Source organism: Acidovorax kalamii (genome assembly GCF_002245625.1).
In the GTDB taxonomy this organism is placed as follows: domain Bacteria; phylum Pseudomonadota; class Gammaproteobacteria; order Burkholderiales; family Burkholderiaceae_C; genus Acidovorax; species Acidovorax kalamii.
In genome coordinates this window covers 169,635-506,267 of record NZ_NOIG01000011.1, presented here as the reverse complement: position 1 = coordinate 506,267, position 336,633 = coordinate 169,635, and the positions used below count along the sequence as shown (strand labels likewise).

Genomic DNA, 336,633 nt, shown 5'->3' with positions numbered 1-336,633 from the left:
AAGTTCGGTGTGATCGTCTACAACCGCGACCGCACCAAGCTCACGGCCGACTCCCTGGCCATCCTGGCCGAGCGCTGCCCCAACCTGATCGGCTTCAAGGACGGGGTCGGCAACATCGAGACCATGTCTTCCATCTACATGAAGCTGGGCGACCGCTTCTCGTACCTGGGTGGCCTGCCCACGGCCGAGGTGTATGCAGCGGCCTACAAGGCGCTGGGCACGCCGGTGTATTCGTCGGCGGTGTTCAACTTCATCCCGAAGACGGCGATGGAGTTTTACAAGGCAGTGGCGGCCGACGACATGGCCACGCAGCACCGGCTGCTCAAGGAGTTCTTCATGCCGTATCTGGCCATCCGCAACCGCGTGGAAGGCTATGGGGTGTCGATCATCAAGGCGGGTGCGCGCATCGTGGGCCACGACGGCGGGCCGGTGCGGGCGCCGCTGACGGACCTCAAGCCCCATGAGGTGGAAGAGCTGGCTGCGCTGATCAAGAAGCTCGGGCCGCAGTAAGGGGCACCGAACGGCAGGAGCCCACGCGCAAAGGGCCGCACACGGCCCTGTGTTCTCTGCCACTATCCGTTCCTTTTTGCGATGCAGCGTTGCCAGGTCTGGCAGCGCTTGCCATGCCACCTCTTCTCTGCACCCACCTGTCACCCTCCATGACGACGCACGCCACACCCCGCATCCTGCAAATCGGCCGCCTGCCCTTGCCCACCCTCGAAACCGAACTGGCCGCGCGCTACAGCGTGGCCTGCCTGGCCGACCAGGCCGACCCGCAGGGGTTTCTGGCGGCACATGGTGCGGAGTTTTCGGGCGTGGTCACCACGGCGTCCATCGGGCTCACGGGCGAGGTGATTGCAGCCCTGCCCCATCTGCAGGTCATCAGCAGCTTTGGCGTGGGCTTTGACGCGCTCGACATCGGCGCGGCCACGGCGCGTGGCGTGCAGGTGGGCTACACGCCCGGCGTGCTCAACGACTGTGTGGCCGACATGGCGTTTGCGCTGATGCTGGACGTGTCGCGCGGCATTGCCGCCAGCGACCGGTTTGTGCGCCAGGGCCAATGGCCCCAGGCGCGGTTTGCGCTGGGCACGCGCGTGTCGGGCAAGCGCCTGGGCATCGTGGGCATGGGCCGCATCGGCCAGGCCGTGGCCGAGCGCGCGTCAGGCTTCCGCATGGAGGTGGGCTACCACAACCGCCGCCCGGCCGAGGGCTGCGCGCTACCCTACTTCGAGTCGCTGACCGCACTGGCGCAATGGGCCGACTACCTGGTGCTGACGGTGGCGGGCGGCGCGGGCACGCGCCACCTGGTCAACCGCGATGTGCTCGACGCCCTGGGCCCGCAGGGCTACCTCATCAACGTGGCGCGTGGCAGCGTGGTGGATGAGGCGGCGCTCGTCGACGCCCTGGCCGAGCGCCGCATCGCCGGTGCGGGCCTGGACGTGTTCGACAACGAACCCCATGTGCCCGCCGCCCTGATGGCGCTGGACAACGTGGTGCTCACCCCCCACACCGCCAGTGCCACGCACGAAACCCGCCGTGCGATGGCGGACCTGGTGCTGGAGAACCTGCATGCGTTCTATACCTCGGGTGCCGTGCGGGTGTCGGTGCCAGGCACGGTGGCGGGCTGATCGTTGGCTTTCAAGCTTTTAGGCCGTTTGCGCGCGTCCATCATGCCTGATTAGCTATCAAATAAATAGCATTAAGCCCCACCACCGGGCGCCCCTGCCTCACACCCGCCCCGCGAATACCTCTGGCCCCAGGCGGGGCTTGCGCGCCTTGCGCTCGAACAGCCACATGCCATACAGCGGCAGTGCCTCGGCCAGTTGCAGCGGCACCACCTGCTCTGCCGCAGCCCCCAGCAGCGCGGGGTGTGGCAGCACGGCCAGCAGGTCCGAGCCCACCACCAGGTTCAGCAGGCTGGCAAAGTCCGGGCAGCGCACAGCCATGCGCGGCACTGGCATGCGCCGCACGCGGTGCGCCTCGGTCAGCACATCCACCGGGCCGCTCACGCTCGGGCCCACACAGCCCCAGGCGGCGCCTTGCAAATCGGCCAGTGACCGGGCCTGCGCCAGCGGGTGGCGCCGCCGTGCATAAATTTGCGGCTGCAGCTCGTACAAGCGCCACTGCACCACATCCGGGTGGGCAAACTGGCGCGGCCGGGGCGCAATCACGGCGTCGAAACTGCCATGCAGCAGGCCCGTCAGCAGGCTCCCCTCGTCGGCGGTGGTCATCTCCAGTGAACGCTGGGACTGCGGCAGGCACCAGGCCTCGTACAGCAGCGGCCCACAGACCAGCGCGGCGGAGGCCGTGAGCCCCACGCGCAACACCTTGCGGTTTGCAGCGCCCGCGCGGGTCAGCGGCAAGGCGTCGATGCGCTGGGCCAGCGGCGCGCCTTCGGCCACCACACGCCGGGCCAGGTCGGTTGGCACATACCGGCGCCCGTCCCGCACCAGCAGCGGCGCGTCGAACTGCACCTGCAGCGCCTTCATGCCCTGGCTGATGGCGGGCTGCGACACCCCACAGGCCAGCGCTGCGCGCGCAAACGAGCCCTGATCGATGACGGCTTGGAGGTAGTGCAGGTAGCGCAGATACATAAGCAACTTTTATGTATGAGACGCCATTGTCTCTTGCCGCAGCCGCCGGGCGCGGCGAAGCTCTGGGCATCTTTCTCCACCACGCTCCTGCCCATGACCACGCCACTCGACACCGTCCGCACCTACCTCGCCCACCTGCACGCCAGCCACACCGACGGGCTGATTGCCTGCTTTGAAGACGATGGCGTGGTGCATTCGCCGTTTCTGGGCACGATGCGGGCGGGCGACTTTTTCAAGAAGCTCGCCCAGGCTTCCAGCGGCAGCGTGATCACGGTGCTGGATCTGTTCGTGTCCGCCCAGCCAGACAACGGCGGCGCCGTGCGGGTCGCCGCCTATTTCCGCTACGACTGGACTTTGAACGACGGCCGCGAGGTGACCTTCACCTGCGTGGATGTGTTCACGTTTGACGCGGGCAGCACCCGCATCCGCGACATGAACATCGTCTACGACACCCACCCGCTGCGCGAAGAAGTGGGCGACAAGTACGCGCCCGACCCATCATCAAAGTAGCTCTACGCCCTTCAGCGTGACGAAACTCGTCTCGCGCGTCACCTGCACAAAGTCCTGCAGGTACGGCTTGGCCGACAGGCTGGGCAGGCAGGCGGCGTGCAGCTCGCCGCGCAGGCCTTTGTCGCCAATCGGTCTGGCAGTCACGTATCCCCGGTCCAGATAGCTCTGCACCGCCCACAGCGGCAGCGCCGCCACGCCGCGCCCGCTGGCCACCAGCTGCAGCATGGCCACCGTCAGCTCGGTGGTGCGGCGCGGGGGGCGCACGCCAGCGGGCTCCAGCACCTGGCGGATCAAATCGAGCATTTCGTCGGGCACGGGGTAGGTGATGATGGTCTGGTCGGCAAAGTCCTGCGCCACCAGGTGCGGCTTGGCCACCAGCGGGTGCGTGTTGGCCAGCAGCGCGCGGATCTCAAAGGCAAACAGCGGGTGGTAGTCCACGCCCGCCTCGTCGGCATCCACCTCTGACACGATGGCCACATCGGCCCGGCCCTGGTGCAGCAGGCCCACGGGGTCGGCATGAAAGCCGCTCACGATGTCCAGCTCCACCTCGGGCCAGCGGGTGCGAAACGCGTCCATGGCGGGCATCAGCCAGTCAAAACAGGTGTGGCATTCCACCGCAATGCGCATCTGCCCGCCCTGCCCCAGCACCAGGCGGGCAATATCGCGCTCGGCCCCTTCCACCTGCGGCAGCATGGCATCGGCCAGCGCCAGCAGGCGTTCGCCCACGGCGGTGAACTGCGGCGGCACCGATTTGCGCTCGAACAGCGGCTGGCCGTAGCGGTCTTCCAGCAGCTTGATCTGGTGCGACAGCGCCGACTGCGTGAGGTTGAGCAACTGCGCGGCCCGCACCAGGCTGCCGCTGTCGCGCAGGGCCAACAGGGTTCGCAGGTGGCGCACTTCCAGGATCGACTGGTTCATTATTAATTTTCAAGTTGAACTACCAAAACTTTCGTTTGAATAATAAACGAGCCCGCGCGACCATCGGTGCCTTCATTGCATTGCTCCATTCAGAAGAAGGAAATCACCATGTCGCTCGCCGCAGTCGCCGTAACAGCCGCCACCCGCCGCCCTGTGCTCACGCACACCCTGGGCTTTCCGCGCATGGGGGCGCAGCGCGCGCTGAAATTCGCACTCGAATCCTTCTGGCGCGGTGACAGCACCGAGGCCGATCTGCAGGCCACGGCCGCCCAGTTGCGCCAGTTGCACTGGCAGGCGCAGGCCGATGCGGGCCTGGGATTTGTGACCGTGGGCGACTTTGCTCTGTACGACCATGTGGCCAACCACATCCAACTGCTGGGCTGCGAGCCTGCGCGCTTTGGCTTTGATGCCCACACGCCCGAGCTGGCGCGCTACTTTGCAATGGCGCGGGGTGTGTCGGCGCACGCCTCAGACGACCACCAAGGCTGCAGCGCCGGTTGCACCGCAAAACACACCACCGCTGGCCAGCCCGCGCTGGAGATGACCAAGTGGTTTGACACCAACTACCACTACCTCGTGCCCGAGTTCAGCGCCCACACCCAGTTCCACCTGGCCAACGAGCGCCTGTTTGCCGAGGTGGCTGAGGCCCAGGCACTGGGCCACCGCGTCAAAGCCGTGCTGCTGGGGCCGCTGAGCTTTTTGTGGCTGGGCAAATCCAAAACGGCGGGCTTTGACCGATTCAGCCTGCTGACCCAACTGCTGCCCGTGTACGAGGCCGTGCTGGCACGCCTGAAGGCCCAGGGTGTGGAATGGGTGCAGATCGACGAACCCATCCTGGGCCTGGACCTGCCCGACACCTGGCGCCATGCGTTCGAGCCCAGCTACTGGCAACTGGCGCGCAGCGCGCCCAAGCTGCTGCTGGCCACTTACTTCTCGCCCCTGGCCGAGAACCTGCGCCTGGCCTGCCAGCTGCCCGTGGCCGGCCTGCATGTGGACGCCGTGCGCGCGCCCGACGAGCTGGTGGGCGTGGCGGACTGGCTGCCTTCGCACAAGGTGCTGTCGGTGGGCATTGTGGACGGCCGCAACATCTGGCGCACCGACCTGGATGCAGCGCTGCAAAAGCTGCGCCCCGTGGCCAACAAACACCAGGGCGAGCTGTGGCTCGCGCCATCGTGCTCGCTGCTGCATGTGCCGTTCAGTCTGCAGGCTGAAACGCAACTCGATGCCGAGGTGAAGTCCTGGCTGGCGTTTGCGGTGGAAAAGCTGGATGAACTGCGCGTGCTGTCCACCGCCTTGTCGCAAGGCGAGGCTGCGGTGGATGACGAACTGCACGCCGCTCGCACCGCCCTGGCCGCGCGCCGCGCCAGTCCGCGTGTGCACCGCGCCACCGTCGCCGCCCGCATTGCGGCTGCGGCGCCCGGGGCCGACCAGCGGGCCAGCGCCTTCCCCGACCGGCAAAAGGCCCAGCGTGCGCGGCTCAAGCTGCCGCTGCTGCCCACCACCACCATCGGCTCCTTCCCGCAGACGGCAGAGATCCGTGCCGCGCGCGCCGCCTTCAAGCGCGGTGCGCTCGATGCAGCCCACTACCAACAAAAGATGGAAGCCGAAATCGAACTGGCCGTGCGCAAGCAGGAAGCGCTGGGCATTGATGTGCTGGTGCACGGCGAGGCCGAGCGCAACGACATGGTCGAATATTTCGGCGAGCAGCTCGACGGCTTTGCCTTCACCGCCAACGGCTGGGTGCAAAGCTATGGCTCGCGCTGCGTGAAGCCGCCCATCATCTACGGCGACGTAGCCCGCCCCAAGCCCATGACGGTGGCCTGGACGCAATATGCACAGAGCCTGACCACCAAGCCCATGAAGGGCATGCTCACCGGCCCCATCACTATCCTGCAATGGAGCTTTGTGCGCGACGACCAGCCGCGCGCCACCACGGCCGACCAGATCGCCTGGGCGATCCGAGACGAGGTGTGCGACCTCGAAGCCGCCGGCATCGCCATCATCCAGATCGACGAGCCCGCCATCCGCGAAGGGCTGCCGCTGCGCCGCGCGGGGTGGAAGAGCTACCTGGAGCGCGCCACGCGCGCCTTCCGCATCAGCGCCAGCGGCGTGCGCAACGACACGCAGATCCACACCCATATGTGCTACAGCGAGTTCAACGACATCCTGCCCGCCATCGCGGCCATGGATGCGGATGTGATCACGATTGAAACGAGCCGGTCGGACATGGAACTGCTGCAAGGCTTCGGTGATTTCCGCTACCCCAACGAGATCGGCCCCGGCGTGTACGACATCCACTCGCCCCGCGTGCCTGGCGTGCAGGAGATGGCTGCGCTGCTGGAAAAGGCCGCCGAGGTCGTGCCCGTGGAGCACCTGTGGGTGAACCCCGACTGCGGCCTGAAAACCCGGGGCTGGCCGGAGACCGAGGCCGCCCTGCGCCACATGGTGCAGGCCGCGCAGGCCGTGCGTGAGCGGTTGCTGGAAGAAGCGGCGCTGGCCTGACCGCTTCCGAAACTCAGCCTGCAGCGCGCCTCATCTCGGCCAGTTTCACCAGCACCTTCAGCGCGTGGTTCAGCGGCGTCGGCACCCCCAGTGCTGCGCCGCGCTTGACCACATAACCGTTCAGGTGGTCGATCTCGGTGGGTTTGCCCCGCGCCAGGTCCTGCGCGGTGGACGAATACTGGCTGGGCATGGTGCTGGCAATGCCACGCACCGCCGCCTGCACATCGCCCGGAATCGTCACACCGTCAGCAGCCGCCACGGCCAGGCATTCAGCCACGATGTCGGCAATCACCTGCGTCACGCCGGGCACCTGCACCAGCGGGCCGTAGGGCTGCTGCGACAGGGCCGACAGCGCGTTGTAGGCGCTGTTGAGCACCAGCTTGGCCCAGAGCGCACCGCGCACGTTGTCTGACACCTGGGTAGGGATGCCCGCTGCCGTGAGCTGGCGGGCCACCTCGTCGCTGCGTGGCGAAGGTGCAATCACCAGCTCGCCCCGGCCATGGTGTACGACGTGCCCGGGGCCGCCCATGGCGGTAGCGACATACACCACGGCGGCGGCCACGGGGGTGCTGGCGTCCAGCACCGCGCGCACGCGTTCGTCGTTGTCCACGCCGTTCTGCAAGGTCAGCACCAGCGCGCCGGGCGCGAGGTGGGGGCGAATCTGCCGCGCAGCGTCTTCCGAGTCGGACGACTTCACGCAGAACAGCACCACGTCCGCGCCGTGCACCGCGCTGGGCTCGGTGCTGGCCGCCAGGGGCACCTGCACGTCCATCGCTGCGGTCTGCAGCCGCAGGCCGTGGTCACGCACCGCCAGCACATGGGCGGGCCGCCCGATGAGCGTGACGGCATGGCCCGCGCGGGCCAGCAGGGCACCAAAGTAACAGCCCACGGCGCCCGCGCCCATCACAGCAAAACGCAAGGGCGGGCAAATGTCCGAGGCGGTGGGCAGGGAGACAGAGGAATCAGCGGCAGCGGTCATGGCGGTGTCCCGGTGGGCAAGGTACGGAAGGGTCGAACAGCGAGGCGCCCCACTATATCGATGACGGCCTGAGCTCCAAATATCAAGGCTTTTTGGATTGATGCGCTAGTCGAACATGCCTCGAAAGCTATCAAATACGTAGCAAACTGACTGTGCGTGAGATTGATCGCAGGGGCGCGCTTCGGTCGCATGCGCGAATTCCGGCACCGCAAACCGCCATCCGTTACACCCCGTCCGTGGGCCCCGCCCCAGCCCAAAGGCCCCTTTTCGGTGTCAGGAATTTAATCAATGCAAAGACAATAATTGTCTAGTCAATTAAATTCCTCACCCATGTCAGCTCCCCCCAAACCCAGCCAAGCCCCCGCGTTCTACAACGCCGAGCACTACGACCCCAGCAAGCTGGTGCCCGAAAACAGCGTCGGCTACCTGATGCGCAAGGTGATGTCGTCCATACGCACGCAGGCCGATGCCCAGCTGTCGTTGCACGACCTGACCTACGCCCAGTGGCTGCCGCTGTTCAAGTTGTCGCTGTGCGAGACCGCCACGGTGGCCACTCTGGCTCGGGACCTGGAGACCGACCCCGCCTCCATGACCCGGTCGCTTGACCGCATGGAAGCCAAGGGCCTGGTGGTGCGGGAGCGCTCCACCGTGGACCGCCGCGTCGTGCAGCTCAAGCTCACGGCCGAAGGCCAGCGCATTGCAGCCCTGGTGCCCCCCGTGCTGGCCGACGTGCTCAACGGCCACCTCAGCGACTTCAGCCATGACGAGTGGCAGCTTCTGCTGTCCATGCTGCGCCGCATGCTGGCCAACGGCGAAGCGCTGCGCCAGCAGACCCCCTCACCCACCGAACCCGCAGCCGGTTGATCCCGCCCTGTTGCCCTGCCCCTGGAGATTTCCGTGACCGCCACTGCCCCAACTCCCCTGTCCACCCGCTCCGCCCTCGCCGCCCACCTGGCGGTGTCGGCCGTTGCCCTGGCCGCCGCACTGCTGCTGGTGGGCTGCGCCAACCCAGGCCCCGCCCACACACCGCTGGCGCAAACCACCCCGGCCGCCGCTGGTCTGACCGCCGCCACCACCGACGTTGTGGCCACCAGCCAGTGGTGGAAAGCCCTGGGTGACGAGCAGCTCAACACCCTGATCGACACCGCCCTGCAAGGCAACCCCAGCCTGGCTGTGAGCCGCGCCCGCCTGGAACAAGCCGTGGCCCTGAGCCAGGTGCGTGAGGCCGCCAACGGCCCGCAAGCCACGCTGGGCGTGGACGCCACCCGCCAGCGCTACACCGCCAACGGGCTGGTGCCCGCCCCCATCGCCGGCAACACCTACAACAGCGGCACCGTGCAAGCCACACTGAGCTGGTCGCCCGACTTCTTCGGCCAGCACGCCGCCGAGCTGCAGGCCGCCCTGGGCCAGGCCCGCGCCGCCCAGGCCGATGCTGCGGCCGCTGCCAACACGCTGGCTGCCCAGGTGGGCCGCAGCTATGTGGCCCTGGCCCGGCTGGTGGCCCAGCGCGACGTGGCCCAACGTGCGCTGGAGCAACGCGAAGAACAGCGCAAGCTCACGCAAGAACGCACCGCCGCAGGCCTGGACAGCCAGGTCGAACTGACCCAGGCCCAGGCCGCCGTGCCCGACGCCCGCACACAAATCGAAGCGCTGGACGAACAGATCACCCTGGGCCGCCGCCAGCTGGCCGTGCTGACCGGCCAGGCGCCCGATGCCCTGCCCCAGCTCACGCCCCGGCTCACCGCGCTGCAGCCCACCGCCGTGCCCGAGGTGCTGGGCGCCGACCTGCTAGGCCGCCGCCCCGATGTGGTGGCCGCCCGCTGGCGCGTGGAGGCGGCAACGCAAGGCGTGAACAGCGCGCGCAGCGAGTTCTATCCCAACATCAACATCGGTGCGTTCATTGGCCTGAACTCGCTGGGGCTGGACCGGCTGTTCAACGGCAGCTCACGCCAGATGGGCGTGACGCCCGCGCTGCGCCTGCCGATCTTTGACGGCGGCCGCCTGCGCGCCCAGCTGGGCGGCCGCGCGGCCGAGCTGGATGCCGCCATCGCCCAGTACAACGGCGCCGTGCTCGATGCGGTGAAGGAAGCCGGCGACGCCGTGGCGTCCATCCAGTCGCTCACCCGCCAGCAGGCCTTGCAGGACGAAGCCGTGGCCAGTGCTGAAAAGGCCTACCGCTTTGCGCAGGAGCGCTACCGCGCGGGCCTGGGCAACTACCTGGTGGTGCTCTCCACCGAAAGCCAGGTGCTGGCCCAGCGCCGCCTGGCCGTGGACCTGCGCGCGCGCCAGCTCGACACCCGCCTGGTGCTGATGAAGGCCCTGGGCGGCGGCTGGACCGATGACACAGCGGTGCTGCACACCGCCGCCGCGCACTGACCGGCCACCACACCACACGCATCCAAAAACACAACAACACATTCCTGAAAGAACACTGCCATGACCGCCCACAGCGAACCCCTCACCGCCAACGAAGCCAACACCGCCCGCCGCCGGGGCCTCACCCTCATTGCCGCCGCCGTCGCGCTGGCGGCGATCGGCTGGGGCGGCTGGCACTGGGCCAATGGCCGCCATGTGGAGACCACCGACAACGCCTACGTGGCGGGCAACGTGGTGCAGATCACGCCGCAGATCGGCGGCACCGTGGTGTCCATCGGCGCAGACGACACCGACTACGTGAAGGCCGGTCAGTTGCTGGTCAAGCTGGACCCTGCCGACGCCCGCGTGGCACTGGAGCAGGCCGAGGCCCAGTTGGCCCAGACCGTGCGCGAGGTGCGCACCTTGTATGCCAACAACGCCACCTTGAAGGCCCAGGTCAGCCTGCGCAGCGCCGACCTGGCCCGCGCCCAGGCCGATGCCGCCCGCATGCAGGACGACGTGAACCGCCGCGCCCCGCTGATGGCCAGCGGCGCCGTGGGCAAGGAAGAGTTCCAGCACGCCACTGCCCAGCTGGCCGCCGCCAAGAGCACCGTGGCCGCCGCCCAGTCGGCCGTGCTGGCCGCGCAAGAGCAGCTGGCCGCCAGCCAGACGCAGACCGAGGGCACGTCCATCGAGCAGCACCCCAACGTGGCGCGTGCCTCGGCCCGCGTGCGCGAGGCCTACCTGGCCGTGCAGCGCGCCCAGCTGGTCGCCCCGCTGGACGGCCATGTGGCCAAGCGCGGCGTGCAGGTGGGCCAGCGTGTGCAAGCAGGCGCCCCGCTGATGACGCTGGTGCCGCTGAACGACCTGTGGGTGGACGCGAACTTCAAGGAAAGCCAGCTCAAGACCCTGCGCATCGGCCAACCGGCCGAGCTGGAGGCCGACGTGTACGGCACCAAGGTGACCTACCACGGCACGGTGACGGGCCTGGGCGCCGGCACCGGCGCCGCCTTTGCGCTGCTACCCGCGCAGAACGCCACCGGCAACTGGATCAAGGTGGTGCAGCGCGTGCCCGTGCGCATTGCGCTCGACCCCAAGGAAGTGGCCGAGCACCCGCTGCGCGTGGGCCTGTCGATGGAAGTCAAGGTGGACACTGCCGACCAGAGCGGCAAGACGCTGGCCGACACCCAGCGCACCACGCCCGTGGCCGCCACCGCTGTTTTCGACGAGCAGTTCAAGGCCGCCGACGACGAGGTGGCCCACATCATCGCCGCCAACCTGGGCCGCAGCGGCAAGGCCGCCGTGGCCGTGGCATCGCCCAAGGTGGGCAAGGCGCCAGCGCAAAGCCAGCAGCAACACGCTTCGGCCCCGGTGGCCTCGGCAGTACAGTCGCCTGTGGTGCAGTAAACGGGGTGGATAGCGCATGACCGCCGCCAACCCCACTGCAGACCAGGCGCCCGCCAGTTCGGCGCCTGCTGCAACACAAACCCCTGCCCCGCCCGGGCCTCCTGCCGCCTACCCACCGCTGCAAGGCACCGCCCTGCTGCTGGGCACGCTGTCGCTGTCGTTGGCCACGTTCATGAACGTGCTGGATTCGTCCATCGCCAACGTCTCCATCCCCGCCATTGCCGGTGACCTGGGCGTGAGCCCGGGCCAGGGAACCTGGGTCATCACCAGCTTTGGTGTGGCCAATGCCATCTCGGTGCCACTCACTGGCTGGCTCACGCAGCGCTTTGGCGCGGTGCGGCTGTTCACCATGAGCGTGCTGCTGTTCGTGCTCACGTCCTGGCTGTGCGGCTTTGCCGGGTCGCTGGAGGCGCTGGTGTTCTTCCGCGTGCTGCAAGGACTGGTGGCGGGGCCGATGATCCCGCTCAGCCAGACCCTGCTGCTCGCCAGCTACCCCAAGGCGCTGGCGGGCACCGCCCTGGCGTTGTGGGGCGTGACCACGCTGGTGGCGCCCGTGGTGGGGCCGCTGCTGGGCGGGTGGATCACCGACAACATCTCCTGGCCGTGGATCTTCTACATCAACGTGCCCGTGGGCCTGCTGGCCGGGCTGCTCACCTGGGGCATCTACCGCCAGCGCGAGACCCCCATCCGCAAACTGCCCATCGACACGGTGGGCCTCAGCCTGCTGGTGCTGTGGGTGGGCGCGCTGCAGCTCATGCTCGACAAGGGCAAGGAGCTGGACTGGTTCGCCTCGGGCGAGATCATCACCATGGCCGTGGTCGCCGTGGTGGCGTTTGCCGTCTTTCTGGTGTGGGAGCTGACCGAAAAGCACCCGGTGGTGGACCTGAAACTCTTCAAGGGCCGCAACTTCACCTTTGGCGCGCTGGCGCTGTCGGTGGCGTATGCCCTCTTCTTCGGCAACGTGGTGCTGCTGCCGCTGTGGCTGCAGCAGTGGATGGGCTACACCGCGACGTCGGCCGGCATGGCGCTGGCGCCGGTGGGCATCTTCGCCATTTTGCTCACGCCGCTAGTGGGCAAGAAGGTGGGCCAGTGGGACCCGCGCCGCATGGCCACGGGCGCGTTTGTGGTGTTCAGCACGGTGCTGTGGATGCGCTCGCAGTTCACAGTGCAGACGGATTTCATCCACATCCTCATCCCCACCCTGCTGCAGGGTGCGGCCATGGCGTTCTTCTTCATCCCGCTGACCACGCTCACGCTGGCGGGGGTGCCGCCAGAGCGCATCCCGGCGGCAGCGGGCTTGTCGAACTTCGTGCGCATCACCGCCGGTGCCATGGGCACGTCGATCGCCACCACGCTGTGGGAGAGCCGCGCCGCCATGCACCACGCGCACCTGACCGAAGGGCTGGTGCAGGGCCAGGGCGTGTTTGCGCAAACCCTGGACAACCTCACCGCGTCCGGCCTCACGCAGATGCAGGCGCTGGCGCAGATCAACCGGCTCATCGACCAGCAGGCGTTCACGCGCGCGGCCAATGACATCTTCCTCGGCTCGGCGGGTTTGTTCCTGCTGCTGATCGCGCTGATCTGGCTGACCAAGCGGCCTGCCAGAACGGCAGGTGGCGGCGGCGCCGCCGATGCAGGCGGCGCGCACTAGCGCAGACCAGGTCGAACCAGGGCGTTATCAAGAGGAAAAAACGCCCTCTCCGCGCCATAGAAAACAAAAGTTTGCTATCTTTTACATAGCAATTGATGACAAAAGCGGCTCCTCGGAGCCGCTTTTATGTTGAGGGTGCGCCACGTGGCCCGCAATGGGCCTATGCAGCCCCCACCCGCTTTTCTGCATTGGCAAACGCCGTGGCCAGCGCGGCAAATTCGCTCTGGCTCACCACCCCATCGGCAATGCCGCTGCGGTCCATCAACTGCAGCACGGCCTGCGAAAAATCATTGCCCGGCCGGGTGATCGACGTGCTGGCCAGGCCCTGCAAAAACTCCTGGTGCGAAATCCGGCCGTCCTTGCTGGTGTCAAACCCGGCGGCAATCTGCTCCTTCTGGGCATCGTCCGCACCAAACTCGCTGAGCAGCGCCTTGAAGTCCTGCGCAGAGACCGAGCCCCCCGCCGCAGGCAAGCCCACCAGGCCACCACCACTGCCGCTGCCGCGCTGCACGGCGCCCAGGGCCCCATCCACCTTGCCCTGCGACACCAGAATGCCCTTGCCCGCAAACCCCGCCAGCGCCTCGGCCTGGGGGCTGAGCGTGACCACGGCCGATGGCTGCGCCTGCGCTTCTTCGCTACCACGCCGGGGCGCAGCAGACTTGGCCGCCCCGCTGGAGGCAGCGTTGAAGACCAGCGAGGCTACGGATGCAAGACCGGAAAGAAGAGGTGACATCGCCTTGAACTCCTGCGTGGCGACATCCCGGTGCCGTGCTGGGAAACCTCCCGCCAGCCACCGCTTCGCCTTGTGATCGGAGCGTACGCTGCGCAGCAGGCGGCGGTGGCGCAATAAAACGGGGCTCCCCGGCCCACTTTGCAGGATTACCCGGAGCACGCGCCGTGGCGCCCGGGGCTCGCGCCCCTCAGGCTGGCGACACGTAGCCAGGCCCAAACGCCACAAACTCCCCCTCCAGCTGCCCTGCAGCCTCGCCCTGGTAGTGCAGCACCGACGCCTGCACGATGCGCCCAATGCCCTTGCGCTGCAGCATGCGCGCAAAGGGCTGCCACACCTGCGCGGCCGGCGCCTGGGCCACGGCGGTAAAGGTGCCCGCCATGGGCGCGAGGTAGTCCATGGTGTTGCGCTGAATCACCAGGCGGCTGCCCAGCCCCTCGGCCGACAGCCGCAGGTGCAGCATGGACCACGCCGCCAGAATGGCCACGGCCGAGGCACTGCCGCCAAACACCGTGTCGCGGTGGTTGATGTTGGGCGCCAGCGGCGCGCTCAGCACCACCTGGTGGGGCGATGCCTCCACCACGCTCACATCCATGGCGTGGGACAAGGGAATGTGCTGGTGCAGATAGGCCTGGAGTTCGAGAGGATTCACGGTGTGCTCCGGGGGAACCGGTAAGTTTTGGTGGCGCGATTCTGAGGGCAACCGACGGGCCTTATCCCGACCAAGCCATCACCCAGCAACTACGGCGCATCCCGGTGCACGATGTGCTGCACGCCCGCAGTCTCCCGCATGAGCGCACTGCGCAGGAAGGCGGGACGCAGATCCAATCCAGCCAGCTGCTCGCGGTCAAACCACGCAAAGACAAGCTGCTGGTCGCCCTCAACACCTTCGTACGGGCCCGCCGACACGTCGAGCAACGATCCAGGCAGTGGCCGAGCGTGCAGGTACAGCCCGATCTCGTGGTACGCCACGCCTGCATAGTTGAAGAAGTTCTCCACCACAAAGGCGAGGTCCTCCAGCGCCACCACGATGTTCAGCTCTTCCTGCAGCTCGCGGGTGATGGCTTGGGCGGCGCTTTCGCCGGGTTCGATGCCGCCGCCCGGCAGAGCCCAGAAGGCATCGCGCTGCAGCCGGTGCAAGAGCACCCGGCCATCCTCACGCCGCACGATGGCGGCGGCGCGCTGGCGGACACGGGGCACCGGGTGATGGGCAGGCGCCATGGGGGGCGAAGAAGTCATATCGGGCAGGGAGGAACGGCGCGATCCTACCGAGTCCGACACAGATCACGGCGAGAGCCACACGTCCCTGAGCCAATCCACCGTCTCCTGCAGCGGGTGCCCCGTGGCAATCTCGTCCATGCGGTCCAGTTTGTCCACCGCGTCCAGCGCAATCGTTTCGTTCGGTTGGAAGACGATCTGCAGGCGGTGGTAGCGGTCGTCCAGCAGTTGCCGGGCCTGGTAGTCAGAGATACCGGCCACGCCGTCCATCAGCACGTTGATGAGCGGCTGCGCCCACTGCGCGTAGCCCCAGTCCAGCGTCTGGCCCTTGATGTAGGTGAGGCTCACGCCGGTGCCCAGCGACAGCATCACCACTTCATGGAGCGCGGCGCGCTCTGCGGGCTGGTTGCGGCGTGAAATCGCCTGGGCCAGCGCCACAATGCTGGGGTTGTTGGCAAACACGCCGCCGTCGATGTACCCGTCGGCCGAGGGGAAGTAGGTGGGCGCCGAGCTGGTGTATTGGGCGATGTGGGCCACCAGTTGCTCGCCGTCCGAGTCCGCTCCTTTGAAGTTGTGAAAGATCTTGGGCTTCCAGGTGCGTTTGGCGGCCACTTCCTCGTTGTCGAGGTCGAAGGTGGGGATGGCGACCTTGCGGGTGATGTCGCGCAGCTTCAGGTCGCCAAACACGGCTTTCAGCTCGGTCTTGAGGCCCTTGCTGGAGTAGTCTGCGCCCACGGTTTTGCCCAGGTCGCGCAGGTTGTCCCAGATGCTGTCGTCAAAGATGACGCCGCCGCGCTCCTTGTAGACGGTGCAGATTTCCTCGGGCGTCTTGCCAGATGCCAGGCCCAGCGCCAGGATGCCGCCGGTGGATGTGCCTGCAAACAGGTCCACGGTGCTCAGCCAGCCCGCCACCTGCGGGTGGGCATTGAGCCGGGCCAGCAGCCGCGCCGTGATCAGGCCGCGCAGGCCGCCGCCGTCCAGACTGAGGATTCGGTACTTGGCCATGGGCGCCTCCTGGTACGCAGATAGGTGGCTCGGATGCTAGGCGGCGCCCCGGCGGATGCCAAGAAGAATCGTGCAGGCGATGGGCCCGCCACGGCTCTACCGCCGGTCCGGCCGCAGCCGCCCGCTCTCCCCCTGCCCCACTTCCTTCAAAAAGCTCCACACCGCCTGCATGCGCGCCAGGTGTTTCGCCTCGGCGGGCATGCTCATCCAGAAGGTGCGGGTAAAGCGCGCCTCCTGCGGCAGCACGCGGGCCAGTACCGGGTCAGTGTCGGCCAGAAAGGCGGGCAACACGGCCAGCCCGGCCCCGGCGCGCACCGCCTCGTACTGCGCCGTGACGCTGGTGCTCCGCATGGCAAACCGTTCGGGCGGGTAGAGCTGGTCGAGAAACTGCAGCTCCTTGGTGAACAGCAGGTCGTCCACATAGCTCACAAACGCGTGGTGGCGCAGGTCCTCGCGCGTGGCCACCAGGGGGCGGCGCGCCAGGTATTCGCGCTGGCCGTACAGGTGCAGCGTGTAGTCGGCCAGCTTGGTGACGATGACCGAGCCGCGCGTGGGCCGCTCCAGCGAGATGACGATGTCCGCCTCGCGCCGCGACAGGTGCAGCATGCGCGGCAGCGCCAGCAGGTCGATGGACAAGTGCGGGTGCTTTTGCGTGAGCCGCGCCAGGTGCGGCGCCAGGATCAGCGTGCCAAACCCCTCGGTCGCCCCCACCCGCACCAGGCCCGAGGGCCCCGCGCCCGCCTGCGCCGGGGCGGCGCGCTCCACGCCCAGCACGGCGGTTTCCATGGCCTCCACGGCGGGCAGCAGCTGGCGCCCGGCCTCGGTCAGCCGGTGGCCGCCCGCCTCGCGCGCAAACAGGGCAGCGCCCATCTGCTTTTCGAGCGCCTGGATGCGGCGGGCCACGGTGGTGTGCTCCACCCCCGCGCGGCGGGCGGCGGCGGCCAGGGTGCCGGAGCGGGCCAGCTCCAGGAAGTAACGCAGGTTGTCCCAGTCCATGATCCTAGAAACGGTAGTTGAACGCGCTCGCCAGTGCCCAGTGCCGTGATCGGCGTGCCAAGCAAGGCGTGGCGATCAATGCTGTGCAAATTTGCAAAACCAAAGTGCAGTATTGTCTATTGCTTCAGCAATTTTGCACAGCTACGATGCGCCATTCGTCGGCAAACCGCCGCGTGCCAACCCAGGAGACAAATCCATGAATGCACCGACTTCCCAGGCCGTGCTGGCCCCCACCGTCAAACTGCTGATCGGCGGCAAGTTCGTCGAGTCCAAGACCACGCAGTGGCGCGACGTGGTGAACCCTGCCACGCAGGAAGTGCTGGCCCGCGTACCGTTTGCCACCCCTGAAGAAATCGACGCCGCCGTGGCATCGGCCCAGGAAGCGTTCAAGACCTGGAAGAAGACCGCCATCGGCGCCCGCGCCCGCATCTTCCTCAAGTACCAGCAGCTGATCCGCGAGAACATGGCCGAGCTGGCCGCCATCCTCACGGCAGAACAAGGCAAGACCCTGCCCGACGCCGAAGGCGATGTGTTCCGTGGCCTGGAAGTGGTCGAGCACGCAGCCAGCATCGGCAATCTGCAACTGGGCGAGCTGGCCAACAACGTGGCCGGTGGCGTGGACACCTACACGCTGCTGCAGCCCCTGGGCGTGTGCGCAGGCATCACCCCCTTCAACTTCCCCGCCATGATCCCGCTGTGGATGTTCCCCATGGCCATCGCCACGGGCAACACCTTCGTGCTCAAGCCGTCCGAGCAAGACCCCATGGTCACCATGCGCCTGGTGGAGCTGGCGCTTGAAGCAGGCATCCCCCCTGGCGTGCTCAACGTGATCCACGGTGGCGAAGCCGCTGTGAACGCGATCTGCGACCACAAGGACATCAAGGCGATCAGCTTCGTGGGCTCCACCAAGGTGGGCACGCACGTGTACAACCGCGCCAGCCTGAACGGCAAGCGCGTGCAATGCATGATGGGCGCCAAGAACCACGCCATCGTGCTGCCCGACGCGAACAAGGAACAGACCCTGAACGCCCTGGCCGGTGCCGCCTTTGGTGCCGCAGGCCAGCGCTGCATGGCGCTGTCGGTGGTGGTGCTGGTGGGCGAGGCGCAAAAGTGGATCCCCGAGCTGGTCGAGAAGGCCAAGACGCTCAAGGTGAGCGCAGGCACCGAAAAGGGCACGGACGTGGGCCCCGTGGTCTCGTGCGCCGCCAAGGACCGTGTGCAAGGACTGATCGAGCGCGGCATTGCCGACGGCGCCACACTGGAACTGGACGGCCGCAACCCCAATGTGCCCGGCTACGAAAAGGGCAACTTCGTGGGCCCCACGGTGTTCAGCGGCGTCAAGCCAGGCATGGCCATCTACGACCAGGAAATCTTTGGCCCCGTGCTGTGCCTGTCGGCCGCAGCCGACATTGACGAAGCCATCGAGTTCATCAACAGCAACCCCAACGGCAACGGCACCGCCATCTTCACCCAGTCGGGTGCGGCCGCGCGCAAGTTCCAGGAAGAGATCGACGTGGGCCAGGTCGGCATCAACGTACCAATCCCTGTGCCAGTGCCGCTGTTCTCGTTCTCGGGCTCGCGCGCTTCCAAGCTGGGCGACCTGGGCCCCTACGGCAAGCAGGTCGTTCTGTTCTACACGCAGACCAAGACGGTGACGGCGCGCTGGTTTGATGACAGCACCATCTCGCATGGTGTGAATACGACGATTAGTTTGAAGTGACATCCCCCTGAGGCGCTACGCGCCTTCCCCCTTCTCTTGCATCGCTGCGCGATGCGGAAGGGGGACGCCACCAGCGCGGCGGGGCGGCCCTTGCGCGGTGGCACTGGCCTAGGCTGTGCCAGTTCTTGCGCGCGGCTGTCGATGGTAAAAGCGGGGCATGCAAACTTTTCAGACAACGATGCGGGGATGGGCCATGGTCTTCGGTGCTGCTTGCGCGATGCTGATGGGTGCCGATGCCCACGCACAGGCCGGTGCCGCCTGCAAACCCGGAGGCTCCGTGGACGAAACCAACGCCTGCGCCGTGCAAGCCTTCCAGGCGGCAGACACCGAGATCGCCATCCTCTACGGCGACGTGATGCGCGCCCTGTCGGCCCACGAGCGGCCCCAGTTGCGCCAGGAGCACACCGCCTGGCAGCGCGGACGCACCACGCGCTGCAAGCAGGCGCAGCGCAGCAACGAATCGCAACCCCAGTGGCCGCGTCTGTACCACGAGTGCCTCACGGCCGAAACCCAGGCGCGCCGCAAGGGCCTGATGCGCTGGCTCACGCTGGACCACCCGTCCGCCAAGCCCTGAGCAAGGCCCCCAGAACAACAAGAACCGACGACGAGACAGAACACCATGGACTTTGAACTCACCGAAGAACAACGCGCCTTTGCCCAGACGGCCCGCGACTTTGCACAAGCTGAGTTCGCACCCCACGCCGCACACTGGGACGAGGAAGGCATCTTCCCGAAAGAAGCCATCGCCAAGGCGGGCGAGCTGGGCTTTTGTGGCCTGTACGCACCCGAAGCCGCCGGCGGCCTCGCCCTGCCCCGGCTGGACGCCACCCTGGTCTTTGAAGAAATGGCGGCTGTGGACCCCAGCACCACTGCCTTCATCACCATCCACAACATGGCCACCTGGATGCTGGGCACCTGGGCCACGCCCGCCGTGCGCGACCACTGGGGCCCGCTGCTGACCACGGGTGAAAAGCTCGCCTCCTACTGCCTCACCGAGCCCGGCGCAGGCTCCGACGCCGCCTCGCTCAAGACCCGCGCCGAGCTGGTAGGCAACGAATACGTCATCAACGGCGCCAAGGCCTTCATCAGCGGCGCAGGCAGCACCGACGTGCTGGTGCTCATGGCCCGCACGGGTGATGCGCAATCCGGCGCCAGCGGCATCAGCGCCTTTGCTGTGCCCGCCGATACGCCCGGCATCAGCTACGGCAAAAAGGAACAGAAGATGGGCTGGAACAGCCAGCCAACGCGCACCATCAGCTTTGACAACGTGCGCATCCCGGCCGACCACCTGCTAGGCCGCGAGGGCGAAGGCTTCAAGATCGCGATGAAGGGCCTGGACGGCGGCCGCATCAACATCGCCACCTGCTCGGTGGGCGCAGCGCAAGGCGCTCTCAACGCCGCCCAGCAATACATGCAAGACCGCAAGCAGTTCGGCAAACCCATCGCCAGCTTCCAGGCCCTGCAGTTCAAGCTGGCCGACATGGCCACCGAGCTGGTCGCCGCGCGCCAAATGGTGCGCCTGGCCGCCAGCAAGCTGGATGCCGGTGCGCGTGACGCGTCCACCTACTGCGCCATGGCCAAGCGTTTTGCCACCGATGCAGGCTTCATCGTCATCAACGACGCCCTGCAGCTGCACGGCGGCTACGGCTACATCCGCGAGTACCCGCTGGAGCGCCTGCTGCGCGACGCCCGCGTGCACCAGATTCTGGAAGGCACGAACGAAATCATGCGCGTCATCATTGCGCGGCGCATGCTGGATGGGGATGCGACGGAAGTGATTCGCTGAGCGTTTACTCCTGTTTTCATAGCTACCAGCGCTTATCCAACGGGTGATAACGGCCGATTTTCCTCATGAAACACCTCTCTCAGACAGGAACACCAGCCCACGCACCCGCAGCAGCGCCGGGGGCCACCCCCTCTCCCCTCGCGGGAGAGGGTTGGGGAGAGGGGGCTGCACCCGCGCCGCGCCGGTTTCACCCCTCTCCCCAGCCCTCTCCCACAAGGGGAGAGGGAGCGACAGCCATCTGAGACAGGTATCTAGCCAGCACCCTTTGAACCAGCCGCCATGCCCGCCCGCCCTCTCTCCGACGAAACCCTGCACCTGATCGACGCCATCCGCACGGCGCTCGCGCACCGCAGCGACGTGGAAGAGCGGCCGCTGTTCGGCACCTATGCCTTTTTTGTGGACGGCAAGATGTGCATCGCCGTCAAGGGCGAAGACCTGCTGGTGCGCCTGCCGCCCGAGCGCCACGGCGAGCTGCAGGAGATGGAAAACACCCGCGAACTCTCGCCCGGCGGCGGCATGCAGGGCTACTTCTGGGTGGAGCCCAACGGCTACGCCACCCGCGCGCAATGGAACTACTGGGTGGATGAAGCCCTGGCCTACAACCCGCTGGCCAAAGCATCGCCACGCAAGAAGACCGGCTCCCCAGCGGCGGGCAAAAAAGCGCCATCCGCCGCCCGCAAGACGCCGAAAAAAACCGCTGCCAAGAAGCACAGCATCTTCGAAGCCGACGACTGAGCCACCGTTACCTACCACGACCCGGAGCCCTACCATGCCCCTACGCATCGTCCGCCTTGGCACCCCGCGCGCCGCCGGGGAAGGCACCCGCATCGGCACCGTGCGCCGCCCGCCGCGTGGTGTGCCCAAGGCTGAGTTCGCCAGCCGCGACTACTACGACGTGTGGTACCCCCTTCTCTCCCCCAGCGCCGACCTCATGGCCCAGGGCCAGCAGGTGCCCACCGGCCAAGAAGGCGACAAGGCGTGGGATGCCTTCGCCAAACAGTTCCGCAAAGAACTGGCCCAGCCCGAGGCCAGCCGCACGCTCGATTTGCTGGCCGCGCTGTCGCACCACAGCGCAATGTCGCTGGGCTGCTACTGCGAGGACGAAGCCCGCTGCCACCGCTCGGTGCTGCGCGCCGAGCTGGCCCAGCGCGGGGCCGACATCTGCCCCTAGATTTCAAGCTTTTTAGGCCGCTACCGCGCAATGGATAAGCCTTTATAGCTATCAAATTCATACTAAATCCGCACCCATTCCCTTTCACCATCACAACGACATCCAGGAGCAACACAGCATGAAAATCGCATTCATCGGCCTCGGCAACATGGGCGGCCCCATGGCACACAACCTGCACAAGGCAGGCCACGAAGTGCGCGCGTTCGACCTCTCCCAGCCCGCCCGCGACAAGCTGGCGGCAGACGGCGTGCCCATCGCCGCCGACGCCAAGGCCGCAGTCGCAGGCGCCGAAGTCGTCATCAGCATGCTGCCCGCCAGCCAGCATGTGGAAGGCCTGTTCCTCGGCGCGGGCGAGCTGCTAGCCCAGCTGCCTGCCGGCACGCTGATCATCGACTGCTCCACCATCGCAGCCGCCACCTCCCGCAAGGTGGCCGACGCCGCCAAGGCCAAGGGCGTGGCCTTTATCGACGCCCCCGTGTCGGGCGGCACCGGCGGCGCCATTGCAGGCACCCTCACCTTCATGGTGGGCGGCGACGCCGCCGACCTGGAACGCGCCCGCCCCGTGCTCGAAAAAATGGGCGCCAACATCTTCCACGCAGGCAGCGTGGGCGCAGGCCAGACAGCCAAGATCTGCAACAACATGCTGCTGGGCATCCTGATGGCCGGCACCAGCGAAGCCATTGCCCTGGGTGTCGCCAACGGCCTGGACCCCAAGGTGCTGAGCGAAATCATGCGCCGCAGCTCGGGCGGCAACTGGGCGCTGGAGAAGTACAACCCCTTCCCCGGCGTGATGGAAACCGCGCCCGCCAGCAAGGGCTACGCGGGGGGGTTTGGCACGGACCTGATGCTCAAGGACCTGGGGCTGGCGCAAGAGAATGCGATGGCGGTGAAGGCTGCCACGCCGCTGGGGGGCATGGCGCGGAATTTGTATGCGGCGCACAGCTTGGCGGGGCATGGGGGGCTGGATTTTTCCAGCATTATTAAGATGGTGCAGAAGGGGTAATCGCTCCTCCATCATAGAAAAACGCCAGCGCTTGCTGGCGTTTTTATTGGTCGGATTGAAAGCATCTGAGCTCAGTATCCAAGAAGCAGTTAGAGCGACCGGTCTGAGAAAGATTTAGAGAACTACGTCAGATCGCCGTCCACCGTATTGTCTGGCTCTTCCTCACTCTCAGTCTCACAACTGGCGCCGCCGGAAGGAATAACAAAGAGCGTACCTAGGTAGCCAACACTTGCCCCCGTAAGCATGAGGGCGCAGGGTAGAACAGCATCGAACCGTTCAGCGCCGGTGAGTTGCTGAAGAGCGCTGTTCAAGGCGGCACCGAACAGGATTGCTGCCACCGCCCAAAAGGTGTACCGAACTGCTAGCTGCATCGCGGTCTAGCGTTTGACATGAGGGGCGGCCGAGGGCGACGATAGCCCTTGGACGTCCCTCTCCTTGGAAGGGTAAGCCGCACATGCGGCAGACCCACGAATGGCGGCCTGAAGATCGCTAGCCGCAACTTCCAATGCGGGGCCGCTAGCGCGAAAGTCTTCGAGTTTGTGCAAAAGCCCTCCAACTGCCGAAGGGGAGAATGACCAGCCTTCTACGCTCGACCAACCTTGAACGACCGAATAGCCAGTAGAAGTGGCGGTGCAGCGCAACCAGCCAGTGCCTTGGTCTGAAAAGTCAAATGGCAGATAAGCGACCTCATCAGCTTTCAGCTCCTGTACAGCCTCAAGCCATTGTTCATGAAGTCGCACGAGTACTGCGCGAATCTTTCGATCATCTTCGGTCTCAGGAAGAAGTTCGTTGTCGATTGCGAAGTAATAGGAATCGCATATCCACTCTTCCCCGGCAAAGCGAAGAACAATGTCTTGGTGTCCCGTTTTGTTGTCGTGGAAGGTAAAACTAAGATTCACTTTGTGGGGCCTAACATGATGTATCCCGGAAAACCTGCTGGATAAACTGGACCATGCGGGATATTCTGGACACGGATTCCCAAGTGGCTTTCGGCCCAAGTTTGCAGTCATAGACCTGTTCAAAATCCAGGGTTATAAATTCTGTAAAACCCGGCAAGTTTCAATCGAACCAACTATAGCTTGAGAACGTGCGGAGCCGGTCCGCCGCCACTTTCTCGCTGGCAGCTGGCATCAAGCCACCACCCGCAGTTGAGTATGATTCGCATCCCCTCATGCTGCGCCGCAACACCCCCGCCCTGCCTTTCCACATCGTGCTTCTGCTGGTGGCGTTGTTCAACGCGCTGGCGGGTGCGCCCTTGCATGAGGCGCGGCACATTCAGGAGCTGGTGCGCAGCGCCACAGCCTCGGCAACCGCAGGCGATGTGGAAACGTTGGCAACCCGCTCCACAGCCAGCGACGAACACAGCGAAGAGACACACACCACCTGCGCCTGGTGCCTGACCCACGCGCTGGAGGCGGGTCTGGCGCATGCACCGGCCCGCCAGCCGCAACCGCCCGCTGAACCCAACGCCATCGCGCCGCGGGGCGCAGACCCCTTCACGGCCCAGCAGGTGCGCTGGCCGTTTGCTGCACGCGATCCTCCGCCAGCCCAGCGGGCCTGACACGCGTCGGGCCCCAGCCAGCCTGCGCTCCACAGCGCACCCCCCTTTTCGTTTTCGCCCTTGCATTCACCCCGTGGGGTGGTGCGGGCACGCGGCCATGTGCGCCTCATCTCCAGGCACACAGGCCCCGTTTTTGCATTCATCTGCTTTTTTGGACTGGTTTGCCATGCGTTCCTCTTCTTCCTCCGTTTCTTCTTCACGCCCAGCGCCCCTGCCGCGCCCCACTTTGACGGCCCTGGCGGCAGCGGCCCTGCTGGCCTCCCTCCACCCCGCCTGGGCCGCAGACGGCGATGTGGTCACGCCGCCCACCTTGTCGGCAGTGGACGTGGTGGGCCGCAGTGCCTCAGGCACCTACTACGCCGACGAGGCAGAGAGCGCCAAGACCAGCCTGCCGCTGCGCGAGCTGCCGCAGTCGGTGCGTGTGATGTCGCGCCAGACGCTGGACGACCTGGGCGCCACGCGGCTGGATGATGTGCTGGACTATGTGGGCGGTGTCTCGCGCCAGAACAACTTTGGCGGGCTGTGGGACAACATCGCCATCCGGGGCCTGCCGGGCAACGAGAACACGGGCATGGCGACGCTGCTCAACGGGTTTTCGTCCAACCGGGGCTTCAATGCGCCGCGCGATCTGGCGGGGGTGGAGCGGGTGGAGTTCCTCAAAGGCCCCGCCGCAGCGCTGTATGGCAGCAGCGAGCCCGGCGGCACGCTCAACATCGTGAGCAAGAAGCCGCTGTGGAAGGCCGCGCATTCGGTGGAGGCCTATGCGGGCAGCTACGGCCTGGGCCGTGCGGCGCTGGACACCACCGGCCCCATCAACGACCGGCTGGCCTACCGCCTGAATGTGGCGGTGGAGGACAAGGGCAGTTTTCGCGACCATGTGCGCGCGCAGCGGCAGGTGGTGGCCCCGGCTTTCACGTGGAAGCTCTCGCCTGACACGGTGCTGGAGTACACGGCTGAATTTCTGCGCCACGCAACTCCGCTGGACCGGGGCGTGGTGGCGGTCAACAACCGCCTTGGGGCCGTGCCCGCCAGCCGCTTTCTGGGCGAGCCTGCCGATGGCGATGTGACGGTGACCAACCAGACGCACCAACTGGTGCTGTCGCACGAGTGGAACCCTGACTGGCGCAGCCGCGTGGGGCTGTCGTACCGCGAGACGGGGATGGAAGGCTTCTCGACCGAAGCCACAGCCCTGCAGGCCAATGGCCGCACGCTGACGCGCCAGCGGCGGTATCGCGACTTTCAGTCGGACGATGTGGCCGTGCAGGCCGAGCTGCAGGGCAACCTGCGCACCGGCGGTCTGGAGCATGAGCTGCTGGTGGGGGTGGAGAGCTACCGCTTCAGCATGGATTCGGTGATGCTGCGCGTGAACCCCAGCGCTGCCGCGCCCTATGCCATCGACATCTTCAACCCCGTCTACGGCCAGGCCCAGCCCACGCCGGGGCGCAACACTGACACGCTGGAGAAGCAGCGCAACACCGCGCTGTATGTGCAGGACACCCTCAAGCTGGGTGAGCAGTGGCGCGTGATGGCCGGGCTGCGGGCCGACCACTACGACCAGAGCCTGCAAAACCGCATCACCCACCGCACCACGGCGCAAAGCCCCTCGGCCGTGTCGCCGCGCCTGGGCGTGAGCTGGCTGCCCACGCCGAGGTGGACGGTGTATGCCAATGCGGGCAGTTCGTTCCGCCCCAACACGGGCAGCAATGTGGCGGGCAACGGCTTTGACCCGGAAAAATCCCGTGCGCTAGAGCTGGGCGCCAAGTGGGAGAGCGCCGACCAGCGCCTGGGCGCCACGGCGGCGCTGTTCGACATCACCAAGCGCAATGTGCTGACCAGCGACCCGGTGAACGCGGGCTTCTCCGCCGCTGCAGGCGAAGTGCGCAGCCGGGGCCTGGAACTGGACCTGGCAGGCCGCCTGAGCACCCACTGGCGCGTGAATGCGAGCCTGGTGGTCAACGACGTGGAGGTGACCCGCGACAACACGCTGGAGGTGGGCGGCCGCCTGCTGAATGTGCCGCGCATCAACGGCAGCGTGCTGGCGGTGTACGAAAACGCACTGGCCAACGGCCAGCGCTATGGCGTGGGCGGCGGCGTAACCCACATGGGCAAACGCCTGGGCCAGGCCCGCACGCAGGCCGAGGCCAATGCAGGCACCGCCGCGTTTGAGCTGCCCAGCTACACCACGGCCAAGCTGATGGCGTACTGGCGCCTGAGCCCCACTCTGAACCTGTCGCTGGACGTGGACAACGTGTTCAACAAGGTGCACTACACCAGCTCGTACAGCCGCGTGTGGGTGGCGCCGGGGGCCGCACGCACCGTTACGGTGGGTTTGCAAGCCAAGTTTTGATGAAGCTCCCCCTGAGTCGCTTCGCGCCTTCCCCCTCTCTCGCTACGCGGGAGGGGGACGCCCCCAGCGCGGCGGGGCGGCCCTTGCGCGGGGGCACTGGTCTTTGGCCGCGCCAGTTTCGTCGGTTGCGGCGAACGCGCGGGGCTATGGAAAACTGAAAAATGAACACTTCCTCGACTTTTCTTCGGCCGCTGACGCGACGCCGCGCCTTGCAGGCCCCCATGGCCGCGCTGGCGGCAGGCACCCTGCCCGCTGCCTGGGCGCAGGGCACAACCCCCGCCTCCGCCCCCGCGCCGCTGCAAATCGTCGGCCCGTGGGAGATCAGCGGCCTGGCGCCCGCCAGCAGTGGATATGTGTTCACGCGCATGCAGGTCACCGAAACCCTGCTGGACGCTGCAGACGACGGCCAGCCCCGGCCTGCGCTGGCACGGCTCTGGCGCCGGTCGGCGGATGGGCTGGTGTGGCACTTTGAGCTGCGGCCTGGGGCGCGTTTTCATGACGGAACGCCGGTGACGGCCGCCGCCGTGGTGCGCAGCCTGCAGGCCGCGCAGGTGGCGCCCGCGCTGCTGAGCCAGGCACCCATCGAATCCATTTCTGCGCCCGACGTGGGCACGGTGCTCATCCGCCTGCAACGACCCCACACTGCCCTGCCCGGGCTGCTGGCGCATTCCAGCACCATGGTGCTGGCCCCTGCCAGCTATGGGACCGACGGCAAGGTGCGCAGCATCATTGGCAGCGGCCCCTACCGCATTGCGCTGCTGGTGCCGCCGCAGCAGGTGGAGACCGTGGCGTTTGACGACTACGACGGCCCGCGCCCCGCCATTGCCGCCGTGCGCTACCTGGCCGCCAGCCGAGCCGAAACCCGCGCGTTGATGGCCGAGAGCGGCCAGGCCGACCTGGCCTACGGGCTGGACCCGGCCAGCCTGCGGCGGCTGCGGCGCCATGCGCAGAACCCGGCGCTGGCACGCCGCACAGCGGTGCGCATTGCGTCGGTCACGCTGCCGCGCACCGTCATCGTCAAGCTCAACGCGGGCCTGCCTGCGCTGCGCGATGTGCGCGTGCGCCAGGCGCTGAGCCTGGCCATCGACCGTGCGGGCATTGCCCTGGCGCTGATGGGCGACGAGGCGCTGGCGGCTACGCAGCTACTGCCGCCCACGCTGGGCGCGTGGCACAACCCGCACCTGCCCCCGCTGCAGCACGACCCCGAAGCCGCCACGCGCCTGCTGCGGGCCGCTGGCTGGCAGCGCCACAGCGACGGCCTGCGCGATGCCCAGGGCCAGCCGCTGCACCTGGTGATCCGCACCTTTGTGGACCGGCCCGAGCTGCCGGTGATTGCCACCGCCTTGCAGGAGCAATGGCGGCTGGCGGGCATGGCAGTGAAGGTGAGCATTGGCAACTCGGGCGACGTGCCCCGGGGCCACCGCGACGGCAGCCTGCAACTGGCGCTGGCTGCGCGCAACTACGCCAACGTGCCCGACCCCACAGGCACGCTGGCGGGCGACTTTGCCGCCCAGGGCGGCGACTGGGGCGCCATGGGCTGGCACAGCGACACCGTGGTGCAGGCCCTGCACGAGCTGACGCGCACCCAGACCACGCCCGAGCGCACGCGCGCGCTGCGGCAAACCATCACACACACCCTGCAAACCGAGCTGCCCGTGATCCCCGTGGCGTGGTACCGCCAGCATGTGGCCGTGGCCCCCCGGCTGGCGGGCGTCACGCTGGACCCGCTGGAGCGTTCTTACCGCCTGACCGGCATGGATTGGAACAACCCATGAACCCCTTGATGTCAAAACCCTGGGCCGCCCTGCTCGGCCGCAGGCTGGTGCAGGTGCTGGCCGTGTCCCTGCTGATTGGCACGCTGTGCTTTTTGATGGTGCGCGCACTGCCGGGCGACCTGGCCATGCGCGTGGCGGCGGGCCGCTATGGCTATGACCTGGTGAGCAACGCTGCCGCCGACGCGGTGCGCGCGGAGCTGGGGCTGGACCGACCCGGCTGGCTGGCGCTGCTGCACTGGTGGCGCGACATGGCCACGTTCAACCTGGGCCAGTCGCTGGTGTCACAGCGATCGGTGTGGCACGAGGTCACGCACCACCTGGGCGCTACGCTGCGCCTGTCGGCCGCCGCGCTGGCCATTGCTTTTGCCGTGGGTGTGCCGCTGGGCGTGTGGGCCGGGCTGCGGCCCCAGGGCTGGGTGGACAAGGCCAGCTGGCTGATGGCCGTGGTGCTGCGCGCGCTGCCGCCGTTTTTGCTGTCGGTGCTGCTCATCCTGCTGGTGGCGGTGCAGTGGGGCTTTTTGCCTGCGGGCGGTGACGAGAGCCAGGCAAGCCTGGTGCTGCCTGCGCTCACGCTGGGGCTGGGACTGGCCGCCGGGCTGGCGCGTGTGACCCGCGCCGCGATGCGCGAGGTGGTGATGTCGCCCTACTTCGAGTTTGCACGTACCAAGGGCCTGAGCGACTGGCAGGCGCTGATGCGCCACGGCCTGCGCAATGCCGCCGTGCCGGTGACAGCCTACCTGGGCGTGCAAGCGCTGTTTCTGGTAGAGGGCGCACTGGTGGTGGAGACGCTGTTTGCCTGGCCCGGCATTGGCCATGCGCTGGTGCATGCCGTGTTCGGGCGCGACATCCCGGTGGTGCAAGGCACGGCCCTGTGCATGGGCGTGCTGTTTGTGGTCTTCAACCTGCTGGTGGATGCGGCGTGCCTCGCGCTGGACCCCCGGCATACCCAGAAGGTGGCTGCATGAGTGCCGTGCCTTCCACTCTTTCGTCGCCCGCAGGCGCCGTAATAGCCCAGCCCCGCTGGCCGCTGCGCACCATGCTGGGCTTGGCCCTGCTCGGCCTGCTGGCGCTGTTTGCCCTGCTAGGCCCCTGGCTGGTGGGCGCCAGCCCGGTGGTGCAAGACCTGCGCAACACCCTGGCGCCGCCCAGCGCCCAGCACTGGCTGGGCACCGATGTGCTGGGCCGCTCGGCGCTGGCGCGGCTGGCGCATGCGGCGCAGCTGTCGCTGGGCATGGCGCTGCTGGCGGCCGTGAGCGCCGCCGTGCCCGGCACGCTGCTGGGCATTGCCGCCGCATGGCGCGGTGGGCGCACCGAGCGGGCGCTGCTCATGCTGTCGGACTCGGTGCTCGCCATCCCCGGCCTGCTGCTGGTGCTGCTGGTGGCCGCCCTGGCGCCCGGCGCGCTGTGGGCGCTGTATACGGGCCTGTCGGCTGCGCTGTGGGTCGAATACTTTCGCGTGAGCCGTGCTGTGGCCCGGCCCGTGCTGGCGGGCGACGCGGTGCAGGCATCGCGCCTGCTGGGTTTTGGGCGCGGCTATGTGCTGCGCCGCCACCTTCTGCCTGCGCTGGCGCCCACGCTGGGCACGCTGCTGGCCTTCACCACATCGCAGGCGGTGCTGGCGCTGGCCGCACTGGGTTTTGTGGGCGTGGGCATGCAGCCGCCCACACCCGAGCTGGGCCTGATGATGACCGAGGCCATGCCTTACTACGAAGAAGCCCCGTGGCTCATTGCCGCCCCCACCGCCCTGCTGGTGTGGCTGGTGGCCGCGATGATGCTGCTCAACCCCGACCGGGAGACCGCATGACCACGCCTTTGAAATCCGACGCCCTGCTGGCCGTAGAGGGCCTGGGCATCCAGGTGGGCGGCAAGCGGCTTCTGCGCGACATCGGCTTCAGCCTGCGGCCGGGCGAGGCGCTGACCCTGGTGGGCGAAAGCGGCGCAGGCAAGTCGCTGCTGGCCCAGGCCATCATGGGCAACCTGCCGCCTGCGCTGCAGGCGATGGGCCAGATCACGCTAGATGGCGCCACCACCCGCGCCCAGGACGCCGCCGCGCGCCGCGCACTGTGGGGCCGCAAGCTGGCGTTGCTGCCGCAGGAGCCCTCGCTAGCGCTCAACCCCCTGGCCCGCGTGGCACCGCAGCTGGCCGAGGTGTACCGCCTGCTGCACCAGCAGCGCCCCAGCGCTGCCAGCGCACAGGCCGAACAGGTGCTGGGCGCTGCGGGCCTGGGCGGCGCAGGCAGCCACTACCCCTGGCAACTGTCGGGCGGCATGGCCCAGCGCGCCGTGGCCGCCATCACCCTGGCCGGGGGCGCCCCAGTGCTCATGGTGGATGAGCCCACCAAGGGCCTGGACGCGCATTGGCGCGGCCGCATGGTGGAATTGTTCCAGGGCGTGCTGAAGGCAGGCGGCTGCCTGCTCACCATCACCCACGACATGCAAGTGGCGCAGGCGCTGGGCGGCCAGGTGATCGTGCTGCGCCACGGGCAGGCGGTGGAGCAAGGCGACATCCACACCGTGGCCGCCGCGCCGCAGCACGCCTTTACCCGCCAGTTGCTGCAGGCCGACCCGGCCCACTGGCTGCCGTTTGCCGAGCCGTCGCTGGGCGAGCCGGTCGTACAGGCGCATGGCATCTCCAAAGCCTATGGTGCGCAGAAGTTGTTTGCGCCACTGGACCTGGAACTGCGCAGCGGCGAACGCATCGCCGTGCAGGGCCCCAGCGGCACCGGAAAAAGCACACTGGGCAATGTGCTGCTGGGCCTGGTGGCGCCCGACACCGGCCGCGTGGAACGCAGCGCCCGGCTGCGCCCGCATGCGTTCCAAAAGCTGTACCAGGACCCGGTGGGCTCGTTTGCCCCGCACATCGGCCTGGCCCAGTCGCTGCGCGATGCCGCCCGGCTGCACCGCTGCGACTGGAAGGCAGTGCAGCAGCGCCTGGCGCAGCTGCGCGTGCCCGAGGACCTGCTGGCGCGCAGGCCCGACCAGGTGTCGGGCGGCGAGCTGCAGCGCATTGCGCTGGCGCGGGTGCTGGTGGCGCAACCGGCGCTGCTGTTCGCCGACGAGCCCACCTCGCGCCTGGACCCGATCACGCAGCAGGAGGCCATCCAGGTGCTGATGGGCGCCGTGCAGGAAACGGGGGCCGCGCTGATGCTGGTGACCCACGACCCGCACCTGGCCGCCGCAGTGGGAACGCGCACGCTGGACTTTGCACAGGGCTAAACGCTGGCCTGCGCGGCGTGAGTCCACGCATCACTTCACGCATGGGGCCGGGCCGGAGTCTACCCAGGCGCTCGCCCCAAAGCGCCCTTCTCCTACCCTGCCCGGGGCGCTTTTCCGCTAAGGTGGCGGGATGCATCTGAAACGACTCCACACCTTCAGCGGCGGGCGCCCCGCCTTCGGCAAGGCCCTGGCGGCCGCCACCCTTGCAACCCTGCTGGCGGCCTGCAGCAGCCAGCCCCAGGGAGCCCCCATGACACAGCCCCCGCCGGCTTCTTCCCCCACATCCTCCCCCTCTTCAACTGCCCACACGCTGCAGGCTTACGACTGGGACCTGGTCTCCGCCCACGATGCCCGAGGCCAGGCAGCGCCCGGCTGGCTGCTGGCGGGCAAGCGCCCGCTGCGCCTGCACTTCGAGGACCAGCGGTTGTCGGTGCAGAACCTGTGCAACGTGATGGGCGCGGGCTACACCCTGAGCGGCCCGAGCCTGCAGGTGGGCCAGCCGGTGTCCACCAAACGCGCCTGCGCCGAGCGCGACCTGATGGATCTGGAGCAGCGGGTGGCCACCCTGCTGCCCCAGGCCCGGCGTTTTGAATTGAGGGGCACCACCGCCACCGGCGCGCCACAGCTGGCAGTGTGGTTTACCGACGGCAGCCGCTGGGAGCTGGCGGGTTCACCCACACCCGCAACGCGTTTTGGCTCGGCGGGCGAACGGATGTTTCTGGAAGTGGCCCCCGAGCGCGTGGCCTGCAACCACCCGCTGATGCCCCAGGCCCAGTGCCTGCGCGTGCGCGATGTGCGCTATGCCGACAACGGCGTGCGGCAGGGGGTGGGCGAGTGGCGCATCTTCCAGGGTGAAATCGAGGGTTACCGCCACGAGCCGGGCCTGCGCAACGTGCTGCGGGTGCAGCGCTACTCGCTGGCACGCAACGGCCAGCTGCCCGCCGATGCGCCCAGCCATGCCTATCTGCTGGACCTGGTGGTAGAGACCGAACGCGTGCGCTAAGGCCCGAACCTCAAGCAAAAAGTGCCGTTACCGCGCGACCATCAATCGCAATTAGCTATCAAAAAAATAGCATCACTGCGGTACCGACTCTGACACCGCAGCGCGCAAGAAGCGCTGTTCGAACACGCTGGCAGGCAGCGGCTGGCTGAGCAGGTAGCCCTGGATCTCGTCGCAGCCCAGCTGCGCCAGCCGCCGGCGCTGGTCTTCGGTTTCCACCCCCTCGGCCACCACCTTCAGGCGCAGCGCATGCCCCAGGTTGACGATGGTGGACACCAGCGACAGCCCCTGGGGCCCGGAGGCCATGTTCATGGTGAACGAACGGTCGATCTTGAGCGTGTCCACCGGCAGCCGGGCCAGGTAGCTCAGCGATGAGAACCCGGTGCCGAAGTCGTCGATGGCGATGGTGATGCCCATCTCGCGCAGCGCGTGCAGGCTCTGGGTGCTGCGCTCCACGTCGTCCATCACCATGCTTTCGGTGATCTCCAGCTCCAGCCCGCGGGCGGCGGCGGTGTCGTGCGCCACGGCATTGCGCACTTCGTCAATGAAGCCCCGGTGGCGCAGCTGCAGGATCGACACGTTGACAGCCACACGCAGTGGCGCCAGCCCTGCCTGACGCCAGCGCAGGTTGTCGGCCAGCGCCTGCCGCAGCGCCCAGCGGCCCACGTCGTAGATCAGGCCGGTCTCTTCGAGGATGGGGATGAACTGGCCCGGCGGCACCAGGCCCTGGCGCGGGTCGTTCCAGCGGATCAGCGCTTCGGCGCCCGCGAGGGCGCCACTGGCCAGGTGCTGCTTGGGCTGGTAGTGCAGCACAAACTGGCCCAGCTCCAGCGCCTCGCGCAGCCGCCCCTCCAGGCTCAGCGTCTCGGCCACGCGGGTGTTCATCTCCGAGGTGTAGAAGAGCAGGCTGTCGGCCGACGCCTTCGCCTTGTTGGTGGCGGCTTCGGCATTGCGCAGCAGGGTTTCGGCATCGCCGCCGTCCAGAGGGTACATGGCCACCCCGGCCTTGGCCGCCATGCGCAGCTCGGTGCCGCCCAGGGCAAACGGGGCATCGAAGCAGGCGCGCATGAGGTGGTCCACCGCCAGCGCCACGGCGCCTGCGTCGCGCGCCTCGGTCACGGCAATGCCAAAGCTGTTGATGCCGATGCGGGCCACGTCAAAGTGGTCACCTGCGGCCCGCTGCAGCCGCCGCGCTACCTGGGTGAGCAGCTCGTCCCCGCCCCGGCGGCCCAGCGTGTCGTTGACGTTGCGAAACCGGCTGATGTCCATCAGCGCCACCCCCAGCATCGCCCTGCCCCCTTCGCGCGGGCGCAGGTGTTGGCTGCTGCGCTCCAGAAACAGGGTGCGGTTGGGCAAGCCCGTGGTCTCGTCGTAATAGGCCAGGTAGCTCAGCCGGTCTTCCTTGTCCAGGTGGTCCAGCGCAAACCCGATGTCGCTGGCCAGCTCGGTGAGCAGCTTCATCTCGGCTGCGTCGAAGAAGCCCACCTCGTCCGCCAGCAAGGCCACCACAGCCACCACCTCCCCGGCCACCAGGATGGGCAGCACCGCAATGCTGGCCACTCCACGCGCCTGAAGTTGCTCGCGCAGCATCACGCGCGGGTCGCCGGTGATGTCGTCGCACAGCACCGGCCGCCCCGACCGCACGACGGCCGAGGCCAGGCTTTCGCCGGGCGTGGGTACTTCGAACAGCCCCAGCCGGTCGTGGATGTTCTGCACAAAGTCAGCCTCCGCGCCCGACACCCCCACGGGCACCACCCGCCGTTCTGCGCGGTCCACCCGGCCGATCCAGGCAATGCGGAAGTGGCCGTGGTCCACCGCAATGCGGCAGGCCTCGCGGAACAGTTCGTCGCGCTGACGCACGCGCACGATCAGGGTGTTGATGCCGCTGAGCATGGCGTACACGCGGTTCAGGCGCTTGATCTTGCGCTCGGCCACGCGCCGCTCGGTGATGTCTTCGCCCAGGCTGGCCACGCCCGTCACCTGCCCGCCCACTGAGCGCAGCACGGTGTTGTTCCAGTGCACCAGACGCCGCTCGCCCGACCGGGTGAGGATTTCGTTGTCGTAGTGCCAGGCCGAGGGCCGGTCGGCCAGCAGGTCGGCAAACACATCGCGCACATGGGCGGTTTCGGGTGGCACAAACAGCTCGAACCAGTTGCGGCCGAACACCTCTTCGCGCTCCCATCCGGTCAGGCGCAGCAGGTAGTCATTGCAATAAGTGATCTGGCCTTCGCAATCGAGCATCAGCGAGATCATCTCGACCTTGTCGAGCATGGTGTTGAAGCGCCGGTCGCTTTCGTGCAGCTCTTCTTCGGCGCGTTTTTCCTTGGTCACGTCCTGGATGGTGTTGAACCAGCGGTCCACCTCGCCCCGGCCGGTCTCGTCTTCCAGCGGCTCCATCACCTGGCGCAGGTACTGCAGCCCCCCCGCTGGGTTCAGCACGCGGTAGGTGAAGTCCACCCGGACCTTCTCGCGCGCCGCCTGCAGCGCGTGGTGGCGGAAAGTGCCCCGGTCATGGGGGTGCACCAGTTCCAGCCATTCACGGACAGAGCGGGGAACGGCATCCGCCGGCAAGCCCAGGATGTCGGGCAAGGTGTCCTGCCAGCTTTCGAACGACCCATCCCGCCCGCTGATCACATGGGTGATCTTGGCCAGGGCCTGCGCCCGGCGCAGGCTGACCTTGCTGGCGCGCAGTTCGTCCATGGCGCGCTGGCGCTCGAACACCTCCACCTGCAGCTGTTCGGCGTGTTTCTGCACCTCGATGTAGAGACTGCCGTTTTCGTAGATGCGCCCCACCTGGGCGCCCAGGATGGCCAGGACCTTTTCGTCGTCGGCGCTGAACTCTTCGGCCCCCTCCTTGTTGGCCAGGCAGATCCAGCCGTAGGAAAACGACAGCGAGGTGACGGGCGCGATCAGCCCGGTGTGCAGCGGCGGGTAGCCTGCGGGCAGGCCGATCACGCTGGGGTTGCCACCGGGGTTGGTCACGCGCTCGGAGCGGCGGTCGGCCCGCAACTGCCCCAGCAGCCCGTGGGAGACCACGGGCAGGTCCAGCGGCCGGTCCTGCGGCCCTGTGCGTGCGGGATCGATGCCGCTGGTGCAGGTGATGGCGCTGCCGCTGTGTTTGCGCACCACGCACAACACGGCGTACTGCGCCCCCACCAGCTCGCGCGCCCCACGGCACACATTGGCCAGCAGCACCTGCGGGTCGCGTTCGGAGGCGAGCTGCAGGTTCAGGTCGGTCAGCGCCGCCAGGCGCCGGTTCATGGCCTCCAGCTCAGCCACGTTGCCCGTGAGCTTGTCGGTCACGAGCTGCAGGTGGCGGGTCTGGAAGCCATGCTCCAGCGCCACCGAAGGCCGGGGCGCAATCTGCGTGAGCGCCTGCTCGATGGCGGCCAGGATGTCCTGCGGCTCGCAGGGCTTGACCAGCACCTGCGTGACGCCGCAGGCCAGCGCGAGGTTGCGCGCCTCCTGCTCGCGGTAGTGCGCGCTGTAGAAGATCACCTGCGTGGCCGCCAGGTGGTGGTCGGCCCGCAGCTGGCGGACGAACTCGTAGCCGTCCATGGTCGGCATCAGGATGTCGGAGATCACCAGGTCAGGCCGCTCGGCGCGCACCAGGGCCAGGGCCTCGGCGCCATCGGCGGCTTCCAGGGCCTGGTGGCCGCTGTGCCCGATGAGCGTGACCACCAGCGCCCGGTTGGCGGGAAGGTCATCAACAACAAGGATCTTTGCCATGCGCTGCCCGGTGCTTCTGGTCAGCCCTCGGTGGGCGGGGTGTTGAACGGCGGCCCCAGGAAGGCCTCGACCTGCTGCACGAAGGTTTCGGGCGTGATGGGCTTGGACAGGTGTTCGTTGAAGCCCACGTCCAGCGCCTTCTCCCGGTCGCCCGGCATCGAGAACGCCGTGACCGCCACCAGCGGCACCACGCGCCAGATCATGCTGGTGCGCAGGCTGCGGGCCACCTCATAGCCGTTCATCACGGGCATCTGCAGGTCGCACAGGATGATGTCCGGGCTTTCTGCCAGTGCAACACGCACACCCACAGCGCCGTTTTCTGCGGCCAGCACGCGGTGGCCTGCGGCTTCCAGCAGGTAGGTGACCAGCTGGCGGCTGGCATCGTCGTCTTCTATGACCAGGATGGTGGCTTTGGTCATGCGCTGCGCTCCTGGATTTCAAGAACAAAGGTGCTGCCTCGCCCTTCTTCGCTGTCAAAACCCAGGGTTCCGCCCAGGGCTTCGGCCAGCTTGCGGCTCAGGTGCAGGCCCAGGCCCGTGCCTTCGTGGTGGCGGCGGTCTGCGCTCTCGACGCGCGAGAAGGCCTCGAACAGGCGGGGCTGCTCCTGCAGCGCAATGCCGGGGCCGGTGTCTTGCACCCGCAGCTGCACGCTGCGGCCGCCGTCAGGCATGGGCAGCTCGTGCAGCACCACATCGACCCGGCCCTGCTCGGTGAACTTGATGGCGTTGCCCACCAGGTTGATCAGGATCTGGCTCAGCGCGCGCCGGTCGGTCTGCAGGGCCACCGCCTGTGTCGGCACATGCACGGCAAATGCCAACCCCTTGCGCCGGGCCTCCAGCTCCAGCGTGGCCGAGACCTCCTCGATCAGGGCCTTGCAGTCCACGGCCTCCAGGTTCAACGTCACCTTGTTGGCGCTCAACTTGGCGACGTCCAGCAGGTCGTTGATGAGGGACAGCAAGTGCTTGGCACCCGTCTGCACGATGCGCAGCTGTTTTTCCTGCTCGGCGTTGAGCGGGCCGGGCAGCTTCATGAGCAAGGTGCCCGTGAAGCCGATGATGGCGTTGAGCGGCGTGCGCAACTCGTGCGACATGCTGGCCAGGAAGCGGTCCTTGACCAAGGCGGCGTTCTCCAGCTCCAGGTTCTTGTCGCGCAGCACCTGCTCAATGCGCTTGCGCTCGGTCACGTCGCGGATGGCGCTCGATACAAACAGCCCTTCCTCGGTCTCCAGCGGGCTCAGGCTGATCTCGACCGGAAATTCGGACTTGTCCTTGCGCAGGCCATACAGGTCCAGCCCCGCGCCCATGGAGCGCGAACGCGGCTCGGCAAAAAAACGGTGCCGGTGCTCGGGGTGGCGGGCGCCAAAACGCTCGGGCACCAGCAGCTCGATGGGCTGGCCCAGCAGCTCATCGCGGCTCCAGCCAAACAGCTTCACCGCCTGCGAGTTGACGAGCACGATGCGCCCTTCGCGGTTGACGATGACCATGGCGTCGGGCGCGGCTTCGAGCAGGTCCTTGAACTTCTGGTCGGCACGCTTGCGGTCGGTGATGTCGCGGATGGCGCTCATCACCATGGTGCCCTCTTCGGTGTCGATCGGGCTCAGGCTGATCTCCACCGGGAACTCGCCCCGGTCCTTGTGCAGGCCGTGCAGCTCCAGCCCCGCGCCCATGGTGCGCGTGCGCGGCTGGCCAAAAAAGCCGCTGCGGTGCCCCAGGTGGGCGCCCCGGTAGCGGTGGGGCAGCAGCATCTCGACCGCCTGGCCCAGCAGTTCGGTGCGGGCGTAGCCAAACACCCGCTCGGCCTGCGAGTTGACGAGCACGATGCGCCCCGTCACGTTGACCATCACGATGGCATCGGGGGTGGATTCGAGCAGGTCGCGAAAGCGTGCCTCCAGCAGCTTGGCCTCGCGCTCCACCTTCAGCTGGGTCACATCCTTCTTGCTCGACAGGAAGTACAGCAACTGGCCGCTGGCATCAAGAACCGCCTTGGTGGACACGTTGACGTGGACCAGCGTGCCATCCTTGCGGCGGCGCACCGTTTCCCGCACCGAGGTGCCCAGCCGCATGGCATCTGCCCGCATGAGGTCCTCTTCGTGGGCCCGGTCCGGGGGCACGATGAGGTCCAGCAGGGATCGCCCTTGCACGTCGGCTTGCTTGTAGCCGAAGATCAGCTCGGCGGCCGGGTTCCACTCCAGCACCAGCCCCTCCGGGGACAGCACCAGCAGTGCGTCAGGGTTCTGCTCCCAATACGCGACAGAAAGTTTGGATCCCATGCAGCCCTCTTGTGCCTCTTGTTCCAAGTGGTGTTCCTTCCCTGCACCGCACCGCCAGGGTGCCAACCCATATTAGGGGGGAACGCAAGAAAACACCAACACAGAACTGCCAGCACAGGCGCCCCGAAAAAAACACTGCGCCATGGAGAGCCAGCCGCACGAAAGCCCCTGATGCCACAAGGGCTTCAGGGGGCTTTCAGGGATTGAGGGGGCTTCCAACCTGCCGACCGTTCAATCCCGGATGTCGTAGTGAAAGACCTTGGAGACGATCTGCCAGCGCCCATCCAACCAGAGCAAGGTGAGCAGGTCGATGAAGTGCTTCGGCGCGATGGAGCACTGCAGCCTGGCCAGCGCCGTCACGGGACCCACCAGTTCGATGGAGAGCACGCGGTCGGTGCGCGGCTGGCCGCTCGCGGCCGGTGCCGGGCGGGCGTCCACCACCGGGAAGTACTCGTGCATGCGCCAGAAGATGGGCTGCTCGCCCACCGCCGTGGCGTACAGGGCCTGCGGGTGGAACACCTGGGCCAGGCGCGCTGTGTCGCTGTGGTACAGGCCGTCCAGGTACAGCTCCAGCACCGTGTGGATGGCGGCAAAGTCGGCGGCGGTGCTGGTCATTGCGCGCCCCCTTGTCTGGCCCGCTCGCGCAGCACGGTCACGGTTTCACCCGCGATGCCCCAGTGGTCGGTGTCCACTTCTTCGATCACAACAAAGGTGGTGGCCGGGTTCTTGCCCAGCACCTGCACCACCAGGTCGGTTGCGCCACGGATCAGCTGGGCCTTTTGCTCACGCGATGCACCCTCGCGGGTGATCTGGATGTTGATGTAAGGCATGGGAGCATTCCTCAGGCTACAAGGCCTTCGGTCTGCATTGCGGCACGGACCTCTGGGCGGGCCGCCACGCGCGCCATGAAGCGGCCGATGTGCTGCAGCTCACCCAGGTCGATCTGCACGAACTTGGCCCAGCCGAGCACCACAAACAGATAGGCATCGGCGGCAGTGAAATCGTCGCCCGTGAGGTAGTTCTTGCCCGCCAGCTGCCCATCGAGCCAGACCAGCTTTTTGTAGAGCACCGCAGCCAGCGCCTTCTTGGCGGTGGCATCCACATCGCTGTGGAACAGCGGCGTGAAGGACTTGTGCAGCTCGGCCGTCACGTAGTTTTGCCATTCCATGACGCGGTAGCGCTCCAGGCTGCCCGCAGGCGGCATCAGGGTGTGGGCACCCGCGCGGTCGGCCACGTACTGGGCGACCACCGGGCCTTCGGTGATCCGCGTGCCGTCCGGGAGTTCAATCACCGGCACCTGGCCTTTGGGGCTGATGGCGTAGAAGTCGCCGCCGCCGCTGGTCGTGTGCTTGCTGGTATCGACCTTCTCCAACGTGAACGGTGTGCCGGTCTCACGCAGAAGAATGTGCGTCGCCAGCGAGCATGCGCCGGGGGAGTAGTAAAGCTTGATCGAGGTCTGCATCGAGGGACTCCTTATGTCCTGGGTTGGTGATGCAGTGACTTTATTTGCGATGTAATTAACAATAAATCAGATTAATTTCAAATCACTAATTACACAGAGATCATCAATGAACCGGCAATTCGACAACCTTCGCCTGGGCAGCATCGAGTTGTTCTGCCTCACGGCGCAGCACCAGGGATTCACGGCGGCGGCCAAGGCCACGGGGCTCACTGCAGCGGCTGTGAGCCGGTCTGTGGCCCGGCTGGAAGAGCGCCTGGGCGTGCGCCTGCTCATGCGCACCACACGCCAGGTGCGCCTCACGGAGGTCGGGCAGCGCTATTACGACCAGTGCCGCAACGCGCTCACCCAGCTCAGCGAGGCCGAGCGCGAGGCATCGGGCCAGCAGCTCAAGCCCGCAGGCCTGGTGCGCATGAGCCTGCCCACTTCATACGGGCACCACCGCGTGTTGCCACTGCTGCCGGCCTTCAGCCAAAAGTACCCCGACATCGAGATCGAGCTGCAGCTGTCCAACCGCAACGTGGACTTCACCGAGGAAGGCTTCGACCTCGCCATCCGGGGCCGCACGCCACCCGATTCGAGCCTGGTGGCTCGCAAGCTGGAGGACGCCGCCCTGGTCGTGGTCGCGGCGCCCGCCTACCTCCGGCGCCACCGCGCACCGCAGACGCCCGAGGAGCTGGAGCAGCACGAATGTGTGCAGTTTGTGCTGCCCAGCAGCGGGCAGGTCGTGCCCTGGTTGCTGGTGCGCGACGGCCAAACCATTGAATGGCCCACGCAAGGCAAGCTGCGCTGCGCCGACGACATCCTGGGCCAGGTCACGCTGGCCCGCGCGGGCGCGGGGCTGGCGCAGACCTACCGCTTTCTCGTCGAGGGCGATCTGCGCAGCGGCCAGCTGGTCGAGGTGCTGACCGAATACACGGGCGCATCGCGGCCGTTCTCGCTGATCTACCCCGGCAACCGGCACATGCCCTTGCGGGTGCGGGTGCTGATCGACTACCTGGTGCGTGCGCTGGGGCGTTGAGGGGTTAAGGCACTGAGGTGCTGAGGCTGCAACAAGAAAAAACCCTGGTCCGATCAACGCACCAGGGTTCTTTACTTGGGGCGTTTTGAGCCGCCCCGAAGCCAGAGGGCTCCGACTACATGTTGTCGATCATGACCTGGCCAAAGCCCGAGCAGCTGACCTGCGTGGCGCCATCCATCAGGCGCGCAAAGTCGTAGGTCACCTTCTTGGAGGCAATCGACTTCTCCAGCGAGCTGATGATCAGATTGGCGGCGGCGGTCCAACCCATGTGGCGCAGCATCATCTCGGCCGAGAGGATTTCGGAGCCGGGGTTCACGTAGTCCTTGCCCGCGTATTTGGGCGCCGTGCCGTGGGTGGCTTCAAAACAGGCCACCGAGTCGGACATGTTGGCGCCGGGCGCAATGCCGATGCCACCCACCTGGGCCGCGAGCGCGTCGGAGATGTAGTCGCCGTTGAGGTTGAGCGTGGCCACCACCGAATACTCGGCGGGGCGCAGCAGAATCTGCTGCAGGAAGGCGTCGGCAATGCTGTCCTTGACGGTGATGTCCTTGCCCGTCTTCGGGTTCTTGAGCTTGCACCAGGGGCCGCCGTCGATCAGCTCGGCGCCGAATTCCTTTTGCGCCAGCGCATAGGCCCAGTCGCGGAAGCCGCCTTCGGTGAACTTCATGATGTTGCCCTTGTGCACGATGGTCACGCTGGGCTTGTCGTTGTCGATGGCGTACTGGATGGCCTTGCGCACCAGGCGCTCCGTGCCCTCGCGCGAAACAGGCTTGACGCCCAGGCCGGAGGTGTTGGGGAAGCGGATCTTCTTCACGCCCATCTCGTCCTGCAGGAACTTGATGAGCTTCTTGGCCTTGTCGGACTCGGCCTCGAACTCGATGCCAGCGTAGATGTCTTCCGAGTTCTCGCGGAAGATCACCATGTTGGTCTTTTCAGGCTCCTTCAGCGGCGAGGGCACGCCCTTGAAATACTGCACGGGGCGCAGGCACACATACAGGTCCAGCTCCTGGCGCAGCGCCACATTGAGCGAGCGGATGCCACCGCCCACGGGCGTGGTGAGCGGCCCCTTGATCGAGACCACGTACTCGCGCAGCACGGCCAGGGTTTCTTCGGGCAGCCACACGTCGGGGCCATAGACCTTGGTGGATTTCTCGCCCGCGTACACCTCCATCCAGTGGATCTTCTTCTTGCCGCCATAGGCCTTGGCCACGGCGGCATCCACCACCTTGATCATCACGGGCGTGATGTCGAGGCCGGTGCCGTCGCCTTCGATGAAGGGGATGATGGGCTCGTCCGGCACGTTCAGGGACATGTCGGCGTTGACGGTGATTTTCTGGCCTGCGGCAGGCACCACGATGTGCTGGTAGGTGGTCATGGGGGGATGTCTCCGGAGTGCACCGAACCGGGTTCGGCGGATGGCAAAGAGGGGGAAACCGCGTGGCAACCCAGGTGCTCACAGTGTGGTTTCAAACCATTCTAATTACAAATTTTTCGGCTAAACCGCAGCCGCTCCGCCCGGCGCTGCTATCGTTGCGGGCGGAGCTGCGCGGGTTCGCGTGCAGCCCACAACCTTTGCTCACAATGGAAACGGCATATATGAAAAAACTCCTCGCTGTCCTCGTTGCTGGCCTGTTCGCTGCAGGTGCTTTTGCACAGGCACCAGCCACCGCCCCAGCTCCCACCCCGGCCGCGGCCCCTGCTGCCCAGGCCCCAGCCCCGGTAGCCAAGACCAAGGCCACAAAGGCCACCAAGACCGCCAAGAAAAAGGGCGCGAAGAAGGTCGCCAAGAAAAAGACCACCCAAAAGGCCGCCTGACCCGGGCCTGCCACCCCTTCACGGGGTTGCGCCGATTGCTTCAGAATCGCCCGCATCTGCGGGCGATTCTGTTTTTTGAATCCCACCCTGTTGCCCATGGCCTCCCTTGCCCTGAAAGCCTTGCCCATGACCGCTTTTGTTTGCGCCCCGCCCACCCCTCTCGCCCCAAGGCGTACTCTTGCCGCCGTGCTGCTGGCCGCCCTGCTGGGCCAGCCCACCATCGCCGTGCGGGCCCAGGAAGGCCCCCAGCTGAATCTGCAGCGCGTGGAACTGACCGCAGGCATGCACCGCATCGACGCCCAGGTGGCCGCCTCCCCCCAGGAACGCCAGACCGGGTTGATGCACCGCAAGGACATGCCCCAGCACGAGGGCATGCTGTTTGTGTTTGAACAACCCGCGCAGCAGTGCTTCTGGATGAAGAACACACTGCTGCCGCTCACAGCCGCGTTTGTGGATGACGACGGCACCATCGTCAACCTGGCCGACATGAAGCCCCAGACGCTGGACTCGCACTGCTCGGCCAAGCCGGTGCGTTATGTGCTGGAGATGAACCAGGGCTGGTTTGCCAAAAAGAACATCAAGGCAGGCGCCAAACTGACCGGGGCGCCCTTCAGCCGCAAGTGATGCGGGGACTGCGTCCACCGCCCACGTTAACTATTATTTTTATAGCAAATATCGCCTGATGGACGAGCGCAAGCAGCCTAAAAAGCTTTGAAAACTCCATAAAAAAACGGCCCTCGGGCCGTTTTCTTTTTTGACGACAGCCACCAGGGTGAACCCCGGCGGCCATGCGCTGGGCCTCAGGCGAAGTTGGCTTCAGCAAACTTCCAGTTCACCAGCTTGTCGAGGAAGGTCTCGACAAACTTGGGGCGCATGTTGCGGTAGTCGATGTAGTAGGCGTGCTCCCACACGTCCACCGTCAGCAGCGCCTTGTCGGCGGTGGTCAGGGGGGTGCCGGCGGCACCGGTGTTCACGATGTCCACGCTGCCGTCGGCCTTCTTCACCAGCCAGGTCCAGCCCGAGCCAAAGTTGCCCACGGCAGACTTCACAAAGGCTTCCTTGAACGCGGCGTAGCTGCCCCACTTGGCGTTGATGGCTGCAGCCAGTGCGCCCGAAGGCTCACCGCCACCCTGGGGAGCCATGCAGCTCCAGAAGAAGGTGTGGTTCCAGATTTGCGCGGCGTTGTTGTAGATGCCGCCGCTCGACTTCTTGACGATCTCTTCGAGCGTCATCGCTTCGAACTCGGTACCCTTTTGCAGGTTGTTGAGGTTCACCACGTAGGCGTTGTGGTGCTTGCCGTGGTGGAATTCCAGCGTTTCCTGGCTGTAGTGCGGGGCCAGGGCGTCGATGGCGTAGGGCAGCGGGGGAAGGGTGTGTTCCATGGTGGTATTTCCTCGTGGTTTGAAATTCTGGGATGCCGCCTGCAACGCGATCTTTCCTGAGCAATGCAGTCGGACACAGCGCGAGGGGGCATTGTAGGAACATCAGGTGACCTGTGCAGGCTCAGGGAGACCTCATCGCACACAAGGGGCCTGAAAAAACCGATAGCCCCTCAGAACCTGTTCACAACAGGCGTGGTTGCGCGGCCACCGTCACATCCACCACGCCGTCAGCCAGCGTGGCGCGCAGGGCATCGCCCGGGTGGGCCTGCTGAATGCTGGTCACGGCCCGCCCCCCGGTGTCGGTCAGCAGCGCATAGCCGCGCTGCAGCACCAGGCGCGGGTCGAGCAGATCCAGGCGCAGGGCGGCGCGATCCAGCCGCTCGGTGTGTTGTGCCACGCAGCGCTGCATTTTTTGAGGAAAATTAGCCTCCATGGCCTGCTGGGACTGGCTTAGCCGCTGCAGTTTCAGTAGCGCGCCGTGGCGCATGCGTTGTGCCAGGCGGGCCAGCTGCAGCTGCTCGCGCGCCACCAGGCCCGAGGGGCGGCCCAGGCGCGCGGCGGCCTGGTCCAGCCGCTGGTGGCGTGCGTCGAGCTGGCGCTCCACGCCATCGGCCAGGCGCCCGGTCAGCAGGCCCAGAGCGCCCAGCCACACCTCGCGCGCCTGGGCCACCAGCTCGGCCGCCGCCGTGGGCGTGGGCGCGCGCAGATCGGCGCAGAAGTCGGCAATGGTGAAGTCGGTCTCGTGCCCCACCCCGCTGATGAGCGGCACTGGGCTTTGCACAATGGTGCGGGCCAGTTGCTCGTCGTTGAAGGCCCACAGGTCTTCGATGGAGCCACCACCGCGCACGAGCAGGATCACATCCACCGGCGGGCTTTGGGCTAAATCGGCCCCTTGGGCTTGCCCCGCTTGTGTAAGCAGATACATTTTTGATAGCGCCGCTACCAGCGACGCCGGGGCGGCCGCCCCCTGCACCAGCGCGGGCACCAGCACCACGGGGATGTGCGGCACGCGGCGGCGCAGCGCCGTGACCACGTCGTGCAGTGCCGCCGCACCAGGTGACGTGACCAGCCCAATGGCGCGCGGCAGCAGTGGCAGCGGGCGCTTGCGGGCGGTGTCGAACAACCCTTCGGCATCGAGCTGGGCCTTCAGGCGCAGGAACTGCTCAAACAGTGCGCCCTGTCCGGCCCGCTGCATGCTTTCGACAATGAACTGCAGGTCGCCCCGCGCCTCGTACACCCCCAGGCGCCCGCGCACTTCCACCAATTCGCCATCGCGCGGCGAAAAGTCAAGCAGGCTGGCAGCGCGGCGGAACATGGCGCAGCGCAGCTGACCGTTGGCGTCCTTGATCGAAAAGTAGCAATGCCCGCTGGATGCGCGCGAGAAGCCCGTTATCTCGCCGCGCACGGCCACAGGATTGAAGCGCGCCTCCAGCGCATCAGCAATGGCGCGGCACAGCGCGCCAACTTCCCACACACGCGGCGCCACGCCTGGGTTTGTGCGCTCAAACATGAGAAACGGCGGGCGTTTGCGCAGGGCTTACCGCGCAAGTACTCCACAGAAACCCGCCCGCACCAGAGCACATGGAGTCATAACTAAAAACCACCCGCAAAACACCAGCGCACGTACAAGTCATTGATTTATAAGGATTTTTCATTGCGCAATTTTTCATCAATCTGTTGCAATCACGGCGTGGAGCCACTTTGGGGGGCCTGAAACAGGGGTTGCCCACAAAGTTATCCACAGATTTTGTGGGTGAGCGAGGGGCGCTGGCGGTTGGGCGGCAAGGTAACTGTTTGTGACGCTCAAGCCCACAGGATGCACCCGCAAGCTGGGCCATAATCGCCGATTGCTTTCATCTGCGCGGAGAGAGATTTGCTGTCCATCATACAAGCCGCAGGTTGGCCGATCTGGCCCCTGATTGCGTGTTCCGTCCTGGGAATGGCGCTGATTTTCGAACGTTTTGTGGCCCTCAAGACGGCCCGCGTCGCCCCCCCGAAATTGCTGGATGAAGCGATCACCGTGTCGTCCAAGGCCTTGCCCACCCCCGATGTGGTGAACCAGCTGGCACAGAACTCGGCCCTGGGTGAGGTGCTGGCCAGCGGCCTGCGCACCCTCAACAGCAACCCTCAGTGCAGTGAAACCGACCTGCGCGCCGCCATGGAAGGCACCGGCCGTGCCGTGGCGCACCGGCTGGAAAAGTACCTCTCGGCCCTGGCCACCATCGCCTCGGCAGCGCCCCTGCTGGGCCTGCTGGGCACCGTCATCGGCATGATTGAGATCTTTGGCTCGCAAGCAGGCGGCGGCGGTGTAGGCCAGGCCATGGGCGGCGGCAACCCCGCCCAGTTGGCGCATGGCATCTCGATCGCGCTCTACAACACCGCCTTTGGCCTGATCGTGGCCATCCCGGCGCTGATCTTCTGGCGCTACTTCCGCGCCCGCGTGGATGCGTACCTGCTCACCCTGGAGCTGGCTTCGGAACAATTCGTGCGCCACATCTTGCGTTTGCGCAAAGCCAAGTAAAGCCGACCTCAAGCCCCATGAACTTCCGCCCCCGCGCCAAGGAAGAGCCGGAGATCAACCTGATCCCGTTCATCGACGTGCTGCTGGTGATCCTCATCTTTCTGATGCTGACCACCACCTACAGCAAGTTCACCGAGCTGCAACTCACCCTGCCCGTGGCCGACGCCGAGCAGCAGCGCGACCATCCCAAGGAAATCATTGTGGCCGTGGCGGCCGATGGCCGCTATGCGGTCAACAAGACCGGCGTGGATGGCAAGGGCGTGGACTCCATTGCCCAGGCCCTGCGCGCTGCGGCCACGGCGGGCCCTGGCAGCGTGGTCATCATCAGCGCTGACGCCATGGCGCCGCACCAGTCTGTGGTCACGGTGATGGAGGCTGCGCGCCGCGTGGGCCTCACGCAGATCACCTTCGCCACGCAGTCGTCGTCCGCGTCCGCACGCGCGACCAACGCGGCCAGCCGCTGACGGGCATGGGCGCCGCCCCTGGGCCACAGCCGCCCCCGGCAACGCCCCACCCCGCCCGGCCGCCCACCGGGCGCGCCACCGCCGAACAAGGCCTGCAAAAAATCTGGCAAACACGGAGCCTGGCCGCTTGGGCCCTGTCGCCCTTTGCGCTGCTGTATGGCGCGCTGGTGGCAGTGCGCCGCCTGCTTTACCGCGCCGGCCTGCTGCGCTCTGAACACCCCGGCCGCCCCGTGATCGTGGTCGGCAATGTGATTGCCGGGGGTGCGGGCAAGACGCCGGTGGTCATTGCGCTGGTGAAACATCTGCAGGCACAAGGCCTGCAGGTTGGCGTGATTTCTCGTGGCTATGGCCGCAGCACCCAGGATTGCCGCGCGGTGCTGCCCGGCAGCCCGGCCAGCGAGGTAGGCGACGAACCCGCGCTGATCGCACGCAGTTTTGCGGGCGATGCCGCCGTGCCGGTGTTTGTGGCGCCGCGCCGTATCACCGCCGCACGCGCACTGCTGGCGGCCCACCCCGGCACCGATGTGATCGTCTGCGACGACGGCCTGCAGCACCTGGCGCTGAAGCGCGATCTGGAGATCTGCATCTTCAACGACCAGGGCGTGGGCAATGGCTGGCTGCTGCCTGCCGGGCCCCTGCGCGAACCCTGGCCGCGCCGGGTGGACTTTGTGCTGCATGCGGGCACCACACCGCCCGTTGGAACCACGGCCCCGGCGTTTGGCCTGCAACGCCGCCTGGCGCCCTGGGCCGTGCGGTCCGACGGCAGCCAGGTGCCGCTGGCGCAACTGCGCGGCCAGCCCCTGCATGCCCTGGCCGCCGTGGCACGGCCCGACGACTTCTTTGCCATGCTGCGGTCTGAAGGCCTGACCTTGGCGCACACCGAAGCCCTGTCGGATCACTATGATTTCAATAGCTGGAAGCACCCACCAGATGCGCGGCAGACCGTGATTTGTACCGAAAAAGACGCCGTCAAGCTGTGGGCTTTGCACCCCGAGGCGCTGGCCGTGCCCCTGGCCGTGCAGATCGACCCCCGCTTTTTTGCTGCGCTGGATACCAAGCTGTCCGCACTGCTGACCAAGGCCGCAGCACACAGGCCGCCGCTATCATCCCCCCTTGCCTGAGTGGGCCCTGCCCCACCCCGCTGAATCTCCCAGGAAAGCCCCGCCCCCATGGACCCCAAACTGCTTGAACTGCTGGTCTGCCCCGTCACTAAAGGCCCCCTGACCTACGACCGCGAGGCGCAGGAACTCGTCTCGCGCAGCGCGCGGCTGGCCTACCCGGTGCGTGACGGCATTCCGGTGCTGCTGGAAAACGAAGCCCGCACGCTGACCGACGAGGAACTGGAGCGGTGAGCGCCGCCACCGCAGCACCGGCAGCAACAAGCCCCTTCACGGTGCTGATCCCGGCGCGCATGGCGTCAAGCCGCCTGCCGGACAAGCCGCTGGCCGACATCGCTGGCTTGCCCATGGTGGTGCGCGTAGCCCAGCGCGCCGCGCAAAGCACTGCCACCCGCGTGGTGGTGGCTGCCGACGATGCCCGCATCCTGCAGGCCTGCGCAGCCCATGGGGTGCAGGCCATCATGACCCGGCCCGACCACGCCAGCGGCAGCGACCGGCTGGCTGAAGCCTGCGCCCAACTGGGCCTGGTGGGCGACGACATTGTGGTCAATGTGCAGGGCGACGAACCTTTGATGGACCCGGCGCTCATCAACGCCGTGGCGAGCCTGCTGCCTGCGAGGCCCGAAGCCAGCATGGGCACGGCCGCCCATGCCATTGCCTCGCTGGCCGACGTCGCCAACCCCAATGTGGTGAAGGTGGTGCTCGACGCGCACGGCCTGGCGCATTACTTCAGCCGCGCGCCCATTCCGTTTGCGCGTGACCATGTGGGCACCGCGTGGTGGCAAGGCGCCGCGCAGGCTGCGGCCCCGGGTGTTGCGGCACTGGCGGGTTTTGCGCCGCTGCGGCACATCGGCATCTACAGCTACCGCGCCGGTTTCTTGCGGCAGTTTCCGCAGCTGGCCCCGGCACCGACTGAGGCCGTCGAGGCGCTGGAACAACTGCGCGCCCTCTGGCATGGCCACCGCATTGCCGTGCACATCGCAGACAAGGCCCCAGGCCCGGGCGTGGACACGCCCGAAGACCTGGAACGGGTGCGCGCGCTGCTTGGCTGAGGGCCCGGCCCAGCCTGTGCTGCACTGTGGTGGTGCGGCCTTGGGGAAACAGTCGCGCATGTAAGTCAGCGCAAGGTGGTCACATGCTATCCTCGACCGCAACGAGAGCACCGCATCCCGGGCGCACAGAACGGCTACAGGCGCCCTTCGCGCGTCCCCGCCAGCGGCGCCAACTGATTTCTAACCTTCGAGGACTTCCATGAGACTGATTCTGTTGGGCGCGCCTGGCGCCGGAAAGGGCACGCAAGCCACGTTCATCTGCCAGAAGTACGGCATCCCGCAAATCTCCACCGGCGACATGCTGCGTGCCGCCGTCAAGGCCGGCACCCCGCTGGGCCTGCAGGCCAAGGCCGTGATGGATTCGGGCGCCCTGGTCAGTGACGACATCATCATCGGTCTGGTCAAGGAACGCATCACGCAGCCCGACTGCGCCAAGGGCTTCCTGTTCGATGGCTTCCCCCGCACCATCCCCCAGGCCGATGCGATGAAGGCCGCAGGCGTCAAGCTCGACTACGTGCTCGAGATCGACGTGCCCTTCGATGCCATCATCGAACGCATGAGCGGCCGCCGCTCGCACCCCGCCAGTGGCCGCACCTACCACGTCAAGTTCAACCCGCCCAAGGTGGAAGGCAAGGATGACATCACGGGCGAAGAGCTGATCCAGCGCGAGGACGACAAGGAAGAAACCGTCAAGAAGCGCCTGCAGGTCTACAGCGACCAGACGCGCCCCCTGGTGGACTACTACAGCAACTGGGCCAAGGCCGAGCCCGAGCTGGCCCCCAAGTACCGCGCCATCAGCGGCACGGGCAGCGTGGACGAAATCACGGCACGTGCGCTGCAGGCCCTGGCCAGTTAAGTCGCACCGACAGGGGAAGGCAGACGCAAAACGCCTGCTGCCATCACCACACAGACCCGCCGCGCTGACCCAGCGGCCCGAGCGACGCCCCGCACGAGGGCGTCGCTTTTTTCATGGCGCCAAGGTGCGCAACCGCGCAGCGCCCCCCCCCCCCCACCTTGCATCAAGGCTCGATCAAGCCGGACTGGACCGCAGGCCGTAGGCCTTGCCATCGACATACAGGTACTCGGCGCGCAGCACCGGGTCGCCCTTCTCTTCGCGCAAGGTGAACCCCACCACCGACACCTGGGCACCCGGCCGGATCTCCTGCACCTGCCACGCCTGCATGCGTGTGAGGGGCGCCAGCTCGACCTCCCAGAGCCGGTCCTTGCGGGTGGGCAGCACGGCCTTGGCCAGCAGCGCCCGGCCGTCCACCGGTGCCGTCTGCGTAGGCACGGGGCGCTGGGCCAGGTCGGCTGGCAGCTTCAGGCCAGCTGCAAGTTCCAGCGAGAGTTCTGCATGGGGGTTCTGCCAGCGTACCTTGCGCACGGTGCCCTCCAGGTAAATGGGGCGGTCCGCATCAAAACTGCTCCAGCCATGGTGTGCGTGTACCCCGAGGGGCCAGATGGTGGCGGCAAGCAACAGGTGGCGGCGCGGCAAGTTCATAGAGACTCCTGGAAAAAGAAGAATCAGACAGGCTTCACAGATAGGCAATCCAGCGGCCACACGCCACCACGGCCAGCCAGACCACCGTGGAAGCCAGCATCTGCGCGCGGGCCAGGGCATCAAGCCGCGTGAGCGAACCGCGCCCATGAAACCATGCGGCATTGCACCCGGCAAGCATTAACAACAGCATCTTCAAGGTGAATGCCCGGTTGCTGAGCAGCTCGGCGGGCTGCGTGGCAAACATCAGCAGGCCCGAGGCAGCGGCCAGTGCAAATCCGCACAGCGCCAGTGACAGGCTCAGCCGGGCCAGGTCCTTCACCGGCAGCGCCGCACCCCGGCCAAACACCCGCAGTTCCAACAACACCAGGTTGCCCAGCAGCAACGCGATGCCTACGATGTGCACCACCTCCAGCGCCGGATAGGCCCAGGCATGCGTCTTGAGCGCTGCGAACATATACAAAGCAGCCAGCCTCGTCAGTGCGCCTGCAGCAGGTCGAGCAGCAAGGCCACCCGTGCCTTCACCGGGGACAACCCCTCAGAATCCGGCAACACATCGCCGGGCTTGGGCAGCACCTGCCCTTCGGGGCACCGGGTGGCCCGCACCACGCGCACACCAGCCTGCTGCGCCCGCAGCAAGGCGGCCTCCAGCGCATGGTGAATGGTCCCGTTGCCGGTGCAGGCCACCACCAGCCCCCGCACACCGGCATGCACCAGCGCATCCACGGTCTGGGCCCGTGCCCCTGCGTGGCTCAGCACCACCTCCACCCAAGGCCATTCAGTGGATTCGCTTCCTGTTTTGATAGCATAAAAGGCACGCCTAACGGGCGGAAGAGGCCAATTTTGCACAAGGCGCACCCGCCCCTCCTCCACCCATCCCAAGGGGCCGGCATCGCTCGAATTGAAGGCATGCACCCGGTACGGGTGGACCTTCTGCACGTTCCGGGCGGCATGCAGTTCTCCGGCCGCCACGGCCACCACCCCGGTGGCGCCGGGGGCCAGCACCACAGCCACGGCGTCCAGCAGGTTCTGCGGGCCATCGGGCGTCAGCGCCGTCGCGGGGCGCATGGCGCAGGTCAGCACCACAGGCTTGGTGGTGTTCAGCACCTCGTGCAAAAACCAGGCGGTTTCTTCCAGCGTGTCGGTGCCATGGGTAATGACCAGGCCCCGCACGTCAGGGTCCGCCAGGTGGTGCGCGCAGCGCAGGGCCAGCGCCCGCCAAACGTCATCGTCCATGTCTTTGCTGTCCACCTGGGCCACCTGCTCGGCCACCAGCATGCAGCCCGCCAGCGCCTGCAGGCCCGGCACGGCAGCCAGCAATTGCTCTACCCCCACCTGGGCTGCGGTGTAGCCGATGTTGTCCCCCGCCTGTGCCGAGGTGCCCGCGATGGTGCCCCCAGTGCCCAAAACCACAATTTTTTGCCCGCTCACTTGCATACTCCGAAAAACTGGTGAAAAATACAGTTACTGGATTAAAAAACAGTTGCTCGCCACTGTAACCGCCGCCACCGGAAACCACCATGCTCGACAACCCCAAACTCACCGCCCGCCAGCAGCAGATCCTGGATCTCATCCAGACCGCCATTGCACGCACTGGCGCGCCCCCGACCCGCGCAGAAATCGCGGCCGAGCTGGGATTCAAATCGGCCAATGCCGCCGAAGAACACCTGCAAGCCCTGGCCCGCAAAGGGGTGATCGAGCTGGTCAGCGGCACATCGCGGGGTATTCGCCTGCGTGGCGACACGGTGCGCTCCATCAACGCAGCGCGTGGCAGCCAGTTCAGCCTGCCGATTCCGGGCCTGTCGCAGCTGGTGTTGCCCCTGGTGGGGCGCGTGGCAGCGGGGTCGCCCATTCTCGCGCAGGAACATGTGGACCAGACCTACAGCGTGGAAAACAGTCTCTTCCAGCACAAGCCCGACTACCTGCTCAAGGTGCGCGGCATGTCCATGCGGGATGCCGGCATCATGGACGGCGACCTGCTCGCCGTGCAGTCCACCCGCGAGGCCCGTAACGGGCAGATCATCGTGGCCCGGCTGGGTGACGATGTCACCGTCAAACGCCTGCGCCGCACCGCCACGGCCATCGAGCTGTTGCCCGAAAACCCCGACTACCCGGTGATCGTGGTCCAGCCCGGTGAGCCCTTCGAAATCGAGGGTCTGGCCGTGGGCCTCATCCGCAACACCATGCTGATGTAGGCCACTCCGTTTGGGCCGCACTGCGGGTGGCGGGCGTTTGATGGGCTGGCTACAGCACATCAGCCCTGCAGTGCAGACCCCATGCCATGCCACCGGCCGTGCCAGCGCGGCGACGTTGCTTGTCTTGTGGTGCCAGCCTCTTGCACCACAGGTACCTGCACGTCCGCCATGGCCCGGCAAGTAGCATGGCATGAAATCACTTTGCAATCCTGCCTGTGTTCAACCCCCGACCTTCGGAGTTTTCACATGGGACTTGCCTTGTTCACCCTTACTGCCTTGCAAAATCCGCTGCGCGGCCTGAAGCGCCTGCTGGTACACCCTGCGCGCGCAGATGCCGCAGTAGATGCAGACGCCACAGTATTAGGCCGCCCGCGACCGCCCACTCCACAGCAGGGCCCGCGGCCATTGCGTGGCAACTGGCCTTTCACGGTCAAGCCTCCGCTGCGCCCCTCCGAGGCCCCCGCCCGACAGCCTGCGCCAGCGGGCAGGTCTTTTCTGCCCATGGCCCCGATGGGCAGCGACCGCCACGCATTTTTGTCAACAAGGGCCACTGATTCACATGTTCGAAACCTCCGGCCAACCAAAGTCCTGCGCCGGGTGTCCGACTCCGGCACGGGCCGCCTGGTGATTGCGGGACGCATGGCCGATGTGTGCGCGGAGCTGGACCGCATGGTGGCCTCCGAAGCCATGCGTGCCTGAAGCCTGTCGGGAGTTTTTTCGAGGATCGCATTGCAGTCCCACGGTGTTGGAGGTGCATGCCTTGGAGATGGCGCGCGAGCTTACATGCCCTCGGATTGCAAGGACACCAGCGCGTCAAACCCGCCGGAGCAATTGCACGCAGCCCTCCGGCAGAATGCCTGGACGGACCACGCCAACACTCCGTCACCAAAAGCCGGGGATTTTGGTGCGCCAAGCGGCCACCTGGCGCGGTGCGCAATCGCTGCCAAGGCACAATGTCGGGATGAACATAGTGATCCTCGACGATTACCAGGATGCAGTGCGCAAACTGCATTGCGCCTCCCGGCTCGACGCGTACACCGCCAAGGTTTACACCAACACCGTCAAGGGGCTGGGCCAGCTCTCCGTGCGGCTCAAGGATGCCGACATCATCGTGCTGGTGCGGGAACGCACCCAGATCACACGCCAGCTCGTCGAGAAGTTGCCTCGCCTCAAGCTCATTGCACAAACGGGCAAGGTCGGCAGCCACATTGACGTGGCCGCCTGCACCGAACGCGGTATTGCCGTGGCCGAAGGCGTGGGCTCTCCGGTGGCCCCCGCAGAACTGACCTGGGCGCTGGTGATGGCCTCCATGCGCAGGCTGCCCCAGTACATCTCCAACCTCAAGCATGGCGCCTGGCAACAGTCCGGCTTGAAGACCGCGTCCATGCCTGCCAATTTTGGACTGGGCAATGTGCTGCGCGGCAAAACACTTGGCATCTGGGGCTATGGGCGCATCGGGCAGCTGGTTGCGGGCTACGGCCGGGCGTTTGGAATGAATGTGCGCATCTGGGGCCGCGAGGGCTCGCGTGCGCAGGCGTTGACGGACGGCTACCAGGCGGCCACGACGCGCGAGGAGTTTTTCTCGCAGTGCGATGTGATCTCGCTGCACCTGCGCCTCAACGATGAGACCCGGGGCATCATTTCGCTCGAAGACCTGTCGTGCATGAAGCCTACCTCCCTGCTGGTCAACACGTCGCGCGCAGAACTCATTGAACCCGACGCACTGATCGCCGCCCTGAACCGGGGGCGCCCTGGCATGGCCGCAGTCGATGTGTTCGAGAGCGAACCCATCCTGCAAGGCCACGCCTTGCTGCGGCTGGAAAACTGCATCTGCACGCCACACATCGGGTATGTCGAACAGGACAGCTACGAGCTGTACTTTGGCGCAGCTTTTGACAACGTGGTGAATTTCATCAAGGGCACACCGACCAACATCGTGAACCCTGGTTCATTGCAAGTGCGGCGTTAAGACGCACGCCCGCTACAACCCAACCCGAGGAGGGTTCACCCCCCCCAAAAAACAAAAAGGCTTCCCGAAGGAAGCCTTTCTGTTTTTGCAAGGCACCGGAGCGCCTTGTAATAAACGACTCTCTATTACAGAGGGGTCTTCTTGCCGTCCTTGTAGACGTACAGCGTGATCGCAGGGTTCTTCATTTCGCCGTTGGGCTCGAAGGCGATCGTGGAAGTCACGCCCTTGAAGTTGGCCTTGGCCAGCTCAGGCGTGTAGACTTTGGGGTCCACGGAGTTGGCACGCTTCATGGCGTCCACGATCAGGAACGTAGCGTCGTAGGTGTAGGGGCTGTACACCTGGAACTGGTTGGGGTACTTGGCGTCGTACTTGGCCTTCCAGGCCGTGCCGCCAGGCATCTTGGCCAGCGAAGAACCACCTTCGGCACAGATCACGTTGCCCAGGGTCTTAGCACCAGCGGCCAGCTTGGCGATTTCAGAAGTGCAGATGCCGTCGCCACCGAAGTACTTGACGTTGCCCATGCCCAGCTGTTCCATCTGACGCAGCATCGGGCCGCCTTGGGGGTCCATGCCGCCGTAGAAGATCGCGTCGGGGTTCTTGGCCTTGATGGCGGTCAGGATCGCCATGAAGTCGGTGGCCTTGTCGGTCGTGAACTGCTCGTCCACCACCTTCATGCCCTTGGCAGTGGCCGTCTTCTTGAACACGTCTGCCACGCCCTGGCCGTAAGCGGTACGGTCGTCGATGATGGCAACGGTCTTGAGCTTCAGCGTATCCACAGCGTAGAACGCCAGGCCAGCGCCCAGGGCGTTGTCATTGGCGATGATGCGGAAGGTGGTCTTGTAGCCGGGCTTGGTCAGGTTGGGGTTGGTGGCAGCGCCGGTGACGTGAGGAATGCCGCAGTCGTTGTAGACCTTGGAAGCGGGGATAGTGGTACCGGAGTTGAGGTGGCCCACCACGCCAGCAACCTTGGCGTCGCACAGCTTCTGTGCAGCAGCGGTGCCCTGCTTTGGATCTGCAGCGTCGTCTTCAGCGACCAGTTCAAACTTGATCTTCTTGCCACCGATGGTGACACCTTGAGCGTTCAACTCTTCAATGGCCATGCGGGCGCCATTTTCGTTGTCCTTGCCGTAGTGGGCTTGGGCGCCGGAAACCGGAGCCACGTGGCCGATCTTGACCACCTGCTCTTGTGCAGAGGCCACACCAGCTGCAGCTGCGATAGCAGCAACCACGGTCAGTTTCAACTTCAATTGCATATCAATCTCCAGTAAAGATAAACGCTGAGAATCTTCTTGTGTCTCAACGCAGGCGAACATATCGCAATTTACGGGCCAGATCATTAGGGAACACGATTAAATGCGAGGGAAACCACAGGGGAATACCCTGTCATCCCTTGCTGGCTGTGGGCGCACCGCTCGCAAGCTCCTCGGCCACGGCCTCGTACACCGCATGCCGGACCACGGATTCGATCTCCTCCCGCAGCCTGGGCAGCACCGATCTTGTCTGTTCTTGCACCACCGTGGCGATCGCTTCGCGCAGACGTTGATCCAGCACAACGTCCACCCGCTGCATGACACGGTGCACCATGTATTCCTCCATGCCCTCGGGCATGGGCCGCGCCAGCGCGGGTGCAGCCGCTGCACGCGCCATTGGCATAGCCCCTGGCAAAGGCGCTGCGGCGCTGGACATGCGCTGCTGGGGAGCAGGTGTTTGTGCCCTCGCGGTACTCGGACTGGCACCGACCATCCCAATCGCTGGCCCAGCAGTCGGTGGGCGCGCAGACCGAGGCGCTGCGGGCAATGCAGTACCAGCGGGTTGCCGCATGTCCAAAGGCGCGGTGGAGTGCGGCGGTGGCATGACCGTGGTGCGCGCACGGGGTTCCACGGGCATGGCAGCCGGTGGTGTCCCCGGCACCTGCACCACTTCGGTGAGTGTGGGCACAAAACGGGGAGGCGCTTTGGGTGGGGTGGCCATCAGCCGCCTTTCAGCACCAGATCATGGCGCGTGATGGCATAGCCCCTCGACGCATAGTGGCGCCAGCGTGCGCGCGCCTCGGCGCGGTCGGCTTCGTCATGGGCACTCACTACCTCTACCAGCCGGTCAAACCGCCCGAAGCCTTCGGGGACTTCCATGTTGAGATTCAGCAGCACCTCATGGTGCGCCGACGACCGCGCATCGACCGCCAGCAACACCGGGGACGCCAGCACCAGCTCTTCGTCCGCATCACTGCGGCAGTGGGCCACAAAATCCTGGGGAGCCATGGCCCAGAGCATGCGGTCCAGGGTCTCCAGCGACTCGGCCGGTGCCGTGATGACCAGGCGCGCCCCACTGCGCTGCACCTTGCGCGCAAAGCGGCACGCGTAGACCAGCTTGTCAGGCGCGTTGAAGTGGAAGGCGACCTCTGTCATGCTGCGCCCGCTCGATCAGGCGGCCTTGGCCCGGGGTGCGCGCTTGCTCGCAGGCTTGGCGGCCGCACGCGGTACGGACGCCGCCTTGCCCACCTTTGCGTGGGCCTGGGCCAGCAGATAGTGCACCAGCAAACCCACAGGGCGCCCTGTGGAACCTTTGGCCGCACCACCGCGCCAGGCCGTGCCGGCAATGTCCAGGTGCGCCCAGGGCATGTCGCCCACAAATTTCTGCAGGAACTTGGCGGCCGTGATGGAGCCACCCGCACGCCCGGCCACGTTGCCCATGTCGGCAAAGTTGCTCTTGAGGCCCTCGGCATAGTCGTCGTCCAGCGGCATGCGCCAGCAGGGGTCTTGCGCGGATTCGCCCGCCTCCTGCAATGCAGCGGCCAATCCATCGTTGTTGGCAAACAGGCCGCTGCGCACGCCACCCAGCGCAATCACGCAAGCGCCGGTCAGGGTGGCAATGTCCACGACGGCGGCTGGCTTGAAGCGGGCCGCATAGGTCAGCGCATCGCACAGCACCAGGCGGCCCTCGGCGTCGGTGTTCAAAATCTCGATGGTCTGGCCGCTCATGCTGGTGACCACATCACCAGGCTTCACGGCGCGGCCATCGGGCATGTTCTCGCATGCCGGGATCAGACCCACCACATTGATGGCGGGTTGCAGCTCGCCCAAGGCGCGGAACGTGCCCAGCACGCTGGCGGCGCCACACATGTCGAACTTCATTTCGTCCATTTCGGGCGCGGGCTTGATCGAGATGCCCCCGGTGTCAAAGGTGATGCCCTTGCCCACCAGCACCACGGGCGCCTTGTCCTTGGCAGCGCCGTTGTAGCGCAGCTCGATGAAACGCAACGGCTCTTCAGAGCCACGGGCGACGGCCATGAAGGCTCCCATGCCCAGGCGGCTGACCTCGGCCGGGCCGTGGACCTTGCACTGGATACGCGGCAGCTTGGCCAGCGTCTTGGCGGCATCGGCCAGCAGGCTGGGCGTGGCATGGTTGGCGGGGCGGTTGCCCCATTCGCGCGCAAACTCCACACCCGCCACCAGCGCCACACCCCGGTCAAAACCTTCCCGCGCCTCGGTGGGGCTGGCAACACCAATCACACAGCGGCCCAGGCTGCGGGCCTCTGCCTTCGATTTGGTAGTGGTGTAGACATAGCTGGCCTCGGCGACAGCCTGCACGGCAGCGCCCACGGCATCCGCAGAGGCGGCGCCCGCCCAGCACAGCACCACCCGCTTGGTGTGGGGGGCCTTGATCGCACCGCCCGCTGCCAGCACGGCCTGGCGCAGCGCGCGGGCAGAGCCATCGCCGCAGCCCACCAGCACCACGCGGCGCGCGGCCACTGCGGGCACCTGGTACAGCTGCAGTTGTTTGCCCGCCTTCAGCGCCAGATCTCCGTGCTTGAGCGCCAGCGCCGCCAGGGCAGACAGGGCGTCAGCCCCCGGCTTGAAACCCTCAGGAATCAGCACCACCAGCAGGTCGCATTTCTCCGAGGCAGCCGCCGTCAAATCCAGGGTCTTGAGATCAAAGTTCATAATCGGTGTTTTCCTTTTGAGCGGGCCATGCGCTTTGATGCGCACGCAAAAATGCATAGCACGCGCTGAGCCAATGTTATTCGATTCATCCATTCGCAAAGAGCTGGCACGCAGCTTCGGCGCGACGCTTGTGGTGCTGGTGACCGTGGTCATGACCATGATGCTCATCCGCACCCTGGGCCAGGCCTCCAAAGGCAGCGTGAGCCCCTCCGATGTGATGCTGGTCATGGGCTTCACCGTGCTGGGTCAGTTGCCCACCATCCTGAGCCTGAGCCTGTTCATTGCCGTGGTCGGCACCCTCTCGCGCATGTACCGCGACAGCGAAATGGTGATCTGGTTCGCCAGTGGCCGGGGCCTGCTGAGCCTGGTCAAGCCCCTGCTGCGGTTTGCCTGGCCCGTGATGGTGGTGATTGCCGTGCTGTCGCTGCTGGTCTGGCCCTGGGCCAACTCGCAGATCCAGGAACTCAAGACCCGCTATGAACAGCGCAGCGACATCGACCGCATTGCACCCGGTGAATTCCAGGAGTCCTCCAACGGCAGCCGGGTGTTCTTCATCGACAAGGACAGCCCCGACACCCAGGCTGCCAACAACGTGTTCATCGCGGCCAACGACGGCACGCGCGAGTCCGTCACCTCAGCCCGCAGCGCGCGGCTGGAGACCCAGGCGGGCGAGCGCATGGTGCTGCTCAGCAACGGCCAGCGGCTGGAGACCTCGCGCGACAAGCCCGGCGTCAAGATCAGCGACTTCTCCGAATACGGCACCCGCCTCGGCGCCGCCTCGCCGGGCTCCGCCGAAGAGCTGGCCGTGAAGACCCGCACCACCCTCAGCCTGCTCATGCAACCCCTGCCCGCCTACCGGGCCGAGCTGGGCTGGCGCCTGGGGCTGGCGCTGGCGGCCCTCAACTTTGTGCTGCTGGGCCTGGCCGTGGCCAGTGCCAACCCGCGCGCCGCGCGCAGCACCAGCCTGGTGTTTGCGCTGTTCGGGTTCATCGTCTACTACAACCTCATGACCCTGGGCCAAAGCTGGGTAGGTGCCGGCCGGTTGGACCTGGCAAGCTTCATGGTGCTGCTGCACGGCGGCATGCTGGCCGTGTCATTGCTGGTGCTGGCGATACGACACAACCAGTGGAGCGTGCGCCGCCTGCTGCCGCCCCGCCCATCAAGGGCCACCCAGACGCAGGGAGGGCGGCCCGCATGAAGACCATCCGCCGCCTGATCCACCGCGAGGCCCTGTCCGCCGTCACCTTCGTCACGGTCGGTTTCTTGGCATTGTTCTTCTTCTTCGACCTGGTGGACGAGCTGCGCTGGGTGGGCCGCGCCGGGGCCGAGGGCTACCAGCTCTCGCATGCGCTCCTGTTCGTGGTGCTGAGCATTCCCAGCCACCTCTATGAGCTGCTGCCCATCACCGTGCTCATCGGCACCATCTTTGTGATGGCGCGCCTGGCCCAAAGCTCCGAATTCACCATCATGCGCACCAGTGGCATGGGTCCCTGGCGCGCGCTGCGCACCTTGGTCACCCTCGGCGGCGTGTTTGTGCTGCTGACTTTTGCCGTGGGCGACTACCTGGCCCCGCTCACCGACCGCACGGCCCAGCTCATCAAGGTGCGCTACCTCGGCAAACTGACCACAGGCGCCACCGGTGCCTGGCTCAAGGAGCGGCAGGACAACCACTCCTTTGCCGTCAACGTGCGCGCCCTCACGCCCAACGGCGGCATGCTGGATGTGCGCATCTTCGAGTTCGACGACAAAGGGCGCCTCGCCTCGCAGACGCGGGCTGCCTCGGGCCAGTTCGGCTCGGACGGCGCCTGGGCGCTCACCAACGTGCAGCGCAGCCGCTTTGAACACCGCAACGCCACCGACGACAAGGGCGAGGCGCGCGTGGAACACCTCGACACCCCCAGCCTGCAATGGCCCACGCGCATCAGTGCCGACATGGTCGCCGCCTCCCTGCTCAAACCCGACCGCATGGCCACGCTGGACCTGTTCCAGTTCATCCGGCACCTGAATGCCAATGGCCAGTCCGCGCAAAAGTACGAGATCGAGTTCTGGCGCAAGGTGTTCTACCCCCTCTCCTGCCTGGTGATGGTGGTGCTGGCCCTGCCCTTTGCCTATCTGCATTTCCGCTCGGGCGGCATTGCGGGCTATGTGTTTGGCGGGGTCATGGCGGGCATCAGCTTCTTCCTGCTGAACAACGTGTTCGGCTACGCAGGCAATCTGCAGAACTGGTCGCCCATGCTCACCGCCGCCGCGCCTGGGCTGATCTATTCCGTGCTATCCCTGGCCGCCTTCGGCTGGCTGGTGCTGCGGCGCTGACTGCGGCAGCACGCCATTTCACGATCCATGCAAAAAGCCATCGTCCTGTTCTCGCACGGCTCCCGCGACCCGCTGTGGCGCGCGCCCATTGAAGCCGTGGCCGTGCGCATCGCAACGCAGCACCCCTCACGCCCCGTGGCCTGCGCCTACCTGGAGCTGTGTGTCCCCAGCCTGGCAGAGGCCACCCAGCAGCTCGTCACCCAGGGCGCCACTCATATCACCGTGGTGCCCATGTTTCTGGGCACCGGCAAACATGCGCGCGAAGACCTGCCCGTTCTGTTGCAAGAACTGCATGCTGCCCATCCCGGCGTGCAGTTCCACGTCCAGGCCGCCATTGGCGAGGACCCGCGCATGACCGCCCTGATGGCCGACATCGCCTGTGAGGTCCCGCTGGACTGAAAATTCTGCAGCTGCGCCCGGTAGCGCTTAGACGATTGCAGCATAATGATGCAAATCTTTAGGCGATATCAGATATGAACCTGCACCAATTCCGCTTCGTTCAAGAGGCGGCGCGCCGCAACCTCAACCTGACCGAAGCCGCCAAGGCCCTGCACACCTCGCAGCCGGGCGTGTCCAAGGCCATCATCGAGCTGGAAGAAGAACTGGGCGTGGACATCTTTGCCCGCCACGGCAAGCGCCTCAAGCGCATCACCGAGCCCGGCCAGCATGTGCTCAAGAGCATTGAAGTCATCATGCGCGAGGTGGGCAATTTGAAGCGCATTGGCGAGCAGTTCAGTGCGCAAGACAGCGGCACCCTCAGCATCGCCACCACCCACACCCAGGCGCGCTATGTGCTGCCGGTTCCCGTGGCACGGCTGCGCGAGGCCTACCCCAAGGTCAACGTGAGCCTGCACCAGGCCACGCCCCACGAAGTGGCCCGCATGATCATCGACGAGGTGGCCGAGATCGGCATGGCCACCGAATCGCTGGCCGACTACCCCGAACTCGTCACCCTGCCCTGCTACGAATGGCAGCACGTGCTGGTCGTGCCCAACGACCACCCGCTGGCACAAAAGGAGCGCATTGGCCTGGACGACCTGGCCCACGAGGCACTGATCACCTACCACCCCTCCTTCACCGGCCGGGGCAAGATTGACCACGCCTTTGCTGCGCGCAAGCTCACGCCCCGCATCGTGCTCGAAGCCATTGACTCCGACGTGATCAAGACCTATGTGCGCCTGGGCCTGGGCATCGGCATCGTGGCCGAAATGGCCATGCGCGACGACCCGGTGGGCGACCTGGCCGTGCGCCCCGTGGGTCACCTGTTCGGCCAGAGCGTGGCCCGCGTCGCCTTCAAGCGCGGCGCCTACCTGCGCAACTTTGTCTACAAGTTTGCCGAGCTGCTCAGCGACCGCCTGAGCCGCGAGCTGATTGCCCGTGCGATGACGGGGCATGTCAACGACTACGAGCTCTGACCTGCGCTCCCCACCAGAAGCCCCCCGACCTCTTCCAAAATCTCCCCGTTTTCCACGCTGCTGCGCCATGACTTCCACCACCGCCCGCACACCCGCCTTCCCCAGCAAGCTGCCCAATGTCGGCACCACCATCTTCACCGTGATGTCAGCGCTGGCCGCAGAACACAAGGCCGTCAACCTGGGCCAGGGCTTCCCCGACTTTGAATGCGCGCCCGAGCTGGTGAACGCCGTCACCGCCGCCATGCAGGCCGGCCACAACCAGTATCCCCCCATGACCGGCGTGCCCGCCCTGCGCGAAGCCGTGGCCCGCAAGATCGAGGCGCTGCATGCACGTGCCTACAACCCCAACACCGAAATCACCATCACCGCAGGCGCCACGCAGGCCATCATCACCGCCATCCTGGCCATCGTGCACGAGGGCGACGAGGTGATCGTGCTCGACCCCTGCTACGACAGCTATGTGCCCAACATCGAGCTGGCCGGCGGCAAGGCCGTGCGCGTGCCGCTCACGCCCGGCACTTTCCGGCCCGACTTCGCCAAGATCAGCGCGGCCATCACGCCGCGCACCCGCGCCATCATCATCAACAGCCCGCACAACCCCAGCGCCACCATCTGGACGGCTGAGGAGATGCGCCAACTCGAAGACCTGCTCGCCCCCACCGACATCCTGCTCATCAGCGACGAGGTGTACGAGCACATGGTGTTCGATGGCGCCGAGCATGAAAGCGCCGCACGCTTTCCCGGTCTGGCGGCACGCGCCTTCATCGTGTCCAGCTTTGGCAAGACCTTCCACGTCACCGGCTGGAAGGTCGGCACCGTGGCGGCCCCCGCAGCACTGACGGCCGAGTTCCGCAAGGTGCACCAGTTCAACGTGTTCACCGTCAACACCCCCGTGCAGCACGGGCTGGCCGCCTACCTGCAAGACCCCACGCCCTACCTGCAGTTGCCCGCCTTCTACCAGGCCAAGCGCGACCTGTTCCGCGAAGGGCTGGCAGGCTCGCGCTTCAAGCTGCTGCCCAGCACCGGCAGCTACTTCCAGTGTGTGGACATCTCGGCCATCAGCGATTTGAACGAGGCCGATTTCTGCCAGTGGCTCACCCGCGAAGTGGGCGTGGCTGCGATTCCGCTTTCGGCGTTTTATGGCGACGGTTTTGACCAGCGTGTGGTGCGGTTCTGCTTTGCCAAGAAGGACGAAACGCTGCGCGCAGCGCTGGAACGGCTGCGCAAGCTCTGAGGCCGTTGCCATGGCTGCACTGACCGGGTCTCTCCGGCCCATCGTCGCGCCGACGCCCACCGACCAACTGCTGCCGTTCGAGAAAGCACTGCTCCAAGCCACAGCTTCCGCGCTGCAACCGGCTGAGGCGGTGTTGCTGGCGAAGCAGGTGGACTGCATCAACCACATTCGCCGCCCATCGGACTGGAAGCGCATCGAATTCCAGTGCAAGCGCTGGTTTCTGGTCCGCTGGCCGGCACAACTTCTCTTCGACCGCACAGAGGCGTTCCGCATCGCCACCATTGCCTGCCAGTTCGGGGTGAAAGATGCACTGGTGGATGTATGGGCAGAAGGCGGCCATGTGTCTGCGCTGGAATCCGCAGTGGGTCTTAGCGGGCTCTCCATCGCGGGGCCGCTGAACATCCTTGGGGTGCATCCCGCCATCTGATGGGCGCCATGCCGCAAGATGACGCATGAATTTATAGAGGAAATCGGCCTCTGCGCGCGTCCAGTGCGCCAAACACGCTATAAATAAAATAGCAAATTGATCTGCCACGGTTCCCACTGCAGCGCAACCCCTGGATGCAGTTGGAGGGCTTCACTGGCAACGCCGCCCTCACCGCGTCTGCCGCGCCAGCCACACACCCGCAGCCGCCAGCACCATCCCCACCAGCGCCCAGCCGGTCAGCGTTTCGCCAAACATCGCCCAGGCAATCAGTGCCGTGGTGGGTGGGGTCAGGTAAAACAGGCTGGCCACATTCACCGCGCCGCCCCGGCGGATGAGCAGGTTCAGCAGGCTCACGGCCCCGAGCGACAACACCAGCACCAACCAGCCCAGCGCAAACACGAACTCACCGCTCCATGTGATCGCCATGGTTTCGGTGGCATAGGCGAGCACCGCCATGGCAATGGCACATGGCAGGTACTGGATCACCGAGCCTGTGCGCAGATCGAACGAGGGGCAAAACCGTTTTTGATAAAGCGTTCCCGCCGTGATGCCCAGCAGCGCCACCAGTGCGGGCAGCAGCATGCCCACCAAAGCACCCGCAGGCACAGTCGCCACCTTGCCCGCCACCACCAACGCCACGCCGCTGAACCCCAACCCCAGCCCAACCCACTGCGCAGGCCGCACCTTCTCGCCCAGCAAGGCGCCCGCCACCAGTGCAGTCAACAGCGGCTGCAAGCCCACCACCAGTGCCGTGATGCCCGACGGCAGCCCGTGCCCAATGGCCATAAACACCCCGCCCAGGTACACGCCATGCACCAGCAGGCCCGACACTGCGATGTGCCCCCACGCCCTGCCCGCCGGGGGCCAGGGCGCACGCACCAGCGCCACCACAGCCAGCATGAGCACGGTGACGATGGCAAAGCGCAGCCCCAGGAAGGTCAGCGGCTCGATGTACGGCAGGCCCAGCTTCGCACCGATGAAGCCTGTGCTCCAGAGCGCGACAAACAGCAAGGGGACGAGTGAATCCAGCGGATTCGAGGCGGGAGACGGGTGGGGCGTTGCCTGGGTCATGGGGAGTGAAGATGAAGCGTCTGCCAGCGGCGGTCACGCCTGACTTGGGGGGATGCCAAGGCAGCGGGAGTACGGCAGAGGGCCGACCAATCATCGCACCGTCTGCCAGGCCACTGGGCCCGGCCCGCGTGCCCTGGTCGCAGGCCCATTCACTACCCAGGCATACAGAACTGCCCTGCCTGCCGCGATGAACCGGCCCGAAGCCGAAGGCAGGCCGAGCACCTGTTGGTGCGCGCGGCGCAGACAAAGACCAAAAATACAAGAAAAATGCGGCCCTCCGCGCATCCACAATACGTTGAACGCTACACATTTAATAGCAAACAGGACTTCTCCACCCAGCAGAAAGAGCAGGTGTGAGCAGCCCCACCATTTGCCCACACCCTCCTTTTTCAAACGGGCTGGCTTCGGGAACCGACACGCCAACGGCAAACACGCTCTGCTTCGCAGCCATCGCCAGCCCCAAGGCGGGCCGGTGATACTGACCGCCCACCATCCGGCTGACGCTGAAGCGCTGCTCCACCTGCCGCCTGCCCTACACCGCCAGGCGGTATCCCACCCCCGACTCGGTGAGCAAATGGCGGGGCTGCGCGGGGTCGGCCTCCAGCTTTTGCCGCAGGTGCCCCATGTAGATGCGCAGGTAGTGGCTCTGGTCCGAGCGCATGGGCCCCCACACCTCACGCAGCAACTGCTTTTGCGTAATGACCCGCCCTGCGTTGGCCACCAGCACCATGAGCATGCGGTACTCGGTGGGCGTCAGGTGCACCTCTACCCCGGCCTTGCGCACCAGGCGCGCGCTGCGGTCCACCTCGACGTCGCCGAAATGGAACAGGGGCTCCGCCGCCTCCTGCACCAGCCCGTTGCCGGTGGCGGCGCGGGGCCTGCGCAGGTTGGCCCGCACCCGCGCCAGCAGTTCGCCCGTGCCGAAGGGTTTGGTGAGGTAGTCGTCTGCACCGGCATCGAGTGCGGCAATCTTGTCGGTCTCGTCGGTGCGTGCAGACAAAACGATGATGGGCACGGCGGACCAGCCCCGCACATCGCGGATCAGCTCCACCCCGTCGCCATCGGGCAGCCCCAGGTCCAGCACCAGCAGGTCGGGGTGGCGAGTGCCTGCAGCAGACAAGCCCTCGCGCAGGGTGCCCGCCTCGTGCACCTGCCAGCCCTCGGCCTCCAGCGCACTGCGCACAAAGCGCCGGATCTGTGGCTCGTCCTCGATCACCAAAACGGTACGTATCTGCATGGTTGTCTTCAGGGGGCAGAAACGCCCCGCTCCATCTCGCTCAAACCGGGGTCGGGCGGCGGCTCGCGCCGCGCGAGGGTCACCGTGAATTCTGCACCGCCCCCTTCCACACTGGCAGCAGAAATTGCACCGCCATGCGCTTGCACAACGGCCTTGCAGATCGCCAGGCCCAGGCCCACGCCCGGGGTGGCGGATTCCGCCTGACCCCGGGTGAATTTTTCAAACAGGGTGTGCTCTTTGCCACGCACCGAGGCGGGCAGGCCCGGGCCATGGTCCCGCACCTTCAGCACCAGCATGTTGTCGGTGGTGGATGCTTTCACCACCACCGGCGCTGCGCCATATTTGGCCGCATTTTCCAGAAGGTTGACCAGCACGCGCTCGATGAGCACAGGGTCAAACTCCACCAGCGGCAAGTCGGCGGGCAGCTCCGTGCGCACGGGCATGTCGCCCAGCGCTGGCCTGGCGGCCCGGATGGCCGAGCCGACCACCTCTTCCACCGACTGCCAGTCCCGCCGCAGGTGGACGCTCTGCCCCGACACATCGCTCTCCAGGCGCGCCATGTCCAGCAGGTTGCTGACCAGCGCATTGAGCTGGTGCGCCTGGTGCACGATGGCCTTGGCGATGTTGCCTGTCTCTTGCGGCGGCGCGGCCTGCAACGATTCGGCCAGCGTGATCAAGGCCGTGAGGGGCGTGCGCACGTCGTGCGACACCGCGCCCAGCAGGGCATTGCGCAGCCGCTCCGACTCCATGTCCACCACGGCCTGCTGCGCAATGTTCACGTAATGCACACGCTCCAGGGCAATGGCGATCTGCCGCGCCAGGGTGTCCAGCTGCTGCGCCTGTTCCGGGATCAGCAGCCAGCGGGGCTGGGCGGGCTCCAGCGCCAGCACGCCCCGCACGCGCATGGGGGCCTTCAGCGGCACATAGCGCCAAGTCTGCGCGGCCAGGGTGCTGGTCGCCAGCCCGGCGCTCTGGCCCTGGCGCAAGGTCCAGTCCGCCACGCTTTTGTCAAAGCCCGGCGGCAGCTCATCGGGGTACTGAAGGCGGTCCGACGCGTCCAGCGCCACCACCACGGCGCGGCCCCCAAAGTGCCCCTGCACCGCGGCTGCTCCGATCTCGATGACCTGGCTGGTCTCCAGCGCCGCCGACAGCTCGCGGGTGAGTTCAAACAGCGACTGGGCGCGCCGCTCCCGGCTGATCGACACCCCGGCCGCAAACCGCAACCCGGCCGTGAGCTGCCCCACCAGCAGCCCCACGCCCAGCATCACCGCGAACGTGACGATGTACTGCACGTCGCTCACCGCAAACGACAGGCGCGGCGAGACGAAGAAAAAATCGAATGCCAGCACATTCAGCAGCGCCGCCATCGCGGCAGGCACGCGGCCAAAGCGCATGGCCACCGCGACGACACCCACCAGGTACAGCATCACGATGTTGGTCAGCTCCAGCAAACCATGCAGCGGGGTTGCCAGCACCGTGACGGCAATGCTGGCGCCCAGCGCCCACAAAAAACCTTGCCAGCGATAGCGCCCCGCGCCGGGCTCGCCCACATCACCGTCATCATCCAGGCCAATGTTGCGGTCCCACAGTGCCTGGGGCAGGCGCCGTGAGCTGCCCGCATGCGCGGCCTCGACGATGTCGAGCGAAGGTGCGCGTTCGGCCAGCTCGCGCGCAACGCCCTTGGGGGCCAGCAGCTTGCGCCACCCCACGCGCACTGCGGGGCGCCCCAGCACCAGCGTGGCGCAGTTCAAATGCAGCGCCTGGGCCGCCAGCGCGGGCGCCACCCGGTCGCCCGTGAGCACAGCCGTCTCGGCCCCCAGCTCCTGCGCCAGTTGCAGCACGGCCAGAATCTTGTCGCGCTGGGCGGCCTCCAGGCGCTGCAGCCGGGGCGTCTCCACATAGGCGGCGTGCCACTTCACATTGAGCTGCCCTGCGAGGCGGGCGGCTGTGCGCACCGTCTGCGCTGCATCTTCATGGGGCCCGACACAGGCCAGGATGCTGCCTGAGGTGTTCCAGGCACTGGCCACGCGGTTGCCGGAAGCGCCCGACTGCTCCACCCGCCAACCCAGCACATCGTCCTCCACATGCTCTGCCGTGCGCCGCAGGGCAATTTCGCGCAGGGCGATCAGGTTGCCTTTGCGGAAGAAACTCTGCGCCGCACGCTCTGCCTGCTGGGGCACATAGACCTTGCCCGCGCCCAGACGGGCGATCAGCTCATCGGGTGTGGCATCGACCAGCACCACCTCGTCAGCGTTGTCAAGAACGGTGTCGGGCACCGTTTCGTGCACGCGCACACCGGTGATGGCCCCCACCGTGCCGTTCAGGCTCTCCAGATGCTGCACGTTGAGTGCAGTCCACACGTCGATGCCAGCGGCCAGCAGCTCCTGCACGTCCTGCCAGCGCTTGGCGTGGCGGGAACCCTGCACGTTGGAGTGCGCGAGTTCATCCACCAGCAGGATGGAAGGCTTGCGGGCCAGGGCCGCATCCAGATCAAACTCGGAAAAGGTTCGGCCCCGGTACTCCACCTGCTTCAGGGGCAGCGACTCCAGCCCCTCCAGCAGCGCAGCGGTTTCCGCGCGGCCATGGGTTTCCACCACGCCGATGAGGATGTCGCGCCCGGCGCGTCGCTCGCGCTGCGCGGCGCTGAGCATGGCCCAGGTCTTGCCGACCCCGGCATTGGCACCAAAGTAGATGCGCAGCTTGCCCCGTTGGGTCTGCTCTTCCTGGGCGCGCAACTGCGCAATCAAGGCGTCGGGGTCGGGGCGCTGGATGTCAGTCATGCATCAACGAGTATCGGTGCCAAATAAATGCCCCGTGCATGTCAGCGCAGGCCATCCAGTGCCAGGTTCAACGCCAGCACGTTCACCCGGGTCTCACCCAGCAGCCCCCACAGCGGCTGCTCCGCGTGCTTGCCAATCACGGCATTCACGCTGGCCACCGGCAGGCTGCGGGCCCGCGCCACGCGCCCTGCCTGGTACTGCGCCGCAGCCAGGCTGATGTGAGGGTCCAGGCCACTGGCCGAGGCCGTGACCAGGTCCACCGGCACGGGGGCCGTGTTGCCGGGGTCGGCCGCGCGCAGGGCTTCCACGCGCGCCTTCACGGCGTCCTGCAGCGCCGGATTGAGCGGCCCCTGGTTGGATCCGCTGGACGCCGCCGCGTTGTACGGCATGGGCGCCGTGGCCGATGGACGGCCCCAGAAATGCCCGGGGTCTGAAAAGTTCTGGCCAATCAGCGAGGAACCAACGGTCTGGCCATTGCGCTGCACCAGGCTGCCCGCTGCCTGCTGGGGGAACACCGCCTGGGCGGCGCCCGTCACCACCAGCGGATACAGCAGCCCGGTCAGCACGCTCAACAAGGCAAACAGCACCAGCGCGGGGCGAAGAATGTTTTTCATCAGAATCTCCTCAGATCAGCCCGACGGCCACAAGTATCCAGTCAATCAGCTTGATGCCCACAAACGGCACCAGCAGCCCGCCCAGCCCATAGATGGCCAGGTTGCGCCGCAGCAGCGCCGCCGCACCCACCGGGCGGTAGCGCACGCCGCGCAAGGCCAGGGGAATCAGGAACACGATCACCAGCGCATTGAAGATCACGGCCGACAGGATGGCGGATGACGGGCTGGCCAACTGCATGACGTTGAGCGCGGACAGCTGCGGATAGGTGGACACAAAGATGGCCGGCACGATGGCGAAATACTTCGCCACATCGTTCGCGATGGAGAAGGTGGTGAGCGAGCCGCGCGTCATCAAGAGCGCCTTGCCCGTCTCCACCACCTCCAGCAACTTCGTGGGGTTGGAGTCCAGGTCCACCATGTTGCCCGCCTCCTTGGCGGCCTGCGTGCCACTGCCCATGGCCACAGCCACGTCGGCCTGGGCCAGTGCAGGGGCATCGTTGGTGCCGTCGCCGGTCATGGCCACCAGGCGGCCTTCGGCCTGGTATTTGCGGATCAGCTCCAGCTTGTCTTCGGGTGTGGCTTCTGCCAGGAAGTCGTCCACCCCCGCCTCGGCTGCGATGGCCGCCGCCGTGAGCTTGTTGTCGCCGGTGATCATCACGGTCTTGATGCCCATGCGGCGCAACTCGATGAAGCGCTCCTTGATGCCCGCCTTGACGATGTCCTTGAGTTCGACAATGCCCAGCACGTGGCTGCCGTCGGCCACCGCCAGGGGCGTGCTGCCCCGCAAGGCCACCTGGTCGGCCGCGCTCATGACTTCCTGCGGCATCTTGCCGCCCAGGGCTTCCACATGTTTGGCAAGCGCCAGCACGGCCCCCTTACGCAGCATGGTGACAGCAGATTCCGGCTGCCCCTCGCCTGCGGGCAGGTCCACGCCGCTCATGCGGGTCTGCGCGGTGAAGGGCACCAGCTTGACGCCCTGGGGGTTCTGGCCTTCCACACCCTCGCGGCGGGCCAGCTCCACAATGCTGCGGCCTTCGGGCGTCTCATCTGCCAGCGACGCCAGCAGTGCGGCGCGTGCAAGCCGCGCTCTGGACACACCCGGCGCTGGCAGAAACGCGCTGGCCTGGCGGTTGCCATGGGTGATGGTGCCGGTCTTGTCCAGCAGCAGCACATCCACATCACCAGCCGCCTCCACGGCACGGCCCGAGGTGGCGATCACGTTGGCCTGCATCATGCGGCTCATGCCCGCAACCCCCACGGCGGACAGCAGGCCCCCAATGGTGGTGGGGATCAGGCACACCAGCAGGGCCACCAGCGCGGTCAGCGAGACCACCGTGCCCGCACCCGAGGCCTGCACGCTGAAGATCGAAAACGGCAGCAGGGTCACGGTAACGACCAGGAACACGATGGTCAGCGCTACCAGCAAGATGGTCAGCGCGATCTCGTTAGGCGTTTTCTGGCGCTTGGCGGCTTCCACCATGCCGATCATCCGGTCGAGGAAGGACTCGCCCGGGTTCACCGCCACGCGCACCACCAGCCAGTCGGACAGCACACGGGTGCCGCCAGTGACGGCAGAAAAATCACCGCCGGATTCGCGCACCACTGGGGCCGATTCGCCGGTGATGGCGCTCTCGTCCACCGAGGCCACGCCCTCGATCACCTCGCCATCCAGCGGGATCACGTCACCCGCCTCCACCAGCACCACGTCGCCCCGGCGCAGGTTGGTGGCCAGCTCGGGCAAAAAAGCTGCGCCGTGAACCGGCTCCTTGAGCTTCTTGGCCCAGGTCTCCTTGCGCAGCCCGCGCAGCGAGGCGGCCTGCGCCTTGCTGCGCCCTTCTGCCAGCGCCTCGGCAAAGTTGGCAAACAGCACGGTAAACCACAGCCAGACCGTGATGGCCAGCACAAACGCCGGGCGCATGCTCGCGTCCTCAGGCGCATTGAGTGCATGCAGCCACAGCAGCGTGGTGAAGATGCTGCCGATGTACACGATGAACATCACCGGGTTGCGCCACTGCAAAAAGGGGCTCAACTTGGCCAGCGCTCCCCAGAGCGCAGTCTTGATGAGTGCTGCATCCAGCAGCGAAACGGAAGAAGTTTTTTTCTTGGTCATTGCCATACCTCACTGAACCCGGAGCATCAGGTGCTCCACCATCGGCCCCAGAGCCAGGGAGGGCACATAGTTGAGAAGACCCACCAGAAGCACGGTGCCGATCAGCAGCGTGACAAACAACGGCCCGTGCGTGGGCATGGTGCCCGCCGTGGCTGGCAGGCGCTTTTTGGCGGCCAGCGAACCGGCAATGGCCAGCACCGGCACGATCACGCCAAAGCGGCCCAGCCACATCGCCAGCCCCAGCAACACGTTGTAGAACGGCGTGTTGGCCGACAGGCCCGCAAAGGCGCTGCCGTTGTTGTTGGCGGCAGAGGTCAGTGCATACAGAATTTCAGAGAACCCGTGCGCGCCCGGGTTGGCAATACCCGCCCTGCCCGCATCCGTGGCCACGGCAATCGCCGTGCCCACCAGCACCAGAATGGGCGTGACCAGGATGGCCGCCGAGGTGAGCTTCATCTCGCGCACCTCGATCTTCTTGCCCAGGTACTCCGGTGTGCGGCCAATCATGAGGCCCGCCATGAAGACGGCGAGGATGGCGAACACCAGCATGCCGTACAGGCCCGTGCCCACGCCACCAAACACCACCTCACCCAGCTGCATCAGCACCAGCGGCACCATGCCGCCCAGAGGCGTGAAGGAATCGTGCATGGCGTTCACCGCACCGCACGAGGCCGCAGTGGTCACAGCGGCGAACAGGGCCGACGCGTTGATGCCGAACCGCACCTCCTTGCCCTCCATGTTGCCGCCCGCTTGCAGGGCACTGGCGGTTTGCTCCACGCCCAGGCCCACCCATTGCGGATTGCCAACTTTCTCGGCGGAAACCACGGCAATCACGGCCACCACAAACATCACCGTCATGGCCGCCAGGATCGCAAAGCCCTGGCGCTGGTCGCCCACGACCCGGCCAAACGCAAAACACAGCGCAGCGGGAATCAGAAAAATCGCCAGCATCTGCACGAAGTTGGTCAGGGCCGTCGGGTTCTCATAGGGATGGGCGGAGTTGGCGTTGAAAAAGCCACCGCCGTTGGTGCCCAGCATCTTGATGGCCTCCTGTGACGCCACCGGGCCCATGGCCAGGGTCTGGGTGTTGCTCGTCTTGGCTTCCATCACCGGCGCGCCATCACTGCCCACCACCGGCTGGCCCGATGCGTCGAGCTTGGGCACTTCATAGGCCGTTGTCTCCAGCGTCGCCACATCCTTGTAGGCGTCAAAGTTCTGGATCACCCCTTGCCCAACCAGCACCATGGAAATCACCAACGCGATGGGCATCAGCACCCATGCCGTGATGCGCGTGACATCGGCCCAGAAGTTGCCCACAAAGCCTTGGCCATCGGTGCTGCGCGCTGCAAAACCGCGTGCCAGTGCAAACGCCACGGCGATGCCGGTGGCCGCCGAGAAAAAGTTCTGCACCGACAGGCCCAGCATCTGCGTGAGGTAGCTCATGGTGGACTCGCCCCCATAGCCCTGCCAGTTGGTGTTGGAGACAAAGCTGATGGCGGTGTTGAACGAAGAATCGCCCGACACGGCGGCCATGCCCTGCGGATTGAGCGGCAGCAGGTGCTGCAAACGCTGCAGGCCATACACCGCAAAAGCGCCGATGGCATTGAAAGCCAGCAGCGCCAGCGCATAGCTGCGCCAGTGCATCATCTGGTCCGGCGCGACCCCGGCCAGCTTGTACAACGGTTTTTCGGCGGCATGCATCCACCTTGGCAGGCGGCCTTCACAGACTGCGGCCAGCCATTTGCCCAGCGGCCACGCCAGCACGCCCAGCACGATCAGGAAGAGCCCCAACAGGCTCCATGCAGAGGTATCCATCTCAGAACTCCTCCGCGCAAATCAGCGCAAACACCAGGTAGGCCAGCAAGACCAGGGCCACGATGGCGCCAAAACCGTAAAGCATTTCCATGCCGATCATGAACGCGCCCCCTTGGCCGGGCCATATTTGCCCAGCAAAACCACGGCCTCGGCCATGACCACCCACAACGCCGCCAGTGCGGCCATCCACATCACGTCCATCGACAACTCCTGCATCAGAACAGGTGTTTGATTCTGAGAAGGTGGGCGTAAAAAGTGTGCACAGACTGTGGGGGGCGCCGTAAAAACGGCGTAAAAACGCGGGCCCGGCGAGGGCGGCGTTGGGGGGATGCGCTACACAAGCCACCATGCCCGGCGGCTGCAGACTTGCGCAACATTAACGCGAAGGGGCGCAATTTTTGCGAACTTTATACGCGGGCTTTTCTACGCTTGCGCTCTTGTTCTTTTTTCAAACATTGCTGCCATGAACGGTTCTTCATCCAAAGTATTCGCCACCGCCCTGCTGGCCGCGCTGCCCCTGCTGGCCAGTGCCCAGCTCACCGGCAACGTCAGTCTGACCACCAACTACAAGTTCCGTGGCCAGGACCAGGATGCCACCAAAGCCAAGGCCGTCAAGCCCGCCCTGCAAGGCGGCTTTGACTACGCCTTCGGCGAGTCCGGCTGGTACGTGGGCAACTGGAACTCCAGCGTGGACTGGCTGACCAACAACTCGCTCGAATCCGACCTGTATGGCGGCTACAAGTTCAAGGCCGCAGGCGCTGATTTCGATGTGGGCGCGCTGACCTACATCTACCCCGGCAACAGCAATGGCAACACCACCGAGCTGTATGGCGCGGCCACCCTGGGCCCCTTCACTGCCAAGTACTCGCACACCATCTCCAAGGACTACTTCGGCTTTGCCGGTGCCAAGTCCGGCTCGGGCCTGAAGGGCCGCAACACGGGCTACCTGAACTTCGCGTTTGCCCAGGAAGTGGCGCCCAGCGTCACGGTGAAGGCCTCGGTGGGCTTCACACGTTTTGCCAGCGACATCAAGGACACCGGTGTGCCCAACTACATGGACTATCAATTGGGTGGCGCGTATGACTTCGGCGGTGGCCTGTCGCTGGGCGCGGCCGTGGTCGGCGCCAACAAGAAGGCCTTCTTCGGCCATGTGAACAAGTCGCGCGTGATCGTCACGCTGACCAAAACCTTGTAGCCCCTTCGCCAAGGGTCAGCAACGCGCTTTCATAGCGCACACCGCAGCGCCCGCTCCCCCGCCACGCGCAGCCGCTCTTTCAGTGCGGCAGGTGCCAGCACCTCGAACTCCACATCAAGGGCCATCAGCCAGTACACCAGCGAATCGTTGGCTGCGCATTCCAGCTGGCAGCGCTGCCCCTGGTCCAGGGTGCTTACCACCCCGGCAGACGGCGGTATGCGGCGCGACATGACGGCGTAGGGCGCGTGCAGCACCACGCGCGCCTGTTCGGCATGGTGCGGCGCAGAGATGGAGCGCGACACGTAGCCCTTCAGATCACCCCCGTCGGGCGAGGCCCGGGGCGCGAAATGTGCGCCCACCTGCGGGTCACCCACGATGCGGTCGATGCGGAAGGTGCGCCAGTCGTTGCGCACCCTGTCCCACGCCACCAGGTACCAGCGCTGGCCGGTGTGCACCACGCCCTGTGGCTCGACCGAGCGCTGCGCACTGCGGCCCTGGCTGTCCTGGTACTGGAATTCGGTGCGCAACTGGTCACGGCAGGCCAACGCAAGTGTGGCCAGCACCGAAGCCTCTACCACCGGCCCTGTGTGTGTGAGCGGCAGGATGGCGGCGCGCAGCGCGTCCACACGTTTGCGCAGTCGCGCGGGCATGGCCTGCTCCAGCTTGACGAGCGCGCGCAGTGCGGGCTCTTCAATGCCCCCCACCGCCCCCGCCGTGGCCGTGCGCAGCGCAATCGATACCGCCAGGGCTTCCTCGTCATCCAGCAGCAGCGGCGGCAGGGCCTGCCCGGCGCGAAACGCATAGCCCCCCGCCACGCCACTGCTGGCCTGCACCGGGTAGCCCAGCTGGCGCAGGCGGTCGATGTCGCGCCGCAGTGTGCGGGGGTGCACTTCCAGGCGCTCGGCCAGCTCCGGGCCCATCCAGTGGGCACGCGTCTGCAACAGCGAAAGCAGGCGCAACAGGCGGGTCGATGAACTGAGCATGTGGGCACTGTACTTTTTATTGAGGACCGAAATTGTCCGCAATGGTTTTTACAGTGGCAACACCTTTTCTTTCTTCAACCAACATCAAGGAGTTCTCCATGTCCATCGTCCTTTACTGGCACCCCATGTCCAGCGCCACCCCCATCGCCTGCGCCCTCGCCGAACTGGGCGTGCCACATGAGCGCGTGAAGATCGATATCCGCACCGGCGAACAGCGCCGCCCCGAGTACCTCGCCCTGAATCCCAATGGCAAAGTGCCCACGATGACCGTGGACGGTGCCCCCATGTTCGAGGCCCTGGCCATCCACCTGTGGCTGGGCCACCGCTTTGGCGTGGAGCGTGGGCTGTGGCCCGCTGCGGGCACGCCCGAGGCGCTGCAAGCGCTGTCGTGGTGCGCCTGGGCGTATGTGACCTATGGTGCGGTGCTGGTGCGCCTGCAGGTGGCCACGCAGGGGGACGAAACCCTGCGCAGCCCGGTGCACGCTGACGCCGCGATGCGCGGGTTGAATGAGCTGCTAACGGTGCTGGATGCGCGGCTCGCGCAGCAACCCTGGATGCTGGGCGCCAACTATTCGCTGGTGGACCTGGTCGTGGGCTCGGTGCTGGGCTACAGCGTGTACCTGGGCGCACCGGTGAAGGCGCACCGCCATGTCCAGGCCTGGCTGGAACGCGTGCAGGCGCGCCCGGCCATGCAGATCGAGGCCTGATTGCGGATCGAAGGCTGACGCTGGCGGCAGCCGCCAGGCCCGCCGAAGTAACTACAGCAGCACGATGTCGTACTGTTCCTGCCCCATCGCGCTTTCGGCCTGCAGCGAGATGGGTTTTTTGATGAAGTCCGAGAGTCCGGCCAAGTGCTGGCTTTCTTCGTCCAGGAACAGCTCCACCACCCGCGCCGACGCCACCACGCGGAACTCGCGCGGGTTGAACTGGCGCGCTTCGCGCAGGATCTCGCGCAGGATGTCGTAGCACACGCTGCGGGCAGTCTTCACACTGCCCTTGCCCTGGCACACCTCGCAGGGCTCGCACAGCATGTGGGCCAGCGATTCACGGGTGCGCTTGCGGGTCATCTCTACCAGGCCCAGTTGCGAGAACGTGCCAGACGACATGGTCTTGACGCGGTCGCGGGCCAACTGCTTTTTGAACTCCGACAGCACGGCCTGCTGATGGTCGTCGCGCACCATGTCGATGAAGTCCACGATGATGATGCCGCCCAGGTTGCGCAGGCGCAGCTGGCGCGCAATGGCTTGCGCGGCCTCCAGGTTGGTCTTGAAGATGGTGTCGTCGAAATTGCGCGCACCCACGTAGCCGCCGGTGTTCACGTCGATGGTGGTCAGCGCCTCGGTCTGGTCCACGATGAGGTAGCCGCCTGATTTCAACTCCACCCGGCGGCCCAGCGCCTTGGCCACTTCTTCGTCGATGGAGTACAGGTCAAAAATGGGCCGCTCGCCCTTGTAGTGCTGCAGCTTGCCTGCGGCTGCGGGCATGAACTCCTGCCCAAAGGCACGCAGGCGCTGGAACTGCTCCATCGAATCGAGCCGAATGGTCTGCGTGTGGTCGCCCACCAGATCACGCAGCACACGCTGCAGCAGGTCCAGATCCTGGTGCAAGAGAGACATGGCGGGCAGCTTGAGCGATGCCTCCTTGATGCGCGCCCAGGTCTTGCGCAGGTAGGCGATGTCTTCGGCCAGTTCCTCGTCGGTGGAATCTTCGCCGTTGGTGCGCAGGATGAAACCGCCGCCCCCGCCCGTGGACTTGTCGCCCACCAGCGCCTGCAGGCGCGCGCGCAGGGCATCGCGCTCGGCAGGAGGGATCTTCTGCGACACGCCTACATGGTCGTCCTGCGGCAAGAACACCAGCAGGCGGCCTGCGATGCTGATCTGTGTGGACAGACGCGCGCCCTTGGTGCCGATAGGGTCCTTGATGACCTGCACCATGAGCGCCTGGCCTTCGAACACCTGCTTTTCGATGGGCACCTGGGGTTCGGTCTTGCGGGCAAATGCGGGCGGCTCGCCATCGGGCTGGCGCTGCCACACGTCAGCCACATGCAAGAAGGCCGCGCGCTCCAGGCCAATGTCGATGAAGGCCGACTGCATGCCCGGCAGCACGCGCGAGACCTTGCCCAGGTAGACGTTGCCCACCAGGCCCCGCTCCAGCGTGCGCTCGATGTGCAGCTCCTGCACGGCGCCGTGCTCCACCACGGCCACGCGCGTCTCCTGCGGCGACCAATTGATCAGGATGTCTTGTTGCATGACTGGGTAAGCCTGTTGTTTTGCTTATAGAGGGAAGCCCGCCGCGCGCAACAGTTGCGCTGTCTCGTACATGGGCAGGCCCATGATGCCCGAATAGCTGCCCGCCAGGTGTTCCACATACGCCGCAGCCCGCCCCTGGATGCCATAGGCACCGGCCTTGCCCAGCGGCTCGCCCGTGGCCACATAGGCGTCGATCTGCGCGGACGTCATGGCGGCAAAGGTCACGCGCGACACCGATAGCGCAGCCAACCGCTTGCCCCCCACCTGCAGCGCCACGGCGGTGAGCACGCGGTGCTCGTGCCCCGCCAGCTCGGCCAGCATGCGCGCGGCATGCTCTGCATCGTCGGGTTTGCCGTAGATGGTGCGGCCCAGGGCCACGGTGGTGTCGGAGCAGAGGATGGGGGCGTCTGGCAGGCCACGGCGGGCGCGCCGGGCCACGGCGGCATCCAGCTTGAGGCCGGTGACGCGTTCCACGTAGGCCGTGGGCGCCTCGCCGGGCAGCACCACTTCGATGGCCTCGGTGTCCTCGGCTTCGTCGCCGTCCACATTGGGCAGCAGCAGTTCGTGGCGCACGCCCAGCTGTTCGAGCAACTGGCGTCGGCGGGGGCTTTGGGAGGCGAGGTAGATGAAGTCAGGCATGAACAGATTTTGAATAAAAATCGGCCCCAGCGCCTGACCATCAAGCGCTAGCAGCTATCAAAACAATAGTAAATTGGGTCAGCAGCACGGGTAACCGCTTTATTCCCGGTGGTACGGGTGCCCGGCGTTCACCGACCAGGCCCGGTACAGCTGCTCGATGAGCAGCACGCGCACCATGGCATGCGGCAGGGTCAGGTCGGACAGGCGAATGCGTTCATGCGCGGCCTGGCGAAAAGCCGGGTCCAGCCCGTCGGGGCCGCCGATGACCAGCGCCACATCATCGCCCCCCAGCTGCCAGCCCTTGAGGCGTTCGGCCAGGGCCTTGGTGGTGAGGTTGGTGCCGCGCTCGTCCAGCGCCACCACGCGCGTGCCGCGCGGGATCGCGGCTTCGATGCGCTCACGCTCGGCGGCATAGAGCGTCTCCAGCGTCTTGGAGCCGCGTGGCTCAGTCTTGACGGCCTTGAGCTCGACCTTGAGTTCGGGCGGAAAACGTTTGGCATAGTCGTCGTAGGCCGTTTGTGCCCAGTCGGGCACCCGCTGCCCGACCGCCACGATAAGCAGCTTCATGGATCAACCTCGTTGCTTGGGGGTGGTTTCCGCAGCGCACCCAGCCGGGTGCCCTGCGGCCGCAGGTCAACCCTTGCGGGCCGGGGCCTTCTTGGCGGCGGGCTTGCTAGCAGCTGCCTTGGGTGCCGATGCAGAAGTCGGCTTGGCTGCGGCGCGTGCGGGGGCCTTGGCTGCAGGTGACGACTTCTTGGCCACAGGCTTCTTGGCGCCGCCGGGCTTGACCACCACCGTCTTGACAGGCGTCTTGGCGGCGGCGGGCTTCTTGGCGGCCACTGCACCGGTGGTCTTGGCTGCTGTCTTGGCAGGTGTCGCCTTGGCCGCCGTTTTTGCGGCGGGCTTGGGTGCTGCCTTGACGGGCGTCTTGGCGGCTGTCTTCGCAGCGGTCTTGGCGACGGCCTTCACCGTGGCCTTGCCCGAGCGGGCGGCTACCGCAGGGGCCGCTGCCTTCTTGGCAGGGGCTTTGGCGCCCGACTTGGCGGCCTTCTGGGCCGACTTCTTCTCGGCCAGTTCGGTAGCGGCGCTCGACTGGGGCTTGGCAGCGCCCAGCTTCAGGCGCACGGGGGTGTCGCCCCACAGCTCTTCCAGGCGGTAGTACTGGCGGATGGCGGGCTGCATGATGTGCGCCACGGCCGAGCCGCAGTCCACGATGATCCACTCGCCGTTGTCCTCGCCCTCAATGCGGGGCTTGGAGAACCCGGCTTCCTTGACCGCATCACGCACGCTGGCGGCCAGGGCCTTGGTCTGGCGGTTGGAGGTGCCCGATGCCACGATCACCCGTTCAAACAGCGGCGAGAGATGCTCGGTGTTGAAAACCTGGATGTCTTGCGCCTTGACGTCTTCCAGGCCATCCACGATGGCGCGCTGGAGTTTGGTGACGTCTTTTTTGGCGGCGGTTTCCGATTTGGTGGAGGTGGTCATCAGGCGGTGATTAGAGAGGGAATGGATCAATATAGCGCGCAACACGGCGTGCAACCAATAGGGCTGCGCCTCGGGTGCTACGTGTTGTTGCGCCGGTGTTGCAACCTGGCGCAGCGTTGGTTTGGGGTGTTTTAGGGCTCCTGCGCCTGTGTAAAAAGCGCGGCCAGCTATTGAAATTATAGCTTTTGCGCTTTTTACCCCGTCAGCACGCCGCCGCAGCAGCGCTGGCCAGCCAATCCCGGCGCACCAGAAAGCGCTGCAGCAACTCGGCTTCGGCCGAATCGGCGGCGTCAGAGCGCTGGTACGACCAGGCCACCAGCGGCGGCATGGACAGCAGGATGGACTCGGTGCGCCCGCCCGACTGCAGGCCAAAGTGCGTGCCCCGGTCCCACACCAGGTTGAACTCGACATAGCGGCCCCGGCGGTAGAGCTGGAAGTTGCGCTCGCGCTCGCCAAAGGGCGTGTTCTGGCGTTTTTCCACGATGGGCAGGTAGGCCCCCAGAAAGGCATCGCCCACCGACTGCGTCATCGCCAGGCTTTGTTCAAAGCCCAGCTCCGAGAAGTCGTCATAAAACACGCCGCCCACGCCGCGCTGCTCGTTGCGGTGCTTGAGGAAGAAATACTCATCGCACCACTGCTTGAAGCGTGGGTACTTGTCCTCACCAAAGGCGTTGAGCGCATCGCGGCAGGTGCGGTGAAAGTGCACGGCGTCTTCCTCAAACCCGTAATACGGCGTGAGGTCCATGCCGCCGCCAAACCAGCAGGTGGGCGCCTGGCCGGGGTGCCCGACGGCGATCATGCGCACGTTCATGTGCACCGTGGGCACATACGGGTTGCGCGGATGGAACACCAGCGACACGCCCATGGCCTCGAACGGCGCTCCCGCCAGTTCGGGCCGGTGCTGCGTGGCCGAGGGCGGCAGCTGCGGGCCACGCACATGGCTGAAGCCGCAGCCCGCGCGTTCAAACACCCGGCCACCTTCCATGATCTTGGTGATGCCATCGCCCTGCAGCGGTTCGCCGTGCGGCTTGCTCCAGGCGTCGGCCAGAAAGCGTGCTCCGCCCTCGCCTTCGACAGCTTCGAGGGCACCGGTGATGCGGGACTGCAGGCCCTGCAGGTAGCCGCGCACGCGCGCCACCGTCTCGGCGGCATTCAGGCTTTGCGCGTCAGCCATCAGCTTTTCAGGGCACGGAAGCCGATGTCACGACGGTACTGCGCGCCATCAAACTGGATGCCACGTGCCACGTCATAGGCACGCTGCTGCGCCTGCTTGACGCTGTCGGCCAGCACGGTGACGCACAGCACCCGGCCGCCCGTCACGCTGACCACGCCGTCTTTCAGTTGCGTGCCTGCGTGGAACACCACGGCATCGTCCGCATCGGCGGGCAGGCCGGTGATGGCGTCGCCCTTGCGCGGGTTCTCGGGGTAGCCGTGGGCGGCCATGACCACGCCCAGCGCAGTGCGGCGGTCCCATTGCAGTTCCATCTGGTCGAGCTTGCCGTCAGCGGCAGCAGCCATCACGTCGCTGAAGTCGCTTTTCAGGCGCATGAGGATAGGTTGCGTCTCGGGGTCGCCCATGCGGCAGTTGAATTCAAGCGTCTTGGGCTGGCCCTTGGCGTCGATCATCAGGCCTGCATACAGAAAACCGGTGTAGGGAATGCCGTCCTTTTCCATGCCCCGAATCGTGGGCAGGATGATCTCGCGCATGGCGCGGGCATGTACATCGGCCGTGACCACGGGGGCGGGCGAATAAGCGCCCATGCCGCCCGTGTTGGGGCCTTCGTCGCCGTCCTTCAGGCGCTTGTGGTCCTGGCTGGTGGCCAGGGCCAGCACGTTCTTGCCGTCGCACAGCACGATGAAGCTGGCTTCTTCGCCTTCGAGGAATTCCTCGATCACCACGCGCGCGCCACCTTCGTTGTGCGTCACGCCGTATTTGTTGTCCACGAGCATGAAGTCCACGGCGTCGTGGGCCTCCTGCAGCGTCATGGCCACTACCACGCCTTTGCCCGCCGCCAAGCCGTCGGCCTTGATGACGATGGGCGCACCCAGCCGGTCCACAAACGCGTGCGCCGCCGCCGGGTCGGTGAAGGTGTCGTAGTCGGCCGTGGGGATGCCGTGGCGGCGCATGAAGGCCTTGCTGAACGCCTTGGAGCTTTCGAGCTGGGCAGCCGCCTTGGTGGGGCCGAAGATGCGCAGGCCGTTGGCACGGAACTCATCGACCACACCGGCCGCCAAGGGGGCCTCGGGGCCCACCACCGTCAACGCGATCTTCTCGGCCTGGGCCCAGGTGCGCAGCTCGCGCACATCGGAGATCGCCACGTTTTCGAGCTTGGGGTTCAAGGCCGTACCACCGTTGCCGGGTGCCACAAACACCTTAGTCACCTTGGGGGACTCGCTCAGTTTCCACGCCATCGCGTGTTCACGGCCGCCGCCACCAATCACAAGTACTTTCATAGGAGCCTTTGGTGAACCCGGCCCAGAGCGCTGCGCTGCTGGGTGGGGTTCGGGGAAATATCAGTCGGAAAACAAGTCAGGGCAAGAAAAAAGCGGCGACCTGCAGGTGCAAAGTCACAGCGCCGCGTTGTGGTAGACCTCTTGCGTATCGTCCAGGTCTTCCAGAACGTCCAGCAGCTTCTGCATCTTGGCGGCGTCTTCGCCGGTCAGCTCGATGGTGTTTTCGGGCCGCATGGTCACGCCCGCCACTTCGGCGGTCAGGCCAGCGGCCTCCAGCGCGTTCTTCACGGCTTCAAAATCGGCCGGGGCCGTGAGCACCTCCACCGCGCCGTCTTCGTCGGTCACCACGTCTTCGGCGCCTGCCTCCAGGGCCACTTCCATCACCTTGTCTTCGCTGGTGCCGGGGGCAAAAATCAGCTGGCCACAGTGCTTGAACTGGAACACCACCGAGCCTTCCGTGCCCATGTTGCCACCGTGTTTGCTGAACGCGTGGCGCACTTCGGCCACGGTGCGCACGCGGTTGTCGGTCATGGTGTCGATCATGATGGCGGCACCACCAATGCCGTAGCCTTCGTAGCGGATTTCTTCGTAGGTCAGGCCTTCGGCGTTGCCCGTGGCCTTGTCGATGTTGTATTTGATGCGGTCGGCGGGCATGTTGGCCGCCTTGGCCTTGTCCACCGCCAGGCGCAGGCGGGGGTTGGCAGACAGATCGCCGCCACCGGCACGGGCGGCCACAGTGATTTCACGAATGATGCGGGTCCAGATCTTGCCGCGTTTTTCATCCTGCCGCCCCTTGCGGTGCTGGATATTCGCCCATTTGCTGTGTCCTGCCACGAGAGATCCTTTTGTATTGATTTAATCTACTGAGCGCGATTTTACTTTTTGCCGAACCTGTACCCCCGAGGAAACCCCAAATGGCCGAACCCCTGCTGATTGCCAAGCACGACACCATTGAATGCCACCTGCTTCCCGGCCTGGCCAACCGCCACGGGCTCATCACCGGTGCCACCGGCACGGGCAAAACCGTGACGCTGCAGACCCTGGCCGAGAACTTCTCGCGCATTGGCGTGCCGGTGTTCATGGCGGACGTGAAGGGCGACCTCACAGGCGCCAGCCAGCCGGGCAAGATTGGCGACAAGTTGGCGGGCGTGCTCAAGGAACGCGGCCTGGGTCTGCCAGAACCTTTGGCCTGCCCCACCACGTTGTGGGACGTGTTTGGCGAGCAAGGCCATCCGGTGCGCGCCACGGTGTCGGACATGGGCCCGCTGCTGCTGGGCCGCATGCTCAACCTGAACGAGACGCAGCTGGGCGTGCTGAACCTGGTGTTCAAGATCGCCGATGACAACGGACTGCTGCTGCTGGACCTGAAGGACCTGCGCGCCATGCTCACCTTCGTGGGCGACAACGCCAAGGAATTCACCACCGAATATGGCAACGTGAGCGCCGCCAGCGTGGGCGCCATCCAGCGCGGGCTGCTGCAAATCGAGCAACAGGGCGGCAGCGAGTTCTTCGGCGAGCCCATGCTCAACATCCAGGACTTCATGCAGACGGTGGACGGCCACGGCGTGGTGAACATCCTGGCGGCCGACAAGCTCATGAATTCGCCACGCCTGTACGCCACCTTCCTCTTGTGGATGCTGTCGGAGCTGTTCGAGCAACTGCCCGAAATCGGCGACCCCGAGCAACCCAAGCTGGTCTTCTTCTTCGACGAGGCCCACCTGCTGTTCAACGAGGCGCCCAAGGTGCTCATCGAGCGCATCGAGCTGGTGGTGCGATTGGTGCGCTCCAAGGGCGTGGGCGTGTACTTTGTCACCCAGAACCCTCTCGACATCCCCGACAGCGTGCTGGCCCAACTGGGCAACCGCGTGCAGCACGCGCTGCGCGCCTTCACCCCGCGCGACCAGAAAGCCGTGAAGGCGACGGCCACCACCATGCGGCAAAAACCGGGCCTGGACATCGAAACCGCCATCACCGAGCTGGCCGTGGGCGAGGCGCTGGTGAGCTTTCTGGACGCCAAGGGCCGCCCGAGCGTGACCGAGCGCGTGTTCGTGCTGCCCCCGGGCAGCCAGCTGGGGCCCATCACCCCGCAGCAACGCCAGGCGCTGATGGCCAATTCGCTGGTGACCGGTGTGTACGAAACCACGGTGGACCGCGAATCCGCCTACGAAAAGCTCAAGGGCCGCGCCGAAAACGCCCCGCCCGCACCCGCAAGCACGCCTGCCAGCCGCACAGCGGGTGGTGCCAGCCCCATGGGCACAGCCCCGGGCGGGGCCCAGCCGCAGGAGAGCAGCTTCCTCAACGACCTGCTGTTTGGCACCACCGGCCCGCGCGGCGGGCGCAAGGACGGCCTGGTGCAGACCATGGCCAAGTCGGCCGTGCGCACCGTGGGCACCAACGTGGGCAAGGAGATCCTGCGCGGCGTGCTGGGCGGCATCTTCGGCGGCGGCAGCAAGCGCCGCTGAAGGGAAAAGGGGTAGCGCGGCAGTGGTGCCCAGCAAACAACCACCGCCCCGCTGCCACCGAGAGCCCTCCGAAGGTGTGGTGACCTTGTGACAGGCTGGCGACAATGCCACGCGTTTGTCACGATTTGGTCACATTGCGGCCGTGCAATGACCGAAACACACAACAACAAGGAGGGACACGATGCAACGCGTAGAACACGCCCTGGTGCGCTGGGGCAACAAGGTGGTCCAGGCGGCCATCGTCCTGTGGGTGCTGGCTTTCATCGGGGTTTTTGCCGGGGTGTGGAAGCTCCAGTGGATCTGGCTGCTGTATGTGTTTGCCACGGTGCTGCTCACCGTGGTGCTGATCCGCTGGACTACCGCCGTGCGCGAGCGCTACATCCGCGAAGCCCCCCTGCCCCGCTTTCTGCAGCGCAAGCTACGCGAGGTCTACCCCCACCTGAGCCCCCGCGACTGTGATCTGGTCGAACGCGGCCTGCGCCAATTCTTCATGGCCTGCCTGCGCAGCAACAAGGACTTTGTGGCCATGCCATCCAAGACTGTGGATGCGCTGTGGCACGAGTTCATCCTGCACACGCAGGCCTACAAGCTGTGGTGCCACAACGCCCTGGGCTTCTTCTTGCACCACACCCCGGCCGAGGCTCTGGGCAAAAAAGCCCGCCACAACGACGGCCTGCGCCGCTGCTGGTACTGGGCCTGCAAGGAAGAATCCATCGACCCCAAGGCCCCCAGCCGCCTGCCCCTGCTGTTTGCGCTGGATGCCAAGTTCGCCATTGCCGGGGGCTTCACCTACGTGCCCGACTGCTCCGATATCGCCCGCAAGAGCGACGCGGGCGGCAGCGGCGGCGACAGCTACTGCGGCACCAGCTTCTCGGATGGCAGCTACAGCGGCAGCGCAGGCGACTTTGGCGGCGCGGAAAGCTCGGACGGAGGTGGCGGGGACGGAGGGGGAGATGGCGGTGGTGGCTGCGGCGGCGGGGGCGGCGACTGACCTCCACCATTTTGCTCCTCTATTTATAGCTAAAAATCCAGCACAGACAGGCGGAAACAGCCACATTCATCGAAAGTCACCCAGGCGACGACCCGCCTGCGGCCAGCGGGTCTACAGTGACGGACCATGAACACCACCCTCACCTGCTTCTCCCTCAGCATCACTAACCATGTGGCCCATCTGGTGCTGAACCGCCCCGAGGCCATGAACACCATGCACCCCACCTTCTGGCGCGAGCTGGACGAGGTGCTGGCCCAGCTGAACAAGAGCGGCGAGGCGCGCGCCCTGGTCATCAGCAGCACCGGCAAACATTTCAGCGCAGGCATGGCGCTCGAAACCTTTGGCGGCGCCATCACCATGGACGACCAGAGCCCCGAGGGCCGCGCCGCCATCTTTGACCTGCTCACCGACATGCAGGCCACCTTCACCCGCATCGAAAGCCTGCGCATCCCCGTGATCATGGCCATCCAGGGTGGCTGCATTGGCGGCGCGGTGGACATGGTGACAACGGCCTGCGTGCGCTATGCCACGGCCGACGCGTTCTTCTGCATCCAGGAGATCAACATCGGCATGGTGGCAGACGTGGGCACGCTGCAGCGCCTGCCCAAGCTCATCCCGCTGGGTGTGGTGAAAGAACTGGCCTACACCGGCCGCCGCCTGAGCGCGCAAAGGGCCCAGGGCTACGGCCTGGTCAACGAAGTCTTCGACACGCCAGAGGCCATGGTGGCCGCCGCGCTGCAGTGCGCGCAAGAGATTGCCAGCAAACCCCCTGTCGCCATCTGGGGCACCAAGCAGGCCGTGAACTACGCGCGCGACCACAGCGTGGAAGACAGCCTGCGCCAGATGGGCTGGCTGCAAGGCGCCATCTGGAGCAACCGACATGTGATGGAGTCCGTCACGGCGATGAAGCAAAAGCGGGCGGGTGAGTTCCCGGCGCTCACGCCGCTGATCCGCTTCAGCGAACAGGGTTGAGGGACGGAGCTGGCGGACGAGGCTGGCGGACGGCTCCGCCCCCCAGCCGCAGATCGCTGGACCGCCCGGCCGCCTGCGACGCAGGCCTCAAGGGCCGGAGCCGGGCCAGGCTCTGAGGGCAAACACCTCGTGCACTACTAAATTCATAGCTACCCGCGCTTACCCATCGCGCGCTGGCAGCTATTTTTATGCCAATCCTGGGCCCGAAGGGCTATCATGTGGCGACACGGGGCGGCGCACGCCCCGCAGCAAGGACGCCACCATGACCGTGCCCAACATGCCCCCCTCTGTGAGCCTGCCCACCCATGACGACGTGGCCGCCGCCGCCCGGCGGCTGGCAGGCGTGGCGCACCACACACCGGTGATGCGGTGCAACACCATCGACGAGCGGCTGGGCGCCAAGCTGTTCTTCAAGTGCGAGAACCTGCAGCGCACGGGTGCCTTCAAGTTCCGGGGCGCCTACAACGCGCTGGCCCAGTTCAGCGACGCGCAGCGCGAACATGGCGTGCTCACCTTCTCGGCCGGCAACCATGCGCAGGCCATTGCCCTGTCGGCCCGGTTGCTCGATATGCCTGCCCTGGTGGTAATGCCCGAGGACGCCGCCGCCTCCAAGATGGCCGCCACGCGCGAATACGGCGCCCAGGTGGTCACCTACAACCGCTACACCGAAGACCGCGAGGCCATCAGCCGCCAGCTGGCGCGCGAGCGTGGCATGACGCTGATCCCGCCGTTCGACCACCCCCATGTGATTGCGGGCCAGGGCACGGCCGCCCTGGAGCTGCTGCAGGAGGTGCCCGACCTGGACTACCTGTTTGTCAGCCTGGGCGGCGGCGGCCTGCTCTCGGGCAGCCTGCTGGCCGCGCAGGCGCTGGCGCCCCGGTGCAAGGTAATCGGCGTCGAGCCCGAGACGGCCAACGACGCCCAGCAGTCACTGCGCGCGGGCCACATCGTGCGCATCCCCAACCCACACACCATCGCCGACGGCGCGCAGGCACCGAGCCTGGGCGAACTTACCTACCCCATCATCCGCGAGCATGTCGAAGACATCGTCACCGTGAGCGACCAGCAGCTCATCGAAGCCCTGCGCTTTTTTGCAGCGCGCATGAAAGTGGTCGTTGAACCCACGGGCGCTCTGGCGTTTGCTGGCGCGCAGGCCTTTTCGGGCGAAGACGATGGCGCCAAGCTGCTGCACGGCGAGCGCGTGGGCGTGATCGTGAGCGGGGGCAACGTCGATCTGCCGCGCTACTCGCGGTTTCTGGCAGACTGATGCCCGTTTCGAAAAAAAGCAATTTCCTACTTCCTGCCATGAGCAACGTCACCGTCATCACCCACCCCCTCGTCCAGCACAAGCTCACGCTGATGCGCAAAAAGGACGCGAGCACCAACAGCTTCCGCCGCCTGCTGGGCGAACTCTCCACGCTGATGGCCTACGAAGTCACGCGCGACATGCCGCTGCAGGACATCGAGATCGAAACCCCGCTGGAAACCATGACCGGCAAGGTCATCGACGGCAAGAAGCTGGTGCTGGTCTCCATCCTGCGCGCGGGCAACGGCTTTCTGGACGGCATGCTCAACGTGGTGCCCGGCGCCCGCGTGGGCCACATCGGCCTGTACCGCGACCCGGCCACGCTGCAGCCGGTGGAGTACTACTTCAAGATGCCGTCTGAAATGGACGAACGCGACATCATCGTGGTGGACCCGATGCTCGCCACCGGCAACTCGGCCGCAGCCTGTGTGGACCGCCTGAAAAAGCTCAACCCCCGCTCCATCAAGTTCGTCTGCCTGCTGGCCGCCCCCGAAGGCGTAGCCACGCTGCAGAAGGCCCACCCCGATGTGCCGATCTTCACCGCCGCCATCGACCGCGAGCTGAACGACCACGGCTACATCCTGCCGGGCCTGGGTGATGCGGGCGACCGAATTTTTGGCACCAAATAAGAGCACAGCGCGCCGGGGCGTGCACCAGCCACCGCAGGGCCATGGAGCCCGGCGGTGGCTTTTTTCATGGTGGCTTGTCCGCGTCCGCAAATTTTTACCACCTGGTGGCTTTCCTCTGGCAGACTTGCCAGCGGTTTGCCGCAGTCCGGGGGGCCTACTGGCGCGCTCCTTGCTTGACAAAGGCACCTCCAACCCTTTGTTCGTTTGTCTGAAGGAACCCCACCATGACCACTCGCCGCCTTTTCACCGGACGCCTGTTCTGCACCTCCCTGGCCCTCTCGGCTGCCATGGCGATGGCGCCCTCACTGGCCACAGCGCAGTCCAAGCTCAAGGTCGCGGCGATCTATACGGTGCCCTTCGAGCAGCAATGGGTCAGCCGCATCCACAAGGCGCTCAAGGCCGCTGAAGCACGGGGCGAGATCGAATACAAAGCAAGCGAGAACGTCAGCAACGCCGACTACGAACGCGTGATGCGCGAGTACGCCACGGGCGGCAACCAGCTCATCGTGGGCGAGGCCTTCGCCGTGGAAGCCGCCGCCCGCAAGGTGGCCAAGGACTTCCCCAAAACGTCCTTCCTGCTGGGCTCCTCCGGCAAGCCGCAGGCGCCCAACTTCAGCGTGTTCGACAACTACATCCAGGAGCCCGCGTACCTCAGCGGCATGATCGCTGGAGGCATGACCAAGACCAACAAGATCGGTATGGTGGGTGGCTTCCCCATCCCCGAGGTCAACCGCCTGATGCACGCCTTCATGGCGGGAGCCAAAGAGACCAACCCCAAGGTCGAATTCACCATCACCTTCATCAACAGCTGGTTTGACCCACCCAAGGCCAAGGAGGCCACCTTCGCGATGATCGACAAGGGCGCCGACGTGCTCTATGCCGAGCGCTTTGGCGTGAGTGATGCGGCCAAGGAAAAGGGCAAGCTCGCCATCGGCAACGTGATCAACACCCAGGACAAGTACCCCGACACGGTGGTGGCATCGGCCATCTGGCACATGGAACCCAGCATCGACCGCGCGCTCAAGCTGGTCAAAGAGGGCAAGTTCACAGCCGAGGACTACGGCCCGTATTCGATGATGAAGCACAAGGGCTCTGAACTCGCGCCCCTGGGCACGTTCGAGAAGAAGGTGCCCGCAGACATCGTCGCCAAGGTCAAGGCGAAAGAGGCCGACATCCTGGCGGGCAAGTTCACCGTCAAGGTGGACGACAACCAGCCCAAATCGACGGCCAAGTAAGCACTGAATGTGGCGGGCGCCCCCCTGCCCGCCCCCGCTCCAGTCTGTGCACAGGCCACCCCGGCAAAGCGGTGGCCTGTTTGTTTTCAAGCGTTGACTGCGCGCACCGCTGTTTTCTTTGACGAGGTACCACCCCCATGCAATCCCTCCCCGCCGCCAAGCCTTCCCTGATCTCCCGGTGCACACGCCTGCTGGGCGCCCTCACCCTCGCCGCCGTGGTCGCAGGCTGCGCCGCCACCGCGCCCGGTAAGACGGCGGTGCGGCTGGACGACACGCCCCGCATCGCCGTCATTTCCGCCTTTGCGCCGGAGCTGACCGTGCTGCTGCCCCAGGTGCAGCAACCCGCCAAGCACAGCATCAACGGCGTGGAATTCACCACCGGCACGCTGGAGGGCAAGCCTGTAGTGGTGTTTCTCTCCGGCATCAGCATGACCAACGCGGCCATGAACACGCAGCTGGTGCTGGACCGCTTCAACGTGAGCCATGTGGTCTTCAGCGGCATTGCAGGCGGCGTGAACCCCGGCCTGCACATCGGCGACGTCACGGTGCCCGCACAGTGGGGCCAGTACATGGAATGGCTGATGGCGCGCGAAGACAAGCCCGGCCAGTACAGCGCCCCCGCCTGGATGAAAAGCGAGCTGACAATGCCCGCCTTCGGCATGATGCACCCACGCCCCGTGGAGGTGCGGTCTGCCGCCAACCCCAAACTCACCAAAAAGTTCTGGTTCGAAGCCGACCCCAAGATGCTGGCCACTGCCCGCAGCCTGCAGAACGTGGGCCTGGAGCACTGCCTGGCCGCCACCTGCCTGAAACAGCGCCCGCAACTGGTAGTGGGCGGCAACGGCGTATCGGGCCAGGCGTTCGTGGACAACAAGGCCTTTCGCGAGTACGCCTTCAAGACCTTTGAGGCCAATGTGCTCGACATGGAAACCGCCGCCACCGCCATGGTGGCGCACAGCAATGGTGTGCCCTACATCGCTTTCCGTTCGCTCAGCGACCTGGCCGGTGGTGGCGAAGGCGAGAACGAAATGGGCACCTTCATGGGCCTGGCAGCGGCCAATTCGGCCAAGGTGCTGCGGGCGTTTTTGGCCAGCTGGAAGTAAATGAAAGAGTCCACGGCTTCCGTCCTGCGCCTGTCGGGCATCACCAAACGCTTCGGCAAGCTCGTCGCCAACGACAGCATCAGCCTGACCCTCGCACGCGGCGAGGTGCTGGCCCTGCTGGGCGAAAACGGTGCGGGCAAGTCCACGCTGATGTCCATCCTGTTCGGGCACTACGTGGCCGACGAAGGCAGCATCGAGGTCTTCGGCCAGCCCCTGCCGCCCGGCCAGCCGCGCGCGGCGCTGGCCGCGGGCATTGGCATGGTGCACCAGCACTTCACGCTGGCCGACAACCTCACGGTGCTGGACAACGTGCTGCTGGGCACCGAGCCGCTGTGGCAGCCCTTCTCGCGCCGCAGCGAGGCGCGCGCCAAGCTGCTGGCCGTGTCGCAGCAGTTTGGTCTGCCCGTCAACCCCGATGCGCGCGTCGGAAACCTTTCAGTGGGCGAGCGCCAGCGGGTCGAAATCCTGAAAGCGCTCTACCGGGGCGCGCGCATCCTCATCCTGGACGAACCCACTGCCGTGCTCACCCCGCAGGAGAGCGAGGCGCTGTTCGATACCCTCACTCAGATGGTGGCGCAGGGCCTGTCCATCATCTTCATCAGCCACAAGCTGGGTGAAGTGCTGCGCGTTTCGCACCGCGTGGCCGTGCTGCGCCAGGGCAAGCTGGTAGCCGAGGCGCCTGCGCAGGGCACCACACAAGGGCAGCTGGCGCAATGGATGGTGGGCCATGCCATTGAAGCGGCCAAGCGCCGCCCCGCTAAGAACATGGGCGAGCCCATCTGCACCCTGACCCACGTCAGCACCGCACCCACAGGGCGCGACCGACTGAACGATATATCCCTCACCCTGCGCGCAGGCGAGATCGTGGCGATTGCAGGCGTGAGCGGCAACGGCCAGGTGGCGCTGGCCGATGTGTTGTGTGGCGTGCGCGCAGCCTCCTCGGGCGCGGTCACCCTGCGCGGCGCCCCTCTGCAAGCCCGGCCCGCATGGCTGGTCAGCCAAGGCGTGGCCCGCATCCCCGAAGACCGCCACGCCGTGGGCGTGGTGGGGGATCTGCCCGTGTGGGAGAACGCCGTATCCGAACGCCTGCGCGGCCCCTGGTTTGCGCACTCTTGGTTCCGCGCCTTCTGGGTCAAACGCCGCGCGGCGCGCCAGCATGCAAAGCAGGTGACCGAGACCTTTGACGTACGCGGCGGCGGACCGGATGCGCCTGCGCGGTCGCTGTCGGGCGGCAACATGCAAAAGCTCATCCTGGGCCGGGCGCTGATGCCGCCACAGAATGGCGCGGACAACACCGCGCCCGCCCCCCAACTCATCGTGGCCCACCAGCCCACCTGGGGGCTGGACATTGGCGCGGTGATGTTTGTGCAGCAGCAACTCATCACAGCCCGTGACAACGGCGCCGCCGTGCTGCTGATCTCCGACGACCTCGACGAAGTGCTGGCGTTGGGCGACCGAGTGGCGGTGATGCATGACGGGCGCCTGAGCGAGGCCCGGCCCGCAGAAGGCTGGACGCGCGAAGCCATCGGCCTCGCGATGGCAGGCGCTGCACATTGAGCGACAACAACAAGAACAACCCACATGAGACTCGAAAAACGCAACCACACCTCCCCCGCCGCCTACGTGCTGGCACCGGTGGGTGCTGTGGTGTTCACATTGATCGTCAGCGCCCTGCTGGTGCTGTGGGCCGGCGCGCCGGTGGGGCAGACCTACGCGCTGCTGCTCCAAGGCGCGTTCGGTTCGGTGTTTGCACTGACCGAAACCCTCACCCGCGCCACGCCGCTGATCCTGACCGGGCTTGCGGCCGCCGTAGCCTTCCGCGCGCGGCTGTTCAACATCGGGGCAGAGGGGCAGCTCTACGCCGGGGCGCTGGCCGCTGTGGCGGTGGGCGGCATGCATGGCGGCACGGGGCTGGAGTGGTCGCCCTATGTGCTCTTTCCACTGATGATGCTGGCCGCCGCGCTGGCGGGCGCCGCGCTGCTGCTGGGCCCGGCGCTGATGAAAGCAAGGCTGGGCGTGGACGAGGTGGTCACCACGCTGCTGCTCAACTTCATCATGCTGCTGCTCGTCTCGGCGCTGCTCGATGGCCCGATGAAAGACCCGCTCTCGATGGGCTGGCCGCAGAGCGTAGCACTGCAAGGCGACCTGGAACTCTCCAAGCTGGTGCCGCAGACGCGGCTGCACACGGGGCTGCTGTGGGCCGTGTCGCTGGCCGTGATGCTGTGGGCGCTGCTGGCGCGCACGGTGCCGGGGTTTGACATTCGCGCTGCCGGTGCCAATGCGCGGGCAGCGGCGTTTGCAGGTGTGCCCATTACCCGCACTGTCGTGCTGGTGGCCTTGCTGTCGGGCGGCCTGGCGGGGCTGGCAGGCGCCATTGAGGTGGCGGGCCGTACGAGTTATGTGACGCTCGACATGTCACCCGGCTACGGCTACAGCGGCATCGTGATTGCCATGCTGGCGGGGCTGCACCCGCTGGGCGTGATCGCGGCGGGCACCTTTGTGGCGGGCGTGCTGGTGGGGGCCGACAGCATGAGCCGGGCGGTGGGCGTGCCCACCTACATTGCAGATGTGATCGTTGCGACCTCGCTGATCGCAGTGCTGGTGGCGGGCTTGCTGACGCAGTACCGCGTGCGCTGGAAGTGAGGGCAGCATGAACCCCCATTCACACCAGAATTTCAAGAAAAATGGGCCGCTACCGCGCGTCCATCATGCCTTTTTAGCTATCAAGAACAAAGCAAACCATGCCGGAGCAGCTGCATGACCGAACTGCTCGACATCCTCGCCAACCCCGCGTTCTGGATTGCCACCCTGCGCGTGGCCACCCCGCTCATCCTGGGCACGCTGGGGGTTTTGCTGTGCGAACGCGCCGGGGTGCTCAACCTCGGCATTGAAGGGATCATGGTGGCCGGGGCCTTCGCTGGCTGGCTCACGGTGTATGCGGGCCATGGATTGTGGACCGGGGTGCTGGTGGCGGCGCTCACGGGCGCGGTGTTTGGCCTGCTGCACGCGTGGCTCACCGTCGGGCTGGCACTGTCGCAGCATGTCTCGGGGCTGGGCATCACGCTGCTGGCCACGGCGCTCAGTTACTACGGCTACCGGGTGAGCTTCCCCAAGGTGAACACGCCGCCCACCATCGAGCCGTTTGCGCCGATGGAATGGCTGGGCATTCCGATCCTCTCTGCGCAGACTCCGCTCACGCTGCTGGCGCTGCTGCTGGTGCCGCTCCCGGCCTGGCTGCTGCTACGCACCCCGCTGGGCCTGGCGGTGCGCATGGTGGGCGAGAACCCGCAGGCGGCCGAGGGCCAGGGCATCTCGGTGGCGGCAACCCGCACCGGCGCCATCGTGGCGGGGTCGGCGCTGATGGGCGTGGCGGGGTCGTTCCTCACGCTGTCGGCGTTCAACGCGTTTTTCTTCAACATGATCAACGGGCGCGGCTGGATCTGCGTGGCGCTGGTGGTGTTTGCGTCGTGGCGGCCCGGCAAGGCGCTGCTGGGTGCGCTGCTCTTTGCCTTTTTTGACGCGCTGCAGCTGCGCCTCCAGCAGGCGGGCGATGCGTGGCTGCCGTACCAGGTGTATCTGATGCTGCCGTACCTGCTGTCCATCCTGGCGCTGGTGCTGGTGGCACGCAAGGCGGCCTATCCGCAGGCGCTGATGAAGCCGTATCGCAAGGGGGAGCGATGAGAAGATGCGAATGCGCCCACCACGCCCGATTCATTCACACCCTCTGGTCGGACCACACCGCAAACTCGTTGCCGCTGGGCTCGGTGAAGTGAAAGCGTCGCCCACCCGGAAAGTCGAAAACCGGCTTGACCACATGGCCACCCGCCTGTACCACTTTGGCCAATGTGGCTTCGAGGTCTGCGCTGTAGAACACCAGCAAGGCGCCGCCAGTGGCCGGGGTGGAGCACAGACTGGCCTGAAAGAAGCCGCCGTCCAGCCCCTGGCCAGAGAAGGCCGTGTATTCGGGGCCATAGTCCACAAAGGCCCATGCAAAGGCCTTTTCAAAGAACGACTTGGTGGCAGGCAAATCGCGCGCGGCAAATTCGACGTAGTTCAGCTTTTCATGTGCGTTCATGGATGACCCTTTCCCTTTCTGATTGAGACCCCGCAGTGTGCCTGCACGTCCAGACGAATATCTACACTCCCCACCATGCTCGACCTGCTCATCACCCACGCCACCCTGGCCGACGGCCGCCAGAACATGTCCATCGCCGTGCAGGGCGGCCGCATCACCGAAGTGACCGAAGGTCTGCAAGCCCCCGCGCATGAGACGGTGGATGCAGATGGTCTGCTGGTCAGCCCGCCGTTTGTGGACGCGCATTTCCACATGGATTCGACCCTGAGCTACGGCCAGCCGCGCGTGAACGAGAGCGGCACGCTGCTCGAAGGCATTGCGCTGTGGGGCGAACTCAAGCCCACGCTGACACACGACGCCATCGTGCAGCGCGCCCTGCAGTACTGCGACATGGCCGTAGCGCGCGGGCTGCTGGCCATCCGCAGCCATGTGGACACCAGCCACCCCAGCCTGCTGCCGGTGCAGGCGCTCCTGGATGTGAAGCAGCATGTGGCGCCGTACCTGGATTTGCAACTGGTGGCGTTCCCACAAGACGGTGTGCTGCGCGCGCCTGGCGGGCTCGACAGCCTGAAACGAGCGCTCGACATGGGCGTGGACGTGGTGGGCGGCATTCCCCACTTCGAGCGCACCATGGCCCAGGGGGCCGAAAGCGTGAAAATCCTCTGCGAGCTGGCCGCCGAGCGCGGCAAGCGCGTGGACATGCACTGCGACGAATCTGACGACCCGCACTCGCGCCACGTCGAAACCCTGGCGTACGAAACCCAGCGCCTGGGCCTGCACGGCCGCGTGACGGGCTCGCACCTCACCTCCATGCACAGCATGGACAACTACTACGTGAGCAAGCTCATCCCCCTGATGGCCGAAGCCGACCTGGGCGTGGTGGCCAACCCGCTCATCAACATCACGCTGCAGGGCCGCCACGACACCTACCCCAAGCGCAGGGGCATGACCCGTGTGCCCGAGCTGATGGCCGCGGGCCTGACGGTGGCGTTTGGCCACGATTGCGTGCTGGACCCCTGGTACAGCGGCGGCAGCGGCGACATGCTGGAGGCCGCGCACATGGGCCTGCACGTGGGGCAGATGACCAGCCAGGCAGGCATGCGGCAATGTTTTGATGCAGTGACGGTGAACCCCGCGCGCCTGCTGGGGCTGGAGGGCTACGGTATTGCGCCCGGCTGCCACGCCGACTTCGTGTTGCTGCACGCGAGCAACCCGGTGGAGGCCATCCGCCTGCGCGCTGCGCGGCTGGGGGTGTGGCGGCGCGGCCAGCGGGTAGCGAGCAGCCCAGCGCCGGTGGCACAGTTGCGCCTGCCGGGGCGGCCAAGCAGTACAAATTTCATTTCAACGGGCAGCTCTTGAGGTCTGTCACAGTTCGCATGCCTCGACGGCCGTTCGCCACGACCTTGGGTGATCCAGCGTGCCAGACGACTACCATCGGGACACTTCAGTGGGCAATGATCATCCCGTGCAGCGCCCCCCCAGCGCCTGAACCCATTGGTCGCTTTCGCCATGCACGAACAACTCCTCCTCTGCGTTGCGGCGCTGACATTCAGCGCCACTGCGAGGGCGGAAGCAAGCCTTGCAGACCTGATTTTCATGATGCCCAAGCTCGTCTTGATGGGCATCTACAACGAGTTGGCCAGGCCCTGGCTGCTGGCGGGCCTGTGGGGTGCCGCCGCATTGTTCTGGCTGGTGCGCGCAATCACCGGCCGAGATGCCGTCGGCGGACTGCTGGATAACTTCACCTACCCACGCAAGCCCTGGATCAAAACCAGTAGCTACGGAGCCATGGCTTTGCTGGCAATGGCCACGCTGCTTTATGTGCTGGTGGGCTATGCCCTGTGGGGAGCCCCCCAACGCTATGGGGGGCCCAACTTTCCGCAGCATTCAGCACAGCCATCGAAGGGGCCTGTCGTCAAGCACACCCTGCCCTACCCTCATGGCAAATCACCAGACAACCGGCGAGGCGAATGGCCCAAATCCAGTGGCCGCTTGCTCGGCCAACCTTACCTGGCCGCTGGTGGGGACACCCTGATCACGCTAAACAATCCCGGCGATGAAGGACTATGGGCGCGCCTGTGCGCAGCGGATGCCAACCCCTGTTCCCCGCTGAGGCAGGTCTACTTGTCCCCCCGCGGAGGCTACACACTGGACCGCGTGGACGAAGGCAAATACCGCGTGGTATTTACCCAGACCAGTGGCAAAAACCTGTCAGGAAGCACCCGCGCGTTCTCAGTCACCGGAGACCGAAGGGGCAGCTTCAATCTGCCCCTGAAAGAATTCGACACCAAGCCATGACACTCTCGCCCGGTGTGAGACACAGGAAGCACTGGTGCGCTCATGCCATGCGCGCAATCGTCTTGCGAAACCGCGCCAGCGCCAGGCTGAACAGCACCGCCCCAATGCCCAGCAGCCACACCAGCGACGGCCACACCACCGCCCAGCCTGCGCCCCGGTAGAGGATGGCCTGGGCCAGCTCGGTGAAGTGCGTGGTGGGCGCCAGCGCCATGCCGTACTGCACCCACAGGGGCATGCTCTCGCGCGGGGTCACGCCGCCAGACAGCATTTGCAGCGGCATCATGATGAGCACCATGAGCAGCCCGAACTGCGGCATGCTGCGCGCCACCGTGGCCATGAAGATGCCCATGGACGTGGTGGCAAACAGGTGCAGCGTGGCGCCCAGCAGAAACAGCGGCACCGAGCCCTCGATGGGCACACCAATCGCCCAGCGGATCACCGCCGTGAGCGACACCCAGGTAGCAACCAGCACCACCAGCGCCATGGCCCAGACCTTGGCCAGCATGATCTCGCCGGGGGTGACAGGCATCACCAGCAGATGCTCCACGGTGCCATGCTCGCGCTCGCGGATCAGCGCGGCGCCGGTGAGGATGATGGAGAGCATGGTCACGATGTTGATCAGCTCCATGAGCGAGCCGAACCATGCGGGGTTGAGCGCCGGGTTGAAGCGCGCGCGCACCACCAGCTCCACCGGCTGGGTGGGCGCGCTGCGGTGGCCCTGCACAAACTCGGCGGCCTCCTGCTGCACGATCTGCGCCACTGCGCCGTTGGCGGCAAACGCCTGGCCGTTGCGTGTGGCGTCCACATTCAGCTGCACCGAGGGGGACCTGCCCGCCAGCACGTCGCGCTGGAAGTGGGCGGGAAGGTGCAGCACCAGTGTGAAACGGCCTGCATCCAGGCCGGGGTCTACCTCGTGCATGCCGATCATGGCCGGGCGTGTGAATTGGGGCGGGTAGAAGGCGCTGGCGATGCGTTGCGACAGGGCCGAGCCATCCTCTTCCACGATGGCGATGGGCACGTGGTACAGCGTCTCAGGCTGCGCCTTGCCAGCGGAATACACCGCCAGCGTGGTGGTGTAGACGATGAGGAACAGCATGGCCGGGTCGCGCCACAGGCTCCACAGCTCCTTGATGCCCAACCGAAAGATGTTCGACCACTGAATCATGTCCATCCCCCTGTGGCGCTGCGCGCCTTCCCCCTTCTCTCGCGCTGTGCGCGGGAAGGGGGACGCTGCCAGCGCGGCGGGGCGGCCCTTGCGCGGCAGCCACTGGCCTGTGCCGCGCCGGTTTCCGCGGACGGAGGCTCGAAAACAGCCATTGCAAGGTTGTGCGTCACTCAACTCTCCTGCTTTCTGAGGAGCGCAATCGCAGCGCCGACGATGACAGGCACCGCCACCAGCATGGGCCAGAACTCGGCCTGCAGGTCCTGCAGCGTGAGGGCCTTGTTGAACACGCCCCGGCTGATGGTGAACATGTGGCTGGCCGGGTAAACCTCGCCCACCCAGCGCGCAAAGCCTGTCATGGCCGACACGGGGTTGATCAGGCCCGCAAACTGCACGGCCGGGATGAGCGTGCCCACCATGGCAAAAAACATGGCTGCAATCTGGCTGCGCGTGACTGTGGACGCCAGCAGGCCCATGCCCGTGGAGCAGAAGCTGAAGATGAGCGCCGCCAGCGCCAGCGTGCCAAAGCTGCCCGTCATGGGCACACCGAACACCGTGACGGCCGCCAGGCACATCAGCCCAAAGTTGAACAGCGCCAGCAGCACATAGGGCAGCTGCTTGCCCAGCATGAACTCGGTGCGCGTGGTGGGCGTGACGTACAGGTTGATGATGGAGCCCAGCTCCTTCTCGCGCACCACGGCCAGGGCGGTGAACATGGCGGGCAGCATGAGCAGCAGCAGCGGGATGACTGCGGGCACCATGGCGGGCAGGCTGCGCACGTCGGGGTTGTAGCGGTAGCGGGTTTCTACCTCCACCAGGCTGTGTGGGGCCATGCCTGTGCGGCTCTGGATGGCCTGGGCGAGCCAGTCCTGATGCATGCCCAGCGCGTAGCCCATGGCCGTCTCGGCACGCTGGGGCATGGCGCCGTCCACCCAGGCCCCGATCTGCACCGGCTGGCCGCGCTCCAGGTCGCGCGCAAAGCCAGGCGGGATTTCGAGCGCGAGCGAGATTTCGCCCGAGCGCATGCGCTGGTCCAGCTCGGCATGGCTGGTGATGGGCGGTCGCTCCACAAAGTAGCGCGAGCCCGCCAGGTTCAGGGTGTAGGCGCGGCTGGCGGCCGACTGGTCGCGGTCCAGCACCGCAAAGCGGAGTTTTTCCACATCCATGCTGATGCCGTAGCCCATCACAAACATCAGGATCAGCGAGCCCAGCAGCGCCAGCGCGCCACGCACCGGGTCCCGCCGCAGCTCCAGCGCCTCGCGCCACTGGGTGCTGTGGATGCGCGCCAGGCTCTGGCGCAGGCGCTGCGCCCAGGTCGGGCGGGCCAGGGTGGCGTCCACCGGGGCCGACGGGGCCGGTTCGGCATTCGGCAGGCCAGACGCGCCTCCGCCTGCATCCACCAGGTAGCCGATGAAGGCTTCTTCCAGCGTGGTGGCGCTGCGCTGGGCCACGATGTCGGCTGGTGCCGCACTGGCCAGCACCCGGCCTGCGTGCATGAGCGAGATGCGGTCGCAGCGCTCGGCCTCGTTCATGAAGTGGGTGGAAATGAAGATGGTGACCTTGTCCCGCCGCGCCAGCTCCACCATCAGCCGCCAGAAATGGTCGCGCGCGATCGGGTCCACGCCCGAGGTGGGTTCGTCCAGGATCAGCAGCTCGGGCTCGTGCACCATGGCTACGGCCAGCGACAGGCGCTGGCGCATGCCCAGCGGCAGCTGCAGGGGCAGCGTGCCGCGCGCACCCTGCAGGCCAAAGCGCTCCAGCATGGTCCACACGCGCTGGGGTACCTCGGCCTCGGGCACATGGAACAGCCGGGCGTGCAGCACCAGGTTCTGCTCCACCGACAGCTCGCTGTACAGCGAAAACGCCTGCGACATGTAGCCCACGCGGCGACGCGTGGCCATGTCCTTGGGGTCCACCGGCTGGCCAAACAGCCAGGCCTGCCCATCGGTGGCGGGCAGCAGGCCGGTGAGCATCTTCATGGTGGTGGACTTGCCGCATCCATTGCTGCCCAGGAAGCCAAAAATCTCGCCGCGCTGGATGCGAAAGCTCACATGGTCCACCGCCACAAAGTCGCCAAACTGCATGGTCAGGCCCCGGGCTTCGATGGCGATCTCGGCGGCTGACTCCGTCTGCAAGGGCGTGATCACCACGGGCTGGTGCCCGCGCCGTTTGGCCTCGGGCAGCAGGGCCACAAAGGCGGCCTCCAGGCTCAAATGGCCGGTGCGCTGCATCAGCTCGGCGGGCGTGCCCGCGGCCAGAATGCGGCCTTCATCCATGGCCACCAGCCAGTCAAAGCGCTGCGCCTCCTCCATGTAGGCGGTGGCCACCAGCACGCTCATGCCCGGGCGGCCTGCGCGGATGCGCGCGATCAGGTCCCAGAATTGGGCGCGGGCCAGCGGGTCCACGCCCGTGGTCGGCTCGTCCAGGATGAGCAGGTCGGGGTCGTGGATGAGTGCGCAGCACAGGGCCAGCTTCTGCTTCATGCCGCCCGAGAGCTTGCCCGCTGGCCGCGCCAGAAACGGGTGCAGCCCGGTGCTGCGGGTCAGATCGTCAATGCGGCGGCGGCGCTCGGTGGCGTCGTGGCCAAACAGGCGGCCGAAGAACTGCAGGTTTTCTTCCACCGACAGCGTGGGGTACAGGTTCTTGCCCAGGCCCTGCGGCATGTAGGCAATGCGCGGGCAAACTGCGTTACGGTGGTGGCCGTCGGCCATGTCGCCGCCCAGCACCCGCACCTGCCCCCGCTGCACCGCCCGTGCTCCGGCCACCAGCGCCAGCAGGCTGGACTTGCCCACCCCGTCCGGCCCGATCAGGCCCACCATGCACGCAGCGGGCAGCTGCAGGTCGATACCCTCCAGCGCCACCGTGCGGCGGTAGCGCTGGCTGACGCCTGCGAGGGTGACTACGGGGGCGGTCACTGTGCCGCCTGGGGGGCTGCTGTTTGCATGCTTTCTTTGACCGCCAGTTGCTGCGGCCAGGGTGCGCTCGGGTCGAGGCGCAGCCAGGCCACGCCAGGCAGGCCGGTCTTGACCTGTTCCCGGTGGCGCACCAGCAGATCCTTGGGAATGTGCGCCCGCACGCGGAACATGAGCTTTTGCCGCTCACTGGCGGTCTCCACCGTCTTGGGGGTGAACTGCGCCGTGCTGGCCACAAACGAGACGCTTGCGGGAATCACAAAGCTGGGTGCGGCGTCGAGCACGATGCGCACTTCGCTACCCAGCGCCACGCGGCCCGCCACGGTCTCGGGCAAGAAGAAGGTCATGTACACATCGGTCAAATCGGCCAGCTGCAGCACGCGCGCACCCGCACCCACCACCTCGCCCGGCTGCACCACGCGGAACTGCACGCGCCCGGCGCGCGGGGCCTTGAGTTCGCTGTCGGCCAGCTCCACGTCGATGCGCGCCAGCGTGGCCTGCAGCGCACGCACATTGGCCTCGGCGCTGGTCACCTGCATGCGCGCGGCGCCAATGCCCGCCTGCGCAGCCTTGGCCTGCGAGCGCGCAGCCGTCAATGCCGCCTGCAGGCTGTGCACCTTGGCACGGTCGTCGTCCAGCAGCTGGCTGGAAAAGAAGCCCTCGCGCGCCAGCTTCTCAGAGCGCGGCAGGCGCCGCTGGGCGGTGTCCAGGTCGCTCTCACGCTGGGCCACCACAGCCAGGGCGGCCTGGTGGTCGCTCTCGCGCTGTGCCACCTGCACCCGTGCGCTGTCGATGGCCAGCTGCGCCTGCTGCAGCCGCGCCACGGCTTCGTCGCGCTGGGCCTGCAGGCTGTCGATCTGCATGCGGGCCACGGGCTGGCCCGCAGAGACGAACGCGCCCTCGTCCACCAGCACCTCCTGCACCCGCCCCGCGAGCTTGGTGGCCACGGCCACCTCGGTGGCCTCGATGCGGCCATTGCCGCTGACAAAACCAGGCCCGGGGCCCTGGGGCTGCCAAGGCGCCCAGCGCAGCAGCACAGCGCTCCCCGCCAGCACCACGGCCAGCGCCGCAACTATCGTCCATCGCTTGGTCATGGGTCATCCTTGCAGGGTGCTGGCGCAAACCCGCGCTACGCGCGGTGCCAGCCCCGTCAAAGGATGGTAGCCCTGGTCCCGGGCTGCCCCAAGCACTCCCAAAAGGTCTCTTGACCTGCATCAATCCCTGCACAAAGGCCCCCACAGGCGGCCTCCAGGGCCTCGGGCACCCACCGGTCTGCAGGCGCCTGGGCTGCGGGCCTGCAATGGGTGATCTGCTGAAAATTACAAGGAAAATCGGCCTTTCCGCCTGTCTGGCATGCCTTGATAGCTATCAAAAATATAGCTACCCCGCCACATCAAACGCCGACAGGTGGTTGGCCAGGTGCATGGCATGCGCCTGCTCGTACTGCGCCTTGGTGAGAGCGCCATAGGCAAAGTGGGGCTGCAAGGGGCCGGTGTGGGCGGCAAAGTCCTGCGCCGCCTTGCGCAGGCGGGCCAGGGCTGGCTCACCGTCGGCCGTTGCGTCCAGCGCAGGGGCGCCGGGAATGGGTTCGGCCAGGTTGTGGCTCATGCGCCCGCGCTGGGAAAACAGCGTGAAGGCCGCTGCGCCCAGCGTGTTCTGGAACAGGGCCGACTTTGGAGCTGGAAAACCCTGCAGTGAATACTCGATGCTCTGCGCGCAGTGCACCAGCGTCTGCGACCAGTTCCAGGCCGTGGCGGGGGCCAGCGGGCCCACGGCGGCGCTGGCCAAACGTTCCACCTCGCGCATGGCATCGGCCACCGTGGCAAAAACCAGCTGTCGGTCGTTGGCAGGCCGGTACAGCAAGTAGCCGCCCCCCGCCACCACCCCCACGGTGGTCAGGCCTGCGCCATAACGCAGGAAAGCCCTGCGGGGCGATGCCATCGGGCCGGTGGGAACGCTGCTACTGCGGGAGGGAGTGGCTGCCATGGCGTGTGCGTGTCAATGACGTGGGGTGACCTCAGGGTCTGCAATTTTGCGGCAGGCCCATGCCGGGCACCTACTGCGCACGCCCCCCTGAAGGTCGGGCAGCCGACATTGGGCTGCTGGGCGACGCACAAGCGTTCTGTGCGCAGGCCGCCCAAGCCCCCCGGCGATTCCGCAGCAGCTCCACTCAGGCCGCCGTCGCCACCACTGCAGGCGCTGCAGCGGCCGCGGCAGGGCCCGACATCTCCACCCGGTTGCGGCCGCGTTGCTTGGCCAGGTACATGGCCTCGTCCGCTCGTTGCAGCGCGGCGCCCGCCGAATCGCCTGGGCCACACAGGGCAATGCCGATGCTCACCGTGAGAGGGATGGACTGCACACCCGCTGTGGCGGGGTGGGATTCGACCAGCAGCCGCAGGCGTTCGGCCACGGCGCGTGCGCCCTCTGCCCCGGCGTTGGGCAAGAAGATGGCGAACTCTTCGCCGCCCAGCCGGCCCATCACGTCCTCCTTGCGCAGGCAGCGCAGGGCCAGGGCCACAAAGTGGCGCAGCACATCGTCGCCCGCACGGTGGCCCCAGGTGTCGTTGATGGTCTTGAAGTGGTCCAGATCCAGCACCAGCACGGGCACCGGGGTATGGGTGCGCTGGGCACCGCTCACGGCCTTGTCGAGCAAGGTGAAGAAGGCGCGGCGGTTGAAGACGCTGGTGAGCGGGTCCACCTCGGCCAAGTGGCGCAGCTCGCTGGTGATGAATTCGTTGGCCAGGATCAGCGCGCCAAACCCCAGCAGCACGACGGCCACGATGGCCTCCAGCACCACAAACTGCGACACCAGCGCCATGGGCCCCGCCCCCGGCAGCACCCCGGGCCCCGCACTGCCCAGCGTGAACAAGGCAGGCCGCAGCAGCAGGAACAGGCCATGCAGGCCCAGCACGCCCGCCAGCAGGTAGCGGGCGGGCACCCGATGCATACCCCCTGCCGCCAGGGTGCGCGCCGTGAGCAGGTAGCAGACGCCCGCCCCCAGCCCCGCCAGCACAAAACGCATGCCCAGGTGCGGGTACACCACCGTGAACACCACCGACAAGGCCACCAGCGCGCCGATGCCCACCACCGCATAGAGGTGCGAAAACGGCCGCCGCCCCATGTAAGTGCGCCCGGCCAGCAGGCACAGATAGGCCCCCAGCGCCACAAACCCCTGTGAGATGGCCACCCCCACCACCTCGGGCAGCCAGCTGCGCACCAGCAGGCTCAAGGTAAAAATCGAGCTGCACAGAAAGGACAACATCCACAGGCGCAGGCCCGGGATGTTCTTGTTGAAATGCCACACGGCGTAGAGCACGGCGGTGACAAGCGCGGTCAAAAGCGCCGCAAGGATGGTGAGTGTGGGGCTGTGCACGGGGGGATGGGCAGGCGGGTGCCCAAATGTTAACCGCGCCGCCGTGCCGCCCCGTTCCCGAGGGGCGCCCCCGGCGGGGTTCCTTGACCTGGGTTAAGGGCGCAGGCCCCGCCGCTTGGCATATCCCGGCTGTGCGGCCTACCCCGTCACATTGCATTCGCGGCGCAGCAGCGCCAGCGCGTCGTGCATCTGGTAGTCCATGTCGCTGAGCAAGGTTTTCTCGGCGTCCTGCACAAAGCTGGCCCACAGCGCCAGGTAGTCCTGCTGGTGCACCCCGGGCGCATGGGCGCGGATGAAGTCGGCCGCCAGCGCGGGCTGCAGGCCGGATTTGCGCGCCTTGCGCACCAGGCTGGCGGCGGTTTTCTCGGTCAGCAAGGTTTTCTTGGGCACACCGGCCGCCAGGCACAGGAACAGCGTGAGCAGCGAATGCTCGTCGTCGTTGCCGTCGGTGGTCTTGAGCCAGGTCTTGCTGGCGGGCTGTGGGGGTTCGGCGTCGTCTTCCAGCGCGTCCAGGCTGTGGTGCAGGGCCTCCACCTCGGCCAGCGGGTCGTCCAGCAGGAAGTAGCGCGCACGAAACGCCGCCATGGGCCGCAGCAGGGTGCGCAGTGGCGTGGTGGACTGCAGCAGCTTGGGCAGGTCGGCCAGCACGGCGCTGCAGTGCGCCGCCACGGCGTCGTGCAGCGGCTGGGGCAGCCCGGGCGGCAGGCGCAGCGCCGTGGGCACGGGCAGTTTCTTCTTGCGCAGGCCCGTCACCAGCTTTTCAAATGCCGGTGCACTGGGCCACTCGCCCGCCGCCATGGCCTGCGGGGCCAGGGCCTGCATCAGCAGGCCCGTGCGAACCACGGCCTCGGCGTCGGCACCGGCGGACTCCAGCTCGTCGGTGTCCAGGTCGTACTGCGCGGCCAGCCACTCGGCGGCGGCGATGGCCTGGGCGATCTGGCTGCGCCGGGCCAGCTCGGCGCGGTAGTCGGCATGGCTGCGCAGCGACCAGGCGGCCAGCAGCGGCGTTTCGGCATCGGCATACCCGGCCATGCCAAAGTTGCTGCTCTCGGGCATGGCGATCAGCCGCTTGAGCATGTCCGAGCCGCCCTTGGAGCGCGACAGAAAGGAGTTGTCGCGCAGCGAGACCGCCGCCTTGGCCAGGTCACCGTCAGTGGTCTCCAGCAGGTACAGGCTGATGAGGTTGACCATGCGGTCGCGCGCCTTTTCCAGCTCGGGCCGCAAGAATTCACTGCCAAAGTAGCGCGCAATCTGCACCATGCCCTTGGGCGCATCGGTATTGATGGTCGCCAGCCGGTCCGCATCGAGGATGCCGTGCTGCACGCCGTACACCAGCGCCTTTTCAAAGAAAGGGCGCGCGTCGTGGAGTTGCAGTGCAGAGCTTTGAGACATCATCAAATCGCGGACTCTTCGTCGGAAGCGCGGGCCGCGGGCGTGGCCTTGCCCCGGTCGGTCTCACTGGTCTCGAACTTGCCGTCGTCTTCCTCGGCAGGGGTGTCATCGCCCTCCTCCAGGCCCAGGTCAAAGGCACGCGCCTTGGCGCGCAGCACCAGCAGCATTTCGATGAACAGGTCGCGGCACTCGTAGCGCAGCAGCCAGGCCATCTGCATCCAGTCGCGGTCGGCCACCTCGTCCTGGTCCACGCGCGGCTGCACGTAGCCCGATGCCAGCAGCTCGTCGTCGCTCAGCGTCACGCCGTAGTCTTCGGTCGCGTCAAAGGTACCGGTGCGGGCAAAGGCCTCCACGCGGCTCCACTTCTCGGCAAAGTAGTTGGCCAGGGCCTCGGCGCCGCCTTCCAGGTCGCCAATGGCGGTGAGGAACTCCACCGGATCGGCATCGTCGCGAAAGACCACGGCGTTGACCATGTTGCGCAGGTGGGTGTGGGTAAGGTCCTTGTACTGCTTTTCCAGCACCATGGCGCGCGCAAACTGCTCGGGCGTGACCAGCATGTTGACCACGGACGCCTTGGAGTCGTCGTACTCGCGCATCACGGCCAGGATGTCCTTGGGCGCGAGCTGGTCCAGCACCACCATCAGGGCGTTGTCGCCTTCGGCATCTGCCAGCTCGGCCAGGGCCGATTCGGCGCCCACGATGTCACCCGCCGCAATGAGGCTGGTGGTCTTTGTGATCAGGGCCAGGTGTTGGTTGCTGCTACTGCTCATGGTCGTCATTCCTTGCGGTCAAAGCCCACATCGGCCAGCCAGTTGGCGCTGGACTCCTCGCGCGTACGGCTGTTTTGCGGGTCCACCGCATCGTCGGCACTCAGGGCGCTGTAGTCGTCGTCGTGCTCGGCGGCGTCTTCACCATCGTCCTCGGCATCGCTGTCGCCATGCACAGCGGCGGCAGGCGCCATGCGTGCATGCTGCTGCAGGTATTCCAGCCCCGCCGCCACCGCCAGAAAACGCGCGCCCTGGGGCTCACGCAGCACGGTCTGCGCCAGGCTCTGCGCCCAGGGCTCCAGCGCCACGGCGTGGGTCAGGCTGTGCCAGTCGGGCAAGGCATCCACGGGCAGGCCCAATAGTTGCTCGACGGCTGCAGGCTGGGTGAAGCGGAAACCCCGGTGAAACACCACGGCCACCATCTCGGGGGCCAGCTCCATCATCTGCACCAAAAAGGCGATTTCGTTGCGCTTCTCTGCCAGGCGCTTGCGCAGCACATCGTTGCCTTCGGAGTCGGAGACCAGGTCGTCCAGCTCAGCCTGGTAGGCGGAGCGCAGGTCATGAAAGTAGGGAGAAAGTTTCACAGAAGCGATCAGGAAGAAGAAAGAATGCGCGCCGAGTAGGCTTGCCAGATCTCTTGCGCGGTCTGCAGCGGGTCGTCCAGCAGGTTGCGGCGGCGGTTGTCGTCGTAGGCCTGGCGCGCCTCGTCGTCGGACAGCACCTCGTACGCCTTTTGCACCTGGGCAAAACGCTGGGCAGCGTCGGGCGCGTCGTTGCGGTCGGGGTGGTAGAAGGCGGCCTTCTGGCGATAGGCCTTCTTGATGTCGGCCAGCGACGCATTGGCCGCCAGCCCGAGGGCAGCGTAGTGGTCTGCAGTCATTGAATGGTGGGTGGTGTGAAAGCCGGTGGCGATGGTGATAGCCATGACGCAGGCCGCAGGGGCCTGCCATCGCGTATCAACCGTGCATCAGCCGCCCAGGCTCACAAACACGTTTTGCACGTCGTCATTGCCGTCGATGGCTGCCAGGAAGCTTTCGACCTCTTCGAGCTGCTCGGCCGTGAGGTTGGCGGGGTTGACGGGGTTCTTGGGCTTGTAGCCCAGCTTGGCGGTGAGCACCGTGAAGCCGTGGGCAGGCAGTGCACGGCTCACCAGGTCCAGGTCGGTGGGTTCGGTCCAGAAGACAGTGGTGCCTTCTTCGTCGCCCGCTTCAAAGTCCTGCGCACCGGCTTCAATGGCGGCCAGCTCGGGGTCGGCATCGGCATTGGCGCGCTCGGCCTCGATGATGCCCACATGGTTGAAGTCCCACGCCACCGAGCCCGAGGTGCCCAACTGGCCCTTGCGGAACAGCACGCGCATCTCCGGCGCCGTGCGGTTGACGTTGTCGGTCAGGCATTCGACCATCACGGCCACCTGGTGCGGGGCAAAACCTTCATAGATCACGCGCTCGTAATTGACGGCGTCGGCCCCGGTGCCCGAACCCTTCTTGATGGCGCGCTCCAGCGTGTCCTTGGGCATCGAGGCCTTGCGGGCCTGCTCGACCACCAGACGCAGGCGCGAGTTGCTGGCCGGGTCGGCACCGCCGCGCGCGGCCACGGTGATTTCCTTGACCAGCTTGCCAAACAGCTTGCCCTTGGCATCGGCCACCAGTGCCTTGCCTTTTGCTTTCCACTGCGCGCCCATGGAGTTACCTTTTTGTGTGGGAATTGAGAGGGGTGTTTGCCGCAGGTCGCCCTGCGCGGCAAAACCCTATAGTTTACCCGCCGCCCTGCAACTGCCCCGTGCGGACAACCCTGGCGCTGTCGTGGCGACGCAAAACGGGGGGCATCCCACCCATCCCACGCCGACCAGCGTGTAACCTCGGCATCACTCCGGCTCTCACCCGCCCCAGCGCCTACATTCATCCCATGCTCAACACCCTGTGGCTCGGTTTTTTCATCACGGCGGCGGTGGCCGCGCTGGCCCAGTGGCTGGTGGGCGGCAACGCCGACATCTTCTCGGCCATGGTGCAGGCCCTGTTCCAGATGGCCAAGCTCTCGGTCGAGGTGATGGTGCTGCTGTTTGGCACGCTCACGCTGTGGCTGGGGTTCTTGCGCATCGCCGAAAAGGCGGGCCTGGTGGACGCCCTGGCGCGCTGGCTGGCGCCGCTGTTTGCCAGGCTCATGCCAGGCGTGCCGCGCGGCCACCCGTCGCTAGGGCTGATCACGCTCAACTTTGCGGCCAATGCGCTGGGGCTGGACAACGCCGCCACACCCATGGGCCTGAAGGCCATGAAGTCGCTGCAGGAGCTGAACCCGCAGCCCGACACGGCCACCAATGCGCAGATCCTGTTTCTGGTGCTCAACGCATCCTCGCTCACGCTGCTGCCGGTCACCATCTTCATGTACCGCATGCAGCAAGGCGCGCCCGACCCGACGCTGGTCTTCCTCCCCATCCTGCTGGCCACCTCCGCATCCACCCTGGTGGGGCTTCTAAGCGTGGCCGTGGTGCAGCGCCTACCGCTGTGGAGCCCGGTGGTGCTGGCCTATCTGCTGCCCGTGGCGCTGGTGCTGGGCGGCTTCATGGCGCTGCTGACCACGCTCAGCGCCGCCGCCCTGGCCTCGTTGTCGTCGCTGCTGGGCAACCTCACGCTGTTTGCACTGGTGGTGCTGTTTGTGGCTTTGGGCGCCTGGCGCAAGGTGCCGGTGTACGAAGCCTTCATCGACGGCGCCCGCGAAGGCTTTGACGTGGCCAAGGGCCTGCTGCCCTACCTGGTGGCCATGCTGTGCGCGGTGGGCGTGTTCCGCGCCTCGGGCGCGCTGGGCTATGTGCTGGACGGCATCCGCTGGTGCGTGACCACGCTGGGCGCCGACGCCCGGTTTGTGGATGCGCTGCCCACCGCCCTGGTCAAGCCGTTTTCGGGCAGCGCCGCGCGCGCCATGCTCATCGAAACCATGCAGACCCAGGGCGTGGACAGCTTTGCCGCCCTGGCCGCCGCCACCATCCAGGGCAGCACCGAAACCACCTTCTATGTGCTGGCCGTGTACTTCGGCGCCGTGGGCATTCAGCGCGCCCGGCATGCGGTGGGCTGCGCGCTGCTGGCCGAGCTGGCGGGCGTGGTGGCCGCCATTGCCGTGTGCTACCAGTTCTTCGGGTAAAAAAATGGATCAAATCAGGCCCTGCCGCCCATTTAATCAGCCCATGCAGCTATCATCCTTATAGCAATCGATGGGCCTTTCCTGATTTTTCCTCTCGTGCGGCGACTTCCACCACTTCTGCAAGCACCGATTGGTGGTTTCCACCATGCGGGTGGCAGGGGGGCCGCCTATGCTGTCCCCCGCAGGGCGGGCGGCGGTGCCCCGGCGGCATTGCGGGGATGTCCCTCCAAGACCCCGTGACCTCCCTGACAAGCGCCTTCCACCACGCTCCATGACCCTGCCCCACCACCCCGCAGCACCCCACGAAGCCGAAGGGCGCCAACACGCCGAGGCCCTGCTCCAGCTGTGCAAACGCCTGGAGCGCGCCTGGACCTTGCCCGACGTGCTGGAAGCCGTCAAACCCATGGGCGAAAGCGTTTTCGACTATCGCCATGTCTGGCTGGCGCTTTTCGACGAGGCCACGGGGATGCTCGACTTCCTCACGCACACCACCAGCGGAGAAGAAAGCGCCCTGAGCCGCCAGCTGCAGACCATGAAAATCCCCGTGAAGGGGGATGCGCTGCTCGAAGAAATCATGCAGGCCACCCACGTTGTGGTGGTGGAAGACGCGCGCACCGACCCGCGCACCAACAAGGCCGTGGTGGCGGCATTGCACAACCGCACCATCGTCAACGTGCCGCTGGTCATGGCCGACCAGCGCCTGGGCGCACTGGGCATGGGCACCTATGGCGACGAAGAAGGCGTGCGGCCGCCCAAGCCCTGGCAGGTCGCGCTGATGCAGGCCACCGCCGGGCATCTGGCCGTGGCGCTGGACCGGGTGCGCTTCATGACCGCGCGGCGCGAGGCCGAAGAAGCGCTGGTGCACCAGAAAGAGCGCCTGCAGGTGACCCTGCAATCGATCAGTGATGCCGTGGTCACCACCGATGCTGCGGGGCTGGTGCAATACCTCAACCCCGCCGCCCAGGCGCTGACCGGCTGGCCGCTGGCCGCCGCCTGCGGGCGCAGGCACCAGGATGTGCTGGGCCTGGGCACCGAGCCCGGCACCGACACAGCCTCCGACCTGGTGGGCCGCGCACTGGAGCAAGGCATTACCCAGTTCCATGCGAAGCTGCGATGCACGCCACAGGCGGGCGCACCGTTGCTGATCGATCTGTCGGCCTCCCCCCTGCTGCGCCCCGGTGGCGATGCCGACGGCGTGGTGCTGGTGTTTCGTGACGTGACCGAGGCCAGCCGGCTGAGCCGCGAAATGGAGTTCCAGGCCCTGCACGACACGCTCACCAGTCTGGGCAACCGCCGCGCGTTCGAGCACCTGCTGGCCCAGGCCTTTGCCGCCACGCGCGATGCCACGGCCCGCCACTGCGTGTGCTACCTCGACCTCGACAATTTCAAGGTGATCAACGACACCTGCGGCCATGCCGCAGGCGACGAACTGCTGCGGCAGGTGGCGCGCCTGTTTCTGGCCCACCTGCAGCCCCAGGACCTGCTGTGCCGCCTGGGCGGCGACGAGTTCGGCATCCTGCTGTGGCAGCAGGATCTGCAGCAGGCCTTGCAGGTGGCAGAGCGCATGCAGCAGGAACTGGCCGCGTTCCGCTTTGTGTGGCGCGACCATGTGTTCAGCGTGAGCGTCAGCATCGGGGCGGTGACGCTCGACGCCGCTACCGAAAGCGTGGGCGCCCTGCTGCAGGCGGCCGACAGCGCCTGCTACGTGGCCAAGGACGGAGGCCGCAACCGCATCCATGTCTATGCCGAGAACGACCCGGCACTGGCACAACGCTATGGCGTGATGGAATGGGTCAGCCGCATCGAAGACGCCCTGCAGCACGACCGGTTCGAGCTGTTCGGCCAGCCCATCATCGGCCTGGGCGCGGCCCCTGACAGCCAGCGCCGTGGCCTGCGTTGCGAGATCCTGCTGCGCATGCGCACGGCCGATGGCCGCCTGGTTTCGCCCGGAGAGTTCATGCCCGCCGTGGAGCGCTACCAGCTGGCCGCCCGCGTGGACCGCTGGGTCATCAAAAAGGCCCTGGCGTGGATGGCCGAACACCAGGAGGGGGTGGAGCTGTGCAGCATCAACCTCTCGGGCCAGTCGGTGGGCGACGCCGCCTTCCTGGGCCAGGTGCTGCAGGCCATGGACCAGACCCCGGTGCGCTGCGACCGCCTGTGTTTCGAGATCACCGAAACCGCCGCCATGGGCGACCTGGCAGCCGCCAACCGCTTCTTCCAGGCCCTGCGCGCGCGGGGCTGCCAGTTCGCGCTCGACGACTTTGGCAGCGGACTGTCTTCCTACGCCTACCTGCGCGAGCTGGCGGTGGACACGCTCAAGATCGACGGCCAGTTTGTGAAGAACATGGCCGACGACCCCGTGAGCTTTGCCATGGTGAAGTCCATCCACGAGATCGGTTGCCTGATGGGCAAGAAGACCGTGGCGGAGTTTGCCGAAAGCCAGGCCATCGTGGACCTGCTGACCGGCCTGGGTGTGCACTTTGCCCAGGGATACGCCCTGGGCCGCCCCGCCCCCATCGACGAATTGCTGCTGGAAACCGTGGCGCACTGAGCGCCTGCCATCGGCCACCGGCGTCCCGGGCGCTGATAACGGTATGCGTTCAAAAATACAAACCGTTCACGCTGAGCCTGTCGAAGCGCCGCGCGAGGCGCAGGCAGGCTCAGCCCGAACGGTTCTTGTTGACAGAAAATTTCAAGCCAAAACAGGCCCTTGCGCGCGACCACCATACCCCGATAGCTATTAAATACATAGCAAACAAATTAACCCAGCGCTGTATCCAGCAGCATCATCACCACAAACCCCACCATCAGCCCGCCCGTGGCCCAGGCCTCGTGGCCCTTGCGGTGCGACTCGGGGATGATCTCGTGGCTGATCACAAACAGCATGGCCCCGGCCGCAAACCCCATCCCCCAAGGCAACAGGCTGGCCGATGCGCTGACGACAGCCGCCCCCAGCACGGCGCCCACGGGCTCGACCAGGCCCGAGGCCATGCCCAGCCCCACCGCCATTGCGCGCCGGTAGCCCGCCGCCAGCAGCGCCATGGCCACCACCAGGCCCTCGGGCACGTCCTGGATGGCGATGCCGGCGGCCAGCGCGTTGGCCCGCAGCGGGTCGCCACCCGCATGCGCCACGCCAATGGCCAGCCCCTCGGGCAGGTTGTGCAGCGCAATCGCAAACACAAACAGCCAGGTGCGCTGCAGCGTGAGCGACGCCGGGGCGCCCTCCACACCCTTGATGAAATGCTCGTGCGGCAGCAGGCGCTCCATCCACAGCAGCACCAGCGCCCCCAGCAAAATGGCCCCGCCCACCGTGGCGCCCGCACCCCAGGCGCCCGCCCCCGCCCCGCGCGCCGCATGGATGCCCGGGATGATCAGCGAGAACGCGCAGGCCGCCAGCATCACGCCCGCGCCAAAGCCAAACAGCGTGTCCTGCGCGCGCTCGGACAGGCGCTGCGACAACAGCACCGGCAGCGTGCCCAAAGCGGTGGCCAGCGCGGCCACCAGGCCGCCCCACCAAGCCGCCTCCACCGTGGGCTGGCTGGCAATCCACTGCCACGCCTGGGCAGCGGCGGCCACCATGCCCAGCAACACAATGCCCAGGCCCAGCCACTGCCGCCAGCGCAAAGCCACGGCGCGCCCTGCGGGCGGGGTCACACCTTCAGCGGTGAGCGCAGGGGATTCCAAGGCGGTGTCGGGCGAAGTGGGCGGCATCTGCATGGCGGCGGCTCCGGTGTGGGCAACAGGCGGGTCTAGGGACAGGAATCGCTGTACAAGGCGGTCACGCCCGCGCGAGCGCAAAGCGGCGGGCCACCTCGGCCCAGTCGATCACGTTGTAGAACGCCGCGATGTACTCGGGGCGGCGGTTCTGGTACTGCAGGTAATAGGCGTGCTCCCACACATCCAGCCCCAGGATGGGCGTGTTGCCCGACATCGCCCCTGCCATCAGGGGGCTGTCCTGGTTGCCCGTGCTCTCCACCACCAGCTGGCCCGCCGCGCCCACACACAGCCAGGCCCAGCCACTGCCAAACCGCGTGAGCGCCGCCTTGGTGAACGCATCCTTGAACGCGGCAAAACCGCCCAGGTCGGTATCGATGGCACGCGCCAGCTCGCCCTGCGGTTGCCCGCCGCCCTGGGGCGACATCACGCGCCAGAACAGGCTGTGGTTGGCGTGCCCGCCGCCGTTGTTGCGCACGGCGCCCTGCAGGTTTTCGGGCAGCAGCACCAGCCGCGCCACCAGCTCATCAATGGGCAGATCGGCATGGGGCGTGCCCTCCAGCGCGGCGTTCAGGTTGTTGATGTAGGTCTGGTGGTGCTTGGCATGGTGGATCTCCATGGTGCGCGCGTCGATGTGCGGCTCCAGCGCGTCGTAGGCATAGGGCAAGGCAGGCAGCGTGTAGGGCATGGTTTTTTCGATCGGGTTGGGAGGAGGAAGAAAGGAAGAACAACATCCGGTGCGGGCTACGCTGGCCGGTGTGGGAAGAAGGGGGAACCACGCCAGCCGGGCCACAGCGGCGAGGCGGCCGGTTCGCCGTCAGGACGACAGGCCAGCCAGCCCGCCCCCGGCAAGCGCCTGGGCAATGGCGGGATGGGGGCCATGGCTGCGCACATGGGCCAGCAAGGCGGCATGCGTTTCGCGCCCATGCCGCCACGCCGCCTGGCGCAGCGCGGCGCCACACCGGCCATCCGCCACCAGGCTCTGCAGCAGCCCGTGGGCCCGGCCCAGCAAGCGCGCCGCCGCATCGGTCTCGGCCGCCTGCACCTGTAAGTCGGCCACATTCAGGTGCGACACCACCAGGGCCGCAATGCAATCGTCTTCGCGCCCCGCCGGGGGCGTTTGCTGCACCAGGCGCAACGCCAGTGCCAGTGCCTGCTGCTCAAACGCCAGCGCCATGACCATCTGGCCCATCTGCCCGGCGGCGCGGGCGCGCTGCATGGTGCGCTCCCACTGCGGCAAGGTGGCGGGGACCGGCGGCAGACCGGCGGGGGTCGCTGCGCAGTCAGGGGTGTGGGGGTGGGTGGGGGTGCCCATCAGGTCCATCGCAAAACTCCTGGAGGAGCCTTTTGCGGTGGACGGGGTGTGGCGTACTCAGGCCATTAGATGATAACGATTTGCATTTGCAATGTCCAACTGGGTTGGGAAAAGCGTGCCTCTGCGTGGTGGATTGACGTGCGCACTCGGGGAATGGGAGGCCCACGTTGGCTCATGGCCCAGCTTGCTCGTTACCTGAAAGTTGCTTAATGGAGGGCTCAGGCCCTACCCGCTCGCAAGCTATAGTTTGTGCAATCAAACCCTGCCGGGTTTCCCAGAATTTTTATACCTGGATATTTGAGTAACCAAACGGCTGCAAACCGCTTTCAGGAGGAATGAATTCTCGGAATATCCCGCACAGTCCAGAATATCCCGCAGGTTTTACAGCCCAAATTACGTTAGACATTTTCACAAGAAGCATCAAATGACCTCTGTAGCAGCTGAAATTCAAAGAAGAGAAAATATCGCCCTAGAAGCAATCAAGAGCACCTTTGGAACAGAAGATGGTGAATTTGGAGCAACGATGTTTGCGACCCATCACATACAAGAACTAGAATCGACTTATTGGCTCAAGCATTTGGGCACGTCAACTCCGGAGCCAAAGAAAGTTTTGGATATTCTTCAACTCAAATCTCACTGGGGCGATGATGAGAATGAAATAGAAGTTCTTGACTTTACGCTCCCCGATGATGTAACTGACTACGTCATGAGTGTTCGTTTTGATGAAACTGGCTCAGTTGAAGAAGTGTCGATGGAAAGTTAATTGCTTACACATCAATCAACCAAAGCGATGTTTAACCCGGCAGTCAAGCTGACCCGCCGAAGGCGGGCAGCTTACTTTGTCCGTCAGTCTTTTTGGTAACTCTATGAACCAAGCTACAGACAGCTCGCAATTCACAACGAAACTGCTCCGCCCAACCACTTCAGGTGACGAGCATTCTTGGGCGTTTCTGGTTTTGCCAAAGTCCGTAAGTGAAAAACTACCCCGACGTGGGCGAACGAGCGTGGAAGGGACCATTAACGGCCATTCTTTTCAGGCAACGCTTGAGCCGGACGGTCAACTGAGCCACTGGTTGAAGGTTGACAACGCATTGCGCGAAGCCTCTGGTGCAGAAATCGGCGACATGGTTACGTTAAAGCTCGCTCCAGTGGAAAACGAGCCAGAACCAACGCTGCCCCCGGATTTTCAACAAGCTCTTTCTGCCGCCCCGGAAGCCAAGGCGGTTTGGAATGCCACGACAACCATTGCCCGTGTTGATTGGATTCACTGGATTGAATCCGCGAAGCAGGCGAGAACCCGCAAAAGTCGAGTGGAAACTGCCTGCGACAAGCTGGCGGCAGGCGAAAAACGCGTCTGCTGCTTTGATCAATCAGGCTTCTACAGCAAAAGCCTTAGCGCGCCCAAGGCGGCAGAGTAAGAACGTTGGGCTCGTTATGGTCAACCCGAGCATCCAATCACTTCTGAAAGCCGACCCTCAATCCCCCAGCCCCTCCTGCATCCCCCCACCCGGCGCAGCCACCAGCTCCCACTCGGCCAGCTGCTCATTGGTCGCAATCAGCCGCCCCACCAGCAGCTTGATAAACGCCTTGTCAAACCGCGATTGCAAGTCCTCCGACGCCTCGCGCAGTGCGGGGTTGCGCACCTTGAGGACCAGCACCTCGGTTTCGGCCACGGCGGTGGCGGTGCGCATCTTGTTGTCGGGGCGCAGGTAGGTCATCTCGCCCAGGGTGACGCCGGGGCCCAGGGTGCTGAGGTTCCAGCCCTGGCGGCTGATGGCGATCTGGCCTTCGATGAGGATGCAGAACGAATCACCGGGCGTGTTCTCGCGCATGAGCACGGTGCCCTGCTCCAGGCGGCGCCAGCTGCCCAGGCGCATCAGCTCCCACAGGGCCACGTCGTGAAAGTCTGCAAAAAACGGCAGTGCGCGCAGGCGGGCAAAGCGTTCGGCCTCGGTGTCTTGCGAGCGCTGGCGCGGCAGCCCCCGGTGGGCGGCCAGCAGGGCCTGGGCAAAGTCGGGCCAGGTGGCAAAGCGGTCGGCGGGGTCTTTGGCCAGGGCGCGCAGCAGCACCTCGTCTACATGCGGTGGCAGCGACGCGCGCAGCAGGCTGGGGGGTGTGGGGGCTTCGTGGCTGATCTTGTAGAGGGTGGCGAAGTCGGTGTCGCCATCAAACGGGCGGCGGCCGGTGAGCAGCTCGTACACCACCACGGCCAGCGAGAACATGTCGCTGTGGTGGGTGAGGTCGTGTTCGCGCACCTGCTCGGGCGACATGTACGACGGCGAGCCGACCAGGCCCGACAGCTGCGTCGCATCGCTGCGCAATGACAGGGCGGCGCCAAAGTCGGTCAGCTTCACATCCCCGTCGCGCGCCAGCATGAGGTTGGCGGGCTTGATGTCGCGGTGCACCAGGCCTTCGCGGCAGGCGTAGTCCAGCGCGTTGCAGCATTTGAAGGCGATGTCGAGCACCTGAGGCATGGGCAGCAGCGTGTCGGGTGTCGCAAAGTCGGACAGGGGCTGGCCGTCCACGTATTCGAGCACCAGGTACGGGGGCAGCGCCTCTTCGTCGGCATCGAGCAGGCGCACGATGTTGGGGTGGCGCAGGCGGCCCGACAGCGCGGCCTCGTTGCGCAGCAGCTTGCGGTAGCGCTCGGCCTGCTCGGGCACCTTGAGCAGGTGGGCATGGGTTTGCTTGATGGCGACCTTGCGGCCCCGGAAGCCGTCGAGCCCCAGGTAAACAATGCCACTGGCGCCCCGCCCCAGTTCGCGCTCGATGCGGTACTTGCCGATGTTGGCGGGCGGTGCGGAGGTGGCTGTGGCCATGGCGGGGCTCCCGGTGAGGGTGGGCAGTGAAGGCGGCGGGTCGTCAGGCTCCGGCAAGCGCCTGCTCAAAATCGGCCAGCAGGTCTTCCGCCTCTTCCAGGCCCACCGACAGGCGGATCATGCTGTCGGCAATGCCCATGGTGGCGCGCACGGCGGGGCCGGCCTCCCAGAAGATGGTGTGGGCCACCGGGATGATGAGCGTGCGCGTATCGGCCAGGCCCGTGGCCTTGATGGGCAGCTGCAGGCGGTTGCACACGGGCAGGCATTGGTCGGGGTTGCGCAGCTCGAAGGACAGCAGCCACGAGCCCGCCTTGAGGTGCTTTTTTGCAAAGGCGTGCTGGGGGTGCGATGGCAACATGGGGTAGTGCACGCGCGCGATGGCCGGGTGGGCCTCCAGCCACTGCGCCAGCGCCAGGGCCGTGGCGCTGGTGCGGTCCATGCGCAGGGCCAGGGTTTCGGCGCCCAGGGCCAGTTGGTGGGCGGCGTGGGACGACAGCGTGCCACCCATGTCGCGCAGGCCCTTTTTGCGCAGCTGCTGCAGGCCCCAGCCCTTGGCGTCGCCCTTGCGGTAGGCAGCAAAGATGTTGGGGTAGCGCGACCAGTCGTACAGGCCCGTGTCGGTGATGGCGCCGCCCAGCGCATCGCCCAAGCCGCCGATGCTTTTGGTGAGCGAGTTGACCACCAGCCCCGCGCCCACCGTGGCGGCGCGGAACAGGTAGGGCGAGGCCACGGTGTTGTCCACCACATACAGCACGCCCCGCTGCTGGCACAGCGCGCCAATGCCTTCCAGGTCGGGGATCTGGGTGCCGGGGTTGGCAATGGTTTCGACAAACACCATGCGGGTGTTGGGGCGCAGCGCGGCGGCCACGTTGGCGGCGTCGGTCACGTCCACCGTGGTGACTTCAACGCCCAGGTCGGCCAGCGTGCCCAGCACGCTGTTGGTGTTGCCAAACACAAACTGGCTGGCCACCAGGTGGTCACCCGCCTTGAGCAGCGTGAGGAACACGGCGCAGATGCCCGCCATGCCGGTGGAGAAAACGATGGTGCCGTGGCCGCGCTCCATCTTGGTGATCTTGGCCTCCAGCGCCGCCGTAGTGGGCGTGCCCTGGCGCGCGTAGTTGAAGCCGCCCTTGGCCGTGCCCTGGAAGACGGCGATCAGGTCTTCGACCTTTTCGTAGCCGTACTGCACCGAGGTGTGGATGGGCTGGTGGATGGCGCCCTGCTCGGCACCACCCAGGCGGTCGGCATGCACGATCTGGGTGGTGAAGCTTTGGTTCTGCGGTGTCGTCATAAAAATCTGCGGCTGCTCTGTTTCTACTGGTCTGCATGCAAGGCAAGACGATAAATACCGGCGTGCTCGTAACGCTAGCGCACCCGTGGAACTGGCTCTGCCAGGCCACTGGGTGCGTCCCCCTCCGGGGGAAGGCGCGCAGCGCCTCAGGGGGCTACCTTTCCGGTGCGATGTGTTCGGCGTAATCGTACAAGGCCCCCAGGATGTCCTGCGTGCGCTCGTCGTCGGCGGTCTCCGAGAGTTCGTCGATTTCGGTAAACAGCTGCTCCACCGTGCGCGCCCCGCCCTGCCCGTCAAACAGGCAGGCGGCGCGGTGCGCCTCCCAGCGCTGCTGCTCTTCGGGGGTGAGGGTTTGCGGAAAGTTGCGCGCCCGGTAGCGCCAGACCAGCTCGGTCAGGCGCGGGTCGTCAAAGCCCGTGCGGGCGGTGGCGAGCTTGGCGCCCGACATGCTGCGCAGGTCGTTCAGATAGCGCCGGTCGTTGTTGCCCACAAAGCCGCCATACAGGTCCTGGTCCACATCGGGCGCGGGCTCTTGCGGCCGGGCGAACACGGCGGGCCAGATGCCGCTCATGTCGGGCAGACTGCGCGCCACCTCGGCGTGCTGCGCGGCCTGGGCCAGGTCAATGCCCCAGCGCTGCGCCAGCGCGGGCGTGAGGGTGTTCACATTGCCCACCACCATGGGCGACTTGTTGAGGTGGATGGTCTTGATGGGCAGGCGCGTGACGCCTTCGGGCAGGTCGGCCGTGCGGGTGAACATGCGCAGGCGGATGTCGTCCACGTTCAGCGCGGCCAGCTCGCGCGGGTCGTGGGCCAGGTCCCACGCGATCAGCTCGTTCTTGTTGGTGGGGTGGCTGGCCAGCGGCCACATCACGCCCAGGCAGCCGCGCTCCACCGGGAACATGCCCGACACATGCAGAAACGGCCGCGCCGTGATGGCCGTGGCAGGCAGGCGCAGCTCGGCGGCCACGCGGTCTTTTTTGTGAAGGGAGAGCGCAAAGTCAAACAGCTTGGTGTTGTGCTGGCGAATGAGGCGTGCCAGCGCAATGGTGGCGCGCACGTCCGACAGCGCATCGTGCGCGGCTTCGTGCAGCAGGCCGTTGGCTTTGGAGAGGTGTTCGAGCTTGAAGCTGGGCGTGCCATCTTCCTTCTTGGGCCACTGGATACCGTCGGGCCGCAGCGCGTAGGTCATGCGCACCACGTCCAGCAAATCCCACCGGCCGCACTGGTTCTGCCATTCGCGCGCATACGGGTCGATGAGGTTGCGCCAGAACATGAAGCGCGTGATCTCGTCATCAAACCGGATGGTGTTGTAGCCCACGCCGATGGTGCCGGGCTGGGCAAACTCGGCCTCGATGCGGTTGGCAAACTCGCGCTCGGGCAGGCCTTTTTCCAGGCAGAGCTGGGGGGTGATGCCGGTGATGAGGCAGGACTGTGGGTCGGGCAGGTAGTCGTTGGCCGGCTGGCAGTAGATCATCAGCGGCTCACCGATCTCGTTGAGGTCGGCATCGGTGCGGATGGCGGCAAACTGCGCCGGGCGGTCGCGGCGCGTGTTGGCCCCGAAGGTTTCGTAGTCGTGCCAGAGGAAGGTGTGGGCAGCCATGGTCGGTGGGCAAACAGGGGGCGAGGCGGGATGCAGGCGGGGTGGAGGCGCAACTGTAACCGGATTTACAGGCTTTTTAGGCCCTCACCGCCTGTCCATCATGCCTTTATAGCTATATAAATAATAGCAATACATACCCAACGGCTGCAGGGCAGCCCACCGCATGCTCACAGGCATTCACGCCGTGATACACCTGCGCCCGGGCAATGGCATGGCTGCACGGGACAATGGCGCATGCATTGCCCTCACCCTGAATTCACCACCACCACCACCGCCCCCCTGCCCCCGCGTTCGCCCTCTCCCTCTGTGCGGCCCGCGCCACTCGCGGTCTGGTTCACGGCCGGGCTTGTGGGCCTGGCGCTGGCGGGCTGCGCAGCGGTTCCGGCCCCCACGCCGTCCAAGCCCGCCAGTCCCAGCACCCCATCGGCACCTGCAGCCACAGACACCACAGGCGCTGCAACCACCGCGGCAACCGGGGCCGATGACCACGCCGCCGGTTTTGCCGCCTGGCGCACCGCCTTTGCAACACAGGCCCTGACGGCGGGCATTGCGCCGCACACGGTGCGCGATGTGCTGGGCCAGGCGCAGTGGCAGCCGCGCGTGGTGGAGCTGGACCGGGCTCAGCCCGAATTCTCGCGCACGCCCTGGGCATACCTCGACAGCGCCGTATCAGCCCAGCGCGTGGCCCAGGGCCAGGTCAAGCTGGGCGAGCACCGCCCCACCCTGGAGGCCGCTGCCGCGCGCTACGGCGTGCCTGCCACCGTGGTCACCGCCATCTGGGGCATGGAGAGCAACTACGGCAGCAACTTTGGCAGCTTCCGCACGGTGGACGCGCTGGCCACCCTGGCCTACGAAGGCCGCCGCCGTGCCTGGGCCCAGGCCGAGCTGCTGGCGGCGCTGCGCATCATCGACCTGGGCGATATTGCTCCCGAAGCCATGCTGGGATCCTGGGCCGGGGCCATGGGGCACACGCAGTTCTTGCCGTCGGTGTTTCTGGCCCATGCGGTGGATGCCGACGGCGACGGGCGCCGCGACATCTGGGGCAGCATCCCGGATGTGGCGGCATCGACGGCCCGCTTTCTGGCCGATGCGGGCTGGCAATCGCAAGAGCCCTGGGGCGCCGAAGTGCGCCTGCCCCTGGGCTTTGACCATGTGCGCGCCGAGTTGACTGTGCGCCAAAGCGCGGCCCAGTGGGCGGCAGAGGGCTTGCAAACCATGGATGGCCGCCCGCTGCCCACCCTGGCATCGGCCGCCGTGCTGGAGCCTGCGGGCGCACGCGGCCCGGCGTTTCTGGTGGGGCAGAACTTCCGCACCATCCTGCGCTACAACAACTCCACCAGCTACGCACTGGCCGTGGCCCTGCTGGCCCAGCGCCTGGACGGCGGCCCCGGTGTGGTGGCCGACTGGCCGCGCAACCTGCAGCCCCTGTCGCGCGAGCAAACACGCCAGCTGCAATCGGCACTGAATGCGCGTGGCTTTGCCACCGGCACCCCCGACGGCGTGCTGGGCCCCGCCACCCGCGCCGGGCTGCGCCAGTACCAGCAAAGCCAGGGCCTGGTGGCCGATGGTTATCCGACGCTGGAGCTGTTGCAGGGCCTGGTGGGCGGCGCGCCTGCCAAGTAAGAACAGGTTTCAGGAGCAGCCGCAGCGCCCTGTCCCTCTCCGGCTTGATCGACCGGACTGGCGCCAGGGCAGCGGGCACGGCGGCAATCAGGAGCCCAGGCCGTATTTGCGGATCTTGTCGTGCAAGGTGGTCTTGGCCACCCGCAGGGCCTCGGCCGTGCGGGCCAGGCTGCCGCCCTGCTGGCGCAGGGCTTCTGCGATCAGGGTGCGCTCAAACGTCTCTACCGCAGCCGCCAGGGCCTGGGGTTGCGCTGCGTCACCGGCGTCGCCCGCAGCCCCCGCAAAGGGCGCGGCGCCTGCGGCAATCCCCAGCACCACGCGCTCAGCCACGTTGCGCAGCTCGCGCACATTGCCGGGCCAGTGGTAGCCCAGCAGTTGGTGCAACTGGCCTGCGGGCAGCTCGGGCACGGGGCGCTGGTGGCGGGCGGCGGCGGCCATCACAAAATGCTCCAGCAGCAGCGGCACGTCTTCGCGCCGATCGCGCAGCGGGGGCAACTCGACCGTGGCGACGCTCAGGCGGTAATACAGGTCTTCGCGGAACTTGCCCTGGCGGCACAGCTCCAGCAAATCCACCTTGGTGGCTGCCACCACGCGACAGTCGATGGGGATGAGCGTGTTGGAGCCCAGGCGCTCCAGCACGCGCTCCTGCAGCACGCGCAGCAGCTTGATCTGCATGGCCAGGGGCATGCTCTCGATTTCATCGAGAAACAGCGTGCCGCCGCTGGCGTGTTCGATCTTGCCGATGCGGCGCTTGCCCGCACCGGTGAAGGCGCCAGCCTCGTTGCCAAACATTTCGCTGTCGAACAGGGTGTCTGGCAGGCCGCCGCAATTGATGGCCACAAAGTGGCCTTTGCTGCGCGGGCTGGCCTCGTGCAGGCAGCGGGCGGCCAGCTCTTTGCCGGTGCCGGTTTCGCCGTGAATGAGCACATCCACCGTGCTGGCCGCCAGGCCCGCCAGCACCTCGCGCAGGCGCTGCATGTTGGGGGCGCGGCCCATCACCAGGCGCTCGATCACATCACGCTGCGCCAGCTGGCTGCGCAGCTGGCGCACCTCCAGCACTAGGCGGCGCTTGTCGAGTGCGCGGCGCACGGCGCGCACCAGTTGCTCGGGGGCAAAAGGTTTCTGGATGAAGTCGTGCGCACCATCCTTCATGGCCTGCACGGCCATGGAGATGTCGCCATGGCCGGTGATGAGCACCACGGGCAGCTCCGGGTCCACAGCCATGAGCTCTTGCAAGAATGCCATGCCATCCATCTGGGGCAGGCGGATGTCGCTGACCACCACGCCGGGGTAGTCGCGCCCCAGGCGCAGGCGGGCCAGCTCGGCACTGGGGGCGCTTTCGGTGGCGATACCTTCAAGCTGCAGGGCCTGCTCGCAGCCCAGCACGATGTCGGGGTCGTCTTCGACGATGAGGACCTTGAGGTCGGGGGTCATGGGCGGTCGGGGGAAAATTCCGGGGCTGATTCCGAATCTGGACGGGGGGCTGCGGGCAAGGCCAAGTGGAACACAGCGCCACCGTCGGGGTGGTTGGCGCCGGTGAGGGTGCCGCCCGATTCGCGCACGATGCCGGCCGACAAGGCCAGCCCCAAGCCCAGCCCGTCGCCGGAGCCCTTGGTGGTGAAAAACGGCTCAAACAGGTGCGCCAGGGCTTCGTCGGTAAGGCCTGGGCCCAGGTCACGCACCTGCACGTGTACCTGCTCACCCTCTGCTGTGGCCAGTTGCTCGCAGCGGATCTCGACCCGCAAGGCAGTGCTTCCCGCCATCGCATCCAGCGCGTTGTTGATGAGGTTGACCAGCACCTGCTCCAGGCGGTTGCCATCGCACCAGGCCACAGGCTCGGGCTCCGCCAGGTCCAGCAGCACCTGGGCGCCAGTCTGCTGGATGCGCGGCTCCAGCACCGCCAGCGCGTTGGCGAGCGCGGCGCGCAGTGGCACGGGCTGAGGCTCGCCAGTCGATTTGCGGGCAAAGGCCCGCAGCTCGCCGGTGATGCGGCCCATGCGGTCGGCCAGCTGGGCGATGCGCTCCAGGTTGACGCGCACCGTGGGCAAGTCGCCCCGCTCCAGATACCGCACGCTGTTGCCCGACAGGGTGCGCAGCGCGGTGAGCGGCTGGTTCAGCTCATGCGCCACGCCGGTGGAGAGCTGGCCAATCACCGCCAGCTTGCCCGCCTGCACCAGCTCGTTCTGTGCGGCGCGCAGCGTGCCCTCGGCGCGGATGCGTTCTTGAACTTCAGACTGCAGGCGCTCGTTGGTGCGCGACAGATCGGCCGTGCGCTGCTGCACCTTGCGCTCCAGTTCATCGTGCGCGGCCTGCAGTGCCTCGCGAGCGGCCAGGCGGTCGCGCAAACGGTCGCGCTCATGGCGGCGGCGCTGGTTGAGCATGAAGCCCAGCAGCGCCACAAAGGCCGCACCGATGGTGGCAATCAGGGCATCGCTCTGCGCTGCCTCATCGGCGCGGGCCAGGTGCGAGAACACGGTCAGTGTCCAAGGTGTGCCCGGTAGCGCGCGTGACTGGGTCAGAAACCGTCCCGTCACGGGGTAGACGGAGGCCATCTCGGTGCCCTCGCGCGCCACGCGAACCACCCGCGCGCCCTGGTCCAGGTCGCTCAGCACCTTCATGCCCAGGGGCGTGAGGGCCTTTCGGTTGTATTGCAGGGTCTGGTCAAAGGCTTTGCGCGTGGCGTCGTCCAGGGGGCGCAGCGCCGTGAACTTCCAGTCGGGCACGGAGCCCAGGATCACCACGCCGTTCTCGTCGGTCACGATCACCGGCGCCTCGACCGTGGACCAGGACTGCTCCAGCTGCTCCAGGCTGACCTTGGTGACAGCCACACCCACGGTGCGGTTGCCGTCGAGCAGGGCCGACGCCAGGTAATACCCCGGCTCCCCGCGCGTGGTGCCGATGCCAAAGAACCGCCCGCTGCCCGTGCTCAGGGCATCCCGGAAATAGGGCCGAAAGCGCAGGTCCTCCCCCATGAAGCTGTCGGGTCGGCGCCAGTTGCTGGTGGCCACCACCTGCCCCTGCAGGTCGATCACATAGATGGAGAGCGTGCCCGCGCGCTCGTTGAGCTGCTCCAGATAGGCATTGACGCTGTCTGCCCCACGGCCCGGCGCGGAGGCCGACAGCAAGGTCTGCACCTCCTGCTCCAGCTGCAGCGTGCCCGGAAGAAAGGCGTACTTGCTGATCTCGCGCTGCAGGCTGGCCGTGTACAGCTCCAGCCGGTGCAGGCCCGTGGCCTGGATCTGCGCCTGCCCCAGGCGCTGGGCCAGCAGGTAGGCCAACCCGCCGCTCAGCCCCACTCCGGCCAGCAACAGCAGGACCGTGAACAGGCGCAAGGATCGGGGCAAAGGCATGGGGGGTGGGATGTTAGCAGCGAGCCCCCTGCGCCCCGCCCGCTCATCCCAGGGGCGGCGGCAGGCCACCTCCGGGCGGCGTGAGAAGGATCAGGCCACGCGGGGCTGCACCTCGTCGTCGCCCGCTGCGGGCAGCATCTCTTCGCGCTCTGCCAGTGCCTCTGGCACGGGATCGATGGCGTTCTCCCACTTAGCCACGACGGCTGTCGCAATGGCGTTGCCCAGCACGTTGGTCAGCGTGCGCCCCATGTCCAGGAAATGGTCAATGCCCAGGATCAGCAGCACACCCGCCTCAGGCAGGTGGAACATGGGAAGCACGGCCGCCACCACCACCAGCGAGGCGCGGGGCACGCCCGCAATCCCCTTGCTCGACACCATGAGCACCAGCAACATGGTGATCTGGGCAGACAACGGCATGTCGATCCCGTAGGCCTGCGCAATGAAGATGGCGGCAAACGTGGTGTAGATCATGGAGCCGTCCAGGTTGAACGAGTACCCCAGCGGCAGCACGAACCCTGTTACCTTGGGCTTGATACCGAATTTTTCGAGCTGTTCCATGAGCTTGGGGTACACCGATTCACTGCTCGCCGTTGAAAAGCCGACCAGCATAGGGGTGCGGATCAGCTTGAGCAGGCGAAACACGTCGCGCCCCAGCACCAGGTAGCCCGCGCACACCAGCACCAGCCACAGGGCCGCCAGGGCCAGGTAGAAACTGAGCATGAATTTTCCAAACACCCCCAGCATGCCCAGGCCCTGGGTGGTGATGGCGCCAGCCACCGCACCAAACACGCCCACGGGGGCGAAGCGCATCACATAGTCGGTGACCTTGAGCATCACATGGACCACCTCGTCGAGCGTGGCCACCAGCGAGCGCGCGGCCTGGTTGTGCAGATGCCCGAGCGCCAGGCCAAAGAACAGCGAGAACACCAGGATCTGCAGGATGGCGTTGTTGGCCATCGACTCCACGATGCTCTTGGGGAACACCTGGGTGATGAAGTCCCGCAGGTTCAGCGCTCCGGTCTTGAGCTGCGTGGAGGTGCCCGCCTCGGGCAAGGGGATGGACAAGGCGCTGCCAGGCTGCGTGAGGTTGGCAATGACCAGCCCCAGAGCCAGCGAGATCAGGGAAGCCCCCAGAAACCAAACCACCGCACGCGTGCCGATGCGGCCCACAGTGCGCGAATCGCCCATGCTGGCCATGCCTGCGGCCAGCGTGGCGAACACCAGGGGCGCAATGATCATCTTGATCATGCGCAGGAAGATGTCGGTGAGCAGGCCAAAGTAGCCCGCGATTTCTTTGGCAGCCTCGGGCGTGGGCGCCCATGCGTGGCAGGCGTAGCCGACCAGAACCCCCAGAACCATGGCCAGGATGACCATCGTGGTCAAGCGATTGAGTTTCATGCGATGTGTGTGAATGGATGAAGCGAACATGGAGCGGCCGAACAGTCCAACCCGGCTACGGCCGCACCTCCAGCGGAATCGGCACAGCTGCGCAACGCAGCGAGCACACCTGCGCTCACCCGGGTGGACGGGATGTCGGCCGCAGACGGGAACCGGGCGCATGGGCGCGCCCGCGGTGAATGGCTTGTGGCAAGGCTTGTCTCCCCCAGAGTGGCTGACCGCGTCGGGCGCGGCCTGGCACCGTCATTGCACGCAATGTGCCAGGCGCCGACCCTGCGGCAAGTCCTTGATTTGCCTGTAAAAGCTGAGCGCACGCGCAGCCTTAAGGTTCGGCTTTCCGAGCAACCCAACCACCGTGCATTCGGAATTCCGAACGAGCCAGGGCGATGATCAACCTACACAACCCGCACGGGCTCCGCCGCAGGTTGCGGCCAGGGGCGCGCTGGCCCACTTTCCGCCCAGACCCTGCCTGCGTTTTCCCAGCCTCCCGCCCCCCCTACAGCACACCAGCAAAAAGAAAAGCCGGCCCCGAAGGGCCGGCTTTGACGCTGAGGTTGAGACAGCGGGTTGGGACTCGCCAGCAATCAGTCTGCCGTGGCCTCTTCCGGCTCGGCAGGCTCGGACTTGGCAGACCGCTCCTTCTTAGGCAGCGGCTGGATGTCGAGCAACACCTCGGGCGTTTCCACCCCCTTGTCGTCGGTCTTCATCTCGATGTCCACCGTCAGGCGCCCACCTTCGGTCAGGCGACCAAACAGCAACTCGTCGGCCAGCGCACGGCGGATGGTGTCCTGGATCAGGCGCTGCATCGGGCGTGCGCCCATGAGCGGATCGAAGCCCTTCTTGGCCAGGTGCTTGCGCAGCTGGTCGGTGAAGGTGACTTCCACCTTTTTCTCGGCCAGTTGCGTCTCCAGCTGCAGCAGGAACTTGTCCACAACGCGCAGGATGATCTGCTCGTCCAGGGCCTTGAAGTTGACGATGGCATCCAGCCGGTTGCGGAACTCGGGCGTGAACAGGCGCTTGATGTCGCCCATTTCGTCGCCCGCCTGGCGCGGGTTGGTAAAGCCGATGGTCGCCTTGTTCATGGTCTCGGCGCCAGCATTCGTGGTCATGATGATGAGCACGTTGCGGAAGTCGGCCTTGCGGCCATTGTTGTCCGTCAGCGTGCCATGGTCCATGACCTGCAGCAGCACATTGAAGATGTCCGGGTGCGCCTTCTCGATCTCGTCGAGCAGCAGCACCGCGTGCGGCTTCTTCGTGATGGCTTCCGTCAGCAGACCACCTTGGTCGAAACCGACATAGCCCGGAGGCGCGCCGATCAGGCGGCTCACAGCGTGGCGCTCCATGTACTCGGACATGTCGAAGCGGATCAGCTCGATGCCCATGATGTAGGCGAGCTGCTTGGCCGCTTCGGTCTTGCCAACGCCGGTGGGGCCGCTGAACAGGAACGAACCAATCGGCTTGTCGCCCTTGCCCAGGCCCGAGCGTGCCATCTTCACAGATGAAGCGAGCACTTCGAGGGCCTTGTCCTGACCAAACACCACGCTCTTGAGGTCGCGCTCCAGCGTCTGCAGCTTGCTGCGGTCGTCGTTGCTGACATTGGCGGGCGGGATGCGCGCGATCTTGGCCACGATCTCCTCGATCTCGGCCTTGCCAATGGTCTTCTTGCGCTTGCTGGGCACCAGGATGCGCTGCGCGGCACCGGCTTCATCGATCACGTCGATGGCCTTGTCGGGCAGGTGGCGGTCGTTGATGTACTTGGCGCTCAACTCGGCTGCTGCCTGCAGTGCCGCAGCGGCGTACTTCACGCTGTGGTGCTCCTCGAAGCGGCTCTTGAGGCCCTTCAAGATGTCGATCGTCTCGGCCACGCTGGGCTCGACCACGTCCACCTTCTGGAAGCGGCGGGACAGCGCGGCATCCTTTTCGAAAATGCCACGGTATTCCGTGAAGGTGGTCGCACCGATGCACTTGAGCTGGCCGCTGGAAAGCGCTGGCTTCAAGAGGTTGGATGCATCCAGCGTACCGCCCGAGGCAGCACCCGCGCCGATCAGGGTGTGGATCTCGTCGATGAACAGGATCGCGTTGGGCTTGTCCTTGAGCGACTTGAGCACGCCCTTGAGGCGCTGCTCGAAATCACCCCGGTACTTGGTGCCCGCCAGCAGCGCACCCATGTCGAGCGAATACACCGTGGCCTCGGCCAGGATCTCGGGCACGTCGTTCTGGGTGATGCGCCAGGCCAGGCCCTCGGCAATCGCAGTCTTGCCCACACCGGCTTCACCCACCAGCAGCGGGTTGTTCTTGCGGCGGCGGCACAGGATCTGGATCGTGCGCTCGACTTCGTAGTTGCGGCCTATCAGCGGGTCGATCTTGCCGTCCTTGGCCGCCTGGTTCAGGTTCTGGGTGAACTGCTCCAGCGGCGAGGCCTTTTCGTTGCGTTCGCCACCGCCACCTTCTTCGCCCTCGGCCTGGTTCTCGGCCTTGGCAGGTTCTGGCGGCTCGCCTTTCTTGATGCCGTGGGCAATGAAATTGACCACATCCAGGCGCGTCACGCCCTGCTGGTGCAGGTAGTACACGGCGTGCGAATCTTTCTCGCCGAAGATGGCCACGAGCACATTGGCACCCGTCACCTCTTTCTTGCCATTGCCCGTGGACTGCACGTGCATGATGGCGCGCTGGATCACCCGCTGGAAGCCCAGCGTGGGTTGTGTATCCACCTCGTCGGTACCGGCGACCTGGGGGGTGTTGTCTTTGATGAAATTCGACAGCGATGAACGCAGATCATCGATATTGGCCGAACATGCGCGCAGCACCTCCGCTGCGCTGGGGTTATCGAGCAATGCAAGCAACAGATGCTCCACGGTGATGAATTCGTGGCGCTGCTGGCGGGCCTCAACAAAGGCCATGTGCAAGCTGACTTCCAGTTCCTGGGCAATCATGTGAACTCCTTTGTGCTTGCGTGGAAGGGATAACTGTATTTCGGGATCAAAGACCTGTTATTCAACAGGCTCACTGACACATTGCAGTGGGTGGCCCGCCTTGAGGGCGGCGTCAAGCACTTGCTCCACCTTGGTGGCAGCGACATCGCGGGAGTACACGCCGCAAACGCCTTTTCCGTCGAGGTGGATCTTCAACATGATCTGGGTCGCTGTTTCGCGGTCCTTGCTGAAGAACTCCTGCAGCACCACGATGACGAATTCCATGGGGGTGTAGTCGTCATTGAGCATGACCACCTGGTACATCTGGGGCGGCTGGGTCTTTTGCGTGCGCCTTTCGAGCACGACCGAACCGCCATCATCCCGCGCTGGCCGTGTAACCGGCGGCGCGGTGGGGGGTGAAGGTGGTTTTGTTGCCATGAAAATCATTCTAGCGACCCGCGCGGGGGGCTGCCGCTGAAGAAGTTGGGAGTTGACCCGGTATTTTTCAAGCCATGGCTCCATAAAGGGAGCCACACCCTGGGACCGCGCCGCCCGCTTACCCCCTGCCCTATTCGTACACCACCGTGGCCGCCCCTGGGCCCGCCTGCGCGGTCCATGCCGCCAGGGCCGCATCCGACGGGAAAAACCGCGCGTTTTCCCCCAGTTGCAGCTCTGCCACCGCCGCTGCGTCCTCGGCCTTGCAGCGCACACCCATGCGTACTCGCAGGCCATGCACCGCGACCTCGCCCTCGGCACTCTCCTCCCGCCGCGCGGGAAACTCCTGCACCAGGCGGGGCACATCGGGCAGCTTGTCTCCCACCACCACATGCAGGTACTTGCCAAACCGGCAGCGTGCACCAGCCAAATCCCACACCTGCTGCACCTTCACGCGCAGGCCTCCGCTGAAATGGTCCAGCTGCAGGCGCCCCATCATCACCACGAACTCGTCTTCCTTGAGCTGGTTGCGGTAGGTGTTGAGCAAGGCTTCATCGGCCGATGCCTCGATGACAGCGGATTTGTCATCCAGCTTGAACAGGGCCAGTTTGCCCCGCTGCCCGTTGATGACGCGGAAGTCGCTGATGATCCCGGCCAGCACCTGGGGCTCGCGGCTGTCGAGCAATTCGTCGATCTGTGTACGCACAAAGCGGCGCACCTCGGTAGCCACTTCGTCGAACAGGTGGCCGGACAGGTAAAAGCCCACTGCGGTTTTTTCCAGCGTGAGCCGTTCCTTGATACCCCAGGGCAAGGCCTCCACCAGGTCGGGCTCCTGCGTGCTGGAGCCATGGACGTCATCACCCATCATGTCGAACAACCCGCCCTGGTTCACATTGGCCAGCGAGGCTGCCGCGAAATCGAAGGCCCGGTCGATGGACGCCACCAGCGCCGCGCGGTTCATGTTGATCGAATCGAACGCACCCGCCTTGATCAGGGCCTCTACCGTCCGCTTGTTCATGCGCGCCTTGTCCACGCGCAGGCAGAAGTCGAACAGGCTCTTGAAGGGCCCGGAGGTGGAGCCGTTCGGCCCCTCGCCCCGCCCTTCTCGTGCGGCCACAATGGCTTCGATGGCCTGCTGGCCCGTGCCCTTCACGGCGCCCAGGCCGTAGCGGATGATCTTGTCCGTGACGGGCTCGAACCGGTACTTGCCCCGGTTCACGTCCGGCGGTTCGAAGGTCATGCCGAAGTGCTTGACCGCGTCCTCGTACAACACCTTGAGCTTGTCGGTGTCGTCCATTTCCACGGTCATGTTGGCGCAGAAGAACTCAGCCGTGTAGTGCACCTTGAGCCAGCCCGTGTGGTAGGCCAGCAGCGAGTAAGCGGCAGCGTGCGACTTGTTGAAGCCGTAGCCCGCGAACTTCTCCATCAGGTCGAACACCTCGTCGGCTTTTTCCTGCCCGATGCCTTTTTCGGCCGCCCCCTTGCGGAAGATCTCGCGGTGCTCAGCCATCTCCTCGGCCTTCTTCTTGCCCATGGCACGGCGCAGCATGTCGGCGCCACCCAGGCTGTAACCGCCCAGCACCTGGGCGGTCTGCATCACCTGCTCCTGGTACACCATGATCCCGTAGGTTTCAGCCAGCACGGGCTCGACCAGGGGGTGCGGGTACTCCACCGGTTCCTTGCCGTGCTTGCGGTTCACGAACGTGGGGATCAGATCCATGGGGCCCGGGCGGTACAGCGCGTTCAGGGCAATCAAGTCCTCCAGGCGGCTGGGCTTAGCCTCCTTGAGCATGCCCTGCATGCCCCGGCTTTCAAACTGGAACACGGCCTCGGTCAGCCCGTCCTGAAAAAGCTTGTAGGTCTTGCCATCGTCGAGCGGCACGGTCTCGAAGGTGAAGTTCTCCTGGCCCTTGTGGCGCTTGATAATGAACTCGCGCGCAATCTCCAGGATGGTGAGCGTGGCCAGGCCCAAAAAGTCGAACTTCACGAGGCCGATGGCCTCCACGTCGTCCTTGTCGTACTGGCTCACAGCCGATTCGCTACCCGGCTGCTGGTAGAGCGGGCAAAAATCGGTGAGCTTGCCCGGCGCAATCAGCACGCCCCCGGCGTGCATGCCGATGTTGCGCGTCATGCCTTCGAGCTTCTGCGCCATCTCGATGACAGTCTTGACGTCTTCTTCCTTGCGCACGCGCTCGTAGAGCATGGGCTCCAACTCCAGCGCGTAGTTGTTCTTGTCGCCCTCCTTCTTCACCTCGGGCGGGTACTGCAAGGTGTACGACATGCCCGGTTTGCCCGGCACCAGCTTGGAGATGCCGTCGCAGAAGGTGTAGCTCATGTCCATCACCCGGCCCACGTCACGGATGGCCGCCTTGGCGGCCATGGTGCCGAAGGTGGCGATCTGGCTCACTGCGTTCTTGCCGTACTTCTCCTTCACATAGTCGATCACACGGTCGCGGTTGCCCTGGCAGAAGTCGATGTCGAAGTCGGGCATCGAGACCCGCTCGGGGTTCAGGAAGCGTTCGAACAGCAGGTTGTACTCAAGCGGATCCAGGTCGGTGATCTTGAGCGCATAGGCCACGAGTGAGCCCGCGCCCGACCCCCGTCCGGGTCCCACGGGGCAGCCGTTTTCCTTGGCCCACTGGATGAAGTCGCCCACGATCAGGAAGTAACCGGGGAACCCCATCTTGAGGATGGTGCCGATCTCGAACTCCAGCCGCTCCACATAGCGCGGGCGCTGCTGTTCGCGGTCGGACTCTTTGGGGAAAAGCAGCTTGAGCCGCGCCTCCAGCCCCTCAAAAGAGGCGTAGCGAAAGTACTCGTCGATCGGCATGCCATTGGGCGTGGGAAAATCCGGCAGTTGCGGCTTGCCCAGCACCAGCGTCAAGTTGCAACGCTGGGCGATTTCCACCGTGTTCGCAATGGCCGAAGGCACATCGGCGAACAGCGCCTCCATCTCGGCCGATGACTTGAAATACTGGTCGCGGGTGAATTTGCGCACCCGGCGCGGGTTGGCAAGGATTTCGCCCTCGGCAATGCAGATGCGGGCCTCATGGGCCTCGTAATCATCCGCCGTGGCAAATTGCACCGGGTGTGTGGCCACCACCGGCAGGTTCAGGCGCGCCGCCAATTGGGCCGCTGCGGCCACATGGGCTTCATCGTCGGCGCGGCCCGCGCGTTGCAACTCCATGTAAAAGCGGTGCGGAAAAATCCCCGCGAGTCGCAGCGCGATGTCAGCCGCGCCAGACTCATCCCCCTTCAGCAAGGCCTGCCCCACCGGACCCGCCTGCGCGCCCGCGAGGGCAATCAGGCCTTCCGACAGCTCCTCCAGCCACGCCCAGGTGCACAGCGCCAGGTTCTTGACAACGTTGCGCGTCCAGGCGCGGGCCAGCAGCTCTGACAGGTTGAGGTAGCCCTGACGGCTTTGCACCAGCACGATCATTCGCGATGGCGCCGCCCCCGCTTCGCCTTCCAGAAAAATTTCTGCACCCAGAATAGGCTTGACGCCCTTGCCCCGGGCTTCCTTGTAGAACTTGATCGCGCCAAAAAGGTTGTTGAGATCGGTGATGGCCAATGCAGGCTGGCCATCCTTGGCGGCCGCCTTGGCCACCTCATCGATTCGGTTGGTCCCGTCCACGACGGAAAATTCGGTGTGCAGGCGCAGGTGAACAAACATGGAGCCATTGTAGAAAGCCCTGCACCTGCCCGCCTGAAAGCAGAGCTTACGGCGCCGCTGGGCGGCAACGGCCCCCAGTACAATGCCTTTTCTGTTCAAGATGCCTGTGGACCCTTGGGCCGGAAGCGCAACTCACGCCCCGGACGAACCCAGCCCCATGTGCACCTGTTCCCTCATTTGCTGAAAGCTGCTTGCGATGCTGCGTGCCCCATTGCCCCTCGTTTCCGCCCTGCTGCTTGCCGGTCTGCTGGCGGGCTGCTCCAGCACCCCCGAAGACAAAACGGCCGGCTGGAGCCCCAACCGTATCCATTCGGAAGCCAAGGACGAAATGAGCAGCGGCGCCTACGACAAGGCGGTTCCGCTGCTCGAAAAGCTCGAAGGCCGTGCAGCCGGCACTCCGCTGGCGCAACAGGCCCAGATCGACAAGGCCTACGCCCACTACAAGGCCGGTGAAAAGGCCCAGGCCATCGCCACGCTGGACCGCTTCATGAAGCTGCACCCAGCCAGCCCCGCGCTGGACTACGCGCTCTACCTCAAGGGCCTGGTGAATTTCAACGACAACCTGGGGTTGTTCTCCTTCATCTCGCGCCAGGATCTGTCCGAGCGGGACCAGAAGGCCGCCAAGGACTCGTTCGAAGCCTTCAGCGAACTGTCCACCCGCTTCCCAGACTCGCGTTACACGCAGGACGCGCGCCAGCGCATGACCTACATCGTCAACTCGCTTGCGCAGTACGAAGTGCATGTGGCCCGCTATTACTTCCAGCGTGGCGCCTATGTGGCGGCCATCAACCGCGCCCAGGTGGCCGTGGCTGATTACCAGGGCGTGCCCGCGCTGGAGGAAGCGCTGTACATCCTGATCCAGTCGTATGACGCCCTGGGCATGACCCAGTTGCGTGATGACGCGCGCCGCGTGATGGACAAGTCCTATCCCCAAAGCCCCTATATGAGTGGCGGCTTCAAGGGCAAGTCGGATCCGTGGTGGAAGGTCTGGTGAGCAGCGCCTGCAAGGCCTCTTCAAAAGCCTCTTCCGACTCCAGCCGCCGCATTGGCGGCAATGCGGCCAGCAGGCGTTTGCCGTAACCCATGGTGACAAGGCGGGTGTCCCCCACCACCAGAATCCCCCGGTCCGACTCCCGCCGGATCAAGCGTCCCGCCCCTTGCTTGAGCGCCACGGCAGCCTCGGGCAGTGCATAGGCCTTGAAAGCCTTTCCTCCCGCCTTTTCGATCCGCTGGGTGCGCGCCTCGACCAAGGGGTCGCCTGGGGGCGGAAACGGCAGCTTGTCGATCACCACGAGCTGCAGCGCGTCGCCGGGCACATCGAACCCTTCCCAGAAGGTGGCGGACGCGACCAGCACACAGCCCGGCTGGCCATGGTCCGCCCCCTCCCGAAAACGCTCCATCAGCCGCCGCTTGGGCCACTCGCCCTGCACCAGCACTTCCAGCGCTCCTGACGACACAAACCGCTTCTGGAGTGCATCCCCCACCGCGCGCAACGCCTTCAACGTGGTGGTGAGCACCAGGGTGCGCCCCCCCAGCCGCTCGGCCGCCTGGCCCACCCATTGCGCCAGCGCTGGGCTGTGGGCCGGGTCGGCGGGTGAAGGCAAGTGGCGCGGCACATACAGTGCGGCCTGCGCCGGGTAGTCGAACGGACTGGCCACTCGCAGGATTTGGGCCTCCTGCAGCCCCGCCCGTTCAGTGAACCAGCTCAGGCGCTCGTCGTCGCCCAGGGTCGCCGAGGTGAAGATCCAGGCCCGGCCCGGACCTGCGGAACTGTCATCCGGCCAGCCATCGCCGCCCGCGCCCTCAGAAGCCTCGGCAGGCGCTCCCAGCAAGCGCGTGCGCATGGCATCGGCAATGTCCAGCGGCGATTCGACCAGCCGCAATTGCGTGCCCACATCCACCCAGCGCACCACCTCGGGATCGCTGGGACCTGAAAAGCGGGCCAGGCGCGCCAGCAGTTCCGAGCCGCGCTCATACAGGCGCACAAAGTCTGGTGCGATCTCGCTGACCGTATCGAGCGCCTCCTGGGCCTGCGCGCAGGCCAGCGCCACGCCGCGCAAGGCGCCGTGCCAATGCTCGGCCGGGAATCCCTCCGGGGCATCATCCGCCCACCGTAGCTTGGTGGCACCCGTGACCGTGCGAGCGACCAGGCGCAGGTCCTGCGCCGACAGCTCCACCCGGCGGGACAACCCCACCCAGTCCGCGAGGCCCCGGGCATGCTGCAGGCCTGCGGCCAGCAGGTCCCTGCTGAAATCCGTCACCTGCCCCGTGGACAACTGGGTGCCCAGGAACTGCACGCCTGTCTCATTGATCTGGTGCGCCTCATCAAACACCACCACGCGCACCGTGGGCAACAGCTCGGCCATGCCCGACTCGCGCACTGCAACATCGGCAAAAAACAGATGGTGGTTGATGACCACGATGTCGGCCGCCAGCGCCTCGCGCCGCGCCCGATGCACATGACAGGGGCGGAACTGGGGGCATTGCGAACCCAGACAGTTCTCGCGGGTGGAGGTCACCAGGGGAATCACGGGCGAGCGGTCATCCAGCCCCGTCAGTTCCGCCAGGTCGCCCGATTGGGTGTGGTGTGACCAGTCTTCGACCTTGGCCAGCACGCGCGCCACGCCCCGGTCCTGGGCCTGCGCGTCCTGGCGCGCAAGCTCCATGCGGTACAGGCACAGGTAGCTGGAACGGCCTTTGAGCAGCGCCATGCGCACCGGCATGCCCAGCGTTTCGACCAGCCAGGGCAGGTCCCGCGCGAAAAGCTGGTCCTGCAGCGCCTTGGTGGCGGTGGACAGCAGCACCCGCTCGCCGCTGAGCAGGGCGGGCACCAGATAGGAAAAAGTCTTGCCCACCCCGGTGCCCGCCTCCACCACCAAAGCGCCCCCTGCTTCGATGGTCCGTGCGACGGCGCAGGCCATCTGGGTTTGCCCCTCGCGGGGCTGGAAGTGTGCCTCCGCCCGCTCCAGAACACCACCGGCGGCAAACACCTCCGCCACCATGTCAACCAGCGACATCAGGCAGGCTCTTGCGGCAGAAGCTCACGTTCCAGTCGGTCCATCGCATCGCGCAGGACCAAGCGGCGCTTCTTCAGCCGCCGCAGCGCCAGTTCGTCGGGCGCCGCATCCGGGGCGCAGCGATCGATCAAGGCATCCAGATCGGCATGTTCCATGCGCAATTCGATCAGTTGTCGGTGGGGAGAGTGGAGGCTGGGTTTCAAGGCAGGAGCGCCACAAGCATGGCGAAAATGCCACAGGCGGGCGGATAATACGCGCTTGGCCCGTTTTCACGACGAGCGTTTGTGCACGCGCCCCCACAATCACCAGCATGACCAAAGCGTTTCGCCTCATCGCGTCCACCGGCATCCACAAGGGCGACCGGGAATACCAGCAAGACCAGGTCGCCCTGATCTCCCACGCCAGACACAATGGCTGCGTGCTGGGCGTGATCGCCGATGGCATGGGCGGTCGCAGTGGCGGCCGCAAGGCATCGGACCAGGTCATGATGACCGCGCGGCAGCTGTTCGAGCGCTACTCGCCCGACACCGACGACGCGGTGTCCATGCTCAAGAACATGGTCGAAGAGGCCCACATCGTCATTCGCCTGACGGCCATTTCGGCAGAACAGGAACCCCACAGCACGATTGCGGCCTTCCTCATCAACCCCCGAGGAGACTGCCACTGGGTGCATGCAGGCGACTCGCGCATCTACCATTTCCAGGGCCCCCGCATGGTGTTCCGCACCAGCGACCACTCCTATGTCCAGGCGCTGGTGGACCGGGGCGAGCTGACCGAGGCCGAGGCCAACAACCACCCCCACTCAAACATCCTGGTGGGCTGCCTGGGCACCGAGAGCGACCCGCCCATCACCACCCATATCATTCCGCAACTGCAACCGGGTGATGTACTGCTCGCCTGCAGCGACGGTGTCTGGCACTACTTCTCGCCTACCGAACTGGCCTCGGTGGTGGATTCGCTGTCGCCCCGCGAAGCCACCGAGTTCCTGATTGAAAAGGCGCGCTCCCGGGCCCGGGGCGGCGGCGACAACCTGTCGCTGGTCATCGTGAAGATCGAAGCGCTGGTCGAAGAAAAGAAGATCGCACGCCTCGTTCCGATCGACGCAGGCCGCGCCTGACCCACAGCCCACGGCGCCTGTATCAGGCTATCGGGAAGCCAGGCTGCTATGACGGCGACCCACCAGCGGAGCAGCTTGCCCCCATAAATCAATGGGCCAGCGGGCCGACGATGCCCCTGCTGCACTTTTCAGGCAATCAGCGCACTGGACTGGATACTGCCCGCGCCGGTGTTGGCAACGGCGCAGCAGGCGGGTGCCCCTTTGCGGCCGCATCAGCCTGGGACTTTTCGACCCGGGCGCGGCGCTCCTCCGCCGCTTTCAGGGTTTCTGCATGGCGAATGCGCGCCTGGGCGGCGCGGTCGGCCTGGACAGCCGCACGGGCAGCCTGCTCGCTGTCATGCTGCTGGACCCGGTTGCGCTGCAACAGTGCGCGCTGCTCGGCATCGTGGTCCCGCTGCGCCTTGGTGCTCGCGGGGTCTGCCGGGGTTTTGCGCACCGTGGCATCCGTGCCCTGCCCTCTGGACGCCGGAGGCGGCACGGCCTTCTGCTTTTCCTCAATGGAGCGCAGGCGCTCAGCCGCCTTTTCCCTGCGCTCGGCGTCGTTCAACTCCACCTCCTGGGCACGAAGCCGATCGCCGGCTTCACGTGCCTTGGTGCGGACACTGCGCAGGCAGTCCTCCACCGCAAACTGCTTGTAGCAGGCTGCTTCCTCCTTCTGGCGCACGGCAGCCAGCGCCTCGCGCTCGTGGCCGATGCGTTCGTGCTCGGCCTTGCGATGCGCAGCCGCAGCGGCCTGAGCGCTGTCCTGTGTTCCATCGGCGGCCTGGGCCCACACGGGAGCCACTGGCAGCACCAGCACAGTGGCAAGCACCGTTGCAGCAAAAAATGCACGCTGCATCATGTCAGCCCCGTATCCACCATGCGACGCTCCAGGTCCAGGAACTCCTTGGACTGCATCTCGTTGAGACGCGACACAGTGCGCGGAAACTCGTGTGCCAGCGGCCCATCGGTGTAAAGCTGCTCGGGCGGCACAGCCGCCGACAGAATGAGCTTGACACGCCGGTCATACAGCACGTCCACCAGCCAGGTAAAGCGCCGCGCGGGCGACGCCATGCTCACCGGCATGTAGGGCACGTCAGAAAGCAGCACGGTGTGGAACTGCGTGGCAATCTCCAGGTAGTCGTTCTGCGAACGCGGGCCGCCGCACAGCGCCTTGAAGTCGAACCACACCACGCCACCGGCCTTGCGCCGTGCGCGGATCTCGCGCTGCTCGATGTGCAGCACCGGATCTTCGTCATGCACTTCGGCCAGCTGGTCGAAGGCCTGGCTCATTTCGGCGTCGGCCTCGGGGCCCAGAGGCGTGTGGTAGAGCTTCACATGCTCCAGCGTGCGGCGCCGGTAGTCGGTGCCGTTGTCCACGTTGACCACTTCCAGCTTCTCGTTGAGCAATGCAATCGCGGGCAGGATGCGGTCGCGGTGCAGGCCACCGGGGTAAAGATCGTCCGGTTTGAAATTGGACGTGGTGACAAAACCCACGCCGTTGTCGAACAGCGCCACCAGCAAGCGATGCAGGATCATGGCATCGGTGATGTCCGCCACGTGGAATTCGTCGAAGCAGATGAGCTTGTAGCGCTTGGCAATGCGCTCGCCCAGCACGTCGAGGGGGTTCTGCGTGCCCTGCAGCGCCACCAGCTCGCGGTGCACCTCGCGCATGAACTCGTGAAAGTGCAGGCGCACCTTGCGCTTGAGTGGCACGGCGTCAAAAAAGCACTCCATCAGGAAGCTCTTGCCCCGCCCCACCCCGCCGTACATGTACACGCCACGCGGAATCTCGGGCCGGTTGATCAGCTTCTTGAGCGCGTTGGAACGCCGCGCCTTGTAGGCGGCCCATTCATCGGCACAGCGCTGCAGCGCATCCACGGCCCGCAACTGGGCGGGGTCGCTTTGGTAGCCTTTGGCGGCCAGCTCGGCCAGGTAAGCCTGTTTGACTGTCACGGGATGCGCACCCTTCTGATACTATGAATTTGATAGCAACCAGCGCATGACTAGCAGGCGCTGGAGCCCTTCTTTATTCAAATATCAGAAGTTGAGAGTGCGCTTGTCCACGGCCAGGGCCGCTTCCTTGGTGGCTTCGCTCAAGGAGGGGTGTGCGTGGCAGATGCGTGCGATGTCTTCGCTGCTGGCCTTGAACTCCATGGCGACCACAGCTTCGGAGATCAGCTCGCTGGCCTGCGGGCCCACGATGTGCACGCCCAGGATTTCGTCGGTCTCGGCATCGGCCAGCATCTTGACCATGCCGGTGGTGTCGCCCAGTGCGCGTGCGCGGCCGTTGGCCAGGAAGGGGAAACTGCCCGCCTTGTACTTGACGCCATCGGCCTTGAGCTGCTGCTCCGTGCGCCCCACCCAGGCGATTTCAGGGCTGGTGTAGATGACCCAGGGAATGGTGTTGAAGTTGACGTGACCGTGCTGGCCGGCGATGCGCTCGGCCACGGCAACGCCTTCTTCCTCGGCCTTGTGCGCCAGCATCGGACCGCGCACCACGTCGCCCACCGCCCAGACGCCGGGCAGGTTGGTCTTGCAGTCGCCGTCCACCACAATGGCGCCGCGCTCGTCCAGCTGCAGGCCCACAGCTTCGGTGTTCAGGCCAATGGTGTTGGGCACGCGGCCGATGGAGACGATGAGCTTGTCCACTTCCAGCGACTGGGCTTCGCCCTTGGCGTTGGTGTAGGCAATGCTCACACCCTTCTTGCTGGTCTTGATCTCGCCGACCTTCACGCCCAGCTCGATCTTCAGGCCCTGCTTGTCGAAGGCCTTCTTGGCTTCCTTGGCGATCTGCTCATCCACCGCGCCCAGGAAGGTAGGCAGGCCTTCGAGGATGGTGACTTCGGCACCCAGGCGGCGCCACACCGAGCCCATTTCCAGGCCGATCACGCCCGAGCCGATGAGGCCGAGCTTCTTGGGCACCGCGCCGACGCGCAGCGCGCCGTCGTTGGACAGCACCAGTTCTTCGTCGAACGGCGTGCCGGGCAGCGCACGGGCGTTGGAGCCGGTGGCGATGATGATCTGTTTGCCAACGATGGTCTCTTCAGCGGCACCCGCCACCTTGATCTCGTAGCCCCCTTCGGCAGCCTTCACGAACGAGCCGCGGCCGTGAAAGAAGCTGACCTTGTTCTTCTTGAACAGGTACAGGATGCCGTCGTTGTTCTGCTTCACGACGGTGTCCTTGCGGGCAATCATCTTGGCCACGTCCATCTTGACGCCAGTGGCCGTGATGCCGTGCTCGGCAAAGTGCTTGTTGGCATGCTCGAAATGCTCGGACGATTGCAGCAGCGCCTTGGAGGGGATGCAACCGACGTTGGTGCAGGTGCCACCGGGTGCGGGGCCGCCCTTGTCGTTCTTCCACTCGTCGATACAGGCGACGTTGAAGCCCAGCTGGGCGGCACGGATGGCGGCGATGTAGCCACCAGGGCCGCCACCGATGACGATCACATCAAATTGTTTGCTCATGGGAAATCTCGTTCAGTCAGTTGGAGAAAGACCCACCGGCGGGCAGGACCAGAGGCCGGGCCACGCGGGTGGGTCAATGCAGTCAGGGGATCAGATGTCGAACAGCAGGCGCGATGGGTCTTCCAGCGCGTCCTTCATTGCCACCAGGCCCAGCACGGCTTCACGGCCGTCGATGATGCGGTGGTCATAGGACATGGCCAGGTAGTTCATCGGGCGGATCACGATCTGGCCGTTTTCCACGACAGCGCGGTCCTTGGTGGCGTGCACGCCCAGGATGGCCGACTGGGGCGGGTTGATGATGGGGGTGGACAGCATGGAGCCGAACGTGCCGCCATTGGAGATCGAGAACGTACCGCCAGTCATTTCTTCAATGCCCAGCTTGCCTTCTGCGGCCTTCTTGCCGAACTCGGCGATCTTCTTCTCGATGTCGGCGAAGCTCATCTGGTCTGCATTGCGCAGGATGGGCACCACCAGGCCACGGGGCGAGCCCACGGCGATACCGATGTCGAAGTAACCGTGGTAGACGATGTCGTTGCCGTCCACCGACGCGTTCAGCACCGGGTACTTCTTGAGGGCATGCACGGCGGCCTTCACGAAGAAGGACATGAAGCCGAGCTTGGTGCCGTGTTCCTTGGTGAAGCTGTCCTGGAACTTCTTGCGCAGGTCCATCACCGGCGCCATGTTCACTTCGTTGAAAGTGGTCAGGATGGCGTTGGTGGCTTGCGACTGCAGCAGACGCTCTGCCACGCGGGCGCGCAGGCGGCTCATGGGCACTCGCTGCTCGGGACGACCGCTCAGGTCTTCCTTGCCAGCGGGCGCTGCCACCTGGGGCAGTGCCTTGGAGGGCACACCAGTGGGGATCACGCTGGGAGCTGCGACAGCAGCCTTGGCACCACCGGCCACGGCGGCCAGCACGTCACCCTTGGTCACGCGGCCGTCCTTGCCCGAACCGGCCACGGCCGAGACAGACAGGTTGTTGTCGGCCAGCAGCTTGGCAGCGGCGGGCATGGCCACATCGCCCTTGGAGCCACCAGCGGCGGCAGGCGCTGCAGCAGGTGCAGGTGCAGCGGCAGCGGGGGCTGGTGCGGCAGCGGCAGGAGCTGCTGCAGCGGCGCCCGCTTTGCCTTCCGTGTCGATCTTGGCGATGAGCTGATCAGCCACCACAGTGGCACCGTCGCCCTGGATGATTTCAGACAGCACGCCAGCAGAGGGTGCGGGCACTTCGAGCACGACCTTGTCGGTTTCGATCTCGATCAAGATCTCGTCCACGGCCACGGCTTCACCGGGCTTCTTCTTCCAGTTGAGCATGGTGGCTTCTGCCACGGATTCGGACAGCTGGGGGACTTTGACTTCTACGATAGCCATTTTGAATTCTTTCGGTAGGGGTTCTGTTCTGTGTTCGTTCGGGTAGCTGGCCTTACTTGGTCAGGACAAAACCCTTGAGCTTGGCGAATGCTGCATCCACCAGCGCCTTTTGCTGCTCCTGGTGCAGGTGGGCATAACCCACGGCAGGCGAAGCAGACGCGGCGCGGCCTGCGTAGCCCAGCTTCTGGCCATCGAGCATGTTCTCGTGGATGTTGTGCTGGATGAAGAACCAGGCACCCTGGTTTTGCGGCTCGTCCTGGCACCACACCACATCCGTCGCGTTGGGGTACTTCTTGAGTTCGGCCCCAAATGCCTTGTGGGGGAACGGGTAGAGCTGTTCCACACGGATGATGGCCACGTCTTCGTCTTCGCGTTCGGTGCGCTTCTTCACGAGGTCGTAGTACACCTTGCCCGAGCACGCGATCACGCGCTTGACCTTGGCGGCCTTCTTCACGATGGCTTCGTTCTGCTCGGGAATCACCGTCTGGAAGCTGCCCTTGGTGAACTCGGACAACGGCGAGGTGGCGTCCTTGTTACGCAGCAGCGACTTGGGCGTCATGATGATCAGTGGCTTGCGCAGGTCGCGCACCATCTGGCGGCGCAGCACATGGAAGATCTGGCTGGCCGTGGTGGGCTGCACGATCTGCATGTTGGTGTCGGCCGCCAGCTGCATGAAGCGCTCCAGGCGGGCCGAGCTGTGCTCAGGACCCTGGCCTTCATAGCCGTGCGGCAGCATCAGCGTAATGCCGTTCACACGGCCCCACTTCACTTCGCCGGAGGCGATGAACTGGTCGATCACCACCTGGGCGCCGTTGGCGAAGTCGCCGAACTGTGCTTCCCAGATCACCAGGGTGTTGGGATCGTTCGATGCATAGCCGTACTCGAAGCCCAGCACCGCCTCTTCGGACAGGATGGAGTCGATCACGACAAACGGGGCCTGGTTGTCGGCCACGTTCTGCAGCGGCACATAGGTGCCGGCATCCCACTTTTCGCGGGCCTGGTCGTGAATCACGGCATGGCGGTGGGTGAAGGTGCCGCGTCCGCAGTCTTCACCCGACAGGCGCACCGGGTAGCCGCTGGCCACCAGGGACGCGAAGGCCATGTGTTCGCCCATGCCCCAGTCCACATTGATTTCGCCACGGCCCATGGCAGCGCGGTCATCGTAGACCTTCTTCACCAGTTGGTGCGGTGTGACGCTGGCAGGAATGGTGGTGAGCTTTTCGGACAGGCGCTTCCATTCCGTCAGTGGAATCGCGGTATCGCCCGCATCGGTCCACTTCTTGCCCAGGAAGGGCGACCAGTCCACCGCGTACTTGCTCTTGAAATTGGTCAACACCGGATCGACGGTGTGCTTGCCCGCATCCATGGCAGAGCGGTACGCCTTGACCATGTCGTCGCCCAGCGTCGCACCCAGGCCCTGAGTGGCCAGCTTGTCGGCGTACAGCTTGCGGGTGCCGGGGTGGGCCGCAATCTTCTTGTACATGAGTGGCTGGGTCAGCGAGGGCGTGTCCTGCTCGTTGTGGCCCAGCTTGCGGAAGCAGGTGATGTCCACCACCACGTCCTGGCGGAACTCCATGCGGAATTCCAGCGCCAGTTGGGTGGCCAGCACCACGGCTTCGGGATCATCACCGTTGACGTGCAGCACCGGCGATTCGACCATCTTCACGATGTCGGTACAGAACGCGCTGGAGCGCATGTCGCGCGGGTCCGAGGTGGTGAAGCCGATCTGGTTGTTGATGATGATGTGCACCGTGCCGCCCGTGGTGTAGCCACGGGTCTGCGCCAGCGCCAGGGTTTCCTGGTTGACGCCCTGTCCGCCAAATGCGGCATCGCCGTGCACCAGCACGGGCAACACCTGGCTACCCCGGGGGTCATCACGGCGGTCCATGCGGGCGCGCACCGAACCTTCCACCACGGGGTTGACGATTTCCAGGTGAGAGGGGTTGAACGCCAGCGACAGATGGACCGGGCCGCCGGGGGTGGATACGTCCGAGGAGAAACCCTGGTGGTACTTCACGTCGCCCGCTGGCAGGTCTTCCGGAGCAGTGTGGTCAAACTCGGCAAACAAGTCGGCGGGCATCTTGCCCAGCGTATTGACCAGCACATTCAGGCGGCCACGGTGGGCCATGCCGATGACGATTTCCTGGATACCTTTGGAGCCTGCTTGCTGGATCAGCTCGTCCATGGCGGCGATGAAGCTTTCGCCCCCTTCGAGGGAGAAACGCTTCTGGCCGACGTACTTGGTGTGCAGAAAACGCTCCAGGCCTTCAGCGGCCGTCAGGCGGTCGAGAATCTGCTTTTTCTTTTCCGCGCCGAAGCTGGGCTTGCTGCGGATGGTTTCGAGTTTTTCCTGCCACCAGCGCTTCTGGTTCTGGTCGGTGGCGTACATGTACTCGGCGCCGATGGAGCCGCAGTACGTTTCGCGCAAGGCATTGATCAGCTCGCGCAGCGGCATGGATTCCTTGCCGAAGAACGTGTTGCTGGTGTTGAACACGACTTCCTGGTCGGAATCGCTGAAGCCGTAAAAAGAGGGTTCGAGTTCGGGAATCGCAGGGCGCTCGGTGCGCTTGAGCGGGTCCAGATCGGCCCAGCGCGCGCCCACATTGCGGTATGCGGCGATCAGCTGCTGAACCGCGGTACGCTTGCGGCCCAGTTCCGAGTCCGCGCCGGTGGCGACGACCACCTTGGTACCGCCCTGCTTTGCACGCTCGGCAAAGGCATTGATCACCGGCAGATGGGGAACGTCCTTGGCATTGCTGCCATCCACTGCGGGCACATTTTGCAGTGCATCAAAGTACTCGCGCCAGTTGTCTGGCACGCTACCTGGGTTGGCAAGGTAGTTTTCGTACATCTCTTCGACATAGGGCGCATTGCCGCCGAAGAGGTAAGTGTTGCCTTGGTAGGCTTGATAGACGGATGTCGTATCGCTCATATTCCGCTGACCTCCGCTTTCCTTGGGAAAGCATTAGCTGGTTGAGAAACCTTCCGCGACACGGCTGAACCGATTGGCGGATGCGACTGTGGCTGGGGAAGGGCCTTGGTACGGGCGGTATTGTGCCACCGAACGGGCGATCGCCCAAAGGAAGGGGCATGCGCGCACCCACGACAGGCCGCCGACAAATTGACGTCAGTGGGCCTCGCGTACATTCCGGGTATCTCATTGCCTCCACGCGACATGACACCCAATCACCTCCAAGACAAAGCCTTCCTGCTGCTGCTGATCGCCGTGACCATCGCCTTCGGAGCCATCCTCTGGCAGTTTCACGGCGCTGTTTTTTGGGGCGTGATTCTGGCCATCCTGTTTGCCCCGCTGCATCGCAAACTACTCAAGCGCATGCCCAAGCGCCCCACCCTGGCAGCCCTGTGCACGCTGGGGCTTTGCCTGGTCATCGTCATCCTGCCCATGACCGCCATCACCGTGTCGCTGGTTCAGGAGGCCAGCGTCATTTACGAACGGGTGCGCTCAGGCCAGCTCAATTTCGGGCTCTATCTGCAGCAGGTGATCGCAGCCCTGCCTGCGTGGGCCGCCAATCTTCTGGAGCGACTGAATCTCACCAGCATCGGTGAGTTGCAGCAAAAACTCTCCTCCGTTGCCGTACAAGCCAGCCAGTTCGTCGCAACACAAGCGCTGAGCATTGGTCAGAACACGCTGGAGTTCCTCGTCGGCTTCGGCATCATGCTGTACCTCCTGTTTTTCCTGCTGCGCGATGGCGCCAGCCTGGCCCGCCGGATTGGCCATGCGACCCCACTGGACGATGCCCATAAACGGCAGCTGGTCAGCAAGTTCACCACCGTCATCCGAGCCACCGTCAAAGGCAACATCGTGGTGGCGGCATCTCAGGGGGCCCTGGGCGGCCTGATCTTCTGGGTGCTGGGCATCCAGGGCCCGGTTCTGTGGGGGGTACTGATGGCCTTCCTGTCACTGCTGCCTGCTGTGGGCGCAGGCCTGATCTGGGTACCGGTGGCCATCTACTTCCTCGCCACCGGGGCCGTGTGGCAGGGTGCGGTGCTGACCGCATTCGGGATCGGCGTGATTGGCCTCGTGGACAACGTCCTGCGCCCCATCCTGGTCGGCAAGGACACCAAGATGCCGGACTACATCGTGCTCATCTCCACACTGGGAGGCATGGGACTTTTCGGCCTCACAGGCTTTGTCATTGGCCCCGTCATCGCTGCGCTGTTCATTGCCAGCTGGGACCTTTTTGCCCCGAACCAAACAGACTCCACGGCCAGTCCGTGACGCGCAACACGCCCCCTCCTACAGGGGCGCCTGCAAAACACACGCCGGAAAAGACAAAGGCCTCCGCGAGAGAGGCCTTTGGAAATGCACACCAGACGCTGCGTAACGCATCGGGTGCGCGTTGTCGATGTGTTTGACCACGAACTGGATCTTCGGTCGCTCGGTTTCGGTGAGATCAATCCAGCGGTCACCGGACGGCCTGCGTACCACCCGGCCGTACTGCTCAAGCTCCACATTTGCGGCTACCTCAACCGTATCCAATCGAGCCGCCGCCTGGAGCGCGAAGCCCAGCGCAATGTCGAGCCGATGTGGCTGACCGGACGCCTTGGGCCGGACTTCAAGATCATTGCGGACTTCCGTCGGAGCAACGGCGCTGGCATCTGCAACGTCTGCAAGCGCTTCATTGCCATGTGCCGACAGTTGGCCGACCAAGCCGCCGCCCAGTTGATCCACCTTGAAGACCCCGCCACCGTATCGGTCGCGAATACTGACAACGTTTGCCACCGCGTGCAAGCGCCGGAGCCTGCCCCCTCCCCAACGCTCCGCCGCAGGCTATAGTCCATCACGCATTCGTTCAGGCGCCTGCGCTTGCCGTCACCAGGGTCCGCCCCCCAAAAACGGCACCCGGATTCACAAAAACGGCACCCAGCCCGACAACCAAATCATTGGACTGCCAAGATGACGAATGTTCTCAGCGAAAAGAAGCGACTTTCACTGGCAGCGCTTTACCACCGGATGCCCATCGAGGAGCTGGAGGACCGAATCGCCAAGGGCATGCTTGCGGCTCCGACCATGGCCATTGCGCAAGAGGTTTTGAACAGCAGGCTCGAACATGTAGACCCAGCTCCCGAGCCAACCAGCTCATCCAACCGTGGCGGGGATCAAGGCTCCGTTGTAGGAACTGCCATGTTGAAGATATTGGCGGCGGGATTGAGCTGGCTGGTGCTGCCTGAACATATGGCTGCGCTGGTGACGATGGTGGCAGTTTGCTGGGTGGTGGCAGGGCTGGGCAAGGCGCTCCCCCGTCTCGGGCTGACCATTGGCATTGTGTTTGCCATAGTGCCTGTGGGTCTCTTGCTCTGGGCATGGCAGACCGGAGCCCTGGTTATGCGGGGCGGAGACTACAAGCCCCTCGGCGCCATGCTGACGTGGCTTGTATTGGTCGTAGCGTTCGGATTATTCTGGTCACTTGCCAGCTTGCTTATCTTCGGCTCTCGCCACAAAGGTTCGTGGAGGCACTTGCATGGCGAACTCGACAACGTGAGCGATGAACAGGCAGACACCGTAAGGGGGCGACGCTGATGGATTGCGTTTCTGCGTAGCTCCGCCACAGAAAACAGCCCGCCCGGCTTCGCGCACGGCGGGCTTTTTCATGTGCAGGCGGCGCATGCATTCGCCGCCGGTGGCCTTACGCGTGGGAAGGGATGAAGATCAGTACATCCCATTTCCCCGTCCCAGCCGGTGTGCGCATGGCCACCCTTGGCAACCTCCACGGCGTGCGCGTCACTGAAATCAATGACGGCCCGGAGGCCACAGCCTCGGACACTGATGCGGCTGTCTTTTCACCTCAACACCCCGGTGCTTGTCACCAAGATTGATACGGCCATCGGTAAAGCGGGAGAGCCGGGCACGCTGGCCGCCTCGCTCAACGCCATCAAGGAACAAGCCCGCCCCAAGCCGGTCATCGTGCGGGTGGAAAATAGCGTGAGCGCCGACGATGAAGAGAAGGCGGCCGACCAAGCCGTGAAGGTCATCGGCCCCCACAGGCAAAAAAAAGACCGGACTGCAAGCGCTGCTGTCGGCGCAGGCTGAGCCGGGCGTGAGGCCGCGCATCCTGGGCACCCCGGTCCTGGACCGCCAAGCCGTGACAGATGCCATGGTTGCCGTGGCCCGGAAGCTGCGCGCCATGGTCTACGCTGCCGCGCAGGGCGACACCATCAGTGAAGCCCAGGCCTCCCGCAACTACTTCGGAGCCAGCGAGCTGATGCTGCTGCGGCCCAACTGGAAGGCCCTCAAAACCGGCGCGGGCGTTCTGGAATCGCCCGCCGCAGCCCGTGTACTAGGGTTGCGCACCGCTTCGACACCGAGCAGGGTTGGACCAGGCCGAGCGCGACGTGCGCGAGCTGAGCGGCAGGATTCCTACCGAAATCACCAACATGATGACGGCGGCCGCACGCATGGAGATGCCTACCGACAAGCTCAGGGAATTCACCTTGATAGCATCGGAGCTGGCCACAGCGCTCGACGCGGTGCCCGATGAAAGCCAAACAAACACGCGAATTTGTAGATGTGTCGGTTGGGATAGGGAGCGATGGAGTCACAGAGCAAACTGAGCTTCAAAGAATCGAAGAAGCCCACGCTATCGCAGCAAGTTGACTTACTTTGCGGAACACCGATCATGGTTGCGGAACAAGCGCAATCAACGGAAGCGGCGAATACATCAACTGTGATAGCAAACAAAAAGGCCCTGTATTGCTACAGGGCCTTGAATGGGTGGTAGGACGTACAAGATTCGAACTTGTGACCAACGGATTAAAAGGGGCCTGAAACCCCTTATTTTTCAACAACTTAGCTCGTCTTCGCTCGCTAAACATCGCAGTCACTCGCCAATGTTTTCACGTTGTACTGACCGCGATGTAAGCCGGCAATCGGTCACTAGCCGTAGGCCTGAGCACGTCCGATGCGTCACTTAATCTTGAAACGTGGCGGGCCCGGGTACATGCGGAGCCCTTTCATGGACATCCCAGGATTGATGACGGTCGGTGCATACAAAATCGGCTCGCTCTTCGGATCGGGATGAAAGATAAAGCTGTTCGACTTTCCTTGGTGCTCTGGCAACTGGAAGTTGTGGAGAACGGTGGTCATGACGTTCTCACCTACCAATCGGCTCCACTTCGATGTATCGAGCACGGCGTCCCGCATAAATCTTGCGGCGGTTTCTGGCGCCGGTATGGCCGAGGGACTACCTATGTCTCGCATAACCCTAATCAAATTCCTGACCATCTTCTTGTAGATTCCGGAATCGAGATGCTCCCCGAGAGGGAGGAAGGCGAATGTCTTCCCATCGGGCAGCGTCTGCGTAAACTGGGAAAACGTCGGGAATGGCTTTGCGCTCGGTTTTCGAGTCTGAGGGTCGATCTGATTGGTTAAGGCGACGCTCCACGGCCGGTCGACGGTGCCATGCATCTGTGCGCCCCAAAGATCAAGGCAAACCGTCAGCCCGCGATTCGGCGCAGAGAGCTGCACGATCCGCTCGTCCAAAGCGGCCTTAAGCGTGTCTATGGCATCTTGCACCCCAGTGCAATCCAGAATTTGATCCGCGATCCACTCATCAGTTCGTTGCGAGCCGATTAATGCAATTCCGGTATACGCGATCGCGGCACGGCCATGAAACACTATCGCCTTGTTGGCTGTTTCGTCAAAAACTCGACCGTCAGGCCACGTAAGTCGCCGATCGGAGACTTGAACGATGTATTTGGGGGTAAGGCAGCTAAGAATGAGGGTCATTGGTCAAACGAGCTGGTGTCACTTGGATGTGGGAGCACCCGCACACACTCCGCGGCATAACGTCTGAATTTACCGGACTCGCGGCTTTTCGCGCAGGTCCGGTGGAATGATGGGTTAGCACTCATCCGCGGGCTGGAATGAAGCTTCCCGTAATTAACAATTGATCTACTTCTTTGAGCAAGGCAACAACGGAGTTAATTGCAGCACTTGTAGTCTTGTAATTGGTAGGCAAGTCGTTGCCATCCTTTAACCCAAAATGGGCCCCATAGTTCTTTTCAAATAATGCATCGCATTTTCCATTGTTGTGAATGAACAGGTGACGCATTTCCAGATGTTTTAATGCCGCATCCTTCGTGACTTGCGTTACTACGATCTTTGTATGCCCAAGAATTTTGTCGAATAATTTCGTCGTGCTACGCTCGTCTTCAAGACGACGGAACGTTGTGTCTATCATCTTCTGTGCAATCGCTTGATATGAGCCAAGGGCAACCAACTCATGAAACTGAAGCGAATTGCCTTGAACTTTTCCCACGACAGCCAGTGGATCCTTGGCGTACATCTCTTCAAGAACGCCTCTTAAATACTCCCCGAAGTACCGATACAGAATAATAACGGCGTGTTCAAAGTTGAGGGATTTGGAAAAATTAAAAATCCGAGGTGCGTGGTTAACTGGGTGCTTCAGATGGCTGTATTTCGCATGTGTTTTCCCAAGCGCTCCGAGGATCGTGCCACCTGCTGCAATCTTTGCTTTTGTGGTGTCAAGCGCGTAAGAAACGGAGAGATCAACAGCTTGCACGTGCTGTTCGAGTTGCTCGATTCGATTTCTGAAGCGCTGGTAGCTTGTAGATTCGGCCATGAGAGTTCCTGAGTGTTAACGTAATGTAGACCGCACCAAGCCGCAGGCCATATCTGGCGCTTGCGGTCTAAATTGGCACAAGAAAACGCGGAAAGGAGCTTGTAGCCTAGCTTGACGGCACATATACCGTATAAAAAAAAGTACAAATTTAGCCATGAAACCCGCCTCCCTCCAGTTTTTCGCGCCACACGGTTGCTGGACCAGGTCCGTGAGCGAATTCGTTACAAGCACTATAGCCTGCGCACCGAGCAGGCCTACGTGCAATGGGTGCGCATGTTCGTGAAATTGCACGGCTTGCGGCATCCACGAGACATGGGGCAGCTGGAAATCGAAGGTTTTCTAGCCATGTTGGGTAACAAGCGGCGGGTGTCCTGAAAGCCGCTGCCGCAGGAATCGCCAGCCCGTTGGACTTCTTGGCCTCGCACTTGCGGCCTGGCTGAATGACGGCTTTGGAGCTTCTAGCTGGATGGCTGCTCAGGGTCGATTCCCGCCGGTGGCAGTGACCACCACTCACGGTTTGCATAGTGTCTGGTGGCGAGGTCGAGCTTAAAGTAGTGGTGTGAAAAAAGACTACGGAAAACTCACCGCAGACCAATTCCAAGAATTCATCCAAATTCTTCCGGAGGTTTTCGCCAAGCTGCGAGAAGCAGATGAACTGTTGGCTCTCACGCCCAAGGCGAGATTCGACAAGGTGTTTCCAGGAGACTGGGGCGACTACAGCCATTTGTATGAGTTGCCATTCGACGAACACCTTAGCTGGGTGGTCCTCGCCCTGAACAGACAAGAGGAAGTGAGGGACGTTGCCAGTTCTTCCGATCCGCAGGAAGCCGCCCTCGCAATGCTGAGACAGCGTGATGAAGTCGAGGACAAGCCCCAGCACGAAGCGTTCACCGACGAAGAAGTGTTGACACTGATTTACTCCTTGAACCGGACCATGCAAAGCATGGCAACCTATGGACGGAGTATCTCTAGCCTGCTCCAGGACCTGCGCGAAAACAACGATCACGACTCATTGTTCAAGGCGATTCGTATGGATCGAACAGTCATCGGCTGTCCGACGGCAATGCGGCATCTTGCCAGGGCTCAAATCCGAAGCGACAAGCGGTTCTTCAAACACTTGCAAGCCGCGCTCAAAGGCCCATCCAAAAAACCCATGATCGGCCTGGAGCCCATGCGCTATGTCCTGCTGATGCTTCGCGAAATGGGCCTGAATGATCTATCCGAAAAAGACTTGGAACACCTGATGGTGGACCTGCTCAAGGTGTACCCCCGTGCACCGGGTGCCGCCAAAAACCTCAGCGCCCAATACCAGCGCTCAAAGAAAATTAAAACCATCTGAAATCGCGATTTGAGATGGTCGTCCAGATGGCCGTCGATGTATTCAATCCATAACCGTTCCAGGAAGCCAAAGTGGCATGCCTGGCGCGGTTAAAGGATGGAATTCATGTCGAAGCGAAACTCTGGTGGCGAGGCCACGAAGTACCCACAAACCCCAAACCAGGCCGCGTCGGATTCGATGGGGGCGCGCGGAGCGCGCACCGGCGAATCCGATGCGGAAGGTATTGCAGGTGCGGCGCCTAGTAACACAGCACCTGATAACAGCAAATTCCACTACCAACCCTTGCGATGGGGCGTGGATAGTTTGTACCTCTCTTACCCCGGCGTTCTCTCGCCGGATCGCGTTTCTCAACTGCGCCACCTCAAATCCATAGCCCAAGGGCCAAACCATGAAGCGGCGAAAGCCCAATTGCAGTTGGGCTCCCATGTCTTCGAGGTCAAAGACAAAAGCTCAGGCTTGTTCGCTTTCACCCTGGTAGATGGCTCGTACATGATCCGCCTGGGTGCTGGCAAGTCCAAGCAGTTGCCCATGGCCTATGTCCAGGTCTCCAGCCAACTCTTGAGCCACAAGGGGCCGATGGAGATTGAATCGGAGTTGCGGGACCTCCTGCGTCAGCTCGGGGAAGTTCACGCCCCGAAGGTCAGTCGGGTCGATCTGTTTCTCGATTTCGCGTGCGATCTGAGCATGGAAGGCTGGAACCGAGAAGCGTGGGTCACTCGGGCTTGTGCCGTCAACCAGTACGCGGAAGACAAGACGTTTACCGGCTGGACCATCGGGGCCGGTGGCGCTCTCATGGCCCGGCTGTATCACAAGCTCCTGGAGTGCAAGAAAAGCGGGAAGGAATACCTGCTCGACCTCTGGGCGCGAGCCGGATGGGATCAAGAGATGCCCGTCTGGCGCTTGGAATTCCAGTTCAAGCGTGAAGTCTTGGTGCAACTGGACTTGGACACCCTGGGCTCTGTGATGGAAAACCGTGCGGGCCTGTGGAGCTATGCGACCACGGAATGGCTGCGTCTGTGCCTCCCTACAGAAGCGGATAACACCCGCAGCCGCTGGCCTGTCCACCCCCTGTGGATGGCTGTTTCATCGGTGGATTGGGGGGTGCAAGGCGGCCCGTTGCTGCGCAGCTACCAGGCTCTGCGGGCCCCTTCCCTGTCATGGCTCGGTGCTCGCACTCTCTCGGCCTATGCTTCCATCGGGGCGATCACAGGGATCACGGACTTCGATGCGGCGGCGCTTGAGGCCAAGAAGCACGCGTACGACGTCCTAGGCAAGCAGAATGGGGGCGGCTTGAGTGGGGTTGGCGATGAGCAGTTCTTTCGCGAGAAAGTCGAGGCCCTCACACGCCTCTACAACACTCGCATGAATCCAGCGTTGCCGCCTGCGCCTGAGCCCTACCAGCACAACGAGTACGAACGCCAGTCACGAGGCTGACCATGGAAGAAACCGGCCTGCCCTTGCCTGCGGCCCGCTGTCTGTCCAAAGAACAGGCCGCTGCCTATCTCGGTATTGGCGTCACGCTCCTGGCGCAACTGGACGTGCCTTGTGTGCGTTTTGGAAGGCGTTGTGTATACGACAGGGTTGACCTCGATGCCTGGCTCGAAGACCATAAGGGCGAGCGAAGGCGGGCCGGAAAGGAGAAACAGATATGGCCCGTAATGAAGGTGTCTACAAGCGGCCAGACTCCGGCCACTGGTGGATCAATGCAACGCTCCCCAACGGCAAGCGCATACGCCAAAGCTCTGGGACTGCCGACCGAGCCGACGCGGAAGCGTATTTAGCCAAACTCAAGCTGGATGCGTACCGGGAAACCCACTTTGGGATCAAACCGGAACGTACCTGGCAAGAGGCTGTGATTCGGTACCTTGAACTCAAAAGGACGCTGAAGAGTTTTTCGGATGTGCAACGGATTTGCCGCCATCTGGACCGCTACCTGGGCGATGCTTCACTCAGACAGATCAATGGTGATCTGATCTGGAGCGTCGTGCAGGGCGAGCTCAAGAAGGGCAACAAACCCGCCACGGTGAACCGTTATCTCGCCACGGTGCGCAGCCTTCTTCGGATGGCCCGCGACGAATGGCAGTGGATCGACACCATGCCGAAAATCCGTCTGCTGCCTGGCGAGGTCGAGCGGGATCGGTGGTTGACGCGGGAGGAAGCGGATCGGTTGATTCGTGCATGCCCGCCTCATCTGGCGGCCCTGGTGCGGTTTGCCCTGGCAACGGGGTGCCGAGCGTCCGAGATCAAAGGCCTGGAGTGGAATCGTGTGGATCTGAGCCGGGGCACGGCTTGGCTCAATCACACGAAGAACGGCACGCCACGGGGAGTGCCCTTGAATGAAGATGCGATAGAAGTCTTGGAAGAACTGCTAGGCCAACACCCGCGCTTTTGCTTCACCTACCAGGGCAAGGCGATTGCGTGGGAGTTGACGAACTCAGCATGGCATGCGGCGCTGGCGGCTGCTGGCATTCAGGATTTTCGGTTCCATGACCTGCGGCACACGTGGGCTTCATGGCATCGGCAAGCGGGAACGTCTTGCGATGAGCTCAAGGACTTGGGCGGCTGGAAATCTCGGGTGATGGTAGACCGTTATGCGAAGTACGCCACGGAACATCTGGCGGTTGCAGCTAGTCGGATTCAGCGCCTACGGGATGAGAACGTGGTGAACCTTGTCACGTTTTCGTCACGGCCCAAAGAGAAAAGGGCCTAGCCTCTTCGGCTAAGCCCTTGATATCTCTGGTAGGACGTACAAGATTCGAACTTGTGACCAACGGATTAAAAGTCCGCTGCTCTACCAACTGAGCTAACGTCCCGACCGATTGCATCAATCCAGACTGATCAGACTGCTGCAAAGCCTCGGATTATAGCGTCTTTTTTGACCCCAACTTGGAAGTTGTCGCAAGTTTGTCGAGCACCCACCCAGCAGCGCACTGCCCGAAGGTGGCCGTGACCGCGACCACCGAGCCATAGCCATGGCAGTTCAAAGTGCCGTCGCCCTGGATGTTGCAGGACGCATCGGGAGGAGCCACAGCTTCACGGCTGAACACGCAGGTCACACCGATCTTCTTGCCCTCGCGCGGTGCGCGGTGGTGCTTGCGCATCTGGTAGCGCAACTGCGCCAACAGAGGGTCATGGGTCGTGTAGGCCAGGTCATCCACATCGACCTTGTGGGCCTGGCGCTTGCCACCGGCAGCGCCGACAGCAATGTGCAGAACACCTGCAGATTGCGCCCATGCTGCGATAGCCACCTTGGCCCGCACCTGGTCACAGGCATCGATGACCGCATCAACTGGGGTCGTCAACAACCCAGGCCAGTTGCCAGGCTCCACAAACTCCTCAATGCAATGAATGGTGCACGCCGGATGGATCTGGGCAATACGGTCCCGCATCGCCAGCACCTTGGCCTGGCCCACCGTATCTGTCAGCGCATGAATCTGGCGGTTGATATTGGACTCGGCGACATGGTCCAGATCGACCAGGGTGATCTGGGCCACGCCGCTGCGCGCCAGCGCCTCTGCGGCCCAGGACCCCACCCCGCCAATGCCGATGACGGCAACATGAGCGCGGCGGATTCTCGCCACGCCTTCCACGCCATACAACCGCGCCAACCCACCAAACCGGCGCTCCAGTGAAGCCTCAGACTCTTGCGGCAAAGGCAACCCCGGCGAAACGATCTCGCCCGGCATTACTTCAAGCGGGACAGACGCTCTTTGGCAGCGACAGCCGCCTCAGATTGTGGGTAGGCGCGAACCAGATCTTCCAGCGTCTTGCGTGCGGTGCGCGTGTCCTTGAGTTCGATCTGGCAGTTGGCAATCGACAAAGCGGCCTCCGGAGCCCGGGCATGGCCGGGCGCGTCCGCCAGCATTTGTTTGAAGTTACCGATGGCATCCTTGTACTCCCGCGTGGCGTACTGGGCGTTGCCAAGCCAGAAGCGCGCTGATGGCACAAAACCGCTGCGCGGATACTGACGCACAAATCCCGCGAATGCCGTGCTGGCCTCGGGGAATTTGCCGGATCGGAAGACCGCAAGTGCGGCCTCGAAATCCCGCTTTTCTGCAGGATCCGCCTGAAACTCCTTGCCATCCACCGCCACCTTGACGGGCTCGAACTGGCGAAGCCGCTCATCCACCCCTTGGGCGATGTCCTTCTGGCGTCGCTGAAGGTCGCCCACGTCGCGCAGCAGCTGCTCGTTTTGGCCATTAAGCTTGGCCTGCTCAGCCCGCAGAGTCTCTATCTGCGTCTGCAGATCCAGAAGGCTGCGGCGCAGCTGGGCATTTTCTTCACCCAGCTTGCGCAGTTCCTCGGCAGAGCGCTGGCTGGACATTTGCAGACCATCCACGCGCTGGCGCATTTCCAGGATGGCCCGGCGTGCCTCGCCATCCTCAAAAATGGCCGCCTGGGCCGAGGGCAGCAAGGCCACCGACAACGCGGCAGCCGCCAAGAGCCGAAGAGGGAACACCACGGCAGCGGTTCGCATCAACGGTAGGACAGTTCAGCACGGCGATTCTTCGCGTGCACATCTTCTGTACCACCCTGGGCTGCGGGCTTCTCCTTGCCAAAGCTCACAGCTTCCACCTGGCTGTCCGGTACGCCCAGCAGGCCCAGCGAACGGCGCACAGCCTCGGCACGCTTTTGGCCCAGTGCCAGGTTGTACTCGCGACCACCACGTTCATCGGTGTGGCCTTCGATCATGACCTTGCGGTTGGGGGTTGCCTTGATGAAACGGGAATGCGCTTCGATCACGGACTGGAACTCGGGCTTGATGACATAGCTGTCGTAGTCGAAGTACACGATGCGCGCCACGCCCACGGGGCCTGCGCCATCGCGGCCGGATTGTCCCAGATCCACACCGGCCACGCCGCTCTGAGACGTATTGCCAGAGTTGGCACCGCTGTTGGCACCGCCCATGGTGGACGTTGCGTTTTTGTCTTCGACGGGAACATCGTCCAGCTTCACGCCAGAGCTGCAGCCGGCGACCAGCGCAACAACGGTAAGGGCAAGGGTAAAACGTTTGATCATCCAAATTTCTCCTGAAGGCTTGATAACTGAAAATGTCGATAAGTTCATTGCTTTTGAAACGGACCCCAGTCGGGTTCGCGCAGATCGCCCGCCTGCCCTGCAAGGCGGGCCTTGATCTTGCCGTCCAGCGTGGTGGTCATCAGTGCCTCACGCCCCTGCTGCTGGGTGGCGTACACGATGAGGCGGCTGTTCGGGGCAAAGCTCGGGTTTTCGTCGGCCATGGTGTCGGTCACGGCATTCACGGTGCCTGTGGACAGGTCCATCACGTGCAGCTTGAAAGCCCCGCCCACGCGGGAGATATAGGCCAGCCAGCGCCCGTCCGGACTCACCGTGGGCGAGATGTTGTAGGTGCCCGTGAAGGTTACGCGCTCGGCGTTTCCGCCCGAGGTACCTACCTTGTAGATCTGGGGGGCGCCACCACGGTCACTAACAAAAAAGATGCTGCGGCCATCGCCCGAGAACACCGGCTCGGTGTCAATGCCGGAGCTCTGCATCAGGCGACGAGGCTCACCGCCATTCGCGTCGATGGTGTAGAGCTGCGAGCCACCGTCGCGGCTCAGCGTCACCGCGAGCGAACGCCCGTCCGGTGCCCAGGCAGGCGCACTGTTGGAGCCCCGGAAGTTGGCAATCAGGCGGCGACGGCCTGACGCCACGTCGTGCACATAGACCACCGGCTTGCGGGATTCGAAGGACACATAGGCCAGCTGCCCTCCATTGGGCGACCAGGCGGGGGAAATGATGGGCTCCGGGCTCGACAGCGCCGATTGCGCGTTCTCGCCATCGGCATCGGCCACCCACAGGCTGTAACGGGGGCCCGTCTTGGTCACATAGGCGATGCGCGTTGAGAAAACGCCGCGCTCGCCCGTGAGCTTTTCGTAGATGAAATCGGCAATGCGGTGTGCCACCAGGCGCAAGTCGCCCTGGGTCACGACAAAACTCTGCCCTCCCAGGTCCTGCCCCTTGACCACGTCCCACAGCCGAAAGCGCACATCAAAACGCCCGTCGGCCAGCCGCGTCACGCTGCCCGTGGCCAGCGAGTCGGCACTTTTTTGCCGCCACAGCGCTACATCGGGACGGGCGGTTTCGTCCAGTGCCGCGCCCGCAGCGTCGATGGCGCGAAACTGGCCACTGCGCTCCAGATCGGCCTGGATGATGGCCGCAATCTTCTGGGGGGCTTGTGCCTCGCCCCGGAAGGGGGCAATGGCGATGGGCAACTGGGTGAGACCCACGCCCGTCACCTCGACGCGAAACTGCGCCAGGGCCGGAAGGGAGGGGGTTGCAATGAGCGCGGCCAAAAGCTGGCGGCGCAAGGGAAGCGGCGAAGCCGCAAAGGAGAGGTGTTTGGAGATTCGATCTGTGGTCATTGGCATCCAGCAGTGGCCGAACAAATGCCGAAGGGCAACCCTGAATGGTACACACAGCGGTAAACCCCCTGTGACAAACTGTGCCTCCACATGTGCTTCATGTGCACCATATCCGGTTGGGCTGGGTATGCGCCTTGGGCACAGACTGCGGCCCCAAGGAGCACAACCTTAGAATCCGGGCCACATGCATGCCACCGACACGGGCTCTACGCCTGCCCACGCCCCCTCCTCGCCACCCGCCAGCCTGACCACGCGCCTGAAGCGGCTGTCCGTCTATTTCGGCGGCCAGCGGCTGGCCTGGGGCCTGGCGATTGCCGCCACCCTCGTGGGGGCAGTGACCGAACCCCTCATCCCGGCCCTGCTGCAGCCCCTGCTGGACCAAGGCTTCACCCAAGGGAGCCTGGAGCTGTGGATGGTCCCTCTTGCCATTCTGGGGATCTTCTTCGTGCGCGGGCTTGCCCAGTTTGTGGGCCAGTACGCCCTCGCGCGCATCGCCAATGAAGGCATGCTTACCCTGCGCACTTCGTTGTTTGAACGGGTGCTTGCCGCAGAAATGGGCCTGTTCAGCCGCCAATCCGCCAGTGCGCTGTCCAACACCGTGGTCTATGAAGTCCAGACCGGGTCAACACTGCTCGTGCAGGCGCTGATGGGGATTTCGCGCGACGGATTCACGCTGGTCGCGCTCCTGTTCTACCTGCTCTACCTGAACTGGCAGCTGACCCTGATCGTGGCAGTGGTGGTGCCCGGCGTCGCCTGGATCATGAAGACGCTGTCCAAGCGGCTTTACCACCTCACCAAAAGCAGCCAGCAGGCCACGGACGAACTGGCCTATGTGGTGGAGGAAAACGTGCTGGCTCACCGCATGGTTCGGCTGCACGGTGCCCAGGAGAGCCAGGCCCGGCGCTTTGAGGGCCTCAGCCACAGCCTGCGGCGACTGGCCATCAAATCCACGATTGCATCCGCAGCCATGACACCACTGACCCAGCTGCTCGCCGCAGCCGCACTGTCGGTGGTGATCTGCATCGCACTCTGGCAGAGCCGTGGGGCCGTGGATGCCAAGGGTGTCACGGTGGGGGGCTTTGCCGCCTTCATCACGGCCATGTTGATGCTCATCGCCCCCATCCGGCGCCTGGCCGATGTTGCCAGCCCCATCACGCGCGGCGTGGCGGCGCTGGAGCGCGGCCTGGCCCTGCTGGGCGAGACCGGCGCCGAAAGTGGCGGCCAGTACCGCACCGATCGGGTCCGGGGCGAGCTGGCGCTGGAACGGGTCACGGTGTCCTTCGGGCCGGACCATGCGCCTGCCCTGGACCAGATCAGCCTGAAAGTGGCGCCCGGTGAAATCGTGGCACTTGTTGGCCCGTCCGGTGCAGGCAAGACCACACTCGTCAACCTTCTGCCGCGTTTTATTGCACCGGTAGAGGGCAACATCCTGGTCGATGGTCATCCCGTTCAGGACTGGGACTTGGGGTCGCTGCGCTCGCAGTTTGCAATGGTGAGCCAGGACGTGGTCATGTTCAACGACACCATTGCAGCCAATGTGGCACTGGGAACCACGGTGGACGAACAACGGGTGCACGAATGTCTGGAAGCCGCGAACCTGGCAGGGCATGTCGCGGGACTGCCGCAGGGCATCCACACCATCGTCGGCCACAACGCCACGCAACTGTCGGGCGGGCAGCGCCAGCGGCTGGCCATTGCACGGGCCCTGTACAAGGATGCCCCCATCCTGATCCTGGACGAAGCAACCTCAGCGCTCGACACCGAATCCGAAAGGCTGGTGCAGGACGCCCTGCAGCGCCTGATGCAGGGCCGCACCACGCTGGTCATTGCGCACCGCCTGTCCACCATCGAACATGCCGACCGCGTGGTTGTCATGGAACGGGGTCGCATTACCGAACAAGGTACCCACAGCGCACTGATGGCGCAAGGTGGGCTGTATGCCCGTCTGCAGGCGCGTCCAGCCGTTGGCGGCGCCGCGCCAGAGTAGCCCTCGGCGACAGCAGGCTACCTGCTGTTTACCACTTGCCCCGGTTGGGCTGGCGCCGCCGAATGGCGGCAGCAATTTTCTCGGCAGACTCCGTGCGGCTCACACGCAAGGCGAAATCGGCGGCAGTCAAACCCAGCTGGTTCTTGAGCGTAGGGTCTGCGCCCTCGTCCAGCAAAAGCTGCACCGCTTCAATCGAGCCATAGTGCGCGGCCATCATGAGTGGTGTGGTGCCGTTGGGCGAGGTGGCATCGATGTAGGCATGGTTCTCCAGCAGCAGCGAGATGATGACCGCATGCTGCGGCGAGCCCGCCGATGCCGCATAGTGCAGCGGCGCCCAGCCGGTCTTGTTCACATCGGCCTCTCGGGCGATCAGCGCCTTCACCGCATCCACGTTGCCCTTGATCGCGGCGATCATGAGCGGGCTCTCGTCCTGGGCATTGCGGGCTTCCACATTCACCTGGCGCGAGGCCAACAGTGCTGCAAAGGCCTTGTTGGCACCGTTCTGCAAAGCCAACGTGAGCCCCACCTGCCCCTTGGGGTCGCGCGTGTTGGGGTCAAAACCCCGGCGCAGCAATGCAGCGATCGCATCGCCATCGTCTCGCAGGATGGCTACAAAAAAATCTTCATAAGCACCCGCCCAGGCCCGGGCAGACACCAGGCCCAACGCCACAGCAGCCAAGGCAGAACGTCGTTGCAGGCTCATGCCATCACCCCCGGGAACAAGCGGTCGAAATTGCGGCTGGTGGCCTCGGCGACCACTTCCAGCGCCAGGCCCTTGGTCTCTGCCACCTGCCGGGCCACATGGGGCACGTACGACGGGTTGTTGGTCTTGCCACGGTAAGGCACCGGGGCCAGGTAGGGGCTGTCGGTCTCGATGAGCATGCGGTCCAGCGGCACAAAGGCCACCACGTCGCGCAGCTCCTGCGCGCTCTTGAAGGTGACGATGCCCGAGAACGAGATGTAGTAGCCCCGATCCAGCGCGGCGCGCGCCACCTGCATGGACTCGGTAAAGCAGTGGAACACGCCGCCCGCCTTGTTGCCCGCACCGTCCTCGCCCTCTTCCCGCAAGATGGCCAGCGTGTCATCCGACGCGCTGCGCGTATGGATGATGAGGGGCTTGCCACAGGCGCGTGCCGCGCGGATGTGAGTGCGGAAACGGTCGCGCTGCCACTCCAGGTCAGCAATGCTGCGCCCGCCTTTGCGTTCTTCCATACCGTAGTAGTCCAGGCCGGTCTCGCCAATCGCCACCACGCGGGGCAAGGCCGCGCGGTCCAGCAGGTCCTGCACGCTGGGCTCGGTCACGCCCTCGTTGTCGGGGTGCACGCCCACGGTGCTCCAGAAGTTGTCATGGGCCAGGGCCAGGGCGTGCACGCCCTCGAACTCTTCCATGGTGGTGCAGATGCACAGGGCCCGGGTGACCTGCGCCTCGGCCATGGCCTGGCGGATGGCGGGCAACTGGCTGACCAGTTCCGGGAAGTTGAGGTGACAGTGCGAATCAGTGAACATGTGATGAAAAACAAAAATGCCGACCAGCCAGCGCGGGTCGGCACGGGGGCAGCGGCGGCGCGGTCAGATGGTCTGGGTAGGACGGTCCGAGCCCAGCGCAGTTCCCAGCAGTTCCTCGATCTTGGCCTTGAGCTGGCGGGATTTTTCGTCCTTGGGGAACTGGATGCCCACGCCCTGGGTGCGATTGCCTGCCGCGCGGGCCGGCGTCACCCAGGCCACGCGGCCTGCCACGGGATAGCGCTGGGTGTCGTCGGGCAAGGTCAGCAGCACATACACATCGTCGCCCAGCTTGTAGTCACGCTGGGTGGGTACAAAGATGCCCCCTTCGGCAAAAAAAGGAATGTAGGCGGCATAAAGCGCGGCCTTTTCCTTGATGGCCAGCTGCATGACGCTGGGACGGGGCGCGGTGGATGGACTGCTCATGGGTGGGGGTGCGACTTAGTGTCTGGAGTGTAGGGTGTTTCGCGCCTGGGCGACAAGCGCCTCCAGCATGAGCCCGCCATTGAACGGATGGTCTGCCGTGCGCGCGGCCTTGGACAGCGCGCGCGACCAGCGCGTGAGCGCGCCCAGCGGCGGTGCCTTGGGCAGGTCGGCCGACGCAAAGTAGCGTGGCGCAGCGCCCACGCTGGCGGCCAGCAGGTCGTGGCAGAGCTTTTGCAGCGCGTCGATCACCTGGGCCGGAGCCCAGTCGCCCAGCGCCGTCACATCGCCCCGCGCCACGGCCTGGGGCAAGGCGGACCAGGCCTGCGGGCTGCGGCCCGACTGGGCCAGCGCCAGGGCGTCCTCGGGCCGCCCGCCTGCTGCACGCAGAAACGACGCTGCAGCATCCCGGGCCACGCCCTGGGCCTGCAACCAGGCCAAGCTGTCGGCCTCCACAGGCCAGACCATGGTGTGGCCCAGGCAGCGGCTGCGAATGGTGGGCAGCAGTTGGTGCGCAGCCTCGCTGGCCAGCACAAAACGCACGTCGCCCGGCGGTTCTTCCAGCGTCTTGAGCAGCGCGTTGGCCGTGACATGGTTCATCTGTTCGGCCGGATAGACCAGCACGGCCTTGCCCTTGCCCCGCGCAGAGGTGCGCTGCGAGAACTCCACCGCATCACGCATGGCCTCCACGCGGATCTCGCGGCTGGGCTTGCGCTTCTTGTCATCGATGTCGGCCTGGGCCTTTTCCGACAGGGGCCAGCCCAGCGCCATCATCTGCACCTCGGGCATCAGCACGCACAGGTCGGCATGGGTGCGCACGTCGATGGCGTGGCAGCTGCCGCAGTGGCCGCAGGCGCCCTGCTCTGTCGGCGCATCGCACAACCAGGCACGGACCATTTCCAGCCCCAGGGCGTACTGCCCCAGGCCCGACGGCCCCTGCAACAGCCATGCATGGCCGCGCTGTGCCAGAAGGCTGGTGCGCTGTGCAGCGATCCAGGGTGCCAGAGTAACGGCGGCTTCGCTCATTGCGGCCCTCCCTGCGTGGCCACCATGATGGCCAGCCAGCCCTTGCGCACAAACACGCTGGTGAGCTGTTGCCACACGCGGTGGCGCTCCTGCGCTGCATCCAGGCGTGCAAAACGCTGTGGCGCCGCAGCGGCACGGTCGGCATAGCCCTGGGCCACGCGGCGGAAGAACTCGACCGGCTGGGCCTCGAAGCGGTCAGGCACACGCGCACCGGCTAGCCGCTCGGCCGCCACCTCGGGCGCCAGGTCAAACCAAACCGTCAGGTCGGGTTCACGCATCAAACTGGCCTCAGGCGCTAGTCCCGTCTGCGCCAAGCGCTCCAAAGTTGATAGCACACCCAGATCAAAGCCGCGCCCCGCGCCCTGGTAGGCAAACGTGGCGTCGGTAAACCGGTCGCACAGCACCACGTCGCCACGGGCCAGAGCGGGCTCGATCACATTGCGCAGGTGATCGCGGCGGGCGGCAAAGATCAGCAGCGACTCGGTGAGCGCATCCATGGGGTCGTTCAGGACCATCTCGCGCAGCTTTTCTGCCAGCGGCGTGCCGCCGGGCTCGCGGCTCACGGTAACCGTGCGGCCCTGGGTGCGGAACGCGGCCGCCAGGCCCTCAATGTGCGAGGACTTGCCTGCGCCGTCGATGCCTTCAAAAGTGATGAACAGTCCGGGTCGTGACATGGTGGCCTTGCTTGATTACTGCTGCCCGCGCTGATAGCGGTTGACGGCGCGGTTGTGCTCTTCCAGCGAGGCACTGAAGTGGCTGCTGCCATCGCCCTTGGCCACAAAATACAACGCGCGCGTGGCCTCAGGCTGCACGGCGGCCAGCAGCGCGGCCTTGCCGGGCATGGCAATGGGCGTGGGCGGCAGGCCGGGGCGGGTGTAAGTGTTCCAGGGGGTGTCGGTCTGCAGGTCGCGCTTGCGCAGGTTGCCGTCAAATTTTTCGCCCAGTCCGTAGATCACCGTGGGGTCGGTCTGCAGCAGCATGCCCACGCGCAGGCGGTTGACGAACACGCCCGCAATCTGGCCCCGGTCGCTGGCCTTACCGGTTTCTTTTTCAACGATGCTGGCCAGGATCAGCGCCTCGTCCGCCGACTTGAGCGGCGTGTCGGTCGCGCGCTGCGCCCAGGCGGCTTCGAGGCGGCGGTCCATTGCATGCATCGCCCGGCGCAGCAAGGCGATGTCGCTGGAGCCTTTGGCGTAGGTGTAGGTGTCCGGGAAGAAGCGCCCCTCGGGCGCCACGCCGGGGCGGCCCAGCTGGGCCATCAGCGCTTCGTCGGTCAGGGTTGCGGAGTCGCGCTTGAGTTGCTCTTCCTTGGCCAGCGCCTGGCGCACCTGGCGCCAATTCCAGCCTTCGACCAGGGTGAGTGCGCGCAGAGCCTCTTCGCCCCGGGCGAGCTTTTGCAGCAGGCTGATGGGCGTGGTGCCGGGCGGGATTTCGTAGTTGCCAGCCTTGATGGCGCGGTCTTGCCCCGAGACGCGGAACCAGGCGTAGAGCAGGCGCGCATCCGTCTTGACCCCGGCCGCCACCACATCGCGGGCCACGCCGCGCGGCGTGGTACCGGGCTCGATGGCCAATTCCAGCGGCTCGGGCCCCAGGTCCAGCGGCTGGTGCAGCCACCAGTAAGCGGCACCGCCCAGTGCGATCCCCACCAACACGATCAAAGCCAGTAAACGTCGCACAACCCTGCCGTCTGTATGTATGAAACAGGGCATCATAATTCAGCGATGACCTACCCCTTGAATGGCATTGCCCCCCTGTCCCACCTCGGCGTGATTCGCGTGGAAGGCGAAGACGCCGCCAAGTTTCTGCACGGCCAGCTTACCCAGGATTTCGCCCTGCTCGGCATGGACCAGGCCCGCCTCGCGGCCTTCCTATCGGCCAAGGGCCGGATGCAGGCCAGCTTCATTGGCTTCAAGCGCAGCGCCACCGAAGTGTTGCTGGTCTGCAGCCGCGACCTGCTGCCGCCCACACTCAAGCGCCTGTCGATGTTTGTGCTGCGCGCCAAAGCCAAGCTCACCGACGCCACCAACGACTTTGCCCTGTACGGCCTGGCCGGAGACGCCGTGCCCGGCGGCAGCCAACCCGCCTGGACCAAGACCGACACAGGCAGCGCGTCGGTGATCCATCTCTATCCCGCCAACGGCCAGCCCCGCGCACTGTGGGTGGCCCCGGCAGCAGACCCCGCCCCCACAGGCCCCGCACTGGACGAGGCGCTGTGGCGCTGGAGCGAAGTAAAAAGTGGCGTGGCCACGCTGACCACGCCCTTGGTCGAGGCCTTTGTGCCCCAGATGCTCAACTACGAATCCGTGGGCGGCGTGAATTTCAAGAAGGGCTGCTACCCCGGCCAGGAAGTGGTGGCGCGCAGCCAGTTTCGCGGCACGCTCAAGCGCCGCGCCTACATCGCCCACGCGGCGGCCGAGGTGGCCGTGGGTGCCGAGGTGTTCAACACAGCAGACCTGGAGCAGCCCTGCGGCACGGTCGTGCAGGTGGCACCCGCACCGGGCGGAGGTTTCGACACCATCGTGTCGCTGCAGATCAGCGCAGCGCAAGAAGGCAACTTGCAGGTAGGTGCGGCGGGCGGCGTGGCGCTGTCGTTGGGTCCCCTGCCCTACCCTCTGCTCGAAGATATTTGAACAAAAATGGGCTCTTGCGCTCGTCTATCAAGCGCAGGAAGCTCACTTTTTAATAGCAAATCACTGTAACTGCCGCGCCATCGCAATGTGCGCGATACCGGCTTCCTCATAGGGCTCACCCACCACGGCGAACCCCGCGCGGCGGTAAAAGCCCTCGGCGCTGCTCTGGGCGTGCAGCTGCACCTCGGTGTCGCCCCGGGCACGCGCCGCGTCCACCAGCGCATCCAGCAACTGTCGCCCCCATTGCGCACCACGCACCGAGCGGTCCACCGCCATGCGGCCAATGCGGCCCACGCCGGGTGAGGGCTGCAGCAGGCGGCCTGCAGCGATGGGCATGCCCAGCCGGTTGTAGAGCACGGCATGGCGGGCTGAGATGTCGTGGGTATCGGCCTCGACTTCGGCGGGAATGCCCTGCTCGTGCACAAACACCGCCGTGCGCACGCGGCCTGCGTCACGGCCCAGGGTGTTCCAGTCGCCGGTGCGCACCTCGGCCATCTCGGCGCCCGCTTCAAAGCCTTCAAAGATCGCGCGCAGTGCGGGCGGCACGGGGCGGGAGGTCTGCGTGGCCGGGTCGGCAAACACATAAACCAGTTCGGCCGAGATCAGTAGCCGGTCGCCACAGAAAATGCCTGCCGTGAACAGGCAGGACGAGTTGCCGATGCGCGTGGACCGCATACCCACGTCCAGCGTGTCATCGAGCCGCGCCGAGGCGTGGTATTCCACGGTGGCCTTTTTCACATACAGCTCGCCGCCCAGGGCCAGCAGGCTGGACTCATACGGCAATGCCAGCGCGCGCCAGTAGTCGGACATGGCCGTGTCGATGTACATGAGGTAGTGCGCGTTGAACACGATCTTTTGCATGTCCACCTCGGCCCAGCGCACGCGCAGGCGGTGGAAACAACGGAAGTCACTGCGTTGCATGGATTGATTTACTCCAGGTGAAAAGCCAGGCGCAGCGCACGGGCCGCGTCGGCATGGGCCTTGCGCGCTTCGGGGATGGCGCGGCCCATCTTGATGAATTCGTGGGTCACACCCCGGTAGATGTCCATATCCACCGGCACGCCCGCCAGGCGCAGCTTGTCGGCGTAATCAATGCCTTCGTCCACCAGCGGGTCGCATTCGGCCAGGCCGATCCAGGCGGGCGCAACGCCTTCCACATCCGGCGCCAGCAGCGGGGCAAAACGCCAGTCTTCGCGCTCCTCGCGCGTGGTTACGTAATGGCCGAAGAACCAGCTGATGGCGGGCTCCTCTAGCACCAGGCCGCGTGCAAAGGTGGCGTGCGACGGCGTGTCCTGGTGCGCCGCGCAGCCGGGGTAGATCAGCAGTTGCAGCGCCAGCGGCAGGCCCGCATCGCGCGCCAGAATGGCGTTGACAGCGGCCAGCGTGCCGCCCGCGCTGTCACCGCCCACGGCCAGGCGCTGGGGGTCAGCGCCAAGGCGTTCCGCGTTGACAGCGAGCCACTGCAGCGCGTCCCAGGCATCGTTGCTGGCCGTGGGAAAGCGGTGCTCCGGCGCCAGCCGGTAGTCCAGCGACACCACCAAACAACCGGCCAGGCGCGCCAGCTCGCGGCACAGGATGTCGTGCGTGGCGATGTTGCCGATGGTGAAGCCGCCTCCGTGCGTGTACAGCAGCATGGGCAGGCCCTTGTCTGTGCTGGGTGCGTACAGCCGAGCGGGCAGCTGAGCACCGTCGCGGGCCGGGATCTGCAGGTCTTCCACCCGCGCCAGCGCAGCCTTGGGCACCTCCAGCACATCGGCACCTGCCTGGTAGGCGGTGCGTGCCTCTTGCGGCGTGCGCGTGTGCAGCGGCGGGTGCCCGGCGCGGGCCATGCGTTCGAGCACGCTGCGCATCTGCGGAGTCAGGCGGGTGTGGTGGATGTGCAGGTCAGTCAACGGTGAGGGTCTCGGTGGCAGAAAGAAAACGCCCGCGCAGCGGCGGGCTGATGGGGAGACTTACTTGAAGGTCACGCGCACGGGTGCGGCGCCTGGCAGGCCCTCATAGGTCGCTGTCACCGACAAACCCGACTTGGGCGGCAGCAGCGACGAGAACGAGCCCAGGCTGATCAGATCGCCCGGCTGCATGGCCAGGCCTTCCTGTGCCAGCGCACCGGCCAGCCACACCACGGCGTTGAGCGGGTGCTCCAGGATGTCGCTGCCCTTGCCGCCGCCCAGGCGCGCACCCGCGCCATCGGTCAACGACACGTTCATGTCGGCCAGGGCCTTGAGCATGGCAAAACGTTCGCCCCGGTACACGGGCACCGCAATGGGCGCACCGGCCACGCCCAGGCGAGCACCCACGTTGATAGCCGTCACGCCCGCACCGTTGAGCTTGGGTGGCGCCTGCACCATCAGGTCGGGCAGTTCGATGAACGGGATGATCTGGTCCACCGCGTCCAGCACGTCCATGGGGGTCTTGGCCTGGTTGATGGCAGCGCTTTTCACGCGCACCAGCATGTCGGCCTCGTACAGGGGGCGGGCACCGAATGCAGGGTCCACCGTAGCACCGCTGGCCAGCACCATGCCTTCGTAGAGCTTGCCCCACACGGGCTTGTCGGTGTTAAAGCGCTTTTGCACGGCGGGGTTGGTCAGGCCGGCCTTGTAGCCGATCACCTTGCCCATGCGCTGGGCCAGCAACGCGTTCACCTTGCCGCGTGTGCAGGCGCCATCTGCGTCGGTGAGGTTCTCGGGGTTGGCGGCCGGGGTCTTGGCCACATAGTTGGCCACCAGGTCGGCGGCCTGCGCGTCCGTGAGGCACTGGGCCTGGGCCGTTGTCACAGATGCGACGGCCAGCAGGGCCGCCATCAGGGTTTGCTTCGTTTTCACGCGTGTCTCCTCCTTATAAAGTGGGCTCAGAACCCATACCAAGGGCTGGCGGGCTATCGTAATCGCTGGCACTCCTATTCACACATCCTGTTGCACCATGGCTTTCATCTACTACGTCACCCAGATCCAGTTTGAATTCGGCGCCGTCCAACTGCTGAAGCAGGAATGCGAGCGCGTGGGCATCACCCGCCCGCTGATCGTGACAGACCCCGGCGTGAAAGCCGCTGGCGTGCTGCAAAAGGCGCTCGATGCGCTGCCCGGCATGACGGTGGCCGTGTTTGACCAGACCCCCTCCAACCCCACTGAGGCCGCTGTGCGCGCCGCCGTGGACATGTACAAGGCCCAGGGCTGCGACGGCCTGATTGCCGTGGGTGGCGGCTCCGCCATCGACTGCGCCAAGGGCATCGCAATTGCGGCCACGCACGAGGGGCCGCTGACCCACTACGCCACCATCGAAGGCGGCTCGCCGCGCATCACGGACCGCGCCGCGCCTCTGATCGCCGTGCCCACCACCAGCGGCACGGGCAGCGAGGTGGCGCGCGGCGCGATCATCATCGTGGACGACCACCGCAAGCTCGGCTTTCACTCGTGGAACCTGGTGCCCAAGACGGCCATTTGCGACCCCGAACTCACGCTGGGCCTGCCCCCCATGCTCACGGCGGCCACGGGCATGGATGCGATTGCGCACTGCATGGAAACCTTCATGTCTGCCGCGTTCAACCCACCCGCCGACGGCATTGCGCTCGATGGCCTCACGCGCGGCTGGGCAAACATCGAGCAGGCCACCAAGAATGGCAGCGACCGCGACGCACGCCTGCACATGATGAGCGCCAGCATGCAGGGCGCCATGGCCTTCCAGAAGGGCCTGGGTGCCGTGCACTCGCTCAGCCACAGCCTGGGCGGCGTGAACCCGCGCTTGCACCATGGCACGCTCAACGCCATGTTTTTGCCCGCCGTGGTGCGCTTCAACGCACAGGCAGAATCGGTGCAAAAGGACAGGCGCCTGGAGCGCATGGCCCACGCCATGGGCCTGGCCAGCGCAGGCGACATCCCCGAGGCCATCCGCGACATGAACGCCCGCCTGGGCCTGCCCACCGGCCTGGCCGCCATGGGCGTGAACGAGGCGATGTTCGACGACATCATCAAAGGCGCCATGGCCGACCATTGCCACAAGACCAACCCGCGCATTGCCACGCCCGAGGAGTACCGGGACATGTTGGCGCAATCGCTCTGACACGGTGGCCGTCCGGGCCTGGCACTGGACTTCAGCCGACCACGCAGGCCCCGGCAGCCGTGACCCGGGGTTGATCATTACAAAATGTCACAACCTCACCACAGTCGCCCACCAAGCTGCGGTGAAAAAGCAGCCCGCGCAGCACCAGCGGCTAGACTCCCCCGGTTCACCATTAATTAACGATTCATTACCTGGGACGGGGGAGAGGGCCACCGCCGATGACGCGCACCGCAAATCTCAGCACCTGGCTTCTGCGGGGCACCTACCCCCGGCTCTACATCCCCATCGTGCTGATCATCCTGCTGGTCAGTGGCGTGCGCTACCATTACCTGCTGCAGGCCGAAACCGAAGAGGTCCACCGCCATGCTACGGCCGAGCTGCGCCGAGCCAGCGACTACCTCTTGCCGCGCCTCGCGGCGGTGCCCACCGCTGATGCAGCCACCCTCAGCAGCATCCTGCAGGACGGCATCACCCACCTGGGCCCCGGCGTGCAGGCGCTCCGATGGGTGCCCTCCGAGTCGGCCCAGCAACCCGCGTTGCCTGCCGCCGAGGTACACGCACCCATCCCCACCGCCCCGACAGCCCCGGCCTGGTTCGCCCGCTGGCTGGACATCCCCCAGCCCCTGCAGCAATCCGCCCAGCGCCTGGCCGACGGCACCCCTGGCCGCCTGAGCATCGCGCTGCAAACCCAGCCGCTGGTGGACCGCGTCTGGGGCACGGTGATCGTCCAGGCCCGTATCTCGGCGCTCAATATCTTCACCATCCTGTTCCTGCTCACCCTGCTGCTGCGCGCCAATGCGCGCATGTTGCGGCGGCTGGCACAGGCCACCGATGCGTTCCGCCAGGGCTACCTGGGCACCCGCATGGAGGTGACCGGTACCCTCGAATCCCGGGCCATGGCCGAGGCGTTCAACGACATGGCGGGCAAGGTCCAGTCGCTGGTGCTGTCGCTGCACGAAACCCAGCGCCAGCAAAGCGAGCAACTGCATTTCACGCGGCAGCTGATCGACGCCCTGCCCCTGCCCGTGTTTGTGCGCGATGCCGACGGCACCTATGTGGACACCAACCGTGCGTGGCAGCGGCTCTTCCAGGCGCAGGTGGACCCGACGGGTACCCACCACGCCTCCAACGTGCCCGAGGCCCTGGCGCCCGAACACTCGGCCCAGGTCGCCAACGCGCAGGACAACGTGGTCGCCATCCACCCCCTCCACCCCGCCCACCAGCCGCCGCTGTACATGGCGTACTACGAAGCGCCCTTCACCAGCACCAGCGGTGCGCTGGCGGGCACCATCGGCACCCTGGTGGACGTGACCGAACGCAAGCGCGCCCAAGAAGCCCTGCAGGCCGAAAAAGAACGCGCCGAAGTCACCCTCGCCTCCATCGGCGACGGGGTCATCACCACCGACTTGGCGGGACGCATCGACACCCTCAACGAGGCCGCGCAGCTCATGACCGGCTTCACGGCCGAGCAGGCCGTGGGCCGGCAGCTGGACGATGTGTTCCGCCTGTACGAAGAGCCCGCCAGCCGCAACGCCAGCACGGCCGCTGAGCGCGACAGCCAGCCCGGTATGCTGCAGCAGGCCACCCACGAGGTGCTGATCCACCGCTCGGGCGAGCGCTACGCCATCGAATACACCGCCTCGCCCATCCGCCAGCACAACGGCCTGGCCGTGGGCTGCGTGCTGGTGTTTCGCGATGTGACCGAAGCCCGCAACCTGCGCCACCAGATCTCCTGGCACGCCCGGCACGACCCGCTGACCGGGCTCTACAACCGCACTGCCCTGGCCGAGCGCCTCACGCACGCCCTGTTCGTGGCCCGCAACAAGGGCCTGCTGCTGGCCGTATGCATGCTGGACCTGGACCATTTCCAGGCCGTGAACGATGCGTTCGGCAACCGTGTGGGCGACCGCCTGCTCAAGGAAACCGCCCGGCGCCTGGGGGCCTTCATCACCCCCAGCGACGCCGTGGCCCGCATGGGCGGCGACGAATTCGTGCTGCTGCTGGGCGAACAGCCCGACATCCCGGCCATCGAAGCCCGCCTGGCTGTGCTCATGGACCAACTGGCCGCGCCCTATGCCATCGACAACCACGAGGTGAACACCACTGTCAGCATTGGTGTGGCCGTGTTCCCGCACGACAACGCCAGTCCCGACACCCTGCTGCGCCACGCCGACCAGGCCATGTGCCAGGCCAAGAGCTTCGGCCGCAACCAGCTGCATGTGTTCGACGTGCAGCACGACCACGCCGTGCAGACCCAGCACACCCGCCAGACCCGCGTGGCCCAGGCCCTGCACGCGGGCGAGCTGGTGCTGCACTACCAGCCCAAGGTCAACCTGCGCACCGGCGAGATCATCGGACTGGAGGCCCTGCTGCGCTGGCAGCACCCGCAGGAAGGCCTGCTGGGCCCGCAACACCTGCTGCCCCTGGTGGAAGACACCGACCTGCAGGTCGAGCTGGGCGAATGGGTGCTGCGCCAGGCCCTGGCCCAGATGCGGCAGTGGACAGACGCGGGCATGCTGTGGGAGGTCAGCGTCAACATCGCCGCACCCCACTTCCACCGGCCCAACTTCGTGCCGCGCCTCAAGGACATCCTGCACACATGCCTGGAGGTGTCCCCCACCCGGCTGGAGCTGGAGATCCTCGAATCCGCCGCGCTGGAAGACATGCAGTACATGCGCAGCATGATGCAAAGCTGCCAGGCCCTGGGCGTGCGATTTGCGCTGGACGACTTCGGCACCGGCTACTCGTCGCTGTCCTACCTCAAGCGCCTGCCCGCCGAGACGATCAAGATCGACCAGTCCTTCGTGCGCGGGATTCTGGAGGACGGCGACGACCTCACCCTCGTCCAGGCCATCGTGGCCCTGGCCGCCGCCTTCCACCGCCATGTGGTGGCCGAAGGCGTGGAAACTGCCGAACATGCGGCCCGGCTGCTGGAGCTGGGCTGCGAGCGGGCACAGGGCTACGGCATCGCGCGGCCCATGCCCGCCCACGAGGTGCTGGGCTGGGCACGCGACCATGCGGCCCGCCACGCCGCCCGGGCGGTGCAGAACGCGGCCGAGCGGCGCCCTGCGTCGGCTTGATGGCCAGGGCGACGAACAGGCCAGGCAGCGCTCACCCCACGTTCAAACCACGTTCACCCCGCCTAAAGCGGATGCACGGCCCCCATGTCAGGCCGCTGCAACCACTCGGCCCATTCATCCGCCAGTTGCTGGCTGGCGCTGGTGGCGCCCAGCCAAGCCTGGGCACGGGCGCGGCTGTCCGTGCCGTAGTGGGTGAAGTCCTTGCGATCGGGCAGCTTGGCGTTGGGCAACGCGCGAACCCAGTCGGGGCTGGGCGACAGCACCACCATGTTGTCCAGCGCCGGGGTGGCCCGGTGGCGCCACTTCAGGCCCTTGTCCAGCCAGCCCGGCACCACCCGGTGCTGAAAGTGCGGATACAGCACGATGTCCGCAAAACCCGGGCGCACACCTGCCGCCATGGTTTGCGCACCCTCGCTTTTCAAGGTTTTTAGGCCGTCTGCGCTCGTCCCTATTGCCTTTTTAGCTATCAAATTAGAAGCATCCGAGCCTCCCCGGCCATAGGCCAGATGCAGGTGGTAGTCGGTGATGCCGCCATCCCAGTACGCCCCGGGCGGCGCCCCCGGAATGTTGTGCACGGCCTGCAGCACAAAAGGGATGGAGCAGCTGGCCTGCAGCGCGGCCATGAAATTGGCCGAACTGAGCCGCACCTGCCGCGTGCGGTAGTCCGATGTGCCAAACGGCAGGGCCGCACAGGCCGCCCCCGGCACCGATTCATCGTGCGACGAGAACACCACCCGCTCCAGCCAGGCGCCCATGGCCTTGCGGTGGACGGTGTTCGTCAGAAAGGCGCCCAGATAGCCCAGCGGCGTTGCCACGCCATGCTCGCGCCCCAGCAGGTGCCGCCCCCGCGACGTGATGATGTGCAGGCGATAGCGCGGGTGGCTCAGCACCTCATCCACCCGCCCGCCATAAAACGCATCCAGGTTGCGCCCAAACCGCTCGCTCACATGGGCCGCCGTGGGGCGCTTCTTGCCCGGGGGCAGCTCATAGTCCTGGTGGATGTAGTCATGCTCCAGCCGCTCGAACGCCGCCACCGATTGCTGCAGACAGGCGGTGGCCATCCGCCACGCGCCAATCGATGCGCCCACCAGATGCACGGGCTGGTCCGACCGTGGCAGCCACTCCCCAAAAATGAACCGGTCCAGCGGCCCCAGGATCAGCCCCTTGGGCCCCCCTGCGGCAGCAGGGATCACGCCCACATCGCCGGGCTGCAGGCCGTTGCGTTCAAGGTGTTGTCGGGCGCGGGGGCCGGCGTGGATGCGCAGTGCTTTCATGGCGGCGATTGTCGCAAAGCAGCACGCTGCGGACTGTCGCCAAGCTGCGCAGGCCCCAGGGGCCTACACCACAAAATCCGCCACTTCCGGCTTCGCTGTCCAGTCGATGGGGTCCTGTTGCAGCACCATGTCAATATCCAGGCCCAGGGTCAGCCCCACCTCGCCGGGGAAGGACACAGCCAGCTCTTTCTCGCCCAGCTCGGCCTCGCGGGCACGCGCTCGCCAGGCGGCCAGGTGGATCACGCCCGCGAGGGGCTCATAGGCTTTGTTGTCGAACGGCGCGCTCTGGTACTGCAGGGCGTCGATCACCACCTCAGGCAGTTGCCAGCGGCGCGCGCAGCCGGCCGTGACATGGCCGTAGCTGTAGCCAAAGATGCGCTGCTCGATCTTGTCGCGGCGCAGGTCAAAGGGTGCCACCAGGGTGTTGACCGACTGCGCCTTCTCCGGGTCGGCAAGGTGGATCACCAGCTCGCCCACCGCGTGCAGCAAGCCCGCCGTGTAGGCCGCAATCTGGTTTTGGTGCACGATGCCCGCCAGGGAACGGGCCAGCTTGGCGGTGTTGAGGCTGTAACGCCAGAACTGCTGCATGTTCACCCCTGGCACCGAGCGCGAAGTGGTGCCCAGCGGCGCCGACGACACCAGCGTGCGCAACTGGGCTATGCCCAGCAGCGCCAGCGCCTCGGGGATGCCTGCGATCTGGCGCGGCAACTGGAAGGTGGGGGAATTGGCCAGCTCCAGCAGGCGCGCGGCCAGGGCCGGGTCGGTGCCAAACAGCTGGTTCAGGCGGCGCAGGCTGGGTTCGCTCTGGGCCAGTTCGCTCATCAGCAGCGCCACGGCGCGCGGCAGGCTGGGCAGTGCCACAGGTTGGGCCAGCAGTGCGTTCAACTCCATGGGACAGGGCACCTGTTGTGGTGGGGGTGCTGGCGATTATGGCCCCCCGCAGGGCCCCACCGCCAGCCCGCAGTTACCGGCCCTTGGCCTGTTGCAACTTCGCAAATGCCGAGGCCATGGCCGACGGCTGGGCCGCCTCGTTGCCACGGCGCGGCGGCTGGGCATAACCCCGGCCTGCACCTTCAAAACGGTTGTCGCGCGGTCCCCAGTCGCGGTCACCCTGCTGGCGCGGCGCGGCGTCCAGCTTCATCGACAGGCCGATGCGCTTGCGCTCCACATCCACTTCCATGACCTTGACCTTGACGATGTCGCCGGTCTTGACCACCTCGCGCGCGTCGTTCACAAACTTGTGCGCCAGCTGGCTCACATGCACCAGGCCGTCCTGGTGCACGCCCAGGTCCACAAAGGCGCCAAACTGGGCCACGTTGCTCACCGTACCCTCCAGCACCATGCCTTCCTTCAGGTCCTTGATGTCTTCCACGCCATCGTTGAAGCGCGCCACCTTGAAGTCGGGGCGTGGGTCGCGGCCGGGCTTTTCCAGTTCGGCCAGGATGTCCTTGACGGTGATCACGCCAAATTTATCGTTGGCAAACAACTCGGGCTTCAGGGTCTTGAGCATGTCGGCGCGGCCCATGATCTCGGCCACCGGCTTGCCCGTCTTTTCCATGATCTGCTCGACCACGGGGTAGGTTTCGGGGTGCACGCCTGTCATGTCCAGCGGGTTCTCGCCGCCGCGAATGCGCAAGAAGCCCGCGCTCTGCTCGAAGGTCTTGGCGCCCAGGCCCGCCACGTCCATCAGCTGCTTGCGGCTCTTGAACGCACCATTGGCCTCGCGCCAGCGCACCACGGCCTTGGCCACGCTGCCAGACAGGCCCGACACGCGGCTGAGCAGCGGCACGCTGGCCGTGTTCAGGTCCACACCCACGGAGTTCACGCAGTCTTCCACCACCGTGCCCAGGGTGCGTGCCAGCTCGCTCTGGTTCACGTCGTGCTGGTACTGGCCCACGCCGATGCTCTTGGGGTCAATCTTCACCAGCTCGGCCAGCGGGTCCTGCAGGCGGCGGGCGATGGAGGCGGCGCCGCGCAGGCTCACGTCCACGTCGGGCATCTCTTGCGATGCGTATTCGCTGGCGGAGTACACCGAGGCGCCCGCCTCGCTCACCACCACCTTCTCAATGGTGCGGTCGGCCTTGGCGGCCATCTTGATCAAGTCAGCGGCCAGCTTGTCTGTCTCGCGGCTGGCCGTGCCGTTGCCAATCGCGATCAGGTTCACGCCGTGCTTTTCCACCAGCTTGGCCAGGGTGAACAGCGAACCGTCCCAGTCGCGCTTGGGCTCGTGCGGGTACACCGTGGCCGTCTCCACCAGCTTGCCCGTGGCGTCCACCACGGCCACCTTCACGCCGGTACGGATGCCGGGGTCCAGGCCCATCACCACGCGCGGGCCGGCCGGAGCGGCCAGCAGCAGGTCGCGCAGGTTGTCGGCAAACACCTTGATCGCCACCTTCTCGGCCTCGTCGCGCAGGCGGGCAAACAGGTCGCGCTCGGTCGAGAGGCTCAGCTTCACGCGCCAGGTCCAGGCCACACATTTGCGGATCAGATCATCGGCCTTGCGGCCTGCATGGCTCCAGTCCAGGTGCAGCGCGATCTTGCCCTCAGCCAAGCTGGGTTTTCCCGGCTCGGGCTCCACGGGCAGCACCAGCTTGGCTTCGAGGATTTCAAGGCCTCGACCCCGAAACACCGCCAGCGCACGGTGCGAAGGCACGCGGCCAATGGGCTCGTCGTAGTCAAAGTAATCGCGGAACTTGGAGACCTCAGGGTCGTTCTCGTTCTTGCTCTCCACCTTCTTGCTGCGCAGCAGGCCTTCGGCCCAAAGCCATTCGCGCAGGTTCTGCACCAGGGCCGGGTCTTCGGCCCAGCGCTCGCTCAGGATGTCGCGCACGCCATCCAGCACGGCGGACACGGTCGAGAAATCAGCGCCCGGCTTGCCGTCATCCAGCACTTCAGGCGGTTTCGTGAACGCTGCGGCTTCCACCGCAGGGTCCAGCGTGGGGTCGGCAAACAGCTTGTCGGCCAGTGGCTCAATGCCGAACTCGCGCGCAATCTGGCCCTTGGTGCGGCGCTTTTGCTTGAACGGCAGGTAGATGTCTTCCAGCTCCTGCTTCGTTGGAGCGGCGGCAATTGCGGCACGCAGCGCGTCGGTCAGCTTGCCCTGCTCGTCGATGGCCTTGAGCACGGCCACGCGGCGGTCTTCCAGCTCGCGCAGGTACGACAGGCGCGCCTCCAGCTCGCGCAGCTGGATGTCGTCCAGCCCGCCCGTCACCTCCTTGCGGTAGCGCGCGATGAAGGGCACCGTGGCCCCTCCATCCAGCAACTCCACCGCTGCGCGCACCTGGGATTCACTGACTTTGATTTCTGCGGCCAACTGCCGAACGATCTGCTGCATGGGGGAAAACTCTCTCAGACGCGGTCTAACGATAGGAACAAAAGGCGAAGCGCGGGAGTTTGCCACAGGCGGTTTGGCCATTCCCCGGCCCTCAGCGGCCGGATCGTCGATTGTTCTCAATACCGGAACAGTTAGTTTGCGACTGGGTAGTTTTTCCGTGAACACCATCGGCGTACAGTTCACCCCATCGATGAGCCGAACCCGCAAGGCGACTCACCGAACCGGTTCAGGAATGGTTTTTGACCCGGCTTTTTTGAGACGCTTTTTAGCTTTTAAGGATTTTCATCATGAACAAGACCGCCCGTTTCCTCTCCATCGCTGCTGTTGCTGCTTTCGCCTCGTTTGGCGCCCATGCTGACGAAGCCGATGGCTCGCAATTCGCCCTGAAGTTCGACACGAACCGCACCCGCGCTGAAGTGCAAGCCGAAGCCGTAGTGGAAGCCAAGACCCACAGCATGGAACCCGCAGGCTCGCGTGTGGTGACCTACAAGTCCAACGCCGACCGCGCTGCAGTGCGTGCCCAGGCTGCCGAAGCCGTGCGCACGGGCCAGATCCCCCACGGCGAATTCAGCGCCATGTAATTGGTAGACCAACTGCTTGAGTTGGATTGAAGCAGTTGCGGGACTTCCCATGGCGGTGGCACTTTGCATTTGCGGGTGCTGCTGCCATGGGGAGTGTTAACTGAACCGCAGGGGCGGGCAGGCAGATCGGGCTCCCTTTGGGAGCCCTTTTTGTTTGTGGAGCGCGCAGCGCTTTCGCGCCTTCTTAAAATGGTGGACCGCTCTCGCACGCTCCATGCCCCTCCCCTCCTTCCCCATCCGCACCGAATGCCCCCCTGGCACCTGCGTCTGCGACCGGGATGCGTTGCTGCAGGCACCCAGTGGAGATGTGCGCATCCTGATGCTCACGCGCACCGAAGAGAAAAAGATGCTGGACCGGCTCGAAAACCTGGCCAGCCTGGCGGACCTGCGCAAGATGCAGGAGCGCATGGAGCAGCAGTTGGGCATTCGCCTGTCGATCACCCAAAGCCCGCACGAGGTGCGCAGCCTGCGGGGCATTGCGATCCTGGTGCATGAGCAGCCGGGGCTGTGCCGCAAGACGCGGCAGGCCATTCCGGCGGCCATCAAGAAGAGCATGGATGCGCAGCCGCAGATCACGTTTGACCTGCTGGACGAGGGTGGGTTGTTTGGCGGTTTGTAGCGGGCCCACTGGCTACGCCGCCCTCCCCCGGCCCCATGGCTGATTGACTGCGCATGCAAGATGATCTTTTTGGCGACACGTTGCCCAAGCCCTCAGCGGAGGGTGCTGCAGCGCAGGCGCCTGTCTCTCAGCACACGGCCAAAAAGGAAGATCCCCCTGCGCGGCGCACGCGGTCTGGAACGGTGGCGCCTGTCGTTCCCGACGATGCGTTGAAAACCCTGGCAGCCGCCCTGCCTGCGCAGTTGCGGCTGGGCACGTCGTCGTGGACCTACCCGGGATGGAAAGGGCTGGTGTGGGAGGGCGAGCATTCCGACGCACAGCTCTCCAAGCAAGGTTTGGCCGTGTATGCGCAGCACCCGCTGATGCGCACGGTGAGCATTGACCGCAGCTTTTACCGCCCGCTCACGGTGAGCCAGTTTGAGCACTATGCGTCGCAGGTGCCCGACGACTTCCGGTTTGTGGTGAAGGCGCCCAGCGTGGTGACGGATGCGCTGGTGCGCAGCGAGGACGGCCGGGGCCGCCAGCCCAACCCGGCGTTCTTGAGCCCCGAGCTGGCGCGCAGCGAGTGTGTGGAGCCCGCGCTGCAGGGCCTGGGGCACAAGCTGGGCGCGCTGGTGTTCCAGCTCAGCCCCCTGCCGCTGGCGCAGCTGGACCGCCTGCCGCTGCTGCTGGAGCGCCTGCGCACCATGCTGCTCGCCCTGCCCGCCCTCGCGCCCACGGCGCCCGATGGGGTGATTGCGGTGGAAGTGCGCGACCCCGAATGGCTGACCCCGGACTTTGCCGCCGTGCTGCGCGAAGCTGGCGCCACCTACTGCCTGGGCCTGCACGCCAAGATGCCGCCGCTGCAGGCCCAGCTGCCCATGCTGCGCGCGCTGTGGCCTGGCCCCCTGGTGTGCCGCTGGAACCTGAACCCGGTGCATGGCCCCTATGGCTATGAAGATGCCGAGCGGCTGTACGAGCCCTACGACCGCCTGCACCACCCGGACCTGGAGACGCGGGCGGCGCTGGCGGCAGTGATTGCGGGCATCACGGGCCGGGGGCAAAACGCGCTGGTGACCATCAGCAACCATGCCGAGGGCTGCGCGCCGCTGACGGTGCGGGGGGTGGCGGAAGAGGTCGTGAAGCTGGGGGCGCGGTAGGACTGCCAGCTGCGCGGGTTCGGAGCCCAAACGCGGCTTACCGATTCGCACTCACTGATTCAACACCGTTCGGGCTGAGCCCGTCGAAGCCCTGCGCCGCGCTTTGACAGTCTCCGCCCGAACGGTTTTTGCGCCTGCTCAGTGAGCGCAAAGACACGTCACGAGCCGTCACGAGGTGCCAGCGCATCACGCAGCCGCCAGCTCGATCCGGTTGCGCCCGCCCTGCTTGGCGCGGTACATGGCGCGGTCGGCGCGGCGCACCAGCTCTTCGGGCAACTGGTCGCGCTGGGGCTGCAGGCTGGCCACGCCAAAGCTCACGGTGACGATGCCGTGGGGCGCGCCTTCGTGGGGCAGCGCCAGTTGGTGGATGGCCTCTTGCACATGGCGCGCCACCTCGGCGGCGGCAGCCAGGTCGGAGCCGGGCAGCAGCACCACAAACTCTTCGCCACCAAAACGTGCGGCCAGTTCGCCCTCGCGCCGCGCACCCACCTGCGCCAGGGTGGTGGCCAGGGTGCGCAGGCAGGCGTCCCCCGCCAGGTGGCCATAGTGGTCGTTGAAGTGCTTGAACACGTCCACATCCAGCAGGATGAGCGCCAGCGGCGCAGCAGCGCGCTGGGCCCGCGCCCATTCGCGCGCCAGGGCGTCGTCGAAATGGCGACGGTTGGCAATGCCGGTGAGGCCGTCGGTGTTGCTCAGCAGCTCCAGGCGGTGGTTGACCTGGGCCAGGGCCTGGGTGCGCTCGGCCACCAGTGCCTCCAGCTCGCGGTTGCGCTGGCGCAGCTCTTCGATGGGGTAGACCTCGTCGCCCTGGGCGGTGCCGTAGGGGATGGAGACACTTACATGCACGATCTTCCAGTCACCTGATTCCTGGCCCGCACCGGCCTCGCGCCGGAACAGCACGACCTTGCGTGCGGTTTCGCGGGCAAACAGGGCGTCGGGGATGGGCAGGTGGATGTGGAAGAAGGCGGTGGCGGCCAGCAGGTCATCGCCCAGCTCCTGGGTGAACAGGTCCAGCATCTCGATCACGATGGGCTGGGGCACCTGCAAAAAATCCTGCCGCGTGGTCTCGATCCACTCGGCGCGGGTCTTCACCAGCCTGTCGCTGCTGCCCGAAAAGCCGCTGAAGTTGTCGCTGAAGCGGTCCAGCAGCCGCAGGTCGCGCGCGGCGTACATCGCGATGTACTCATCAAAGAGCATGCGGGTGAGTCGCTCGCGTTCCGGTGACATAGGCGGGTTCCTGTGGGGCAGCAGGGAATGGTGCGGACAATCAGCAGTATGTGTAGGGCCAGACGCTCTGACGAATGTAGCACCGCAAATGCCGAGCGTGCAGCCTGGTTTGCGAACATGCCAATGCCACGCCAATATGGAGAGAGGCACGGGGCGCCCAGGCCTTGCAGGCCTCACCCGCATGGCAAACAATGCGAAACAGGCCTATGCCACACCGCCCCGCCCATGCCCCATTCTTCGTTGCTGCACTACCAGCACCAGCACTCGACACAGACGCTGCAGCAGGGCCTGGACGAGTACTTTGCAGCCCACCCCAGTTCGTTGCGGGGCGGCGATCTGTCAGCTGAGGCGCAGCTGTTTTTTCGATGCCATGACACGGTGCACGTGCTCTACAGCTGCAGCACGAGCCTGCCCGACGAAGCAGTGGTCAAAATCGCCAGCCTGCGCGGCACCACCGAGGGGCTGGCCGTGCTCAAGGGATATGCGCTGCACGAGTCGCGTGCGATCTATGGACAACTGCACGCCACCGACGTGCTGCGCAACCTGGGCGCCACGCTCTGGGCCGTGCCGCGCACCTGGTGGCGTTGTTCCCGGCAAACCCTGCGCTGGCCATGGACCTCCCCGCCCGAGTACCTGGACATGCCCTTGGCGGCCCTGCGCGCCCGGTATGGAATCCGGGTGAGCCACGTTGACAGCACTGCAGACGATTGAGCAATGCCGTCCGGGGTTGTCTACTCGTCGTGCGCAAACAGAGGCAAGGTACCGCCGAGGCAGGCCCCTTCGATACCCAACATGCGCATCTTGGTGGCCGCACCGCCACCGGCCGAGAAGCCGCCCGTCCGGCCATTGGCGGCCAGGATGCGGTGGCAAGGCACCACGGGCGCAAACGGGTTGTGGCCCAGCGCCTGGCCCACGGCGCGGGCGGCGCCGGGCTCGCCCAGGGCTGCGGCCATTTCGCCATAGGTCATGGTCTTGCCCGGTGGAATGCGGCGGGCCAAGGCATACACGCGGGCGTTGAAGGGCGGCACGGTGTCGAGGGCCAGGGGCACGTCACACAGGTCGTCGTGCGCCCCTTGTAGCAGGGCCGCCACGCGCGCAGCCCACGCTGCCACCGGCGGTGGCATCGTGCATTCGGCCAGTTGTGGAAACCGCCGCTGCATGCGGGCGCGCGTCTGGGCCTCGCCCGCGTCCTCGGGCAGTTGCACGCCCACCAGCAGTGCCCCGTGCCAGGCCATGCCGCAGTGGCCGATGGCCGTGGGGAACAGGGCGTAGCCGCTGGCTGCGCCCTGTTCCCCGGGGGCGGTGAGTGCCTGCAATGACATACGCTATATATTTAATAGCAACAAAAGCATATGGATAGAGCGGAGAGCGCCTATTCAGCCCTCAAAGCCGCACGCAGCTGCGCGCCTACCTCGGGCTTGCCCACAAATGGGTCGGTGGGGTTGCGGCCCAGCATGACGTCTTCCATGCGCGTCTGCACCGAGGCGATGGCCTTGGGATGGCTGTAGATATAGAACTGGCCCTGGGCGGCGGCGTCGAACACCTTTTGCGCCACCTCGGCGGCGGTCACCTTGCCGCTGCCCACGGCCTTGTCGCTCATGGCCTGGCCGATGAGCTGGCTCTTGGTGGGCTTGTCGGCGACCATGTCCTGCGGGCGGTTGCGGTGGCTCTGGCTGATGCCGGTGGGCACAAAGAAGGGACACAGCACGCTGGCCGTGACCTGGTCGGTAACCAGCGACAGGTCTTGGTGCAGTGTTTCGGACAGCGCCACCACTGCATGCTTGCTCACGTTGTAGATGCCCATGTTGGGCGCATTGAGCAGCCCGGCCATGCTGGCGGTGTTGATGATGTGGCCGCGCCAGGCGGGGTCGGCCTTGGCTGCGGCCAGCATCATGGGCGTGAACAGGCGCACGCCATGCACCACGCCCCACAGGTTCACGCCCAGCACCCATTCCCAGTCCTTGACCGAGTTCTCCCACACCAGGCCGCCCGCGCCCACGCCGGCGTTGTTGAACACGAGGTGCGGTGCACCAAAGCGCTGCTCCACATCGGCGGCCAGCTGCTCCATCTGCGCAGCGTTCGATACATCCACCTTGCGCGCCAGCACCTGCACGCCTGCGGCCTGCGCCTCAGCGGCTGCGGCGTCGAGTGCGTCTTGCTGCACATCGACCAGCACCAGGTTCATGCCCAGGCGGGCGCCAATGCGCGCGCATTCGAGGCCAAAGCCCGAGCCTGCGCCGGTGAGGACGGCGGTTTTGCCGGCAAAGTTGTCGATCATGTTTTTTGTCTCCTTGAAATTGTTGGCATTTACAGCGTTGGTCAAAACTGGCGAGTCCCAGGCCAGAGACGCCGAGCAAGGGCCGCCCCGCAGCAAGGGCTTCGTCCCCCTTCCCGAATTGCGTCAGCAAGTCGAGAGAAGGGGGAAGCGGCGCAGCCGCTCAGGGGGATGCTCTCAAAACATAGCCAATGCGGGGGAAATGCACATGCACCGTGCCCGCACGCGGGTCGGTGCGGCGCAGGGTGTAGCGGGTGCGGGTGGCGGCGATCAGCTCGCCCTCGGTGGGTTCGGTGCCAAAGCTCTCGGCGGCAATGGCCACCTGGCTGCCCAGCGGGATGCCGTGCTCGTCCTGGAACAGGTCGCCCATCAGGGGCAGCGGGTCCATGCCCGCAGCCACGGTGATGGCGTCCTGCGCGCTGAATTTCTCCATGCGGCCATGGCCCAGGGCGGCCATGCGGTCCATCCACTCCAGCACGGCGGGCGTGGCGGCAAAGATGTCGGCCATCACTGGCACGCACTGGCGCGTGAACCACAGCGGGTGGTAGGCCGCGAAGTCGGCCAGGCAGGGCTCGGCACCAAACAGAAAGTCGTGCTCCTCGGCCATGTGCGCAATGCGGCGCAGGTACGAGCGGTAGGCGGCCGTGGCGTCGGCCGGGCGCAGGCGCTGCATGCCCGCGCTCATCTCGCGGCGGTCTTCACCAAAGGCCTGGGCAGCAGCGGGTGGCAGGTTGGCAAACATGGCCGCGGCGCCCCTGGGCTGCAGGTTGTAGGCCATGGCGGCCCAGAACAGCGTGGTGTCGGCCCACTGCGCAAACACGCGCGACACGCCCTTGAGGTGGGGTGGGTAGAGCACCGGCTCGGGCTGCTCATGCTCCAGCACATCGCAGATCAAGGCGGAGTCGCAATAGATGTCGGCGCCGATCTGCAAGAACGGCGTCTTGCGGTAGCCGCCCGTGAGCGCTACCACATCGGGCTTGGGCATGATGCTGGGGATGATCACGGACTTCCAGGCCAGCTGCTTGTAGCCCAGCGCGAGCCGGATTTTTTCGGAGAACGGGGACGAGGGGTAGTGGTGCAGGATGAGGTGGGACATCATGGGTCTCCGCAAAATTCTGTGAGGTGAATCAGGCCGGAAGCGCGCGGGCCAGGATGGCATCCAGGTCCACACCCGCACCGAGCGTGCCAAAGCTGTAGCCCCAGTCGCCACCCAGGCGCGAATCGCAGAACGCGCTGAACACGGCGCCGGGCGCGCTGCGGTACAGCAGCGCGGCCTGCACGGCCAGGGCCACGTCCTGCGCCAGGCGGCGGGCCTCGGCTTCGGTGGTCATGGCGTCCACGCGCAGCGGTAGTGCGCCGGCCATGCGGTCGAGCGCCCGATGGGCGCCGCGTGCGGGTGCCAGTTCGGCGTCCAAAGCGGCGGCGGTATCGGCGCGGCGCACGGCGCGCAGCAGATCCAGCGCCATGATGTTGCCCGCGCCTTCCCAGATGGAGTTGAGCGGCATCTCGCGGTAGATGCGGGCCATGGTGCCTTCGCCGCCCTCTTCCACATAGCCGTTGCCGCCCAGGCATTCCATGGCCTCTTGCGCAAACGCGCTGCCGCGCTTGCACACCCAGAACTTGGCCACGGGTGTGAGCAGGCGGGCCATGACGGCCTCGTGCTCACTCTTGTCTTTGCGGTCAAAAGCGCTGGCAAGCCTTATGGATAGAGCGGTGGCCGCTTCGCTTTCCAGAGCCAGATCGGCCAGCACGTTGCGCATCAGCGGCTGCTTGATGAGCTTCTTGCCAAACGCCGAGCGCTGGCGCGTGTGGTGCAGCGCAATGCTCAGCGCCTGGCGCATGAGACCGCTGGTGCCCAGCGCGCAGTCAAGGCGCGTCATGGTGCCCATCTCCAGGATCTGCGCCACGCCGCGCCCCTCCTCGCCCACGCGCCAGGCCGTGGCGCCGATGAACTCGACCTCGGAGCTGGCATTGGCGTGGTTGCCCAACTTGTCTTTCAGGCGCTGGATGCGGATCGCATTGACCGTGTCATCTGGCAGCACACGCGGCAGGAAAAAGCAGGTGAGCCCGCCGGGCGCTTGCGCAAGGATCAGGAAAGCATCGCACATGGGTGCCGAGAAGAACCACTTGTGCCCGGCAATGCGGTAGCGCGCGCCCCAGGCGTCCTCGCCATCGGGCACGGCCTGGGTGGTGTTGGCACGCACGTCCGATCCGCCCTGCTTCTCGGTCATGCCCATGCCCATGGTGAGCGCGGATTTTTGCGAGAACAGCGCCAGGCGCGGGTCGTACTGCGTGCTCGCCAAACCCTTGCTCCAATCCGCCCATACCGCCGAATTGCCGCGCAATGCCGGGGTCACGGCGTAGCTCATCGACACAGGGCACAGCACCGAGGGTTCGGCTTCAGTGAACAGCATGAAGCCTGCGGCCCGCTCGATGTGTGCATGGCCCGTGTCCTGGCGCGACCACGGCGTGGCATGCAGGCCGTGGCGCAGCGCGGCGCCGATGAGCGCGTGGTAGCTGGGGTGGAACTCCACCACATCGGCGCGATGACCGAAGCGATCGTGTGTGCGCAGCTGCGGCTTGTAGGTGTTGGCCAGGCGCGCATGGGCCTGCATCTCTGCCGAGCCCATCTCCGCACCCAGCGCCGTCAGGCCCTCCAACGGCAGGCCGGGGGCATGCAGGCGCAGCGCGTCCTGCAGTGGCTGGTTGGTGGTGAACAGGTTCACATCGGCCCAGGGCGTGCTCTGGTTGAACACTTCATGGGTGGTGGCAAGGCTGGCAGCGGTCATGGCGGCTCCTCAGGCGGCGGGGTGGTCACCCCGTCTCAGCATTTCGACGTGGGGGATGTCGTCTTCCAGGTATTCGTCGGACACGGCCTCAAAACCCAGGCTGCCGTAGAAGCCCTGCAGATGGGCCTGCGCGCTGATGCGAATGCCCCGGCCGGGCCAGGCCTGGGTGCAGCGGGCAATGCCCTCCTGCATCAACGCCCGGCCCGTACCGTTGCCACGCGCTTCCTTGGCGGTGACCACGCGGCCGATGGAGGGCTCGGGGTAGTTCACGCCTGGGTCCACCACGCGCAGGCAGGCTTGCAGCACGCCCGCCTCGTCGTAGCCCAGCAGGTGATGTGATTGCTTGTCCGCCCCGTCCGGGTCCTGGTAGGGGCCCTGCTCCAGGATGAAGACCTTGCAGCGCAGCGCCAGCGCGTCGTGCAGGGCGTGCACACCGAGGTCGTCGAAGCGGGCCCAAAGCCAACGCAGCGCCATCAGATCAGCTTCACCAGTTGCTTGCCGAAGTTCTTGCCCTTGAGCAGGCCCAGGAAGGCCTCAGGCGCAGCGGCAATGCCGTGGGCAATGGTCTCGCGCGGGCGCAGCTTGCCGGTGCCGACCAGAGTGCCCAGCTCCTTGAGCGCCTCGGGCCAGACCTCCATGTGTTCGCTCACGATGAAGCCTTCGACCTTCATGCGGTTGATGAGCATGAGCGCGGGGTTGGCCATGGGCAGCGGCGCGCCGTCGTAGCCAGCGATCATGCCGCACAGGGCAATGCGGCTGAAGGCGTTCATGCGCAGCATCACGGCGTCCATGATCCAGCCGCCCACGTTCTCGAAGTAGCCGTCGATGCCGTTGGGGCAGGCTTCCTTCAGGGCCTTGGACATCGCTTTGACGTCGCTGTGCTGCTTGTAGTCGATGCAGGCGTCAAAGCCCAGCTCGTCCACGGCGTACTTGCACTTGTCGGCACCGCCTGCAATGCCCACCGCGCGGCAGCCGCGCGCCTTGGCCAGAGCGGCAAAGGCGCTGCCCACGGCGCCGGTGGCAGCGCTCACCACCACGGTGTCGCCCGCCTTGGGCGCAATGATCTTGACCAGGCCGTACCAGGCCGTCACGCCCGGCATGCCCACGGCGCCCAGGTAGTGCGACAGCGGCACATGGGTCGTATCGACCTTGCGCAGCGCACCGGGCTGCTCGGCATTGACCACGCTGTACTCCTGCCAGCCGCCCATGCCCACCACCTTGTCGCCCACCGCGTACTTGGGGTGCTTGCTCTCGGCCACCTCACCGACGGTGCCACCGATCATGACTTCGCCCAGCGCCTGCGACGCCGCGTAGCTCTTGCTCTCGTTCATGCGGCCGCGCATGTAGGGGTCCAGGCTCAGGAAATGGTGGCGCACCAGCACTTCGCCGTCCTTGAGTTCGGGGGTGTCCGCCACCACCAGCTTGAAGTTGCTGGCCACGGCCTCGCCGTGGGGACGGTTGTCGAGAACGATTTGTTGGTTGCGTGGCATGAGAGGCTCCTTCGGAATGAAATCACTATCAATTTAATAGCTAAAAGCGCTTATCCATTGCGCGGAAACGGCCATTTTTATTCAAAAATGGAGGACTCAATCGGTGGAAATCACCTTGAGCCCGTTGGTGCTGCGGCTGTCCACCGGCAAGCGCCGCACGTACTTGAACGTGCCCGTGGCATGGCTGCAGATGCGGCCCTGCGCGTCGTACACCGTGCCCTCGGTAAACGCCATGGTGGCGGTGCGGTGAATGAGCCGCCCCTTGGCCACCAGCGGCCCGCGCGCGGGTTGCATGAAGCTGGTCTTCATCTCGATGGTGACCACGCCCATGTCCGGCGTCTCGCTGCGCGCGGCCGTGGCCATGGTCACATCCAGGAGCGTCATCGACGCGCCGCCGTGCGTCACGTCAAACGAGTTCAGGTGCTCGGGCTTGGCTTCGTAGCGCAGCTCGGATTCGCCCTTCTCCATGCGGTGCAGCGTAAAGCCGAGGTGGCTGACAAAGGGGATTTCGACACCAAAACTTTTCACGGCATGTCCTCAGTACACAAACTCAAAAACTGGCGCTGCCCCGCCAGGGCAGCCGAGCAAGGGCCGCCCCGCAGCGAGGGCTGCGTCCCCCTTCCCGGCGAAGCCGAGAGAAGGGGGAAGGCGCGCAGCGCCTCAGGGGGATGTAGCGAATTCACCCTCCCGTAACGATGCTCACGCCCCCATCCACCGCCAGCCACTGGCCGGTGATGTGTTTGCCCGCATCCGACGCGTACAGCGCGCACAGGCCCTTCAAATCTTCATCGTCGCCCAGGCGTCCCAGCGGGGCGTGCGCAGCCAGCGCTTCCTCGCCCATGGCCTTGAGCGTACCCACCGTCATCTTGCTCGGGAAGAAGCCGGGGCAGATCGCATTGACGCGGATGTTGTACGCGCCCCATTCGGCGGCCAACGCACGTGTGAAGTTGATCACCGCGCCCTTGGAGGTGTTGTAGGCAATGGTGTTCATGCCTTTGGGGTTGCCGCCCAGGCCGGCGATGGACGCCACGTTGATGATGCTGCCGCTGCGGCGGCCAATCATGCTGTGCTTGGCGATGTGCTGGCTGAGGATGAAATAGCCGCGCACGTTGAGGTTCATCACCTTGTCCCAGGCTTCCACGGGGTGGTCTTCGGCGGGCGCGCCCCAGGCGGCACCGGCGTTGTTGATGAGGATGTCCACATGGCCCAGGCGCTCCAGGGTTTCATCGGCCAGGCGGCGGATGTCGGCCTCGTTGGCGCAGTCGGCGGCGATCCAGCGGGCATCGATGCCTGCGGCCTGCAGTTCGGCCGCAGCTTCTTCCAGATCGGAGGCCTTGCGCGAGCTGAGCATGATCTTGGCGCCTGCCTCGCCCAGCGCATGCGCCAGTTGCAGGCCCAGGCCGCGCGAGCCGCCGGTCACCAGGGCGGTTTTGCCGGTCAGGTCAAACAGTTGTTGGATAGTGCGTGTCATGGTGTCTCCTTGGGTTTATGGGAACATTCTCGGCGCCGATCGTCAACCACCGGGCCGGTGTTTGCAGCAGCCATTGTGCGGCGCAACGCGGGGCCATTGTGTCGCCCCGGTGTCGGCGTAACTTCGGCGCAGCTTCAGTGCCACCTCGGCAGCAAGCTCAGTCTGTTTTCAGGCGCGCGCGCACGGCAATCAGCACCACGCCCACGGCGGCCGCCAGCCCACCGCCCAGCACCAGGCTCCAGCCCAGGTCGGCGTCGCTGCGCCCGGTGGCCAGGCCCAGCACCAGCGTGAGCAGGCCACCATAGATCAGCACCCAGATCAGCTTGTGCAGTCGCTGCAATGTATGGGGCGCAGCCATGGTCAGAAAGCGTCCTCGGGAAAGCTGGCGCAGGTCGCGTCGCGCGTGCTCACCACATGCAGCCAGGCGCCGATCTTGGGCAACTCGTAGTGGAAGAAGTAGCGCATCGCCCCCATGCGGCCCACGCTGGCAGCCTGCGCCAGTGCAGCATCATCGGCCAGCGTGGCCAAGGCCAGGTCCAGCCACACCCAGGCCAGCACCGTGTGGCCAAAGGCCTGCATGTAGGGCACGGCATTGGCCAGGGCATCGGCAGGCTGGCCCGTGGCCCAGGCGGCCTTGGTGGCCGCGCCCACCTGCTGCAGCGCCGCGCCCAGTGCGTTGGCGTGGGCCGCCAGTGCGGGCACCTGGATCGCGCGCTCGATGGTGGCGTTGATGCGCCCGGCCAGCAGTTGCAGGCCACGCCCGCCTTCCATCAGCACCTTGCGGCCCAGCAGGTCCATGGCCTGGATGCCGTGCGTGCCCTCATGGATCATGTTCAGGCGGTTGTCGCGCCAGTACTGCTCCACCGGGAAGTCGCGCGTGTAGCCGTAGCCACCGTGGATCTGGATGGCCAGGCTATTGGCCTCCAGGCAGAACTCGCTGGGCCAGCTCTTGGCAATGGGCGTGAGCACTTCGAGCAGCAGGCGCGCTTCGTCGGCGGCTGCAGCGTCGCCCGTGTGCTGCTCGTCCACCAGCTTGGCGCAAAAGAGGTTGAGCGCCAGTGCGCCTTCGCCATACGACTTCTGGGCCAGCAGCATGCGCTTCACATCTGCGTGTTCAATGATGCGCACCTGGGGCTGGGCGACGTCCTTGACCACGGCAGACGCTCCCGCCGCTTCCTTGGGCCCCTGCACCGGGCGGCCCTGCGGGCGGTTCTTGGCGTAGTCCAGGCTGGCGTAGTAACCCGCCAAGCCCAGCATGGTGGCGGCCATGCCGATGCCAATGCGCGCCTCGTTCATCATGTGGAACATGCAGTGCAGGCCCTTGCCGGGCTGGCCCACCAGGTAGCCCACGGCACCTGCCTGGCCGTCCACGGGGAACCTGCCTTCGCCAAAGTTGAGCAAGGTGTTGGTGGTGCCGCGCCAGCCCAGCTTGTGGTTCAGGCCCGCCAGCGCCACATCGTTGCGTACGCCAGTCAACTGGCCCTGAGCATCGACCATCTTCTTGGGCACGATGAAGAGCGAGATGCCCTTGGTGCCGGGCACCAGCTTGCCATCCGGCCCAGGGATCTTGGCCAGCACCAGGTGCACGATGTTCTCGGTGAGTTCGTGGTCGCCCGAGCTGATCCACATCTTGTTGCCGGTGAGGCGGTAGCGTGGGCCCAGTGGGTCGGATTCGAAACCGGCCCCGTCGGGCACAGCCCGTGTCGCCACGTCCGAGAGCGACGAGCCCGCCTGGGGTTCGGACAAACACATGGTGCCCGACCAGCGGCCATTGAATTCATTAAGTGCAAACACCTCCTTCTGCAGTGCAGTGCCATGCGCCATCAGCAGGTTGGCATTGCCCGAGGTGAGCAGGTTGGAGCCGATGCTGATGGAGGCCACCGCAAAAAAGCTGTTGGCCGCCGCCTCCACCGTGTAGGGCAGCTGCATGCCGCCGATCTCGTAGTCCTGCGCAGCCGACAGCAGGCCGGATTCTGCGTAGGCCTTGCGGGCCTCGTACGTCGCCTGGGGCAGGATCACCTTTTCGCCGTCGAAATGCGGCTCTTCGGTGTCTACCGTGCGGTTGAAGGGGGCGTATTTCTCGCGTGCGATGCGTTCGCAGGTGTCGAGCACCGCATCGAAGGTCTCACGCGAATGGTCGGCAAAGCGCGTGCGGGCCGTGAGGGCCTCGGCGCCCAGCCAGTCGTAGAGCAGGAAGTCGAGCGTGGAACGCAAGGTCATGGGGTCTCCTTATGGTTGGCATGCCCGCGCTCCTCCTGCTCTGCGCAAGGATCAGCGTGCGGGCAGCACGATGTTCTTGAAACACCAGAACTCCATGTCCGAATCGGGCCTGGGCTGGCAGCTGGCCTCTCCCAGTTGCAGGCGCGTGGCACCAGCGGGGAGCGGCGGGAAAGTGATCTTCAGAAACTTGCTGCGGCCGGGTTTGACCACATCCATCTTGACATTGCACAGCGTCAGCCCACCGATGGACTGCTGCTGCAGCACCGTGCCACTGCCCAGGTCCTTGAGAGTGAACGCATCGGGCGAACCCGTGGGCTGCGCGCAGGCCTCGAATGCCTCGTTCGTGCTGTTCTTCACCAGCAGCGTGATGCGGGTCTGCTTGGCATCGACCACCACCTCCTGCAGCACCACGTCCGGGTCGGACTCCAGCGGCAGCTGGAGCTTGAAGCTCTGGGCATGGGCACCGCATGCCACGGTGAGCGCGGACAGTGCGGCAAAAAGGCGAAGGGAGAACGTGCAACGCATGGGAAGTACCGTTGGGTGAAGGGAAGGGAATGGAGCGTGGAACGGTCACCGAGGTGGCCACCGGCCGCGCCGGATTCTGCCCGCGCAACCGCTGCCCGCAGGCACCGACCGAGTTCCACAAGGCAACAATTTGTAGCCTGTCGCGCCCCCTCCCCTCACGGCCCCCGGCCGCTGTCACCTGGCCACCGGGGCCCCACACACCAAGGACTGCCCGCAAGCACCCGGCACAGCGAACCACCTGCATGCGCCGGGCGGACCTCGGGCGAAGCCCTGCCGGGGTGCATGCGGGTGACGCGCCCGGGTGCCGCCGTGGTCAGAACACCTCGAAGATGCCCGCAGCGCCCATGCCGCCGCCAATGCACATGGTCACGCACACGCGCTTGGCACCACGGCGCTTGCCTTCGATGAGCGCATGCCCGGTGAGGCGCTGGCCCGACACACCGTAAGGATGGCCCAGGGCGATGGCACCACCGTTCACATTCAGACGGTCCGCCGGGATGCCCAGCTTGTCGCGGCAGTAGATCACCTGCACGGCAAAGGCTTCGTTCAACTCCCACAGGTCGATGTCTTCCACCTTCAGGCCCAGCTTCTTCAGCACCTTGGGCACGGCGAACACGGGGCCAATGCCCATCTCGTCAGGCTCGCAACCGGCCACCGCAAAACCAAGGAAACGGCCCAGGGGCTTGAGGCCCTTCTTGCTGGCGTACTCTTCGCTGGTGACCACGCAGGCACCGGCGCCGTCGGAGAACTGGCTGGCGTTGCCGGCCGAGATCAGGCCACCGGGGAGCGCCGAGCGCAGGCCCTGGATGGCCTCCACCGTGGTGCCTTCGCGCGTGCCTTCATCCTTGCTCACCGTGACTTGCTTGGTGATCAGACCCAACGTCTTGTCGGCCACACCGGCCGTCACGGTGATGGGTGCGATTTCGGCGTCGAACAGGCCGGCCGCCTGGGCTGCGCAGGCCTTCTGCTGGCTGGCAGCACCGTATTCGTCCATGGCTTCGCGGCCGATGTTGTAGCGCTTGGCCACCTGCTCGGCGGTCTGCAGCATGCTCCAGTAGATCTCGGGCTTTTGCTTGGCCAAGGCCAGGTCCTGGATCATGTGCAGGTTCATCTCTTGCTGCACGCAGGAGATGCTTTCGACACCACCGGCCACGAACACATCGGCCTCGCCCGCAATGATGCGCTGGGCGGCCATGGCAATGGTCTGCAGGCCCGAAGAGCAGAAGCGGTTGACCGTGACGCCGGAGGCGGTGATGGGCAGACCGGCCTTCAAGGCGATCTGGCGCGCGATGTTGCTGCCGGTGGCGCCTTCGGGCGTGGCGCAACCCATGATGACGTCGTCCACGTCAGCACCATCAATACCAGCGCGCTGCACGGCGTGCTGCACGGCATGCCCGCCCAGGGTGGCGCCGTGCGTCATGTTGAACGAACCCTTCCAGCTCTTGGCGAGTGGCGTACGGGCGGTGGAAACAATCACTGCGGAGGTCATGTGAATTCCTTTGATTCTGTGGATGGGTGCACGCGGACTGCTTACTGGAAGGCCTTGCCTTCGGCGGCCAGCTTGGCCAGCAGCGGAGCGGGCTTCCAGAACGCTGCGTCATCCAGCGGGTTCTTGGCAAAACGGTCCATGGCCTGCACCACGTTGAACAGACCCACCTCACTGGCGTAGTGCATGGGACCGCCACGGTGAATGGGGAAGCCGTAGCCGGTCAGGTACACCATGTCGATGTCGCCGGACTTGCTGGCGATGCCGTCTTCCAGGATGTGGGCGCCTTCGTTGACCAGGGCGAACACCAGGCGCTGCACGATTTCTTCGTCCGAAATCTTGCGCGGCGTGATGCCGAGTTCCTTGCGGTGGTCTTCGATCATCTTGTTGACCAGGTCGCTCGGGATCGCATCGCGCTTGCCGGCCTGGTAGTCGTACCAGCCTGCACCAGTCTTCTGGCCGAAGCGGCCCAGTTCACACAGCTTGTCGGCCGTGCGGCTGTACTTCATGTCGGCGCGCTCCACCGCGCGGCGCTTGCGGATAGCCCAGCCGATGTCGTTGCCCGCCAGGTCGCCCATGCGGAACGGGCCCATGGCAAAGCCAAACTTTTCGATGGCCTTGTCCACCTGCTGGGGCGTGCAGCCTTCGTCCAGCAGGAAGCCGGCCTGGCGGCTGTACTGCTCGATCATGCGGTTGCCGATGAAGCCATCGCACACGCCCGAGACCACCGAGGTCTTCTTGATCTTCTTGCCGATGGCCATCACCGTGGCCAGCACGTCCTTGGCGGTCTCCTTGCCACGCACCACTTCCAGCAGCTTCATCACGTTGGCAGGGCTGAAGAAGTGCATGCCCACCACGTCCTGCGGACGCTTGGTGAAGGCTGCAATCTTGTCCACGTCGAGCGTGGAGGTGTTGGAGGCCAGGATGGCGCCGGGCTTGGCCACAGCGTCGAGTTGCTTGAACACGGCTTCCTTGACGCCCATCTCTTCGAACACGGCTTCGATGATGAGGTCGCAGTCCTTGAGGTCGTCGTAGCTCAGCGTGGTGCTCAGCAGGGCCATGCGCTGCTCGTACTTGTCCTGCTTGAGCTTGCCCTTCTTCACCTGGGCTTCGTAGTTCTTCTTGATCGTGGCCACGCCACGGTCCAGGGCTTCCTGCTTCATTTCCAGAATCTTGACGGGGATGCCCGCGTTCAGGAAGTTCATGGAGATGCCGCCGCCCATGGTGCCCGCGCCAATCACGCCCACCAGCTTGATGTCGCGCTTGGGGGTGTCAGATGCGACATCAGGAATCTTGGAGGCGGCGCGCTCGGCCATGAACAGGTGGCGCAATGCACGCGACTCAGGTGTCCACATCAGGTTGATGAAGATCTCGCGCTCGACCAGCATGCCTTCGGCAAACTTCTTCTTGGTGGCGGCTTCAACCGCGTCCACGCACTTGGCGGGCGCGGGGAAGTTCTTGGCCATGCCCTTGACCATGTTGCGCGCGAACTGGAAGTACGCATCGCCTTCGGGGTGCTTGCAGGGGAAGTTGCGCACCAGGGGCAGCGGGCGGGCATCGGCCACGCTCTGCGCAAACGCCAGGGCTTCTGCGGCCAGCGATTCGGCCGACGCGGCCATCTTGTCAAACAGCTTCTGGCCGGGCACGGCGCCGATCATTTCGCTCTTGACGGGCTCGCCGCTCACGATGAGGTTGAGCGCGGCTTCGACACCGATCACGCGCGGCAAGCGCTGCGTGCCGCCTGCGCCGGGGATCAGGCCCAGCTTGACTTCGGGCAGTGCAATCGAGCAGCCAGGTGCCGCAATGCGGTAGTGGCAGCCCAGGGCCAGCTCCAGTCCGCCGCCCATGGCGACACTGTGCATGGCGGCCACGACGGGCTTGGCCGAGTTTTCGATGGCGGCAATCACCGACAGCAGGTTGGGTTCTTGCAGCGACTTGTCGGTACCGAACTCCTTGATGTCGGCGCCGCCAGAGAACGCACCACCGGCACCGGTGATCACGATGGACGTGACCGCCGCATCGGCATTGGCGCGGCCAAGGCCGTCCACGATGCCCTGGCGGGTCGCCAGACCGAGTCCGTTGACGGGAGGGTTGGCCATGGTGATCACGGCAACGGAGCCGTGGACTTTGTATTCAGCGGTCATGGTGCTGTTGTTCCTTGGAAAGTGAAAAAGAACGATCGTGCGTTTTTATTGTAGAGACTTCAAACCCATTTGGCGTGTCAATTTGTCCCGGGCGGGACAAGGGGGTTGGAAAGAACCCCTCGCCTGATGCTTCTACAGGCAAAAAAAGAGGCGCTACCGTTCATGAGCGCCTCTGAAAGTAATAGTGGGCGGCTGTAGCTGAACTACGCTTTGCGCGCCAGCCACTGAAACTAGCGCGCCCCAAGCCAGTGCAGCCAAGCCAGTGCAGCCAAGCAAGGGCCGCCCCGCAGCGAGGGCTGCGTCCCCCTTTCCGAGTCGCGCAGCGATTCGAGAGAAGGGGGAAGGCGCGTAGCGCCTCAGGGGGATCGCCCCGCTAAACTTCAAGCCACTCTTTTCGGATGTAGTTATCGGCCCGCAAGCTGTCCGGCGTGCCCTGGAACACGATCGAGCCATGCCCCATGACCAGCGCACGGTCCGAGATCTTCATGGCAATGGTCAGCTTCTGCTCGATCAGCAGCACCGAGATGCCGCGTGACTTGATGGTCTGCAGGTACTGGCCCACCAGCTCGACGATCTTGGGCGCCAAGCCTTCGGTGGGCTCGTCGATGATGATCAGGTCGGGGTCACCCATCAGCGTGCGGCACAGGGTCAGCATCTGCTGCTCGCCGCCGGACATCACGCCTGCCTCGGTGTGCTGACGCTCCTTGAGGCGGGGGAACATCTCGTACATGTCGTCGAACGACCAGCGGCTGTTCTTGCCACTGCCCTTTTGGCCGAGCATCAGGTTCTGGTGCACGGTGAGGTTGGGGAACACATCGCGGCTTTCCGGCACATAGCCCACCCCCATGTGGGCGATCTCGTAGGCCTTTTTGCCGTTGAGGTCCTGCCCCTTCCAGTTCAGGGTGCCCTCCCAGTCCACCAGGCCCATGATGGCCTTGGCAGTGGTGGAGCGGCCTGAGCCGTTGCGCCCCAGCAGGGCCACGATTTCACCGGGTTGCACATCAAAGGTCACGCCATGCAGCACATGGCTCTTGCCGTAGTAGGCGTGGAGATTCTCGATTTTCAGCATGTCAGTGTCCCGCCCCTTGCTCGTCTGCAACGACCGAGCCCAGATAGGCCTCCTGCACGCGCTGGTTGGCGCGCACCTTTTCGGGCGTGTCGAAAGCGATCACTTCGCCATACACCACCACGGCAATCTTGTCGGCCAGGCCAAACACCACGCCCATGTCGTGCTCCACCGTGAGCAGCGTGCGGCCCTCGGTCACCTCCTTGATGAGGTGGATAAAGCGGGTGGTTTCGGTCTTGCTCATGCCCGCCGTGGGCTCGTCCAGCAGGATCACGTTGGCCCCGCCAGCGATGGTGATGCCGATCTCCAGCGCGCGCTGCTCTGCGTAGGTGAGGTTCATCGCCAGCGTGTCGCGCTTCTTGTCGAGCTTGATCATCTCCATGAGCTGCTTGGCGCGCTCGTTGGCATCGTGCAGATTCGAGAGGAAGCGCAGGAAGGTGTACTTGTAGCCCATGCTCCAGAGCACGCCACAGCGCAGGTTCTCGAACACACTCAGCTTGGGGAAGATGTTCGTGATCTGGAAGCTGCGAGACAGCCCCCGGCGATTGATCTCGTACGGTGCCATGCCATTGACGCGCTGGCCGTTCAGGATCACGTCCCCGCTGGTGGGCGCAAAGCGTCCGCTGATCAGATTGAACAGCGTGGATTTGCCAGCACCATTGGGGCCGATGATGGCCACCCGCTCGCCAGGGGCCACCGCTAGGTTGGCGCCACGGATGATCTCCGTCTTGCCAAAACTCTTGCGCAGGTCGCGCAGTTCGAGCGCGTAGGTTGCGTTGTCAGCCGCCATGGTTACATCGCCTCCCCGCGCTTGATTTCATGTTCTATTTCTTCCTGGATCTTGCCCCACTGGCGCACAAACTGGCGGCGGCAAAGCTCGAAAAGACCAAAGCCCGTCACCATCACGAAGATGGCGCCAAACCAGCTGGCAAAGCCCTTGGCATTGAGCGTTGCGCCCAGGAACGTCAACTCGGAGCCGAGCGCCGCATTGAGCTGCAGGTGGTAGGTCATCTCGATCATGCAGGCCGCGCCCAGCACGCCGACCAGGGCGGTGCCGCCCAGGCCCAGGTACGAGGTCCAGAGCTGGCGCAGCTTGCCGAACTTGGCCAGGCGCAGGTTCATCATGATCAAACTCGCCACGCCGCCGGGCGCATACATCACCATGAACAGGAACACCAGGCCCAGGTACAAGAGCCACGCCTTGGACAGCTCGGACAGCAGCACCGACGCCAGCACCAGCAGCACCGCGCCAATGATGGGGCCGAAGAAGAAAGTGGCCCCGCCCAGGAAGGTAAACAACAGGTAGCCCCCCGAGCGCACCACGTTCAGGCTGTCTGCGCCGGTCACGATCTCGAAGTTGATCGTGGCCAGGCCGCCGCCAATGCCCGCGAAGAAGCCCGCGATGATGAAGGCGAAGTAGCGCACGCGCTGCGTGTTGTAGCCGATGAACTCCACACGCTCGGGGTTGTCGCGCACGGCATTCAGGATGCGGCCCAGCGGTGTGCCGGTAAAGGCGAACATTGCCGCCGTGCAAACGAAGCAATACACGGCAATCAGGTAGTACACCTGAATGGCAGGGCCGAAGGTGAGGCCGAAGAACGACTGGCCGTAGACACGGTCGGTGGTGATGCCGCCTTCGCCCCCGAAAAACTCGGGGAACATCAGCGCCATCGAAGCCACCAGCTCGCCAATACCCAGCGTGATCATGGCAAACGTGGTGCCCGACTTCTTGGTCGTGACAAAACCCAGCAGGATGGCAAAGAACGCACCCGCCAGGCCGCCCACGATGGGAATGAGCACCAGCGGAATGTTGAAGCTGCCCTTGCCCGCCATGTTCATCGCATGGATGGCGATGAACGAACCGAGCCCGGTGTAGACCGCGTGGCCGAAGCTCAGCATGCCGCCCTGCCCCAGCAGCATGTTGTAGGACAGGCAGATGATGATGAGGTAGCCAATCTGCGAGAGCATGGTCAGCGCCAGGCTGCTGCGAAACAGCATGGGCGCAACGATCAAGGCAATCGCAAACAGCGACCAGATGACGATCCGCCCGACGTTCCAGGGCTTGAACCGGTAATGCGCCGTGGCGCTTAAAGCTGTGTTGGTCATCGAATTCATGGCATCAGTCCTCCCGGGTGCCCAGCAGGCCCTTGGGGCGGAAGATCAGGATCAGCACGAGGAACAGGTAAGGCAGGATGGGTGCGACCTGGGAAATCGTGAGCTTGAGCAGGGGGTAGCCAAAGGTCTGGTCGGTGACCGCCACGCCCACGGCCTTGAAGACGTGGATCAGCGAATAGTCGAGCGCCACCGCAAAGGTCTGCACCACACCGATCAGCAGCGACGCGATGAAAGCCCCAGCCAGCGAACCCATGCCCCCCACCACCACCACCACGAAGATGATGGAGCCGACGGACGCCGCCATGGCAGGCTCGGTCACATAGGTGTTGCCACCGATCACGCCCGCAAGCCCCGCCAGCGCAGCGCCACCGCCAAACACCAGCATGAACACCCGCGGCACGTTGTGGCCCAGTGCTTCCACCATCTCGGGGTACTTGAGCGCAGCCTGGATCACCAGACCGATGCGGGTACGCGTCAGCAGCAGCCAGACAGACACCAGCATCAGCAGGGCCACCAGCATCACGAACGACCGCGACTTGGGGAACTGCGTGCCGTACAGCGAAAACAGCGGGCCCTGCAGCTGTTCGGGCAGGCCGTAGGGCACGGTGGAACGGCCCCATACCAGTTGCACCACTTCCAGGATCAGGTAGGAGAGCCCAAAGGTCACCAGCAGCTCTGGCACATGGCCAAACTTGTGCACGCGGCGCAGGGCATAGCGCTCGAACGCGGCGCCGAGCACAAACACCGCCAGCGGTGCCAGCACCAGCGCTGGCCAGAAGCCCACCACCCCGGAGATGGTGAAGGCGAAATAGGCACCCAGCATGTAGAAGCTGGTGTGTGCGAAGTTGAGCACGCCCATCATGCTGAAGATCAGCGTGAGGCCGGAACTCAGCATGAACAGCAGGAGCCCGTAGCTCACGCCGTTCAGCAAAGAGATCACGAAAAACTCAGGATTCATTGGAATTTTTCACTGCAGGGGTAAAAAAAAGGCCCGAGCCAGGTCGGGCCTCGAAGCGGTCACACAGGACTCAGGGACGCTTCATCTGGCACGACGTGGGCGTGCTGGCCACATAGGGCTCGTAGTACTTCACGGGCACAAAGGTGTAGCCGGTGTTCTCGGAGTCGATGGGGTACTTGCCGCCAGCCTTTTCCCACTTGGAGATGAACAGGCCTTGCTGCAGCTGGTGGTCGGTCTTGCGCATCTCGACCTCGCCGTTGAAGCTCTTGAACTTCATGCCTTCAAACACGGCAGCCACCTTCACAGGGTCGGTGGACTTGGCCTTGGCAAAGCCCTCCGACAGCATGGTGAACGCGTGGTACACAGCACCGGTATACATGTCATCGTTGAACTTCTTCTTGTAGTCCACAACGATCTTGTTCAGCTCGCCCGGCAGGTTCATGTGGGCGTAAGCCACCATGTACACGCGGCCTGCGGCAGCGGCGCCCATGGCGGTGGGGCTGCCCGTGACGGAGCCGTAGTAGGTGTAGAAGTTGACGTTGTTCAGGCCCGCGTCGTTCGCAGCCTTGATCAGCAGTGCCAGGTCAGAGCCCCAGTTGCCGGTGATCACGCTGTCAGCACCCGAGGCCTTGATCTTGGCGATGTAGGGCGAGAAGTCGCGCACCTGGGCCAGGGGGTGCAGGTCGTCACCGACGAACTGCACGTCGGGGCGCTTGCGCTGCATCATTTCCTTGGCGAACTTCGAGACCTGGTGGCCGTGCGAATAGTTCTGGTTGATCAGATAGACCTTCTTGACCTCGGGCAGGTCCTTCATATAGGTCGTCAGCGCTTCCATCTTCATGGAGGTGTCCGCATCCAGGCGGAAGTGCCAATAGCTGCACTTGCTGTTGGTGAGGTCGGGGTCCACGGCCGCGTAGTTCAGGAACAGGACTTCCTTGCCGGGATTGCGTGCGTTGTGCTTTTCCAGCGCGTCGATGATGGCGAGCGCTGGTCCCGATCCGTTGCCCTGCACCACGTAGCGCGCGCCTTGGTCCATGGCCGAGCGCAGTGCACTGGTGGTCTCTTGTGGGCTGAGCTTGTTGTCGATGCCGATGATCTCGAATTTGACCCCTGCGGCGTTCTTCTTGTTGAACTCTTCGGAGATGAACTGGAAGCTCTTGAGCTGGTTCGTTCCGACGGCTGCCATCAGGCCCGACAGCGGGTCCAGCCACGCGATCTTCACCGTCTCACCCTTTTGAGCGAACGCCGCGCCAGCGCTTGCCAGTATTACCGATGCCGCTACAGCCTTAATAGCAAATTTCATGGTTTTGTCTCCTAGTGAATCGACACAACGCAGCGTACCGCGTTGCAACAATGCGATGCTCAGGGATTGCCCCTACCAGCGTCGCACACGTGACTGGACTCGGTGTCACCCCCTGAGGCGCTGCGCGCCTTCCCCCTCTCCTTCGGGAGGGAGACGCACCCGGTGGCCTGGCAAAGCCAGCTCCACGGGTGCACTGGCCTGGGCCGCGCCAGTTTCGAAAGCCACGAGGGCGATCAAGAGGGCTGGAAGGGCCGAGGACGCAGCTTTCACAAGCCCGGAAGCTTGTAATCCTTGAGCTGCTCGCGCAGTTTGGTCTTGAGCATCTTGCCGGTGGCACCCAGTGGAATGGCATCGACAAACACCACGTCGTCCGGGATCTGCCACTTGGCCGTCTTGCCCTCGTAAAACGCCAGCAGCTCATCGCGTGTGACCTCGGCGCCCGGGCGCTTCACCACGGCGACGATCGGGCGCTCGTCCCACTTGGGGTGCGGCATACCCACACACGCCGCCATGGCAATCGCGGGATGGGCCATGGCGATGTTCTCGATGTCGATGGAGCTGATCCACTCCCCGCCCGACTTGATCACGTCCTTGCTGCGGTCGGTGATCTGCATGAAGCCATCGGCATCGATGGTGGCCACGTCGCCCGTGGGGAACCAGCCACGGCCCTGCTTGTCCTTGACGAGCGGATGGCCGCCTTCACCCTTGAAATAGCTGTCCACGATCCACGGGCCCTTGACCAACAAGTCACCGTAGGTCTTGCCGTCCCAGGGCAGCTCTTCGCCGTCTCCGCCAACGATCTTCATGTCCACGCCATAGATCGCTCGGCCCTGCTTGAGCAAGACCTTCATCTGTTCTTCCTTGGGCAGCGACAGGTGCTTGTTCTTGAGCGTGCACAGTGTGCCCAGCGGGCTCATCTCGGTCATGCCCCAGGCGTGCAGCACTTCCACGCCGTAGTCTTCCTTGAACGCGTGGATCATGGCCGGTGGGCAGGCCGAGCCGCCGATCACCGTCCGCTTGAGCGTGGAGAACTTCAGGCCTGCAGGCTTCATGTGGCCCAGCATCATCTGCCACACGGTCGGCACACCGGCGGCGTAGCTCACCTTTTCGGATTCGATCAATTCGTAGATCGACTTGCCATCCATTGCCGGGCCAGGGAACACCAGCTTGCAGCCCGTGAGCGCCGCCGAGTACGGAATGCCCCAGGCATTGACGTGGAACATGGGTACCACAGGCAGCACAGAGTCACGGGCCGAGAGGCACATCACATCGGGCAGCGCAGCAGCATAGGCATGCAGCGTGGTCGAGCGGTGACTGTAGAGCGCGGCCTTGGGGTTGCCCGTGGTGCCGCTGGTGTAGCACATGCTCGATGCCGAGTTCTCGTCAAACTCGGGCCAGGCGTAGTCAGCCGAATGGGCGCCAATCCAGTCTTCATAGCTTGCAAGACCTGGAACCCCGGAGTCCGCAGGCAGCTTGTCGGCGTCGCACAGGGCCACCCACTTCTTCACGGTGGGGCACTTGGCGTGTACGGCCTGCACCAGGGGCAGGAAGGTCAGGTCAAAACACAGCACCTGGTCTTCGGCATGGTTGACGATCCAGGCGATCTGGTCGGGGTGCAGGCGTGGGTTGACGGTGTGCAGCACACGGCCCGAGCCCGAGACACCAAAGTACATCTCCATGTGGCGGTAGCCGTTCCAGGCCAGCGTGGCCACACGGTCGCTGAACTGCAGTTGCAGATCGTCCAACGCGTTGGCCAGACGGCGTGCACGTGCCGCCAGGTCGCGGTAGGTGTAGCGATGAATGTCACCCTCTACCCGCCGGGAGACGATTTCGGCGTCGCCATGGTGGCGTTCTGCGAACTCGATCAGCGACGAGATCAGCAACGGTTGACTTTGCATCAGGCCCAGCATGGGTGCTCCTTGAATGTTGTAGTGAAGGGAAAGATCATGGTAGCGCGAGGCGTTGGCCCCAGGTGTCTCCAAAGTCATGCAACCAGGCCGCTGAAATCCACCGGCCAACCGGGCGCCGCGCCACCCGCCATCGGCTTTGCAACGCAACTCCTGGCGCCCCACGGCAGGCCGCCAGTGTGCGCCGCACGCGCGCGGCTGCCAACACCTGTCGTCCCATTGACAAAGCCCGAGGGATTACCCTGAACCCGGAGCCACAGTGCAGCGACAATCGCGCACATGCTCAGCACCCAGCCCCCTGCTCCGCGCTTCATTTCGGCCCAGCCCTGGTTTGCCAGCGTGCCCGCTGCGCTGCAGGAGCGCCTGCGCGACGAGGTGTTTGCCGTGCAGGGCGACAAGGGAGCCGTCATGATGCCCGCAGGCAGTGCGGTAGAGGGCTGGCATGCCGTGTTGTCGGGCCTGGTGATGCTGCAAAGCCCTGCCAGCAAAGGAAGGTCGTCGGCGTTCATCGGCGTGCCCGATGGCGAGTGGTTTGGCGAGGGCTCGGCCATGAAGCCCGAGCCGCGCAAATACAACGTGGTGGCGCTGCGGCCCACCACGCTGCTGTGCCTGCCGCTGCCGCTGTTTGCCACGCTGCGCGAAAGCAGCCTGGCGTTCAACCAGTTCCTGGTGCAACACCTGAACATGCGGCTCGGGCAGGCCATGACCATCATCGAGGCCGGCCGCACGCAGTCGCCCGAGCACCGCGTGGCCCTGTACCTGAGCCGCTTGTTCTGGCGCAGCACGCGCAGGCTCAACCTCACGCAGGACGAGCTGGGCCAGCTGGTAGGCCTGTCGCGCCAGACGGTGAACCGTGTGCTGCGCACGCTGGAGGAACTGGGCATCGTGTCGCTGGATTTCGGTAAGGTGGCCATCGTGGACGACGAGGCGCTCGGCGCATACCTTGCTGCCACGGCTGCAGCATGAACAGACATGGGAAACAGCATCAAGCGCCAGGTCCTCACTGAACGCTCAGGCGCGTGGCCTTCTGGTCCGCATCGAAAATAAACTTGCGCGGCCAGGGTTGCCACTCCTGCCCCAGGCCAGCGTGATTGGGATTGCCCGTGTGCACGAAGGCCCGCACGCTGTCCATCATCACGGCAGAGAGCGCGAGGCGCCCCGGCTGGTTGGCCGTGCTGTTGGCAGCCTTGGCCAGCAGCGACGGGCCGAAATTGCCAAAGACAAAAGGCAGGTCAAATCCATGGGCCGCGCCGTATACATCCGCCCAGGGCGCGGGTTGCTGGGCCCAGTTGAACTGGTAGCTCCACACGTTGGTCTGTTGGCTGCGCAGAGTGCCCAGCAGGTTGTCGCGGCTGGGTTCAAAGAACACGCTGCCCAGCAGCTTCATGCGGGCGTTGTAGCCCGTCGATGGCGCCGTGACCGGCAGGTACGAAGGGTCAATGATGTCCGCCACCGTGAGCGTGGTGGGGGCATCGGGGTTGAAGCCCTGTGTCATCGCAAAACGCTCGGCATCGCTGATCTTCATGCCCGGCTTGCCGCCCAGTAGCGCCAGGAAGGGTGCAAAAAGCTTGGCCTCGTCCAGGGTGTAGCCCGACAGCACGGGCACCTTGTGATACCGGCCTGCGGCCATCTCGGCAATGGGGTTGGCAGGCACCACGACGCCATCCGGAATGGGCCCGGAGCCCGTCAGCCCCTTCTGCAGCACGGTTTGCAACAGCACACGGCCATCCTTGCCGCGCAGGTAGCTGGCGGTTTGGGCAGGCGTCCAGCCCGCCACCAGCGCCGCTGCAGCCGCTGCATCGGGAGCGAGGCCATCCGCCAGCACCAGCGCTGCCAGCAAAGCCCCTGACTGGGCCGCGTACTTCGACGCCGGATTGAGGGTGGGAATGGAACCCGCCGGCAGGTTGCTGGCTAGCGAGATACCCCCGCTGATGGGCACGATCTTGTGGAACAAACCTGCGGCCTGGGGCGCGGTGAGCAGCGCCAGGGCGTTGATGGCCCCTGCTGATTGCCCCATCAGCGTCACGTTGGCCGCGTTGCCGCCAAACTTGGCAATGTTGCGCTGGATGAAGGTCAGCGCCTGCACGTTGTCCAGCAGCGCATAGTTGCCCGTGTAGGTTTGGCTGCCGCTGTGCAGCTGAGGCAACTGGAAGAAGCCCAGCACATCCAGCCGGTAGTTGGCCGTGACCACCACGGCGTTGGCCGAACGCGCCAGAGCCGCGCCGTCGTACACCGGGTCGGCCGTATAGCCCGAGATGGCACTGCCGCCATGCAGGAACAACAGCACCGGCAGGTTGTCCTGATTGGTCGCCGGGCGCCAGATGTTCAGCGTCAGGCAATCCTCGTTGCCCACGGGGGTGCCCAGGGTCTGTCCAATGGTGTCGTCAAAGCGGTTGTTGCCCCCGGGCCCGTACAGGCGCCCCATCTGCAGGCAGGCATTGCCAAAACGCGTAGCGTTGCGCTCGCCCGTCCAGGCAGCAGGTTCAACAGGCGGCTGCCACCGCAAGTCCCCCACGGGCGGCTTGGCAAAGGGCATGCCCTTCCAGGCGTAGGTGCCCGTCACAGCGCTGTCGTCCACCCCGCGTACGGTGCCGTACACCGTCTCACGCACCTCGGGCGCAGAGCCCGCCCCACCACCGCAGCCGGCCAGAGCCAGCACGGACACCACAGCCCCCAGCCATGGCACACCCTTGCGCACATCGATCATGTCTTGTCTCCTGTGAGTTCTAGAATGGATCTGGCCTCAGCGAAGCGTCACACTTGCGGCAGGGCCCGACCTCGGCGACGATTGTGTGAATGCATCGCCGCTGGCCCACTATCGCAACCACGCCAAAACAGTGACTTCAGAACACCACCCTCGCGTTAACCCTGAGAAGGTGTGAACAAACCCGCCATGAACAAGCCATGACCCAGCGCACCAGTTCCGCCGCGTGGGTGCGCGGCATTGCGGACATGTTTGCAGCCGAAGGACTGCCCGCAGCCGACCTGTGCGCCGAGGTCGGCATCGACCTGCCCGCATTGCAGCAGCAGCCGCAAACCCGTGTGGATGTGGACCGCGTGAGCAGGCTGTGGGAGGCCGCAGCCACCCGCTACGGCCAGCCGGGCCTGGGCCTGGCGCGCGATCTGGCATCACGCTACGGCAATGTGGACCTGGTGGGCTACGCACTGGCCTCCGGCCCCAACCTGCTGGTTGGCTTTGAGCATTTGCAGCGGCAGATGGCGCTGATCTCAGACGCCACCACGTTTGAAATGAAGCGCGACCCGCGTGGCCAAGGCTACTGGCTGGCGCTCAGCCATATCGGCGCCACACGGCCCATTCCGCGCCAGCGCATCGAGTTCGCAGTGCTCACCCTGTTCACGCTGTGCTGCTGGCTCACCCGGCGCGATCTGGTGCCTTTGGCCATGGACCTCACCACGCCAGCACCCCACGATGACGCCCGTTACCGCACCGCCTTCGGCGTGCTGCCGCGTTTTGGCCAGCCCGCCAACCGTTTCCTGCTCTCCGAGGCCGATCTGCGCGCACCCATCCCCACCCACAACCCCGGTCTGTGGGCATTGCACGAACGGCTGGTCGAAACCGAGCTGGATCAGCTCGGCCAGACGCTGGCCAGCACCCGCGTCCGCACCGAAATCGCGCGCGTGCTGCACCTGGGCGAGCCTCGGCGCGAGGACATTGCCGCACGCCTGCACCTGACCGACCGCACCCTGCAGCGGCGCCTGCAGGCCGAGTCTGTGAGCTACCAGCAACTGCTGGACGACACCCGCCGCGAACTCGCGTGCCAGCACCTGAGCGATGAGCGCCGCAGCCTGGCCGAGATTGCCGACCTGCTGGGCTTTGCCGACCAGAGCAACCTGTTCCGCGCCTGCAAGCGCTGGTTTGGCATGCCGCCAGGGCAGTACCGCACACAGCTGCTGACGGAGCCAGAGGCAGCGCCCACCTCCTGAGAACCTGCAGCAGCAAGCCTCATGGCCTTGTCCGCCTTGTGCCATCCACGGTGCGAGACAATTGCGACCATGAACCTGAGTGCCGACCACAGCGAAACCGCCGCCGACCTGGGACTGGCCTGGAACCACCGCTTCGCCGACCTGGGCCCCGCCTTCTACACCGAACTGCGCCCCACTCCCCTGCCCGCCCCCCACTGGGTGGGCACCAGCCCCGATGTGGCACGGCTGATCGGGCTCGACCCCTCCTGGCTGGGCCGTGACGAAGCGCTGCAGGCCTTCACCGGCAACACGCTGCTGGCGGGCTCGCGCCCCCTGGCCAGCGTGTACAGCGGCCACCAGTTCGGCGTCTGGGCCGGGCAACTGGGCGACGGCCGGGCCATTCTGCTCGGCGAGACGGCCAATGGCCACGAAATCCAGCTCAAGGGCGCGGGCCGCACGCCCTACTCCCGCATGGGGGACGGCCGCGCAGTGCTGCGCTCCAGCATCCGCGAGTTCCTGTGCAGCGAGGCCATGCACGGCCTGGGCATTCCCACCTCGCGCGCGCTGTGCATCACCGGCTCGCCAGCGCCGGTGCGACGCGAAGAAATCGAGACCGCCGCCGTGGTCACGCGCGTGGCCCCCAGTTTTGTGCGCTTTGGCCACTTTGAGCACTTTGCCGCCAACGGCCAGGAAGCCCCGCTGCAAGCGCTGGCCGACTATGTCATCGACCGCTACTACCCCGAATGCCGGGGCACCACCGAATTCAGTGGCAATGCCTATGCGGCGCTGCTGCAGGCCGTGAGTGAACGGACCGCGCGCCTCATGGCCCAGTGGCAGGCCGTGGGCTTTTGCCATGGGGTGATGAACACCGACAACATGAGCATCCTGGGCCTCACGATCGACTACGGCCCGTTCCAGTTTATGGACGCCTTCGTGCCTGGCCACGTGTGCAACCACAGCGATACCCAGGGCCGCTATGCCTACAACCGCCAGCCCAACGTGGCGTACTGGAACCTGTTTTGCCTGGCGCAGGCGCTGCTGCCACTGATCGGCGACGAGGAACTGGCCAAGGCAGCGCTGGAGTCTTACAAGGCCGTGTTCCCGCAGGAGTTCATGGCCCGCATGCGCGCCAAGCTGGGCCTGACCGCCGAGCACGAACAAGATGCCACGCTGATCGACGGCATCTTGCTGCTGCTTGCGAAAAATGGCGTGGACTACACCATCTTCTGGCGTCGACTCTCACACGCCGTGGGCAACGGCGATTTCGAGCCAGTGCGCGACCTGTTTGCCGACCGCGCGGCGTGGGACGCGTGGTTGCTATCGTATTCAGAGCTACAAAGGCATTATGGTCGCTCGGAAGCGGCCAATTTGATGCTCAAAACCAACCCCAAATTCGTGCTGCGCAACCACCTGGGCGAGCAGGCCATCCGTGCGGCGAAACTTGGTGACTTCAGCGAACTCCAAACCCTGCAGCGGCTGCTGGAGCGCCCGTTCGATGAGCACCCCGGCCACGATGCCTACGCAGCCTTCCCGCCCGACTGGGCGTCTTCCATCGAGATCAGCTGTTCATCATGACCCATCCCATCCAGAAGACCGACGCCGAATGGCAAGCCGTGCTGCGCGAGAAAGGCGCCGAGCCTGTGGCGTTCCAGGTCACACGCCACGCCGCCACCGAGCGCCCCTTCACCGGCAAGTACGAAACCCACTGGGCCGATGGCAGCTACCACTGCATCTGCTGCGGTTCCAAGCTGTTTGATTCGGACACCAAGTTCGACGCGGGCTGCGGCTGGCCCAGCTTCTCCCAGGCTATCCCCGGCGCCATCACCGAAATCGTGGACCGCAGCCACGGCATGGTCCGCACCGAGACGGTGTGTGCACAATGCGGGGCCCACCTGGGCCACGTTTTTGAAGATGGCCCGGCTCCTACCGGCCTGCGCTATTGCATGAACTCCGCGTCGCTCGACTTCGAATCCGACAAGGGCTGACCGCCGAGAATGTCCCCGACCCCATGAAAATCCTGATCGACTTCTTCCCCATCCTGCTGTTTTTCGGGGCCTACAAGTTCTATGGCATCTATGTGGGCACCGCCGTGCTCATGGCCGCCACGGTGGTGCAGATGGGCCTGATCTACGCGATCGACCGTCGCCTGCAGACCATGCACAAGGCCACGCTGGTGCTCATCCTGTTGTTCGGCACGCTCACGCTGGTGCTGCAGGACGACCGCTTCATCAAGTGGAAGCCCACGGTGCTGTACGGCGCCATGTCCCTCGCGCTGGCCGTGGCCCTGTGGGTGATGAAGAAGAACTTCCTCAAGATGCTGCTGGGCAGCCAGCTGGACCTGCCCGACCAGGTGTGGCTACGGCTGAACGTGGCGTGGATCGTTTACTGCGCCTTCATGTCCGCCATCAACGCCTATGTGGTGGTCAACTTCAGCACCGAAGCATGGGTGGACTTCAAGCTCTGGGGCTATGCCTTCCCGCTGGTCTTCCTGATCGGCCAGGGTATCTACATCGCGCCGCACCTCAAGGGCGACGAGCCTGCGGCCTGAGCCAGGGGGATTGCCATGATCGACCTTTCCATCGCCCAGCAGATGCACCAGGCCCTCACCCAGCGGCTGGCCCCTGACGTCCTCGAAGTGCTGGACGAAAGCGCCGCCCACGCGGGCCACGCTGGGGCCAACGGCACCGGTTTTGGCACGCATTTCCGGGTCCGCATTTCGTCACCTTTGTTTACAGGCAAGCCGCGCGTGGCGCAACACCGCCTTGTGTATGATGCGCTGCAAGAATTTATTGACCAAGGCGTCCACGCCCTCGCCATTGAAGTTCTCTGAACCGGCCTCAGATAGCAACTCGCCGGATTTCAGCTGGCACAAACAACCTCTCATTTTTTGGATTCCGCATGAAGAAACAGCTCCTGTCCGGCCTCGTGGCCGCTGCCGTGCTGGGCACGATGGCCCTGCCCGCTTCCGCCCAGAACGTTGCCATCGTCAACGGCAAGGCCGTGCCGAAAGAGCGCGTTGAGGCGCTCAAGCAGCAGGTGGAACGCTCGGGCCGCCCTGTGACGCCCGACATCGAAGGCCAGATCAAGGAAGAAGTGATCGCCCGCGAAATCTTCATGCAGGAAGCCCAAAAGCGCGGCTTGGAAGCCTCGGCCGACTACAAGGCCCAGATGGAACTGGCCCGCCAGAGCATCCTGATCCGCGAACTGTTCGCCGACTACCAGAAGACCAACCCGGTGACCGACGCCGAAATCCAGGCCGAATACGACAAGTTCGTGGCAGCCAACGGCGGCAAGGAATACAAGGCCAGCCACATCCTGGTGGAGAAGGAAGCCGACGCCAAGGCCATCATCGCGTCCATCAAGAAGGGCGCCAAGTTCGAAGACATCGCCAAGAAGCAGTCCAAGGATCCAGGCTCCGGCGCCAAGGGTGGCGACCTGGACTGGGCCAACCCTGCCAGCTACGTGAGCGAGTTCACCGAAGCCCTGGTCAAGCTCGAAAAGGGCAAGATGACCGATGCGCCCGTGAAGAGCCAGTTTGGCTGGCACGTGATCCGCCTGGACGATGTGCGCCAGGCCCAGCTGCCCAAGCTGGAAGAAGTCAAGCCCCAAGTGGCGCAACAACTGCAGCAGCAAAAACTGGCAAAGTTCCAGGAAGACCTGCGCGCCAAGGCCAAGGTCGAGTAATCGGGCCAGACCGGCATCCGCAGGGATGCCCCCCAAAAAAACGCGGCCCAGGCCGCGTTTTTTTATGTCCGCAGGAAACGGTCTCTACCGGCAGTTCATCCGCAGAGCCGCATGTTATTTCCGTGAGCCAGTCGGCGCCTACGGCCTACCCAGCCACCAGGCCACCGCCATCAACAAACCAATCATCACCGGTTGGTGAAGCATGTAGTAACTCAGGCTCCAGCGCCCCAGAACCGACAAGGGTCGAACGATGCCAGGCAATGGCCGCCACAGCAGCACCGACCGGAGGGACAGCATCCACTGGCCTGCAGCCAGCCCCCACCACATCACGCCCAACCAAGGGAAAACGGGCACGTAGTCTTCGGTGAAAGGCTTGCGGGATACCAGACCCAGCCAGTTGAGGGACCGGCCGTTGAACCAGGGTGCCGCCTCCACCCAACTGCCCACCAACAGATGCTGCGCCAGGAACGGCAAGGCCACTGCCACCAGCCCCGCCAGCCACAGCCAGCGCCCCCAGTTGGCTGTGCACCGGGCAATGAGCAGCATCACAGCCATGCCATGCAAAACCCCGAAGTAGATGAAGCTCTGCGGAAACATGGCAAACGAGCCCAGCGTCACCAACAGCGCGCAGCCTGCGATCTGCATCCAGCGGCGCCCGAAACGCTGCCACCCCTGCCCCTGGTGCCAGGCTATGGCCTGCCCCAGCCCCGCGCAGAAAAGAAAAAGGCTCACGATGACCGTGCGCTGCGCGGTCCAGAACGGGTCCACACGGAAGTTCTGTGGCCAGAAACCAAAATGGCTCAGGTCAAAACAGAAGTGGAAGGCGGTCATCCACACCATCGCCACTCCCCGCAGGGAATCCACCGCGTCATAGCGCTGGCCGGTGGTGGTCGGGGTCCCCGCCCATGGGCTTGAAGCAGAAGACGGGGAGACAGGCAGAGGACGTTTCATGGCGTGACCGGTCGGGCGGCGATTGGACGGATGCGCCCCAGGCTTCGGCGCCATCCGGGACGCCCCGATGGTAAGGACGTTTGCCCCTGCCCCCACTTGCCCAGCATTACAAGAGGCAAGAAAAAAGGCCTTGCAGCACATGCTGCAAGGCCTTCAAACATTGGTCGGAGCGGCGGGATTCGAACTCGCGACCCTCTGCTCCCAAAGCAGATGCGCTACCAGGCTGCGCTACGCTCCGACAGCTCGTATTCTAACCCGCCAATTTCCTGTTTTTTGGTTCGATGCCTGCTTTTTTCATTTTTTTAAAAAGCGGCAGGCACCCCAACAAACCGAAAATCCACAGCCCCTGGCAAAGCCGTGCGAGGACGAGAGAACAACAAGAAACGGGTCAGCCCTTCAGGCTGAAAAAGACCAATGAAATCGATGAAACCAAGGAATCACACCAGCCGATGGTTTAGCGGCTGCTCGGGCCGGGGCCACGGCCAGCCAGATGGCGGAAGGTGATGCGGCCCTTGGTCAGGTCGTAGGGCGACATTTCCAGGGACACCTTGTCACCCGCCAGGATGCGGATGTGGTGCTTGCGCATCTTGCCGCCGGTGTAGGCGATCAGTTGATGGCCGTTGTCCAGCGTGACGCGAAAGCGCGAGTCGGGCAAGACTTCCGTCACGGAGCCTTGCATTTCAATGAGTTCTTCTTTGGCCATGTTCGTTATCTCTTCAAAACTAAAATTCTGCGATCAGCGCCTGAACGCTTGGTGCATTCACCACGGCAGTTACGACGTGGTCGGTGCTCGACACACGTTGCATTGCGGGCGGTGGGAGTCGCTGCACCCGGGGCGCAGATCAGGCAGACGGCCGGGGGAGACGGCTTCAATGGACAGGCAAAAGCGCTGTGCAAAGCCTGTCGATTGTACCGCGATGCGCCCTGTTGTGCCTATCGGCCCGTTTGGGCGGTAGCGGGCTGGCCATCACGCCCCTGCACAGCCAGGGCCAGCGTACGCACAAGATCCGTCTGAGTAATCACGCCCACCAGGCGATCATCTGCATCCACGATGGGGATGTGGTGGTGGCCCCCTTGGGAAAACAGTGGCACCAGATCCATGGCGTGCTGCTCCACGCGGGCTACCTGCACGGGGTGGGACATGATTTCCCCCACGCTCTGCGGCTGGCCGCCGCGCCCCATGACCAGGGTGCGCAGGCGCTGTCCCAGGCCTTCATGCACATCCAGGTTGGCCAGGCGCATGAAGTCCGCCACGGTCACGATGCCCACCACCAGACGCTGCGTATCCACCACGGGCAGTGCCTTGATCTGCTCGGTACGCATCAGGGCCCACGCCTCCTTCAGCGAGACTCCTGCCTCCACCGCCAGCGGAGGCCGGGACATGATGTCCGAACAGCGCACCTCCCCCAGCGTCCGCTGAAACGCGGCGCGGCCTGCCAGGTGCAGCAACCCCTCCAGATCGGCGCGGCTCACGTCCAGCACCTGGTTGTAGTGCGCCAGCGCCGCATCCACGTCCGATGCCGTGAAGGGGCCCTGGACCACGTCGGTGCGCGCCACCATACGCTGCGGGTGGGGGTAGCGGCGCCCGGTCAGACCGTTGTAGACCACCGCAGTCACCAGCAGCACCACCACGTTGAACAGAATCGGAAACGCCGCCAGGTGCCAGCCATCGCCTGAGGTGAGCACCACATACAGCGCCATGGCACCGCCCGGTGGGTGCAGGCAGCGCAGCGGCACCATGAGCGCAATGGCCAGCCCCACAGCCACCGCCCCCGCCCACACGGGATCGGGAATCAGCGCCGCACAGAGCCCGCCCACCAGAGCAGACAACGTGCTGCCGCCCAGCACAGGCCAGGGCTGGGCCAGCGGGCTCGACGGCATGCCGAACACCAGCACCGCACTGGCTCCGAGTGAGGCCACCATCCAGGGCCCTGCGCTGCCGCCACCCGCCCACCAGCGACTCAGCCAGGCGGTCAACAACACACCGACCACCGCCCCCGCGATAAAGCGCACCCGCTCGCGGCCGTCAATGCCCAGTGGTGCAGGCCAGAAATGGCGCAGCCAGCGGGCCATGCGCTTACGTGCTGGCAGCGACGAAGAAGACGGGGATGGGGGAACGGAAAAAGACATGGGCAAAGAGGAAGCGCAGCCGCGCCCCATTCGGCAGCAAAACCATCGGCACCCAAGGAGTGCGCTGCGCCGTAGCCCTTGAGTGTCGCCGAGATCGCAATAAAGCAAGACCCGGGCCTCACAAGCCCCCACACCACCGCCCTTCAGTTGCGCCATTCACCACGGACAGGGAGGGGCTACCTATGCTCGAAACTACTGATACGAGCAGCTCCAAACATCCAGCATGGTCACAAAATCATGATCTATACTGCATAAACACCAAATAAATGCACTTTAATTCATGCTTGTTTTTTCCATGCCCAACGTCCTGTCTCCTCGATTTACAGGTCGTGCTGCGATCAACAATCGTGACCTCTGTTGCACTGGTACGGCATGACCTGTCCGCTCCGGTACGGGTAACCCATAGGTATTCACCACGGAATGCTTGAAGTAAATTACTTTAAGCCTAAACAAAGGAGATCCATCCCATGACCACCCGCCGCCTCGTCATCAGCCGCAGCGCCGCCCTTGTGGGCGCAGCATCCACTGGGCTGCTGCTGCCCTCCATCGTGCGCGCCCAAAGCGGCAAGGTGCGTGTGGGTTTCATGCTGCCCTACACCGGCACATTTGCCCAGCTGGGCGTGGCCATCGAGAACGGCGTACGCCTGGCGATCGACCAGCAAGGCGGCAAGCTGGGCGGGCGCGAAATCGAGTGGTTCAAGGTAGACGATGAGTCAGAGCCCAGCAAGGGCGTGGAAAACGCCAGCAAGCTGGTGCAGCGCGACAAGGTGGATGTGTTGATCGGCACCGTGCACTCGGGCGTGCAGATGGGCATCCAGAAGGTGGCGCGCGACACCGGCGTGCTCAACCTCATCCCCAACGCTGGCGTGCATGCCGCCACCCGCGCCCTGTGCGCCCCCAACGTGTTCCGCACCTCATTCAGCAACTCCCAGCCCACGTTGGCACTGGGCAAGGCCATGGTCGAAAAGGGCCACAAGAAGGCCGTGTGGATCACCTGGAAGTACGCGGCCGGTGACGAGGCCTTTGAAGGCTTCAAGCAAAGCTACACCGCTGCGGGCGGCACCATCGTGAAGGAGCTGGGCCTGCCCTTCCCCAACGTCGAATTCCAGGCGCTGCTCACCGAGATCGCCGCCCTCAAGCCCGATGCCGTGGCCTGCTTCTTTGCCGGTGGCGGCGCGGCCAAGTTCATCCGCGACTACGCTGCGGCAGGCCTCAAGGACAAGATCCCGCTGTATGGCTCGGGCTTCCTGACCGAAGGGGTGCTTGAAGCCGCAGGCCCTGCCGCCGAAGGCATCATCACCACCATGCACTACAGCGACTCGCTGGACACGCCGCGCAACAAGCAGTTCCGCCTGGAATACGCCAAGACCTTCCGCAGCCAGCCCGATGTGTACGCCGTGCAGGGCTACGACACCGGCCTGCTGCTGGTGCAAGGCGCCAATGCGGTGAAAGGTGACTTCTCCGCCAAGCCCGCGATCATCAAGGCCATGGAAAGCGCCACCATCGACAGCCCGCGCGGCAAGTGGACCATGAGCAAGGCCCACAACCCCGTGCAGGACATCTACTTGCGCCAGGTGGAGAACAAGGAAAACAAGGTGATCGGCGTGGCCGCCAAGGCACTGGCCGACAGTGGCGCTGGCTGCCGCATGGGCTGACCCGCTGAAAGCGGAGCACACCCTCCATCCACCCGCCCGGCCACCGTGCCGGGCGCCCTGCTGTCGGCTTCGCGCCGAACAGCCTGATCTTCTGCACCCCAACCACGGCACCCGATGGACTTCGCCACCTTCCTGATCCAGTTGCTCAACAGCGTGCAGTACGGCCTGCTGCTGTTCATGCTGGCGGCCGGCCTCACGCTGATCTTCGGGATCATGGGCGTAGTGAATCTGGCGCACGGCAGCTTCTACATGCTGGGGGCCTACCTCGCTTATTCGCTGTCGGGGCATTTCGGCAGCCTGGCGCTGGCCATCGTGGGGGGAGCGCTGCTGTCGGTGGTCTTCGGGCTGGCGCTCGAATGGCTGCTGTTCCGCCACTTCTACCACCGCGACCACCTGGACCAGGTGCTGCTGACCTTCGGGCTGATCTACATCTTTGAAGAGCTGCGCTCCATCCTGTGGGGCGATGATGTACATGGCGTACCCATCCCCCAGATGCTGGACTGGTCCATTCCGCTCACCGACACCCTCTCCTACCCGGTCTACCGGCTGTTCATCTCGGGTGTGTGCATTGCGCTGGCCGTGGCGCTGTATCTGCTGATCTCCAAAACCCGCCTGGGCATGAAGATCCGCGCGGGTGCCTTCAACCGCGACATGGCCGAGTCCCTGGGCGTGAACATCAAGCTCATCCATGCCATCGTGTTTGCGCTGGGCGTGGGCCTGGCGGCGGTGGCGGGCATGGTGGCGGCGCCGGTGTCCAGCGTCTACCCCAACATGGGCTCGTCGGTCCTCATCATGTGCTTTGTGGTGGTGGTGATTGGTGGCATCGGCTCGGTACGCGGTGCGCTCATTGCTGCGCTGCTGGTGGGCTTTGTCGATACGTTCGGCAAGGTGCTTTTACCGCAGGTGGCCGGGATGCTGGTCTACATGCTGATGGCGGCGGTGCTGCTGTGGAAACCCGAAGGTCTTTTCAAACAATGATGACCCCCATGCTTGTCACTTCGCGCATGTCATACGCCTCCCAGCCCGGCAGCCCCTCATGAGCACCCCCCGCGCCAATATCGAAGTGCTGCCGCGCAGCGTGCAGTTCGCCCTCGCGCTGGGGCTGGCTGCGCTGCTGCTGTTCCCCGTGGTCGGCAGCGACTTCTACGTACAAATGGTCACCCGCATGATGATCATGGCCATCTTTGCGATGAGCCTGGATCTGCTGCAGGGCGTGACCGGCCTGGTGTCGCTGGGCCACGCTGCCTACTTTGGTGTGGCGGGCTATGCACTGGCCTTCCTCACTCCGGCCGACGCGCCCGTGAGCCTGTGGTGGACGCTGCCGCTGGCGGTGGCGGGCGCTGCGCTGGCGGCCCTGGTCATCGGTTTCTTTGTGGTGCGCACCCACGGCATCTACTTCATCATGGTCACCATGGCATTTGCCCAGATGGTGTTCTATCTGTTCTTCGACAACAAGGCGCTGGGCGGCTCGGACGGGCTGTACATCAACTTCCGGCCCGACGCCTCCATTTTTGGCTGGCTACCGTTCGACCTGGAGGGCCGCAAGACCTTCTACTACTTCACGCTGGCGCTGGTGGTCATCGTCTACATGCTGCTGCGCCGCCTGCTCTGGAGCCCGCTGGGCCGGGCGCTCGCGGGCATTCGCATCAATGAGCACCGCATGCGCGCGATGGGTTTCGGCACCCAGGGCTACAAGCTCACGGCGTTTACCGTGGCGGGCGCACTGGCGGGGCTGGCGGGCTACCTGTGGGGCGCGCAGACCGGCTATGTGAACCCGGAGCTGATGGGTTTTCACATGAGCGCCCACGCCATCATGATGATCATCCTGGGCGGCATGGGCAATTTTGCGGGGGCCATCGTCGGCGCCTTCGCCTTTGAGTATCTGCTGCATGTGTTCAAGGACATCACCAAACACTGGCAGCTGCTGATGGGCGGCTTCATCGTGCTGGTGGTGGTGGCCGCACCGCGCGGGCTGCTGGGCATGCTGGGGCAGCGCCGGACTGGCAAAGCGCAAGAGGATTCTCACCATGGCTGACGCCCTGCTCTCTGCCCGCCAGCTCACCAAGCGCTTCGGCGGTCTGGCCGCCGTCAATGGCGTCTCTGTGGACCTCTGGCGCGGCCAGATCCATGCCGTGATCGGCCCCAACGGTGCGGGCAAATCCACGCTGACCAACCTGCTCTCTGGCGACCTGCCGCCCACCTCGGGCACCGTGCTGCTGGGCGGCACCGATGTGACCGGCTGGGCGCCTGAGCGCATCTCACGCCAGGGCCTGGGCCGCAGCTACCAGAAGACCAACATCTTCCTGCCGCTCACGGTGCACGAGAACGTGCGACTGGCTGCCCAGTCGCGCGATGCGCAGCAGCCCTGGAACCCGCTGCGCTGGTGGCAGGACACCCGTGCAGCCACTATCAAAAACAGAGCTACCAGCGCACGTCTGGAAAGCGCTATCGAGCTGTCTGGCCTCAAAGACCGGCGCACAGCGATTGCCGGTGCCATGAGCCACGGCGAGCAACGCCAGCTGGAGATCGCCATGACCCTGGCCACCGAGCCCCAGGTGCTGCTGCTCGACGAGCCCCTGGCCGGCATGGGCGTGGCCGAGGCCGAGCGCATGGTGGACCTGCTGCAGCGCCTCAAGCCCGCGCACGCCATCATGCTGGTGGAGCACGACATGGACGCCGTGTTCGCGCTGGCCGACCGCCTGACCGTGATGGTCAACGGCGAGGTGATTGCGCACGGCACACCGCCCGAGGTGCGCGCCGATGCCACGGTGCAGGCCGCCTACCTGGGCGAGGACCACTGAGATGACCACTCCATGGATCGATGCCAAAGGCATCCACACCTTCTACGGCAGCAGCCACATCCTGCACGGCATTGACTTCACCGTGGGCCAGGGCGAGACCATCGGTCTCATGGGCCGCAACGGCATGGGCAAAAGCACCCTGCTCAAGTCGCTGATGGGCCTGGTCAAGCCCCGCTCGGGCAGCGTGGCCGTGGCGGGCCGCGACGTGACGGGCAAGCCGCCCTACGAGGTCGCTCGCCTCGGCATTGCCTACGTGCCCGAAGGCCGTGGCATCTTTGGCAACCTCAGCGTGGTCGAGAATTTGCAGATGGCCGCACGTGCGGGCACGCGCGGCCAGCGCGACTGGACTTACGAGCGCGTGCTGGAGACCTTCCCGCGCCTGAAGGAGCGCCTGGGCCATGGCGGCCAGCAGCTCAGTGGTGGCGAGCAGCAGATGCTGACCATCGGCCGCGCGCTGATGACCAACCCCGATGTGCTGATCCTCGACGAAGCCACCGAAGGGCTGGCGCCGCTCATCGCGCGCGAGATCTGGCGCATCTGCAGCCTGATCAAGGACAGCGGCATCAGCAGCGTGATCGTGGACAAGAACTGGAAACATGTCACGCAAATCACCGACCGCAACATCATCCTGGTCAAGGGCCAGGTGGTGTTTGAAGGCAGCTCGGACGCGCTGCACGCGCAGCCCGCGCTACTGGACCAATACCTCGGGGTGTGACCGTGCGGGCGATGCCCGCCCGCGCCGATAGAATCATCCGCTTTCGTCTTCGAGGGGTTCGCCCGTGTCTGATCGCCTGGCAGTTCTGCCGCAATACCTCCTGCCCAAACAGGCACTGACCACCCTGGCCGGCAAATTCGCATCGGCCCGGCTGGGCGGCCTCACCGCCTCGGTGATCCGCTGGTTTGTGGGCCGCTACAACGTGAACATGGGCGAGGCGGCCAACCCCGACATCGCCAGCTACGCCAGCTTCAATGACTTCTTCACGCGCGCACTGAAAGACGGCGCGCGGCCGCTTGCCGACGCCGACCTGATCTGCCCCGTGGACGGCGCCATCAGCCAGTTCGGGCCCATCGCCAAAGACCAGGTCTTCCAGGCCAAGGGGCACACCTACTCCACCACCGCCCTGGTGGGTGGCGACGCCGCTGCCGCAGCCCGTTTTGATGACGGCTACTTCGCCACGCTGTACCTGAGCCCGCGCGACTACCACCGCATCCACATGCCTTGCGCGGGTGAGCTCACGCGCATGGTGCATGTGCCAGGCGACCTGTTTTCGGTGAACCCCACCACGGCACGCGGCGTGCCCGGGCTGTTTGCGCGCAACGAGCGCGTGGTGTGTTTTTTTGAATCGGCCCAGGGCCCGTTTGTGCTGGTGCTGGTGGGCGCCACCATCGTGGGCAGCATGGCCACCGTGTGGCACGGCCAGGTGAACCCGCCGCGCCCCGGCACGCTGCGCCAGTGGGACTACGCACCAGGCCAGGTCAGCCTGCAAAAGGGCGAAGAGATGGGGCGCTTTCTGCTGGGCTCCACTGTGGTGATGCTGTTCCCAAAGGGGCCGCTGCAGTTCAACCCCCAGTGGGCGCCCGCACGGCCCATTCAGCTGGGTGAGGCGATGGCACAGCGGGCGGCTGGCTGACGGGAGAGCTTGCTACCGGGTTGCCCGGCAGCAGTGCGCGGGCCTTACTCGGGCACCCGGCTCAGCTGAAACGCACTGGGCTCCAGCCAGAGTGTGTCAGGGTGCACGGGGACATCGCGCCCCACCAGGTGCACCAACAGGCCACCGCGCCGCACCACCACATGGCTCACCGTTTCACGGCTGCCCCCCAGTTGGACGACGGCGCCAGGCTTGAACAAGGGCATGTAGTAATAAGCCGCAGTTTCCATAAGGATGCGGCTCCTTCCGCACAGGTGGCCGCGTGGCACACCGCGCAGCCCGCACAAAACTGAGGCTGCTCACCCCATCCTAGCACCGATCCCTGACCCTACCGCGCTGTCGGAAGGTAAAGCCAGAGACAGATCAGCCCGGGGTTTGCGCCCGCGCAAACCCGAGCGCCGCCTTCAGCAACCGCTCCAGGTGCGGTTGCACCCCGGCCGCCACCTCGGGCAGGTAGTCAAAAGGCAAGGCCTCCTGCATGTAGCTGCACTGCGTCATCTCCAGTTGCACCGCGTGGATGTTCTGTGCGGGCTGGCCGTAGTGGCGCGTGATGTGACCGCCCTTGAAGCGGCCATTGAGCACACCGGTGTAGCCCGGCGCCGACTGCGCAATGGCCAGCAGCGCCTGCGCCAGCGCCGGGTCACAGCTGGCGCCATCGGCCGTACCCAGGTTCAGGTCGGGCAGCTTGCCCTCAAAAAAGCGCGGCAGCACCGAGCGGATGGAGTGCGCGTCCCACAGCACCGCCACGCCATGCTGCGCGCGGATGCGGTCCAGCTCGGCACGCAGTTGCGCGTGGTACGGCGCCCATACCGCCTCGCGGCGCGCGGCGATTTCGGCTTCATCGGGCACGTCGCCCTGCGCGTAGATGGGCGTGTCGTCAAAGGTGTCCACAGGGCACAGGCCGGTGACGCTCTGGCCGGGGTACAGGCTCGCGCCATCGGGCGGGCGGTTCAGATCCACCACGTAGCGCGAATGCGTGGCCACGAGGATGGAGGCCCCCATGTCTTTCGCGAACGCATACAGGCGCTCCATGTGCCAGTCGGTGTCGGGCACCTGGCGGGCTTCATCGGTGAAGCGCGCGGCGAGCTGCGGCGGCACATAGGTGCCTGCATGGGGCATGGAGATCAGCAGCGGCTGCGTGCCCTGGTGAAAGGTGAAGGGTGGGGGTGGGGTGGTCATGGATGGCACCGTGGATGGAGTCAAAGAACAGGGGGAAGTCAACCAGCCGCAATGGTGGTGGAGCGCGCCGCCACAAAGGCCTGCGCAGCCGTTTCGTGCAATGCATGGCGGCCCTGCGCCACCCGCAACACGCCCGCGACCCACAGGCTGTCGATGGCCGAGGTACGGTGGCTGCCGAACACATGGGACGACAACATGCTGGGCGCAGGCAGACCCGCCAGAGCCACATGCTGCGCATCCAGCGCCACCATGTCGGCCTGCTGACCAACCGCCAGGCCTGCAGGGCCCGCCATGCCGCCGGGTGAGCGGCCAGACGCCTGCGCCCCGCCCTGCACCGCCTGCAGGGTCATGGCCGTGGCCACCTCGGCCTGGGTGCTGCTGGCCAGCACATTGCGCTGGCGCAGCGACAGGCGCTGGCCGTATTCGAGCATCAGCAGCTCCTCGGCGGCATTCACGCAGGCGTGGCTGTCCGAGCCCACACCCCAGCGGCCGCCATGCTGCAGCCACAGCGGCATGTCGAAGATGCCGTCGCCCAGGTTGGCCTCGGTGGTGGGGCAGATACCGGCCACAGCCCCCGTGCACGCGGCGTCGGCGTATTCCTGCGGCGTCATGTGCGTGGCATGCACCAGGCACCAGCGTTCATCCACGGGGGCATGTTCCAGCAGCCACTGCACGGGGCGCTGGCCGCTCCAGGCGATGCAGTCATCCACTTCCTGCGTCTGCTCGGCAATGTGGATGTGGATGGGGGCCTGGGGGTTCAACGCCGTGAGGCCCTGTACGGCGGCGGCCAGGCTGTCCGGCGGCACGGCGCGCAGTGAATGCGGGGCCAGGCCCAGAATGCCGCCCAGCGCCCGTGTAGCGGGCGCAAGGCGCTCCAATAAGGAGAGCATGTTGTCGGTGCTGCGGACAAAGCGCGCCTGGTCGGCACGCGGCGGCTTGGCGCCAAAACCGCTGGTCTGGTACAGCACCGGCAGCAGCGTGATGCCGATGCCCGCGCTCTTCGCCGCACGCAGCAGCGCCAGCGACAGTGTGGCGTCATCGGCATAGGGGCGGCCGTCCTGGCCGTGGTGCACGTAGTGGAACTCGCACACGCTGGTGTAGCCCGCCTCCAGCATCTCCACATACAGCCAGGTGGCAATGGCCTCCAGCGATTCGGGCGTGATGCGCGCGGCAAAGCGGTACATCAGGTTGCGCCAGCTCCAGAAGCTGTCCTGGCTTTCCCCCCGGTATTCCGTGAGGCCCGCAAACGCGCGCTGGAAGGCGTGCGAATGCAGGTTGGGCATGCCGGGCAGCAGCGGGCCGGTGGCCACTGCGGCGCCGTTGGGCTGCGCGTTGGGCGTGATGGTGGTAATGCGCCCTGCCCCATCCCACGCGACGAGCACATCGCGCGCCCAGCCGGTGGGCAGCAAGGCATCGGCAGCGAAAAGTTGGCGTTCAAGCGGCTCGCTCATGGCATGACTCCGTGGATGCGCCCCTGCCGCACGATGGTGCCGGCGGGCTTGTGGCCAAACCAGTAGGCCAGCTCGGCCGCCTCGCCCACAGGCCACAGCACGAAGTTGGCGGGTCGGCCCGATGCGATGAGGCCGTGGGAATCTTGCAAGCCCAGCGCGCGTGCCGCATGGGTGGTGATACCCGCCAGCGCCTCGGGCACCGTCAGGCGGAACAGCGTGCAGGCCATGTTGGCCATGAGCAGCAGGCTGAGCGCGGGCGAGGTGCCCGGGTTGTGGTCGGTGGACACCGCCATGGGCACGCCCGCCTCGCGCAGCTGTGCGATGGGCGGCAGGTGCGTCTCGCGCAGCGTGTAGTAAGCGCCCGGCAGCAGCACGGCCACGGTGCCTGCGGCTTTCATGGCAGCGATGCCGTCGGCCGACAGGTGCTCGATGTGGTCGCACGACAGTGCGCCATAGCGCGCGGCCAGCGCCGATCCGCCCATGTCCGACAGCTGCTCGGCATGCAGCTTGACGGGAATGCCGAGCTTTTTCGCAGCCTGGAAGACCTGCTCAGTCTCCGCCAGCGTGAAGGCGATGCGTTCGCAGAACACATCCACCGCATCCACCAGGCCCTCGGCGGCCAGCGCGGGCAGCATCTCGTTGCAGACCAGATCGACATAGGCTTGGCTGCGGCCTGCGTACTCGGGCGGCAGCGCGTGCGCGCCCAGGAAGGTGGTGCGCACCGTCACGCCAAACGCCTCGCCCAGACGGCGGGCCACGCGCAGCTGTTTGCGCTCATGTTCCAGCGCCAGGCCGTAGCCCGATTTGATCTCGATGGCACATACGCCCTCGGCCAGCAGGGCCTGCAGGCGCGGCACGGCCTGGGCAAAAAGCTCGTCTTCCGACGCCGCACGCGTGGCCTTGACCGACGACACAATGCCCCCGCCCGCCTTGGCCACTTCTTCGTACGTGGCACCGGCCAGGCGCATGGCGAATTCGTTGGCACGCTGGCCGCCGTAGACCAGGTGCGTGTGGCAGTCCACCAGCCCGGGGGTGGCGAGCGCGCCCCGCGCATCGTGGCGCGGCAATGCCTGGTAAGCGGCGGGCAACTGCGCCTCGGGCCCCACCCAGGCCATCTGGCCTTGCTGCACCACCACGCAGGCCGATTGGCCCTCAGGCACTGCCACGTCGGCCGCCCACAGGCCGGGCGCGGGTTTCAGGTTGTGCCACACGCCATCGGCGTTCTGGCTGGCGGCCGCCCCGTTCGGGTGGCCGTGGTTGTCCATGTGTTGCATCTGCCTGCCCACCCGTGGGCTCCGTGTTGAATGCTATACAAATAATAGCTACCAGCGCTTGTCCATCAGGCGGTGGCGGCCATTTTTATTCAAATTTTGGGAGCTGCACCGCGCTGCAAGGCGATCCAGACCAGTGCGGGCGCATCGGCGTCGGCCCCTGCATGCAACGGCTCCAGTTGGCCCGGCGTTGCACCGCCCGCGCCCGCCCACCAAAAGCCCTGCCCTGCCGCCAGCGCACGCGGCCCGGCGCCCGGCGCCACCCACTGCCAATCGCCCTGCAGCACCAGGCACAGGCCTGCGGGCGCGTCGCCGGGCGACTGCGCATCGCTCACCACCTGCAGAGGCCCATGCCACAGGCCTCGCCGCAACATGAGGTTGAAGTCCTTGGACGTGCCGCCCAACATGGCGCCATCCACAGCGTCATCGCCCGAAAACGCAAACGGCTGCCAGCGCGGCTCCAGCCGGTGCTCCCAGCTCGGGCTGCGCAGATGCAGGCCGTCGCCAGACAGCAGCATGATCTGCCTGTCGATGGCCGGGAAGACGGAGAACGGCCCGGGCCGGTCCACCGTGGCCAGGCTCACGCGCCACTCAAAGCTGTTCATGTCGGCGCCCGGGGGCCAGCAGGCCAGCTCCTGCGTGCTGCCGCCGCCGTTTTTCCAGGGCATGCTGGGGGTGGTGGCCAGGTCAAAAAAGTGCATTGCCATCGTTGTCATGCCCCTCATCCATTGGCCGTGGACTGTTCTGCGTCCGCGACCAGCAGCGGAAACAGCGGATGGTTCATCTCCGCGCCAGCGGGCAACTCATCTGCCAGACCTGGAAACTCGGGCGAGGTCTTCCATGGCCGGGGCGCATGGCGCGTGTCGTCACCCAGGAAGCGCACCGAGAACACACGGCGGCGGTTGGGCCCCTCCACTCCACCGGCGGCATGCAGCGTGAGCATGTGAAAGCACACCACGTCGCCGGGCTCGATCTCCCAGCCCACGATGGGAAATGCAGCACGGTCGGCCTCGACATTGGGCAGGTCCTGCAGGCTGCCTTCGGGGAACCACTTCGCCTGGTTGTCCATGAAAGTGCGCGGCATGAGCCACGGTCCCTTGTGCGAACCGGCCACAAACTCCAGCGTCGCAGCGCGGGACACCGGATCGACCGGAATCCACATGCTGATGTTCTGCACGCCGTCGATGTTGTAGTACGGCTGGTCCTGATGCCATGGCGTGCGCTGGCGGGTTCCCGGCTCCTTCACCAGCACATGGTCGTGATACAGCCGCACGGTGCGCGACTGCATGAGGCGCTGGGCGGCCAGGGCCAGCGGGGTTTCGCGCACAAAGCGGCCGAACTGCGGAATGTCCTGCCAGTTGCAGAAATCCTCAAAGAAGCGGCCCGGGTCATCGGGCCTGCTGGCCACCTTGGCGCGCGGGCTGGGCGCGGCCAGGTTGGCATCGATGCCCTCGCGCAGCAGCGCGACTTCTTCGGGCGCGAGCAGCTGTTTGATGCACAGCGCGCCGTCGCGGTCAAAGCGCGCAATGTCGTCAGCGCTCAGGCGCTGCTGCAGGCGTTGTTGAAAGCGCTCCTGCAGGCGCGGGTCCAAGGCAGGTGAGAGCGGGGGCATGCGGGCTGGTCTCCTGTTGTGTTGTTTGTTCAACGTTGTCGTGCACCAGCGCCCCCGGGGCATCAGGCGCGCGTGAGCACGGCCTGCAGGAAGGCGCGTGTGCGCTCCTGCGTGGGGTTGGTGAAGATGGTGGCGGGTGCGCCGGCCTCAATGATGCCGCCGCCGTCCATGACGACCACCACATCGCCCACCTCGCGCGCGAAATCCATTTCGTGCGTGACCACCATCATGGTCATGCCTTCGCTGGCCAGCAGCTTCATGACCTGCAGCACCTCGCCCACCAGCTCCGGGTCCAGCGCCGACGTGGGCTCGTCGAACAGCATCACACGCGGCTCCATGGCCAGCGCGCGGGCAATGGCCACACGCTGCTTTTGCCCGCCCGACAGGCTCGCGGGCATGGCCGTGGCTTTGTGCGCGAGCCCCACCTTGGCCAGCAGGGCCTGGGCACGCTCCTCGGCGTCTTTGCGCGAGAGACCACGCAGCTTTCGCGGACCCAGCGTGACGTTGTCGATCACGGACAGGTGCGGGAACAGGTTGAACGACTGGAACACCATGCCCACCTCTTCGCGCAGCGCGTTGAGGTCATGGTCGGGCAGCATGCGCCCATCGTCCACCAGCGTGCGACCGCAGATGTCGATGCGCCCGCCCTGGGGCTGCTCCAGCCCATTGCAGCAGCGCAAAAAGGTGCTCTTGCCCGAGCCGCTGGGCCCGATGACCACCACCACCTGCGACGGCAGCACGTCAAAGTCGATGCCGTTGAGCACCACATGGTTGCCAAACGCCTTACGCAGCCCCCGGATGCGCACGATGGCCTCGGCGGCCTGGCTTGTTCCGTTCATCACCACAGATTCTTTCTTCATTGCACCATCCCCCCGGCGCGCAGGCGCAGCTCGATGCGGCGCAGCACCAGTGTGGTGGCACCCGTGAGGATGAAATACACCACTGCGATAGCCAGGTAGACCTCCAGCGATCGGTAGGACACGCTGATGATCTTCTGCCCCTCGTGCATCAGGTCGTGAATGGTGAGCAGCGACACCAGCGCCGAGTTCTTGATGAGTGCAATGAACTCATTTCCCAATGGCGGAATCATGCGCACCACGGCCTGCGGCAGCACCACAGTGCGCATGGCCAGGCTGGACGACATGCCGATGGAGCGCGCGGCCTCCATCTGCCCCTTGTCGATGGACTGGATGGCACCTCGCACCACCTCGGACACATAGGCGCCCGAGTAGATGCCCAGGCCAATCACGCCACACACAAAAGCGGGCAACAAAATGCCGAACTGCGGCAGGCCAAAGAACAGGATGAACAGCTGCACCAGCAGCGGCGTGCCGCGTATCGCGGCCACGTAGGCGGTACACAGTGCATAGACCACGCGGCGCTGGGGGCTCAGGCGGCCAATGCCCACCAGCAGGCCCATTACGCAGCCCAGCAGCAGCGAAGCGGCCGTGATTTCCACAGTGACCAGCGCACCCGCCAGCAACTGCGGCACCCCGGCCCAGACAGGAGAAAAATCGAGTTCCATGGCTCAGTTCAGTTCGGCAACCGTGGGCGGCGGGTTACTTGGCAGCGCTGTTGCTGAACCACTTCTTGACGATGGCCGCATAGGTGCCCTCGGCCTTGAGCTTGGCGATGGCACCGTTCACGGCCTTGGTCAGATCTGGCGTGTCCTTGCGCAGGGCCATGCCGTACTCTTCGGTGGTGAGCTGCTCATCCAGCACGCGCAGACCGGGGCGGGTGCGCACATACTGGAACGCAGCGGGCTTGCCGGTCACGGCGGCATCGGCACGGCCGATGTCCACCAGGTTGAACATCTCCTGGTTCTTTTCGACCTCGACACGCTGCACCTTGGGGAATTTTTCAGTGAGGTAGCCCACCGACTTGGTGCCCACCTGCACGCTGACCTTCTTGCCGTCCAGATCGGTCAACTTCTTGATGGTGGTGTTGTTGTCTTTCACCATCACCACCAGGCCACCGGCGTAGTAGGAATCGGTGAAGTCCACCACCTTCTTGCGCTCGTCGGTGATGTAAATGGCCGAGACGGCCATGTCGAAGCGCTTGGAGATCAGGCCGGGGATCAGGCCCTTGAAGTCAATGTCTACCCACTCGACCTGCTTGCCCATGGTCTTGGCAATCGCCTCCACCAACTCGATGTCGAAGCCCGTGCGCTTGCCGTTCTCGACAAACTCCATGGGCGGGAACGTGGCATCGGTGCCCACACGCAGAACGTTGTCCTGGGCCTGTACACCCGTGGCGCAGAAGGCTGCGGCGGCCAGGCTGGCCAGAAGAAGGTTGCGACGAAGGTTCATGGGGAAAGCTCCTTGGAGAGGGGTGAGGGAATTCAGGGAGGGGTGAGCTGGCGGGAGATGCGCGCTGCGGCAACAACCGCCATGCCGGTGAGCGCGGCCTCTTGCCCCTGGGCTCGCAAGATCGGGGCCATCAGGGTGATGGCTCCGGCTGCCTGCCGGGGAGAACCGAAAACGGGCACGCTGACGCCCCAGACGCCGGCATCCACTTCGCCGGAGCTGACGGCGTAACCAGCCTTGGCAATGCCCTCCAGTTCGGTCAGCGCCGCCTGGCGCTCAGCAGTGCCTGCGCCGTAGTGCAGGTCCAGAATGGCGTTGCGTGTGGCCGGGGCCACATGGGCCAGCAGGCACTTGGCAGAGGCGCCAGCGCGCAGCGGAACACTGCGTCCTTTTTCAAACGAGCAACGCAGGGCCTGCGTGCTGTCCACCATGTCCAGGCACACCACGCTGTCGTTCACCGCCACCACCAGCCCCACACTCTCGTGGGACTGCCGGGCCAGAGCCTGCATGTCCGGCCGCGCGTGGTGCACCAGGTGCGATGCCATATCAAAGCCCAGCGCCAGTTGCAGGCTCAGCGGCCCAGGCGCGTAGTGCCCGCTGCTCTCCAGCACAAAGCCCCACAACTTGAGCCGCGCAAGCTGCCGGTACAACGTGCTGCGAGCCAGACCCGTGGCCTCCATCAACTCGGCCGCCGACATGGGCTGACCGTGCTGCGCCAATACAGCCAACACGTGCAGAACACGGTCGGCAGCGACAACGGAGGTTAGTCCACGGGCGGTCATGGACTCAGTATCAAAGTATTGCAGCGACATTCCTACCCTGCATTCCCATTGCATGGGAATGCAGTTCCCTTTTTCACACTCCTGTCATTCCCTCACTTTCTTCGGACTACTTCACCATGGGCAGCTTTAGACCCTGCTTCTTGGCCGTTTCCACCGCCAGCTCATACCCCGCGTCAGCATGGCGCATCACGCCGCTACCGCAGTCGTTGACCAGCACATTGGCAAGGCGTTGGGCCGCTGCTTCAGTGCCATCGGCCACGATGACCATGCCCGAGTGCTGCGAATAGCCCATGCCCACGCCGCCGCCATGGTGCAGGCTGACCCAAGTGGCGCCTCCTGCGGTATTGAGCAACGCGTTGAGCAGCGGCCAGTCGCTCACGGCGTCGGTGCCGTCCTTCATGCCTTCGGTCTCGCGGTTGGGGCTGGCCACGCTGCCGGTGTCCAGGTGGTCGCGGCCGATCACGATGGGGGCCTTCAGCTCGCCGTTCTTCACCATCTCGTTGAAGGCCAGGCCCGCGATGTGGCGCTCGCCCAGGCCCAGCCAGCAGATGCGCGCGGGCAGCCCCTGGAAGGCAATGCGTTCGCCCGCCATGTCGAGCCAGCGGTGCACGTGTTTGTTCTCGGGGAACAGCTCCTTGATCTTGGCATCGGTCTTGCGGATGTCTTCAGGGTCGCCCGACAGGGCCACCCAGCGGAACGGGCCCTTGCCTTCGCAGAACAGCGGGCGGATATAGGCGGGCACAAAGCCGGGGAAGTCGAAGGCGTCTTTCACGCCTTCGTCAAACGCCACCTGGCGAATATTGTTGCCGTAGTCCACCACCGGGATGCCCATGTGCTGGAAGTCGAGCATGGCCTGCACGTGCACGGCGCAGGACTTGGCGGCGGCTTTCTTCAGCACTTCATGCTGGGTCACATCCTGCTGCGCAGCGCGCCACTGCGCCACCGTCCAGCCGGCGGGCAGGTAGCCGTTGACCAGATCGTGGGCCGAGGTCTGGTCGGTAACGAGGTCGGGCTTCAAGCCGCCGGCCTTGGCGCGGCGCACCAGCTCGGGCAGGATTTCTGCGGCGTTGCCCAGCAGTGCGATAGAGATGGCTTCCTTGGCCACCGTGTGCTGGCAGATGAGTTCGATGGCGTGGTCAATGTCACGCGCCTGCTTGTCCACATAGCGTGTGCGCAGGCGGAAGTCGATGCTGCTTTGCTGGCATTCGATGTTGAGCGACACCGCGCCCGCAAACGTGGCGGCCAGCGGCTGCGCGCCGCCCATGCCGCCCAGGCCTGCGGTCAGGATCCACTTGCCTTCGAGCGACCCGCCATAGTGCTTGCGGCCTGCCTCGGCAAAAGTTTCGTAGGTGCCCTGCACGATGCCCTGCGTGCCGATGTAGATCCAGCTGCCCGCCGTCATCTGGCCGTACATGAACAGGCCCTTCTGGTCGAGCTCGCTGAAGTGCTCCCAGTTGGCCCACTTGGGCACGAGGTTGGAGTTGGCCAGCAGCACGCGCGGCGCATTGGCGTGGGTCTTGAACACGCCCACGGGCTTGCCGGACTGGATGAGCAGGGTCTCATCGTCGTTCAAGTCCTTGAGCGAGGCGAGGATCTGATCAAAACACTCCCAGTTGCGCGCGGCACGGCCGATGCCGCCGTACACCACCAGGTCCTGCGGACGCTCGGCCACCTCGGGGTCGAGGTTGTTCTGGATCATGCGGTAGGCGGCCTCGGTGAGCCAGCTCTTGCAGGTGAGCTGGCTGCCGCGCGGCGCGCGGATCACGCGGGTGGCGTCGTGGCGGGGGTCGGTGTTGGAGGCGGCGGCGATGATGGCGTCGTTGGCGTTCATGGTGGACTCCTGTGAATCAGTGGTGTGCGTGGAAAAAATCAGGCGAAGCTGGGCAGGCATTGCGTGAGCGCTGTCGGCCAGGTGGACTGCTGGGCCCAGGCGCGCATGGCTTCGATGTCGGGGGCGAGGTAGCGGTCCTGCTCCAGGTAGGCCACGCGCTCGCGGATGGCGGCGAACTGATCTTCAATGAGGGATGAGGACTTCAGGGACCGGTCGAATTCCATGCCTTGCGCGGCGGCCATGGCCTCGATGCCGACCATCACGGCCGCATTGCGCACCATGTCGCCCAGGCGGCGCGCGCCGTAGGTGGCCATGGAGACATGGTCTTCCTGGTTGGCTGATGTGGGCAGGCTGGTCACGCTGCTGGGGTTGGCGAGGCATTGGTTCTCTGCAGCCAGCGCGGCGGCGGTGACCTGCGCGATCATGAAACCCGAGTTCACGCCGCTGTCGCGGATCAGGAAGGCAGGCAGGCCCGAGAGGCCCGGGTCCAGCAGCAGCGACAGGCGGCGCTCGGAGATGGCGCCGATCTCGGCCACGGCCAGCGCGATGATGTCCGCCACAAAGGCCACGGGCTCGGCGTGGAAGTTGCCGCCGGAGATCACGTCGCCGTTGTCGAAGACGAGCGGGTTGTCGGATGCCGCGTTCGCCTCGATGGTCAACACGCGCGCGGCGTGGTGCAGGTTGTCCAGGCACGCGCCCATCACCTGCGGCACGCAGCGGATGGAATACGGGTCTTGCACGCGGCCGCAGTTCGGGTGCGAGGGGTCGATGGCGCTGCCGTCGAGCAGCGCACGTACGGCAGCCGCCACGGCGATCTGCCCGGCCTGGCCCCGTGCTTCGTGAATGCGTGCGTCAAACGGCTTGACCGAGCCCTTGATGGCTTCGAGCGACAGGCAACCCGCGACCAGTGCGGCAGCAAACACGCTCTCGGCGCCAAACAAACCGGCCAGCGCGAGCGAGGTGGACACCTGCGTGCCGTTGAGCAGCGCCAGCCCTTCCTTGGGGCCCAGCACAAAGGGCTGCAGGCCAATGGAGCGCATGGCCTCGGCACCCGACACCACCTTGCCGTCCACCTTGGCCTGCCCTTCGCCGATCAGCACACAGGCCAGGTGCGCCAAGGGCGCCAGGTCGCCCGACGCCCCCACCGAGCCCTTGGCCGGGATCACCGGCAGCACGTTGGCATTGGCCAGGGCCAGCAGCGCATCCACCAGCTCGGGCCGCACGCCCGAGTGGCCGCGCGCCAGGCTCACGGCCTTGGTCGCGAGGATGAGGCGCACCACGTCGTCGGGCAGCGGGTCGCCCGTGCCCACGCTGTGCGACAGCACCAGGTTGCGCTGCAGCTCGGCCAGGCGGTCGTGCGCAATCTTGGTGCTGGCCAGCTTGCCGAAGCCGGTGTTGATGCCATAGACGACCTGATCTTCATCGACGATGCGCTGCACCGTGGCCAGGGACTTCTGCAAACCCGCGCGGGCCGAGGCATCCAGCACCAGTTGCACGGGGCCAGCATGGATGCGGCGCAGCTCTGCCAGCGTGACGCGGCCGGGGTGCAGGGTGATGGGTGATGCGTTCTGTGTCATGGCGTTGATCCTGTATATACAAGTAGGTACAAGCGAAAAAATTCTGAGCTTTTGGCGAAAAACTTTCAACCGGCGACGGGGTTACCGTCGGCGCGGAAGCGGCTGCCCAGGCGGTAACGGGTAGCGGGGTGCAGGCAGCGCACCACGGTGATCGGCACGCCGCGCGACCAGGTGCGGCGGGTGAGCAGCAGGCAGGGTTCCTGCGGAGACATCTCCAGCAGCGTGGCCTGCTCGGCGGTGGGCATGACGGCGTCGACCACATGCTCGATCTGGTCGAACGGCACGTTGCGCACCAGGTATTCGGAAGGTTGCAGTTGCGTGAAGTCCTGCGCGGCAAACTGGGGCACTTGGCGTGGGTTCACGTGGCGGTCTTCCAGCTGCACGGGCAGGCCGTCTTCGCGGTGGATGCACAGCGAGTGGAACACCGACTCACCCGTGCGCAGGTCCAGCGCGGCGGCCACCTCCAGCGTGGCGGAGGTGCGCTCCACCGTCAGCACGTCGCAGCGGTAGTCGTGCCCGCGCTGGCGGATTTCGCTGGCCAAATTGGCTATCTGCAGCAGCGTGGACTGCGGCTTGTCCTCGGCCACGAAGCTGCCCACACCGGCCACGCGCACGATGCGGCCCTGCTCCACCAGCTCGCGCAGCGCGCGGTTCACCGTCATGCGCGAGATGCCGAACTGGGTGACCAGCTCGTTCTCGGAGGGCAGGCGGTCACCCGCGCGCCAGATGCCTTCCTGGATCTTGCGCGAGATATGGTCCTTGACCTGCTCGTACAGCGCCATGGCCTGCGCGGGCGCGGCCACGACTGCCACGGCCTTGGCAGGCGCGCCACTGCGGGGGGCAGCGGCGGTGGTGCGGCGGGATGGACGGGCGCTCATGGGCTGGGCAGGTTCTGGAAGGTTCAGATCAATGCAGGTCCGCCGCCATGGATTCGGCGCGAATCTCTTCGGTCAGGCGCGCCTTGAGGTCCATGAACTCGGGGCTCGTCTTGATCGTGTAATGGCGTGGGTGCGGCAGGTCCACCGCCAGCTCGGTCTTGATGCGGCCGGGCCGCGCGCTGAATACGGCCACGCGGTTGGCCATGAAAATGGCTTCGTCGATGTCGTGGGTGACGAAGAGCACCGTCTTGCGCTCGGCCTCCCAGATGCCCAGCAGCAGCTCTTGCATGAGCACGCGGGTCTGGTTGTCCAGCGCGCCGAAGGGCTCGTCCATCAGCAAAATCTTGGGGTCGTTGGCCAGCGCGCGCGCAATGGCGGTGCGCTGCTGCATGCCACCCGACAGCTGCTTGGGAAAGTGCTGCTCGAAGCCGCGCAGGCCTACCTTGGCGATGAAGTACGCGGCGCGCTCTTTTTGCTGTGCTTCGGGCATGCCGCGCTCGCGCAGGCCGAAGCGGATGTTCTGCTCGATGGTGAGCCAGGGGAACAGCGTGTAGCTCTGGAACACCATGCCCCGGTCGGCGCCGGGGCCTTCCACGGGCACGCCATCCAGCAACACGCGGCCGCTGGTGGCGTGGTCCAGCCCCGCCACGATGCGCAGCAGCGTGGACTTGCCGCAGCCCGAGGGGCCGAGGATGGTCACGAAGTCGTTGTCACGCACTTCAAAGTCCACCGGCAGCAGCGCCTGCGTGCGCTGGCCCTTGTGCCCTTCAAAGATGCGCGAGACGGCTTGGATGGATACGCTGCTCATCGCACAAAACTCCAGGCAAACAGACGGTGGTTGAGCGCCTTGAAGGCGAAGTCGGACACCAGCCCGATGAGGCCGATGATGATGATGCCGAAGATGATCTGGCCGGTGTTGAGCAGCGACTGGCTGTCGGTGATCATGTGGCCGATGCCGCTGGACGAGCCGATCAGCTCGGCCACGATCACATAAGTCCAGGCCCAGCCCAGCACCAAGCGCAGGGTTTCGGCGATCTCGGGTGCGGCGCCGGGGATCAGCACGCGCGTGACGATGCCTTTGTGGCCCGCGCCCAGCGTGTATGCAGCCTCCACCAGGTCGCGCCGCGCGCCGCCCACGGTGACGGCGACCATGAGCGTGATCTGAAACACCGAGCCGATGAAGATGACAAGGATCTTCTGCGCCTCGCCAATGCCCGCCCACAGGATCAGCAGCGGAATGAACGCCGACGCAGGCAGGTAGCGGCAGAACGAGATGAAGGGCTCGAAAAAAGCCTCGATGCCTTTGTACGCACCCATCGCAATGCCCAGTGGCACGGCAATGACGGCGGCCAGGATGAAGCCGCCGACCACACGCCAGATGGTCATGCCGATGTCTTTGATGAAGCCGTACTCGGTGAACAGCAGCCAGCCTTCCTTCACCATGGTGACGGGGCTGGCCAGGAAGGTGGGCGACACGAAGCCGCCCAACGTGAAGAACGCCCACACCGCCACGAACACGACGAAGAAGGCCAGCCCGAGCATCCAGCGGGCGCTGCTGCTCACGGGCTCCAGCGGGGCCAGCGAGCGCCGGCGCACGGGGGCCTTTGGCTCAGAAACGGACAGGGGTTGCACGGCAGACATGGAGCGCTCTTCTTCCGTCTGTTTACTTGATGAAGCTGGCGTCGAACGTGACGGCCAGGTCCTCGGGCGCCTTGCGGATGATGCCGGCCTCCAGCAGGATGGCCGTGGCGTCCTTCATGAAGGACTGCAGTTCGCCCGCAAAGAACTTCTGGTTGGCGGCCTTGTCTTGCCAGCGAAGGAAAGACGAGGACTTGGCAAACTGCTCGCCCGTCTGCTTGACGGCCGCGCCCATGATCTCGTTGGACTTGGCCGGATCGGCCTTGATCATGTCGAGCGCCTGGAAGTACGAGTTGGTGAGCGCCTGCGCGGCCTTGGCGTTGGCCTTGAGCCAGGTGGGGTCACAACCCACGGTGTCCATCACCATGGGGTAGTCGAGCGTGGTGGCCAGGATCTTGCCCGATGCGGGGTTGTCGCGCACGGTGGAGAGGTAGGGCTCGTACGTCATGGCGGCGTCGTTCTGGCCCGCCACAAAGGCCTGCGCAGCCGCCTGGGGGGACAGCGTGGTGGTCTTCACGTCCTTCAGGCTCATGCCATTCTTGCTGAGCATCCAGGCCAGGCCGAAGTACGGCGCGGTACCGGGCGCGTCCACGCCGATGGTCTTGCCCTTGAGGTCGGCAAAGCCCTTGATGTCGCCACGCACTGCGATGCCGTCGGCGCCGTAGGACTTGTCCATCTGGAAGATCTGCACGATGGGCACACCGTTGGCGTTCCAGGCGACATGCGTCTCGACCGTGGTGGCGGCGCACTGGATGGACTTGGAGGCCAGGGCCAGGTGGCGGTCCTTCTGCGGAATCATCTTGATCTCCACATCCAGGCCGTTTTTCTTGAAGATACCTGCCTTGTCGGCCAGCGTGAGTGGTGCAAAACCCGTCCAGCCGGACATGCCCAGCACAATCTTGGTGTCCTGCGCCTGGGCCGGTGCGGCCAGCGCCATCACACATGCTGCTGCCGCTGCCAGCGACGTCCATTTCACAACCGATCGAGTCATCATCTGCTCCTGTTTGAAAAAAGTACCACCCCAGCCGGTCCGCACCCGCGTTCCGGTCGCCATGATGACATCGGGAGCATACCTGTATATACAGGGTAAACACCAGAAACACCGGGTCATCGAGCGGGGTGATGTGTACTGAGCAAAAACGGGGCCAGGCCGTGCCGCCCTGCCCCATCCTCGAACGGCGACAGAATTACTATCAAATAGATAGCATTAAGCGCTTTACCAGAGCGCGGCAACGGCCATTTTTTCCCAAGAATTGGCCTTGATGACCGGCCACAAGGACTGACAGGACCGTTGCACCACCCGAGTGCAGGCCCAAGTCGGGTGGCCGAAGCCACCGGCCTGCGCCCCGAGCGGGGGTTGATTCACTCCACCACGGGCAAGCGCACCGTGACCGACAGCCCTGGCTCGGCATTGCGCATGTGCAGCTGCCCGTCGTGCGCCTGCGCCACCAGGCGGCACAGGTACAGGCCCAGCCCCACGCCACCGGTGGTGCGCTGGCGGGCCGTGTCCGGGCGGTAGAAAGCCTGGGCCAGGTGCGGAAGGTGCTCGGGGGGCACGCCCCGGCCGTGGTCGCGCACCTCCAGCTCGACCACGCGCCGGTCGCCCTCCAGCCGCAGGTGCAGCTCAGGGGGCAAGGCCCCCGATTCGCTGTGGCGCAGGCTGTTGTCCAGCAGGTTGCGCAGCAGCAGCCGCAGGCGGGAGCGGTCGAGCCGGATGGTGGGCAGGTCTGGCGGCGCGTGCAGCACGATATCGGCAGCGCCTACATGGCGGGAGCCCAGCTCGGCGATCACCTCGCGCGCCAGTTCCGTGAGGTCGGTGGGCTCGCGGTGCAGTGCGGCGTGGCGCCCGGCCAGGCGCTCGCTCTCCAGCAGGTCGGTGATGAGGCCCGCCATTTCACCCAGGTCGCGCAGCAGGGCCAGCCGCTGGGCCTCGATGTCGGCGGTCTCGGGCAGCAGCTCGGTGTTCAGCCGGGCGCGGGTCAGCGGGCTGCGCAGCTCGTGGCTCATGGCCAGCAACAGCGCGCGTTTGGCTTCGAGCATCTGATGGATGTCGTCGCCCATGGTGTTGATGGTGGCCGCCAGCTGCCCCAGCTCATCGGGCCGGTGCGCATGCCGCACGGGGATGGGCTGGGCGAAGTTGCCGTTGCCAAAACGCTGGGCGCCCTGGCGGATGTCGTCCAGCGGGCGCAGCAGGTGGCGCACGTACACATAGGCCAGCGCCGTCAGCAGCAACAGCACGGTGAGCGTGCCCCAGGCGATGCGCGGGCGCTTGTCCCACGACAGGGCGTTGAGCCCAAACTCGATGTGGTGGCCGTCGGCCGTGGTGCGCTGCAGCAGGCTGTGGCCATTCTCGTCGCCCGCCCAGTGGTCCTGCTTGCGGAACTTGTCGCTCATCCAGTCGGGGCGTGGCTGGTCGGGGTGGGAGGCCCAGTGGATCTGCGGCCCGTCGATGCGCAGCGTGACGGGCAGGCGGTCGGCAATCGCCTGCGCACGTTCGATGCTGGGCGGGCTGCCGATCTCGGCGGTCAGCCGGTCCACATAGTCCATCAACAGGGGGCGGGCCGCTTCTTTCCAGCCCACGGCCACTGCTTTCTGCACCCCGCCCATGAAGGTGACGGCCACCGTCACGGCCAGGGCCATGAAGACCAGCACCAGACGAATCCGCAGCGAATGCCCCACCGCGTGCCGCGCGCGGCGGTGCCACGGGCAGTCAGGGTCCTGGGCCGCGAGTGTGTCGCGCACCTTCATCATCATGGCGCGGCCCGCCGCAGGGCCAGCGAATAACCGGCATTGCGCAGCGTCTTGATGCAGTCGAGCGGCTCCAGCTTCTTGCGCAGACGGCTCACCACGATGTCCACGGCGCGGGTGTACAGCTCGGCCTCGTGGCCGCGCAGCTGGTTCAGGATGTCATCGCGGCTGAACACCTTGCCGGGCTCGCGGGCCAACAGGTGCAGCAGGTCGAACTCGGTGCCGGTCAGCTCCACGGCCACCCCCTGGCGCAGCACACTGCGGCGGGCGGCGTCGATGGTGAGCCCGTCAAACTCCAGCGAACCCACGGCAGCGCCCTGCCCCGGCCCGCGCCGACGGCGCAGCACGGTCTGCAGGCGCGCCACCAGTTCGCGCGGCTCAAACGGCTTGGGCAAATAGTCGTCGGCCCCCAGCTCCAACCCCACCACGCGGTCCATCACCTCGCCGCGCGCCGTGAGCATCACGATGGGCAGGTCGCCCTGCTTGCGAATGGTGCGGCACAGCTCAAAACCATCCATCTCTGGCAGCATCACATCCAGGATGGCGGCATCGAAGCCCCCCGTTCCCAGCAGGGCCAGCCCGTCGCTAGGTTTGAGGGCGTGGACCAGCTCCAGCTCGAACCGCTGGAAATAGGTGGCCAGCGGGGAGCCGAGCTGGGCGTCGTCGTCGATGAGCAGGATGCGGTGCATGCGCAATTCTCACACCGTCAGGTGTTCGCCCATCCCGTGGATGGTTCTGCGCCGCCCTCGCCTACACCGAGCAATGCGCGGTGCCGCACGATCAACCGGCGCAGGCGGCCCTGGGCGCCCGCATGGAGCGCATCAAAATGGTCCGCAGCGGCCAGCAAGGCAGGCAAGGTGTGGGCCGCAACCTCGGGCTGCCGGGCCACCAGGCCCAACGCGTGTTCGCGGTCAAAGCGCGGCCCCCAGACCAGGGACATCAGCTCATCGTGGGGGTCGGGCATGCCCGCCAGCAGCGCAGGCCCATGGGTGCGCACGCCCTGCGCTAGGCGGTGGATGGGTTCCAGCGTAGGAGACATGGAGCAGCCCCTCGCCATCAACCGCGCGCCATCCAGCCCTTGCGCCGCTGCATCAGCTCGCGCACCTTCTGCTGCTGCTCGGGGTTCAGGCTGTCGTAAAAGTCGGCCAGGGCGCTGATCACCTCGGGGCTGCTGGTCTGCACCGCGCGGGTCTTTTCGTCCAGCAGGGTCTGTGCGCGTGTACGGTCAAACTTTTCACCCGCCACAAGGGCCTGCATTTCTGCGCGCGGGTCTGCCGTCTTGCCGATGAACGCCGTGCGCTGCGCTTCCATCTTGTCGGCCAGCACATTGAGCTTGGCTTTTTGTGCATCGTTCAGGTCCAGCTTGCTGCTGACGCGCTCAACCACCTTGCCACGCACTTCCGCCATCTTCTCGGCGTTCATGGGGCCACGGTGATGGTGGCCGCTGGAGCAGGCCGTCAGACCGCCCACCGCGATGGAAGCGCCGAAGATGCCCATCAGGGTTTTCTTGATCCAGGGTTTCATGATGCAGTCCTTTCGAGGACGGTGTTGAACATGGCCCTGATGGTGCCGCGCGGCACGTGCTACGTCGTCTCGACGCAGTTTCGGTTTATTTCATTTTGTTTCGCATGACATATTGGGAGTTACAGGCATTTATGCCACTCCCCGCTCAGCGGACCACGGCCGACAACACCACCAACCGGTTGGCCAGCAGCGCCGCCTCATCGACCATTTGCGCCAAAGGCTTGGCGCCAATGCTCCACCCGCCATACCAGATGGCAAAGGCCGTCACCCCGGGGAACGACTGGCTGCCGCGCGTGCCATAGGCGGCAATGGCTTCGTCAATGCGGGCATGCAGGGTCGCCGCCCCGACCTGAACCTTGCCATCAAACACCCTGGCCAGGTACTGGTGGGAGCCTTCATGCCGAATATGCAAGGTCAGCACCATCATGGTTCTCCGCAAGGGCCCCGCCCCACCAGAGAAGGGCACAGCCTTGGCCCGCCCCACGACGCCTGCGCGTGACAGGCCCAGCTCGCAGCATCAGACCGAAAGCACCGGCACCGCCATCAATCAAATGAGGGTTCCAGATCGCACAATGGTCGAAGGCGCGGCACAGAAGAAGGCCAGCCACCGGCACGCAGGGTGGCCCGCCCTAGACCGGTGATGTAAAGCACCTGCGCCCTGGGCTGCGGCGCATCCACGGGTGGCAGTTGCACCTCGACCATGCCCGCAGCGCGCAACACCCGCAGCTTGTCGATGTTGGTGACGTCCGATTCAATCAGAGGCAACTCATCCCGCGCCAGCCCCTGCAGGTACTCCATTGGCATAGTGGCCTCCGGCTTGAACGAGCGGGCATTGTGCGGCCCTGATTTGGGTTTATCAAGGGCTGATACACACACCTACAGATGCAGGGGTATTTGCTACATAAAACTGCCCCAAGAATGAAAAAGAGCGCTCGCTGAGGGTCAGCGAGCGCTCTTGGGCTGGCGTCTACTGAATGAAGCATTGAAACCCGCATGAATGCTGTGTTCCTCATTTTCATTTTGCAGTTTGTTCCCCCATCTGTTCCCCCGCTTTGCCTTCGCTAGGCCCTCCACTCCCACCATACAACCCCCTCGCAAGTCTTCGCAGCAGTCCGGGGGCGCGGCTCGAATTACCCGCATGGCATCGCCGTGGGAGGACCCAACGCACCGGCCCAACATAGCCATGCTTACTTACCTCTCGCCAGCGGTCAGGACTAGAAATTTTGTGGGGCTCGAATTACCCGTGTGCGAACCTCCCAGGAAGGACCCACGACACCCCCCCCGCTGGCCGCAACCCTTCGGGGGGTTACCCCTTTTTTACCGGGGACACCGGGGACAAATGGACAAATCGGCCCGCAACCCGCGCCAGTCTTGAAGAGTTTGTCTCCGGCAACACCGGGGACAAACGCGAATCTGCCGGGGACACCGGGGACAAATGAATTCACGGACGTGCGCAATCGTCCATCGATGCGGGCATTGCCTTCACTTAACCCCCTATAGAGCACTGCGGAACAGCGCGGCAACGCGGCTCGAATTACCCGCACCGGGGGTAGCTAGGGAGGACCCAAGGCCGGGGCAGCATGTGTCCACTGTCCACCGTCCACCCTTTTCAAAAGTCATTCACACGCGCACCAATGGGGCTCGAATTACCCTTGCCCGGACCACTCAGGAGGGACCCGCCCAAGCCAGAGTGCGGCATTGCCATGGCCGCCAAGGCTCAGGCCGGGCACAGCAGAAAGAGCAGGGGCCGCGCCCTTCCCCTTGGCACCAGATGCCGTAAACCAGGCATGGGCAGCGCGAAGGTAGCTCCCGCCCCCGCCCCTCACGGGCGGCACGGCACGGCTGCAGCAGCAAGGCAAACACGCAAGGCCCTTGCAGGGCCGCTGCTCACAGGTCCAGTTCGAAGATGGCAGGCGGTATCTGATAGCAACGCACCTTGCCTATGCCCGGCAACTTGGTGCTGACGGTGTACCGGTCGGACTCCTTCACGGTCAGGCAGCCATGCGCAGCCAGCACACGGCACACCGCCACATGGTCGAAGCCCTGGCAGATTTCAGCTTTGAATGTTTCAGCCAGCACGAAGTATTCAAAGCTGACGCCCTCGCCCAGCAAGGCGGGCATGCGTTCGCCATACTCCCGCTGGTGCTCGGGGTCGCTCTTGATGGGCTCGCCATCGGCGTTCAGCATGCGGCGCACACCAGCGCGTTGCAGGGTCTTGGGGGCGTGGTCATCTGCTGCCCGGTGCCACATGGCAAAGCGGCCATCGCCGTGCGTCTCTAGGAAGCGGCGCACGGCCCGCAGCATGGCCACCACCTCCCCATTGCCAGCGCCACCCCGCGCAGCCAGCCAGGCGTCAAAGCAGGCGCGTGCACCGCGTGCGCTCTCGCCCGCTGGCCAGCCCGTCAGCCCGGCCTCGGTGGCCAGCTCACCGGCCACGCCCACCAGGGCAAAGCGGGCGCCCACCCGCTCCACCTGGCCCGATGCCCCATGAGGTATCCATTCACGGGCCAGGGTATGTACTGCGGTGCGCAGTCGCTTGGGCAAGCTGTCGGCATGGGCGCACGCCCATTCAACAAACGCACGGCCCGGTGCGCCGTGGCACACCTGCGCCTCGCGAGCAAGATGGCTGGAGAAGGTCGCCCCACCTGCAAAGTCGTGCAGATTCTCGAAAGCCCCCAGCCCCTTGCCAGCATCGGCCGGTATGTCGGCCATGCGCACCTCTTGCCCGGTGCGCGTGCGCTTCATGCCTTCGGCCATATGGTCAGCCAGCCCCAGCTCACCAGCAGACAGGAACAGCAGACGCCAGGACAGGCGGGCACGCGGTGCACCGTTGCGGGTAGCACGGGCCTTGCTCTGTTCATTGGCCAGCATGTAGGCGCACTCCCCGGCCACCTTGCCCTCCACCTGCGCCAGCTCATCCAGGATCAGCAGTGAATCGCAGTGCTGCGCGGCGATGGCCTCCAGGGCGTTGTCGGTGGTGCGCCATCGCTGCATGTAGCTGGAGCCGCCGTACACGCTGGCAGCCAGGCGCAGCGCCGTGGTCTTGCCGCTGCTGCTATCGCCCCGGATGTGAAAGCCCCCGCTCTCCATGCCTGCAGGGCGCAGCAACGGCCCGGCAAAGGCGCAGGCCACGGCAAACACCAGCCGGGAATTGCCCACGCACAGAGCCCCGATGCGATCACGCCAAGCTGCTGCATCGTGCTTCACGCGGAACGTGTTCTCCATTTGGCTTTCGCTCTGGAACACGATGCGCTCGGCATCGTCGCCGATGGTTTCATGGGGCAGCACAAAGGCGCGGCCGTGCCAGCCGATGCGGTCGGTGCAGCTCGCAAACTCGCCCGGCTGGCGAGTCTGTATGTACTGGGTCAGCAGGTTGCGGGCTGCAGGTGATGGCGCAATGCGCAGCCCCATATTCAGCAGCGCGGCGCGGTATTCGCCCCCGTCGCCAGACAGCATGCGGGCAGGCATGGCCCATTGCTTGGGCTTGCCCAGCGGATCAGCAAAGGCCAGCAGGTAGCCCCAGCCTGCACCGTCCTGGTCGCGGGTCAAGGCCTGCACATCGAGGCGGCTGCACACCCACTGCGGCGCCTTGGGTTGCCCCTCCTTGTCTACGCCCGCATGCCATACACCCGAATCGTTGACGGTGAAGGGGTCGAAGGGACGGCCGTCGCTGGGGGGCTCATGGTCCCCACCGTGCCCACCAGCAGACCCCTGGGGCTCGCGTGGTGCGCGGGTACCGGCCTTGCCTGCGATGGTGTCTTGCGCGGCTTGCTGGGCGCGTTCGGCCTGCTCTGCCTGATGCGCTGCAATGGCGGCTTCTACGCAGGCACCAACGGCCTGCAGGCCCTGCGCCTGGTGCATGTCGTTGAAGTCGCTGCCACCATCGGGAAGGCCCTCGGGGAACACTGCCAGGCCACGCACGGAACGGGCTGCGGCTTCGGCCTTCACGCGGCCGGTGTTGGTGCCGGTGCGGGCTTCGGTGGCCCGGTCATCGTCACCACACAGCACCAGCAGCGCGGCGCGGTGTTGCTGGCGCAGGGCCTTGGCAACGTGGGCCAGATTGCCCGCATCAAAGGCCACAGCCACCGGGTGGCCGGTGGCTTGGTGCAGGCTGGCGGCCGTGGCGTAGCCCTCGGCCACCAGCAGCACCGAAGCCCCCACAGGATCACCGCACCAGTGCCAGAGCCCGGATTTGCGCCCGCCCTTCAAAAACAGCTTGTCGGTGCCATCGGCCGGGCGCTCGGGTGCAATGCGCTGCAGGTTCCAGAGAGCGCCCGCAGCGTCACGCAGGGGCACCAGCACGCAGCCATCGGCCGCAAAGCGCACACCATGGGCCTGCACGTCCTTGCGGGCCAGATAGAGACTGGCACCGGTGTCGCTGGCTGCATCCCACTGCGCTACGGCGTCAGCCGCTGCAGCCACGTGGGCGGCCTGCTGCCGGGCTTGCTCTGCCCGCTGGCGGTCTACCCGTTCGCGCTCGCGCTGCGCCAACACCTCGGGGCTCGGTGCGGCCGGGGCTTCGCTGGCCTTGGGCAGCACAAAGCCGTGTTCTTTGGCCAGGTGCAACAGGGTGCCAATGCCCACCCCGCCGCCTGCCTTGATGCTGCGCCAGGTGCTGCGGGTGGCGCGTGGGTCGTGGCCGTCTGCGGTCGCACTCCATACCTCGAACAGGTCTTGTCCGGTGGCGTCGGGAAACTCGCTTTTGATGGCCATGCCCACACGCGCCCATTCTTCGCGTGCCAAGCTGGCGGGGATGTGCGCCAAGGCGGCGCGGATCAGTTCTGGTGTGGGTGTCAACATTGAAGGGGGCACTCCTTGATTTCAGAGAAAGCTCCGTCATTGCCAAATGGCAGGTGTCTGAAATCAACGAGCAAGTGCAGCCATCCTTTTCAGTTCAGGTTCAATCAGTCGTGCCAGCTTCACAGGGTCTTGCACACCGTGGACATTCAGGGTGATCTGGATGCCAGATGCAGACTGACCAGCTGGGCGCGTTGTGCCGGAGCCGCCTTGCGCAGAACTGGACGATGAACCCTGTGCTGGTGCAGGTGTGACCGTTGGCTGCCCTTGCGCAGGGCGCGAAGGACCGTCACGGCCTTCGTTCTGAACCCGCTCGCGAGCCGCTGCCAGGATGGCCTCGTTGATGGCCTTGATCACGTCGCTGGGATTCACCCCACCCACAATGCCATTCAGACCGGCCGGCCGGTTGTATTGCTGCTCGAAGCTGTCGGCAATTTCAAGGGCTCTCTTCTCGTCCAGGCCCGCAGCCTTGGCCTGGTTGAATACGGATTCCTTGGTGGGGATCGTTGCCTCAAAGCGATTACCTGCCGTGTTGAGCGCAAAGTTCTCCCTGTCCATGTTCCATTTCTCGCGGTAGAGGGCCAGCTCCCGCTCCTTGAGCTGGTTGGCCTTCTCCTGCGCAGCGATTTCCCGCTCCTTGACATCGTTCAAGCGCTCCAGCGCGGTGCGGTTGTCATTGATCGACCGCGTTGCTCTCTCATGCGCCCCTGCCGCGCTGTCGGTGGCGTCACGCAGCCGCAGCGTGGTTTTTCCCGCCCTGTCGGCTTCAAGGTCGTAACCACGAATGGCGGCCTGCGCCTGCACCCAGGCCGGTGCGATGCCGTTGTTCGCGGCAATGGCCGCCTCTGCCGACTTCTTGAAGGCCTCGCCCAACTCACGGGCGCTAGCTGTGCCGCTTGCGGTGAGCGTGTCATAGGCCTCCTTTGCAGTGGCTGCGGTTTCCTTCAGCGCTGCATCGCTGGTGATGCCCAGCTGCTTCATCGCCTCGCGCATGCTGTTGATGCCAGGGGTTGCTTTGTCCAGGGCATCGGCCAATGCTTCGGCCTTGTCTTTTGCCTGCTCCAGCAAGCCATCAGCAATCTTGTCGCCCAGTACCTTGCGGACCTGTTCCACCTTGGCGCGGATCACTTCCAGGGCCTTTTCGCTATCGGCAGATTCAATGGCCTTGGCAATGCTGGCGGTCAGTGCACGGCCGGTATCTAAGCCCTGCGACTTGAGCCGATCCATCCCGGCAATCAGGGTATCCAGGTCATTGATGGCGCTGCGCGATGCTGCGCCGATACGCCCCTGCAGCTGGTCAAACTCCAACCCGGTGCGCTTCACTGCCTCCCGCAACACGGCATCCATCATCTGCGCAACACGCTCGCCCTCGCGGGCAGTCCCCGCAAATGCGGCGCGGGCGGTCACTTCAAACTGGGCCAGGTCCTTGCCGTTGAGCGCCTTTGCCCAGGCAGCTTCAAACTCACTGGCAGATACCTTGCCATCGGCGGCCAGCTTGTCCAGCACTGCGGCAAAGTCCCTGATTCCTTGAATCTTGCCCAGGTCGAATGAGTCGCTGGCTTTCTTCAAAGCGTCGGCGGCGCTGTGGCCTTCTTTGGTCAGCTTTTCGAACTCTGCCACCCCAACCCGCGCCGCCTTGGACAGCTCAAATTGCTTGTCTATCGCGGCCTGTGTGGCGGCAGCAAGGCGGGCCCGGTCGGCGGCAGCCTCCTTGGCAATCTCTGCAGCCAACTTGTCGGCACGTGCGATTTCGTCAGAGCGATCCTTGTAGCCCACCAGCTTCGCCGTGGCCTCACCAATCCACGTCCCAATGTCCTTGAAGTTGACCGCCAAACCGATCAGGGTGAATGTGCGCAGGCTCGCCAGGATCGAGGCAAACCGCCCGGCCCCCACGGCCGCAGTGTTTGCAGCGGCGCCGGTCGCAACCATCTGTGCATTGTTCGCGGCTACCGCCGCCGCAGCCTGTTGCGCTGCCGCCCCAATGCCCAGGAAGTGCTGAGCCAAGCGTAAAGCGACGAACCCGGCCGCTGCCTGCCCCGCGTCGATCAGCAGGCCTGCAATGGTGTTCAGGTTGGTGGCCAGCCCGTTGATGGCGGTGGCCGCCGTTACGCTTGCGCCGGTGGCCTTGTCAGTGTCAGCAACATACAGCTGCCACTGCGTACTGAGGTTCTGGAGCGCCCGCCCCACTGTGGGCGGCAGTTTCTTGAACTCTGCAGCTACCGTGTCGCTCTGCCCCTTAAGGGCGCCAATCACGGTATCGCTGGTCAGCAACCCTGCTTCGGCCATTTTTCGCAGCTCGCCAGTGGTCACGCTCAGTCCATCGGCCAGGGCACGCGCAAGCCTCGGGCTTTGCTCCATGACCGAATTGAACTCATCACCGCGCAGCACGCCACCTTGCAGCCCTTGCACCAGCTGGGTGATGGCAGCGCTCGACGCCTGTGCACCTGCTCCGCTCAACTGGATGGCCTGGTTGATGGTCTCTGTCAGGGCAAGCGCATTGGCGGACGCGTCGGCCGTGCTCTGCCCCGCATCCTTGCCCGCTTGGGCGAGGCGTGAGAACAAGGTGCCCGTTTCCTCCAGGGCGCTATTGGTACGCAACGCCACATCCCGCACACCCGTCCAGGCGGTGTCAAATGCCGCCCCCCCTCCGGTAACCAGCTTCAACCGGGCCTGCAGGTTGTTCACCTGGTCAGCCGTCTGCGCAAGGTCAGTCGCCATGGTCTTGAAGCCCTGCAACCCAGCCAAGCCAGCAACGAACCCTTGGAGCCGCCCCAGCTGCTGGCTGATCGACTCCACACCGTCACCGATCTGACGATGGGTGCGCACCATGGTGGCGCCAGCATCCTGCGCACCGGCTGCGGCGCGTGCGTACGCAGGCGCGATGCCCGCCACCGACTCACGCACCATCGCCACCTCATTGCGCAAGCGCTGTTGCACGTCCACTGCGTTATTGCCTGCAACGCCGTAGCGCTGCAAACCTGCCTGCGCGGCCGCAAGGGCTTGCTGCTGCTGGGCGAATTCAGCACGGGCGCCTTCGGCCGCAGCCTCCAGCCGCTGCAGCGCTGCAGCCTCCTGCGCCGTTGGCGGCCCGGCTTGCGCAATCTGCCGGCAAAAATCCGCCGCCTCTTTCGTTGCGGCGCTCAGTGCCTTGCTGCTGGCCCCAGCCTCGCGCTGCAGCTTCAGAAAAGCGGTGATGGCCGCGTCCTGCTCACCAAGTTCACGCAACCGCGCAGACGCCGCCTTGGCCGCCGCCTGAAGGTCGCCGCCTGCAACCTTCGCAAGGTCCTCCAGGTCCGTGGCCAGTTGCTCAATGCTTTTCTCGCCTGCCACTTCGGCGTTGATCTTGATACCTATTTCTTGCATGGGAACCTCAATTCATAAAATGCGCAGATGGCCCGCCTGATCGCGTTCACTTTCTGCATTGCCTTCTTGGTGGGGGCTGGCGTGTCAGTGCGTGCAGGCATGGCACTGGCGGCGCTGGCCGCTGCTGGGCTGGCTGGATACGTGGTCTGGTGTGGCGTGTCGCTGCTCATCGGTCGGCAGCGGTAAACGGCACGCAGCCACGCCAGGGCGCGTGCCGCTCACTCGGTGTTGAACAGGTCCGGTTGGGCTCGCGGCCGGTGCAGCAGGGTGTAGGTACGTACCTCACGGACATGGGTACCGCCCGCACACGGGATCTGCCGCCAGCCACGCGCAATGCCGTAGCCCATGCCGTACAGGTCGGTGCGCACCATCTCTGAAAGCACCTTGGAAATGCAACCGGTGTCGCACACCGCATCGATTTCCTTTTGCGTGCTGGCAGGGTTTTTTTCGAGGAAGTCAGCAACACGCGCGGCCTGTTCGGGCCGGGTGTCTTCTTGGGGCTTTGCTGGCGTCATGGCGCCCCCCGCCTGCGCATCGCAGGCGATTGACCCGTCGGCGGCAAGAAACCTGCCTTGAGCTGCTGAGGCTTGCCCGGCTCCGATTCGGCAAGGACATCGCCGGTCTTCGGGTCACACACCAAGAGCACCCCAGGCCACACGACGCGCACCAATACGGGAGCAGATTGCGGGCGCCGCATGGTGCGCTGAAACAGCGGCGTGGTGGTGGCGTGCAATGCGGCAAAGGTACATGCATGCCCCAAGGTACGGGCCGCCGCCTCCATTGCGGTATCGTGCGCAGCCTGCTGAGCGGGCGTCATTGTTGAGCCCCTGCGCGGGATGCAGCAGTCGCTGCGGGTGCTCGCTTGCGCCCCACGTGGTAGGCCGATAGCACGGCATACGCCGTTACATCGAGACCAAGCCGTGCGACGCCGTCCTGCCCGTGCCAGGTACTGATAGCAGCCTCACCAGACACCGCGAGGCTATCCCCGTCGCCCAGCTCCTTCACAACGTCGATAACAGATTGCGAGAAAGACACGCACGAACAGAGCAGGCTTTCACCTGTCTTGCTGGCTGCAGCCAATCGAAATGTGGCAAAGGGTGAGCCGTTGGATGCAGTCCGCAGTTGTGCCCCACCACGCAGGCGGCCTGAAAGGAGCACGTCAAACATTGGCATCCCCCACGCGGGTGCGCTCATCGCACCAGGCCAGCACCTCCGACTCGCGCCAGGCAACAGCACGAGCAGACAGGCGCAAAGGCCGAGGGAACCCGCCTTTAACCCGCAGGTTGGTGTAAATCGTGCTTTTTTTCAGCCCGGTAAGCCGCTCTACTTCCCCCATACGGATGAGGCGATCCCGTTCAGCCTGCACAGGGCGTGGTGAATCAGCGCCGGGTGGCGTTAGTGCAATAGCGTTCATTGGCATTCCTAGAGTTACTGGAATGCCGATGGTCTTTTGATAGCTTCAGGTTGCCAACGGAATCAATTGAGCACTTTTTATGGTGGATTTTTCCGCAGGTCTTCGGTACCCATTTTTTCCATCAGTGCGGCTATCGAGGCCTCTATTGCGGCATCAAATGATTCACTTACAGGGTTTGCAGCGGATAAGCGAGGTAATAGCTTTTCATTGAAATACCTTACTGCGCCTTCTGCCTTGGACGGAACGCCAGCCAAACTAAATATCTCGTCGCACAGCTTCTCAAATTCCCCGCCACGCCCAGGTGAAATCCCAGCGTCTCGCACTGCACGCCATATCTGACCAACATGCGCAGCGTATCTCGGAAGCGTTGGCCTACGCCCGCTAGCCCCTGTCCCAGCGGTGACCTCACTAGCCATTGCCTGCGCGATCCTTCCAACTGTCTCCAGTTGCATCGCTGTCGGCACCGGTATCGACTTTTCAGGTGTATCCAACGGCCACCCCTCTGCCAATGTGTTGGATAAAAGGTGCAGGTCGAACGAGTCGCGCAGGGACAATTCTGCTATGGCCTCATACAAGGCACGTGATGACGATGCCACCGCCAACAGCGCCTCAGCTCTTTCCTTCGGCGTTTTAGCTGAAGCACCTCTCAGTTCCTGAAACTCTGCAAGTTCGCAATGCGCCCAAAGGATTTGAATCTCTGACTTTTGTGAAAGGTTGTGGACGGCACACAGCGATGCAATGGCCTGACGCTTTTCGGGCGGCAGGTCTTTTAAGGCGACAGCAATCCTGTCTACCGATGCGCCAAGGCTTTCAATCATTGAATTGAGCAGACTCGCCTCAGCGTCAACCGGCTCATCAGACAAACTTTGCATTAGCCCCCCCATCGATACGCGGCCCTCAATAAGAGCCAGCGCCAGGCCGGTGAAGGTGTCCGGCTTTTCGCCCTTGGTGATCAGCCTCAGGCTAGGCGTGGCGAAAACCCCCGCGAGGCTACACAAGCCCCCGCTCTGCCATGCTCAGGGCCTGCGTGCTGCTCACAATCACATGATCCAACACGCGCACATCCACCAGCGCCAGCGCTTGTTTCAAGGTCTGGGTCAAACCTTCGTCTGCACGGCTGGGTTGCACGGTGCCACTCGGGTGGTTGTGCGCCAGGATAACGGCGGCTGCGTTGTGCCGCAGTGCAGCCTGCACCACATCACGGGGATACACACTTGCTTGAGTCAGGGTGCCGGTGAACATGCGTTCGAATGCAATAGCCCGGTGCTGCGCATCCAAAAAAATCACAGCGAAGTGCTCCACGGGTTCAGCCCCTAGGTGCAAGCGCAGGTAGCTCTTCACAGTGTCGGGACTGTCGAAAACGCTACGGTCTTCAGTCAGCCACCCCCGCAGGATTGAAAGCGCCTTTTCAATGGTGGCAAGGTCACGTGCATACAGGTGCCGCCTGTAGCTGTGCGAAGCGCAGCCCATGCCGTACTCCGGCAGCGGCTCACCTGCTTTGGGGCGACGCAAGCACGCAGGCTTGCGCCTTGTGATACTGGTTGCCTGCATGGCTCAGGCCCTCCCTTGCAGCGCATCGGCGCAGGCCACCAGTTCAGCCGCAACGGACCGCGCCTGCTCAGCCGTGAAGAGCATGTAGCTTTGCATCATGTTGTCACTCAGGCAGATCTGAACAGCATCGCCGCCACGGGCTGCACCGATGGTCATATGGTGCTCCGCATCCACTACTGCCGAAGAATGGCGCAGATAGAACGAATTGCGTTCGCAAGGGCTGGTTTTAAAAGCAATGCCGCTCATGCTGCACCACCTTGCGTGCCGGGGCTCGCGCACACGTCTGTATGGCTCAGGCTGCGCAGCGCTGCCAGGGCCTGCACCGCCTTGCGGGCTGCGCCTGGCACGTTCGCATCAGGCTGGCGCAGGTAGTGCAACGCCATGGCCAGGGCGTTGTGCGCATCGGCATACAACTGGATGGGGTCGGTGGGGGCCCCAAGGCGGGCACCTTGGGGACTTTTGGGCGCAGCGCTGCGGCTGGCCAGGGAGATGACGGGTGTCATGGCTTCTTGCTCCTTTGCGAGACTTGAAACCACCGCATGCGTTCTTACGCACATGAGGTGGACGGGATGTTAAGAACACGCGCAAAGACGTGCGCCAGGCGTTGCCGCTGTGGCCATCCCGCCCGAAACTAAGCGTACGGCCAAAAGCCGCACGTGCTGAATACAGACGTGACAAAACCTCACTATCGGGGAGGTTGCGCCGCTTTGCGAAAAGGTGTTCTTACGCACCGGCCCCGGTCAGGGGCTACAAGAATTATTGCATGCAGTTTCCGATTGCGCCACTCGATCTGCAATCCAAGCATGCATGACCATTTTTACGAACGATCGCGCTTCATCCAGCGTCATGGGGTTTGCCGGCGGATCAAAGCGTTCATGTCCATGTCGGGATGCATCCCCAGCAGCGCTTGAGCTAGCAGTGTGCTCAAACCGCTTTTGCTGGGTCTTGCTGGCCCACCCCTTTTTGACCACGGATGACCCAGACAGCATCGCATCATGGTCTATGACTTCAATGATGGGCACGAGCCCCCTCCATGTACCGGCATCGGGCATAACTACCAACCGCATCACCTTCGCCACTATGGGATCAGTTTGAGCCAGCGTTGCAAGCCTTACTAACAATGGAACAGGTGGCGGTATCGGCACTAACTGGCCGTTGGCGTCACGCCTGTATCCCTGCGCATCAAACTCACCCGTGACCACAAGCGTTGCATGTAGGGTCAGGTACGCATGCCTTGTGCCATCTACCTGACGTTGCACCACACTACCCACCGCCAGCGATGTTTGTGCCTGTCGCGCCACCTTCAACACACCAGACAACACAACGACTCTGGCGGTTGCTGTAGCCAGCACATCAGCATGACTTGCTGACGCAGGAAGGTCGTCAAGCACCATCAATGTTTGACCTGTGGCATCGTCCTTGTAGATGCGCAATCCATCGCCGGTGAAGTTCTGCGCCAAGTGCGTCAGATCGTGTTCATCACCGAGCAAGTCCACTTCCCAGCGAGGGAGCGGCAGTTTAGCTGTATCCATTGTTCTCTACTCCGCGCTATACGCTGGCTGTGGCTTCACGCCAGGCCGATTGCTATGGCCAGTATTGTGGGGAGGCAGCATTGTCGAAACCGGTCGCGCCTCCAGCCATTCGTCAATCTCACGAACAAGAAAACCCACCCTGCGGCCCGACAACCTTCGCGGCGCCGGAAAGTCGCCGTCTCGAACCAGCTTTTGCACGGTCGTCACTGAAAGCGCAACGTACTGCGCCGTGTTGACTAGATCCAATGCACCTGGTTTTAGCGCCACCTGTGGGGAAAAAAGTGCCTGCACCGCCGATTTCGCCATGCTTTTCTCCTGTTCTATGCGTGGCCACAGCATATGCATCTCTGATGAAAAGCCGGGCGGTGGTGGCGCCACGGGAAGGCCCTCACGCGCTCACTTCCAACGATGTGCATGCGCATGCAACCCAGCCAAGCGCCGGGCGCCGCTGCACTGCAGCGGCAGTGCAGCTCCGTCAGCAGGTGGGCAGAGCGGGCACCCTTTGAAGGGCTGGGGGCGGGGTTCAATGGGTATGAATATATGAATGAATTCCACTATTCAATAAATATTCCCCTTGTCCCCGCTTTGTCCCCGGCCTGGCCCCGGTTTGTCCCCGGTAGCCATTTCCTGCAAACCCGGTTGGCTGCTGGGTTCTGGCAATTTGTCCCCGTGTCCCCGGCAATTTTGGCGTTCATGGTGCTGAAGGAAGTCCAAAGCGGCCCGATGCGCCCATGAAAAAAGGGCCTCGCGGCCCATGTGTCTGGTGAGGGTGTAGGGCTCATGCGGCCCGCTGTGGCATCGGAATCACGTCCGCCCCCTGGCGCAGCTTGTCCAGGTAGTCCGCCCACTGCTGCATCATCCGCGCTCGGTGGGCTAGGTACTGGGTGCGGTTGTAGGCCCGGCCGTTGGCATCCTTCACAGCGTGAGCGAGCTGCGCCTCAATCACCAGCGGGTCACAGTCCAGGCGCTCGGCAAGCATGGTGCGGGCTGTGGCCCTGAAGCCGTGCCAGGTCTGGACCTCGGGCGTGTAGCCCATGGTGATAAGGGCTGTGCGCACTGAGTTTTCAGAGATGGGACGGGAGTGGTTGCGCTCGCCAGGGAACACCATGGCACTGTGACCTGTCAGCGGGTGCAGATCGCGCAGCACCGCTACGGCTTGGGTTGACAGCGGCACCAAGTGGGGGTGACCGTTTTCCTTGCCGTCCTTGCCGCGCTTCATGCGGGCGGCAGGGATGGTCCACAGCGCCGAGTCGAGGTCGATTTCTGCCCAGGCCGCGCCCCGCAGCTCGCCTGGCCGCTGAAACAGCAGCGGCGCCAGCTTCAGGGCTGCCCGCACGATGGGACCACCCCGGTAGGCATCAATAGCCCGCAGCAACTCGCCCAGCTTCACAGGATCGGTGATGGCGGCGAAGTGCCGGCCTCGATATGGAGACAGCGCCCCTTTCAGGTCGCCCGTAATGTCGCGCCCCACCCTGCCGGTGGCCACGCCGTAGCGCCAGACCTGACGCGCAAGCATCAGACCCCGGTCGGCCGTCTCCACCGCGCCGCGTTCCTCCACCTTGCGAAGGGTCGCCAGCAGCTCCACGGGCTCAATTTCAGCCAGGCGCCTTTCGCCCAGCCAGGGGAAGAGATCGCGCTCAAACTGGCGCAGTGAGCGCTCGGCGTGTGCATCGCTCCATTGGGACTTCTGTTTGCCGTACCACTCCAGGGCCACCACCTTGAAGGTGTCACCGGCCGGATTGATGGCCTTGAGCTTTTCGACCTTGCGGGCCTGCACTGGATCTACCCCACCCGCCTTCTGCAGCTTGGCCGCGTCCCGCGCCTTGCGTGCGGCCGTCAGCCCAACGGCTGGATAGCTGCCCAGCGCCATACGGCCCTCTTTGCCGTCCATCCGGTATTTCCAGAACCACCGCTTTGAGCCGGTGGGACTCACCTCCAGATACAGCCCGCCCGAATCGGCCAGCCGCTCGCGTTTGGCGGTGGGGGAACAACTCGCGTTTTTGCAGTGGGCATCGGTCAACATGGGGGAACAGCTCCAGGGGTGGGGGAACGGCCTCCCCCATAGGGAAACGGGGGAACAACTGGGCGCAGTCTACGACTTTTCGGGTTTGTTCCCCCATCTGTTCCCCCGCTTCGCCTTGGCTCTCCATGCGCGTCTATGCACCGCAATGGAAGATAGATCATTGATTTTCCAAAGAAAAAGGGCGTTCACTGCACTTCAGTGAACGCCCTTGGACGTATATATGGTGGAGCTGGCGGGAATTGAACCCGCGTCCGTAAGCCTTCACCGGGCAGATCTACATGTTTAGCGGTCTGTTTTGAATCTCGCCACCTGTGTCGCGCAGTCGCACGCTACACAAGCCGCCAGCACCCTATTTTCTCGCCTCAACCCAAGGTACCCGGATCGGAGCCAGCCCATGTAATTATCCTTGCAGCCGGGAGGCGCTGATTGCTCAGAACCCCCTTGCCCAGCCCATCGGCCAACTGTTGCAAGGCTCACTGGCAATTAAGCAGCGAGTGCGAAACGTTCGTCGTTTGCAGTTAGTTTGTTAAATCGAGATTTACGAGCGTGACTCAAGCTCGACATGCACCACACCGATTCCGAACCCACGTCGAAACCAGGACAGCCCCAAGCCTTCTATTTTAGGCGTGCACAAGCAATTGCAATAGCTCGGTGGGAGATTTAATTGCAGCATGGGCACCCCACTCACCGGGATCGGCCTTGGCACCCAGGTATCCATAGGTGGCAGCCACCGTACCCATGCCTGCCGCCAGGCCCGCTAGAATGTCGCGCTCATCGTCGCCTACATAGATGCACTGCGTGGGGGCGAGCTTCAGGCGGGACGCCGCCTCCAGCAAGGGCGCCGGGTGCGGCTTTGCGTGGGGGGTCGTGTCGCCACTGACCACCGCTCCAGCGGTCTCGAAAAGCGGGATCGCCCGGGTCAGCGGTTCTGTAAATCGTGCCGCCTTGTTGGTCACCACCCCCCACAGCAGGTTGCGCCGCAGGAGTTGCTGGACCAGTTCGGGCACGCCCTCGAATATCGTGGTGCGCTCGGTCATGCGCGATTCATAGTTCACAAAGAACTCTTCACGCCAGGCGGGGAAATCGGGATGGTCCGGGGTCATGCCAAAGGCCTCGCCCAGCATGCCACGTGCACCGGCTCCCGCCATGGGCCGATAGCGCTCCAGTGGTAAGGAAGGCAGACCGCGATCGGTGCGCATCTTGTCGGCAGCGGCCCCCAGGTCGGGCGCACTGTCGATCAACGTTCCATCCAGGTCAAACAGAACAGCACGAACGTCATGGAACATGGGCGCCCCTCAGCCCGCACGCCGGGTGGCGAACAGGTAATTCACGCTGGTGTCCTCACTCAGCCAGTAGCGCTTTGTCAGTGGGTTGTACTCCAGCCCTTTGGTATGTAGAACATCCAGTTGGGCACTGCGGCAACTGGCGGCCAGTTCGCTGGGGCGAATCATCTTGGCGTATTCATGGGTGCCCCGGGGCAGCATGTTCAGCACATATTCCGCCCCCACAATGGCCAGCATAAAGGCCTTGGCATTGCGATTGATGGTGGAGAAAAACACCCAGCCCCCGGGTTTGACCAACTGGGAGCATGCGCGAACCACGGATGCGGGGTCTGGAACATGCTCCAGCATTTCCATGCAGGTCACTACATCAAAACCCGCTGGTTGCTCCCGGGCCAGCGCTTCTACGCTGATCTCCTGGTAGCGGATATTCGGGGTACCGGCCTCCAGTGCATGCAGTTGCGCCACACGCAACGCCTTGGACGCCAGGTCAATACCCAGCACGTCCGCACCTTTGCGCGCCATCGAGTCGGCCAGAATACCGCCCCCACAACCGACATCCAGCACGCGCTTGCCATTCAATGGACTGAAGCCGTTGATCCAATCAAGCCGCAGCGGATTGATCTGGTGCAGCGGACGAAATTCGCTGTCCGGATCCCACCAACGGTGGGCCAATTCTGAAAATTTGGCCAGTTCGGCCGGATCTGCATTGACAGTGTCACTCATGCGGGCAATTGTCTCTGAACCAGATGCATATAAGACTCCAAACGCAAAAAAGCCCCGTCGCCGGGGCTTTTTTATGAAGCAATCAAAAGATTACTTGGAAGCGCGGGTACCGACCACTTCGATTTCCACGCGGCGGTTCTTGGCGCGGCCTTCGGCGGTCTTGTTGTCAGCCACTGGCTGCTTTTCACCCTTGCCTTCGGTGTAAACGCGGTTCTTTTCGATGCCCTTGGACACCAAGTAAGCCTTCACGGCTTCGGAACGACGCACCGACAGCTTCTGGTTGTAAGCGTCAGAGCCCACGGAGTCGGTGTGACCCACGGCGATGATCACTTCCAGATTGATGCCCTTGACCTTGGAGACCAAGTCGTCCAGCTTGGCCTTGCCTTCTGGCTTCAGCACCGACTTGTCGAAGTCGAAGAATGCGTCAGCAGCGTAGGTCACCTTGGTGGCCACGGCAGGAGCGGGAGCGGCTGCTGGAGCAGGAGCGGCGGCAGGTGCGGGTGCAGCGGCAGGAGCAGGAGCGGCGGCAGGTGCGGGTGCAGCGATAGCACCGTCGCAACCAGCGGCAGCCGTAGCAGGCGTCCAGTTGGCATCGCGCCAGCAGTATTCGTTCGTGCCGTTCTTCCAGACCAGATCACCGCTGGCATTGCGCCAGTTGTCAACGGTTTGTGCGCCAGCGGCGGTTGCGAGCGCTGCAGAGGCAAACAACATCGCCACTTTGTTCAGTTTCTTCATGGTTCTCCTCTTGGGGAAAAAGCCGCAGCCGCGCTGCGAATCAGGACGCTAGGGATGACCACCACCCAAAGCGTTCAAACGATTGTGCCATACGTAACAGGGCAAAAGCGGTGGTGACGCGCCGCGGTCCGTAGGACAAAACCGGAATTGCTTCGATATGTTGCGCGGTCGCTACACGGTCTTAGCCCTAAAATGACCCTCCTTTGCCGCCACCGCAGCCCCCAATGACCCAGTTTGCCAAAGAAACCCTGCCGATCAGCCTCGAAGAGGAAATGCGGCGCAGTTATCTCGATTACGCGATGAGCGTGATCGTCGGCCGGGCACTGCCCGACGCGCGCGATGGCTTGAAGCCTGTGCACCGGCGCGTTTTGTTTGCCATGCACGAGCTCAACAACGACTGGAACCGGCCCTATAAAAAGTCGGCCCGTATCGTTGGCGACGTGATCGGTAAATACCACCCGCACGGTGATTCGGCTGTGTATGACACCATCGTGCGGATGGCCCAGGATTTCTCGCTGCGCCACATGCTGGTGGACGGTCAGGGCAATTTCGGCTCGGTGGACGGCGACAACGCCGCCGCCATGCGTTACACCGAAATCCGCCTGGCCAAAATCGCGCACGAAATGCTGGGCGATATCGACAAGGAAACCGTCGATTTCGGCCCCAACTACGACGGCAGCGAAAAAGAGCCGCTGGTATTGCCCAGCAAGCTGCCCAATCTGCTGGTCAATGGCTCGGCAGGTATTGCGGTGGGCATGGCCACCAATATTCCGCCCCACAACCTCAATGAGGTGGTGGATGCCTGCCTGCACATGCTGCGCAATCCCGAGACCACCATCGACGAGCTGATGGAGATCATCCCTGCGCCCGACTTCCCCACCGCCGGCATCATCTACGGCATCAATGGTGTGAAGGACGGCTACCGCACCGGCCGTGGCAAGGTCGTGATGCGCGCACGCTGCCACTTCGAGGACATCGACCGGGGCCAGCGCCAGGCGATCATCGTGGACGAGCTGCCCTACCAGGTCAACAAGAAGACTCTGCAGGAACGCATGGCCGAACTGGTGCACGAGAAGAAGATCGAAGGCATCAGCCACATCCAGGACGAATCGGACAAATCCGGTATGCGCCTGGTAATCGAGCTCAAGCGCGGCGAAGTGCCCGAGGTGGTGCTCAACAACCTGTACAAGCAGACGCAGCTGCAGGACACCTTTGGCATGAACATGGTGGCGCTGGTCGATGGCCAGCCGCGCCTGTGCAACCTGAAAGACCTGATCGTCGTCTTCCTGCAGCACCGCCGTGAAGTGGTGACGCGCCGCACGGTGTTCGAGCTGCGCAAGGCGCGCGACCGGGGCCATGTGCTGGAAGGCCTGGCGGTGGCCCTGGCCAACATCGACGACTTCATCGCCATCATCCGCAACGCGCCCACCCCGCCCGTGGCCAAGTCCGAGCTGATGGCCCGTTCGTGGGACAGCAAGCTGGTGCGCGAGATGCTGACCCGTACACGTGCCGATGGCGGCGTGATCAACGCTGACGACTACCGCCCCGAAGGCCTGGAAGTCGAATTCGGCATGGGCCAGGACGGCCTGTACCGCCTGTCGGAAACGCAGGCCCAGGAAATCCTGCAGATGCGCCTGCAGCGCCTTACAGGCCTGGAGCAGGACAAGATCGTGGCCGAGTACAAGGAAGTCATGGCGGTCATCGAAGACCTGCTGGACATCCTGGCCAGGCCCGAGCGCGTCTCGACCATCATTGGCGAGGAACTCACCTCCATCAAGGCCGAGTTCGGCCAGCACAAGCTGGGCGCACGCCGCAGCGTGGTGGAGTACAGCGCCCAGGACCTCTCCACCGAAGACCTGATCACCCCCACCGACATGGTGGTAACGCTCTCGCACACCGGCTACATCAAGAGCCAGCCCCTGTCCGAGTACCGCGCGCAAAAACGCGGCGGGCGCGGCAAGCAGGCTACGGCGACCAAGGAAGACGACTGGATCGACCAGCTCTTCATCGCCAACACGCACGACTACATCCTGTGCTTCTCCAACCGGGGCCGCCTGTACTGGCTCAAGGTCTGGGAAGTGCCCGCAGGCTCGCGCGGCTCGCGCGGCCGCCCCATCGTCAACATGTTCCCGCTGCAGGACGGCGAGAAGATCAATGTGGTGCTGCCGCTCACAGGCGACATGCGCAGCTTCCCTGCAGACCGCTACGTGTTCATGGCCACCAGCATGGGCACCGTCAAGAAGACCGCGCTGGATGAATTCAGCAACCCGCGCAAGGGCGGCATCATTGCCGTCAACCTCGACGATGGCGACTACCTGATCGGCGCGGCCCTGACCGACGGCAAACACGATGTCATGCTGTTCAGTGACGGCGGCAAGGCCGTGCGCTTTGACGAAAACGACGTGCGCCCCCTGGGCCGCCAGGCGCGCGGTGTGCGCGGCATGATGCTGGAGGACGGCCAGAGCGTGATCGCCATGCTCGTGGCCGAAGACGAAACCCAAAGCGTGCTCACCGCCACCGAAAACGGCTACGGCAAGCGCACCAGCATCGTTGAATACACCCGCCACGGCCGGGGCACCAAGGGCATGATCGCCATCCAGCAAAGCGAGCGCAACGGCAAGGTCGTGGCCGCCACGCTGGTGCATGCGGACGATGAAATCATGCTGATCACCGACAAGGGTGTGCTGGTGCGCACCCGCGTGTCCGAGATCCGCGAGCTGGGCCGTGCCACGCAGGGCGTCACACTGATCGCGCTGGACGAAGGCTCCAAGCTCAGCGGTCTGCAGCGCATCGTGGAAAACGATGCCAACGTGGCCGATGCTGACTCCGATAGCGATGGCAATGCGGACGGTGGCGGCTCTGCCGACTCCGGCGCAGCCCCCGCATCCGACGCCTGACCCGCTCGTTTCGCCTTCGCCGGGTGCTGCGCCAGACGCAGCACCCAAATGCTATTAAAAGTGCAGCTGCTAGCGCTTATCCAGCAGGCGCAAGCAGCATTTTTGACTGTTGAACCATGACCCGCCCCTACAACTTCTCGGCCGGCCCGGCCGCCATCCCCGCCGAAGTGCTGGAGCAAGCCGCCGCCGAAATGCTCGACTGGCACGGCAGCGGCATGGGTGTGATGGAAATGAGCCACCGGGGCAAGGAGTTCCTGTCCATCTACGAGCAGGCCGAAGCCGACCTGCGCGAACTGCTGGCTGTGCCCGCCAACTACAAAATCCTGTTCATGCAAGGCGGTGGCCTGGCCGAAAACGCCATCGTGCCGCTGAACCTCTCGCGGGCTGGTGCGGTGGACTTTGTGGTCACAGGCAGCTGGAGCCAGAAGTCGCAGAAGGAAGCGCGCAAGTACGCGTCCGAAGTGAACATCGTGGCGTCGGCCGAAGACACCGGCTTCACCACCCTGCCCGACCCCGCCTCGTGGACCGTGAGCCGGGGCGCGAGCTACCTGCACATCTGCAGCAACGAAACCATCAACGGCATCGAATTCCACCAGCTGCCCAACCTGAAGGCGCTGGGCAGCGATGCGCCGCTGGTCATTGATTTTTCGTCCCATGTGGCGTCGCGGCCCGTGGACTGGAGCCGCGTGGGCCTGGCCTTTGGCGGCGCGCAAAAGAACCTGGGCCCCGCCGGCCTCACGCTGGTGGTGGTGCGCGAAGACCTGCTGGGTCACGCCCTGCCCGCCTGCCCCAGCGCCTTCGACTACAAAACCGTGGCCGACAACCAGTCCATGTACAACACGCCCCCCACCTGGGGCATCTACATCGCGGGCCTCACCTTCCAGTGGCTCAAGCGCCAGACCGAAGGCAGCCTGACTGGCGTGGCCGCAATGGAGCAGCGCAACATCGCCAAGGCCGCCCTGCTCTACAACGCCATCGACAGCTCGCAGCTGTATGTGAACAGGGTGGCGGCCAACTGCCGCTCGCGCATGAACATCCCGTTCTTCCTGCGCGACGAAAGCCGCAACGACGCGTTCCTGGCCGGAGCCAAGGAACGTGGTCTGCTGCAACTCAAGGGCCACAAGTCCGTGGGGGGTATGCGCGCCAGTGTCTACAACGCCATGCCGATCGAGGGCGTACAGGCGCTGGTGGACTACATGCGAGAATTTGAGCAAAAGCACGCCTGAACGAACACCTGCCGTCCCGTTCACGCGCCCGCGCACACAGACCCCACCCATGAATACTCCGCAAGCCTCACCCGACCTCGCCAGCCTGCGCGTGCAGATCGACTCCATCGACCAGCAACTGCTCACGCTGCTGAACCAGCGCGCGCTGGTGGCCGAACAGGTGGGTGAAGTCAAGAAGCGTGAAGGCACGCCTTTCTTTCGCCCCGACCGCGTGGCCCAGGTCATCGACAAGATCACCCACGCCAACCCCGGCCCGCTCAAGGGCCCGCATGTGGCGGCCATCTGGCGCGAGATCATGTCGGCCTGCCTGGCGCTCGAATCGCCCCAGCGCGTGGCCGTGCTGGGCCCCGAAGGCACGTTCTGCGAACAGGCGGCCATCGAGTTCTTCGGTGGTGCCGCCGACCTGATGTACTGCGCCAACTTCGACGAGGTGTTCCACGCCACGGCCGCCGGCAGCGCCCAATACGGCGTGGTGGGCGTCGAGAACTCCACCGAAGGTGTGGTCACGCGCTCGCTCGACCTGTTCCTGCACACCCCCACCCATGTGGTGGGCGAAGTGAGCCTGTTGGTGCGCCACAACCTGCTGCGCACCACCAATTCACTCGACGGCATCGAGGCCGTGCTGGCCCACCCGCAGGCGCTGGCCCAATGTCAGGCCTGGCTGTCCAAACACCTGCCCCATGCCGAGCGCCGCCCGGTGTCGAGCAATGCCGAAGGTGCCCGCCTGGCCACCACCAACCCTGCCTGGGCAGCCCTGTCGAGCGAGCGCGCAGCCACGCAGTTCGGCCTGCACATCGTCTCGCACGCCATCCAGGACGACGCGTACAACCGCACGCGTTTTGCCATCATCTGCCTGCCCCACACGCTGCAGACGCCCCCGCCCTCGGGCAAGGACTGCACCAGCCTGGTGGTCTCGGTGCCCAACCAGCCCGGCGCAGTGCACGACCTGCTGGTGCCACTCAAGGCGCATGGCGTGTCCATGACGCGTTTCGAATCCCGCCCCGCACGAACCGGCCAGTGGGAGTACTACTTCTACATCGACCTCGACGGCCACCCCGCGCAGCCGCATGTGGCCCGCGCGCTGGAAGAACTGCGCAGCCTGTGCGCGTTCTACAAGGTCCTGGGCACGTACCCTGTGTCGTCCTGAGGAGCCGCCAAGATGTTCGAACAATTAGGACTCATCGGTTGCGGGCTCATGGGCGGCTCGTTCGCCCTAGCAATGAAGAAGGCGGGCCTGGTCAAGCGGGTGGTGGGCTACAGCAAGTCGCCCTCGACCACCGACCGCGCGCGCCAACTGGGCGTGATCGATGTCGAGGCCCCCTCAGCCCTGCTCGCCGTGGCTGGTGCCGACATCGTGCTGGTGGCCGTGCCCGTGGCCGCCACCGAAGCCACGCTGAAAGCCATCAAGCACCTGGTCACCCCCCAGATGCTCATCATGGATGTGGGTTCTACCAAGGCCGACGTGGTGCATGCGGCGCAGCGCTCCCTGCGCGACCAGGTCGGCTCGTTTGTGCCTGCACACCCCATCACCGGGCGCGAGGTGTCGGGCGTGGAACATGCCGAGGCCGACCTCTACAGCGGGCGACAGGTGATCCTGACCCCCACCGAGCGCACCCTCACGGTCCATCTGCAAAACGCAGAGAAGATCTGGAACGCCCTGGGCTGCCGGGTGACCAGCATGTCGCCCGAATCGCACGACGCGGCCTTTGCCGCCGTGAGCCACCTGCCCCATGTGCTGGCCTTTGCGATGATGAACAGCATCACCGGGCAAGCGCACGGCGATGATTTCCTGTCCCTGGCGGGCCCGGGGTTTCGGGACTTCACCCGCATCGCAGCCAGCGACCCCAAGGTGTGGCGCGACATCCTGCTGGCGAACCGCGAAGAACTCCTGGCCCAGTCCAAGCTGTTTCAGCAGGCCTTGCGCAACATCGAGCAGGCCATGGAAAAGGGCAACGCCCAGGCGCTGGAAGACATGCTGACCCTGGCCAGCGAAACCCGCGCGCACTGGCGCATGGGTGCAAAGAGAAAATAACCCCCTGAGTCGCCTGCGGCGCCTTCCCCCAAGGGGGACGCACCCGGTGGCCTGGCAAAGCCAGTTCCACGGGTGCACTGAGATGGGTCTGCGCCAGTTGCTACGGGCGCTGGCACCAATGGACGAAAGACACTGATGTACAGCACCGCATTCCTCGATCTGCCCCCCCTGCAAGCCGCTGCGGGTGAAGTCCACCTGCCGGGCTCCAAGAGCATCTCCAACCGCGTGCTGCTGCTGGCCGCGCTGAGCAATGGCACCACCACCGTGCACGACCTGCTGGCGTCCGACGACACGCGGGTGATGCTGGATGGGCTGCGCCAAATCGGGTGCACGGTGGATGAAGCGGGCAGCACGGTGCGCATCACGGGCCTGGGTGGCCGTCTGCCCCAATCCCCCGCCAAGCTGTTCTTGGGCAATGCCGGTACCGCCATGCGCCCACTCACTGCGGCGCTTGCGCTGCTGGGTGGCGAGTTCGAGCTGTCCGGCGTGCCGCGCATGCACGAGCGCCCGATTGGCGACCTGATTGATGCCCTGCGCCAGCTGGGCTGCCAGATCGACTACCTGGGCAACGACGGCTACCCGCCGCTCAGGATCGCCCATGGCCAGGGCGTGCCTTCGCTGGCGCTGGCAGAGCCCATCCGCGTGCGCGGCGATGTATCGAGCCAGTTCCTCACCGCGCTGCTCATGGCGCTGCCGCTGGCGGCGGGCACACAGGCCATCGTGATCGAGGTGGTGGGCGAGCTGATCTCCAAGCCCTACATCGCCATCACGCTCCAGCTGCTGGCGCGTTTTGGCATCGTGGTCGAGCACCAGAACTGGCAGCGTTTCACCATCCCTGCGGGTAGCCGCTACCAGTCGCCCGGCAGCATCCATGTGGAGGCCGACGCATCATCCGCTAGTTATTTCATAGCACTTGGGGCAATAGCGACGGGCGGCGAAGGTCAAAAAAGCATCAAGATTCAGGGCGTGGGGCTGGATTCGATCCAGGGCGACATCCGTTTTGTTGAGGCGGCACGCGCCATGGGCGCCGCGGTGACGGGCGGCCCCAACTGGCTGCAGATCGAGCGCGGCACCTGGCCCCTCAAGGCCATTGAACTGGACTGCAACCACATCCCCGACGCCGCCATGACCTTGGCCGTGATGGCGCTGTATGCCGAAGGCACCACCACGCTGACCAACATTGCCAGCTGGCGTGTGAAGGAAACCGACCGCATCGCCGCCATGGCCACCGAGCTGCGCAAGCTCGGCGCCACGGTGGAGGAAGGCGCAGACTACATCCGCGTGACGCCTCCAGCCCAGGTGGCGGACTGGAAGGCCGCCAGCATCCACACCTACGACGACCACCGCGTGGCCATGTGTTTCTCTCTGGCCGCCTTCAACCCGGCCCGCCTGCCGGTGCGCATCGAAGACCCCAAGTGTGTGGCCAAGACCTTCCCGGACTACTTCGAGGCCCTGTTCTCGGTCGCCCAGGTCGGGACCGCCCATATCCCGGTGATCTGCATCGACGGCCCCACGGCCTCTGGCAAGGGCACGGTGGCGGCGGCCGTGGCGCAGCGGCTGGGCTATCGCTTTCTCGACTCGGGGGCGATGTACCGCATCACCGCCCTGGCCGCGCTGCGTGCGGGCCTGGCCATCGATGCGGACCATGAAGCCCGCATCGCTACCCTCGCGCAGACCCTGCCCGTGCGCTTTGAGAGCGGCAAGGTGTGGCTGGGCAACAACGATGTGACCGAGGCCATCCGCACCGAAGAAGCCGGCATGAACGCGTCCCGCGTGTCCGCCCTGCCCGCCGTGCGCACGGCGCTGGTGGACCTGCAGCACAGCTTCCAGCGCCTGCCGGGGCTGGTGGCCGATGGCCGCGACATGGGCACGGTGATCTTCCCCGAGGCCCCCTTGAAGGTGTATCTCACGGCCAGCGCTGCCTGCCGCGCAGAACGCCGTTATAAGCAGTTGATTTCTAAGGGTTTTTCGGCTAGTATCGAAGACCTTCGCGCGGATCTGGAAGCGCGCGACGCCCGGGACAGCTCCCGCAGCGTCGCACCCCTCAAGCCCGCGCAGGACGCTCTGGTCCTGGACAACTCCGATTTGACGATTGAACAAGCCGTCGAACAGGTGTTGGCCTGGTGGCACGAGCGCCAGCCCTTTGCAGCTTCTGCGCAGGGCTGACCACGTGGAGCCCTCGGGCTCCAGGCAGTGCCGAAAGGCCTTGCCACAGGCCCACACAGCCCCCCTCGCGCGCCAGCGCACAGGCGGTGTGGATCGATAACCTAACCCGCGGCTCTGCCGCAAAAAACCACCGCAAGCAGCTATAAAAACGGTAGCAATGGTGCTACCGGAATCCTGTTTGTGGCAAGGAAACACATGTCCGAATCTTTTGCCGCCCTTTTTGAAGAATCTCTGCAGCGCACGGAAATGCGCCCAGGCGAAGTCATCACCGCTGAAGTCGTGCGCGTTGAGCACAACTTCGTGGTCGTGAACGCTGGCCTCAAGTCCGAAGCCTACGTGCCGCTGGAAGAGTTCAAGAACGACAAGGGCGAAGTCGAAGTCCAAGTGGGTGACTTCGTGTCGGTGGCCATTGGCTCCATCGAAAACGGCTACGGCGACACCATCCTGTCGCGCGACACCGCCAAGCGTCTGGCTTCGTGGATGAGCCTGGAAAAGGCCCTGGAATCCGGCGAATTCGTCACCGGCACCACGTCCGGCAAGGTCAAGGGCGGCCTGACTGTCCTGGTCAACGGCATCCGCGCATTCCTGCCCGGTTCGCTGATCGATACCCGTCCGATCAAGGATCTGACGCCGTACGAAAACAAGACCATGGAATTCAAGGTCATCAAGCTGGACCGCAAGCGCAACAACGTGGTGCTGAGCCGCCGCGCTGTGGTGGAAGCCTCCATGGGCGAAGAGCGCGCCAAGCTGATGGAAACCCTGAAGGAAGGCTCCATCGTTCAAGGCGTGGTCAAGAACATCACCGAATACGGTGCGTTCGTGGACCTGGGTGGCATCGACGGCCTGCTGCACATCACCGACATGGCATGGCGCCGCGTGCGTCACCCCTCCGAAGTGGTGACCGCTGGCCAGGAAATCACCGCCAAGATCCTGAAGTTCGACACCGAAAAGAACCGTGTCTCGCTGGGTTTGAAGCAAATGGGCGACGACCCATGGATGGGCGTGAACCGCCGCTACCCCCAAGGCACCCGCCTGTTCGGCAAGATCACGAACATTGCCGACTACGGCGCATTCGTGGAACTCGAACCCGGCATCGAAGGCCTGGTGCACGTGTCTGAAATGGACTGGACCAACAAGAACATCGCTCCCGCCAAGCTGGTTTCGCTGGGCGACGAAGTCGAAGTCATGGTCCTCGAAATCGACGAAGACAAGCGCCGCATCAGCCTGGGCATGAAGCAGTGCAAGGCCAACCCATGGCAAGAATTCGCACAGGACACGAAGCGCGGCGACCGCGTGAAGGGTCCGATCAAGTCGATCACCGACTTCGGCGTGTTCGTGGGCCTGGCTGCCGGTATTGACGGCCTGGTGCACCTGTCTGACCTGTCGTGGAACGAACCCGGCGAAGCCGCTGTTCGCAACTACAAGAAGGGCCAGGAAGTGGAAGCCATCGTGCTGGCCGTGGACGTGGACCGCGAACGCATCTCGCTGGGCATCAAGCAGCTCGACGGCGACCCATTCACGACCTTCGTGACAGTGAACGACAAGGGCCAGACGGTGACCGGCAAGGTCAAGACCGTGGACGCACGTGGCGCTGAAATCGACCTCGGCGAAGACATCGTGGGCTACCTGCGCGCTTCGGAAATCTCCCGCGACCGCGTGGAAGATGCCCGCAACGTGCTGAAGGAAGGCGACGAAGTCACGGCCGTGGTGGTGAACGTGGATCGCAAGACCCGCAACATCCAGCTGTCGATCAAGGCCAAGGACATGGCCGACCAGCAAGAAGCCATGTCTTCGCTGTCGCAACAGTCGGCCCGCGAAAGCGCCGGCACGACCAGCCTGGGCGCCCTGCTGCGTGCCAAGCTGGACAACTCGGAAAAGTAAGTAAAGCGCTGACCCCTTGAAAGGTCAGACGGCGGGCGCCTCGTGCGCCCGCTCTTCTTTGAGAAGCCTATGTCCCAAGACTCCATGACCCGCTCAGACCTCGTTGAAGAACTGGCCGCACGTTTCGGCCAGCTCACCCACCGCGATGCCGAATACGCCGTCAAGACCATTCTGGACGCCGTGGGCGATGCCCTGGTGCGTGGGCACCGCATCGAGATCCGGGGTTTTGGCAGTTTCTCGGTCAACCACCGCCCGCCCCGCATGGGCCGCAACCCACGCAGCGGCGAAGCTGTGGCCATTCCCGAAAAGCGCGTGCCGCATTTCAAACCCGGCAAGGCCCTGCGCGAAGCCGTGGACAAACGCACAGCAGAAATGGAAGAAAAGGCCCCGCCTGCAACAGGCACCCTGGGCAACTGATACCAAATTAATAGCAGCAAGCGCATGATTCACGAGCGCTCGCTACCATTTTGGCTTGTATTGGCCTGAGTGCAGGCATGCGCAGCCCCACTGCGCCAAGCTCTTAGAATCGCCCCACCACTGGGGAGACCGATGAAATACCTCCTGTGGCTGCTCAAGGCAGCCATTTTTTTTACGCTCTTCGCCTTCGCGCTGAACAACCAGCAGGACGCGACCGTGCACTTTTTCTTTGGCACCCAATGGCGCGCGCCGCTGGTGCTGGTGGTGCTGACGGCCTTCTCGGCCGGGCTCGCCGTGGGTGTGCTGGGCATGGTGCCCCGCTGGTGGCGCCACCGCACGGCCGCCCGCCGCGCCCAGGCTGCCGCCGCAGTCGCCGCGCCAGCAGCCCCGGCGCCCGCTGCGACAACCGCCAACAACAGCACACCAGCCGCGCCCCCGCCACCTCCCGACCTGCCCTCGATCCATGGAATTTGACCTGAGCTGGATTCTGCTGGGCCTGCCCGTGGCCTTTGTGCTGGGCTGGCTGGCATCGCGTTTTGACCTGCGCCAGCTGCGCGCCGAAAACCGCCGTGCACCCAAGGCCTACTTCAAGGGCCTGAACTTCCTGCTCAACGAGCAGCAGGACCAGGCCATCGACGCCTTCATCGAGGCCGTGCAGAACGACCCCGACACCTCCGAGCTGCACTTTGCCCTGGGCAACCTGTTCCGCCGCCGGGGCGAATACGACCGCGCCGTGCGTGTGCACGAGCACCTGCTCTCGCGAGGCGACCTCTCCCGCACCGACCGCGAGCGCGCCCAGCATGCGCTGGCGCTCGACTTCCTCAAGGCGGGCCTGCTCGACCGCGCCGAAGACGCCCTGCACCGCCTGGAAGGCACACCCTTCGAAGCCCAGGCCCGCCTGGCCCTGCTGGCCATCTACGAGCGCTCGCGCGACTGGCCGCACGCCGCCACCATTGCCCGCAAGATGCACGACGCCGACCAAGGCGATTTCAGCACCCGGCAGGCGCATTACCTGTGCGAACAGGCACTGGCCCTGATTGCGCAGGGCGACCTGCCCGCCGCCCAGGCGCTGCTGGAACAGGCTGTGGCCGCCGCGCCCGAGGCGGCGCGTGCACGCATCGAACTGGCGCGGCTGCAGCGCCTCATGGGTCAACCGACTGCGGTGCTGGCCACGCTCAAGACGCTGGGTGAGCGCAATCCCGCCGCCCTGCCACTCGCGGCCCCGCTGATGGTCGAAGCCGCCACGGCCAGCGGGCGCACCGCCGAGGTCCACGGCCTGCTGCAGGCCCACTACGAACAGGCCCCCTCGCTCGACGTGCTGGAGAGCATCGTGGCCATGGAAGCCGCCGACGCCGCCACCAGTGGCTCCGCCCGGCAGCGCTATGTGGAGCACTTGGACAAGGAGCGCTCGCTGGTGGCCGCCGCCAAGTGGCTGGCCACCGAGAAGCTGGAGCACGAGGAGTTCCACCCCCAGATCCAGCGCGCGCTGGAGCATGCCGTGAAACCCCTCACACGCTACCGCTGCGCGGCCTGCGGCTTCGAGGCCCGCCAGCATTTCTGGCAATGCCCCGGCTGCCAGACCTGGGACAGCTACCCCGCCCGCCGCGTCGAAGAACTCTGACTCCACCCATGCCAAGGACACCCACCATGCTGAAGACACTGCTGACCCTGATCGCCACGCTGCTGCTGGCCACCACCACAGCCTTCGCCGCTGTGGACGTGAACACCGCCACCGAAGCCGAACTCGACGGCATCAAGGGCATCGGGCCCGGCCTGTCGGGCCGCATCCTGGAAGAACGCAAGAGCGCCCCCTTCAAGGACTGGGCCGACTTCATTGGCCGCGTGGGTGGCGTGGGCAACAAAAGCGCCGTGAACTTCTCCAAGGAGGGCCTGACCGTCAACGGCAAGAAGTACAGCGCAGCCGCCGCCGCCAAGGCCGAAGCCAAGAGCAAACAAAAAGAGAAAGACAAATCCGCTAGCACAACGGCCGCAGACCGTAAGACCCGCGGCAGCGCAGACAAGAGCGCCGCTACACAGCCTGCAGCTCCAACCGCAACCCCGGCTGCAGCACCGGCCCCGGCGGCCAGCGCTAGCAAAAACTAAGCAGACTTCACAAGCAGCAGGCCCGCTCCAGCGGGCTTGTTTTTTTGCGCTCATCACAGGCACAGCGCCAAGGGCTGGGCAGGGTTTTTAGGGGCTGCCCCCAGGGCGTTTCCCCCTTCAATTCCCCCACGCGAAAGCCATCCAGGCCGTGCAGTGCTAGGCGCCCTGAGAGTCGTATAGCTTGGCTACACAAGCGAAGGGCAACGACGCAATGTGCGGCCTGGATGGCTTTCCCTTCGGGCTGGCTGCGCAATGCGGCGTCTGCTTTGTCGGGCGGCTTGCCAATAGCCAGGCTATTGGCCGCGCCCCCCTTCGCGCATCCATCCGCATTGCACCGCCAGCGCGTGGGGGAATTGAAGGGGGACACGCCCTAGAATCATTCGCGCATGCCCCTGATCACCCTCATCCTCCTCCCCTTCATCGGCAGCTTGCTGGCGGCAGTGTTGCCCGCCAATGCCCGCAACACCGAGTCCACACTCGCTGGGCTCATTGCCTTGTTCTGCACGGTGCAAGCGGCACTCTACTTCCCCGAGATTGCCGACGGTGGCGTGATCCGGCAGGAACTGGCCTGGCTGCCCGCACTGGGCCTGAACCTCGTCATCCGCATGGATGGCTTCGCGTGGATGTTCTGCATGCTGGTGCTGGGCGTGGGCAGCCTGGTGGTGCTGTATGCGCGTTACTACATGTCGCCCGCCGACCCGGTGCCGCGCTTCTTCTCGTTTTTTCTGGCCTTCATGGGCGCGATGGCGGGCGTGGTGCTCTCGGGCAACATCGTCCAGATCGCGTTCTTCTGGGAGCTGACCAGCCTGTTCTCGTTCTTGCTGATCGGCTACTGGCACCACCGCAAGGATGCGCGGCGCGGTGCACGCATGGCGCTCACGGTGACGGGCACAGGCGGGCTGGCCATGCTGGCGGGCATGCTGGTGCTGGGCCACATCGTGGGCAGCTATGACCTGGACCATGTGCTCGTGGCCGGGCAGCTCATCCAGAACCATCCGCTGTACCTCACGGCCCTGGTGCTGATCCTGCTGGGCGCGCTCACCAAAAGCGCGCAGTTCCCGTTCCACTTCTGGCTGCCCAACGCCATGGCCGCGCCCACGCCCGTGTCGGCTTACCTGCACTCGGCCACCATGGTGAAGGCCGGCGTGTTCCTAATGGCCCGGTTGTGGCCCGCGCTGTCGGGCACGGAAGAGTGGTTCTGGCTGGTGGGCGGTGCGGGCCTGGCCACACTGCTCGTGGGCGGCTATGCGGCCATGTTCCAGAACGACCTCAAGGGGCTGCTGGCCTACTCCACCATTTCGCACCTGGGCCTCATCACCCTGCTGCTGGGCCTCAACAGCCCGCTGGCGGCCGTGGCCGCCGTGTTCCACATCATGAACCACGCCACCTTCAAGGCCTCGCTGTTCATGGCCGTAGGCATCGTGGATCATGAAAGTGGTACGCGCGACATCCGGCGCCTGTCGGGCCTGCGCACCATGATGCCGATCACCGCCACCCTGGCCATGGTGGCCAGCGCCGCCATGGCAGGTGTGCCGCTGCTCAACGGCTTCCTGTCCAAGGAAATGTTTTTTGCCGAGACGGTGTACGTGAACACCACGCCGCTGCTTGAATGGCTGCTGCCCGTGGCCGCCACGCTGGCTGGCATGTTCAGCGTGGCGTATTCGCTGCGCTTCACGGTGGATGTGTTCTTTGGCCCACCCGCCACCGACCTGCCGCGCCCACCGCATGAGCCACCGCACTGGATGCGCGTTCCGGTCGAACTGCTGGTGCTGGCCTGCCTGGTGGTGGGCACGCTGCCCGCCTGGTCGGTGGGGGCCTACCTGGCCGCTGCCGCGCGGCCCGTGGTGGGCGGCGAGCTGCCCACCTACAGCCTGGCGGTGTGGCATGGCTTCAACACCCCGTTCGTGATGAGCCTGGTGGCGCTGGGCGGCGGCATAGCGCTGTATGCGCTGCTGCGCCGCCAACGGGCGCAGGGCAGGTTGGACGCGCCCCCGCTCATGCACCGCCTGAGCGGCCAGCGCATGTTCGAGCACCTGCTGGCGGCCCTCACACTGGCGGGCCGCAACGGCCGCCGCCTGCTGGGCACCGGCCGCCTGCAGTGGCAGATGCTATGGCTGGCCACAGCCGCTCTGGTGGCGGGTACGCTGCCCCTGTGGGCGCGTGGCCTGCCAATTGGCGACCGCGCACAACTGCCGCTGTCGCCCACGTTTGCGCTGTTGTGGCTGCTGGGCGCCGTGTGCGCTGTGGCGGCGGCCTGGCAGGCCAAGTACCACCGGCTGGCCGCCCTCACGCTGCTGGGCGGCGCGGGTTTGTGCGTGTGCCTGACCTTCCTCTGGTTCTCAGCCCCCGACCTCGCGCTTACGCAGATCGTGGTGGAAATCGTGACCACTATCCTCATCCTGCTGGGCCTGCGCTGGCTGCCCCGCCGCGACGAAAGCCTGCGCGTGCCCACCCTGGCCGAAGAGCGCCGGACCCAGCTGCGCCGCTACCGGGACCTGGCACTGGCGTTGAGCGCGGGCGCAGGCATGGCGCTGCTGTCGTTTGCGATGATGAGCCGCCCCTTCCCTGACAGCACCTCCACCTTCTTCCTGGAGCGCGCACTCACCGAAGGCGGCGGCACCAACGTGGTCAATGTGATGCTGGTGGACTTCCGGGGCTTCGACACCTTTGGCGAAATCGTGGTGCTCGGCATCGTGGCGCTCACGGTGTATGCGCTGCTGCGGCGCTTCCGCCCCGCGCGCGAGGTGATGGACCTGCCACCCCAGCAGCGCGCCCTGCCCGCCGATGTGGACACCGACCTGGCCAACCCGCGCCAGACCGCCGACACCGCCGTGGGCTACCTCATGGTACCCGCCGTGCTGGTGCGCTTGCTGCTGCCGTTTGCCACGCTCGTGTCCATGTACCTCTTCATGCGCGGCCACAACGAGCCCGGTGGCGGCTTTGTGGCGGGGCTGGTGTTCTCGGTGGCGCTGCTGCTGCAGTACATCGTCTCGGGCACGTCCTGGGTCGAGGCCCACCTGCCCCTCTATCCACGCCGCTGGATCGGCGTAGGCTTGCTGGCCGCACTGGCCACCGGCCTGGGCGCCTGGGCCTGGGGCTACCCGTTCCTCACCAGCCACACGGCCCACCTGCACCTGCCCCTCGTGGGCGAGGTGCATGTGGCCAGCGCGCTGTTCTTCGACATCGGCGTGTTCACCCTGGTGGTGGGCTCGACCATGCTCATCCTCACCGGCATTGCCCACCAGTCGGTGCGCAGCCACCGCTACAACAATGCGCGCGCCGACGACGAGGCGGCAGAACAGGCTGCTGCCGCCACGGTGCCCACCACCCGGGGAGAAACTGCATGGAACTGATACTGGCCTTGGCCATTGGCGTGCTCACCGGCTCGGGTGTGTGGCTGCTGCTGCGACCCCGCACCTTCCAGGTCATCATGGGCCTGTCGCTGCTGTCGTACGCCGTCAACCTCTTCATCTTCAGCATGGGCCGCCTGGGCCTGGCGATTGACAAGGAGCCCGTGCTGCAGCCCGGCCTGCCGCAGGACCTGGCCCACTATGCCGACCCCATGCCCCAGGCGCTCACGCTCACTGCCATCGTGATCGGCTTTGCCATGACGGCCCTGTTCCTGGTGGTGCTGCTGGCCTCACGCGGCATGGCGGGCACCGACCATGTGGATGGCAGCCGCGCCAAAGACGCCCAGGAAATGCCTTGATGAAGAACACCCCCCTGAGGCGCTGCGCGCCTTCCCCCCGCTCTCGCAGTGCTGCGCACTGCGGGCAGGGGGACGCAGCCCTCGCTGCGGGGCGGCCCTTGCTAGGCTGCCCTGGTCTGGCGCGTGCCAGTTTCGTGCGCAGCGCCTTGGACAAATGACATGACATTCACAGGATTTCTACTTGAGCGGTTGATGCCGCACCTGATCCTCGCCCCCATCGCGCTGCCCCTGCTCACTGCCGGGCTCATGCTGCTGCTGCGCGAAGAACGCCAGCGCACCAAGGTCACGCTCAACATCACCTCGACCTTGCTGGGCCTGGTGGTGGCTGTGCTGCTGCTGGTGCAGGCCAAGGACCCCAACCTGCCCGGCAGCCTGGGCGTGTACCTGCCGGGAAACTGGCCCGCGCCGTTTGGCATCGTGCTCACCATCGACCGGCTCTCGGCCATGATGCTGGTGCTGTGCAGCACCGTGGCGCTGGCCACCGTGCTGTTCTCGGCGGCGCGCTGGCACCGCGCGGGCGTGCACTTTCACCCGCTGTTCCAGTTCCAGCTCATGGGGCTCGCGGGTGCCTTCCTCACGGCCGACCTGTTCAACCTGTTTGTGTTCTTCGAGATCATGCTGGCGGCGTCTTACGGGCTGCTGCTGCATGGCTCGGGGCGCCCTCGCGTGTCTGCCGGGCTGCACTACATCGCCATCAACCTCGCGGCCTCGTCGCTGTTCCTGATCGGGGTGTCGATGCTGTATGGCATCACCGGCACGCTCAACATGGCCGACCTGGCGCAGAGCATTGCGGGCATTGCGCCCGCAGACCGGGGCCTGCTGCATGCGGCGGCGGCCATCCTGGCGGTGGCGTTTCTCATCAAGGCCGCCGTGTGGCCGCTCAACTTCTGGCTGGTGCCCGCCTACAGCGCAGCCACGGCGCCCGTGGGCGCGCTGTTTGCGCTGATGACCAAGGTGGGCGTGTACAGCGTGCTGCGGCTGTGGACGCTGCTGTTCGGCGCCGAGGCCGGAGACTCGGCCCAGTTTGGCAGCCAGTGGCTGATTGGCGGCGGCCTGCTCACCATGGCGTTTGGCGCCATCGGCATGCTGGGTTCGCAGCGCCTGGGGCACATCGCGGGCTTTGCGGCCATCCTGTCGTCGGGCACGCTGCTGGCCGCCGTGGGCTTCGGCCAGAACCTGCTCACGGGCGGGCTGCTGTACTACCTGCTCAGCTCCACGCTGGCGGTAAGTGCCCTCTTCCTGCTCACCGACCTGATCGACCGCTGGCGCAACGACGGCTCCAACCTCGCCCCCTATGAGCAGACCGACGACGCGCCGTTCCTGTCGGCCGATCTGATGCCCACCGAAGGCATGAACCTCGACGACAAGGAGGAGGCGCTGATCGGCCAGGTGATTCCGGCCGCTGCCGCCTTCCTGGGCCTGGCCTTCATCGCCTGCACGCTGATCATTGCAGGCCTGCCACCGCTGCCGGGGTTTGTGGGCAAGTTCGCCATGGTGCATGCGCTGCTCAACCCGCTGGGGCTGGGCGCATCCAGCGGGTTCCAGCTGGGTGCTGCGGGCTGGACGCTGGTGGCCCTGCTGGTGGCCTCGGGCCTGCTGGCGCTGGTGGCCCTGACCCGCGCAGGCATCCGCCACTTCTGGGCCGCGCACGACCGCTCGGCCCCCAAGCTGCTGGTGCTGGAGGGCTTGCCCATTGCCCTGCTGCTGAGCGCCTGCGCGGCGCTGGCCTGGCAGGCCGGGGCCGTGATGCGCTACACCCAGGCCACGGCCGACGCGCTGCACGCGCCCGCCGGGTATGTGCGCGCCGTGATGACGGCCGACCCCGTGCCCAATCCGCCCACCAAGCCTGCCGCCGCACCGGGGGGCAGCCTGCCATGAAGCCAGAGTCCTCCAACACCCCTGCATCGCCCCGGCCCTTCAAGCGGCTGGTGCCCGCGCCCCTGCTGTCGCTGGCGCTGCTGGGCCTGTGGCTGCTGCTCAACCGCAGCCTGAGTGCCGGGCATTTCGTGCTGGGCAGCGTGCTCGCGCTGGCGATTCCGCTGCTCACGGCCGGGCTACGCCCGCTGCCGGTGCGCGTGCGCAAACCCGGCGCCGTGCTGCGCCTGGCCTTCACGGTGGTGGCCGACACCACCCGCTCCAACCTGGCCGTGGCCCGCCTGCTGCTGGCGCCCGGCCGCAGGCGCCACCCTGCAGGGTTTGTGCACATCCCGCTCGATGTGCGCGACCCCAACGCGCTGGCCGTGCTGGCCATGATCGTCTGCATCACCCCCGGCACCGCCTGGGCCGAGCTGTCGCTGGACCGCAGCATGCTGCTGTTGCACGTGCTGGAGCTGGACGACCCCACCACCGTGATCGCCGACGTGAAGCAGCGCTACGAGGCCCCCTTGATGGAGATTTTTGAATGACCCCGATACTGGATTGGGCCCTCCCCATCGCCCTGTTCATGCTGGCACTGGCCATGGGCTGCGCGCTGGTGCGCCTGCTCAAGGGCCCCTCGGCACAAGACCGCGTGCTGGCGCTCGACTGCATGTACCTGAGCGGCATGCTCGTGATGCTGGTGCTGGGCCTGCTGTATGGCAGCAAGAACTACTTCGAGGCCGCGCTGCTGCTGGCGCTGTTCAGCTTTGTGGGCAGCATGGCCATGGCCAAGTTTCTGCTGCGTGGCGAGGTGATCGAATGACCGACGCCGCTACCACTGCCGTCGCCGTGCTGCCGCTCTGGCTTGAAATCATCGTGGCCCTGCTGGTGCTGGCGGGCGCCGGGCTGGCCCTGCTGGGCTCCACCGGCTTGCTGCGCCTGCCCACGTTTTTTGAACGGGTACACGCCCCCGCCATCATCGCTACGCTGGGCTGCTGGCTGATCATGCATGGCACGGTGCTGTACTTCTCGGTGGCCGACCGCAGCCTGGCGCTGCATGCACTGCTGATCGCCGTGTTCGTGGCGATCACGGTGCCCATCATGTCGATCTTCTTGATGCGCGCGGCGCTGTTCCGCGCGCGGCAGATGGGGCTGGATGTGCCTCCCAGCCTGAGCCAGCCCAAGGCATCTGCAGCGCCTGCAGATGCCAAAGACTCCTGATTTGATAGCTGCTTGCGCTTGATGGACGCGCGCAAGCAGCCATTTTTATCACTATTTTTGGTCTGCGAATCCGAAGCCGCCGCCGCCCGGCGTGTGGATTTCAAACACGTCGCCCGGTTGCATCTCGGCCTGGCCGATGTGGTCCAGCAGTTCCACGCGACCATCGCTGCGCACCACCTTGTTGATGCCCACGGCCCCCGGCTGGCCGCCCGCCATGCCAAACGCGCCATGGTGGCGGCCGTTCGACAGGATGCTGGCCGTCATCGGTTCCAGAAAGCGCACCCGGCGGATGCCGCCGTCGCCACCCTTCCACTGGCCCGCACCGCCCGATCCCTTGCGGATCTCGTAGCCCTCCAGCCGCACCGGAAAGCGGAACTCCAGCACCTCGGGGTCCGTCAGGCGCGAGTTGGTCATGTGGCACTGCACGACACTGGTGCCGCCAAACCCACCCGCCAGCTGCCCATTCGCATCCCACACCCCACCCGCGCCGCTGCCGCCCGAGATGGTCTCGTAGTACTGGTAGCGCGTGCTGCCAAAGGTGAAGTTGTTCATGGTGCACTGCCCTGCCGCCATCAGGCCCAGCGCGCCATACAACGCGTTGGTGATGCAGGTAGAAGTCTCCACATTGCCCGCCACCACCGAGGCTGGCGGATTGGGGTTGAGCATGCTGCCCGGCGGGATGATCACGTTGAGCGGCTTGAGGCACCCAGCATTCAGCGGAATATCGTCGTCCACCAGCGTGCGGAACACATACAGCACCGCCGCCATGCACACCGCCGTGGGCGCGTTGAAGTTGTTCGTCTGCTGTGGGCTGGTGCCGGTGAAGTCGATGGTGGCGCTGCGGCTCTTGGCATCCACCTTCACGGCCACACTGATCTGCGCGCCGTTGTCCAGCGGCAGCGTGTACTGGCCGTCCTTCAGGCGCGTGATCACACGGCGCACGGATTCCTCGGCGTTGTCCTGCACATGGCGCATATAGGCCTGCACCACGTCCAGCCCAAACTCGCCCACCATGCGGCGCAGCTCCTGCTGGCCCTTCTCGTTCGCCGCGATCTGCGCGCGCAAGTCCGCCATGTTCTGCTGCGGGTTGCGGCTGGGGTATTCGCCGCTTTCGAGCAGCGCAACCATCTCCGCCTCGCGCAGCACGCCGCGCTCCACCAGCTTCACGTTGTTGATCTGCACGCCCTCTTCCTCGATGCGCGTGGAGAACGGCGGCATGGAGCCCGGCGTGGTGCCACCCACATCGGCGTGGTGGCCGCGGCTGCCCACGTAAAAAGTGGGCGTGGCCTCGTCAGCGATGTAGACCGGGGTGATGACCGTGATGTCGGGCAGGTGGGTGCCGCCGTGGTACGGGTCGTTGAGCACGAACACGTCGCCGGGCTGCATCTTGCCCGCGTTCTCGCGGATCACCGTCTTGATGCTCTCGCCCATGGAGCCCAGGTGCACGGGCATGTGCGGCGCGTTGGCAATCAGGTTGCCCGCCGTGTCGAACAGCGCGCAGCTGAAATCGAGCCGCTCCTTGATGTTCACCGAGTACGCCGTGTTCTGCAGTTGCAGGCCCATCTGCTCGGCGATGTTCATGAACAGGTTGTTGAACACTTCCAGCAGCACCGGGTCCACCGTGGTGCCCACGGCGTGTTGCACAGCGCGCGCCACACGGCGGTTGAGCAGCAGGTGGTCCAGGTCTGTCAACGCGGCCTCCCAGCCAGGCTCGACGATGGTGGTGGCGTTCTTCTCGGCAATGATGGCCGGGCCGGGGATCACATCGCCGGGGCGCAAATCCTCGCGCACCACCAGGGCGGCGTCGTGCCACGCGGGCACGCCGTCCACACCGCCGGTGTACATGCGCACGGTGCTGCGGCGCGGCACCTCGCGCGCGGGTTGCAGCGCGTGGCGCGGCTCCACGGGCGCGTCGCCGGGCACCACCGCCTCGACCGACACGGCTTCCACCACCAGACCCTTGCCCTGCATGAGGAACGCAAAACGCTGGCGGTAGGCGTTCTCGAACGCGGCGGTGATTTCGGCCAGCGAGCCAAACGGCACGATGAGTGCCGAGTCGCTGCCCTCGTAGCGCACATGCACACGGCGGTGCACCACCGCAGTGCCCGCGCCCACCTGCTGGCGCTCCAGCTCGGTGCGTGCGGTGGTAGCGAGTTGGTCCAGCGTGGCTTCGATGCCAGCGAGCGCGTTTGGCACGAGCCTGGTTTCCACCGCCTGTTCGCGGATCACGTTCTGGTCGGCGAGGCCCATGCCGTAAGCACTGAGCACGCCCGCCAGCGGGTGCACAAAGACGCGCGTCATGCCCAAAGCATCGGCCACCAGACACGCATGCTGGCCGCCCGCGCCGCCAAAACACTGCAGGGTGTAGCGCGTCACGTCATACCCGCGCGCAACACTGATCTTCTTGATCGCATTGGCCATCTGCTGCACGGCGATCTGGATGAAGCCATGGGCCACGTCTTCTTGCGAGCGGCCGCTTTGCACCGCCAGCTGCGCAAACTTCTGCGCCACCACATCGCGGTCAAGCGCCTCGTTGGCCGCATGGCCAAACACCTTGGGGAAATGCGCGGGCTGGATCTTGCCCACCATCACGTTCGCATCGGTCACGGCCAGCGGGCCGCCCCTGCGGTAGCTGGCGGGGCCAGGGTTGGCACCCGCGCTTTCGGGGCCGACGCGAAAACGTGCGCCGTCAAAACCGAGGATGGAGCCGCCACCGGCCGCCACGGTGTGGATGCTCATCATGGGTGCGCGCATGCGCACGCCCGCCACCTGGGTCTCGAACTCGCGCTCGAACTCGCCTGCGTAGTGGCTCACGTCGGTACTGGTGCCGCCCATGTCAAAGCCGATGACCTTGTCGTGGCCTGCCAAACCGGCGGTGCGCGCCATGCCGACAATGCCACCTGCAGGGCCACTCAGGATCGCGTCCTTGCCCTGGAACACCTGCGCATCCGTCAGGCCGCCCGACGACTGCATGAAGAACAGCTTGACGCCCGGCATTTCGCTCGCCACCTGGTCCACATAGCGGCGCAGGATGGGCGACAGGTACGCATCCACCACGGTGGTGTCGCCCCGGCTCACCAGCTTCATCATGGGGCTGGTGTCGTGCGATGCGCTGACCTGCGTGAAGCCCGCTTCGCGCGCAATGCGGGCGGCGGCTTCTTCGTGTGTGGTGTAGCGATAACCGTGCATGAACACGATGGCCGCGCTGCGCAGGCCTGCGTCGTAGGCCGCCCACAGGCGTTCCTTGAGGTGGGCTTCGTCCAGCGGCTCGATCACCTCGCCGTGTGCGCCCATGCGCTCCTGGGCCTCGATCACGCGCTCGTACAGCAACTCGGGCAGCACGATGTGGCGGTCAAACAGACGCGGGCGGTTCTGGTAGGCGATGCGCAGCGCGTCTTTAAAACCCTTGGTGGTGATGAGCAAAGTGGGCTCACCCTTGCGCTCAAGCAGCGCGTTGGTGGCCACGGTGGTGCCCATCTTCACGCACTCCACCAGCGCAGGGGTCACCGGTTCACCGGGCTTCAGGCCCAGCAGGTGGCGAATGCCGGCCACGGCCGCGTCCTTGTACTGCTCGGGGTTCTCGGACAGCAGCTTGTGCGTGACCAAGGTGCCGTCCGGGCGCTTTCCCACTACGTCGGTGAAGGTGCCGCCCCGGTCGATCCAGAACTGCCAGCGGGACAAAGGAGAAACTTGTTGGGACATGATGATGCTATCTAATCAATAGCTGCCAGCGCATTCACTACCTGCGCTACAGCTGCATTTCATTCAAAAAACCAGAAACCAGGGGCAGGTTGTCACAGCGACGCTGCGGAGCGCGCTGCCTGGTCATACATGCCCGAGAGCACACGCAGCAAACGGGCCAGTTCGCCGATGTCGCGGTTGAGCGCGTCATCGGCATTCAAGGCATCGATGAGGCAGCTCTCGCGGATCTCGCGGTAGCGCTGCACATAGGCGCGGCCGGTGTCGGTGGCGGCGTAGGTGACTTCCTTGCCGTTCTTCTGCGAGGCGACCACGCCCAGGGTCTGCAGCTTTTTGAGCGAGTAGTTCACCAGGTGCGTGTCTTCCACGTTCATGATGAAGCAGATGTCGGCCAAGCGCTTGTCGCGCGCGCGGTGTGTGACATGGTGCAGCACCACCACGTCGAGCGGCGTCAGGTCCTTGAGCCCCGCCGCCGCCATGCAGTGCACCACCCAGCGGTGGAACGCATTGCCCGCCACGATGAGACCGAACTCGAACTCGCTCATCTCCGCGCTCTGCGCCGACACCAGGTGCGCAGACGACACGATCGGACCGGAATCGCCCTTGTCCTTGGCCCCAGTTTTCATGAACACCGCCTTTGCAATAGTCGAATCTGGCACGGGATATGCATGGGGCATTGTAGGCAAGTCACCAATAATTTGTTGGCAATTTGTCAGCGTTTAGGCAAAACACCTATGTCGCCACGGGCTGTTTTCTATACAGTCGCCGACAGTCCCTTCACCCCACGTCCCTTACTTGCGGAGCACCCCATGAAGCGTCGAATCTTCCCCGCCACTGCCCTCGGCCTGGCCCTGGCCTGCGGTTTCACCGCCACGTCGGTCATGGCCCAGGCCAAGTGGGACCTGGCTGCGGCCTACCCCGTGAGCAACTTCCACACGGAAAACCTGGTGCAGTTCGCCAAGGACGTGGATGCAGCCACCGCAGGCAAGCTCAAGATCACCGTACACGCCAACGCCTCGCTGTTCAAGGCCAACGAAATCAAGCGCGCCGTGCAAGGCGGGCAAGCCCCCGCTGGCGAAATCCTGCTGGGCAATTTCGAGAACGAAAACCCGCTGTACGGCGTGGATGGCATCCCCTTCCTGGCCACCTCGTATGCGGATTCCAAGCGCCTGTACGACGCGCAGAAGTCCTCGCTGGACAAGCTGCTCGGCACCCAGGGCATGAAGCTGTTGTATGCCGTGGCCTGGCCACCACAGGGCATCTACGCCAAGAAGGAACTGACCTCGGTGGCCGACCTGCGCGGCATCAAATGGCGCGCCTACAGCCCCGCCACGGCCAAGATCGCCGAGCTGATCGGCGCGCAGCCGGTGACCATCCAGGCGGCCGAACTGTCGCAAGCGCTGGCCACGGGCGTGGTCGAGGCCACCATGACCTCGGGTTCCACCGGCTACGACAGCAAGATCTACGAAAGCATCAAGCTCTTTCACGACACCCAGGCCTGGCTGCCGAAGAACGCGGTCATCGTGAACAAGAAGGCCTTCGATGCGCTGGACAAGCCCAGCCAGGACGCCTTGCTCAAGGCATCGGCCGAGGCAGAAGAGCGCGGCTGGAAGGTCAGCGCCGAGAAGACCGAGTGGTACAAAAAAGCACTGACCGAAAAAGGCATGAAGATCGTCACCCCTGCGCCCAAGCTCATGTCTGACATGCGCCAGGTGGGCGAGATCATGCTGGCCGACTGGCTCAAGAAGGCCGGGCCGGAAGGTGAGGCCATTGTTGCCGCCTACCGCAAGAGCGCCCCTGCCGCTGCACCGGCCAAGAAGTGATGCTGCGCCGCTGGCTCGACCGCATCTACCTGGCTGCAGGCGCTCTGGGCGCGGGCTTCATCGTGCTGATCTGCGTGCTCATGGTGGCACAAAGCATCATGCGCGAACTGGGCCTGCGCACGGGGGCCATCAACGACATCGTGGCCTGGTTCTGCGCGGCGGCCGCCTTCATGGCCATGGCCCACGCCTTCAAACACGGCGACTTCGTGCGCGTGACGCTGATCCTGGAAAAGCTCCCGCCGCGCCGCTGCCGCCAGCTTGAAACCGTTGCGCTGAGCATTGGTGCGGTGGCCGTGGGTTACCTCATGTGGGCCGCGTGCAGCTACACCTACGAGAGCTGGGAGTTCAACGACATCTCGCAAGGGCTGCTGCCCATGCCTTTGTGGATTCCGCAGCTGAGCTTTGCACTCGGCTCCATCCTGCTGTGGGTGGCCGTGGTCGATGAACTCATCATCGTGTTGCGCGGCGGCGTGCCCACCTTTGTGCGTGCCGTCGAAGAGCGCCACGCCAAGGGCGACTTCTCTTCCGACATCTGACCCGTCACTCCCAATAACAACAGGTGACCTGCCCCGTTGCGGGGACAGGGGCCACAAGAAAGCACGACATGGATATTCTGATGGTGGGCGGCGTCCTACTCCTGCTGATGCTGGTGCTGCTGTCCGGTGGCGTATGGATCGCCATGACGCTGGCCATCTGCGGCTGGGTGGGCCAGGCCTTTTTCACCTCCACGCAGCCGGCCAAAAACCTGTTCTCGGCCTTCTGGGAGAGCAATGCCAGTTGGGAGCTGGCGGCACTGCCGCTGTTCATCTGGATGGGCGAGATCCTGTTTCGCACCAAACTGTCGGAAGAGATGTTCGAGGGCCTGCGCCCCTGGCTCAACCGCGTGCCGGGGCGGCTGATGCACACCACCATCCTGGGTTGCGGCATCTTCGGGTCCGTCTCGGGCTCGTCGGCCGCGACCTGCGCCACCATCAGCAAGGTGGCGCTGCCCGAACTCAAGAGGCGCGGCTACGACGAGCGGCTGGCGCTGGGCTCGCTGGCCACGGCCGGTACGCTGGGCATCCTGATCCCGCCTTCCATCACCATGGTGGTGTACGCGGTGGCGGCCGATGCCTCCATCATCCGCATCTTCCTGGCCGGGTTCCTGCCAGGCATTTTGCTGATGCTGCTGTTCTCGGGCTACATCGGCTGGTGGAGCCTGCGCAACCCCGACAAGGTGCCCGCGGCCGACCCGCCATCGACCCTGCGCGAGAAGATCCGCAAGTCGGGCAACCTGATCCCCGTGGGCGTGCTCATCGTATTCATCGTGGCGGTGCTGGTCACCGGCTATGCCACGGCCACCGAGTGTGCGGCGTTCGGCGTGCTGGGCTCGCTGGGCCTGGCGCTGTGGAGCCGCTCGCTGACCTGGCAGAACTTCAAGGACGGGCTGATGGGCACCACGCGCACCAGCTGCATGATCATGTTCATCCTGGCCGGCGCCGCCTTTTTGACCAAGACCATGGCCTTCACCGGCATCCCGCGCGAGCTGGCCGAGTGGGTGAACAGCATGCACCTGTCGCCCTTCGCGCTGATCAGCGTGCTGGTGGTGGTGTACCTGGTGCTGGGCACCGCGCTCGATGGCATCAGCATGATCGTGCTCACCAGCGCGGTGGTGCTCCCCATGATCCAGCAGGCTGGCTTCGACCTGATCTGGTTCGGCATCTTCGTGATCCTGCTGGTCGAGATCGCCGAGGTCACGCCGCCCGTGGGCTTCAACCTCTTTGTGCTGCAGAACATGACGGGCAAGGACAGCAACACCATTGCGCGGGCGGCCATCCCGTTCTTCGCGTGCCTGGTGATCTGCATTGCGCTCATCACCCTCTTTCCGCAGATCGTGACCATCCTGCCCGACCTCGTCATGGGCGTGGAGAAGTAGCACAGTTCACCAAGCTGCGCGCGGTACGATCCCTCCCTCATGTTCGCAGCATTCGCCATCGCCCTCGGAGCCAGCATTGGTGCATTGGCCCGGTGGCGTCTGGGCCTGTGGCTGAACACCGGGGGGTCCGCGCTGCTATGGGGCACCCTGGCGGCCAACCTCATCGGCGGCTACCTGGTGGGGGTCTGTGTGGCCATCTTCCAGGCCCTCCCCCAGCTGGACCCTGCCTGGCGCCTGGCACTGGTGACCGGGTTTCTTGGGGGGCTCACCACCTTCTCCAGCTTCTCGGCAGAAGTGGTGGGCATGCTCCAGCAGCAGCGTTATCTGCTGGCAGCGGGCACCACGGGCCTTCACCTCTTCGGCTCGCTCGCGCTGACGGTGTGCGGCATACAGACCGCTACCTTTTTGCTCGCAGGCCGTAGCTGATAATCTGGCAGACAGGCTCTAGAACAGGTTCTTAGCCTCCTCGCCCAACCCACCGATCACTGCAACAGCGGGCATCCGTCCCGCCCATCCGCCATGGAAGCCAACACCCAACTCAACGAACGCCGCCTGGCCGATGCCTGGGCCGAGCTGCACAACCACGCCACCAACGGCAACCCGCTGCAGGCCGACGCCTACCGCATGGCCTTTGCCGACCCCGAATTCCTGTTCCGCCGCGAAACGCGGGGCATCCGTTTTCAGCTGGAGATGCTCAAGCCTGACCTGGGGCAGACCGAACAAGGTATCGAGAACACCATCGTCGTGTTTGGCAGCGCCCGCTTCATGGCCCCCGAAGACGCCGCCCAGGCCCTGACAGCCGCCGAAGCCACGGGGGACGCCACGCAGATTGCACGCGCCAAGCTCGCGGTGCGCAATGCCCGCCACTACGACCTGGCCCGACAGTTTGCCCAGCTGGTGGCCGCGTACAGCGAACGCCAGCGTCCCGCAGACCGGCTGTACATCTGCACGGGCGGCGGCCCCGGCATCATGGAAGCCGCCAACCGGGGCGCCCACGAGGTCGGCGCACCCAACGTGGGCCTGAACATCGCCCTGCCCCACGAACAAAGCGGCAACCGCTACATCACCCCTTCGCTGAGCTTCAAGTTCCACTACTTTGCGCTGCGCAAGATGCATTTCATGATGCGTGCCAAGGCGCTGGTGGCGTTCCCCGGCGGTTTTGGCACGCTGGATGAGCTGTTCGAGGTGCTGACCCTGGTGCAAACCGGCAAGGCCAAGCCCGTGCCCATCGTGCTGTGTGGCACGGACTACTGGAAGCGCCTGATCAACTTCGACGTGCTGGTGGAAGAAGGCACGATCTCGGCGCAGGACCTGAAACTCTTCCACTACACCGACGACCCGCAGGAAGCCTGGGATCTGATCCGGGCTTTCTACCAGCTCTGAGCCACGGGGCTGTGCGGGCGCCGTGCCCCACGGCAGCTACCGGATCACCGGCGGCGGTGGGGGCGGAGGCAGTATGAAAATCGGCAGCACCGGGACGAACACAAACGGCGGCCGCACCGTGGGCGGTGGTGGCGTCGTGGTGGCCGGGGGTGGTGCCGTGGTCGTCGGGGGCGGCGGCGTGGGCCGTGTGGGCGGCGGTGGCGTGCTCGGTGCCGGGGGCTGGTAATCGTCCGTGGGCGGTGGGGGTGGCGCCACGGGCACCGGCGGTGGCGGCGCCGTGATAGGCGGTGGCGGCGCCACGGGAACCGGCGCCGGCGTGGGCGCCGGGACGATGTACACAAACGCGCGGCGCCCCTGCACGTCCAGCTGCTCGCCCATCAGCATGGGGGTGGGCAACTCGGGCACCGGCAGCAAGGCCCGGGTGTGGGTGTACACCGGCAGCTCCAGGTCAGACAGCACCAGCACCGCCTCCCCAGCCGTCACGCCCACACAACCGGCCTGGGTACAGACCTCGATCTCGTCCTGCTCGCCCGACACCAACACCTTGCCATTGGCATCAATGGCCAGCATGAAGGCCGAGCCCCGGATGCCCACCACAGCAGTGGGCGTGATGACCTTGTAGCTCGAAGGATTGCGCTTGCCGATGAGCCCGGTGAGCGCGCGCATGCCGCCGCGCAGCAAGTTGACCACAAAATGGTCTTCGCCCGTGCCCGCACCGTCGGCATAACGGGTCACGGTGAATTGCGAGTCCGGGTACAGGGCCACCAGGCCGCCGTCCGAAAAGCGGATCTGCGCACGCCCCTCGGTGCCGGTCAGCACCACGTCGCCCCCGTCCAGCTCGGCCCCCTTGGCCAGACGCGAGAGGCTGTCGCCCCGGCGCAGCTGCACATCGCCCGCCGTGAACTGCACCAGCCCGGCAGCCGCCAGGCCGGTGAGTGGCCAGGCCGCCACCATGCCCATCAGCAGCGCCAGCCGGGCGCGTTTTTGGTCGGATGTCATAAGCACCTCCAGGGCGGGTTTGCAGCAAAACCCCAGGTCAGCGGCCTCATTCAGAACTCCCGGCGCAGCAGGATGGAAAACACCCGCCGCTCATAGTCGGTGATGGGCAGCGTGGAGGCGTTGCGCGTGATTTGCCACTGCGGCGTCACGCGCCAGCCGGGCGCCGGGGTCCAGTTCAGGCCCAGGGCCACCTGGGCCTGGCGGTCGGTGCGGGTCACAGCAAAAAACGGGTCTTGCCCGCCATACCGCCGGTGCTCCCAGTCGGCGCTGGCAAATACCGTCCACTGCGGTGCCAGCGGCCACTGCCCCCCCAGGCGCACGCCCCACAGGCGGTGGCCGAGCGGGTCGGCGTCGTTGGCCTTGGGCTGCTCGCGCCCGCCATACACGCCCGCATAGGCCGATGTGCCGTTGCGAAACAGGTGCGAATACGAGGTGCCCAGCACACTGCGCCGCACATTGCGCAGCTCCTGCGTGGGGTAGCGCACCTCCAGCACTTGCAAAAAACTGCCCCATTGCCGGAAGCCGTCGATGCGGTAGATCCACTCGCCCAGCACACCGCCCATGGTGCGCAGCCGCGAACCGTCGAGGGCGTAGTACGAACCCTGGCCCGAGACAATCACCTCGTGCCGCTCGGCCCGGAATGCCATGCCCAAGGCACCATCCAGGGCCGTGTGGTCAAACCGGTCGGCCTGGCCCCCGTAGTGGCGCGTGGCCGCGAGCGCCGTGCCCACCACCGACCAGCGCGAATTGATCACCGCGCGCCCCCGCAGCCCGGCCTGCGCCACCACATAGTTGCCCGAGGTGGCCTGTGCCTCGGGCAGCAAGGCCCAGGGCGGTGTGCCCGGCACGGGGGACTGCAGCTCGCCCACCACGGGCGCGGCATTGGCATTGGAGTCATGGCCCACGCCCAGCTCCACATAACCCTTGATCGAGGAGTGGCCGCCATATTCGGGGCGGTCGTACGAATACAGGAACTGGTCCAGGGTGTGCCCCGCGTCCACGGGGATCAGCAAGGCCTGCACCTGAGGCGGCAGCGCCAGCACCCCGCGCCGGTCGCCCACGGCCTGCAGCGACTGGCCCAGCGCCACCTGAGCGGCCTGGTTGCCGGGGTCGGCCGCCAGCACGCGTTCGCGCGCCATGATGGCGCGGGTGTACTGGCCTGCGGCATGGGCGGCCTCGCCCATGGCGGCGTCAAACACCGGGTCGCCGGCACGCCGGGCCTCGTGGGCATCCAGCAGTTGAAAGGCCTGCAACGCCTGCCCCTGGCGTACCAGGGCGGTGGCCTGCTGAACCACCTCGTCGGCCAGTGCCACAGACGGCAGGGCCACGCCCAGCGCCGCAGCCAGGCACCATGGCAACGTGCGCCGTGACCAGAATCGAAGGTACATGACAGCCCCCTCCTCTCGGAACCCGCTGACGGGTAAAGGCAATTTACACCTGTTTACGCTTTTTGGGACTCCTTGGGAACCCTGTTTGCAATGCGCCACGCCAGCCGCGAGCCCCCCAGGCCTGCCGCACCCACGGCCCAGAACAGGCCGCTCACGCCAATCACTGCCCCGGCCGAGCCAAACATCAACGGCATCAGCACGCTGGACGCGTTGATTGCCATCAGCCGCAGGCCCAGCGCCTCGCCCTGGCGGTGCGAGGGCGTGATCTGGTGCAGCAGGCTCATCACCATGGGCTGCCCCGTGCCCAGCGCCAGGCCCAGCAGCACGGAGCACAGACCCATGGCCCAGGCGCTGTGCAGCAGCGGGTACACCGCAAACAACACGGCCGTGACCAGCATCGCCACCGCCATGACAACCTGCTCGCGCAGGCGATTGGCCACGAAGGGCATCACCACGCGGATCACGGTGGCCGCAATGGCAAACGCACCAAAGATGGTGCCGATCACGGCGGCCGACAGACCGCGCTCGTGCCCCAGCAGCGGCACGGCGAAGGCGTGGACGTCCCAGCACGAGGAAATCAGCCAGTTGACGATGAGCAGGCGGCGAAATGGGGCATCGCCCAGCAGGTCCCAGGCTCGCTGTGGCGCCCTGCCCGACTCGCCTCCCGCAGCAGCCGCAGGAGCGGGCATGTCTGGCAAACCCCGCACACAGAGCCAGCTGAGCAAAGGCAGCACGGCCAGCAACGCAAACGCCGCGCGGTAACCCTCCAGGCTGCCCGGTGAGCTGCCCGCCACGTCAATGGCCAGGCCTGCCGCAAACGGGCCGATGAAGTTGGACACCGCCGGACCGATGGACAGCCAGCTGAACACCTGCTTGAGTTCAGTGGCGTCATGCACCGCCCGGCCCGCATGGCGCTGCACCGCAATCGTGGCAGCACCCGCAGCGGCGCCTGTCATCAGCGCCGCCACACACAGCACCGGGAAGGTGGGAAACACCACGGCCAGCCCCGCGCCCACACAGGCCACCGCCACCGAATAGCCGACCGGGCGCTTGAGTCCATGCCGGTCGGCGTAGCGGCCTGCAGGCAGGGCCAGGAACACCTGCGTGAGCGCAAACAGCGCCACCAACAGACCCACGGCCGCCGCGCTGTAGCCCTCGCGCAGCGCCAGCAGTGGCGCGGCCAGGCGCATGCCGGCCATGCTGCCGTGCACGCAGATCTGGCCGCCGATCAACCGGGCCAGCGTCGCGTTCACAGCAGGTCGTCCTCGGGGTCCAGGCCCGGCAAGGCGGCCGTGCGTGCGCCGGCCAGCGGGGCGCGGGCGGCGTCGGGCGCAGGCAAATCCTGCACGTCACGCAGCTTGCGCTGGATGGCACGGGTGCGCACGCCCACCTCGTCAAACTTCTTGGCGGCAGCGTCGATGGATTTTTTGGTGGCCTCGACCACATCGCCAAACTTGGCGAATTCGGTCTTGACCATGCCCAGAAGGCTCCACACCTCGGACGAGCGTTTTTCGATCGCCAGGGTCTTGAAGCCCATCTGCAGGCTGTTGAGCATCGCGGCCAGATTGGCCGGGCCGGTGATCATCACGCGGCATTCGTTCTGCACGGCTTCGACCAGGCCGGGGCGGCGCATCACCTCGGCAAACAGCCCCTCGGTGGGCAGGTAAAGCACAGCAAAGTCGGTGGTGTGCGGGGGCGAGACGTACTTGGCAAAGATCTTCTTCGCTTCGAGCTTGATCGAGGTCTCGAAGGCATTGCCCGCCGACAGAATGGCGGCCTTGTCGGCCGCGTCCTGCGCGTCCAGCAGTCGCTGGTACTGCTCCACGGGGTACTTGGAGTCGATGGGCAGCCACACCGGATGCTCGTCGCTCTTGCCCGGCAGGCGGATCGCGAATTCGACCAGCTCATCGCTGCCCGGCACGGTCTTGACGTTGCGCGCGAACTGGTCGGGCGTGAGCACGTTGTCGATGATGGCGCCGAGCTGCATTTCGCCCCAGGTGCCGCGCGACTTCACGTTGGTCATCACGCGCTTGAGGTCGCCCACGCTGCCCGCCAGGGTCTGCATCTCGCCCAGGCCCTTGTGCACCTGCTCCAGCCGGTCGCTGACGAGCTTGAAGGATTCGCCCAGCCGCTGCTCCAGCGTAGCGTGGAGTTTTTCGTCCACCGTGCGGCGCATTTCTTCGAGCTTGGTGGCGTTGTCTGCCTGGATGGCGGCCAGGCGTTCGTTGAGCGCATTGCGCAGTTGCTCGGCGTTGTGCTGGCTGCCCTGCACCATGCCCGTGAGCTGCTGCGAGACCGCGTCCTGCAGCACCGAGAACTGGTTTCGGATCTGGTTTCCGTTGGCTTCAAGCTGGTCCTTGAGCGCGGTGGACACAGCGCCCATCTGCGTCTGGATGTCGGTCTTGAGCGAGTCGAGCGTGCCCCGCGTAGCGGCCGACAGGGCCTCGAAGCGCTCCTGGATGCGCTGCTCGAACAGCTGCGTGCTTTCGGCCAGCGCCTCGCGCGAGCGCTGGCTGTCGGACGCGAGCGATTGCGCGGTCTGTGTGAGTTCGGCGCGGAAGGCGGCCAGTGCGTCCGACAGCTCCTTGCGCGCCAGGGCGGCCTCGGCCTGGCCCTGGGCCAGGCGCTGCTCCAGCTTGGCCTCAAACGCGCCAAACGCGGCCAGCAACTCGGCGCGGCCGGTGCGGGATTCGCCCACGGCCTGGGCCAGCCGCTCGTCCACCGCGCCGCGCAGGGCCTCCAGCTGGTGCTGCGTGGCCTGGGTGAAGCCCGAGAGCTGCTGCGCCATCGCCTCCATGGCGCCGTCGTTGCGGGCCACGGCCAGCTGGGTCGCCTGGGTCGTGGCCTCCAGCGACTGCAGGCGCGCAAGCCACTCGGCAGGCAGCTCCACACGCGGGCGGCGCAGCAGCAGCACGGCCACCAGCAGCACCACAACGGCCCATGCGGCCAGCAAGACAAGCGTATCGGTAGTCAAGGTATTTACTATAATTTTGATAGCTACTACCGCTTATCTATCGCGCGGTAACGGCCCATTTTGTTCGAAATCCTAGCCGCGCAGACCCGCCACAGGCTGGTTCACCGGCGTGAGCGGGCCCCGCCCACCGAGGAAGGCGATCAGGTTGTCGGCCGCCAGGTTGGCCATGGCGCGGCGCGTTGGCACGGTGGCGCTGGCGATGTGCGGCGTGAGCACCACGTTGGGCACGGTGAGCAGGTCGGGATGCACACTGGGCTCGCCCTCGAACACATCCAGGCCCGCCGCCGCAATGCGGCCTTCTCGCAGCGCCACCGCCAGCGCGGCGTCATCCACAATGCCGCCGCGCGCAATGTTGACGAGCGTGGCCGTGGGCTTCATCAGCGCCAGTTCGGCCGCGCCGATGGTGTGGTGCGATGCGGGGGTGTAGGGCACCACCAGCACCACATGGTCTGCGGTGCGCAGCAGCTCGTCCTTACCGACGTAGGTGGCCTTGCATTCGGCCTCCAGCGCGGGCGAGAGGCGCGAGCGGTTGTGATAGACCACTTTCATGCCAAAACCATGCGCGCCGCGCTTGGCAATGCCCTGCCCGATGCGCCCCATGCCGATGATGCCCAGCGTGCTGCCGTGGATGTCGCTGCCCGCGAACATGTCGTAGCTCCACTTGGTCCATTGGCCGGCGCGCAGGTAATGCTCGCTCTCGGTCATGCGGCGAGCCGTGGCCATCAGCAATGCAAACCCGAAGTCGGCCGTGGTCTCAGTCAGCACATCGGGCGTGTTGGTGCCCTGCACGCCAGCCGCCGTCATGGCGTCCACGTCAAAGTTGTTGTAGCCCACGGCCATGTTGGCGCATATCTTGAGGCGCGGCGCCGCCGCCAGCAGCGCGGCGTCGATGCGCTGGCTGCCGGTGGTCAGCACGCCGTCCTTGTCGGCCAGGCGCGCGGCCAGCTCCTGCGGGGTCCAGATCACGTCGTCGGGGTTGGCCTCCACGTCGAAATGCTCGCGCAGGCGGTCCACGATGTCGGGGAAGATCGCGCGCGCGACCAGGATGCGGGGTTTGCTCATACTCAATCTCCCGGTCACCGGAACCAAATGAAGGTCATCACGATGAACAGCGGCACCAGAATGCCCCCCGACCACAGCATGTAGCCGAAGAAGCTGGGCATCTTTACGCCCCGATCCTCCGCAATGGCCTTGACCATGAGGTTGGGTGCGTTGCCGATGTAGGTGTTGGCGCCCATGAACACAGCACCCGCCGAGATGGCGGCCAGCGTGGGCGCCAGGGTGGTCATCAGCACGGCAGGGTCGCCACCGGCGGTGTTGAAGAACACGAGGTAGGTCGGCGCATTGTCGAGGAAGGAGCTGAGCGCGCCCGTGGCCCAGAAGTACATGGCCGGGTCGGGCGAGCCGTCGGGCCGCGTGACGGCTGCCACGATGGCGCCGAACGGGCCGTTGACACCCGCCTTGAGCATGGCGATGACGGGGATGATGGTGAGGAAGATGCCCGCAAACAGCTTGGCCACTTCCTGCATGGGGCCCCAGCCAAACTGGTTGTCCTCGTGCACCTTCTTGGGCGTGAGCCAGAGCGAGACCAGGGTCACGATGATGAGGCCCACATCGCGCACGATGCCGGGCAGGCCGACTTCGGTGCCCGCGATGTTGAACACCACGGACGACTTCCAGAAGCCGCTGAGCAGCACCAGCCCTACCACCGCGCCCAGCAGCGCAAAGTTGACCTTGCCGTCGAAGCCGATGGAGCGGCTGTCGGGCGTGGGGTCGGCCTTGAGCACCTCTTCGCGGCGGCGGTAGTACCAGCTGTCGAGCACGAAGAAGATGGCCAGCAGCGCGCCGATGAGGAACAGGGTTTCCTGGAAGATGTGGCTCACCGTCCAGAAAAAGTCCACGCCCTTGAGGAAGCCCAGGAACAGCGGCGGATCGCCCAGCGGCGTGAGCGAGCCCCCGGCGTTGGACACGATGAAGATGAAGAACACCACCACATGCGCCACATGCTTGCGGTTGTCGTTGGCGCGGATCAGCGGACGGATCAGCAGCATAGACGCGCCGGTGGTGCCCATGAAGCTGGCCAGCACCGCACCAATGGCCAGGATGGCGGTGTTGAGCCCCGGGCTGCCATGCAGGTTGCCGCGTATGAAGATGCCGCCCGCCACGGTGAACAGCGCCGTCAGCAGAATCACGAACGGGATGTATTCGGCCAGCAGCGCGTGCACCAGACTCACACCCGCCACGCCCGGCCCGAAGGTGATGGCAAAGGGCACCAGAAACGCGAGCCCCCAGGCCGCCGCAACCTTGCCGAAATGGTGGTGCCAGAAGATGGGCGCGAGCAGCGGCATGAGCGCAATCGACAGCAGGATGCCTGCAAACGGCACGCCCCAGAGAACCGACAGCGTGCTGCCATCAATGTCTGCGGCCAGGGCCCAGCCGGGCAGTGCCGCCAAAAGACTGGCCACTGCCAGCCCGCGCGTGAGTTTCATCGGTTGTGTCTCCATCGAGTTATAAAAAAATTCTGGGGCGCCTCGGGGCGCCGGTCACCGCGCGTGGTGCGCCAGCCCTCGGGGCCGTCAGGCGGGCACGGGGATGTCGAACACCTGGCGCAGGTAGGCCAGGTATTTCTCGTCATCGCACATGCCCTTGCCGGGGGTGTCCGACAGCTTGGCCACGGGCTGGTCATTGCAGCGTGTCATCTTGATCACCACCTGCAGCGGCTCGTGCGCAGGCGGGCTGCCCAGGTCGTTGGTCAGGTTGGTGCCAATGCCAAAGGCCAGCTGGCAGCGGCCCCGGAACTGCTGGTACAGCTCGATGGTGCGCGGGATCGTGAGCGCGTCGCTGAAGATCAGCGTCTTGGTCAGCGGATCGACGCGGTTCTTGCGGTAGTGCTCCAGCAGGCGCTCGCCCCAGGCAAACGGGTCGCCGCTGTCGTGGCGCGCGCCGTCAAACAGCTTGCAGAAATACAGGTCGAAGTCGCGCAGGAAGGCGCTCATGCCGTACACGTCCGACAGCGCAATACCCAGGTCGCCCCGGTATTCCTTGGCCCACATCTCGAAGCCGAACACCTGGCTGTCGCGCAGGCGCGGGCCCAGGGCCTGGCAGGCCTGCAGGTACTCGTGCGCCATGGTGCCCAGCGGTGTCACGCCCAGCTTCATGGCGTAAAGCACGTTGCTCGTGCCCGCAAACTGGCCGGGCCCTGCGGGGGAACCGGGGCGGCGGTCGCCCGTGCCCAGGCGGGCCACCAGCACGCGCAACACTTCTTCGTGCCAGGCGCGGCTGAAGCGGCGGCGTGTGCCGTAGTCGGCGATCTTGAGATCGCCCAGGCCTTCACCCTGCAGCAGCGCAATCTTGGCATCGAGCCGACGGCGGCCTTCCGGGAAGTCGGGCACCTTCTGCGTGTTGCGGAAGTAGACCTCGTTGACGATGGCCAGCACCGGGATCTCGAACAGGATGGTGTGCAGCCAGGGCCCGCGGATGGCGATGTCGATCTCGCCGTTGTGCTGGGGCGTGACGGTGATGTACTTCTCGTTGAGCTTGAACAGCCCCAGAAAGTCCACGAAGTCGCTCTTGATGAAACGCAGTGAACGCAGGTAGGCCAGTTCGGCGTCCTGGAAGTGCAGGCTGCACAGCGACCGGATCTCGTCACGGATCTCGTTGGCAAACGGTGCCAGCTGCACACCGGGGTTGCGGCACTTGAACTTGTATTCGACCTGCGCCCCCGGAAACTGGTGCAGCACCACCTGCATCATGGTGAACTTGTACAGGTCGGTGTCGAGCAGGCTGGTGATGATCATGGACGGGGCAGGCGCAAGGTGGAGCCAGGGTGCGGGAGGCCGTTCAGCCAAGCCGCAAAGTGTAGGCCATAGGCGGCCCCAGCGCCGGGCGCAACCCGTGGCGTCAGCCAAGGTTCAGGCGCTGCGGCCCGCAGCAGTCAGCATCAAAGGTTTTCAGGCCGCCTGCGCTTGCTGCTCATGGGTTGATTGCTATCAAATTGATTGCAACCACACCACAGCTGCAGCGCGATCCGTCAGGCGGGCACCACCAGCGCCTGCAGCACGGTGCGCAGCGCGTCGGGCACGGGCACCGGGCGGCGGGTGTCACGGTCTACGTACACATGGATGAAATGGCCTGCGGCGGCGCTGAGTGGCTCGCCCTGCGCAAACAGGCCCACCTCGTAGCGCACGCTGGAGCCCCCGAGCTTGGCCACGCGGATGCCCGCCTCCACCGTCTGTGGAAACGCCAGCGGGGCAAAGTAGTTGCACTGTGTCTCGATCACCAGACCAATCACAGCCCCGGCGTGGATATCGAGCACGCCCTGATCGATGAGGTGGGCGTTGACCGCCGTGTCGAACCAGCTGTAGTACACGACGTTGTTCACATGGCCATACATATCGTTATCGCCCCAGCGCGTGGTGATGGGACGGAACGCGCGGTAGGCGCTGCGCGGTTGCGGGGCCGGGCGGGTGGATGCGGAAGGCGTGGCGGAGGCGGTGGACGGGGTGCTGGCGGCAGAGGTCATGGCCGCACATTCTGCCAGCGCTGGTGGTACTGCAAGGCCACGCGCCAGGTGGTGAGCTGGGCCTGGATCGTGTCTTCCAGATCGTTGCCGTAACCCCCCGCCATAGCAAACACCAGCGGAATCCGCCGCTGCCAGGCCCAGTCGAACACGCGCCGGTCGCGCGCCTCCAGGCCGTCGTGGGTCACGGCCAGGCGGCCCAGGCGGTCGCCTTCGTGCGGGTCGGCCCCGGCCAGGTAGAACACGAGGCCGGGCGTGCAGCGCTGCTCCAGCACCGCCAGGGCCTCGTCCAGCGCCTGCAGGTACTCCACGTCCCCACAGCCGTCCGGCAAGTCCACATCCAGATCGCCCGCCTCCTTGCGAAAGGGGAAGTTGCGCGCCCCGTGCAGCGACAGCGTGAAAACACTGTCGTCACCCTGGAAGATATGCGCCGTGCCATTGCCCTGGTGCACGTCCAGGTCGATCACGGCCACCTGCAGCGGCGGGCTGCCACCGTCCCGCCCTGCGGCATGCTCAGCCTGCATGCGCCGGGCAGCCACCGCCACATCGTTGAACACGCAGAACCCGCTGCCCTTGTGGGCATAGGCATGGTGCGTGCCGCCCGCCAGGTTGCCCGCCACGCCGTCGTGCACAGCCTGGCGGCTGGCGGCCACGGTGGCCCCCACCGAGCGCCATGCACGCTCGGCCATGGCCTCGCTCCAGGGGAAGCCGATCTCGCGCTGCGCCGCGGGTGGCAGTGTGCCGTTCGCAATTGCGTCGATGTACTCGGGGGTATGGGCCAGCGCCAGATCTTCGTCCGCCGCAGGCAGCGCCACCTGCAGTGCCACGCCAGGCAGCTGCTGCGCAATCCGGTCGCGCAACATGCGGTACTTGGCCATGGGAAAGCGGTGGCCCTCGGGCAGGGGCAGAACGAAGTGATCGGCGTAGTAGGCAAACATGACGCGATTGTGGCAAGGCATGGATTTCTGGGGCGCCGTACCTAATTTGCTGCAGTGCAACAAAAAAACCTTGCAAACGCGCAGCAAGTCCCTAAAATTCATCCCATGCTGCACTGCAACATGACTCTACCGGGTCACGGTCAGCGCAGATGTCTGTAAGCCACCCTGGCCCATTGGGTCCCATTTTTAGGAGATATGACATGACGCTGACCGCTGAACAGATCCTGGCCTCGCACAAAGCCAACATCGAAACCCTGTTCGGTCTGACGACCAAGGCCTTCGAAGGCGTGGAAAAGCTGGTGGAACTGAACGTGACCGCCTCGCGCGCCGCCCTGTCGGAAGCCGCCAACCACACGCAAGCCGTGCTGGGCGTGAAGGACGCACAAGAACTGCTGGCCCTGCAAGCTGGCCTGTTCCAGCCCCTGGCTGAAAAGACCGCTGCTTACAGCCGTCACCTGTACGACATCGCTTCGGGCACCGGCGCCGAATTCGGCAAGGCTTTCGAATCGCAAGCCACCGACGCACAGAAGGCTTTCACCAACCTGGTGGACAGCGCCGCCAAGAACGCCCCCGCCGGTTCCGAAACCGCCGTGGCCGTGATGAAGAGCGCCGTCTCTGCCGCCAACAACGCATTTGAATCGGTGCAAAAGGCCGTCAAGCAAGCGTCTGACGTGGCCGAAGCCAACTTCAACGCCGTGGCCAGCACCGCTGCCAACGCCGCCAAGACCGCTGCTCCCCGCAAGCGCTAAGCCCCGTACCGGCGGTCTGGAGTGCAACCTCTAGGCCGCGTTCAGGGATTACCCTGATAATTCATTCATGCGCTGCGACACAAACCCTGTGTACAGCGCGCGAGTTGTCTCCTTGGATCCTCTCGAAACCCCCGTTTCAAGGATCCTTTTAAAGCCCGGTTTTGCGACCGGGCTTTTTTTTGCCCGCTCGATCCCACCCCGTTCAGCCATCGCGTGACGAGAGAACGCGGGCATGTGGGCGCACAGGCCCACAACTGCTGCGCAGGCGCCGCGCGGCCCATCTTGCCTTGCGCTACATCAGCCCTCTGCCGCAATCCCGGGCCCCATTCGGGACATTTATTAAGAATAATTCGCGTTTGTTTTATCATTGCGACAGTAACAACCCCCGAAAGACGCATCCCATGTCGAAGACTGTGAAAGCCTTGCTGAGTGTTTGTGCCCTGGCCGCCGCCGCGAGCGGAGTCCATGCCCAGGAGCAGGTCGTCAACCTCTACTCGGCCCGCCACTATTCCACCGACGAAGCCCTGTACACCGGCTTCACCAAGGCCACCGGCATCAAGATCAACCGTGTGGACGCGGACGACGCAGGCATCCTGGCGCGCCTCAAGGCCGAGGGTTCAGCGTCGCCTGCTGACGTGATCCTGCTGGTGGATGCAGCGCGTCTCTACAAGGGTGAAGTCGATGGCCTGTTCCAGCCCATCAAGTCCAAGGTGCTCAACGACGCCATTCCCGCCAACCTGCGCAGCAATCCCGTCGCCGATGGCGGCATTGCCTGGTACGGCCTGTCCACTCGCGCCCGCGTGATCGTCTACAACAAGGTCAAGGTCCAGAAAGCCGACGTGGACACCTACGAAGAGCTGGGTGACCCCAAGAACAAGGGTAAGCTGTGCATCCGCTCGGGCTCGCACCCCTACAACCTGAGCCTGTTCGGCGCGGTGACCGAGCATGTGGGCGAGCAAAAGGCCGAAGCCTGGCTCAAGGGCATGGTGGCGAACCTGGCCCGCCCCCCCAAGGGTGGTGACACTGACCAGATCAAGGCCGTGGCCGCTGGCGAATGCGACATCGCCGTGACCAACAGCTACTACCTGGCCCGCCTGATGCGTTCCACCAAGCCCGAAGACGTGGCCGTGGTCAACAAGGTGGGCGTGGTATTCCCCAACCAGGAATCCTGGGGCACCCATCTGAACATCGCCGGTGGCGCAGTGGCCAAGCACTCCAAAAACCAGGCCAACGCCATCAAGTTCCTGGAGTACCTGGCCAGTCCTGAGGCCCAGAACTACTTCGCCAACGGCAACAACGAGTGGCCTGCCGCCAAGGGCGTGGCGCTGGACAACCCCGCCCTCAAGGCCATGACGGACGGCAAGCCCTTCAAGAGCGAGACCATCCCGATCAGCGCCGTGGGCGCCAATGTGACCAAGGTGCAGCAGATGCTGGACCGCGTCGGCTTCCAGTAAGCCCACCCTGCCTTCCGACAAGCCCGGCTTCGCCCGGGCTTTTTTTCGCCTTCGGCGCTGACAGGAGATGCGCCATAATTGACGTTTACGTTAACGTCACTTACTCGAGGCACCTCATGGAAATCAAGGGCAAGGTATTCATCGTTACCGGCGGCGCATCCGGCCTGGGCGAAGGCACGGCACGCATGCTGGCCGCCCAGGGCGGCACTGTGGTCATTGCCGACATGCAGGCAGAAAAAGGCGAAGCCGTGGCCAAGGAGATCGGCGGTGCCTTTGTTAAATGTGATGTGAGCAACGAGGCCGACGGCCAGGCCGTGGTGGCCAAGGCGGTGTCGCTGGGCAAGCTCATGGGCCTGGTCAACTGCGCAGGCATCGCGCCCGCCGAAAAAACCGTGGGCAAGAACGGCGCGCATGCGCTGGCCCTGTTCAGTAAGACCATCACCGTCAACCTGATCGGCAGCTTCAACATGATCCGCCTGGCTGCCGAAGCCATGAGCAAGAACGAGCCCGAAGCCACTGGCGAGCGCGGTGCACTGATCTCCACCGCCAGCGTCGCGGCGTATGACGGCCAGATCGGCCAGGCCGCCTATTCCGCCTCCAAGGGTGGTGTGGTGGGCATGACCCTGCCGATTGCCCGCGACCTGGCGCGCAACGGCATCCGCAACATGACCATCGCCCCCGGCATCTTCGGCACGCCCATGCTGTTTGGCATGCCCCAGGAAGTGCAGGATGCGCTGGCAGCTGGCGTACCCTTCCCCAGCCGCCTGGGTACACCACAGGACTATGCCAAGCTCGTGCAGCACATTTTCGAAAACGACATGCTCAACGGCGAAGTGATTCGCCTGGACGGCGCCATCCGCCTGGCACCGCGCTGAAAGATGCCGATTGCTATCATAAATATAGCTATTCACGCCCGCTGATCAGGCGCGAAGGCCCTCCGGGGCCATGCAATGAGGCCCAGCTCCGCCGGGCCTCATGGGTTGGGGCTGGACCGGCGGGCACCAGGCGCAAAGCCAGTCACAACGCCAGCGCCACGCCAAACGCCAGCACCGCCACACCCACCGACAGCCGCAAGGCCGCCGCCCCTGCGCAATCGATGACGGCCGCGTACACCACGGGCGCACAGGCCGACAGCACGAAGCCTGGGGCCACCAGCCGCCCCACCTGAGCGCCGTAGGTACGGTGATCGAAGAGCACCAGCGGCACGGTGCCACGGGTGATGGTCAAGAGGCCATTGCCCGCACCATAGGCCAGCACGAACACCAAAGCGGCCGCCAGCACCTGGCCCGACCACAGTCCCGCCAGGCAGGCAAGCGGCAGAAGCAAGGCGGCACCCGCGCCCGGCGCCAGCGGGTGCCACCGCCCGCCCCAGAGCACGTCGGCCAGCCGGGCCGATGACTGCCCCACGCCCCGCAACGACGCGATGCCCACCGCCCACGGCAGCGCAAGCCCCAGGCCCGCGAGCAGCCCCACGGTGTGCGCCGACATGCCCGCGTTCAGAAAATTCACGAGCGTGGTCATGGCGGCGAACAGCGCTCCGGCCAGAGTGCGCCGTGCGCCCGTTACGGCCAGCGGCTCACCACCGATCAGCGTCGCGGCATCCGTAGGCCCAGCAAGCCGCCGCAACGGCAGACCCCGAAGGCACCGCCACTACGCCCCCGGCCTGGTGTGCACCGGTGCGCCGCAGGGCGGCATGCTGCTGGCGGGCCGCGTTTCGTTTCCTGCGCCGAGGGGCCGCTGCATCAGCACGGTGTCCAGCCAGCGCTCCTTCTTGAATCCCACCGAACGCAGCGCGCCGATGCGCTCGAACCCCAGGCGCGCATGCAGCGCCATCGAGCCAGCGTTCTCGTCGCCCTGCCCGATCACCGCGAGCATCTGGCGCCAAGGCCCCGCCTCGCACAGCCGGATCACTTCGCCCAGCAACGCGGCGCCAATGCCGCGCCCCGTCCAGCTCGGCGCCACGTAGACGGAATCCTCCACCGTATGGCGGTACGCCGAGCGGGCCCGGTACAGCGTGGCGTAGGCAAAGCCGACCACCTGACCGTCGAGTTCCGCCACCAGGTAGGGTAGCCCTGCGGCCCGTATGGCGGCATGCCGCACGCGCAACTCGTCCACCCCGGGGGGCACCTCCTCGAACGATGCCAGCCCGTGGAGCACGTGGTGCGCGTACAGCACCTGAACAGCGGCCAGATCGTCGTCGCGCAGGGCGCGTACGGCGGGTGCGGTCGCGGGTTTCACGTTGGCGGCCTGGGCGGCCTGTACAGCTACCGGAAGCAAGGGCGAGGCATGGCTGGCGCAGCCGGTGCTTGGAGGGTATGGAGTGCTTGAAAAGGTGTGCATGGCTGCCAGTTTGGCAAGCCTTGATTCATAAAAGAAGCTTTGTCTTTTTATACAGAGTATGAGAAATTCTTTGCCATGGAACGCATCAACCTTGACCAGCTGCACGGCTTTGCCACCGCCATCGAACTGGGCAGTTTTTCAGCGGCGGCGCAGCGTCTGGACCTGACCCAACCGGCCGTGAGCCTGCAGGTGCGCCAGCTTGAAAAGCGTCTGGGCACGCCCCTGGTGGAGCGCGCAGGGCGCGTGCTGCGACCCACAGCCGCAGGTGCCGAGCTGCTGGCCCACGTGGGCCGCATTGATGCAGCCGTGAGCGGCGCACTGGAGGCAGTCGCCCGCCACGCCGACGGCACGGCAGGTCGCGTGCGGCTGGGCACGGGCGCCACGGCCTGCATCTTTCTGCTACCCCCCGTGCTGCGGTCGCTGCGGCAGCGCTTTGCGGGCCTCGACATCACGGTCAGCACGGGCAACACCGCCGACATCGTGCAGGCAGTGGAAGACAACACGCTGGACCTGGGCCTTGTCACGCTGCCCGCCAGCGGGCGCATGCTGCATGTCACGCCGCTGCTGGAAGACGCCTTCGTAGCCATCGCCCCCGAAGGCACCGGGCTGCCAAGGCGCGTGGACGCCAAGGAGCTGGCACGCCACCCCGTGCTGCTCTACGAGCCCGGCGGCCAGACCCGGCGCCTGGCCGACGTGTGGTTCGCCCGTGCTGGCGTGGCGCTGCAGCCGGCCATGTCGCTGGGCAGCGTGGAAGCCATCAAGGAACTGGTGGCCGCCGGCCTGGGCTGCGCGATGCTGCCCGGCATGGCGGTGCAGGACACACACCACGGCAGCGCGCTTGAAGTACGGCCCCTGTCGCCACCACTGCGCCGCACGCTTGCCATCGTCCTGCGCAAGGACAAGCGGCTGCACCGCGGACTGCGGGAAACGGTGGCTGCATTGCAGGCGCTTCGTCGGTGAAGCTGTGGCAGGGTTGCCCGCAGGATGTTGTTTTGCCGAAGCGCGCGGCGTGGCAGCGGGTCGGATGATGTGGCGTCACTCGCTTCGTAACCCAGCCAGCAGGTTCGCGGCCAGCGCCGCGGTAGCGGCCCCAAGCCCTGGCCGTGGTTGACTGCCGCGCCTTGCAATCAAGGTAGCAAACGAAGCAAGCGGCCGGACAAAGAAATACGGACTGCAGCAATGACTACTGCAGTCCGTTTAATTTTCCTCATCGCGCCACAACCGTCTTATGGCCTGCAGCGTCATGAAAATCTGGCGGAGTGGACGGGACTCGAACCCGCGACCCCCGGCGTGACAGGCCGGTATTCTAACCAACTGAACTACCACTCCTGGCAGGCAGCTTTTTGCTTGCATTCTTCAACACAAGCCAAGTGCTACAAACTTGGCGACCCTACGGGGATTCGAACCCCGGTACTCACCGTGAAAGGGTGATGTCCTAGGCCTCTAGACGATAGGGTCAAAACCTTGGAACTAACCATTAACAAATTTTGGTGGAGGTAAACGGGATCGAACCGATGACCTCTTGCATGCCATGCAAGCGCTCTCCCAGCTGAGCTATACCCCCACTTAATGACTTCAAACACTTTGTATTTGTTGTCATCATCTGAGCCTTGAATTATAGACAGATTTTTAGCGGTTTCGCAAACGCGCTACAACTTTTTCACGTCCGACCAATTCCAGCACCGCATCAACCGATGGCGTGTGGGCCGTGCCCACGGTGAGAACCCGCGCTGGCATGGCCAGTTGGGGCATCTTCAAGCCCTGGCTGGCCAGTACCTGCTTGAAGGCGGCGCTGATAGAGGCCTTGTCCCATTCGCAGGCAGACAGTGCATCAGCCAGCGCATCCAGGGCAGGCGCGATGGCCTCGGTGACATGCTGTGCACGCTCGGCCTCCACAGGCGTCACATCGCCATAGAACACCTGCGCCCATTGGGCCAGCGCCACCGTGGTATCACAGCGGTCCTTGAACAACGCACAGATACGTACCAGGCGGCCATCGGCCAGTACCTGCTCCGGCACACCCCGCTGTTGCAGCTGGGGCGCCACCAGCGCGGCGAGCGCGTCGTCGGACATGGCCTTGAGGTGTTGGGCGTTCACCCAGCGCAGCTTGGCCTCGTCAAACTGGGCCGCACTGCGGCCCAGGTGGTCGAGGTTGAACCATTCCAGGAACTGAGCACGGCTGAAGATCTCGTCATCGCCATGGCTCCAACCCAGGCGCGCCAGGTAGTTCACCATGGCGTCGGGCAGGTAGCCTTCGTCGCGGTACTGCGTGACGGGCTTGGCGCCGTTGCGCTTGCTCATCTTCTCGCCCTGCTCGTTCAGCACGGTGGGCAAGTGGGCGTACACCGGTGGCTCCTTGCCCAGGGCGCGGAAGATGTTGATCTGGCGCGGCGTGTTGTTCACATGGTCATCGCCGCGGATCACATGGGTGATGGCCATGTCGATGTCGTCCACCACCACACAGAAGTTGTAGGTAGGCGTGCCATCGGGGCGAGCGATCACCAGGTCATCCAGCTCATCGTTGCGGATCTCGATGCGGCCCTTGACCTTGTCGTCCCACGCCACCACACCACCCTGCGGGTTCTTGAAGCGCAGCACGGGCAACACACCTGCGGGCACCGGCGGCAGGGTCTTGCCGTCTTCGGGGCGCCAGGTGCCGTCGTAGCGGGGTTTCTCCTTGGCGGCCATCTGCTTCTCGCGCAGAGCATCCAACTCGGCGACGCTCATGTAGCAAGGGTACACATGGCCAGCAGCCTGCAGGTCGGCCAGCACCGCCTTGTAGCGGTCCATGCGCTGCATCTGGTAGAACGGGCCTTCGTCATGGTCCAGGCCCAGCCATTTCATCCCTTCGATGATCACATCCACTGCAGCCTGAGTGGAGCGCTCCAGGTCGGTGTCTTCAATGCGCAGAATGAAGTCACCGCCCGTGGCACGTGCAAAGGCCCAAGGATAGAGCGCCGAGCGGATGTTGCCCAGGTGGATAAAGCCCGTGGGAGACGGGGCGAACCGGGTGCGCACGCGGCCCGAGCTGGAAGCAGTGGTTTCAGTCATATCAATAAAGTCTGGCCCCTTTCGGGGCCAGTGTCACGATTCGGTCAATCCGTCTATTCGTCAATCCCAGGAGCAGCGGACGGACAACCTCCGCATGGCCCCCACAGCAGTTTGGCCGCTGCGCTCACGCCTCTTGCGCGTTCGGCAGTGCCAGGCGAGAGGTATCTTCTTCGCCCTCCTCCACGCCCACGCGACCTTCGTTCAAGCTGGCAATATCTTCTGCCGTGATGTCGCCGGTAACATACACGCCGTCAAAGCACGAGGCGTCAAAGCCCACGATGGCGGCATTGAGCGAACCCACGGCCTTCTTCATGCCATCCACGTCCTGGTAGATCAGCGCGTCGCAGCCAATCGCCTGGCGAATCTCTTCTACTGTGCGGCCATGGGCCACCAGCTCGCTGCTGGTGGGCATGTCGATGCCGTACACATTGGGGTAGCGCACTGGCGGTGCGGCGCTGGCCAGATACACCTTGCGGGCGCCCGCGTCACGCGCCATCTGCACGATTTCGCGGCTGGTGGTGCCACGCACGATGGAGTCGTCCACCAGCAGCACGTTGCGGCCCTTGAACTCGCTGCCGATCACATTGAGCTTCTGGCGCACGGACTTCTTGCGCACGCCCTGGCCCGGCATGATGAAGGTGCGGCCCACATAGCGGTTCTTGACGAAGCCTTCGCGGTACGGAATGCCGAGCAAGTGCGCCAGTTGCGTGGCACTGGGGCGGCTGGACTCGGGGATCGGGATGATTACATCAATTTCGTTGGGTGGCACGGTGGACACCACGCGCTTGGCCAGGGCCTCGCCCAGGTTCAGACGAGCCTGGTACACCGAAATGCCATCCAGCACCGAATCAGGGCGTGCAAGGTATACGAACTCGAAGATGCAGGGGTTGAGCTGCGGCTTCTCGGCGCACTGGCTGGCATGGACCTGGCCGTCCAGCGTGATGAACACAGCCTCACCGGGGTCGATATTGCGTTCGAACACATGGGATGTGCCCTCCAGCGCCACCGACTCGCTGCCCACCATCACCGTGCCGTCCTGGCTGCGGCCCAGGGCCAGGGGGCGAATGCCATGGGGGTCACGGAACGCGAGCAGACCATGGCCAGCAATCAGGGCGATCACGGCGTATGAGCCCTTGACCCGCTTGTGCACGGCACGCACGGCAGCGAACACATCCTCGACCTGCAGTGGCACGCCCCGGGTGGAGCGCTCCAGCTCGTGCGCCAGAACATTCAGCAGCACCTCCGAGTCACTCTCGGTGTTGGTGTGGCGATGATCGGTCTGGAACAGTTCGTTGCGCAGTTCGCGCGCATTGGTCAGGTTGCCGTTGTGCACCAGCACAAGACCAAAAGGCGCATTCACGTAAAAAGGCTGCGCCTCTTCCTCGCTGTAGGCATTGCCCGCCGTGGGGTAACGCACCTGCCCCAGGCCCACATTGCCCGGCAGGGCTCGCATGTTGCGCGTGCGGAACACGTCGCGCACCATGCCCTTGGCCTTGTGCATGAAGAACTTGCGGCCCTGCTGGGTCACGATGCCCGCTGCGTCCTGGCCGCGGTGCTGCAACAGCAGCAAGGCGTCATAGATCAGCTGATTGACGGGCGCTGTGCTGACGACGCCGACGATTCCACACATAGTAAGTTTCCATCCGTTTGCGGGAACAGCCCCGCGGCAACCCCATGGCAGCAGCTTGTGACCGCCACCCCATCGATATCAAGAAGGCAGATGCCTACCAAATTCTTCCGGCAGCGCCGGTTTCAAGCCCCTGAGCACTTCGGCGAGCACCGGGGCAGCTTGTGACTCCTGCCACCAGGGCGCTTCGTGCAGCGAGGTCAGCCCCACCACCACAGCCACCGCCAGCAGCAGCACCATGCCGCGCAGCACGCCAAAAACAGCCCCCAGCGTGCGGTCAGCGGGCCGCAGGCCAATGGCCTCGATCAGCTTCTTGGCCAGCCAGCTCACAAACCCGCAGGCAAACACCGACGCCACGAACACCACGACAAAACCCGCCGCATACCGCAGCGATCCCGCCGACTCGCCCAGAGGCAGCAGCGCCGCCATGTCCGCCGCAAACCACTGGGCAACAAAAAAAGACACCACCCAGCCCAGCAGCGACAACACTTCAAACACCAGGCCACGCCAGGCACCCACCAGCATCGAAGCCAGCAGCACCGCGACGAAAATCCAATCCAGCGCAGCCATGGACACAAAAAACAGAAACCGCCGGGCCGCCCGGCTTACAGCGTCAGCACCGAGGCCGACAGCTCCAGCGCCTTGATGCGCGCAGCCGCCTTGTCCGCCTCGGCCCGGTTGGTGAAGGGACCCACACGCACCCGCGTGCGTTTTCCATCTTTGGTGTCCACCACCTGGGTATAGGTCTTGAGGCCGGCACGCTCCACCTTGGTGCGTGCTTCACGGGCCTTTTCGGCATCGGCAAACGCCCCCACCTGGACGATAAAACGGCTTTCTTCGGCATTTGCGCTGGCCGCTGGTTCGGCGCTGCGGCCTTCCAGCAGGGCCCGGGCGCGCGCCGAGTCATCGGGGCGTTGCGCCGGTTTTGGCTCCGGCGCGGGCGCAGGTGCCGCAGGCGGTTTGGTGTCGGGCTTGGGTGCAGCCGCAGGGGCGGCCGCAGCCACGGTGGGCGCTGCGGGCGCAGGCTTGGCAGCAGATGGACGCGCGCTCTGCACCAGCTCTTCCCCTTCCGTCAGCCCGTTGGTGGCCGCGCTGCGCGGTGCTGATGCACGTTGCACAGCAGGGGCAGCAACCTGGGGCAGAGCAGGCGTCGCAGGCTTGGGCACAGGGGCCTCGGCCACAGGCGCAGGCACAACCAGCGGCGCAACCTTGTTGCGGTCAGGAATCTCAATGGGAATATCGACGGGCACAGGTCGGGGCTGGGTGTCGAACAGCAGGGGGAACCCGATCACCCCGACCAGGACCAGTACGGCAGCGCCAATGAGCCGGTGGCGGGCCCGGCGGCGCATCACCTCGATACTCTCGGCCTGCGGCGTACGCGCGCCACGCCTGGACGGTTTTTCGGCCTGTTGCTGCTCACCCTGCCCGGGCCACCGAAACTTGAAAAATGCCATGGAGTAACGACTCGTGCGGACCTCAGAACCTGCCCTATTGGCCCAGATGTTTGGCCTGCAGGCGAGGTGTTCCGTTGATCAGCACACCGCCCACCGTATAAAACGAGCCAAAGACCACGATTCTATCAGCGGGGTCTGCCGCAGCCACCGCAGCCGCCAGGGCCTGCATGGGGTCCGCATGCACGCTCGATGTCACATCCCGGCGGCCACCAGCCACCATCTGCACGGCATTCCACTTCTGCTGCAGCGTGGCCGCCGTCTCTGCGCGCGGAGTGGGCAGGTTGGTGAAGTACCAGCGGTCCACCAGAGGCCCCACCTTGGCCAGCATGGGCCCCAGATCCTTGTCGGCCATGGCACCAAAAACGGCGTGCGTGGTGGGGAAGAACCCCATGGCATCCAGATTGGCCGTGAGGGCCGCCACCGAATGGGGGTTGTGCGCCACGTCCAGCACCAGGGTCGGCTGGCCGGGCACGATCTGGAATCGGCCGGGCAACTCCACCAGGGCCAGACCATTGCGCACGGCCTGCGCAGTCACCGGGAGGCGGTCGCGCAGGGCCTCCAGCGCAGCCAGCACGCCCGAGGCATTGACCAGCTGGTTGGCGCCCCGCAGGGAGGGATAGGCCAGCCCGGCATAGCGCCGCCCCCGCCCCGCCCAGCTCCACTGCTGCTTGTCGCCCGAAAAATTGAAATCGCGCCCGAAGCTCCACAGGTCCGCCCCGATCTCGCGGGCATGGTCCACCACGCTCTGCGGGGCCATGGGGTCGCTCACGATCACTGGACGGCCGGTGCGCATGATGCCCGCCTTCTCGCGGCCAATGCTTTCGCGGTCAGGCCCCAAAAACTCGGTGTGGTCGATGTCGATGCTGGTGATCACGGCGCAGTCGGCATCGATGATGTTGGTCGCATCCAGCCGTCCCCCCAGGCCCACCTCCAGGATCGCGACATCCAGCCGCGCGTGGCTCATCAGCCGCAGGATGGCCAGGGTGGTGAACTCGAAGTAGGTCAGCGATACTTCATCGCCATTTTGGACCCTTGCGCGCTCCACAGCTTCGAAGTGCGCTACCAAATCAGAAGCAGACACACTTTCGCCATGCACACGGCAACGCTCCTCAAAATGCACCAAATGGGGCGATGTGTACACCCCCGTACGGTAGCCCGCCTGCTGGGCCACGGCCTCCAGCATGGCGCAGGTGGAGCCCTTGCCATTGGTGCCCGCCACCGTGATCACCGGGCATTCAAAACGCAGCGCCATGCGGCGTGCCACCACGCTGACCCGGTCCAGGCCCATGTCGATGTTGTGGGGGTGCAGCTGCTCGCAATGGCGCAGCCAGCCTTCCAGAGTGTGGGGTTTGGTTTGCATACTGCCCGGGATTGTCGCCGAGCCCCATTCCCCACGGCGTTTTCGAGGATGATGCGCGGCATGACCAACGCCCGCATCACCCTCTACGGCATTCCCAACTGCGATACCGTCAAAAAATCCCGCGCCTGGTTCACCGAACAAGGGCTGGACTACCAGTTCCACGACTTCAAGAAACAAGGCGTGCCCACTGCCCAGTTGCCCGGCTGGCTGAGCGCCGTGGGCTGGCAGAAGCTCGTCAACCGCCAGGGCACCACCTGGCGCAAGCTGGATGCAGGCACCCAGGCGGCGGTCACGGACGACGCCAGCGCCAGCGCTCTGATGCACGACCAGCCCAGCGTGATCAAGCGGCCGGTGGTCAAATGGCACAACGCGGGCCATACCCAGGTATCCGTGGGCTTTGTGCCCGATCAGTGGCAGGCTTGGCGCGACGCAGCGCCCAAAGGCTGACGAACCTGCAGGGACATACCGACTGAATGACCGGCTGACATTTGCCCGCCAACGCGGGAAAATCGCACAAATCTTTACGCAGATTTACGGCTGCCAGGGCCCGAATTGACGTCACGGGCCTAAACTTTTCTTGTGTTCGGCGCGTTATGTACCGACCCGAAAGGAGTTTCTCCATGAAAAAGATCGTCATTTTTTCCGCGATGGCTGCTGTCGCCTCCCTGGCAAGCGCCCAGGAACAGGGCCGAGTGCTGTCCGCCACGCCCATCGTGCAGCAAGTGGGCATCCCCCAGCAGGTGTGCGGCAATGAAACCGTGTACAGCGGCAATCGCACCAGCGGCGCTGGCGCCGTGATGGGCGCCATTGCGGGCGGTGCTGCAGGCAATGCCATCGGCAAGGGCAGTGGCCGTGCAGCCGCCACTGCCATCGGCGTGATCGGCGGGGCCGTGCTGGGCAATCAGATCGAAGGCGGCCAGCCCCAGTACCAGAACGTGCAGCGCTGCACCACCGAGACCTACTACGAAAACCGCACCGTGGGCTACAACGTGGTGTACGAGTACGCAGGCAGGCAGTACACCACACGCACCCAGAACGACCCCGGCCGCTGGATTCCGCTGAGCGTGCAGCCCACGGGCCAGACCTATTCCACCCAGCCTGACCCCTACGCCCAGCAAGGCGTGTACAGCCAACCCGGCGTGGTCACATCCACCTACCCGGTGCAGCCGGTCTACCAGCAGCCCACCTATGTGACGCCGCCCGTGACGGTGATTGAGTATGGCTACGACCGGCCGTACTACCCGCACCACCGCAACCCGTACTGGCGCTGAGCGGGCGCCTGGGGCCCCAAACTCCAGACCCTGAGTATTCGCCACCAAAAAATGGAGCCCTTCGGGGCTCTTTTTTTTGGCGCCCCGGACCCTGGTGCAGGTTTCGTTGGGCCAGGCCACCAGGGCCGCGCCACCCCTGCCCTAAAATCGCGGGTTTCCTCCAACCCCATCCTGCGCTATCCATGACCACCGAAAAAATCGACGGCGTGTCCGTCACCACCCAGGCCAATGTGTACTTTGACGGCAAGTGCGTGAGCCACGGCATCACCTTCCCCGATGGCACGAAGAAGTCGGTGGGCGTAGTGCTGCCCGCAACGCTCACCTTCAACACCGGTGCGCCCGAGATCATGGAATGCGTCGCAGGCTCCTGCGAATACAAGCTGGCCAGCACCGACACCTGGGTGACGTCGTCCGCAGGCGAAAAATTCAGCGTGCCCGGCAACTCGAAGTTCGACATCCGCGTGACCGAGGCCTACCACTACATCTGCCACTTCGGCTGATCGCACCCCACACCGCAACGGACCCCGCACATGGCCACCATTCTCCAAAACCTGCCCCTGGGGCAAAAAGTCGGCATCGCCTTTTCGGGCGGCCTCGATACCAGCGCAGCCCTGCACTGGATGAAGCTTAAGGGCGCCATGCCCTACGCCTACACCGCCAACCTGGGCCAACCCGACGAGCCCGACTACGACGCCATCCCCAAGAAGGCGATGGAATACGGCGCAGAAAAAGCCCGCCTGGTGGACTGCCGAACCCAACTGGCCCACGAAGGCATTGCGGCCCTGCAGGCAGGCGCTTTCCACATCAGCACCGGCGGCCTGACCTACTTCAACACCACGCCCCTGGGCCGCGCCGTGACCGGCACCATGCTGGTGGCAGCCATGAAGGAAGACGACGTCAACATCTGGGGCGACGGCTCGACCTTCAAGGGCAACGACATTGAGCGCTTCTATCGCTACGGCCTGCTGACCAACCCATCCCTCAAGATCTACAAACCCTGGCTGGACCAGCGGTTCATCGACGAGCTGGGTGGCCGCGCCGAAATGTCGGCCTTCATGACGGCAGCCGGATTTGGCTACAAGATGAGCGCCGAGAAGGCCTACAGCACCGACAGCAACATGCTGGGCGCCACGCACGAGGCCAAGGACCTGGAGTTTCTGAACAGCGGCATCCGCATCGTCAACCCCATCATGGGCGTGGCTTTCTGGAAGCCTGAGGTGGAAGTGAAGGCCGAGGAAGTCTCCGTGACCTTCAACGAAGGCCAGCCCGTGGCGCTGAACGGCAAGGAGTTCAACGACCCGGTCGAGCTGATCCTGGAAGCCAACCGCATCGGGGGCCGCCACGGCCTGGGCATGAGCGACCAGATCGAAAACCGCATCATCGAAGCCAAGAGCCGCGGCATCTATGAAGCCCCGGGCCTCGCACTGCTGCACATCGCCTACGAACGCCTGGTCACCGGCATCCACAACGAGGACACCATCGAGCAGTATCGCCTCAACGGCCTGAAGCTCGGCCGCCTGCTGTACCAGGGCCGCTGGTTCGACCCCCAGGCCATCATGCTGCGCGAAACCGCCCAGCGCTGGGTGGCCCGCGCCGTGACCGGCACCGTGACGCTGGAACTGCGCCGTGGCAACGACTACTCGCTGCTCAACACCGAGTCGCCCAACCTGACCTACGCGCCCGAGCGCCTGTCGATGGAAAAGGTGGAAGACGCGCCGTTCAGCCCGCTGGACCGCATTGGCCAGCTGACGATGCGCAACCTGGACATCTCGGACACGCGCGACAAGCTGGGCGTGTATGCGCGCGCGGGCCTGCTGTCGCTGGGTGGCAATGCCGCCCTGGCGCAGCTGGAAAACGACCGCAAGTGAGTTTTGCGAGACTTTGCCACTCGAAATAGTGGCAAAAAATGGCTCTTGCGCGCGACCACCATGCGCTAGCAGCTATCAAAAAATGAGCAAAGCCACCGGAGACGGTGGCTTTTCTTTTGCCCGTGCGGTGCTGCTGGGGTCTGCCGGGATTTGAAGACGATCTGGCAGAGGCTTGCGGAGCCTACACCACCACCGGCTCCGGCTCCAGCCGGATGCCGAAGCGCTCGTACACGCTGGTCTGGATGGCCTTGGCCAGCGTCATCACCTCGCCGCCCGTCACGCTGTCGGCGCCCTGCCCCCGGTTCACCAGCACCAGGGCCTGCTTCTCGTACACACCGGCCTTGCCGATGGACTTGCCCTTCCAGCCACAAGCATCAATCAGCCAGCCCGCCGCCAGCTTGATGCTGCCGTCGGGCATGGGGTAGTGCACGATGCGCGGCTCGCGCGCGATGATGTCGGCGCACTGGTCGGGCGAGACCGTGGGGTTCTTGAAGAAGCTGCCTGCGTTGCCCACCACAGCCGGGTCGGGCAGCTTGGCGCGGCGGATGTCGCAGATCCAGTCGAAGATCTGCTGGGCCGTGGGCTGCAGCACGCTCTCTTCCGCCATGCGGCGCTCCAGGTCCAGATAGCCCAGCACCGGCTTCCAGGGTTTGGGCAGGCGAAAACGCACATGGGTGATCACAGCACGCCCTTCCAGACCCATGCCCCGGGGCAACCCGTCCGCACCGGGCATGTCCGAAGGCGCGTGCTTGAACACCGAGTCCCGGTAGCCAAAACCGCACTGCGCGGCGTCCAGCGTGAAGGTGTGGCCCGTGGCCAGGTCGATGGCGTCCAGGGATTCAAAGCGGTCCTGCAGCTCCACGCCATAGGCGCCGATGTTCTGTACGGGCGATGCGCCCACGGTGCCGGGGATCAGGGCCAGGTTCTCCAGCCCCGGGAAGCCCTGCGCCAGCGTCCAGGCCACGCAGTCGTGCCAGACCTCGCCAGCGCCCGCCTCCACGATCCACGCCTTGGGGGTTTCTTCCACCAGGCGCAGACCCTTGATCTCCATCTTGAGCACCACGGGCTTCACATCGCCGGTCAGGATGATGTTGCTGCCCCCGCCCAGCACAAACTTGGGCGCGGCCGCCAGCTCCGGGTCGGCCAGCACGGCCCGCACATCGGCGGTGGAATGCACGCGCACCAGCGTCTGCGCGCGTGCAGCAATGCCGAAGGTGTTGCAGGGCTGCAAAGGGACGTTTTTCTCGACTACCATTGGCCCGATTGTCGCATTCGCCCTTTGGAAGGGCTGCGATTTGCCCCCTGTTTCCCCGAGATTGAGAACCACCATGCCATCTTTTGACACCGTCTGCGAAGCCAACCTGGTTGAAGTGAAAAACGCCGTGGAGAACACCGCCAAGGAAATCGCCACCCGCTTCGACTTCAAGGGCACCTCGGCCAGCATCGAGATCAAGGACAAGGACATCACCCTGATCGGCGATGCCGACTTCCAGCTCACCCAGATCGAGGACGTGCTGCGCAACAAGCTCACCAAGCGCAGCGTGGACGTGCGCTTCCTCGACATGGGCGATGTCCAGAAAATGGGCGGCGACAAGGTCAAGCAGGTCATCAAGGTGCGCAACGGCATCGAGAGCGAGCTGGCCAAGAAGATCCAGAAGCTGCTCAAGGAGAGCAAGCTCAAGGTGCAAGGCGCCATCCAGGAAGACAAGGTGCGCGTGACGGGCGCCAAGCGCGACGATCTGCAAGCCGCCATGGCGCTGATCCGCAAGGACGTGACCGACGTGCCGCTGTCGTTCGACAACTTCCGCGACTGAGCCTTGCGCCCGGCAAGATACACCCACTTTGATCACCCACACCATGACCAAGCCCGTACACCTGCTGCCCACCGCCATGGTGGCCCTTGGCGGGCTTCTGCTGGCCACCGCCGGAGCGGTGCATGCGCAGTCAGTGGCGCTGGCCGGCATGCTGGGCAGCAAGGCCTTGCTGGTGGTGGATGCCCACCCGCCGCGTGCGGTGGGCGCCGGGGATGAATTCCAGGGGGTCAAGGTCATCGCGGTGCTCAAGGAAGAAGCCACCGTCGAGGTCAAGGGCGAGCGGCGCATCCTGCGGCTGGGCGAAGCCCCGGTGCGCGTGGGGGGCCGCAGCGGCGCCAGCGGCAGGCGCCTTGTGCTGACCGCCGACAGCCGGGGGCATTTTGTGAACAGCGGCACCATCAATGGCAAGGTGATGCAGTACATGGTCGATACCGGTGCCACCACCGTCGCCATTGGCCGCCCTGATGCTGACCGGATGGGGCTGAACTACCAGAGCGGCCAGCCCGTGCGCATGAGTACTGCCAACGGTATCGCACAAGGCTGGCGCATGAAGCTTGACTCGGTGCGCGTTGGCGACGTGGAAGTGTTTGGGGTGGAGGCCATCATCACCTCCCAGCCCATGCCCTATGTGCTGCTGGGCAACAGTTTTCTGAACGAATTCCAGATGACGCGCAGCAACGACCAGATGGTGCTCGAAAAACGCAACTGACCCGCCATGTCCGCCCACCCCGCCATCAGCCACCCGCATTCCGAGGGCGAGTACGAGGATCTTCTGAGCCTCTGGTCCGACCTGGAATCGGCGCTGTCGGTGTTGCTAGCGCGGCCGCTGCAGGTGCAGGATTTCCCCGGCAAGGTGCGGCAGTTCGACACCTGGCTGCAAGACCTGGTGGCGCACGACATTGATGCGGCGCTGTATCTGATGTTCCAGCTTGCGTCCACGTCCACCGTGGGCTACAGCGCATCCCACGCGCTGGTGTGCGGCACGCTGTGCCACATCATGGCGCTTGAACTCAAGCTGCCCCAGCGGGAGCGGGACAGCCTGGTGCGCGCCGCGCTGACCATGAACATCGGCATGACCGCGCTGCAGGACGAACTGGCCGAGCAGCGCGAGCGGCCTACCGCCGCGCAGCAGGAAGCCATCAAGAGCCACCCGGAAGAAAGCATGCTGCTGCTGGAGCGCCTGTTCATCAGCGATGCGCTCTGGCTGGATGTGGTGGGGCAACACCACGCCAGCATTGCCGAGCGGGTGCCTCTGGCCAACCAGGACCCGGAAGACCGGCTCACACGCATCCTGGGCACCATCGACCGCTATGCGGCCATGATCAGCCCGCGCAAGTCACGTGCGGGCCGAAGCGCCACCGACTCGGTGCGCGCCATCGTGGGGCAGGAAGTGGACCAGCGCGACGAGGTGAGTTACACCCTGGTCCGCTCCATCGGGCTGTGCCCGCCCGGCACTTTTGTGAAACTGGACAACGGCGACACAGCCATCGTGCTGCGTCGCAGCGACAAGGCCAACCACCCCCTGGTGGCCAGCCTGCTCGACCGCAGCGGCAGCCACCACGCCCAGCCCAGCCTGTACCAGACCGCCTCGGGCAAACCACGCATCCAGTCGGCCCTGGCGCGCTCGGCGGTGAGCCTGGAACTCAACCATCGCACCATGGTGCGGCTGGGTTTGTATGCCGCCCAGCACAGCGCCGGGCTGCGGGGGCTGGTCACGGGGCCTGGGGCGCTCTGAGCCCCCTCCTATCACCCGGCCTGCAAGGCGCCCGGGAGATTGGGAGCATCTTTCGCGCTACTTGTGCGCCTTGCCAGACGGCGCGCCCGCCTCGGCACCCGGCTTGTCCTTCTTGCCGCCCAGGCGCGACTCCTTGCCTGCCACCAGCCGCTGGATGTTCTCCTTGTGCCGCCAGGCCAGCAACAGCGCCATCACCACCATCGAAGCGGCAATCGTGCCTTCGGCATACCAGACCACGCCGTCCACCAGCAGGTAGTACACCGGCGCAAACACAGCGGCCACCAGCGAAGCCAGCGACGAATAGCGAAAGAAAAAGGCGATGATGACCCAGGTGAGTGCCGTGGCCAGGCCGAGCCAGCCACTGACGCCCACCAGCACGCCCAGCGCCGTGGCCACGCCCTTGCCGCCCTCGAAGCGGAAGAACACCGGCCAGAGGTGCCCCAGAAATGCCGCCAGCCCCACCAGGGCCACGGTGCCGTCTTCCAGGCCGTAAGGGTGGCCAAACCACATCACCAGCGCCACGGGCAGCCAGCCCTTCACGGCATCCAGCAGCAGCGTGATGATGGCGGCTGCCTTGGAACCCGAACGCAGCACATTGGTAGCGCCGGGGTTCTTGCTGCCGTAAGTGCGCGGGTCGGAGAGGCCCATGACCCGCGTCACGATGACGGCAAACGACAGCGAGCCCAGCAGGTAGGCAGCCACAGCGGCAAGAACGGGATAAACGGCGGTCAAAGCAACTCCTTGGAAATCAAATGGTCAGCCTGCTGACGGGCTGTATCGCGCGGCGGCCTATTCTGCCAGCGCACATTGCACGGGTTTGGCACCCAGCAGCTGCACACACACCTGCGGGTCCAGCTGCACCAGAAAACCTCGGCGTCCGCCGTTGATGGCAATGCGGGGCAGCGCGAGGATGGTTTCTTCAATGTAAACCGGCATGGTGCGCCGCGTGCCAAAGGGTGACGTGCCGCCCACCAGGTAGCCGCTGTGCCGGTTGGCCACCTCGGGCGCGCAGGGCTCGACCGACTTGGCACCAATCTGGCGCGCGAGGTTTTTGGTGGACACCTTGCGGTTGCCGTGCATCAGCACCAAGAGCGGCTTGGCGTCCTGGTCCTGCATGACGATGGTCTTGACCACGGTGAACGGGTCCAGCCCCAGCACCTCGGCGCTGTGCATCGCGCCGCCGTGCTCCAGGTACTCATACGGGTGTTCGGTGAAAGCCACCTTGTTCGCCTTGAGCAACTGGGTGGCTTGGGTCTCGGAAACGTGTTCTTTCTTGGCCATGGTGTGGTGCGGACAGGGCACCGATGGTATCCGTATCCAAATGTGAGCGTGTGGGGACCTGCGGCGATGTGTCAGAACACCGGGGCAGGCGCTGTGGCGGCCTTGCGGCGTCGCCCTACCTTGCGCTTGCCGTACTCCTCGATGGCGACCACCAGCGCTTTGGTGAACTGCTGCACCAGGACGGATGGCACCCGCCCCTCGGCCGCCAGCACTTGCAGGCGCCGCTGCTGCAACTGGGCTTCGTCAAACGGCCGGGCCGCCAGCAGGCCCGCCTCCACCCAGCGCGCCGCCGTGAGGTAGCTGGCCAGCACCACGTCCTGCCCGCTGAGCAGCGGCAGCAGGGCCGACGAGAAATTGCTCTCCACGGCAGGCACGTAGCGCAGCCCCTGCACCGCACAGCTCAGGTCAAACAGCTGCCGCCCCGTGGTGTTGGCCGCGCCCAGCAGCAGCGGGTAGCGCACCACGTCGGCCACGGTCACGCTGCGCTGGCGGGCCAGCGGATGCTGCGCGGGCATGACGGCATAAATAGGGGCAATCGCCGAGTGCAACACCTGCAGGCCCTTTTCGGGCGCTGTGCTGTACTTCAGCGCCAGATCGACCTCGCCCCGCAGCACCAGGGCCGACACCTCCTGCGGCACCGCCACCTGCAACTGCAGTTGCACCTGCGGGTGCGCCTGCCGAAACCCCGCCATCACCAGCGGCATGAAGGCTGCCGCAAACCCTTCGGTGCAGGCCAGCCGTACCCGCAAGGCGGCTTGGGCCGACAAATCCTGCAGTTGATCCACCAGCTCCAGCGCCTGCGCATCGTGCGCACTGGCATGGGCCAGCAGCCGGGTGCCCGCGTCGGTCAGAGCCATGCCCCGGGCCTGGCGCTCGAACAGGACCACGCCCAGGCTGTCTTCCAGCTTGCCCAGCTGGCGGCTCACGGCCGACGCCGCCACATGCAGGCGTTGCGCCGCCTGGTTGACGGAACCGGTGCGCGCCACCTCCAGAAAGTAGCGCAGAGGCAGGCTGAGCAATGAGGCGGTCACGGCGTATCCAATCACAAAAAGGCAATGGTCAATTGCCAAATCTCTATTCAAAGCAATGGTAAACCAGCATCCATCTTGCATGGCTTGAGGCTCCAATTCACCCATGCCCCGCCGCACCCGTTGGTGCCAGGGCGCTTCCCACCGGAGTCCGCATGAAACACCTTGTTCGAGCCTCGTTGCTCTCCGCAGCCCTGGTCGCCCTCGCCAGCGGCAGTAGCCTGTCATTTGCCCAGACCACCGCGCCATTGGATGCCTGGCCCCAGCGCCCCTTGCGTGTGGTGGTGCCCTTTCCGCCCGGCGGCGGCACCGATGCCGTGGCCCGCGCACTGGGCCAGAAGCTGTCTGCGCGCCTGGGCCAGCCGGTGGTCACCGACAACAAGCCCGGTGCCTCCACCATCATCGGCACCGAGACCGTGGTCAAGGCCGAGCCCGATGGCTACACCCTGCTGGTGTCGGGCTCCACCAGCTACACCGTGAACGCCGCGCTGCGCCACAAGCTGCCATATGACCCGCTGAAGGACCTGGCCCCTGTGGCCATCGTGGCGCGCGCGCCGCTGGTGATCGTGGTCAACGCCAATGCGCCCTACAAAGACCTGGCCGCGCTGATTGCTGCGGCGAAGGCAGCGCCCAAAACCATCAACTACGCCACGTTCGGCTCGGGGTCGGCCCCGCACCTGGTCGGTGCCCTGCTGGAGCAGGCGGCTGACGTGCGCCTGCAGGACGTGCCCTACCGGGGCAGCGCGCAGGCCATGATGGGCCTGATTGGCGGCGAGATCCAGATGGCCATCGACACCGTGGCCAGCGCCGCACCCCATGTGCGATCCGGCAAGCTGCGGGCGCTGGCAATTGCGGGCAACGAGCGTGCGCGCGCCCTGCCCTCTGTGCCTACCGTGACAGAGCAAAAGCTGCCGGATGCCGCCTTTGACGGCTGGTATGCCGTGGCCGCGCCCGCACGCACGCCCGCACCCATCGTGAACAAGCTGATCAAGGAAGTGGAAGCTGCGATGCGTGATCCCCACCTGCAGGAGCAGATCCGCGCCCAGGGCATGGAGCCCGTGTTTGTGGGCCCGAAAGCCATGCACGCGGCCATGGACAACGAAATTGGCCGCTACCGCGCACTGGCCCACCGCGCCAAGATCGTGGTGGATTGAAGAGCACCAGAACAGGACCCGCACCATGACCCGCCAACAACTGATCGACAACGTCCAGCGCTACTTTGACGATGGCCGCTTTGCCACCGACCTGCGCCGCCGTGTGGCTTGGCGCACCGAAAGCGACACCGGCAAGGTGCCGCCCGAACTGCGCGCCTACCTCACCGACGAAATGGTGCCCTGGCTCACGCCCCTGGGTTTTGAGTGCCAGGTGCTCGACAACCCCTCACCCCAAGGCGGCCCCTTTTTGGTGGCCCGACGCGTGGAAGACCCCGCCCTGCCCACCGTGCTCACCTACGGCCATGGTGACGTGGTCAACGGGCAGGACGCGCAATGGCGCGAGGGCCTTTCTCCATGGGAGCTGACCATCGAAGGCGAGCGCTGGTACGGCCGGGGCACGGCGGACAACAAGGGCCAGCACACCGTGAGCCTGGCCGCACTCGCCCACACCATCGAGGCCCGGGGCGGCCGCCTAGGCTACAACGTGACGCTGCTCATGGAGATGGGCGAAGAAGCAGGCTCGCCCGGCCTGGCTACCTTCTGCGAAGCGCACCGCGATGCACTGCGGGCTGACCTGTTTGTGGCCAGCGACGGCCCCCGTGTGAACGCGAGCCACCCCACCCTCTTCCTGGGATCGCGCGGTGCGATCAACTTTGCGCTCACCGTGCGCAGCCGCGACAAGGCCTACCACTCGGGCAACTGGGGCGGCGTGTTGGCCAACCCCGCCACGGCGCTCACCCACGCGCTGGCCACACTGGTGGACGCGAAGGGCCGCATCCTCGTCAAAGGCCTGCTGCCGCCTGCGGTGCCCGACAAGCTGCGCACGGCGCTCAAGGATGTGGTGATCGGTGCCGATGCCGACGCCCCGGCGCTCACACCCGGCTGGGGCGAGCCTGGCTTGACACCGGCTGAACAACTGGTGGGCTGGAACACGCTGGAGGTGCTGGCGCTGGGCGCGGGCAACGCGCAGCGGCCCATCAACGCCATCCCATCGCAGGCGGTGGCGCACTGCCAGCTGCGTTTTGTGGTGGGCACCGATTGGCAGAACGTGCAAGCCACGCTGCGCGAGCACCTGGACGCACACGGTTTCAGCCAGGTCGAGATCACCATGGGCATGCACTGCGGCGCCACGCGGCTCGATCTGCACAACCCCTGGGTGGACTGGACGATGGCCTCACTGCAGGCCAGCGCAGGCCAGCCCGCCACGCTGCTGCCCAACCTGGCAGGCTCGCTGCCCAACGACATCTTTGCCGACCAGCTGGGCCTGCCCACGCTGTGGGTGCCGCACTCGTACCCCGCCTGCGCCCAGCATGCGCCCAACGAGCATTTGCTGGCGCCCGTGGCGCGCGAAGGGCTGGCGGTGATGGCGGGGCTGTTCTGGGACCTTGGTGAGCCGCAAGGGACGCCATGGATTGAAGGGCGCACGACTCGGCAGGAGGCAACTGCCTGACCGCAGCGCGCACAGATTCGCAAGAAAACAAAGGGGCCTGCACGGCCCCTTTTTTGGTCTTGCGGATTCACAGGGCCATGCCCTGCCCGGGTCACAGCGCTGGGTCGCGCAGCTCCCAGCGGATCGCGTCGATTTCCTTCAGCACGTCGGGCGACAGCGTGGTGCCCCAGGCATTCAGGTCTTCCTCCAGCTGCGCCACCGACGTCACGCCGATGATGGTGCTGGCCACCTGCCATTTGGTGTAGCAGAACGCCAGCGCCATCTGCGTGGGCGTGAGGCCATTTGCGCGGGCCAGCGCGTTGTAGCGGCGCGAGGCAGCCAGCGCCTCGGGGCGGCCCCAGCGCTGCTTGCGCACCGATTCATAGGTGGCAATGCGCGCGCCTTGGGGGGCGTTCGGGCCGGTGGCGCCGCTTTCGTCGTACTTGCCCGTCAGCAGGCCAAAGCCCAGGGGCGAGTACGCCAGCAACGACACATCCAGGCGGTGGCAGGTTTCGTCCATGCCGTTTTCCCAGGTGCGGTTGATCAGGCAGTACGGGTTCTGCACCGTGGCCACACGCGGCAGACCGTGCTGTTCGGCCAGGCGCACGAACTCGTGCACGCCATAGGGGGTTTCGTTCGACAGGCCGATGTAGCGCACCTTGCCCGCCTTCACCAGCCCGGCCAGCGCTTCGAGCTGTTCGCGGATGGGGGTTTGCGAGGTTTCCTTGGCAGGGTCGTAGTACAGGTTGCCGAACGCGGGCACATGGCGCTCGGGCCAGTGGATCTGGTAGAGGTCGATCACATCGGTCTGCAGGCGGCGCAGGCTGCCTTCGCACGATGCTACGATGTCGGCCGCCGTCATGCCCTTGCCCTCGCGCACCCATGGCATGCCGCGCGATGGGCCGGCCACCTTGGTGGCCACCACCAGCTTCTGGCGCGCGCCCGGGTTCCTGGCAAACCAGTTGCCGATGATGGTTTCGGTAGCGCCGAAGGTTTCGGCCTTGGCAGGCACGGAATACATCTCTGCCGTGTCGATGAAGTTCACGCCGCGCTCAAGCGACCGGCTCAGGATGGCGTGGGAATCGGCTTCGTTGACCTGCTCGCCGAAGGTCATGGTGCCCAGGCAAATGGGGGTGACAAGCAGGTCACTCTGACCCAAGCGGACGGTGTTCATGCGGTGAAAGCTCCAGATGATCGGGATAAACAAGGCCTGCGGCGGCCGCGGCAGGCGATAGTACAAGCGATCGCCAAAACCTGCCGGGCGCCGGACTCCTTGGTGACAGCCGGGCACTGGGGTGGGCGCACCATCGACTTACCATTTGCGGAACATGTACCAAGTTCTCAAACCCTCGCGCAGCAGCACGCTGCCCATGCGCCACCTGAACTACCACGTCCGCCACTGGGGCCCCGACACCAGCCCGCTGCCCACGCTGGTGCTGCTGCACGGCTGGATGGATGTGGGTGCCTCGTACCAGTTCACGGTGGACGCGCTGCAGCATGAACGCCGCATCATCGCCCCCGACTGGCGCGGCTTTGGCCTGACTACCGGCGCACCGGTGGACCACTATGTGTTTGCCGACTACCTGGCCGACCTGGACCTGCTGCTGGACCACTACGCCCCTGGCGAGGCCATCGACCTGGTGGGCCACAGCATGGGCGGCAACGTGGCCATGATGTATGCGGGCGTGCGGCCCGAGCGCATCCGCCGCCTGGTGAACCTGGAGGGCTTCGGCCTGCCCGCCACACGGCCCGACCAGGCGCCCAAGCGCTATGCGCAGTGGATCGACGAGATCAAGCAGCTGCACTCCGGCGACATGGCGCTCAAGAGCTATGACAGCCAGGAAGGCGTGGCCCGCAGGCTGATGAAAACCAACCCGCGCCTGTCTGAGGACAAGGCCCAATGGCTCGCAGGCCACTGGGCGCAGCCCAACACACAGGGCCAGTGGGAGATCCTGGGCGACCCGGCCCACAAGATCACCAGCGCCCAGCTCTACCGGCTGGACGAAGCGATGGCGCTGTACAAGAACATCACCGCCCCCGTGCTGGCCGTGGAGGCCAGCGACGACAGCCTGGGCCAGTGGTGGAAGGGCCGCTATACGCTGGAGGAGTACCACCAGCGCCTGACCCATGTGCGCAACTGCCGCACGGCCGTGGTGCACGACGCCGCGCACATGCTCCACCACGACCAGCCTGCGCAGGTGGCGCGCCTGATCGAGGAGTTTCTGGAGCAGGCCTAGCAAAAACTCAAGCGAAAACAGGGCCCACCGCCCGATGGATATGCCTTTTTAGCTATCATTTTTGATTCATCAGCACATCCATAGCGACCCGGCGGGCCCGGGCCTTTGCGCGCCAACGCCCGTCGCAGGGCTTTGGCGGGGCACTTTGCTTGTCCCATGAGAAAATCGCGGGTTATTCAACAGAACACGCAGGACAAGAACCATGGACGCAGAACGCATCAACCTCATCGGCACCACCCTCGACGACCTGGCTCTGCGCACGGCAGAGTTACGGAGGTATCTTTGACTTCGATGCCAAATTCGAACGCCTGCGCACGGTAAACGCATCGCTGGAAGACCCGGCTGTCTGGAACGATCCCAAGAAGGCCCAGGAGCTGGGCAAGGAACAAAAGTCGCTCTCCAGCGTGGTCGTCACGCTCGACAAGCTGACGCGCGAGCTGGCCGACAACGCCGAGCTGTATGAGATGAGCAAGGAGGAAGGCGACGAGGCTGGCCTCATGACCATCGAGGCCGAGACCGCCAAGCTCAAGCCGCTGATCGAGGAACTGGAGTTCCGCCGCATGTTCAGCAACGAGGCCGACCCGCTCAACTGCTTTGTGGACATCCAGGCTGGCGCCGGTGGCACCGAGGCCTGCGACTGGGCCAGCATGCTGCTGCGCCAATACCTCAAGTACGCCGAGCGCAAGGGCTTCAAGGCCACGGTCGAAGACGAAACGCCCGGCGACGTGGCGGGCATCAAGAGCGCCACGATCAAGATCGAAGGCGAATACGCCTACGGCCTGCTGCGCACCGAAACCGGCGTGCACCGCCTGGTGCGCAAGAGCCCGTTCGACAGCTCGGGCGGCCGCCACACCTCGTTTGCGTCGCTGTTTGTCTACCCCGAGATCGACGACTCCATCGAGATCAACATCAACCCCGCCGACGTGCGCACCGATACCTTCCGTGCCTCTGGCGCGGGCGGCCAGCACATCAACAAGACCGACTCGGCCGTGCGCCTGACACACATCCCCACCGGCATCGTGGTGCAGTGCCAGGATGGCCGCAGCCAGCACAGCAACCGCGACGTGGCATGGCAGCGCCTGCGCAGCCGCCTGTATGACTTCGAAATGCGCAAGCGCCAGGAGGAGCAGCAGAAGCTGGAAGACACCAAGACCGACGTGGGTTGGGGCCACCAGATCCGCAGCTATGTGCTGGACAATAGCCGCATCAAGGACCTGCGCACCAACGTCGAAATCTCGGCCACGCAAAAGGTGCTGGATGGCGACCTCGATGCCTTCATCGAAGCCTCTCTGAAGCAAGGCGTCTAAGCGATGCGGATGCGCACCGACGCCATCATCTTCGACATGGACGGCACCATGATCGACTCCATGCCCTGGCACGCCCAGGCGTGGGTCGAGTTTGCACGCCGCCGGGGCATGGACATCGACGTGCCCGACCTCATGGCCCGCACCACCGGCAAGAACGGCACCGAGTGCATCGTGGAACTGCTGGGCCGTGCCGTGTCGCAGGACGAGGCCGACGCGCTCACGCACGAAAAAGAAACCATCTACCGCGAACTGTTCGCCCCGCGCTTCTCCGAAGTGGCGGGGTTTCGCCAGTTCGCGGCGCAGGTGCGTGCCCGTGGCCTCAAGGTGGCCGTGGGTACGGCGGGCGACATCGGCAACGTGGAATTCGCCCTGGGCCACCTCGGCCTGGAACCGGCGCCACAGGCCATCGTGCGCGGCGACGAGGGCCTGCCCGGCAAGCCCCAGCCTGCCATTTTTCTGGAAGCCGCACGCCGCATTGCGGCCGACCCGGCGCACTGCATCGTCTTTGAAGACGCACCTTTTGGCATCGAAGCCGCGCGCCGGGCCGGCATGCGTGCCGTGGCCATCTGCAGCACCCACACGCCCGAGCAGCTGGCCGGGCCGCATGTGCTGGCTGCCGTGCGCGACTACACCGAACTCATGAATACCGACTTTCTGGAGAGCATCCATGTTGCAGCAACTGCTTAGCGCGGACGGAAGTGGAGACGGAGCAGGCCAGACCATCGCCATCCGCCGCGAGGACTACACCGCCCCCGCCTACTGGATCGACAGCGTTGAACTCACCTTCGACCTGGACCCGAACAAGACCCGCGTGCTTAACCGCATGGTGCTGCGCCGCAACCCCGAGGTGGCGGCCGAGCCGCTGAAGCTGGACGGCGACGAGCTGAACCTGGCGCGTGTGCTGGTCAACGGCCAGGGCACCTCGTTCAAGATGGAAGGCGCCCGCCTGGTGCTGGAGAACCTGCCCGAAGGCAATGAGCCTTTCGCGCTGGAGATCTTCACCACCTGCTGCCCCGCCAAGAACACGCAGCTCATGGGCCTGTATGTGAGCCAGGGCACCTTCTTCACGCAGTGCGAGGCCGAGGGCTTTCGCCGCATCACCTACTTCCTGGACCGCCCCGATGTGATGGCCAGCTACACCGTCACGCTGCGCGCCGACAAGGCCCAGTACCCGGTGCTGCTCTCCAACGGCAATCTGGTGGACAGTGGCGACCTGGAGGATGGCCGCCACTTCGCCAAGTGGGTGGACCCGCACAAGAAGCCCTGCTACCTGTTCGCCCTGGTGGCGGGCAAGCTGGTGGCGCGCGAACAGCACATCAGGAGCCGTTCGGGCACCGACCACCTGCTGCAGGTCTACGTACGGCCCGGCGATCTGGGCAAGACCGAACACGCGATGAACTCGCTGATGTACAGCGTGGCCTGGGATGAAGCCCGCTTTGGCCTGCCGCTGGACCTGGAACGCTTCATGATCGTTGCCACCAGCGACTTCAACATGGGCGCGATGGAGAACAAGGGCCTGAACATCTTTAACACGAAGTACGTTCTGGCGAGCGAATCCACGGCCACCGACACCGACTTCGCCAACATCGAAAGCGTGGTCGGCCACGAGTACTTCCACAACTGGACGGGCAACCGCGTGACTTGCCGCGACTGGTTCCAGCTGAGCCTGAAGGAAGGCCTCACGGTCTTCCGCGACCAGGAATTCAGCATGGACCTGGCGGGCAGCCCGTCGGCCCGCGCCGTCAAGCGCATCGAGGACGTGCGCGTGCTGCGCACCGCGCAGTTCCCCGAGGACGCGGGCCCCATGGCCCACCCCGTGCGCCCCGACAGCTACGTCGAGATCAACAACTTCTACACCGTCACCATCTATGAAAAGGGTGCCGAGGTCGTGCGCATGCAGCACAACCTGGTGGGCCGCGAAGGCTTTGCCAAGGGCATGAAGCTGTACTTCGAACGCCACGACGGCCAGGCCGTGACCTGCGACGACTTCGTGCAGGCCATCGCCGATGCCAACCCCGCCAGCCCACTCGCGCAGCACCTGCCCCAGTTCAAGCGCTGGTACAGCCAGGCTGGCACACCCCGCGTGCGCGCCACCGGCCGCTACGACGCCGCCACGCGTTGCTATGCACTCACGCTGTCGCAAAGCTGCGCGGCCACACCCGGCCAGAGCGAGAAGCTGCCCTTCGTCATCCCGGTGGAACTCGGCCTGATCGACGCCCGCACCGGCGCTGCCCTTCCCCTGCACCTGTCGGGCGAAGAGTCGTCGGGCAACACATCCCGCGTGGTCGTGCTCACCGAGGCGTCGCAGACGCTGACCTTCACCAACCTCGATGCCGAACCCGTGCCCTCGCTGCTGCGCGGTTTCAGCGCGCCCGTGGTGCTGGACATCGACTACACCGACGCACAACTGCTGACGCTGCTGGCGCACGACACCGACGCCTTCAACCGCTGGGAAGCGGGCCAGCGCCTGGCACTCCGAATCGCTATAAATTCAATAGCAAACAACGCTTTACAGACAGGCGGCAACGGCCGATTTGAGCATCAAATCCTGCCCGCAGAGTTTGTGGACGCCATGCGCGCCGTGCTGCGCAACCCCTCGCTGGATGCCGCATTCAAGGAACTGGTGCTCACCCTGCCGTCCGAAACCTACATCGCCGAGCAGCAGGAAGTGGTGGACCCCCAGCGCATCCACGCCGTGCGCGAAGCCATGCGCGAGCAGCTGGCCGTCTCGCTGCAAGCCGACTGGGAATGGGCCTGGGAGCAGAACCAGGACACCGGCGGCTACCGCCCCGACCCCGTCTCCTCCGGCCGCCGCGCGCTCAGCGGCCTGGCGCTGCACATGCTGTGCATCGCCGCCCAGCGCACGGGTGACGAAGTCTGGCCCGGCAAAGCCTACCAGCGCTTCAAGGTGGCCAGCAACATGACGGACCGGTTCAACGCGCTCACAGCCCTGGTGGCCAGTGGCAGCGCGCTGGCGGCCCCGGCCCTGGCACGTTTTCACGCCCTGTTCAAGGACGAGCCCCTGGTCATCGACAAGTGGTTCGCACTGCAGGCAGGCGCCCCAGACCGGGGCGGCAATGTGCTGCCCGCCGTGCGCCAGCTCATGTCGCACCCGGACTTCAGCCTCAAGAACCCCAACCGCGCACGCAGCGTGATCTTCAGCTACTGCAGCGCCAACCCCGGCGCATTCCACCGTGCCGATGCAGCGGGCTATGTGTTCTGGAGCGACCGCGTGATCGAGCTGGACGCCATCAACCCGCAGGTCGCAGCCCGCCTTGCGCGCGCACTCGACCGCTGGAAGAAGCTGGCAGACCCCTGGCGCAGCGCCGCCCGCGAGGCCATCGCCCGCGTTGCCGCCAAGCCCGATCTGTCCAACGACGTGCGCGAGGTCGTCACCCGCGCGCTGGCCGACTAATCCATCTGAAAGCAGAGACCCCATGGCAAAAAGCATCAGCCTGACCCGCTACCTCGTTGAGCAGCAACGGGTGGACGGCCTCATTCCCTCGCAACTGCGCCTGCTGCTCGAAGTGGTGGCCCGCGCCTGCAAGAGCATCAGCCACGCCGTGAACAAAGGCGCGCTGGGCGGCGTGCTGGGCACGGCCAGCAGCGAAAACGTGCAGGGTGAGATCCAGAAGAAGCTCGACATCATCGCCAATGAGGTGCTGATCGAAGCCAACGAATGGGGCGGCCACCTGGCCGCCATGGCGTCCGAAGAAATGGACGGCATCTACCTCGTGCCCAACCGCTACCCGCAAGGTGAATACCTGCTGCTGTTCGATCCCCTGGACGGCTCTAGCAACATCGATGTGAACGTGAGCATCGGCACCATCTTCAGCGTGCTGAAAAAGCCTGATGGCGACCGGGGTGTGGAGGAAGGCGACTTTCTGCAACCCGGCACGCAGCAAGTGGCTGCGGGCTACTGCATCTACGGCCCGCAGACCACCCTGGTGCTCACCGTGGGCGACGGCGTGGCGATGTTCACGCTCGACCGCGAGCAGGGCTCCTTCGTGCTGACCGAAGAGAACATCCGCATTCCCGAAGACACCAAGGAATTCGCGATCAACATGAGCAACATGCGCCACTGGGACGAGCCCGTGAAGCGCTACATCGACGAATGCCTGCAGGGCAAGGAAGGCCCGCGCGGTAAGGACTTCAACATGCGCTGGATTGCCAGCATGGTGGCAGACGTGCACCGCATCCTGACCCGTGGCGGCGTCTTCATGTACCCCTGGGACAAGCGCGAGCCCAACAAGCCCGGCAAGCTGCGCCTGATGTACGAAGCCAACCCCATGGGTTGGCTGGTCGAGCAGGCCGGGGGTGCGGCCACCAACGGCAAGCAGCGCATCCTGGACATCCAGCCCACCCAGTTGCACGAACGCGTGAGTGTGATCCTCGGCTCAAAAAATGAGGTCGAGCGCGTGACAAGCTACCATTCCACGCTATAATTTGAGGCTTACGCCGGTGTAGCTCAGTCGGTAGAGCAGCTCATTCGTAATGAGAAGGTCGGGTGTTCGATTCATCTCTCCGGCACCAAATGAAAAGCCCTGATTCGCAAGAGTCAGGGCTTTTTTCATGGGCCTGGCGAGGGCCTTCATTCTCGGCGAACCCAGGGTATCGGCGCCATCAAGCACAGCGGCCCGCAGGTCTGGCCGCCGACGCAGCTCCCCAATAAAACGTTCTCAGGACCCGGGCTTGGGGTTGTGAGCGCCTCGCTGCGCAAACGCAAAATCCGGCAGAGACAGCGTGGCTTCTGCCACCTCCAGCAGGCGGCGGTTCTGGTCCATGGAGGTTTTCTGCAGTGCCCGGAAGGCCACTTCTTCGTTCATGCCCAGCCGCGCCATCAGCACGCCCTTGGCCCGCTCGATCACCTTGCGCTCGTTGAGCGTGCGGCGGGCGACCTCCAGCTCCGCTTCCATGCTGGCCATGCGCGCCGACTGGCTCTGCAGCAGATCCACCAGCGAGGCCGATTCACCTGCGTGGACAGAAGCACCGGCGGGGTCCGGTAGGGCCGATGGCGCCTGGGCCATGTCGAAAAATCGGTCTACTGCATGGGTACGCTGTGGCGGGTTGTCGCGCAGGCCGCGGAGCAAGCCCTTGGAATCCTGCAGGTCCTGCTGGGCCTCCAGGATGCGCGCCTCGCAGTCCTCGCGCAGGCGTTTGACGAGATCCACCTGCAGATGCCACAGCGCGTTGATGCGTTCGGAGCACAGGTCAAACCAGGTGTCGCTGAGGTCGCTGTCGAGCGCAGCCCCCGGCCGGGCCACGCACAGTGCGCGGCGCAGGCGCTCCAACTGGGCTGCGGCGGGCACCAGTTGCTGCTGCTCCCAACGGGCGCGCAGCGCGGGTTCGGCAAACTCTGAAAACACGCGCAGGCTGCGCTCCTGGGCATCGATGAGGTGAATCACCCGCTGCTGGTGCGCCTCGTTGCTGCTGCCAGACGCATACAGCAAGGCTCCCAGGGCCCGCTCCTGGCCCGCCTCTTCCTCGGCTTGCACCAGATGCAGCAAGGCCACCAGCATGCGCGACACACTGGGCAGGCCCGCCGCGTCAGCCACATGGAAGACCAGCTCGATCAGCCCCGCGATGAGGTGGCTGTAAGCCGCCACGGAGTCGTGCGCCGACATGGCCTGGCGCTCGATCTGGGTGCGCAGTGCGGGCAGCGACTCCAGACCCAGCAGGGCCCACGCCATCAGCGACAGCGCCTTGGCGGTGGCGCCCTGCCCTGGCTCGATGTGCTGCGCAAACACTTCGCGCAGCCGCGTTTCCAACGGCGCAACCTCTTCGATGACACGCAGCCGCACATCGGCAAACCGCTGCGCCTTGGACGCCAGGTACGCGCCCGAGACACCCCGCTCCCGCTGCAGGCCTTGGATCAACTGCCCGATCACATCCACCAGCTCAGCGCGGCTGGCGAGGTGGCGCACGGCATCAATCTCCAGCTGTTTGGAGCGAAGCACAAGGTTCGATACCGACAAAGACGCGGCCGGGTCTGGCATGCAAGGTTCCTGGGTGGTTGTTGTAGCGCAGCAGGCGCGCCGCGACGTGGCTGCGATTGTGTCAGGCCACAGCCACGCTGACACGGCCACCCACTGCGCGCACGCTGTGGGCGCTCACCGATTGCGCTGGTGTCTCCAGGCATTCGCCGGTCCGCAGGTCGAAGTGGTTTTTGTACAGCGGCGAGGCCACCACCACACGGTCACAAATGCTGCCCACCAGGCCCCGGGCCAGCACGCTGGCACCGGACTTGGGGTCCACATTGTCGATGGCGAAAAACTGGTCGGCGCCGACGCGGAACACTGCCACATGGCGGTTGGCCACCAGGGCGCAGACGCCGGTGCTGGGCAGGATGTCATCGACCGCACAAATGTCGGTCCAGGCAAGGGCATCAGTGCTGGTCATGGGGAGTGCGCTCATGGTTTTTGTCCTTTCTCAATCAAGCAGCTTGGCGAATGGGAATGACCTTGGCAGATGCCTGGCCGCGCTCCTCGGCACGCGCCGGGCGAATCTGGCCGCGCTCCTCGACGAAGAGCACGTTCTCATCGGCCTGGTCGCTGTTCACAAAGGAGCGGAAGCGCTTGCGCGTCTCGGGGTCGGTCACGGCGGTCTTCCACTCGCACTGGTAGGTGGCCACCACGTGCTGCACCTGCGCTTCGAGTTCGGCGCACAGGCCCAGGCTATCCTTTTGCAGCACATCCTTGAGGTAGTCGAGGCCGCCTTCGAGGTTCTCGCGCCAGGTGCTAGTGCGCTGCAGCCGGTCGGCCGTGCGCACGTAGAACATCAGCACCCGGTCAATCATGCGCACCAGGTCTTCCTTGGACAGGTCGGACGCGAACAGCTCTGCGTGGCGCGGTTTCATGCCGCCGTTGCCGCAGACGTAGAGGTTCCAGCCCTTCTCAGTGGCAATGACGCCGATGTCCTTGCCCTGGGCCTCGGCGCATTCGCGCGTGCAGCCCGAAACGCCGAACTTGATCTTGTGTGGCGCGCGCAGGCCCTTGTAGCGGTTCTCCAGCTCCACGGCCAGGCCGACGCTGTCCTGCACGCCGTAGCGGCACCAGGTGGAGCCCACGCAGCTCTTCACGGTGCGCAGGGACTTGCCGTACGCGTGGCCAGACTCGAAACCCGCAGCGATCAGCTCTTCCCAGATCAGTGGCAGCTGCTCCACCCGTGCGCCAAACATGTCCACGCGCGCGCCGCCGGTGACCTTGGTGTACAGGCCGTACTTCTTGGCCACCTGGCCCACGGCGATCAGGCCGTCGGGCGTGACCTCGCCGCCGGGCATGCGCGGCACCACCGAGTAGGTGCCGTCCTTCTGGATGTTGCCCAGGTAGTAGTCGTTGCTGTCCTGCAGGCCCGCCAGCTCCTTCTTGAGCACGAACTCGTTCCAGCACGAGGCGAACACGCTGGCCGCCACGGGCTTGCAGATGTCGCAGCCCATGCCGGTGCCATGCTTGGCCAGCAGATCCTCGAAGCTCTTGATCTGGCCCACGCGCACCAGGTGATAGATCTCCTGGCGCGAGTACGCGAAGTGCTCGCAGATATGGTTGTTCACGGCCATGCCGCGGCGCGCCATCTCGGCCTTCATGACCTGGGTGACCAGGGGCACGCAGCCGCCGCAGGTGGCGCCGGCCTTGGTGCAGGCCTTCATCTCGGCGATGGTGCAGGCACCCTCGCCCACGGCGGCGCAGATGCCGCCCTTGGTGACGTTGTTGCACGAGCAGATCTGTGCGGCGTCGGGCAGCGCCTCCACCCCCAGGCCGGGCTTGGCCTTGCCGTCGCTGGACGGGAAGATCAGGAACTCGGGGGCCTCGGGCAACGTGATGCCGTTCAGCGCCATCTGCAGCAGCGTGCCGTATTCGGTGGCGTCACCGATCAGCACGGCGCCCAGCAGCTGTTTGCCGTCTTCGCTGATGACGATCTTTTTGTAAACTTGGCGGCGCTCGTCCACGTACTGGCAGGTGCGGCTGTGCGGGGTCTTGCCATGGGCGTCGCCGATGCTGGCCACGTCCACGCCCATGAGCTTGAGCTTGGTGCTCATGTCGGCGCCCACAAAGGCGGCATCCACTTCACCCGCAATATGGCGGGCCGCCACCCGCGCCATGTCGTAGCCTGGCGCCACCAGGCCAAAAGTCTGTTCGTTCCAGGACGCGCATTCGCCAATGGCATACACATTGTGGTCACTGGTGCGGCAGGCGCTGTCGATGGCGACACCACCGCGCGGGCCGATGGCCAGTACACACTGGCGGGCCAGCTCATCGCGCGGGCGGATGCCCGCAGAGAACACGATCATGTCGGTCTCCAGGTAGGAGTCGTCCGCAAACTTCATGCGATGGCGTGCGCGTGCGCCATCGGTGATCTCCTGGGTGTTGCGGCCGGTGTGCACCTGTACACCCAGCTCCTCGATCTTGGCCTTGAGCACACGCCCGCCACCCTCATCGACCTGCACGGCCATCAGGCGGGGCGCAAACTCGACCACATGGGTTTCCAGGCCCATGTCGCGCAACGCCTTGGCACACTCCAGGCCCAGCAGGCCACCGCCCACCACCACGCCGGTCTTGGACTTGGCGCCCGAGGCCTGCATGGCCTCCAGGTCCTCGATGGTGCGGTAGACGAAGCAATGCTCACGATCACGCCCAGGCACCTGCGGCACGAAGGGGTTGGAGCCCGTGGCCAGCACCAGCTTGTCGTAAGGCAAGACCTCGCCACTGACGGTGGTCACGGTGCAGGTGCGCCGGTCGATGGACGCGGCACGCGTCCCGAGGCGCAAAGAAAAGCCTGTACGGTCAAAGAAACCTGGCTCGACCAGTGAAAGATCCTCAGCCGTCTTGCCGCTGAAGAATTCGGACAGATGCACCCGGTCGTACGCCGCACGGGGCTCTTCGCATAGCACCGTCACTTCCACATGGGATAGGCCCGTTTCCGCCAGGCTTTCCAGAAACTTGTGGCCCACCATGCCGTGGCCAATAAGAACAATCTTCATGCTTTTCATCCTGCAATGGCCCGGAGCGCCGCTGGGGGAGACAGGATGTGCGCCTAACCTGCCCAAGCAGGGCAGCATGGCACCTCACCCTCCGCAGACAACACGGGCGTGGGTTGGAACAACCAAACGATGGGCCAGCATGCCCACCACTCGCTTGGGTTCCGCCATCGTTAGCGGAGGATTTCACGGGACCCCGTGGCAGCATTACCGAGGGATCAGGCACGCTTCAGCAATATCCATGCCGACGTTTAGCTCCCTGGGCGGAAAAGTGCGGAAACCCATCCAGAACGAAAACCGGCGTGACCGAAGCTGTTTTCTCACGCCTCGGGGCGAAGACGCATCAATGCGGTGCGATGCACTTCCCCAACATGGGGAATCTGAGAAGAGTCAATCTCCGACGCAGTTCCTTGCAGACGGTTGTTTTCTGATTTGCAAACAGCATCAACTCGGGCAGACTGCAAGCAAAGCACCTCACCCGCCCCCACAGGGCCACGCTGGTGCCAAGCATCCCATCCCCATCTTCAACAGCAGATCACGACCATGAGCGTAGAACGCAGAGTCGCCTCAGACCGGCGCAGTGGCAAGGACCGCAGAGAAACGGAAGCAGGCCCCCCGACCAACTTTGAACGGCGGCGCACTGTCGAAGCACGGCAGCCCGAGCTGACAGAGCTGCACCTGAGCGAGGATGAACTCAAAGCCTTGGGCTTTGCACCGGGGAAATCTGCCCCTCAAAAATAGTGACTCAGGTGCCAGCGCAGTGATGGTGGCTGCGCAAGCCCTCCCGCAGCACGATCAACTCAGAAGGCCGCGCCACCTGACTCCGGGTAAGCCATCCACAAGTCAGGGCAACGCAAGCGCCGTACATGTGCGGCACTACGCCGCAGCTTCGGCAGGCAATGACGCTCTTACTCACAGGGCACTCAGCCGCCAATCCCAGGCAGCACGATCACGCGGTGCGCCACCATGTCCAGCGCGGGCCGGGCGTTGCCTTGCTTGTCGGTCCATACACGCGGAGAAAGGCTGCCCGATAGCGCCACGGAGTCACCGTCTTGCATGACCTGCATTGCGGCACAAACCGCTGCATCAAACGCAATCACATTGACAAACAGCAGCTCCCCATCGGCGGTGCTGGCACGCACCTTGGCCAAGGTGAAAGTCTTGCCCGCCTTGTCTGTGCGTTCCTCGGTCTCGCCGTACAGCCTTCCGGCCACCAGTCCATCAATCATGAAGATCCTTGGCCCGCTGCGGGCATTGCCTTGTTCCGCCATGACACCTTTGCTTGGGGCACGGCACCGCTGAAAGGAACTGCGATCCAACAGCCAGCGCAAAGTCGGCATCGAGGTGCAAAAGCAAAAAAGCCCAGAACTTTTCAGTTCTGGGCTTTTGCTAACAATGGTCGGCGTGGCGGGATTCGAACTCGCGACCCCTTGCACCCCATGCAAGTGCGCTACCAGGCTGCGCTACACGCCGACAAGACTTAGATTATATACACAAAAAACCCTAGCTCAGAGAAAGTAGCGCACGAATCTCAAATAACTCTTTGCGCACCGCATTGGAGTCCAATGCGAAGCCTCCCGACGGGATCGACAGATCTGTGGCGCTGTCCATCAACATGCTGGGCAACTCACTATCCAGTGGCTCCATCGCACCGCCCGCAGCAGTCTCTTCACGCGCCGGATGGGCCAGTTCCTGCAGACGATTGCGGGCTCCACTAATGGTGAAGCCCTGGTCATACAGCAGATCCCGGATGCGGCGGATCATGAGCACTTCATGGTGCTGGTAGTAGCGCCTGTTGCCGCGCCGCTTCATGGGACGCAGCTGCGTGAACTCTTGCTCCCAGTACCGCAGCACATGGGGCTTGACGCCGCACAACTCCGCAACCTCACCAATCGTGAAGTATCGCTTGGCAGGAATGGAAGGAAGGGTGGTGCCCATGGGATGCGGATTCAAACCGGAAAGCCGACAAGCGTACTGCAGACACGCCAATACTGCCAGCGACCAATCTCATCTTGAGAACAAAATCGGCACAAGCTCACACTGCAGCCACGGTCTGAATCTGCTCCTTGAGCTTGCTGCTGGCATGGAAGGTCACGACCCGGCGCGCCTTGATGGGAATGGCCTCCCCGGTGCGCGGATTGCGCCCCGGGCGGGGTGCTTTGGTGCGGATCTGAAAGTTGCCAAAGCCCGAAAGCTTGACATCCTTGCCCTCAACCAGGCTCTGCGCAATCAGGTCGAAGAACGCATCGATCATGTCTTTGGACTCGCGCTTGTTCAGACCGATCTGATCGAACAACAGATCCGCCAGCTGCGCCTTGGTCAGTGCCGGGGTTTCCAGGCTTTCGACGGCAAATTCGATCACGGCATCACTCCCATTCAACATCATCAAACCCGCAGCCTTGCACCCGTGCGCTGGGCCAACTGCGCCACCACGGACTGCACGGCAGCGTCGATCTCGGCCTCGGTCAGCGTGGCTTCGTCGCTGCCCAGCGTCAAGCGCACGGCCAGGCTCTTTTCGCCTTGCGCCAACCCACCCGCAGGGGCCTCTTCGCCCGCACGCAATGCCTTGGGGCGATACACGTCAAACAGCACTGCCGAGCGCAGCATGGCTCCAGGCACACCCTGCTGCACCGCCGCCATGACGTCAGCATGCGTCACACGCTCGGCCACCACCACGGCCAGATCGCGCTCCACCGCCTGGTGCTTGGCCACGGACTTGAACTGCGGCACCACACGCTGCAAGACAGCGTCCAGTTCGAGTTCGAACATCACAGGAGCCTGCGGCAGATCCCAGGACTGGCGCCACTGTGGATGCAACTCACCCACAAAACCGATAGAACGGCCTTCCACCAGCACGCGGGCGCAACGGCCCGGGTGCATGGCGGGATGGGTGCCGGGCTCAAAGCTAGCCTGCAGCGGGGCCAGCAGCGCCTCCACATCGCCCTTCACGTCAAAGAAGTCGATGCCCTGCTCCTTGCGCCCCCACTGCAGCATGTCATTGGGGCCGTAGGCCACCCCAGCCACACGAGTGGGCTGATGGAAACCTTCCACCGTCGTGTCGGTGTTGAGCACCGCCGCATCGCGCAGGAACACGCGCCCCAGCTCGAACACACGCACGCGCTGGGCCTTGCGGTCCAGGTTGAATTTCAAAACTTGCAGCAAAGAACCCAGCAGCGTCGAGCGCATCACACTCATCTGACTAGCGATCGGGTTGAGCAGCTTGATGGGCTGCGCGTTGGCTGCCAGCTCGTGCTCCCAACGTTCTTCCACAAAGCTGAAATTGATGGTTTCCTGGTAGCCCAAACCAGCCAGGGAACGGCGCACGGCAAACGGACTGCGCGTGGCTTCGCGTGCCAGCTTGGGGGTAATGGGCGCCAACGGAGGCGTGGTAGGCAGGTTGTTGTAGCCCACCATGCGCGCAACCTCTTCGATCAGGTCTTCCTCGATGTTGATGTCAAAGCGGTAGGCGGGCGGCGTCACGGTGAGCGTGCCTTCGCCCTGCACCACGGGCAATCCCAGGCGAGCCAGCGCATCAGCACACTGGGCCTGCGTGAGCGGCATGCCAATAACCTTGGCTGCACGCGCCACGCGCAACGTGACGG

The 336,633-nt window shown here is 65.2% G+C and carries 306 protein-coding genes, 7 tRNA genes, 1 other RNA gene and 2 pseudogenes (1 of these 316 cut by a window edge); 130 read left to right on the top strand and 186 right to left on the bottom strand.

Annotated elements, in window-relative coordinates:
* Window positions 1-510: dihydrodipicolinate synthase family protein (locus CBY09_RS19155; protein WP_240515779.1), on the top strand; the 510-nt coding region annotated here is incomplete at its 5' end.
* A 149-nt stretch (window positions 511-659) separates the two neighbouring features.
* Window positions 660-1,628, top strand: a complete 969-nt coding sequence (locus tag CBY09_RS19150; RefSeq protein ID WP_094291137.1) for a 2-hydroxyacid dehydrogenase — start codon at window positions 660-662, stop codon at window positions 1,626-1,628.
* Window positions 1,629-1,727: 99 nt separating this feature from the next.
* On the opposite strand, the gene CBY09_RS19145 is transcribed toward CBY09_RS19150, so the two are convergent.
* Complete coding sequence (locus CBY09_RS19145) at window positions 1,728-2,594, bottom strand: LysR family transcriptional regulator (RefSeq protein ID WP_094291136.1); 867 nt, start codon at window positions 2,592-2,594, stop codon at window positions 1,728-1,730.
* A gap of 93 nt (window positions 2,595-2,687) precedes the next feature.
* Here CBY09_RS19145 and CBY09_RS19140 point away from each other — a divergent pair, with 93 nt between their 5' ends.
* Entirely contained in the window at window positions 2,688-3,104 is a 417-nt protein-coding gene (locus CBY09_RS19140; RefSeq protein ID WP_094291242.1) for a nuclear transport factor 2 family protein, read from the top strand.
* On the opposite strand, the gene CBY09_RS19135 is transcribed toward CBY09_RS19140, so the two are convergent.
* Complete coding sequence (locus CBY09_RS19135) at window positions 3,096-4,022, bottom strand: LysR family transcriptional regulator (protein WP_094291135.1); 927 nt, start codon at window positions 4,020-4,022, stop codon at window positions 3,096-3,098. The genes CBY09_RS19140 and CBY09_RS19135 overlap by 9 nt on opposite strands.
* Window positions 4,023-4,130: 108 nt before the next feature.
* On the opposite strand from CBY09_RS19135, the gene metE reads away from it, so the two are divergent.
* Entirely contained in the window at window positions 4,131-6,524 is a 2,394-nt protein-coding gene (metE, locus tag CBY09_RS19130) for a 5-methyltetrahydropteroyltriglutamate--homocysteine S-methyltransferase (RefSeq protein WP_094291241.1), read from the top strand.
* A gap of 13 nt (window positions 6,525-6,537) precedes the next feature.
* On the opposite strand, the gene CBY09_RS19125 is transcribed toward metE, so the two are convergent.
* Window positions 6,538-7,503, bottom strand: coding sequence for a ketopantoate reductase family protein (locus tag CBY09_RS19125; RefSeq protein ID WP_094291134.1), 966 nt, complete (start codon window positions 7,501-7,503; stop codon window positions 6,538-6,540).
* Between the two features lie 330 nt (window positions 7,504-7,833).
* Here CBY09_RS19125 and CBY09_RS19120 point away from each other — a divergent pair, with 330 nt between their 5' ends.
* From CBY09_RS19120 to CBY09_RS19105, 4 genes are read left to right on the top strand one after another with little or no spacing between them, the layout of a single operon-like run.
* Window positions 7,834-8,367 (top strand): MarR family winged helix-turn-helix transcriptional regulator, encoded by a 534-nt coding sequence (locus CBY09_RS19120; RefSeq protein ID WP_015014212.1) that lies wholly within the window; start codon window positions 7,834-7,836, stop codon window positions 8,365-8,367.
* A 33-nt stretch (window positions 8,368-8,400) separates the two neighbouring features.
* Complete coding sequence (locus CBY09_RS19115; RefSeq protein ID WP_205734168.1) at window positions 8,401-9,879, top strand: efflux transporter outer membrane subunit; 1,479 nt, start codon at window positions 8,401-8,403, stop codon at window positions 9,877-9,879.
* Between the two features lie 60 nt (window positions 9,880-9,939).
* A complete protein-coding gene (locus CBY09_RS19110) occupies window positions 9,940-11,265 on the top strand; it encodes an HlyD/EmrA/EmrK family protein (protein WP_094291133.1) in 1,326 nt (441 codons plus the stop codon).
* A 16-nt stretch (window positions 11,266-11,281) separates the two neighbouring features.
* Window positions 11,282-12,916 (top strand): DHA2 family efflux MFS transporter permease subunit, encoded by a 1,635-nt coding sequence (locus tag CBY09_RS19105; protein ID WP_094291132.1) that lies wholly within the window; start codon window positions 11,282-11,284, stop codon window positions 12,914-12,916.
* A 160-nt stretch (window positions 12,917-13,076) separates the two neighbouring features.
* Here CBY09_RS19105 and CBY09_RS19100 read toward each other — a convergent pair whose 3' ends face one another.
* The 5 genes from CBY09_RS19100 to CBY09_RS19080 all read right to left on the bottom strand — a co-directional run bounded on the left by CBY09_RS19100 (window position 13,077) and on the right by CBY09_RS19080 (window position 16,865).
* Window positions 13,077-13,649, bottom strand: a complete 573-nt coding sequence (locus CBY09_RS19100; protein WP_094291239.1) for an EF-hand domain-containing protein — start codon at window positions 13,647-13,649, stop codon at window positions 13,077-13,079.
* 187 nt (window positions 13,650-13,836) lie between these two features.
* Entirely contained in the window at window positions 13,837-14,298 is a 462-nt protein-coding gene (locus CBY09_RS19095) for a YiiD C-terminal domain-containing protein (RefSeq protein WP_094291131.1), read from the bottom strand.
* A gap of 89 nt (window positions 14,299-14,387) precedes the next feature.
* Entirely contained in the window at window positions 14,388-14,885 is a 498-nt protein-coding gene (locus tag CBY09_RS19090) for an NUDIX hydrolase (RefSeq protein ID WP_094291130.1), read from the bottom strand.
* A gap of 45 nt (window positions 14,886-14,930) precedes the next feature.
* Entirely contained in the window at window positions 14,931-15,869 is a 939-nt protein-coding gene (locus CBY09_RS19085; RefSeq protein WP_094291129.1) for a patatin-like phospholipase family protein, read from the bottom strand.
* A 96-nt stretch (window positions 15,870-15,965) separates the two neighbouring features.
* The gene (locus CBY09_RS19080) at window positions 15,966-16,865 is read right to left on the bottom strand and encodes a LysR family transcriptional regulator (RefSeq protein ID WP_094291128.1); all 900 of its coding nucleotides are present in this window, start codon (window positions 16,863-16,865) and stop codon (window positions 15,966-15,968) included.
* A 196-nt stretch (window positions 16,866-17,061) separates the two neighbouring features.
* Between CBY09_RS19080 and CBY09_RS19075 the strand changes: the two genes are divergently transcribed.
* The 6 genes from CBY09_RS19075 (at window position 17,062) to mmsB (ending at window position 22,545) form a co-directional block, all read left to right on the top strand.
* Complete coding sequence (locus tag CBY09_RS19075; protein WP_094291238.1) at window positions 17,062-18,585, top strand: CoA-acylating methylmalonate-semialdehyde dehydrogenase; 1,524 nt, start codon at window positions 17,062-17,064, stop codon at window positions 18,583-18,585.
* A gap of 157 nt (window positions 18,586-18,742) precedes the next feature.
* Window positions 18,743-19,159, top strand: coding sequence for a lysozyme inhibitor LprI family protein (locus CBY09_RS19070; protein WP_420807461.1), 417 nt, complete (start codon window positions 18,743-18,745; stop codon window positions 19,157-19,159).
* Between the two features lie 45 nt (window positions 19,160-19,204).
* A complete protein-coding gene (locus CBY09_RS19065) occupies window positions 19,205-20,371 on the top strand; it encodes an acyl-CoA dehydrogenase family protein (protein WP_094291126.1) in 1,167 nt (388 codons plus the stop codon).
* 279 nt (window positions 20,372-20,650) lie between these two features.
* Complete coding sequence (locus CBY09_RS19060) at window positions 20,651-21,106, top strand: TfoX/Sxy family protein (RefSeq protein ID WP_094291125.1); 456 nt, start codon at window positions 20,651-20,653, stop codon at window positions 21,104-21,106.
* A gap of 34 nt (window positions 21,107-21,140) precedes the next feature.
* Window positions 21,141-21,542 carry a DUF488 domain-containing protein gene (locus CBY09_RS19055; protein ID WP_094291124.1) on the top strand — a complete coding sequence of 134 codons (402 nt, stop codon included), beginning with the start codon at window positions 21,141-21,143 and terminating at the stop codon, window positions 21,540-21,542.
* Window positions 21,543-21,618: 76 nt separating this feature from the next.
* Window positions 21,619-22,545: a 3-hydroxyisobutyrate dehydrogenase gene (gene mmsB, locus CBY09_RS19050; protein WP_276208310.1), complete on the top strand. Its 927-nt coding sequence runs from the start codon at window positions 21,619-21,621 to the stop codon at window positions 22,543-22,545.
* 377 nt (window positions 22,546-22,922) lie between these two features.
* Here mmsB and CBY09_RS23755 read toward each other — a convergent pair whose 3' ends face one another.
* Window positions 22,923-23,444: a hypothetical protein gene (locus CBY09_RS23755; protein WP_133066308.1), complete on the bottom strand. Its 522-nt coding sequence runs from the start codon at window positions 23,442-23,444 to the stop codon at window positions 22,923-22,925.
* Window positions 23,445-23,716: 272 nt separating this feature from the next.
* Here CBY09_RS23755 and CBY09_RS19040 point away from each other — a divergent pair, with 272 nt between their 5' ends.
* The 7 genes from CBY09_RS19040 to CBY09_RS19010 all read left to right on the top strand — a co-directional run bounded on the left by CBY09_RS19040 (window position 23,717) and on the right by CBY09_RS19010 (window position 32,447).
* Window positions 23,717-24,106, top strand: coding sequence for a DUF2946 family protein (locus CBY09_RS19040; RefSeq protein ID WP_094291121.1), 390 nt, complete (start codon window positions 23,717-23,719; stop codon window positions 24,104-24,106).
* 166 nt (window positions 24,107-24,272) lie between these two features.
* Window positions 24,273-26,453, top strand: a complete 2,181-nt coding sequence (locus CBY09_RS19035; protein WP_094291237.1) for a TonB-dependent siderophore receptor — start codon at window positions 24,273-24,275, stop codon at window positions 26,451-26,453.
* 161 nt (window positions 26,454-26,614) lie between these two features.
* Complete coding sequence (locus CBY09_RS19030; RefSeq protein WP_165773939.1) at window positions 26,615-28,228, top strand: ABC transporter substrate-binding protein; 1,614 nt, start codon at window positions 26,615-26,617, stop codon at window positions 28,226-28,228.
* Window positions 28,225-29,193, top strand: a complete 969-nt coding sequence (locus CBY09_RS19025; protein ID WP_094291119.1) for an ABC transporter permease — start codon at window positions 28,225-28,227, stop codon at window positions 29,191-29,193. Before CBY09_RS19030 ends, CBY09_RS19025 begins: the two co-directional genes overlap by 4 nt.
* The gene (locus CBY09_RS19020) at window positions 29,190-30,032 is read left to right on the top strand and encodes an ABC transporter permease (protein ID WP_094291118.1); all 843 of its coding nucleotides are present in this window, start codon (window positions 29,190-29,192) and stop codon (window positions 30,030-30,032) included. Before CBY09_RS19025 ends, CBY09_RS19020 begins: the two co-directional genes overlap by 4 nt.
* Window positions 30,029-31,444 carry an ABC transporter ATP-binding protein gene (locus tag CBY09_RS19015; protein ID WP_094291117.1) on the top strand — a complete coding sequence of 472 codons (1,416 nt, stop codon included), beginning with the start codon at window positions 30,029-30,031 and terminating at the stop codon, window positions 31,442-31,444. Before CBY09_RS19020 ends, CBY09_RS19015 begins: the two co-directional genes overlap by 4 nt.
* Before the next feature lie 130 nt (window positions 31,445-31,574).
* Window positions 31,575-32,447, top strand: a complete 873-nt coding sequence (locus CBY09_RS19010; protein ID WP_094291116.1) for an META and DUF4377 domain-containing protein — start codon at window positions 31,575-31,577, stop codon at window positions 32,445-32,447.
* Between the two features lie 72 nt (window positions 32,448-32,519).
* On the opposite strand, the gene CBY09_RS19005 is transcribed toward CBY09_RS19010, so the two are convergent.
* The 6 genes from CBY09_RS19005 to gstA form a co-directional block, all read right to left on the bottom strand.
* A complete protein-coding gene (locus CBY09_RS19005; RefSeq protein WP_094291115.1) occupies window positions 32,520-36,173 on the bottom strand; it encodes an EAL domain-containing protein in 3,654 nt (1,217 codons plus the stop codon).
* A gap of 20 nt (window positions 36,174-36,193) precedes the next feature.
* Window positions 36,194-36,592 carry a response regulator gene (locus tag CBY09_RS19000; RefSeq protein WP_063460373.1) on the bottom strand — a complete coding sequence of 133 codons (399 nt, stop codon included), beginning with the start codon at window positions 36,590-36,592 and terminating at the stop codon, window positions 36,194-36,196.
* On the bottom strand, window positions 36,589-38,442 hold the full coding sequence (locus CBY09_RS18995) for a PAS domain-containing sensor histidine kinase (RefSeq protein WP_094291114.1): 1,854 nt from the start codon (window positions 38,440-38,442) through the stop codon (window positions 36,589-36,591). Before CBY09_RS18995 ends, CBY09_RS19000 begins: the two co-directional genes overlap by 4 nt.
* A 231-nt stretch (window positions 38,443-38,673) precedes the next feature.
* Window positions 38,674-39,057: a nuclear transport factor 2 family protein gene (locus tag CBY09_RS18990; protein WP_094291113.1), complete on the bottom strand. Its 384-nt coding sequence runs from the start codon at window positions 39,055-39,057 to the stop codon at window positions 38,674-38,676.
* Window positions 39,054-39,272, bottom strand: a complete 219-nt coding sequence (locus CBY09_RS18985) for a tautomerase family protein (protein WP_063460376.1) — start codon at window positions 39,270-39,272, stop codon at window positions 39,054-39,056. The genes CBY09_RS18990 and CBY09_RS18985 overlap by 4 nt, the downstream gene beginning before the upstream one ends.
* An 11-nt stretch (window positions 39,273-39,283) precedes the next feature.
* Window positions 39,284-39,904: a glutathione transferase GstA gene (gene gstA, locus CBY09_RS18980; protein ID WP_219733313.1), complete on the bottom strand. Its 621-nt coding sequence runs from the start codon at window positions 39,902-39,904 to the stop codon at window positions 39,284-39,286.
* Window positions 39,905-40,010: 106 nt separating this feature from the next.
* On the opposite strand from gstA, the gene CBY09_RS18975 reads away from it, so the two are divergent.
* Window positions 40,011-40,922, top strand: coding sequence for a LysR family transcriptional regulator (locus tag CBY09_RS18975; RefSeq protein ID WP_094291112.1), 912 nt, complete (start codon window positions 40,011-40,013; stop codon window positions 40,920-40,922).
* A 115-nt stretch (window positions 40,923-41,037) separates the two neighbouring features.
* Here CBY09_RS18975 and icd read toward each other — a convergent pair whose 3' ends face one another.
* Entirely contained in the window at window positions 41,038-42,297 is a 1,260-nt protein-coding gene (gene icd / locus CBY09_RS18970; RefSeq protein WP_094291111.1) for an NADP-dependent isocitrate dehydrogenase, read from the bottom strand.
* A 62-nt stretch (window positions 42,298-42,359) separates the two neighbouring features.
* Here icd and CBY09_RS24345 point away from each other — a divergent pair, with 62 nt between their 5' ends.
* A complete protein-coding gene (locus CBY09_RS24345; protein ID WP_240515778.1) occupies window positions 42,360-42,737 on the top strand; it encodes a hypothetical protein in 378 nt (125 codons plus the stop codon).
* 126 nt (window positions 42,738-42,863) lie between these two features.
* Window positions 42,864-43,361 (top strand): DUF192 domain-containing protein, encoded by a 498-nt coding sequence (locus tag CBY09_RS18960; protein WP_094291235.1) that lies wholly within the window; start codon window positions 42,864-42,866, stop codon window positions 43,359-43,361.
* Window positions 43,362-43,537: 176 nt separating this feature from the next.
* On the opposite strand, the gene CBY09_RS18955 is transcribed toward CBY09_RS18960, so the two are convergent.
* Both CBY09_RS18955 and xseA read right to left on the bottom strand, forming a co-directional pair.
* Window positions 43,538-44,119 (bottom strand): superoxide dismutase, encoded by a 582-nt coding sequence (locus CBY09_RS18955; RefSeq protein ID WP_094291109.1) that lies wholly within the window; start codon window positions 44,117-44,119, stop codon window positions 43,538-43,540.
* A gap of 181 nt (window positions 44,120-44,300) precedes the next feature.
* Window positions 44,301-45,629 carry an exodeoxyribonuclease VII large subunit gene (xseA, locus tag CBY09_RS18950; protein ID WP_094291108.1) on the bottom strand — a complete coding sequence of 443 codons (1,329 nt, stop codon included), beginning with the start codon at window positions 45,627-45,629 and terminating at the stop codon, window positions 44,301-44,303.
* A 363-nt stretch (window positions 45,630-45,992) separates the two neighbouring features.
* Between xseA and CBY09_RS18945 the strand changes: the two genes are divergently transcribed.
* From CBY09_RS18945 to adk, 6 genes are all read left to right on the top strand, one after another.
* Window positions 45,993-46,640: a MotA/TolQ/ExbB proton channel family protein gene (locus CBY09_RS18945; protein WP_063460383.1), complete on the top strand. Its 648-nt coding sequence runs from the start codon at window positions 45,993-45,995 to the stop codon at window positions 46,638-46,640.
* Window positions 46,641-46,657: 17 nt separating this feature from the next.
* Window positions 46,658-47,104 carry an ExbD/TolR family protein gene (locus CBY09_RS18940; protein ID WP_063460384.1) on the top strand — a complete coding sequence of 149 codons (447 nt, stop codon included), beginning with the start codon at window positions 46,658-46,660 and terminating at the stop codon, window positions 47,102-47,104.
* A 5-nt stretch (window positions 47,105-47,109) separates the two neighbouring features.
* The gene (gene lpxK, locus CBY09_RS18935) at window positions 47,110-48,225 is read left to right on the top strand and encodes a tetraacyldisaccharide 4'-kinase (protein WP_094291107.1); all 1,116 of its coding nucleotides are present in this window, start codon (window positions 47,110-47,112) and stop codon (window positions 48,223-48,225) included.
* A 48-nt stretch (window positions 48,226-48,273) separates the two neighbouring features.
* Entirely contained in the window at window positions 48,274-48,456 is a 183-nt protein-coding gene (locus CBY09_RS18930; RefSeq protein ID WP_056165650.1) for a Trm112 family protein, read from the top strand.
* Window positions 48,453-49,274 carry a 3-deoxy-manno-octulosonate cytidylyltransferase gene (gene kdsB, locus CBY09_RS18925; RefSeq protein ID WP_276208307.1) on the top strand — a complete coding sequence of 274 codons (822 nt, stop codon included), beginning with the start codon at window positions 48,453-48,455 and terminating at the stop codon, window positions 49,272-49,274. The genes CBY09_RS18930 and kdsB overlap by 4 nt, the downstream gene beginning before the upstream one ends.
* 199 nt (window positions 49,275-49,473) lie before the next feature.
* Window positions 49,474-50,130 carry an adenylate kinase gene (gene adk / locus CBY09_RS18920; protein ID WP_094291106.1) on the top strand — a complete coding sequence of 219 codons (657 nt, stop codon included), beginning with the start codon at window positions 49,474-49,476 and terminating at the stop codon, window positions 50,128-50,130.
* A gap of 174 nt (window positions 50,131-50,304) precedes the next feature.
* Here the strand turns inward: adk and CBY09_RS18915 are convergent, their stop codons facing one another.
* Genes CBY09_RS18915 through CBY09_RS18905 form a run of 3 tightly spaced genes read right to left on the bottom strand, consistent with a single transcriptional unit; the run spans window position 50,305 to window position 52,209 of the window.
* Window positions 50,305-50,775, bottom strand: a complete 471-nt coding sequence (locus tag CBY09_RS18915; RefSeq protein ID WP_094291105.1) for a DUF6152 family protein — start codon at window positions 50,773-50,775, stop codon at window positions 50,305-50,307.
* A 34-nt stretch (window positions 50,776-50,809) separates the two neighbouring features.
* The gene (locus tag CBY09_RS18910; protein WP_094291104.1) at window positions 50,810-51,229 is read right to left on the bottom strand and encodes a hypothetical protein; all 420 of its coding nucleotides are present in this window, start codon (window positions 51,227-51,229) and stop codon (window positions 50,810-50,812) included.
* 20 nt (window positions 51,230-51,249) lie between these two features.
* Entirely contained in the window at window positions 51,250-52,209 is a 960-nt protein-coding gene (locus tag CBY09_RS18905; RefSeq protein WP_094291103.1) for an asparaginase, read from the bottom strand.
* An 83-nt stretch (window positions 52,210-52,292) separates the two neighbouring features.
* On the opposite strand from CBY09_RS18905, the gene lexA reads away from it, so the two are divergent.
* Together lexA and CBY09_RS18895 are read left to right on the top strand one after the other, a co-directional pair.
* The gene (gene lexA / locus CBY09_RS18900) at window positions 52,293-52,967 is read left to right on the top strand and encodes a transcriptional repressor LexA (protein ID WP_094291102.1); all 675 of its coding nucleotides are present in this window, start codon (window positions 52,293-52,295) and stop codon (window positions 52,965-52,967) included.
* 961 nt (window positions 52,968-53,928) lie between these two features.
* Entirely contained in the window at window positions 53,929-54,936 is a 1,008-nt protein-coding gene (locus CBY09_RS18895; protein ID WP_094291101.1) for a D-2-hydroxyacid dehydrogenase family protein, read from the top strand.
* Between the two features lie 125 nt (window positions 54,937-55,061).
* On the opposite strand, the gene CBY09_RS18890 is transcribed toward CBY09_RS18895, so the two are convergent.
* The 4 genes from CBY09_RS18890 to CBY09_RS18875 all read right to left on the bottom strand — a co-directional run bounded on the left by CBY09_RS18890 (window position 55,062) and on the right by CBY09_RS18875 (window position 58,877).
* On the bottom strand, window positions 55,062-56,189 hold the full coding sequence (locus CBY09_RS18890; protein WP_094291100.1) for a branched-chain amino acid ABC transporter substrate-binding protein: 1,128 nt from the start codon (window positions 56,187-56,189) through the stop codon (window positions 55,062-55,064).
* Between the two features lie 130 nt (window positions 56,190-56,319).
* On the bottom strand, window positions 56,320-56,583 hold the full coding sequence (locus CBY09_RS23970; protein WP_207253386.1) for a hypothetical protein: 264 nt from the start codon (window positions 56,581-56,583) through the stop codon (window positions 56,320-56,322).
* A 323-nt stretch (window positions 56,584-56,906) separates the two neighbouring features.
* Entirely contained in the window at window positions 56,907-57,341 is a 435-nt protein-coding gene (locus tag CBY09_RS18880; protein ID WP_094291098.1) for a DNA polymerase III subunit chi, read from the bottom strand.
* Window positions 57,342-57,356: 15 nt separating this feature from the next.
* Window positions 57,357-58,877 (bottom strand): leucyl aminopeptidase, encoded by a 1,521-nt coding sequence (locus CBY09_RS18875; RefSeq protein ID WP_094291097.1) that lies wholly within the window; start codon window positions 58,875-58,877, stop codon window positions 57,357-57,359.
* A gap of 73 nt (window positions 58,878-58,950) precedes the next feature.
* Between CBY09_RS18875 and lptF the strand changes: the two genes are divergently transcribed.
* From lptF to CBY09_RS18845, 6 genes are all read left to right on the top strand, one after another.
* Window positions 58,951-60,075 (top strand): LPS export ABC transporter permease LptF, encoded by a 1,125-nt coding sequence (gene lptF, locus CBY09_RS18870; protein WP_094291096.1) that lies wholly within the window; start codon window positions 58,951-58,953, stop codon window positions 60,073-60,075.
* Entirely contained in the window at window positions 60,072-61,190 is a 1,119-nt protein-coding gene (gene lptG / locus CBY09_RS18865) for an LPS export ABC transporter permease LptG (protein ID WP_094291095.1), read from the top strand. Before lptF ends, lptG begins: the two co-directional genes overlap by 4 nt.
* 27 nt (window positions 61,191-61,217) lie before the next feature.
* Window positions 61,218-61,589 carry a sirohydrochlorin chelatase gene (locus tag CBY09_RS18860; RefSeq protein WP_094291094.1) on the top strand — a complete coding sequence of 124 codons (372 nt, stop codon included), beginning with the start codon at window positions 61,218-61,220 and terminating at the stop codon, window positions 61,587-61,589.
* Between the two features lie 74 nt (window positions 61,590-61,663).
* On the top strand, window positions 61,664-62,605 hold the full coding sequence (locus tag CBY09_RS18855; RefSeq protein ID WP_056062356.1) for a CysB family HTH-type transcriptional regulator: 942 nt from the start codon (window positions 61,664-61,666) through the stop codon (window positions 62,603-62,605).
* Window positions 62,606-62,672: 67 nt separating this feature from the next.
* A complete protein-coding gene (locus CBY09_RS18850; protein WP_094291093.1) occupies window positions 62,673-63,839 on the top strand; it encodes a pyridoxal phosphate-dependent aminotransferase in 1,167 nt (388 codons plus the stop codon).
* Window positions 63,840-63,849: 10 nt separating this feature from the next.
* Window positions 63,850-64,266 carry a hypothetical protein gene (locus tag CBY09_RS18845; protein ID WP_094291092.1) on the top strand — a complete coding sequence of 139 codons (417 nt, stop codon included), beginning with the start codon at window positions 63,850-63,852 and terminating at the stop codon, window positions 64,264-64,266.
* A 168-nt stretch (window positions 64,267-64,434) separates the two neighbouring features.
* On the opposite strand, the gene CBY09_RS18840 is transcribed toward CBY09_RS18845, so the two are convergent.
* The 7 genes from CBY09_RS18840 to CBY09_RS18810 form a co-directional block, all read right to left on the bottom strand.
* On the bottom strand, window positions 64,435-65,337 hold the full coding sequence (locus CBY09_RS18840) for a DMT family transporter (RefSeq protein ID WP_094291091.1): 903 nt from the start codon (window positions 65,335-65,337) through the stop codon (window positions 64,435-64,437).
* 532 nt (window positions 65,338-65,869) lie between these two features.
* Complete coding sequence (gene kdpE, locus CBY09_RS18835; protein WP_094291090.1) at window positions 65,870-66,574, bottom strand: two-component system response regulator KdpE; 705 nt, start codon at window positions 66,572-66,574, stop codon at window positions 65,870-65,872.
* An 8-nt stretch (window positions 66,575-66,582) separates the two neighbouring features.
* Entirely contained in the window at window positions 66,583-69,354 is a 2,772-nt protein-coding gene (locus tag CBY09_RS18830; RefSeq protein WP_094291089.1) for a DUF4118 domain-containing protein, read from the bottom strand.
* Window positions 69,355-69,395: 41 nt separating this feature from the next.
* On the bottom strand, window positions 69,396-69,968 hold the full coding sequence (gene kdpC / locus CBY09_RS18825; protein ID WP_094291088.1) for a potassium-transporting ATPase subunit KdpC: 573 nt from the start codon (window positions 69,966-69,968) through the stop codon (window positions 69,396-69,398).
* Window positions 69,969-69,978: 10 nt separating this feature from the next.
* Window positions 69,979-72,078, bottom strand: a complete 2,100-nt coding sequence (kdpB, locus tag CBY09_RS18820; RefSeq protein WP_094291087.1) for a potassium-transporting ATPase subunit KdpB — start codon at window positions 72,076-72,078, stop codon at window positions 69,979-69,981.
* A gap of 9 nt (window positions 72,079-72,087) precedes the next feature.
* Window positions 72,088-73,893, bottom strand: coding sequence for a potassium-transporting ATPase subunit KdpA (gene kdpA, locus CBY09_RS18815; protein ID WP_094291086.1), 1,806 nt, complete (start codon window positions 73,891-73,893; stop codon window positions 72,088-72,090).
* 1 nt (window position 73,894) lies between these two features.
* Window positions 73,895-73,993: a potassium-transporting ATPase subunit F gene (locus tag CBY09_RS18810; RefSeq protein WP_056414695.1), complete on the bottom strand. Its 99-nt coding sequence runs from the start codon at window positions 73,991-73,993 to the stop codon at window positions 73,895-73,897.
* Window positions 73,994-74,356: 363 nt separating this feature from the next.
* On the opposite strand from CBY09_RS18810, the gene CBY09_RS18805 reads away from it, so the two are divergent.
* Window positions 74,357-75,088 carry a TorF family putative porin gene (locus tag CBY09_RS18805; RefSeq protein WP_094291085.1) on the top strand — a complete coding sequence of 244 codons (732 nt, stop codon included), beginning with the start codon at window positions 74,357-74,359 and terminating at the stop codon, window positions 75,086-75,088.
* A gap of 29 nt (window positions 75,089-75,117) precedes the next feature.
* On the opposite strand, the gene CBY09_RS18800 is transcribed toward CBY09_RS18805, so the two are convergent.
* Entirely contained in the window at window positions 75,118-76,071 is a 954-nt protein-coding gene (locus CBY09_RS18800; RefSeq protein ID WP_094291084.1) for a helix-turn-helix transcriptional regulator, read from the bottom strand.
* A gap of 98 nt (window positions 76,072-76,169) precedes the next feature.
* Between CBY09_RS18800 and CBY09_RS18795 the strand changes: the two genes are divergently transcribed.
* Window positions 76,170-76,778, top strand: coding sequence for a glutathione S-transferase family protein (locus CBY09_RS18795; RefSeq protein ID WP_094291083.1), 609 nt, complete (start codon window positions 76,170-76,172; stop codon window positions 76,776-76,778).
* A gap of 51 nt (window positions 76,779-76,829) precedes the next feature.
* Here CBY09_RS18795 and rng read toward each other — a convergent pair whose 3' ends face one another.
* The 7 genes from rng to CBY09_RS18760 form a co-directional block, all read right to left on the bottom strand.
* The gene (rng, locus tag CBY09_RS18790) at window positions 76,830-78,320 is read right to left on the bottom strand and encodes a ribonuclease G (RefSeq protein WP_094291082.1); all 1,491 of its coding nucleotides are present in this window, start codon (window positions 78,318-78,320) and stop codon (window positions 76,830-76,832) included.
* Window positions 78,321-78,344: 24 nt separating this feature from the next.
* A complete protein-coding gene (locus CBY09_RS18785; RefSeq protein ID WP_094291081.1) occupies window positions 78,345-78,959 on the bottom strand; it encodes a Maf family protein in 615 nt (204 codons plus the stop codon).
* A 99-nt stretch (window positions 78,960-79,058) separates the two neighbouring features.
* Window positions 79,059-79,526 carry a 23S rRNA (pseudouridine(1915)-N(3))-methyltransferase RlmH gene (rlmH, locus tag CBY09_RS18780; RefSeq protein ID WP_007858784.1) on the bottom strand — a complete coding sequence of 156 codons (468 nt, stop codon included), beginning with the start codon at window positions 79,524-79,526 and terminating at the stop codon, window positions 79,059-79,061.
* Between the two features lie 66 nt (window positions 79,527-79,592).
* Window positions 79,593-80,444, bottom strand: a complete 852-nt coding sequence (rsfS, locus tag CBY09_RS18775; protein ID WP_094291080.1) for a ribosome silencing factor — start codon at window positions 80,442-80,444, stop codon at window positions 79,593-79,595.
* A 202-nt stretch (window positions 80,445-80,646) separates the two neighbouring features.
* On the bottom strand, window positions 80,647-81,618 hold the full coding sequence (gene hemF, locus CBY09_RS18770; RefSeq protein WP_094291079.1) for an oxygen-dependent coproporphyrinogen oxidase: 972 nt from the start codon (window positions 81,616-81,618) through the stop codon (window positions 80,647-80,649).
* A complete protein-coding gene (gene purD / locus CBY09_RS18765) occupies window positions 81,618-82,898 on the bottom strand; it encodes a phosphoribosylamine--glycine ligase (RefSeq protein WP_094291078.1) in 1,281 nt (426 codons plus the stop codon). The genes hemF and purD overlap by 1 nt, the downstream gene beginning before the upstream one ends.
* Window positions 82,899-83,012: 114 nt before the next feature.
* Window positions 83,013-83,732 carry a YebC/PmpR family DNA-binding transcriptional regulator gene (locus CBY09_RS18760; protein WP_015014275.1) on the bottom strand — a complete coding sequence of 240 codons (720 nt, stop codon included), beginning with the start codon at window positions 83,730-83,732 and terminating at the stop codon, window positions 83,013-83,015.
* 80 nt (window positions 83,733-83,812) lie between these two features.
* Between CBY09_RS18760 and CBY09_RS18755 the strand changes: the two genes are divergently transcribed.
* The 10 genes from CBY09_RS18755 (at window position 83,813) to CBY09_RS18710 (ending at window position 95,277) form a co-directional block, all read left to right on the top strand.
* Window positions 83,813-85,360, top strand: coding sequence for a helicase HerA-like domain-containing protein (locus tag CBY09_RS18755; RefSeq protein WP_094291077.1), 1,548 nt, complete (start codon window positions 83,813-83,815; stop codon window positions 85,358-85,360).
* 181 nt (window positions 85,361-85,541) lie between these two features.
* Window positions 85,542-86,351: a glycine-rich domain-containing protein gene (locus CBY09_RS18750; protein ID WP_094291076.1), complete on the top strand. Its 810-nt coding sequence runs from the start codon at window positions 85,542-85,544 to the stop codon at window positions 86,349-86,351.
* Between the two features lie 126 nt (window positions 86,352-86,477).
* A complete protein-coding gene (locus tag CBY09_RS18745; RefSeq protein WP_094291075.1) occupies window positions 86,478-87,323 on the top strand; it encodes an enoyl-CoA hydratase-related protein in 846 nt (281 codons plus the stop codon).
* A 262-nt stretch (window positions 87,324-87,585) separates the two neighbouring features.
* Window positions 87,586-88,590, top strand: coding sequence for a threo-3-hydroxy-L-aspartate ammonia-lyase (locus CBY09_RS18740; protein ID WP_094291074.1), 1,005 nt, complete (start codon window positions 87,586-87,588; stop codon window positions 88,588-88,590).
* A gap of 38 nt (window positions 88,591-88,628) precedes the next feature.
* The gene (gene upp / locus CBY09_RS18735; protein ID WP_094291073.1) at window positions 88,629-89,258 is read left to right on the top strand and encodes a uracil phosphoribosyltransferase; all 630 of its coding nucleotides are present in this window, start codon (window positions 88,629-88,631) and stop codon (window positions 89,256-89,258) included.
* A gap of 224 nt (window positions 89,259-89,482) precedes the next feature.
* Window positions 89,483-90,493, top strand: coding sequence for a BMP family protein (locus tag CBY09_RS18730; RefSeq protein ID WP_094291072.1), 1,011 nt, complete (start codon window positions 89,483-89,485; stop codon window positions 90,491-90,493).
* Window positions 90,494-90,630: 137 nt separating this feature from the next.
* A complete protein-coding gene (locus CBY09_RS18725; protein ID WP_094291071.1) occupies window positions 90,631-91,596 on the top strand; it encodes a 5'-methylthioadenosine/S-adenosylhomocysteine nucleosidase in 966 nt (321 codons plus the stop codon).
* On the top strand, window positions 91,597-93,153 hold the full coding sequence (locus tag CBY09_RS18720) for an ABC transporter ATP-binding protein (RefSeq protein ID WP_094291070.1): 1,557 nt from the start codon (window positions 91,597-91,599) through the stop codon (window positions 93,151-93,153).
* 24 nt (window positions 93,154-93,177) lie between these two features.
* A complete protein-coding gene (locus CBY09_RS18715; protein WP_094291069.1) occupies window positions 93,178-94,239 on the top strand; it encodes an ABC transporter permease in 1,062 nt (353 codons plus the stop codon).
* Between the two features lie 114 nt (window positions 94,240-94,353).
* Window positions 94,354-95,277: an ABC transporter permease gene (locus tag CBY09_RS18710; protein ID WP_094291068.1), complete on the top strand. Its 924-nt coding sequence runs from the start codon at window positions 94,354-94,356 to the stop codon at window positions 95,275-95,277.
* Window positions 95,278-95,311: 34 nt separating this feature from the next.
* Here CBY09_RS18710 and CBY09_RS18705 read toward each other — a convergent pair whose 3' ends face one another.
* Window positions 95,312-95,671 (bottom strand): VOC family protein, encoded by a 360-nt coding sequence (locus CBY09_RS18705; protein ID WP_094291067.1) that lies wholly within the window; start codon window positions 95,669-95,671, stop codon window positions 95,312-95,314.
* 75 nt (window positions 95,672-95,746) lie between these two features.
* On the opposite strand from CBY09_RS18705, the gene CBY09_RS18700 reads away from it, so the two are divergent.
* Both CBY09_RS18700 and CBY09_RS18695 read left to right on the top strand, forming a co-directional pair.
* Complete coding sequence (locus CBY09_RS18700) at window positions 95,747-97,030, top strand: amidohydrolase family protein (protein ID WP_094291066.1); 1,284 nt, start codon at window positions 95,747-95,749, stop codon at window positions 97,028-97,030.
* 150 nt (window positions 97,031-97,180) lie between these two features.
* Window positions 97,181-97,969 (top strand): hypothetical protein, encoded by a 789-nt coding sequence (locus CBY09_RS18695; protein ID WP_133066307.1) that lies wholly within the window; start codon window positions 97,181-97,183, stop codon window positions 97,967-97,969.
* A gap of 40 nt (window positions 97,970-98,009) precedes the next feature.
* Here CBY09_RS18695 and CBY09_RS18690 read toward each other — a convergent pair whose 3' ends face one another.
* The 10 genes from CBY09_RS18690 to CBY09_RS18645 form a co-directional block, all read right to left on the bottom strand.
* A complete protein-coding gene (locus CBY09_RS18690) occupies window positions 98,010-99,134 on the bottom strand; it encodes an ABC transporter permease (RefSeq protein WP_240515777.1) in 1,125 nt (374 codons plus the stop codon).
* A 170-nt stretch (window positions 99,135-99,304) separates the two neighbouring features.
* The gene (rbbA, locus tag CBY09_RS18685; protein WP_094291063.1) at window positions 99,305-102,046 is read right to left on the bottom strand and encodes a ribosome-associated ATPase/putative transporter RbbA; all 2,742 of its coding nucleotides are present in this window, start codon (window positions 102,044-102,046) and stop codon (window positions 99,305-99,307) included.
* Window positions 102,043-103,137, bottom strand: coding sequence for an HlyD family secretion protein (locus CBY09_RS18680; protein ID WP_094291062.1), 1,095 nt, complete (start codon window positions 103,135-103,137; stop codon window positions 102,043-102,045). The genes rbbA and CBY09_RS18680 overlap by 4 nt, the downstream gene beginning before the upstream one ends.
* Window positions 103,138-103,423: 286 nt before the next feature.
* On the bottom strand, window positions 103,424-104,029 hold the full coding sequence (locus CBY09_RS18675) for a DUF1569 domain-containing protein (RefSeq protein WP_094291061.1): 606 nt from the start codon (window positions 104,027-104,029) through the stop codon (window positions 103,424-103,426).
* Window positions 104,030-104,213: 184 nt separating this feature from the next.
* A complete protein-coding gene (locus CBY09_RS18670; RefSeq protein ID WP_094291060.1) occupies window positions 104,214-105,416 on the bottom strand; it encodes a GGDEF domain-containing protein in 1,203 nt (400 codons plus the stop codon).
* Window positions 105,417-105,554: 138 nt separating this feature from the next.
* Window positions 105,555-106,811, bottom strand: coding sequence for a hypothetical protein (locus tag CBY09_RS18665; RefSeq protein ID WP_094291059.1), 1,257 nt, complete (start codon window positions 106,809-106,811; stop codon window positions 105,555-105,557).
* Window positions 106,811-107,578: a hypothetical protein gene (locus CBY09_RS18660; RefSeq protein ID WP_094291233.1), complete on the bottom strand. Its 768-nt coding sequence runs from the start codon at window positions 107,576-107,578 to the stop codon at window positions 106,811-106,813. The genes CBY09_RS18665 and CBY09_RS18660 overlap by 1 nt, the downstream gene beginning before the upstream one ends.
* Before the next feature lie 5 nt (window positions 107,579-107,583).
* The gene (locus CBY09_RS18655; RefSeq protein ID WP_094291058.1) at window positions 107,584-108,159 is read right to left on the bottom strand and encodes a hypothetical protein; all 576 of its coding nucleotides are present in this window, start codon (window positions 108,157-108,159) and stop codon (window positions 107,584-107,586) included.
* 8 nt (window positions 108,160-108,167) lie between these two features.
* Window positions 108,168-108,455, bottom strand: coding sequence for a DnaJ domain-containing protein (locus tag CBY09_RS18650; protein WP_094291232.1), 288 nt, complete (start codon window positions 108,453-108,455; stop codon window positions 108,168-108,170).
* Window positions 108,456-108,542: 87 nt separating this feature from the next.
* Complete coding sequence (locus CBY09_RS18645) at window positions 108,543-109,256, bottom strand: YebC/PmpR family DNA-binding transcriptional regulator (RefSeq protein WP_094291057.1); 714 nt, start codon at window positions 109,254-109,256, stop codon at window positions 108,543-108,545.
* Window positions 109,257-109,480: 224 nt separating this feature from the next.
* Here CBY09_RS18645 and CBY09_RS18640 point away from each other — a divergent pair, with 224 nt between their 5' ends.
* On the top strand, window positions 109,481-110,710 hold the full coding sequence (locus CBY09_RS18640) for a nucleoside recognition domain-containing protein (protein WP_094291056.1): 1,230 nt from the start codon (window positions 109,481-109,483) through the stop codon (window positions 110,708-110,710).
* Window positions 110,711-110,981: 271 nt separating this feature from the next.
* On the top strand, window positions 110,982-113,261 hold the full coding sequence (locus CBY09_RS18635) for an EAL domain-containing protein (RefSeq protein WP_108723931.1): 2,280 nt from the start codon (window positions 110,982-110,984) through the stop codon (window positions 113,259-113,261).
* Between the two features lie 209 nt (window positions 113,262-113,470).
* Here CBY09_RS18635 and CBY09_RS18630 read toward each other — a convergent pair whose 3' ends face one another.
* The 3 genes from CBY09_RS18630 to CBY09_RS18620 all read right to left on the bottom strand — a co-directional run bounded on the left by CBY09_RS18630 (window position 113,471) and on the right by CBY09_RS18620 (window position 115,748).
* Complete coding sequence (locus CBY09_RS18630) at window positions 113,471-114,289, bottom strand: ZIP family metal transporter (protein WP_205734175.1); 819 nt, start codon at window positions 114,287-114,289, stop codon at window positions 113,471-113,473.
* 199 nt (window positions 114,290-114,488) lie between these two features.
* On the bottom strand, window positions 114,489-115,112 hold the full coding sequence (locus CBY09_RS18625; protein ID WP_094291054.1) for a superoxide dismutase: 624 nt from the start codon (window positions 115,110-115,112) through the stop codon (window positions 114,489-114,491).
* A 129-nt stretch (window positions 115,113-115,241) separates the two neighbouring features.
* Complete coding sequence (locus CBY09_RS18620) at window positions 115,242-115,748, bottom strand: hypothetical protein (protein WP_094291053.1); 507 nt, start codon at window positions 115,746-115,748, stop codon at window positions 115,242-115,244.
* A gap of 415 nt (window positions 115,749-116,163) precedes the next feature.
* Between CBY09_RS18620 and CBY09_RS18615 the strand changes: the two genes are divergently transcribed.
* Entirely contained in the window at window positions 116,164-116,502 is a 339-nt protein-coding gene (locus CBY09_RS18615; protein ID WP_094291052.1) for a DUF2004 domain-containing protein, read from the top strand.
* A 103-nt stretch (window positions 116,503-116,605) separates the two neighbouring features.
* A complete protein-coding gene (locus CBY09_RS18610; protein WP_094291051.1) occupies window positions 116,606-117,157 on the top strand; it encodes a YdeI/OmpD-associated family protein in 552 nt (183 codons plus the stop codon).
* A 57-nt stretch (window positions 117,158-117,214) separates the two neighbouring features.
* Here the strand turns inward: CBY09_RS18610 and CBY09_RS18605 are convergent, their stop codons facing one another.
* The 3 genes from CBY09_RS18605 to sbcB form a co-directional block, all read right to left on the bottom strand.
* Window positions 117,215-118,558 carry a protein kinase domain-containing protein gene (locus tag CBY09_RS18605; RefSeq protein ID WP_094291050.1) on the bottom strand — a complete coding sequence of 448 codons (1,344 nt, stop codon included), beginning with the start codon at window positions 118,556-118,558 and terminating at the stop codon, window positions 117,215-117,217.
* A 43-nt stretch (window positions 118,559-118,601) separates the two neighbouring features.
* On the bottom strand, window positions 118,602-119,849 hold the full coding sequence (locus CBY09_RS18600) for a cystathionine gamma-synthase family protein (RefSeq protein WP_094291049.1): 1,248 nt from the start codon (window positions 119,847-119,849) through the stop codon (window positions 118,602-118,604).
* A 154-nt stretch (window positions 119,850-120,003) separates the two neighbouring features.
* Complete coding sequence (gene sbcB / locus CBY09_RS18595; protein WP_094291048.1) at window positions 120,004-121,449, bottom strand: exodeoxyribonuclease I; 1,446 nt, start codon at window positions 121,447-121,449, stop codon at window positions 120,004-120,006.
* 234 nt (window positions 121,450-121,683) lie between these two features.
* On the opposite strand from sbcB, the gene CBY09_RS18590 reads away from it, so the two are divergent.
* The gene (locus CBY09_RS18590; protein WP_094291047.1) at window positions 121,684-123,072 is read left to right on the top strand and encodes a lytic murein transglycosylase; all 1,389 of its coding nucleotides are present in this window, start codon (window positions 121,684-121,686) and stop codon (window positions 123,070-123,072) included.
* A gap of 87 nt (window positions 123,073-123,159) precedes the next feature.
* On the opposite strand, the gene CBY09_RS18585 is transcribed toward CBY09_RS18590, so the two are convergent.
* From CBY09_RS18585 to dnaE, 6 genes are all read right to left on the bottom strand, one after another.
* The gene (locus CBY09_RS18585) at window positions 123,160-124,506 is read right to left on the bottom strand and encodes a sigma-54-dependent transcriptional regulator (RefSeq protein WP_094291046.1); all 1,347 of its coding nucleotides are present in this window, start codon (window positions 124,504-124,506) and stop codon (window positions 123,160-123,162) included.
* Window positions 124,503-126,422, bottom strand: a complete 1,920-nt coding sequence (locus CBY09_RS18580) for a sensor histidine kinase (RefSeq protein WP_094291045.1) — start codon at window positions 126,420-126,422, stop codon at window positions 124,503-124,505. The genes CBY09_RS18585 and CBY09_RS18580 overlap by 4 nt, the downstream gene beginning before the upstream one ends.
* Window positions 126,423-126,512: 90 nt before the next feature.
* Complete coding sequence (locus tag CBY09_RS18575) at window positions 126,513-127,820, bottom strand: dicarboxylate/amino acid:cation symporter (RefSeq protein WP_094291044.1); 1,308 nt, start codon at window positions 127,818-127,820, stop codon at window positions 126,513-126,515.
* A gap of 584 nt (window positions 127,821-128,404) precedes the next feature.
* A complete protein-coding gene (gene clpA, locus CBY09_RS18570) occupies window positions 128,405-130,753 on the bottom strand; it encodes an ATP-dependent Clp protease ATP-binding subunit ClpA (protein WP_094291043.1) in 2,349 nt (782 codons plus the stop codon).
* Window positions 130,754-130,810: 57 nt separating this feature from the next.
* Window positions 130,811-131,179, bottom strand: coding sequence for an ATP-dependent Clp protease adapter ClpS (clpS, locus tag CBY09_RS18565; protein ID WP_015013909.1), 369 nt, complete (start codon window positions 131,177-131,179; stop codon window positions 130,811-130,813).
* Window positions 131,180-131,300: 121 nt separating this feature from the next.
* A complete protein-coding gene (gene dnaE / locus CBY09_RS18560) occupies window positions 131,301-134,840 on the bottom strand; it encodes a DNA polymerase III subunit alpha (protein WP_094291042.1) in 3,540 nt (1,179 codons plus the stop codon).
* A gap of 196 nt (window positions 134,841-135,036) precedes the next feature.
* On the opposite strand from dnaE, the gene CBY09_RS18555 reads away from it, so the two are divergent.
* Complete coding sequence (locus tag CBY09_RS18555; RefSeq protein ID WP_094291041.1) at window positions 135,037-135,834, top strand: outer membrane protein assembly factor BamD; 798 nt, start codon at window positions 135,037-135,039, stop codon at window positions 135,832-135,834.
* Here CBY09_RS18555 and CBY09_RS18550 read toward each other — a convergent pair.
* Both CBY09_RS18550 and CBY09_RS18545 read right to left on the bottom strand, forming a co-directional pair.
* Window positions 135,797-137,857, bottom strand: a complete 2,061-nt coding sequence (locus CBY09_RS18550) for a DNA repair helicase YoaA (RefSeq protein WP_094291040.1) — start codon at window positions 137,855-137,857, stop codon at window positions 135,797-135,799. The genes CBY09_RS18555 and CBY09_RS18550 overlap by 38 nt on opposite strands.
* Window positions 137,857-138,060, bottom strand: a complete 204-nt coding sequence (locus CBY09_RS18545; protein WP_094291039.1) for a YdcH family protein — start codon at window positions 138,058-138,060, stop codon at window positions 137,857-137,859. Before CBY09_RS18545 ends, CBY09_RS18550 begins: the two co-directional genes overlap by 1 nt.
* Window positions 138,061-138,167: 107 nt before the next feature.
* Here CBY09_RS18545 and CBY09_RS18540 point away from each other — a divergent pair, with 107 nt between their 5' ends.
* On the top strand, window positions 138,168-138,974 hold the full coding sequence (locus tag CBY09_RS18540; RefSeq protein WP_094291038.1) for a PP2C family protein-serine/threonine phosphatase: 807 nt from the start codon (window positions 138,168-138,170) through the stop codon (window positions 138,972-138,974).
* 136 nt (window positions 138,975-139,110) lie between these two features.
* Here the strand turns inward: CBY09_RS18540 and CBY09_RS18535 are convergent, their stop codons facing one another.
* The 5 genes from CBY09_RS18535 to CBY09_RS18515 form a co-directional block, all read right to left on the bottom strand.
* Entirely contained in the window at window positions 139,111-139,815 is a 705-nt protein-coding gene (locus CBY09_RS18535) for a hypothetical protein (protein ID WP_094291037.1), read from the bottom strand.
* Window positions 139,812-140,909, bottom strand: a complete 1,098-nt coding sequence (gene zapE, locus CBY09_RS18530; RefSeq protein WP_094291036.1) for a cell division protein ZapE — start codon at window positions 140,907-140,909, stop codon at window positions 139,812-139,814. Before zapE ends, CBY09_RS18535 begins: the two co-directional genes overlap by 4 nt.
* Window positions 140,910-140,993: 84 nt before the next feature.
* Window positions 140,994-142,421 carry a dihydrolipoyl dehydrogenase gene (gene lpdA / locus CBY09_RS18525; protein ID WP_094291035.1) on the bottom strand — a complete coding sequence of 476 codons (1,428 nt, stop codon included), beginning with the start codon at window positions 142,419-142,421 and terminating at the stop codon, window positions 140,994-140,996.
* Between the two features lie 90 nt (window positions 142,422-142,511).
* Window positions 142,512-143,786, bottom strand: coding sequence for a 2-oxoglutarate dehydrogenase complex dihydrolipoyllysine-residue succinyltransferase (gene odhB, locus CBY09_RS18520; protein WP_094291034.1), 1,275 nt, complete (start codon window positions 143,784-143,786; stop codon window positions 142,512-142,514).
* 52 nt (window positions 143,787-143,838) lie between these two features.
* A complete protein-coding gene (locus tag CBY09_RS18515) occupies window positions 143,839-146,718 on the bottom strand; it encodes a 2-oxoglutarate dehydrogenase E1 component (protein WP_094291033.1) in 2,880 nt (959 codons plus the stop codon).
* A 243-nt stretch (window positions 146,719-146,961) separates the two neighbouring features.
* Between CBY09_RS18515 and CBY09_RS18510 the strand changes: the two genes are divergently transcribed.
* The 4 genes and pseudogenes from CBY09_RS18510 (at window position 146,962) to CBY09_RS18495 (ending at window position 149,838) form a co-directional block, all read left to right on the top strand.
* Entirely contained in the window at window positions 146,962-148,026 is a 1,065-nt protein-coding gene (locus CBY09_RS18510; protein ID WP_094291032.1) for an AI-2E family transporter, read from the top strand.
* A gap of 108 nt (window positions 148,027-148,134) precedes the next feature.
* Window positions 148,135-148,449, top strand: a pseudogene (locus CBY09_RS18505) (transposase); the annotation flags it as partial.
* A gap of 255 nt (window positions 148,450-148,704) precedes the next feature.
* Window positions 148,705-149,328 carry a hypothetical protein gene (locus tag CBY09_RS18500; RefSeq protein ID WP_133066306.1) on the top strand — a complete coding sequence of 208 codons (624 nt, stop codon included), beginning with the start codon at window positions 148,705-148,707 and terminating at the stop codon, window positions 149,326-149,328.
* A 246-nt stretch (window positions 149,329-149,574) separates the two neighbouring features.
* Window positions 149,575-149,838, top strand: coding sequence for a hypothetical protein (locus CBY09_RS18495; RefSeq protein ID WP_094291030.1), 264 nt, complete (start codon window positions 149,575-149,577; stop codon window positions 149,836-149,838).
* A gap of 873 nt (window positions 149,839-150,711) precedes the next feature.
* Here CBY09_RS18495 and CBY09_RS18480 read toward each other — a convergent pair.
* Together CBY09_RS18480 and CBY09_RS23750 are read right to left on the bottom strand one after the other, a co-directional pair.
* Complete coding sequence (locus tag CBY09_RS18480) at window positions 150,712-151,533, bottom strand: hypothetical protein (protein WP_094291029.1); 822 nt, start codon at window positions 151,531-151,533, stop codon at window positions 150,712-150,714.
* A 121-nt stretch (window positions 151,534-151,654) separates the two neighbouring features.
* Entirely contained in the window at window positions 151,655-152,389 is a 735-nt protein-coding gene (locus tag CBY09_RS23750) for a hypothetical protein (RefSeq protein ID WP_133066305.1), read from the bottom strand.
* Between the two features lie 111 nt (window positions 152,390-152,500).
* Here CBY09_RS23750 and CBY09_RS18475 point away from each other — a divergent pair, with 111 nt between their 5' ends.
* The 4 genes from CBY09_RS18475 (at window position 152,501) to CBY09_RS18460 (ending at window position 156,438) form a co-directional block, all read left to right on the top strand.
* On the top strand, window positions 152,501-152,764 hold the full coding sequence (locus CBY09_RS18475) for a phage integrase N-terminal SAM-like domain-containing protein (protein WP_476692208.1): 264 nt from the start codon (window positions 152,501-152,503) through the stop codon (window positions 152,762-152,764).
* A 184-nt stretch (window positions 152,765-152,948) separates the two neighbouring features.
* Window positions 152,949-153,728 (top strand): hypothetical protein, encoded by a 780-nt coding sequence (locus tag CBY09_RS18470; protein WP_094291028.1) that lies wholly within the window; start codon window positions 152,949-152,951, stop codon window positions 153,726-153,728.
* A gap of 105 nt (window positions 153,729-153,833) precedes the next feature.
* On the top strand, window positions 153,834-155,162 hold the full coding sequence (locus CBY09_RS18465) for a replication initiation factor (RefSeq protein ID WP_133066304.1): 1,329 nt from the start codon (window positions 153,834-153,836) through the stop codon (window positions 155,160-155,162).
* Between the two features lie 214 nt (window positions 155,163-155,376).
* Window positions 155,377-156,438: a tyrosine-type recombinase/integrase gene (locus CBY09_RS18460; protein WP_094291026.1), complete on the top strand. Its 1,062-nt coding sequence runs from the start codon at window positions 155,377-155,379 to the stop codon at window positions 156,436-156,438.
* Between the two features lie 27 nt (window positions 156,439-156,465).
* Here the strand turns inward: CBY09_RS18460 and CBY09_RS18455 are convergent.
* From CBY09_RS18455 to tolB, 5 genes are all read right to left on the bottom strand, one after another.
* A tRNA-Lys gene (locus CBY09_RS18455) sits at window positions 156,466-156,541 on the bottom strand.
* A 48-nt stretch (window positions 156,542-156,589) separates the two neighbouring features.
* Window positions 156,590-157,414 (bottom strand): tRNA threonylcarbamoyladenosine dehydratase, encoded by an 825-nt coding sequence (locus CBY09_RS18450; RefSeq protein ID WP_094291025.1) that lies wholly within the window; start codon window positions 157,412-157,414, stop codon window positions 156,590-156,592.
* A complete protein-coding gene (ybgF, locus tag CBY09_RS18445; RefSeq protein ID WP_094291024.1) occupies window positions 157,414-158,205 on the bottom strand; it encodes a tol-pal system protein YbgF in 792 nt (263 codons plus the stop codon). The genes CBY09_RS18450 and ybgF overlap by 1 nt, the downstream gene beginning before the upstream one ends.
* Window positions 158,205-158,747 carry a peptidoglycan-associated lipoprotein Pal gene (gene pal / locus CBY09_RS18440; RefSeq protein WP_063460469.1) on the bottom strand — a complete coding sequence of 181 codons (543 nt, stop codon included), beginning with the start codon at window positions 158,745-158,747 and terminating at the stop codon, window positions 158,205-158,207. Before pal ends, ybgF begins: the two co-directional genes overlap by 1 nt.
* Window positions 158,748-158,791: 44 nt before the next feature.
* Window positions 158,792-160,111, bottom strand: coding sequence for a Tol-Pal system beta propeller repeat protein TolB (gene tolB / locus CBY09_RS18435; protein WP_094291023.1), 1,320 nt, complete (start codon window positions 160,109-160,111; stop codon window positions 158,792-158,794).
* A gap of 184 nt (window positions 160,112-160,295) precedes the next feature.
* On the opposite strand from tolB, the gene msbA reads away from it, so the two are divergent.
* Window positions 160,296-162,098 carry a lipid A export permease/ATP-binding protein MsbA gene (msbA, locus tag CBY09_RS18430; protein ID WP_094291022.1) on the top strand — a complete coding sequence of 601 codons (1,803 nt, stop codon included), beginning with the start codon at window positions 160,296-160,298 and terminating at the stop codon, window positions 162,096-162,098.
* Between the two features lie 28 nt (window positions 162,099-162,126).
* Here msbA and CBY09_RS18425 read toward each other — a convergent pair whose 3' ends face one another.
* From CBY09_RS18425 to mltG, 6 genes are all read right to left on the bottom strand, one after another.
* Window positions 162,127-162,801 carry an ankyrin repeat domain-containing protein gene (locus CBY09_RS18425; protein WP_094291021.1) on the bottom strand — a complete coding sequence of 225 codons (675 nt, stop codon included), beginning with the start codon at window positions 162,799-162,801 and terminating at the stop codon, window positions 162,127-162,129.
* Entirely contained in the window at window positions 162,798-163,604 is an 807-nt protein-coding gene (locus tag CBY09_RS18420; protein WP_094291020.1) for a TatD family hydrolase, read from the bottom strand. Before CBY09_RS18420 ends, CBY09_RS18425 begins: the two co-directional genes overlap by 4 nt.
* Before the next feature lie 63 nt (window positions 163,605-163,667).
* A complete protein-coding gene (locus CBY09_RS18415; RefSeq protein WP_015013859.1) occupies window positions 163,668-164,027 on the bottom strand; it encodes a PilZ domain-containing protein in 360 nt (119 codons plus the stop codon).
* A 15-nt stretch (window positions 164,028-164,042) separates the two neighbouring features.
* Window positions 164,043-165,050 carry a DNA polymerase III subunit delta' gene (locus CBY09_RS18410; RefSeq protein ID WP_094291019.1) on the bottom strand — a complete coding sequence of 336 codons (1,008 nt, stop codon included), beginning with the start codon at window positions 165,048-165,050 and terminating at the stop codon, window positions 164,043-164,045.
* Entirely contained in the window at window positions 165,047-165,724 is a 678-nt protein-coding gene (gene tmk, locus CBY09_RS18405; protein WP_094291018.1) for a dTMP kinase, read from the bottom strand. The genes CBY09_RS18410 and tmk overlap by 4 nt, the downstream gene beginning before the upstream one ends.
* Before the next feature lie 15 nt (window positions 165,725-165,739).
* Window positions 165,740-166,726 carry an endolytic transglycosylase MltG gene (gene mltG / locus CBY09_RS18400; protein WP_420807460.1) on the bottom strand — a complete coding sequence of 329 codons (987 nt, stop codon included), beginning with the start codon at window positions 166,724-166,726 and terminating at the stop codon, window positions 165,740-165,742.
* 45 nt (window positions 166,727-166,771) lie between these two features.
* Here mltG and ygfZ point away from each other — a divergent pair, with 45 nt between their 5' ends.
* Window positions 166,772-167,680 carry a CAF17-like 4Fe-4S cluster assembly/insertion protein YgfZ gene (gene ygfZ, locus CBY09_RS18395; protein ID WP_094291016.1) on the top strand — a complete coding sequence of 303 codons (909 nt, stop codon included), beginning with the start codon at window positions 166,772-166,774 and terminating at the stop codon, window positions 167,678-167,680.
* A 60-nt stretch (window positions 167,681-167,740) separates the two neighbouring features.
* On the opposite strand, the gene CBY09_RS18390 is transcribed toward ygfZ, so the two are convergent.
* Genes CBY09_RS18390 through CBY09_RS18380 form a run of 3 tightly spaced genes read right to left on the bottom strand, consistent with a single transcriptional unit; the run spans window position 167,741 to window position 170,502 of the window.
* On the bottom strand, window positions 167,741-168,601 hold the full coding sequence (locus CBY09_RS18390) for a YbgC/FadM family acyl-CoA thioesterase (protein ID WP_094291015.1): 861 nt from the start codon (window positions 168,599-168,601) through the stop codon (window positions 167,741-167,743).
* Window positions 168,602-168,609: 8 nt separating this feature from the next.
* The gene (locus tag CBY09_RS18385; protein WP_094291014.1) at window positions 168,610-169,572 is read right to left on the bottom strand and encodes an alpha/beta hydrolase; all 963 of its coding nucleotides are present in this window, start codon (window positions 169,570-169,572) and stop codon (window positions 168,610-168,612) included.
* Window positions 169,573-169,632: 60 nt separating this feature from the next.
* Entirely contained in the window at window positions 169,633-170,502 is an 870-nt protein-coding gene (locus CBY09_RS18380) for a 2-keto-4-pentenoate hydratase (protein WP_094291013.1), read from the bottom strand.
* A 97-nt stretch (window positions 170,503-170,599) separates the two neighbouring features.
* Between CBY09_RS18380 and CBY09_RS18375 the strand changes: the two genes are divergently transcribed.
* Together CBY09_RS18375 and CBY09_RS18370 are read left to right on the top strand one after the other, a co-directional pair.
* Complete coding sequence (locus tag CBY09_RS18375) at window positions 170,600-171,736, top strand: iron-containing alcohol dehydrogenase (RefSeq protein ID WP_094291012.1); 1,137 nt, start codon at window positions 170,600-170,602, stop codon at window positions 171,734-171,736.
* A 218-nt stretch (window positions 171,737-171,954) separates the two neighbouring features.
* Window positions 171,955-174,816 (top strand): bifunctional diguanylate cyclase/phosphodiesterase, encoded by a 2,862-nt coding sequence (locus tag CBY09_RS18370; RefSeq protein ID WP_094291011.1) that lies wholly within the window; start codon window positions 171,955-171,957, stop codon window positions 174,814-174,816.
* A gap of 62 nt (window positions 174,817-174,878) precedes the next feature.
* Here the strand turns inward: CBY09_RS18370 and CBY09_RS18365 are convergent, their stop codons facing one another.
* The 3 genes from CBY09_RS18365 to CBY09_RS18355 form a co-directional block, all read right to left on the bottom strand.
* The gene (locus CBY09_RS18365; protein ID WP_094291010.1) at window positions 174,879-176,090 is read right to left on the bottom strand and encodes a patatin-like phospholipase family protein; all 1,212 of its coding nucleotides are present in this window, start codon (window positions 176,088-176,090) and stop codon (window positions 174,879-174,881) included.
* A 63-nt stretch (window positions 176,091-176,153) separates the two neighbouring features.
* Window positions 176,154-176,981: an HDOD domain-containing protein gene (locus tag CBY09_RS18360; protein WP_094291009.1), complete on the bottom strand. Its 828-nt coding sequence runs from the start codon at window positions 176,979-176,981 to the stop codon at window positions 176,154-176,156.
* A 73-nt stretch (window positions 176,982-177,054) separates the two neighbouring features.
* Complete coding sequence (locus tag CBY09_RS18355; RefSeq protein ID WP_094291008.1) at window positions 177,055-179,424, bottom strand: Tex family protein; 2,370 nt, start codon at window positions 179,422-179,424, stop codon at window positions 177,055-177,057.
* 287 nt (window positions 179,425-179,711) lie between these two features.
* On the opposite strand from CBY09_RS18355, the gene CBY09_RS18350 reads away from it, so the two are divergent.
* From CBY09_RS18350 to CBY09_RS18340, 3 genes are all read left to right on the top strand, one after another.
* Window positions 179,712-180,005 (top strand): DUF4148 domain-containing protein, encoded by a 294-nt coding sequence (locus CBY09_RS18350; protein WP_094291007.1) that lies wholly within the window; start codon window positions 179,712-179,714, stop codon window positions 180,003-180,005.
* 214 nt (window positions 180,006-180,219) lie between these two features.
* On the top strand, window positions 180,220-180,624 hold the full coding sequence (locus CBY09_RS18345; RefSeq protein ID WP_094291006.1) for a hypothetical protein: 405 nt from the start codon (window positions 180,220-180,222) through the stop codon (window positions 180,622-180,624).
* A 53-nt stretch (window positions 180,625-180,677) separates the two neighbouring features.
* Window positions 180,678-181,763, top strand: coding sequence for a DUF72 domain-containing protein (locus CBY09_RS18340; protein ID WP_094291005.1), 1,086 nt, complete (start codon window positions 180,678-180,680; stop codon window positions 181,761-181,763).
* Window positions 181,764-181,949: 186 nt separating this feature from the next.
* On the opposite strand, the gene CBY09_RS18335 is transcribed toward CBY09_RS18340, so the two are convergent.
* A complete protein-coding gene (locus tag CBY09_RS18335) occupies window positions 181,950-182,990 on the bottom strand; it encodes a GGDEF domain-containing protein (protein ID WP_094291004.1) in 1,041 nt (346 codons plus the stop codon).
* Window positions 182,991-183,215: 225 nt separating this feature from the next.
* Here CBY09_RS18335 and CBY09_RS18330 point away from each other — a divergent pair, with 225 nt between their 5' ends.
* Window positions 183,216-183,701 carry a hypothetical protein gene (locus CBY09_RS18330; RefSeq protein WP_133066303.1) on the top strand — a complete coding sequence of 162 codons (486 nt, stop codon included), beginning with the start codon at window positions 183,216-183,218 and terminating at the stop codon, window positions 183,699-183,701.
* Between the two features lie 20 nt (window positions 183,702-183,721).
* On the opposite strand, the gene CBY09_RS18325 is transcribed toward CBY09_RS18330, so the two are convergent.
* From CBY09_RS18325 to CBY09_RS18235, 19 genes are all read right to left on the bottom strand, one after another.
* Window positions 183,722-184,312, bottom strand: coding sequence for a methylated-DNA--[protein]-cysteine S-methyltransferase (locus CBY09_RS18325; protein WP_094291002.1), 591 nt, complete (start codon window positions 184,310-184,312; stop codon window positions 183,722-183,724).
* Window positions 184,313-184,362: 50 nt separating this feature from the next.
* Window positions 184,363-185,268, bottom strand: coding sequence for an SDR family oxidoreductase (locus CBY09_RS18320; protein WP_094291229.1), 906 nt, complete (start codon window positions 185,266-185,268; stop codon window positions 184,363-184,365).
* A 160-nt stretch (window positions 185,269-185,428) separates the two neighbouring features.
* The gene (locus CBY09_RS18315) at window positions 185,429-186,361 is read right to left on the bottom strand and encodes a glutathione S-transferase family protein (protein WP_094291228.1); all 933 of its coding nucleotides are present in this window, start codon (window positions 186,359-186,361) and stop codon (window positions 185,429-185,431) included.
* 31 nt (window positions 186,362-186,392) lie between these two features.
* Window positions 186,393-188,054 carry an isovaleryl-CoA dehydrogenase gene (locus tag CBY09_RS18310; RefSeq protein WP_094291001.1) on the bottom strand — a complete coding sequence of 554 codons (1,662 nt, stop codon included), beginning with the start codon at window positions 188,052-188,054 and terminating at the stop codon, window positions 186,393-186,395.
* A gap of 9 nt (window positions 188,055-188,063) precedes the next feature.
* The gene (locus CBY09_RS18305) at window positions 188,064-188,528 is read right to left on the bottom strand and encodes a GNAT family N-acetyltransferase (RefSeq protein WP_094291000.1); all 465 of its coding nucleotides are present in this window, start codon (window positions 188,526-188,528) and stop codon (window positions 188,064-188,066) included.
* Complete coding sequence (locus CBY09_RS18300) at window positions 188,528-189,544, bottom strand: NADP-dependent oxidoreductase (RefSeq protein WP_094290999.1); 1,017 nt, start codon at window positions 189,542-189,544, stop codon at window positions 188,528-188,530. Before CBY09_RS18300 ends, CBY09_RS18305 begins: the two co-directional genes overlap by 1 nt.
* A 96-nt stretch (window positions 189,545-189,640) precedes the next feature.
* On the bottom strand, window positions 189,641-190,072 hold the full coding sequence (locus CBY09_RS18295; RefSeq protein WP_094290998.1) for a PaaI family thioesterase: 432 nt from the start codon (window positions 190,070-190,072) through the stop codon (window positions 189,641-189,643).
* Window positions 190,073-190,223: 151 nt separating this feature from the next.
* Window positions 190,224-191,015 carry an SDR family oxidoreductase gene (locus CBY09_RS18290; RefSeq protein WP_094290997.1) on the bottom strand — a complete coding sequence of 264 codons (792 nt, stop codon included), beginning with the start codon at window positions 191,013-191,015 and terminating at the stop codon, window positions 190,224-190,226.
* 157 nt (window positions 191,016-191,172) lie between these two features.
* Window positions 191,173-191,373, bottom strand: coding sequence for a hypothetical protein (locus tag CBY09_RS18285; RefSeq protein WP_094290996.1), 201 nt, complete (start codon window positions 191,371-191,373; stop codon window positions 191,173-191,175).
* 2 nt (window positions 191,374-191,375) lie between these two features.
* Window positions 191,376-193,235, bottom strand: coding sequence for an acyl-CoA dehydrogenase (locus CBY09_RS18280; protein ID WP_094290995.1), 1,860 nt, complete (start codon window positions 193,233-193,235; stop codon window positions 191,376-191,378).
* Window positions 193,236-193,286: 51 nt separating this feature from the next.
* On the bottom strand, window positions 193,287-193,760 hold the full coding sequence (locus CBY09_RS18275; RefSeq protein WP_094290994.1) for a hypothetical protein: 474 nt from the start codon (window positions 193,758-193,760) through the stop codon (window positions 193,287-193,289).
* Window positions 193,761-194,073: 313 nt separating this feature from the next.
* A complete protein-coding gene (locus CBY09_RS18270) occupies window positions 194,074-195,249 on the bottom strand; it encodes an acetyl-CoA C-acyltransferase (protein ID WP_094290993.1) in 1,176 nt (391 codons plus the stop codon).
* Window positions 195,250-195,290: 41 nt separating this feature from the next.
* Entirely contained in the window at window positions 195,291-197,390 is a 2,100-nt protein-coding gene (locus CBY09_RS18265) for a 3-hydroxyacyl-CoA dehydrogenase NAD-binding domain-containing protein (RefSeq protein ID WP_094290992.1), read from the bottom strand.
* 373 nt (window positions 197,391-197,763) lie between these two features.
* A complete protein-coding gene (locus CBY09_RS18260) occupies window positions 197,764-198,459 on the bottom strand; it encodes an ABC transporter ATP-binding protein (protein WP_094290991.1) in 696 nt (231 codons plus the stop codon).
* Window position 198,460: 1 nt separating this feature from the next.
* Window positions 198,461-199,246 (bottom strand): ABC transporter ATP-binding protein, encoded by a 786-nt coding sequence (locus CBY09_RS18255; RefSeq protein ID WP_094290990.1) that lies wholly within the window; start codon window positions 199,244-199,246, stop codon window positions 198,461-198,463.
* Window positions 199,247-199,248: 2 nt separating this feature from the next.
* Complete coding sequence (locus CBY09_RS18250) at window positions 199,249-200,571, bottom strand: branched-chain amino acid ABC transporter permease (RefSeq protein WP_094290989.1); 1,323 nt, start codon at window positions 200,569-200,571, stop codon at window positions 199,249-199,251.
* 4 nt (window positions 200,572-200,575) lie between these two features.
* Window positions 200,576-201,529, bottom strand: a complete 954-nt coding sequence (locus CBY09_RS18245) for a branched-chain amino acid ABC transporter permease (protein WP_063460510.1) — start codon at window positions 201,527-201,529, stop codon at window positions 200,576-200,578.
* Between the two features lie 70 nt (window positions 201,530-201,599).
* On the bottom strand, window positions 201,600-202,832 hold the full coding sequence (locus CBY09_RS18240) for a branched-chain amino acid ABC transporter substrate-binding protein (RefSeq protein ID WP_094290988.1): 1,233 nt from the start codon (window positions 202,830-202,832) through the stop codon (window positions 201,600-201,602).
* Between the two features lie 266 nt (window positions 202,833-203,098).
* On the bottom strand, window positions 203,099-204,742 hold the full coding sequence (locus CBY09_RS18235) for a 3-(methylthio)propionyl-CoA ligase (protein WP_094290987.1): 1,644 nt from the start codon (window positions 204,740-204,742) through the stop codon (window positions 203,099-203,101).
* Between the two features lie 276 nt (window positions 204,743-205,018).
* Here CBY09_RS18235 and CBY09_RS18230 point away from each other — a divergent pair, with 276 nt between their 5' ends.
* Window positions 205,019-205,705: a Crp/Fnr family transcriptional regulator gene (locus CBY09_RS18230; RefSeq protein WP_094290986.1), complete on the top strand. Its 687-nt coding sequence runs from the start codon at window positions 205,019-205,021 to the stop codon at window positions 205,703-205,705.
* Window positions 205,706-205,739: 34 nt separating this feature from the next.
* On the opposite strand, the gene CBY09_RS18225 is transcribed toward CBY09_RS18230, so the two are convergent.
* Window positions 205,740-207,446 carry a carboxylesterase/lipase family protein gene (locus CBY09_RS18225; RefSeq protein ID WP_094290985.1) on the bottom strand — a complete coding sequence of 569 codons (1,707 nt, stop codon included), beginning with the start codon at window positions 207,444-207,446 and terminating at the stop codon, window positions 205,740-205,742.
* A gap of 197 nt (window positions 207,447-207,643) precedes the next feature.
* Here CBY09_RS18225 and CBY09_RS18220 point away from each other — a divergent pair, with 197 nt between their 5' ends.
* From CBY09_RS18220 to CBY09_RS18195, 6 genes are all read left to right on the top strand, one after another.
* Window positions 207,644-208,684 carry an AraC family transcriptional regulator gene (locus CBY09_RS18220; protein ID WP_240515776.1) on the top strand — a complete coding sequence of 347 codons (1,041 nt, stop codon included), beginning with the start codon at window positions 207,644-207,646 and terminating at the stop codon, window positions 208,682-208,684.
* Between the two features lie 69 nt (window positions 208,685-208,753).
* Window positions 208,754-210,238, top strand: coding sequence for a protein adenylyltransferase SelO (locus CBY09_RS18215; RefSeq protein ID WP_094290984.1), 1,485 nt, complete (start codon window positions 208,754-208,756; stop codon window positions 210,236-210,238).
* Window positions 210,235-210,648 carry a peptide-methionine (R)-S-oxide reductase MsrB gene (msrB, locus tag CBY09_RS18210; protein ID WP_094290983.1) on the top strand — a complete coding sequence of 138 codons (414 nt, stop codon included), beginning with the start codon at window positions 210,235-210,237 and terminating at the stop codon, window positions 210,646-210,648. The genes CBY09_RS18215 and msrB overlap by 4 nt, the downstream gene beginning before the upstream one ends.
* A gap of 23 nt (window positions 210,649-210,671) precedes the next feature.
* Complete coding sequence (locus tag CBY09_RS18205; RefSeq protein WP_094290982.1) at window positions 210,672-211,211, top strand: septation protein A; 540 nt, start codon at window positions 210,672-210,674, stop codon at window positions 211,209-211,211.
* Between the two features lie 15 nt (window positions 211,212-211,226).
* Entirely contained in the window at window positions 211,227-211,493 is a 267-nt protein-coding gene (locus CBY09_RS18200) for a BolA family protein (protein ID WP_094290981.1), read from the top strand.
* A 68-nt stretch (window positions 211,494-211,561) separates the two neighbouring features.
* A complete protein-coding gene (locus CBY09_RS18195; RefSeq protein ID WP_094290980.1) occupies window positions 211,562-212,347 on the top strand; it encodes a peptidylprolyl isomerase in 786 nt (261 codons plus the stop codon).
* A gap of 138 nt (window positions 212,348-212,485) precedes the next feature.
* Here the strand turns inward: CBY09_RS18195 and CBY09_RS18190 are convergent, their stop codons facing one another.
* From CBY09_RS18190 to CBY09_RS18175, 4 genes are all read right to left on the bottom strand, one after another.
* Window positions 212,486-213,298 (bottom strand): acetyltransferase domain-containing protein, encoded by an 813-nt coding sequence (locus tag CBY09_RS18190; RefSeq protein ID WP_094290979.1) that lies wholly within the window; start codon window positions 213,296-213,298, stop codon window positions 212,486-212,488.
* 161 nt (window positions 213,299-213,459) lie between these two features.
* Window positions 213,460-213,536: transfer RNA gene (locus tag CBY09_RS18185), tRNA-Pro, on the bottom strand.
* A 216-nt stretch (window positions 213,537-213,752) separates the two neighbouring features.
* Entirely contained in the window at window positions 213,753-214,001 is a 249-nt protein-coding gene (gene infA, locus CBY09_RS18180; RefSeq protein WP_063460522.1) for a translation initiation factor IF-1, read from the bottom strand.
* A gap of 230 nt (window positions 214,002-214,231) precedes the next feature.
* Window positions 214,232-215,428: an HPP family protein gene (locus tag CBY09_RS18175; RefSeq protein WP_094290978.1), complete on the bottom strand. Its 1,197-nt coding sequence runs from the start codon at window positions 215,426-215,428 to the stop codon at window positions 214,232-214,234.
* A 467-nt stretch (window positions 215,429-215,895) separates the two neighbouring features.
* Between CBY09_RS18175 and CBY09_RS18170 the strand changes: the two genes are divergently transcribed.
* The 6 genes from CBY09_RS18170 to asd all read left to right on the top strand — a co-directional run bounded on the left by CBY09_RS18170 (window position 215,896) and on the right by asd (window position 221,515).
* On the top strand, window positions 215,896-217,083 hold the full coding sequence (locus CBY09_RS18170; RefSeq protein WP_094290977.1) for an ABC transporter substrate-binding protein: 1,188 nt from the start codon (window positions 215,896-215,898) through the stop codon (window positions 217,081-217,083).
* Window positions 217,084-217,197: 114 nt separating this feature from the next.
* A complete protein-coding gene (locus CBY09_RS18165; protein ID WP_094290976.1) occupies window positions 217,198-218,061 on the top strand; it encodes a branched-chain amino acid ABC transporter permease in 864 nt (287 codons plus the stop codon).
* Window positions 218,062-218,119: 58 nt separating this feature from the next.
* A complete protein-coding gene (locus tag CBY09_RS18160; RefSeq protein WP_094290975.1) occupies window positions 218,120-219,118 on the top strand; it encodes a branched-chain amino acid ABC transporter permease in 999 nt (332 codons plus the stop codon).
* Window positions 219,111-219,884 carry an ABC transporter ATP-binding protein gene (locus CBY09_RS18155; protein WP_094290974.1) on the top strand — a complete coding sequence of 258 codons (774 nt, stop codon included), beginning with the start codon at window positions 219,111-219,113 and terminating at the stop codon, window positions 219,882-219,884. The genes CBY09_RS18160 and CBY09_RS18155 overlap by 8 nt, the downstream gene beginning before the upstream one ends.
* 1 nt (window position 219,885) lies before the next feature.
* Window positions 219,886-220,599, top strand: coding sequence for an ABC transporter ATP-binding protein (locus tag CBY09_RS18150; protein ID WP_094290973.1), 714 nt, complete (start codon window positions 219,886-219,888; stop codon window positions 220,597-220,599).
* Between the two features lie 64 nt (window positions 220,600-220,663).
* Window positions 220,664-221,515 carry an archaetidylserine decarboxylase gene (gene asd / locus CBY09_RS18145; RefSeq protein ID WP_094290972.1) on the top strand — a complete coding sequence of 284 codons (852 nt, stop codon included), beginning with the start codon at window positions 220,664-220,666 and terminating at the stop codon, window positions 221,513-221,515.
* Window positions 221,516-221,559: 44 nt separating this feature from the next.
* Here asd and CBY09_RS18140 read toward each other — a convergent pair whose 3' ends face one another.
* The 24 genes from CBY09_RS18140 to CBY09_RS18025 all read right to left on the bottom strand — a co-directional run bounded on the left by CBY09_RS18140 (window position 221,560) and on the right by CBY09_RS18025 (window position 247,956).
* Window positions 221,560-221,763 carry a hypothetical protein gene (locus tag CBY09_RS18140; RefSeq protein WP_094290971.1) on the bottom strand — a complete coding sequence of 68 codons (204 nt, stop codon included), beginning with the start codon at window positions 221,761-221,763 and terminating at the stop codon, window positions 221,560-221,562.
* 133 nt (window positions 221,764-221,896) lie between these two features.
* Window positions 221,897-222,712 carry an N-formylglutamate deformylase gene (hutG, locus tag CBY09_RS18135; RefSeq protein WP_094290970.1) on the bottom strand — a complete coding sequence of 272 codons (816 nt, stop codon included), beginning with the start codon at window positions 222,710-222,712 and terminating at the stop codon, window positions 221,897-221,899.
* Between the two features lie 38 nt (window positions 222,713-222,750).
* On the bottom strand, window positions 222,751-224,163 hold the full coding sequence (locus CBY09_RS18130; protein WP_094290969.1) for a formimidoylglutamate deiminase: 1,413 nt from the start codon (window positions 224,161-224,163) through the stop codon (window positions 222,751-222,753).
* The gene (gene hutI, locus CBY09_RS18125; protein WP_094290968.1) at window positions 224,160-225,437 is read right to left on the bottom strand and encodes an imidazolonepropionase; all 1,278 of its coding nucleotides are present in this window, start codon (window positions 225,435-225,437) and stop codon (window positions 224,160-224,162) included. The genes CBY09_RS18130 and hutI overlap by 4 nt, the downstream gene beginning before the upstream one ends.
* 89 nt (window positions 225,438-225,526) lie before the next feature.
* Entirely contained in the window at window positions 225,527-226,141 is a 615-nt protein-coding gene (locus CBY09_RS18120; protein WP_205734173.1) for a HutD/Ves family protein, read from the bottom strand.
* Between the two features lie 14 nt (window positions 226,142-226,155).
* Complete coding sequence (locus CBY09_RS18115; RefSeq protein WP_094290966.1) at window positions 226,156-227,046, bottom strand: phytanoyl-CoA dioxygenase family protein; 891 nt, start codon at window positions 227,044-227,046, stop codon at window positions 226,156-226,158.
* Between the two features lie 62 nt (window positions 227,047-227,108).
* Complete coding sequence (locus tag CBY09_RS18110; RefSeq protein WP_276208305.1) at window positions 227,109-227,906, bottom strand: amino acid ABC transporter ATP-binding protein; 798 nt, start codon at window positions 227,904-227,906, stop codon at window positions 227,109-227,111.
* Window positions 227,903-228,571, bottom strand: a complete 669-nt coding sequence (locus CBY09_RS18105) for an amino acid ABC transporter permease (RefSeq protein ID WP_094290965.1) — start codon at window positions 228,569-228,571, stop codon at window positions 227,903-227,905. Before CBY09_RS18105 ends, CBY09_RS18110 begins: the two co-directional genes overlap by 4 nt.
* 34 nt (window positions 228,572-228,605) lie before the next feature.
* Complete coding sequence (locus CBY09_RS18100; RefSeq protein WP_094290964.1) at window positions 228,606-229,355, bottom strand: transporter substrate-binding domain-containing protein; 750 nt, start codon at window positions 229,353-229,355, stop codon at window positions 228,606-228,608.
* 32 nt (window positions 229,356-229,387) lie between these two features.
* Window positions 229,388-230,164 (bottom strand): IclR family transcriptional regulator, encoded by a 777-nt coding sequence (locus CBY09_RS18095; protein ID WP_094290963.1) that lies wholly within the window; start codon window positions 230,162-230,164, stop codon window positions 229,388-229,390.
* A gap of 76 nt (window positions 230,165-230,240) precedes the next feature.
* Window positions 230,241-231,965 carry a urocanate hydratase gene (hutU, locus tag CBY09_RS18090; protein WP_094291225.1) on the bottom strand — a complete coding sequence of 575 codons (1,725 nt, stop codon included), beginning with the start codon at window positions 231,963-231,965 and terminating at the stop codon, window positions 230,241-230,243.
* Between the two features lie 38 nt (window positions 231,966-232,003).
* Complete coding sequence (hutH, locus tag CBY09_RS18085) at window positions 232,004-233,542, bottom strand: histidine ammonia-lyase (RefSeq protein ID WP_094290962.1); 1,539 nt, start codon at window positions 233,540-233,542, stop codon at window positions 232,004-232,006.
* A gap of 65 nt (window positions 233,543-233,607) precedes the next feature.
* Entirely contained in the window at window positions 233,608-234,420 is an 813-nt protein-coding gene (hutC, locus tag CBY09_RS18080; protein WP_094290961.1) for a histidine utilization repressor, read from the bottom strand.
* A gap of 28 nt (window positions 234,421-234,448) precedes the next feature.
* Window positions 234,449-235,228, bottom strand: coding sequence for an ABC transporter ATP-binding protein (locus CBY09_RS18075; protein ID WP_094290960.1), 780 nt, complete (start codon window positions 235,226-235,228; stop codon window positions 234,449-234,451).
* Entirely contained in the window at window positions 235,225-236,061 is an 837-nt protein-coding gene (locus tag CBY09_RS18070) for an ABC transporter permease (RefSeq protein WP_094290959.1), read from the bottom strand. The genes CBY09_RS18075 and CBY09_RS18070 overlap by 4 nt, the downstream gene beginning before the upstream one ends.
* Before the next feature lie 22 nt (window positions 236,062-236,083).
* Window positions 236,084-237,049, bottom strand: a complete 966-nt coding sequence (locus CBY09_RS18065; protein WP_094291224.1) for an ABC transporter substrate-binding protein — start codon at window positions 237,047-237,049, stop codon at window positions 236,084-236,086.
* Between the two features lie 371 nt (window positions 237,050-237,420).
* On the bottom strand, window positions 237,421-238,806 hold the full coding sequence (locus CBY09_RS18060) for a sensor histidine kinase (protein WP_094291223.1): 1,386 nt from the start codon (window positions 238,804-238,806) through the stop codon (window positions 237,421-237,423).
* Between the two features lie 2 nt (window positions 238,807-238,808).
* A complete protein-coding gene (locus tag CBY09_RS18055) occupies window positions 238,809-239,495 on the bottom strand; it encodes a response regulator transcription factor (protein WP_094290958.1) in 687 nt (228 codons plus the stop codon).
* A gap of 17 nt (window positions 239,496-239,512) precedes the next feature.
* Window positions 239,513-239,845, bottom strand: coding sequence for a hypothetical protein (locus CBY09_RS18050; RefSeq protein WP_094290957.1), 333 nt, complete (start codon window positions 239,843-239,845; stop codon window positions 239,513-239,515).
* Window positions 239,846-239,862: 17 nt separating this feature from the next.
* Complete coding sequence (locus CBY09_RS18045; protein ID WP_094290956.1) at window positions 239,863-240,330, bottom strand: Spy/CpxP family protein refolding chaperone; 468 nt, start codon at window positions 240,328-240,330, stop codon at window positions 239,863-239,865.
* A 145-nt stretch (window positions 240,331-240,475) separates the two neighbouring features.
* Entirely contained in the window at window positions 240,476-240,754 is a 279-nt protein-coding gene (locus CBY09_RS18040; RefSeq protein ID WP_240515775.1) for a hypothetical protein, read from the bottom strand.
* A gap of 119 nt (window positions 240,755-240,873) precedes the next feature.
* Entirely contained in the window at window positions 240,874-241,134 is a 261-nt protein-coding gene (locus CBY09_RS18035) for a hypothetical protein (protein WP_199865945.1), read from the bottom strand.
* Between the two features lie 1,083 nt (window positions 241,135-242,217).
* The gene (locus CBY09_RS18030; RefSeq protein ID WP_094290954.1) at window positions 242,218-245,130 is read right to left on the bottom strand and encodes a DUF927 domain-containing protein; all 2,913 of its coding nucleotides are present in this window, start codon (window positions 245,128-245,130) and stop codon (window positions 242,218-242,220) included.
* Window positions 245,131-245,193: 63 nt separating this feature from the next.
* Window positions 245,194-247,956, bottom strand: coding sequence for a tape measure protein (locus tag CBY09_RS18025; protein ID WP_240515774.1), 2,763 nt, complete (start codon window positions 247,954-247,956; stop codon window positions 245,194-245,196).
* On the opposite strand from CBY09_RS18025, the gene CBY09_RS24155 reads away from it, so the two are divergent.
* The gene (locus CBY09_RS24155; RefSeq protein WP_240515773.1) at window positions 247,942-248,508 is read left to right on the top strand and encodes a hypothetical protein; all 567 of its coding nucleotides are present in this window, start codon (window positions 247,942-247,944) and stop codon (window positions 248,506-248,508) included. The two genes, CBY09_RS18025 and CBY09_RS24155, sit on opposite strands and share 15 nt — an antisense overlap.
* A gap of 9 nt (window positions 248,509-248,517) precedes the next feature.
* The gene (locus CBY09_RS23900; RefSeq protein ID WP_158236056.1) at window positions 248,518-248,676 is read left to right on the top strand and encodes a hypothetical protein; all 159 of its coding nucleotides are present in this window, start codon (window positions 248,518-248,520) and stop codon (window positions 248,674-248,676) included.
* A 32-nt stretch (window positions 248,677-248,708) separates the two neighbouring features.
* Here CBY09_RS23900 and CBY09_RS18020 read toward each other — a convergent pair whose 3' ends face one another.
* The 14 genes and pseudogenes from CBY09_RS18020 to ompA form a co-directional block, all read right to left on the bottom strand.
* On the bottom strand, window positions 248,709-249,005 hold the full coding sequence (locus CBY09_RS18020; RefSeq protein ID WP_094290952.1) for a hypothetical protein: 297 nt from the start codon (window positions 249,003-249,005) through the stop codon (window positions 248,709-248,711).
* A gap of 298 nt (window positions 249,006-249,303) precedes the next feature.
* Window positions 249,304-249,657 (bottom strand): single-stranded DNA-binding protein, encoded by a 354-nt coding sequence (locus CBY09_RS24305; RefSeq protein ID WP_165773938.1) that lies wholly within the window; start codon window positions 249,655-249,657, stop codon window positions 249,304-249,306.
* Window positions 249,650-249,904 carry a helix-turn-helix transcriptional regulator gene (locus CBY09_RS18005; protein ID WP_094290949.1) on the bottom strand — a complete coding sequence of 85 codons (255 nt, stop codon included), beginning with the start codon at window positions 249,902-249,904 and terminating at the stop codon, window positions 249,650-249,652. Before CBY09_RS18005 ends, CBY09_RS24305 begins: the two co-directional genes overlap by 8 nt.
* 77 nt (window positions 249,905-249,981) lie before the next feature.
* Window positions 249,982-250,776: a hypothetical protein gene (locus tag CBY09_RS23745; RefSeq protein ID WP_133066301.1), complete on the bottom strand. Its 795-nt coding sequence runs from the start codon at window positions 250,774-250,776 to the stop codon at window positions 249,982-249,984.
* 118 nt (window positions 250,777-250,894) lie between these two features.
* Window positions 250,895-251,326 (bottom strand): annotated as a pseudogene (radC, locus tag CBY09_RS18000) (RadC family protein); the annotation flags it as partial.
* A gap of 132 nt (window positions 251,327-251,458) precedes the next feature.
* Window positions 251,459-251,701, bottom strand: a complete 243-nt coding sequence (locus CBY09_RS23740; RefSeq protein ID WP_133066300.1) for a hypothetical protein — start codon at window positions 251,699-251,701, stop codon at window positions 251,459-251,461.
* Window positions 251,698-251,958 carry a hypothetical protein gene (locus CBY09_RS17995; RefSeq protein ID WP_094290947.1) on the bottom strand — a complete coding sequence of 87 codons (261 nt, stop codon included), beginning with the start codon at window positions 251,956-251,958 and terminating at the stop codon, window positions 251,698-251,700. Before CBY09_RS17995 ends, CBY09_RS23740 begins: the two co-directional genes overlap by 4 nt.
* 237 nt (window positions 251,959-252,195) lie before the next feature.
* Window positions 252,196-252,987 (bottom strand): hypothetical protein, encoded by a 792-nt coding sequence (locus CBY09_RS23735; RefSeq protein WP_133066299.1) that lies wholly within the window; start codon window positions 252,985-252,987, stop codon window positions 252,196-252,198.
* Between the two features lie 6 nt (window positions 252,988-252,993).
* Window positions 252,994-253,293 (bottom strand): helix-turn-helix transcriptional regulator, encoded by a 300-nt coding sequence (locus CBY09_RS17990; RefSeq protein WP_094291222.1) that lies wholly within the window; start codon window positions 253,291-253,293, stop codon window positions 252,994-252,996.
* Between the two features lie 472 nt (window positions 253,294-253,765).
* Window positions 253,766-255,010 carry a tyrosine-type recombinase/integrase gene (locus CBY09_RS17985; protein ID WP_094290946.1) on the bottom strand — a complete coding sequence of 415 codons (1,245 nt, stop codon included), beginning with the start codon at window positions 255,008-255,010 and terminating at the stop codon, window positions 253,766-253,768.
* 221 nt (window positions 255,011-255,231) lie between these two features.
* Window positions 255,232-255,618, bottom strand: a transfer-messenger RNA (tmRNA) gene (ssrA, locus tag CBY09_RS17975).
* Window positions 255,619-255,630: 12 nt separating this feature from the next.
* The gene (locus CBY09_RS17970) at window positions 255,631-256,296 is read right to left on the bottom strand and encodes an HAD family hydrolase (RefSeq protein ID WP_094290944.1); all 666 of its coding nucleotides are present in this window, start codon (window positions 256,294-256,296) and stop codon (window positions 255,631-255,633) included.
* Between the two features lie 9 nt (window positions 256,297-256,305).
* Window positions 256,306-257,016 carry a bifunctional 2-polyprenyl-6-hydroxyphenol methylase/3-demethylubiquinol 3-O-methyltransferase UbiG gene (gene ubiG, locus CBY09_RS17965; RefSeq protein ID WP_094290943.1) on the bottom strand — a complete coding sequence of 237 codons (711 nt, stop codon included), beginning with the start codon at window positions 257,014-257,016 and terminating at the stop codon, window positions 256,306-256,308.
* 90 nt (window positions 257,017-257,106) lie between these two features.
* Entirely contained in the window at window positions 257,107-257,751 is a 645-nt protein-coding gene (gene ompA / locus CBY09_RS17960; RefSeq protein ID WP_094290942.1) for an outer membrane protein OmpA, read from the bottom strand.
* Window positions 257,752-257,975: 224 nt separating this feature from the next.
* Here ompA and gyrA point away from each other — a divergent pair, with 224 nt between their 5' ends.
* The 16 genes from gyrA (at window position 257,976) to mnhG (ending at window position 277,260) form a co-directional block, all read left to right on the top strand.
* Window positions 257,976-260,648 (top strand): DNA gyrase subunit A, encoded by a 2,673-nt coding sequence (gyrA, locus tag CBY09_RS17955; RefSeq protein ID WP_094290941.1) that lies wholly within the window; start codon window positions 257,976-257,978, stop codon window positions 260,646-260,648.
* A gap of 116 nt (window positions 260,649-260,764) precedes the next feature.
* On the top strand, window positions 260,765-261,874 hold the full coding sequence (gene serC, locus CBY09_RS17950) for a 3-phosphoserine/phosphohydroxythreonine transaminase (RefSeq protein ID WP_094290940.1): 1,110 nt from the start codon (window positions 260,765-260,767) through the stop codon (window positions 261,872-261,874).
* Between the two features lie 49 nt (window positions 261,875-261,923).
* Complete coding sequence (gene pheA / locus CBY09_RS17945) at window positions 261,924-263,021, top strand: prephenate dehydratase (RefSeq protein ID WP_094290939.1); 1,098 nt, start codon at window positions 261,924-261,926, stop codon at window positions 263,019-263,021.
* A gap of 12 nt (window positions 263,022-263,033) precedes the next feature.
* Window positions 263,034-263,906 (top strand): prephenate dehydrogenase, encoded by an 873-nt coding sequence (locus CBY09_RS17940; RefSeq protein ID WP_094290938.1) that lies wholly within the window; start codon window positions 263,034-263,036, stop codon window positions 263,904-263,906.
* A gap of 135 nt (window positions 263,907-264,041) precedes the next feature.
* The gene (locus CBY09_RS17935) at window positions 264,042-266,072 is read left to right on the top strand and encodes a bifunctional 3-phosphoshikimate 1-carboxyvinyltransferase/cytidylate kinase (RefSeq protein WP_094290937.1); all 2,031 of its coding nucleotides are present in this window, start codon (window positions 264,042-264,044) and stop codon (window positions 266,070-266,072) included.
* 195 nt (window positions 266,073-266,267) lie between these two features.
* Entirely contained in the window at window positions 266,268-267,953 is a 1,686-nt protein-coding gene (rpsA, locus tag CBY09_RS17930; RefSeq protein WP_094290936.1) for a 30S ribosomal protein S1, read from the top strand.
* 84 nt (window positions 267,954-268,037) lie between these two features.
* A complete protein-coding gene (locus tag CBY09_RS17925; RefSeq protein WP_094290935.1) occupies window positions 268,038-268,370 on the top strand; it encodes an integration host factor subunit beta in 333 nt (110 codons plus the stop codon).
* Window positions 268,371-268,502: 132 nt separating this feature from the next.
* The gene (locus CBY09_RS17920) at window positions 268,503-268,844 is read left to right on the top strand and encodes a LapA family protein (protein WP_094290934.1); all 342 of its coding nucleotides are present in this window, start codon (window positions 268,503-268,505) and stop codon (window positions 268,842-268,844) included.
* Window positions 268,834-269,991, top strand: a complete 1,158-nt coding sequence (gene lapB / locus CBY09_RS17915; RefSeq protein WP_094290933.1) for a lipopolysaccharide assembly protein LapB — start codon at window positions 268,834-268,836, stop codon at window positions 269,989-269,991. Before CBY09_RS17920 ends, lapB begins: the two co-directional genes overlap by 11 nt.
* Window positions 269,992-270,017: 26 nt before the next feature.
* A complete protein-coding gene (locus CBY09_RS17910; protein ID WP_094290932.1) occupies window positions 270,018-270,473 on the top strand; it encodes a ComEA family DNA-binding protein in 456 nt (151 codons plus the stop codon).
* Between the two features lie 386 nt (window positions 270,474-270,859).
* Window positions 270,860-273,826 (top strand): monovalent cation/H+ antiporter subunit A, encoded by a 2,967-nt coding sequence (locus tag CBY09_RS17905; RefSeq protein WP_094290931.1) that lies wholly within the window; start codon window positions 270,860-270,862, stop codon window positions 273,824-273,826.
* A complete protein-coding gene (locus tag CBY09_RS17900) occupies window positions 273,817-274,182 on the top strand; it encodes a Na+/H+ antiporter subunit C (RefSeq protein WP_094290930.1) in 366 nt (121 codons plus the stop codon). Before CBY09_RS17905 ends, CBY09_RS17900 begins: the two co-directional genes overlap by 10 nt.
* Window positions 274,183-274,374: 192 nt before the next feature.
* A complete protein-coding gene (locus CBY09_RS17895) occupies window positions 274,375-276,060 on the top strand; it encodes a monovalent cation/H+ antiporter subunit D (RefSeq protein WP_205734166.1) in 1,686 nt (561 codons plus the stop codon).
* Entirely contained in the window at window positions 276,057-276,587 is a 531-nt protein-coding gene (locus tag CBY09_RS17890) for a Na+/H+ antiporter subunit E (RefSeq protein WP_094290928.1), read from the top strand. The genes CBY09_RS17895 and CBY09_RS17890 overlap by 4 nt, the downstream gene beginning before the upstream one ends.
* A complete protein-coding gene (locus CBY09_RS17885) occupies window positions 276,584-276,862 on the top strand; it encodes a K+/H+ antiporter subunit F (protein WP_094290927.1) in 279 nt (92 codons plus the stop codon). Before CBY09_RS17890 ends, CBY09_RS17885 begins: the two co-directional genes overlap by 4 nt.
* The gene (gene mnhG, locus CBY09_RS17880; protein ID WP_094290926.1) at window positions 276,859-277,260 is read left to right on the top strand and encodes a monovalent cation/H(+) antiporter subunit G; all 402 of its coding nucleotides are present in this window, start codon (window positions 276,859-276,861) and stop codon (window positions 277,258-277,260) included. The genes CBY09_RS17885 and mnhG overlap by 4 nt, the downstream gene beginning before the upstream one ends.
* A gap of 51 nt (window positions 277,261-277,311) precedes the next feature.
* Here the strand turns inward: mnhG and CBY09_RS17875 are convergent, their stop codons facing one another.
* A complete protein-coding gene (locus CBY09_RS17875; protein ID WP_094290925.1) occupies window positions 277,312-280,962 on the bottom strand; it encodes a hydantoinase B/oxoprolinase family protein in 3,651 nt (1,216 codons plus the stop codon).
* A gap of 92 nt (window positions 280,963-281,054) precedes the next feature.
* Window positions 281,055-281,585 carry a winged helix DNA-binding protein gene (locus CBY09_RS17870; protein ID WP_094290924.1) on the bottom strand — a complete coding sequence of 177 codons (531 nt, stop codon included), beginning with the start codon at window positions 281,583-281,585 and terminating at the stop codon, window positions 281,055-281,057.
* A gap of 183 nt (window positions 281,586-281,768) precedes the next feature.
* On the opposite strand from CBY09_RS17870, the gene CBY09_RS17865 reads away from it, so the two are divergent.
* From CBY09_RS17865 to CBY09_RS17845, 5 genes are all read left to right on the top strand, one after another.
* Window positions 281,769-282,782 (top strand): TRAP transporter substrate-binding protein, encoded by a 1,014-nt coding sequence (locus CBY09_RS17865; protein WP_094290923.1) that lies wholly within the window; start codon window positions 281,769-281,771, stop codon window positions 282,780-282,782.
* Window positions 282,782-283,318 (top strand): TRAP transporter small permease, encoded by a 537-nt coding sequence (locus tag CBY09_RS17860; RefSeq protein ID WP_094290922.1) that lies wholly within the window; start codon window positions 282,782-282,784, stop codon window positions 283,316-283,318. The genes CBY09_RS17865 and CBY09_RS17860 overlap by 1 nt, the downstream gene beginning before the upstream one ends.
* 68 nt (window positions 283,319-283,386) lie before the next feature.
* Window positions 283,387-284,697 (top strand): TRAP transporter large permease, encoded by a 1,311-nt coding sequence (locus tag CBY09_RS17855; protein ID WP_205734165.1) that lies wholly within the window; start codon window positions 283,387-283,389, stop codon window positions 284,695-284,697.
* 39 nt (window positions 284,698-284,736) lie between these two features.
* Window positions 284,737-285,123, top strand: coding sequence for a fluoride efflux transporter CrcB (gene crcB / locus CBY09_RS17850; RefSeq protein ID WP_094290921.1), 387 nt, complete (start codon window positions 284,737-284,739; stop codon window positions 285,121-285,123).
* A 93-nt stretch (window positions 285,124-285,216) separates the two neighbouring features.
* Window positions 285,217-286,080 carry an LOG family protein gene (locus CBY09_RS17845; protein ID WP_094290920.1) on the top strand — a complete coding sequence of 288 codons (864 nt, stop codon included), beginning with the start codon at window positions 285,217-285,219 and terminating at the stop codon, window positions 286,078-286,080.
* A gap of 36 nt (window positions 286,081-286,116) precedes the next feature.
* Here the strand turns inward: CBY09_RS17845 and CBY09_RS17840 are convergent, their stop codons facing one another.
* The 9 genes from CBY09_RS17840 to CBY09_RS17800 all read right to left on the bottom strand — a co-directional run bounded on the left by CBY09_RS17840 (window position 286,117) and on the right by CBY09_RS17800 (window position 296,898).
* The gene (locus CBY09_RS17840; protein ID WP_094290919.1) at window positions 286,117-287,079 is read right to left on the bottom strand and encodes a FecR family protein; all 963 of its coding nucleotides are present in this window, start codon (window positions 287,077-287,079) and stop codon (window positions 286,117-286,119) included.
* A gap of 50 nt (window positions 287,080-287,129) precedes the next feature.
* On the bottom strand, window positions 287,130-288,467 hold the full coding sequence (locus tag CBY09_RS17835) for a porin family protein (protein ID WP_094290918.1): 1,338 nt from the start codon (window positions 288,465-288,467) through the stop codon (window positions 287,130-287,132).
* A 53-nt stretch (window positions 288,468-288,520) separates the two neighbouring features.
* A complete protein-coding gene (locus tag CBY09_RS17830; protein WP_094290917.1) occupies window positions 288,521-289,720 on the bottom strand; it encodes an MFS transporter in 1,200 nt (399 codons plus the stop codon).
* A complete protein-coding gene (locus CBY09_RS17825; protein WP_094290916.1) occupies window positions 289,717-291,441 on the bottom strand; it encodes a DNA recombination protein RmuC in 1,725 nt (574 codons plus the stop codon). The genes CBY09_RS17830 and CBY09_RS17825 overlap by 4 nt, the downstream gene beginning before the upstream one ends.
* A 72-nt stretch (window positions 291,442-291,513) precedes the next feature.
* Window positions 291,514-292,503 (bottom strand): 2-hydroxyacid dehydrogenase, encoded by a 990-nt coding sequence (locus CBY09_RS17820; RefSeq protein WP_094290915.1) that lies wholly within the window; start codon window positions 292,501-292,503, stop codon window positions 291,514-291,516.
* A gap of 14 nt (window positions 292,504-292,517) precedes the next feature.
* The gene (locus CBY09_RS17815; RefSeq protein WP_094290914.1) at window positions 292,518-293,930 is read right to left on the bottom strand and encodes a sodium:proton antiporter; all 1,413 of its coding nucleotides are present in this window, start codon (window positions 293,928-293,930) and stop codon (window positions 292,518-292,520) included.
* A gap of 87 nt (window positions 293,931-294,017) precedes the next feature.
* Window positions 294,018-295,238 carry a nicotinate phosphoribosyltransferase gene (gene pncB / locus CBY09_RS17810; protein WP_094290913.1) on the bottom strand — a complete coding sequence of 407 codons (1,221 nt, stop codon included), beginning with the start codon at window positions 295,236-295,238 and terminating at the stop codon, window positions 294,018-294,020.
* A 233-nt stretch (window positions 295,239-295,471) separates the two neighbouring features.
* Complete coding sequence (locus CBY09_RS17805) at window positions 295,472-295,963, bottom strand: acyl-CoA thioesterase (protein WP_094290912.1); 492 nt, start codon at window positions 295,961-295,963, stop codon at window positions 295,472-295,474.
* Entirely contained in the window at window positions 295,960-296,898 is a 939-nt protein-coding gene (locus CBY09_RS17800; protein WP_094290911.1) for a histone deacetylase family protein, read from the bottom strand. The genes CBY09_RS17805 and CBY09_RS17800 overlap by 4 nt, the downstream gene beginning before the upstream one ends.
* 200 nt (window positions 296,899-297,098) lie before the next feature.
* On the opposite strand from CBY09_RS17800, the gene CBY09_RS17795 reads away from it, so the two are divergent.
* The 3 genes from CBY09_RS17795 (at window position 297,099) to CBY09_RS17785 (ending at window position 299,976) form a co-directional block, all read left to right on the top strand.
* Window positions 297,099-297,647, top strand: a complete 549-nt coding sequence (locus CBY09_RS17795; RefSeq protein WP_094290910.1) for a phasin family protein — start codon at window positions 297,099-297,101, stop codon at window positions 297,645-297,647.
* Window positions 297,648-298,048: 401 nt separating this feature from the next.
* Complete coding sequence (locus CBY09_RS17790; RefSeq protein WP_094290909.1) at window positions 298,049-299,101, top strand: extracellular solute-binding protein; 1,053 nt, start codon at window positions 298,049-298,051, stop codon at window positions 299,099-299,101.
* A 116-nt stretch (window positions 299,102-299,217) separates the two neighbouring features.
* Entirely contained in the window at window positions 299,218-299,976 is a 759-nt protein-coding gene (locus tag CBY09_RS17785) for a 3-hydroxyacyl-CoA dehydrogenase (protein WP_094290908.1), read from the top strand.
* A gap of 142 nt (window positions 299,977-300,118) precedes the next feature.
* Here CBY09_RS17785 and CBY09_RS17780 read toward each other — a convergent pair whose 3' ends face one another.
* Together CBY09_RS17780 and CBY09_RS17775 are read right to left on the bottom strand one after the other, a co-directional pair.
* On the bottom strand, window positions 300,119-300,622 hold the full coding sequence (locus tag CBY09_RS17780; protein WP_205734164.1) for a hypothetical protein: 504 nt from the start codon (window positions 300,620-300,622) through the stop codon (window positions 300,119-300,121).
* Between the two features lie 129 nt (window positions 300,623-300,751).
* On the bottom strand, window positions 300,752-301,441 hold the full coding sequence (locus tag CBY09_RS17775; RefSeq protein WP_094290907.1) for a GNAT family N-acetyltransferase: 690 nt from the start codon (window positions 301,439-301,441) through the stop codon (window positions 300,752-300,754).
* A gap of 75 nt (window positions 301,442-301,516) precedes the next feature.
* On the opposite strand from CBY09_RS17775, the gene CBY09_RS17770 reads away from it, so the two are divergent.
* The gene (locus CBY09_RS17770) at window positions 301,517-302,401 is read left to right on the top strand and encodes a LysR family transcriptional regulator (protein WP_094290906.1); all 885 of its coding nucleotides are present in this window, start codon (window positions 301,517-301,519) and stop codon (window positions 302,399-302,401) included.
* A 292-nt stretch (window positions 302,402-302,693) separates the two neighbouring features.
* On the opposite strand, the gene CBY09_RS17765 is transcribed toward CBY09_RS17770, so the two are convergent.
* The 8 genes from CBY09_RS17765 to folC all read right to left on the bottom strand — a co-directional run bounded on the left by CBY09_RS17765 (window position 302,694) and on the right by folC (window position 308,933).
* Window positions 302,694-302,770, bottom strand: a tRNA-Asp gene (locus tag CBY09_RS17765).
* Between the two features lie 53 nt (window positions 302,771-302,823).
* Window positions 302,824-302,899: transfer RNA gene (locus CBY09_RS17760), tRNA-Glu, on the bottom strand.
* A gap of 30 nt (window positions 302,900-302,929) precedes the next feature.
* Window positions 302,930-303,005: transfer RNA gene (locus CBY09_RS17755), tRNA-Ala, on the bottom strand.
* Window positions 303,006-303,070: 65 nt separating this feature from the next.
* On the bottom strand, window positions 303,071-304,492 hold the full coding sequence (gltX, locus tag CBY09_RS17750) for a glutamate--tRNA ligase (RefSeq protein ID WP_094290905.1): 1,422 nt from the start codon (window positions 304,490-304,492) through the stop codon (window positions 303,071-303,073).
* A 124-nt stretch (window positions 304,493-304,616) separates the two neighbouring features.
* Window positions 304,617-306,122: an amidophosphoribosyltransferase gene (gene purF / locus CBY09_RS17745; RefSeq protein WP_094290904.1), complete on the bottom strand. Its 1,506-nt coding sequence runs from the start codon at window positions 306,120-306,122 to the stop codon at window positions 304,617-304,619.
* 78 nt (window positions 306,123-306,200) lie between these two features.
* Window positions 306,201-306,689: a CvpA family protein gene (locus tag CBY09_RS17740; protein WP_094290903.1), complete on the bottom strand. Its 489-nt coding sequence runs from the start codon at window positions 306,687-306,689 to the stop codon at window positions 306,201-306,203.
* A gap of 35 nt (window positions 306,690-306,724) precedes the next feature.
* A complete protein-coding gene (locus CBY09_RS17735; protein WP_094290902.1) occupies window positions 306,725-307,573 on the bottom strand; it encodes an SPOR domain-containing protein in 849 nt (282 codons plus the stop codon).
* Between the two features lie 34 nt (window positions 307,574-307,607).
* Window positions 307,608-308,933, bottom strand: coding sequence for a bifunctional tetrahydrofolate synthase/dihydrofolate synthase (gene folC, locus CBY09_RS17730; RefSeq protein ID WP_094290901.1), 1,326 nt, complete (start codon window positions 308,931-308,933; stop codon window positions 307,608-307,610).
* Window positions 308,934-308,993: 60 nt separating this feature from the next.
* Here folC and CBY09_RS17725 point away from each other — a divergent pair, with 60 nt between their 5' ends.
* From CBY09_RS17725 to argG, 4 genes are all read left to right on the top strand, one after another.
* Entirely contained in the window at window positions 308,994-309,380 is a 387-nt protein-coding gene (locus CBY09_RS17725; RefSeq protein ID WP_094291220.1) for an ArsC family reductase, read from the top strand.
* Between the two features lie 173 nt (window positions 309,381-309,553).
* Window positions 309,554-310,204: a glycine zipper 2TM domain-containing protein gene (locus tag CBY09_RS17720; RefSeq protein ID WP_094290900.1), complete on the top strand. Its 651-nt coding sequence runs from the start codon at window positions 309,554-309,556 to the stop codon at window positions 310,202-310,204.
* Between the two features lie 182 nt (window positions 310,205-310,386).
* Window positions 310,387-310,704, top strand: coding sequence for a pyrimidine/purine nucleoside phosphorylase (gene ppnP / locus CBY09_RS17715; RefSeq protein ID WP_094290899.1), 318 nt, complete (start codon window positions 310,387-310,389; stop codon window positions 310,702-310,704).
* Between the two features lie 30 nt (window positions 310,705-310,734).
* Complete coding sequence (argG, locus tag CBY09_RS17710) at window positions 310,735-312,072, top strand: argininosuccinate synthase (RefSeq protein ID WP_094290898.1); 1,338 nt, start codon at window positions 310,735-310,737, stop codon at window positions 312,070-312,072.
* 181 nt (window positions 312,073-312,253) lie between these two features.
* Here argG and murB read toward each other — a convergent pair whose 3' ends face one another.
* Window positions 312,254-313,327 (bottom strand): UDP-N-acetylmuramate dehydrogenase, encoded by a 1,074-nt coding sequence (gene murB, locus CBY09_RS17705; protein WP_094290897.1) that lies wholly within the window; start codon window positions 313,325-313,327, stop codon window positions 312,254-312,256.
* A gap of 73 nt (window positions 313,328-313,400) precedes the next feature.
* On the opposite strand from murB, the gene CBY09_RS17700 reads away from it, so the two are divergent.
* From CBY09_RS17700 to CBY09_RS17690, 3 genes are read left to right on the top strand one after another with little or no spacing between them, the layout of a single operon-like run.
* Window positions 313,401-313,886 (top strand): YajQ family cyclic di-GMP-binding protein, encoded by a 486-nt coding sequence (locus CBY09_RS17700; RefSeq protein WP_056063745.1) that lies wholly within the window; start codon window positions 313,401-313,403, stop codon window positions 313,884-313,886.
* A 43-nt stretch (window positions 313,887-313,929) separates the two neighbouring features.
* Window positions 313,930-314,595 carry a retropepsin-like aspartic protease family protein gene (locus tag CBY09_RS17695; protein ID WP_205734163.1) on the top strand — a complete coding sequence of 222 codons (666 nt, stop codon included), beginning with the start codon at window positions 313,930-313,932 and terminating at the stop codon, window positions 314,593-314,595.
* Between the two features lie 6 nt (window positions 314,596-314,601).
* Window positions 314,602-315,621 (top strand): HD-GYP domain-containing protein, encoded by a 1,020-nt coding sequence (locus CBY09_RS17690; protein WP_094290896.1) that lies wholly within the window; start codon window positions 314,602-314,604, stop codon window positions 315,619-315,621.
* Window positions 315,622-315,678: 57 nt separating this feature from the next.
* Here CBY09_RS17690 and plsY read toward each other — a convergent pair whose 3' ends face one another.
* The 3 genes from plsY to CBY09_RS17675 all read right to left on the bottom strand — a co-directional run bounded on the left by plsY (window position 315,679) and on the right by CBY09_RS17675 (window position 317,933).
* Window positions 315,679-316,353 (bottom strand): glycerol-3-phosphate 1-O-acyltransferase PlsY, encoded by a 675-nt coding sequence (gene plsY / locus CBY09_RS17685; protein WP_094290895.1) that lies wholly within the window; start codon window positions 316,351-316,353, stop codon window positions 315,679-315,681.
* A gap of 57 nt (window positions 316,354-316,410) precedes the next feature.
* Window positions 316,411-316,902 carry an aminoacyl-tRNA deacylase gene (locus tag CBY09_RS17680; RefSeq protein WP_094290894.1) on the bottom strand — a complete coding sequence of 164 codons (492 nt, stop codon included), beginning with the start codon at window positions 316,900-316,902 and terminating at the stop codon, window positions 316,411-316,413.
* A 71-nt stretch (window positions 316,903-316,973) separates the two neighbouring features.
* Entirely contained in the window at window positions 316,974-317,933 is a 960-nt protein-coding gene (locus CBY09_RS17675; RefSeq protein WP_094290893.1) for a LysR family transcriptional regulator, read from the bottom strand.
* Between the two features lie 152 nt (window positions 317,934-318,085).
* Between CBY09_RS17675 and CBY09_RS17670 the strand changes: the two genes are divergently transcribed.
* Entirely contained in the window at window positions 318,086-319,084 is a 999-nt protein-coding gene (locus tag CBY09_RS17670; RefSeq protein WP_094290892.1) for a Bug family tripartite tricarboxylate transporter substrate binding protein, read from the top strand.
* Window positions 319,085-319,109: 25 nt separating this feature from the next.
* Complete coding sequence (locus CBY09_RS17665; RefSeq protein ID WP_094290891.1) at window positions 319,110-320,534, top strand: M20 family metallopeptidase; 1,425 nt, start codon at window positions 319,110-319,112, stop codon at window positions 320,532-320,534.
* A gap of 91 nt (window positions 320,535-320,625) precedes the next feature.
* Here the strand turns inward: CBY09_RS17665 and CBY09_RS17660 are convergent, their stop codons facing one another.
* A complete protein-coding gene (locus tag CBY09_RS17660) occupies window positions 320,626-321,687 on the bottom strand; it encodes an aldo/keto reductase (protein ID WP_094291218.1) in 1,062 nt (353 codons plus the stop codon).
* Between the two features lie 154 nt (window positions 321,688-321,841).
* Between CBY09_RS17660 and CBY09_RS17655 the strand changes: the two genes are divergently transcribed.
* The 6 genes from CBY09_RS17655 (at window position 321,842) to CBY09_RS17630 (ending at window position 328,590) form a co-directional block, all read left to right on the top strand.
* A complete protein-coding gene (locus tag CBY09_RS17655) occupies window positions 321,842-322,750 on the top strand; it encodes an alpha/beta fold hydrolase (RefSeq protein WP_094290890.1) in 909 nt (302 codons plus the stop codon).
* A 202-nt stretch (window positions 322,751-322,952) separates the two neighbouring features.
* A protein-coding gene (prfB, locus tag CBY09_RS17650; protein WP_108723929.1) for a peptide chain release factor 2 occupies window positions 322,953-324,057 on the top strand; the annotation gives its coding sequence in 2 pieces (ribosomal slippage) (window positions 322,953-323,033 and window positions 323,035-324,057; 1,104 coding nt in all).
* Window positions 324,058-324,066: 9 nt separating this feature from the next.
* Window positions 324,067-324,744, top strand: coding sequence for an HAD family hydrolase (locus CBY09_RS17645; protein ID WP_094291217.1), 678 nt, complete (start codon window positions 324,067-324,069; stop codon window positions 324,742-324,744).
* On the top strand, window positions 324,725-327,472 hold the full coding sequence (pepN, locus tag CBY09_RS17640) for an aminopeptidase N (protein WP_094290889.1): 2,748 nt from the start codon (window positions 324,725-324,727) through the stop codon (window positions 327,470-327,472). Before CBY09_RS17645 ends, pepN begins: the two co-directional genes overlap by 20 nt.
* Window positions 327,473-327,494: 22 nt before the next feature.
* The gene (locus CBY09_RS17635) at window positions 327,495-328,502 is read left to right on the top strand and encodes a class 1 fructose-bisphosphatase (protein WP_063460605.1); all 1,008 of its coding nucleotides are present in this window, start codon (window positions 327,495-327,497) and stop codon (window positions 328,500-328,502) included.
* 12 nt (window positions 328,503-328,514) lie between these two features.
* Window positions 328,515-328,590, top strand: a tRNA-Thr gene (locus CBY09_RS17630).
* Between the two features lie 146 nt (window positions 328,591-328,736).
* On the opposite strand, the gene CBY09_RS17625 is transcribed toward CBY09_RS17630, so the two are convergent.
* From CBY09_RS17625 to pheT, 8 genes are all read right to left on the bottom strand, one after another.
* Window positions 328,737-330,014 carry a nitrate- and nitrite sensing domain-containing protein gene (locus CBY09_RS17625; RefSeq protein ID WP_240515772.1) on the bottom strand — a complete coding sequence of 426 codons (1,278 nt, stop codon included), beginning with the start codon at window positions 330,012-330,014 and terminating at the stop codon, window positions 328,737-328,739.
* Between the two features lie 100 nt (window positions 330,015-330,114).
* Window positions 330,115-330,471, bottom strand: a complete 357-nt coding sequence (gene nirD, locus CBY09_RS17620) for a nitrite reductase small subunit NirD (RefSeq protein ID WP_240515771.1) — start codon at window positions 330,469-330,471, stop codon at window positions 330,115-330,117.
* 19 nt (window positions 330,472-330,490) lie between these two features.
* The gene (nirB, locus tag CBY09_RS17615) at window positions 330,491-333,034 is read right to left on the bottom strand and encodes a nitrite reductase large subunit NirB (RefSeq protein ID WP_094291216.1); all 2,544 of its coding nucleotides are present in this window, start codon (window positions 333,032-333,034) and stop codon (window positions 330,491-330,493) included.
* 920 nt (window positions 333,035-333,954) lie between these two features.
* Entirely contained in the window at window positions 333,955-334,260 is a 306-nt protein-coding gene (locus CBY09_RS17605) for a single-stranded DNA-binding protein (protein ID WP_094291215.1), read from the bottom strand.
* 167 nt (window positions 334,261-334,427) lie between these two features.
* Window positions 334,428-334,504 (bottom strand) — tRNA-Pro (locus tag CBY09_RS17600).
* A 30-nt stretch (window positions 334,505-334,534) separates the two neighbouring features.
* On the bottom strand, window positions 334,535-334,969 hold the full coding sequence (locus tag CBY09_RS17595) for a MerR family transcriptional regulator (protein ID WP_094290885.1): 435 nt from the start codon (window positions 334,967-334,969) through the stop codon (window positions 334,535-334,537).
* A 97-nt stretch (window positions 334,970-335,066) separates the two neighbouring features.
* Window positions 335,067-335,417, bottom strand: a complete 351-nt coding sequence (locus CBY09_RS17590) for an integration host factor subunit alpha (protein ID WP_094290884.1) — start codon at window positions 335,415-335,417, stop codon at window positions 335,067-335,069.
* On the bottom strand, window positions 335,417-336,633 hold the 3' end of the coding sequence (gene pheT, locus CBY09_RS17585; protein ID WP_094290883.1) for a phenylalanine--tRNA ligase subunit beta. Its footprint extends 1,231 nt past the window's final position; only the last 1,217 of its 2,448 coding nucleotides appear in the window; its start codon lies off the right edge, out of view; it ends in the stop codon at window positions 335,417-335,419. Before pheT ends, CBY09_RS17590 begins: the two co-directional genes overlap by 1 nt.

Coding starts and splice junctions, on each gene's coding strand:
- CBY09_RS19150 (WP_094291137.1), top strand. CDS start 660: ATGACGACGCACGCCACACCCCGCATCCTGCAAATCGGCCGCCTGCCC.
- CBY09_RS19145 (WP_094291136.1), bottom strand. CDS start 2,594: ATGTATCTGCGCTACCTGCACTACCTCCAAGCCGTCATCGATCAGGGC.
- CBY09_RS19140 (WP_094291242.1), top strand. CDS start 2,688: ATGACCACGCCACTCGACACCGTCCGCACCTACCTCGCCCACCTGCAC.
- CBY09_RS19135 (WP_094291135.1), bottom strand. CDS start 4,022: ATGAACCAGTCGATCCTGGAAGTGCGCCACCTGCGAACCCTGTTGGCC.
- metE (WP_094291241.1), top strand. CDS start 4,131: ATGTCGCTCGCCGCAGTCGCCGTAACAGCCGCCACCCGCCGCCCTGTG.
- CBY09_RS19125 (WP_094291134.1), bottom strand. CDS start 7,503: ATGACCGCTGCCGCTGATTCCTCTGTCTCCCTGCCCACCGCCTCGGAC.
- CBY09_RS19120 (WP_015014212.1), top strand. CDS start 7,834: ATGTCAGCTCCCCCCAAACCCAGCCAAGCCCCCGCGTTCTACAACGCC.
- CBY09_RS19110 (WP_094291133.1), top strand. CDS start 9,940: ATGACCGCCCACAGCGAACCCCTCACCGCCAACGAAGCCAACACCGCC.
- CBY09_RS19105 (WP_094291132.1), top strand. CDS start 11,282: ATGACCGCCGCCAACCCCACTGCAGACCAGGCGCCCGCCAGTTCGGCG.
- CBY09_RS19100 (WP_094291239.1), bottom strand. CDS start 13,649: ATGTCACCTCTTCTTTCCGGTCTTGCATCCGTAGCCTCGCTGGTCTTC.
- CBY09_RS19090 (WP_094291130.1), bottom strand. CDS start 14,885: ATGACTTCTTCGCCCCCCATGGCGCCTGCCCATCACCCGGTGCCCCGT.
- CBY09_RS19085 (WP_094291129.1), bottom strand. CDS start 15,869: ATGGCCAAGTACCGAATCCTCAGTCTGGACGGCGGCGGCCTGCGCGGC.
- CBY09_RS19080 (WP_094291128.1), bottom strand. CDS start 16,865: ATGGACTGGGACAACCTGCGTTACTTCCTGGAGCTGGCCCGCTCCGGC.
- CBY09_RS19075 (WP_094291238.1), top strand. CDS start 17,062: ATGAATGCACCGACTTCCCAGGCCGTGCTGGCCCCCACCGTCAAACTG.
- CBY09_RS19070 (WP_420807461.1), top strand. CDS start 18,743: ATGCAAACTTTTCAGACAACGATGCGGGGATGGGCCATGGTCTTCGGT.
- CBY09_RS19065 (WP_094291126.1), top strand. CDS start 19,205: ATGGACTTTGAACTCACCGAAGAACAACGCGCCTTTGCCCAGACGGCC.
- CBY09_RS19060 (WP_094291125.1), top strand. CDS start 20,651: ATGCCCGCCCGCCCTCTCTCCGACGAAACCCTGCACCTGATCGACGCC.
- CBY09_RS19055 (WP_094291124.1), top strand. CDS start 21,141: ATGCCCCTACGCATCGTCCGCCTTGGCACCCCGCGCGCCGCCGGGGAA.
- CBY09_RS19040 (WP_094291121.1), top strand. CDS start 23,717: ATGCTGCGCCGCAACACCCCCGCCCTGCCTTTCCACATCGTGCTTCTG.
- CBY09_RS19035 (WP_094291237.1), top strand. CDS start 24,273: ATGCGTTCCTCTTCTTCCTCCGTTTCTTCTTCACGCCCAGCGCCCCTG.
- CBY09_RS19030 (WP_165773939.1), top strand. CDS start 26,615: ATGAACACTTCCTCGACTTTTCTTCGGCCGCTGACGCGACGCCGCGCC.
- CBY09_RS19025 (WP_094291119.1), top strand. CDS start 28,225: ATGAACCCCTTGATGTCAAAACCCTGGGCCGCCCTGCTCGGCCGCAGG.
- CBY09_RS19020 (WP_094291118.1), top strand. CDS start 29,190: ATGAGTGCCGTGCCTTCCACTCTTTCGTCGCCCGCAGGCGCCGTAATA.
- CBY09_RS19015 (WP_094291117.1), top strand. CDS start 30,029: ATGACCACGCCTTTGAAATCCGACGCCCTGCTGGCCGTAGAGGGCCTG.
- CBY09_RS19010 (WP_094291116.1), top strand. CDS start 31,575: ATGCATCTGAAACGACTCCACACCTTCAGCGGCGGGCGCCCCGCCTTC.
- CBY09_RS19005 (WP_094291115.1), bottom strand. CDS start 36,173: ATGGCAAAGATCCTTGTTGTTGATGACCTTCCCGCCAACCGGGCGCTG.
- CBY09_RS19000 (WP_063460373.1), bottom strand. CDS start 36,592: ATGACCAAAGCCACCATCCTGGTCATAGAAGACGACGATGCCAGCCGC.
- CBY09_RS18995 (WP_094291114.1), bottom strand. CDS start 38,442: ATGGGATCCAAACTTTCTGTCGCGTATTGGGAGCAGAACCCTGACGCA.
- CBY09_RS18990 (WP_094291113.1), bottom strand. CDS start 39,057: ATGACCAGCACCGCCGCCGACTTTGCCGCCATCCACACGGTGCTGGAG.
- CBY09_RS18985 (WP_063460376.1), bottom strand. CDS start 39,272: ATGCCTTACATCAACATCCAGATCACCCGCGAGGGTGCATCGCGTGAG.
- gstA (WP_219733313.1), bottom strand. CDS start 39,904: ATGCAGACCTCGATCAAGCTTTACTACTCCCCCGGCGCATGCTCGCTG.
- CBY09_RS18975 (WP_094291112.1), top strand. CDS start 40,011: ATGAACCGGCAATTCGACAACCTTCGCCTGGGCAGCATCGAGTTGTTC.
- icd (WP_094291111.1), bottom strand. CDS start 42,297: ATGACCACCTACCAGCACATCGTGGTGCCTGCCGCAGGCCAGAAAATC.
- CBY09_RS18960 (WP_094291235.1), top strand. CDS start 42,864: ATGACCGCTTTTGTTTGCGCCCCGCCCACCCCTCTCGCCCCAAGGCGT.
- CBY09_RS18955 (WP_094291109.1), bottom strand. CDS start 44,119: ATGGAACACACCCTTCCCCCGCTGCCCTACGCCATCGACGCCCTGGCC.
- xseA (WP_094291108.1), bottom strand. CDS start 45,629: ATGTTTGAGCGCACAAACCCAGGCGTGGCGCCGCGTGTGTGGGAAGTT.
- CBY09_RS18940 (WP_063460384.1), top strand. CDS start 46,658: ATGAACTTCCGCCCCCGCGCCAAGGAAGAGCCGGAGATCAACCTGATC.
- lpxK (WP_094291107.1), top strand. CDS start 47,110: ATGGGCGCCGCCCCTGGGCCACAGCCGCCCCCGGCAACGCCCCACCCC.
- CBY09_RS18930 (WP_056165650.1), top strand. CDS start 48,274: ATGGACCCCAAACTGCTTGAACTGCTGGTCTGCCCCGTCACTAAAGGC.
- adk (WP_094291106.1), top strand. CDS start 49,474: ATGAGACTGATTCTGTTGGGCGCGCCTGGCGCCGGAAAGGGCACGCAA.
- CBY09_RS18915 (WP_094291105.1), bottom strand. CDS start 50,775: ATGAACTTGCCGCGCCGCCACCTGTTGCTTGCCGCCACCATCTGGCCC.
- CBY09_RS18910 (WP_094291104.1), bottom strand. CDS start 51,229: ATGTTCGCAGCGCTCAAGACGCATGCCTGGGCCTATCCGGCGCTGGAG.
- CBY09_RS18905 (WP_094291103.1), bottom strand. CDS start 52,209: ATGCAAGTGAGCGGGCAAAAAATTGTGGTTTTGGGCACTGGGGGCACC.
- lexA (WP_094291102.1), top strand. CDS start 52,293: ATGCTCGACAACCCCAAACTCACCGCCCGCCAGCAGCAGATCCTGGAT.
- CBY09_RS18895 (WP_094291101.1), top strand. CDS start 53,929: ATGAACATAGTGATCCTCGACGATTACCAGGATGCAGTGCGCAAACTG.
- CBY09_RS18890 (WP_094291100.1), bottom strand. CDS start 56,189: ATGCAATTGAAGTTGAAACTGACCGTGGTTGCTGCTATCGCAGCTGCA.
- CBY09_RS23970 (WP_207253386.1), bottom strand. CDS start 56,583: ATGGCGCGTGCAGCGGCTGCACCCGCGCTGGCGCGGCCCATGCCCGAG.
- CBY09_RS18880 (WP_094291098.1), bottom strand. CDS start 57,341: ATGACAGAGGTCGCCTTCCACTTCAACGCGCCTGACAAGCTGGTCTAC.
- CBY09_RS18875 (WP_094291097.1), bottom strand. CDS start 58,877: ATGAACTTTGATCTCAAGACCCTGGATTTGACGGCGGCTGCCTCGGAG.
- lptF (WP_094291096.1), top strand. CDS start 58,951: ATGTTATTCGATTCATCCATTCGCAAAGAGCTGGCACGCAGCTTCGGC.
- lptG (WP_094291095.1), top strand. CDS start 60,072: ATGAAGACCATCCGCCGCCTGATCCACCGCGAGGCCCTGTCCGCCGTC.
- CBY09_RS18860 (WP_094291094.1), top strand. CDS start 61,218: ATGCAAAAAGCCATCGTCCTGTTCTCGCACGGCTCCCGCGACCCGCTG.
- CBY09_RS18855 (WP_056062356.1), top strand. CDS start 61,664: ATGAACCTGCACCAATTCCGCTTCGTTCAAGAGGCGGCGCGCCGCAAC.
- CBY09_RS18850 (WP_094291093.1), top strand. CDS start 62,673: ATGACTTCCACCACCGCCCGCACACCCGCCTTCCCCAGCAAGCTGCCC.
- CBY09_RS18845 (WP_094291092.1), top strand. CDS start 63,850: ATGGCTGCACTGACCGGGTCTCTCCGGCCCATCGTCGCGCCGACGCCC.
- CBY09_RS18840 (WP_094291091.1), bottom strand. CDS start 65,337: ATGACCCAGGCAACGCCCCACCCGTCTCCCGCCTCGAATCCGCTGGAT.
- kdpE (WP_094291090.1), bottom strand. CDS start 66,574: ATGCAGATACGTACCGTTTTGGTGATCGAGGACGAGCCACAGATCCGG.
- CBY09_RS18830 (WP_094291089.1), bottom strand. CDS start 69,354: ATGACTGACATCCAGCGCCCCGACCCCGACGCCTTGATTGCGCAGTTG.
- kdpC (WP_094291088.1), bottom strand. CDS start 69,968: ATGAAAAACATTCTTCGCCCCGCGCTGGTGCTGTTTGCCTTGTTGAGC.
- kdpB (WP_094291087.1), bottom strand. CDS start 72,078: ATGACCAAGAAAAAAACTTCTTCCGTTTCGCTGCTGGATGCAGCACTC.
- kdpA (WP_094291086.1), bottom strand. CDS start 73,893: ATGGATACCTCTGCATGGAGCCTGTTGGGGCTCTTCCTGATCGTGCTG.
- CBY09_RS18810 (WP_056414695.1), bottom strand. CDS start 73,993: ATGATCGGCATGGAAATGCTTTACGGTTTTGGCGCCATCGTGGCCCTG.
- CBY09_RS18805 (WP_094291085.1), top strand. CDS start 74,357: ATGAACGGTTCTTCATCCAAAGTATTCGCCACCGCCCTGCTGGCCGCG.
- CBY09_RS18800 (WP_094291084.1), bottom strand. CDS start 76,071: ATGCTCAGTTCATCGACCCGCCTGTTGCGCCTGCTTTCGCTGTTGCAG.
- CBY09_RS18795 (WP_094291083.1), top strand. CDS start 76,170: ATGTCCATCGTCCTTTACTGGCACCCCATGTCCAGCGCCACCCCCATC.
- rng (WP_094291082.1), bottom strand. CDS start 78,320: ATGCAACAAGACATCCTGATCAATTGGTCGCCGCAGGAGACGCGCGTG.
- CBY09_RS18785 (WP_094291081.1), bottom strand. CDS start 78,959: ATGCCTGACTTCATCTACCTCGCCTCCCAAAGCCCCCGCCGACGCCAG.
- rlmH (WP_007858784.1), bottom strand. CDS start 79,526: ATGAAGCTGCTTATCGTGGCGGTCGGGCAGCGGGTGCCCGACTGGGCA.
- rsfS (WP_094291080.1), bottom strand. CDS start 80,444: ATGACCACCTCCACCAAATCGGAAACCGCCGCCAAAAAAGACGTCACC.
- hemF (WP_094291079.1), bottom strand. CDS start 81,618: ATGGCTGACGCGCAAAGCCTGAATGCCGCCGAGACGGTGGCGCGCGTG.
- purD (WP_094291078.1), bottom strand. CDS start 82,898: ATGAAAGTACTTGTGATTGGTGGCGGCGGCCGTGAACACGCGATGGCG.
- CBY09_RS18755 (WP_094291077.1), top strand. CDS start 83,813: ATGGCCGAACCCCTGCTGATTGCCAAGCACGACACCATTGAATGCCAC.
- CBY09_RS18750 (WP_094291076.1), top strand. CDS start 85,542: ATGCAACGCGTAGAACACGCCCTGGTGCGCTGGGGCAACAAGGTGGTC.
- CBY09_RS18745 (WP_094291075.1), top strand. CDS start 86,478: ATGAACACCACCCTCACCTGCTTCTCCCTCAGCATCACTAACCATGTG.
- CBY09_RS18740 (WP_094291074.1), top strand. CDS start 87,586: ATGACCGTGCCCAACATGCCCCCCTCTGTGAGCCTGCCCACCCATGAC.
- upp (WP_094291073.1), top strand. CDS start 88,629: ATGAGCAACGTCACCGTCATCACCCACCCCCTCGTCCAGCACAAGCTC.
- CBY09_RS18730 (WP_094291072.1), top strand. CDS start 89,483: ATGACCACTCGCCGCCTTTTCACCGGACGCCTGTTCTGCACCTCCCTG.
- CBY09_RS18725 (WP_094291071.1), top strand. CDS start 90,631: ATGCAATCCCTCCCCGCCGCCAAGCCTTCCCTGATCTCCCGGTGCACA.
- CBY09_RS18720 (WP_094291070.1), top strand. CDS start 91,597: ATGAAAGAGTCCACGGCTTCCGTCCTGCGCCTGTCGGGCATCACCAAA.
- CBY09_RS18715 (WP_094291069.1), top strand. CDS start 93,178: ATGAGACTCGAAAAACGCAACCACACCTCCCCCGCCGCCTACGTGCTG.
- CBY09_RS18710 (WP_094291068.1), top strand. CDS start 94,354: ATGACCGAACTGCTCGACATCCTCGCCAACCCCGCGTTCTGGATTGCC.
- CBY09_RS18705 (WP_094291067.1), bottom strand. CDS start 95,671: ATGAACGCACATGAAAAGCTGAACTACGTCGAATTTGCCGCGCGCGAT.
- CBY09_RS18700 (WP_094291066.1), top strand. CDS start 95,747: ATGCTCGACCTGCTCATCACCCACGCCACCCTGGCCGACGGCCGCCAG.
- CBY09_RS18695 (WP_133066307.1), top strand. CDS start 97,181: ATGCACGAACAACTCCTCCTCTGCGTTGCGGCGCTGACATTCAGCGCC.
- CBY09_RS18690 (WP_240515777.1), bottom strand. CDS start 99,134: ATGATTCAGTGGTCGAACATCTTTCGGTTGGGCATCAAGGAGCTGTGG.
- CBY09_RS18680 (WP_094291062.1), bottom strand. CDS start 103,137: ATGACCAAGCGATGGACGATAGTTGCGGCGCTGGCCGTGGTGCTGGCG.
- CBY09_RS18675 (WP_094291061.1), bottom strand. CDS start 104,029: ATGGCAGCCACTCCCTCCCGCAGTAGCAGCGTTCCCACCGGCCCGATG.
- CBY09_RS18665 (WP_094291059.1), bottom strand. CDS start 106,811: ATGATGTCTCAAAGCTCTGCACTGCAACTCCACGACGCGCGCCCTTTC.
- CBY09_RS18660 (WP_094291233.1), bottom strand. CDS start 107,578: ATGAGCAGTAGCAGCAACCAACACCTGGCCCTGATCACAAAGACCACC.
- CBY09_RS18650 (WP_094291232.1), bottom strand. CDS start 108,455: ATGACTGCAGACCACTACGCTGCCCTCGGGCTGGCGGCCAATGCGTCG.
- CBY09_RS18645 (WP_094291057.1), bottom strand. CDS start 109,256: ATGGGCGCGCAGTGGAAAGCAAAAGGCAAGGCACTGGTGGCCGATGCC.
- CBY09_RS18640 (WP_094291056.1), top strand. CDS start 109,481: ATGCTCAACACCCTGTGGCTCGGTTTTTTCATCACGGCGGCGGTGGCC.
- CBY09_RS18635 (WP_108723931.1), top strand. CDS start 110,982: ATGACCCTGCCCCACCACCCCGCAGCACCCCACGAAGCCGAAGGGCGC.
- CBY09_RS18630 (WP_205734175.1), bottom strand. CDS start 114,289: ATGGTGGCCGCCGCTGCCCAGGCGTGGCAGTGGATTGCCAGCCAGCCC.
- CBY09_RS18625 (WP_094291054.1), bottom strand. CDS start 115,112: ATGCCCTACACGCTGCCTGCCTTGCCCTATGCCTACGACGCGCTGGAG.
- CBY09_RS18620 (WP_094291053.1), bottom strand. CDS start 115,748: ATGGACCTGATGGGCACCCCCACCCACCCCCACACCCCTGACTGCGCA.
- CBY09_RS18615 (WP_094291052.1), top strand. CDS start 116,164: ATGACCTCTGTAGCAGCTGAAATTCAAAGAAGAGAAAATATCGCCCTA.
- CBY09_RS18610 (WP_094291051.1), top strand. CDS start 116,606: ATGAACCAAGCTACAGACAGCTCGCAATTCACAACGAAACTGCTCCGC.
- CBY09_RS18605 (WP_094291050.1), bottom strand. CDS start 118,558: ATGGCCACAGCCACCTCCGCACCGCCCGCCAACATCGGCAAGTACCGC.
- CBY09_RS18600 (WP_094291049.1), bottom strand. CDS start 119,849: ATGACGACACCGCAGAACCAAAGCTTCACCACCCAGATCGTGCATGCC.
- sbcB (WP_094291048.1), bottom strand. CDS start 121,449: ATGGCTGCCCACACCTTCCTCTGGCACGACTACGAAACCTTCGGGGCC.
- CBY09_RS18590 (WP_094291047.1), top strand. CDS start 121,684: ATGCATTGCCCTCACCCTGAATTCACCACCACCACCACCGCCCCCCTG.
- CBY09_RS18585 (WP_094291046.1), bottom strand. CDS start 124,506: ATGACCCCCGACCTCAAGGTCCTCATCGTCGAAGACGACCCCGACATC.
- CBY09_RS18580 (WP_094291045.1), bottom strand. CDS start 126,422: ATGCCTTTGCCCCGATCCTTGCGCCTGTTCACGGTCCTGCTGTTGCTG.
- CBY09_RS18575 (WP_094291044.1), bottom strand. CDS start 127,820: ATGAAACTCAATCGCTTGACCACGATGGTCATCCTGGCCATGGTTCTG.
- clpA (WP_094291043.1), bottom strand. CDS start 130,753: ATGATTGCCCAGGAACTGGAAGTCAGCTTGCACATGGCCTTTGTTGAG.
- clpS (WP_015013909.1), bottom strand. CDS start 131,179: ATGATTTTCATGGCAACAAAACCACCTTCACCCCCCACCGCGCCGCCG.
- dnaE (WP_094291042.1), bottom strand. CDS start 134,840: ATGTTTGTTCACCTGCGCCTGCACACCGAATTTTCCGTCGTGGACGGG.
- CBY09_RS18555 (WP_094291041.1), top strand. CDS start 135,037: ATGCTGCGTGCCCCATTGCCCCTCGTTTCCGCCCTGCTGCTTGCCGGT.
- CBY09_RS18550 (WP_094291040.1), bottom strand. CDS start 137,857: ATGTCGCTGGTTGACATGGTGGCGGAGGTGTTTGCCGCCGGTGGTGTT.
- CBY09_RS18540 (WP_094291038.1), top strand. CDS start 138,168: ATGACCAAAGCGTTTCGCCTCATCGCGTCCACCGGCATCCACAAGGGC.
- CBY09_RS18535 (WP_094291037.1), bottom strand. CDS start 139,815: ATGATGCAGCGTGCATTTTTTGCTGCAACGGTGCTTGCCACTGTGCTG.
- lpdA (WP_094291035.1), bottom strand. CDS start 142,421: ATGAGCAAACAATTTGATGTGATCGTCATCGGTGGCGGCCCTGGTGGC.
- odhB (WP_094291034.1), bottom strand. CDS start 143,786: ATGGCTATCGTAGAAGTCAAAGTCCCCCAGCTGTCCGAATCCGTGGCA.
- CBY09_RS18515 (WP_094291033.1), bottom strand. CDS start 146,718: ATGAGCGATACGACATCCGTCTATCAAGCCTACCAAGGCAACACTTAC.
- CBY09_RS18510 (WP_094291032.1), top strand. CDS start 146,962: ATGACACCCAATCACCTCCAAGACAAAGCCTTCCTGCTGCTGCTGATC.
- CBY09_RS18500 (WP_133066306.1), top strand. CDS start 148,705: ATGACGAATGTTCTCAGCGAAAAGAAGCGACTTTCACTGGCAGCGCTT.
- CBY09_RS18495 (WP_094291030.1), top strand. CDS start 149,575: ATGCGGCTGTCTTTTCACCTCAACACCCCGGTGCTTGTCACCAAGATT.
- CBY09_RS18480 (WP_094291029.1), bottom strand. CDS start 151,533: ATGACCCTCATTCTTAGCTGCCTTACCCCCAAATACATCGTTCAAGTC.
- CBY09_RS23750 (WP_133066305.1), bottom strand. CDS start 152,389: ATGGCCGAATCTACAAGCTACCAGCGCTTCAGAAATCGAATCGAGCAA.
- CBY09_RS18465 (WP_133066304.1), top strand. CDS start 153,834: ATGTCGAAGCGAAACTCTGGTGGCGAGGCCACGAAGTACCCACAAACC.
- CBY09_RS18460 (WP_094291026.1), top strand. CDS start 155,377: ATGGCCCGTAATGAAGGTGTCTACAAGCGGCCAGACTCCGGCCACTGG.
- CBY09_RS18450 (WP_094291025.1), bottom strand. CDS start 157,414: ATGCCGGGCGAGATCGTTTCGCCGGGGTTGCCTTTGCCGCAAGAGTCT.
- ybgF (WP_094291024.1), bottom strand. CDS start 158,205: ATGCGAACCGCTGCCGTGGTGTTCCCTCTTCGGCTCTTGGCGGCTGCC.
- pal (WP_063460469.1), bottom strand. CDS start 158,747: ATGATCAAACGTTTTACCCTTGCCCTTACCGTTGTTGCGCTGGTCGCC.
- tolB (WP_094291023.1), bottom strand. CDS start 160,111: ATGACCACAGATCGAATCTCCAAACACCTCTCCTTTGCGGCTTCGCCG.
- msbA (WP_094291022.1), top strand. CDS start 160,296: ATGCATGCCACCGACACGGGCTCTACGCCTGCCCACGCCCCCTCCTCG.
- CBY09_RS18425 (WP_094291021.1), bottom strand. CDS start 162,801: ATGAGCCTGCAACGACGTTCTGCCTTGGCTGCTGTGGCGTTGGGCCTG.
- CBY09_RS18420 (WP_094291020.1), bottom strand. CDS start 163,604: ATGTTCACTGATTCGCACTGTCACCTCAACTTCCCGGAACTGGTCAGC.
- CBY09_RS18415 (WP_015013859.1), bottom strand. CDS start 164,027: ATGAGCAGTCCATCCACCGCGCCCCGTCCCAGCGTCATGCAGCTGGCC.
- CBY09_RS18410 (WP_094291019.1), bottom strand. CDS start 165,050: ATGAGCGAAGCCGCCGTTACTCTGGCACCCTGGATCGCTGCACAGCGC.
- tmk (WP_094291018.1), bottom strand. CDS start 165,724: ATGTCACGACCCGGACTGTTCATCACTTTTGAAGGCATCGACGGCGCA.
- ygfZ (WP_094291016.1), top strand. CDS start 166,772: ATGACCTACCCCTTGAATGGCATTGCCCCCCTGTCCCACCTCGGCGTG.
- CBY09_RS18390 (WP_094291015.1), bottom strand. CDS start 168,601: ATGCAACGCAGTGACTTCCGTTGTTTCCACCGCCTGCGCGTGCGCTGG.
- CBY09_RS18375 (WP_094291012.1), top strand. CDS start 170,600: ATGGCTTTCATCTACTACGTCACCCAGATCCAGTTTGAATTCGGCGCC.
- CBY09_RS18370 (WP_094291011.1), top strand. CDS start 171,955: ATGACGCGCACCGCAAATCTCAGCACCTGGCTTCTGCGGGGCACCTAC.
- CBY09_RS18365 (WP_094291010.1), bottom strand. CDS start 176,090: ATGAAAGCACTGCGCATCCACGCCGGCCCCCGCGCCCGACAACACCTT.
- CBY09_RS18360 (WP_094291009.1), bottom strand. CDS start 176,981: ATGGAGTTGAACGCACTGCTGGCCCAACCTGTGGCACTGCCCAGCCTG.
- CBY09_RS18355 (WP_094291008.1), bottom strand. CDS start 179,424: ATGCAGCAGATCGTTCGGCAGTTGGCCGCAGAAATCAAAGTCAGTGAA.
- CBY09_RS18350 (WP_094291007.1), top strand. CDS start 179,712: ATGAACAAGACCGCCCGTTTCCTCTCCATCGCTGCTGTTGCTGCTTTC.
- CBY09_RS18345 (WP_094291006.1), top strand. CDS start 180,220: ATGCCCCTCCCCTCCTTCCCCATCCGCACCGAATGCCCCCCTGGCACC.
- CBY09_RS18340 (WP_094291005.1), top strand. CDS start 180,678: ATGCAAGATGATCTTTTTGGCGACACGTTGCCCAAGCCCTCAGCGGAG.
- CBY09_RS18335 (WP_094291004.1), bottom strand. CDS start 182,990: ATGTCACCGGAACGCGAGCGACTCACCCGCATGCTCTTTGATGAGTAC.
- CBY09_RS18330 (WP_133066303.1), top strand. CDS start 183,216: ATGCCCCATTCTTCGTTGCTGCACTACCAGCACCAGCACTCGACACAG.
- CBY09_RS18325 (WP_094291002.1), bottom strand. CDS start 184,312: ATGTCATTGCAGGCACTCACCGCCCCCGGGGAACAGGGCGCAGCCAGC.
- CBY09_RS18320 (WP_094291229.1), bottom strand. CDS start 185,268: ATGATCGACAACTTTGCCGGCAAAACCGCCGTCCTCACCGGCGCAGGC.
- CBY09_RS18315 (WP_094291228.1), bottom strand. CDS start 186,361: ATGTCCCACCTCATCCTGCACCACTACCCCTCGTCCCCGTTCTCCGAA.
- CBY09_RS18310 (WP_094291001.1), bottom strand. CDS start 188,054: ATGACCGCTGCCAGCCTTGCCACCACCCATGAAGTGTTCAACCAGAGC.
- CBY09_RS18305 (WP_094291000.1), bottom strand. CDS start 188,528: ATGGCGCTGCGTTGGCTTTGGGCCCGCTTCGACGACCTCGGTGTGCAC.
- CBY09_RS18300 (WP_094290999.1), bottom strand. CDS start 189,544: ATGCCACGCAACCAACAAATCGTTCTCGACAACCGTCCCCACGGCGAG.
- CBY09_RS18290 (WP_094290997.1), bottom strand. CDS start 191,015: ATGACACGCACTATCCAACAACTGTTTGACCTGACCGGCAAAACCGCC.
- CBY09_RS18285 (WP_094290996.1), bottom strand. CDS start 191,373: ATGGCTGCGCCCCATACATTGCAGCGACTGCACAAGCTGATCTGGGTG.
- CBY09_RS18280 (WP_094290995.1), bottom strand. CDS start 193,235: ATGACCTTGCGTTCCACGCTCGACTTCCTGCTCTACGACTGGCTGGGC.
- CBY09_RS18275 (WP_094290994.1), bottom strand. CDS start 193,760: ATGCGTTGCACGTTCTCCCTTCGCCTTTTTGCCGCACTGTCCGCGCTC.
- CBY09_RS18270 (WP_094290993.1), bottom strand. CDS start 195,249: ATGACCTCCGCAGTGATTGTTTCCACCGCCCGTACGCCACTCGCCAAG.
- CBY09_RS18265 (WP_094290992.1), bottom strand. CDS start 197,390: ATGACCGCTGAATACAAAGTCCACGGCTCCGTTGCCGTGATCACCATG.
- CBY09_RS18260 (WP_094290991.1), bottom strand. CDS start 198,459: ATGCTGAAAATCGAGAATCTCCACGCCTACTACGGCAAGAGCCATGTG.
- CBY09_RS18255 (WP_094290990.1), bottom strand. CDS start 199,246: ATGGCGGCTGACAACGCAACCTACGCGCTCGAACTGCGCGACCTGCGC.
- CBY09_RS18250 (WP_094290989.1), bottom strand. CDS start 200,571: ATGAATTCGATGACCAACACAGCTTTAAGCGCCACGGCGCATTACCGG.
- CBY09_RS18245 (WP_063460510.1), bottom strand. CDS start 201,529: ATGAATCCTGAGTTTTTCGTGATCTCTTTGCTGAACGGCGTGAGCTAC.
- CBY09_RS18240 (WP_094290988.1), bottom strand. CDS start 202,832: ATGAAATTTGCTATTAAGGCTGTAGCGGCATCGGTAATACTGGCAAGC.
- CBY09_RS18235 (WP_094290987.1), bottom strand. CDS start 204,742: ATGCTGGGCCTGATGCAAAGTCAACCGTTGCTGATCTCGTCGCTGATC.
- CBY09_RS18230 (WP_094290986.1), top strand. CDS start 205,019: ATGCTCAGCACCCAGCCCCCTGCTCCGCGCTTCATTTCGGCCCAGCCC.
- CBY09_RS18225 (WP_094290985.1), bottom strand. CDS start 207,446: ATGATCGATGTGCGCAAGGGTGTGCCATGGCTGGGGGCTGTGGTGTCC.
- CBY09_RS18220 (WP_240515776.1), top strand. CDS start 207,644: ATGACCCAGCGCACCAGTTCCGCCGCGTGGGTGCGCGGCATTGCGGAC.
- CBY09_RS18215 (WP_094290984.1), top strand. CDS start 208,754: ATGAACCTGAGTGCCGACCACAGCGAAACCGCCGCCGACCTGGGACTG.
- msrB (WP_094290983.1), top strand. CDS start 210,235: ATGACCCATCCCATCCAGAAGACCGACGCCGAATGGCAAGCCGTGCTG.
- CBY09_RS18205 (WP_094290982.1), top strand. CDS start 210,672: ATGAAAATCCTGATCGACTTCTTCCCCATCCTGCTGTTTTTCGGGGCC.
- CBY09_RS18200 (WP_094290981.1), top strand. CDS start 211,227: ATGATCGACCTTTCCATCGCCCAGCAGATGCACCAGGCCCTCACCCAG.
- CBY09_RS18195 (WP_094290980.1), top strand. CDS start 211,562: ATGAAGAAACAGCTCCTGTCCGGCCTCGTGGCCGCTGCCGTGCTGGGC.
- CBY09_RS18190 (WP_094290979.1), bottom strand. CDS start 213,298: ATGAAACGTCCTCTGCCTGTCTCCCCGTCTTCTGCTTCAAGCCCATGG.
- infA (WP_063460522.1), bottom strand. CDS start 214,001: ATGGCCAAAGAAGAACTCATTGAAATGCAAGGCTCCGTGACGGAAGTC.
- CBY09_RS18175 (WP_094290978.1), bottom strand. CDS start 215,428: ATGTCTTTTTCCGTTCCCCCATCCCCGTCTTCTTCGTCGCTGCCAGCA.
- CBY09_RS18170 (WP_094290977.1), top strand. CDS start 215,896: ATGACCACCCGCCGCCTCGTCATCAGCCGCAGCGCCGCCCTTGTGGGC.
- CBY09_RS18165 (WP_094290976.1), top strand. CDS start 217,198: ATGGACTTCGCCACCTTCCTGATCCAGTTGCTCAACAGCGTGCAGTAC.
- CBY09_RS18160 (WP_094290975.1), top strand. CDS start 218,120: ATGAGCACCCCCCGCGCCAATATCGAAGTGCTGCCGCGCAGCGTGCAG.
- CBY09_RS18155 (WP_094290974.1), top strand. CDS start 219,111: ATGGCTGACGCCCTGCTCTCTGCCCGCCAGCTCACCAAGCGCTTCGGC.
- CBY09_RS18150 (WP_094290973.1), top strand. CDS start 219,886: ATGACCACTCCATGGATCGATGCCAAAGGCATCCACACCTTCTACGGC.
- CBY09_RS18140 (WP_094290971.1), bottom strand. CDS start 221,763: ATGGAAACTGCGGCTTATTACTACATGCCCTTGTTCAAGCCTGGCGCC.
- hutG (WP_094290970.1), bottom strand. CDS start 222,712: ATGACCACCCCACCCCCACCCTTCACCTTTCACCAGGGCACGCAGCCG.
- CBY09_RS18130 (WP_094290969.1), bottom strand. CDS start 224,163: ATGAGCGAGCCGCTTGAACGCCAACTTTTCGCTGCCGATGCCTTGCTG.
- hutI (WP_094290968.1), bottom strand. CDS start 225,437: ATGCAACACATGGACAACCACGGCCACCCGAACGGGGCGGCCGCCAGC.
- CBY09_RS18120 (WP_205734173.1), bottom strand. CDS start 226,141: ATGGCAATGCACTTTTTTGACCTGGCCACCACCCCCAGCATGCCCTGG.
- CBY09_RS18115 (WP_094290966.1), bottom strand. CDS start 227,046: ATGCCCCCGCTCTCACCTGCCTTGGACCCGCGCCTGCAGGAGCGCTTT.
- CBY09_RS18110 (WP_276208305.1), bottom strand. CDS start 227,906: ATGAAGAAAGAATCTGTGGTGATGAACGGAACAAGCCAGGCCGCCGAG.
- CBY09_RS18105 (WP_094290965.1), bottom strand. CDS start 228,571: ATGGAACTCGATTTTTCTCCTGTCTGGGCCGGGGTGCCGCAGTTGCTG.
- CBY09_RS18100 (WP_094290964.1), bottom strand. CDS start 229,355: ATGAACCTTCGTCGCAACCTTCTTCTGGCCAGCCTGGCCGCCGCAGCC.
- CBY09_RS18095 (WP_094290963.1), bottom strand. CDS start 230,164: ATGTCGCTGCAATACTTTGATACTGAGTCCATGACCGCCCGTGGACTA.
- hutU (WP_094291225.1), bottom strand. CDS start 231,965: ATGAACGCCAACGACGCCATCATCGCCGCCGCCTCCAACACCGACCCC.
- hutH (WP_094290962.1), bottom strand. CDS start 233,542: ATGACACAGAACGCATCACCCATCACCCTGCACCCCGGCCGCGTCACG.
- hutC (WP_094290961.1), bottom strand. CDS start 234,420: ATGAGCGCCCGTCCATCCCGCCGCACCACCGCCGCTGCCCCCCGCAGT.
- CBY09_RS18075 (WP_094290960.1), bottom strand. CDS start 235,228: ATGAGCAGCGTATCCATCCAAGCCGTCTCGCGCATCTTTGAAGGGCAC.
- CBY09_RS18070 (WP_094290959.1), bottom strand. CDS start 236,061: ATGTCTGCCGTGCAACCCCTGTCCGTTTCTGAGCCAAAGGCCCCCGTG.
- CBY09_RS18065 (WP_094291224.1), bottom strand. CDS start 237,049: ATGACTCGATCGGTTGTGAAATGGACGTCGCTGGCAGCGGCAGCAGCA.
- CBY09_RS18060 (WP_094291223.1), bottom strand. CDS start 238,806: ATGAAGGTGCGCGACACACTCGCGGCCCAGGACCCTGACTGCCCGTGG.
- CBY09_RS18055 (WP_094290958.1), bottom strand. CDS start 239,495: ATGCACCGCATCCTGCTCATCGACGACGACGCCCAGCTCGGCTCCCCG.
- CBY09_RS18050 (WP_094290957.1), bottom strand. CDS start 239,845: ATGTCTCCTACGCTGGAACCCATCCACCGCCTAGCGCAGGGCGTGCGC.
- CBY09_RS18045 (WP_094290956.1), bottom strand. CDS start 240,330: ATGAAACCCTGGATCAAGAAAACCCTGATGGGCATCTTCGGCGCTTCC.
- CBY09_RS18040 (WP_240515775.1), bottom strand. CDS start 240,754: ATGGTGCTGACCTTGCATATTCGGCATGAAGGCTCCCACCAGTACCTG.
- CBY09_RS18035 (WP_199865945.1), bottom strand. CDS start 241,134: ATGCCAATGGAGTACCTGCAGGGGCTGGCGCGGGATGAGTTGCCTCTG.
- CBY09_RS18030 (WP_094290954.1), bottom strand. CDS start 245,130: ATGTTGACACCCACACCAGAACTGATCCGCGCCGCCTTGGCGCACATC.
- CBY09_RS24155 (WP_240515773.1), top strand. CDS start 247,942: ATGGGTGCGCACCATGGTGGCGCCAGCATCCTGCGCACCGGCTGCGGC.
- CBY09_RS18025 (WP_240515774.1), bottom strand. CDS start 247,956: ATGGTGCGCACCCATCGTCAGATCGGTGACGGTGTGGAGTCGATCAGC.
- CBY09_RS23900 (WP_158236056.1), top strand. CDS start 248,518: ATGGCCCGCCTGATCGCGTTCACTTTCTGCATTGCCTTCTTGGTGGGG.
- CBY09_RS18020 (WP_094290952.1), bottom strand. CDS start 249,005: ATGACGCCAGCAAAGCCCCAAGAAGACACCCGGCCCGAACAGGCCGCG.
- CBY09_RS24305 (WP_165773938.1), bottom strand. CDS start 249,657: ATGTTTGACGTGCTCCTTTCAGGCCGCCTGCGTGGTGGGGCACAACTG.
- CBY09_RS18005 (WP_094290949.1), bottom strand. CDS start 249,904: ATGAACGCTATTGCACTAACGCCACCCGGCGCTGATTCACCACGCCCT.
- CBY09_RS23745 (WP_133066301.1), bottom strand. CDS start 250,776: ATGCAAAGTTTGTCTGATGAGCCGGTTGACGCTGAGGCGAGTCTGCTC.
- CBY09_RS23740 (WP_133066300.1), bottom strand. CDS start 251,701: ATGAGCGGCATTGCTTTTAAAACCAGCCCTTGCGAACGCAATTCGTTC.
- CBY09_RS17995 (WP_094290947.1), bottom strand. CDS start 251,958: ATGACACCCGTCATCTCCCTGGCCAGCCGCAGCGCTGCGCCCAAAAGT.
- CBY09_RS23735 (WP_133066299.1), bottom strand. CDS start 252,987: ATGGATACAGCTAAACTGCCGCTCCCTCGCTGGGAAGTGGACTTGCTC.
- CBY09_RS17990 (WP_094291222.1), bottom strand. CDS start 253,293: ATGGCGAAATCGGCGGTGCAGGCACTTTTTTCCCCACAGGTGGCGCTA.
- CBY09_RS17985 (WP_094290946.1), bottom strand. CDS start 255,010: ATGTTGACCGATGCCCACTGCAAAAACGCGAGTTGTTCCCCCACCGCC.
- CBY09_RS17970 (WP_094290944.1), bottom strand. CDS start 256,296: ATGTTCCATGACGTTCGTGCTGTTCTGTTTGACCTGGATGGAACGTTG.
- ubiG (WP_094290943.1), bottom strand. CDS start 257,016: ATGAGTGACACTGTCAATGCAGATCCGGCCGAACTGGCCAAATTTTCA.
- ompA (WP_094290942.1), bottom strand. CDS start 257,751: ATGAAGAAACTGAACAAAGTGGCGATGTTGTTTGCCTCTGCAGCGCTC.
- gyrA (WP_094290941.1), top strand. CDS start 257,976: ATGACCCAGTTTGCCAAAGAAACCCTGCCGATCAGCCTCGAAGAGGAA.
- serC (WP_094290940.1), top strand. CDS start 260,765: ATGACCCGCCCCTACAACTTCTCGGCCGGCCCGGCCGCCATCCCCGCC.
- pheA (WP_094290939.1), top strand. CDS start 261,924: ATGAATACTCCGCAAGCCTCACCCGACCTCGCCAGCCTGCGCGTGCAG.
- CBY09_RS17940 (WP_094290938.1), top strand. CDS start 263,034: ATGTTCGAACAATTAGGACTCATCGGTTGCGGGCTCATGGGCGGCTCG.
- CBY09_RS17935 (WP_094290937.1), top strand. CDS start 264,042: ATGTACAGCACCGCATTCCTCGATCTGCCCCCCCTGCAAGCCGCTGCG.
- rpsA (WP_094290936.1), top strand. CDS start 266,268: ATGTCCGAATCTTTTGCCGCCCTTTTTGAAGAATCTCTGCAGCGCACG.
- CBY09_RS17925 (WP_094290935.1), top strand. CDS start 268,038: ATGACCCGCTCAGACCTCGTTGAAGAACTGGCCGCACGTTTCGGCCAG.
- CBY09_RS17920 (WP_094290934.1), top strand. CDS start 268,503: ATGAAATACCTCCTGTGGCTGCTCAAGGCAGCCATTTTTTTTACGCTC.
- lapB (WP_094290933.1), top strand. CDS start 268,834: ATGGAATTTGACCTGAGCTGGATTCTGCTGGGCCTGCCCGTGGCCTTT.
- CBY09_RS17910 (WP_094290932.1), top strand. CDS start 270,018: ATGCTGAAGACACTGCTGACCCTGATCGCCACGCTGCTGCTGGCCACC.
- CBY09_RS17905 (WP_094290931.1), top strand. CDS start 270,860: ATGCCCCTGATCACCCTCATCCTCCTCCCCTTCATCGGCAGCTTGCTG.
- CBY09_RS17900 (WP_094290930.1), top strand. CDS start 273,817: ATGGAACTGATACTGGCCTTGGCCATTGGCGTGCTCACCGGCTCGGGT.
- CBY09_RS17895 (WP_205734166.1), top strand. CDS start 274,375: ATGCCGCACCTGATCCTCGCCCCCATCGCGCTGCCCCTGCTCACTGCC.
- CBY09_RS17890 (WP_094290928.1), top strand. CDS start 276,057: ATGAAGCCAGAGTCCTCCAACACCCCTGCATCGCCCCGGCCCTTCAAG.
- CBY09_RS17885 (WP_094290927.1), top strand. CDS start 276,584: ATGACCCCGATACTGGATTGGGCCCTCCCCATCGCCCTGTTCATGCTG.
- mnhG (WP_094290926.1), top strand. CDS start 276,859: ATGACCGACGCCGCTACCACTGCCGTCGCCGTGCTGCCGCTCTGGCTT.
- CBY09_RS17875 (WP_094290925.1), bottom strand. CDS start 280,962: ATGTCCCAACAAGTTTCTCCTTTGTCCCGCTGGCAGTTCTGGATCGAC.
- CBY09_RS17870 (WP_094290924.1), bottom strand. CDS start 281,585: ATGAAAACTGGGGCCAAGGACAAGGGCGATTCCGGTCCGATCGTGTCG.
- CBY09_RS17865 (WP_094290923.1), top strand. CDS start 281,769: ATGAAGCGTCGAATCTTCCCCGCCACTGCCCTCGGCCTGGCCCTGGCC.
- CBY09_RS17860 (WP_094290922.1), top strand. CDS start 282,782: ATGCTGCGCCGCTGGCTCGACCGCATCTACCTGGCTGCAGGCGCTCTG.
- CBY09_RS17855 (WP_205734165.1), top strand. CDS start 283,387: ATGGATATTCTGATGGTGGGCGGCGTCCTACTCCTGCTGATGCTGGTG.
- crcB (WP_094290921.1), top strand. CDS start 284,737: ATGTTCGCAGCATTCGCCATCGCCCTCGGAGCCAGCATTGGTGCATTG.
- CBY09_RS17845 (WP_094290920.1), top strand. CDS start 285,217: ATGGAAGCCAACACCCAACTCAACGAACGCCGCCTGGCCGATGCCTGG.
- CBY09_RS17840 (WP_094290919.1), bottom strand. CDS start 287,079: ATGACATCCGACCAAAAACGCGCCCGGCTGGCGCTGCTGATGGGCATG.
- CBY09_RS17835 (WP_094290918.1), bottom strand. CDS start 288,467: ATGTACCTTCGATTCTGGTCACGGCGCACGTTGCCATGGTGCCTGGCT.
- CBY09_RS17820 (WP_094290915.1), bottom strand. CDS start 292,503: ATGAGCAAACCCCGCATCCTGGTCGCGCGCGCGATCTTCCCCGACATC.
- CBY09_RS17815 (WP_094290914.1), bottom strand. CDS start 293,930: ATGAAACTCACGCGCGGGCTGGCAGTGGCCAGTCTTTTGGCGGCACTG.
- pncB (WP_094290913.1), bottom strand. CDS start 295,238: ATGATCATCACCAGCCTGCTCGACACCGACCTGTACAAGTTCACCATG.
- CBY09_RS17805 (WP_094290912.1), bottom strand. CDS start 295,963: ATGACCTCTGCCGCCAGCACCCCGTCCACCGCCTCCGCCACGCCTTCC.
- CBY09_RS17800 (WP_094290911.1), bottom strand. CDS start 296,898: ATGTTTGCCTACTACGCCGATCACTTCGTTCTGCCCCTGCCCGAGGGC.
- CBY09_RS17795 (WP_094290910.1), top strand. CDS start 297,099: ATGACGCTGACCGCTGAACAGATCCTGGCCTCGCACAAAGCCAACATC.
- CBY09_RS17790 (WP_094290909.1), top strand. CDS start 298,049: ATGTCGAAGACTGTGAAAGCCTTGCTGAGTGTTTGTGCCCTGGCCGCC.
- CBY09_RS17785 (WP_094290908.1), top strand. CDS start 299,218: ATGGAAATCAAGGGCAAGGTATTCATCGTTACCGGCGGCGCATCCGGC.
- CBY09_RS17780 (WP_205734164.1), bottom strand. CDS start 300,622: ATGACCACGCTCGTGAATTTTCTGAACGCGGGCATGTCGGCGCACACC.
- CBY09_RS17775 (WP_094290907.1), bottom strand. CDS start 301,441: ATGCACACCTTTTCAAGCACTCCATACCCTCCAAGCACCGGCTGCGCC.
- CBY09_RS17770 (WP_094290906.1), top strand. CDS start 301,517: ATGGAACGCATCAACCTTGACCAGCTGCACGGCTTTGCCACCGCCATC.
- gltX (WP_094290905.1), bottom strand. CDS start 304,492: ATGACTGAAACCACTGCTTCCAGCTCGGGCCGCGTGCGCACCCGGTTC.
- purF (WP_094290904.1), bottom strand. CDS start 306,122: ATGTGTGGAATCGTCGGCGTCGTCAGCACAGCGCCCGTCAATCAGCTG.
- CBY09_RS17740 (WP_094290903.1), bottom strand. CDS start 306,689: ATGGCTGCGCTGGATTGGATTTTCGTCGCGGTGCTGCTGGCTTCGATG.
- CBY09_RS17735 (WP_094290902.1), bottom strand. CDS start 307,573: ATGGCATTTTTCAAGTTTCGGTGGCCCGGGCAGGGTGAGCAGCAACAG.
- folC (WP_094290901.1), bottom strand. CDS start 308,933: ATGCAAACCAAACCCCACACTCTGGAAGGCTGGCTGCGCCATTGCGAG.
- CBY09_RS17725 (WP_094291220.1), top strand. CDS start 308,994: ATGACCAACGCCCGCATCACCCTCTACGGCATTCCCAACTGCGATACC.
- CBY09_RS17720 (WP_094290900.1), top strand. CDS start 309,554: ATGAAAAAGATCGTCATTTTTTCCGCGATGGCTGCTGTCGCCTCCCTG.
- ppnP (WP_094290899.1), top strand. CDS start 310,387: ATGACCACCGAAAAAATCGACGGCGTGTCCGTCACCACCCAGGCCAAT.
- argG (WP_094290898.1), top strand. CDS start 310,735: ATGGCCACCATTCTCCAAAACCTGCCCCTGGGGCAAAAAGTCGGCATC.
- murB (WP_094290897.1), bottom strand. CDS start 313,327: ATGGTAGTCGAGAAAAACGTCCCTTTGCAGCCCTGCAACACCTTCGGC.
- CBY09_RS17700 (WP_056063745.1), top strand. CDS start 313,401: ATGCCATCTTTTGACACCGTCTGCGAAGCCAACCTGGTTGAAGTGAAA.
- CBY09_RS17695 (WP_205734163.1), top strand. CDS start 313,930: ATGACCAAGCCCGTACACCTGCTGCCCACCGCCATGGTGGCCCTTGGC.
- CBY09_RS17690 (WP_094290896.1), top strand. CDS start 314,602: ATGTCCGCCCACCCCGCCATCAGCCACCCGCATTCCGAGGGCGAGTAC.
- CBY09_RS17680 (WP_094290894.1), bottom strand. CDS start 316,902: ATGGCCAAGAAAGAACACGTTTCCGAGACCCAAGCCACCCAGTTGCTC.
- CBY09_RS17670 (WP_094290892.1), top strand. CDS start 318,086: ATGAAACACCTTGTTCGAGCCTCGTTGCTCTCCGCAGCCCTGGTCGCC.
- CBY09_RS17665 (WP_094290891.1), top strand. CDS start 319,110: ATGACCCGCCAACAACTGATCGACAACGTCCAGCGCTACTTTGACGAT.
- CBY09_RS17660 (WP_094291218.1), bottom strand. CDS start 321,687: ATGAACACCGTCCGCTTGGGTCAGAGTGACCTGCTTGTCACCCCCATT.
- CBY09_RS17655 (WP_094290890.1), top strand. CDS start 321,842: ATGTACCAAGTTCTCAAACCCTCGCGCAGCAGCACGCTGCCCATGCGC.
- CBY09_RS17645 (WP_094291217.1), top strand. CDS start 324,067: ATGCGCACCGACGCCATCATCTTCGACATGGACGGCACCATGATCGAC.
- pepN (WP_094290889.1), top strand. CDS start 324,725: ATGTTGCAGCAACTGCTTAGCGCGGACGGAAGTGGAGACGGAGCAGGC.
- CBY09_RS17635 (WP_063460605.1), top strand. CDS start 327,495: ATGGCAAAAAGCATCAGCCTGACCCGCTACCTCGTTGAGCAGCAACGG.
- nirD (WP_240515771.1), bottom strand. CDS start 330,471: ATGAGCGCACTCCCCATGACCAGCACTGATGCCCTTGCCTGGACCGAC.
- nirB (WP_094291216.1), bottom strand. CDS start 333,034: ATGAAGATTGTTCTTATTGGCCACGGCATGGTGGGCCACAAGTTTCTG.
- CBY09_RS17605 (WP_094291215.1), bottom strand. CDS start 334,260: ATGATTGATGGACTGGTGGCCGGAAGGCTGTACGGCGAGACCGAGGAA.
- CBY09_RS17595 (WP_094290885.1), bottom strand. CDS start 334,969: ATGGGCACCACCCTTCCTTCCATTCCTGCCAAGCGATACTTCACGATT.
- CBY09_RS17590 (WP_094290884.1), bottom strand. CDS start 335,417: ATGATGTTGAATGGGAGTGATGCCGTGATCGAATTTGCCGTCGAAAGC.